Genomic DNA, 461,373 nt, shown 5'->3' with positions numbered 1-461,373 from the left:
AGCTGCGTTTGATAAAAACTACGCCAAAAACCTCGACGGTACTCACGTAAAAACCGGTACTCGTTTAGAAATGGCTAACGAGTTGATTGAAGACATTAAAAACTTTCAGGAGAAAAACGGTTTAGACCGCGTGGTAGTTTTATGGTGTGGTTCAACCGAAGTTTACTTTGAAGAATCTGAAGTTCACCAAAGCATTGTTGCGTTTGAGCAAGGTTTGGCTAACGATGACAAGCTTATTGCACCAAGTATGCTTTACGCTTATGCAGCTTTAAAATTAGGCGTTCCGTTTGTAAACGGCGCTCCTAACTTAACAGTTGATATCCCGGCACTGGTTGAATTGGCCAAATACACTGAAACTCCAATTGCTGGTAAAGATTTCAAAACTGGCCAGACTTTGATGAAAACCATCGTTGCCCCAGGTTTAGCTGCGCGTGCTTTAGGCGTTAACGGTTGGTTCTCTACCAATATTTTAGGTAACCGCGATGGCTATGTATTGGATGATCCGGATAACTTTAAAACAAAAGAAGTTTCTAAACTGAGCGTATTAGAAGAAATTTTCAAGCCAGAAGCCAATCCGGATCTGTACGGTGATATGTACCACAAAGTACGTATCAACTACTACCCTCCTCACGGTGATAGCAAAGAGAGCTGGGACAACATTGACATTTTTGGTTGGTTAGGTTATAAGATGCAAATCAAAATCAACTTCCTTTGCCGCGATTCAATTTTAGCTGCACCGGTTGCTTTAGATTTGGCCTTGTTTTCTGATTTAGCTAAGCGTGCCGGCATGAGTGGTATTCAAGAATGGTTATCATTCTACTTAAAATCGCCACAAACTGCACCTGGATTAGCACCTGAGCACGACATCTTTAAGCAATTAACCAAACTGCAAAACACCCTGCGCCACATGATGGGCGAAGATCTGATCACCCACCTGGGTTTAGATTATTACCAGGAAGTAGTTGATGCAATGTAATTTTAGATTATTCATCTATTTAAAACGCCTTACAGTCTCTGTAAGGCGTTTTTTGTTTTACCGGCATTTGAGTAGTATACTGTACCGGCAGCTTACCAAACGATAATTTCATGCAGGTCTCTTTTCAGCTCAGACTTTTAGCACAAACCTTACATAGCAACATTTTTTGTTATCTACTTGTAACGAAACGACCATAACAACGTCTATGATGGTACCTTAACACATTATTATGACAACACTCGCCCTTGCCGAACTAACAGCAACCTCGTCTCTTGTAAATCACGTAGCCTATAATTGCTTGTAACAGAGTTTTGTAAAAATTAATCAATTGATTAATTTATCTTACTTACTCTCAGCAATTTGCTTATTTTTGTACATTAAAGCAGCTATATATAAGTAATATCGGTTCACAAACATATTACTTTACCATACCTTAAATAATTAATTATTGCAACCAAGCCGGTAATAATACTCAACCGACATCAGTTGCTGAAAGAGGAATGTTGTTGCTTTGAGCCCTATTAGTATATAATGCACCTTAACAATTACACAAGATCTTTCCTACTTTTCATGTTGATGATTTGCAGTAACCTTATTGCATTTTGTCAGAGTACTACTATAGTTACCGGTACAGTTACCGATGCCGGCAGCAGGCGGCCATTATCATATGTAACAGTTGGTTTTGCTGGTACTACTATTGGCACCACCACCGACGAAAAAGGACAATTCAGGTTAGCTACTACAAACCCGGCCTACACACAAATAAAGGCTACTTTTATTGGTTATGTAACAACCACTTTTACTGTTGTGCCTGGTAAAGAACAATCGCTTAATATACGCCTGCAGCCTGATAACAAGCAGCTAAGCGAGGTGGTTATACAATCATCTAAAAAGAAAAAATACACTAACCGTGATAATCCGGCTGTTGAATTGATTAGAAAAGTTATAGCCAATAAAGACAAGAACCGTCCTGAGAGCTATAACTATCTGGAATACAAGGGTTACGAGCGGTTAAACTTTTCGTTTATTAACGTATCTCCGGCTTTTAGCGACAAAAAGCTTTTTAAAAAGTATAAGTTTTTACTCGACAACCGCGATACTACCACTGTACCCGGCAAAAACCTGTTACCCATTTATTTGAACGAGCGCGTTTACCAATACTACTACAGCAAAAACCCCGAGCGTAAAAAAACTAAGGTTATTGGCGAAAAAGGCGTAAACTTTGGCAGCTTCATAGACAGCGAGGGTATTGGCGTTTATTTTAAGCACCTTTACCAGGACGTAGATATTTATGCTAACAGCACAGTGCTGGTGACCAACGAGTTTTTAAGCCCTATATCAGACAACGCCCCGGGTAACTACAAATTTTTTATTACCGATACCGTGGTAGTTGATAATACCAAGTTGGTACAACTAAGCTTTACGCCGCGTAACACTAACGATGTATTGTATGAGGGCAGTATTTTTATAACACTTGATGGCAATTATGCAGTGCAAAAAGCCAACCTCACCATTAACCGCCGCATTAACTTAAACTGGGTTAAGGAGATGCACATTAATCTTGATTTTGCCAAGAATGCACAAGGTAAGTATGTGCTAAGCAAAAGCAATACTATGGCCGATTTTGGTCTGTCGAAAACAAAAGACCGCGGTTTGTTTGGCCAGCGTTATGTGAGTTACCAAAACTATGCTTTTAACATTGCTCGTCCGGATACAACTTATGAAGGCCGCAATGAAATTACTTCGGATGAAGTGAAGCACCGCAGCGACGATTTTTGGGCTCAAAACCGTCAGGATACATTATCTAAAGCCCAAGCACAGGTATACACTAACATTGACAGCCTGGGCCGCATGCAATCATTTAAGCGCATTGTGGATATAGCACAGCTGTTTGTATTTGGTTATAAAGGCGTAGGACCGTTTGATATTGGCCCGGCCAACGCGTTCTACAGTTTTAATCCGGTTGAGGGTTTCAGGCTACGCCTTGGCGGTCGTACTAATATCGATTTTAGTAAGCGTGTATTGCTGGAAACTTATGCTGCCTATGGCTTTAAAGATCAAAAATGGAAATACTTTCTGAGCGGGATATGGTCGTTCAATAAAAATTCTGTTTATCGCTTTCCGCAAAATTATATACGTGCCAGCTTTCAGCGCGATACCCGCATACCCGGCCAAGAGCTGATGTTTTTACGTGAGGACAATTTTCTGTTGTCATTTAAACGCGGAAATAACGACAAATACATTTACAACGACGATTATCGCATTGATTACGTCAAAGAGTTTTCGAACCATTTTTCGTTTAGTTTAGGCTTACGCAAACTCACGCAAACGCCGGCTGGTTCGCTTTACTTTATAACCCGCAACAATAATAGTCCCAATCAGGTACAAAACTTAACTACATCGCAGGCAAGCTTACAGTTGCGTTACGCTCCTCACGAGGAATTTTACCAGGGTAAGATTTATCGCAAAGCCTTTATTAACCGATACCCTATTATCACGCTCGATTATAAAGCTGGATTTAAAAACGTACTGGGCGGAGAGTATAATTATCAAGATGTATCGCTCAATATCTACAAACACTTTTATTTAAAAAAGCTTGGCGATGCCGACGTTTGGCTTGAGGGTGGTAATACTTTTGGTACCGTACCCTACCCTTTGCTCAATATACACCGTGCCAACCAAACCTTTGCTTACGATCCCATCTCTTACAACCTGATGAACTTTTTAGAGTTTGTGAGCGATCACTATGCAAGCATTAATATCGATCAGCATTTTCATGGGTTGTTGTTCAATCGTATTCCGCTATTCAGGAAATTGAAGTGGCGTGAAGTGGCTTCATTCAAATCGTTATGGGGCGGTGTACGCAATGAGAACGACCCTTCTCTGCACCCGTCATTGTATGAGTTTCCGAAGGAAGCCAACGGTGCGCCCATCACCTACTCGTTAGGTAGCAAACCGTATGTTGAGGGAAGTGTGGGCATCGAAAATATCTTTAAGGTACTTAGGATCGATGCAGTTAAGCGTTTCAATTACCTTGATCACCCGAACATTGCCGACTGGGGCATTCGGGCGCGTGTACAATTCATTTTTTAATTATTTTTGCGCAAATTATTATTTAACATGGCTCAGGAAACATCGTTGCGTACCAATTTGCAACTTGGCATCTATCGTATCATCGACCCTTTTGTAAAGGTGCTCATTAAGATAGGTCTTACGCCCAATATTGTTACGCTTATCGGTTTCATACTTAACGTGGGCGTAGCCGCTATCTTTATATTCGGTGCCGAGGAAGGCACCCGCGACGACCTATCTGAAGTGGGTTGGGCCGGTGCATTGATCCTGTTTGCCGGCTTGTTTGATATGCTCGATGGGCAAGTAGCCCGTCTGGGTAACATGAAATCGGTTTTCGGCGCTCTGTTCGATTCTGTGCTTGACCGCTATAGCGAGTTGATCATGTTTTTGGGTATATGTTATTACCTGGTTGCTAACCACTACTTTTTAAGTTCGATCTTTGCCTTTATAGCTTTGATTGGCTCTATGATGGTGAGCTACGTACGTGCACGTGCCGAAGGCTTAGGCATTGAATGCAAAGGCGGCCTCATGCAGCGCCCAGAACGTGTGGTAACCATAGGCGTATGTGCAATGGCTTGCGGCATTAGCTCACAGTATCTTGGCGGAGAATATAAATTATTCGTACCTGGCATTAAATATCATGTGTTCGAAACCATGTCTATCTTTACCATACCTATCACCATTTTGGCGGTACTAACCAATATAACAGCTTTCAACAGGCTCAGGGATGCTAAAAAAGCTCTGGAAGCCAAAAACGAGGCATAATCTTTTTACATGAAGTTTCTATTTTCAATCAGCTGCATTTTATTGCTGATCACTGGTGCTAATAAGATAGCGTCAGCCAAGTCTGCCCCGGCCGATACGGTTAAAAACCTTTACAAATTACCCGGCAACCCATTCCCTGCCTTACCTGCAAACGTAGGCCGCTTGTTTTATGTACAGCGCAACCCGAACCCCAATACCATAGTTTACGAGCTGAAACTGGACAGCGATGGCCAGCCCGATGCAGATGAACCGGTGCATCCTTACTGGATACGTTATAATGAGAAGGGGCAAAAAGAAGACTTGGGCTACATACAACGCAAGTTTGCCTACGGTGTTACCTCAAAATCATTAGGTAATGGTAAATGGGATGTCAGATTTGTATCATACAAGAAGTTTCCGCTCACTTTAATGAAGGCTGCCGACGGAAAATATCATATCTTCGCAACAATTTCACAAAAGCAACTTATAGTTAACCGAATTTTTGTTAAAATTGAAGGAGGATCGTTTTGGGTTCCCAACGTGCGGTTTGTGGAGTTTAAAGGAACGGATCCTGCAACTGGTAAAGAAGTTACTGAACGTTTCAAACCCTGATTAGTGATGAAAAGAAATTACGTTTCCAACTCAAGTGAGTCTGTAAGGATGTTTAAAAGCGACTTATTAGAAGCTTTATCCAAAGTTCATTATACCGTTCCACTGTATGTATATGTGCCGGTAATTAGCTATTTGTGTTATTTAGCTTTTACTAAAAGCACGGTTACTACAGCAGGTTTCTTTGGCTTACTTTTGGCCGGCCTGGCATTTTGGACCTTTGCCGAGTACGTGCTTCACCGCTTTGTGTTCCATTTTGTGCCTAAAGCACCCTGGGCTCTGCGTATACACTTTATATTTCATGGTGTACACCACGATTATCCCAGCGATGCCAAACGCTTGGTAATGCCACCATCTGCCAGTATCCCAATGGCCTTAGGCCTATTTTTTCTATTCAACTGGATGTTGCCGCCTACCTATATCTATTCCTTTTTCCCGGGCTTTTTGATAGGTTATTTAATTTACGATATTTCCCACTACGCGATACACCACTTTAACTTTAAGGGTGGCATGTGGAAACGCATTAAACAACACCATATGCTGCACCATTACCAGGACCCATCGAAAGGGTATGGTGTAAGCTCGCCCATTTGGGATAAAGTTTTCCGGTCAGACTTTGCTAAAAAATAAAATGAGCTTTGCCCTTACCAGAGGCGCAACAGTTTCATCTAAACGCATATTAACTGTTGTACTTTTATCTATTGCCTATTTAGTGTGCTCTTACCTGCTGGTAGGTTTTAAAACCGATCAGCTGGTTTTAATAGGGATATTTTTTACGTTATACTTTTCATCGGGCGTTACACGCAAATTTGTATTAGGCTTTTCCATTTTCATTGTATACTGGATAATTTTTGATTATATGAAGGCCTTTCCCAATTATAAGTACAGCGATGTACATATATCGGGCCTTTACAACCTCGAGAAAAACATATTTGGTATAAATGAGACCGGTAATGTTATTACCCCTAACGAGTATTGGCGTATACACGGTATAACTTTTTTAGATATACTTACCGGTTTGTTTTACCTGTGCTGGATACCGGTACCCCTTGGTTTTGCGGCTTATCTTTTCTTTACACGCCGCCGCCAGTTCTTATATTTCTCCCTAACATTTGTATTGGTTAACTTGCTTGGATTTGTAGTATACTACACCTACCCTGCCGCACCACCCTGGTACATTCAATACCACGGCCTGCAGTTCGTGCAAACTACTCCCGGCAATACGGCCGGCCTTTCTAAGTTTGATGCTTACTTTAACATCAACCTGTTTAAGTCTATTTACGCCAAGGGCTCAAACGTGTTTGCGGCTATGCCCTCCCTGCACTCCAGTTATCCGCTTATTGTAGTTTATTACGGCATTAAGAACCGGCTGGGTTGGGCTAACCTGTTTTTTATTACAGTAACAGCAGGTATTTGGTTTTCAGCTGTTTATACCAGCCACCATTATGTACTGGATGTATTAGCCGGCATAGCTACCGCAGCTGTTGGCATAGCGTTGTTCAGGCTCATTGTAGCTAAGTCAAAAACTATAAGCGGCTGGCTCGATAGGTATGAAGCCATCATACAATAGGTTTTCCACATTTATTAGTTATTCACATTTTTAGCGTTTAATATAATAATTTGTAAATAGGCATGCTATTTGTATTACATTCATTACAAATACATATGTGCTTGTTTATGAAAAAATTAGTTTTACTATATATATACCTGGGGATGTTTGGAGCGGCTGCATTTGCTACTCCTTTAGATAGCTTAAAACAGCAATTGCAATTAGCTACAGATGATACGCAGAAAGCCAGTATTTACACACAAATGGCTAACTGCTACTTACAAGCAAAGAGCCCTGCCAACGCCTACAGCAAACGCATTAATCAGGAAAACGCTATTAATTACACCATGCTTGCCATGAAGGTGTATTACAAGCATGATGACACAACCGGCCTGGTTACCAGCTATAGCAACCTATCAAAAGCTTACCGTAACCAGCGTAAGTTTGCGCAAGCCAAATGGTTTATTTTACAAGCCAACACGCTTTCGCGCAAACAGAATTCGGCCCCGGCTATAGTGAGCAGTTTAGTTGATCTGGCTGCCATTAAAATAGATATTAAGGATTATAACCTGGCTAAAAGAGACTTACGCGAAGCGCATAAACTTGCACTGCGTAACAAATTAACAGCACAAGATTCAAGTGTTAAAGAGAGCTACAGCCGCTTGTACACTTACATCCGCGTTCCGGCCAGCGAGAACGTTTTTCAAGGACTGGATGCAACAATAAGGAAAGAAGAGATAGTTTGGGCCGAAAACCAGAAGAAACTGGCCATTGCTGCTTTAAAAGCCAAAAAGCTGCAAAGCAAGAAAAAAGTATATGCAGTTGTTAGCAAGAAAAGAAGCGGCGACGTAATTAAATCGGCCGTTCCTTCCATTGCCTGGGAAACGCCATCAAGTACTCTATCAAACGATACTGTGAAAACAGTTTCATTATAAGGTAATTAACATATACAAAAAAGCACGACCTCTACAAGTCGTGCTTTTTTTGTATTAACAGAATGCGGCGGGAGGTCCTTAGGCAATTGCCGACAGGCATGGTGGCTGGAATTGGTCTTTTATGCTTTCCGCTTTAATTCAATTACCGTAATCTCCGGCCAAATGCCCAGGCGACCGGAGAATGCCAGAAAGCCGAAACCACGGTTTACATATAGGTAACGTTTATTCTGCTCCAATATGCCGGCCCAGTTAAGGTAGCGGTACTTTACCGGGCTCCAGCGCAGGCTATCAGTCTCGATACCAAACTGGGCACCATGTGTATGGCCCGATAAAGTTAGATGAATTTGGGTTGGGTGGTACCGGACAATCTCTTCCCAGTGCGTAGGGTCATGTGAGAGCAATACTTTAAACGCAGCAGGATCTACGCCTTGTAAGGCTTTATCTAAACTTCCCATCTGTATAAATCCCCGCCCCCAGTTTTGAACACCAATGAGCGTAATTTTTTGCCCGTCTTTCTCCAGCTCCAGGTTTTCATCCAGCAGCAATCTGTAACCTAAAGCTTTGTGGTGCTCTTTTAATTTTCGCAAATTGTCTGCTTTTTCCTGTGCACTGCCCCACTCTACATAATCGCCATAGTCATGATTACCTAAGATAGAGTATTGCCCATAAGGAGCCTTTAACTGGCCAAACTGGCTTATGTAAGGTTCAATCTCACTGGCTACATTATTTACCAAATCGCCGGTAAATACAAACAGGTCCGACTTTTGGGCATTGGCCAGATCAATACCCCGCTGTACAGCTGCAGCGCTATCAAAGCTGCCCGAGTGTATGTCAGATAGCTGGGTGATGGTGAACCCGTCAAACGCTTGGGGCAAATCATTAAAATACAACGTTTGCTTATGTACCCGGTAATCGTACTTGCCCTTAAACATTGCATACAAAAAAGAGCTGAACGGTACAGCAGCCAGCAATACGGCGGCCTCGCTTACAAATTTGCGCCGCGAGGGTATATAGCTACCTTGTTCAGGCGTTTTACGGATTACGTTAACGAGGCCGGCTATCAAACGATAGGCATCGCCCAATACCAGCACCAGGATAAACACAATTTTGCTTACCAAAAAGCCCAGGAAAAGGCTAAGCACCCATTGATGGTAAGGTTTCATGCCGGGCGGCTTGCTGGCACTGCTCAAACTAAGCAAAAACAGTACTACTATACCTAAACTAATTACCCAATAGATCCACAAAATAACGCGCCGGGTAGTTTTACTATTACCTAAAAGTAAGGTGCGCAAGCCCTGATGAACATATAAGTCCATCAAAATACTGATGACTATGAATATTAAAAACAGCTGAAAAAAACCACCGTGACGCATAATTTAACTTAAATGTTGCAAGATGCCCAATATTGGGATGATTACTAACAGGTTAATGTAATTATTTGTTGCTGGCCATACCGCTAAAATTAGCACTTAGTTACGTTAACTTTTACGAATTAAAAACAAAGCCCTTTTATATAATCCCTTACTTTTGCCGCTTACTAATTTTATATGAATACCCAACTAAAGAACCACTTTGACAGCATTATATTTGACCTTGACGGAACCCTGTGGGATTCGACCGCTAACGTGGCCGCTGCCTGGCAACAAGCCAAGGAAGAACTTGATTTTGTAAAAGATGATGTTACTCAGGATATTGTACGCTCAATTGCCGGGATGGCTTATGATGCGATTTTTGAGAAGCTGGCGCCTTACCTTACCGAAGAACGCCGCAATGAGTTTAAGGCGCTAAGTGCGAAGTACGAGCTAGACACATTAAACGCCAAAGGCGGAGATTTATACCCCGACCTGATACCTACGCTGGAATACCTACATAACAAATACCAGTTGTTTGTGGTGAGCAACTGCCAGTGCGGTTACATTGAAACTTTCCTGACGTTAAATAATTTGGAGAGGCTGTTTAAAGGACACCAGTGTTATGGCACCAAAGGCCAGCCCAAGTTTCAGAATATTATAGATGTTGTACAAGATTTTGAGCTGAAAAACCCGGTATACGTTGGCGATACACAAGGCGATTATGACAGTGCTGTTAAAGCAGGCGTACCCATTATATTTGCGGCATATGGATTTGGTGATGTACAAGGCGACCCGGTAGCTACAGTTGCACAATTCAGCGAATTGAAAGAATTGCTATAACTCAACGCCGAACGCCAGTATCAGTACGCGTACTATCTGTTAAATTGCCGCTGCCAATCATATTTTCGGGGTCGGTGGTGGCCTCAGCATTCGGATTTTGCAAGGTATTGGCCTTTTGCAACTTATCCTGGTGCTGCTTTTTTGATGGTGATTGACAGGCCGTTATAAGCAAGCTAACAAAAATCATTGCAAGGAAGCAGCTTTTGGATAGCAATATAAATTGTTTGTTCATAAGTGCTTGTTTAGCAACATGTATAGTGCCACGCTGCGTTGTGCTTTGTAAAGGTTTTGATATACATCGTTTCCGGCAACCGGAAGGATGCATAAAATAACAGCAGTATTGTACACAGCCGTTAACCGTACAAGTCCGGAAACTAATTTTCAGGAGTGTTACATATTATTGAAGCCATACGTATTGATTAAAAAACTTGTTATGAGAAAGTATACGCTGCATGTGTTGGTTTTAATAAGCATCCTTTGTTTTGCCTGTAAAAAAGACAGCAATAACAGTGCGAACGAATTGGTTGGGCAGTGGCTACTGCCAGCAACCAGTAACAACTTTGCGCCGCACACCAGTTCGGAGTTGAAATTTGATAATAATGGCATTCTGACCATGTCAAGCAAACGTTTTGATGCAACAACCGGCCAAATTTTAGGCTTCACCTCAAAGTTTGTTGCTAACTACAGGATAAAAAATGGCGAATTAGTTGAAATTTATAACGTAAAACGTTATTCACCGGCCGATAATACACCATACGCCGATGAAAAAAACCTTATTTTACATACTGATAGTCCCGATCAAAGTTTCACTTATAAATTGAACGAAAAAAGGACAACATTAACCTGGACAGTAGTGTGCCCAATTAACGCATGCTGCATAGGTGCTCAAATCTATATCAAGAAATAATACTGCTCTCCATTTATTTGTAGGTGGTTTCGTACTGCTGACGATGCTGTAAGGCCATCTGCTGGTAATCGCTGTCATTCTTAGCTTTTTGCCAGTACTCATAAAATATGCGTGCTGATGCAGCTTTAATTTCATCAACTACCTGTGGTAACTGATTGCGTCCATGTGAGCCACTTTGCCCCTTTTTATCTGCTGGCACCGGTCCGTCATACTTTTTGCCACTCTTGTGATTGGCATAACGGCGCGACCGGGTATAACCCATCTGCAAAAATTTGCGAGCCATATCCATTCCTACAAAATCATGCTGGCTCTTGTATTCCAAAAATAGTTTATAAATGGTTTCGGCTGATGTTTGAGCGATGGCTGGCGATTTAAACCGCCAGTGAGGAAGTATTTCATTTTTATAAGGTTGTATCAATAACACCCCCTGCTCACCCTTACCGATACGGTAAAACTCGGGCTGCTGCCTGAAATCAATCTTATCGAAACTCAATGTATAATTAAACGGCGCCTTCGGCATTTGTGGTCTGGGTCTTGGGTTTGTTGTCTATGGCCTTTTACTTTAGAGAATTTCATTAAAGCACTTTATGTTTTGTCTATTCAAACATTTGTGGTGTTATTATCTCTTCTATAGTATATTTTAACCCAGGTGTTCAATGATCTCTTCCGGAACTCGATGAAACATCCCTTAAAAGCTTAATGCATTATTGGTAAAAGATTATCTATGTTCACCTCATTGACACAACCTTGTCACTAAACTTGTTTAATATTGAAAATCAGTATATTTCAGCATAAGCGTAAATCAGACGGAACACTTGTATAACCTATGCTCTGATGCCTTTAGCTCCCCTTGGCCTAGCCATTATTTTTTACCCGTATTCAACACAAGTCAGCTTGTAAAACTGCATTTTTGTAACCTGCATGAATCAATTTACACAGGATACCATTGTAGCACTGGCTACACCCAACGGAACAGGCGCCATTGGTGTGATCCGTCTGTCCGGACCGGATGCCTTAACCATTGCCAATAGCGTTTTCAAAGGCAAAGACTTAACTAAACAGGCCTCACATACCCTGCACTTCGGCACCATTGTGGATAATGGCCTGGTGTTGGATGAAGTATTAATGTCGCTGTTTATTGCCCCCCGCTCCTACACCCGCGAGAACGTGGTTGAGATTTCATGCCACGGTTCTAACTATATTATCCAGTCTATTATCAAACTGCTTATTAAGCAAGGCGCGCGCTCCGCCAAACCGGGCGAATTTACGCTCCGTGCTTTCCTGAACGGCCAGTTTGACCTCTCGCAAGCCGAAGCCGTGGCCGACCTCATTGCCTCCGACTCTAAAGCTTCGCAGCAGGTTGCTTTACAGCAATTGCGAGGCGGTTACAGTACCGAACTGCAATCGCTACGCGAACAACTGGTGCATTTTGCCTCGATGATAGAGCTGGAGCTTGATTTTTCGGAAGAGGATGTGGAATTTGCGAACCGTGCGCAGCTTAAGCAACTTATACATGATCTTACCCGCATTATTGGCAAACTTATCCAATCGTTTGAATTAGGTAATGCGGTAAAGCAAGGCATTAACACTGTAATTGCTGGCAGGCCCAATGCCGGAAAATCAACCCTGCTTAATGCCTTGCTTAACGAGGATCGTGCCATTGTAAGCCATATAGCCGGTACCACCCGCGATACTATCGAAGAAACGCTCAACATCAACGGCATTAATTTTAGATTGATTGATACGGCCGGTATACGTGAGGCCACCGATGCTATTGAGCAAATTGGCGTACAGAAAACGATGGAAAAGATAAGCCAGTCGGCCCTGCTATTGTACGTATTTGATGTGGAAGACCTTACTCCTGCCGAATTGCAGCAAGATCTTGCCAGCTTGTACAAATCCGGCCTGCCAGCTATAGCCGTAGCGAATAAGATAGATGCTTCACAACCTGAGCTTGATACATACCAATTGGCTTTACCGGAGGGCACTACCTTGGCCGCCATATCTGCAAAGGAAAAGCTGCATATTGATGAGCTAAAACAGCTCATATACAATACCACCATACAAGGAAAGTTGAATGGTAACGAAACGCTGGTTACCAATATACGCCATTTGGAAGCGCTTCAAAAAACCGAGCAGGCGCTCATTAAAACCCTACAAGGTATTGACATGCAAGTTACATCTGATTTCCTGGCTATGGACATTAAACAAGCCCTCCACTATCTCGGCGAAATTACAGGCGCAGTTACCACCGATGATTTGCTGGATAACATATTTTCTAAATTTTGTATCGGAAAGTAATTTATTAATCAATTACTTATAAATCAAAACAAAGCATAAAAAATCACCATTTTTTAACCTCCTAAACTTCACATTATAAAGCTGTTATAAACAAAAACATTCGGAATATTTATGCTTTTTGTTACCATTTTACTGTAACATACAAGTTTGCTGGTTGAACGGCACCTACAGCCTCGCATCCCCCTGGGCATTATTTTTGTTCCGTATCTCCCAGACGCGATTTTTGTTTGTACCGAGAGATGGCCTTGCGTAGCTGGCTTAAAAGTTAGCTACTTTATTAAGGTTATGTAGATATAGTATCATTTACGTCATCAATTCCTTTGTTTCGAATTCCTGTTTTATTCGCTACCACTCATCAAAAAGCCGCGATAAATTTAAGGTAATGTTGATGGTATAAGGATATAGAACGCCAACTTGATTTAATACATGTCCTTCCATAGGCCAGGAGTAATGTTCAATTTGAATACTATCAATTTGATAAGGTTTGTCTGCAACTTCTACCTGATCCCCGCTGGAGATTTGGCCAATGTCATGCGGATGAATGTGGGATTTATACGCGTTTAAGTCAGAAGTGCAAAAGACGATTTCTTCTTCACTCACAAACATAAACCTCATAGCTGCGGTGGTTTTGGTCGTGTCTATCATGCTGCCAATTATTTTGAATAATTTTTTTGATTGGAAACCCTTCATTTTGCTGAAAGTTTTAAACTTTCGTATTAACGCAAAAGGATTAAGCAGATTTTTCGGGGCATTATGCCTGGCATACCCTAGAAAGCACTAAGGACAAGATGCTTGATTACTTTGTGATGATGCATTGAAAAGACAGCATTAAACTGATTTGAAGCTGCTTTTTAGCGCAATAAAAAAAGAGGCGCCTTCAAGAACTTTATGTAATTGCAGGTAGTAAATATTCCTTATGAATGTGTTATTAGATATCAGTGAAATTTACCACCTCTGCTATCTTGGCATCAATCAGCTCAATTTCTTTTTTCATTACTTTTAATAAAGGATATGCTTCGGCATAGCCATCCATACTGAGCAAATCTATTAAACCCTTGATGGTTGCTACCGGCCTGCGGAACTCGTGGGATTGAATATAAGCTATACGGTCCAATTGTACCTGTTGATCCACTACCGCTTGTTGCCTAAATACTCTCTCCGTAATATCTGTAGAATTATACGAAATGCCGATGATGTTTCCATCAGCATCCCTCGCGGGGTCATAAGTCAGCATACACCAAACGGAATGGCCGGCAAAGTCTAGCAGGCGTTCCCGCTTAATACTCTCCCCGGCTAATGCCCGGCTACAATTTTCCATAAAATCGGCCATGTAAACCTCGTTGATGAATTGCTTCACATCCATTCCCTCTTTCATGTCTACTCCGTAGGCTTTGCGGATAAACAAGGTCACCGCCTTATTATAGGCCAGTACACGGAAATTCCGGTCCAATAATAAATGACTGCTCGCCGTACTCTCAAAAAATGAGCGCATAATCAGCTCCGTACGTTTAGCCTCCAGATACTGCAATTTGAGAAAATGGAGATTGCTTTCAAATTCCAATAACTGAATTACCTGCCCGGCCAAATTTTCCAGCATTTCCTGTTGCAGCGGTGTCATTGCTCCGGGTTTTTGATCAATCACACATAAACTTCCTAAACGATGTCCATCATGAGTGGTTAGAGGCGCCCCGGCATAAAAACGAATTCCGGCTTTCCTGGTCACTGCCGAATAATCTTGTAGCCTTGAGTCTAAACGGGCATCCGGTACAACCATCACGTGATCACTCTCAAGCACGTAATGACAAAAGGACTCATCCCGCCCGGAGTTGGGCTTAAAATTACCGTTCTCCAAAACGAATTCCGTATCTTCTCCAATTAACGTGATCAAACCACTCGGCGTACCACAGATGTCGGCGGCGAGCTGCGTAATTTCGTTAAACTCTTCCTGCTTATTGATTTGAATTTTCAGAAAGCGGTGAACCGCTTCTAGTCGGTTAAGTTCTCTTTGCGGCATTGGGGATTGAAGATATTATGATATTGCTGATCATGTTACAGCTAACGCTATTGTTTAAAATTATTGAGTACCACATGTGTCTTCTCCGCCAATTCCTGAAATGCTTGTTCCAGCAAATGAAATTCGGTTAAGTGATCTGGGTAACCCTGCAGTTTCAGTCCGGCCATGGCATCTCTGGCAGCATTTAACGGCTGATGCAATTCTGTTGACAGAATATGGTTAATTTTCTGAAAAGACTCTTCCTGCATCATCCCCTTTTTTTCATGCTGTACGGTTTGGGTAATATCGGTAGCGCAATAGGACACGCCGGTTATATTGCCTTCCTGATTGAGGGTCGGTTCGTAGCTAATGTACCAGAAAAGGTCCCCCTCCGGCGAGTTAACCCGACTTTTCGCCCGCACATTATCCCCAGTCAGCGCCTTATTGCAATTCCGGGTAAACTCATCTACAAAACCAGGATTTACATAATCAACAATGTTTACACCTTCCGAAATTGGCATCCCGTAATTGTTCTTCATAATTTCAGACAGCGCTTTATTGAAAGATACCACCCTTAAATCCCGGTCCAGCAGCAGGTGACAAGAACTGGAGCTCTCAAAAAAAGAGCGCAGCTTGGTTTCTTCCGCCCGGGTTTGATGATACTGCTCATTAAGTACGCCGATACTGGCTTCAAACTCCAAGAGCCGGGTCACTTGTTTAGCCATGCGATGAAGCAGCTTTTTTTGAATATCCGTCAATTCTTTAGGTTTAAGATCATACACACATAATGTACCCATATGCTGGTCATCATGTGTAATCAAGGGGGAACCTGCGTAAAATCGGAGGCCGGGCTCTCCTACGGCAAAAGGGTTATGCATTACCCGCTTATCCGCAAGGATGTCAGGTATTACTAAAAGCTGTTTTTGTACGATGGCATGCTGGCAAATGGTATCCTGTAAGGGAACTTCGCGGATGTCCGTACCGACGCTGAACTTTATGTACTGCGCTTCGCCATCCATAATAGTGATCATGGCAATCGGCGAACCAGAGATTTTGCCTGCTAGTTCAACGATTTGCTGAAGATCCTGTTCTTTGCTGATCTTGAGATTCAAATAACGGCTAACCGTACGTAATCTTGCATTTTCTTTCTCTAGCATAACCTGTTTGCTTACTTTCGGAGTACAATAATCGGATTGCTTTTCCATATTGTTGCGCTGACTTCCGAAATGTTATATCACTGTGATAAAAATTGAATATTGTTTAAATCTTACTAACCTACACGTAAATTTTTGCGGGTCATCAACACAAACAGACCGCTGTCTCTATCCTAAATGATTGCACAGTGCAACCTGATGTTATGTAAAAACAACTAGTTTAGCGGTACTGGACTACATATACGTGTTTCTTGTTTTATTGGTTGTGCTAAGCTTGTATGTTCATAACCGGAGAAGCATAGCGGCGATTTCTTATTTGTAGCGAAAGAAATTCATTAAATTGGCGCTCTATTAATTTGAACAAGATTTGAAAGCCCTAATTGCTTTTTTGAAAGCGAACTACCGTACGCTTTTTTCTGTCTCCGTGCTGGCTGCGGTGTTTTACTGCAGTATTCTCCAAAATTACCTGCTCTTCCACACCATCGTTGAACTGTTTTCTATCGTAGTGGCTTTTGCTGTCTTTATTGTTGCCTGGAACACCCGCAACATGCAGGACAATCCCTATCTGCGTTTTGTTGGTATTGCTTACATTGCCATCGCTGCACTCGACCTGTTGCACACGCTTACTTTCAAAGGCATGAATATTATTCCTGCCAACGAACGGTATTATGCCAATCAATTTTGGGTAGCAACCCGGCTGCTGGAAGCTTTAACATTTGTAGCCGGATTCTATTTCATTAATTACCGCAAACGGATCAGCGCTGATCTGATTTTTTTAAGTTATTTTGTACTAACCCTGCTAATTACGCTTTCTATTCTGGTATACAAAAACTTTCCAAGATGTTACCTCGACGGGTTAGGCCAAACCCCTTTTAAGATCTATGCCGAATACTTTATCATCGCCATACTATTTGTTGCCGGTTGGCTGCTTTTCCAATACCGGCAGCATTTTAGCAGTCAGGCGTATCGCCTTTTGTCTTTTTCACTTTTCTTTACCGTAATCAGTGAATTTTGCTTTACGCTGTATGTTTCCAATTACAGCACAGCCAATGAAATTGGCCATTATGCTAAGTTGATCGCATTTTTTTTAATATACAAAGCAAACGTTGAATCAGGTTTTTTAAATCCAACGGGCACAATATTCAGGGGCCTGAAAGAGGATGAACAAAAGTACCGCACGCTTGCCCAGAACGTTCCGGAGCTTGAGGACAAAAATGCCATGAAAGATAAGCTGTTTTCCATCATTGCCCATGACCTCAAAAACCCATTTACTTCTATGCTTTCTTTCAGCGAGATGATCTCTAAAAATGCAGATCGGATGGAAATTGAAAAGGTTAAGCGGATGGGGCAGCGAATTAATGAATCGGGCAAGCAGGCTTTCGTGTTGCTGGAAAATCTACTAAACTGGTCCCGCGTGCAAAGTGGTTTGATGAAGCCTAACTTTCAACAGGTACTTATTGACGATATTTATAAAGATGCGCTGACTTTTGCATCACCAGCAGCAGAAGCCAAAAGTATCCGGCTGATCGTTAAACAAACGGACGAACTGACTGTGTTCGCCGACCGGCTGATGATAGACACTGTTTTACGCAATTTACTCTCTAATGCTATCAAATTTACCCACCACGGTGGTATAATCGAAATCAACGGCGCATTAATGAATAATGAAGTTACCATTGCTGTGCAGGACTCGGGCGTAGGAATTGAGCCGGCGTTGCAGGAAGAAATACTCGAGATCAGTGCAAGACACACCACTAACGGTACAGACAACGAAAAAGGCACGGGACTGGGACTGGTGCTGTGTAAAGAGTTTGTCGAACTTAATAACGGCCGTATATGGCTCGAAAGCAAGGTAGGTCAGGGAACAACGATCTATTTTTCTTTACCTACACCAAAGAACCTTAACAGATAAACAATCTGACAGGTTTCTATTTAAAATCGATTTATTCCTGGAGATAAAGGCTGATAGAAACAGCCCCCATACGTTCATCTTGTGCTAGTTGAAAATATTCCAAAGTCTCGGATCAGCATGTAGCACGGCACAACAGAGCTGCTGACATCCGATACGCCGGAGACAACGGTCTTGTCGCAAATGATTGAGCAAGGTAAGGGTGTCATTATTAAAATCTCTTCAGTTACAGGCAGGAGGCTCTTAAGAGTTTTAGCCGGTTTATTTTTTCCATCCGCGTAAGGGCATCTCCATGTTAGGCTGCCTCCGAGCAAATTACACCTCCCTTTTTAGTACATCGTCAATTGTGCGCTTTTTACCACCGGTTACGATATTTGTAAGGTCCTCCAGCAAAAGCGTACAAATTTTAATGTGCCATGCACCGTCCTTGTTTATTAGCGGCTAATTAACGAAGTGTAGCTTTACTATAGTGGCATCAATCTAATCTTCATTTCGTTTCCGCCGTTTTTATTCCTTCATGCTTTACCCAAACGCTATAAATCTCAACCTCTCCATAAGCATTGCACGACTCGCCATCTGTTTTTTTGTTGCCTTTGCAAGATGATTGCACATATGCACCTGCTTTAAAGTAGGCATCGTTAAAAACAATATCAAACGTACTTTTCAAAAGGTCGTTGTAATAACATTTAACGGTGTTATTATTTACGACCATTTTCACGGTGAAACGTGTGCCCAAAATGTAGTTTTCATCGAGCACCTCTCTGGCACCACCGTTTACTGACACCAAAAGCTTCTTATCTTCAATTCTGAAGAATATCACATACTTGTTAGCATCATGTATTTGCCCTACAACCATGTGCTTTCGCACATCGGGTAAGTGAGTTATGCGCTGATCAATGAACAGCGTATGGGTACCTTCGGCCGATGACCAGGCTGCCGGCTTTTTCCCCCCGTCCGTCATTTCACGTAATTCCGACCGAGGAAAGTTGGATCCACTGGTGGTAGCGCCGCCTGCATTAGCCCTAAAGGCTACCGCATTGTTGGCTCTGCTTGTAAAAAAATAGTCGGGATTGCTATACGTGTTAAGCACCGGTTGTTTTATTTCATCAGGGTTTACGGAGGCATCTGTGTTTATGGGCAACGTAAGCTTCCAGTTAGTAAGGTCCAACACCTCTCCGGGTAACTTAGCATTTTCAGGTGCGGGCCCCTGTGGGCTATACGCATTTCTTGTAGGCTGCACTGCGTATTTGCTGCAGGTTAAAGCCGAAAGCAAAATACCCAAGGCGCAGATATATATTTTCATATTATATATTTAAAATTAGAATGAATTGGCCGCCACCTTTATGGGAGCGGCCAGTTCATTCCAATCTATTTTTGAACAAGTATATCAAACTTTACAGTTGATGTGCCAGCACTCGAAACAGCTTCCTTAGCACGTATAAGTGCATTTTTGTAAGTGATGCCGTTAGCGTCGGGGATACGTAAATAAATTAAGTAGGCATTGGTAGTGTTAAACACACTGGTGGTGGCCGCCGCAGTTGCATCAAAACGAGCACTGCTGCCTGTGGGTGCTACAATGCCGTTCGCGGTAAAAAAGGCATCATCCAGCGCATCAATTGAACCTGCATTGTATTGTGCATAAATATTATCAACGCCTGTACTTCCGGGCACCAACACCCTAAAACGGGTAGCCCTGAAATTTGACGCATTACCGATGACCCACGACGAACCATTACATTTGAAGTTGGAGGCCACGTTGGTAGTATTGGTAGGACTATAAAATGCCGGACCGGTACCGGTACCATAAAAAAGGAACGACATGGTAGATTCACTTGCATTTAAATCGCAATTGCCTTTGGTTGTTCCATTATCAACAAAGAAAATGGTGCTGGTACCCGTGGTTTGAGCATTCATGAATACGTCCCGGTAAAGTTCAGTTTTGTAGGTGATATTAAGCGGTATAACTTTCTCAGTTTGCAAATCATCAGTATCAAATGCTATAAGTTTAATGTTCGTAGCACGCCTCCGAAAAGTGTAATTGTAGTTTAAAGTATAATTTAAGCTTCCGTTCAAATTGCTTATGCTGCTTACCAATACATACGCGCCCTGATAATCGTCATAAATATCGATTCTTTTTAATCCGGTTACCGATGTAATACTGCCGGTAATGGCTGTAGTGCCTGTAAGATTAGGTGTTATACTGGCTGCAAAGTTAGAAAAGTTAGGCTTAAACGCTGCTAAATCAACCGGCATGTTAATGATGGTTTCATTAGTTTGGTTGTAAATATCCGTAGCAACTACTTTAATGTGCTGTGCAGCTTTCCGGTATTTGTAAGCATAGTTAAGCGTATATGTTTTGGCGCCGTTTAAATCGTTTAGGCTTCCCGCCAGCTCATAGGTATTTTCCACTTTTGAGTCGTCATATATATCTACTTGCTTTAGACCATAATTAGAGGTAATAGTACCCGTAATGGCTGTGTTACCGCCATTTAAATTAGCGGTAATGCTGGCTGGGAAATTGGTTAACTGCGGTAAAGCCGGATCGAAGTAAGTTATTTTGATGAGGCCTTGTATGCTGCTGTTATCCGTTTGTTTGGCCATAATTTTAACGCCGGTGGCCTTACTCATGTTATTAACCGGAAAAGAAGATAACGGTATGTTTAACGTATAGTTAGTTGGGTTATCGGCCGTGTTATCAGTTACATAAATAAGTGAATCGGTTGCATTGGCACGAATGAGGTAACAATACACGAAACGTATACCTGCCGATGATGTTAACTGCCCGCCAATAGTGGCAGCTGGCGCAAAGTTTTTGGTGGCACGGTTAAAGGTATAATCATCGGCCGTAAAGCTGCTGCTGCCACTACCTGCTATCTTATCCTTTTTGCAGGATAGCATAACCGCGCATGCGCTCAGCATAAATAATATAGGTTTTAAAAATCTTTTCATATCCTTAAAGTTTACCGGTTAGTAGCCTGGATTTTGCGGAATACTGATTTCGTTATTAGTATCAATTTCGCGCTGCGGTATGGGCAGTAAAAGCTTTTGCGTATTCACATTAGCCTGTAAGGTTGTCAGCGGAATGGTTGGCGTATACCTGCCGTAATGCGATGTATATTCTGATGCATAGTAAGCCTGCATAACAGCAACCGCCTGCCCGGTACGCACCAAATCAAAAAACCGCTGGTTCTCAAAAGCCAGTTCTAACCGGCGTTCATCAAGCAAAGCCGTTATAAAGGCGGCTTGTGTGGTTATAGCTGCTGTACCTGTTGCCGGATATTTATAAAAAGCTGCTGTAAAGCTGCCGGTAGTATAATTACCTGCCCCTGCCCTTTCACGTATCTGGTTAATAATCCCTACCGAAGTACCGGCCGAACCATCAAAACCTGTAGCCTCTGCTTTGAGCAACAATACGTCAGAAAAGCGGATAATCGGAAAGTCGTTCTCAGCATCATTTTTTACCAGCACTTTTGATATAAACTTATTAACGTAATATGGGGTGGTACTACCCGCATAGGTACCAATAGTTACTGGCTTACGCGCGTCGCTGAAGCTGGTGTTTGATATTCTAAATGCAGAATTTAGGTTTGTAGTTGGATAATTAAAGCCGCTACCATCGCCATTTACAATGGCATCGCCGCTGCTAGCCGGTGCAAAAGTATTGGCCATTGAATTGCCTAAGCCTACCAAACCAGCTTTGAAGCGTACCGTAAATAGTATTTCACGGTTCATTTCGTTGCTTATTGAAAACACGTTAGCATAATTAGTTTCCAGGCCATAACCGCTGTTGCTAATCACATCATTAAGCAGGGCCAATGCATCAGCGGGGCGCGGCACAGGTAAGGTTAAATATACCTTGGCCAGTAAAGCTTTAGCCGACCAGGCATTAGCGCGACCTACATCTGCAGATGGAATTTGACCATATTTATTAGCAGGCAGCAAACTGGCGGCTCCCTCTAAATCAGCTATAATCAATTTATAGCAATCCTCAACCGATGAACGGTTAACCTGCTTTGAAGCTGCAGGTTCGAGCGGTTGCGTTACTAAAAAAACGCCACCAAACAGGCGTACTAAATTAAAGTAATGATAAGCCCTTAAAAACAGCGCCTGCCCTGCAAGTTGCGACTTTTGTGCCGCTGTAACATTGGCCGTAGGCTGGCCGTAATTTAACTGTCCGTTTTGGTACGTTACGCCCAAGCTGCGCAATACATAATTGATGTTCCGGATATTTTTATAAACGCTCAGCCAATAGTTGTATATCTGCTGGTGCTGTGCACTTGCTGTATACATATTAAGCTGGTTAAGTTCCACGTTTGCATTAGTAGTACTGCTTACCGAACGCTGCTTAGCGTTATCGCTGCGTAATTCGGTTAGCATCCATTCATACAAAAGTGGTTCTTGCATGCCGTTGTAACAACCGGATAACGCGTTGTTTACCTCGGTGTTGTTACGGTAGTATTCTGATGCTACCTCATTCGAAATAGGATCCACATCCACAATTTTTTGGCAGGATGACAGGCCATCCAATAAGAAAAGTGTGATGGTTATATATAGTAATTTTTTCATAGCCCACTCATTAAAAATTGACATCTAAACCAAAAGTGATAGTACGGTTTACCGGAAAGCCACCCCGCTGATAACCCGATACCACGGGTGACGAATACGCTGCAGAGACCATGCGCGCCTCAGGATTAATACCCCGGTATGATTTACCAGCTACAAAAAACACGTTATCGGCAGCGGCATACAAGCGTACATTATTAAATTTCACCCGCTTAAGCCAGGTACGTGGCAATGTATAGCCAATTATTACGTTACGTAAAAATGCGTATGAAGCACTTTCAACCGCATAATCCGTTAGTAGCAGGTCGGCGGCTATACCATTGGTAAAGTAAGGAGTTTTGCCATCGCCCGGGTTAGCAGCGCTTACCCACCGGTTGTCTGTAAAGTTGCGGTTAAGCTTTTTACTTTCGTTATAAAACAGGTCGCCGTTTACTAACTTTCCGCCCTGCGATCCCTGCATAATTAGAGTTAAATCAATACCCTTAAACTTAAAGCTATTGGTTATACCCCACGTAAAATCAGGAAAAGGATTGCCAATAACGGTACGGTCGTTAATATCGATCTTATTGTCGCCGTTTAAATCTTTAAGCTTTAAACCTCCGGGCTGAAAGTAACTTTGCAGTATGGAAGTCTGTCCACTGGCCAGTGCTGCGTCTACATCAGCCTGAGAAAGCCACACACCGTCTGACTGGTAGCCGTAAAATTGTACATAAGGCGAACCAACTATAGTGGCATAAATTTCGTTACGCTCGCCGTAATTATACTGGTAAGGCTCGCCACCCAGTTTTAACAGTTTGTTGCGGTTTACGGAAATATTGAAGGATGTTGTCCAGTAAAATTTTTTACCATTAATATTGGTTGAGCTAAACTCGGCCTCAAAACCTTCATTTTTGATGCTGCCATTATTGTTATAAAACACGTTTGATCCGGTGAAAGACTGTGTGCCTTGTTGTAACAGCAATTTATTGGTTCGCGAATTATAATAGTCTAACGTTAAGGTGAATTTATTTTTCATAAAACCCATATCCAAACCAATATCAGTGGAGTTGGTGGTTTCCCAGGTTATTCCGGGGCCAAAGGTTACCGGGTTATTAGGCGACTGTCCTTGTACTACAGTTCCGGTACCTTCGCCAAATGAATAAGTAGATTTAAACAACAAGTCGAGGTATGAAAAATCGGCAATACGGTTGTTGCCTGTTACGCCATAACTCGCACGGGCTTTTAAACTGCTTAGCCAGTTAGCTGTTTTGCTCATAAACTTCTCGTTGCTCAATACCCATCCGGCTGATACTGCCGGAAACCATCCTGTACGGCTTCCTGCATTAAACTTAGAGCTGGCATCGGCGCGTAAGCTGGCCGAGAAAAGATACTTGTTAGCATAATCATAATTTACGCGGCCTAAGTATGACACCAGCCCAATCGGAGTTTTGGTGGTGTAGGTGTTTAGCTGGTCAATAACCGATGCCTGCGCCAATGTGGTAAAGTCGTCAGACGGAGAATTGGAACCTACGATGCTCGATCCATCAATTGTTGTTTTTTGAACGGTATAACCTAACAAACCGGTAATACTGTGCTTCTTGAAACTTTGTGTATAGTTCAGTGTGTTTTCCCATAAATAATCGATAGTACGCGAGGTTACAATACTGCCAGAGTTTACGTCACCATCTTTGCGTGCATTGCTCTTGGTAAAAATGTCATTTTCCACACTGCGGTAATAGCCGCTTAAGGCCGATTTAAATACCAGTGCTCTACTAAATCTGTAGTTTAAATCTGTACTGCCTTGCAGGCGGTAAAAGGTAGCATACCGGTTTTCGCGTGCAGCTATAGATATAGGCGTATTATTGGTTGATGAAAATGGCGCTACGGTGCCCGGGCTGGTGTAAAAAGAACCATCGGGCATGGTGCCTGCGTAAACCAGGTTAGTAAAATGACGGGCTTGTGCATAGTCGCCAGCTCTAACACCAGCCCATTGCGCATTCTGATTTACAAAGGCCGAAGAAAAATCGGTATGGTAAACGGGAATGAACGACAGAAAACGATAATAATCGGTAAAGTTTACGGCCGGTGTTTGTGTTTTAGTATAGGTTGGATTCAGGCTTACATTTAAGCTTAGCTTAGAACTTAAATTTGCATCCACATTAACCTTAAAGTTACCTCGTTGATTCTCACTGTACTTCATAATACCTTGGTCTTGCTGCACGTTACCCGAAACATAATAACGCAAATCTTTTTTGCCGCCCGAAACGCTGGCCTGTATATTATAAATAGATGCATCGCGCAGGGCTGCCTTTTGCCAGTCGGTTGCTACACCGGTAATTTGATTTTCGATAATGTAGGCTGCACGCTCGTTAGCAGTAATGAGGTTTTGCGAAGCAGTAGGCACAGTTGGATCACTAGCGCGCTGCCGGGCCTCGTTAAACATCAGCTCGGTATACTCGGTTGTATTCATGATGGGATGCAGTTTGTAAGCGTCCTTAATACCGTAGTAAGTTTTGATGCTGTAACGTGGCCTGTCAGCAACACCTTTTTTGGTGGTTACCAAAATAACGCCATTAGCACCACGCGAACCATAAATGGCCGATGATGCTGCGTCCTTCAGCACCTCAAGCGACTCCACATCCTGCGGACTAACATAAGCCAGGCCATCTTCAATGGGATGGCCGTCAACCACTACCAAGGGTGATGCATTTGCACTAATGGAACTGGCCCCACGAATACGCAGTGTAGGTTCTGACCCTGCTTCCGAACTGTTTATTTGTACGGTTAATCCGGCCAGCTTGCCAATCAATGCATTATCAAGGCGGGAAGTTGGCAGTTCGTCCAGTCTATCGGTTTTCAGTTTGGCAACCGCACCGGTTAAGTTAGATTTCTTGATGGTGCCGTAGCCTATTACCACCACATCATCTAAAGTACCCTTATCGGCTATCAGGGTTGCATTTATGGTTTTTTGGTTGTTAACCTTTACTTCTAAAGTTTTGAAGCCAATAAGGCTAAAAACCAGGGTGCCGTTTTCGGGCACACTATTAATTTTGTACTCGCCCTGTACGGTAGTTGAGGTGCCTATGCGCGTACCTTTTACCATTACGGTAACGCCAGCTAGTATTTCGCCCTGTTCATCAACCACTTTACCTTTGACGCCAATGTTAAAATTAGCAGCGGGTTTGGTTTCACTGGCAAATACCTGTACACAACACAGGGTTACAACCAGCCACAACGTAGCTAAACTTTTACCCCTGCATTTAAATAGTAAATTTCTTCTCACCATTTTAATCAGTTTATTAGGTTAATAATTAGTTTGCAGTGGTTAGCTGCAGCACAATGTTCAATTTGTGCGTGCATTTAAGCGCTGGGACGGCTTAAATGACTTGGTTTATAAGGTTTGTCCCCGGTTATTGGGAACAGATTGTTTGGGTTTAGGTTACTGCCGGCTTTACGCCGGCTTGGTTTATGGCCAGTACATAAAAGTATTTTAAGTACTGGCCGGATGTTTTTAAGAAAAGGCTAAGCCACCGTTTATATCGATGTTGTTTCCGCTTAAAAAAGATGAATTTTCAGACGCCAGGTAGGCTACCAGATCAGCTACCTCCTGTGCGCTACCTTCGCGGCGTAACGCAGTGGCGTTGCTAATGTTGGTTCGTACCTGCGGGGTACTGAAGGTATCATGAAAAGTGGTTGAAATAACGCCCGGAGCCAGCGCATTAACCCTTATACCCTGCGGGCCCAGCTCTTTAGCCAGTGAGCGGGTGTAGGTCATTACGGCACCTTTAGCAGCAGCATAGGCACTTGCGCCAGGCCCGCCACCATCGCGTGCTGCAAGTGACGAAAAGTTGATGATAGATGAGCCGGCAGGCATAAAAGGCACAGCGGCTTTAGTAGCCAGGTACACCGATTTAAAATTCAGATCAACCACAAAGTCAAAGAAATCTTCATCCATTTCCACAATTTTTTTGCGGCCTACCAGGCCACCAGCCACGTTAACTAAAATGTGTATTTCTTGGCCGTAGGCTTCTTTAGTTTTTTCAATTAAGTTGTTCGCATCAGCCATTTTGGTCATATCGCCATGCACCAAAATGCCCTGGCCTCCTTCTGCTTCAATTATCGACAGCGTTTCTTTAGCCGAATCTTCGCTATCAAAATAATTAATCACCACTTTTGCCCCTTCACGAGCCAACTGGCATGATATAGCCCGGCCAATATCTCTGGCCCCACCCGTAACTACGGCAACTTTGTTTTGTAAACGCATGATTTGATTTAATTAGAATTAATATTTTTTGAGTTCATGAAATTTATAGCGAGCCAGGCCAACGGAACTAAAACCGCCCCCAGTACAAAAAAAGACACATAGCTGGTTTGTGTAATAACCGGTACAGCCCAGGTAGTAAAGAGAGTTCCTACCACAGCTGCCGTACCGCCCATACCAGCAACGGTACCCACATTTTTACCATTAAAGTAATCGCTTGGCAGGGTTTGAAGGTTGCCGATTAAAAACTGGAAGCCAAATAAAACTGTACCAATTAAGGCCATGGCCAGTGATGGTTTCTCCTTTAACGTACTTAAGGTTGCCAGTATGCCAATTAAGCCAATCAGCATAAAAATGCAGCCTATGGTAACAGCTCGCTTACGTGCCCGGCTTGCCTCGGTGCCTTGTTTAATTAACCTTGATGAATAAAAGCCGCCCAGCAGACTGCCAATAGCAGCACACAGGTAAGGGAACCAGGTAAAGGCGCCTATCTGTTTAATGTCAAACATAAATTGCTCTTTTAAAAATGTAGGCAACCAGGTTACAAACAGCCACCAAACCGGATCAATAAAAAAGCGACCTAATATAATGCCCCAGGTGCTGCGGTATTGTAACAACTGCAACCAGCTTAACACCACTGTATTTTGCGTTGCACCAGCCACAATGCTTTCAGACGATAAGATATGCTCCTGTTCTTCGGATGTTATCCACCTGTGTTTATCGGGTGTGTTTTTGTTGATGATGAGCCAAGGCAGTAACCAAATAAGCCCTAGGCCCCCTATCATGAAAAACGTTGTTTTCCACCCAAAAGCCACAAATAGTATGGCTATTACAGGTGCAGATATAACCGAGCCTAATGATGCGCCTGCACCAAAAATGCCTTGTGCAATAGCCCGCTCCTTAGCCGGAAACCATTCAGCGTTACTTTTAGTGGCACCAGGCCAATTACCGGCTTCAAAAAAGCCGAGGAAAAACCTGAATATGTTGAATGAAAATATAGACCGTGCCAGCGCATGCAAGGCAATGGATACACTCCAGCCAGCTATGGATACCGCCATGCCCAGGCGTGTACCTACGGCATCCATCAGTTTGCCGGTAAATGTTTGGCCTAAGGCGTAAGCCAACATAAAAAAGGTAGTAATTAAGGCCAGTGTGCTTTTGTTATCAACATCGGCTATGCCAAACTCGTGGTATATGTAAGGCCACATAATGTTAATGGCGCTACGGTCAATGTAATTAATAACCGTGGCCAGTCCAATAAGCGCAATAATAAACCAGCGTAAACCTTTAACTTTCATCAATTTATGGTTTATTGGTGTACACCAACACTTTTCAGGAATTCCATAATCTGGGCGTTAAGCTCAGTTTTCTTTTCGGGTGTAAACTTGCCATGCTGGCCACCCGCAACAGTCACAAACTGCGATTTTACGCCCATGTCCTGATACTTTTTGTACAGAATTACCGATTGTTCATAAGGTACCACCGGATCGGCATCGCCGTGTACAATAATGGTTGGCGGGCTGCTCTTTTTAACGTAAGTAATAGGCGATATCGATTCGGCAAAGCCTTTTTCTTTAGCCCTGTCTCCAAGCCACTGGATAGCCGACTTGCTGGTTTTATGCGGACCATAAGCCCAGTCGCTTACATCGGCAATGCCATATTGATCTATAATAGCGGCAACCTTAATGGTTTTAGTGGTTTTGCAGTTAGTGTCAAATTTATGGTCGTTTTCCAGCAAGCCGCCCATTAAGGCCAGGTGTGCCCCCGCTGATCCACCCATGATGACAATTTTGTTAACATCTATATTCAGTTCCTTGGCGTGCTCAACAATATAAATCAGTGCACACCGCACATCCTCAATAGCCGCCGGTGCAGGTGCTGCTTGCGATAAGCGGTATTCCACATTAGCTACAGCATAACCTTTTTTAAAAAAGGCATTCCAGCCCGATTGATCTTCTTTCCGCCCTTTGTTCCAACCGCCGCCGTGAATGTTAATCACTACCGGAGACGGGGCTTTATCTTTAGGTGCCAGGTATAAATCCATGCGTCCATCCCACCCATTTACCTTAGTATACACCACATCAATCTGCGATGTATAGCCGGCAGGCGTTTTTATAACTTTCGGCACGGCAGCACTGTCTTGTGCTTTTGCTGCAACACACATAAGTGCCAGTAATGCCACGATGTATATTCTTCTCATGTTTATAAGGATGGGGTTAGTACTTAATGTTTTCAATAAAGTCTTCGCGGTGAGGGCTAAATACATCAACCAGTATACCCGGTTCAAGGCATACACAGCCATGTATTTCGTGCGGCGGTACATAGTAGCCGTCACCTTTGCGTATAATCTTTTTGTGATCGCCTATGGTCATCTCAAATACACCACTATCTACATAGGTAACCTGCGAGTGGTAGTGCTGGTGCAGTGTACCCACAGCGCCTTCTTCAAACTTGGCCTTTACTAGCATGATTTTATCATCGTAACCGTACATCTGCCGTTTTACGCCATTTCCTAAATCCTGCCACGGAGTTTCGTCTTCTATCTGAAATAAAGTTCCTTGTAACATTGCTATTAATTTACTTGTATAAAATTGTTCTTATCCTGGTAATTCAGGGTAACGGTATAAGCTTTATGCTTCACCTCGAAAGTGAATATGGTTTTACTATCGTTGGAGCTTATTATATTTAGCTTACCAATGGCGCTTTTAGCACCAGATGTGGTTTCGGCTACAGGGTCAATTTGCCCGTGGTTTTCGGTAAGTGTAACAAATGTTTGGTTGGCGGCTTGCGGCTGCGACAACATAAAAGCTTTGCTTTCCAATATACTCATATCAGGGTCATTGGCCCCGGTTGATACCAGTTTGACTTTCATGGGCGCAGTGCCGGCAAAGCAGGTGGTGTAAAAGCTTTGCCCCTGCATTACGCTTACGTACCCTTCGGCTGCAGGCACTTCGTTTTCGCTGTTGAGCCATAAATGCTGGTAACCGTTTGATTTTCCCAACGCCTTTAAATCATCCCGAATAGCTTCCTTTTTGAATGAGGCGTCAACAATGGTTCCTTTGTACCAGTAGGGTAAATCATACTGGTGATTAGCTGCTGCTGTTGCTTTTACCACATCAACCAGTAAGGGTTTAGTTAACCCCGGCACTTGCATTAAAGCCATTGCACGAACCATTTGCACACCCGGATAAGCGTGGTCCTCGCGGGCGCTTACTACTTGTATTTTATCTGTGATTTTAAACGCAACTAATTCGGGGTGATATTTGGAAGCTTCTTTTAGGTTACCTTTAAAATGCGACAGCTGATCAACCACCAATGCATTATGTGCCACGGTTTGCTTTGCCCATGAGGTATTTTCGGGCAAATAACCGCCGCCGTTTTTAGTTTCGATGTTTATAAAGCGCGAAGCGCCATAGTCGGGAAACACCTCGCCGCCGTTGTCATAGTACAACATGTTCAGCCGGTCGAAGTGGCCGTGGCCCATACCTTGTGCAGCGGCTTTTAACAATACGGCCTGTTGCTTATTGCCTTCGCCACAGCGCAGGATGCCAATACCTCCTTCATCGCCTTTCTTACCGTCTGTCATCCACATAGGCTGGTAGTTGAAGGGTTTAGCCAAACCAGCAGCCAGATCTTTAGCCACCTTAAGACCTGCATCAGATACCACTACCCTTTTCTGACGGGCTGCTACATCAAGCAAACCTTTATCAGGACTAATATCTGCATAGGCAATATCAACTGCATTAATCAGCTCCGAACTTTCGAAGGTTTTATCCTTCATGGCATCATTAATAGGAAAAAAAGCGCCGTTGCTGTAAGTCCCCTGCAGGGCAATGTTGACTGCCTTAGTTAAAATACCACTGTGATATTGAAATATATGCCTTTGAGGTTCGTATTGGTTTATGGCTTTGGCAAAAACCACAAACGGCAGTAATGCATAGCGCTGATAATAAAACCCTTCGGTGTAGTAGCCATCGGGCGAAAAGAGCTCATCTACCTGTGCTAAAAAGCCGCTTTGCCCGCTTTTATCGGTTCCTTTGAGGGCCATTTGCACCCACTCCGGCTTATTTAATACATAACCGGTTAAGCCTACCGCTGCAACAGCCCAGGTACCGTGGTTGTGCAAACGGTCAAAAGTCTCCTTGTTATCGTCGTAAATAAACTTTACGATAGGGGCAAATAATTGTGTTTCGATGATCTTGCGGTCGGCCGGAGTTATACCGTTATATACCATATCGTAGCCTTGTATTACGTTTACCTGCCAAACACAATCATTTAGTATTTGCCAAAACATACGGCCGGGTGGGTTGCTGTTTTCGCGCTTTGGATGTAAGGGCCATTTTTGATACTGAGCCGCATATTGCAGCAGCACGTTTTTAACATAAGTGGCGTATTTAGCATCGCCGGTTATTTGGTAAGCTATACCGCAGGCCATTATATTTTGGTAATTACGCTTATGCTGTTCATGACTGGCTCCACCACCACCATCTTTAGGAACCGGTACAACAACAGGAGCCGCCAACGCGCGGTCGGCCTCTTTTTTTGCATCCTGGTAAGAGCTTTTAAGTAACGGATATAGGGTTACACCTTTGCGCACTGCAGCAATATTGGCCTTAGTAAGCATAATATTAGGGTGGGTTTGCGCAACGGCACAAACGCTAAAACAAAGGCATGAGAGTAGTGATACCACCTTTTTAAAGTAGTTCATTTTGATATTTTTAAAAATGGATTTAAGCGGTTATAGTACGCTTTATTGGTTGTTTATAATTTTTTTTGCTGTATAATCGGTTCGGCTTATCTGCAGTATTTCGTCAAGGTGTTGTGCCATGGCATCTTCGGCAGCATCAATATCACCTGCTTTTAAAGCTTCTAATATGGCGCGGTGTTCTTTCATAGCAGTTTTGCCCCGGTTTTCGCCACACACTTTATTTTCGATAATGGTTTTAATCAAGTCAGGAATTAATACCAGTATCATAGATTCGATAACAGAGTTGTTAGCGGCACGCGCTATCATGATATGAAAGAGCATATCCTCTTCTACCGCATCCTGGTTTGCCAGGGTCTTAGTTTCATAATCAAGCAAAGCCTGCTCAATGGCTTCCAAGTCGGCCTGGCTTCTGCGCTCGGCCGCCAGTTTAACCGCGTCTAGTTCCAAATAATACCGCGCTTCAATTAATGCGCTGAAATTGTCTTTGTTAAGCTTTATGATATCATTAATAATATTATCAATCACCTTAATACTTAAGCCTGAAACGTAAGTGCCACTTTGTGGATTAGTTTTTAGTAAGCCATAAAACTCCAGTTTCAAAATAGCTTCGCGAACATAGCTGCGACCTACACCAAATTTTTCGGACAAGGATCGCTCGGCCGGTAACCTATCCCCAGGCTTTAACTGGCCGGAGACGATCAGTTGCTTTAACTCCCTGATGATTTTATCAACAGAACTTTCAGGCTGCGTAGCCGGCAGTGTTTCAGTAATTGACTTCATAAATTGGTTGACCAGATTGGTTAACCAAATATGGATTGTTATTTTTGTATTTGCAAATAAAAAAGATTAATTTTTTTTGCTTGTTGTGGGTATGTGTAATAGGTAATTTGGGGTTGCTGACCAAGCAACAAAGATGTAATGACAACTAACTCATATTTAATTTGAATTAAGATGGCTGTGGTTGGAGGTATCATTTACAGCAACGAACGATTGCCGAGATTGTTACCGAAGCGGTAGGTGAAGGTAATTTCATGCGTATTATTACGGAAGCCGTTGACGACATTATTGTTTACTGTACCAAATTGATAGGAATAGCCAACTTTTAACAGGTCTGATGTATAGGAAAGAATCCCTGCCATCTCTTTGTTAGTCCGGTAATTAGCCCCTAAGCCCAGGGTACTTTTCAGGTATAAGGTGGTCGAGAAGTTGCAAACCAATGGCAGGTCTTTAGCATAGCTGGCAAGCACTGAGGGCTTAACTCTAACCTCTCCACCTTCATCGCCCAGTAGATAAGCGCCTGAAAAATTGTAATGACTGCTAAAAAAGCTGTTATCAACCAGTGATGCCTGACCTAAACTGCGCGTAGTAAACTCAGGTACGGCTACACCCAGATAATATCTTGCACTATGGTACAAAATTCCAAAGCCAATATTTGGCCTTGATTCCCTTACATCGTTTCTAAACTGCGGATCTGTAGCATCCAACGAAGAATAGTTGGCAGTATACCTCCTGATTCCTAAATTCAGGGAAACCGAGAGATACTGACCTCCCTGGGCCAGGCGTATGCGCTTGGCCAAAAATGCGTTGATTTCGGTGAGGCGTTCAATGGCAAACTGATCATTAAGCAACACCAGGCCGGCCGTTGCACCAATGGATTCTATAGGCAGTTGTCCGTTAAAAATGAAAGTAGACGGTGCGCCCTCAATACCTGTAAGTTGCCTTCGTATAACCACGTTTACGGATTCCGCTTGCTCTAACACGGCGGCAGCAGTATTTACAGGCACAAGGTTGTGCATATACTGCGTGTAGTTAAAAAGTTGCTGGGCTTTACAATTTTGTGCTGCAATAAAACAGCAAAAAGCCGTTATTAAACAGAACGTTTGCTTGCAGATAGATAGGTGTGGATGTGATGGTTTTGGTTTTGAGTTATTCATAAAGGATAAATTAAACGCTGTTGCTTGTACAACAAGATTTGTTTAAACCTATTTATATACTGTATTTCTGGTTCATCTTAATTGGTTAGGATAAAAAGGCACTTTAGCTGTAATAGTACGTAATACAGCTTATGCCTGATGCATCATTTTAGAATAGTTGAACGCCGGTAAGCCTCCGATGATATGCCGTTCAATGTAGAAACTACAAGCAACAATTAGCCATTTTATTGTGCACACATACTGTATCGTTTAAAAACACACTTTCTCATTAACTTGCTCATTAATAGAGCAAAACGATCTAAAATCAGCACACGACTTAACCGACAGTTAACTCATCTTGAAATAAAAAGATAGTTTTGATAAGTATTCAGCTAATCAAACCATCATGAGAAACCTATCCTTAACTGTTCTGATTATTTTATTTAGTTGCGCCTTGAGCAGGGCTGTTGTTACAGAGGCTAACACAGGCCATGCCCTGGCCATTGATGATGGATTAGGCGTAGGCGATGAACCCCATAACTGGATTGCCAATTTAGACCCATTAAGTATAGCATTACGGGCTTCCACCACAACCAAAGCACCCCATATTATCTATTACACCAATAAGGATGGCATTCCAGGCGGTGCATTTTATAAAAAGTTAAGCAACTTTAATGCTGGTCCAACGGTTACCACAACACCGGCTCAAGCTATAAGCGCTACCTTTGTAACCATGGGCGGTAATGTGACCAATAATGGCGGATCAGCCGTTACTGAACGCGGCATTGTGTATGATACTGATTACAACCCCACCACAGCCTCCACCCATAAAATTGTACTAGGCAGCGGCACAGGCAGTTTTTCAAAAGTAGAAACAGGCCTTGCCCCTAACCGCTTGTATGTATATCGCGCTTACGCCATAAACAGCGAGGGTACCTCTTATGGCGAAAACCAGACTTTTACCACCAAAGGCATAACGGAGGCAACTTCTATTACGCGCAACAATCCTGTAACCAGTAATGCACAAAGCGTAAGCTATACCGTTAATCTTTCTCAGGCTGTTACCGGCGTTAAAGCGAGCAACTTTACCATACCTTCAACCGGCCTTGCCACACCTCCGGCAATCACCAATATATCAGGTTCGGGGAGCGTGTATGTGGTAACGCTTAACACAGGCACCGGCAGTGGTTCTTTTCAGCTTGCATTGTCAAATACAAACGGTGTAGAACCTTTTATCGGCAACCTCCCCGTTTACGGAGGCTCTTACACCATTGACCGTCAACTGCCGCAAGTAACTATAGCAGGTACGCCCACAGGCCCCTCAACTGCTTTCCCGGTAATGGTTACATTCTCTAAACCTGTTACCGGCTTTACCGCTTCAGACATTAACACAAGCAATGCAACCGTTAGTAATTTTACCGGCAGCGGCGATTATTATACCTTCCAGTTAACGCCCACCTCAGGCGGAAAAACCCAGGTTACCATACCGGCAGGTGCTGCGCTTGATGGCGTAGGTAATGGAAATAGTGAAAAATCGTTCTCGTTCAATGCTTATCCAACGGTTACCACTACAGCGGCCCAGGCCATAAGTGCTACCTTTGCCACCATGGGCGGCAATGTGACCGATGACGGTGGCTTGCCTGTTACCGAAAGAGGCATTGTGTATGACACCGATTATAATCCTACCACAGCTTCGACTAATAAAATTGTGCTGGGCAGCGGCACAGGCAGTTTTTCAAAAGTAGAAACGGGCCTTGCTCCTAACCGCTTTTATGTGTACCGCGCTTACGCTATCAACAGCCTGGGCACTTCTTATGGCGAAAATCAAACCTTCACCACAAAAATGCCAACTGAGGTAATGTCCATAACGCGTAACTATCCTATGAACACCACATCGGATTTTGTAAGTTATAACATTACCTTATCGCAACCCGTTACCGGTTTAACTGTCTCAAACTTTACCGTGCCGGCCACGGGCTTCATCACCCCTCCTGCCATCAGAGATTTAATCGGCTCAGGTAATAGTTACGTGGTAACTTTGAGTACAGGTACCGGTAGTGGTACATTCCAGTTAGGGTTTTCGAATACAGCCGGCATTGAACCGGCTATTGCTAACCTGCCATTTTATGGTGGCAGCTATACCGTTAACCGCGATCAGGTTAATGTAACCATATCCGGTACAGCCACCGGTCAGCAAACTGCGTTCCCGGTCAGGGTAACGTTTTCTAACCCTGTAACCGGCTTTACCGCTTCAGATATCGTTACAATTAACGCTACAGTTAGTAATTTTACTGGTAGTGGCGACGATTATAACTTTTTGCTTACCCCTGTTGCAAGCGGCCCAATTAAGATCACTGTTCCGGCCGGAGTAGCTATTGATGCCAAAGGTACCGGAAACCTCGAAGCATCGGCCGATTTCAGGTACCTTGCTGTGGTTAGAACAGATTCTGCAACGCTTCTTAGCGCAACAGAGGCCCGCTTGTTTGGCACTATTCTTAGTAATGGCGGACTGCAAATAACTGAACGTGGGCTGGTGTATAGTACCAACCCAGATCCAACTATCACATCTGGCACCAAGCTGGTGGCCTCTGAGCTGGATAATTTTGCCGACATTGCCAGGAATCTGCTTTTAAATACGCTATACTATTTCAAGGCCTATGCCTTAAATGATTTGGGGGTTTCATATGGTGAGCAGTTGTCGTTTACCACAAATTCGCAAGCGCGGGTTTTATCAATAACCCGTAATGACCCGGCTGTAACTGATGCCCCAAAGGTGAGATACACCATCAAATTCTCTCAGCCTATTAGTCGTTTATATGCAGAAAACCTAAAATTAGTAACTACCGGGTTCAATTTAAAGCCAGCTTTAGATGGAAGCATGGGCATAACAGGTTCGGGTACCGAATTTGTAGTAACTATTCGTACAGGCACGGGTAGCGGAACGCTGCAGTTGAGTTTTGACAACAGTAACTTTATTGACCCGCCAGTTGTAGGTACCATTCCATTTAACGGCGAGGTATACACCATTACAAGACCGGACAAACCTGCTTCGATTGTAACGACGAGTCCTGGCAACGTTATATTTACACCAAGTGCCTTTAATGATTTTGTTGATACCGGAGTAAGCGTTTCGGGCGATAAAAATGCTAACCTTTCGGGCGCCAGAATTACAATCACCAACTTTAGTTTCGGCGACCAGCTTTCAACTAATTTAAATCTTACTTATCCGGTAACTTATAACCGAAATACAGGTGTACTTACCATCTTTGCACAGGTTACTGTGGGCGAAGCAGAAACCATATTAAGAAGCATCAAGTTTTCAACCTTTAGCAACTCGCTGCTAACCCGCACGCTAAACTACACGGTATCTGACGGTGCAACTACCAGCCCTGTTGCTACAAAAATGCTGATACCTAACGATTATGCCAGGGTATCCACAACCGAAGCTACCTCTATAGGCGACACTTTTGCTACCATGGGCGGTAATGTTACAGACCAGGGCGGGGCCACAGCAACTGTAACAGAACGGGGCATAGTATACAGTAATCATTACTCGTCTACGGTGGGTGTTGATACAAAAGTAGTTATAGGAAGTGGTGCTGGTGATTTCTCCTCAGTTGTAACAGGCTTAACTTCAAATACCTTTTATGTTTATAGAGCATATGCTATCAACAGCACAGGTATCAGTTATGGTCGGGACGCAGAGTTTACCACCTTGACCGCTGCTATGTCTGCAACCTTGAACAAAAACAGCGCTACCACAAATACAGTAACCAGTAATTCGTTAAACGATGAAGCAGACAGTAAGAAATTAGTTGTTCGGCAAGCTTTATCGCCAAACGGCGACGGTCTTAACGATGTGTTATATATTGAGGGTATTGATGAGCACCCAAAAAATCAGTTACTGGTTATGAGCAGTAACGGTAACAAAATATTTGAAACGCAAAATTATGATAATGTGACACGTGCGTTTAATGGCCGTTCCAGTGTTACAGGTTCGATGCAGCCTCCGGGCACATATTACTATTTGTTAAAATACACCACTAACGGTGGCGTGGAGAAGCGAATGACTGGATATTTTGTACTGAAGAACAATTGATAAACTCCTGATACCATTCATACAGCTTGGCAATAGCACAATTTCTAAATGATCCACATGAATGGAAAAGCAAGTGCCTTCATTTTGGAAGCAAAAAAAACGTTTATATCGGTTTTTTGAACCAAAATGAAGGCACTTATTACCTTAATTGATACTTAATGCAAATCCACCACCAGGGGCAATCTTTAATTGTAATACTGTTTTTGAAGTTACTTTGATCTTTCGAACAGCGTAGCTTTCAGGATTTTTATCGAAACTAGCTGTCCTGCCATCTTCGTAAATTGTTGCCTCGAATGTTCGGCCTTGAGGAAGAAAATTCAATTTAAAATTTGCTGTACGGGAGTGCTCATCAGTAATGCCTCCTATAAACCACTCGTTTGTACCTTTTGCCTTACGCGCAATGGTAAGGTAATCGCCGGGTTCGGCTTCCAGTATGTAAGTATCATCCCAATCTACGGCTACATCTTTAATAAATTGAAAGGCATCAGGATACTTATCATAATTCTCGGGCAAATCGGCAACCATTTGCAGCGGACTGTACATGGTTACGTACAAAGCCAGTTGCTTAGCCAGTGTAGTATGCACCTGCCTATTAGGTACGGTGGTATAACCTATTAGTTTAAATATCCCGGGCGTATAGTCCATTGGGCCGCCCATTAAGCGCGTAAACGGTAAAATGGTTTCATGTTCGGGTAAGTTACCTTCGCTAAACGCATTGTACTCATTACCACGGCCAGCCTCACTTGCCATCCAGTTTGGATAGGTGCGTTGTAAGCCGGTTGGTCTTACAGGTTCATGGGCATCTAACATCACATGATGCTCGGCTGCTTTTTGCGCTACCCGCGCATAGTGATTTACCATCCATTGCCCATCATGATGCTCTCCGCGTGGAATGATTTTGCCTACATAGCCTGTTTTAACAGCTGGATAGCTATGTTCGTTCATAAACCGGTATGCAGTGTCTAACTGACGCTCATAATTGGTAGCCGATCCCGAAGTTTCGTTATGCATAATGATGCTTACGCCCTTCGCCCTGGCATAACTGGTTAACGCGGCCACATCAAAATCCGGGTAAGGGGTAACAAAGTCAAAAACGTCCTCTTTCCAATTTCCAAACCAATCTTCCCAACCCGTATTCCAACCTTCAACCAGTACACCTGGTATGCCATGCCTGGCTGCAAAATCAATATAGCGTTTTACGTTGGCCGTGTTAGCGCCATGCAAGCCGCTTGGAATAAGTTTGCCATTGGCATCAACATCGTTCATGCTTTGGGCATAACTCCAGGTGCTTTTACCAATCTGCATTTCCCACCACACCCCCACAAATTTCATAGGTTTTATCCATGAGGTATTCTCAACCTTTGAAGGGTCATTAAGGTTCAGTATCATTTTAGACGATAAAATATCCGCGGCCTTATCGCTCACAATAACGGTACGCCATGGCGTATGGAAAGGTGCATGCAGATAAGCCATATTGCCTACGGCATCGGGCACCAGGCTACTTTTTAGCTTAAACTGGCTTCTATCAACATGCAACTGCATACTTGAATAGTTACGCAGTGCTGCTTCATGGATGTTGATGTACAAACCGTTATCGCTTTTTAGCATAAGCGGTGTTTGTACCGAGTACCTGTCAGGAGCCAAACGTACCGCAATATCGCCTGACGCACCCACTATCTTTTGGTTGTCTATCTCACTTACTTTCGTGGTAGAATAAGCGTACTCATTGGAGTCGTAATCACCAGGGATCCAAAATGCTTTCGCATCGGATGCCAGGGCAAACTCGGTCTTCTCTTGCGTAACAATAAAGTAGTTTAGGTTTGCCTGCTTTGGAAATTCGTACCTGAACCCAATACCATCTTCAAATACTCTAAAAACAACATTAAGCAGGCGTTGCTTCCCGCCCTCTTGCTGTAGGTGAACTGTTACTTGCTGATAATGATTCCGGATGCTGTTTACCTCACCCCAAACAGGCGCCCAACTTTCGTCCACCTGTTCGTAATTGGTACTCAGCAGTTTAAAACCCGTATAAAATGTGCTATCATCGGCCAATGCAAACCCTAAATTAGATTTATTGATCACCGGTTTTGCGCCGTAAGTAACCGTGTAGGCTGGTTTGCCTCCTTCTTCAAGTATAAATTGAACTTTAACCTTGCCAAGACTGGCACTAATGCTTTTATCGGGCTGGGCATATACCTGGCTTATGGCCACCCAACCCAATAAACAGGCAAATAATTTCTTCATTAGTAGTAATTGGTTATAAAATTAATCCGCTTGGCTGCCTGCCTGCACATGTATCAGCAGCATGCTGTTAAGCTGCATATCCAGAGCCAGCGCATGTAGCTCACCTAGGTTAGTGCAGGGCAGTAATATGCCCCGCACTGCGCCATCAATATCCCGGATTTTGCTTGATTTTACTATTGCTGTTAATCTCGGCCAGCGGTATAGGCCAGGTGTATGATTTGCTATCGTTCCATTGAATTGCACCGGTAAGATTTAATGCCGTGCCAAAATATGCAGCTTCAGATGCTCCTATTGTCCAGCGGCACACGTCGTACCACCAGCCGCCTTCATTAAACAGCTCTGCCCAACGCTCGTAATACAATGGGTTGTTGCCCAGCACCGGGTCACCTATGGCAGATGTAGTGCTGCTCAACGAAGTATAATCAACAGCCGACGGTGCCGTTAAAGGCAGATTGTAAGCGCGGCGTTTAACGCGGTTAATATACTCCAGCGCGGTGCCGTTATCACCTGCCCCTTTACAAGCTTCAGCATACAACAAGTAAACATCGGCCATGCGCAACAGATACTGATTCCATGCATCAGCCGGACCATTAGCCCCAGCTTTCAAGGGCGAAGGATCGTTCACATTATAATTAACGGGCGAATATTTGCGGAAACTGAAACCATAAGTATTTGCCTGACCGGCATAAAAATTAGGTTTTGAAGCCGGGTAAACGGTTACGCCGTCGGGTTTGACCTGGTCAATCCAAGGTTGTACGGTATTAACAAACAAGCGAGGATCGGCTGTTTTGGCAGCGCGAACCTGCAAAGCTTTCGCGCGATAAACCGGATCCATGATGAGGCGCGGGTTATTTTGTGTAGGCGTACCGCTAAATGCTGGATTAGCTACGAGATTATAAGTACCTATATTATAACCAAAACGCAGAATGTTTTTGTCATGCACAACCTCGTTTCCATAACCCAGGGGCTGTGCACCACCTTCAGTCCCGTCACTCCCTAATGCCCACGCTGGCCAGATAAGACCATTAATAGTTGTAGAGTTGTAGGCTTTTCCGCCATAGATACCATAGTCATTGCCGCGCGCATCGGGATCAACGTTCAATTCAAATAATGATTCCTCATTAAATTCGTTGGCACTGTTACCGTCAAATGCGTCGGCATATTTAGCAAAAGGCATTAGGGTTTTGCCACTGTTTTGTATCACATCCAGCAAAGTATTACGGGCATTTGCCCAGTCTTGTGTAAATACGTAGGCCTTGCCCAGTAAGCCCTTTGCCGCCCACTCAGTTACCCTACCCCTTTCGTCTCCGCTCCAAACCTTACCTTTTAGTAAGGTTGCTGCCTGTTTTAAATCGTTTTCTATAAAATCCCAGGTTTGACGCACTGTTGAACGGGAAACCTGAGTGCTGGCTAAATCTGTAGGCACACCATTGTAAATCGGCATGCCCATTTTATCGCCGCCTCCGGCTGTGGTGATATAGCTTTCGCCAAACAAACACTCCAGCTGGAAGTAGTAATAAGCTCTTAAAAAGTAAGCCTGACCGCGTATTAGATCTACCGCAGTTTTTTCTTCGCCTTTTGCAAATTTGCTTAAATACAAATCGGCAGCGGCTAAAACAACATTACAGTTTTTTACACCAACAAAATATGAGGTGTAAGCACCGCTCGAGTAAGAATTGGTGACACTTAAATTAGTATTGGCCATTTCGTTCCAGGATGCATCGCCATTATAGGCCGAATTTGCCGTGTGCGTAGCATTTGACAACGCCTTAGGTATTAAATTGAAACCTAGTAAGTTCTGGTCGCGCAAAATAGAATAACAAGGTGCCAAAGTACTCTGCAGATCGTTCAGCGTAGTTGGATAATTACTGGTTGAGTATAGCGAAGGATCACTGGTTGTATCCACATCCTTTTTGCAGCCGGCAAGCATTGCTAAGGCCAGCATTGAGGTTATATATAATTTTTTAGACATTTGATTTAGCTTTTATTAGCGATGATTAAAAGTTGATATCTATACCTGCCGAGTAAATGCGTGTTTGCGGATATTGCGAAACGGCATCTACACCGCGCGTGGTTACACCAGAGTATCCCTGTGCCGACGCAGCACTGCCCAACTCTGGGTCTAAACCCGAGTATTTAGTGATGGTGAACAGGTTGTTACCCATAATAAACACCCTTGCATTTTTAACTTTTGCTTTTTGAAGCAAAGCACTCGAAAAAGTATAGCCAATTTGCAGATTCTTCAATTTTAGGTAGCTACCGCTCTCTACAAAGTAGCTGTTAACTGAAGTGAAATTTTTATTAGGATCTAAGGTGAAGGAACCATCGGCATTTTTAATACCCAGACGAGGCTGATCGGTTACCCCATTGTTGCCTAAGAAAGAGTTACCAAATACCTGGCTGGTGGTGTTACCGTCAGAAAATGGATATTGCTCATAAGCCTTTACCCCGTTAAATATATCAACGCCGGCCACACCGTTAAATAACAAAGCGGCGTCGAAACCTTTAAAATTAAAGCGGGCGTTAATACCATAAACCAGTTTTGGGTTAGGGTTGCCAATGATTTGGCGGTCGGCATCGTTAATAACGCCATCTTTGTTCACGTCCTCAAAGTGCAGATCGCCTGCACGGGCTAAGCCGGCACCAGCTTTTTGCACCGCAGCTTCGGCATCTGTTTGAAAAATACCCAGCACTTTATACCCGTAAAATGAACCAAAAGGCGAACCTGCCTGCGTAATAGTAAGCGTTTGATTAGGCATCATGTTAAAGCCGGCATCTCCAACGCTGTAATAATTATAGCCATCGTAAATAGCATCTGTAGCCAGGCCTGATAAACTGGTTACCTTGTTGCGGTTAAAACCTGCTGTAGCACTAACATCATATCCAAAAGCACTGTTGCCACTACTACGGTAACCTACCATCAAATCGATACCCTTGCTATTTACTTTACCAATGTTAGCTATGTATGGAGCTGTAAAACCGGTACTCAGCGGTAACTTAATATTATAAAGCATGTCAACCGTGTTCTTGTTATACACCTCTGCCGTAAAATATAAGCGGCCGCTTAACAACTCACCATCTATGCCCAGGTTAGTTTCCCGGATGGTTTCCCAATGCAGGGAGGGATTGGGTATGGCATTAATAGAATTGGCGATGGTGAACGGACCATTTGGCGAGAAATTCTGACCACCTGAGGCTATACCATTCGTAGCCTGAAACTGCTGATAAGATGAATTGAATAAGTAAGGACCAATGTTACTATTACCTAACTCACCGTAACTGCCACGCAGCTTTAATGTAGTAAACGCCGGCAGCAATTTCTTAAAGAACGGCTCTTCACTAATATTCCATCCCGCTGATGCGGCTGGGAACACGCCTTTTTGCTTGTTAGGACCAAACACTACAAAATTGGCATCCTGGCGTACAGAACCAGACAGGTAATACCGGCTGTTGAAGTTATAGTTTAACCTGGCAAATTTTGATTTGATCAATCCGTTCGGATCATTTTTGCCTGAAATAGATAAGTTAGAATTTGAGGTTTGAATGAATGAATAACCGGGCAGGCCAATAGCGGTTTCAGAAGCGTTGAGGTTATTATACTTATTTTGTATTTGCTCATAACCTGCAATGGCGTTTATATTGTGCTTACCATAGCTATGGTTCCAGCTTAAAACATAGTTGCTTAGAAACTGCGAACTTTCTATAAAATACTTGTTCAGCGAATTACTACCTACAGATATTTTACCGATGGTGAACGCATCCTGAAAATAGTCCTGATTTTCGAGGTAGTAATTGTAACTAAAATTAGCTCTAATATTAAAGCCATACGGAAGTGTAATGTCGGCGTATACGTTTGATTGCAGGTTATTCCGGGCGTTTTGTGCGTTGGCGTAATTAGCTGAGCCAACCGGGTTGGTACCGGCAAACTGCGATAGCTGACCATAACCGTTAGGCACAACGCCGTATTTACCAAAGCGATCCATTATGGGTATAACCGGTAAGGTACGGAACGGCGCATTGTGCAACTGCGCTTCGCTTCCTACCGGCGGCGAGGTTCTGCGTTGCGATACGGCAAGCTGCTCTCCGATTTTAAGCCATTTACTTAGCTTATAATCGGTATTTATGCGGGCGCCGCCAATGTTTGAGTAATTTTTTATATAGATACCCTTTTGGGAGTTATAAAAGCCCGAAAACAAGTAATTAACCACAGGGGAAGAGCCCGCTACAGATAAGTTATAGTTTTGCTCATAAGCATTACGGTACAATGCTTTGGCCCAATCGGTATCGGCCAAAGTATCTATGCCTCCTTTGGCTGTACCATCCGTATTTTGGAAATACGACGGGTTGATGATATTTTCCAGGCGGATAAAATCATTTTTATTCAGTAGCTTGATCAACTTAGGCTGAGTTACACCATACCGGGCGTTAAAATTGATAGTTGGCGTTGTGCCGACACCAGCCCCTTTTTTGGTAGTAATTACTATTACGCCGCCCGCAGCCGCAGCGCCATAAATAGCAGCCGAGCTAGCATCTTTCAGCACATCTATGGTAGCAATATCCTGCGGGTTAATGTTGTTACCATCGGGTACGCGTACGCCATCTACAATGTAAAGCGGGTTTGGCTGATTTAAAGAAGCCAGACCGCGTATAATAATAGTTGGAGTAGCGTCAGGTGCGCCGGAACTTTTAATGATATCAACACCAGCTACACGCCCTTGCAAAGCCTCTGTTGGGTTAGTAATGGGCTGGTTTTTAAAGACATCGCCCTTTACTGAACCTACCGAACCTGTTAAATCGCGGCGGCGCTGGGTGCCGTAGCCTACTACAACCACATCACTAAGCATTCTCTGGTCTTCCTTCATCTGCACATTGATTAATGCGCGGCTACCAATCGTTTCTTCTTTTTTATTAAATCCAACGGTTGTAAATACCAGCACATCATTGCTGCCGGCGCTAATAGAGTAATTACCGCCCGCATCAGAATTTGTGCCTTTTGAGGACCCCCTCAGGGCTATAGTAACGCCCGGAAGCGGGTTCCCTTTTTCATCAGTAACCTTACCGGTTACTGTAATGCTCTGTGCCAGCACCAGGTGTGATAGCAGCAGGAAAAAGCAAAGCATTACATTTTTTAGTAACAGTTTTTTATACATAATTCTTGTTTATAGGTTTAATAAATTGGCTAACTGGTCGTATACCCATCGGTCATTCCGTTTACATGCGATCACATCAAACATGCGCAGCGGCAAACTTTGTGGTGCCTAAAACAGCGCAGTACGAGGCTTCTCAAGACGTCAAATGAGCCCTGAACTTTAACATCATAAATTCGGTTAATTTATAGGTTTATATAAAATTGGCTAAAGTTAGCGGCAGCATGGTAAAGCACGCCGTAACGATATTCAAAGAGACAGCATTAACTTGGGGTAAGCAAATCTCAAAATAAAAATATAAACGCTTTTAGCTAATTACATATCATAAACCGCTAATAAAGAGACACTTAAAACAAGAACTAACATTACGGAATATAAATGAAATGTAACCTAAAAAACTACCGCACCATTACGTCATATAGCATTTATAGCCATAATTGCATGTTCGAAATCATCGTTGGGTAATGTCGATCTGCCTTTAATACGAGCTTTGTAATTGTATATGGTATTGAGTGAATACTCTAAAATGCGGGCTATCTTTTCGGTATCATTAATCCCTAAACGAATAAGTGCAAAAATGCGGAGATCCGTGTTAAGCAATTGGCCATTATTAAGTTTCACCTGGTTTTCTTCGCTAAAGTAAGAGTTAAACTCTTTTACAAAATTTGGATAGATTTTTAAAAAAGCTTTATCGAAATTCACAAAAAGCTCTTCGCGTTCTTTACGCAGGTTTATATTGTTGACAAGTACACGTATGTCTTCAAATTTCTTGGTAAGCAACTTGTTCTCTACCGATCTTTTAAACTTATCCAGCTTATCAATATAATCGGCTATGATGTTGAAATAATAGCCAATATATTCTTCTTTAATATGGTTAGCTTCATCAAGTTTAAGTATAGTCTGCTTTAGGGTATGGTTGGTAAGATCGAGCTGATCTATGGTATGCTGAAGCTCCCGGTTGGCCTCCATGATAATTTTATCGGCAGCTTTAAGCTTTTTGAGTTGTTTGCTAATGATAAACGCGAACACCACAATTATAACGGATAAAACGGTTAACAAAGCTGCATATAAGAACAGCAATTGCTTCTGCTCTTCTTCGGTATTGATACGCTCGCCGGCTATAACCGGCAAGATAGCAGTAACCTGTATTTTTCGCTGCCTGGCACCATAATAGGTAGCATCGTCCAAGGCTTGTTTTATATAAAAGTAGGCCTTCTTCACCTCCCCTTGTTTATGTAGCAACTGCGCCAGGGTTACCATGGCGGCCGTCTCTTTGGTTGATGTCTTGATATCAGCAATTGCTGCCTTAACAAGTAACGCTACGGCCAAATCGGGCTTGCCGGTTTGTATGTAAACGTCGCTTAGTGTTGATGCAGTTACGGCTACCTCGTGGTTAGTCAGTTTATGATTAGCAATAAGCCGGCTTAAATTGTTAATAGCAAATTCAAAATTACCTGCTTTTAAATACTTTAGTCCGTGGTAATACAAAAATGAATAGGAATCCGGACTACAGAACCTGGAAGCAGAATCGATGTATTTACCAGCCAACTGGTTATAATTTGCGGTAAAATACTCGTCCTTATCATAATCGGCCAAATCGTAATAAGTACGGGCGGTTAGCAGGTAATATTCCATCCTTACTGTATCGGGCAGCAGTTTTACGTTAACTGTTCGTAGCACATCAAAGGCCTCCTTAAACATGCCCGATGAAAGCATGGTGAAGCCCATCTTTATTTTGCCATACGATATTTTGGAAGGCTCTTTAAGTTGCTGTCCTAATTGTTGCAACTTTCGCGAATAAAAAAATGCCTTATTATAATTAAAAGCCTTAAACTCATTATACAGGCTTAAACAGATGTTGTATTGACCTGTTAAATCGTTTGCGTTGGCAAGTTCTTTCTGGTAAGCAGAAATCCTTTTTAGCTTGCCGGTATCATATTGCGCCTTTTGTTCAATTACGCTATTCAATTGTGTTAAAAGCTTATCGTTACCGCTTGCCCAAACAATTTTAAAAGCAATTACCATAAAAGCTATGCAAAGTGCAATACGCCTCATAAACTTATATTATATAATAGAACTTGGTTATAAATTGGTCTGTGAATTTCAGCAAATTTTTTATACCAACGATAGTTAATTGCTTTTAATAAGAAAAGCAAGTGCATACTAAACTTAGAAAACCGGTTAGGAAATCAAAGATTTAATAACTAAGGCATTGTTTAAATTTTAGCTGTAAAAAACATTCATCTTAATGCTTTTGCATACTGGTGGTATAAAGTTATGAAAACCAAGATCTACTAACATTTATATTTTGGTGTTGCCCATTTACATATAAATTACTGTTAGTCAGTCTCAAAGCGTATTAAAAGAGCAATCCTGGTTTATATTCCACTTTCACAGCTGGAAAGATTACCGCTTATTTCTTCTATTTGTAAACGAGGTGTATTCTACATAACATAGGTATCCCAGCAATTCAATTAATATGCGGTTGAAATTCTTATTTGTAGTGTTCGTGGTGTTTGTTTCAACAAGTTTTGCAACAGAACTGCCTGGTCGTGGCGCCCGTATTTTATGGACCACTTATGAAGCGGAGAACATGCGTACAAACGGCATGGTTATGGGTCCAACATATAATCCATATAGAGTGGAAACTGAATCATCCGGCCAGCATTGCATTAAACTTAGTGTTAAAAAGCAATTTGTTGAATTTACGGCTACCGTTACAGCCAATACACTGGTAATAAGGTACAGTTTGCCAGACAGCAAACAGGGAAACGGCCAAACGGCAACACTGGGCGTATACAAGAATGGTAAACTAAACCAGCAAAAAAAAATAACATCGCGTTTTGCCTGGCTGTATGGTAAGTACCCTTTTTCCAACAACCCTAATGGCGGTATGCCCAGGCATTTTTTTGATGAAACTAGATTGAGCGGAATACAGGTAAAGAAAGGCGACGTTATCAAAATACAACGTGATGATCAGGAAGGCGATGAAGCTGCTTATTGTTCAATTGACCTGGCGGACCTTGAAAACGTTGATTTACCTTTAAAAGCACCTTCAAGTTCCATATCCATTATCGACCCAAGCATTGCCGTTCCGGTTAACGGAGACTATACCGAAGCTTTTAATAAGTGTATAAGCAAGGCTGTAGAGACCGGAAGAAGCGTTTGGATTCCTGCCGGTGTCTTCAAGATAAGCGGAGATATAATACTGCCTGCAAATATACAGATTAACGGAGCCGGAATGTGGTACAGCCAATTGGTTGGCGATGACCAGTTGTACGCCGATCCTAATAAGCGGGTAAGATTAGTTGGCCGTGGCAGCAATATTCACCTAGCTGATTTTGCCATAACCGGAAACCTTAATTACAGGGGCGACAAGGAAGCTAATGACGGCATTGTAGGCTCTTATGGAACGAATTCAACAATTTCACGAATATGGGTAGAACATACCAAGGTGGGTATGTGGATAGAAAATTCCAGCAATTTGAAAGTGACAGGGTGCAGATTGCGGAACACAATGGCCGACGGTATTAACTTCTGTGTAGGGATGAACTCATCCACCATTGAAAATTGCACGGCAAGAGGAACGGGTGACGACTGCTTTGCTATATGGCCAGCCGTATTTAGCGAACAAGAATTTGCACCTGGACACAACATTATTAAGAACTGTACGGGCCAGTTACCTTTTCTGGCTAACGGAGCGGCCATTTACGGAGGTGACAGCAATGAAATAGCCAACTGCTCTTTTGCAGATATTTGCCAAGGCTCAGCTATTTTGGTAAGCACTACGTTTCCGACAGAAAATGGTGATAAAACAGTCAATAACAACTTTAAAGGTGTTACCACCATACAAAACTGTGCAATTAAAACAAGCGGCGGCTTTGACCATGAATGGGATTGGCGGGCTGCAATAGAGATATGCCTTGACAAACGCAGTATCAGCGGGCTTGCGATAAAGAACATCCAAGTTAGCAACAGCCTCTCAAACGCCCTAAGCGTTATAACTAAGCAAGATAATATCAAGGCAGTAAGACTTAGTAACGCCAGTTTGCACAACATCAACATTGTGCGTTATGGCATTGCGGCGAAGGATAAACATGCTTTATACATATCGACCGATGCTAAAGGGCAGCTAACCATTATTAATTCAAAAATATCAGCAATCGAAAACAAATCCCCCAATTTTAACTTATCGAACTTAAGTAAGTAAAAGATATTTTATAACTAACGGAAATGAAAGCCGCTGTTAATGAAGCTGCGCATACAGCGAACCGGCCCCGCGATCATGTGACCGTATTAGAAAAGATGATTTGCATTCAACCTTTATTTCGCTTCACTTCTCGAGTTAAAATCAACTACCTTTTTATCCCCACTGTAAAAAGAAAGGTTTACGGTTCCTTTTTTAACTGCATATTTCATTTTACGAACTGGCAGCAATTCCTCATTCAACCATTGTTCCCCTGATTTCTTCCAAAGCATCAGCGTTGCATATAAATTGTCAGAATGTTGAGCCGGGTCGTACTTATCCTCTACATCGATAACCGCACTTTTTAGCGCAACAGGATGTAAGCCGGTACTATTTACCACCTCCACTTTATCCCATCCACTGAGTGATACCAAAGCAAGCTGGTAAATACCGTTGTCTATAATTTCGACCTGATGTCCCTTAACGCGGCGGGTTTCCCTTTTGATTGTACCGTTAACAGCGGGCAGTGAGTAGTGCCCCGACCTGATGGTTGCCGGTACCGTACTCATGTTTCTGTCTATTCTCAAAACACCGTTTGGAAGTGGAATTTCGGCCAGATTTATTTTTACTTTATCATTTGACGCAAACACGCCATCGCGGTAATAAACACCATTATCATATCCCTTAAAAGTAAACATGCGCATGGCCTCCCATTCATCTTTATCAGTTTTGAACACATAGCCCATTGCCACTTCACCATTCTTGCCATCGGCTTGCCACGGGAAAGCACTGTTGTAGGAAAGCCTGGTATAATTCTCCGTTCCTTGGTATACCCCCACAGTTTTGCTATAACACCACGCCCTAATCTCCGAAGCACCAATATTCGGATAATCAGTAATCAGAACGTTCGAGGTATTTGCGTATTTGTTGTATACCTTGCCCGTTTGTAACTGGGTGGTCCAGGCCCCCTCATTTTCTTTAGCTGTCCAAAACGGGCTGTTTGGCGGAACCAGCAGCCCTAAAAACAATTTTCCCAACCAAAAAACGCTTCCCCTGCAGCTGTAAGTCTGAACGGCTGGCTCAAAAGCCCCATAAAAACCCAGCGTTGGCACGTCATCTTTCAAAAAGTCGGGGTTTTTCAAAAATTGCAGAATGGTTCCCGATGCAATACGCCGCATCCACCCATAGTTAATTGTTGGATTGGCAGTTAACCCCATTAACGGAAAGGGAACAGCAGCCCCCATTCGATAAGAAATGCTACGCCCCCACATAATCATCTCCCCTTTTTTGGAAAACATGTAAGGATAGTTATCCTGTAAATCATCAAAGTTCTTATCCAGTTGGGCGGCGTATGCCGGGTAATATTTCTTACCAAAATATTCAGACCAAATTTTTCCATACATCTGGAATGCCCACATGCTGTAATAATCATAATACGGACTATCATTATACCACCCTTGCCCATCGTATTGAGCTAAAGATTTTTCCATCAAATCTTTAAGCAATGGCTCATTAACTTGGTATCCCTGGCTTTTGTAAAAGCTTAAGATCATGATGTTAAAATAGCGCCAGTTCATCCCTATGGTCGGGCCATCACCATAGCTCAGCATGGTTTCGGATAGTTTTGCTTTGACCTCTGTTGATAGAGGTGTCCAAAAGATTTCGGGCGCTACCAACAAAGAGGCAGCAAGCCCGCCAAACTCAACAAGCTTCTGGCTCGGCCCTCCCCCCTTAGCACGAGGTTCTATGTAAGTACTGCTTTGAGGATTGAGCATTAAACCCAGTTGATGCCTGTAATATTTCGCCAGAGGAATGCCATTAATAGTTAAATCTGGCTGTTCTTTTAAAAGTGGGCCGGCTATAAACATGGTGCGGCACAGCCCTTCCATTTTCTCGGTAGCATTAGGCTTATCGTCACGTGGATAACTCTTTCCTGGCTGTTTAGGGAACTCCATCGGGTCATCAAGCGTCTTGATGTAGTTGAAGGCTCCTGCCAACAGGTAAACACCGGCATCCTTCCAATGCTTTCTGGTCATACCCGTTAGTGGACTCAGCTGTGTATCGGGATCACTTACCTCGAATACCCTTTTATTGCCCAGAGTGCTATCAGGAGCAACGGTACTCCTTGGTTGCATACCAGCGGCAAAATTTCCGGCCGTTAAGCCAGCACCGGAAATCTGACCAAATGCACCTTGCATTAAAGCACATACCAAAATGAGCAACTTTATGGGTCTAATCTTCATACAAGTTTAGTTTAATCAAGATGCAACGAATGGCTTACTGAGATTTGAGGGTTATTATTGCTGGTGTTAATCCGGCTGAACTGACGCTAATTTTAATAACTCCCGGGCTTTTTTGCGACTGTATATATGCCAGCAGTTTGCCATGATAGGCCTTTCGCCGGTTAGCCTGGTAGCTTTCATGACTGGCCAAATCGCCGCTTTCGAGTCCCAGGAGCTTGGCCGGCCCTTTCACCCTGATTGATAACTCGTTGTCGGCTTCGTAAACCGGATTTCCATCTTTATCTGTAAGTTGTATTTCGATATGCGCAAGCTCCTTTTGTGCATATCGAAGTATTTTTTTATCAGCCGTAGCCTTTATCTGCGCGGTTGCCGAAGATGTTTTTAATGTAAAGGAAACACTTTTACCGTCTTTGATGCCTTTTACCATCAGCTCACCAGGCTCATAATCCACCATCCAAAAAGCACCCTGTCCGCTTGAAGCTATTCGTTCTTTACTACCCAATGACTTTCCGTTAAGAAAAAGTGCTGCGCTTTCAACATTCGAGATGCAATTAACCCTTATTTTGTCTCCCCTTTCCCAGTTCCATGAAGGCTTTAAGGTGCGTTGGCTTCGGTCTTCATTACCATTTGTAGCTTTAGAAGCCGTTAAGTAAATCACAGGGTCGGCTGACCATAAGCTTTTGCGGGCATAAAAGTCCGTTTTAGGAAAACCCGCCAAATCCAACAACCCGGCCCCGCTGCTTCTAACGGGCCATTTTCTGGCCTCACCAATAAAGTCATAACCTGTCCACAAAAACTGGCCGAATACGTTCGTGCTGGTATCTACAGCGGTCCAAGCATCTGCGGTTTTTCCGTTCTCGCTACCATAAATTATTCGTTTGGGGTAACTTTTATGGTCATCAGCATAACGGTATTCTTGATAGTTATACCCCACAATGTCTAAGTTTTGCGGATAAGTGGTAGTGTTTGACATGACTACACCGGCAAGTGCAGCGGTCACAGCTCTGGTAGTATCTACTTCTTTAACTGCTTTTACCAGCATTTCAGACAACTCGCCAAGGCGGCTTGCCGGCGGATGATCGGGCAGATATCCTTTGCCATAAATTTGCGGGTTTCTTCCGGTGTTTAGTACTTCAGCACTGTAAGGGTCGTTTGGATAATCAATTTCGTTACCAATGCTCCACATAATGATTGACGGATGGTTTTGTGTGCGCAGTACCATATCCTTTACATCGCGGCGGGCCCATGCTGTAAAAGCTTCATGATAGCCGTCTTTACCGGGTTTGCCGACGTTCCAGCCTGCTATCCACTTGTTTTTCCCCACTTCCCATTCATCAAAAGCCTCATCCATTACCAAAAAACCCATCTCGTCGCACAAATCGTACATATAATCCTGATGCGGATAATGACTCATCCTGATGGCATTGCAACCGGCTGCTTTGAGTAACTTTAAACGCCTTGCCCACACATCTTTAGGCACCGCAGCGCCCAGAGCGCCTGCATCATGATGTATACAAACGCCTTTGAGTTTGGTATTCTTTCCATTCAATAAAAAGCCTTTATCCGCATCAAACTTTAATGACCTGAAGCCAACTTTTTGACTGTACTCATCAACTTTCTTTCCATTTTTTATAACAGCAACTTGTAAGTCATACAAATCAGGGTTACTGTCTGACCATAACTTCACATCATTCACCACGATAGAAAGGTGACTGCTTGTTGAACCCTTGGCCAGAATTAAAACGTTTTGCTTAGAACTGGCTACAGTAGCATTTTTATAACGTAAGGTAGCCTGAAGCGTAACGGCAGCTTTTTCATTTAACGAATTATTAACTAACACATCGACGTTAGCCGCCGAACGACTAACGTTCACAACAGGTGTTGTAAACTTTACGCCCCAAACCGGCATGTACACCGGCGCTTTGGTAATTAGGTATACATTGCGGTAAATGCCCGAACCGGTGTAAAAACGCGAATCAGCAAACTGTGTATGGTCTACTTTTACAGCCAGCGTGTTGTTCCCTTTTTTAAGGTAGGCAGTTAGGTCATAATAAAATGGTATAAACCCATTAGGCCGTTTGCCTAATAAATGTCCGTTTATCCAAACTTCACTATTTTTGTAAACGCCATCAAAGTAAATTAAGGTTTTACCAGAGGAAGGAAACGCACCGCCTTGAAACGTTTTACGATACCAACCGATGCCACCGGGCAGATATCCGGTACCGCTGGCCCATTGCTCACTGAAAGGCCCTTCAATGCTCCAGTCATGCGGCAGGCTAACTAACCTCCAGCCGTTATCATTAAAAGCAGTGGTTTGCGCTTGCGGGCCGGCATCGCCTTTATAGAACTTCCACCCTTCGGTAAACAAGTAAGATTTACCTGCTGTTTGGCCGAATAACAGGTTGGAGAATGCGCAGTACAGAACTATAAGCAATACTTTTTTCATGGAGATGGTTGTTATGAAATTGGTTACCAGTTCAGGGTTACTAAAGCCACAGCCTGACGCTGCAAGCCTAAAGGCAGCTTTACTTCACCGGCACGAACCGTTTGTTTTTTCACCTGTATACATTGCAGCTTTCCCGCTTTTTCTAATGTTGCAAACTGGACGGTGGTTGGACTTTGTGGTGCTCCCATCTTTTTCCATACCTCATAGGAGTTACTGTGGTCACGGTCAATTAAATAAACCTTAACCGTAACCACCTTGGCCGGCACTCCTGTGACTGTCAGTGTCACCGATTCAGCAGAACCTTGCTTATCCTCATCATGATAGTTCCAAACCATTACAGCGGCCGATTTTGGCGCCTTGGCGGCAAGCGCTCCTATTTCGGTTTTATTTTTTCTGATACTGGAGTCGACAACGGTTTGTAACGGAAGCATTCGGTTGCCGTCAACTTTTACCCGATCGCCCCTCATCATTCCAAACATCCTGAAAACGTTCAGAACCGGTTTGTCTACGCCGTTTGTAGCCAAATCGCGGAAGCCATAAAACCATGGCTGGTTTTCAAACTCGAATGACCACGATACAGCGCCAAGAAAGTTGACCTGATAACGGTCGGCTAATAAATACTTACGCGCAAAGGTAGCGGCTGTATAGCTGGAGTATAGAGTGCCGTTCCGATAAGCATTCTCGGGGTTAGTAGCCATACCGCAGGCCGCACAGCCTTCCGGATCTGATTCACCGATAATAAGCGGCAATTTTTTTGTTTCGGGGTAAGAGGCTGCCATTTTGAATCCTGCTGATATATCGCGTAACTGTGGCGACATATTCATTCTAACTACACCGTTGCTAAGCTTGGGACTACCTTTGGCATGAAACAGCAATGCATCTAAAGGAGCTCCCTTTTTGCCGGTAGCATAATTAGTTCCCGAAATACAATGTTCGATAAATTGAGTTGTCCACTCTGTAGCAGTTTTACCGCCCGTACCAGCAATGTTGATACCCCCAATTTTTGCAGTAGGCAGCGCTTTTTTTAAGCCATCGGCTGCGTAATCGTAAAGTTTAAAGAATTCGTCACGGGTGCCTTTCCAGTAGTACCCGTTGGGCTCGTTCCATACTTCCCAATACCAACTTTCCACTTCCTTTTTACCATACCTGTCAACGGAGTGCTTTACCCATTGATATACTAATTCGCGCCACTTATCATAGTCTTTAGGCGGATAGGCCCAGCCGGTGATAATATCCGTATAAGGGTCGCCGGGTTTCCAATAATGCCGGTAAGGTTCTGGGTGGGTGGATAAAGCCCGGGGCATAAAACCAATTTGCGCCAGCGGCTTCATACCACGTTTAACGTAGGTATCAAAAATACTGTCAATAATGGCCCAATTATAAACCGGCTTACCGTTAGCATCTTCGGTATAAGCATTAGTTGACCCCCACTTTAAAGCGGCTGTGCCATCGCCCGTTACCAACAGGCTGTGCGTACGCACATATACCGGAACAGGACTTAGCTGCGCTAGCTCACTAAGCAGCTTTTTACCATCTTTCATGTAGGTATAATTGGGCTCGTCATATCCAAACCATGCCCATACTGGTTTCATAGGTCCAACTTCCTGGTTCAGATCTACAGTAATATAGGCCGCACTATCTGGTGTGGGTTGTGCATTTGCTTGCTTACCAAATATTAGGGCGTAAAAAAAAAGTAACAATAGCCAATAGTTGCGCATCATTGATATAATGGGAAGTAGAATTTTGTGATCAGTAGAGCTATAAGTTGGTTATTAGAAACAGTACACAAGGTAGAAATTTCCAGTTAAGGTTGATAAGAATTGCCTACCTTAATTTGGTTGCCGGTTAGATCAACTTCGAACAGATGAGGCACCCGGATGTAACGGCCGTTTACACTTTTGTGGCTGTGAATAGCCATCAAAGTCTTTCCAGCCAACGTTTTGAATAACATACCATGCCCATAGTCGGGCGGAGTAATAGGCAGCTTTTCCTGTATCCAGGGGCCGTCTAGCGTACCGCTTTTTGAATAGGCAACGCCTTGCGTGTAAACGCTGTATACCCAGCTTGTCCATATCATGCCTAAACGCCCGGTTAATGTCCGAAACAAATAAGGCCCGTCTGTAACCCGGTTGGGCCGTTCTAAGCCTTGCTCATCTTTTTCCCTGCTCCAGGGCGAATCGCTGGCCCGGAACAGTACTTTGCCTTCGCCTGTGGTGCCACTTAAATCGGGCTTTAATGCAATTTTTTCTACCGTGCCGTTCCAGTTTTGCAGCCACTCGTGGCAATAAATCATGTACGGCTTGTTATCCTTATCAATCCACAAGGTAGCATCCAGAGTTGATTTGTTGGCTGGCAGGTACAACGAGTCTTTCATAGGAACAAATGGGCCATCGGGCTTATTGCTAACCAAAATATGGCAAGCCCGCCTTTCAACAGTATTACCCTTATAATTATCAATTTTGATATTACGGTTGGTAAAAGTGGCAAAATAGTAATAGCGACCTTTATACTCATGTATTTCGGCCGCCCATATCATGGGTTTCGGCCCCATCCATGAAGAGGTATCGACCTGAGCCACGTTGTAAGGACCATCCCATAACTTTAAATTTTTGCTTTTCCATAACATGCCTCCCGTGCCGGTCATATAATAAGAATTTGTTTTTTGGTCGGCCATAATAAAAGGGTCGCTCAACCTAATAGAATCTAAAGGAACATCGATTCTAATCTTATTACTCCGCTGTGCCCTTGCAGAGGAAGAAATGAGCAGCAATGCTCCGGCAATTATAACAATGAAATTCTTTACCATGTTTTTACCAAGTTATACAATACCCCTAAATGTGCCCTTAATATATACCAATGGCACTCCAAAAGTTGCCCGTATCTGTCTTTTTTTGGCCAATCAACATATTCAGCAGGTATAAATATGTAATGGTGACAGCCACTCAGGTATCACCACTACAACTATTTACTATCTATCAAGCTATATTTGTTTAAGACAAATCAGCTGCGTTGATTTACCACCCTGGATTTTGAATCATCGACGGCATTTTTCGGATCTCCTCGTCCATTATTGGCAACAAATACATTTCGGGTCTGAACACATGCTGACGAATATTATTTTCGACCTGGTAGGTAAAAGTTAAGCCAACTCCGGTGGTTAAAGAACCGGCTGACCCCACACGTATTGGATGCATTACCCGGTTAAAACCATTTGGACCACCGTTGTAAAGCGACATGGCGATTTTCCACCTTCTTATATCGTGCCAACGCTGATCTTCAAAGGCCAGCTCAATTCTCCGCTCGTTTTGAATAAATGCCCGCATTTCGGCCTGCGTCATATTGGCTTTCATTCCATAATTGTTATCTGCCCCGGGCTCAATGCCTGCCCTTTCCCTAAGTTCTCTTAATTTCGGATAAGAAAGGTCTATTCTTCCGGTTTCGTTAATTGCTTCTGCATAGTTTAATAATATTTCGGCATAACGCATCAATGGCCAGTTCCTGGTCGGGCTGGCACCTACGTTATTTGTTATGGTACTGTCGCACATTTTACGGCAAAAATACCCTGTATTACCGCCAGATGAAAATGCATCGCCGTTAGATCCGGTGCCGGTAAAGGTCCAAACAAAATCCTGAACATTTGAATTACTTTGATACCTGGAGCCATTAAAAATGATACTGTAATTAAACCGCGGATCGCGTTTAACGTAAGGATTATTAGGACTGTAACCAGATGCCGGGTCATTAATTGCTTTTCCGTTAAGCATTGGAAACGCATCCACCACATCCTGAGTAGGGCGTGAATAGTTCTGCCCACTCCTTGTTCCGGGCAGATAATAAGACTCAAAATCTTTATTATTTGGACGGGTCACCATAAAAATATATTCCTTATTGGCCCTGGTTAAAAAAACCTCATAGAAACCAAGCCCTGGTTTGGCAGTGTTAACATTTAAAGAATAATATCCGCTATTAATAACAGCATCAGCTGCATCAGCTGCGGCCTGCCAGCGGCTTACGTTGTACTCCGGGTAACTTACAATTGCCTTTTGCTGTGCATTTGCAGCCGGTATGGCACCGCCATTAAACAACGGACTGGCGGCATATAACAACAACCTTGATTTTAACCCCATTGCGGTTCCTTTAGTTACCCGGCCAAAATCAGCATCCTGGTACCCTGCTGGCGGAGCCGCGTTAGGTGCAGGCAACAGTTGCATTGCCTGATCCAGCTCGTTAGATAGGTAAGTCACAAATTCCGCAAAATTTTGACGCGGAAGATCAATAAAATCTTCGATGCCATAAACGCTATCCCCTACGTTTGGCACCCCGCCGTAAACAATAAGCAGCTGCAGATAGTACCAGGCACGTAAACACCGTGCCTCACCGCGCATTCGGTTTTTGGTAACAGTAGTAAGAGGCGCCCTGTCAATATTTTTTAACAGCACATTACACCGTCGTATATTCCGGTACGGTGTTGCCCAAATATCTGTAGCCTTTGGGCTCGAACCATAGTTTGCCGGTGAAAAGGTGCCCTGATAAAACATTACTGACGGACGGGTGGCAGAGCTTAATGAGTATTCTGCATCGTCTGCAGAGGTTTCCCAGTTGCCGTGCGTTTCCCATCTTCGTTTGTTGAAGGAAAACCCGATGCCTGCATAACTGGTTTCACCAGCATTTCCTTCAGCGTAAATCCCGTTTAAAAACTGCATAGTGCGCAAACTGTCGGTAAATGTTTGCGCTTCATCCAAGGCAGGTGCTGAAGTATCCAGAAACCCTGATGTTTTACTGCAGGAAGATAGGACTATGTAAGCACCTAATATGATAAATAAGCTCTTTCTCATAAAATATCTTGTTATTGATTTAAACCTCAATCATTAAAATGTTGCAGAAATACCAAAGTTAAATGTCCTTTGCGGCGGATAATTGGTCCTGTCGGTACCGCCTGATCCGTTTGTACCCTGACCAATTTCAGGATCCAATTGATAAAGCTTACTAAGCTTGGTCCAGGTAAATAAATTGTATCCGTTTGAGTATATTCTCAAATCCTTCATTTTTAGTTTTGACGCAATACTCTTGGGAAATGCGTAGCCAATTTCGGCGGTTTTTAAGCGGATAAAATCTCCCGGAATTAGCCAGAAGGTAGACGGATAGGCCCTCGAATCGCTGATACCGGGAACGAATGAAAGCAGCGGAAACTGCGCGTTGCCTGCATTTTCGGGTGTCCAGGCTTGCTGATGAATAGCCCTGAAGTTGGAGCCGAATGGCTGAATGGCTTCGGCAGCGCCCCGCACATTGAAATTTCTCGATCCCTGGAAGAATACACCAAAGTTGAAATTTTTATACCGTACCGATAAATTTAAGCCCCCTGTAGTATTAGGGATATTCGGGTTACCCTGCACGCTGGCATCATAGCCGTTAATAATACCGTCTCCATTTAAGTCAGCATATTTCAAATCTCCCGGACGAACGGTAAGGCCGGCAGGCTTAGCACTGTTGGCAATATCATTAGCGTCCTGGTAATAACCAATCCAGGTATAAACACGCTGTGTATTGATGGGGTGACCTGTGTATGCCTGGTAACCATACAAGTACGAAGGCTCATCAGCAAAATCTATTCTGTTTTTTGCAAAAGAATAGGTGCCTCTTACACTAAAAGTAAAATCCTTTGCAACTCTTCCGTTGTAATTAACATCAAACTCGTAGCCCTTATTGTTAACCTTACCAATGTTAACCGGCGGAAGACTCTGTCCAAAGGCCAGTGAAACTGAGCCAAACCTTGGATCGGCTGCTCCGCCGCGGTCTGTCAGGATATCAAACCTATTGTTATTAAAATATTCAACTGTAGCGGTAAGCTTATTGTTAAAAAAACCCAGCTCTAAACCTAAGTCCAGTTTCTTTTCGGTTTCCCAGGTTACCTCCAGGTTCCCCAGTCTTCCTTCATATATACCGCCGCTGGTGTTAGGGTTTGGGTTACCAAAGTAAGTCTGGTTTCCATTAGAGGTATAAACCTGCTGATAGTAATAGCTAAATCCGCCGAGTTTGTCGTTACCTGTTAAACCATAAGAACCGCGAATTTTAAACAGACTAACAAAATCCACCTTCTTCATAAATGCTTCCTGACTCATTACCCAGCCGGCTGATACGGCAGGGAAGAAACCGAAGCGCTTATCAATGTTAAACCGGTCTGACCCGTTAATAGCGCCGTTAAATTCCAGTAAATATTTTTCCCTGAAATTATAACCTAAACGACCAACATAACTTCTAAACACGCTAGGTTTAAAGTTATACTCGCCGGTGCCGGCCCGCGTATCAGATTGTTGTAACACCAGTGCCAGGGCGTTTACATGATGAGGTCCGAAGCTTCTATCGTAATTTAAAGATGCCTGCGCATTGAGCAACCGGATAGTACTGCCATTATTAGAGCCCCTTATTAACCTCCTTACACGGAAAACGTTACTATTGCGGGGTGTATAGGTATTAGCAGCAGCATCGTAAATAAAGGAAGGAAACTCGCCGCCATCCATGCGTACGTTGGGATTGTTGTAGTTAGAAGCGTAAGATAAAGTTCCTTTTAACGATAAGCCTTTTGTAACGAAATTCAGCTTTTGATTTAACTGTGCTGCTAAGTTCATGTTGTTTTCAAACGTGCGCACATAGCCCAGGTAAGTTAGCCGGCCAATAATGTTATTGGCATCGTAAACGGTACCACCTGTACCCGGACTACGGGCCCACTGGCTGTAACCTAATGATCCATCGGGATTGTAAAGCGGATAAGCCCAGGGTGCAAGCGTCCATATACTGCCATAATCGGCAAATACATCATTCCAGCCGTTCGGACTACCTACTTGCGGCACATTGATGGTGCTGATGTTGCCTGATAAATCGATTTTGAAATCTGTACTTGAGGTTAATTTCAAATCGAGGTTTGAACGGTAGTTATAGCGCTCGTTGTAATAATTGTTATTTACGCCAACCTTGCTGCCAAAATCCTTTACCATACCATCCTGATGAAGATAGCCGGCAGATACAAAGTATCTAACGGTTTGACTGCCGCCGCTAACATCAAAGTTGCCGCGATACTGTTGGCTATACTTTTTAAACAACTCATCTTTCCAGTTTATGTCCGGATGCCCGTAAGGGTCGGTATGATCGCGGTAGGCGGCCAAATCAGCATCCGAAAACTGGGGTGTTTGGCCATCGTTTTTCCTGCCCTGGTTGTACAGTACCGCAGCATCATACGCATTCAGAAATTTGGGGAAAATAGTGGGCTGTGAAATGCTGGTCTCTCCACGAAAAGTAATTTGAGGGGTACCAATTTTGCCGCGACGAGTGGTAACGATAATTACACCATTAGCTCCCCTGACACCAAATACAGCCGTTGCTGATGCATCTTTCAAAACCGTTACCGATTCAATTTCATTTGGGTCGAGCCTCGAAAACTGATCGAGCGTATACTCAATATCATCTACATAAATGGTAGGCGAATTGTTACCGGAGTTGAAAGAACTAACCCCACGAATGTAAAAATCGGCCCCATCTGCACCCGGGCGCCCCGAGGTTTGCTGCGTAAAAAAGCCCGGAAGTTTTCCAGCCATCGTGTTCTGAATACTGGCAGCAGGGTTCCGGCGCAGGTCCGCACCCGATACTGTGCTAATGGCGCCTGTGGTTGTTATCTTTTTTTGCGTACCATAGCCTACCACTACAACTTCCGAAAGCCCTTGAGAAGATTCTCTCAGCCTTACCGATATTGTTTGCTGACTGCCTATGTTAATCTCCCTTGTAATAAAACCTACAATAGATACTACCAGCGTTTTTGATGTACCTTTTAAGGCAAGTGTAAAACGACCTACAGCGTTTGTTTGAACGGAATTGCTTACCCCCTTTTCTGTAACGGTTGCGCCAGCTATGGGAGCACCCGTCGTGTCTGAAACCAATCCTGAGATGTTGTTGTTCTGCGCCATGGCTTTCACACTGCATAAGCAGTAGATGGCGAGAACCCAATAAAAAATATTTTTCATTTTTAATCTTTAATTGATGATTAATTGCCTGAACATAGAGGTTACCAGCCCTCGTTTTGAATGAGTTTGGGATTCTTGAGCACTTCGTCATAAGGGATGGGCATATGATACAGGCGATCATTCCACACCGGCGTTGTTACAGAAATTGGTTGAAAAGACGGCGTTGTTCCATTGGTTATAGAAACGCCGGCCAGATTCTGTGTCATCACCTGGGGAGCTATTTTCCATCTCCGTATATCCCAAAAGCGGTGTTCTTCAAAGGCAAATTCAATCCTGCGTTCGTTCATAATGAGCGTTCTGAGGTTTGCCTGAGTAATTCCAGCAGGTATACCATACCGGCTGTTAGCGCCTGCAGCAATACCTCCCCGTTGTCTTATCAAAGCAACCTGTTGAACGGCCTCTTCTGTTCGCCCAAGTTCATTCAGCGCTTCCGCATAATTCAGGATGATCTCCGCATAACGAAAAATGGGAAAGTTATGACTGGTATTAGAGTAGGTAGTACTGGTAGCAAAGTTGCCCAGGAATTTACGCAGGTAATAACCAGTACGGGTTTGAACAGTGGATATACCCGTGTTATTGGGTTTGTCTAAACCGCCTTCATAAGTTTGCACGGGGCGGTTTAACCAGATTAAACCATTATGAAATACAGTGGCAGCCAACCTCGGATCACGGCCATTGTAAGGTGCAGACGCCGAATAGCCTGATCCGGCATCATTGATACCCAATCCGTTTAACATTGGAAATGCATCAACCAAATTTTGGGTAGGACTGGTTAACCCCTGACTTTTTACGTTTGCGGCAATGTATCCAACAGGAGATTGGTTATTCTCGAGTGTAAGGGTGTTGGCACTTTGCTTGGCAAAAATTATCTCGGCCGACATCTTATTGATAAATACTGAGATAAAAGGCGTTGGAGTACCGCTGGAAACCAGGTTGTAATAACCCAAAGCTTTAAATTCGGTATAAGCATCTGCAACTGCTTGCCAGCGATTTGGGTTATTGCTTGGGTAACCGGTTAATGCCTTTTTTGTGGCATCAGATTCAAAACCACCGCCGTTAAAAAGCGGACTGGCAGCATAAAGCAATACACGGCATTTTAATGCAACCGCTGCACCTTTTGATACCCGCCCGAAGTCGGAAGTTGAAACAGGATCGGGGCGCATATTATTTTTGACCGAATTACATTCACTTATAATGTAATCTACCGTTTCGGCAAAAGTGTTCCGGGGAAGTTTAATGTCATCTTCCAAACCGTAAACGGTATCACCTATAAGGGGCACGCCGCCATATCTTTTAAGCAGTTCCCAGTAAAAATAGGCACGCAAAAAACGGGCTTCCGAAATCCAGTATTGCTTAGTTTGCGCGGTTACCGGCACTTTGTTAATATTGGCTAAAAACAAGTTGGCTCTGCGAATGCCGGAATAACAATTGGCCCAAAAAGTTAGTGTGTAGCCGTTGCCGGTATTTTCTTCAGGGTTATTTTGAGCCGTAACCGTACCGCGGGTAAAATATTCAACCTGCGTGTTGTACCTCGATGGTACGGCATCATCTGTTGCCGCATCTAAAAATTCGCCGTTTACCCGGGCAAACCCGTCGGGGATGTAGGTATAAATGTTGTTCAACACATAACCTGCTACAATCCCATTCTTGTCGGTTGAGTCGAAGGCCATTTCTTTGGTAAACCAGTCTTTTGGCTGCTCTTCGTACTTACGACAGGACGTACTCATGAAGATGAACAGCCCGAATGAACATATTAAGTAAAAATGCTTTTTCATACTTGTGAGGTCGTTAAAATTTTACGTTTATACCAAAGTTATAGAGGCGGAGTACCGGGAAGCCGCCAGCAAAAGACTCAGGAGACAATCCATCCAATTGTGATGAACTTTTTGTAAACAGATTATAGCCATTGGCAAAAAGCCTTGTAGAACTTAGTCCTAATTTGCTCACCCATGCGGTTGGCAAGGAATAGCCTATCTCAATATTTTTTAAGCGGAAATAATCCCCGCTCCTGATCCAGAAAGAAGACATGGCATCGTTGTTAGAATTGGCACCATAACTCAGCCGCGGGTAGGTGGCCGTTGCTGCCGTTTGTGGCGTCCATCGGTTCAGGTTCTGTTCGTATGCTTGTCCGGTACCGTTGTTCTGAAACGCCCAGTAACTGTTGCCGCTTAAATAAACATTCCGGTTTTGGACGCCTTGAAACAGCACGCTAAAATCAATTCCTTTCCAGCCTGCACCGAGTGAAATGCCGTAAAAGAAAAGCGGCTTGGTAGACCCGATAGCAGTAATATCATTTTGATTGATGATTCCGTCGGCGTTTAGATCCTGATACTTGATATCGCCCGGCTGTGGTTTGTAACCAACAGTGGTAGGGCTACTGTTAATTTCGGCCTGGCTTTGAAACAAACCTTGTGAAACATACCCGAACTGCTGGCCAACGGGCTGACCTGTTTGATACATGTAGGCGTATGGACGGGTTACTTCGTCAGCAAATAATACTTTACTGCCTACGGTTGATGCGTTTACTGATATGAAGTATTGGAACTTGTTAACATGTTGTTGCCAACTCAACTGCCCTTCCCAACCATAATACCTGTTTTGCCCAATGTTCTCATCAGGGTAAATATTGCCCAACAAACCAGCACTGGCACCACGTTGCTGAATTAAATCATAGTATTTATTATTGTAATACTCTGCCGTGAACGACAGCCTGTTATCCAGCAATGTTCCGGTTAATCCGATATTTAGTTTTTTTGCTTTCTCGAACGTTATGTTGGCATTGGGCAGTACTCCCTCTGTGATAGATGTTACTGTACCTGCACCGGTTCCAAAATAAGGGGAAGGGCCGTCAAAATAGCGTGGGTAGTAAATAAAATAGCCAGGATTATCCCATCCACTTATACCGTAAGAGGCATAAAGCTTTAAACGATTAAGCATGCTTACCGGCTTCATAAAATCCTCTTTCTCTATGTTCCATCCCAAGCCGAAAGCAGGAAAGAAGCCCAGCTTGGTGTTGCCATCAGGCGGGTAGCGGTTCGAACCATTAAACCCAAAGGCAGCTTCTGCCAGGTATTTACCATCGTAATTATAGGCAAACCTACCTGAGGTCCCCACAATGGTATATGGCAAAGCTTGCGCATCGCTTGGGGTGGTTGCATTGTCCCTATTGGCTAATAACAGTACATTTAAACCGTGCTTATTAAAGTTCTTATCGTACCCAATCGAAAATTCCTCGTAATCCTGCCTGCCCTGGTAGGCTATTGAATTGGAATTTGATTGTGCGCCATTTGTGCCAAATTGAGCCAGGGACGTAGCACCTTGCTGAAACACTGCAAACGATTTGCTTCTATTGATATCTTCTGCCAGAGTTGAGTTATAGGCCACTTTTCCTTTAATCCATAAGCCTTTAACTAAATCATCCAGATTCTGCTTTAAATACAGGTTCACGAGAATATCTCTGAAATATCGTTGCCGGTAACCTGAGCCAATGGTTTGCGCCAACAGGTTAGTTTGATAGAGTTGCGAACCGCCATACGAATTGTTAGGATTTAAAAGCGGGTACGCATTAGCCGGAGTATTTAACAAATTGGAGATAATTGTTCCGGTGGTAACGCCAGGCTCGTTTGTATTCTGAATTCTACCTAAAAGATATAACCCGCCGGTTAGCTTGTTGGTAATGTTCAAATCAACGTTTGAGCGGATGACATAGCTTTTAAAGTTGTTGTTAGTATTATAAGCGGTAGTATCAACCGTTTTAAAAAAGCCGCCCTGGTTTACATGTTCTAATGAAACGAAGTATTTGGCCGACTGGTTGCCACCGCTTGCACTAAAGGTGTACCTATTAAATACAGAACTGTTTTTGGTAATAGCCCGCCTGTAATCTACATTCGGAAAATTAATGGGATCAGAATTGTTTTTGTAAGCATCAAGTGCAGCCTGATTGTAATATAAACCGGATGCAGCCGGCACGCCGTCATTGCGTAATGCTTCATTTCTCAGCGTTGCATAGTTAAACGCGTTTAGCGGTTTAGGCCAGGTTATTGGCTGTTGTACAGCAGATTGTACGGTGAACGACAGCTGCTGTTTTCTGGCACTCCCCTTTCGGGTAGTAACCAAGATGGCCCCATGGCTACCACGTACGCCTAACATGGCCGTGGCAAGTGCATCCTTTAAAACCGTCACCGATTCAATCTCTTCTAAATCAAAAGTGGTTAGGTTGGCAACTACTCCATCTATAAGAATTATAGGGCTCTGGCCCCTTAAGGTTAGGTTTGCCCCGTCTGAACCAGGAAGTCCGGACGTTTGTAATGTATACAAACCAGCGAGCCGGCCGGTTATTGCGTTCCTGAAACTCGTAACCGGAGATTTAATTAACTCGCTGTTATACACAGCGTCTGTTGAACTAACGTTAAACTCCTGTGGAACAGAATGGTATATCTGCTGCACTGTGGTAGGCTTAACCAACGGCAAAGTGTTATCTGCTTCTAATGTTAGGGCAAGTTGAGCTTCGTTACCCAAAATGTAGGTTAAGTTCTTAAATCCGTTTAAACTTACAACAATGGTGTCGCCACTTTCTGCCGTTAAATTGAATAGGCCTTTCCTGTTGGTTTTAACTACTATCTGCTTTCCCGACACCCTGATTGCAACATCGGCTAAAGGGTTGTTCTGAGCATCCGACACCGTACCCTGATAATCGGCCCGGGTTGTTTGGGGGAATCGCTTACGGGTGGGATGTGCTTTTTTGCTGTGAGAGGAAGCCACTACACTCAAGGACACGAATGTCCATAGGCATAGCAGTGTGGTTTTGAGCAAAACTTTCATAATTAAAGAGTAATTGGTTAGTATTTTCTGTTTATAAAAGGATGTTGTAATTGGAAAACTTTAGTGATTACTAATTGAAGCCGCTTCCTTAAAAATCCGTTGCTCCTGAAACATCGCCATATAGCTTATAAAGTTGGTCCCCAACACTATAAGTGAGCTATCGCCACCTATTAATTAATGCCAGGCACCTAATAACCCATGCTATTACTCTTTTATCCAAGTAAATTGGACAAAGCGGTGCCAACGCCTATTGTATACACAGGTAGATCACACGGGCTTAATGTAAACACATGCAAGTGGGGCTGACTAACATCCCGCAACAGATTTTAATATTGGTTGTCTTATTTGGCTAAGTACTACTATAAAAGCAATAGCTTGGTCGCTGCATTTTATACCATCAATTAGTGGCATTGGGAGCGATGATTGGAGTTTAACTAGGTAAATGTTTTTTCATAAATTGGTTTGGTTATAATTGGTTTTGGTTTCTTCTCATTGCAAATAAAATATAAATAATTAACCACCAGAAGGGGTAAATCCATATTTGATAAGGGGCAAATTCATTATTACGGTGCTTAATGGATGGCACAGGCTGAGATTTGATGAATCAATTGATTAATAATGCCGCACTCAATGACACCTACATCTCCGTTTAGAAGCCTAAGCGACTTAAACAAAAAAAAGCGGGTTCGATGGACGAACCCGCTTTTTTTTAATAGCCCGGATTTTGTTCAAGCCTGGCATCTTTATTTACCTGAATATCTGTTAAAGGAATGGGCAACAGCAGGTGGGTGTTGGTAAGGCCAGTTGTTGGCTTTTGAGGATCGTTACTGTTTAAATTTAACGCCCTTGTAACTAAAGTACCGGTACGCATCAGCGTCATCCGTCTGTTTTCTTCTGCAATCAATTCCCTTGCACGTTCGTCTAATATCAGGTCGAGCGACATTTCAGTTGCTGTAGCCTGCGGCGCATTGGCACGGGTACGCAAAACGTTGATAGAATTTACAGCATCGCCTATTTTGCCTTGTTTAAACTGCGCTTCGGCCAGCAAAAGATAAGTTTCGCCCAACCGCATCATAATAAAGTCTTTAATCATAGCATAGCCGAATGTGTCATTAGGGTCGAAAGCGCCCCATTTAAGCGTACTGGGTGCGATACGAAAAAGTGTATCGGCACCGGTAAACGGAACCGGCTTACCATACAGGGATGCGTAAGCAGGTGCCGGGTCATTATAGTAGTACCGGCGCTTAATACTGTACTGAGAATTGCGGATATCGTTGCCTTTATACAACCGGTATAATACCCAATTGCTCAGGCGCAACCTGCCTACACTCCTACCGCCCAGCGAATCTGCCGGTAGCATACCTGGAATAGCATAATAGGCGGCACCAAAAACACGACGCTGTTGTGCATTATCCACATTGCCGCCTGGTACCAGTGAAGGGTTTTCCTGCTCTAAAACCCATATAGCCTCTGTATTACCTTGTGAGCGGCGCTGGTTACCATAAACAAACATATCTGAATAATAGTCGCCGGCACCCCCAGCCCTAACTCCATAACGAGAACGGATCAGGCCGAACTTACCGCTATTGATAACGGCTTGGGCCTGCTGTTCTGCCAGGTCATTTTTACCCATCCGCAAGTAGGCTTCAGCAAGTACCTGCATAGCCATATACTTGTTAGCCCGGCCTACGGGTTTGCCTGCTGCGTTTGTTCTGCTGTTGCCAGCGTTCAGGTCGGGCAGGTTAGCTGCAGCAAATGCCAGGTCGCTTGTAATCTGGTTGTTCACTTCTTCGAGCGGTGCACGGGTAAAATCCAGCTTAGGACTGGTAATGGTATGCAAAATAATAGGTACCCGACCGTAAAGCGTGGCCAAGGTGTTATAAGCGTATCCCCTAAAAAACTTTGCCTCGGCCTCTACCAAACGCTTACCTACGGCGCCCATACCTGTGGCAGACTGTAATCCATCAATAATGATGTTTGCATTGTTAATTAAAGCATAATAGCGGCTCCAGGTAATCGATGCAGCCCTATCTGTAGCGGTTAATTGCGAATAGGTGTAATAAGGTACTTCAATGCCCTGCTGCTGTGCGGTGGCATTAGCTACATCTGTACCCACTTGCCAAACACTGGGCCAGCCCTGGTCAGCCGACCATGTTAGCGTACCGGTTTGATATTGATACAAACCAATTAGGGATGCCTCAAATCCAAGCGAATCGGTTACTGTTGACGGTATGTAGTTTGAATATGGCTTTTCATCCAAAAAAGCTTTCTTACAGGATGCAGCGCCCAGTATTACAACTACTAATGCGCCTATTATAATGGAAGTTCTTTTCATGATATCTTCAGATATTATTTCAACGAAATGTTTAACCCTAAAACAACTGTACGCGTAATGGGATAGTTATTATTAAAGCCTGCTGCAAACGCACTCTGATCGTTAGCCTGGCTGGTAACACCGCGGGTATAATAAGTTTGCTGAGGGTCCCAACCAATCCACTTGGTCCAGGTATGCAGGTTGCGCCCGCTGGCATAAATGCTTAGTGTTGATATGCCCAGCTTGTTAACCATACTTTGAGGTACTGTGTAGCTTAAGGTTATATCTTTCAAACGTGTAAAGCTAGCGTTACGCGGATACCCATAGCCTCGCGTATTAGTGTAAGACAACGACTGGAACTCCTGGCTGCCGTTTGTAGGCGTCCAATATCCAATTTCGGCCGGTGTGTTACGGCGCCCGGCTTCATCGGCATAATTAAAATCTGTATTGTTTCGCAGCATACCTTGTGCTGTTTGGATAAATACGGTCAAACTTAAATTCTGGTATCTGAAGGTATTGGAAATACCGCCTGTCCATTTCGGGGCAGTCTGCCCTAAAATAACGCGATCATCAGCAGTTATACGGCCGTCGCCGTTGGTGTCAGCAAATTTCAGATCGCCGGGCTTTGCGCTGGGGTCCTGCCTCGAAGCATCTTCTCCCGTTTGCCACACACCGGTCATCCGGTAATCGTAAATCGACCCTACAGGCGAGCCTATAAATAAGTTGTTGGCAACATCATTTTGGCCATCACCAAACAAGTCAACAATTTTGTTCTTATTAGCGGCAAATACAATGTTACTTTCCCAGCTAAAGGTTTTAGATTGTATGTTGCGGGTATTAACAGTAAGCTCAACACCCTTATTACGTGTTTTACCCAAATTGTCTAACACGTTAGCATAACCGGTTACTGCCGGAAGCACCCTTCGCAGCAGCAATCCATCGGTAATGTTATGATAAAAATCAAGGGTACCACTTATACGACTGTTAAGCACGGCAAAGTCTATACCGATATTGCCTGATTTGGTGGTCTCCCACTGCAGGTTAACATTACCCAGGTTACCAGCCTGCAAACCAACAAGGCTTACACCGTTAAAAGGAAATCTTACGCTATTGTCGGTAGTGATAGTTCCGTAAACGCCAATTGCTTCATTGCCCGATTTGCCGTAAGAACCCCTCAGTTTAAGCGTGTTGATCCACTTTACACTTTTTATAAAGTTCTCATTGCTGATGTTCCAGGCTAATGCAGCTGACGGAAAAGTACCAAACTTACTGGTGTTGGCACCAAAAACAGATGAGCCGTCGCGGCGGAAAGTTAAAGTAGCCACGTAGCGCTGGTCATAAGAATATACCGCACGGGCCATATAATAATTTAACGCATAACGAGTAGAATTTGAGCCAGCTGTTTGAGTTGCTCCGGCACCTATGTTGTTATAAGAAAGCGCATCGTTAACAAAGCCGGTGGCGCCTGAAGTTTGGCTAAAATACCGCGTTCTTTGAGCGCCGTATAAACCTGTAAAATCAATACGGTGCTTGTTAAAGTCACGTACATAATAAAGCAGGTTGTCAATTGTATAACCCGTTGTCTCATTAGCCGTTGCTGTTGCCGATCCTATTGTTGAATTAGCCAAGCGGCCACTGTAGCTATTATAGCGGGTAGGCAAATAATTATAGCCAACATTAAGGCGGTATCTTAATCCCTTAATTAGCTTATCAAATTTAACGTCTGCGTAACCGTTGCCAACCGCGTTAACGCTGCGGTTAACCACATCAGTTGTTAAACCCAGGAAAGCGTTTGTGTAGAGTTGCTCTGGGGCCTGCGGATAAATGGCATAGGTACCATCCGCATTATAAATGTTGCCGTATGGACTAAGTGCTGTTGCAAACAGAAGATTTACCCGGCCACCATCATAGTTATTGTTGGTAAAAAAAGCAGATGCACCTACCGTCAAAAAGTCGGTAACATTAATATCCAGATTTGAACGGAAACTAACGCGTTGATATTGATAGCCCTGAAGAATACCTTTCTGTTTCAGGTAGTCGCCAGACACAAAGTATTTAACATCCGGACTTCCGCCTTGAACGCTGAGGTTATGATCCTGCATCACGCCCTGCTGACTAATTTCGTCTAACCAGTTCACTGTTCTTCCGGCTGCGTAATTGGCACGTTCGCCATTGTTGTAAACCGGCTCAGTAAATTGTTGTGGTAAATTGTTCTGCTTAAGGTAATCGAGGTACTTCTGTGTAAATGAAGCTGGGTCGCGAGGTTCGAGCACATGAGCGTAATTCTCCAGCCCTGCATAGCCGTTGTACCGAATAACCGGCTTGCCGATTGAGCCGCGTTTGGTTGTAATTAAAATAACTCCGTTTGCACCGTTGGTACCGTATACAGCTGCTGCCGAGGCATCCTTCAGTATTTCCATCGAAGCTATATCATTAGGATTGATATCGTTCAGTGATCCGCCTGTTTTGCTCAGCGGTATTCCATCTACCACTACGAATGGCGCATTTGATGCAGTAATGGAGTTCTGACCGCGAACTGTTGCAGCAGGCTGAGACCCGGGGATAGAAGATACCGTAGTGATATTTACGCCGGCTACGGCGCCCTCAAGCGCCTGCAGTACATTGGTAACCGGCAACTGCGACAATCGATTTTTGGGTACCGAAGCTACCGAACCCGTTACATCTGATCTTCTTTGTGTACCGTAACCCACAACAACCACATCTGATAGCTGCTTACCACCATCAGCAAGGGTAACATCCACCTTTGTGTTGGCAGAGCTTACCTGCACCGTCTTGGTAATCATGCCCGTAAAGGATATAACCAGTGTGACCGGTGCATTGAGTTCAAGTCTGAAGTTACCGTTGGGATCAGCAACCGCCCCTTGTTGTGTTCCATTTACTTTAATTGATGCACCGGGCAGGGGCACGCTTTTGCTATCGAGTACGCGCCCGGTCACTACATAGGATGCCTGTGCAAAGGCGTGCTGCAAAAGGCTGTGCATTAGAAGGCTTACCAGCACAGTAAGCCGAACATAATAAGTTAGTGTTCTTCTCATACATACTTAATTTTAACAATTGGTTAAGCCTTACCCGGAACCTGCAATACAGGACAAAGTAAGGTGACATGGGTTGTTGGTTTTTAAATTGGGCTTGCAACTCCGGTTAAGAGAATACAATGCTAATTAATGGGATTTATTTATGAAGATAGGGGGACAAAACAATAAATAAACGGGGGCAATTAATTAAAATGTGGGTTAAATAATCACTGTACATCTTACGACTGTTCATCTGACAGGCAAATTAGCAGAATTCAAAGTTAATTTTAAACCCCATTTAAACGCATTGTTTTTTTCGGGTTTGGTAGACTAGCAAGGAGAATGGTAAATTTAAGGGGAAGCCGCTGGGGTTATTTACAAGGTTGCACTTTTTTCAACAATAACGTTTCGCGCACGCATATACGTTGTTCCGGTAGGGCCCGGAGATCCTGATGCGCCCTCCATCTGATAATCAATTATGATGTTAAATCGTTTACCTACAAAGTTGGCGCCGGTTTGGGTACTTTTTAACGAGCCGTCTATCCAATATTCTATAGATACGTCGGTTGCGTTAGTTTTGGTTACGTATACTGAGTAAGTATGCCAGTTGCCAGGGCTAGCAACGGTTGTACCCACACTTGACCACCCTCCACTTAAATTTTTGTAAGTATTTGTCCAGCAGGTTGCACTTCCCTTAAATTCCATAAAATCGCTTTCAGGCGGCCAGGAGTCTGCCCCTGTAATCCAAAACGCTGGCCAGGTTCCGCGCTGGGATTCGCACTGAAACTCGCCTTTAAAGTGCCATTTGGGCCATGATGTATCAATCACGGGGATTGTTTTAGCATAGATGGTGCCCGAATAGTAATGGATAGGCAAGTAAGGGTCTTTATTGCTGTTACCCACGCTGCCGCTTGGCGCACTGGTTAGCGTTAATACACCGCCTGATACGCTGATATTTTCCGCACGCATTCTGGCTGTACCATTATGGTCAGATCCCCAAGGGTAAAGGTTATTCCAGTACGTAGAGAACGAGCTGAAAGAACTAGCCGGGATGACGTTTACCCACGATACGGCATTATCTTTTTTGACTGTTAGATCGTCAGCGCTCGCGCTGGTTTCTTCAATGCCAGCATTGCCTTTTTTACACGAGATAAAAGCAGTAAGCGACAAAAGTAAAAGCAAAATTATTTTTAAAGGTCTCATAAAGAAGGTTTTAATTGGTTAATAGAAACGGCTTCCCCTAATATTATTAATTAAAAAATAATTAATTATTGGGCAAATTAGGACCATTTACTATTACCTAGTGAGGGGTAAACCAATCTTTTTTGGTGGGTATTTCATAATGTTAAATAACCTACTGTTTAACTTCAAATCACACCATCAAAATTTATCAAACATTTTTAAAACTCATTAGAAATATGAACCAGGCAGACTAAACACTCCGATTGCAGGAGTTATTTAACCAAACTTAATGTATAGGAATAGCTGTACTTCTTTCCCAGCAAACGGTACTGTTGATGAGGCAATGCTCCCCAACTGTCATCTCCCCCAACTCCGCGCTGGGCCAGGTCAATTTGCAGAAACACATTGTTACTGTAACGCAGATCTGTTGGATGTTGCTGCTTTTTGGACAGGCCGGGGTCAAGGGCTTCGGTCGCAATGTTCATCGCGCTAAAACATAAGGGCTGGGCACCTTCCACCTTTAAGCCTTTTCCTTCGGCATCAAGCAATGTTAGCCACCTTACATCGGTTTTATAGCCACTTTCTTGCGGCCTTATATAACCGCGGTAAAATTGATTTTCTACCAGATCGTTATAACGGCCAATAAATGCTGCCGTATTACGGTCGCTATAATTTTCCCAAGGTCCGCGTCCGTAATAAGACAAATGGTTATAACCGCCACGAACCGGCATCCGCATACCAAAGCGAGGCAATTCGGGCAGGTTGCGGCCCGTCATATCTATTGCAGCAGTTATTTTAACCGAACCATCGTTGTTAACGTGATAGTTAACCGTATACGGTACATCAATGCCGTCTAATAAATAATTTACGGCGATGTTTAACCCAGTGGTATTTTGCTCACCAACAACCACACTCTTTACTGTGCGGGCTGCATGAGCATTGCGCCAAATGCCTAATTTTTCCGGCATTCCATTTCCAAAATCGTTATCGGTTGGTGCACGCCAAAAATAAGGTTCTGGGAATTGCCTTAGTGCTTGCCCGCCACTGCTTGCAAACGTGTTCATGCGGCCGGCTGTTATATCAAACTCCCCGCTAATGTCGCCAGCTGTAAAGCTCAGCGTCTTTTCGTTTCGCTTTATAACCAATTGTCCTTTTTTTTCAGGCTGGCTTGCAAAATAATCACCGCCTAGCTTAAACTGTTCTTCGGCAATTACATGGCCCTGCGGTATCATCTCTGATGGCTTTTTAGCTAATGCACGGATGATAACAAAATACTCATCGCTCAAATTGTTGCCTGTGCCGTTAAGCGGTAGTTTAACTTCCTTTTGTTGATGAGGTGCTAAATTTAACGTAAAAGGCGTCTGTTTAATCAACTCACCATTTTTGTATAACAACCACTTGAAATTATACTGATCGAGGTCGGTAAAATCAAACATATTCCGCACGGTGAACCTGCCACTACCGGGGGATGTAGAGCTGAAATGGATGTTCTGGTATACTTTCTTTACTTCATATAATCCCGGGTCGGGTGTACGGTCGGAGCTTACCAGCCCATCGGCTACACCGTTCTCATCGTTTTGCAGATGAAAAGCACCCAAATCGCCGCCGTAAGCCCAAAAAACATCTTGGTTGGCATTTACAGTGCGTATGCCCTGATCTACCCAGTCCCAAATGAAACCGCCCTGCATGTGCTTGCTGCTGGAGATGATATCCCAGTATTCCTGAAAGTTTCCGTTACTGTTACCCATGGCATGCGCATACTCACACATAATATATGGTCTTTGCTTGTCTGCCGCAGCATATTTTTTCATGTTAGTGATGCTGGGATACATTGGGCAAACAATATCGGTATTCTCACTCTCGCCGGCCTGCTCAAACTGAACCGGGCGGCTGGGGTCGCGTTCTTTAATCCATTTATATGTTTGATGGAACACCGGGCCATTACCGCATTCGTTTCCTAAAGACCAAATGATCACAGACGGATGGTTTTTATCCCGTTCTACCAAACGTATGGTGCGGTCGACGTGTGCAGGTGCCCACTCCGGGAGATAAGCCGGATGTTTAGACCGATCAAACCATCCCTGCAACTCCGCTCCCATGCCATGGGTTTCAATATTGGCTTCATCTACCAAGTAAAGCCCGTACTGGTCGCAAAGTTTATACCACAGCGGATCGTTGGGGTAATGACTAGTACGAACGGCATTGATATTAAACTGTTTCATCAGCCTTATATCTTTAAGCATCGTTTCGCGTACAGGCACGTGGCCCTGCACATCATCATGTTCATGGCGGTTTACTCCCTTCACCAATATGGGAACGCCATTTACCATCAGTTGAGCACCTTTGATCTCCACCCGCCTGAACCCGATTTTATTGGAGGTAACAAAAGTTTCGCCTCCCAATCTCCAGGTCATTACGCAATCATACAGGTACGGGGATTCCGCACTCCATCTTGAAGGTTGTTTTACCAGCCCTTTGAAACGCACTTGCTGCAAAGTATCATTGCTGGCATTTACAGACTGACTTTCGGAAAATACACGTTTACCTGAACGATCAAATATTTCGATGGTAAGAGAAGATGGGGCGGTAACTTGTTTCGCAAAAGATCTTAAAGCTACCTCTGCAGAGAAAGTGCCGTTCTTATAAGCATCATCGAGGCCTGCATGTAAAAAGTAATCCCATACGGTTTTACCGGGCACGGCGTAAAGGAAAGCGTCACGTTCTATCCCGCTCAGTCGCCAAAAATCCTGATCTTCCAGATAACTGCCATCGTGCCAGCGAAAAACTTGTACAGCCAGCAGGTTTTCGCCTGGTTTCAGGTATTTTGTAATGTTAAATTCTGCCGGGGATTTAGCCACCTTAGACATGCCCACTTTCTGTCCATTAACGTAAACAAATGCACATCCGCTAATTGAACCAAAATGGAGCAGCACTTCCTTACCTTGCCAATTTGCAGGCACGCTGAATGTTTTCCGATAGGTTCCCACCGGGTTGTTATCTCCAATTAAAGGCGGCTGCCTCAAATGCGGATAAGTGATATTGGTGTAGATTGGAATACCAAAACCTTTTAGCTCCCAGTTGGATGGCACCGCAATAGTACCCCATTTAGAGTCGTCGAGGTCGGTTCGATAAAAATCCTTTTGCCGCTGTGCATATTTATTTACATAGCTAAACTTCCAATCACCATTCAATGACCGGAAATATGGCGACAACTTATAGTCATCAATTTTAGCATTAGCGGCGTTATCATAAAGCATAAAGGCTGCATGTGCCTTTTCTTTATTCCAATCCAACAAGCTGGGGTTCTCCCAGTCGTTTCGGGCATCTTGTGCGCTAACTACTGAGGTAATGAAAGTAAGGATAAATAGCAGTTTTTTCATGGAAGTTTAGATTGGCGGTTACAGTAATGTGTAACTGTAGCATACATTTTTACAATAAAGCCCAGTTATCTTTTTATATGCAGGCTTTTTCAGAATCTGTTTATATGTAAGTGACCTTTACTGTTTAATAGCATTGGGTTCTTTTTGGTAAACACGCACGTAATCAATCTCGAAGGTACGCGGAAATGGTGTGCCTTTAGGATCGCCACCGTTATCACCACCAAGTGCAAGATTAAGCAGAATGTAATGTGGCTGCTTAAATGGGTTAACCGGGTTTTTACTGGCGTTTTCGAGCTCGCTTAGCTTTACAGAATTTAGCAGTTGATCATCCACGTAAAGACTAATAGCTTGTTCATCCCAATCCATCTTCCAGGTATGAAACTTTTGAGCCCAATCTTTATCCTTAAACTCTTCAAGCGCTTTGGTATTACTGAACCACCGGGCTTTGTACCTGGCCAAAGTTCCGCAGGCAATGTTGGCTAAGACTTTGCCCCTGTAATACTCCATAATATCAATTTCTCCGCAGGAGGGCCATTCGCCATTAACGCCTAACGTCCAAAATGCCGGCCAAAGCCCAGGGTCTACATCGAAACGGGCACGCATTTCAAAACGTCCATACTGCCACTGGTGCTTGCCTGATGTATTGATACTTGCTGAGGTATACCCAATTTTTGGACGGGCTTTTTTCCAATCTGAAGAAGTTGGGTCGTATATTGGATTTTTAGAAGTGTCTGTCTTGGCTTCAATAATCAATTTCCCTCCCTTGCAGCGTGCATTTTCAGTATTATACCATTGTAATTCATGATTGCGAACAAAACCCTTCTCATACGTCCAATTGTCAGGGTTCGGCGCTCCGTCTGTATTGAACTCGTCGCTCCATACAAGCTTGTAGTCAGATTGCTGGGTCTGGCTCACTGGCGTTTGCATTGACAGCGAGGGCAAAAAGAGCAACAAGGTGATTAATACTTTCATAAGCTATTATCTTTCAGCCATGCTATTGGCACTCAACTTTTACTTTTTTACCATAATATTTAACACAGGCTTACTGGTGGTAATTACCTTTTGTTCGTTGTAAGTCAGTAAATCCAGTACGATGATGCTATTGCTGCCTTTTTTAAGCCATTCTTTGGGCACATAAATCGTTTGCTGAGGGCCAATGTTCCAGTACTTACCCAAATTATGTCCATTTACCCAAACAACCCCTTTTCCCCACTTACTCATATCCAGATAGGTATCTGCAAGCGTACTTACATTAAAACTTCCTTTTTTCATAACGGGAGAATTTCCGGATTGAGTTGCTTGTACAAATCGGAAAGCGTTGCTATTGGCCATCGGGAATCTGTACATTTTCCAGCCTTTAATTTCCTCACCACCAAGCAAAACCTTTTCGGTGATACCCTTTTTATTCTCTAGCAGATATTTGCCAAAATTAATGCGGCCCATATTCTCTACCAGTATATCGAGTTTAACGTTGCCTGTAGGGAGCTCCAGGTTAATGCTGTCGCGTTTGGTCCTGCGGTCCAGGGTTCCAACCGTTTTTCCGTTCAACATAACTATGGCAAAGTCTCTTAATTGCTTTACTTTTAATAAAGCATTTCGTCCTCCCACAACCGTTGTACTGTATAGCATATAGCCATAATCCTGCTTAAGGTCCTCAAAAGTTAATGGTGTTGGGTTTTCTACAGCTTTAGGCAGATTATTTAACAAAACGGCGGCTTGGCTCAAGGTAACCGGACTAATTTGCATAGCTGGTTTCGCTGCAGGCACCTGTGGCAACGCCTGCCCTTTTGGTAAACTGCGTTGAATAACCTCCCTAAATTTCAGATATTTAGCAGTAGGATTACCAGCTTCATCCAGAGGGGCATCATAATCGTAACTGCTGGTTTGCGGTTCATAAGGGCTGGTATCTTTATAGTTGGCGCCATTCATAAAGCCGCGCGTTGTACCACCATGAAACATGTACATATTGATAGACATACCAGCGGTTAGCACCGAATCTAACCTACCGGCATAGGCTTGGGCAGGCACAGTATGATGAGGTGCTCCCCACCAGTCAAACCAAGCCGGATACCATTCGGCAATGTAGTACGGCCCTTTTCCATTGTGCAGTTTATTTACCAGCGCTTTTACTTTGGCAGGGTTATCCAAGCCGTTAATTGCGGGTAGAAGTCCTTCCAGGTGGCCGTTTGTAGCATCAGCAGCAGGGTCGCAGGTGTAAAGCAAACCATCAAAACCGGCTTCTTTAAACATTTTTTGATTAATAGCCAGGTATTCTTTATCACTGCCGTATGAACCATACTCATTTTCAATCTGTACCATCAAAATATTGCCACCGTGATTTATCTGCATGGGGGCCAGCCTTTTACCTACTTCATCGATGTATGCCTTATATTCTTTCAGGTACTGGGCCTCCTTACTCCTAACAACCAGCCCCTTCTCGTTTTGCAGCCAGTACGGATAGCCGCCGAATTCCCATTCCGCGCATACATACGGGCTTGGCCGTAGAACAACCCACAGCCCCTCTTGCTGGGCAATGCGTACAAATTCAACAATATCATTGTTGCCTGTAAAATCAAAAACGCCTTTTTGGGGTTCATGTAAATTCCAGAACACATAGGTGCCGATGGTATTTAGCCCCATGGCTTTGGCCATCTTCATCCGGTCTCGCCAGGCTTCGCGCGGCACACGCGGATAGTGCATTTCTCCGCTTATCATCTGGAAAGGCTTCCCGTCGAGCAGAAAGTCCTGCTCGCCTAATGAAAATGAATGTTTTGTTTGTGCTTTGACCGGAGCATGGCACAATATAATGGCACCAATGGCTAATGCAAGCCACTTTACTTTTATCATCATAGTAATTGTTATTGTTGAACCTATTTGCCTGTTTTTTGCGCGATGTCTTGATAATATTGTTGAAGAATATAAAACGCTTGTTTTTTATTTCCCTTGTCGTCATACAAGCCCTTGCGGTTCCAGCCTTCCTGGTAAAGCGGGTTGTTACGCTTGGGTGAACGAAAATCTGCCAGTACCCAGGGTGAAATGCCTACATAATTATCGGGCATGCGCTTGAGCATAGCTATCTGCTCGCGGTAATACCAAGCCTGGTATTCTTCACTGAAGCGAGTAAGCGAATCGGCATGGAAGCCGGTTTTACCCTCGGCACCTGTTTCACTAACAAATAAGGGTTTGTTGTAAACAGTGCCCCAGTTAGTAGTTCGGCACTTATCGGGCAGGCCGCCGTACCAGCCAAGGTATTCGTTAAACGCTACCAGATCAACAAATTCGCCCAGAGGATCGTCAATCAAATTGAGATTTTTACCCGAATTATAGTTCACTTCCAGAGCTGCAGATATCATGCGGGTGTTGTCGAGCTCACGCGCAGCCGTAATCAGGCTTTTCATAAAATTAGTTCGGGTTTGACTGATAGGTGTTTCGTTACCTACCGACCAAATAATGACGCTGGCGCGGTTATGGTCGCGGGTAATCATCTCGTTAAGTTGCACCTTGGCCTTGGCTAACACCTCGGCACTGCCAAAGTTAATAGTCCAGTACACCGGTATCTCAGACCATACCACTATGCCCAGCGAATCGGCCAAACGCGTCATTGTTTCGTCGTGCGGATAGTGTGCTAATCTTACCATATTGCAGCCCAGTTCACAAGCCTGACCCAGCAGTTGCCGGGCATCCGCCTCGCTGTAAGCGCGTCTTACATCCTGTGGTATCTCGCCATGTATACTAATGCCGCGCATAAACAGCGGTTTGCCATTAAGTAATACCTGTTTACCGTATGCCTCAATTGTTCTGAAACCTATTTTATCTTCTACCCTATCAGTTGCAGTACTTACTAATACTTTGTACAGTTTGGGTTGTAGCGGCGACCACAATTGCACTTTAGGTAAATTGATGCTTAGCCTAGTAACCTGAGCGGTAGCCGGTATCTGCTTTTTGTATTTCAGCTCCGGAATTTCAATACTGATCATTTCATTAGCCGCAGGCTGCTGGCTAAGTTTCACCCAGCCTTCTGCCAATGGTGATTTGGCCGGTGCTTTGCCTGGCTGCGGCCTTTTAAGCTGGATGACGTAATCCTGTATAAATTTTTGAGGCACCTCAATCAGCTTTACATTGCGGGTTATGCCGCCGTAGTTCCACCAATCGGTGTTGAGCGTGGGTACCTCATTGGCATCGCGCTTGTTATCTACCTTTACTACCAGAAAGTTGCCGGTTTCTTTAAGCAGCGTTGCGGGCACTTCAAAGTTAAAGGGAGTAAAGCCACCTTTGTGCATGCCGAGCTTTTTGCCGTTCAGGTAAACATCGGCCCGGTAATTTACAGCACCAAAATACAAGTAGTATTTATTGCCGGCAGTCGTTTTAGGGTAATTAAACGTCTTCTTATACCATACAGTACCTTCGTAATACACAAACTCCGGTTTTTGATGGTTCCAGTCACCTGGTACATGTAAGGTGTATTTGTCGGTATAACCATGTTCTTTTTTTTCACTGCGGTCGGTGGGTACATCGGTATTCCAATACGCATCCGGGTGGTCTTCGCGCAGTTCTTTGTAGCGGTAATCGTAAAACCCAGTTTCATACGGGTCAACAATATACTGCCAGGTGCCGTTCAGGCTAACGGCCTTGCGGTTCCCTATATTAGTAATTAAATTATTTTGTGCAGTGGCTAGCAATCCCGTTGCCAACAGTACTCCTGTCAGAATTATCTTGATCATTTTACTTGTCAAATACCGTTAGATCCCATTTTTCCAGCCAATTAATTTCCATCTCGTCTCCCTTAAACTTGACCGGCAGCCAGAGGTAACGCCCATCAATTGCATCTTTCGGCGTCCATTTATCGGCCATAAAAATGAAAGCGTCTTTTTTGCCCTGTACCGGCAGTACGTGCGTACTTTGCCCGCCAAATGTAATTTCCGCTTTCAACCCTTTACATGGATTACCATGATATGTCCATGGCCCCCAAATGGATGGCGCAGAAAACCAACGCCCCGGATTTGGATCCCAACCTGTTGTGCCTGAGCCAATCATATAGTAAATACCCTTACGCTTAAATACAGCCGGCGCTTCGGTTGAGCGCCCCGGGTAAACTCTTGCAAACTTGCCGGTGTGAGCGGTATAGTCGTCTGTCAGTTCTGCCATATCAAGCGTGGCGTTCTCTTCTGCAGAGAACACATGGTAAGCCTTCCCGTCATCATCCACAAACACCGTCATATCTCTGGCCATTTGTCCTCCGGGCAGGTCTCTGCAAAAGAAACCCTCGCTCCGGTTCTTAATGTTGGCGCAATCTACTTTCTCAGCGTCTGGCGTTCTGGCCGGATAAATTGGCATAAAACCGGCATTTGGGCGATAGCTCTTGATAAAGGTATACGGGCCATTAATACGATCACTTGTGGCCACTCCGGCTCGTGCTGCTTTGTATCCCTGCCCACGCAACTCCAAATGGAACCACATCACGTACTTCTTCGTTTTCTTATTGTAAACTACTTTAGGCCGTTCTAAAATACAGCCTTTGGCAATGTCGCTTGTGGTATCTTCAGACACCTTTAAAGCAATGCCTTCATCCTTCCAGTTGTATAAGTCTTTTGATGAGTAACAATGTACACCAACCATGGCCCTATTGCCTGCACCTCCGGCAATTTTGTGCTCGCCAAACCAGTAATACTTCCCTTTTTGATACATTATGCCGCCACCGTGAGCATTAATATGCACGCCTTTATCATCGGGCCAGATTTCGCCAGGTGTAAAGTTATTGCGTTGCCCGTGAGCGTATAAAGCAGGGAGTATGAATAATAAGATCAGGTATTTTATTTGATTAAACGTTTTCATAAGGCATGTTTATTTTCTAAGTTCCAGGGCATGGTCGGCAGGCACATCCTGTCCACTCCAGATTTTTACCGCCGTCCATGGCTGCGGCGCCGACGACCAGAAATCATCAGTATCGGGTAAGCCCAAAGGCAGGAACAGTGTGCAACAAAGGTAGCCGCTCCCGGTGGTTATATATCCTTCGGCCAGGCCAGGCTGTTTACCATACAAACCAATATTTAGCCAGCCGGAACTGGTGAAGGTTTGCGGCGCATCTATGGTCTTTTTCATAACAGCTGTCAAAGCTTCTTTTACCTGCGCCGGTGAAATAGACGACGGCAATTGTTTTTTAAGCGCTACGTTGGCCAGGTGATGAAATACTCCTCCGCGGTAAACGATTGAACGGCCATACGTAGGATAACTACCGTCTGTATTAACCGAGCGTTCCAAAATTTGTGCATACCGCTGCCCAATTTGCATTACCTGATCCCTTTCACGCAGGTAGCGTTTTTGTTTATCTGCCATTACATCCAAAATATCGCTGAGGTAAGGCTGAATAACAATACTATTATAGTAATCGAGGTGAAAGCTCATTCCATCTGCATACATCCCATCGCCTGTGTACCAATGCTGTGTAAACTCTCTGATTGCAAATTCTACTCTTACAGGGTCGTAGTCTAAACCGTATTTATCAAAAAACGTCTCAATAGCTCCTGTAAACAATATCCAGTTGCTATATACCGGAACAGTGTTGCGGGTAAGCAGAAAAGCTGCCACCACCTGGGCTTTTGCCGTTTTATCCAGGTGCTCCCATATCCAGGGTGCCCTGATGAGTGCTAAAGCAAGAAACGAGGCATCTACCAGCGGTTGCCCACCATTCCACTCCATGTAATCGGCAGATTGCGGATTTACAGCATTTGCAATGCCCGCCACTACCCATTGCCTGTACTGGTTACGCAGCTTTATTTCCTTCTCACTCCCGCCTTCAAGCTGCAGCCACGGCGCAATACCCGACAGTGTGCGACCAAATGCTTCCAAATAAGCAACCCGTGACCTTGAAGCCCTATTGTCGACATGCTCAGAAAACTCCACCGGCATATTGGCCTTCAGCTTGCCCTGCGCCAGGTTGTATATCACCGGCCTGGCAATGCGGTCCATATAAGCCAACCACGTTTCCCTGGTGTTTTGCTTCGCTTTGCGCTGCCCGGATGCTATGAGAGGCATCAAGACCAGCAACAGTAATATTTTATTTTTCTGAAACATAAGCCGCCAAATTACTACAATGTTTTATACCGCTCCAGTGCCTCTATAAAGTAGTAGTCGGCATAGGTAAGGGGTACATCCACTTCGGTGCCCTGGGGTATGTGCCCAACGCTGTGCTGCAGAATAAAGCCGCCGTTACTGCCCAGTGCTGCCTTGTATGGCGCTGCCGACAGGCTTTTGAGCATCGTTTGCGCACTGCCGAAGTAGCGCTGTGCCATGGCTTTATCCGTATAAGTGCACAGCTCCAGCAGGGCCGATGCCATCACCGCTCCTGCCGAGGCATCCCTCAAGGCCCTGGGAATGTCAGGCGCATTGAAATCCCAGTACGGTATCTTGTCTTTTGGCAGGTTGGGGTGGCCCAGGATAAACTGCGCAATGTGATTGGCCTGCACCAGGTACTTCTTATCGCGGGTATGGCGGTACATTACCGTATAGCCATACAAGCCCCAGGCCTGCCCCCGGGCCCAGGCCGACTCATTGGCGTAGCCCTGGGCGGTACGCTTTTGTTGTACGGCGCCTGTCTGGGGGTTATAGTCGATAACATGGTATGAGCTGTAATCGGCTCTGAAGTGGTTCTTCATTGTGGTATTGGCATGGGTTAACGCTATCTTGTAAAAGCTCGAATCACCGGTTACCCGGGTGGCCCAGAACAGCAGTTCCAAATTCATCATGTTATCAATGATCACCAAAAACTCCGGCTTTTTGGAATCCCATGATTTAATGCAGCCCACCTTGGGGTCAAAACGGGTGCACAGGGATTTGGCGCTGTTCAGCAGTATTTGCTTATAGCGGGGCTTGGGGTCAACCTTTAAGGCGTTGCCAAAGCTGCAGTACATCATAAAGCCCAGATCATGGGTCGATTTGTTATACTGTTCTTTTTCCAGTGGCAAAAGGATACGGTTGGCCTCGGCCAGCAGTGCCTTATCATGGGTTTGCCTGTACAGGTAAAAGAGCGTGCCGGGGTAAAAGCCGCTGCACCACCAGCCCGAGCCGCTGGTCTCCAAACTGTCGGTTTTGGCATAGTAGGTTTTAGGGAAGCGGTCTGCCTTCAACCGCGCAGCCAGCAGCTTGTACTGGGACCCGCCATCCTTAAACTGCTGGCTTAAGGAACCCAGCAGCGCCTTATCTTTCTTGAAGCCCGTGGCCTTTTGTGCGTACGTTGATGATATGGTCAAAATACCTATCAGGCAAACAATTGCAATACTTGTTAATCGCATTATGTAATTTTATTTAACGCCACTCTTTAGTCTGTTCCTTCACACTTACTTGACATGCAAAATGCACGCCCCTACGCAAAAGCCGGTCATTTTTTTCCCTGACTTTTGTCCGGATAACTATATTTAGAATTTTCAATATAAAGCCGAAAAGCAAGTTTACCCTTCAATATAATTGGTTTCATTATAAGTCCGGCTACGAAATAAAGAGAAAATCATCTAATTGTAGGGGGATTGAATGGTAAATCTTAGGGGGTATTTTTGTTAAATCGCGTAATTCGCAATAATTTAGCTCCAGGTTTCCCAAACTGACAGAGCTTACCGTTCACAAGAAATTACTCCACCCGGTAGGTGGTTTGGAAATTAGCCCGGTGCTTTTTCAGAAACTCGGATGGGTTGAGGTCAAATTGTTTGTGAAATTGTTCGCGAAAATATTTCAGATCGTTTATTCCTACCTGAAACGCTGCCTCATTAACATTACAGTTTGTACGGATCAACAATTCGGCAGCCTTACGTAGGCGAACAAAGCGTATAAAGTTGTTAATGGATTTACCGGTGGTTGACTTGATACGCTTAAATAACGTAGGATAACTCATCTTCATCATCCTGGCCAAGCTCTCTACGTCAAATGCAGGATCGGTAAGATGCGCCTCAATTATGCTGATACATTTATAAAGAAAATCCTTATGCTCTTCTGAAACATTTTTAATAGTATTCTTAGAGGTTATCTCCTGGTAAAAGTAATTCTGCAACTCTTTTTTGCTGCGGAGCACACTTTTAACTTTTGCAAGCAAAACATCCTTCTCAAACGGCTTACTGATAAAGTCTGCTGCACCTTCATTGATACTCTTCAACATCAACTCCGGCGTGGCATTTCCGGTAAGCAGTATGATGGGAATATGATTGGTCGCGTTATCGTCTTTAAGTATTTTGCACAGTTCAATACCGTTAAGTTCACCCATCACTATATCACTAAGCACCAGATCAGGTAAGTTTATCTTAATTAATTTCAATCCGGCCTGCCCATCTTCCGATTCAATCACCCTGTATTCAGGCGTCAGGAGTTTTTTGATATAATTCCGGATCTGGTCATTGTCATCAATCACCAGGATAGTTTGTTTATCAGAAATTAGTAATTCCAGATTATTACTCTCCTCCTCCGGAAGAATGTCTTTATTGTCATGATCGATTAATTCGTTTATGTGCGTTGGGGAGATAATTGTTTCATCGATTTGTTCTTCAGAGAAATGAGCATTGCCTTTAGGCAAACTCATGATAAAAGTTGTACCTCCCAGTTTGCTCGCATGGTAATAGATCTTGCCGAAGTGACTGTCAATAAAATTCTTAACCAAGTACAGGCCTATTCCAAATCCGGTTTTAGAATAATGCTTATCCTTTATTCTGAAAAATTTATCAAACAACATTTCGCCGACATCAGCGCTAATGCCAATGCCACTATCTGCGATTTCGAAAAACACCTGGCTGCCATCGTCGTGCACCATCACCTGGATTTCGCCGCCATCGGGGGTAAATTTTATGGCATTAGATATGAGATTAAAAAGTGCTATCTCAATTTTTTCGCGGTCGGCATAAACCTCCATCTGCTCATTGGAAACAACCAGCGTGTACTTAAGGTGCTTTATTTTTGCCTGATGAGTAAAGCACATAAACACCTCATTACAGATGGTTACAAAATTCATTCTGGATACCCGAAGACTTGCGTTCTCTGTCTCGGTTTTGCGGAATAAAAGCAGGTGGTCTACAAGCCCCAATAATCGGCGGGCATTTCGATAAATAACATTAAGTTCGTCGTTTTGGCCTTTGTTTTGGCTCAGCAGATCTTTTATTGGATTGATGATAAGCGTAAGCGGTGTGCGAAACTCATGAGAGACATTGGTAAAAAAGGAGAGCTTCTTCTCATTCAACTCTTTTTCACGCTCCATATTCAGATTCGCAATCTGCACTTCATACCTGAGCTGCTGTTGGCGACTCCGGTATAACCAGAACCAATATAAAGTGGCGCCTCCAACGCCGATATACAGCAGATATGCCCACCAGGTTCGGTACCATGGCGGCAAAATGGTGATTTCGATAGTTAACTGCCCGGCCGACCACTTACCCTGCGTATCAGAAGCTTTGATATGCAGGCGGTAACTACCCTCATTTAAACGGGTATAATACGCCGTTTGCAATTTGCCAACCGAATTCCAACCATGATCCCAGCCTTCAAGATAATAGGCGTAATTTATTTTATCCGGCAATGAATATTCCAGTGCTGTATACTCAATTGCAATGGTAGCTTCGTTATAGGGTACAGTAATCTCCCTTAACTGTGCAATAGGCTTTCCATCGGTAAATTCACTACTCCCGTTTACGGTTGCATTGCCGATGCGAACATCGTTAATCCTCAATTTGGGACTTCTGGCTACAGACCTGATGCTATCCGGATCAAAAAGATTAAAGCCGGAAATGCCACCGAACAGCAACTCCCCGGACCTCAACTTTAATGCAGCATTGTAATTAAACTGATTGCTTTGCAAACCATCAGATCCATTATAATTTGTAAAAACGCGGCGCTTAACATCAAGCCTCGACAGGCCATTATAAGTACTGCACCACAAATCGCCATTGTTAGCAACCAGCGTGTTTAGAACCGAATTGCCAGCCAAGCCATCCTTTTGGGTATAGCGTTCAAAACGGTGCGAGCTTAAATTAAACCGGAGCAGGCCACCTCCTTCTGTGCCAATCCACAGGCTGCTGCGATCACTTTGTGAGATGGCTCTTAAAGCGTATCCAACATTATACCGAGTAGTTGTTCGAGTGTTGGGGCTTATGCTAATCAGATCAGCATAGTCACCTGCCCAAAGCGTTCCGGCTGCATCTTCAAAAATGACATGTATATCCGTTAATGTGTTGTCGTAAATCTCAAAACAGTCTTTTACCCGGTTGTACTTATATAACGCCCCGCCCCGTGTAGCGCCGGCCCACAAGTTATGCTTCGAATCCTCAAACAGCTTCCACATGTTCTTTTCGGCCGCTTTACGTACTGGATTGTAACACGTGTAATGAATAAATGAATTTGTATTAGGATTAAAAGCATCAATGCCGCCGCTAAAACTTGCAACCCAAATGCGGTTGGTGTAATCCTTAACAACACTTACCACAAAATTACTTTGAAGGCTTTTTGGATCTGTACTATGTACAAAGTTTTGATAAGCATTTGTTTTGCGGTTCCAATAGCTCAAGCCGCCACCATCTGTACCTATCCATATATTCCGGCGTTCGTCTTCGCAAAAAGACAGAATAAAATCGTTGACTACACTATTCTTGTTGAAAGGGTCATGGCGGTACTGCTTAAAGTTTCCGTTGTCGGGTTCAACAATATTTACCCCACCCCTCAAAGTGGCAATCCATTTGCGCGACTCGTTATCCATATATACGGCACTTATTGCACCGCTCCGCAGCCTGCCCTGTTCTCTGCCGGGCGTAAGGTAAGTTAGCTTTTCTTGTTTAATATTGAGAATATTAATACCTCCACCATTTGTACTCACCCATAAATTTCCTTGACTATCATAATTAAGATCAGTTATGTTATAACTGGAGAGCTTGCCCAATGATGATTGATACTGGTGCAGAATGCCGTCTTTTTGGTCATAGTAGTAAAGCCCGTTTTCTGTACCGATCCAAACTTGGTTGTTAAACCTATCAAACAACATGCAGGTAGCCGAGCCTAATTCACGGTTTACAGGTTGTAAAACATTGTTCTTTTTATTTAGCCTGAAAAGGCCCTCATTAGCTACAAAAGCAAAAAGCTGATCATCAGTATCCAAAGCTAAAGCCTGTACTGTATAAGTACTTTCATTTACCCCTACTACTTTTTGGCAAACAGCATTTTTGCCCCGGTATAGCAGCAGCCCAAGTTTTTCGGCGCCGGCATATACCGTTCCATCTTTACCGCTCACCAGCGAATTGATACTTGCGGTTACAGGCCTATGCCCAATAGGTTTTGTAAAATGATATTGTAAAGGAGCAAACTTTGCTGAACGATAATCATAACGAAAAAGACCTTTTTGGGTACCTACAACAAGTTCACGTGCGTTGCCCGTTAAGGTAGTAATGTGATTGTTTCCGAGCGAGCTAACGTCTCCCCAACTGTTACGAAATATTTTAAATTTTTGGCCGTCGTATCGGTTCAGACCATCGTATGTTCCAAACCACATGTAGCCATAGTAATCCTTAAAAATGGCAGTAACAGAGTTGTTGGACAACCCTTTCTCGATACCTAAACAACGTACCTGCTCACTACCAAACGTAAAGTAGGAAGTGAAAAGCAGCATTAAAATACAGAATGAATACTTTTTGTAAAGTATGTTATTCATAATAGGAGGCAAATCGGTTATAAAAGGTATTTCAAATTTAATATTTTTAGTTTCCTTTTACTTAACCGGTACTAAAAATGTCAACCCGACAATTAAACAATTATTCGGTTGTCACTTTTATACTTACCTCAGATAATTTCTCAAAATATAGAAATTGCAGGTACCACCATGGCTTCAATCGCTACCGTACTGTTACAGCTTTTATACCCTCATGGGTAGGTGTAACAGGCTGGATGCTGCCGTCGGCCTTAAAGGTAAGCCGGTCTATGCATACCTCGCGATTGTAACCGGCAGCACTGCCCATTTTTATACCAGTGGGATATGTAAAGCGATGATAAACAAGATACCATTCATCTTTGCCGGGAACTTGAATTACGGAGTTATGACCAGTTCCATAAATACCTTTTTCATCCGATTTAGAAATAACAATGTTATTCTCCGGTACAGTGATCTTGGAAAGGGGGCCCGACGACGTACCGTATCTTACTTTATAATTAACACTCCGCGTGTCATCTTCAGACCAAGTGAAATAATACTGGCCGTTGCGGTAAAAGACGTATGTTCCTTCTCTAAAAGTTCGGTCGGGTGTTAATAGTACTGTGGTGCCCGCCTTCATAGAAATCATGTCGGCATTAAGTTCAGCTCCGGCGAGATAACCGTTTCCCCAATACAAATAACTTTTACCGGTCTGAGGGTCAGTGAAAACATCCGGATCAATCAGCTGGCCTCCCCTCGTTCCTTCAGGGCGATTTTCAACAAGAGGCTTACCGGTGTCTTTAAACGGTCCGGCGGGATCATCGGCTACCGCTACACCAATTTTCTGTGCTGCGGTGTAATAATAAAAGTACTTAAATTTCCCATCTATCTTTTTTTCAATAATGCAGGGTGCCCAAGCATTTCTTTTGGCCCAACTCACGTCCTTGTTCAGGTCTAAAATAACACCTTCATCTTTCCAGGTCACTAAGTCGGGCGATGAGAACGCCTTAAAGTAAGTACCACTCCATCCGGTAAACCCATCAGATGTGGGATAAAGATAAAATAGCCGGTTCTTTTCCGAATACATAATTTCCGGATCTGCAAAGTAACCGGGCAATACGGGGTTATGAAACTTTTTAAGGCTAACTTGATAAGTAACTGCCGGTGTGCTACCTATTTGTACCCGATAATTTAAGGTTCCCTTAGCCTCGTTAACCGTCAACTTTTTAACGTTAAGGCCCGGCAGATTTAAGAAAGAGCCTTTAAATGCACTGGCAGTAATGTTATCATTTACTGGAACACTTACCATTTTGGCAGCCGTATCTAACACTAAGTTATTCGCTTTAATGCCAGGCCCCTTAAGGGTTGAAAATACATCATCGGCTGAAAACCATTTGTCCATCAGCGCTTCGGCTTCGGTTTTCGTAATGGGCATAACGGTACCATGCCGCGGGTGAAAATCCATAGATACCTGCTCATCAACAACAGTAAAATGCTCAAAATCTGTAGTTTTTGTAAACTGATATTTTCCTTTGGTGTAAATATCATACATTAATATATAGGTGTTGCTTCCGTTAAGCTTAAAAACACCAGCTCCTTCAACCGGGTCGGTAGTTTGTTGTATGCCTTGCTTAGCCAGCTGGTAACCCGTGGTAAGACTTTTGGAAACGGCAATGCCTAACCCTTTGGTGCTGCCTTCGGTTTTAAAAGTTAAATGGTATTTGCCATCCTTCAAAATGATGTCTCCATCGATACAGGCGTTGCTGTCGGGATGAAAGAAAAGCTGGCGTGGTTCGGTTTCGAGACCGGTAAAATCTTTGTTTGCATAAGCGTAGTAAATCTTGTCTGGCTCGCTCCCCTTGCGCATTGAAAAATAGATCATATACTTTTTATGTACCGGGTCATAGATAGTTTGCGGTGCCCACACCCGGTTAACTCCTTGAAATTCTTTGAAGGATTCGGGAATGTTGATCCGGCTTGTAGTCCACTTGATTAAATCTTTCGATTTCATCAGGACGATTCCACGGTTAGAATCCCAGCCTTTAGCCGACACCATGTCGGTTGCAACCATATAAAAACCTTTTTGATCATGAGTACGTAGGATATGAGGATCTCTTACACCGCCAGAAGCACTGATTTCGGTACTGCTTAAAACTGGCTGATTCCGGTTAAGGGATTTGAAATGATAGCCATCTTTACTAATGGCAAAGCGAATTTCCTCCTCCCCTTTTCCGTTGCCGGTAAAGTAAACGAACAGGTAAGCTTCAGGTTGGGGAACAGTATTGGCAACCGGCTTGGCATTGAGCGGTACCATGTACAAGAAATGTAGCGATAAGGATAGCACGAGGCTTGAGATAATGCTGATTCTGTTAAGATTCATTTACTTGTTTTATTGGTTGTAAGTGAGGATTGGATTTTCATTGATAATATCAGTATTAATTATACCCATAATTTTCAATTTTGAATAAGCCTGTTGAATAACAAAAACCGACACAAGCGTTTGGTTGCTTAATTCTCTTACTGCAGGTAATAAATCTCCCTGTTTTAACTCGTGCCGCTTAAGCTTGGAAATGATCAAGTTTGTTAGCTGCAAATCTAAAGGAAGCAATGCCACGAAATTTGGTGTCCAGTTCAACATATTTTAAAATCAGTCAATTAATGTGATTCTTTTAGTCTTTTTAGATTACTGAAAGCGAATGGAAAATTGGTTTGGCGCAATATACTTGGTTAAGTACTATTTTAAAGGGGAGTAATCTGTAAAAGAGCAGGGGTATTATTGTTAAAAGTATAAAACAGGCTTTAAACTGTAGCAACCAGCGCATACACTTTCGAAAATGCCACCGAATTTACTTGATGCAGATGGCACCATTGTTAATCCTAAAATGATCGGTGCTACATAATGATGCTTAGGATTAGTAAACAACCATTTTACTAATCCTAAAACTCCGCATGTAAGCAAACCTATATGACATATATTTAATATACATCTAAAAATACTACACTACAAGTTATAATAGTACAATCAATAGTTAAATATGCTTATATAAAGAGAACCTATAACATTTATATAACGTAAAAGCTGTTATGAAAACCCCTAAAAAATTAGCTATTGCGTTATGGCTTGCGCTAGCTGTGCAAGCTTGTAAAAAAGAAGAGGCACAGGCGCCGCCGAATGCAACCGAAAACAACCAGTTTGAGGCAGCGTCTAAATCTACTGCTGCTGTTTCGTCAATTGACCCGCAGTTGCCGGCTACTACCGGATTTTTTATGGACAGTTGGCAAACTCGAACCTTTAATGTTGCCAGCTACCTAGATTTACAAAAACCCACCTATTCATCAGTTACGGTTACTGTTAACCCAAACCAGGTAGTTAGCAAGGTTCCAAGTTACATTTATGGCAACAACGCTAATGCATATATGGGGCCTATGGTTAACGAGCCTGTACTACTTAATCATGTTACTAACTTAGCTCCCCGTATAATACGTGTTCCGGGTGGTAGCTTTTCTGATACTTACTTCTGGAACCGTTCTCCCGAGCAAAAGCCTACTGACGTTCCGGATCAGTTATATGATCCATCAGGCAACGTAATACCAGCCGGTGGTTACTGGTATGGCCGTAACACTGGCACCTGGACCTGTACTCTTGATAATTACTACCAAATGCTGCAAACCACCCGCAGCACCGGCCTTATCACAGTAAATTATGGCTACGCACGTTATGGCACCAGCGCACACCCGGTACAAACTGCAGCACATTTAGCCGCCGATTGGGTACGCTATGATAAAGGCCGTACCAAATATTGGGAAGTGGGTAACGAATGTTTTGGCAATTGGGAAGCAGGTTTTATTATTGATGTTACTAAAAACAAAGACGGACAACCCAAAATCATAACCGGGCAGCTATATGGTAAGCATTTTAAAGTTTTTGCCGATTCGATGCGCAAAGCTGCCGCCGAGATTGGCTCTACTATTAAAATTGGTGCCGTAATGATTGACCGCAGTGAGGCCAGCGGAGAAGAAGTGAGCAATTGGAACGACGGCGTTTTAGCCGCCGCCGGTAATGCTCCTGACTACTACTCGGTACACAACTATTACACGCCTTATGCGCAAAACTCCACGCCTTCAATTATTTTAAACTCAGCTGCGACCGTAACACGTGACATTATGGACTGGATGAAAACCAGTGCAGTAAAGGCAGGCGTTATACAAAAGCCGGTTGCTTTAACCGAGTGGAATATTTTTGCCGAAGGCTCAAAACAAATGATATCCAACATATCGGGCCTGCATTCGGCACTGGTTTTAGGCGAGCTCATTAAAAACCAATACGGTGTTGCCTGCCGCTGGGACTTAGCCAATAATGGCGCCCAAGGTGGTAACGACATGGGAATGCTTAATGCCAAAGCTGCCAACACGGTAGCCGACCCTAAATGGAATCCGCGTCCGGCGTTCTATTATATGTACTATTTCCAAAAGTTTTTTGGTGACCGCATGGTAGCTTCAACCGTACAAGGAAATACAGATGTAGTAAGTTATGCCTCTACTTTTTCATCAGGCCAGGTAGGCGTTGTACTGGTTAACAAAAGCAACAAGGGGCAGGCTGTTACCATAAATACTAACAATTACACGCCCGGCGCCTATTATTACTACTACACGCTACAGGGCGGAACTGATGATCCAAATTTTTCTCGTAAGGTATATGTAAATGGCGCAACCACAGCTGGCGCCGAAGGCGGACCTTTAAGCTATGCCTATCTCCCACCGTACCGTTCAGCCACACAAGGTGGTATTAAGGTTTGGCTGCCGGCTTATGGCGCCGTATTTAGTATAGTAAGTAAACCATAACTTTCCATACTTATAAAACAAAGACCGCTAATGTGTAATCTGCCGATGATACATTAGCGGTCTTTGCTTATAGCGGCCAACTAACTGACCGCTACACAATCTTAAACAGAAAAGAGGAAGCCGTCATATACTTTCCGCCTTGCGAGGTGGTGAACAGGTAGGTGGGCTTACCATTCTGGAAAAGCAATTGCGGCCGTTCAAATCTCCCATATTTTTTGAGGTATGATGGTGGTGAAGGTTGCACAATATGATAATGTGCGGCATCGTAATATGCAACCTGGGGCTCATTCCACTTCTTTCCGTTTTTCGACTGCATCAGCAGGCCGTACTCATGGTTAAATATTCCCATATCCCGGGCCAGCATGTTTATTCTACCTTTATCCATCCAAACAAAAGCATCTTCCAATTGAGCATTGTTAGGGCGCGATGAAAAGTCGATAACCGGATTGTGTTCATACTTAATATATGGGCCTTCTAATTTACGGGATATAGCCAGGCCATATTTTCGGTTACCGCGTACCAGCGGGTCTTTAGAATTTTCATATTCAGCCGTGTTCCATGATTTGTAATACAACCAGTACTCTCCGTTAGTTTGCTTTATAAAAGCCGGGTTAGTTGTACAATGGTCATCCCAGGCACCGGCGGGGCCAGCTTCAAGTAGCGGTTGGTCGGGCCGTTTCCAAGGGCCATTCAACGTTGGGGCGGTGGCTAACCCAATGCGTTTAGTGTTGGTTTTTCCGTTAGAGTTGCCCATAAAAAACAGGCAATATTGGCCATCTACAAACTTTATAGACGGATTATGACAGGTGGTGGCATCCCAATGGCCAGGACCGCGCGGCGCTAAAACAACGTCCACAAATTTAAATTCCCCCTCTGGGCTATCAGCCACCGCATGGCAAATTTCAGAACCGTTTATCCACCCACCCATCTTTTTAGTTGCAACCCAGCGCGAAAAGAAAATATGAATCTTTCCATCAGGCCCTTCAATAGGGCTGTTGCACCAAACGTAGTAACCTTCCATCTCCAGCCTGCGGCCAACTGGAACCAGGTGTTTGGCAAAGTCCGATTCCTTACCATCTTCAGCAAAAACAAAATCGGGCGTAAAGGCCAGTGCTGCTGATGTCAGCCCCAGCCCTTGTATAAATTTTCTTCTCTGCATAGTTTTTTAATCATCAAAGCCACCCCAGTTACCTTAGAGTGGCTTTGATATCTTTTAAAGTTAAATTAATATCCTGGATTTTGTGTGTATAGTCCAGGTGTGACATTCAACTCTGCTTGTGGAACCGGATAAATGATGTAATTATTATTAAAAGGAGCTATACTGTTAGATACATCTTCTTTAGCATCCCATGCTGGTATAACAGTTGTTACCAGGCCACTTCTTACCAAATCATGCCAACGCAACCCTTCTGCGGCAAATTCACGGCGGCGTTCTTCCATTAATTGCGGTATTGTAGTTCCGGTAACAGGGGTTGTTAAACCGGCCCTGCTCCGAACTTGGTTCACAATTAAATCCACATCAGCTTGTGAACCTGACGCACCCCTTAAAATACATTCAGCTTTTAACATTAAAACGTCTGTATAACGCATTACGATGTAGTTAATTGGCCAGTCGACACGGTTGTTCGGTACCTTGCTGATATCTAAATACTTTTTAAAGAACGGACGGCTTTCAGTTCCGATACCTGGTGCCGTATAACCGGCTGTATATATGTTAAACGGCTTGCGGATATCATTGGTGGCATAAGTATTTACCAGGTCTGTTGATACCGGACGTATTAACAAGCCACCCTGAACCGCTTTACCTATGGAGGTAAAATAAGTATCGGGTACCAGCAGCCAAGCAAAAGTACTTCCTACCACAGGGTTTGATAATGTTGAATACTCTACGTTAAACACAACTTCAGCATTGTTTTCATTGCTATAAGAAAAGATATCGGCATACGAAGTAAGGAAATTAAAGCGTTTGCTATTAATCACCTCGTTCAGTAAATCGAGCGCAACCTGCCAGTCGTTAGTGGCTAAGCCCGGGCCATCAATATTATAAGTAGGCCCTGAACGGGTCATGTACACTAACGCCATAATACCTTTGGCTGCCCACTTTGTGGCGCGGCCTTTATCTGCAGCGGCTGTATAGGTGTCAGGCAAATTATCAGCAGCAAACTTCAAATCGGCGAGTATAAAATTGTAAACTGCTGCAACGCCGCTGCGCGGTATCGTTGTTGCTTCTGCCGAACTATAAACCTTATCAGCAATAGGCACTTTGCCAAACCATCTTACCAAATCAAAATAAAAGAAAGCCCTCAGGAAACGTGCTTCGGCTGTTAACCTGGTTTTTAGATTTGCATCAGTTATTACGTTTCCGTTAGTTTCCAGCTTATTTAAAACGGTGTTTGCTCGGTAAATGCCGTTAAAATTAGTGTTCCACGCTTCCTGAATATAAGGGTTACCAGAGATGGTACGGGCAAAGTTGTTAATTGGCTCCCAATCCCGCGGCCCGTCGGCAACGGCATATAAGTTATCTGAGCGTGTTTCCGACAAATTCAGCATCCGGTCGGGGTACGTGCGCAAGTCTGCGTAAACCGCATTCACGGCCTGTAAAAAATCGTTGTTTGATGCAAAAAAGGTTTCCGTAGTTGCCGTTGAAATGGGCGTTTGATTGAGTTCCTTTTTGCAACCAACGCTAAATGTGAATGCAAGCGCTACTATATATATTAATTTATTTTTCATGATAATTTTCTTAATTGTTAGAAACCAAAGTTTAAACCAAACACCAGTGATTTAACTAATGGCAAACCACCATAATCTCCAGCCTCTGGGTAGGTATCGCTTCCGCTTAAGTTGGTGTTGTTAGCCTCGGGGTTTAAGCCGCCGTAGTATTTATCATGTCCGAAGAAGTTCTCTGCTGTAATATAGATACGGGCCGATGAAATAAACTTGGCCTTTTTAATCACATTGTTTAAGTTATAACCTAATGTAATGTTACGTACCCTCCAGTAATCTGATGAGTAAAGCCAGTCGGTATTAGCTATACGGCCAAAAGTTGAGTAAGCTTTACTTACCCTGCCTTCGCCGGGGTTTGATGGTGAGCGCCACCTGTTTTCATAAAATGCCGGGGTATTATCCGTGAAACCCTGGCCAGTACGGGTTAATGCGCGTCCGAGCAGTGAGTAAATCGAACCACCGTTCTGTCCCTGAACTAAAACGCTCAAGTCGAAATTTTTGTATTTAAAGCTGTTAGTGAAACCCCAAATCCATTTTGGATTTGGCTGACCAACAATTACACGGTCGTTAGCGTCTATTACACCATCGCCATTAGCATCAAAGTATTTTGGGTCCCCTACTGTTTCTTTTGTAGAACCCTGATATACCGGATAGTTATTGGCAATATCTTGCTGTGATAAAATACCTATTTGCTTAACTACATAAATGCTGTATAGCGGTTGACCTACCTGCAAAATGCTATGCTCAATATCAAAGCTTGATGGAATAAGCAGCTGGCTTTGCCCGCTGGCCAATGCAGTTACCTTGTTGCTGTTATGACTTACGTTTACAGATGTGCTCCAGGTAAATACGCCACGTGAAAAGTTTTGCGAGGTTAATTCAATTTCAAGTCCTTTGTTTCTAACCGAGCCGGCATTCATAAGCGTTGACGTAAAACCCGATAAGGCATGAGTTGGAACGTTCAACAAAAGATCTGTATTATCTTTAATGTAGTAGTCAACCGAACCGGTTAAACGATTCTTAAAAAAGCCGAAGTCAATTCCCACATCATGGGTTTTCGATTTTTCCCATCTTAGGTCGGCAGCAGGGTTATTAGAACTGTTTTGGCCGATTGCTGAGGCTCCGTTAAAGGAGTAGTTATACAAGCCAATTTGCGATATGGCCGAATAATTACCAATGTTATAATTACCACCCTCACCATAGCTATAACGTAATTTCAAATCACTAAGCGCAGTCAGTTTTTTGGCAAAGTTTTCTTCTGTAACTCTCCATCCTACTGAGGCAGATGGGAAATAGCCATACTTGTTGTTCTCGGCAAATCTCGATGAACCGTCACGACGTATACTGGCAGAAAATAAATATTTACTCCTGAACGAGTACTGCGCCCTGGCAAACATAGACTCAAGCGTGTTTTTATTAGCGCTGGAGCCGCCTGTTATAGCATTAGCCGCACTAAGTGTCTGTATTACGGAGCTTGAAAATCCGTTAGAGGATGACATTGTTGACAGATCATTACGATCGGCTGTGAATGAATAACCCGCTAATAAGTTTAAGTTGTGGTTCTTGCTTATGGTAGCATTATAATTCAGCGTATTTTCATTTACAAATGTTTGATGACGGAAGGTGTTGTATGTTCCGCTGGTTAAGGTTGTAGTTTGTGCTAACCGCGCCGTTAACGAACTCGCATTGATATACGGCACGTATGAGCTCGACGTGTTATCAGTATTGTCAAGGTTTAACGTTGTTCTGAAAACCAAGTTTTTCAGGATGTTAACCTCCGCATATATGGTTCCCAAAGTACGGTAGCGCTTGGTTTCTCCAACGTTGTTTTCTAATTTAGAAATTGGGCTGTTGGTTGATACACTCCAGTTGTATTGCGGAAACAAGCCTGAATTGGCATACCTGCCGGCATTAGCTTCCTGTACAGGAGTCATGCTCAAGATTTGGTGAAAGATATTGTCTTTACCTTCAACCCCCGGATCGTGGGCTATAGAATAAGAAGGTGATATATTTATACCAAACTTAAACACCTTGCTTGCTGTAACGTCAACATTGGCTCTTAAAGAGTATGCTTTATAATCAAGCCCTCTTAGTATGCCATTTTGATCATTAAACGCGCCCGAAACGAAGTATTTAACATTTTCGGTACCGCCACTTGCTGTTAATTGATGACTTTGTACCAGCGCTTTGCGGTAAGCCTCTTTTTGCCAGTCAACAAAGGTTAATCCCGGATGCCCTGGTTGCGCCCAGCGGTCATCAAGCATGTAGGCAGTGTTAAATTGGCCTGCCTGAATTTGACTGGAGGCTGCTAACGTTGTGTTAATGAGTTGACGGCGCTGCTCATACGTATCAGTTGCTTTAGCACCGATAGAACCAAAGTTATTTACATAAGCACCGTTTATCATTTCAGTAGCACGATCAATCCATCCCTGTCCATCTAACATATTTAATCCCCTTGTTTTGTCGTTATAGCCGGCAAAAGCGTTGTAAGTAATTACGGGTTTGCCAATTTTACCACGGCGGGTAGTAATCAATACAACACCGTTGGATGCACGTGAACCATAGATGGCAGCCGCAGCGGCATCCTTTAGCACCTCTATCGACTCTATATCGGCCGGGTTGATGTTATCTAAAGGGTTACCGGTAGCAAAGTTGCCCGAACCATTCGGTGCGGCAGGAGTTAGCGGAAAACCATCAACTACATACAGTGGCTCGTTACCTGCCGAGATAGAACCGGTACCTCTAACCTGCACACTAAATGCTTTACCTGGTACACCTGTGGTTTGCCTTACGGTTACACCGGCAATTTGACCAACCAATGCCTGGTCAACGCGGGTAACCGGCCTTTCTGGTATATTGCCTGCTTTTAAACTGGATACAGAGCCGGTAACATCACCCCGTTTTTGTGTACCGTACCCTATAACCACCACATCGGTAAGTTGCTTGGTATTTCGGGCAAATTTGATGTTAACCACCGGGTTGTCACCAACGGTAGCTTCCTGATCAGTATAGCCCAGCAGTTTAAAAACCAATACATCACCTTTAGTAGCTCTGATGCTATATTTGCCGTTCACATCAACTGATGTGCCGCCCGCCTTATTCCTTATAGTAACGGTAGTACCGGGTACCGTTTCACCATTCTCATCTGTTACGGTACCTGTAACGGTAACTTGTTGGGCTAATACTGTTCCTATGCTCAAAATGCTAATCAATAGCAGTAGGCATAGCCTTTTGCCAATAGGCAAATACTGTAATTGTCGTATCATAAATTTAAAAATAGTTTAAGGCTGCAATTGATAAAACAGCGCTCGTAATTGGTTCGGGTCAATATTAGTCAATTCCGAAATCTGTAGTGTCCTGAACTGTCCTGAATGTAACTTTCTTATTACGCTTACGGTGCATTGTTATTGCATTTTCTTTTAAATAAATGTTTAAAACTCAGATTGATCACCTATTAACCTTAACAACAGTCCATATTACCTTTTCTTTAAACATTATATTCGACACACAAGTACTTCGTTAAAACATTGAAAACTCACTATTGGTAATCGCATTGGCTTAACAAAACTTACCGCACTATCACTTGTTAGTGAATCAGATTATTCTCTTAAGCGCATCATGCACCCATACAAGTTCTTTTTTTAATAACATGGATATTTTTAAGCACAAGTGGGTAAAAATAGCGCTCAGTACACTACTCATTATTATAACTATTTTGTTGGTAGCAGGCTTTGTGTTAACCCTGTGCTTTAAACCTATCCTAAAAGACAAAATCAATGATGCACTTCGTAAAAGTTCGGATGGTTTGTACCATGCCAATTTTGATGATGCAAGTTTGAATTTACTGTTAGGGCGAGTTGTTCTTCATCATGCGAGCCTTATACCAGATACGGCGGCTTTTAACCGGCAAAAACAGTTAGGCACAGCGCCCGATAAGCTCTATCACGTTAGAGTAAACAAGCTGGTAATCAACAACGCACATCTGCTAAAGCTTTACTTTAAAAAGCAGATCAATATTGGAACGATAGTATTAGATGCGCCTGAGCTACGGGTAGCGCAATACCCCTTTTTAACGCCTAAAAACAAGCCCAAAGACAATCGCACTGTTTACCAGCGCATGGCGGGTTCACTAAAAATGCTGCATATAGGCCAGATTGTTTTTAGCAACGTAAAACTGCGCTATGAAAATTACACCAATAAACAACCGGCAGTTAACGCCTTTAAAGAACTCGACTTTAAGGCAACCGATTTGTTGATTGACTCGGCTACACAATTTGATAAAAGCCGCTTCCTGTTTTGCAGAGAGGTAAGTGTACAACTCCATAATTATCGTGGCCGGGCAGCTAAGGCACTATACGGTTATGAGGTTAAGCGCATTACTTATTCCACCCGTACCAAGCAGCTCCAGATCAATGGTCTATCACTGCTTCCGCTACAAACTCCGGCCAGCTTTTTCCAAAAAACTTATTCAGACCGCTTTGTGCTGCGTGCTAAAAGCTTACAGTTTGATAATTTCGATTTCGAAACTTTTAATAAGAACCAAACCATAAAGGCATCCAGCGCCAGTTTATCATCCGGATATATACAGGTTTACAGTAACCCACGCACCGATCCCAAAAGCTTTAAGATAGATAAGTCGATAACCTTTCCTAACAAAACTGTTCAGCAGCTACCTGTTAAGCTAAAAATTGATACCCTTAAGCTGTCAGGATACGCAGTCTATTATAAAGAATACAACCCTAAAACCAAGCGCACCGGGTATATTACCTTTAACCGGATAAACGGACGCATGTATAATGTAACCACCGATTCGGCAGCCATAGCTAAGAACCATCTCTGGAAGGCCAACCTAAGGGCAAGCTTTATGAACCGCGCCCCTATGGCGGTAAACTTCATATTTAATTTGAAGGATAGCTTATACGCTTATAGTTACCGGGGATGGGCAGGCCCGCTTAACCTGCAGGCAGTTAATGTAGCCACTGTTCCACTTTCATCCATCAAGATTGAATCGGGCCGGTTAAAACGCATGGACTTTAACATACAGGGCAACCGTAAACAGGCACAAGGGAAAGTGACCTTACTGTACAACGACTTGAAAGTACAGCTACTTAAGGCTGACACGGCCAGCCTCAAAATGCGCAAGTTGGCCTTGGTTTCACTAATTGCCAACACGCTGATCTTAAAAGATAATAACCCCGATAAGCCCGGTGAACAGCCACGCTCGGCAGATGTAATTTATCTACGACCTAAAAATTACCCTTTCTTTAAAACACTGTGGCGTACACTGCTGGTGGGTATAAAAAAGTGTGCTGGTCTTGATGCCAAAACCCAACGGGACGCCGATTTAAAACTCTCAGAAAAAGAAAAGAAGGAGTTTTTTAAAAAGAAGAAAAAGGAAGCCGAAAAGAAAGAGAAGACAGAAAAGGATAGGCAAAAGGAGCTGGATAAGCAAAAGAAAAAGGCTCGAGAAAAGGTTGAAGAGCAGCAGAAAAAAGCAAATCAATAAGTTTGCCTGTTAACCTTGCGTTTAAACAGGAAATGTAATATTGCAGTTCATATAACTGATATACTTATGAAGGTAAGATTTTTTATGCGATTGCTTTTGCTGCTAACTCTTGTTACAGGTACGCTACATGCCCAAACGCTAACCGTTGCTACTTATAATTTAAGGTTTGATAATCCGCGCGATACGGGTAACCTGTGGGTAAACCGCGCGCCGGTGGTTGCGGCACTCATGCGCTTTCATAACTTTGATATTTTTGGAACCCAGGAGGCCTTGAAGAACCAGCTGGACGATGTTGCTAATGCCTTGCCGCAATACCACCGCTACGGTGTGGGTCGTGATGACGGTAGCGACAAGGGCGAACACTCCGCCATATTTTTTAGGAAAGATAAATTTAAGCTGCTGAATAAAGGAGATTTTTGGCTATCGCAAACGCCCGAAAAACCATCACTGGGTTGGGATGCCACCTGCTGTAACCGCATATGCTCATGGGTATATCTACAAGATGTTACGTCGAAAAAGAGATTCTATTTTTTTAACGTGCATTATGATCACCAGGGCATGGTGGCGCGTGAAGAAAGCAGTAAACTTATACTGCAAAAGATAAAAGCTATAGCCGGCAGTGCCACTGCTATATTAACTGGTGATTTTAATGGCGATCATAACAGCAGCTGGTACAAGCGCATTGCTACATCTGATTTATTGAAAGATACTTATCAGCAGGTTAAATACCCTTACGTTAACAACGGCTCATTTAACGGCTTCGGCGCATCACTTAAAAACAATGAGATCATTGACCACATATTTACTACAGTTAACGTTTCGGTTAATCGCTGGGGGGTAATTACAGATAGCTACCACGGTAAATTTCCTTCAGACCACTTTCCGGTAATGGCAGAGATCTCGTTCAAATAATCCAAACTGCAAAGAGCCCTTGCGTTAACGCAGGGGCTCTTTGCTTGTGATAAGGTATGGGTAAAAGCAACTTATTCGAAGCGCAAGGTAACACGGCCGTTTGAAGCGTGGGCCTGTACCAGGGTACCACCCCCGTTTAACTTACCTTCAATGCGATCTGTCTCGGTACTGCCCTGAAACTTGCCGCTTATGCTGGCATTTACCCGGTCGCCTTTCAAATTCAGATCCAAACCATTTTTGGGTGGCATTTTCAGGTCAATGCTGCCGGCACTGGTATTTAATTTCACATATTTTCCAACCTCGCTCATCTGCACCCGCACGCTACCTGCACTGGTTGACGCCTCAATACTGCAGGCCATTTCTGTAAGGTTTATACTACCACCTGATGTACTTGTTATAAGCTCTCCTTTAACGCCGCTGCCTATTACGCTGCCGCCACTTGTAGTAGCATTTATAGTTCCGTTAAGTTGATTTAATTTGAGGGAGCCGCCGCTGGTTACCAATGTGATGATACCGTCACAGTTGTTGGCTGCGATACTGCCACCGCTGGTTGTGAGATCAATTTCTTGTTTAGCATCCTCTACCTGTATGCTGCCGCCACTGGTACGGCCTTTTATTTTACCGCTTACACTGGCTATGTGAAGGCTGCCACCGCTGGTGGCAAAGTTTTGATCGCCGGCCAAATTGGCAAGCCTTATACTACCGCCACTGGTGGTTAAATTAGTAGCTACTTGTACCGGTACAAATATTTTAAAAGAAATACTTACCGACTTACGCCAGTCGATGTTACCGAATTTAGATTTGGCTGTAGCATGCAGTTCATGATCTTTGTCGGTTATTTCGAGTGTATAATTATCGTCGAGGCGCTGTTTGAGTTCTTCTGTGGTGATGTTTTTATCATTATTGTTAGGACTCACATATACTTCAATGCGTGCCTGTGAGGCTTCGACACCGCTAACACTAATGCTGCCACCAGAGGTACGCACAAATGCTTCTTTAATGGCTGCCTGCGATAACGACTTGGTTAAGTAAGGCTCAGTATTCCATTTGTTTTGCGCCAGCGCAGCTACACTGCTCATGGCCATAAGAATGATAAGGGTATATTTTTTCATGATACTTTGATTTAACGGTTATTCAAGTGTCTGTGTTATTTCGTGTAATTTAAACAGTTAAATTTAGTACCAAACAAGCAAATATTTGAAAATCAGTTTCTTGCAATGTTAATTAAATAACTAATTGTTCGTATCTGCAACAATCATCGTTCGGTTATGATACAGCTTCAGGCATAAAAAAGGCGCTTATACAATTGTATAAGCGCCTTTTTTATGAATATATAATGCGGTTTACTTCTTCTTTTTCTTATTTAACGAAGCCCATACTACTACGGCCAGTATAGCGCCGGTTGCCACTTTTTGAATCAGTGCTTTGCGGTTGTACTTCCACTCGGCCCCCCAACCTTTTTCGGCAAAAATGTTCGGAACGTGGCCTCGTTTCAGGTCATCAATTACACCCTCTACTACGTTTACGCGGTCGGCCAATAATAACGGTAACCAGTGTCCGTAACTTGACTCACTGTACTTAAACGCGTAGCGGCGAATGGCTCCGCTTAAACCCGATGGAGGCGCTACGGTACCAAACACAGCAGTTACGTTAGGACGCTCGTTTGAATGCAGAATCTCTACCGTAACCGGTTGTAACGGCGGACGTACCCAATTGATACGTTTATGGTCGTCGCCCGTATATTTTTTCATAGGGTATGTTGGCTCGTTCTTCGGATCGGCATCAACACCCCAACCTTTTATGTGTGAAAAATCTTTTTCTGTGCTTTCCATAATAAATCTCCTTAAACTCTGGCTGATGGTGGAATTAAAATCGGTTTGATACAATTATCCAGCTTGGCCGAAAATATATGATACGCATCGGCAACCTCCTCTAAAGGTATGCGATGTGTGATAATCTCTTTCGGGTTTAAGCGGCCGGCTTGTATGTGCTCAATCAGCCTTGGCAATAAGCGTTTTACCGATGCCTGGTTAGCCCTAATGGTGATGCCTTTGTTAACCACGTTACCAATGGGAACCAAGTTATCAGTTGGGCCATAAACACCTACTATTGATACAATGCCGCCCTTTTTTACCGAGTTTATAGCCCAGTGCAGCGCCGTGGCCGAACCTGCCTGCAGCATTAGTTTACGGCCTGTAATGGTTTGCATAGCGCTACCTGCAGCATCGCCGCCTACGGCGTCAATACAAACATCGGCGCCCAGCCAATCGGTAGTTTTTTTAAGGAAAAGAACCGGGTCTTCAAGAGATTTAAAATTATAAGCCTCGCATTGTGCATACTGTCTAACAAAGTCAAGGCGGTACTCCAGGTGGTCTATCACTATAACACGTGCTGCGCCAAACAGCCATGCACATTTAGCAGCCATAATCCCTACCGGGCCTGCGCCAAATACAACAACCGTATCGCCGGTTTTAATGCCACCCATTTCGGCAGCCTGATAACCTGTTGGCACTACGTCGGTCAGCAGCACGGCATCATCCGGATCCATATCGGCCGGGATAACCGTTGGGCCAATGTCAGCATAAGGTACACGTACATACTCAGCCTGGCCCCCGTCAAAACCACCCGCTGTGTGCGAGTAGCCAAATATACCTCCTACAGCTGTAGCCATAGGATTCGATTCATGACAATTACCGTATAACTCCTGTTTACAAAAAGCACAAGTACCGCAGGCAATATTAAACGGAACCAGTACATGATCGCCTACCTTAAGCTTTTCAACACCGGGGCCAATTTGCTCCACAATGCCAATAAACTCGTGGCCAAACGTGGTACCAACCCGGGTATCTGGTACTAAACCATGGTACAAGTGTAGGTCTGATCCGCAAATACACGAACGGGTTACACGAACAATCGCATCGCTTGGGTGCAAAATTTCGGGGTAGGGTTTTTGGTCTGCACGTACCCTGAACGGTCCGCGGTAATTCATTGCCAACATAGGTATCTATTTCCTTTCTTTTTTTAGATTAAACTTGTGGTTAATCTAAATAACCTAACAGATAACTTATTGTTTAATTATTATCATAATAAATCATTATGCTTTACAAATGCATAATTTATTAACCCAACAAAAAAAGCATCCAACCCTGCCGCTCGTAAACATTATACATAGGCAGTGAAGGGTACTTCGCAAATAGCAAAATTAGTTACTCTGCAGTTTTGCGGTGCTTAATAATCAGCCTGCCACTTTTAATCATTTGCTTCTCACGGGCCGAAAATGCTTCACGACCTCCAAAGTCCTGTACCCAATATTTATCATATTCGGCAATGCCTATCTCACGTAAATCAGGGTTCATCAGGTTACGGCAATGTCCGGGGCTTTTAAACCAGCCGTCGGTAACTTCTGCTATGCTTTGCTGGCCTTTGGCAATATTTTCGGCAATAGCGTAGCTCTTATAACCATCGTAAGTGTACCCGGCAGCCATAATACGGTCTTCTATAGTACGGCCATCCTTACTGGTATGGCTAAAATAATCGCGCTTACTCATGTCGCGGGCATGTGCACGGGCAGCATCGGCCAGTTCGTTGTTCCAGGTGAGCGGCGGGGCAGGTCGCATATAATTGGTGCCGCATTTGCACCCCTCCTGCCTAACCTTATTTATGCGAGACAAAAACTCATTTTTGAATGAATTACTCTCCCACTCAGGATTGATAGCCGGTGTATGGAATATGCCTAGCATTAAGCTGGCAGATATAGCAATGGTATTGATTACAAGTTTAAACATATCTATAATTTTAGACTTTCGCCAAAAAGCAAAGTTTAATTAACCGTTAATTAACTTAAATCTAATTATCACCCCTTTAACTAAAATTTCTTCTAAATATCATATTACTATACTTTAAAAAATATGTTAAAATAACGTAACATAACAAATAGATTTGACGTCTAAACGATTATAAATCAACCTTATATATTACTTTAATTATCATGTTCACTATTAATAATATCATTATTGGTTTTGCGGCAATAGGTATGGTAGGTGTTATTGCCATTACTGTTTACTTAAGCCGTCAGCACAAAAAGGTAAATCATATTATGAAGCTAAACAAAAATGTTGCGCCTTTATTGCTGCAGCAATCTGCGCATCACAAGTTTAACGCCATACGTTCCAAATTACCACATGCTGCCGAAGAGCATCACCAAAAAATTAAAACGAACCTTGATACGCTTGTAACCCAGTACCGCAATCAAACCATTTGTATAAAAACATACAATCAAGGTTTAGATCAATTAATGAAGCAGCTAAACGCCAAATAACTTCATTTCAAGTAACCTTAAATTTCACATGCTTTTTTGCCAATAATAGTTATTATTGCAAAAAAGCATTTTTTATGTCTGATGATGCACTCATAAAGCGGCTCAAGGTAATTGTAAAAGACCACGGCGGGCAACTGGCCCTAGCCAGGGCTATTGAAGTTGACCAGGGCTTTATCAGTAAGGTGATCAATAAAAAACAGGAGATTAGCTATTATCTTATACGTAAACTTTGCTTTCAACTCAAATACTCACCCGAGTGGTTAATATTGGGTAGCGGTGAGAAGAAAATCACCAAAGCAGAATCGCCCAAGCTTATCACCGAAATACAAATGCTGCGTACAGAGGTTGACATACTCCACGCCCGCATGCGCGCTTATGAACTGCAATTAAATGACCTGCGCGAAAATACCCTTACTCACCCGCAACAAGTTGGGTAAATAGCCACGTTATACGGCCCAACCCGTAAATTATTTGTTTATTTGTCGCCTCTAATTATGGTAAGTTTTTTCGAGGCTTCTCTTCAGGATATTTCGGTACACCACGTAGGTAACCCTTTACAGGATGAACGCTATGCGCTTTCTGATGCACCGCTGGCATTAAAGGATGATATTATTCCGCGCTTGCTGATGCAATATTTTTTAACGCCATTTGAGAAAACCAACGAAGTGTACCATCTCATGCATCCCGGCAATGATTTACACCTGAATGAGATTTACCATTATTGCACCGATATGTTTGCCGACGAAAGTCGCTTTCATGAACTATCGCAGCAAATTGCCAAGCACCTGTACAGCGTATCAGGCCATCCTAAAATTAAGGCAGGCGAGGTTTACATAGGCTACTTTAGCAACATACAGATAGAAGGAGAACAACTGGATGCCGTGGGCATTTTTAAATCGGAAACGAAAGAAACCTTTTTAAAGGTTTACCCTCAGGAAGGTGGTTTTGGGCTGGATTACGAAGAGAATGCTATTAACATTAACAAGCTCGACAAAGGCTGCCTTATTATTAACACGCAAAAAGAAGAAGGCTACAAAGTGGTGGTAATTGACCAAACCAACCGAAGCCAGGAAGCCGTATACTGGAAAGATGATTTTTTGAAGCTTAAGATACGTAACGACAACTTTAACCAAACCAATAACACGCTAAGCATCTATAAAAACTTTGTTACCCAAAAACTGGACGACGAGTTTGAGATGAGCAAGGCTGATAAGATTGATTTGCTAAACCGCTCGATGAAGTATTTTAAAGAGAAAGACACTTTTGAGCTGGACGAATTTACGGGCGAAGTATTGGGTAACAATGAGGCTATTGAATCGTTCAAAAACTACAAGAACCAGTACGAGCAAGAATTTGAAACCAAAATACCCGACACTTTTGAGATTTCTGACAATGCCGTTAAAAAGCAGGCGCGAGTATATAAAAGCGTTTTAAAGCTCGATAAAAACTTTCACATTTATATTCATGGCAATAAAGAGCTCATTGAAAAAGGCTTCGACGATGATAAGGCCATGAACTATTATAAGGTATATTTTAAGGAAGAACAGTAGTGGGTATCTAAACAATTCCTCATTTACAGCTATTATTTAAGAAATAGCAGGCTATGCAGGAAAGATTTGATGAGGTAAACGGTTTAAGGCTACATGTATTACACGAAGGCGAGATCAGCGCGCCAATCATCATTTTTCTTCACGGTTTCCCTGAGTTTAGCTTCGCCTGGCAAAAGCAGGTTTCTTTTTTTGCACAGCACGGCTTTTACGCCCTGGCGCCCGACCAACGGGGCTACAACCTGAGCAGCAAGCCCAAAGGCGTTAAAGCCTATGTTATTGACAACTTAGTAGCCGATATAGCCGCCTGGATTAAGCAGCTTACACCTAATAAAGTGATATTAGCCGCCCACGACTGGGGTGGCGGCGTAGCTTGGGCACTGGCCCTAAAACACCCTGAGCTTTTAGAAAAATTGGTGATTATGAACATGCCGCACCTGGCTGTAATGAAAAAGCATTTGCGTACTAACCCTAAGCAAATGTTAAAAAGCTGGTATGCGGCATTTTTTCAACTGCCGGTTGTGCCCGAACTGGTTTGCCGCATGTGGGATTATCGTTTTTTGGTGAACGCGATGATGAAATCGGCTAACCCGAAAACATTTACCCGCTTGCAAATGCAGCAGTACAAACAAGCCTGGAGCGAGCCCAACGCTTTAACCAGCATGTTAAACTGGTACCGGGCATTTTTGTATGATATATTAAAAAAATACCCAAAGGTAACCGTACCTACACTCATTATATGGGGAAAGAAAGACGCTACCTTAAACGCGCAAATGGCCCATGATAGCCTGGCTATGTGCAGACAAGGTAAACTGGTTATGCTTGATAATGCTACCCACTGGCTTCACCACGAAATGCCCGACAGGGTTAACCAGATCATACTGGACTTTGCTAAGGAAGAACTGGTGTAGGTTTGTGTGTTAACGAGGTTATCACTATCCTTGCAGTCAACTTATAAATAACCTCATCTTAGATCATGAAAAACATATTTTTACTTACCGCTTTAGTGCTGATGCAAATAGTAGCCGCTGCACAAAACAAACCCATGAAATGGTTTAACCAACCCAAAAAGTGGAGCGGCAATGCCGATAAACTTACCTTTACGGTTGACCCCGGCACTGATTACTGGCGCATTACACATTATGGCTTTATACGCGATTCAGGGCCTTTCTATTATCAGGAAGCCGCAGGTGATTTTGAAGCCAGCGTAAAAGTGACTGGCAACTATCAGGAGCTTTTCCATCAGGCAGGCTTAATGATACGCATTGATAACAAGAACTGGATCAAAACAGGTATTGAATATGTTGACGGTGTGCAGAATGTAAGCGCTGTGGTTACTCGCGAGGTGTCAGACTGGTCGGTTGTGCCGCGTAACGACAGTCCAAAATCTATCTGGCTTAAATTGCTGCGCAAGGGTGATTACGTTCAAATACAATACTCGTTTGATAACAAGACGTTTAAGATGCTGCGACTGGCTTATTTTCCACCTAAAGTTAAAGCACAAATTGGTATGGTAGCAGCAGCGCCCGGTAAGAAAAGCTTTCCGGTTATATTTGAAAGCTTTTCAGTTAAAGCAGCAAAGTAACCAACTTCCATGTCATTGCTTTATAAGAGCATTAGTTATTGCACCTACAATAATTTATAGCTACCTTAATACATCATTACACCATTAAATCAAAAATGGTACAATACTATACAACTGTACCTTTTATTGGTCGCTTGCACTAGGCAAATGGTTATGATGACGGGTTAGGTTCATACCGTATGTGTAATTGGTTCCCATAATCACATCGTTGCAGTCAAAGTGCTTTATTACACCATCTTTGTGCAGGGCAACCACCCAGCAGGTATTTTGGTGCATGCCATAGTCAATTAAAAATATTGCGTGGCCTTTGCCTAAAGGAGTATCTACTAATATGGCCGGATCGAGCTGTAAAATCATAACTATAGTTTTGCAAACGTTATACCAGTAAACCATACCACAACTGCTGGTTTTAGCATGAGGCTGGACTGAATTTTATGACGCAGTTTAAAAAATGGAAAATACCATTCCAAGCCTTGGCTGTTACAAGTCGGTTGTACGCTCCAACTCGGCAATACTCATTTTAACTAATAGTATAATATCAATATTTCAAAACCTTTTAGCTCGTTACTTGCTTCTTAGTGTGCAAAAACATTAACTATAAAAACATCTACTCCGCATGTACACCTTAGGCATTAACGCTGTATTTCATGATTCGGCAGCATGTATTATTAAAGACGGCCAACTTTTAGCCGCTACTGAAGAAGAACGCTTTACGCACATTAAACACGGCAAGCGTCCGGTGCCTTTCAGCACATGGGAACTTCCATTTCATGCCATTGATTACTGCCTTAAGATAGCCGGCATACATATAAATGATGTAGATCATATAGCCTACTCATTCGATCCGTATCAACTCATTAAAGAGCAATACCAGGGTAAAGGCACTATCGACATTCCCTTCGAACCATCAACCGATCCAATTAATGCCGATTGGCTCAACGTTTGGGACCCGCTTTTTCTTTCATCCATCATTAATGCGGTTGGGCAGTTAAACGACGGCTGGCCGCATCACTTGCAACAACGTTTTGTAGGAGCCAATGTACCGCGCGAAAAATGGCACTTCGTAGATCACCACGTAGCGCACGCCGCTAGTGCCTTTAACTGCTCGCCATTCGAGCGCGCTGCTGTAATGACGGTTGACGGCCGCGGCGAGCATGCAACAACCACTTACAGCATTGGCAACGGCCATGACTTAAAACGCATTGGTCAGGTTAATTTTCCCAATTCGTTGGGTTTACTGTATGAAGAAATAACCACGCACCTCGGTTTCCTGCATTCGTCTGATGAGTATAAGGTGATGGCACTGGCCAGTTATGGTAAACCGGATTTCGTTAAAGATTTCCGCGAGATCATCAAAGTTGGCGTAAACGGGCAGTATACTATTGACAATAAAAACTTTGTGGAGCGCTTTGGCCCCAAACGCCTGCGCCATGAGGAGTTTACTGCTCACCACTTTAACATAGCCCACTCGCTGCAACTGGTATTGGAAGAAACCCTGCTGGAACTAACCGACTGGCTGCAAAAAGAAACTGGCGAACAAAACCTTTGCCTGGCCGGCGGCGTGGCCCTTAACTGCGTAGCTAACGCCCGTATACGCGATAAAGGCGCGTTTCAGAACATTTGGGTTCAACCAGCATCAGGCGATGATGGTACCGCTTTGGGTGCAGCGCTATGGGTAGATGCCCAGCAACGCAAATCAACCAAGCGCGAGTTTGTAATGGAGCACTGTTATTGGGGACCAGAATACAGCGACGCAGAGATTGAGAAGTTTATGAAATGGTGCAAAGTACCTTACCGTAAACTCAATAATATAGCCGAAGAAACTGCCGATATATTGGCGCAAGACAAAATTATAGGTTGGTACCAGGGCCGTATGGAGTTTGGCCCAAGGGCGCTGGGCAGCCGGTCTATACTAGCGTCGCCTATTAGTCCGGCTATGCAACAGCGGTTAAATGAGGTTAAGGATAGGGAAGATTTCCGTCCCGTTGCACCTGTTGTATTGGAAGAAGAAGCCGGCAATTGGTTTAAAAACGCAAGTTATTCGCCTTTTATGCTGTTCATCTATGATGTAAAGCCTGAGAAAGCCGAACAAATTCCGGCTGTGCGTCACACCGATGGTACGGCGCGTATACAAACCGTTAATGAGCGCCAGCACAAGAACTATTACGACTTACTTAAGGCATTTCAACGCAAAACCGGTGTACCCGTATTAGTGAATACATCGTTCAATACCTTGGGCAAACCTATTGTTTGTACGCCAAGAGATGCTATTGAATGCTTTTGGTCGTCACCTTTTGATGCACTGGTTATAGGCTCGTTCGTTATTGAGAAATAATGATCCGTGTTTCTGTAGTTATACCTACTTACCGTCGCCCCGATTTACTGCTAAAGTGCATCGGGGCGCTGTGTGAGCAGACCTTGCCAAAGGACCAGTTTGAAGTTATTGTAGTAAGTGATGGCCCCGACTCGGTGACCGAACAGGCGCTAGAAACCAGGCCAGACACTTCCTTGAACTTGCACTTTTTGCCCATGCTCAAAAAAGGTGGCCCCGCCGCCGCCCGAAACTTTGGGTGGCAACATGCACAAGGTAAGTTAATTGCCTTTACTGATGATGACACATTACCTGACAGCAACTGGCTCACCGCCTATTTGCAAGCTTGGCAAGGCCAAACACTGGCCGCCTTTACCGGTAAAGTAATTGTGCCGCTTCCCCCCCACCCAACCGACTTTGCCTTAAACACTGCCGGCTTAGAAAAGGCCGATTTTGTAACTGCTAACTGCGCTTGTACCCAAGTGGCGCTAAAACTTATTGATGGCTTTGATGAGCGCTTTGCCATGGCCTGGCGCGAAGACAGCGACCTGCATTTTAAAATTATGCAGGCAGGCATACCCTTAAGTAAAGTTGCAGAGGCCGTAATAGTACATCCGGTACGGCAGGCAGCATGGGGGGTGAGCATTCGTGAGCAAAAGAAAACGCTGTTTAATGCCTTGCTATTTAAAAAGTTTCCGGAGCTATATCAACAGCAAATACAGGCAAAACCACCGGTTACTTATTACGTAATCGTAATTGCGTTACTGCTAGCTGTAGTTGCTTTGGTGCTGCAACATGCTATAATCGCTTTAATGGCCTTTGCCGTATGGTTGCTGTTCACACTTCAATTTACACTGAAACGCCTGGCGCATACGTCGCACGCATTCAGCCATGTGTCAGAAATGCTCTATACTTCGGCTGTTATCCCTTTTGCATCTGTTTACTGGCATTTTTATGGGTGTTATAAGTATGGGGTTTGGTTTGGTTGAAGCTTTTACATTTAAATAAAATTACCAAACGACAGTTTATCCAATAGATCAGCAACAGCTATCTACAAAATAAAGTATCCGTTTATCACTTTTTACTAACCACCACAATTTTATCGCTATTGCCATTACTGGTAATCATATAAACCCGGCCATCAGGTGCAATGCATACATCGCGCAGGCGGCCATAGGTGCTTTTGTAGTAGGTATTTACCTTTTCAACTCTGTCGCCGGCGTCGTTTAATTTAAGCTGTAGTAATTCGCTGTCTTTCAGTACGGCCAGCAGCAATGAGTTCTTCCACTGGGGTATGGCATTGTTGTTATAATAATCGATGCCCGATGGCGCAATAGTGGGTGACCAAGCCTGTATGGGCTCTGCCACATTATTGATACTGCAAAAAGCCGGTTCATTACCCGTGCTACAGTATCCTTCTACATTAGGCCATCCAAAGTTGCGGCCCTTTTGAATAATGTTCACTTCATCATCAGTAGTATTGCCATGCTCCGAGCTGTATAAACGGTTGTTGGCAAATACCAGTCCTTGCGCATTACGATGGCCATAGCTCCAAATTGGGCTGGTTGCAGAAGGATTATCGGCAGGTATGCTACCATCCAGGTTAATACGCAGTATCTTGCCCGATAAGCTATTCAAACTTTGTGCTTGCGAAGCCACTGTAGCATCTCCGGTGGTAATGAAAAGCTTGGCATCCGGCGATATGGCCAACCGGCAGCCATTGTGATTGTTAGCTGCCTGGATATTATCCAACAATATTACCGGCTAATCAACGACCCGCCATTGTAGGTATAGCGAACAATCTTCTCAGTGTACGTACCATTCTTGTCGTAATTATAAGCTACAAACACCTGCGGAGTATTGGTAAAATCAGGATGTAAGACCATGCCCAGCAAGCCACCTTCGCCAACCGATTTCACATCTGCAATGTCAAGCAATAAACTAACCTGTCCGTTGCCGGGGTTTACACGGCTTATTTTGCCGCCCCGTTCAGTAACCCAAAGCATATTATCGGGGCCCCATAATATTTCCCACGGAAAGCTAAGCTGCTGGGTAAGTACCTGGGTGGTTAGTTCCGAATCTGTCACTTGTTCATCCTGTGCATTGTTTAATTAATTTTTACTGCAAGCAGTTGTGAGCATAATAGCCAGCAATTTAGCTGCTAAGGCGTAAATCGGCTTCATAATTACGGGTTTTAATGGGATAGTAAAGGTACAACTATGCAAAAGGTAAAATGTTGCACCGCAACAAGGATAGCTTCGCCCCCATATTTGCCGGTTTTAAAAACAAACTAAATATCTGCAGGTTATAATGCTAAATATTCTTGCTTTTACTTCATCAATTTAGCCGTTCGGGCTAATAGGCAGCAACCCACTCGCTGCAAGCTTTAGTTATCACAATGTGATTTTAGTGTGTGTGAATGGATAAATAATTAAAGGATTATGAAACGACTGAGCATCATTTTACTGGTAGTTGGCCTGGTACTGATAATTGGCAGTAACTTTTTTTACCGAACCGACTCCAACCCTATTGACAGTGCCGGCACCCGCCAGGTGACTGAAACCAAAGGCAACAACTGGGCGCCTAAAATACCAGTGTTTATGGGTGGCGTTTGCGTTGTGCTGGCTGCCATATTTTACTTTGCAGCCAAAAGCAGACCAGAAAACAATGCACATTCTGCTTAAGTAACAAGTGCGTTCAAGGTATAATTTGGGATAAATTTAACTAGCTGTCATACACCGCGTTTGTAGTCTGTAAACCTGTTTTACTAAACAAGGCAAGTGTAGCCCTGTTTAACTACAAAGCAATTAGCTTAGTTATGCCTAAAATTCCTAAAGAAAACATACTCTCGGCCGCTTTGGGCCTATATAATAATGGGTTTACCTATGTGCAGGATACTCGCCGTAAACATGAGTCAGATATTTTTCAGATAGATCTGCTGGCCCTTAAAGTGATTTGTTTTGGTGGCGAAGATGCCGCACAGACATTTTATGATACGGACAAATTTGCACGTAAAGGTGCGGTACCACCACCCGTTCAAAAAACATTGACCGGAGAAAACGCCATCCATACTAAAGACGGCGAAGCGCACCACAATCGTAAAGAAATGTTCATGTCGTTAATGACGGAGGAAAACATTAAACGGCTGACGGAACGTGTACAAATTGAGTTGTACAAAGCGCTGCATAAGTGGGAAGATGCGGAGTCGGTTGTTCTGTTCCATGAGGCGCGGGTAATTTTATGCAAGGCAGTTTGTGCCTGGGCAGGCGTACCACTTACCGATGAAGAAGCACCCTACATTGCGCGCGACTTTACGCTGATGGTAGACGCCTTTGGTGCGGTTGGTCCGCGTAACTGGCGAGGCCAACGCGCACGTAAGCGTACGGAGCGGTGGATGAACGGGATTATTAAGAAAGTGCGCCAACTAAAACTTGTGCCTGAGCGCGGCAGTGCGCTTTATTTAACTGCAAACCATAAAGATGTTGATGGCAATGTATTAGACATACCTATGGCTACCGTAGAATTACTGAACATTTTACGGCCCACGGTGGCAATTGCCTGGTATGTTACCTTTAGTGCACATGCGTTTACTACCTACACGGATAGCCGCCTCAAATTCCTGATGAACGTAAGCGATTACCGCGAATGGTTTGTGCACGAGGTAAGGCGCTTTTACCCTTTTGCACCAGTGATGGGTGCAAGGGTTAAGCATGAATTTGACTGGCATGGATATCGTTTTCCTAAAAACAGCCTGGTGTTGCTGGATATGTATGGCACCAATCACGACCCGCGTTTATGGGATAGCCCTCAGGAATTTATCCCCGAGCGGTTTAGCAACAGGCAAATTAAGCCCTTTGATTTTCTGGCCCAGGGCGGTGGCGACCCACACCAGGGCCACCGTTGCCCCGGCGAGTGGATCACGATTGAAGTACTAAAGACTTTTATGGGCTTTTTAGTTGAAAAAGTGGCCTTTGATGTGCCTCAACAAGACCTAAGCTACGACTCATCGCGCATGCCTACACTGCCCAACAGCGGATTTGTAATGAGTTGTGTAAGCCGCAAAATGGTAAGCTCTGCCAGCGCGGTAAAAGCTAGAAGATAGTTTGTTTATGGCTTTAAGATTTGCAGTGCACTAATTCTGCGCATACGGTAACAGTTCATGGCTGTTTCGCCTAACTGGGCAATAAGTTTGTAGTTGGCTATGGCACCCACTGCTGCCCCAATTACGGGTAGCAGTTGTGCCATTTTAGCCAGGTCGATGTAATCGCGGTACTCCTGCTGAAAGATGCGCCAATCAAACTCCTCCACGTTGTTAGGCAGCGAATTGCTGTACCCCTGCCAGCCGGCGAGCAGTTTGTACACCTCGTTACGCCTTTGTTGACTCGAAAAAGCGAGTTGAAAAATATAGAGGATATATAGTCTTTCCTTATAATCTTTTACATCATACCCGTACAGGGTGGCTATATCAAAAAGCAGCTTAAGCTTAATACCCAGGAGAATTGGAAAGTCGGCCAGTCCTAACAGAAAGCCCCCGGCGCCGGTAACCGCGCCTTCTATTGATGCCGTTTTTTGATAGTTATTAATTTTTTGTTGGATAAAAGCCTCTCGCTCCTGCAATGATGCATCAGGTTCAGGCATTTTGGGTGTGGTGTATTTGGCACCAAACAGTACCGCTTTAATCATCTTTTCGATAGTGACGGTAATACCGGCGTGCACTTTATCAGGAATAAGATCGTTTACCTTCGTTTGAACTTTCCTGGACAGCTTATCAAAAAGGGTAGGCTGCTTCTGCATCCGGTGCTGCCAAAACTGTAGTTGTACATGGGCTTGTTCTTCGTAGGGTGTCATAATGATAGAGTATGTATACGGGTTAGTCTCTTGCTAAGCAATTCATCTTTAGATGCGTTATTTGTGGTTTATGTTACCAACTATTTCGTAACAAAGAAACGGCTTCAGTATCTAATCACTAAATTTAAAACATGAAAACAAGTTTAACCGGAATTGGATTTTTATTGTTGATTATGATAGCCTTGATAGTTGGTTGCCTGGTGGGTTGCCCTAAATACCGCGTTTATACCCAGGAGATGGAGGGAAAGGCAGAGTTGCAACGCGCTATAAGCAACAGGCAAATAGCTATACAGGAGGCACATGCTAAAATGGAAGCAGCCAAAGACCTGGCACAAGCCGAAATTATTCGTGCACGGGGCATTGCACAAGCCAACAAGATTATCGGCAATTCCTTGAAAGACAACGAGGCCTACCTACATTGGTTATGGATAGACCAGCTTGAGAATAACAAAAACTCGGTTATTTATATTCCAACCGAGGCCAACCTGCCAATAATGGAAGCGAACCGTTTAAGAGGACAGATACAGCAGCAGGCCGTTAAAAAGTAACGGTTAGTACGCTCTATTGCACATAGAAAATATCAATTAGCAGCAAACGTTAAATTCGCTTTCTTTGTTCAACAAGTCAACACTTTAAAACTATGGAATCAACTCCTGCCTCTGCCGATATATTTGAATTGGCCCGCGCAAATAAAGCCGAAGAACTTAAAGCCGCTTTGCCTGGCGCTGATATTGACGCCACGGACAGCCGCGGTTCAACCGCTTTAATTGTGGCAGCCTACTATAACAATGCCGATGCGGTAAAAGTACTATTGGCAGCCGGGGCAAACCCCGACCTGCAAGATGGTATGGGCAACACCGCCCTGATGGGAATTTGCTTTAAAGGTTATACTGATATTGGTAAAATATTGCTGGAACACAACGCACAGGTAGATATGCCTAACGGCAACGGTGCAACGGCGCTTACCTTTGCGGCCACCTTTGGACATACAGCACTCATAGAATTGTTGCTGCAACACGGCGCCAACAAACACCTGCCCGACCGTTTTGGCAAAAGCCCGATTGATTATGCACGCATACAGGAAAATTATGATGGCCTTAAGCTTTTAGCTCCCGAACTACTGGAGGATGAAGAATAAACAAAGCGTGGGTGCAACACCCACGCTTTGTTGTTAAATGCTGTTTTGTTGCTTTTGGGTAGTATTCTTTGCGGCACCGCCAGACTCATCCTTTAAATGATTGCCTTTGGTTTAATTACTAACACTTGGCGCTCCTTTTTGATGACTTTGCCGGCTATCTCCCTTGTCTGAAGTTTTTACCATCTACTCCTGCCCTTTTTGGCTATCCTCTTTATGCTTATCCATTGTATCCATTACCTTTTCGGGATGAATGCTGCCGGCAAAACGGGTAATAACATCGGCTACCTTTTCTTCTGTTGTGTTGGCTTCATTTTCTAACTTGCGGCGTTTAAGCGAAGCTTTAATATTTCGCTCCACAACCTTCGCCATTCCCGGCATGTTGTTCTCTGCGGCCTCATCCTTTTCCATACTCTTAACTACGTTGCACTTGAGGCATTGTTTAAAGGATAACAACTATTAAGAATATCCAAAACAACAAAAGCCCAACAGTACAACTATCGGGCTTTAATGTATTTGCTGTTGCTGATTATCGCAGATCTACCACATCAACACCCGGATGTGCTTTAGCATTGAAAGTGAAGACATCCGCCCCGGCTGCGACGTTGGGAGTAAAGCTGCGGATGGTATAATTGTAGCGGTTGCCGTTTTTATCAAATAACTGAGCGCTATAGATTTGCTTTTTGGCTTTATCAATCAGCAATCTTACTTTAAAAATATTCTGTTTGGCATCGGTTGGTGTTAACTCCACCGCCTGGTAAGTTTTGCCGCCCGATTTTTGCAAACCGGTGTATATGTATTTATAACCTTTCTCGTACATGGTAAACAATTGTGCCGGGTTCATACCCTCGGCATTATTATTAACATCATTTACCTGTACTTCCTTTTCTTTAGGCATATAGGTCCACTGCGCTTTGCCATCGCTAATAATTTCCTGGGCAACTGCGCCTTTGGCACCTCCGTAAATAGTAAGCTTAAATTTATTGGCCTTGGCCTGGGTAAGCAAGGTGCCCGATTGCGTTTCGTTTACGCCGGCTTGCGGGTTTTGTACCGTAATAGTGAAGTCGCTTTTTACCGTGTTATAAGAGCGGTACTTTTGCCCTACGCCGTTCAATATCGTCTTGGCCTCGGCGTCCTTTTGGGCAAAGGCTCCTGTAGTGGTAGCGGTCAGCAGCAATATATATGCAATAATTTTTTTCATGATAGAAATGTTATTTAGCACAACGTCATTGCAAATAAAACTTACAATGACGTTGTTTAAGACCTTAGAACAAGAAATGAAGGCTATAGTTTAACCGTTAGAAGATTTTTGAATTTCCTCTAAATGACGCTCCAAACTGTACTCGTCCGGATAGAGTACTTCGCGGGCCTTGCTGCCCTCAAACGGGCCAACAATACCGGCAGCTTCCAGTTGGTCTATGATACGGCCTGCACGGTTATAACCCAATTTTAGCTTACGCTGTACAAGCGAGGTTGAACCTTGCTGATGCAATACAATGAGCCTTGCCGCATCTTCAAACATCGGGTCTCGGTCATTGGGATCAAATTCTTTCGGGCTATTCGCTTCTCCCTCGCCCACATATTCAGGCAGCATCATGGCGCTTGGATAACCGCGCTGGTTGCCTATAAAGTCTGATATTTTTTCTACTTCAGGTGTATCTACGAAGGCACACTGTAAGCGAATCAGGTCGCTTCCGGTTGACAACAGCATATCACCACGACCAATCAACTGATCGGCTCCGCCCGCATCCAGAATGGTGCGTGAGTCGATTTTAGATAGTACCCTAAACGCCAAACGCGCCGGGAAGTTGGCCTTAATAGTACCCGTGATGATATTTACTGACGGACGCTGTGTAGCTATAACCAGGTGAATACCTACCGCACGCGCAAGCTGCGCCAAACGGGCAATTGGCATTTCAACCTCTTTACCGGCGGTCATCATCAAGTCGGCAAACTCATCCACTACCAGCACAATAAACGGCAGAAAACGGTGACCATTCTCAGGGTTAAGCTTACGGTTAATAAATTTGACATTATACTCTTTCAAGTTACGCACCTGCGCATCTTTCAACAGATCGTAACGCTGGTCCATTTCAATACACAGCGAGTTAAGCGTATTAATTACCTTTTTAGTATCGGTTATAATTGCATCGGCCTCATCGGGCAGCTTAGCCAAAAAGTGACGCTCAATTTTACGGAAGAGGGTTAACTCCACCTTTTTAGGGTCAACCATTACAAACTTAAGCTCAGCCGGGTGGCGCTTATACAACAGTGAAACCAGGATAGCATTAATACCCACCGACTTACCCTGCCCGGTAGCACCGGCCACCAGCAAGTGAGGCATTTTAGCCAGATCGGCAATAAACACTTCGTTTGATATGGTTTTGCCCAATGCAATGGGCAAGTCCATAGTGGTGTTCTGGAATTTCTCGGTAGCCAATACCGAACGCATGGAAACCATTTCGGGATGTTGGTTAGGCACCTCAATACCTATGGTACCCTTACCCGGCATAGGGGCAATAATGCGAATGCCCAGGGCGGCTAAGCTAAGCGCAATATCATCTTCCAGGTTTTTAATCTTTGAAATGCGCACGCCCGGGGCCGGTATAATTTCATAAAGCGTTACGGTTGGCCCTATAGTCGCTTTAATCTTATCAATCTCAATATTGTAGTGGTTCAGCGTTTCAACAATTTTGTTCTTGTTGGCTTCCAGCTCTGTAGCATCTACATTTATTTTGTTTGAACCGTAGTTTTCGAGCAGATCTAACCCAGGGTATTTGTAGGATGATAGATCAAGCTTGGGATCGAAAGTGCCAAATTTATCCACCAACTCGTTAGCACTAACCTCAGGTGCCTGCTCAATGGCTAACTCGGGCAGCGGGCGCGTATCTTCTACCGTTAAAGGAATTTCATCTTCCAAATCAGCATCATCCGTTTCTTCAAATACATTACTGCTGGTAGGACTTAACACTATAGGCTCATGCGCCAGGGTGTTACCTAAAATAGCGGCTTGTGTAGCTTGCGCGGTTACCGGCTCAGGCAGCACTGGTTCCACAATTGGTGCTTTAACCAATGGTTCCTGGCGTAACCTTTCGCCATTATTTACTGGAGGCGGTGTAGCAGCGCCGGTATCGCGTGCACGGTTGTTCGCCCTAGGCCATTCAATGGGTTCTGATAAGATCTCGTCTTCCAGGTCAACACCATCTGGCTCAATGTCGGTTGTTGCATTAGGCGTAACCGGTGTTCTCTTAGGCCGCTCGGGTAATTTAAAATCAATATTATAGGCAATAATCAGAACGGTTAAAGCCGCAAATATCAATACGCATGCTGTGCCCGCCGGGCCAATTTGTGCATTCAATAAGCGAGTACTCCAGTAACCAAATTCGCCTTCAAAGTAGTGCGGGTAATCGCTCACAAAGCCATGCAGAAATCCAATAGCTACAGAGCAGAATATCAATCCAAAAAATGAATAAGCCAGTAATTTACTTACCGAGAATAATCTTACTTTAAACAGCAGGCGGTAACCAATAACAAAAAACACCACCACAAAAAAGTACGACGCAATACCAAACCACTCGTACATAAACTGGTTGGCCATTAAAGCGCCCAGCTTACCCAGCCAGTTATCAACCACAGGATCGGTAACGCCGTTATCCATAAGCTCTTGCTGGGTTTTGAATAAATTCCCCCAACCGCCGTTTGCCTTCAACACATAGCTTTGGTCAGACTGCCAGGTAAACAGATATGAGGTGAATGCAATGAGGAAAAATACGGAAATTATAAGGCATAGCAAGCCAGCTATCTTAATGACACGCCCATCGCCTATATTGAAGGTAGGCAGGTTTTCCAGTCTGGATTTTACCACACGCTCGCGCTCTGGCCGGGTGCCTGTACCCTGGCGCGGGCGAGTCTCATCTCTGAAAGTATTAGCTTTAAACTGGTTTCCTTTTGGCGGCATCTTCATCTACAGTTAAAGTACAAATATAAAGTTATTAGATAACAAATTTATTTGGCACGATTTTTAATTTATATAATGAACAAACGCCTGAATATGGGACAATTAGAATACTTGATCACAACCGGAGATTTAAATACTTTGAACAGCCTGCTGGCTCAAAATCCGGCACTGGCTCAAAACTCGGCTGGCGAAGATCTTTCGCCACTGATGCTCTCCTGCTATTATAAAAGACCAGACGCTACTTCACTCCTGCTCAAGTACCTTGATAAAATAGACATTTTTGAGGCGGCAGCAGCCGGAAAGTTCGATATTTTAGCTTATTTGGTATATACGAACCCCGAACTGGTTCATGAATACAACCAGGATGGATTTACACCGTTGGCTCTGGCTTGCTACTTTGGCCAGTACGAGGCAGCACGTTACCTTATTTTTAAAGGCGCTGATGTAAACCAGCCTTTAAGCGGTGATTCGGGTATACGCCCTATACACTTAGCTGTTGCGGGCAATCACTTAGATGTTGTGCGTATGCTAATTGAGCACAATGTTCAAATTAATGTACAACACCATACGGGCATCACGCCATTACACTATGCAGCTAAACACGGCGACCCAGAAATGTTAATTACACTTTTAGAGGAAGGTGCCGACGTAACTATAACCATGGAAGATGGCTTGTTACCTGCAGACCTTGCCCGTGAGCATGGTTACGCCGAAATTGCCGAAATACTGAGCGTTTAATATTCTATTCCCGACATATATAAAAAGGCCTTAACTACACGTTAAGGCCTTTTTTACTTTTGCATACAAGCGAGCGGCTGTAATTTAAGTATACTTGCAGCAAATCTATCACAAGATGCCCGTTCCTTCCCCTATAATAGCGCTCGAAACAGCAAAATCAGTTCAGCAATTTGAACAGATATTAAAATTACAGAAAAGCAACCACCGCGATTCTCTTAGCCCTGCACAGCAAATTGCAGAGGGCTTTGTATATGCCCAATATAACCTACACACATTACAGCAACTTTCTGAATTTGAGGCACAAATTATTGCGACTGACGGCAAAAAGGTAATTGGTTATAATCTGGCTATATCTACACAACTAGTTAGTAAACTACCGGATTTGAAGTCGATGTTTTATGCATTTGACCAAACTACTTATCAGGGCCGCTTACTACGAACATATAGTTATGTTGTAGGTGGCCAAGTATGTGTAGACAAGGGCTACAGGGGGCAGGGGTTATTAAGGCGCATGTACAATGAAATGAAAACTTTGGGTAATGGGCGCTATGAGTTATGTGTAACTGATGTTTCTCAACGCAATACCCGCTCCTTACAAGCGCATCTTAACATTGGCTTTGTTGTAGCCGGCACTTACGAACATGATGGCGAAATCTGGCATACTGTGGTTTGGGATTGGAAAAAACAAAGGTAACCAGGGAATAGTGTTAAGTTAGGCTTCAATTCATTCAATCTCCTATCTTTACCATACTAACCAATCAATTTGCGCGCTTGGGCGTTTACTAAAAAACTTTATAGTTATGAAAGCAGAGAAAATGGTAATGCTTACCGGGAAACAATATCAGGAAATTAAACAGGCTTTGGAAAGCCAGCCCTTTTTGGAATACAATGTAGGCACAAATGGCAATCCAGAGGTGGTTAACATCAGCGAGATTTATTTAGATACCGACCCAGAATTTACACGTAACCCTAAACAGTATGCACAAGTGCATGATGACCACTTTGTACAAGTACGTATAGAATATGATGCATAAACTACGTTACTGTTCAATTTATTATTCACTTTGTTTATGCTCATAAGCCTGATGATGTGGCTTTTATGATGTAATAACAAATTTACACAAACATAAAGTTATCGTCAACCATATTACGACAGTAAGTGTTACTTTCGAAGTATCCTTTCTACCACCTTATGGACAAGCAGAAACTTTTAGGCAAAACAGCTTTAATTACCGGTGCCGCCCGTGGCATTGGTAAAAGTATTGCCCGCACCCTGGCCCTGGCTGGCGCTACGGTTATTATCAACTACCATCAAAGTAAAGATAAGGCAGAAGCCTTGGCTAACGACATTAACAAGTCGGGCGGCAAAGCCATAGCTATACGTGGCGATATGAGTGATGCTACAGAGGTAAGCAGTCTTTTTAAACAGATACATGACCAGGTTGGCGATATAGACATACTGGTTAACAATGCCGGCATTGCCAGGCCGCAGCCGTCAGAAGACATTCGGGTGGACGACTGGTCTGAAGTTTTGAACATAAATTTAACATCAGCCTTTCTTACCATTCAGGCCGCCGTACCGGGCATGAAACAAAAAAGATATGGTCGTATCATCAACATCTCGTCGGTAGCTGCGCAAACTGGTGGTGTTATCGGTCCGCATTATGCTGCTTCAAAGGCTGGCATGCTGGGGCTTACGCATTCATACGCATCATTGCTGGCCGAGTACGGCATCACCGTAAACGCCATAGCCCCAGCTCTGGTTGAAACCGACATGATTAAGAATAACGACAAGATTAAACCAGAACTATTGCCGGTTAAACGCTTTGGCCAACCCGAAGAAGTTGCCGACATAGCTTTGCTGCTGGCTTGCAACGGTTATGTAAGCGGCCAAACCATCAATGTTAATGGCGGCATGTACATGAGTTAATTTCAAACTTAAATATTAAAGAAGGTGCCGTTTACAATTTTATGTAAGCCCACCTCGTTTAGCCGGCAAATGTTTTTGAGTACCTTTGAATCTTCAAAGTTTATTCATGATAAAACAAGTATTGCTGCTACTTAACCTGCTTCTCTCCATCTGCGCTTTTGGCCAAACGGTTGATACCACCCAGCATATCATAAAGGGGCGTAACAATAGCCACACCCAACAAAACAAACCCTACGTAATTGTTATTTCGGTTGATGCCATGCGGTATGATTATGCCCAAAGGTATGGTGCTAAAAACCTGCTGGCGTTAAGTAAAACTGGCATACAGGCCACAACTATGCAGCCCTCCTACCCGTCTATTACTTTTCCAAACCATTATACGCTAATGACCGGGCTATATCCATCACATACAGGCCTGGTTTGCAACCGCTTTTATGACCGTAAGTCTGGTGCGCTTTATTCTTCCAAATTGGCATCGGCCGGTGAAGCACAGTGGTACGGCGGCACCCCGCTATGGGTTTTGGCTGAAAAGCAAAAAATGGTTAGCGCAGCCTTTTATTGGGTAGGCAGCGATGTACCCATACAAGGCACTTACCCTACTTATCGGTACAAATATAATGAGCAAATTGGCATCAGAGACAGAATTAATACCGTAGTGAATTGGTTAAAACTGCCAGCTAACCGCCGCCCGCACTTAATTACACTCTACTTTCCTGAGGTTGATCATGCCGGTCATCACTTCGGACCCGATGCACCTGAAACAAAGCGAGCCGTACTGTTCATTGACTCCGCCGTTAATGCCTTACAAAAGGCGGTAAAAGCAACAGGGTTAAAAGTGAATTTCGTTTTCATGTCAGACCATGGCATGACCAAGGTTGACAATCTGCATCCGCTCCAGATTCCGGCAGTGATTGATACCGCTAAATTTAAAGTAACCGGCGAAGATGTACTGGTAGAACTTTATGCTAAAGACACCGCTGCTATTAAAAATACTTATGAGGCCCTTAAAAAAAATACGCAGGGAAAATATACCGTTTATCTGCGTTCTAATACTCCTGCGCGCTGGCATTACAATAAGACCAACGACCGCTTTAACCGCATAGGCGATATTTTACTGGTACCCTACAAACCCTACATATTTGTGTACGCCAACAAAGCCAAACCTAATCCGGGAGTGCACGGGTACGACCCGGTTTTAGTACCCGATATGCAGGCCACTTTTTACGCGTGGGGTCCTGCCTTCAAAAAAGGACTAAAAATTTCTTCGTTTCAAAATGTAGAGGTATACCCAATGCTGGCCCAGTTACTCGGCTTAAAAATTACGGAACCCATCGATGGTGGCAACGCTTTAGCTAAAAAGGTTCTTAGAACTAAGTAGTACTTATTAGAACTTACCTACGGATTGAAGCGCTACTTGTAAGCATTATGCAAAGGTGTTAGAATTGTTAAAAGTAGTTAAACTAAGTATTTTGTTCAGCATTTAATTTACTTTGCTCTCGGTAAACCTACTAACCTTTTTGTGCATGAAATATCTCTTGATAAGCTTGCTAGCTTTCTGCCTTTTTAAAACAACTTATGCGCAGCAGTACATTATCAACGCCCATATCACTGGCATACCCGATGGTTGTAAATTTTACCTGAGCGATATCAGCATCGGTTCTGACATCGATAGCGCCGTTATACGGAACAGCACCTTTATTATGAAGGGTAAGTTGGCCGAAGCACCTAAATTACTACGTCTTCATACGCTTTATAACAAAGATCAATATGTGGCCCATTTGTTAATCTGCAACGAAGCTGTTGTTATTAAAGGCGATGTTAAAGATTTTCCTACCAATTTACTAATAACCGGCTCAAAAACACAAGTTGATTATAGTCAACTTCAGAAACTAAGTGCAGTACACGATAAGAAGCGTAACGAATTGGTAGAACAATTTTTTGCCCTCAGCGGCGACAGTGTTAAAATCAAAGGAAGGAAGATTTGGGAGGTGATTAATAAGGCAGACAGCGCTGACTTACTAGTTCGAACAAATTATGTAAAGACTCACCTTAACTCGCACGCTGGTTTATATGAACTGTTCAACATTAAAAATAAATTCAGAAATGACACTCTTCGGCTAATGTACAATTCGCTTAAACCCGAATTTAAGCAAAGCTTGTTTGGACAAAGAATAGGTAATTACTTAAAAGTTGGTGATATCTTGAAAAAGGGTGATGCCATGGCAGATTTTGAAGCATTGGATAAAAACGGCGTAAAGCACCGGCTTTTGAACTTTAAAGGAAAGTATATACTACTTGACTTCTCAACAACTTATTGCGGGCCTTGCTTACTTTCCCTAGAAGATCTGCGTAACATTGAAAAACGCTACGCCGACAAATTAACGATAATTACCTTTTCGGGTGATGTAGGTAAAGACACATGGTTGAAGGGCTTAAACCGCGACAATCCAAAATGGTTAAGTGTTTGGGATGGTAAGGGCAACTATGGCGAAACTATACTTAAATATGGCATAAGCTGTTACCCAACCTTTGTGTTAATTGATCCGCAAGGAAAGATAGCAGCTAAGTGGGAAGGTTATGGCAAAGAACCGGGGCGGAAAGGATCTCTCGAAACCAGTGTAGATAAAATATTAGGCAATCTGTAATCCGGAGGCAGCGTTTTACACCTACAAATACAATAAACGCCTAATGTTTACGGTTCAGCATTTATTGTTTTGTAAGCATTTTCAATTTAACAGCAAATCTTCAACATTATCCGCGTTGCGTTTTCCATTTCGCTCCACCGCGTTAATTTCTCAAATAGCTACGGTAGCAAGAAGCCCCCGTAGGTATTTCGAAAAACAATCATCTTTGCAAAACACCTCTGTATACGCGTTGTGCCCTAGCAATAGGTATCACTTTATTTATCCAGATGCTTGTAAATAGCCATTACATCCTCATCGCCCAAACCTGCTTCTTGTGCCTGTTTAAAGCTTTCATAAAGTGGTGTACTTAAAGGCGCATCAAGGCCTTGCTCTTTGGCTAACCGTAGATCTTTGGCCAGGTGCTTAAGGGCAAAAGCCGCCGGGAACTCGCCTTTTAAAATTGCAGGCGATTTAAGTTTGGTGATGCCACTGCCGCACGCGCCCTCGTTTATAATGGTGAGCATGTCTTCGGTTTTAACACCGTTGGCCTGGGCAAACAGAACCGTTTCGGCCAAGCCCTGCAGGTTTAGGCCTAAAAAGTAGTTAATAGCAAGTTTTGCCGCACTGCCTGCGCCTACCGGTCCAATCAATAACGACAGCTTGCCCAAAACATCAAACAATGGCTTAGCCTTCTGGTAGGCATCTTCGGTGCCACCCGCCAGAATAATTAAAGTACCATCCTGCGCCGGCTTTACACTGCCCGATACAGGCGCTTCCATAAATGCAGCCCCTTTGTTTATACAACTTTCTTCCAAAAACCGCGAGGTTTCGGGCGATACGGTACTTACGTTGATGAAAAGCTTACCTTTTACCTGTCCGGCCAGTAAGCCTTCAGGTGCTGTAAAAAGTTCTTTAGCCGCAGCATCGTCAGATACCATAGTTAATATAATATCGTTGCCCGATCCGAGTTCGGATAAATTTCCGGCTGCTGTAGCACCAGCATCCAGCACGCTCTTCTCTTTATTGCGGGTACGGTTAAAAACCTGCACGGCATAACGAGCTTTTAGCAAATTGCTAACCATGGGTATGCCCATATTGCCCAAGCCGGCCCAGCCTATTTTCGTTGTATTCATTGTTCAATAATATAGTTTATTACGAACAAACGGAAGCTTTATAAGTTTAGCTTTAGTAGCAAACAGGCAAAATGGTGAAAAATTTATTGGCAGTAGCGCTTTGCTTGTGGACCGCAAACACGTTTGCACAACTCACCGAAACGCAGGGGTGGATCTTTTTAACGCACAAGCAACAACTTACAAATAAGTTCGATTTTCTGGCCGACGTACAAACCCGTTCATCAAATAAATTCACTTACCTAAACACCTTGTTGTTACGAGGCGCAATAAGCTACAATTTAAACAAAAAAAATGCTATTGCGCTTGGATATGCACATAAAGCCGATTGGGAACAACAACCATCGGCACCCACTACTCGTCAATCCGAAAACCGTATTTACGAGCAATACCTTTACAGTTTTGACATTAAACGAACCGAAGTAAGCTTACGTGCCCGCGTAGAGCAACGTTGGGTTAACGACAAAGAAGTGGCTTTTTCGCAGCGTGCAAGAGCGTTCATTAGTGTACAAATACCGCTAACCGCCGATACAGCCTTTACCCACGGCTGGTACACAGGATTACAAAACGAACTCTTTTTGAACATTCAGCACAAAGCAAGCGTGAACCGGCACTTTTTCGATCAAAACCGGTCGTTTGTGTCCCTGGGTTATCGCTTCAGCAAAAAACTCGATGCAGAAGCAGGCTACATGTACTGGTATCAGCAGGAGATGGAAAACGCTTTTCGCCGCAATGTAATTCAATTGATGATTACTACTAGTTTTTAACAAAAACATGCTTATTTTATTATTTTGTTAAGCTATTTAACACCATAATATTTGGCTGAGAAGTTAAAAATGCAAACTTTAATTCATCAATTGCCGTATATTGCGACATCGTTACAAAACTTTTTCGTCTACTGTTTACATCATATGCCGTTTAACGAATTTTATAAAATTCGGTCGATGGAAAGGTTTTTAGACCTTAACATTAGCCGGGAAAATGAGCTACAGAACATAGTGACGCTGGCAGCAGAAGCCTGCCAAACGCCTGCTGCCTTTCTTGTTTTCCTGGATGAAGGCAAGATAAAATCGCACTTTAAATATGGCTTTTTAGCGGATGATATTGCTGTAGAAGATACCTTCTGGAACATGCCTTTGGACCTGGATGAAGTTTTGATAATACCCGACGCGTCGCAACATACAGCTTTATCAGAATACCCTATTGTTAAAGGACACCCTCACGTTCGCTTTTACGCAGGGGTGCCTCTCATTACGCATGACGGGCACGTGCTGGGCAGCCTGTATGTTTTAGGACGAGACGTAAAAGTACTTTCTGAACGCCGTAAACGCATGCTCGAATTGCTTTCGCGCCAGGCTGTAACCATGGTTGAATTTGAACTGGGCATCAGCATTCTTAAAGAACAGTTTGTTGAGGCCAAAAGTGCTGAAAACAAATTACGTTCATTTTTTGAAAGTTCTAAATCGAGCCACCTGCTTATAAACCCTGATATGAAGGTGATTACCTTTAACAAAACCTTTCGTGACATTACTTACACGGTATTTGGAAAAGAAGTTACTACAGGAGCAAATGCGACAAATTACATTTACCCTACCTACGCAGATGATTTTATCCGGAATGTAGAGATAGCGTTAACCGGTGAATCTTTGCAACATGAACGCCTGGTTGAACTTGGAAAAATTGCGGCCCGGTGGTTTAAGATCAGTTACAATCCCAGTTATGACAGCGCCGGCAATATTATAGGCGTATCATTTAACGCAACTGATATTAGCGAGCGTAAAAAGAATGAGGAAAAAATATTGCAGCAAAACGAGGCATTACGCAAGATTGCTTTCATGCAGTCGCATGAGTTACGCAAGCCGGTAGCTTCAATTTTAGGACTTATGCACTTGTTAAAACTGGAAGATCCAGGTGCGCATTCGGATATCATGAAAATGCTGGAAGCCACCGTACTGGAACTGGACACCACCATACACCGCATAGTACAGAACACTGAAACGCAAACCGAAACCAATGCACTTTCAGAAAATTACCTGAGTCAGTAAACCTTAATTAAGCTTGTTACTTATTATGTTTGTCTGAAACGCAGCATGTATATGACCGACCAGCCAAGCACCTCTCTCAATCTCACAGTATCAAACCGCATTAGGTCGATAATTGGCGGCTCACTGGGTAATCTGGTAGAATGGTATGATTGGTATATCTACTCCGCCTTTTCCTTATATTTTGCAGGTGCGTTCTTTCCGGCTCAAGATGCCACTGCACAACTTTTAAATACCGCGGGCATATTTGCCATAGGTTTTTTGATGCGGCCGGTTGGCGGCTGGCTTATGGGTACCTATGCCGATAAGAAGGGGCGCAAAAAAGCATTAACCGCCTCAATACTGCTCATGAGCTTGGGTTCGCTCATCATTACTTTTGTACCAGGCTATAAGCAGATTGGTATACTTGCCCCCATTCTACTGGTCTTGGCCCGGGTTATACAAGGCCTTAGCGTAGGCGGCGAGTACGGTACCAGCGCCACATACCTGAGCGAAATGGCGGCCAAACACAACCGTGGTTTTTACTCCAGCTTTCAGTACGTTACCCTAATTATGGGCCAGTTAATTGCCCTTGGTGTACTGATAGCGCTGCAACGCCTGTTTTTAACCGAAGCGCAACTGCACAGCTGGGGCTGGCGCATTCCTTTTGGTATAGGCGCTATACTCGCCATCAGTGTCCTGTTTCTGCGCCGAAGCCTGCATGAGTCTGCTACATTTGCGAAAACAGAAGCACAACCTGGCCGGGGAACCGTAAAGGCATTGCTGCAACACCCTAGGGCTGTATTAACCGTTATAGGTTTAACGCTGGGCGGCACGGTAGCTTTTTATACGTTTACCACCTACATGCAAAAGTTTTTGGTGAACACTGCCGGGTTTTCTAAGAACGATGCGACGCTTATATCAACGCTTACGTTAATCATATTCATGCTGTTGCAGCCGCTGTTCGGGGCCTTATCTGATCGCATTGGTCGCCGGCCGTTGCTTGTTGCCTTCGGCGTATTGGGTAGTTTGTGCACTATTCCTATATTAAACAGCCTCAGCCATGCTACTGATAAGTGGATAGCTTTTTTGCTGATAATGGCTGCCCTTATTATTATTAGTGGCTATACCTCTATAAATGCGGTTGTAAAAGCCGAACTTTTTCCTGCCGAGGTGCGGGCTTTGGGAGTAGGCTTTCCTTATGCTATTGCAGTATCTTTATTTGGCGGCACTGCCGAGTACTTTGCCCTTTGGTTTAAACAGGCTGGTCATCCGCAATGGTTCTTTTGGTATGTTACGGGTTGTATTGCTGTGTCCTTACTGATTTATGTGTTTATGAAAGATACGCGCAAGCACTCTAAGATTGAGGACTAAGCATATAATGCAATTATGCGTTAAAATGTGTAATTGTATGCAGATTTACACATATTTGCAGCATGAGTAAGCTGTGGCAAAAAACTACAAATGTAAACGAACTGGTTGAAAGCTTTACCGTAGGCCGCGACCGCGAATTTGATCAGCGAATGGCCGCTTTTGATGTGCTGGGCTCTCTGGCACATACCCAAATGCTGCAAAGCATTGGTCTGATGAGCAAAGAAGACCTCCAACTGGTTCAAGGTGAGCTTAAATCCATTTACAAAGAAATTCAGGAAAATAATTTTGAAATTGAAGCCGGCGTAGAAGACGTACACTCGCAGGTAGAAATGCTGTTAACCAAACGTATTGGCGATGCAGGCAAAAAAATTCATAGCGGCCGCTCACGTAACGACCAGGTATTGGTTGATCTGAAACTATTTTTTCGCCATGAGTTGCAACAGGTGGTTGAAGAAGTGCAACACCTGTTTACCTTATTAACCGAACTTAGCGAAAAGCATAAAGCAGTTTTATTACCAGGTTACACACATTTGCAGGTGGCCATGCCATCATCATTCGGTTTGTGGTTTGGCGCTTATGCAGAAAGTTTAGTTGATGACCTGGAATTAATTTTGGCGGCTTACAAAATCACCAATAAAAACCCATTGGGTTCGGCAGCAGGTTATGGCTCATCGTTCCCACTCAACCGCACGCTCACAACCCAATTATTGGGCTTCGATAATTTAAACTACAACGTAGTATATGCCCAAATGGGGCGTGGTAAAACAGAGCGCATCATTGCACAGGCACTTTCGGCGGTAGCAGCAACGCTGGCTAAAATGGCTATGGACCAGTGCTTGTACCTAAGCCAAAACTTCGCCTTTGTAAGTTACCCCGAAAACCTAACTACCGGCAGCAGCATTATGCCGCATAAAAAGAACCCCGACGTTTGGGAAATTATGCGCGGTAAATGCAACCGCCTGCAAGCCCTACCTAATGATGTGGCCATGATGACCACCAACTTACCGTCGGGTTATCACCGCGAAATGCAGTTGTTAAAAGAATTGTTGTTCCCCGCTTTTGCCGAGCTGAAGAGCTGCCTGCATATGGCGCATTTTATGCTGCAGCATGTTGAAGTTAAAACCAATATTTTGGATGACCCGCGCTATGCCTATTTATTTAGCGTAGAAGAAGTTAACCGCCAGGTATTGGAAGGCGTACCTTTCCGTGATGCATACAAACAAGTAGGCCTGGCAATTGAACAGGGAAACTTCAACCCCGACAAAACAGTTAACCACACCCACGAAGGCAGCATAGGCAACTTAGGCACCGAGCATATTACGCAGGCTATGCATACCCTGCTGCAAAATTTTAAATTTGATAAAGTAGCTGATGCTATTGAACAACTAGTGAAATAAGAATACCGATGAACGGACAAAACCGCAAAGACATTTACCCCGGCCTTGAGGTAGATATTATTTTGAAAAAAGATCAGCGAAGCGGCAAGCTAACCCGTGGCATTGTGAGTAATTTGCTTACCAGTGCTGCCTTTCACTCCCGTGGCATTAAGGTAAGGCTGGAAGACGGGCAGATTGGCCGCGTTGCTCATATTGTTGAAGAGGGCGATTAAAACCAAGTCGGGAGATACAGCTAATTTACACATCATACAACACAGGTAAATATTTATATGCCCGACGCCGAACCACTCAAAGCCGCAAAAAAACTCGCCCTGCACTTAGACGCTCACCACCGTCTTATCATTGCTATAATAGTAAGTGCTGCCGCCGCATACCTTTTAAGCGGTTCTTTACCACTTACTGAAACGATACTAGTAACCTGGATATGCTTTGCTTTTAGCCTTATTATTCCAGAATGGATGACCATACTTACAGCACACCCGCGCGATGTGCGTAAAATTGCAACCTTGCAAGACTCAAGCCGTACGTTTATATTCATTTTCGTGGTAACAGGTACCGTCTTTAGCCTATTATCCATATTTTTCTTAATGAAATCGCCCGAGAACGCCAGCCCCTCTCAGGTTACAGGACACATCATCCTAACCATAGGATCGGTCATTGTATCGTGGTGGCTGGTGCATACCATGTTTACCTTGCGCTATGCACACATCTATTATGATACCGTTAATGATGAAGGCCAACAAATACCTGCCTGCGGCCTAAAGTTTCCGGATGAAAACGAGCCCGATTATCTGGATTTCGTCTATTTTTCATTTAACCTGGGTGTTGCGTTCCAGGTTTCAGACGTAGCCATCGCTTCCCGCAAAATGCGCAGGCTAACCTGGGCACACAGCTTAATCTCATTCGCTTACAACACTGCAATCGTTGCTTTGAGCATCAATATTACTTCAGAACTAATTTCAAAACACTAAATTACAAGTAGAGAAATATTATAAACTTACAGTTACAGCATTTTTACAATACATTGTATATGCCATTTCGTTTAACCTTATTGGTATGTTTATCTTTGTTGCAGCAAGCAGATAAATGATTCTGTATGCTGTTAACCCCTTAATTCCTATTGATGTTGAAACGTATTTTAGTGCTGGATGATAACCAGGACATTCTGGAGGTTGTTAATGAAGTTCTTTCTTACGAAAACTTCGATGTTCACGCCATTTCAACCAGCGACAATATTTTACAGGTAGCTAAAAATTATAAGCCCGATTTAGTGATACTGGATTATTTACTTAATGATGGCAACGGTGGTGAAATATGCAAGCGTCTAAAGGCTGATGATAAATTGAGCAACGTGCCGGTTATTATTTTTTCGGCCTACATTAACCGTGATGTTGATTATCCATCGTTTGGTTGTGAGGCTGTAATTGCGAAGCCTTTCGATTTAACCGAACTGGTTGACAAAGTGAACTCGCTTATCTCTGCGAATTAACATTCGCACACCATTTAGTATCGTATTCTGTTCTAAAGCCTGGTAACTTGTACAATTTTCCGTACAAGCACCGGGCTTTTTTCATCTTATCTTTTACAGTAAATCACGTTTTTTGGATGATTTGTAAGTACTGGCACATTATTGGTATATGGTATAATAATTAAAACTAACTGCCTTATGAAAAGTGTAAACAATACTCAAATCTTAGCTAAGTCAATTGATATTCAATTAAAGAAAATGTTAGAAAAAGACTTAAAAGCATATCGCCAGTCTCTTGTAAGAAAAGAAGGCATTAACCAGGGCAACAAACAAGCTGCCTGACCATATACCATCTACCCTATGAATAAAAAGAGTTTATACATTGTGCATAAACTCTTTTTTGTTTCTGTAGGGCACTGATGATAACGACAATATGCTATGATGTGGCTTCAAAATTGACTAATAAGGATACAATAACCAAATATGAGTAAGCGGATTTTAATTGTGGATGAGGACTTGATAGAGCTCAATCAGTTGTCTCTTATGCTTGATTCAAGGGGATATGAGGTTTGCCCCTTACATCAGTCATATAAAATATTAAACGAGATATCACGCTGTAAACCTGACTTTATACTTATGGATACCATGTTTAGCGAAATGGACAGCATGGTAGTAAGCAGAGCTTTAGGAGTAATCGAAACTGTAAAAGATATTCCGTTGATGCTTATCTTAGGAAAGGACTATAATCACTACACTTATTCGTTAAAGCCATATGGCAATGCAAACGGAAACAGTGTAAAGACCACAGACCTTGATACGTTGATAGAGAATATCAACTTACGGTTGGCCAGTTAAAGACTGATTTACCAATCCATTACCCGGGCACGCATACGTTTAACGTAGTGGCGGATATCTAGCACAATACCCGCGCAGAAATAAAATATAAGTGGAAATCCTACTGCCAGAAACGAAGAGTAAATAAAAAACAACCGAATTTTGGCAATAGAGATATTAAAACGTTCGCCCAGATAAGTACATACTCCAAATGAGTAGCGCTCAAAAAAGGTTAAAAATCTTTGCATCATAATCAGCCCAAATTTAATATTTGATTACCTACCCCGCACTGTAAGCACTTTTTATGATTACAGTAGTTATTTTTTAATTCAAGCAAAGCCTGCGATTCAAAAGCGCTTTTGGCAATAACGCCAAGGTTTGTAAAATCGTTTACTATATGGTTTTGCTCAACAGGCACACTTTCCAACAATTCAAGGCTTCGGTCAATGTACTGCTGTAGTTTGTGATGATGCCCGTAGCTATATAAAAACACAGCAATGGTGTTCATCAACAACAAATCGACCGAGGATTTGCCTAGTGATTTTGATGCCGGTTTTGATTCTACACCAAATCTATAATGAGTCTCCCAATAGTCGTTAACATCAACCTGGTTAAAAAGTTTTCTAAAATCGGCCAAATGTTCTATTTCTAAAATCTTCGAAAACAAGTGATTAGATTTAAATATCAGATTAGCAAATTGTGCAAGACGAATGGTTGGAAAGTTTTGCGGCCTTAAACGCATAAACTTCCATAGGTGCTTTTCCACAGGCTTAAGGTTGTACTTCTTTTGCAAAAAACCATACTCTGCCTGCAGCTTAAGGGGGTAACCATCTGCAAGCTCAACTTCTAAAAAACCCGCCTGCCCCATAATAAGTGCTTCAATCTGCAATGCACTGTTTTTATGCTTTGCCAGAATTTGCTGCGGTAGCGATTTTGCCAGCAATTCAAAAGGCAAAGCATTCACTTTAAAACCAAAATTTGCAGCCAGGTGCTGATAAAAGGTCTCATCCCAATCGCCGCGGTTATGCTGTAGTGTATCTATAACGGCAACAGATTTTTTCTGTAGCCTTTCAATCAGTACACGGGTAAGCCAGTTATGCAGCTTAATGCCGCTCACGGTTTTAATGGTAGCCTCGCAAGGTATGATTTGCTGGTTGCCATAAGCCAGTTGGTGGTACCGGGTGTAAAGTTCGGCAGGAATACGGTTGGCAAGTTCTAATGTAGGCACCTGCCTGCCGTTAGGTAATATAACGGGTTTATCGTTACGGTAAACAATGTGTAAAACAACGTTACCGTAGGCTTCGTCGTGTGTATGATTGTGCTTGTACCAATCACCGGCAGCAATATGTATTTCGGCATTACCTGCCCATAAGGTATCGCCTATTCTTATCCGCACGTTATGAAAATCGGGCCCTGCATCAAAGTTATGCACACCTACCGACAATATCTCCAATGATAAGCCATCCGTAGTTTGCAAATCATGAAAATCAAACAGCTTAAACTTCCAGATGTAATGCAAAAAGTCTTCGGTGAATAGCATGATGTAATATAAGCAGAAATTATAATACCGGCAATGAAACGTGCTGACAAAGGCCTACTATTAAAACCTTTGTAACAAATAAGCTATAGCAGTGCAAATATATTTCTTTGCTGTACATTTAGTTGATAATTAATTAACCCTTACTAATGAATAAAATTTTACTCACTATGGCTTTAGCCGCAGTTGCCTCGGGCACTTTTGCGCAAGGCCGGCCAGACAGTGCAGGTACAGCCCGCCGAACTGCCCTTCCGGGCGGTTTCACAGGCGTAGCAGCAACGCAACGTGCGCAACCCAAGCCTTACAAATCTGTAATTACAGATAAAGCCGTTAGCCGTAAAGGCTTATTTAAGACCCACAAGGTTGATGATAAGTATTACTTTGAAATTGGAGATAGCGTACTTAACCGCGACATTTTGGTAGTAAGCCGCATATCGCGCGCAGGTGCAGAGGTACGTGCCGCCGATGGTTATGCAGGCGACCAAATTGGCAATACAGTTATCCGCTTTGAAAAAGGCCCCAACAACCGCATTTTTATGCGTAAGGTTTCTTACCGTGTTTATAGCCCCGACAGCACCAAATCGATGTACCAGTCTGTACAGCGTTCAAATATACAAGCTATTGCTGCAGCATTCAACATTGCTGCATTTTCGCCCGATTCAAAAGGTAGCGTTATTGATATGACCGACTACATCAACGGCGATAATGAAATATTTTTCTTCAGTTCACCGCAAGGTAAACAACGTATCCGCCTGGGCAACCTGGTACCTGATCGCAGCTACATCGAAAATGTACGCAGTTTCTCTAACAATGTAGAAATCAGCACCGTTAAAACATATGGTTTATTAGCAGCAGCGTCACCATTTGGTCGGGGCGGTGCTCCGGCTCCTGCCCTTGGCGGCGGCGCGCCAAATGGTTCGGTAACTGTTGAGCTGAATACATCATTGGTAATATTACCAAAAGTGCCGATGAAAGGCCGCTACTTTGACCCGCGCGTAGGTTACTTTACCAGCAATTACACGGATTTTGACCTTAACCCACAAGGCGTGAAAGATGTGCAGCTTATTGCGCGCTGGAGACTGGAGCCTAAAGCTGCCGACATGGCTAGATACAAGCGTGGCGAGTTGGTTGAGCCTAAAAAACAAATTGTTTATTACATTGACCCTACCACGCCTAAAAAATGGGTACCATATCTTATTGCTGGTGTTAATGATTGGCAAAAAGCATTTGAAAAAGCTGGCTTCAAGAATGCTATTGTAGCCAAAATGGCTCCTACTGCCAAGCAGGACTCTACCTGGAGCCTAGACGATGCAAGCCACTCGGTAATTGTTTACAAACCATCCGAAACCGAGAATGCAAGCGGTCCGCACGTTTCTGATCCACGCAGCGGTGAAATTCTGGAAACACACATTAACTGGTACCACAACGTCATGAAACTGGTACACGACTGGTATTTCATTCAAACTGCAGCAGTTGACGCGCGCGCCCGTAAAATGACGTTTGACGATAAACTAATGGGCGACCTGATCCGCTTTGTATCATCGCACGAGGTTGGCCATACCTTGGGATTACGTCACAACTACGGTTCAAGCTCGAGCGTGCCGGTTGAAAAATTACGCGATAAAGCATTTGTTGAAGCAAATGGCCATACGCCATCTATTATGGATTACGCCCGCTTTAACTATGTAGCACAACCTGAGGATAACATCACCTCTAAAGGTTTATACCCCCGCATTGGCGATTATGACAAATGGGCTATTGAGTGGGGTTACAGATACCTGGGTGATAAAGGTGCAGATGCCGAGAAAGAGCAACTGAACAAAATGACCATTGAAAGCGCTAAAAACCGCCGCTTATGGTTTGGTACGGAAACCAATCCGGATGACCCGCATTCGCAAAACGAGGATTTAAGCGATAATGCTATGGTGGCCAGTACCTATGGCATTAAAAACCTGCAACGCATTGTAGTTAAATTACCTGAGTGGACCAAAGAGCAAGGCGAAGGTTATGATGACCTGGACAACATGTACGGACAGTTAACCACACAGTTTGGCCGCTATATGGGCCATGTAGCTAAAAACATTGGCGGTATTTACGAAAACCCAAAAACGACTGAACAAGCCGGCGCGGTATATGAATATACTCCTGCTGCTACACAGCATGAGGCTATGACTTTCCTGGACAAACAACTGTTCACTACACCTACCTGGTTATTAAACCAGCAGATATTGAGCGATATTGGCACAAACCCGCTACAGGTTATTTACACCCGTCAGGATGCTGTGTTAAACCGATTGGTTACACCACGCGTGTTTAATAAACTAATTGCGTTTGAAGCTGCAGAAGGTAGCAAAGCCTACAAGGTAACCGACTTTATGGGCGATATGCAGAACATCATCTTCCGTGAGATCAAAAACAATCAAGCTATTGACGTTTACCGCCGCAACCTGCAAAAATTGTATGTAGATAAACTGATTGAAATGGTTAAGCCACAAGCACCAAATGCAGCTGCGCAACTGGTTGTATTTGCCGGCCGTGGCGGTGCAGTACAACGCGAACTGGAACAAACTGATGCAATTTCTGTTGCTAAAGCTCAACTGCGTGCCATAAACAGCATGATCAAATCAGCAAACATCAGCGACTCAATGAGCACTTACCACTTACAAGATTTATCTGATCGTATTACAGAAGCCCTGAATCCGAAAAGTTAATTGACTGGTAAATAGTTTTCAATTAAAAGCCGCCTGCATACGCAAGGCGGCTTTTTTATGGCTTGTCTTCAAAAAATGCGACTAAAAAGTGATCATTTCAAGCCAATGCAAGAAATCTTTTTCATAGGATAAGCCTCACATTGGAAAGTTCTTTAACTATAGTTCGGGATAACAATCCTCGAGGAAGCGTAATATGCAATCTTATTTATGCAATTTAAAAGGTAATTAAACAGCCGGGCTGTCTATGTAAGCCTGCCATAACTCATCAAGTGTTTTGCCGGTTTGTTGTTTCCAACTGTCGGCTGTGTAAGTGCGTTCGCGCAATTGCTTGTCCAGCTCTTTTACAATTCCCCTGTTTTGCTTCTTTTCAATCCAATACAGAAAGCGCGCAGTAATCCGATAGCTATTGGTATAGCTTTGCCCTGCTTTATAATCAGGCAACTTCCATTTAGCGCCCTCGTTATTAACGCCGAATTGGTTGCGCACATAATCGGCTATACCTTCGGTTAACCAGCCTGGTCCAACGCTGCGCTTGTAGTCCTGTGCAATATGCATTACCTCATGTGTAACCACGTCGATATCTTCAGGGTGCTGGTGAAACCACTTTGGGTTAAAAACAACGCGGCCATTTGAGGTGGCTGCAACTCCTTTATAAGCCGTATCAACCACAAAAGCTACTGTTTTTAGTGTTTGCTTGTTGTATTCTTTGGCAATTTTAGGGTATACTTTAAAGAAAGTTTCTATTAGTTTATGCTGCAAAGAGCTGTCTAACGTAGCATCATTGTTAGCAAAAGTAAGGGTATAACCTTTACGCTGATAGGTAGCCCGCTCCTGAGCCATTGCATTGCCAACTATAGCAAACGTTAGCAACGCCAGCAGATAAGATGATGTAATTTTCATACCTGCAATCTACATGCTAAAACGGTTAATGCCTATCATTTTTTATATTAAAGCCACAAATAACCATTTGCTGTTTAGTAAAATCGTATACATTTGCAATATACCAAAGGGCATTTAATGCCTAACCCTATGACTAATACCGAGACGCTATATCACAACGCCCTGCAGCTTTTAAAAGAATTGATTGCAACGCAGTCCTTTAGCAAAGAAGAAGACCGTACCGCCAGTATTATCGAAGCTTTTTTTAAACAGCGGAACATCAGCACACATCGCAAACTCAATAATGTATGGACTTATAATAAGTACTTTGATGCTGCAAAGCCTACTATTTTGCTTAACTCCCATCATGATACGGTAAAACCAAGTTCGGCTTATACCCGCAATCCGTTAGAGCCAACTATTGAGGACGGAAAGCTGTACGGCTTGGGCAGTAATGATGCGGGCGGATGCCTGGTATCGCTGATTGCCACGTTTCTTCATTTTTATGACAAAACCGATTTGAAATATAATTTTTGTTTAGCCGCCACTGCCGAAGAAGAAATATCAGGTGTAAACGGATTAGAACTGGTAATTCCCGATCTGGGGCAACTTGAGTTTGCCATAGTTGGCGAACCAACCCTAATGCAGCTGGCCATTGCCGAACGGGGGCTGATGGTATTAGACTGTACCGCCCACGGCAAATCAGGTCATGCCGCGCGCGAAGAAGGGGAAAATGCTATTTACAAAGCAATGGCAGACATTGAATGGTTTCGCAATTACCGATTTGCAGAAGAATCTGAAATGTTCGGACCAATAAAAATGTCGGTTACGGTAATTAATGCCGGGTCGCAACATAACGTAGTACCGGCAACCTGTACTTTTACCGTTGATGTGAGGGTAACCGATGCCTACCGTAATGAGGAGGTGCTCAATATTATTCAACAACAGGTTAGTTGCGATGTAGTGCCCCGGTCGGTCAGGTTAAAGCCATCATCTATAGATAAAAACCACCCAATTGTACAGGCGGGTATAGCACTGGGCCGAACCACTTATGGCTCCCCCACCACCTCAGATCAGGCACTGCTCGATATTCCTTCGGTTAAAGTAGGTCCGGGTGATTCTGCGAGATCACATACGGCCGATGAATTCATCTATACCAATGAAATTGAAGAAGGCATTAAACTTTATATACAAATGCTGGAAAAGGTTACCACTTAATTTGTACATTTACTTCATTACCAATACAGTAACAACAATTTAAGCTTAAGCACAAATGAAATGGAATTTGGCAAAGTAATACTGCCAGAACTCGACCTTATTGATTTTACTTTGCCGCCTGATGCAGCGTTAACTACCGCAACTTTGCGCGAAGCCAAAGGTAAACAGCCGCTGCGAGTTTATGTAGGCTGCTCCAGCTGGGGGCAAAAGGACTGGAAAGGCATGATGTTTCCGGCCAAAACAAAAAGCGCCGACTTTTTACAGGAGTACGTAAAGCATTTCAACATGATTGAGTTAAATGCGACGCACTACCGCATGCATGATGCTGTTACTATTGCCAAATGGAAAGAAAAAGCTGCCAGTAATCCCGACTTTAAGTTTTGCCCCAAGTTTAACCAGCTTATTACGCATATAAAGCGCTTAAAGCAGGCCGATGAGATTACAACATCTTTTTATGAAAGCATGCTGGCTTTTGAAGACAAACTGGGGCCTATGTTTTTACAGATGAGCGACGGCTATCTACCGCAGCACTTTGCCGAATTTAAAAGTTACATCGAAAGTTTGCCCCGCGACCTGCCCGTATTTGCAGAGTTACGCCATAAAGACTGGTTTGCCAATACCATACACTACAACGCCGCCTTTGAGTTAATGAATAAACTTAACATCGGCTCCATCATTACCGATACTGCCGGCAGGCGCGATGTGGTGCACATGACACTTACTACACCTGTAGCTTTTATTCGTTTTGTGGGGAATGCCCTGCACCCTACCGACTACCTGCGCATTGATGCCTGGGTAAACCGGTTTGCACAATGGAGCAAACAGGGGCTGCAGGCTATTTACTTTGGGATGCACCAACCCGACGAAAAAACAACGCCTTTGCTGTGTGATTATTTGATTATGCAATTAAATAAAACATTACACATGAACATTGCAAGACCGGGATTGTTACCAACTAACAACACGCTATTTTAACCTTTAGTTGAACAGGTTATGACTAAATTTTAAGCACGCACATGATAAAAATATTATTAGCCGACGATCATAATATAGTAAGAAACGGAATAAAATCTTTGTTAGACAAGGAGGCTGATATGAAAATATTGGCTGAAGCTATTGACGGTCAGCAGGCACTTGATTTATTGCAAAGTAGCAAAGAGCTGCCTGATGTTATTTTAACTGACGTTAATATGCCGGTAATGAACGGCATGGAGTTAGCTGCAAAGATTAAAGAACAATTCCCTACTGTTAAAATAATTGTGTTGTCGATGCTTGATCATGAGCGCTATATAAGCCAGGCTTTCAAAGCTGGCGCTTCGGGATACATCTTAAAAAACGTAAGCGCTGATGAATTAACCTTTTCTATAAGGCACATCTGCAATTACAATGAGCGATACCTATGCTCTGAACTGGCACTGCGCATGCTCGATAAAATGATCGTTTCGCCTGAAGTAAACGTGCCTGAAAATTCTGAAAACCTCGACCTGTCCAAACGCGAGATAGAAGTTTTATCTTTAATTGCCCAGGGGCTTACTAATCAAGAAATTGCCGACAAACTATTCACCAGCAAACGTACCGTGGAAGGTCATCGTCAAAACCTTATCGAAAAAACCGGCACACGAAATACCGCTTCATTAATACGCTTTGCCATTGTTAATAATATAATAAGATAATTCAATTTTAATATTCCTTCCCTACCAATAAATACGCATCCCAAAAACGCGTATTTACCACCTCTTTAAACCCGAGTTTATACCTATTAAATGGTTAAATTGGTGCTTTATATTTGCTTTATAATTAATTAGCGTCATTTATATGATAATGTGCCGTAAGCGCTTCGCCCTTGCACGTCTTATCATTTAGAAGCTTCGTTATTGAATTAGTTAAAATAATATAATAACATATGAAGCGCATTCTGGTGTTAGACAATGATCCGGCTATTCTTGACGTAATACAGGAAATTTTAAGCTATGAGGGCTTCGATGTGAAGACCTTGGAGGATACTGATAACATCTTTACCTGTATAGACAATTATCAACCCGACCTGGTACTTATCGATTACATTTTAAATGGTATCAATGGGGGAGAATTGTGTGCGCAGATTAAAAAAAATCCTTTAACGAGTGGCTTGCCAGTAATTATCATGTCGGCCTACTCCAAAGTATTACTCTCATTAGGCAATTATGGCTGTGATGAGTTTATAGCCAAGCCTTTTGATTTGGCACATTTTGTAAACAGAATATGCTTGTATACAAGTACAAACAACGCTTTAACAGCCTAATAAAAAACACGTATTTAACGCTTTCCGAATAAGTATTTGTTCGGGTTTTACCACTTAATTTTTAACGGTAACTTGCTTTACAACCAAACGCTCTTTTTTATTATTATAACAGGTACAATCTTTAAAATTACGACTATCTATGTTTAACAATGCCGGTATTAACAAAGTGTTTTTAGTTGGACATGTGGGTAAAACACCCCGGCTTCACACACAAGCGGACGGCCTGAACTTTTTCAGTTTCCCTTTAGCCACCAACGAGTTTATTAAGAAAAACAATCAATCGGTTGAGCATGTAGAATGGCATCAGGTTAAAATACCCGTGCCTATGCTGAGCGAAACAGCTCCCGATTTGAACAAAGGCCATTTAATTTACCTGGAAGGTAAAATTAAAACCAAGTGTTATACAGACGAATTAGGAATTAAGCGCTATAAGTCTGAAGTGCTATGTGTTAACTTCAGGGTGCTTAGCAGCATTCCTGCCGAAGTGCAGGTAGCTTCAGAAGGTGAATTAATGTAATCCTTTGCGTTTTAGGAAGCCTCCGGTGGTGTCGTCTATACTTTGCTGTATAATAAATGCCGCCGGATCAATCTTCAGTATCTTCTCCTTAAGAGACGGCACCTCCAGGCGGGTAACTACGGTAAAGATTATATCGCGCGGATCATTAACGTAACCATCTTTTCCATAACCGCTTTTCCCCTGGTAAACCGTAACGCCGCGCCCCAGCTGCATGGTAATCACTTTGCGTATCACTTCGCTCTTCATCGATACAACGGTTATTCCTGTATATTGCTCAATCCCGTTTAAGATCAGATCAATCATCTTGGATGCAGAAACGTACGTAAGTACCGAATACATAGCCGACTCGATACCCAGCAAAAATGCCGCAGCTCCAAATATGATAATATTAAGGATGAGCACAATATCACTTATCTTGAGTAATTGCGCTTTCTTGCTTAGTAACAGCGCAGCTATCTCGGTACCGTCAAGCACCGCCCCACCACGCATGGCAAAACCAATGCCCACACCTATAAAAAAACCACCAAAAATTGCGGTCAGTAATTTGTCGGGCGTTACGTCTGGAAAGTGAATGAACGCTATACACAAAGACAGTCCTGCAATCCCTATGGCACTTTTAATGGCAAACACCCACCCCAGGCGTTTGAGACCTAAAATTAAGAATGGTATATTAATAACAAAGATAAGTACGGCAATTGGCAAATTGGTTATATCGGCAAGTAGCATTGATATGCCGGTAACGCCGCCGTCGATAAAATGGCTAGATAGCAAAAAACCCTTTAAACCCAAACTTGCTGACAATATGCCCAATATTATTAAAACGCCGTCTGTAAGTATCTTTTTTCTTCTTAACTTCATAAATAATTCTCAAATGACCAATCTTTTTAACTAATGGTTTAAAAAGAATGGTCGTAAGATACAAAATCAGGCTTAATTTTTGATACTATTTGCACATGGATACCAGGCAAAAGACGATATTGATTGCAGATGATGATAAATCGATTGTAGATTCTATCTCAGCCATATTAGATCATTCAGGCTACGAAGTGTTAAAAGTTAATGATGGTACGTCTGTAATGCAGGCTGTAAAAGCACAGCCCGATCTGATTTTACTTGATATTCAGATGCCCGGTCATGATGGCCAAAGGGTTTGCCAGCAGTTAAAGCGGCAACCGTCTACCAAAGATATTCCTGTGATAATTGTTTCGGCCAGCATGGATGTGCGGCATAAAGCTACCGCAGCCGGGGCCGACGACTACTTAGAGAAACCTTTTGATATGGAGGTTTTACAACAAAAAGTGTTTAATTTATTAAACAGGCCGGTATAATTCTGATTGGCTAAATTCCTAGGCCTAAAATATTAAGTCATTAAACTGACAGTTTACAATCTTATATGGAACGCTAATCCAAATTTTTAATGGGTAGCTTCTGCACAACTAAAACACCTTAAAGCATATTTACGTTATTGGCATATTTTAAGTAGCTTTGAAAAGGGAGTTACATTAACTCTTGATTGATTTTAAGCGCGTTACTGATTTTGACATTTAAAGACTTTAATTTTAATGAACAGCTTGCCGAAGGCTTGCTGAGCATGGGTTATAAAACGCCAACTGCTATACAGCAAATGGCTATTCCGGTGGTAATGGAAGGCAAGGACGTTATTGCCTGTGCACAAACAGGAACAGGTAAAACCGCCTCTTATTTATTACCAATATTAAACCTGATAGGCACTAACCCCAAACACCGTATTAGTGCCCTTATACTGGCTCCTACCCGCGAGCTGGCTCAGCAAATAGATCAACAGGTAGAAGGCCTGGCCTACTTTACGGAGGTTAGTTCGCTTGCGGTTTTTGGCGGCGGCGACGGCAGCGCCTACGAGCAGCAAAAACGAGGTATTCAAAATAAGGTAGATATATTAATAGCCACTCCAGGCCGCCTGATTTCGTTTTTGGCTTCTGGATCACTAAAGCTCGATCAGTTACAGTATCTAATACTTGATGAAGCCGACCGCATGCTGGATATGGGTTTTCAGGATGATATTATGCGTATTATCAGTTACCTGCCGACAAACCGGCAAACGCTGCTTTTTTCGGCTACTATGCCGGGCCGTATACGTACACTTGCCCGCAGCATCTTAAAAGATCCGGAGCAAATCAATATTGCTATATCGCAACCCGCTGCTGGTATTAACCAACAGATATATAAGGTTAAGGATGAGCAAAAAACCAAATTACTGGTTGGTATTTTAAAGAGCGGAACTTACAGCAGCATTATTATCTTTTCATCAACCAAAGACCGCGTTAAATCTTTATACAAAGAATTGAAAGGTGCCGGCTTAAACGTGAACGCTTTTCACTCCGATATTAAGCAAAGCGAGCGCGAAGAGATTTTGTTGGAATTTAAGAACAAGCAGCTGCCTATTATCATTGGCACTGACGCTCTTTCACGTGGTATTGATGTTGAAGGTATTGACCTTGTTGTTAACTTTGATGTACCACCCGACCCTGAAGATTATATACACCGCATAGGCCGTACAGCCCGGGCAGCAACTACAGGCACTGCTATTACCTTTGTAAACGAGCGCGATTTCCGCCGCTTTAAAAACATACAACAGCTTATTGACCGCGAGATAGACGAAATTGCGCTACCCGCCGAACTAGGCGAAGGCCCAAAGTTTAAACCGGAAGCAAATAATCGCCCGGGGCGTGACAGAGGCCGTGGTAACAACAAAGGTAACGGCAGGCGGCAAGGTGGCGGCGGACCAAAACAGCAGGCTAAAAACGGCTGATTTAATTAGCTACGCCCCATTTTTTAGACCACTCGGGGTACCGATCCAGCACCTTTTGCGGGTTATAGGTATACCAGCCATAGCCTGACCGGCGTTCACGTGCAACCTCTTTTAAGGAATATACAACCTTGCGGTCGCGGTTACAAAATAGCGGCCGGTGTGTTTGCAGTTCATAATAACGTGTCCATATCGGTGGTGCGGTAGCATCCTGCACCACTACCCTGTCAATTCTGGATATGGTAAACTGGCTGGTATCTGCCGGGGCAGCAATAACCTTGACTCTTATCCCATCAATAGCCGATTCTTTAAACCAGCGCACTGCTTGTTGAACAGCGTTTTTCACGCGCTCAGACGGATTGTCGATACCCATGAGCAGCAATACAATGCCCGAGCTTTCTGCATTACAAATAGAAGGTGGCTCAAATGCCCTGGCCCAAACTGGCTTTAATGTAACTTCATCATGCTGCTGACACCAGGCTGTAACTTCACCAAAATCATTGATCTGGGTATTCAAAATACACTCAATGCCCCTATTGAATGCAGTTTCCACCTCTTTGCGTTTTTCAGCATCTAAAAATGAGTAAATGTCGTTATTTTTTTTAATATCGTTTAATAATTCCATAATCCCCACATACACATCATCATTAAAGGTAATGTGGCGGCTATAATCTTTTTGTAACGGATAATATTGTGGCCAGCCGCCATTGGCGTATTGCGCTTTTAGGATAAAGTTTATACCAGCCAATGCTGCATCGCTGTACTTCTGCAATTTAGTTGCCTGATAAATCCTAGCCAACGAGGCCACATGTGTGTAACTGGTACCATTATCAAAAGTGGTGTTCAGGTTATCTTTGTCTTTTAGCAGGCTATCTTTCTGACCGGCCGTTAAAATGGCCATTATATCGTAGTTCTTAGGCCAGCCCCCGTTGTTTTTTTGATATAACAAAATATTGTCGCCTATGGCTCTTAAATCATCGGCTTTGTACCTGGGCTGGTTTTTTTTAGGATTAATAACATTATGCTTGTCCTTTATATCATACCAGTGGTGCGCGTTACTGGCAAACATCGTGGTATCTATAGGGTAACTGCGCAACCTTTTCTGACCAAATGCACTTAAGCCTACACACGCTAAAAGTGTTCCTATAACAAATTTCCTCATATCTAATATGTTAAAGTTACCAATTTTGTCCATAAAAAATAACGTGTTATTAAGCTTGGCGCTACATTGTCTGTAACAACAGCGTGACTTATCTCAACTGCAATAATGATTATATTGCCCATATGAAATGCAATACCAACTTCCTATCGCTGCTCACAGGTTTAGCCTTGCTCCTTTCGTACGACTTTGCACAAGCCCAAAACAGCATTGTTGACCAGATTGTAAAAGAAGGCAACGATAACTCACAGCTCGAAAAACTAGCGCATGAACTAATTGACGGCATTGGCCCAAGGCTGGTGGGTACACCGCAAATGCAAAAAGCCAATGACTGGGCCGTAGCCAAATATAAAAGTTGGGGTGTTGCAGCCCGCAACGAAAAATGGGGCGAGTGGCGTGGCTGGGAAAGGGGGGTATCTCACATTGACATGGTTTATCCGCGCGTGAAATCGTTAGAGGGCACACAGCTGGCCTGGAGCCCAAGCATGGGTACCAAAACCGTAACAGCCGAACTGGTGATTGTGCCAGACCTGGCCGATTCTGTAGCATTTAAAAACTGGTTGCCAACCGTTAAAGGCAAATTTGTAATGATGTCGATGCCGCAACCAACCGGTCGGCCCGATTATAACTGGCAAGAATTTGCCACTAAAGAATCATTCGATAAAATGAAAGCAGCCCGCACCGCCCAGACCGAGGCATGGGCCAAACGCATAGCTAAAACAGGCTATACCGCACGAACATTGCCTGTGGCTCTTGAAAATGCAGGGGCCGCCGGTGTTATCACCTCCAATTGGTCAGCCGGTTTTGGGGTTGATAAAATATTCAGTGCTTACACCAAAAAGGTTCCAACAGTTGATATAGCGCTGGAAGATTACGGTTTGCTATATCGATTAACCGAGTCAGGCGATAAGCCACGCATCAGCATGCATACCGAATCGAAAGAACTGGGTGTAGTACCTACTTATAACACCATTGCCGAAATTAAGGGTAGCGAAAAGCCTAATGAATATGTAATGCTATCGGCGCACTTTGACTCTTGGGATGGCGGCACCGGCGCTACCGATAATGGCACTGGTACTCTAACCATGATGGAGGCCATGCGTATCTTGAAGAAAGTATATCCTAAACCCAAACGTACCATATTGGTAGGCCACTGGGGCAGTGAAGAACAGGGCCTAAACGGCTCGCGTGCGTTTGTTGAAGATCATCCGGAGATTGTAAAAAACCTGCAGGCGCTGTTTAATCAGGATAATGGTACAGGCCGCGTTGTAAACATATCAGGCCAGGGTTATGCCCACGCAGGCGAGTCTATTACCCGCTGGCTGGCTGCAGCACCGGCCAGCATTCGCGATCAGGTTAAAACCAATTTTCCGGGCACACCGGGTGGCGGCGGATCTGACTTTGCTTCGTTTGTGGCTATGGGAGCGCCTGGTTTTTCATTAAGCTCGTTAAACTGGTCGTACTTTAACTACACCTGGCATACCAACCGCGATACTTATGATAAGATCATTTTTGATGATGTGCGTAGTAACGCTATACTTACAGCCATTTTAATTTACATGGCCAGCGAAGATCCACAAAGAACATCAACCGAAAAAGCCGTTTTAGGAAACAACCCACGTACAGGCCAGCCTATGCAATGGCCGTTGCCAGTTAAAGCCATCCGTCGCGGTGGTTTAGATAAATAATTAACTTTTGTTACCGATTAAAGCGGATGGCAAGGCCATCCGCTTTTTTGTTTACACTGCATTTGCAATTAGCTTTTTAAACGCACAAACATGTTACATAATTTTAAGCCCCTAAGCTAATATTGTATAATACTTTGTAAAAATTATACAGTTATGAATGGCAAACAGATAGGATATTTGATAAGTACAACCAGTTATTATCATTAACCTAAAAACCGCCATACAAGCGGTAATGATGAACCCAAGCATATGAATAAAACGATACTAAGCACAATGGCCTTTATGGCTGCTATTGGTGCTGTTAAAACCGCAAAAGCGCAATACCCGGAAATTCCCCCGGCTGTACAAGCCGTTGCCGATTCAGCACTGGCCAAAGAGCAACGCTTGTCTGACCTGGCCTGGCAAAAAGCATTGCCTATCATTCAGCGCGATGAAAAGAACGGCAAACCATTTGTGCCATGGGCAGCTAAACCATCTGATCTGCCTCAAGCAAAAATCCCCGCGTTCCCGGGTGCTGAAGGCGGCGGTGCCTTTACACCAGGTGGCCGCGGCGGCAGGGTATTTGTAGTGACCAGCCTGGCCGATCGCGGCCCAGGTACCTTCCGTGAGGCATGTGAGCAAGGTGGTGCACGTGTTATTGTGTTTAACGTGGCTGGTATTATCAAGCTGCAAAGTCCGGTAATTATTAGAGCGCCCTACATCACCATAGCAGGGCAAACTGCACCTGGCGACGGTATTTGTATTGCTAATGAATCGGTATGGATTAACACGCATGATGTTGTGATCCGCTACTTGCGTTTCCGCCGTGGTGCTACCGATGTGGCACGCCGTGATGATGCCTTGGGCGGCAATCCGGTTGGCAATATCATTATTGATCACGTATCGGCAAGCTGGGGATTGGACGAGAATATGTCTATTTACCGCCACGTATATGACCGCAACGGAGCCAAGCAGGAAAAGATGCCAACAGTTAATGTTACCATACAGAATTCTATCTTCTCGGAAGCATTAGACACTTATAACCATGCTTTTGGTAGCACCATTGGCGGTTTAAACAGTACGTTTATGCGTAACCTTTGGGCCAACAACATTGCCCGCAACCCATCTATAGGCATGTACGGCGACTTTGGCTTTGTAAACAACGTAGTATTTAACTGGTGGAACCGCAGTGCCGACGGTGGCGATAACAACTCGTTCTTCAATTTTATCAACAACTATTACAAACCAGGTCCTATAACGCCGTTAGACAAGCCAATCGGTCACCGGATCCTAAAACCGGAATCGGGTCGTGCAAAAGATAAGTCGACCTTGTTTGGCCGGGTGTACGCCGATGGCAACATTATGGAAGGCAACGAGCGCGTAACCAAGAACAACTGGGATGGTGGTATACAAATTGGCGAGATGCCTGATGCCGGTCGCTATACCGATAGTATCCGGTCAAACAATCCTTTCCCGATAGCTAAAATCAAAACCCTTTCGGCTGCGGATGCTTACACTTACGTGTTGGCAAATGTGGGTTGCAGCCTGCCTAAACGTGATGCTGTAGACAGCCGCATTGTACAAGACGTGAAGACGGGGAAGATAAGCTACGTGGAAAATACCACCAACAGCAAAGGCAAAGAGTTTATTAAACACCGCCTGCCTGATGACTCTTACAAGCAAGGCATCATCACCGACCCTAACCAGATTGGCGGCTACCCCACCTACGCTGGTACGCCTTACAAAGACAGCGATAACGATGGCATGCCCGACACTTATGAAACTAAAGCAGGCCTTAACCCGCGCAGCGCAGCTGATGCCGTATTACCGGCTAAAAACGGTAATGGTTACACCAACATCGAGGTTTATTTGAACAGTGTGGTTCCGCTAAGCAAGGTGGTACCGCCAAACGGCAAGTAAGCGATTATCTTTAAATACAAACGGCGTTCATGTAACCATGAACGCCGTTTGTTTTACAGGCAGATTTAAAGCTAAGTTACAATGCTACCGCAAAACACAGCTGTAACAGGATGTTCCATTTGGCACGGGCCACTTGCAAAACAGCACTGATTTTGAGCCCTTATAAAAGCTAAGTGACATGAGCCAAACAGCTTTTAATATTTACCTCCCAATACCTTAGGCATTTTTAAAGGTGTTCCATAAAATATCCTACCAAACACTTGTTCTGCTGAGTGGACAAAATATCGATTAAATGTGTTATTGTCTTGTATGGTATTCGCACTTTTAGCGCAAATTCGGCTGAGACGAATAACGGTTATTTTTTCCATTGTTTTATAAATTGGCATTGTTACCATACAACGGCACCTTAATGGCGCCTCTGTGATTAAGGACGAATTTTAGAGACAATTAAAAACAGCTATGCGGTTCCCATAAAACAAGAAAGCAGGCGAGATTGACACCTCGCCTGCTTTCTTTCTTACTTTTACTGAAGTACTGTTAATAACCAGGGTTGTTACCAAACTCAGCTGCGTTACTTAATGCATTTAACTCTGCCAACGGAACAGGTCTTAATCTGTGAAAGTCCTGCACATCAGTTATATCTTTGTTTTTACTTTTGATGTAGGATGCAAAGTTGCTGCTATAAACACGCTTTAAATCATACCAGCGTAAATGCTCACCGCAAAGCTCTCTTGCACGTTCTTCCATAATAAACTGTAAACCTGCTGCATTGCCAGCTGATAATGCAGGCAATGTAACGGCTTGCATTGCTGCAGTTTGATCTTGAGGAGTTTTAACCGCCGCACGCGCCCTCAAAACGTTTATTTGAGTTGCCGCCGCAGCAATATTGCCTAATTGAAATTCAGCCTCGGCCGAAATAAGATACATTTCGGCTAAACGCATTACAATGATGTCGTTATACCCTGGCTGTGATGCCGGTAAGGTACGTGTATAATCTAAAAACTTCTTAAGAGGCACAAAGTCTGTAGTTGATTTGATTCTGCCATCGGCCTCATACATATCATTAATATCAACGGTTACCCAAGGCTTGGTCGCTTTATCGGCAATCACACCTTTGGTTATTTCCATTGCTAGGCTGGTTCCTGGTACTAATTGTGTACCTACAACTGAAGATGCCTTACCATAGGTGGCTGCAGTGGCCGCATTCCATGTAAAAGGTGTATTGGCGATCCATCGTTCCTGAAAACTGGCTGCATACCGTGCATCCATCTGTTCGTTAAACAACTCGAGCAGATACCGGGTAGGCTGTAACCGGCGCTGGTTATCAAACCCATATTGTATGCTGGTTACTAAGCCTGGGCGGCCGTTATACTGCGTTAAAAACCATGCGTGTAAACGGTTAGCATTTAAGTCGTAATCAATAGCGGTATTGGTCGAATTACTTATAATGTATAAACCTTCTTTATTGCCCGGAGTAGACGCATTGACACCTACACGGTTATTGGCCGGGTTCCATAAGTCTGCAGGCGAAGCCCATAAATCTACACCAAATTCAGCTTTGCGGGTTATTACTTCGTTAGCAGTGTTCCGGGCCAATGTGAAATAATTATTACGATCAGCACTGCCTGCAGGGGCATAATAAGCTCTTGATAGATAGGCCCTGGCAAGCATGCCTAAAGCAGACTTCTTAGTGGCCCTGCTATATTCCTGCCCCCATCCGTTTGGCAGATTATCTGCTGCAAACCGCAAGTCACTAACAATCAAATCATAAAATGCACTAACTGGACTGCGTTGTGCGGTTAACTCCGCAGTGGTTGTTTCGGTGGTTCGTAAGCTCACACCGCCAAATTGCTCTACAATGTGCCAATAGTAAAATGCTCTTAAAAAGCGCAACTCGGCTAAACGGCGGTTTTTCTCGGCAACATCTGTAAATCCAGCATCATCAATACGACTGATACCAGCATTACAAATATTGATGGATCTATAGAAAAGCGTAAAAAAGTTAATTACAGCGCCGCTTGGACTAGCTGCTGATATGTTTGCATACCGGGTTAGCTGGTTAGCATAGTTGGCTTTGTTGGCATTGAACCACAAATCTGTTCCGCCTTCTGAAACTAACAAGCCGTCTTCTTTACCATAGTATGCCCGTTGTTCGCGGTATGCACCATTTACGTTAGTTACAAATCCTTGCGGAGTAGACCAGGTCGCGTCTGATGTAGCACCACCAGGGTTAACTTCATCTAAACGTTTATTGCATGATAACAAGGCTACTGTAAGTAATGAAAGGCCTGTTATTTTATATATGTTTCTTCTCATGACTATAGCTTAATTAAAAATCAAGGTTTACACCAAAAACTAATTGACGGTTAAGTGGCGACGATTCAGCACCTCCCCTTTCCGGGTCATAATTTTTCAACAACGGACTTTTTGTAAAGGTGAATAAGTTAGATGCCGTAGCATAAAAACGTAGTGAACCTACTTTAATTTTATCGGTTACACTTTTTGGAAAGGTATAGCCCAATGACAGATTTTTAACCTTTAAAAATGACCCGTCCAGATATAAAAGTGAGGTATATGTACCTGGATATAAGTTGGATATATTGCCCCGACCTGGTTTAGGGAAATCATTTGTTGGGTTATTAATTGTCCAGTAATCAAAGTTGCCTGGTCCATTGGTAAGGCCAGATGGATCGAAGCGACCAATAAACTCTGCTCTGATGGTTTGTCCGTAACGGGCAACTAAAAACACATTCAAATCAAAGTTCTTATAAGTAAAGGTATTTTGTAAGCCACCATACCAGGTAGGTTGCGCATGGCCAATTACCGTACGATCATTAGTAGCGTCAATGAGGCCATCATTATTTAGGTCTTCTACTTTAATATCACCAGGCTTAAAAGCTGTAGTACCGAACTTTGCGCGGCCGTCGGCGTTCTCACCTAACTGCCAGATACCAATTTTCCGGTAGTTGTAAAATGACTGTATCTGCGAACCTATAAACAGAGAGTTATCCTCTGCGTTAATGATGTCACGGCCGTCAATCAAATTAGTAATTTTTTCACTGTTGTGTGAAAAGGTTGCTGTGGTACTCCACTTAAAACTTTTTGACTGGATGTTTACTGTGGTTAAACTGGCATTGATACCCACATTTTGTGTTGCTGCTATATTTTCATAAACAGTTTGTTGCCCGGTAGATAGCGGTAAAGGACGTGGAAACAAGATATCACTCGTCTTGGTATAGTACCAGTCTATAGTAGCGCTAATGCGGTTTTTCAGTAAACTAATATCAGTACCAATGTCAAACGTTCTTGATTTTTCCCAACGTAAGTCGGTTGTTAGTATTTGACCGTTGAAAATATATGCCGGTGCAGAAACTTCACCAAATCCCATAGGCACTGATGTTAATAAGCTTTGTGTACCATACACAGGAATAGTTGAGTTACCGGTAACACCGTAGCTTGCCCTTAATTTCAAATTATCAATTTGACTAACATCAGACAGGAAAGATTCGCGGTTAACAACCCATCCGGCAGATACAGACGGGAATGTATCCCACCTGTAATCGGGGCTCAACCTTGATGCGCCTTCATGACGAACCGAAGCCTGTAAAAGATATTTACCATCAAAACTGTAATTGATACGGCCGGCGAAAGCAAGCAAATCATATCGTTGGTAAGAAGAGCTAAGTATTCTACCAGCTTGATCGGTACCCGCTAAGTTGTAAAACAGTTGCGACGATAAAACCTGCCTTAAACCTGTAGCACCAAAAGTTTCATTTTCACTATGGATATAGCTGGTTAATGCAGTAGCCGTAAAATTATGTTTGTTAACAGTTTTGTTGTAACTTAAGATGTTATCCCAGTTATAATACCGGCTGCCAGAGTTTGTGGCTGAGGCAGAAGAATACCTAAAGTTGTTTTGTGTTAATGAAAACGGGTCGTAAAATTCGCCCCTACGGCTATTGTTCAATACCACACCTAAGTTGCTACGAAAATTAAGGCCCTTAATAGGCGTTAATTCTATGTAACCTGTTGCGTTTATTTCATTACCTACGGTTTCATCTACCGAAGCGCCTGGACGCTCGTCGGTTATAGGACTTACTGTGTTTGTATTGGCAGCAATTGGAAATGTATTTATGCTACCATCAGCATTAAAAGGCACACCTATAGGGTTTGCAGTTAATGCAGTTGAAAGCGGATCACGACGTCCGTTGGTTTTGTTAAATGCTAGCTGACCTACTATGCCGGCCTTGAACCAGTTATTTACTTTATGATCAATGTTATAACGGAAGTTGTAGCGAGTATAGTCGTTATTTGCGTACTGACTTTCTTCTTTAAAGTAACCTAAAGAAAAAAGCGCTTTAGTATTTTCAGATCCGCCTCTTATACTTACGGTATGACTTTGCTGCGTGCCATTTTGTGTAGCTAAATCAACCCAATTAACAAACTGACCTGCCTGAACAGCGGCCAATTCACCTGCATTGTTGAAAACTACATTATCTGCCGGGATAACACCTGTTACCGGATCACGGAACGATTCCCGCCTTAAGTTAAGGTAATCTTCGCCTTGACGGGGTTCCGGAAACTTGGTCCAGCCGTTAATACCATAGTAACCATTGTAAGATATTTTGGCTTTACCAGCAATACCCTTTTTGGTTGTAATAACGATAACCCCATTGGCTCCCTGTGAACCATAAATGGCTGTTGAAGATGCATCCTGCAAGATATCGATGCTTTCGATATCATTCGGGTTTATGTTATTGATACTACCGCCATTTTGCACACCATCAACTACCAAAAGGGGGCCGTTTGCGTTAATTCCTGCTGCGTTAGTTAAAGCGGTAGGAATAGACCTCGTACCACGAATTTGAATATTTACACCCGCGCCAGCATTACCTGAACTGCGTGAAATATCTACACCTGCTGCACGGCCTTGTATAGCCTCAAGTGGGTTGTGTGTAGGGGCACGTACAATGTCGGCTGCTTTTACTGACGGTACGGAACCTGTAAGGTCTCTCCGTTTAACGGTTTGATAACCAATGTACACAACCTCATCTAAAGAGTTTTGTTGTGCGGCCAGCTTAATGGTAACATCCTGATCATTGGCAGTGAATGTTACAGTTTGTGCAGCGTAACCAACATAATTCACTGTTAAGGTTACATTCTGTCCGTTTGGAACGTTGACTGTAAATTTTCCGTTTACATCGGTAATTGTTCCGGTAGTGCCTCCCTGTACACGTACCGCGGCCCCAATGAGCGTTTCGCTGTTACTGGCATCCACCACCCGGCCGCTGAGTGCGCGGGTTTGCGCCTGTACCGTTACTACTGCGCATAGCAGCACACATAAGAGATAGAGTTTTCTCATAATTAAATTATTTTTTTCAATAAAGCTTTTAAAACACAAGTCATCACCTGCTAAAATTTAACAAACAATTCAGCTGGCAACCAGCTCATTAAATATTAATTGATAGTATAACAGGGGGAATTGGTTTAACCGCAACTGGGTGAGCAATTGCATCTTCAAAACTAAGTTTTGGGATAATTACTTATTATGAAATTTTTCCCAATAAGTATACTATATTATCATACTAAAAGTTGATTAAAAAATCCCATTAATTATGCTTTAAGCAGTAGAGCTGCCTTTTTAAGTGACTTTCGAATAAAGTAAATGAGCAAGATAATACAATAAATCATTCACAGCAAAACATCATTTTTTATACGAATTTACTAACGAAACCATCACTCAATTGAGATCATTACAAAATCACATCGAAGATTAACCTTTAATTAACATCTGAATCTGTGTAACGACGGGGCTTTTGTTAAGGTTATTATAATTACAGCTATTTTAGATTTTAAGCTTCAGGTAAGGGAGTGCAAGGCCAATAATATATACATCCGCCACAGCATATCATAAAATTTAGCTTCAAATACAGAGATGATGTATATTTGCCCTAACCTATCTTAACTATCTGGTTGGCACCTGATGTAAGGATAAGAATGTTACTTATGGTTATAGATCCACTTCAGTTACGAACGGTTGATGTAATACGGTATGTTACCCCTCTACGCGAAGGGGGTTCGTTGCCTGCCATTGCCGAGGCCGATGACGAATTTTTATATGTACTTAAATTCAGGGGGGCAGGGCAAGGCGTTAAAGCGCTTATTGCCGAGTTGATTGGCTGCGAGATTGCCCGTGCGCTGGGGCTCAGAGTTCCTGAATTGGTATTTGCCAGACTCGATACCGCTTTTGGTCGCACTGAGCCCGACGAAGAAATACAAGATTTGCTAAAAGCAAGCACCGGCTTAAATCTGGCCTTGCATTATCTGTCGGGCGCTATCACTTTTGATGCTGTAGTTACAAAGTTGAATAGCCGGCTTTCCTCACAAATTGTTTGGTTAGATTGCTTATTGACTAACGTTGACAGAACCCCGCGCAACACGAACATGCTGATGTGGCACAAGGAGCTCTGGCTTATTGACCATGGTGCCGCTTTATACTTTCATCATAGCTGGTATAACTGGCGCGAGCAGGCTGTAAAGCCTTTTGTACAGGTAAAAGACCATGTACTGCTGCCATGGGCTAGCGAGCTGGATGAAGTTGATGCCGAGTTTAAAACTTTGCTTACCAACGATCAAATTCGCCATATAGTAAACTTAATACCCGATGATTGGCTGATTGATGCATCAACAACCGACACTGCCAATGAACGCCGCGAAGTGTATTACCAATTTTTAACCACACGTTTAGCTGCGTCAGAAATATTTATAACCGAAGCCAAAAATGCCAGAGCAACACTTATTTGAGTACGCCGTAATACGCGTTGTGCCCAGGGTTGAGCGCGAGGAATTTTTGAACGTTGGCGTAATTCTATATTGTGCCAAACTAAAGTTTTTAAGGTGTATCATCACTGTGGATTGTGAGCGCCTGCAGGCTTTTTGCAAGCAGTTAGATGTTGATGATTTACAGCAAAATTTACATGCCTTTGAGCAAATTTGCCTGGGCAGCCCGCAAAGCGGCGCTATTGGCAAGCTGGATGCGGCATCCAGGTTCAGGTGGCTCACGGCTACACGGAGCACGGTAGTGCAGGCCTCAAAAGTGCACCCTGGTTTTTGTGCAGATGCATTGGTAACGCTGCAGAAATTACACGTACAACTGGTATTGTAACTAAATAGGTGTCTATGAAATTATCAGCTAATTCGCCATTGCAAAAACTGATGAATACCATGCCACAACAAGGCATGGTAACCTGGATTGGCATAAGGCCCAAACGCAAAGCGCCTCTGCTATCACTCAATGAGGTGGATGCCATCACCTTGAAAGGTTTGGCCGGCGATCATTTTTCGGGCTCGCCTACCAGCAAGCGGCAGCTTACGCTCATACAACAGGAACACCTGGATTTGATTGCATCGGTAATGCAGAAACCAGATTTAACGCCCGGCGATTTACGCCGCAACATTGTGGTTAAAGGTATCAACCTGCATGCGCTTAAAGACCGTAAATTCTGGATAGGTTCGGTGTTGCTGGAATACACCGGCGAATGCCATCCCTGTTCGCGCATGGAAGAGACATTAGGCCCGGGCGGTTACAATGCGGTGCGAGGACATGGCGGCATTACAGCGCGCATTGTAAAAGGCGGTGCAATTACCGTGGGCGATAAAGTACGTGTAGCTGAAAGTGAAGAAAAAAGTGAATAATTGTTCACTTGGATTGTAGCACACGAGCCTCGCCTGACGTATAAGTTGTAAACCATATCTTGATGAAAAGATTCAATCTTATTACCGCCATTGTTGCACTAATCCTTTTAACTGCAGTAGCCTGCAAAAAAAGCCAAGTTAAGACACCTCAATTAGAGGGCAATTACAAAGGCACCTACCAGCGTGTTGGACCTGCTCTTGACAACAAAACTGCCAACGTTACGCTTACCCTAAATACCGGCAAGTGGACCGGCCAGAGCGATATAGCTAATTACCCTGCCCTATGCAATGGCACCTACACTTTTACCAGAAATAAAATCAATTTCGAAAACAACTGTGCATTCACAGCAAATTTTAACTGGACACTTATCCTGTCGGGCGAGTACGAGTTTAGCCAAACGGGCAATGAACTTAAAATAACTAAGAATTATGGTAACGAGAGTGATATTTACCGGTTAACCAAACAATAACAGCTTATTTTCCTCCTAACCTTTTCACAGTTTTCATGACAAATAACCAATCTTTAATGATATTGGTTGCAGGCCCTTACCGCTCCGGCACCCATGATGATCCTGCCCTTATTGCCGCCAATGTGAGGGCAATGACAGATACAGCGCTTAAAATTTACCGGATGGGGCATTTGCCTGTGCTTGGCGAGTGGTTTGCACTGCCACTTATTGAAGCTGCCGGATCAAAACAAACCGGTGATGCTATTTTCAATGAGATATTTCATCCTGTAGCTGTACAGCTAATAGACCACTGCGATGCCATACTACGCATTGGCGGACCATCTGCCGGGGCCGATGAAATGGTTAGCACCGGACGAGCGAAAGGAAAATTAATTTATTTGGACCCGGAAGATATCCCGCCCATTATAGCAACCTAAGAAATCAGTTCTTATGAGTGCCTGCTATTTCTATAAACTTAAATAGACTTTGCCGTTGGTTTCAGTTACGGGATAAGTGGCTATCTTCTCGGTTGCAGGGCCGGCTTTTACAAGGCCGGTTTTGCAGTCAAATTGCGAACCGTGCCACGGGCACTGTACCGTTCCGCAAATCATCATGCCTCCAGCCAGGGAGCCACCTTTGTGCGTGCAGCGATCATCAAAAGCTAGGTACTCACTTTCGGTTTTGGCCAGTACAATTCGCTTATTGCCTACATGCAGCAATTTCATCTGATCAGTTTCAAGTTCGTTGCTCGTTGCCACTTCAATGCTGCCGCTCGTTTGGTTAAAGTGAGCTTCTATCCATTTACCGGCGTTGGCATAGCGTGGGTCTACCCCTATCTGGTTGCGGTAAACCAGCGTACCACCCAACCAGCCCGATACAAATAACATAATTACACCTAGGCCTTTTAAACCTAAAATAACAATGTTGCTTGCCTTATCTCTTAAAAAAAGAGCAATAATAAAAACCAACACCATGCCCACATTAACTAAGGCATGTTGCGTTGCCCGCTTCTTACCTGAGCTTTGCGGTGGCACAATAGTAAAATAATCCACAGCACCTGGCACGGCAGCCGCTAATGCTGTAACTATACCAGCTATTTCCAGGTACCCAGCCGTTTGCCAGTAACTTTCGTTGCGGTTTATTACATGTAGCAAATCAAAAACGAAAGTACCGATCAAAAAAGCAATAGGAAACGGAATAAGTATGGGATGTAGCGGGTGACCTTTAATACTGGCTTTACTTTTCATATATATCAGAGCTTTTTAGTGTTGAACAAGCCCGGTAACCAGATGTTTGCATCGGCCTAAAGCAAAAGAGAGAGCCCTTGCTGATTAAGGGCTCTCTCTTTTGTGAAAGTGAAGGAATGGTTGAATATCTGTATATAAAATGCTGTTTAGCTATGGGCGGGGCTAACCGGCCTGCATTTAGCTTTTACCAGCTTACATTTGTGATGTACTTTGTATACGGAATGGCTTTTATACGTTTTTTTAACTGTACTACCCTCCGATGCATACAATCCCCCAGCTACCGCTAAAATCATTAAAGCTCTCATAGTTCTCTTTTTTTAACTATAAGACCGCCTTTATTTTAAAACGTTACATTTTAATTGCAAAAACTTAAAATTAAACCCCAAACTAACTTTTTCAAAACTTCGGTAAATGGAAAAAGTCGCCTACCTCGCGTAAACGACTTTTAAATTTTTAATAAACTATTTCATTAACTGACCAAATATGAATGAAGAAAACTTTACTTACTTGGTTGATGTAAAGGTAACCGGCACCTGATTGCTACAATGTGTGAAAATCACCTAAGTATTTAGTTTTTTCTTATAAAAAAGTCCTGATTGCTTACAGCAACCAGGACTTTCGACAACAGCTTAACTATTAAAAAGTAATAGTAAGCGTATATGTGCGATAATTAACACTGGCCGGCAACTCGCTGTTTCCATCGAGTTTTAGCACTAGTTTCCGCTGGTTAGCAGTACTGTTGGTAGGTATGCTACCCGGAATCAGGTTAACACGTATCCATCCAAAGCTGCTGTTAGCCGGCAGCGTTAGTTTACCGGTATTAGCAATAGTGTAGTGCGTACCCGCAACGGCTGTACTGCTTGCATCAACTGTGTAATTCAGTTCGGCAGCGGTGCTGCGCTGGGGGCCAACCAACTGTACCTTTACGCTATCATAACCGGGTGTAGCAACGGTACCTTGCGAGCGACTTTTAACAGCTGGAGAAAATTCCACTACCGATGAGCCTTCGTAGGTATCATACTCTTTTTTGCATGCCGTTATTACAAAAACGGCAAATGCTAAACATGCAAATATTATATTCTTTTTCATTGTAATCGTTTAATTAATAACCAGGGTTTCTAACCAAATTAGGGTTGATGTCTAACTCGCCGATTGGAATTGGGGGAAGAATTTTAAAATCGGTATAAAGCAGCGTACCGTTATCTTTAACGATATTCATGCCCAGGCGTGTTAAATCAAACCAACGGTGGCCTTCATAAGCAAGCTCTACCCTTCTCTCTTTTAAAATCACATCAATTAAGGCAGTGCCGGTTGCTGCTGTTGCAGGCAAACCGGCTCTTGCACGTATTTTGTTGACGTCTGCACGGGCCAAGTCTTCGTTACCTGCACCGCCCAAGCGTGCGTAAGCTTCAGCACGGTTCAGATACATTTCAGATATACGGATGACACGAATATTGTCAACGCCAAACTGACCGCCTGAACCCGGATATTTTTGAATCCAGAATACCGACTCGCCTTGCTTGTTAACCGGTACTAATACAGCGTCCTTGCGTAAATCGCCGGGTTCATACGCAGCCAAAAGATTGGCACTCGGCACCACATCTCCATAACCCGATTTTGCAGGATCATTATCTAATCTTTGATAAATGTTTTGTATAGAATTTGTACCGTTACTTTCAGAAATATCAATATTAATCTCAAATAACGACTCCGGGCTCACCTTCTTGTTGAAAATGGACCGATAGTCGGCAGCCGTAGCATTTGCTACAAATGTTGCTACATTTGAATTAATAGCCGCTGTAGCGTTATCTATGGTAGCCTGGTACTCCTGGTTATATAAGCTCACTCTTGACAATAACGCCTGCGCGCCACCTTTTGATGCATATACCTGAGAGGCGCCTGCCGGGTTAGTTAGCAACGTTACAGCTAGTGTCAAGTCAGCTTTAACCTGATCATAAACCTGACTGCTTTTTGCACGGGGCAAGGCTTCAATTTGGCTCACGGTTGATACACCTTTTAATGTTAACGGCACCCCCAAATCAAAACCGTTTACAACTTGCTTAGGATTATAGGCGTACTCATTAACCAAAGTGAAATAAAGTAAGGCTCTTAGAAATAAAGCTTGTCCCTTGATTGATGCTTTCTGAGCAGCTGTTGCATCACCTACATTATCAATGTAATCAACAATCAAGTTGGTTTTATTGATAATTGGGTATATGGTAGTGTAGTCATCGAAATGAGCTCGCGGCTGATTATTAGCCTCATTAACGAAACGGTTAGAGTTGGAAGTAGCAATACGGCAGTTGTCTGACAACACTTCAGATTGTACAATCAAATCGCGGCCAAACAAGCCTGACTGATATAAACTTGAATAAGCATTGTTTAACAATCCGCGGATACCAGTTGCACTGCTCAAAGCAACATCCGATGAGATTGATTGACGCGGCTCAACATTCAGTATTTTTTTGCATGAGGACGTGCCAATTACACATCCTGCAAGTAATAAAATTATATTCTTTTTCATCTTTCTTACTAGTTAACATTATAAACCAACTTGCACACCGAAGGTTATTGTGCGGTATTGGGGAACAATTCCTGAATAACTGGCTGCCTGCACCTCTGGGTCTGTGCCTGTAAATTTGGTTAAGGTAACCAGGTTATAGGCCTGCCCATAAACTTGTACGTTTCTTATGAAAGTACCTTGCAATAACTTAACGGGTAGGTTATACGATAAGCTTAAAGTTTTTAAGCGAACGTATGAACCGTCTTCGATCATATGCGAGTTTACCAAACTGTAAACAGATGTATAGGTGATACCACCGTTCTGATTACCTGTTGGTGCACCAGTGTTATAATAAGGACGCGGAGTGTCAGTTATATCGCCCGGCTTCTGCCATCTGCGCAACTCCGACCTGTCCTGATTACGATCAAGCGTGCTACCCATACGTCTGAGAAATTGCGCATCAACGTTATTTATCTTATTACCATACTGATACTGTATAAACGCAGACAGCGAAATGCCTTTATAAGTGAAGGTGTTTGTTAAGCCACCATAGCCCTTAGGAAGCTGACTGCCTATTTTCACGCGATCATCAGTCGTCGGATTGTAAGTGATATTGCCGTTTCTGTCGTAAAACATTGCGTTACCGTCAGCAGGGTTGACACCCGCATAACGGTAGGTGTTAAAGGTTAGCAACGGCTCTCCCACAAAGTAAGTGTTACTAAGTGTCTGTAAGCCATCATTCAGTTCTAGCAGTTTACTCTTCAAGAAAGTAGCAGTTGCTGTTGTTGTCCACTGGAACTTCCCGGCTATATTTGTTGTGTTTAACTCTATTTCTAAACCTTCATTTCGCAGCTTACCGATATTGTCTCTATACGTTGCAAAACCACCGTTTACGGGTAAACTTCGGTTAAGCAACAGTTTTGATGTATTTTTTATAAAAGCTCCAACGCCGCCGCTTAATCTTCCTTTAAAGAAAGAGAAATCAACGCCAACATCTGTAGTTTGAGATTGTTCCCACGTTAGATTGTCGTTTCCTAAAACTGGTGTTAAACCAGCACCGCCCGCATAACTGCCACCTCCATTACTAGTGAACTGTGAAAGCGCATCAAAATCTCCTATTGCCGAATTACCTAATACACCGTAGCTGGCCCTTAGTTTCAGATCGTCTATCCAATTAACATTCTCTAAGAACGATTCCTTGTTAATACGCCATCCAATTGATCCAGCAGGGAATGTTCCGTACCTGTTATTTACACCAAAACGGGAAGAACCTTCATGGCGAACAGTTGCTGACGCAATGTACTTATCGTTGTAAGAATAATCAACGCGTGAGAAATAGCCAATACGTTTATATCCCGTGTAAAATGCAGCAACGGCTGAGGGTGTTGCTGCAGAATTAAGCGTACGCAGTTGATAAGTTGGAAAACCAGTACCTGTGGCGCTATTACCCTCATTACCTTCAGTTTTATAGGTGACACCTGCGATTACACCTAACTTGTGCCCACCAAACGAGTGATTATAGTTAAGGGTTTGATCGGTATTGAAGTCGGTAATAAACGTGTTATACACTGCAGCTCGCCCATTAACCTGTGAACCATCAGGTGTTCTTGGATCCTGAAAACGGTCTTCAGCAATATTAGTGTAATCTATAGAGTATGAGGATCTAAAGCGGAGATCTTTTACAATCTGATAATTTACATTGAAGTTACCAGTTAACTTTTTAGTTCTGGCTTGGTACACGTCAAAAGCTGTAGTTTGTACTACGTTGTTGGTGTACGCACCTGGAATAGGAGTATTAAAAGTACCATCGGTTCTATAGATCGGCACATACGGCGGAATTAACATAGCAGAACGGTTAGGGCTTGCAAAACCAGTACCGCCCGGGGTGCCATTTTGGGTATAAGCAGCTAAATTAATTGTGCTGCCAAACGAAATTTTTTCGCTCACCTTTTGATCCAGGTTAACACGAACAGAGCCACGACTAAAATCCTGGCCAATGGTTTGACCAATTTGTTTGTTATAAGAACCTGATACAAAAAATTTGGTATTTTCGTTACCACCGCTCGCGCTGAGGTCATAATTTTGTGCCCCTCCCTTCCTGAATACTGCATCCTGCCAGTCATACGTAGGAGCTGATACTGGGTCACCAAATGAATTAAGCAAATTAACAACGTCAGGGTTACCGCCTTGATTAGCTGGCCTCAGTGCAAGAGCTATACTACCATAACGATTTATTATCGCTTCACGAGACAATTGGATAAACTCAGGAGTGTTTAGCAATTCCTGTTTTCTCACCACTTCCGAATAGCCACCATAAGCACGGAAATCAATTTGAGTACGGCCGGCTTTACCTCGTTTAGTGGTTACAATTACTACACCATTAGCAGCCTGCGCACCATAAATGGCAGCAGCAGCGGCATCTTTCATAATATTGATCGACTCAATATCATTAGGATTAATACCGGCCAATGCGTTAGATGTTGGAAAATTACGGGTCTGATCGCCTGCTACCACTTCAACACCATCAATAATATATAGCGGCTGCGTACCTGCATTAATTGAGTTCACACCACGTATGTTTACAGACACGTTGGCACCAGGGATACCGCTGGCTGATGTAACCTGCACACCAGCTGCACGGCCGTTCAACGCGTTATCAAAACTTTGTACCGGTACGTTAGCTATATCCTTGCCCGACACTACCGAGTTGGCTCCTGTTAAATCGCGTTTGCGTTGCTGCAAACCGTAACCGGTTACTACTACTTCGGTAAGCGCTTTACTATCAGAGGTTAGCTTAACATTTAATACGCTTTGGCTGCCCACCGGCACTGTAGTAGTAGTAAAACCTACGTAAGTGAATATTAAGGCTGATGAACCTGCGGGCAGGTTAATAGTGTAATCGCCCTGAGCGTTGGTTTGCGTACCACCACTGCCACCGGCAACTTTTATAGATACGCCAGGCAATGGCAGGCCGTCGTCACTTCCTGTTACCTTTCCGGTTACTGTCCTTTGTGCAAAGACAGCCGTTATTGACAGTGAATATAAAAATAAGAAAATGAGTAATTTTTTTTTCATGTGTTAATAGTTTAATTTTTAGCACTTTATAAAAAGCATTAAGGGGTATAATATGGAGTAGATATATACCGGTTAAGCCGGGTTACGGAGGGTTAATACAAATCATAGATCTTTTACAGTAATGAAATCTTTTATGTTGATTGTTATCAATTCATCAGTTCAACTGGAACTGATTTGTAATTTTATTAATTACCGCATGGCTGGGATATGCGATAATCACCATTTTGATTATTTCAGCACATTTTGACGGAAATATGGAAAGGGGCAGAAAAAGGGGTATAAACAGAATAGGCGGCATACTAATAGGCCACCTTGTCTATTCTCGTTTTGGTAAAGCTAACCGGTTACGCTGTAAGTTTATACTGCAGCGGCGTGGTGTGATATTTACTCTTAAATAACCTAATGAAAGAGCTTGGGCACTCGAAGCCAACCAGGTGCACGATCTCGTTAATGGGCATGTTAGTGGTTTTAATAAGGTGCCTGGCGCGTTGTAACCTTATTTTGGTAAGGTATTGGTGCGGCGACATATCAAACGCCTGTTTAAATGTGCGCAGGAAGTGGTTGACCGACAGGCAGGCATACTCGGCAATATCATCAAGCGATATACTTTGATCATAATTGCCCAGCATATATTCTTTAGCCAGGTTCAGCCTCCGCAAAATTTCAATTTTAGTGCTGTGATTTAAAAAGGTAAGGCGGGCTTCTTTGTCAAAGATTTCTTCCTGGTATACCTTGTAATAATTAATTAGGCAGTGGTACAGATACTCATTGAGCAGGAACTCATCTTGCAGGCCGCGTTCGGTTTGCTCCTTTAAGTGGAGCAAATTATACCTCATGTCCCCTTTTAACGGGTACAATGTCTCCTCGAAGTTGTAGAGTACAGGTTTATCGGCCGGGTTGGCCAGCAGCGCCTCTTCCGTTAAAGTTTGCGATCGAAGAAAATCGCTCAGGTAAGTACGGTCAAACGTGAGCGCGAAGGATTGAACCGGATCAATGGCATCTATTCTGCTGGTAAACTGCGTATCTTCATTCAGTATCAAAAACGTATCGGGGTGTACGGCAAGCTGGCGCTTACCGATCTGGTAGGTTTCTGAGCCTGAGAAAACGAAGCGGATACTCAGATTGTCAGCCATTTGCATTTGTTGCTTTTGGCAGGTGGTATCACTTGCAATCTTGTTGTTGTTCTTAAGTACTTTCTGGTATTTCATATCTGAGGCCTCCTGTTAACTAATCCTCATAATTTCTTTGCTCAAACAACACATAAGCGTTGCCGCTCATATCAGTAAACTCAGCCGAAAGTCCATTGGGTGAATACTGCGGACCGCCATTGAATTGAATACCGGCAGCACTTAGTAAATGGTAATCCTGCAACAGGTCCTGTGTGTTAAGCAGCATATTGCTTTTATGGTTGCCGGTCAATGTAGGATCTTCAATTAGGCCAATAACAATGTTATCGCCTGTTTTAACCAGTTTGCATGGATTAGCGTTGTGGTACACCCCGTCGCCCAAAAGCTCAAACCCCAACTTCTCGGTGTAAAAGCTAATCTCGGTTTGCAAGCTGTTTACGAAAACAGGTATATAATTAATTTTTAGGCACATGGTAAACCCTTCTGCTCAATTGTGATACGTATATGAATGCGCCGGCAATAAATTAAAGTGCAAGGCATTGCTAGGTGTATTTCAAAAGTAGGAGAATGGCATATCCAGGTAAATCACCCTGAAAGGGGGAAATTGCACATTTATGAAAGCTGAGATCGATAATGAGCAAAAGCCAACACGTAGGTAAAACTTACTTACTTGTTGGCTTTTTAGTGTAAAAAGGGTGATATTAAGGGTGATTTCAAATCAGCCTGTTTTGCTTGGCAATCTTAATAGCGTCGGCTTTTGAGTTTACGTCGAGTTTATGATAAGTATTCCGGATATGGCTTTTTACGGTCTCCAGGTCTATAAAAAGCTCAGTGGCAATTTGACTGCGGCTCTTGCCCTCCCCTATCAATTGCAGTATTTGTGTTTCGCGCTTGGATAAAGGCGAATCCTGATTCTTTTGAAACGAGCGGATCACTAGTCGTGCTATGTTTACACTCATAGGACCTCCCCCTTCCATTACCTCCTTAACTGCCTCAACAATTTTAGCAGCCGATGTATTTTTGGTTAAGTACCCCGAAGCGCCGTTAGATAGCGCTTCAAAAATAAGGTTCTCTGATTCGTATACGGTTAATATAAGGATATAGGCGTCAGGTAAAATTTTTTTGAGCTTGGGTAATGCTTCAATCCCATTTATTCCGGGCAGCTCAATATCCAGCAATATAACTTCAGCACCGGTGTCCTCCATCAATTTGCTTGCTTCCTCAACCGAGGCATAAGCTCCTACCACCCGATAACCAGGCGTATTGTTAATTAAAAACTCATAGCCATTTCTTATGGTCTCATCATCCTCAATTATTGCTATTTTAATTGTGCCTTGTTCCATAATTTCATTTAGCTACAAACTGCTTGTACTTGGGTATCACAAAAGTTAATTGTATACCAGTACCTTTATAAAGTGCCGAAGTGATCTCCAGGTCACCGTTGATACGCTTTACCCTTTTGTTGATGTTGCCTAACCCACGCCCTTTATGCGCTTGCTGGGTATCAAACCCTTTCCCATCATCCTTAATAGTGACTTTAATCCAATTATTCTCTTCAAGCGCTACATTCATAACCACATGGGCAGCGTGTGCATGCTTTAGTATATTGGTCAGTATCTCCTTGCATATCATGGTAAGATTACGGCAGTACTCCATGGGTAGCTTTATCTTGTCGAGTTTGCCATCCACGTTTTTGAATTCAAAACGAATATCGGTATCCTCAAAAAGTTCTCGGCCAAAATCTTTAACGTGCAGCAATATTTCATAAAGGTTATCACTCTTTGGATCCAGCGCCCAAAGTATGTCTTTGGTACCTTTGTAAAGCGCATCTACGTTTTGCTTAATTTGCTTAACCAGGTTTTGCTGCTCTTCCTCACCCTTCAACTTGGTGTTCAGTATATCTGATAGGACGCTGATGCGGGTCAACTTGTTACCAAGATCATCATGAAAATCTTCGGCGGTTTGCCGCCTGATGTTCATCTTCTCCTGCTCGCGGATAGTCTCAAGGGTTAGCTTACGCCTGGCTTTCTGGCTGGTGTAATAATATTGAATGGCCACACCGGCTAACACCAGCAACAACACGCTAATAAATCTGAACGTAAGAGTTTGATAAAAAGGCGGCGATATGATAAAACTGTACTTCAGCGTTTCGGTGGCCAGCATCTTTTTAGTTACACCTGCTCTTATAAAAAAAGTGTAATTGCCCGGTGGCAGAGATGAATAATCCACCTCGGTACTACTAACCGGTTGGGAAAAACTACTATCCAACCCGGTAAGTTTGTACTGGTAGTAAACACTGGCCGGACTTTGCAAATATATGCCCAGATAAGAAATACGTATATGGTTCTGCGTATGGTCTAAGAGCAGCGTATTGGCAAGCCCCTGTTTTTTATCCGGTACATCGGCAGCATCCAGCATGGCTTTTTGTTGGTTCTGGAAAACCTTAATAGATTGTATAATGAGATGCGGTTTGCCTTCAATCTTCTCTTTGCTGCTACACCGGTAAATACTGAGCCCCTTTGTATTGCCTATATATATACGCTCGTTATCATACAAAATGGCATTCTGGTTAGCTTCGGCAATTTTACCCTTGTCGGTAGTGGTTTCTAATACCTCACAGGCCATTGTACGGCGGTTAAAAGTTAAGCGGTTAACGCCCCTGCCGGTACCCACCCATATAAAGCCAAACTTATCGGCCGTTATACTGTAAATAATATCTGAATTCAGGCCATCAGCAGCCGTATATCTTCGGTATCTCCGGGTTTTCAAATCAAGTACGATAACGCCTCTGTCGCCGGTGCCTAATAACAGGTACCGGCCATAGCGCATCATGCAGTAAATAGCCGACGAGTTGATAGCCGGCATGTTAAAACCGGGATCATAGTGCTTCTTAACAATAAGCTTCAGTCCTTCCAGTCCTCCAATTAATACCGAATCGTTACCTAAAGGTAATATGGAGGCCGAAAAGGAATGAATGTCTTTAACAGGCGTTATAACATCGTTTTTGATCCAGATAACCCCACCTGGTGTTGTTGCCCAAAGCGTACCATCATCGCTTGATGCAATTGAGTTCACTGTTTTGTTTTGAGTACCGTTAACCAAGCTAAACGCCTTACCATCATACTTCCATAAGCCGCCATGACTGGTACCTATCCAAACATTGCCGGCTTTGTCGGTATGCATGCTTTGTACATACCGGCCCATGCTGTTAGGCGGCCCTACCCACAATTGGGTCAGTTCTTTACCATTGTACTTCAGCACTCCAAAACCGTCTGTTCCAATGAGTATATTACCATCGCGTTGCCTGGCAAAACCCATTACAATAATGTTTGATTGCCAACCGGGCACGTTGGTAAAAGTGAGATAACTGTCTCCCTCATATTTATAAAGGCCGCTGGCGCCCACGCCAAACCAAAGATTGTTACTGCGGTCATTGAAAATATCGGTTACCGATTGATCAGCAAAACCGTTGCTGGCATTAAAGTGTGTAAGTTTACCCTTACCTACACGGTAAGCTCCCCAGCCGGTACCAATCCACAGGTTAAAGTCTTTATCCTGTTGCATGCAAATGAAAGTGGCTTTGTTTTTAAGCAGCTCGGGTTCGTAAGGCGTTAGCACACCATTCACTTGTTGATAAATAGCGTCTTCGGCCAATATAAAGAACCGGGACGGGTTAGCCCGGTCAAATAACAGGCGTTTAAATACTTTATCGCTTATTGACTTTGGGAAAAGTGCTACCGGCAACCATTGGCTAAGTGTATGTTTATATATTCCCTTGCCATACACCACGATATAAAGATCTCCGCTGGCGTTGGTGGCTATACTGGTAATGGATTGCTTTAAGGAATTGGGCAAAGTGACCGGCATAACGGTCTTGCCTTGGGTTTTGCATAACTGATTATCCATAAGCAACCAGGTTTGGCCTGCCCGGTCCTGAACAATACTGGTTACAGAGTGGTGCTTAATAGCCGACGGTAAAGCATAATTGAATACCTTGTTGTTAACCGAAACCGATAAGCCTGCGCTCGACCCTATCCATAAACGCCCCTTGGGATCGTTAAATACACTAAAAATAAAATTACTATTGAGGCTCTGCTCTTTAGTTAATGACATGAACTCCTTACCGTCGAAGCGACAGGCACCACCCAGTGTTCCCACCCATATGCGATGTTCCGTATCTTCGGTAATACGATTTACCTGCGATTGAATAAGCCCATCTTCAATGTCATAATGTGTAAAAATGTATTTCTGCGCGTAGCCTTTAACCGTTAGCAGCATGAGCAACATTCCGGCTATCACTATACGAACAAATACGAATGTGTGTTTAAACAAGGCGTTAATAAAATAGGTTGAAAATTACACAAACATAATAACAGCGTGTGCAGTAATAGGAAAAATCACCCTTATGGGGTGATTTTTCCGTCGGTATTGAACTGGAATAAGTTACGCTATTGTCTTTTTTTGTAACCAGCGCCTTACAGGTTCGTCATAAAATTTGAGGCAAACATAAGCCAACACCAACGCCGAAACAAAAGTAGCAAGCGCCCAAGGCCATGCTTCCTGAAAAGTTGCGCCATGCCTGCGGCTTACCCAGGCCGTATACAGGTAAATAAGCGGGTAATGCGTAATATATAAGGGGTAAGAAATATCGCCTAACCATTTACAAAGCTTTGATGAAAGCCGGCCAGTTACTTCTCCGCTGGCACCGAGGTATACAATAATCGGGAATGCCAATATAATGCTCAATGAATCGTACAAACCGTTTGCCCATAGGTGTTCTGCGCCGCCTATGCGAGGCATAGCCAAAACAACTAAAAGCAAAATACTGCACCATAGAAAAGCATTCTTAACTTTTGTGATGTTTGCAGTGCGCGAAAGTAACAAGCCGCCAAAAAAAGGAAACATTAGCCGGGTAAAACCTATACGCAATCCATCGGCGTTTAATGCCCATCCACCTATCACATCGCCAGACTTACTGGTTACGGTGTAGTGAATGAGAGCAGCGCCAGCAACGGCCACTAATATACTCAAGGCAGTTTTAGAGAACTTTCTCACAAACAGCGCATACAATATATTGGCGATGTACTCAAAGAAAAGTGACCATCCGGGCCCATCTAACGGATGCATTTCCTGCCAGCCCCTAATATCGGCCGATAGTGGCAGTGGTATTAAGGTGAAGCCTATCAGCATAATTAGCAGCATTTTCCAAAGTGGCACTGCGTGTATATCAGGCCAAAGCGCACAATCCTGGTAGTAAAATAATGTTGCACCAATAAGCATACCCATTACCACCATAGGCTGAAGCCTTACCAACCTGCGTTTAAAGAAGCCACCAACGGTTAACTTATGCCAGCGGTCGTCATAGGCGTAGCCAACAACAAATCCTGAAAGCAAAAAGAAAAAATCAACTGCCAGGTAACCATGATTAATAATCTGATCCAGATGACTTGTTGAATGGGTTTCGAAGATGTGGAAGGCAACAACGGTAATGGCAGCCACACCCCGCAAGCCGTCCAATATAGGGTAATGCGGTTTAGCAGTTAGTTGGTGATTTAATTGCATAATAGTATTGAACGTTTGGCTGCTTGCGGTGGCAAGTGGCTAAGCTGGATGTTAATAATCCGGCCAATATAACAATTGCTTTTGATGCGTACAGAAACCAGCACTTAAGCCGGCTCAGTAGACAAGGTAAAAACTTCTAGCAATAATTTATTTTATCATCGAAATGTAATCTTAATATAATTAACTATATTAGATCCCTTTAATGGTCAAATCATGAAAACCTTAATTGTCACTGCTGCCCTGGCTATTGTTTTTTTAGAAGCCCCGTTGCCGCCTAAAAAAACAGGACAACCATGCACCTCATATAAAGCCGGTAAAGAGTGTAAGACTACCTTCAACACCACAAACTATATTCTTAAAATCATAGGCCTTGGTGCCTTAATAGGCGAGTAAATCACCAAACCGGTAAGGGCACATGTTGCATTTGCTTGGGCAAACAGGTATACTTGCATCATTTTGTGACATCCGGTTAGATGCAGTCCGATTAGGATTGAAAAAATAAAGGTGTGAGAGAACAAAAGTTGTAAATAGCAATAAAGAATATTTAACTAGGCTTCTATCCATCTCATGTTGGTTGTAAATAGCAACAAAAATGCCCATTCAAAAAAATGAACGGGCAGTATCAGCCATAATAATTTTAGTTCTATTATAAAGCGGTTTTAGCTTTTGATATATACTTAAGCTTAATAACGCTTTTTATGCTTTGATATTGTACATGAAAATACATTTAACTATAAAGTTAAACGTTAATTAGGCTTTCGCATGTTTAGTAATAGTGATAATAATTGCTAAAACCGAACGCTAAATTTTCTCGTAGTTAATCTAATATTTGCCGATTTAACGATTAAGTAAGATGACTAAAGATAAAATAGCTGATATCATATCTCGTCAGGAAGCACTAAGACTGAAGTATGTGGTTTTTTTCAAAACGGGAGTTATCTCGCCCCAGGTATTCAAAACACTTACCACCCTTTCACACAGAATAACCGAACAGGCAAAATCTTTTAAACAGTTGATTTAATGAACCCGCTAGCCTAATGCCTTAGGGTTAAGTGTGATCGAAACATAAACATCATGCACGATTCGACTTCCCTTATTATAAACAAGCTTTTTCACTAGAAATTTAATGTCTCTCGGCTACTAGTAGGTCAAATTAAACACACCATCTGTTATGACCACGTTGCCGGTTAAGTTGCCGATTGGTAACAAAGTTGCTGTAAAAGTGCCGGATATAATCTTTAAAACCGGATCGATAGAGGTGACTGTAACTGTTCCGCTACCGCCATTATTGGAGCCCCAGTGCTTGTAGCCAAGTGTTCCGGTTGAATATGTAATGTTGGAGGTCGGTGTGTTTTGGATCGTATAACTTCCTACTCCGGTTATGTTATCCAAATTGATCCTTAAACTTGTCATAGCGTTATCAAAACCTCCAGAATTACTTGCCCCCATAGTCAGCGTTGGGGCATTATAGTTGCAGCTTACAACGGTAACTCCGCTAAACCTAACGCCATTAACCAAACAGTTTAAAGTATGGAGATATAATGGAATCTTAATCTCTCCCAAGTCAGATTTCTGGCCGGGAGCGATGCTTACGGTTAATTTATTGGGAGATCGGCGGTTCCTATCGATGATATTAAACCCTACCGTATAAGTGCCCGGAAGCAGTGCAGGTGATACAAATTTTCCGGTGGATATATCCGGATCGATATAAACTAGGTCACGGGTTTGTTCATTGGTTAAATTAACCTTGGCTGTACCAGCAGGAACGATAGTACCGCTCATAATTCCTGTCACGTTGGGCGTTTCAAGGATGACTTTGTTCAGGTACGTATCTTGATTTCCAGGTACAGTCCGGTCAAGATCTGCCGGTGCAATGGACGGCGCAGCAGCGGTAAAGTGTATAATATACGGACCAGGAACTACACCGTTAAATTTATATGCCCCGGTAGTTGCATCAGGGGTTACGTCATAGCTAAACTTACTGGTTGTGTTGGTAGCTGTTATCTTAACTACTGCTCCTACAGGTGCAATAAAACCGGTAATGCTCCCTACAGCTGCACTGAAAGTCAGCGTGCCTACATCAGTAATCTGGCCGGCAGTAACGGTTAACGTTTGACTACCCAGTAAGGCATACCCAGCTGAGGCGAACGGCAGTAAGGTGTAGGTTCCTGCAGGAAGGTCAGCAAACCTGAAAACGCCACTTGCATCAGGTTGCACTTTCCTATAAAATTTTGACCCATCAGACACTGACACTTCGGTAGCTGCTCCTGCAGGGCTAATGACGCCAATAACACTCCCAGTTGCAGGCGCATTTCCCGTTGCAGGGCTTGTAACGCCCGATGTACCGGCTGTAGCAGTTGGCGAATCCTTTTTTTTACAGGAATAAAAGCAAGCGATGAAAACAAGCAGCAGGGGTAATAAGCTTTTCATGACAAAGTGGTTTGACATCTGTTGAAGTTACGGCTGATGAAAGTTCAGTCCGTGTCAATACTTCTACAAAGCTATAACTCTCAATCTGGGCATCAATCCCGCAAATTGGGGGATTTGGCACGAATAACTGTATTAAGGCTTAAAAAGACGTACTTTAGTGGGCCATGCTATTCGAACGTATTGTCACGTTTTTTATGCCCCAGGGAATGCGGTACAACGCAAGCCATCCCAACCATCATGAGTTTAGAATTGTGGTCAGCACTTGCCTGATTGGTTTGCCTTTAATGTTGTTGTTCCCACTGCCTTTATATTCAATGAGCAAACCGGTAATCGGCTATCTGATCAATGACCTATTGGTGATCATAACGCTGTTTTGTACAAGATTTTTAGGCCATTACCGTATTCCGATGACGATTACTGCCTTGGTTACCTATTTCATCGTTTACGACTGGATTAGAAATTCCGGACTGATTTATTCTTCTAATGTAAGTATTCTGCACATGTACCTGCTATGCGCCATTTGGGCCGATAAGCGTTATGGCTGGTGGGCTATACTTTCCAACCTTATCATTTTTGTTTTTATTTATAACCAGACACTGCATGCCGGCTTAGACGTACAAATGCAAAGAACGTTGGGCGGACCATTCTATGCTTTGGTGATGAACTGTTTGATTACGATCTTTTTTGGCGGATTCCTCGCGTATTTGCAGTTTGACCAGGAACGTGACCGACTTAAAATTGAAAACTTGAAGGAACAAAAAATCACTATGCTTGATGAAGCGGTCAAAAAAAGAACAGAACAATTGAATAATATGCGCGAAACTATTGCTACAGATTTTCATGATGAGACGGGCAACATGTTATCGGCTATAACCCGGCAGGCATCCTTGTTAAAGCAGAAATTTGGCGAACAGCAAGACATAGGTCCGATTGTAGAAAGTATAATTAAAAACAGCAATGGTTTATACGCCAGCAGTAAAGACTTTTTATGGCATCTTAACCACGACAGCGACAATCCGCAGGAATTGTTTGATTATATGACCGCTTATGGACAATTTTATTACAACCAGTTTGATATTGCTTTTTCATCATCAAACGATGAATGTCCGCTTTTTCAGCTTGCGCCATCAGCAGCGTTAAATATTATATATATCTTCAAAGAGGCGATGACCAATGTGGTAAAACATGCAGAAGCGCGTGAAGTACTATTTGAGATGCGTTGCTGTTCAGGTCAGCTTACTTACAGTATACAGGACGATGGCAACTGGAAGGCTGCTGATATTAATGAACAACATTATGGATTAGCTAATATGGAGTGGCGCTGCCAAAAGAATGGATTTGAGTTTACATTGTCAAATCAGCCAGCCGGAACCCGAATAGAGATCACCGTGCCAACAAGTACAGCTGTTTAACGCATGAAGAAGAAGATTGCCATTATTGAAGATAACGTTGTGATCAGGAACGGTTTTGCTGCCGTGATTGACAGCGCTGCCGACTACCAGGTATGCGGCCAATATTCTTCTTGCGAAGAGGCATTGAAAAAGCTGGTGACCGATACTCCCGACTTGGTACTGATGGACATTGACCTGCCCGGCATGAACGGTATTGATGGCACCATGCAAATCAAAAAACGACAGCCTGAGTGCATTGTTCTCATTATTACCGTGCTGGAAGACAGTGATAAGGTATTTCGTTCGCTATGTGCAGGCGCAGGGGGCTACATTGTTAAAAACTCGGATACGGATGGAATTGTCAGAAATCTCAATGAGGCCTTTTCGGGAGGTGCACCTATGAGCCTCAATATTGCAAAAATGGTGGTGCAATCCTTCAACCGGCCGCAAAACTCGCCTCTCTCTGAACGGGAAACGGATGTGCTCAGGGGCATTGCTGCAGGTAAAAGCTATACAAAAATAGCGCTTGACCTGTTCATCAGTAAAGAAACCGTTCGCAGTCACATTAAGAATATCTACCAAAAATTGGCGGTTAACAGTAAGGCCGAGGCCTTAAAAGTTGCCGGTAGTAACAAGTGGATTGTGTAGCTCTCCAAACGTTTCCCTTTAAATATCCCCCAGTTTGCAGGATTGTACAGGCGTTTATTGTGCCTTAACTTTGAATGGTACCTGTTTACCAAATCATCGTTATCACATTGAAAAAACTTTTACTCTTTAGTTTCCTTGTAGCAGTTATTGTTGCCGCTTGCAAGAAAGACAAAATTTCCACTCCCCGATCTGAAATCATTCCACAAAGCAATAATACTCCAACACCTGGAAATCCTAATACACCGGCTGTAGCCATAACGGTTACAGGTGTAAGCCCTTTAGCTATCAGCGCCGGAATGTCTGTGGATATTTTAGGTAGCAATTTTGGCTCCTCACTAAGTGAAGTATCTGTATCACTAAATGGCGTACCCGCAACAGTTAAGTCGGTTACTAATACAAAAATTACTGTTATTGCGCCGGTTACAAACAGTGGAAAGGTAACAGTAACCATAGGCAGCCAAAGGGCAGAAGGGGGTGATTTTTATTATGATAAAGCCAAGGATTTGCCTACATCTGCTTATACTTCGGGCGATGTGATACTGAATACACAAGCGCAGGTAGATGCTTTTGTGACATTGAATAAAGACAATCCGGCACTTACCATCACTGGCAATCTTAGCATAACAGGGTTTGAAATTACTTCCATTGCCGGATTGGATAATATACTGATTGCTGTTACCAAAGATATAAGTATTAACACGTTAATACTGCGTGATATTAACCTAAGGAAATTGACGTCTGCAGGCTCTATAACTTTAGGTCCAAATTCTATATTTGCAGGTGTAGACCTTGCTCCTAATGGACCTCATTCAGCAGCAACAAGCATCGATCTAAGCAGTTTAACTAAAGCAACTAATCTTTCTATTGTTTCTTGCCCGCAACTTACAAAACTTACGTTAGGTAAACTGAGCAGTTTGAATACGCTATATATATTTGCCTGCCCGCTGCTTACTGAAGCAGATTTTACATCGCTCACCTCGGCGGCAAGCATACGCCTGTACGAGGTCGGGCTCCATTCATTAGCCATAGACAGGGTAGCCAGTGCATCTGACATCACCTTGAGCATCATGCCTAATTTGCGTTCCATCAGTTTTAGGGCACTACGGCAGAGTACGATCCTTAGAATTAACGATTGCCCGCAGATTAATCACATTGATTTTAGCACGTTAACAAAAATAACCAACTCACTAAACCTGGTTAAACTGCCTGTTATTGACATGAGTGCATTTGCGAAGCTGCAAAGTGTCAGCGAGCTTATAGTTTCTAACTGTGCTAACTTAAAAAGTTTCAAAGGTTTAGAAAACCTCACTTCGCTATCGCTCAACGCAATCAGCACCAATGGTATATTGCCGGCCAAACCCGTAGGTTTAACAATAACCGGCAATCCGGTTCTAACATCATTGTCGGGCCTGGATAATTTGAATGTAACCTGGGCAAGCATAACCAACAACCCCTCCCTTTCAGATCTTTGTCCGTTTAAAAAGCAATTAATTCTGCTAAATGCCTTACCGCTTTACTCATATAAAAGATACATACCCAGCCAAATTGATACGAAACCATCGCGCACTGTGATTGAAACCAGCATTGCGCTTACACTTACAGGTAATGCCCAGTATGCTACACAAACGTCGGCCATAGCTGCGTTGGCAACGTGTCCATAGCGTTGATAACATTCACCGCTGTTAATAATGGAAAGTAATTTTCAACAACAGTTTTTCATCAGTTATTATCCGGATCATAACGGCTACCCGGTAAATCACGCTGTTGCAACCGAGTGAACAAGCCACTGTATGAAACATTTTTCAGCTAAATACGCCCCTGGTTGCCCACTTACATTAGCCCATCATCAGGTTCCAAAGCTATTGAGTACCCTGTCATCCTACTAATTGATGTACTCACTTACTGTAGCGCTGAAGACATTAAAACTGCTTTACATGCAGTACCCGGTTCTACAAACATAGGCACGGCTAAGCATCAAAACACGATAGTGAACTTTCCCAAAAGCACCAAAGATGCAGTTACAAACACAACTTCCTTGCACTATTTGCCACGCAATTCAGATTTAGCGGGTTAAATCTGAGCTTGCTATTAACTTAAAATCCTGAAACTTTGAATGCGGAAGTAGCAGCTTTCTTGAGCTGAGCTGCAAACTCGTCACTGACTTCTGCTGGCTTATATTTTACCTTTTTCAATTTACCACCGAAAAGGTAGTGATACCAAACCAATGATCCCAGGTAGCAGCCGGCAACATTGGCGTGATTTGGATCAAACTTCAGGGTTTTATCAGGTAGCCAGTAATAGCCCATATTTAAGGAGTATGGTTGAGGTGGGATTTCCGGATATACCACCGCTTTTACTACAGCTTCGCTAACTGGCTGATATGCCCAGCTACGGTTGTTCCGCATAATCCAGAATGCCTCGCCTGTGGGAATTATACCTGTGTGCAGCTTGCCTGCAAATGTTAAGTAATTAGCTTTTAGTTTTTCGTGCATCTGTTCATCATTTGCAGCTTCTTCCTTTTCCGTAATTAGGCCCCATTGTTTGGCATCTCTCCTGTAAGCCCAGGTTTCGTGAAGTACAATCCTTGCTTTTGGCTGCTGCTTTTTGATGAACTCATAAAGGTTACTGATATAAGGCTCGTAAGTTGCTACTGAAGACGACAAACGCGAATATTGCTGAATGGTAACAATGTCCCACTTATCAGCCGCAAGTAATTCCTTCATTGATTTGCCTTTGTATATCTTCCCTTTTACATCATCAGCATTAGCTTCTGCAGCCACAACGCCATCCCAATGTTGTTTCAATGAACAACCGCCCAGTTCGGCACGGCCAAATTTTATGATATGGCCACCTTCTTTTGCAAGCTGCGGCAGGTAGGTAGTAGCATTTCCCGAAAAGCTGTTGCCAATTATAAAGATCTTCAGCGTATCATGCTTTGAAACGGAGAAACGGCCTTGAACGGCGAACCCGCTTGACGAAAATGTCAGTAATAAGCAAATTAGCAGAATATAACGTATAGGTGTAAACTTCATCTTAGTAATTTAATTCTAGCGTTCTTTTTAAAACCTCCATCTTACAAAGGCTTCAATAGCTTCATATTCGGCCAAGCCGAGCATGTTGTAACAACGTGCGGTTTCGCTGGTACGATCCTCTGCCCTCACCCAAAACTCACGCGCATCGTCGCCCGGGAAAACCGGAATGTCTTTTTGTGATTGGTGTTTGAAGATGGCCAACCGCTTGCGCTCTACTTCCTGCGGTGATAGTGGTACAGCCATCTCGATTTCATGAATGGCGAATTCATGCCATGCACCACGGTACAGCCACAACCAGCAGTGTTTAGTCCACTCCTCGGTTTCCTTTAACCTGATCAGGGCTTTCAAAACTACATCAAAACATATTTTATGTGTACCATGCGGATCTGCGAAATCACCTGCAGCAAAGATTTGGTGAGGCTTGATGCTGTTGAGCAGTTCCATGGTCTGCCTGATATCATCCTCATAATCACTCACCTTCTCGTATTTAAAACGATCATAAAATGGCAGGGCCATAAAATGAATACGCTCATCAGGTAAACCCGCAAAGCGCGCACCGGCAATGGCTTCACCTTTTCTGATCAAGCCTTTAACTGTGCGCACCTCTTTAGTATCGGCTTGGTTGGGCTGCTTGCTTTGGGTAAAGATGCGCATATCAGCGTACATATTTTGCAGCTGGGCAACGTCAAGCCCCTGCGACTTGTTAAAGTCAATGGTAAATTCCATGAAGCGCAGCACATCATCATCCCATACGGCGGTGTTGCCCGATGTTTGGTAAGCCACATGCACCTCATGCCCCTGATCGGCCAGGCGAATGAATGTGCCTCCCATTGATATTACATCATCATCAGGGTGTGGCGAAAACACAACGGCCCGCTTAACAGCGGGTTGGGCGCGTTCTGGCCGTTGGCTATCGTCTGCGTTGGGCTTACCACCAGGCCAGCCGGTAATGGTGTGTTGCAGTTTATTAAATATGTGGATATTAATGTTGTAAACCGGCCCCTTTTCGGTAGCCAGCTGTGCCATGCCATGGGTATTATAATCTTCCTCGGTTAACTTGAGGATTGGTTTATTTAACGTTTGTGATAACCAAATTACTGCTTTTTTTATGGTTTGCTCATCCCACACGCAATCTTTTACCAGCCACGGCGTATCTAAGCGTGTCAACTCAGATGCGGCGTCCCGATCAACAACAAACTCTACATTCTGCGATAACTGCAAATAAGTGGCCGGCACTTCACCAGAAATTTCGCCTTCTACAGCTTTTTTGATGATTGGCGCTTTTTTGGCGCTCCAAGCCATCAGAATGATTTCCTTAGCTTTGAATATAGTGCCAACGCCCATGGTTATTGCTTTGGCAGGAACATTCTCTTTACCACCAAAGTCGCGTGCGGCATCGCTACGTGTAAGATCGTCGAGGGTAACCAGCCGGGTACCGGAGTTAGGTGCCGACCCTGGCTCATTAAAGCCTATATGCCCGGTACGTCCAATGCCCAGTATTTGCAGGTCCAGTCCACCAAGATGGGTAATTTTCCGTTCATATTCCAGACAAAATGCAGCAATCTGATCCTGACTCAGCGTACCGTCGGGAATGTGCACATTGCCGGCATCAATGTCGATATGATTAAACAAGTTCTCCTTCATGAAAGCCACATAGCTCTGAACCGACGTTGGTTTCATAGGATAGTATTCGTCGAGGTTGAAGGTGACCACATTTTTAAAGCTCAAGCCCTCTTCCTGGTGCATGCGCACTAATTCGGCATATACTTTTATTGGTGTAACGCCTGTAGCCAAACCAAGTACTGTAGTTTTGTTTTCTGCCTGTTTAGACCTGATCAATTCGCCTATGCGGTGGGCTACAGCAATACTGGCCAGCATAGAGCTTTCATAAATTGTTACCGGTATTTTTTCAAACCTAGTTTCTTCAAGTAAGTTTAAACGCGCCATTTATATGTTGAGGTTATATGATATATTTTCATGAAATTACTCTTTGTGCCTTATGAAACAGGCAATAAATTAAAGTCCTCTCTTAGTTAAAAGAGAGGACTTACTAAGTAATTAAGATAATGGATCGGCTGTTAATGCTTTCTGTACCTCAAGTGTTTTATATAACTGGTAAAGCGCTCTTGGTATATGGAAACAACCTTTCCATTTGCCACCTTTCAAATTCAGCAAAACTTCACCCTGCCGGTTGAGGTAACCAAACCATTCGCCATACTGATCATCACGATAGTGCGACCATGTATAATTGTGCAGTATATCGAACCACTCTTTGCAATCTTCATTACCGGTTAACTGGTATGCTTTGGCCATACAAACCAAAGCCTCCACGTGCACCCACCAAAGTTTCTGATCCCACTCCAACTGTTGCACAGGGTGGCCTTTAATGTCTTTAAAATAAAGTATACCGCCGTGTTTTTCATCCCAGCCAAACTTTAATGTACGCAGGGCGATAGTTACTGCTTTTTCAATCAAACTGCGATCGTTACGCCGCACACCCAGGTCCATGATGAACCACATGGCTTCTATCACATGACCGGGATTAAGTAAACGCCCTTCATGCGAGTCAGAAAAGCTACCATCGAGGTATACATTCTCTACAATCATCCCGGTTGCATCATCGTAAAATACATCAAGCACCTCGTGCAGCACTTCTTCTATCAAATTGTCCACCAATTGTTTGTCCAGCAGATGCTCCAACTCAAGCGAAAGGTTACAAAGGATCATTGGCAGTGCAAAGTTTTTCAGATCGCGCGTGCCCGGAAAGCCTTTGCTGTATTTGCCTTTCGGGTTGTCACGACGGCGCAAAATGTTCTCGAATGTATCTTTAGCTACCTGGCCGTATTCGTCTTTACCATCAACTTTATACAATGCACCAAGGCCCATGGCGGCAAAGCAATCTGAAAAAATGTTGTAAGGCTGCACAAGCGGCTTTCCTTCACGGTTAAGCGAAAAGTAAAAGTTGCCATCAGTATCCCTGCCATTTTTTAAAATAAAGTCGGCTCCATGACGAGCTACGTCCAAGAATGCAGGATTTTGTTCTACGTTATTATACAGCATAGAGTACGTCCAAATCTGGCGTCCCTGCAGCCACATGAACTTGTCGGTGTCATATACCTGGCCGGCACGGTCCAGGCAGGTGAAGAAACCCCCATGCTCCTTGTCAATAGAATGGTTACTCCAGAAAGGAATGATATTTTCGAGTAATTCTTTTTTGTAAAGAAGACTGTAATCTTGCATTGTTGATGTAGTAATAATGTTATCTGTTTTTGGTATTTGTAGAGTAAGCGAAACTTTCTCTATTATAAATAGTGGCTGCTCTTTAAATATTCTATCCATGTGACGTAAGCCTTTGGCTTCAGGTGTACACCATCAAGCGTGAGCTCGCGTTTTAGTTTACCTTCTGCGTCAAGGAAGAGCGGATGAAGATTGATAAAAGGTATCTTTTCTGTCGTAGCTAAAGCCTCTATGCGTTTGTTCAGTTCCAGCACCATAGCGTTCCGCCCCGCGGCATAAGGCTGCTTCAGCATATCTTCGTTAATAGGAAGCACGCTTTGGATGTAAAGCTTTGTTTTAGGTGACTTAGTTCTAACTGCGCTGATGATGCGCTTGTAGTTGCTAACCGTTACCTCATAAGGCAGCTTACGAAACAGATCATTAATGCCGATGAGCAGAAATATCTTAGATGGCTCATCAGCCAGAACCTCATTAAGGCGGGCACGCAAACCAAAGGTGTTATCGCCGCCAATGCCACGGTTAATTACCGGCTTTTTACCGGCAACTAGTTCAGGCCATTCGCCATGTTCGGTAATGCTGTTACCCAGAAATACGATAGCGTGTTTCTGCACCGGCAACGCATGGAAAAAATCCATACGCTCTGTATAATGGCTGTTGATATAATTGCTGTCAATCTTAACCTCCTGCGCAAAGGCTGCATAAGCCAGACAGAACGCCAACAAACCAGTTGTTAAAAACTTAAATCCTATTACTTGTCTCATTATATTTATTCAGGTTCAATTATTTAACTACGATAGTTAATTGTTTAACAACACTGCTCGAACCAGTATTTTTGCCGTTAGTGCCTACAAATGTTACCGTGTAAGTGCCTGGAGTGGTATAAGTGTATTTATAGTCGTTTACAGTTTGCAAATAGGTTTTAATAGGTGCAGCAACATCGGGATCTACATTATTGGGAAACAAAGCTTTTGTAAGCGCCCAGTCTTCTGATGCTACCAAGGTACTGTTGGGATTAAAGAAAATGAATGGTGCGGCAGTTTGGATCGTCCATTTATTAGCGGTGTTAACAAAGTCTATAGCTAACCAGCCTGCTGTTGACGCTGATGATACGTTTAGTACACTACCATCAGGCAAGGTATTGGTTAAATCGAACGCATAAACACGCCAGGTATTTTGTGTTGGCGTGGTTCCTGTAACTGCATCCCCGGTGTATTTAAAAGCAAAGTAAATAGGTTTACCTGCTACCGGCAGATCCGATATATCAACCACGCCTGAAGGGGTCTGAACACCAGATCCGCCCGGAACAACGGTTGATAGTTTGAACCTACTGGTGATATCTGTCCAGGTAGCGGCCCTAACGTTTGCGGCATCATACAAACCATTAAAGTCGGTTGAATAAAGCAAAGCAAGGTTATTGGGCTGGCGACCGAAAAGCACTTGAGTAGTCATGCTTAAGCTAACTTTTCCGTTAGCTGTGGTACGGTCTTTAAATTGATATTCTTTGCCTTTCTCGCCCGAGTAAAAGCTAATCACATCAGGATCACCTGATATTTTAAAATTTACTGCCTCTCCTACCTTGTACTCAGCTTTATCGGTGTCTACGTTGAACTCGGGAGCTTCAACATTTTTATCCTTGCAGGAATATATCAGTGTAAGACCAATCAATCCTATGATCAATCTCCATGTGTGCGTCTTGTTCATCTTTTTCAAATGTGATTGATTAAAAACCTTTGTTTTGTGTCATGCTTGGGTTAACTGACAGCTCTCTGGCCGGTATGGCAAAGAGGGTGTCGCGGTCAGTTACGTTTTGGCCAGAACGTGCACCGTAGCTGTATGTTGAGCCTGCACCGGTGGTGATCTCATTGGCTACTGCCTTCATAGTCGGTACAAATACACTCCAACGGATAAGGTCAAATCGGCGCAGGCCTTCATAACCCAGTTCAAGCGAGCGCTCCCTGCGCACGGCTTCGCGGAATGCTGCCTTGTCGAAACCGGTTGCCAAATCGGCCTGTGTGGCGGTGGCCAGCCCAAGCGGAACACCATACGCACGTTCCCGAACAAGGTTCACGGCGTTGTAAGCAGCAGCTGTTGGGCCGTTTACTTCGTTTTCGGCTTCAGCAAACATCAGTAATACATCTGCATACCGTAGCAGTGGGAAATTGATGGCCGACGTGTTAGTAAACTTCGTAGAATTCCCTTCAAACTCCCTGCGCCATTTGGCATCAAAACGGTTATAGATCTGCGCGGCGGTAAATGGAACCTGAACAGACGAAGTTGATGACGTATAGCTATAAGGACTGATAGACCAGTCACGGCGTAAATCGCCTAAAGCGAAGGAGTTATAGTAACGTGCCGTAGTACGTTTGGCGCCATAGCTGTAACCTACCGTTGGATTGGTAGTACCTATGCCATTGATTACTCCTACCGAACCACCTTCGTCTTGGGTGCCATTTTTTAAGTTAAACTCAACCTCCCAAATGCTTTCTTTCAGGTCATAAATGTGAGCGCACATATTTTTGAATACCTGTTTGTAATCAGGGTTCAGCGAGTGCGGAGCATCAGTCATTACCTTGTTAGCCCATTTACGTGCCTCTGCAAAGCGTGAGGCATCACGCATAGGGGCACCAGCCATTTTAAGATTTACCCTGGCCAGCATACCCCATACCACCGATTTGGTTACACGGCTGTTATAACTGTAAGCGGTATTAGCGCTAACCATATCAGCGGCTTTTTCCATATCCGAAACCACCTGAGCATAAACAGCACGGTAAGATGATTTAGGAAAATCTGTTTCTGATACTGTAGCAGTTGCTGTAAGTCTCAGCGGCACATCGCCCCAGTTGTTTGCGAGTATAAAGTAGTAATACGCCCGCAGAAATAAGGCCTGACCTCTTGCATTATCCTTAGCTACCTGGCCCATATTAGCCTTGTCAATATTGTCAAGAAGCATGTTTGCCTGGTTTATCCCCTGATATAAGGTAGTCCAGGTAGATAACAGCTTGGCGTCGGCCGGGCTGTAGTTATACAAAGCTACGTCTTGCACAGATGATGGAAGCGAATAAAAGCTGTCGTCTGCTATATCCATTTCGAACCACAAATACCGGCCATAAGTGCCGCTTTTGCCTAAGGCATCGTAAACTCCGGTAAGTGCCGCATTAACCTGCTCCTCGTTCTGGTAATAGTTAGCAGGCGAAACAAAGTCTGTAGGTGTGGTATCCAAAAATTTTTTGCACGCAGTGCTGCATAAAACACCCGCACAAGTAATTATAGTGATCAAAGTTCTTTTCATAATAATATCTAATTACAGGTAGTTTAAAATGAAGTATTTAGGCCTATTACAATTGTTCTCGCTCTTGGATAAGCCGAGTAATCAAAGCCAGGTGTAAGCGCTGAGTTACGTACTGATACTTCCGGGTCATAGCCGGTGTACTTGGTCCAGGTATACAGGTTTTGTGCAGTTACGTACGCTCTTAAAGTTTTCATCTTTAACTTTGATGCTACTGAAGCAGGCAGCGTGTAACCAAATGATACGGTTTTCAAACGCAGGAAGGATCCGTCTTCAATAATACGGGTAGAATAAGACTGGTAAGTTTGACCCTTTGCAGCCGGAATATCAGATGTAGGATTTTGAGGCGACCAGCGATCGGCAAACGTAGCAAACTGGTTGGTGTTAAATACCGATCCGGTTTCCAAGATCAGCCTGTTGGCATTGATAATGTCATTACCGTATGACCATTGCATAAATACGCTCAGGTCAAAAGCTTTGTAGCTGAAATTATTGGAAAAACCACCCTGGTGAATTGGATAAGCACGACCTATAGCGACTTTATCCAGGTCATTAATAATCAGGTCGCCGTTAAGGTCACGGTATTTTGCATCACCAGGCTGCACATTAGCGCGCACTTCGCCATTGGCGGTAATGTTAGATTTTAATAGGTAAGTGTTACCTGTTTGGATAAAATCTTCATACTTGTAAGTGCCATCATAAATCAAACCATAAAAGGCAGATATAGGCTGGCCAACAATAGCCACATAAGCAGGAATGCTGGCCCAATCAGCCGACCAGTTCTGGTTCGATGTCATGAAGTTTTGACCACCGGCGAGCGCCAAAACCTTGTTACTATTGAACGCTATGTTAAAGTTGCTGCTCCAGCTAAAGTTTTTGGTACGTACAGCCGTGCCCGATAATGTGATCTCTAACCCCTGATTTTGCACTTTACCGATGTTCTGAAAAGCGTTACTATAACCGGTACTTGGCGACAGGTCACGGTTCAATAACAGGTCATCAGTAGTTTTACGGTAAGCATCCACTGTTAATAACAACCGGTCTTTAAAGAAACCAAGATCAATGCCCATGTCCAGTTGCCGGGTAGTTTCCCATTTCAGATCAGCATTACCCAAACTTGATGCGATGATGCCTTTGGTATCCACACCTCCAAACATATATCCGGATGTATTCGTGATGGCTAAGCTCGGGTAAATAGCAAAGTTACCTACACCGTCGTTAGCTGTAGCGCCGTATGATGCTCTGAATTTACCAGTTGATAGAAAGTTCATTCTTTTGGCAAAGCCCTCTTCACTAAACTTCCATGCGAAAGCTCCGGATGGGAAATAACCAACGCGCTTGCCGGTAGAAAATCTTGATGACCCTTCCTGGCGACCGGTGAACGTGAAAATATACCGGTCATTGTAGGTGTAGTTCAACCTCGCAAAAATTGCGTTTCTGGTATAATTGCTGGAGATTGAGGTAATTGTATTTGGCGTGCCTTCATCTAAACCACTTAGGCCTAAGTTTTCATTAGGAAGTAATACAGCATACCCGCCAAACACCTTCGAATCGCCGCTTTCTGCACTAAATCCCAGTACGGCATTTACCAAATGCTTTTTGTTGAACCTTTTTAAATACGTTAAAGTATTAGCTGTTTGCCACGTATTTGAATTAAAAAAGGTTTCGCCACCGCTAACGCGGTAATTACCGGTAGAACCCACACGGGATAAAGCACCGTTGAAAGCGTCATCTTCACGTACACTTCTGTTTATGCCACCACTAACCCGAAGCTTCAACTCTTTAAGAATGGCATATTCTACATAAGCATTGCTGTTAAAACTGGTGCCAAAGCTTCTACGGAGTTCATTTTGTGCAGACAATACCGGGTTAACCCGCGCATCTGTTGTTGGATCTACTGATGGGTCACGCAGTGAGTTCAGCAAATCATCGGAGGCTGATGTAGCAACAGGGCGGTAGCTCCATACATTTTGCAAAAGGTATAAATTACTGCTGCTGTTGGTTGCCGATACCGGCGTTCCATTAACGGAGTTATAAGCATAGGTAGCATTAATGCCAACCTTGAGTTTGTTATTTACATCCTGGTCCAGGCTTATCCTTCCCTGAGTACGTTTAGTGCCGCTGTTAATGATAATACCATCCTGACTTACGGTAGATAACGACACGCTATAGCGTGTTTTATCTGTGCCCCCCGTCATAGATATATAATGGTTCTGCATAGGTGCAACACGGGTGATTTGGTCCTCCCAGTTTACGCCGGCTATATCCCGATAACTATCTATAGTACGGCCGTTTTGCAAAAACAGTGAAGTTGTTGTAGTAGGTACAATTTCATATTGCAGTTTTACAAATTCGTACGGATCTAAAAGCTTCATGCGCTTCTTATTCTCCTGCCAGCCGTAATAACCATTATAGGTGATTGTAGGGGCTCCAATTTTACCACGTTTGGTGGTTACTATAATTACGCCATTAGCACCCCGTGCGCCATAAATTGCTGTAGATGAAGCATCCTTCAGCACATCAATTGATTCTATATCGTTTGGGTCAAGTGTGGTAAGCGGGTTAACAGCATTACCAGCAGGCGACTCGAAAGGAAAACCATCAATTACAACCAAAGGATAGTTGTTTTGTGTAATGGAATTATAACCACGTATAACGATATTGATACCAGCACCGGGCTGACCTTCGGCCGAGTTTACCTGCACGCCGGCAACACGCCCCGCAAGCGCTTCATCAAACGATTTTACAACAGACTTTTGCAAGTCGGCAATATCTACGCTACCTACCGAGCCTGTTAAATCCTTACGTTGAGCTGTGCCGTAGCCAATAACGACTACCTCACTCATGTTGGTAGTGGTTTCGGTAAGCACTACTTTAGCCGGCGTGGTTCCGGTAATGGCAACTTCCCGGGTGGCAAAACCAATCATGGAAAAGATCAGTACGTTTTGGTTTGGGCCGGCTGGTACGTTGAAACGGCCTCCGCCGTCAGTTACCTGACTGGTTTTAGCACCCTTTAATTGCACGGTTACGCCGGGTAAGGCTTCGCCCTGGTTGTTGGTCACGGTTCCTCGTAACACTTTGTTTTGCGATAGTGCAGCACTGCAACAAAACAACAGCAGTGCGCATAAAAGCAGCAACTCTTTTTTCAAGCTTTTAGTAATCATTTTTTGCATAGCATACTGTTAGGTTTATGATCATTGGTTGTTAGATAAGGTTTAGGTGTGGTATTTAGAGCTTATATTAAGTTCAATCGAAAAAGCGCCACTTACTTAAAATCAACGATTGTATTCGATTATTAATTAGCGACTTCGTAAATGTAATAGTTTTTTAAAATATTTAATAATGATGTTAAATAAATTTAAATTTTTTTTTATCAAGATTGGAGTGGTTATGTTTACGCGTTAATCTATTACATTTGAGAACTATGAAGAGACTGTTCTACGTACTGTGCTGCTGCATTTGCTATGCGGCACACGGCCAAACCGCTAAAACCGATATTGCTATCATACCCGAGCCTGTAGCTATTGCACGCATGCCAGGGGAATTTGTATTGCCCAAAAACATAAGTTTTGGCACTAATGCTGCTGCAGAAGCAGCGCCCGTAATCGCTTACTTCAACCAGCATATAAGTAAGGCAACCGGTGCAAGTGTAAGTGCGGCTAAGTCCTCAGCATCAACCATATCCCTTACTCTTAATGCTGTTAATGAATCTGCCATTGGGAACGAAGGATACCGGTTGACCGTAACCCCCAAAGAGGTAAGCATACATGCTAACAAGCCGGCAGGCTTATTTTATGGCATACAAACATTATTGCAGTTATTGCCGAAGGAAATTGAAAGTGCAACTTATATCCAAAACAAGCGATGGACAATTCCGTGTGTAAGCGTTACTGATTATCCGCGTTTTCAGTGGAGGGGTTTAATGTTTGATGTATCACGTCACTTTTTTACAAAAGCTGAGGTGAAAAAGTACATTGATAACATGGTGCGTTATAAGTTCAACCTTTTACACATGCACCTTACCGATAATGAAGGTTGGCGTATTGAAATCAAAAGCCTGCCCAAACTAACCGAGGTTGGCGCATGGGCAGTAAAAAAGGTTGGTTATTACGGCACATTCGATCCTCCCAGACCTGAAGAACCGCGTAATTATGGAGGCTTTTATACGCAGGAAGACATTAAGGAAATTATTAAGTATGCGCAGGATCGATATGTTAATATATTGCCCGAAATTGATGTTCCTGGGCATAGTCTGGCTGCCATAGCCGCCTACCCGGAGTTATCCTGTACACCTGAGGCAAGCACTTACCACGTACGATCTGGTGAACGCATTATGCAATGGAACGGCCCAAAGTATTCTGCTATTATTGATAACAATTTATGCCCTGCAAACGAAAACGTATACGCGTTTTTAGATAAAGTGATCACCGAAGTAGCCGCGTTATTTCCGTTTGAGTATATACATATGGGCGGTGATGAAGCTGCCAAAAACTTTTGGGAAAAAAGCGATGCAATAAAGGATCTGATGAAGCGCGAAAACTTGAAAGACCTGAACGAGGTGCAAAGCTATTTTGAAAAACGCGTAGAAAAAATTGTAGAATCAAAAGGCAAGAAATTTATGGGCTGGGATGAGATTCTGGAAGGCGGCCTCGCCCCTAACGCTATGGTAATGAGCTGGCGCGGTATGCAGGGCGGCATCAAAGCAGCGCAAATGAAACATGACGTGGTCATGAGTCCGACAACGTTTGCCTATATCGATTATATGCAGGGCGATGTGGCTATTGAGCCGCGCGTATATGCCACATTGCGTTTGAACAAAGCGTACCAATTTGAACCATTACCTGATAGTGTTGATGCTAAATATATTAAAGGAGGACAGGCAAATTTATGGACAGAAAACGTTTACAACATGCGCCATGCAGAATATATGACCTGGCCGCGTGGTTTTGCAATTTCCGAATCGTTATGGTCACCTCGTGTTAAAAAGAACTGGCCTAACTTTTTTGGTCGGGTAGAAAAGCACTTCCAACGTTTTGATGTTGCTGACGTAAAATATGCGCCGAGCGTGTATGATCCTATTTTCAATATTACTACAACCAATGATTTAAGTGTAAAGCTGGAACTTACTACTGAAATACCCGGACTGGATATTTACTACACGTTTGATAATTCTTTTCCAGATAAGTTTTACCCTAAGTACACCGCACCGCTCATTGTGCCTAAAGAGGCCACGCAGCTGCGTTTAATTACCTACCGAGGCGATAAACCTATAGGTAGAATGATTACGGTATTAGTTGAAGATTTGAATAAGCGCGCAACTCCAAAGAAATAACAAGGCTGTTTTCCTTTCCGGAAGATGGCTTACCGGTTTGCCCCTACTATGTTGTTTCTTCATACAAAAGCCCGTTTGTATTTTGCAAACGGGCTTTTTTTGCGCTTTTATTTATTGGGGAAATTTCTTAAATGGCTTAATTTGATATATGCAAGTAGCATCATGTTAAACCATTGAAGCTATTAATTCAGCGCCAATATTCTGTTTCTCACCAGCAGAAATGCGCCGATAATACCTGCATCCTTGCCCAGTTTCGACATTTTGAGCTGAGTATCGTTATTTACCAAGCTAAGCGAATATTTGTTAAGCGCGCTCTTAATTGGTAGTCTGATATATTCTTCTGTAGTGGCTAAACGACCGCCCAAAATAACCAGTTCGGGGTTAAAGATATTAATAAGCGATGCTACGCCTCTCCCAAGTTTTTCACCAATTTGTGCAATGAGTTCTATGGCAAGCACATCGTCATTAATGGCGGCATCAATAATGTCATCAAGTGTAATATCCTCCGGCTTTTTCTTAATAACAGTAGATGAGCCTTTTTGCAGTTCCTCTTTGAAAATACGGGTAAGCGCCCAGCCCGAAGCCTCTGTTTCAAGGCATCCCTTTTTGCCACAATGACAAATTACCTCATTGTTGAATATTGGTACGTGGCCTATCTCGCCGGCATAACCTGATTTGCCATAATACAACTGGCTGTTAATCATGATACCCATGCCCAAACCATAATCAATATTCAGAAACAGCACATTTTTTTCGCCGTTTACCGCACCTGAGCAAAACTCACCGTATGCCATGGCGCGGGAGTCATTCTCTAAAAAGACCCGAATACCAATCAATCCCTCCATAACCTTGCTTAAGGGTTCTTCATTAAAGTGAAAAAAACTATAGCTATAACCCGTGGCATAATTAATACGTCCAGAAAGGTTTACACCAATGCCCAATATTTTTTCTTTTGAATAAGGGGATTCTTTAATGAAGTTGTTTATAAGACCACAAAGTTCTTCCAGTGACTCCTGATTGTTCTTTAAGTTAAACGGAATGCCATGAGAAACCTTCACCAGTTCTTTTTGAAAATCAGACAATCCTATGTTTATATAAGTATGACGAACATCTACACCTACAAAAAAAACGGAATCTGAAATCAAACCATACAGGTTGGGCTTGCGGCCGGTTGTTGAATCAACCTTACCTATCTCCTGTACCAGCCCGTCACTAATTAAGTCATTTAACAAGTTGTTCACCTTAGGTGCGCTCAAATACAATTCCTTGCACAGATCGGCTATGGTGCCATTGCCGCTGTTGGCAAAGTAAGATAAGATAAACTTTTTAAGGTTTAGATTTTTGTAAGCTACGCCTGAAGCATTAACATCGCTTATCTCTTCAAAAAAAGTTTTCCTCATATAGAAATCCTAAGATGGTATAAAACTAAATATTAGTGTTCAGATTTACATTCTTGTAATTAAAAATTTATTAAATCAAAGGCTTTCAGTTTTGTAATTAATTTAATAACTATGCTCATCTTAATATTTTTAAGGTAGATATTAATCAATGAAGCATATCTCCACAATAATTTTGTTTTTTCTAGTAAGCTTTGCCGCTTCTGCGCAAGATTTGCCAATCGACAGCAGTTATGCTAATAGTCATTATAAACAACGGCTGCAATTTTTCAGGCAAATGCCTGATAGCAAGAATGAAATTGTTTTTTTAGGTAACAGTATTACTGAGGCTGGTGAGTGGCAGGAATTGATACCTGGCAAGAATGTCATCAACCGGGGCATTAGCGGTGACGTATCTTTTGGCGTAATTGCGCGTCTTGATGAGGTACTTTCATCTAAACCTAAAAAGATATTTTTACTGATTGGCATTAATGATTTGAAGCGTGGCATCCCCGCTGCCATAATTATTAAAAATTACCAACGAATCATCGGCCAGGTGAAACTCACCTCGCCTAAAACGCAACTTATTCTGCAAAGTATTTTACCAGTCAATGAATTGATGTTAGGTAATGAATACAAGCGAATTACCAATGCTCGTGTAAGTGAAGTAAACAACCTACTGCAACAGTTGGCAGCATCAGAAAAATTAACCTTTGTTGATTTGCACCCTATTTTCAAGGGAAAAGACGGGCAAATGAACAGGGATTATACCACTGATGGCATTCACCTTAAGATGCCTGCATATATTTTGTGGGTGAACCTCCTCAAAAGCAAAGGGCTGCTATAATATCAATGTAACCGGCAATGAAAATAACAGGCACTTTTTTAGACGAAATAAGCCATGATATCCCCCATCAAAACTGGGGGCGGGCTGAATGGGACGCAGATTTTTCGCATATGAAAGCGGTTGGAATTGACACCGTTATTCTGATAAGAAGTGGCTATAAACGCTGGCTCACTTATCCTTCTGACGTTTTGAGAAAGCAGGAAAACTGCTACACTCCTCCGGTTGACCTGGTAAAAATGTACCTTGAACTTGCAGATAAGCACGACATGAAGTTTTACTTCGGCCTGTATGACTCGGGCAAGTACTGGTGGAATGGTGACTTTCAGCAGGAGATTGATCTCAACAAAAAAGTAATTGACGAAGTTTGGGCTAAATACGGTCATTATAAATCGTTTAGAGGCTGGTACCTTACACAGGAAATAAGTGGCCGTACTGGTAAGGTATCGGGCTTGTATGCGCAGTTAGGCCGGCATTGCAAAGATATATCAGGCAATTTACCAACCTTTATTTCTCCGTGGATTGATGGAAAGAAGGCTGTTATGGCGGCATCTTCTGTACTCACGAAACAGGATAGCATTACCATACAGGAACACGAAAAGGCTTGGAATGAAATATTTGACGCTATTAAAGGCTCGGTGGATGCGGTTGCCTTTCAGGACGGACATGTGGAGATTTACGAGCTACCAGACTTTTTTGAAGTTAACAAGAAACTGGCCGACAAGTATGGTATGCAATGCTGGACGAACTCCGAGTCTTTTGACCGCGATATGCCCATCAAGTTTTTTCCGATTAAGTTCGAAAAGTTGAAGTTAAAGCTTGATGCTGCCCGTAAAGCAGGCTATGATAAGGCTATCACCTTCGAGTTTTCGCACTTCATGAGTCCGCAGTCTGCCTACCTGCAGGCGGGTCATTTATATGATCGTTATAAAGAATATATCAGAAGCTTTAAATAGGCGTATGGTATGAAAAGAAGAGCCTTTTTACAAAATGCCGCCGTGGCGGTAACCCCTCTACTGCTTCCTCACACACTTGACGTTTTAAGTAGTACCTGCCTTTGTGCATATGCAAAGCGCAACCTTGTATTCGTTCATTTAAACGGCGGTAACGACGGTTACAACACCATTGTTCCTCATACTGATGAAGCTTACTACAAGCTGCGTCCCAATATAGCGGTTCAACCTACTGAGGTAATTAGGTTAACAGAGCGGTATGGCTTCCATCCAAGTTTAGCCGGGTTGAAGCCTTGGTACGATCAAGGTAATATGCTCATCTTGCCTAACGCTACCTCCGCGAATCTGGATAATTCACATCACACGTGCTTTCATGCCTGGAAGAACTTGCTTGTTAAGCCCTTAACCACTCATCCTTTAGATCCAAAACAAATCATTGAATTCTCCGCTGCTGACCTGGGTTTAGCAGCATCTGACTTTGAAGAAAAACTGCTAAACATTGCATCAAGTATAAGCACCCATCAACAAAGTCATGTTTATGCCATTGGTCTTGATGGTTTTGACACCCACCATTTTCAAAAAGCAAAACACGCCTTTTTGCTGCAAGCTTATGCAGATGCTATGAATACGTTTATGAATAGGTTGAAAGTCTCGGACGAGTTGAACAATACCATGATCGTTACCTGGTCTGAGTTTGGCAGAAGTTTAGCACAAAACAACAGCAAGGGCACAGATCATGGGGATGCGGGCGTGTTGATGATTTATGGTGGCCAGCTTCAGCACAGCGGTATTTACAGCAACCAAGAGACAAATGCCAGCAGCGCGGTTGATGTGAGTACCGTCTACGCTAACATCTTGCGCAACTGGCTTGGCGGAGTTCTGCAAGCATAACCAGCTTTCCGTAATGGTTAAGCTGGCCATTTAGTTTCAATACCTTGCGAATGAATGAATTCCTGAAATTCCTGCAGCATACCCGGTTGCTCACGGACCGCGCGAGGGATTACTTTTTTACTCATAGCATAAGTGATTAGCATGCCCACTGCTTCACCAATGCTCCACTCTACCGGGTGCAGACGGTAACAGCCGTTTGTAATATGAGTTGTGCCGATATTTTTATTTGCAGGTAAAAGGTTTTTCATACGGCGCGGCAGCAATGCACCGAGAGGAATTTGAAAAGGCATGGATTCAAAATCGATATAATTATTTCCAGCGGTAGATGGATGCAGGTCGATGTGATAGTAGCCTATACCAACACTATCATAAAAATCAGCTGAGGTATTTCCAGTATTTTTTCCGGTGATTTGTGCGCGGTTGTCCTGACCTACATGCTCCTCTAAGATAGTAAACACGGCTTTGATACGACGCGATTCGCGGATGTATGGATATTTTGAAAGACCGTCTCGTGTGCCCATCACATCCGCGCGTAGCCGCAGCCCTGGCCAGCCATGGCCACCATCCGGTCGAGGAGCTTCGGTTTGCAGCCAGTATAACAATGACAAGCTCAGCTGCTTAGCCCTGTTTACGTGATGAACAAACTGCTCTGGTGTGGCGCCAATTAGATTACCTTCGAAGTAATCGTTTTGTGGCCAGTTAACTACCGTAATGTCACCCGCATAAGTACCTGGCTTAAAGTTAGATTTGCTGATAATGCGGCGGTAATGCCAAAGATTTAGCGTATCGCCGGCGTTAGGGCCAGTGGGGTCAAATGCTAGTTCTTTGCGTACCAAGGTTGCCGGCTTGCTATAAGCAAGATCAAGCAATTTGCCCGACCATTTGGGTGTGAGTTTTGGCACCAGGTTCCGCCAGTAATCATACTCTTTAGGCTTAGGAATAACAAAGTTGCCGCCCGGTACGTAATCCATCGCAAACGGCATATTGAACGATTGAACGTTGTTGGGATCTGGCTTTACAGGAGCGTGCAGTTCTTTGGTTTGCACCTTTGATTCGGCGCCTGTAATGAACTCAGTGCCAGTCATAGGCAGCAAGTCGCCAAGTTCAGTAGCATCCACAAAAAACGGCGCTTTTAAAATCAGTTGCTCACCTGTAACTAAATCAACAGCCTCCAGCGCTTTAACTTCATCCCCCGCAACTTGGGCACGGGTAACTTGATGTTCCAGTAAAATGGTTAGATTTTTTGAGCTTAAGTATGGATCCATCATGCTTTGCAGCACCGCAAGTGCTACCCTTGGTTCATGGCACAATGCCGATACCGGCGCATCTCCAGGGTTGAAGAATTCCTTTGATTTTGATTCGTCTGTTAGCGGATAATTATTGATATAATAATCACGAACACCTTTACGAAAGTTCCGGTATAGTTGTGTTGCACCGTGCGTCTCAATCCAGGGATGCTCATCGGGCGGAACGCCTTGCTGGGTAAGCTGCCCTCCTATCCAATCCGTTTGTTCCGTTAGTATAACAGTCAGGTTGTTGCGTAACGCAGCCAAAGCAGCAGCACATCCACCTAAACCACCACCTGCTATAACAACGTCTGCCGATAGAACGGCCTTGGCGTTATTAACGTCAGTTGGAGAAATTTTAAGTGATGAGTTTGCAAATGCCGGCGATACCACAGCAGCACTGCTTGTAACTGTTAATAGTTCAATGAAATTACGTCTTTTCATATACTTATTGTCTGACATCAGATGGGTAGGCGCAACAACTTTCAAAATCAATTCTCGACATACCCTGCACAATAATACGAGTGAAATCTACTTTTTAAAATTTATTTTTAACAAATGTTTAATTATTAAATTTTTTTAACATTATTTGTGAGTATAACCTCCCGAATATGAGAAGCCTGTTCACGCTGTTTGTATTATTTCTAGTCATTAACGCCAGTGCGCAAAACGCATCTAATTACCGCACCAGAGTTTTATTGATCCCTTTAGATGACAGACCGCCTTGTTTGCAGTTTACACAAAAAATGGGATTGATCGGCAATGCAGAAGTTGTTTCGCCACCTAAAGAATTGCTAGGCAACTTTACAACGCCCGGCCAGCCAGAAAAAATAATTGCCTGGTTGAATAAGCAAAACTTTAAAATGTTCAATGCAGCAGTGATCTCGCTGGATATGCTCGCTTACGGAGGCCTGGTTGCCTCACGTATACACCATACGCAGTTGACACCGGCGTTGAGCCGTATAGAAGTTATAAAGAAAATTCATCAATTGGCTCCTCATCTGCCTGTATACGGACAAAGCGTTATTATGCGCCTTGCCCCAACCGGTGATGGAAAGAACGAGGCTTATCGCCAGAAGCTGGCCGACTGGGCCGAAATATCTGTAGCTGAGGATGAAGTATCGAAAAAGCGCGCAGCTGAATTAGTAAGGGATATACCTACGGAAGCTTTAACCGATTATAAAGCCTCACGTAAGCGCAACTTATCCGTTAATTATAAAGCTATTGATTTTGTTCGCAGCGGTATCATTGATTACCTTATTCTTTCTCAGGACGACGCAAAACCACGCGGCATTCACGTAGCTGATCGCGAACAGCTAATTGAAAGATCTAAAAAATTCAACCTAACCTCCAAAATACTGGTGATGCCAGGCGCAGATGAAATATCGATGTTGTTACTATCGCGTGCGTTAAATAAGCGTTTCAACTTTTCACCCAAAATCAAAGCAGTTTACTCATCAGAAGAGCTTAGTAACAAAGCAATGCCTTTTGAAGACCGCCCGCTACGGCAAACCGTAAGTTATGATATAGCAGCGATTGGTGCTACCGAGGTCATAGATGCAGCCAAAGCGGATCTGCTTTTTTACGTTTACCCGTCGCGGTTTGAGACGGGTAATGCTCAAAGTTTCGCGTCAGAAATTGAAAAGCAGACAGACAATGGTAAGCATGTTATTGTGGCCGATATCGATCCAAAAGGAGACGTTCAGGGTGGTGACCCCAACTTTTCTACTGAGCTGCTTCGCCGTCGGTTGCTTCCGCGCTTATACAGCTATGCATCGTGGAACACGGCTGGTAACACCATCGGTACAACCCTGCCACAGGGCGTAATATACGCCCTTGCCAAGGCCAAGATGAAGCAAGTTGGCCCGAAGGTGAGTAAGCAAATTGAGCTTGCAGAGCACTGGTTCACTTTTCACCGCGTACTGGATGATTATTACTATCATACGCTGGTAAGAGGCAAGGCTAAAACTTATATTCAAGATAACAAATACAATCCATTACGGCTCACGCTTGAGGAAACACAGAAAGTGGAGTCATATTGTATGAGCCTACTTAGTATTAACTTCAAAGAGCTTAGTGATAGTTATACCTCAAACCAGGTTACAGCCATTGGCTTTAAGCCGTCGGGTATGACATTCGCCCTGCCTTGGGGACGGACATTCGAGGCAGAAATAGACTTTAAAGTTCATTAATCAACGCTTATTTTTTAATTAACAAAATATAAATAATGGCAAGTATCCCCTCTGGTGGAGCAGTGTTAACTGAGCCCTTAGATCACAAACAGCAGAACTATACCACTGCACTTACCTCGCTGGCAGTTTTGTATTTTATGAACGGGTTCATCACCTGTTTAAACGATACGCTTGTGCCTTTTTTTAAAAAAGGATTTACGCTTACCTACTCCGAATCATCACTGGTGCAATTCTATTTTTTTCTGACTTATGGTATCATGTCGTTCCCAGCCGGAAAAATTATAGAACGTACGGGTTATAAGAACGGTATGATGATGGGACTGCTGGTATCTGCATTCGGTGCGTTTTTATTTGTACCTGCATCCATATTTCACCAGTACTATATATTTCTGGCGGCACTATTTGTGCTGGCTATAGGTGTTGTGCTTCTACAGGTTGCTTCTAACCCTTACATTACCATTCTCGGACCTGCTAAAACTGCATCATCAAGGCTTACACTAATACAAGCCGTTGGATCTATCGGAACAACAATCGCCCCTATCTTCGGAGCTTACTTCATTCTTTCGCGCCTGCAGGAATCTACTAGTTCGAGCGATGCTGTTCGGTATCCGTACATCGGTATTGGGTGTTTGCTTGTATTAATAGCCTTGGTGGTGGCATTTCTTAGGCTTCCCAACCTAAAGCCCGGTAGTAGTAGTGTCGACACCGTTTCAGGCACCAACACTAATTTATTCTCGTTCCGTAACCTCAACTTCGGCACCATTGGCATTTTTGTTTATGTAGGCGCAGAAGTATCGGTTGGCACGTTCCTAACCAATTATATTGCTGACACTTTGAACATTCCTGTTGACCAGGCTAATACATACGTTGCTTTTTACTGGGGAAGTATGCTGGTTGGGCGTTTGGTTGGTTCATGGGTTCTGCGGTCGGTAAAGCCGTCGGCGGTACTTACTATTTGTGCAACTATGGCCACTATCCTGATTCTTGTATCAGTAAACAGCGCCGGTTCTTTGGCCGTATGGAGCATGATAGCCGTTGGCTTATGTAACTCTGTGATGTTTGCTATTATATTTTCGCTGTCTGTACAAGGTGTAGGTAAGTTCACTACGCAGGCCTCGGGCATACTTTCAACAGCCATAGCCGGCGGGGCGATCGTCTCCTTCTCGCAAGGATACGTAAAGGATCATGCTACTTGGCTCATCGCTTTCATGATTCCTGTTGTTTGCTATGCATATCTCGTTTTTTATGGTGTTAATGGTTACGAATCCAATATCAATCAAAATGAACTTTAAAAAATTACTACTATACACCGGTGTAGCTGTTACATTGGCTGCTTGTAAGGCACAAAATACAACCCTCGTAGAGAAAGAAGTGCCGCCAGCGGCATCCATTGACTGCTTTCCGGGTGCTTATTACCGCAAGGCAGTAACCAGTTTTGATAACTGGAGCGGTATAACGGGAGTAGTGGTACTTGGCCAGCCCACTGTTGATGAGGACCGCTTGGATTCCCGTACCAAGCAGCCATTAGATAACTTTTCTGTTTATATGGGTGGTAATTCGGCCGATCAGGAACTTGATGCCGGTTTAACCTGGGAGTTCTCAACCGATGCATCCGGTCGCAAAAGTGCACGCCGAAACGCATGGAGGCCTTTCTGGAGAGCAGGTTATTGGAAAAGCGCTCCCGATTCAGCTAAATACACCTGGCACCCTGGAGATAAAATACAGATGACGATCAAAATGGCAGGCCCCAAAAAGCTGCGCATGATTATTCAGGACATGAACCATCCAGAAAAAAGATTTGAAACCAACGTTGACGCATCCGGCTTCACCTACGAGGCAGCCAAGCAGTTCAAGCGGGTGAACGCCATAGATCAGGTTCGCAATGAAGGCAAGCCCGTACAGCCAACCAAAGCGCACGTTACCGGTGCAGAATGGCTTTACACCACTTTATACCGTGGATCTAAAAATGAAGAATGGCCAATGACCAGGGCAAGGTTCACCGATATGCGTTGCAGCGATGCTACACACATCAGGGTTACAGCGACCAATAGTTCTAAAGGTGCCGAAAAGATCGATATTTTCGGAACTCCGCAGTAAGTACTATCTCGATAGTATCCGTCTAAAAATATCTAATGCTGGCTGTACATCTGAGGCATTATCTCTACCGATTATATCCATATTCGGCAGAGATAATGTCCCTGAAATTTTTGTCTTTTCAAGTCTTTATTTACAGCATCTACGTTGGTAAGGCTGTGCTTCTGATGTCCTGTGCGTCTCGCAAGTATTGCTCTTTGGGTATAAGTAGCGATTGCTCTCTAATGTAAACGCCTATTCTGAGCACACTGCAAATGAGTTGGGTTTGCAGCTTAAAGCGTTTAACTATATCATAACTACCATCTATGATGGCAATGATGATATGGGCTTTTTGGTCTTTTAAATCTTCGCTTGCATGTTTCCAGCTATAAGTGTATTGTGCTGTTTCCGCAATATCATCAGCTGGCACCGGACCGTTGATATTCATTAGCCCTATCTGTTCACCTTGTAATTTGAATGCTGATGATACGTTGTCATCTGGATCTATGACTTCACTGTAATAAAGACGGTAATCTTCAACCAGGCGTTTAAGGAAAACAATGGCTCATCAGGTAAAAGAACCATACCTAATAGTGTATTTGGCTTAGGTAGGCGTTTGCTAAAGAGTCGATTGAGTAGGCCCATATGAGTGTCTAAAGTAGCATATTCCGTTTACAAGCTAAAGCGTTTACATCTGTTTGGAAAGATGTGTATCAGCATCAAGCATTGATTTGGTTGTTATACTTAGCTTTTACTTTGAAGCTTATGTAGTTTAGCATTAAAGTTACCCCTGATGCCATGAATGCACCATTCCAGGTTGACTGGGGTACCTTATGGCTCGAACTAGTTAATAGCAAGAGCATCAGCACAGCCGCTATGTTAAGAGTGATGCTTAAAAATCTAAACGTATATAATAGCGACTTACTTAACCTGCTCATAGCTTACTTACTGCAATGTAGCAATCTTTCCTTATCTTCATAGTATGAAACGCCTGCTTATCATAGCCTTTGTAGCATTGTTCACTTGTAAAGCATCAGCGCAAACGCCTGTCGGAATTACCAAGCAGGGTTTGAAAGAAAGCGAAGGCTGGATTGAAGTTACCAAAGATTCCGTACGATATATGATTAAGCCTTACAAGGCTCTTCAATTCAAAGGAGAGAATGCCTCCTTTGTAGGTGTAGTATCTAAAGTTGCTATCATAAGGTCAGGTTACGCACTGTTAACGTTGGGTAGTGACAAGACCCAATCAAGGGTGTATATGTTCACCAAAGCTTCCAGCACAAAAGCTATACGTTATAAGGGAAAGTTAGTAGGAGTCGAAGGCAAATTGGAGGTTCATAATGGTAGTCCTACTTTCAGAAATTACGGAATAAGCCATGGCTTAATCTATCCTCTTCGAGTTGCTTACCCTGGTTGCAAATGTTTTCAAGGTGAACCATCACCTGTAAGAAGGATAGATACGACTAAGAGCTAACTAAGCTGCAACATTTACCCTTAAACCAGGTATACGATATAAACGCTTTAATCCTAGATGTTGCACTCAATCCCAATATACAACAGGATCAAACACCTCCCTGCGGTACTTAATCAGTGTGTCTAAGCTTTTGTATATAGTCGAATGCGTGCTATCTGGTGGTACAGGATAACCGTATTGGGATTGCCAACAATAAGCCTTCCTAGAGTACTATCAGGTTTGATAAGGTATAACTCGCACAAGCATTTGCCAAAGGCTCGCTGGCTAGACCGGTAGCTTTCGCTTAAGGTATCAGTGCTGCTACGGTACATATAATCAAGTTTGCAGTGCCCATAAGATGCCGTGAGGTGTTTCTCACGGCTTAAGTAAAAGCCTAAACCGATTCCTGGTATTGCCAATACTGCAAACACCCAGCCCGCTGCTTTCCATTCCGTCATCTTAATAAAGTATTATAAGTGGTATTCTTAAGGTTGCTAATAGCTTTATTCGTTGATTACCCTGCTTAACTTTTAAAGAATGAATTGAGCGCTTGACTAGCTTTATATAAGTTAAGGAATGGTAATGGGAGTTAAATACCCCTTATCTCTATATATAATAAGATTTAATAAGCTAGTGTTTCTGGAAAAACCTTCGTATCACTTAAACAGTGTGCTCTTGTATACTACACAAGTGCATAAACCATAATTGCTACAGTGAAGACTAATAGTATTATGTTACCCCATAAACCTACTTTGTTCCTTCTTCTAGGAATTGACTGATCTGAATACTGCTTTACAGCAGCATAAATACCGACTGGTGCGAATACAGCTACAAGGAACTGAGTGAAGCCTAGGTAGATTAAGTTTTTAGTATCCCAATGCAATCTATGAAATAATATAGTTGCAGCAAATACTCCTACTGTAAGCGTGAGCGTTACGATAAAGATGATTAAGGATGTAGGCAGTTTAGATTTCATTGCTGAGGCAAGATAACACTTCTTAGCAGATGTAACAAACAATTCAGCTTGTCAAAACAAGCTACCCTGTACACCATTGATTGGCTGTAATGCTCTCACGGGTTCAAATGGCTTGTCAAACTTCAGTTTTTCCTTTACAGGCATAAGCCATATGTAGCTTTGCTCTGGCTCTGTAAACTCAATTTAGTAAGGCACATGGTAACTATCAACTAATGTGGTTTGCACTTGTAGCCTCTGTAAAAATCATTGCTTAAAGAATTCATGTGAGCTATTTCGACTTGTAAAGAGTCAGGTAAACTTCCAAACCTCCCACCAGCGCATTGATTACTTCTTTCTGCCAAAATTGGGGTGTAATCATAAGTTCAACGACTGTGTATAATCATTAAGCTAAGCCTAAGTCTTTTAGTTGCTCAAGGCTTATACCAAATGTCTCGTCTAACAGTTTAGCAACTTTACCCTCGGGATTGATAGGGCGTACTTTTTTAGGTTTGACTTTACGGTATGTAATAGATACCCTTCTTTCGCGGTGCTTCATGTTGCCGTCTATATTATCTTTCTTCCTGGGTGGGATTGCATGCTTCCACTTTTTACGGGCGTCATCCTGCATAACGTATACAGAGCGTCTGGGAATTTCCACGTCTATCACTTCCTCGTTCTTACCCCTGATAAACCGCATGATGCAGCCGCTTCCAAGGTTTACGCCACAGATCTGATTTTCGTAGTAAGCCCTGTCCTTATGGGGCTTGATGCCCTCACCCGGAACATATTCGTTAATAATTACCTGATCCGGCTGTAGCAGTATGATACTCTTCTCCACCATTTCCTGGGATAGTTGGTGCATCAGTGGCGGCATGGTGACCGGAAAAGGTATCAAATCATAGGGTTTGTCCAGTTCATTGCGATAGCCGTAATATTGCAGTCTTCTTAAATAATCTACAATCCAAGTTTGGCTGTCAATTTCGTTTAACAACTGCTCTTCTCTGGCCTCGTCAATAAAATCAGGGTACAAAAATAAACCGGGCACTGCTGTTTCCATTCTCAAATGTTTATAACTGCTTATTATAAAATAACGTTAAACCCTAACAACCAGGTTCAGGCTAAGTTTGCAATTCATGCTTACAATGTATTGCGCCTGTATTCAGAACGGGAATTGCTGACAGACCAGCTGTGGCAAGCTGGAGATATTAAGACTGTAAAAGGATACCCAGGGTTCATGTACTACCTTAAACGAAGTGTACAATTTGATGGCCTGAAGCTTACTTTAGACGAGAGAAGGAATACCCCTGGCTATTATATACTAATGTCAGTAGTTGGCTAATCAATTCCATTACAGCTTCTTCCAGTTGATATAGCCATAGCGATCAAAGTAGTCAAATATATCGCTCATTCTGTATAACTCAGGCTCGTAGGGAAGTCCCATCTGTTTAATTAAGGTTAAGTACTCCTGATGAGACTTAAAGCCTTTCACTTTCCGCTTAGCTGGAAGAATTACGAACCAAGCTTCTTTGATAGGTTATTGTTCGAAATCACCTGAGAGATAGTCTAGCTCAGATGAGCAAGTTGCGCGAGAGCTTGAATGATTATTTAATTAAACAACGTAAAACCACTTATGATAAGCTATCTAAAGAACTGAACCGGATGAACACAAAGTTCTTCAAGCAATATTATCGCAAATATGGATTAAGCTTCTGTCATGTTGCATTCAAATATGGCATCGTCTCTTATTATGGCGATGAGGACCCAGAAATCGATTTTGAGAAGCTCGTTAAGTAAGTGGGGATACCACAGCAATGGTTCTGACCGTGCTGGCACTGCCATTTGCTCTATCGGGTTAGACTTACCAAGTTGGCAGTCGTAAACAAGAACTGCAGTTTAGATTGATTAATAACTATACACATCCAATAAAAAAGCGCTTCAGGACAATCCCAAAGCGCTTTAATGTGCTCCCGAAGGGATTCGAACCCCTATCGATGGTACCGGAAACCATAATTCTATCCATTGAACTACGGGAGCATCGCGGGTGCAAATATATTGTTTTTTTAGAACCAAGAGCCAAGAAACACGACCCAAGAGAAAACTTCCTATTTATATTGTAGTCTTAGCTCCCGGCTCCTGGTTCCTGGATCTGAAACGCTATACGTTGAACCTGAAGTGCATGATGTCGCCATCCTCTACAATATAGGTCTTGCCTTCAACGCTTAGTTTGCCGGCTTCTTTGCAGGCATTTTCTGAACCGTACTTTACAAAGTCTTCATATTTAATTACTTCAGCACGGATAAAGCCTTTCTCAAAATCGGTATGAATAACGCCGGCTGCTTGAGGTGCTGTAAAGCCTTTGGTGATGGTCCAGGCGCGTACTTCTTGTACACCCGCAGTAAAGTAGGTACTTAGGTTTAACAGCTTATAAGCGGCTTTAATAAGTTTAGTAACACCTGATTGCTCCAACCCTAAGTCTTCCAAAAACATCTGGCGTTCTTCGTAGGTTTCCAGTTGTGCAATTTCCGATTCAATTTGGGCAGAGATGATCAGCACTTCGGCGTTTTCTTCCTTAACGGCGTCACGCACTTTTTCAACGTAAGCATTACCCGTGTTTACATCGCTTTCGCCCACGTTACATACATACATCACCGGCTTGGCGGTAAGCAACCAAAGGTCATCTATATGTTCCCTGTCTTCTTCAACAACCGGTGCGGTACGGGCCGATTTACCGCTAAGCAAATGATCTTTGTACACGCTCAGTACTTCAAACGCTTTTTTGGCATCCTTGTCGCCAATTTTTGCGGCCTTCTCTATCTTTTGTAATTTCTTTTCAACCGAATCTAAATCTTTCAACTGTAGTTCAGTATCAATAATTTCTTTGTCGCGTATCGGGTCAACAGAGCCGTCAACATGTATTACGTTATCATCGTCAAAGCAACGCAATACGTGTATAATAGCGTTGGTTGCGCGGATATTGCCCAAAAACTGGTTACCCAGGCCTTCACCTTTACTGGCGCCTTTTACCAAACCGGCAATATCAACAATCTCAATTACGTTAGGCACCACGCGCTGCGGATTAACCAGTTCGGTTAACTTAGTGAGGCGCTCATCCGGAACGGTAATGACACCCACATTGGGCTCAATTGTACAGAAAGGAAAGTTGGCCGCCTGTGCGCGGGCATTTGATAAACAGTTAAAAAGCGTTGATTTGCCCACGTTTGGCAAACCTACTATACCACATTGTAAACCCATTTTTCGTTTTTTAGTTATTGGCTCATAGGTTATTGAGGTTTATAGCGCAATTCATATTACAACTATTTAATAACTTACTTGTATCAACTTAATAACAAAGTAACTCAATAACCACCACCAAAAATTCCCGCAAAGATAATATAAAAACAACCTTAAAATTTGAAAAAATAAACGACTTTTGCGGGCGTTAAGTAAACGGAAAACATTCACTAAAAATGTAAACAAGAGGGCCTGATATGGAAGAAATGGTTGAACAAGTAGAGCTGTTACTGGAAAGCGACGATAAACAACAGCTACGTGACTATTTGAACAACCTAAACATATCGGAGGTGGAAGAACTGATGGGCGAACTGCCCGAGCATGGCCCTGTTTTTCTCGACCTGCTTTCGCTTAACCGGGCGGTAAACGTTTTCCGTATTCTCGACTTCCCTACCCAGGAACGCCTGCTCAAAAAACTTTCAGGAAAAAAGATTGCAGAACTGATCAACGAGCTGCCGCCCGACGACCGCACATCGCTGTTTAGTGAAATGCACGGCGACACAGTAAAGAACCTCATACTGCATCTGCCACCGCACGACCGCAAGCAAGCCCTGGCCCTGCTGGGTTATGAGGAAGACAGCGTTGGCCGGCTCATGACCCCCGATTACATCGCCGTTAAAAAGAACTGGGATGTGGTACAGGTACTTTCGCACATCAGGCGGTATGGTAAAAATTCCGAAACCATCGACGTAATTTATGTAATTGACGAAAACGGTGTCCTGCTGGATGATATACGTATACGCGAAATACTTTTGGTTGACCCGGCCACTAAAATAAGCGACCTGATGGACGACCGGCTGATCTCTTTAAAAGTGAACGACCCTCAGGAAGAAGCCATCAACATCTTCAGGATGAACAACCGCGTGGCTTTACCCGTTACCGACAACAACAACCTACTGCTGGGCATAGTAACGGTTGATGATATTTTGTGGATAGCCAACGAAGAGTATACCGAAGACATACAAAAAATTGGTGGTACCGAAGCACTGGACGAGCCTTACCTGGATATGCCCTTGCTTAAGCTGGTTAAAAAACGTGTAGGCTGGCTTATTATTCTTTTCCTGGGCGAAATGCTAACGGCTACGGCAATGGGGTATTTTGAAGGGCAAATTGCAAAAGCGGTGGTGCTGGCGTTATTTGTTCCGCTAATTATATCAAGCGGTGGTAACAGCGGTTCACAGGCATCAACCCTCATCATACAGGCCATGGCATTGGGCGAGGTTACGGTGGAAGATTGGTGGCGGGTAATGCGCCGCGAGATCCTGTCGGGCCTATTGCTGGGCGTTACACTGGGAGTTATTGGCTTTTTCAGAATATTTATGTGGACACTGTTCAGCAATATTTATGGTCCGCATTGGGTACCAGTTGGTTTAACGGTAGGTTTGGCACTGGTTGGCATTGTATTATGGGGATCATTAGCCGGTTCCATGCTGCCATTACTGCTTAAACGCCTTGGCTTAGACCCTGCCACATCATCTGCCCCATTTGTAGCCACACTGGTTGATGTTACCGGGCTTATTATCTACTTTACCATTGCGGTGTCTATTATGCACATTTAATTATCTGTGCGGAGACTGTACCGAACGGGCTGCAAATAAATCAGCATCCTTGTGCTGTTGAATAAACACTTGCCGGTATTGGTTAAGCAAGCCCGATTTAGATATAAACCCTGCAAATTTACCATCACGTATTACAGGCAACTGCCATACATCCAACTGGTCAAATACATTCATTACGCTGCTTACAGGCTGGCTGTAGCTAATTACAGCCGGAGGTTGCACCATTATGTCGGCCACTACTGCATCAGGTTGGTTAGCCTTAAACAGTTGCTTGCGTATTTCGTCCATCCATATCACACCCTCCAACTGGTGATGGTTGTTAAGCACCGCAAAAATATTGGCGTTACTGGCCGATAAGATATTATAAAATTCAGACACCGGCATATCCCGGTTTAACGCCGTATACTGCTTGTTAATAATGCTTTCCAGTTGTATGTTGTTCAATGTGCTGTAGTCAGCATCCGGATATACCTCTTTTTCGTGAATAAGCGTATGCCAGTACATATTGTGCGGATTAAACGCCCGTGCAATAATGTAAGATATAGCAGACACCACCATCAGCGGAATGAACAAAACATACCCACCGGTAATTTCGGCAATCAAAAATATAGCCGTTAGCGGGGCATGCAAAACGCCGCTTAGTGCGCCAGCCATACCTACCGCAATAAAATTACTGGTATTTAAATGTATAAGGCCGGTTTGGTTAACGCCATAAGCCAGCAATAGTCCTAAAAATGCGCCGGTAAACATGGTGGGCGCAAACGTACCACCGTTACCGCCAGCACCGAGGGTTATTCCTGCTGCTATAATTTTAATTAAAATTAATGCCGCAATAAACAACAGCATAACCAATGGCTCCGACAGCCAGTCGGCATACAGAGATTCTTCTTTCAGCACCTCAATATTGCCATTCAGAATTGCTTGCAGGTAATGATATCCCTCGCCCAGCAATGGCGGGAATAACAAGATCAGTATACCCAGGAGCAAACCGCCTGCAGCCGCACGTACATAGCGATTTTGCTTCATAAAAATACCTTTCTCCAGGTTATCGGCAACTTTGGTAATATATACTGCTATCAATCCGCTCAATATACCTAATATGAGGTAAAACGGCAGAGCTTCAATAAGCCAGCCTTCGGTAACCAAATGGAATAATTGACCGGAGTGCAGTGCCTTACCAACCACAACGCCGGTTGCCGAAGCAATTAATAGCGGAATAAATGTCGGAATAGTGATTTCGCCAATTAAAATTTCGAGTGCAAATAGCACCCCTGCTATAGGGCTGTTAAATACAGCCGCAATACCAGCCGCCGCACCTGCTGCCAATAGTATGGTTTTTTCGTAAGTATTTAATTTAAAGAACCGGCCAATATTAGACCCTATGGCCGCGCCAGTACACACAATTGGCGCTTCCAAACCCGACGAACCCCCAAAGCCTACCGTTAACGAACTGCTGATAAGGTGAGAATAAGCATTATTGGAGGCCATGTTCGCTTTATTCTTCTTAATGCTGATGAGAATGCTGCCTATTCCTTTCTGTATCTGGTCGCGGTTTATGACGTGCTGGTAGGCGACAGCCAAAAGTAAACCTATGGCAGGCAGTAACAAAAAGCTGTAATGATATGGAACATGTAAAGCCAGCTCACGGCTTAGGTGTTCCATTAAGTGTACCATATACTTTAATGCAACTGCCGACAGGCCACCAACAAGGCCTACCAGTACGCTGCAAAATATCAAGAAGCTACGCTGCGAGGTTTGTCGTGCACGCCAATGGTTCAGTTTTACTAATATTGTTTTTAACATAGGCCGGATGATGTAAGGCAAAGTAACGATTTTTAATACGGTAAGCCGTATATTTGACCATGATTTCTGACCAACGATATGATCAGCGTGGGGTTTCGGCCTCTAAAGATGATGTGCACCAGGCCATCAAGAATATTGATAAAGGCTTATACCCCAAAGCATTCTGCAAAATTATCCCCGACATATTAACCAACGACCCTGCATACTGCAATATTATGCACGCGGATGGCGCGGGTACCAAGTCATCACTGGCTTACGTGTACTGGAAACAAACCGGCGACGTTTCAGTTTGGCGTGGCATTGCTCAGGATGCCATTATCATGAACCTGGACGACCTGCTATGCGTTGGCGCTACTGACAATATCCTGCTCTCATCAACCATTGGCCGTAACAAGAACCTGATACCCGGCGAAGTTATTGCCGCCATTATTAACGGCACCGAAGAAATATTAGAAGAGTTGCGCAGCCACGGCATCGGCATTTACTCTACCGGTGGCGAAACCGCCGATGTAGGCGATCTGGTACGTACCGTTATTGTAGACTCTACTGTAACCTGTCGTTTAAAGCGCGAAGATGTAATTTCCAATCACCGCATACAGGCAGGTAATGTAATTATTGGCTTAGCCTCATACGGGCAGGCCACTTACGAAAAAGAATACAACGGCGGCATGGGCTCCAACGGACTTACATCTGCGCGCCATGATGTGTTTAATAAGTCTGTAGCACAACAATATCCCGAAAGCTTTGATCCTGCCGTGCCTGAAAGCCTGGTATTTTCGGGCGGTAAAAATCTTACGGATTTAATTGACATTGGCAACGGACAAACCATTACAGCCGGCAAACTGGTGTTATCTCCTACCCGTACCTATGCGCCGGTTATTAAAACTATTTTAGACAGTTACCGCAGCCAGATACATGGTATGGTGCATTGCAGCGGCGGCGCGCAAACCAAGGTGCTGCACTTTGTGGATGATGTGCATGTGATTAAGGATAACCTGTTTCCTATTCCACCGCTGTTTAAGCTCATTCAGGAACAATCGGGCACCAGCTGGCAGGAAATGTACAAGGTATTTAACATGGGCCACCGTATGGAGCTTTATGTACCCGAATCGATTGCTGCCGACTTGATCAAAATATCACAAAACTTCGGCATCGACGCCCAAATTATTGGCCGTGTTGAAGGTGGCAAAAAGCAAGTGACCGTTAAATCGGAGTTTGGTGAGTTTGTATATAATTAAGTGGAACTGTTAAAGTATTTAAGCTGCCAAACGGATGAAATGCTTTGGCTCGTTTTTTTACTTGAAAATTTAGCAGTTACCGTTAGTTCGCTTTTGTTTGGCACCCTGATACTTAGGCTTTGCAAAGTAAAACAAGGCAAGGTAACTCCACGCGAATATGTTATTTGCATAGGTACTAACTTAATAAACACAGCCGTTACCTATGCTGGTTTTAAGCTTTGGGTATATCATTACATAGCCTTAAGTTTTTCGTTCAACTGGTGGATGGTGGCAGATAGCCTGCTTTTGTTTCTGGCTATGGATTTGGCTATGTATCTTTTCCATTATGCCATTCACCACTCATTTGCATACAAATGGGTACACCGCCTTCATCATACCTATCAGGATCCAACGCCAGTTGATCTATATGTTCTTCATCCTTTAGAAACAGTTGGCTTTGGTGCACTCTGGCTTATGGTACTTTGCGCGTATGCGTTTAATTTTTATGCTGTAGCCATATACCTTACGCTCAACGTGCTATTTGGCATTATTGGCCATTTAGGTATCGAACCCCTGCCCAAACGTGTTCAAAACAAAATGCCCTTAAAATTATTGGGCACTTCTTCATTTCATCATAACCATCACCGTAATGAAGGTTACAACTTTGGCTTTTATACCTCCATTTGGGACAGGTTATTTAACACGTATAAACATTAAAAACATCCTATTAATTGACTACCTGCTAATATTTTGAACCTTCATAAATAGGTTAACAACGAGGCTCACTTATTTCAGGATGAGATATTTAAACAAAAAAAGGCCGGTTCAATATTTGAACCGGCCTTTTAACTATTGTAATGATAATAGCTTAGAAAGAGTAACGTACGCTTAACTGTGCTCTCCAACGTGAGTTGAAGTCGCTGATTTGGTACGGTTGCAATTTGCCATCAATTGAGTTAAGCCTTGATTTGTCAAAGTAAAACTGAGGGTTTGCAGTAGTAGTTGCATTGTAGAATAATGGCGCACTTAAGTTACTTAAGAAGTATGAACGGCCCCATGATTTTTTCAACAGGTTACCTACGTTTAATACGTCGGCAGTGATTGAAAGTTTATGTTGTTTGTACACGTAAAAATCCTGGCTAACTTTTAAGTCGAAGTGATTTTCCCACGGTAAACGGTCACCGTTACGCTCAACCACACGGCCTTGGTGCTTGCTTAGGTACTCGTTACCAGCGATAAACGCTTGGAAATCGGCCCATTGCTGTGCAGCTGGAACAGTGAAAGTTGAAGTAGTACCGAATTGTGCTTCAGCTAAAGTAGCCGGAACATAAGCTAAATCCGCAACACCAGATCCTCTGTTACTTGCATCATCACCGTGGATGTCGCCGTTGTATAACCAGCTAAATACCTGACCCGATTGACCTGTATACACTAAACCAAAGGTAGTAGCCATACGATTGTGCAGGTAACGGAAGGTTTTAGATATATAACCTACAAAACGTGATCCCGGATCGTAGTTAGAAGTAGCCAAATCTAGGTTGTTTTGGCCGTTAACCGAGTAAGCAAAACGCCAGTTAGAATAAGCAGTTGAGCTGGTACCATCGTTCATTGAAGTTGAATGTCCGAAGGTGTAAGCTAAGCTACCTACCCAACCATTGCTCATTGGTTTTTGTACTTGCCAGGTTAAGTTATAAGCAGAACCTTTGCTGGTGTTGGTTAAGTAAATGATATCGGTAAAGCCGGTATTAGCTCTCACACCGTTATAAAACGGACGGTTAACATTACCTGTTTTAACTGTACCTACTTGCGGGCCAACGTTTAAGTTCTGGTAAAGAATATCGTTGATCTTTTTGGTATACAACGCTTCAAACGTACCAATTAAACCCCAGAAACCTAATTTTTGATCGACCGCGAAGTTAGCGCGTAAAGTTTGGGTAAATTTAAAGTTTTTGTCGGTAACGTCTATTTCGTTAGGTGCATTGCTGCTTCCTAAAGTTGCACCTAAGTGAACATCATTAGGATTGTAGTTAAAGCGGATTGGCGCTAAAGCTGCACCTGTTGCAGTGTATCTAACAATAGTAGCACCCGTTGCACCATACTGGTTTGAAATCCAAACGTAAGGTACACGGCCTGTAAACAAACCTGCACCACCACGTAATTGAGTAGATGCATCGCCATGAATATCCCAGTTAAAGCCTGCACGTGGTGCAAACAGTAATGAAGTGCTTGGCGGCCTGTTGGTTTTCAGGTCATATTGCTGTGCAATGTTCGAGTTGTTGAAAGTAGGGTTTTCGGCCGGATCGTTAAAGAATATAGGTGCATCAACACGTAAGCCGTAAGTTAAACGAAACCGGTCGCTGATTGACCATACGTCCTGACCGTAAACGCTTAACTGAGCCGATTTAACGATTGACGGAGCATCAGGGCTGTTTGGGTCAACAGAATAATAAGCATTGTAACCAGTTGGTGCTGTGGTGTTATCCTTAAATGCTTGTATAGTGGTATAACGGTTATAATAACCGTAATAGTTCTGAACAAAAATATTGTTCGATTTATAAAAGAAGTTATCGGTACCAAAGGTAATCGTATGCTTGTTTTTATAAAGTGTAAAGTTATCAGTGATGGTAAAGTTATCCTGACTTAACCTGTTACGAGCAGATGAAGCTTCAGAACCTAAGTTATAGTTTAACCCATTTTGCTGTATATATACAGATGGGAATGCACCGGTTGTTCTAAAGTCGCGGGTTGATGTATAAGTAAAACGCAATACGTTTGAAGCATTGTTTGATAAGGTACTGTTTAACTCTACAACTGAAGAGTTGTTTTTAGAGTTAAAAGTGTAACCACTGTTAGCAAACGTCATGGTGGTTGCTGTACGGCTTAGGTTATCACTAAAACCTTTGGTGTAGTTATGACGAACAGTTAAACGGTTTTTATCGTTAATGTTCCAGTCTAAACGACCAAATACATAGTCAGATTCTTGTCTTTTCAATATTTCGCCGTAACCACCTACATCATATTTATACGTGTTTAACACATAATTGCGTAAATCCTCCAATACAGTAGGGTTAAATTGCGAGCCCGAACCAGCAATGGTTGGGTCATTTTGCAAAGGCGTTGAGTTACGGATACGCTCGTAGTTACCAAAGAAAAACAATTTGTTTTTGATGATAGGACCTCCCAAGCTAATACCGGCTGTTTGGTTTTTAAATTGCTGGTATTTAGTGTCGTTTAAAACGCTTTTACCCAGCAGGTCTTCGTTTTGCATCAAACCGTAAACCGAACCATGGAAAGTGTTTGTACCGCTTTTAGTTACTGCGTTAATACCACCACCGGTAAAACCACCTTGGGTAACATCATACGGAGAAAGCAGGATTTGTAACTCCTGGATAGCTTCGATAGAGATAGGGTTAGTGCTTGCCTGGCCACCGTTAGTACCAGAGCTTGCTAAACCAAACGCGTCATTAGACAAAGCACCGTCAATTGTAAACTGGTTGTACTTGTTACTTTGACCGGCGAACTCCATACCAAATGCCGAACCATCGCTGTTACCGTTACGTGAAACACCTTGTGGCGTTAAACGGGCAAAATCCTGAATGTTACGGTTAACAGTAGGCAAGCTTTGTAATTGCGCTGATGATACGTTAGTTGCAGTACCTGTCCTTTGCGGGCTGATTACGCTACCACGACGTGCAGCGTTTACCGTTACGGCGCTCAACTGACGGCCTTCTTCCAACAATACGGCGTCAACTTTTAACGGCTGACCTAAGCTGGCAGCTAAATCGTTATAAGTAACTGTAGTAAAGCCAACAAAGGTAATTTTAATGGTGTAAGGACCACCGGCACGTACGTTGGGAATAGTGTACTGGCCGTTACCTCGGGTTACCGTGCTGTAGTTAGTACCGGTTGGTACGTGGGTAGCAACAACAGTTGTACCCGGCAGCGGCTGCCCCTTAGAATCTTTTACTGTTCCTGTTATGGTACCGGTTGTTACCTGCGCAAAGGCAATAGCGGTAGTAAACAAGAAAAGAAGTGCGAGAAGTAAATTTTTTCTCATGCTTTTGTTTTTGTTTAATGAACGTTTAAATAGTTTTAAATTCAATGCAAAGATATACAAAGGCTTCAGTTTCAGTGTTAAGTTAGTGTTAATAAATATTAGAAATTTTTCACATTTCGTAAAAATATTGTTGATATATTCAACATAATATCGTATAAAATTGCATTTCATTAAACAATGTGCAAATTTAGTCACATAATGCCCTATAATTTACCCAAGGTGTGTTAACGGTATGTTACCACCTAAATCACAGCCAAATCATATTACTGTTTATACCCCCGTTAAGGTACCTAGTGCTCTTTATTGTATCAGCCTTTTTATTTAGCTTTGGTGCCGAACTGAAAAAGTAAAAACATAATGAACTACGATTTAATTGTTGTCGGATCTGGTCCTGGTGGATATGTAGCAGCTATACGCGCTTCACAGCTGGGTTTAAAAACAGCCATCGTTGAAAAAGAATCATTAGGTGGTATATGCCTTAACTGGGGCTGTATACCAACCAAAGCTTTATTAAAGAGCGCCCAGGTGTTTGAATACATAAACCATGCGGCCGATTACGGTATTAATGTAGACGTAAAAGGCGAACCTGATTTTGACGCGGTTGTAAAACGCAGCCGTGGCGTAGCCGATGGCATGAGCAAAGGTGTTCAGTTCTTGATGAAGAAGAACAAGATTGATGTAATTATGGGCTTCGGCAAACTCAAAGGCAAAGGCGCCGTTGAGGTTAAAGCTGCCGATGGTGCCGTTGCCGAGCATACAGCTAAACACATTATATTGGCTACCGGCGGCCGCTCGCGCGAGTTGCCTAACCTGCCGCAGGATGGTAAAAAAATTATAGGTTACCGTCAGGCTATGGTGTTGCCTAAAAAACCACAATCCATAGTAGTGGTAGGTTCGGGCGCTATAGGTATTGAGTTTGCTTATTTCTACAATGCTATGGGTACCAAGGTAACTGTAGTAGAATATCTGGATAACATTGTACCTGTTGAAGACGAAGAAATCTCAAAACAACTGGCTCGTTCATTAAAAAAACAAGGTATCAACATCATGACCGGCTCAACTGTTGAATCGGTTGATACCAAAGGCGATTTGTGCAAGGTAAGCGTTAAAACCGCTAAAGGTGTTGAAACGCTTGAAGCTGAGATCGTACTTTCGGCTGTTGGTATTGCTACCAACCTGGAAGGTATAGGCCTTGAAGAAGCTGGTGTTAAATTCGACAAAGGCAAAGTACTGGTTGATGATTTTTACAAAACCAACGTTGAAGGCATTTACGCCATAGGTGACATCGTTAAAGGCCAGGCGCTTGCACACGTAGCATCGGCCGAAGGTATCATCTGCGTTGAGAAAATTGCCGGTCAGCATGTGGAGCCGTTAAATTACAATAACATTCCGGGCTGTACTTACTGCTCTCCGGAGATTGCTTCAGTAGGTTATACCGAAAAAGCGGCCCGCGAAGCCGGATACGAAGTTAAAATTGGTCGTTTTCCATTCTCAGCATCAGGCAAGGCCAGTGCTGCAGGTGCAAAAGACGGTTTTGTTAAAGTAATATTTGATGCCAAATACGGCGAGTTCTTAGGCGCGCATATGATTGGCTACAACGTAACCGAAATGATTGCCGAGGTTGTAACTGCACGCAAGTTGGAAACAACCGGTCATGAAATTATTAAATCGGTGCACCCTCACCCTACCATGAGCGAGGCTGTAATGGAAGCTGCTGCTGATGCGTATGGCGAAGTGATCCATTTATAATCACCAGCCGCTTAAAAGGCGGAGTACGAAAATAACCAAACACATTTTAAGCCCTTCTGTTCTTCGTATCAGGAGGGCTTGATACTTATATATGATCATCAATCGTCAATCTTCTGCTTCCCCTTCAGGAAGCTGGGAGGCAAAACTATTTTCCATTAACGCCGGGCTTTTTAAATTGGATGGCGGAGCCATGTTTGGTGTAGTGCCTAAGGCTATATGGAGCAAAACCAACCCGGCCGATGAAAATAACCTGTGCACCCTGGCCATGCGCTGCCTACTGCTGCAGGACGGCGACCGACTGATTTTGATTGACACCGGCATAGGCAATAAGCTCAGCGAAAAAGTTTTGCCTTACTACCACCTGCACGGTGATGATACGCTGGAAAAATCTTTAGCGCAACACGGCTTTACCCCGGCTGATATTACAGACGTATTTCTAACGCACTTACATGTAGATCATGTGGGTGGTGCGGTAGCAAAAGAAGGCGGGCAACTGGTTCTGGCCTTTCCAAAAGCTATCTATTGGAGTAACCAAAAGCATTGGGACTGGGCTACAGTTAACCCCAACGTTCGTGAGAAGGCATCCTTCTTAACTGAAAACATTATACCCCTACAGGAAAGCGGCCAGCTAAAGTTTGTAGACGTACAAGAGGGCGAATCTTTTACTGCCAACATGCAGGTATTCTTTGTATCGGGCCATACGCAGGCCATGATGCTGCCATTGTTGCAGTATAAAGGCAAAAAAATACTTTACGTGGCCGATCTGTTTCCCACTGTTGGCCACTTGCCTATTGCTTACGTAGCTGCTTATGACACGTTTCCCTTACAAGCCATGGATGAAAAACGTGCTTACTTACAGCAGGCGCTGGACAATGATTATGTCCTGTTTTTTGAGCATGACGCACTTAATGAATGCTGCACATTGCAGCAAACAGAAAAAGGCATACGTGTAAAAGATGTTTTTAAATTGACAGACATTTAATTCAAAATCAAGTGTTTGGTACAATTGATGTGGCAATAAATGCAAACAATTGCGTGTGAAAGTGAATTTGTATAAATAATTATATTGTAATTATCAAATACAATAAGGATATTCAGTAACAAATTTATACCTTTGCACGTTCAATTCTAAAACAAGAATCGAGGTAATAACGTAGATGAGACAACTCAAAATAACCCAATCCATTACCAACCGTGAGTCACAATCGCTTGACAAATATCTGCACGAAATTGGTAAGGTTGACCTGATAACTGCCGAGGAAGAAGTAATATTAGCCCAAAAAATACGCGAAGGCGACCAGGCCGCCTTAGAACGCTTAACTAAAACCAACTTACGTTTCGTGGTATCGGTTGCTAAGCAATACCAGAACCAAGGCCTTACCCTGGGCGATTTGATTAATGAGGGTAACCTGGGTTTGATTAAAGCGGCCAAACGTTTCGACGAAACCAAGGGTTTTAAATTTATATCATACGCCGTTTGGTGGATCCGTCAATCCATTTTGCAGGCCATTGCTGAGCAATCACGTATTGTACGTCTGCCATTAAACCAGGTAGGCTCATTAAGTAAAATTAGCAAGGCGTTCTCTAAACTCGAGCAAGAATATGAGCGCGAGCCGTCTCCTGAAGAACTAGCGGACATCCTGGAAACGACGGTTGATAAAATATCAGACACGCTGAGCAACTCCGGCCGCCATGTATCTATGGATGCGCCGTTTGTACAAGGTGAAGAAAATACGTTGTTAGACGTACTGGAAAACCAGGAGCCTAATACCGACTCTATCCTCATCAACGAATCGTTGTCTGAAGAGATTAAACGTTCACTGTCAACTTTAACAGAGCGTGAGCGCGAGATCATCGTATTGTTCTTTGGCTTAGGCACCAACCATCCCCTGTCTCTTGAAGAGATTGGTGAGAAATTTAACCTGACCCGCGAACGTGTACGTCAGATTAAAGACAAAGCTTTACAACGCTTGCGCCATACATCGCGAAGCAAAATCTTAAAATCGTATTTAGGTTAATCCTACTACTGCATATGAAGCCCTCCCGACACATCGGGAGGGCTTTTTTGTTATATAGGCATGCTACCAACACAATATGAGCAACTAACGCCCGAACAGGCTATAGCCTTACAGCAAGAGCTAAGGCAAAAGATCAGGATTGAGCCGTTGGATAAAGCGATCCGTATCATAGCCGGTTCTGATATCTCCTTTAACAAATATTCAGAAGTAGTGTATGCCGGTATTGTGTTGCTTAAATATCCGGAGATGGAGATTATCGGGCACTCATCAGCCATTAGCCGAACTACGTTTCCTTACATATCAGGCCTGCTGGCCTTTCGCGAAGTGCCGGCCCTGCTGGAAGCCTGGAACAAACTGGAAACCAAACCCGACCTATTGGTGCTCGACGGACAAGGCATTGCACACCGCCGCCGTATGGGCATTGCTTCGCACTTTGGTGTGATAACCGACACGCCTACCATCGGCAGCGCCAAAAGCCGCTTGTTTGGCCGCTACGATGACCCTGCCAATGAGCCTTTTGCGCAAAGCCCGATGTACCACCGCGAGGAAGTTATTGGCATGGCTATCCGCAGCAAACGCAACTGTAATCCCATCTTTGTTTCCCCAGGCCACCGTGTAAGCATGGAGCAAAGCGTACAGATTATTAAACACTGCATCAAGGGCTACCGTATACCCGAACCCACCCGGCAGGCACATATATTGGTGAACAAAATTCGGGTAGAGAACGGGCCAGGCGAGCATTCGCAGCTGTCTATGTTTTAAATTCCTTCAGCTGCTTACAATAAACCACGCAAAACGCAGTTTCATTAACTTAACCTGAATCATTGCGCCAGCTATGCAAAAAACACGTACGCTGCTATTCCAGTTCTATAAGCCTTTTTGTATTACCATTTATTTTTTTCCGGACTAAGTTTGTATCTACTGCTTAGTCAGGGAGCTATTGCTTTTATACTCGCTTTACCGCTAAAAATGATGGGCTATGTAGGTTTCGTGTTCTATCAGCATTACTTTCATCAGCGCGAGTATTTTTATTACCGCAATGCAGGCATATCTATGCGGCGCTTGTATCTATACTCATGTATTCCCGATTTTTGTTTGTATTCACTATTGGCCTGCTTAAGCATATTTATCCATAACATGTATGCTTAAGGCTGATAGTGTTTACCTGGAATTTAGTAACCGTAAAATACTACAGGATATTTATATTGACTGTAAAGCTGGCGAGGTAACCGGTTTACTGGGCCGTAATGGCAGTGGCAAATCGAGCTTGCTGAGGATAATTTTTGGTACACTTAACCCCTCGTACAAGTATATCAGCATAAACGGCAAGCCCGTTGCAAAAGGCTACGTGGGTAACCATATTGCTTATCTGCCTCAGCATAATTACCTGCCCAGTCATTTAAGCATACAGCAATCGGCCCGTTTGTTGGTTGACGATGAGGCTTGGCACGAGTTTACAGCATACGACCTTTACCAGCATTTTTACGATAAAAAGCCTGGCCAGCTGTCGGGCGGCGAATTGCGTAAGCTGGAAACACTGATGATCTTATACAGCAAAGCCAATTACATATTGCTCGATGAGCCATTTACCCATGTATCGCCCATACAGGCCGAGGAGCTCAAAGCCATTATCCGCAAACGTAAAGCTCATAAAGGCTTTATCATAACCGATCATCAATACTACAATATATTGGAAGTAAGTGACAAGATAGTACTGCTTGCCAATGGTGCCACAAAATTAATCGAAAATGCAGACGAGTTAATTACATACGGTTATCTTAGCGGTAAGTAATACCGCTAAACCATGACTATCCCCATATACCAGGCCGATGCATTTACCGACCAGCTGTTTGGCGGTAACCCAGCCGCTGTATGCCCTTTAACGGAGTGGCTACCCGATGCACAAATGCAAAAGATTGCGGCTGAGAACAACTTGGCCGAGACTGCATTTTTTGTAAAAACAGCCCAAGGCTTCCACCTGCGCTGGTTCACACCAGAGCTGGAGATTGACCTTTGCGGCCATGCCACCTTAGCTACCGCACATATTATTTATACTGAGTTGGGTTACGCCGAAGCGACCGTACACTTCAGTACCGAAAAAGCAGGCACCCTCATGGTAACCCGAAACGACGACCGCTACACGCTCGACTTCCCATCGCGCCCACCCTACCCGGCCGAAATACCTGATGGTTTACTGGAAGGATTGAATAACAAAATGCCCGTTCAGGTGCTTCGCTCACGTGATTATTTTTTGATTTACGAGAACGAGCAGGATATACTCGACATGGAGCCTAACCATTTTGCCCTGGCCAAAGTAGATGCTATTGGTATAATTATTACCGCACCTGGCAAGGATGTTGATTTTGTATCGCGCTTTTTTGCCCCTGCTGCGGGTGTGCCCGAAGACCCGGTTACCGGATCGGCGCATTGCAACCTTATACCTTACTGGGCCGACAAACTGGGCAAAACCCAACTGCATGCCTACCAGCTATCGGCCCGCAAAGGCGAGCTGTGGTGCGAGCACAAAGGCGACCGTGTACTAATGAGCGGAAAGGCAGTTACTTATTTAAAAGGCGAAATTTACATTTAGGACGAAAGACTAAGTGAAGAACGACTCAGCGAAATAGCACCAAGTTTTTATTTATTGAAATGAAAAACTACTACTTTTTAGTGTATTAGCAACGCTGGCTATCGGTAATGCTCAAGCCCAAGCCTACAAAATAAGCGGTAAGCTTACGGGCTTTAAAAGTAATTTGTTGGTACAAATGCTCGACGATAATGACAATCCTCTTAACAGCAGCCTCCTTAAATAACCTGAGCCTGTCGAAAACCACTTAGCCCGCTAAATCTTTAACAAACTAAATCATTTGTCCTTTTTCACATAGTCCTTCCTAACTAAATCTTTAATTAATACCCTACTGTAAACCGTTCCCTAATGTGTTTGGATTGCTCTATCTCGTCAACTATGGCAACAGCATAATCTTCCATCGAGATGAAGCTGCGGCCCTGTTGGTCAACAATTAACTGATTGGTAGCTGTTTTAAAGGCACCGGTACGCTCACCGGGTGCAATCTCGGCAGCTGGGCTAACATAGGTCCATTCTACCTCCTGTTCCTGCTGGTACAGCTTTAAGGCCTCGCGGTGAGCTAATGCCGCAGCCTTGTACGCTTCCGGAAAATCGGGCGTGTCAACTAGTTGTACACCGGGTGCGACTTCTAAGCTACCGGCACCGCCTACAATAATAAGGCGTTTAACACCCGCTTGCCGTACACCGTTTAAAAGCGGTACTACCACCTCGTATATGGTTGATGCCGGTGCGCCATGTGTATTATTGTAAGCGCTTACTACCACATCATGATCGAATGCTCCGGTTTCTACCTCCTGTGAGTCGAAGAGATCGCCTTTGGACACCTTGAGATTCAGTTTATCGGGGTTGTAATTTTCGGGGTGGCGTACCACCGCTGTAACGTAATGCCCGCGGCTTAAAGCCTCATTAACTATGCGGCTGCCTATCTTACCGCTTGCGCCAAATACTGCAATTTTCATGATCGGAATGTTTAATAGTATTATAAAACGTATCTACTGTTAAATGTTTGCCGCGCGTGCTTTAAGCCGCTTTAGCGCTGTACTAAAAAGCTAATTTTTTCGTAAATTTGGTATTTAAACTATTGACAGGTACGGTTGCAGATACATGCAGTTAACTAAATTAGAAGTTAAAGGCTTTAAAAGCTTTGGCGATAAGATTACGATAAACTTTAACGAAGGTGTTACGGCCATTGTAGGCCCTAACGGCTGCGGTAAATCTAACGTGGTCGATTCTATTCGCTGGGTTTTGGGTGAGCAGAGTACGCGTGCGCTACGGTCTGAAAAGATGGAGAACATCATCTTTAACGGTACCAAAAGCCGTAAGCCCGCCAACCTGGCCGAGGTATCCTTAACTTTCGACAACACCAAGAATGTACTGCCTACCGAATTTTCGCAAGTTACACTAACGCGAAAGCTGTACCGAACCGGCGAAAGCGAGTATCGTTTGAACGATGTACAGTGCCGCCTGAAAGACATTACCGACCTGTTTCTGGATACAGGTATTGGCTCCGACTCCTATTCTATCATTGAGTTAAAAATGATAGACGAGATCATTACCAACAAGGAAGGCTCACGCCGTAACTTGTTTGAGGAGGCTTCGGGTATATCTAAATACAAGCTTCGTAAAAAACAGACTTTCAACAAATTAAAAGATACCGAGGCTGATCTGGAACGTGTGCGGGATTTGCTTTTCGAGATTGAAAAGAACCTGAAAACGCTGGAAAATCAGGCCAAGAAAACTGAACGGTTTTATCGTTTAAAGGAGCAATACAAATCGCTCAGCATTATGCTGGCTTCGTTTCGTATTGTGTCTTTCAGCGAATCCTTACAGCGCATTGAGGAGCAGGAGCAAAAGCACCGCGAGGGACGATCGGGCATTACTACCAAGATTGACACGCTGGAAGCCGCCCTGCAGCAACAAAAGCTGGATAACCTGACCCGCGAAAAGAATTTGTCGTTACAGCAAAAAACCACCAACGAGTTTATTGGCAAGATACGGGCTTACGAGAGCGAGAAGAAGATAAAGAACGAGCAGCTCAAGTTTCAGCGCGATAAGGAAACACGCCTTAAGGAAGAGTTGGAACGCGACCGTAACCAGTTGAACCACGTACTGTACAACATTAAACGCCTCAACGAGGAAAAGCTGCAGGAAGAAGAAAACCTGGAAACCGTAAGTGGCAAATTGGCCGATCTTAAACAGGCCGTTGATGAACTACGTGATGAACAAACAGCGTTACGTAGTGAGCTGAATGAGCTGACCAGCATTAACAACCGGCTGCAAAACCAAATTTATCAGGCCGAAAAAGACCTGGACATTTTACGCATACAGCAACAGGCGCTGGAGCAGGAAAGCCAGCGCAACATGGAAGATACGGCCAGCCGTGAGGTGGAGCTTTCGCACTTTAACCAACTGGTGGCCGAACTGGAATACCGTACCGAAACTGCCGAGGGTGAACATAAAGCCGCTGTTGAGTTTGAGAACCAGTTACAGGAACAAATAAAAGAAACCGACGCTGGCATTAACCAGCTAAAAGACAAAATAGCGCAGCAAAGCCGTCAACTGGATGCCAAACAAAACGAGTACAACCTTACCAAAAGTATGGTTGATAACCTGGAAGGTTTCCCCGAGTCGATACGTTTTTTGAAAAAGCATGCCGACTGGGCCAGGCACATTACCCTCTTTAGTGATATCCTGTTTTGCCGCGAAGAGTACCGTATTGCCATTGAGAACTACCTGGAGCCACTGATGAACTACTTTGTGGTAGAAGATTATGACAATGCCATTAAAGCCATTAATCTGCTCCGCAATGCTTCGCGCGGCAGGGCGCAGTTCTTTATCTTGAACCATTATGCGGCTATACCGGATGTTTCCACCCAGCCGGCCAATGCCGAGTGGATGCCGGCCCTCAGCGTAATTGAGGTGGAGCCTCGTTACCGTCCGCTGTGTAATTATCTGTTGCGTAACGTCTATCTGGTTAATGATGCCAGCGACAATGACCTGAACGCCTCGCCTGTACAACAAGGCATTGTATTGCTGGGCAAAAGCGGCCGATTCAGCAAATCGGTTTTAAGTATGGCGGGTGGTTCGGTGGGCTTGTTTGAGGGCAAACGTATTGGCCGGGCCAAAAACCTGGAAAATCTGGCAAAAGAAATTCGCCAGACCGAGCAGCAAATTGGAGCTTACAAAGCTGAGCAGGAAACTTTGCAAAGTAAACTGACAGCCTTAAAAGCATCGGGCAAAGCTACCGAGATACAGCAAAAGCAGCAAGAACTTAACCGCCTGCATACAGAACTGGTAACGGTTACTACCCGGCGCGAGCAGTATCAAACTTTTATAACCAACAGCCGCAACCGTAAAGAAGATATTGCGCAAAAAATTCGCACCATACAGGACGATGAATTAAAGCTTAAACCACAGTTAGCCGAGCTAAAAACGCAAAAAGAGATACAAAGCGATTTGCTGCTTGATAAACAGCAGGCATTTAACGAGCTGAACGAATACACTACAGTACAAAGCAACGCCTATAATCAGGAGAATATCCGCTTTCACCAGCAGCAAAACAAGGTATCGGGCTTGGTAAAGGACCTCGAATACCGCGAAAGCCAGCTAGATAGTTTGGAGGCTCGTTTGCAGACTAATACCACAGAAATGGAAAAGGTACAGGTGGCCTTGCTTGACGTTTTACAGCACACCGACTTCTCGGACGATGAATTGCTGGACATGTACACCCAGCGCGAGGAGCTGGAAAAGGCTACCAAAGCTGCTGAAGAAGAATATTATACTTCACGTGGACAGATTAACGAAACAGAAAACGAAATAACACAGTTACGCCGCCAAAAAGACCAGGCCGATGTAATTGAGAACGAGCTGCGCGAAAAACGCAATAGTTTAAAACTGGAATTGAACGCCCTGAAAGAACGCCTTTCGGTGGAGTTTAATATTGAAATTGCCGACCTGCTCGAAACCGAGATACCGGCCGAAGAAAACGAACAAGATTTGCGCGAACGCACCGAAAAACTGAAGAGACAGTTAGACGAATTTGGCGCCATTAACCCCATGGCACTGGAAGCCTTTAAGGAAATGAATGAGCGTTATGAGTTCATCCAATCGCAAAAAAAGGATTTGGAAGAGGCCAAGGCTTCGTTAATGTCGACCATTAAGGAGATTGACGACACCGCGCGCGAAAAGTTCATGCATGCGTTCATTATGGTGCGCGAAAACTTTATAAAGGTATTCCGCTCCCTGTTTAACGAGGAAGACTCCTGCGACCTGGTACTGACCGATCCTGAGCGACCGCTGGAGTCGGATATTGATATTATTGCCAAGCCAAAAGGCAAGCGGCCGCTATCTATCAACCAACTGTCGGGTGGTGAGAAAACGCTGACGGCTACGGCCATACTGTTCTCGCTTTACCTGTTAAAACCCGCCCCCTTTTGTATTTTTGATGAGGTGGATGCACCGCTTGATGATACCAATATTGATAAGTTTAATAACATCATCCGCAAGTTTTCGTCGAGCTCGCAATTCATCATTGTATCACATAATAAAAGAACCATAGCCAGCACCGATATTGTGTACGGTGTGACTATGGTTGAGCAGGGAATTTCCCGTGTAGTACCGGTTGACTTACGCCAACTGGCCGATTAATATTTTAATGATTCAACTGTTTTATATTGCGCGTATGTATTGCGCCTTTAAATTCCGGGTTAACATCAAGCTTTTGGTTTGCTCTGTCTAACGCAGCTTTATCTGCACCGTTTATGCTTTGGGTTCTAAAACCAACAACTGTATAGTTACCCTTATCAATATAATTAAGTGCTACTTTCAACATGGTTTCATTGCGGTCGCCAAAGTCATGCGTTACATCGTCATCTACTAAAGCGCCTTCAAAATTGCCACCAGGAATCATACCCTGGTAAAAATCTGCCTTGCCTTCTGCATTACGGCTTTCAAATTCGGCCAGGTACATATCGTAATCGCCCACATCAAGCCCAAAAAAGCCTACTGGTTTGCCATAAGTGGTTTGTCCTATAAGCTTTACGCCCTGGGGCAGTACAGGTTTCAGGTTGTTAATTAGCAATTCACTTGCCGATGCCGTGTTATCTGTCACCAAGAAGATAACACGCTTCAATTCTAGATTTCCTTTTTTAGAGAAGTTGTAAGAATTGTTCTCCTTTTTAAATTCACCTGCCTTTACATCATACTTGCTCGATAAGTACGGGTGATTACCCGCCTGCATATTGGCATTATAAGTTTCGGTAAACATTAGGGTGTTATTTTTGGCCGCCGGCACCATATAGTTAGCCAGGTACTCCGAGGTTTCAACTGCACCACCACCATTGTAGCGTAAATCTACAACCAGCTCTTCAATGTTATCACTGGCAAACTTGCTAAACGCTTCATCAATTTTTGCCTGGGCATTACTTATTACGGTAAACCGGCTAAAGGCAAAATAACCCACTTTTTTACCAGTTGCACTGGTTATGGTAGTAGCCTTAATAACAGGATTTACGGTGTAGCTCCCCCTGGTAACCGTAGCTGTAAATGTTGTTCCATCATTACGGGTACCACTTAGCTTTATAGAGTTGGCCCCCAGTGCCTGGTTAATGGCGGCGATACCCGACGCGGTAACGACTACATCGTTTACAGCGGTAACTTTATAGCCCCGTGCAAGTCCCTGTGTGGCCGCTGATGAATTTGGATACACATAACGCACCCTGATATCAACCGGAGACTGGCTTATTAACGACAACCCAAAACCAAAATCGCCACCTACACCACCAACGGCCGCAGCGGCTTGCCCATTATCAATGTAAGAATATTTAGCTGTACCAATGTAATTAGGGTCATATTCATACGGCTTTCCTGTAGTAGAGTTGATCTTGATTTGCGAAAACGCATCAATTTCAGCCTGCAAGTTGGCCAGGTCGGATCCTCCGGAAAAACGGGTTGGGTTAAATGCCTCTTTACTGGGCAAGGCATCGTTCCATAAGTAAACATCTTTAGCAAAATCATACGCTATCTCACGCAGATCGTCATCCTTCTTATCTTTTTTACAAGAGCTGAATGCAACGGCCAGGAAAAGTAAGGGAAGTAAATATTTCTTCATTTATAATAAGTTAATCTTGGGTATAACGTGCAAGTATACAATATATTATAAACCGCAACACGTATAAACTTTACAGTTGTATAAATTCAATTCCGCAAGCCTCCGCACACAGTAAATCAGCCTCGGCAACACCTATCATTAAGGTTTCGCGGCGTTGCAGCTGGTGTTTATCTAACAATAGATGTATCATATCGGGCTCCGGTTTAGGTGTAAGCTCGTTGGCAAAGTAGCAGGTAAGGTATTTTTCGAGACCCTGCCAGTCGGTATGCTTAATTTTGTTGAGCTGCTGCTGCGGGTTGCCATTGGTTACAATAAACAGTTGCTTGCGATCAACTACAATATCTTGCAGCAGGGTCAGCATCTCGGGGTAAATTAACAGCTTTAGCGGCAGCTGTGCAGTTTTGTGAAGGTGCTCAAAATTAAAGCGGTATTTTTCATCCAGCTTAAAGCGGCTTTGCAAGGTATTGAACACCGCTGATGCTCCCTCCTTTTCATAGGTGCGTACCATGAGGCTTACCAAGGCGTTGGCATCCAGCAGTTCTGTATATTCCAGGTAACCGGCAAACAGGTAGTAAACCTGGTACAGGTAATCCTTTTCTGGAAATAACACATTATCCAGCTCAAATATAAAAGCGTTAATACGCGGGTCTATATCGCTATACTTCATCATGCGCGGCAATCAATTTTATACCGTATTCATTAAACAGCAATTCAGCTTCGGTCAGAGGCGCGGCCTCTTCCCTGTGCAGCAGATATACTGTATCAACTTGATGGTCCAAACACAAGGTGAGCATTAAATGCGGATAGGTTTCGGCCTGCGGGTTAGGCAACTTTATCATTTTGCCAGCTTTGAGCATCACCTCGGGCAGGTCTAAATAATCGCCCAGTAGTACGTTGCTGGTTTGCAATTGATTTTTAAGCTGATAGGCTTTGCCCGAACTTGCTGCTGTTATTAAAGTATACACGATGATTTATTGTACAATTAAGCCGTCTTTCATAAGCACTTTACGGTCCGACAGGTTGGCCAGATCCTCGTTGTGTGTCACTATGATGAATGTTTGGTTAGACTCGTTCCGCAGGTCTATAAACAACTGGTGCAAATCGCGCGCGGTGGCCGAGTCGAGGTTGCCCGATGGTTCGTCGGCCAATATCATGGCCGGTTTATTAATGAGCGCCCGGGCTACGGCAACCCTTTGCTGCTCGCCACCTGATAGCTGGTTGGGTTTATGGTAGACCCGGCTGCTCAAACCCAGCTTATCTAACAAAGTAGCCGCTCTTTTCTGCGCCTCTGCTTTGCTTACACCAGCAATAAATGCTGGTATACACACATTCTCAAGTGCATTAAATTCGGCGAGTAAGTGGTGAAACTGAAAAATAAAACCGATTTGAGTATTGCGGAAATGACTAAGCTGCTTGTTATTAAGCTTACTGATTTCCAAATCATCTAAAAATAGCTGACCGGCATCGGGCTGATCCAGCGTGCCTATAATATTGAGCAGAGAGCTTTTACCTGCACCCGAGGCGCCTACAATGGTTACAATTTCTCCCTGCTGTACCTCAAGGTTAACCCCTTTAAGAATATGAAGCTTGCCATAGTTTTTTTGGATACCCAGTGCTTTTAGCATAATACAAAGATATGGAAATCAGAACCAAGAGCCAAGAAGCAAGATCAACGATAAAACCTTTAAATTTTAGACAACAAGCCGCGTTAGGGATAGCAGCGGGTACCTGCCATTTGGCTAAGGTCAGGAGGCGTATTAGCCGATAGCCAAGCCCCACAGGAACGCCATTGTTAGAACGTTAGGAGTATAGAATCAGTAGTAAGATAAACTATAATGAGTGCTATGAAGAAGCCTTATAAAGCAATAATAAGGCTAATCTAAACAACCGCTCATTATCGGTTGAGATTCCAGGCTGGCTGTTTGGTCTGGCTCTTGTTTCCTGTTCATTATGGGCAGGCTACATTTTCTTGGTTCTTGGCTCTATCGCATACTACCTCCTTTTCTACACAAAATCTGCTTTCTAATTTCATAACTCCAACTGAAATTGTAGATTTACCGCAAATTCTTCACAAAGACATGAATATTCACGAATATCAGGGTAAGGCCATACTAAAAAGTTTTGGCGTAAGGGTACAGGAAGGCATTGTAGCCGATACTGTGGAACAAGCTGTTGAGGCGGCCCAAAAAATGAAAGAAGATTTCGGCTCGAGCTGGGTGGTTGTTAAAGCCCAGATACATGCCGGCGGCCGTGGTAAAGGCGGTGGTGTTAAACTGGCCAAAAACCTGGATGAGGTAAAAGAAAAAGCAGGCGCCATTTTAGGCATGCAACTGGTTACCCCGCAAACTGGTCCGGAAGGTAAAAAAGTACACAAGGTGCTTGTTGCACAAGATGTATATTATCCTGGTGATAGCGAAACTAAGGAGTTTTACATGAGCGTATTGTTAGATCGTGCTAAAGGCCGCAACATTATCATGTACTCAACCGAAGGTGGTATGGACATTGAGGAAGTAGCACACAGCACTCCTCACCTGATACACAAAGAAGAGATTGACCCGAAAGTAGGTTTACAAGGTTTCCAGGCACGTAAAATTGCCTTTAACCTGGGCTTATCAGGCGATGCTTTTAAAGATATGGTAAAATTCATTGCCGCTTTGTACAAAGCTTATGATGCTACCGACTCTTCACAATTTGAAATTAACCCGGTATTAAAAACATCCGACAATAAAATTTTAGCAGTTGATGCTAAAGTAAACCTGGATGATAACGCTTTATACCGCCATGCTGATTATGCTGCCCTGCGCGATACCAACGAGGAAGACCCTACTGAGGTTGAGGCAAGCCACTCTAACCTTAACTATGTTAAATTAGATGGTAACGTAGGTTGTATGGTTAACGGTGCCGGTTTAGCGATGGCCACTATGGATATTATTAAGATTGCCGGTGGCGAGCCTGCTAACTTTTTGGACGTAGGCGGTACTGCCAATGCACAAACCGTTAAAGCTGGTTTTAACATCATCCTGAGCGATCCTAAAGTTAAAGCCATCCTGATTAATATTTTTGGTGGTATTGTACGTTGCGACCGTGTTGCACAAGGAGTAATTGATGCTTACCAGGAAATTGGTAACATACCTGTGCCAATCATTGTTCGTTTGCAAGGCACCAATGCTGCAGAAGCTAAAGAACTGATTGATAATTCAGGCTTAAAAGTTTTCTCGGCTATTTTGCTGAAAGAGGCTGCTGAAAAAGTTAAAGAAGTTTTAGCATAAGCATTTCATCTTCTAGAAAGAAGATATAATACAGGAAAGCCCTATCTAAAAAAGATGGGGCTTTCTTTTTAACCCCTTTTTTATTTGTTGAGTTTATTGTTATTTATTGACAAATATCAAGTGCGTAACACAAAAATCTGTGCTTCTTTGTATCATTAAGTAACGGCGCAAACAAATACATGTTTAAACATACGTTATATTTACACTGAAATCATTTAACATCATAAAGCTATGGCAACTACAAAATGGGTTATGGACCCACTGCATTCAGAAGTACAATTTAAGGTTAAACACCTGGTAATTTCAACTGTAACGGGTTCGTTCCGTAAGTTTGAGGGCGAAGTTATTACCGAGAGCGAAGATTTTCAGGACTCGGAGATTGATTTTTCGCTGGATATTGACAGCATTGATACCACCCAGGAAGCACGCGATCAGCACTTGAAATCGGCTGAATTTTTTGATGCGGCTACTTATCCAAAAATTAGTTTCAAATCTACTTCATTAAAGAAAGTAAGCGACGAGGATTATAAATTGGAAGGCAACCTGACTATTAAAGGTGTAACTAAACCAGTTACTTTAGATGTAGAGTTTGGCGGTTCGGCTGCTGATTTTTACGGACAAACCAAAGCCGGCTTTGAAATTACCGGTAAAATTAACCGTAAAGAGTTTGGCTTAACCTGGGAAGGTATTACCGAAGCCGGCTCTATAGTTGTTGGTGAGGAAGTAAAACTGATTATCAACGCTCAATTTACTAAACAAGCTTAATCAGTAGTTTTTTTATAAAAAGGCCCGCTATGCTTAATTGCATAGCGGGCCTTTATTTTGTGTGCTTGGCAAAAAGTCTGTTCAACCTACCCCCCAAAAAGCTCCTCATTAATTTTATTGCTGATGTTATGCACTATACCATCCAATTCCTCGGCACAACGGTTAATCATATCAATAATCTGCTTTTCTTCGTCACGGCTCTGCGCATCTTTAGCCAGGTAAGCCAGGCCCAGTATGGAAGCCACCGGCCTGCGTATTTCATGGGAGCTTAACCACGAAACTTCCTGCAGTGCCCTGTTTTGATAATAAATCTTCTCTTCGCGTTGTTTGCGGTCGGTTATATTTTGGTGTACGGCAATGTACCCTGTATTTGTCCCACATTCATCAAATAAAGGTGTGTACTCTATGTTTACCCACTGCTTATTGCCATTGGGCAGGTAATGCAACATGTCCATTGAAAAGGTTTCCAATCGCTCTTTACGAGCCTTAATCTCTGTAATGATATCAACTGAAATTTTCTCGCCGCCCAAAAATGAACTTACCGATCTACCCTTTATGTCTTCCAGCTTGTAACCTACATAATCCTCAAATGCTTTGTTAACCCAAGTAATATTATGGTGAGTATCCATTACCACAATCATGTTGTTAACTTTAGTAATAATTTCGGCCAGGCGCTTATTCTCTTCGTTAGCACGTTTTAACTCGTCAACATCCTTTATAGCCCCAATTACTCGTACCGGTTGTTGCTGTTCGTTATATAGATAATAGCCTTGAGAGTACACGTGTTTATAATTGCCTTTTCCACAACTTACACGGTAATCGCCCCGCCAGTTAGTTTCATGTGCTGCCATCACTTCGTGCTGCGTATTTACTACACGATGCAAATCATCTGGATGTATGAGTGATCGCCACCATTTTATACCCTGCCCTATATCTGTATCTGCACAGTTGATGAGCTTAGTAACATCGGTATAAAAAACCAGCTTATCCTGCAAAATATCATAGTCGTAAATTACATCGCGGGTAGCTTTGGCTACGGCTTCATAACGGGAAATGGCTTGCTGTAACAAGGCATCCTTCTCTTTCTTTTCAGTGATATCGTCGAAATACACTGCTATACCATCCTCTGTGGGGTACGCCTGCACGGCATGCCATTTCTTAAAGTGCCGCCAATAGGCTTCAAATTTTACCGATATCCGCTCCGCCAGTACTTTTTGATACTGCTGATAAGTGATCCTTTTTTCGATGCCTGGAAAAGCCGTTACAATATCTTTACCAATTACGTCCTCAGCTTTTATACCAGTTTCAAGCTGAAAGCGCTTGTTTACCTTTGTAAAAACCAAATCTTTGTTCAGGGCATAAAAGCCTTCATTAATGTTATCAAGTGTATCTTCTAAACTGAACAAGTACCGGTTACGCTCAAGCTCCATTTCCTTCAATTCAGTAATATCCTGGGCCGATCCAACGGCTTTATAAGGCAGGCCATCTTTAAGCTCCAAACGGGCCAATTCCCTTACCCAGCGGGTTTCACCGGTTATCCAGGTGATGCGGTGCGTAACATCCAGTTGTTCGCCGGTCTTAATCAGCTTATTTAACTGAGCAGTCATAGCCGGCCTATCATCAGGATGTATCTGTTGTTCATAAAGCTCAAATAAATTCAGTTCGGCATCTTTCTCAACTTGCGTAATGATGTACATCTCGTCAGACCAAACCAGGTGTTTCTCGGAAATATAAAATTCCCATCCACCTATTTTAGCTACTTGCTGGGTTTCGCTAAGCTTTCTTTTTTCTTCTTTTAAATCTTCATTAAGCTTCTTCAGTTCCTGCTCATAATTAACTTTCTCTGTTATGTCCTGAGCGGTTATAATAACGTGCGGTTTATTATTAAACTTTATTTTCTGTGAAATTATATTAACATGTATAGGTGTACCATCGGCCTTTTGATGTATCCAGCCAACGGTTTGCCTTAAATGGTTTGACACGCTTTTTGCCGACTCAAGCACCTTTTGCTTGTCATCAGGCGGCCGGATGTCCAGAATAGACATGCTTAAAAATTGCTCTCGTGTATAGCCATACTTATCGATTGCAGCCTGATTTACGGAAACAAATTTTAAGGTTTGTAAATCATAAATCCATTTAGGCGTTGGGCTGCCCTCGTACATTAACCGGTATTGGTTTTCGGTATTAATAAGATGCTGGTTGTTCACTTTTACCAAATGGTATAAAAAGCCGCTGGTTGCAATAACAAAAAAAACTCCTTTACTGCTACTTATGGCATACATTAAAGACGGACTCAATGTGCCTTGAAACAGAAATAGCACCTGGTCGCTCAAAGCAATCCAAACACTGCAGGTAACCAGATAAATAATGGCTATACGGCCGGGCCCTAATCTCATATGTGCTTACCTACCTTATATTTTTGTCCGTACGTGGTAAAATAGTGATATACAGAATGTAACTGAAAAAAATTAGATATTGAGGTGCTGATGTATTCACCTCATACGCAGTTTGCCTGAAAAAGATACACTATGTTTACATTATGTTTAAATACCGGGCAAACCATAAGCTGTTATATTTGCTAAATAAGTATGCTTGTAAAAATTTATCCGGAGAACCCGAACCCAAAGACCATTGAGCAGGTGGTGCAAGTACTGCGCCGGGGCGGACTCATCATTTACCCTACCGATACCGTTTACGGCTTAGGCTGTGATATAACCAATCATAAAGCAATTGAAGCTATTGCACGCATCAGACACATCAAGCCCGAGAAGGCTAATTTTTCTTTCATTTGTTACGACTTAAGCAACCTGTCTGATTATACGAAACCTATTGATAGCACGGTGTTTAGAGTACTGAAAAAAGCTTTGCCAGGCCCGTTCACATTTATTTTGAATGCCAGCGGAAATGTACCCAAGCTATTAAGCTCAAACAAAAAAACGGTTGGTATACGCATACCTGATAACGCTATAGCGAGGGAAATAGTGAAGCAATTAGGTAACCCCATCCTATCTACATCCATACGTGACGAGGATGATATTGTGGAATATTCTACCGACCCCGAGCTCATCCACGAAAAATATGAAAGCTTGGTAGATATCGTAATTGATGGCGGCTACGGCGGCAATATAGCCTCAACCGTGGTAGATGTTACCTCAGGTGAATTTGAAGTAATACGAGAGGGCAAGGGTGATTTGGACGCTTATTTATAAGCAGAAATGAGTACCCAAAGCCGAGGCTTTGTCATAATAATCTTCATAATCACAAACAATAGCGAGTGAACTATAGGGATTGTTGTTTACCGCTTAAATAATTCTCGTTACCACCCCGGATTAAAACGATTTTAGCTATCCTTTTATTTGTTTCACAAATTCAGGTATCCTTTCCAGGTAATTGTCGGTAGCTAAGAAACGTACGAAGGCACTACCCACTATAGCACCGTTGGCATAGGCAGTTGCCGTATCAAAGGTGGCTTTATCGCCAATACCAAAGCCAATTACAATTGGATTATTCAGTTCCATATGCTTAATACGCTTAAAGTAGGTTTCGGTAACATCTCCCAAAGCTAAATTACCACCGGTTATAGATGCAGACGAAAGCAGGTAAATAAAGCTGTTGCTGAGCTCATCTATCTTACGTATGCGCGCTTCGGCAGTTTGTGGGGTAACCAGAAAAATGTTGCTCAAGTTATGCCGGGCAAAGCAATCTTTATATAGAGTCTCATACTCATACATGGGTAAATCGGGCACAATAACGCCATCTACGCCCACCTCGGCAGCTTTGGCACAAAAGCGTTCTACCCCATATTGTACCATGGGGTTGGCGTAGCCCATTAGCAATACAGGTATACTTACTCTTTGGCGCAGCTCGGCCAGTTGTTCAAACAGCAGGTTAAGGTTCATGCCATTGTCAAGCGCTTTTTGGGAACTGTGCTGAATAGTGGGTCCGTCTGCCACCGGATCCGAATATGGAAAGCCGAGCTCCAGGAAATCAACACCAGCTTTTTCAAGCGCCTCGGCAATATCAAGGGTTGTATTCAGTTCGGGGTAGCCGGCAGTAAAATATACCGATAGTAAGTTGTTCTTTTTTGTGGCGAACAATTGATTAAGACGATTCATGTATGTGTTATTGCACCGTTCATTTTTGCACCGCATTCACCCCTCCTGTGGAGGGCTGCGTTGGCTTGTTAATGGCGAAGAGGGATATTTCAATTAAATTCAGCAAAAGCCTCCTACCCTCCTCAGTTAGGAAATAAGCTGTTAAGTTGGCAATTAAAAGCCGAAGTGTTTAATATAAGTGGTTAGATCTTTATCTCCCCTGCCCGACAGACAGATCACTACATTATCTTCCCGCTGAAATTGCATCTTTTCTAAATAAGCAAAAGCATGTGCCGATTCAATGGCCGGAATAATGCCCTCCAGTTGCGATAATAGTAAACCGGCCTGCAAAGATTCATCATCAGTAATATTTACGTATTTAGCTCGCTGAATCTTGTGTAAATGGGCATGCTGCGGACCAATACCTGGGTAATCTAATCCTGCTGATATAGAATACGGCTCAACCACTTGTCCGTCATCAGTCTGCATTAATATAGTACGGCTACCATGCAATATCCCTTCTCGGCCCAAAACCGATGTAGCTGCCGAATGGCCGCTATCCACGCCTTTGCCAGCTGCCTCTATAGCAATCAGTTTTACCGACTCATCATCCAAAAAGTGGTAAAACATACCCATGGCATTGCTGCCACCGCCTACACAGGCCAGCACATAATCAGGCAATTCCTTGCCGGTATGCTCTAATAATTGTTTCTTGGTTTCGAACGATATGATGGACTGGAACTTTGCTACCATTTCGGGGTATGGATACGGACCCACCACCGAACCGATGATGTAATGCGTATCAACCGGGTTGTTAATCCAATCGCGCATCGCCTCGTTGGTGGCATCTTTCAGGGTTTTACTACCCGATGTGGCAGGCACAACCTTTGCACCCAGCATTTTCATCCGGGCTACATTGGGGGCCTGGCGCTCCATATCAATTTCGCCCATGTACACTACACATTCAATACCCATCAATGCACAAACAGTAGCGGTGGCTACCCCATGCTGACCGGCGCCTGTTTCGGCAATAATGCGTTTTTTGCCCAGGCGCTGTGCCAGCAATATCTGGCCTATGGCATTGTTTATTTTATGCGAACCGGTGTGGTTCAGATCTTCGCGCTTCAGAAAAATATTAGCGCCGTATTTTTCAGACAAACGCTTGGCATGGTATAAGGGCGACGGCCGGCCTACATAGTCTTTTAGTAAAGATTCAAACTCGGCTATAAAACCGGCGTCGGCTATGATGCTTTGGTATTGCTGCCTCAGCTCCTCAACATTAGGGTACAGCATTTCAGGGATGTAGGCCCCGCCAAAATCTCCATAATATCCCTGCTCGTTTACTGTATATTTCATGATTATTGATCTCTTAATAGGTTAAATGCCTCACGCAGTTTTTCTGCATCTTTTAAACCTGGCTGTGTTTCAAACCTGCTGTTTAGGTCAACACCGTAAAAGGCAGGGTGTTTAATTTGCTTTACTTTTTTCAAATTATCCAAACTCAGCCCGCCACAAATAAAGAACGGAATATCAAGCTTATAGTTATTTAAAATACTCCAATCAAATGTTTTGCCCGATCCGCCGTGCCTTTCGGTCTTGGTGTCAAACATCAGGTAATCCACATGGCCGACATAAGCGTCCAGTTGCGTAAAATCAAATCCATTATCCATTCCAAACGCCTTAAACACCGTTACTTCATCACGTAAATTGCTGCAAAACTCCGGGCTTTCATTACCATGCAGTTGTACGGCGTTAAATCCAAACTGTTTTATGAGCAATTTGATTTTACCGGCATCTTCGTTCACAAAAACGGCTGTTTTATAAATTGAGGATGGTAATTGTGCTAAAACATCCGGCGACACATCGACCATATACCTGGGCGACAGGTCATAGCATATAAAACCCATAAAGTCGGGATTTAAAGCGGCTACCGCGCTGATGTTTCCCGGGTATTTCATCCCGCACACTTTAATTTTCATCTTAGTTTTGCAGAAGTTGTTTAAAGCTATTAAGCGCTTTACCGCTATTTAATGCCTGTTCCGCTTCGTAAAAGCTATCGGCAAATGTTTTTGCAGGCGCAATGGTACGTATCGCCAGGGCCGCATTGCACAACACTACATTATTTTGTGCAGTAGTGGCCTCACCATTTAATACCTGCATAAATATGTGTGCCGACTCTGCTACCGTATGGCCACCAGTAATTTCACTTGCGTTAACTTTGTCGAAGCCCAAATCGGCTATACGGTTAATTTTTTCACCTTCGCCCGAAAATGTTTTAAAATCTCCGGTCAATGAAACTTCATCATAACCATCAAGCGCGTTTAAGATTGTATAGTTAACGTCTGATTTTTGGTATAAGTAAGCATACAAGCGGGCCAGCTCCAGGTTATAAACACCCACCATTTGGTTGCCTGGCCTTGCGGGGTTAACCATTGGCCCCAACATGTTAAAAAAGGTTTTCACTGCCAGTTCGCGACGCACGGGTGCAACGGTTTTCATTGCCGGGTGAAACAGCGGTGCGTGCAGAAAGCAAATACCGGCTTTATCTAAAGTACTGTTGAGCTTGCTTTCATCATTGGTGAATTGATACCCCAGGTACTCCATCACGTTGGATGAACCACAGCCCGATGATACTCCATAGTTACCGTGCTTAGCCACTTTGTACCCTGCTCCTGCCACTACAAACGATGCCAAGGTAGATATATTGAAAGTATCCTTGCCGTCGCCACCGGTACCGCACAGGTCTATCAATTGGTCTGCATGGAGGTTTACAGGCAGGCATAACTCAAGCATTGCATCACGAAAGCCTTCCAGCTCATCAACCGTAATAGCACGCATGCAGTAAGCCGTCATAAAAGCGGCCATTTGCGAAATATTGTATTTACCCTGAGCTATGCTGGTCAAAATTTCTTTCGACTGCTCGCGGCTAAATGTTTTGTGTTCGAATAAGTGGTTAAGTATAGCTTTCATATATGCACAAAAAAAGGGCTGCCTAATGGGCAACCCTTTCTTATTATATTTTTAATAAACAGGAGATTGCCTTACGATTACTCGTTAAGCCACCACCAGTTATTGTTTTGTACTTTCATTAGTTTGTGTGGCAAATATGACTATTGTTTTTCCGAAATGCAAATCAGAATAATAATTTTATCAGCAAATTATAAGACATGGCCATAGCAAAAAAACATATTAATCCTGAGGATGACCTTGGCTTTGGGCGGCAGGCCGTTGCCCAGCGGGTTATTAACCGCGATGGCTCTGTTAATGTGAACCGGAAAGGCCTGCCCTTGCTCAGTACTACCGACACCTACAATCATCTTATTAGCATGAGCTGGACCAAATTTTGGCTGGTGGTGTTAAGCGGTTACCTGGTTACCAACATTGTTTTTGCATTTATATACAACCTGGCCGGAATTGAGAACCTGCATGGCGCCGATGGCAAAACAACGATAGAGCACTTTTTTGATGCCTTCTTTTTTTCGGCTCAAACCATGTCTACTGTAGGTTACGGACACATCAGTCCGCGTGGTATACTCACTAACTCTATAGCTGCTCTTGAATCAATGCTGGGATTGCTGGCTTTCGCACTGGCTACAGGCTTACTGTATGGGCGCTTTTCCAGGCCTTCAGCTAAAATAGCTTACAGTAACCGCATGCTGGTGGCACCTTATCTAACCGACCAAAAAGGACTCATGTTTAGACTGGCCAACAGGCGCAATAACACACTTATTGATCTCTCTATCGATGTCATTTTCTCCTACAATGACTACTCTGATGGAAAGACAGTACGCAAATTCTTTCCCCTTTCACTTGAACGAAGTAAGGCCAGCATATTAACCTTAAGCTGGACGGTAGTGCATCCGTTGGATGAAGACAGTCCGCTGTACCAGGTTACGCCCGAAGAATTGAAGGCGACCAACGCAAACTTTGCCATACTGCTTAAAGCTTACGATGATACCTTTTCGCAAACGGTGCACTCGCGTACGTCATACCAGTACGATGAACTGATATGCGGCGGCAAATTTACACCTGCATTCTATACCGACGAAAGCGGTAAAGTATCCCTCGATTTAAGTCAGATAGGCAATTATACTGATGCAAAGCTATAAAATAAACTATTGTGAATTAAACTAAACCATTGGTTAACCATCCGGTTAGTAAAGAAATATACTACCCATGGAACAAAAACCAACAGACCTGACGGCCGAGACCCAGGACAGCCAACCAGGCAATGAAAATGAAATGACCACCAAGCCGCAGTATATAGATGCAGACTATAAAGCTTCTGGCAAATTAAAAGATAAAGTAGCCTTAATTACAGGTGGTGATAGCGGCATTGGCCGGGCAGTAAGTGTTCACTTTGCGCGTGAAGGCGCCGATGTAGCCATTGTGTACCTGGACGAAGATACCGATGCAGAAGAAACTAAACAACTAGTTGAACAAGAAGGCCGCCGTTGCCTGCTTATTAAAGGTGATATTAAAGAAAGCAGCTTTTGTAAAGAAGCGGTAGAAAAAACCGCGGCCGAATTTGGCAAGCTGAATATACTGGTGAACAATGCCGCCATGCAGTTTCCGCAAAAGAACTTGCAAGATATTAACGAAGAACAGCTGGAAGCAACTTTTAAAACCAATATACTATCTCAATTCCACTTTTGTTCGGCAGCACTGAACCATTTGCAAAAAGGCGATACTATTATTAATACTACATCAGTGACCGCTTACCGTTCATCGCCTGAGCTGATAGATTATTCATCAACCAAAGGTGCCATTGTAACTTTTACCCGCTCGCTGGCTAAAAATCTGGCCGAAAAGCAAATCAGGGTTAACGGTGTAGCTCCGGGCCCCATATGGACCCCACTAATCGTGTCTACTTTTGATGAAGAAAAGATAAAGTCGTTTGGTAAAGACGTGCCGCTTGGCCGTGCCGGTCAGCCGGCAGAAGTTGCACCGGCCTACGTTTTTCTAGCCTCTCAGGATTCATCCTACATTACAGGACAAATCATCCATGTAAATGGCGGCGAAGTGGTTAATGGGTAGATAAGCGCAAATACAGATTAAATAAACAAGACTGTTACACCAGCTGTCATCTCGAATAATAGTGAGGATTCTTTTCAATTAATAGCTTTCAGCTCAGAAAAGGATTTCGTTATTATTTGAAATGACAGGCTGGCTTATAAAATAATCTGCAACCTACCTCCTTGACTGTTTGAGTACAACTTATTTCAGCAACGGATCTTTTTCCTTAGCAAATACATTGTAAACCAACTTATCTAACCAAGCCGGAAACAACTTGCTTAGCGTAACAGTTAGTTTACCCTGCCCTGTTAGTATGAGCGTACGCGAGCGACTTTCAATGGCCTTAGCTATTGCTTTGGCTACTTCTTCAGCTGTCATCATTTTATCTTCTTCCAAACTGCTTTCGCCTTGTTGATTGGCGTCCTTATTAAGTGCAGTATTACGAATATTTGATGCCGTAAAGCCCGGGCAAGCGGTTAAAACGTGTACGCCGGTTTTTAGGTTCTCCACACGCAAAGCATCTAAAAAGCCGTTCATTGCAAATTTAGAAGCTGAGTAACCCGTACGGCCGGGTAAACCTTTAAAGCCTGCTATGGATGAAACACCAACCACGCTTCCCTGCGTTTTTAAAATTTCGGGCAGCGCGTACTTTGTACAATAAACAGTTCCCCAAAAGTTTACGTCCATTAGCTTTTTTAATACCTGCAAATCCAAATCGTTAAACAGTGCACGCATGGATATACCGGCATTGTTTACCAATACATCAATTTTGCCAAACGTAAGCAGGGTTTGTTTAATTAAAAAAGCGCAGTCTTCTTCAACGCTAACATCACATTGTACGGCAATAGCTTTAGTTTGAAAGCGTTTTTCAATATCCTGTGTAATTTCGCAAAGAGTAACGTACTGGCGGGCGCCTAATACGAGGTTTGCGCCGCGGCTGGCCATTTCATAGGCTAAAGCCTTGCCTATGCCAGACGAGGCACCGGTAATTATAACAATCTTATTGTTTAAACTCATAAGCTGGGGCAGACCACCTTGGCATAGCTTTTAGCTTAAGTTCAGGCATCTTTAATAAGTATTTGGCTGCAAAAATAAGCATTGCCCCGTAAAAATGTTTAATGAAATGCCAGCTCCATTTAGATACCGGTGGTACTGATTGCTGTATTACAAAGGTTTTAGCAAAATAGAAGTTTTTATAGCCCGCCAGCCTGATACGATAGGATAAATCGATCTCCTGACCATAAGCTTTAAAGCGCTCATCAAACAAGCCAACCTCATTTAGCACCGACCTGCGTAACAGCATAAAGCAATTATTCAGTACATCTGTCTCTGTATTCTCGAACTCTTCACCCCAGCCGGAGTGGTAGTGATGGCTAAATAGCTGTGATTTGGAAAACAGTTTTGAAAGACCTGTTGCTCCAAAAAACCTGATCCACTGCGTTGGCATTGCACGTTTCGAGTCGGCAATAAAGTTGCCTTCAGCATCTAACATACGTACAGACAGGCCACCTGTATCGGCATGCGCCTCTACAAACGCCAACAATTTTTCCAAACTATCTTCAGCTGTAATTACTGTTGGCGATTGAACAAGAACATAATCGCCGGTTGAGGCTTTGATACCCTGATTAACCGCTGTTGCAAACCCTACCGGCTTTATATTTTGGATAACGTTCACATCCTGAAACTCATCTGTCAACATAACCACCGACCGGTCGGTCGATGCATTATCTACCACTATTAATTCAGCATCCAAACTTTGTATTGCTTGTTTAAGCGCATACATAGCCTGACGCAACGGTCTGTGCAAATTCTGATTTACAAGTATGATAGATAATTTCATGCGCTTATTTTGCCAGAGAACTTTCGTAAGGCACGCGGGTGGCAATAGACCTTCCTAAGGTTATCTCATCCACGTACTCCAGTTCTCCTCCAAACGCTATGCCACGAGCTATGGTTGATAAACTAATGTTTAAATCTTTTAACCTTTTGTGCAAATAAAATATCGTTGTATCGCCTTCCATAGTAGCGCTAAGCGCAAAAATCACTTCTTTAACGTCTGAAGCCTTAATTCGCTCTACCAGTGAGTCTACTTCAAGGTCCGATGGGCCTACTCCATCCATCGGCGAGATCAGTCCACCGAGCACATGGTATACACCAGTGTACTGATTTGTATTCTCTATTGCCATTACATCGCGCGTATCTTCCACTACGCAAATAGTGGCATGATCACGTTTGTAAGATGAGCATATCTCACAAACGGTATAATCGGATATATTATAACAGGTGCGGCAATGTTGTATTTCGTTGCGCAGTTTAGTCATAGCCAGGCTAAAACGCTCCACGTCGGGCTTGTCCTGGTTAAGCAGGTGCAGCACCAAACGAAGCGCTGTTTTTTGCCCGATACCCGGTAGTTTCGAAAACTCTGCAACCGCATTCTCCAATAATTTCGAAGAAAAATTCATACATCAAATTTACAAAAAATAAGCCTTAAATATGGTCAGCAGATGGTCATCTGCCTCAGTGCGGAAGCATTATTTTCATAAAATGCTTCATTAATTTACCTTAATGATTTGAGCTGGTTAAAACTTTTTAATTAGCTTGCGCCATCAATTGTTAATTACTTAACCCAAATCATATGTCGCCCGGAATTTTACTATTGTTCATAGCCGGATACTTTTTAGTACTCATCCTTATTTCTTACCTAACGTCTCGTAACTCGTCAGATAATGACACCTTTTTTGTAGCCAACCGTAATTCCAAATGGTACCTGGTGGCCTTTGGCATGATAGGTACTGCGCTGAGTGGTGTAACCTTCATATCGGTACCCGGCAAGGTAGGCGCACCCGGCGGCGATCAGTTTGCTTATTTTCAGTTTGTGCTGGGCAACGCAGCGGGCTTTATCATTATTGCCACTGTGCTGTTGCCATTGTATTACCGCTTACAGGTAACATCAATCTACAGTTATATAGAAAACGCCTTAGGCAAGTGGAGCTATAAAACAGCAGCTACTATATTTTTGATAAGCCGCACCATTGGCTCATCATTCAGGTTGTACTTGGTGGTTATTGTGTTACAAAAATTTATTTTTGATACTTATGGTATTCCCTTTTGGGCTACTGTACTGTTTTGCCTGGTATTAATATGGTCATACACCTATAAAGGCGGTTTAAAAACCATTATTATTACCGATAGCCTGCAAACATTTTTCCTCGTTGCATCTGTATTTCTCTCTATCTTCTTCATTTGCCGAAGCCTTAATTTCAGCATAGTAGAAGCGGCCGATGCCATCAAGAACAGCAGCTATTCTAAAATATTCTTCCTGAATGATTTTATGAGCAGTAAGCTGCACCTGAGCAAGCAATTTTTTGGCGGTTTATTTATTACCGTAGCCATGACGGGGCTTGACCAGGATTTAATGCAAAAAAACCTGAGCTGCAAAAATATTGGCGAGGCACAAAAGAACATGTTCAGCTTTACCGGCGTGTTCGTGGTCATTAATATATTTTTCCTGAGCGTAGGCGCTTTGTTGTACCTGTATGCCGCCAAAAACGGTATCAGCGTAGAGAAAACCGATTACCTGTACCCTACCATAGCACTGCGCTACCTTGGCGTATTCCCTGCCATTGTATTTATGCTGGGCTTAACGGCAGCCACCTTTGCCACAACCGATTCGGCACTTACCGCTTTAACCACGTCTTTTTGTGTAGACTTTTTGAACTTTAACAAACGGCAAGATACAAACAGCAAAGCCATGGTTAAAGTAAGGCACTACGTGCACATCACGTTTTCGGGGCTGATGTTTGTAACCATTATCTTATTCAATGCCGTAAATAACGATGCGGTAGTGAGCGCTATTTTTAAGGTGGCGTCTTACACCTACGGGCCATTGCTTGGTCTGTATGGTTTTGGCTTGTTTTTGAGCGGCCGGCAGGTGAACGATAAACTGGTGCCATTTATTTGTTTAATATCACCTGCAGTATGCTTTTTCCTGAGCACGGGTTCTAAAGAGATATTGGGCGGTTATGTTTTTGATAACGAACTGATCATTGTAAACGGTTTAATTACCTTTGCCGGCCTGTTACTTACCTCAAAGGCTAAAACAAAAGTGGCAGCGTTGTAATTACTATATTTTGAATTTGATATTATGACAGGTGATGATAAAATAAGACAGGCTTTCCAAAACCAAAACTGGCACGAAATAAAGGTAACCGACTCTTGGCAGATCTTTAAGATTATGGCCGAGTTTGTGGATGGTTTTGAGAAACTGGCCAAAATTGGCCCTTGCGTTTCCATATTTGGATCGGCACGTACGCATAACGATAATCCTTTCTATAACATTGCGGTAGAATGTGGCCGTTTACTTACCGAGCAGGGCTACGGCGTTATATCGGGCGGTGGCCCGGGTATTATGGAGGCAGCTAATAAAGGCGCTTATGAGGCCGGCGGCAAATCGGTAGGCTTAAACATTGAGCTGCCATTTGAGCAATTTCATAACAAATACATTGACCGCGATAAACTGCTGGAGTTCGATTACTTCTTTGTGCGTAAGGTAATGTTTATGAAATATTCCCAGGGCTTTATTGTACTGCCTGGCGGTTTTGGCACCATGGATGAATCATTTGAGGCAATTACCCTCATCCAAACCGGCAAGATTGCGCGCTTCCCAATTGTGTTTGTGGGCGTAGATTACTGGAAAGGCCTATTTGAATGGGTTGAAGAAAAGATGCTGAACAGCGAGCATAACATTAGTCCGGATGATTTACAACTTTACCGGTTGGTAGACACCGCCGAGGAAGCAGTGGAACACATTTTCCGCTTCTACAACAAATATCTGCTCAAACCAAACTTTTAATTATTGCTGTTTGAAGTTACAAGAGCGAGGATTGAGTTACACTAAGTACTTTAATTAGCGCATAAAAAGGGCTGGTGATATTCACCAGCCCTTTTTTTTATTAACTCATCCTGAGCATTTTTATTTATCGCTCCGGCTATATAGCTGTCGAACGATAATGTACAGACATCCGAAAGAGAATTCTTTGACCTCATACCATCTTTACTTCACGCCGCTATCTAAGGCGGGGTGGTTAGCGTTAGTTCGTTTAAAGCTCCTGATAGCAATGACCGTACTAATAAGCATCAAAATTGCGCCTAACAGATAAGGTGCGCCGGGGAAGTAAATGGATGAGGTTTTGGGATTAGTGAAATGAGCAAACAAACTGCTCATCAGCAGCGGACCAATGACAGTGGTTATACTTAACAAACTGTTTAATCCACCCTGCAATTCGCCTTGTTCATTAGGCTCAACTTTGCTGGTAATTAGGCCTTGTAGTGCAGGGCCCGATATACCGCCCAGGCAATACGGAATCATGTACACATACATTAACCAGCCTTGGTTAGCAAAGGCAATAAGCGCCAAACCAATAGCGTAAAACAGCAAGCCGAACACAATGCTGCGTTGCTGCCCTAACTTAGGAATGATGATACGGATTAGCCCGCCTTGTATGGCAATCAGCAACACGCCAATGAAAATACCCAGGCTGCTTATGCTGCTCATGCTCCACTTAAACTTCTCGACCAGGAAGAAGGCAAGTACACTTTCAACCGCTTTTGAGGCAATATAAACTAAACTGAAAGCACTTATTAACCCGGCAATAGCAGGGTACATCGTTAAGCGCTTGAGTGCACCAATTGGGTTTGCCCTGCTCCAGTCAAACGGGCGGCGGTTTTCAACCGACAAGGATTCGGGCAATACAAAAAATCCGTATAAAGCATTAAGCAACGCCAAACCGGCTGCCGCCATAAACGGAATGCGTAAACCTACCTCGCCCAGGTATCCGCCCAAACCAATACCCATAATAAAGCCTAAGCCAGTAGCTGCCCCAATTAGGCCAAAGTTGGCAGCACGGTTATCGCCCGTGCTTACGTCGGCTATGTAGGCGGTAGCCGTGGTAGTGCTGGCGCCTGCAATACCCGCAATGATTCGGCCAACAAAAAGCCAGAACACACTGGGTGCAAAAGCCATCAGGGCGTAATCAATCCCAAAGCCCACCATTGATATGAGCAATACAGGCCGGCGGCCATACCTATCGCTTAAATTGCCCAGCACCGATGAAAATACAAACTGCATGAGTGCGTAAACAAAGGTCAGGTACCCATTAATTTGGGTGGCCATACTGGTATTGTAGTCTCCGAGTGTCTCCAGCAATTTGGGCAGAACCGGGATGATAACGCCTAAACCAAGGGTATCAATCAATACCGTAATAAATATAAAACTTAGTGCTGCCGGGCGCTTATGCTTGGTTTCCTCGCTCATGTAAAAAAAGTAACACCTGTTAAAAGGCTTTGTGCCAAAATTGTTTTAGTTAAGTACGGTTCCAATTAGCATATCGGCGGTAATAAACCCAAGGTATCTCGAATCCATGGCCCAATGCCGGTTATCTCCTAACACAAAACAACTGTTTGCTGGTACGGTAACCGGCCCAAAATTATCTTCATTATATCCGGCTTTCACAAAAGGTTTGTACAAGCCTTCATTTACAAATCCTTTGGCGCTTACTAGTCTTTGTAAACCGGTTAAGTGCAGCATCTTTAATTCTTGGTTACTTAAACTAACGCCCGAGAAGGCGCTATCCCTGGAAGTAAGTGTTTTACCGGCGCGGTCAAAATACATGGCCAAACTATCTGCCTTGCTGTTTGCAATCAGATATTCACTTGCCGTATAGGGCTCATTTATGAATTTGCCGTTCCGATACAAGTTGCCGTCCCGAAGCTCGATAATATCTTTAGCTATGGCTACGCAGCGATGCGTATAAATTGATCCCCCTGGCCCCTTGTAGCATATGTAACTACCGGGCTGCGGTTTCTTAAAACGTGATACAAAAACAATGTTACCTGCCTTAAAAGTAGGTTCGCTCGATTCGGTTGTAACATAGTACCAGTTGAGTGCGTTAGTGTAACGCATCCCTACAAAGCCAGCAAATAAAACGCCGCAAAACAACAGCAGTGCAATAAATATTTTCATACCAGGGTTAGGCTTTTACTGTACTAACACGTGCCCGTTTAAAGCTGCGCAAAGCAAGGAATGTACTCAATAACATTAGCACAGCACCCATTAAAAATGGCGCTCCGGGAAATTGAACCGGCGCACTTTTACTGGTAAACCAGGCAAACAACGTGGTCATTAATGGTGGGCCGATGATGGAGGTTACACTCATTAAACTGGTTAAGCCGCCTTGCAGCTCGCCCTGCTCGTTAGCCGGTATTTGGTTACTAATTAAGCCTTGCAATGCAGGCCCTGCAATGCCGCCCAGGCAATAAGGCACCAGTATACCAAACATCATCCAGCTTTGATTGGCAAATGCAAACAGGAACAAACCTATGCTGTACAACAACAAGCCCAGTACAATACTCTTTTTTTGGCCCAATTTAGGGATGGTTACACGTATCAACAGTCCCTGCACTAAACCAGAGAGCAAGCCCACAAAACCCAGTGAGTATCCTACTAAGGATTTGCTCCAGCTAAAGCGTTCCATAGTAAAATAGGTCCAGGTGCTTTGTACCGCATGGGCCGCTATGTATATTAATATTAGTGAAGCAATTAAGCCACTAATGGCCGGGTATTTTTTTAATTGCATTAATGAGCCTATGGGGTTAGCCCTTCGCCATTCAAACGGCCGGCGGTTTTCTTTCGATAAAGATTCGGGTAAAATAAAATAACCGTAAATGGCATTCAATATAGCTAGGCCAGCGGCAGCCAAAAACGGCAGTTTGGTGCTGTAATTTCCTAAAATTCCGCCCAATACCGGACCAACAATAAACCCTATACCAAACGCTGCCCCAATGATGCCAAAATTTTGCGCACGTTTTTCGGGTGTGCTCACATCGGCAATGTAGGCAGATGCGGTAGTAAAACTTGCGCCGGTAATACCGGCTATAATGCGGCCAACAAACAACCACCAAATGCTGGGTGCAAAAGCCAGAAAAGTATAGTCGATAGCAAAACCCAGTAGTGAGCCCAGCAGTACCGGCCGCCGGCCGTACCTATCGCTCAGGTTGCCCAGTACCGGCGCAAACAAAAATTGCATAACTGAATAGGCAAAGGTTAGCCAGCCACCATAAACGGCAGCATCACTTAAATTGCTGTTATGTATGAGGTGACCGATCAGGTCTGGAAATACAGGAATTACAATACCAAAACCGGTAATGTCGATTAATAAAGTGATAAAGATAAAGCCTAAGGCAGCCTCGCGTTTAGGTTGTGCAGGTTGGTCCATAACCGCAAAATAAAGAAAATTTGCTGATTAATTGGCAGTTAAAGCGCTAATTTTTAGGTCGATGCTGTAAACCAAAATGGCGCTAATTAGAGTATCGATTTTTATTTTTTTAACTGTTTTAAGCGATGTGCAACCCTTATAAATTTTATTTACAGCCAACGCTACTCAGGCTGCCTCACCACGCCGGCAATTATAAAACAAACAGTTAAGCTTACTAATCTTAATTTTCCAACCATCTCTGCTACGGCATTTAAGCGGCAAATAGCCGACACGTTAGTTAAATTATGTTAACGGGCGAACATCATCAGATTGATGTTGAAGTTTTTCAATATATTTAGCCAACATTCAGATTCCTTACAACCTTACTTACACAATTTTAATGAACAAATTTTTCCTGACGGCCATACTGGTCTTATGCCTGGGGAGCGTCTTTGCTCAAAACAAGTCGCACGTTAAAGGGACCATTGTCGATTCGACCGGTAAGAAACCTATGGAAATGGTAACCATTGGCATCACCGATCTGAAAGATTCATCCTTTGTATCTTATACCGTTACCAATAAAACCGGAAAATTTGCTTTATATAACCTGCCATCTGGTAAGCCTATAGCCGTAATTGCCTCTTATGTAGGTTACGCCAATTTTGGTAAAGTGGTTACGCTGAAACAGGGGGATACACTTAACCTTGGCAACATTATTATGCGCCCGGAAGGCAAAATGCTGGGCGAAGTGACAGTCACCGCACAAAGGCAGGCCATTGTAATAAAAAAAGACACGGTTGAATTTAATGTGGCTGCCTTTAAAGTAAGACCTAATGCAGTGGTTGAGGAATTGTTAAAACGACTGCCCGGCGTACAGGTTGATTTTGACGGCAGCATTAAAGTAAACGGTAAAGCTATATCTAAAATAACTATAGACGGCAAAGAATTTTTTGCGAACGACCCGCGCGTTGCCTCTAAAAACATTGACGTGTCGCTATTAGATAAGGTACAGATATTTGATGACCGCGAAAACGACCCCGACCATTTAATCGAAGAGGCCAATGTAAGTAAGATCATCAATCTAAAGTTTAAAAAGGCGTTAAAGAAAAGCGTATTTGGTAAAATGTACGCAGGCGGCGGCAGCCGCGAAAGGTTTGAATCGGGCGGCTTGTTCAATATGTTCAGGGATACCCTGCAAACGAGTTTTATAGGTGTGGGCAACAACCTTAACCGTACCGGCTTTTCAGACAATGACCTTTCGCAATACGGTGGTTTTGACCGCAGTGGCGAGGATGCGCTTTATAACGGCAGCGTGGGCGTAGGTGGTAACAACTGGAACGGTGGTATCGAGAAGGTAATTTCTGCTGGATTAAACCTGAACAATGATTATGGTAAAAAACTAAAGTTGAACCTGTTATACTTCTTCAACAATTCGAAGGTTACCAATATCAGCACATCATTAAATCAGCAAAATTTCCCTACCGATACCTTATTCACTTTAACCAATAATAATACGCTTACCAATACCAACAAACATAACGTAAACGGTTTGGTGGTTTGGAATCCGAATGACAGCACTAATTTCAGGTATACGCCTAAGCTCAACTTTGCGAATAACTTTAACCGGTACGATAATACGTCTAACCGTTACAATTACTTAAACCCGCTTAACCAAAGTATTGGAAACAACAGTAATGATGGCAGCCGCATGCAGTTTCAACACAATTTTAGCTATTATCATAAATTGGGAAAAAGGTATGGCTCATCGGCGTCACTTAATGTTAATCACTCCCTTAACATAAGCCCCGACCTATCCAGCAACATCAACAACCTCGATCTCATCTCCCAAACATCAACCGTAAAGTCTGAACAGCTACGGCGGCTTATTGATGTTAATTCGCGTAATACCAACGCCAGCCTGAGTGTAGCCTTCCGTTATCCGCTAAGTAAAAAGCTCACCGGCGATGTTACCGCCAGCGGTGGCTTTATTCGCAATGGCCGCTTGCAACAAACATTTGATCAAAACCTGCAAACCGGAGAGTACAGCCTTTACCTGGAAAGCCAAAGCTCTGACCTTGACCGTTACCAATGGACCGAAAGTGGCAAGGCTAACCTGAATTTCAAGTTCAATAAAAAAGTATCTGTTGATGCAGGTGTTACCGCTGAGTGGCTGCAGATACTTAACCGCTTCCACAAAAACGTTCCAGATTTGAACCAATATTACTTAAACTGGCTTCCATCGGCACGTTTGCGGATAGGTAACTCCTCGTTAAGCTACAGCTCTAGCGTAAGCCAGCCATCTGTATACAATTTGCAACCCATTACTATACAAAGTTCACAGCTTTACCGTTTTACAGGCAACCCTTTGTTGAAGCCTACCCGCAGGCACTCAGTTTCGGTAAATTTCTACAAGTATTATCCGCAATCGCAATTAAACATTTACAGCTACCTGAACAGTAGTTTTGAGGAGAACAGTGTAACATCGGTAACGCAATTAACACCCGAAGGTGCGAGCGCTAACACGCCGGTTAATCGTAACGGCAGGCGTAATGTAAACGGCAATGTGGGCGTAAACAAAACATTCAAAACTTCTAAAACCTGGCAATTCAACATCAGTTCATCTGCTTACTTTAGTAGTGCCCGAAACTTTTTTATACTCAACCAGGATGAAGGGTTCCAAAACAACCTGTATTTAGGCTTCACGCAAGGCATCAACCTGGGCTGGAAAGAAATCGTACAGTTAAACTCATCATACTCAGCCCGTCCGCAAACAACCACGTACTCGGGCGTTGATTTTGCGAGCGTGAAGTTTGTAAGCCATAGCGCCGACAACCGCTTTACCGTGCGGTGGCCCAAGCGCATGTACTGGGAGGGCGTTTACAGCTACAGCTACAATCCGCTGGCCAGTGCCGGTTTTCAGAAAAGCGTAAACATGCTTAACCTGAGCGTAGCCGTGCTGATGCTGAAAAAAGACCGCGGTGAAATTAAGCTCTCCTGCTACGATATGCTCGACCAAAATATAAGCGCCTACCGTTACAGCGGCGCTAACTCCATTGTAGATAGCCAGAACCAGATCCTTAAACGCTACTTTTTGCTCACCTATATGGTAAAGTTTAATAAAATGAGCACGAAGTAAGTGGGTGTCTGAACGGGAATTTAAAAATAATAGCAGTTGCGAAGCAAAGCTACTGTTAAGAAGCGTTGGGCTGCCAGCGCACCCGGCCGGGATTATGGCCTGCAGCGCTGGCAGGGATTGTGCTGGCTAGGCACTTTTGCTTCTTTTGGGGCTATGCCAAAAGAAGTAGCCTCTCCGGCAATGAGTAGACGAAGAGAGTTTATAAGCACTGAAACGAGTTTGGCAAAACACAGGCCCTCATAATGAGCTCAGACGAAACTGCTCTCCGCAAAGATTACTTCGTTCTTCGCAATGACATAAGTATTTGTGCATGTGTAACGGCAGCTTTTGCCTCACCTTCTACTCCAACTCAGTAACCCCACCCGAAATCACAAACTTCATCATTTCGGCAGCGCTTTTGTTAATGGGCGTTACTTTACTGGCCGGCACAATAACTACCTGGCCGGCAAAGGAATAAGAATACGGAAAGTAAACCGCAACATCGCCGGGGAGGCCGAGTACGGTCATATCCTTATGGGTGAGGAAACCGATCTTTTTCAGTCCGTTAGAGCCTACCTCCACCAATACCGGTTCATTAAACTTCTTTTCTTCGCCCACAAAAGCTTCGGTTAAATCTTTGATTGATGAATACAGAAACTTAAACAAAGGCAAACGGTTAAGCCAGTAAGAAAACCAGCCCTTGATAGGATCGGTAATAACATTGGTAACCAGCACGCCGGCAATCATAATGATAACCAGCACGGTTAAAATACCCAGGCCCGGAATATAAAGGGCCTTGCCTGTTTTAGGGTTTACCCAAAGCACATCGCTCAGGTTAAGGGCATTGTCTAAACTGGAAACCGCCCAAAAAATCAGGAAACAGGCAGCGCCCAGGGGCACCACCACTAACATGCCTTTTACAAAGTATCTAAGGAGTATGCGAGCTATACCGTTCATAACCAGCTGCAATTTTACTCATAAAAATACACTCTTTTTACGCGTTGCGAAATATTGGTCAGAATTTCATACGGTATGGTGCCAATTTGCGCAGCCAGATCCTCAATAGTTTGCTGCTCATTAAATACAATTACCTCATCGCCTTCTTTAACCTCAACGGCACTTACATCTATCATACACATGTCCATGGCAATATTACCAACGGTAGGCACCAGTACGCCTTTCACCAGCATTTTGCCTGCGCCGTTACCAAAAGCACGTAAATATCCGTCGGCATAGCCAATGCGTACGGTGGCTATGCGGCCATCCCTTAGCAAACTGCCATTGCGGTTGTACCCAATAGTTTCTCCGGCGGTAATATGCTTTACCTGAGATATGCTTGTTTTTAAAGTAGCAATAGGCTGCAGGCCATTCAAATGTTCAGGCACAGCAGCGTCTATGCCGTACAAGCCTATGCCGAGGCGCACCATATCAAACTGGGCATCGGGCCAGCGTATAATGGCCGATGTGTTGGCTATGTGTTTAATAACCGGGTAGCCCAGCGCCTGCTCAATTGTTGCGAAGGCCTGTTTAAACTGTTTGATCTGTTTACGGGTAAAGTCGTCATGCGCCTCTGCGTCACTGGCCACCAGGTGCGAGAAGATGGACGTTACCCGGATGTAGGCATTCTCTTCCAGCAGATCGCATAAAGCCTCCAGCTCAAAGTCCTCAAAACCCAGGCGGTGCATGCCCGTATCAATTTTAATATGTACCGGGTATTCGCTTATGTGATGCAGCTTGGCAAACTTTACAAACTTATCCAGCAGGCCAAAGCTATAAATCTCGGGTTCCAGCTTAAATTCCACCAGTTTATCAAAAGCTGATGGCTCGGGGTTGAGCACCATCAACGGCAGTGTAATACCGGCTTGGCGCAACGCAATACCCTCGTCAATATAAGCTACAGCCAGGTAATCCACCTTGTTGTATTGCAATATGTTGGCTACCTCAAAAGTGCCGCTGCCATAGGAGAAAGCCTTAACCATGGCCATTACTTTTACGCCGGGCTGTAGTTTGGATTTGTAAAAATTAAGGTTGCCCAGCAGGGCATTAAGGTTTATCTCCAGCATGGTTTCGTGCGCCTTTTGCGACAATGCCCTGCTAATGCGCTCAAACTCAAAACTGCGCGATCCTTTAATTAAAATAGCCTCATTATTGAAATTGATCTCCTTGCGATGACGCAGCACATCACCGGTGCTTTCGTAAAAAAACTTTTGCGGTACATTGGCAAAATACTGATGGTGCTGCTGCAAGGCCGCTCCTACCCCAATAAATTTATCAATATGATGGTTTTGGATCATTTGGGCCACCTGCTGGTACAGCACATCCTGCTGCAGGCCCGATTGAAAAATATCTGAAAGGATGAGCGTTTTAACTTTGTGCTGATTTTGCTGCTGCAAAAACTTTAGCGCAATCTCCAGCGAACGAATGTCGGAGTTGTACGAGTCGTCGATTACCGAGCAGTCGTTAATACCGTTTTTCATCTCCAGGCGCATACTTACGGTGCTCAGGTTTTCCAGCCGTTTATCAACCTCTACAGCGCTGTAATCCATAGCCAGCATGGTAGCCCAGCACACAATGGCATTTTCTATTGAAGCTTCATCCAAAAAAGGTATTAAACACTCAATCTCCTCGCCTTTGTACAGTGCCCGCAAGTAAAAACGCTTGGAAATCACCGTTTCACTGAACACGTAAAGATCGGCCTCCTTAAACTTTTGGCTCCAGGTAAAAGTGGTAACCGGCGGCAAATCGGCCTTGTACGTCATCAACTGGTCGTAGTTGTGAATAAGCAGACCGCAACTTTTAAACAACTTCAGTTTTTCCAATACTTTTTGGTGCATGCTCTCAAAACCTTCATCATGTGCCGACCCAAGGTGGGTAAGCACACCAATGGTGGGCTGAATGATAGCTTGCAGCGCGTCCATTTCATTTGCGGTAGATATGCCCGCTTCAAAGATGCCCAGGTCATTATCCTGCTGTATTTGCCATACCGAAAGCGGCACACCTATTTGCGAGTTGTAGCTTTTGGGGTTGCGCACTATATTTTTATCGGCAGCCAGCAACTGGTAAAGCCACTCCTTTACAATGGTTTTGCCGTTACTGCCCGTAATGCCAATAACCGGTAAATCGAAACGGCTGCGATGATAGGCTGCCAGCGTTTGCAGCGCCTGCAGCACGTTGGGCACTATTAAAAAGTTGGCTGCCTGGTACTCGCCGCTGGGCTGTTGCAGCACCACAAAATTGCGTACGCCCTGGTTGTAAGCCTCGTCAATAAACACGTGCCCGTCGCGGCGGCCCTGCAATGCAAAGAAAAGGCACTCCGCCGCATTGCTGATCTGCCGGCTGTCGGTAAGCAGTATGCTGATGTTGTTTTCGCGTACGATGGTACCTGACGCACCTATAATTTGCTGTACTTCGGGTATGGTATATTGGCTGCTCAACATGGTTACTAAGGTGCTTATATTTATGTAAACAGAAGAATTTTTGGTAAATTTGGTTTGCATGGATGAGCCGAAAAAGAAGAGAATTACAGATGAAAAAGTAGCCCTGGCCAAGGCCGAACATTTTTGCGCTTACCAGGAACGCTCGCAGCAGGAAGTGCGCAATAAACTGTACGAACTGGGCATGTACCCTACCGGTGTTGAAAATGTAATTAGTGAGTTAATAACCGGCAACTTTATAAATGAGGAGCGCTTTGCCAGAGCTTATGCCCAAGGCAAGTTTAACCAGAACGGCTGGGGACGTATTAAGATTAAACAAGGCTTAAAATTAAAGCGGGTGCCCGATAAGCTGATTGCAAAAGCACTGCAAACTATAGATGGCGATGAGTATTTACGCACCTTGCAGAAAATTTTAGAAAAGAAACAGACGCAGATAACCGAAAAAGACGCGTTTAAGCGCCGCTATAAACTACAACAGTACGCTATGGGCCGTGGGTTTGAGAGCGATTTAATAAATGATATTTTGAAAGCCAGTGAGTTATGAAAAAGTTAAAAAACTTTTAAAAAAATTATTTGCAGAATAAGGTTTTGTCTCTATATTTGCATCACCAAAACGCAAGGGGGTTATCGAAAGAGAGCCACCAACAAAAAATGCGAAAGTAGCTCAGTTGGTAGAGCACGACCTTGCCAAGGTCGGGGTCGCGAGTTCGAATCTCGTCTTTCGCTCAAATCCCTTACTGAATATCAGCAAGGGATTTATTTTTAAAAGGTACTAATTATTATGTGGTGTGCGGGCCGACGCCTGCCTCTTCTCCCGCATAATAATCACCTGCTCGGGTGGTGGAACTGGTAGACACGCAGGACTTAAAATCCTGTTCGCCTTAAAGCGAGTGCGGGTTCGATTCCCGCCCCGAGTACAAGAGCCCGATACGAAAGTATCGGGCTCTTGTTATTTTTACGAGGTTGAATCCCTGCAGGAGCACTGATCAAATTAAAGCCAATTATAATTCTAGCATAACTGCATATTTATAGCACAGGTTAGTTTTTTAATTCACTAATAGCCAATGATACTCCGCCGTACACGCTTGCACCAGTAAGGGATGCGATGGGCAAGGACGAGCTAGGTGTTTTTACCGATATACGGACAGAGTACCCTAGAAATAACAAACATTATACAGCGCAATACCTTGCGAGGGTCTCTCGGCGGAGCATATAATCTTTATTTCAAGGTACAATTGTTATCTTTTAATTACCTGTTTTACCACTATTTGTTGGTTAACCTTCTGTGCTTCATGTATCAACAGGATCCTATGTATCTTTCCTATTTCCTAATGAAAGAGTTTTGTGTAGCAAAGTGTGTAACACGATAATAGGCAGAAATACTACAATGGCTTATCTTTGGAAAGCCAATTATTCAAACTCTATCATGATTTGAAGAACCAAACCACCTCGCCAGCTCGAGGTGGTTTTCTATTTTCAACCCTATGTCTGCTTTAATACCGGGAATAATATCTCCCGGTTACCTTCTAATCTGATTATTTGCTATAGGTGCTAACTGGCGCTAAGTATTACTTTCGTCACCGCTGGTCTCTCATAAAGGAACCTTGCATTGCAGGCCATTCCAAGTTTAGCAATTTATTGCTAAATACCTACTTAGACGCTCCACCGCAAGGCCTCTTACGCCCAGAACCTGCACTGACAAAAGATTATTTCCTCTACACACCCTTAGGATTTATAAGCTCGGGTCAAACTCCACAATCCATTCAATGCCATATTTATCTCTAAACATTCCAGCGTAGGTACCCCATGGTGTATCACCAATATCACCTTCAACTTCTCCGCCAGCCGATAGTCCGCTAAATACCTTATCTGCCTCTTCGCGGCTTTCGGCACTCACTAATATTTTCGACCGGTTTTCGCTTTCGTTTACCCCACCCATAAATTCGGGAACATCGTTGGCTATCAACACATTGTGTTGGCCGATAGGTAAAGCGATGTACATTATTTTATCAACCTCTTTTTCTGGCACCTGAAATTCAGCACTTGCCAGGTCTTTAAAACGGATGATCTTGGTGAATTCGCCGCCAAAAACTGATTTGTAAAAAGCAAATGCTTCTTCGGCATTGCCATTGAAGTTAATCCAAGGATTGATTGTTCTCATGATGTTATTTTTTAGTTAATATAGGTTGCCTTTCCGCCTGAGCAGGCTCTCTTGTCAAGAATCCCGCTTAAACAGAGTTGTTAAGCATAAAAGCTGTATGAATGGCGGCTTTGTTGTTCGATCCGATCACGCATCCGGTATGTTAGGCTCTACAAGTTTAGCCAATTTTTCCAGCGATTCCTGCCAACCTAAGTAGCACATTTCAATTGGGATAGCTTGGGGGATGCCTTCTTGCAATACTTTAAGTTCGGTACCTACTAATGTTTTTTGAAACGAGATGGAGTTAATGATTACACCCGGCATATTGGGGTTGTCGAACTGATCAGTGTACTTTAAGAACTCGTTGGGTTTAACCTCCATGTATTCTCCGCCGAATGTATGGCCGCTACCAGTTGTAAAATTCTGAAACGACATCCTGAAAGTACCACCTTCCCGAACGTCCATTTCGTGTACGGTACAAAGAAAGCCATAAGGTGGCAACCATGAAGCGATGGCCAGGCTTTCGGTAAAGGCACGGTATACCTTCTCAGGCGTGGCCTTTATTATTCTGTGTAATGAAACTTTGTTTTCTGACATAATTGTTTTGGCATTAATTGCAAACAAAGATGCAACGAAACAAACTACATAAGGAGGGCCAAATACGACAATTTAGGGGTAAATTATCCTTGCGTTGGCAGGCGTTCCGCATCAACACTTTCCTTATACCTTAACCAGGCATAGCAAATGTACACCAGCATGCACGAACAACCCATGTATTCTTAAATAAAAATCCCCAGCCACAGGCCAGGGAGCACTACCCATACCAACACCTTAATTAACTAACGGTAGATATAGGAATAATATTCATTGGCTGAATAACCGTTATAATAATCGCGCGTATAATTATAATTCTGCCAAACAAACCTCAGTACAGACGAAGCGGAACTGATATCCGTGCAGCCCGAGCCATGATAAGGCGAATTCCCGTAGCCTACGCCCTCCGGGTCCTCGTAATCATCCAGTATTAAATCTTGCGAGGTATCATTATCATAAATTTGAAGCATGTGAATTCCTAAATCGATACCGGTACCGGGCACAATATCTACCGTATAAGAAAGTGTTGTGCCCACAATATTCCATGTAATTTCGGTAGTGGTACCAAAATAATCGGTGGCAGATAGCGTACCTCCACTTGTAGATGGTGAATAACTATAAGGTCCAAAATTAAAAGATTCCTGACTCCCTATAGAATACCATAAGTTGCTGGAGGCATTAGCATGGTCGAGGTATGGCGTTGTAAAAGCCATGCTTTTAACATGACGTTGCGCCCGTAAAAAAAAGGGAATAGGATTGCTCGCTTCGGCCGTGGTGAATGCCAAAGCAGAAAATAAAACAAATAGTAATTTTTTCATAAAAAATAAAGGTTAAAAAATTAATTGGTTAAGCAGGCAAAACGGTTTGCGCCTGCTTGCAAAGGGTTGTATGGCTAGTAATCAATATTACGAATTATTAATCAGTAAATAACAAGTAATGAATTACTTATATGACCTAAAACACCTTGCAGCTATAGCGAGTGTTAATTTTTCTAAAAACATCATTAGGCATAAACCACTCTGCTAAGAATATGGTATGAGTGATTTGTTTACAGTGTTTCCTGTCCTCGGCGAGCCTAAGCCCATCCAGATATCAGGTTGATTCAAATAGATATCTCAAATGCTGAGGTTGATGTGCTTGGTGAGGAACTTTTAAAACGGATTAGTTGGCAGTTTTTTGAATAAACCGGGTTCAACTACATAAACAAAAAAGTAATATCGAAGATCAATGAACCTTTACAGTACAAAAGGGCGGATACAATGCCGTCGCCTTAAACGTTTGAGCTACGTATTGAAATGAGGTTGCGGATATATAGCTGCCTGAGTGTTATTGTCCCCTAGAGCTTTCTTGTAGCCGATCCTACGACTAATCAGATAACAACTATAGAAAAGCTCTAATGCCTTCTACCTTGTTGGCTAATTCTGTCTAGTTAATGCCCTTTCAGGTTAAGGCCCCTATGTGATAGGTTACGCCAAACCAACCTATAAAAAGACCCGATGACTAGATAAGACAAAAGAAAATTGAAAATTGAATTAAACAAATATGCCCGTCCAAAAATATGAACGGGCAGTATCAGCTATAAATATTGTGCACCTACCATAAAGCGAATTCAGCTCTTAGTCCACCACTTGAGTGCTTATACGCAATCACTTTTCAATAGTTACAACAATTATTATTTTTTATGTCGGGCGCCATATTTTAATATCACAAATATCAGCCCCGTAAAATCTTGTCCATCTTTTTGCCCTTTGCCAACTCATCCACCAACTTATCCAAATACCTAACCTGCCGTGTTAAGGTGTTTTCAATTTCTTCTATACGATAGCCACAGATGGTTCCGGTAATGAGCTGCGCGTTAGGGTTCAGCGTAGCCTGCTGAAAGAATGCCTCAAAAGTTACCTTTTCCATAATTAATTCCTGCAGCATTTGGTCGTCGAAGCCTGTTAACCAGCTAATAACCTGGTGCAGTTCCTGTATCGTTCTGCCCTTCTTCTCTACCTTTGCTACATACATCGGATATACTGAGGCAAACGTCATGTTTGCCATACGCTGGTTGTGTGTGTCGGAAGTGTTCATACCTTTTAAAGCAAATTTTGCAATGTTCAACTCTTGTAGCTGTTGCATACAGAAACTCCAGAATCATTAAGTCGGTATAAGTGTACACCGTGTTTTATAACAAAGCGCCTAACAGATCTGGTTACGCAAAAATATAATATATCCAGCCTTATTCAATACGCTGGCTAACAAGAATACAGCCGCTTTATATTTTGTTAACATTTACGAAATACCAATAGCACTTTGGGCCAATATCTTCGCCCAAAAATACCCCATGAAAAAATTATTTACCTTAATAGCCTTAAGCTGGCTTTCATCGGCATCTGTACACGCCCAGGAAAACCACGTAGTGCTGATTAGTATAGATGGCTTACGCCCCGAGTTTTACCTGGACCCGCAGTGGGGCATGGTGAATGTTCGACAAGGCATGCAAAAAGGCGCTTATGCCGAAGGCGTACGGGGTAGCTTCCCTACCGTAACCTACCCTTCTCATACTACCATAGTGAGCGGCGTACTGCCAGCCAAACATGGCATTTATTACAATACACCCGTTGAGCCTTTAGGCGTTTCGGGCAAATGGTTTTGGTATTATAAAGACATTAAAGTGCCTACATTATGGACAGCCGCTAAAGACGCGGGTTTAACCACAGCTGGTGTAAGCTGGCCGGTTACGGTTGGTGCGCCTATAAACTATAATTTACCCGAATACGTGATTCTGCCACAGGGTAAAGGCGAAAAAAAGGATGAGATTAAAGCCATGTCTCAGGAATCAAATCCCAAAGAACTCTTTCAGGAAGTACAGGATTATGCCGTTGGTAAATTTGGGGCCGAATATGGTGCAACAGTTGATTTTTATACCAGCGATCAGAACAAATCAAGAATGGCTGCCTATATAATAAAACGCTACAAACCGGCCTTCCTGGCCATACATATTGCACTCCTGGATCATTTTGAACATGAACAAGGCCGTGACGGCGATAAAGTAAGGTCTGCCATAGTTGGTGCAGATGTAGCCATTAAAACGATTATGGATGCAGCTGATGTTGCCGGTATCAGCAAAAATACCACGTTCATCGTTACCGGCGATCATGGTTTTGTGAATATTCACACCCAATTTAAGCCAAACGTTATGCTGGCCAAACTGGGCCTTTATGATGACGCCAATAAAAACGCCTGGAAAGCTTATTTCCAGCAAAGCGGCGGTTCTGCCTTTTTACACCTCAAAGATCCAAAAGACAAGGCATCTGTAGAAAAAATAAAGCAAGCGCTTAATCAACTATCTGATGGCATTAAAAGAATGTTTCATGTGTTAGATAAAACTGCATTAACCAACGCCCAGGGTGACCCTAATGCGTTAATGGCGCTGGCGGCCTACCAGGGGTTCAGCTTTGGCGCTTCGGCCACGGGCGATATGACCGCCCCTGCAAACGGAGGTACTCACGGGTATCTTCCCACCGATTTTAAAGAGATACAAACCGGCTTTGTAGCCTTTGGTAAAGGCATTAAGCCGGGCGCAGTATTACCATTGATTGGCCAGGAAGATATTGCACCATTGATTGCGAAGCTATTGAACCTGAACCTTAAAACAGACGGCGTATTATATCCCGGAATACTTACGCCTGCTAAAAAGTAAGTGGGTATTGTGCAGCTTTCGTAAACAAAAAATTAGTATGGGCGGGGTTTATAAAAGACTCGTATACTGCCCATACTAGTTTTTGTAATACGGCAAGCATTTACACTCTTAGCGCTCCCCGAAAAGCCCTCGCAGCGTAATATGATTCGGCACCGTTGTGGTATATAAAAATGGTGTTGTAACGGCGATCGGCAAAGATGGCCCCACCCAGTCTTCTGATCTCGGCCGGTGTTTGAATCCAACTTGATGTCTTAGTATCAAAGTTTCCAAGAGTCTGCAACTTCCGGTATTCCTCTTCTGCTAAAATGCGGATACCCATATCTGCTGCCATTTTTAAAGCACTGTTTTGTGGTTTATTTTCCTTTCTGGCTTCCAGTGCGTCGTGGTCGTAACAAATACTTCTGCGGCCTTTCGGACTTTCAGCTGAACAATCAAAAAAGATAAATTCGCCGGTCTTGTCGTCAAAACCAACCACATCTGGCTCACCGCCGGTTGCCTCCATTTCATTGAGCGACCACAACTTATTCTGATCAGCTTGCAGCTTAGCTTCTATTTTAGCCCATTCCATGCCTCCGTGCCGGTTCATATTTTTCTCGAACCTAGCTTTTAGCGTACTCAGGAGTTCTTCCATCTGTTCTGGTGATAAATTCTTGATCATGTGCTATAATGTTTTAAATCTGTATACACAAGGCACGCTGCATCCTGCTGTGTGAGGGCGAGCGTGTCACAAAACCTTATGTTTGATTAAAGCCGGAAGTATTTGCTTTACTTCCTCTTCGGCACCATAGGTTGTAAAGTGTCCTGCATCAAACATGTAAGGCATTTTACGGGCATTTATCTTAGGATAATGGTCTGCATCAAAAATATCCAAGTACAATTGACCTAGATTATCCCGAAGGAAAGTATTTACAGATACAGTGGAGCGGTCAACAAAGTTCTGACTTAAATCCCTCCCCGACTCCGACTCCTGGGCAGCAATAGTTGGATATGGGATGATATAATTTTTAGTTTGACCGAGTACGATTGCCTTTAAATGATACTTTTTAAGATAGGCTATGGTACTATTAACATCGGCTACAATCTCTTTAGGCTCACCTTTTTTTGACCAGTCTGCCGTTATAATAACGGCAGACAATTCTTTCGCATGTTCTTTAATAAAGTCGCGGTAAACGAAAGACATTATTTCGCTGCAGCGCGGGGCGCCATTAGGTCGTATTACCGGCGAGCAACCGCTGGCAGCTACTTCACACAAATGTATATTTAAACCTGCAAAAGCTTTTTTTAATGCTGATGAAAAATGAGCAGCGTGGCTGTCGCCAATTAACAAAACATTTTCTCGGCCGGGAAGTATTGATAAACATTCCTCCTGATCAAAATCTTTAATGGTATAAGATGTTTTTACAAAGCACTTGTTAAACTGCTCACTCGCATCCGGTGTGCCAAAATAGTGCTGTGAATAGCTGGACAATTTTAAAGACTCGGGCTTAAACATGCGTGCATTGAACTCGTACTTTGGCAAAATAAGGGTTACTACAGCTAAAGCGCCAAGGGCCGTATACACAATAAATCCCCGTTTTATGTTTCTGGATTCGATAAGCAGGTAGGAAATAAACCCCAAAACTAATGATAGCGCAATCATCACAAGTATGGTGGCAAAGGTAATAGGCACCCCACGGTATTGTGCTATTACATATACGGGCCAGTGCCATAAATAAAGGGAGTATGATATCTTACCCAGCCACTGAACAGGTCCGGCTCTTAATACAGAAATATCATTCGCGTTGGCAGCAATAACCAGCACAGTAGCTGCAACCGGTACAATAGTGAATGGCCCGGGCCAGGCTAATTTATCATGAAAAAAGAAGTAGCACAGCAGTATAATAAAATAACCGATGCCAGCCAGTAGCTTTCGCTTACCAAAGGTTCTGAGTTTTGCTTCCAGGTAATACGCTACGCCGCCTGCTAACATCTCCCATGCCCTTGCTGGAAACAAATAGAACGAAGCCGATGGCCGGAAATGATTTAGCCCTACACAACATACATATACCAGCGCTGTACATGCCGCTAAAATGGCAAGAGCGCGTATCTTGTGCCTAAAGTATTTGTTAAAAAATATAAGCGCAATAGGATAAATTAAATAGAATTGCCATTCGACCGACAAAGACCACGTGTGCAGCAGAATGTTGGTATCTGATGCGGGTGCAAAATAATCCATCTTGCTGTATAACAAAAAGTTGGACACAAACAATATGGCCGATACGGCATAGCTCAAAAAGCTTTTATAATCGTCGGGAAAATAAATAAAGAAGCATATTACGACCAGTGATGCTATTAAGCCCAACAATGCAGGAATAATTCGTATTGCTCTTTTATGGTAGAAACGTAATAAACTAAACCTATTGCCTTTTAGCTCATTAACTATAATCCGGGTCATTAAATAACCGGAGATTACAAAGAATACGTCAACGCCAGAGAACCCTCCGGTTATTGCAGGAACCTTAAAGTGAAAAAGAAGAACGCCTACTATGGCAAGGCATCGCAGAGCGTTAATGTCATATCGAAAAGTGGGCTTCGGATGAGAGGATAAAGACATTAGCGGCAATTAAAGTTTGTTGAATATAACAAATACGTCGTAATGGTGCAATTATACGCTTTAAACTTAATATGAATCCATCCCTATGATGAGTTTTTCGTCGATATGCTAACCGGTCCAGGTCATCAAAATCATGGCGCGTAATGGAAAACATTGAGCCTAATGTGAGGATTTGTAAAGTATATCCTGGCCGTTAAGGCATAAAACTCTACTAAAATAATTTTTCAGTTTTCACTTTGATATACAAAGTACTTTTTATTAACTTTGTATATCAAAGAACTTTTAATATTAAAACCGCTGGTAATAGCTTAATTTATCATCATGACAATCACAAACAATCTCACAACACAACCAACTCAACCCGCTTCATTAGGTAAACGCATGTTAATTGGCGCAGCAATAGCATTAGTACTAATCAGTGTTTTTCTGCTCGGTGTTAAACACACTGAACCGGCATGGGGCAAGCTATGGATGATTAAACCATTAATTATGGTGCCTGTAGCTGGTGCAGCGGGCGGTGCATTTTCTTTTTTTATGGATAAACTGCGTTATCAAGGTGGTTGGAAAGCCGCATTAGCTATCATGCTAAGTATACTCGGATACGTTTTTGCATTATGGATTGGCACCGTTTTAGGCTTAAACGGCACGCTTTGGAATTAATCTTTTTCACTAACTACTAGATTTCGCAAAACCATAAAGCCATGAAAGAAGAAATATTAGCTCATTTAAACTCACCCTTGCAGCTTGAAAAGTTGTATAGAACTAACAAAGCCTCTTACAAGCGGGAATTTAACGCTTTGTATCCCGAGCTTAAGGGCAATATCATAGCCGAGTTTTGGAATGAGCGATTGAATTACGAGCGCGATGACATAAACTGGGGCACAGGAGAGGAACTGTTTTTTGTGATAGTTGCTTCGCTGGTAGCAGGTTTAATTGCAAAGCTGCCGGCTTTTTTTTCGCTAAATGAGGAGTTCTTTTATTCCAGGAACTTGGGATTCGTTATTTTTCCGCTTCTATCGGTTTACTTTGGTTGGAAGAATAAACTGCCGGTTCAAAAAATCGCCATTACAGTTATAGCAACCCTTGCCGGCTTAATTTTCATCAACGCCCTACCTGATGCTAAAAAGAGCGATACCTTAATTTTGTCGTGCATTCATTTACCGTTATTCTTGTGGTCGGTATTGGGTTTTGCGTTTATTAATGGGCCAGGTAATAACAACGCTAAAAGGCTTGGTTATTTAAAATATAACGGCGACCTAGTGGTGATCACAACTCTGATCCTGATAGCAGGCGTAATCATGACCGGTGTAACCATTGGGTTATTCTCGCTCATCGGTTTTAACATAGCCGATTTTTATTTTAAAAATGTTGTCATATTCGGTCTGGCCGCCGCACCCATTGTAGGCACCTATCTTACGCAAGCCAATCCGCAATTAGTGGGTAAGGTTTCGCCGGTTATTGCTAAAATATTCAGTCCGTTGGTTTTGGTAATGCTGGTGGTTTACCTGGTAGCTGTCGTGTACTCAGGCAAAGACCCTTACAACGACCGAGATTTTTTGATGGTCTTTAATGCGTTATTAATTGGTGTAATGGCCATAATTTTCTTCTCCATCGCCGAAAGTTCTAAAGCAACTCAACATCGCGCAGAAACCTGGATTCTATTCCTCCTGTCGGTTGTTACCATTGTACTCAATGGCATTGCCCTTTCTGCCATCTTGTTCCGTATTGCCGAATGGGGTTTTACACCCAACAGAACCGCTGTTTTGGGTAGTAACGTGCTGATATTACTTAACCTGTTTTTTGTAACCGGGCAGCTGTTCCAGGTACTTATTAAGAAAGCTGAAATTACAGAAGTTGGAAAAGCTATTGCCTTGTACTTGCCTGTGTACTTCGTCTGGACAATTATTGTCACCTTTCTATTTCCGCTGATATTTGGGTTTAAGTAGTACGAGCGTGTTTTAAAATTATTAATTACCCTCATCACCTAAAGCCTGGTATTATCATATCGGGCTTTTGCTATAAACGTGCTTATATATCATGATTTAAGTATATGTCCAAGTTATAGGCCCAATCTCTCTCCAGCCTGCTTCCATCATTACCAACACAGGACAGCACCCTATAGTAGTTTTCTAAATTCTTTTATAGTTTTAACACGCCCGTTGTAGCAAGCAAAACCCTCATCAAGAAACGACGATACGCTACTCTGTGATGCCTATAACAATTATAAATGAAGAAGTTATTTTCTAAAACCGTTCACTTCGCGCTTGTAGTAGTTGCGCTTGCCTTGCAATCTTTTCTCCTACAGGCTGCAGCTGCACATCACTACAACTTAATAATAGCTCCGGCTACTTTAACCGACAACTCAGTTAGCCTATTATGGGATAAACAATACGGAAATAGTACTACTGTTTACGAGGTTTTAGTAAACGGCAAAATAAACGGCTCTACCAGCAAAACAAATTATACGGTAAGCAATTTATTGCCTGCATCATTATATAGCGTAACTATTAAAATAAAACAAGACAAAGGTCTGGCCTCCAACACAATTAAGTTTAAAACTGCCTCTAAAGGAAAAATCTATAACATACTGGACTATGGCGCTAAAAGTGACTCGGCTAATGCAAACACCAGAGCCATACAGGCAGCCATTAATGCATGCACTAAAGGCGGAACGGTGTATATACCCAAAGGCACCTTTGTTTCGGGCGCTCTCTTTTTGAAAAGTGATATGACATTGTTCATTGAAACAGGAGGCACGTTAAAAGGATCGGTGGCAGTTGAAGACTACCTGCCTATGATCCCCAACCGTTTTGAAGGCTGGGAGATGAAAACGTACGCCAGTTTGCTAAACGCAGGCACACTTAACCGCAACGGCACGTACAACGTTAAAAATTTGCGCATAACCGGCGGCGGGACCATCTCAGGCGGTGGGCGGCCCCTGGGCGAAGCTATGATCAAAGCAAGTGGTATGCGCAGCCGGGGCAGGCTTATTTGTTTAATGAACTGCCAAAATGTAAGCTTATCGGGATTAACCATAACAGAACCGCCCAGCTGGACCATACATTACATTTATAGTGATAACATAACTTGTGAGGGGTTAAATATTGTTACTTTTAAAATTCGAAACGGTGATGGTATAGATCCCGACTCTTCTACTGATTCTTACATATTTAACTGTACGTTTGATACGGGAGATGATTGTATCGCTATAAAATCGGGCAAAAATCCGGAAGGTTTTTGGGTTGGCAAGCCTACCAAAAATGTTCGCATCACAGACTGCGATTTTAAGCGAGGTCACGGCATTTCAATAGGCAGCGAAATGTCGGGCGGGGTAAGCGATGTGCTGGTACAGGATTGTAAGGCTGGTGCCCTACTACATGGCATGCAAATTAAAGGCACTAAAGAGCGGGGTGGCTATGTAAAAAATGTAACCGTTGCCGATTGCCAGCTTCTCCAGATTACTGTTTTTTCGGCTGTAAATTATAATAACGATGGCGAAGCTGCCCCTGAGCCACCTACTTTCGAAAACTTTGTTTTTAAAAATATCGACTTATTGGCCGCCTCGGCTAAAGAGCCGGCTATTAATATAAACGGATTTAAAGACCCTGCCCACCGCCTTAAAAATGTAACTTTTCTAAATATCAAAATGCCTGAGCGTGCAAAGGTTATTGTTAACGACGCTGAACAGGTTAGGTTTACCAACGTAAAATCGGCAATGGGTGCCAAGCCAGAATATACCGTAACAAGCAGTACCGGGATAAGTTATTGATGCAACTTGATGCCTTGTACAGCATCAGTATATAAGCTTGTGAGCTTTATTACTTTTATTTTTTTGTATCATTTGTTCCTGCTGACATAGGGTTGTCACTGGCTCATGGTTTCTTTGTATAAATCAAAACACACAACGTTATGGAAACCATGCAAATCACCGAAAGTAACACCGTAATTTCATCAACGCAATTGCTTGAACACTGGCAAGGCCACCGCAAGCTTACCCGTAAAATGATAGAGGCCTTCCCAGAGGACAAGCTGTTCAGTTACGCCATAGGCGGTATGCGGCCCTTTGCCGAACTGGTGATGGAAATGATTGACCTGGCAGGCGGTGGTATTGAGGGCGCGGCGACCGGCGAGTGGCCTCAAATGGAAAACTCTTCGCACATTACCCGTAACATTCCGGCGAGTAAGGAAGAAATTTTAAACCAGTGGGACAAGGTAACAGTACGTTTAAATTTGCTTTGGCCACATATTACACCAGCCCGTTTTCAGGAAATGGACAAAGCCTTTGGCCAATATGAGGGCACCATCTTTTCGACCTTATTATATTTTATCGATAACGAAGTTCATCACCGTGGGCAAGGCTATGTTTACCTGCGCTCGTTAGGCATTACGCCGCCTCCTTTTTGGGAGCGCTGGTAATGTTTCGTAATACATCATACCCAAACAAGCCCCGGTATTAAAGTGACGGGGCTTGTTTGTTTAAGCCAACTTTACCGGCCTACTCCGGATTACCAATCTCCACTTTGTAATACTTATTTCGGAGCCAAAACGCTATATTAACTAAGGCAATAAGGGCAGGTACTTCAACCAGCGGACCAATCACCCCGGCAAAAGCCTGGCCGGAGTTGATGCCAAACACGCCAATAGCAACGGCAATGGCCAGCTCAAAATTATTACCGGCCGCAGTAAAAGCTATAGCCGCATTTTGTGCGTAGTTTGCTCCAAGCACCTTACCTATATAAAAGCTTATCAGAAACATAATGGCAAAGTAAATTACCAATGGTATGGCAATGCGTACCACATCAAACGGTATTTGCACAATTAACTGCCCTTTGAGGCTAAACATTACCATAATGGTAAAAAGCAGCGCTATTAAAGTAACAGGCGAAACCAAGGGGATAAACTTGTTATTATACCACTCCTGCCCTTTAGCTTTAATAAACAGAAAACGGCTTATAACGCCTGCGGCAAAGGGTATACCTAGATAAATGCCTACGGACCCGGCTATCTCGCTCATGCTTACCTTCACTTCGGCACCATGCAAGCCCAATAAAGGTAGCAAAACTGAGATAAACAGGTAAGCATAAATGCTGTATAGCAACACCTGGAAGATGCTGTTAAGGGCTACCAATCCGGCCGCGTATTCGCGGCTGCCACCGGCCAGTTCGTTCCATACCATTACCATGGCTATGCAACGGGCAAACCCAATCATGATAAGGCCCACCATATATTCAGGCTTGTCGTGCAAAAAAACCACGGCAAGTATAAACATCAGTACCGGACCAATAACCCAGTTTAAAAACAAGGAAGCGCTCAGCACTTTGGTATTTTTAAACACCTGTCCTAAATTTTCCAGTTTCATTTTCGCAAACGGCGGGTACATCATTAGTATTAAACCTATGGCTAAGGGAATATTGGTTGTTCCGTTGGAGTAGGAATTAACAGTTGCGGCTACCGATGGCACAAAATATCCGATGGCTATGCCGATACCCATGGCCAAAAATATCCACAAGGTAAGGTAGCGGTCCAGAAAGCTTAAGCGCTTTCTTTCAGCAGCGGGGGCACAATTATTGGCAGGCATATTTTATATTTACTTACTGCACGCCTAAATGCTGTTTCACAAAACTGGCGGCATACTTTTTAATCATATCCCGCACCCGCCTAAACTCATTCATTATCTCCTCAGGCGTACCGGTTGCCTTGGCCGGATCAGGGAAGTTATAATGAAACCGCTGCGCATTGCCCGGAAAAAACGGACAAGCCTCATTTGCATTATCACAAACAGTAATCACATAATCAAACGGTATAGTTAAATACTCATCCACATGATTAGAGGTGTGGTGCGATATAGCTATACCATCCTCGGCCATTACCTGTATGGCTTTAGGGTTTACGCCATGCGTTTCAATGCCCGCGCTATAAACCTGGGCATTAATACCGGCAAAGTGCCTCAAATACCCTTCTGCCAGCTGGCTGCGGCAACTGTTGCCGGTGCACAGTACTAATATATTCTTCATAACGCCATAATTAACAGCAGCCCGAGCCAGGTTCGCAGCTTGGAGCTGCCGAAACGGCTAAGTTTTTCAACTGGATCTTAGGTTTCGCTTGGGCAACGGGCGTGCAGCATTCTTCGCCTTTATCATTAACGCCACAGCTTCCGCCCCTCTCTATAGCCTTGCATTGAACGGTGTCTGCCCGTAGGTCTACAATCAGGTTATCGCCATTTATTACCAGCTGTTTGGGCAGCATCTGGCGTGTATCAAACGCGGTGTTGCCAAATTCAATTTTTATTAAGCCGTTAGGGTTAAGGGGTAGTGCTTTTTCTACCAAATCAATTATAGATAAAGCTTTGCCCACGTTCATGGCGCGATCCTGCTGCTCATTAAGCGGCTCCCACAGCTGCACAATAATCTCTGTCCAGGCGTTCATCACACCGCCGCAATCAACCGATGTTATAGGCGCCTGTTTAATTTCGGTGATGTGATAGGCGGCATCAACCCACTTATCATCAGCATACTGAAACTGCAAGGTCAAATTTGGATTGGCTCTTAGCTTAGCTTTAAAATCTTGCCAGTTTATTGTTTCCATAAAAATCCATAAAATGTATTATTGCAATATTGCGATATATAAACTCAAATTTTTTTAGCAGCAGGATTTGGGTTCTGTATAAGCGTTAAAGAAACTATTGAGTTGGCTTTGCAACAACGCCCAGGCCTTAGGCTCAATGCAATAACACACACTCACTCCCTCAATGGTACCTTGTATGAGGCCTGCATTTTTGAGTTCCTTTAAGTGCTGCGAAATGGTGGCCTGCGCCAGACCCAACTCCTCAACCAAGTCACCGCATATACAAGCATTTGCCTTTATAATGTGTTCAAGTATGGCAATACGGGCAGGGTGCGCAATGGCTTTAAGCATTACCGCCAACCGGTTCTGCTCATCAGTAAAAATTTCTGTTTTAGTAATACCCATATTTTACATCGCAATATTACGATAATATTTTTTATTCTCAACATTTAAAAAATGCTTTGCCATTGACCCAATATCAGTATAAAGGCCTTCACTGGGCTACACCTTTATACTGATTTTAGGTTAAACATTAAACGCGAGGTCTGGTCCTTGACAGATTTCTTTCTGTGATCAACTGCCGGCTTATGAACACACCAGCCATAGTTCCTGATGCTACTGCACCAGATACAGACCGCATGGGGCTCATATTGTCGCCAGCTGCATAAATGCCTGCTACGCTGGTTTGCCGGGTTTCATCTACTTCTATGTAACCCTGTTTAGTTAATCGGCACCCGATGTTTTCCAAAACTGGGGTATGCTGTTCGAAAGGCAGCCTTACATACAATGCGCTAATAGGGATTTCGCTGCCATTGGCTAAAATAACGCTTTCTAATTTTCCGCTATCATGTTTTAAACGCTGAACGGTCGTCTCAACTATCTTAACCTGCAAGTCGGCAAGCATTTGTTGCTTATCTAATGATATTACAGATTCTCCATTGGTATACACGGTTAGGTTGTCGGTCCAGTTGCTAAGGAAAGCAGCATGATCCGCTGCTTCGTCACCATTGGCTAAAAGTCCGGTTGCAACACCTTTGTATTCATAACCGTGGCAATAAGGACAATGAATAGCTGATATGCCCCAGCATTCCGCCAGACCCGGTATATCTGGCATAATATCGCGTATACCGGTTGCAAACAACAGCTTTTTGGCATGTACGGCTTCCCCCCCTTCGGTCATAACGTCGAAACGTCCATCCGTGCCTGCTACCGAAATTACCTTATCCGCAAGCAGGTTTACGCCGGGATAAATGAGCGCCTGCTTTAGGGCTTTTTCTGCTATAACTGCCGGCTCCACACCATCCTGTGTAAGAAAGTTATGTGAGTGCGGCGTTTGCTGGTTACATGGGCGTCCACTGTCAATAATCAGTACGTTAAAAAGGGCCCGTCCTAAAGCTAAAGCCGCTGATAACCCGGCGTAGCTTCCGCCAATAATTACCACATCATAATTGTTATTATTCATATTTATCATTTTTTAAGTCTCACTTTTGAGACACGAGTATGCAAATTTTTTTATATCCCTACACCGCGACTAAAAGAAAACCAGGCAAACTTCTTGAGTTCGTCACTACCGGTTGCCTTCCATTCGTGTGTACTTATAGTGGCATTAATTACGCTTGTAAATAGTACAGACACCCATTCGGCTGTAAGTTTTTTGCTAATTACACCATCATCCTGTAGTTTGTTAATTAATGCGCCTACTTTGCCAAATGTGGCATCATATCGTGCACATTCTTTGTTGTGGTGCGCATGCTGATGATTGTGTAAGTGATGTAACTTATTAAAAAAGGCGTATTTCACGCCGCAATCAATTCCGGCATAAAGCATGTGTTCTAACTGCTTGGCCGGATCGGCCGAGCTATTTAAAGCGGCTGTTATGGCATCATTACATTGCTTTTGCATAGTATGCTGGCAGGCATGCAACAACTCATCGCGATTGGTGAAGTAACGGTGCAGGGTTCGGCGGGTTACTTGCGCATAATCGGCCACTTTCTCAAGCGGAGCTGAGAGGTCTTCGTTAAAAATAAAGATGGCCGCATCTACGATGTTTTGCTTTGTGGTAGGTAACATAACATTCAAATGTATCAATATTTCACAAAAGTGAGACATTGAAATTTATTTATTTAATCAGGCCATTTAAAATATTACATAGCTATGGTTTTACTGTGTAAGCTAAAGAGAGCAACAAAATCAATAATTCTTTCTAATTAATATTATAAACTCAAAAGAATTATTTGGCACATACTTTGAACATTTTCCATTTGAAAACTAATTATCTACACTATGAAAATTATAAGCAGAAAGTTCCATGCTGTAATGGATTACATGATGGGAATTTTATTAATTGCATCACCCTGGATATTTGGGTTTGGTGATGTTGATGGTGCAAAGTGGTCGGCTGTAATTATAGGTATAATGATGCTAATCATGTCGTTCATTACCGATTATGAAGGTGGCGGCAAAAAAGTACTTTCCATGAGCGCTCACTTAACCATGGATGTTATTGCCGGTGTTTTTTTAGCCGTTTCGCCATGGTTACTAGGTTTCAGTGATCAGGTTTACTTACCTCATTTAATTTTAGGTGTGCTGGAAATTGGTGCCGGTTTATTGACCGATACCACTTCCCAACATTCTCATAACCATTATATGGACCGTGGCATCAGCCCGGCGCATTAATAAAAAGGGGAGTTAACCTCTCCCCTTTTTTCTCTCTCCGGTGTTTCATATTCCCCGTAATACTTACATTAAAACTATACAGGCGCTGTTCTCCACTATACCTAGCCGTTTTTTGAGCAGTATTACATGTTCAGTTGATACGCCTTTTGCTGCAACCTATTATTCATACCCCGAATACCGTCTTGTTTTACAGAACGAGTCTGACTTTCACTATACAAACCCGGGATACCGGTCCCGAATCTCTTGTTAGTGACTACACCTGTTCACTTATGATCATCTACCGTGGCTTTATGTTACCGGTATAATTTACTTCTTATGTTGTTAAAATGCATTGCTATAGATAAAGAGCCGCTGGCTCTGCAAATCCTTAAGGAATACGTGTGTCGCTTTGCGTCGCTACAGATGGTTCAGGTATTTGATAATGCTATAACGGGTGCTAAATTCTTGGAAGGCAACCCGGTTGACCTGATTTTTATTGACGTTAATGTAACTGATACAAGCAGTATAAACTTTATTAAATCTCTGCAACACAAACCTGTAGTCATTTTTACTACTGCTCACCAAAATCCCGATCTTATAGGTTTCGACCTGGAAGCTTTCGACTACTTGCTAAAACCTATTGAGTTTAAACAGTTTGGTAAGGTGATTGAAGAAGCCCGCGCTTATCACGAATATAAAACTTCATTGAACAAAGCTAATGAAGAACAATGCGTTTATGTTTATTCGGAATACCGCATGATTAAGATAAACCTGCCCGATATTGAGTATATCGAAACCCAGCACGATTACATAAAGTTTCACCTGTTAAGCCATCCTAAACCCACACTTACTTTTACGTCGCTTAAAACAGTGCTGGAACAACTGCCCGAAACGCATTTTAAAAGAATACATCATAACTATATTGTTGCCGTTAACCATATAAGGTGTATACAAAACCGTAAAGTGAGATTAACAAACACCGAACTGCCATTAAGCGACATTTACAGTATAATTTTGCCGGAGTGGAGAAAGAATTCCTTGTAATTGAACGCTAACGGCTGATTCTTTATCACCGAGCATTTGAGCACTGTAAGGCTCCCCAATGCCGTATACACTTGTACATGTTTCAGCTAGGCCGTAAACGCCCCCTATATTGTCGTAATTGCACAGGCTAATTGTGACCCCGCAGTACTACTTTTGTTAAACACCAGTAAACAATCGCAAACTTAAATTAGCTATCATGCAAAAGATAACACCGTTTTTATGGTTCAATGACCGCGCACAAGAGGCCGTAGACTTTTATACTTCCATTTTTAAAGACCTGAAAATTACGAATACGCTCCGCAATGGCCACAACGGCCCCGGAGAGCAGGGCTCAATATTGACTGTAAGCTTTGAATTATTTGGTCAGGAGTTTACCATACTCAACGGCGGACCGGGCTTTGTTACGCCTACAATGGCGGTATCTTTTTTTGTGAAATGCGAAAGTCAGGAAGAAGTAGACCAGTACTGGGATAACCTGCTGGAAGGCGGTCAGGCTATGCAATGCGGCTGGCTAACCGATAAATTTGGCGTGACGTGGCAAATAGTACCTACCCTTTTAATGAAATTAATGGGCGATAAAGATGCCAACAAAGCGCAAAAAGTAATGCAGGCTATGATGAAGATGGTAAAGCTCGATATACCCACCTTGCAAAAAGCTTACGACGAAGCTTAGTGCAATAAATTTCTAAAAGCCTGATGCTTTGGCATTAGGCTTTTTATAGCTGTTTCATTTTCTTCACGTACAGCTCATCAACCAATATAAAAAGAATAGCCAGTAATGGTACGGCCATAATAATACCTAAGGCTCCCGATAGCGTGCCCATGATAATCTGGCTGATGATCGTAAGTGCAGGCGGCAGGTTGATCATCTTTTTTTGAATGAGTGGCGTTACCACATTGCTTACTATAGTCTGCGTTAAAATGTAAAGCAGGGTTACTACAATAGCCGTGTTACTGCTAATGGTAAAGGCCAGCAATACACCCGGTATCATAGCCGCCAATGAGCCAAAATTCGGAATAAAGCGTAACATACCTGCAATTAAAGCCAGCACCAGCGCTACCGGTATACCTATAAAACTTAGGCCTATAGTGAGTATGATAGTAACCAGTACAATGGACAACATCATGCCCTTGAGCCAGCCTTTAAGCGATAAGCTGATGCGGTTGATGATGTAACGGCCCATAAACTTATGGTCGGGCGGTATGAGCGCCATAATACCGTCCTTGTACAGCGACGGACTCGCCGTGAAGAATATACCCAGTAATAATATGATGTAAATGTTGGCCAGCACACCAAAGCTGGTGCTAAAAAACGATTGTGCGGTTGACAGCAGCTTTTGCGAGTTATTACCCGAAAAGTATTCCAGCACTTTGTTGCCAAAGGGAGCTTCGGCAATTTTTGCTTTAACATTGTTTACAGTGGCCGGCAATGTGGTGCTTAGCTGAGCTATTTGGTTTTGTATTTTGGTACCCATAAACCAAAGCAGTATAGCCAGCAATGCAAACGAACCGGCTACAGATATAATCATAGCCCACCGTCGGCTCAGGTGCGTATACCGTTCAATCAAATCGCCAAGGCCATGAAAGTAAACTGATATTAAGGTACCGCATAGAACCATTAGCAGCACATTGAACGCCACCCTGGCAATTAATATAACTACCACCAACGATGCAACTATAGCAACCGTATGCCAAACCTTTTGTATGTAGGTAAGCTCTCTAGGGGTTACATCTGGGGTTTTATCGTTTGGCAGCATCAGAAAATATTAAGCGTTGTGTTATACCAAAGTACACCAATTAGCTCTGAATGTTTTAGCGGGCTGCGCCTCTTTGTAAGCCGTACATAAGTAGCAGCCGCTTATATCAGTATTTTGTCACGAGTTATAACGCTTATTGACATATCGAGATTTTCCGATATATCTTTGCAGTATGGAACAGGTTGAAGTTTTTAAAGCGCTTTCCAATAAAACCCGGCTACAAATTTTGGGCTGGCTTAAAAATCCAGAACAGAACTTTCCCGACCAGGCCGTTTACGGATACGACCATGGGGTGTGCGTAAGTCAAATTCAAACCAAGGCGGGGTTAACACAATCTACCGTATCGGAGTATTTGGCTACACTGCAACGCGCCGGGCTTATCAAAGCTACCCGGGCCGGGCAGTGGACCTATTACCAGCGTAATGAGGAAGCCTTTACAGCCCTCAGCCAACTCCTGCAAACCGAAATTTAACATCAACTATTTTTAAATATGAATACCGACATTTTATTCAGGCCGTTTAGCCTTAAATCATTAAATATTCGCAACCGAATTGTAATGGCACCCATGACGCGTTCCTTTTCGCCGAACGGTGTGCCCACCGATACGGTAGCCGCCTACTATAGCAAAAGAGCCGAAGGTGAAGTGGGTCTGATCTTATCAGAAGGCACCGTAATTGACCGCCCCTCTTCATCAAATGATGCTAATGTTCCCCACTTTTATGGAGAACAGGCTTTAGCCGGCTGGCAGGAAGTGATTAACGGTGTACATGCGGCTGGCGGCGCCATGGGCCCACAAGTATGGCACATGGGCATTATGGACAATCATCAATCAGGCTGGGTGCCGCCTGTACCGTTCGAAGGTCCTTCGGGCTTAAACCGCCCTGGCTTTAACAATGGCAACACCATGACCGAAAGCGATATTGCCGATACGATTGCCGCCTTTGGCCGTGCAGCAGCTGATGCCAAACGACTGGGCTTTGATACCGTAGAACTGCATGGCGCTCATGGTTATCTTATTGATCAATTCTTTTGGGAAGCCACTAACCTGCGCACCGATAACTGGGGCGGTAAAACTTTACCAGAACGTAGCCGCTTTGCCCTTGAAGTAGTGAAAGAAGTACGTAAACAGGTTGGTGAAGATTTTGCCATCATTTTGCGCTTATCACAATGGAAACCTGCCGATTATACCAACAAGCTTGCAAAAACGCCGCAAGAACTGGAAGCTTGGCTAAACCCGCTGGCCGATGCCGGAGTTGACATTTTCCATTGCTCGCAACGCCGGTTCTGGGAAAACGAATTTGAGGGCTCTGACCTTAACTTTGCCGGCTGGGCTAAAAAAGTTACCGGTAAAGCAACTATTACTGTTGGTTCGGTTGGTTTAAACGGCGAGTTCCTGGCTGCATTTGCCGGCGAGAGCTCACAACCCAGCTCGCTTGATGAACTGCTGCGCCGCATGGACCGGGGAGATTTTGACCTGGTAGCCGTTGGCCGTCCGTTACTGTCAGACCCATCATGGGTTAAAAAAATACGCGAGCAACGCACCGATGAGTTAAAAGGATTCAGCAAAGAAGCCTTGGCCAAACTGGTGCTAGCCTAACTAAAAACACTTTAAACAACAAAGCCCTGCGTTTTTACACAGGGCTTTGTTGTTGTTATATTCTCCTGACTTAGAAGTCCGCTTGGAAAACACGGCAAACTAAGGTTTAGCCTGCTACGCTATCCTCGTCCGCTTCATCTTTTGGTTCCCAAAGCTCAATAACGTTTCCTTCAGGGTCGAGCACATGAACAAATTTGCCATAATCATACTCGGCAATCTCATCAACAATGGTTACGTTTTCCTTCTTTAATTCATCAACCAGCGCAACCAAATTCTCCACCCGGTAATTAATCATGAACGGCTTGGTTGACGGATTGAAGTATTGGGTATCCTTCGGAAATGCACACCAGGATGTCGATCCTTTTTTTGAGGGATCATTAGCCTGTCGCCAATCAAACGTTGTTCCGTACTCGCTGGTAGTCAGTCCGAGGTTTTTGGCGTACCATTCGTTCATGGCTTTCGGGTCATCTGCCTTAAAAAATACACCGCCAAGGCCAGTTACTTTTTTCATAATTAAAGGTATTGTACAATTTAAAAGTGATATAAAAATTGGTAAAACAGATCATGTATCATCGTTGCAATCAATACATAAAATATTGATCAACAACTTTGTTAACAACAACATGCAAAGCAATTTCATTTAATTTCTGAACATTACCAAATCTCTTTTCAATCTTCAGTTATTTAAAGCTGTCCAAACATTTAACGTAAGTTAACTGATGTCCCCTTTCGTCAAACTGCGTGGCGTCATTTATGTTATCAGATATAATATTGACAGCTACCGATGGTCTCATGGAACACGATAATCAATCTACAAATTATAAACAGAAATTTATTGACAGCGAACATAAGTTCGATACCATATTTGAATTAACCAGTGCAGCCAGTAAGATCATCAATTCAGATCTGATCATACTAAAGGTTAACAAGGCATTAACTGAACTTTTGGGTTTCAGCGCTGAGCAGATTGAAGGGACCCGTATATTGGACTACGCCTGCGAGGAGCATAAGCAACACTGGCACGACTTACAGGATGCATTATGGTCGAGGAAGCTGCCTTTTTTTAAGTTGGACGCCTGCCTGATACGTAGTGATAAATCACTGGCGTGGGTTAATGTAACTACTATTTTATTTGAAGACGAAGGCGAAACCTTTGGCTTTACGGTTTTGGATGACATCACTTACCGTAAAAATTTTGAAGAGAGCGAAAAGCAACTTAAGGCATCACTAAATAACGCCGAACAGATACAAACAAAGCTCAAGGAGAATGAACGCCGCCTTACCCGAATCCTGGAAACCATGGCCGAAGGCATAGGCATTATTGATACCGATGGCTGTATTACCTACGCTAACCCCATGGCACAAAAAATATTGGGCCTGGAGCAGGAAGCAATTCTAAAGCGTACTTTTTACGACAACAGCTGGCAAAATTTAAGAGTTGATGGTACAGTTTTGCCACCCGAAGAGCACCCGATGAACATTACTATGAAGACCGGCCAGCCAGTGTATGACAGGGAAATAGCCGTACAACCACCAGATGCCGAGCGCTTTTACATATCCATAAACGCGGCTCCGTTACACGACGATAAAGGAAATATTGTTGCCGGCATAGGTACATTTATGGATGTTACCCACCGGCGCAAATTAACCAGGCAAAAGGATGAGTTTATTAGCGTGGCCAGTCATGAACTGCGCACGCCCATAACCAGTTTAAAAGCATCGCTGCAACTGCTCAATAAAATGAAGAACAACCCGAGCGAAAAGATGCTGCCGAATCTGATAGACCAAGCAAATAGAAGCCTGGATAAAGTGAGCATTTTAATTACCGATCTGCTTAACGCCAGCCGGTTCAACGAAGGTCAGCTGCAATTGAACAAGATTTGGTTTACCATAGCCGATCTGATAAACGATTGCTGCTACCATGTGCGCGTAGCCGGAGAATATACGATTGTAACCGAGGGCGACTTCAATTTAAGTGTTTTTGCCGACGCTACCCGTATTGATCAGGTAATTATGAACCTGGTGAACAATTGCATGAAATATGCAGCCGAATCAAAAGAAATAAAAGTTTTGATTGTGAAGGTGGGTGAAGAAGCAAAAGTATCAGTAATTGATAAAGGGCCGGGTATACTGCCCGAAAAACGGACCCACCTTTTTGAGCGCTACTACCGTGCAGATGTAGGTAGTATTCAATACTCAGGCCTAGGTTTAGGGCTTTACATATGTGCAGAAATTATAAAAAAGCATGGCGGACACATAGGTGTGGAAAGTGAAGTTGGCCGAGGCAGTACCTTTTGGTTTACGCTACCCATACAGTCTTGATAAACCACCCTTAACTGTAACTATTAATTAATTTTTACAACAAATAAGTATATCGTGGTTTAATTAAGTATACCGCTTAATTAAACATAATGGATATAAGTACGCCCAATACAACTGTATTAAAAACCAAGCCTAACATATACGTTATGGCCTGGTTCATTGCGATGCTGTTCTACTTTGTAGAGTATGCCGTGAGGTCGTCACCTTCAGTAATGATACCAGAACTGTCAGGCCTTTTTGGCCTTTCGGCGGTTGGAGTAAGTGTTGTTGCAGGTACGTATTATTACACTTATTCGGTTACCAGTTTAATAGCAGGCATTGCGCTGGATAAGACCGGTGCCCGATACGCGGTCTCGGTAGGCATATTCATACTGGGTTTGGGTTGCTTGCTATTTGCTTTATCGCATCTTTACACCAGCTACACAGGGCGTTTATTACAGGGTGCCGGCTCGGCGTTTGCCTTCCCGGGTTGCGTTTACCTCGCCTCTAAAGGATTTTCAAAGCGGTCGCTGGCAACAGCTATAGGGTTTACGCAATGCCTGGGTATGCTGGGCGGCACTGCAGGCCAGTTTATTGTAGGCCCGCTCATACACCGGGGCGTATCGGTTTCTGCTTTCTGGATTGGCACAGGCATACTGTCAATGGTGCTATGTGCTATACTTTTTTGGATAACGCCTGCCGAAAGGCCGCTATCTAACACTCGTGAAACCAACTTACTGCAGCCATATAAAACAGTTTTCGGCAACTTACAGTCTTATCTGTGCGGATTGGTTTCCGGCTTACTGTTTGCCCCCACCACCGTGTTCATTATGGTGTGGGGCGTAGTATTTTTTCAGCAAGACCGCGGTTTGAGTTATCAGCAGGCTACTTTGGTTAGCTCTATGGTACCGTTAGGTTGGGTATTGGGTTGCCCGCTGCTCGGCTGGTTGGCAGATTTTGCCGGCCGGCGTAAACCGGTAATTATCGGTGGTGGCCTGCTTATGATAGTCAGTATTTTGCAATTACTTTTTTTGCCGCATTTAATGCCAGCTTACATCAGTATGTTCGTAATGGGTACAGGATCGGGCGCAGCTATGATACCCTATACCATCATCAAAGAAGTAAACCCCGATGAAGTAAAAGGCAGCGCTACAGGAGCTATCAACTTTATTACGTTTGGCGTAACCGCGTTGTTGGGGCCATTATTTAACCGATTGTTCGGTAAAACCCTGTCTACTACCACCAACCATGCACAGCATTTTACGTCAACCGGTTTGTTCCTGATAGCTGGTATTGCGGTGGCTATCATCATCAGCTTGTTTTTAAGAGAAACCGGCCAAAGGCAGGAAGTTGCCGTCGGGAATGATTAGGCTTTTATACACCAAAACCCAACGCTAAGCATCGGGTATTGGAGCGGAGGAGGTTAAGATTTCCCCTCGCGGTACAGTATCATTCCGGCGTGGTATAAAATGCCGTCCCTAAAATCGCCGTCGGCTGTAAAACCGGTGTCGTCAACATAGTCGATGTGGTTGCCGGTTATAGTATAGTTACCTTGGTAGGCACTTTGGCGATTGCCTCGTGCTTCGTCATACCGTCCGCCGGGCAATAAGTGATGGCGTATATAGCCGTCGCGGGTTACCCACATACCGGTATAGTCGGTGTCGGTTTTCATGATTTTTTTATTTGCTGTCTGTGATATATTGCTTCTGTAAGCAAAATGCGTTATTACTTACAGCTTAGCTTTTTTATTCTGGCGTGGTAAACGATATAATAACTAAGCGTTGTAGCCAATGCTAAGCGCAATATGTTAAACAGGATATAACTTATTTCTGAATGCATCATATAAAGTTTAGAGTTAAAAACAGTCCAGTTGTTACATGCCGCAAACCTGCGGTAACTTTTGGCTTAAGCAGTAAAATCTGTAGAGGTACCCAGGGCTTTCCAGCTTTCCAAGTCAGTTTTTACAGCATCCATTTTGGCATAAGCGCCGTTATAAGCATCCTGACCCAGGAATAAATGCATTGGCGGGTTTTGTGCTTCGGCCACTTCAATCATTACATCAGCTGCTTTCTCAGGGTCGCCTGCCTGGTTACCAGCCATCTGCTCGTTGTGAAATTCTTGCGATTGGCGAACAGCCTTATAATCGGCGATCTCATTTTTAGGCATTCCTATCGATCCGGCGCTCAGGAAATCGGTACGGAAATAACCTGGTGATACTACTGTAGCCGTAATGCCAAAATCTTTTACCTCGGCAGCTAATGATTCGGTAAAGCCATGCACGGCAAACTTAGTAGCGCAGTAAATACCAAAGCCCGGATAATTGCCTGTAAAACCACCTATAGATGCGATGTTGTAAATGTGACCGGACTTTTGTACACGTAAATGCGGCATAACCTGGCGTATTACATTAAGCGAGCCAAACACATTCACATCAAAGTTTTCGCGCGCTTCGGCGTCGCTCAATTCCTCTAAACTACCTAGTAGCCCGTAGCCTGCATTATTTACCACTACATCTATACGCCCAAATTGATTAATAGCCTGGCCAATGGCTTCGCCCACACTTTCTTCTGATTTTAGATTTACGGCCAATGGCAAAAAGCTATCGGCAGCAGCACCGCCAACGGCGGTACTTAGGTCGTTTACGTTACGTGAGGTTGCGGCCACCCGGTAGCCTTTTGCCAATAGCTTTTTTACTAAAGTTAAACCTAAGCCTTTAGAGGCACCGGTTACAAACCATACTTTTTGTTGAGTTTCCATAATATATTATTTAGATGATTGACAGGATGATGAATTAGCCATGATAGGCCATTGATTTAGTTAGTTCTTCGTTGAGCCTAAACTCATTTTCGAGATAATCGAGTTTGCGCATTGCCCTTTCGTAAGCATCGCTGCCCAAAAGCAGGTATAGTGGCGGGTTCTCTTCATATGCCAGCTGAATCATGGCAGCTGCAGCTTTCTCCGGATCGCCGGCCTGACCGCCATCCATTTGCAGGTAACGGGCATGTGTATCTCTTACCTCGCGGTATTCTTCAATCGGGTTCTTAGTCATTACAATAGATTCGGGATTTAAAAAGCTGGTACGGAATGCTCCGGGCGCAACCACCGTTACTTTGATACCAAATGAACGAACATCCTCGGCCAGTACTTCAGAAAGGCCAATAACCGAAAACTTGGTAGCGGCATAAATAGCCCAGCCGGTGGCTGGCGCAATACCTGCTATTGATGACAGGTTAATGATATGGCCTGATTGCTGCGCACGCAGGTAAGGCATGGCCTTACGAATAACATTGAGCGTACCAAACACGTTAACATCAAAACTGGAGCGGGTCTCCTCATCGGTAAGCTCCTCAATGCTGCCACCTATGCCGTAGCCGGCATTATTAACGATGACATCGATACGGCCAAAAATTTCGTTAGTAGCCTCCAACGCCTCGCTTACGCTCAACTCATTACTCAGGTTAACCTCCAAAGGGAGGAATTTACCCGAGCTGGAACCTACTGCTGCTTTAAGGTGATCAATATTTCTGGAAGTGGCCGCCACCAGCTGACCGTCACTTAACAATTGCTTCACCAGGCTCAGCCCAAAGCCTTTGGACGCGCCTGTTATAAACCATACTTTAATTGTTTTCATAAGTGTTATATCTTATTTGATAATACAAAAGTACGGTGCCATGAGGGGGTACCGTTTGCATAATTCAATTCATTAATTGCAAAATTCAAACAATCCGCATCCCGAATTGCAAAATTCAACCCATTAACGGCAAGAAGTCATCGAAATAAAGGGATTGTATGCAAGGCGCTTCTATCACTTATGCACTAAAAAAGGACTTGTTGGATATATAGTCAGAAATACAATGAGTTTGCCAATTGCGCTTCACAAACTAAGCCAACCACTTATTATATTAGGCTTAAAGAAGGGGTCTTCACGGGGTATTTAGCGCTATTACTCATTGTGCACCAAGACGTACCGGCCCTTGGCCTGGCCATTAAGCACTTCATCCAGCTTAGCAGCAAGTTGGTTCAAGCTGATGTTCTCCACCATGCTGTTAAGGTTTTGGGGCTTCCAGTCGGTAGCCAGGAGTTGCCACACGTGCTTACGTAAATCCAGAGGTGCCAGAACCGAGTCGATACCCGCCAGACTTACACCCCTTAGTATAAACGGAAATATACTGGTATCCACATTGGCTGATGATACCATGCCACAGCAGGTTACTGTACCGCCATACTGTGTTGCCTTCAGCATGCCCGATAGTATAGGGCCGGCCACGGTGTCAACTCCGCCTGCAAAAGCCGGGCTTGCCATAGCTTTACTGTTGTATTGTTCAGCAAACTCATCACGACCTATAACGCGTTTAGCACCAAGCACATTATGCAGGTACTCATCCTCGCGCTTACCCGAAACAACCGCTACATTATACCCTAATTTGGATAAGATGGCTGTAGCTATGCTACCTACGCCACCTGTGGCTCCGCTTACTACCACCTCGCCTTTGTTGGGTGTTATGCCTTTGCTAACTAGCTCATAAACAGACAAGCCGGCTGTTAAGCCGGCCGTACCAAATGCCATTGCTTGTTGCGCAGTTAAGCCCTGCGGTAAGCGCAGCACCCAACTGGCAGGAACACTGATATATTCACCAAACCCGCCCCAGGTATTCATGCCGAGGTCAAAGCCTGTTATCAGCACTTCGTCGCCCACGGCAAATAAACTTGACTTTGAACGGATTACTACACCGGCTGCATCAACCCCGGGCACATGCGGAAACTTACGGGTTACACCTTTATTGCCCGATGCAGAGAGCGCATCCTTATAGTTGATACACGAGTGGCTCACTTTAATAAACAATTCATTATCAAGCAACTGGTGTAACTGTACTTTCTGAACTTCTTTTACAAAGCGACCGTCTTTCTCACTTACCAGGAGCGCATTAAATGATGTTTCCATTACAGGCAATGTTAGGCCTGCAATTAACGAAATGATTGTATTATTTAATAACTAAATACAAACTGTTTAGGCCGTTAGCCTAAACCTGGACGGCGTAAGTTGGGTTTGTTTTTTAAAGAAGTTATTAAAATGGGCAGGCTCCTCAAAACCAAGGCAGTAACCAATTTCAGACACGTTCCAGTCGGTATGGCGAAGCAGTGATCGTGCTTCAGAAACTAAACGTTCTGCTATTAAATCGGTAGTGGTTTTGCCAGTGGTTTCTTTAATAGCCCGGTTAAGGTGATTAACATGCACAGCCAGCTGCGAGGCAAAATCTTTAGCCGAACGCATGGTAAACCTTTGTGAAGGCGTTTCTATAGGAAACTGCCTCTCCAGCAACTCGGTAAATACCGCCGTAATACGCGATTTGGCATCCGGGTGCTGAAAAAGATTTTCTGAAGGTTGCGTTTTTAAGGCAAAGTGTGTTATCTCGGTAACATAATTACGCAGCAGATCATACTTAAATGCATAGTCGGACGCTATTTCGTCCAGCATGCGATTAAAGATCTGGCTTACCTGCTCGTCCTGCTGCTCGGTTAAAATATACGCAGGCTTACCACCCGGAGCATACATGGGCAAATCATTGAGTCCGCCCCGTATCTTATCGGTAAAAAACGATTTAGAAAAAATGCAAAAGTATCCTGACCTGATCTCAGAAAGCGTTTCGACAGTGTAAGGCACTTGCGGATTGAAAAATATTAACGTTGAACCATCAACATCGATGCTTTTGTCGGCATAGTGATACCGGTTTCTGCCCCGTGCAAGCGCAATTTTGTAATAATCGCGCCGGCTGTAAGTTATGGGTTTAGCGCCGGGCTTAAAGCAATCCTCGCTCCTGAACACGTTGAAATGGCCTATATCATTCTGAATATTCAACGGTAAGTAGTCGAATTTATGCTGATAAAAGTCTTCCAGTGTTTCTACTTTGCTCATAGCCTTTAATTTTGTTATTCAAAATTAGCCTATTCATTTCAACTAACATTGCAAAATTCAAACCATTGGTTGCAAAATTCAAACATACTACTGGCGCGTTGATTTTTTAAGGAAATATTTTTTCATTAAAATTTAAAAGCCGTTATATTCTTTATATTTTTCGACACTAAACATACCGTCATAATTTTTCATACATGCCGCAACTGAAAGCCGATACCCCAAATTTTTGCATTATACTGCTTATTGCACTGGTCAATTTTACCAGCTCATGTACACAGCCCAGCCAGCATACCGGCGCCAACATTAGCCAGGAGCTACGCCAGGCCGATAGCCTGATGGCAGCTCAAAAACGACACGAAAGTATAAACCTGCTCATCAGGATACGAAAAAAAATCACGCCTACCGATCCTTCTATAAGTGATTATTACAGCTTATTATCGGAGTGCGAAACAGCCCTTTTACTTAAGAATAGATATGCTGATAGCGCGCTTGCCTTTTTCAGTTCAGAGGTACGGAAACAGCAATATCCTAAAAAGTATTACAAAGCCTTATTGGCTAAAGGCGAATCGAGTATTTTCCTTAAACAATATGATGCAGGACTTAGATACTATTATACCGCCAGGCACATCGCTGCCGTAGGCGATTGTGAAAATGGTTACTTATCTACTAAAATAGCTAATATTTATTATAAGCAAGAAAGCTATAAGCTCGCAGCGCGCTACTGGGCTGAAAGCGCCCAGCTACTGAAAAAATGCGATGACAAAGTTTCATTGCAAAGGGCGTTTTACACGCAACAAAGTGCATTGAATGGCTCGGCTATATCTTATGAAAAAGCTGGGTATCCGGATAGCGCTTTAATATATTATCAAAAGGATTTGGCACTGATTAATGATGCAGAACGCCGCCATATTGATGTAAATGCCGCCCGAGTAGTAGTATATGATAACCTGGGCGGCTTAAATTTAAAACAAGGCAATTTAAAAGAAGCTGCCCGATACTTGAATGCCTGCATTGCCACCCCCTTAAAAGAAACCGATGGTATAAAAATACCACCTTATGTAAAACTTGCCAAGCTTTATACGCAAACAGGCGAGTATAAAAAAGCCTCGGCGGCTTTTGAGCAAGCCCGCCTAAGGTTTAATGTATACGGTAAACAAAACCCCGATGGTGTAATTATATGGCACAAACTATACGCTGAGTATCTTTATAAACAGGGCAAACTGGCTCAGGCTTATGCTTATCAAAGTAAATTCATCCGGTTAAAGGATTTGCTGGATACCAGTTCGTCAGGTTTATTAAGACTCGATGTAAGCCGCGAACTTCACTCGTTGTACCAGCAACAGGCCATGCGCAATCTGTCGCATAAAGATAGAGTGAGAAAGCTTTTTCTTATTGGCACAACAGTTATTGTTGTGCTATCCCTTATTATCATTTTCCTTATTTATCGCAACCTTAAGCGCCGGGAAAAGGCTCATCGCGAAACAGAAGAACACAACCGGCAACTGGAGCAAGCACTGGCCGAGTTGGAGCGGGTGAACAAAAACTACATTCGTATCATGCGGGTTATGGCTCATGATCTGCGCAATCCGCTTTCGGGGATGACTGGCCTTGCCGCTATGCTATTGGGCGAAGATGAGTTCTCTGAAGAGAACCGCCACATGCTGGGCTTAATTGAGAGCACGGGGATGCATACCATGGAAATGATTAACGAATTGCTGAAGACGGGACTGGCAGATGAAAACGAAAAAATCATTGTTCAATTACTTGATGTAAGGTCGTTACTATTCGATTCTGTTGAACTATTACAGTTCAAGGCCTTGGAAAAACAGCAACGCATCGTTTTTGAAAGCGATGAAACTCCAATTATGGCCAACGTTAACCACGAAAAGCTTTGGCGTGTTTTTAATAACCTCATTGTAAATGCAATTAAATTTAGTCACGAAGGAAGCAGCATTAAGGTTGGCATAAACCATAAACATAAAGACATACTGGTATATTTTGCCGACAATGGCATTGGCATAGCCGAAAAAGACAAGGATAGCATATTTGAAATGTTTACCCCTGCCAAAAGAGTGGGTACCAGCGGCGAGCAACCCTTTGGACTGGGTCTCTCTATTTCAAAACGCATTATAGAAAAGCATGGCGGCAAGATTTGGTTTGAGAGCACACCGGGTAATGGCACTACCTTTTTCATCTCGCTGCCGCCAGCAAAATAAGCCCGTGTTAAAAACTTAAAACACAATGCCAAATTGAAAACTGGCTGTGAGTGATGTTGGCCGCTCGTTACCAAAACGTACCGGTAGCGGTACGGCTGCAAAGTAGTTAATGCCTTTGCCGTGGATAATCACCTTATTTAATACCGGTGTAAAGCCAAACCTGCCGGATGTTTCGAAAGCGGCGCGCCCGGCAAAGGTATAGCCTTTACCTAAAGCAACTAACACGCCTGGGTGGAACAAAAAATTGTTCATACGGCTAATGTTGTTTTCAGTCCTCACAAAGGGAACCATTTCTACCGAGAAGCCAACTTTTGCACTCTTCCAGACATTAATGCCGGTGGGCACGCCAATGGTATAACTGCTACCAAAATTTGCATGCGTTCCGCCCCTGTCAAACGTAATTATTGGGTGCAGTATACCAACATAGCCAGCCATTTTAGGATATGTATTTTGAGCCAACAGATGGGTAGAAGTAAAAAGTAATAGTACAGGCAGTGTGAAGAAGACACACAAAGGCCGGGCTTTTTTGAAATTGAAATTGGTAATAGACATTGCATTTTATTTTCTGCAATGCTATTAATCACGATGGCCGGTATATAGAACGGTTTTTACTTTTGGAATCGTTTTTACTTTTTCAATAAAGATTTTCTGTATAACAAGGGACTTTGGCCGGTCTGTTTTTTAAATATGCGTGTAAAATGGCTTTGGTCAGAAAAACCGGTGAGATAGGCTACATCAGACAGCGAATGAGTGGTGGTTTCCAAAAGCTTGATAGCTTTATCAATACGCATTTTGCGCACATACTCTCCAAACGACAAGTTATCAAAGTATTTGGAAAACTCCCGCGACAGGTAAGCCGGATGCACGTTTAATTCCCCAGATAAATCTTTCAAACTTAAACTCAAATTAATATCCAGCTGATCCTGTATAATTTCCCTTAGCTCTTTTGCCCATGCCGGTACCTTGCTTTTACCCTTGTCATCCTGCAGAAACTTATGGTAAACATCCAGCAGCACTTGGTCTACGGGGTTTTGCGTGTGCTTAACTTGTTGTAGGTGTTTTGCCCAACTGTACAGCGCATCATAAATTACCATACCAGCCTTTAGCAGTTCCTGATCTTCCTTTATATTAAAAGCCAGCCCGGCCGATATAGCCCACAAGCCAGAAGCCTGCGCAGCCAGGTGATGCCCATCCGTATCTGCGCCTCTTATAATGACGGCCATAGTTTCCAGAGCCGGATCTTTCAATCCATATTTTTTCAATACCGCATCAAATGTGCACATGTCATTGTGGTGGGAAAGCTCTACATCCGGAACATCAAAGGGTATGGCATCCAGTTCACGGGCGCTTTTAAGTACGTCGCGGGCAGGCACATAGATGATCTGCGCTTCAGTGTCAATAAACCGCATAATTAACCAGGGCGTGGCAATACGGTCAATCTTAGGACGCTCCCTGGTAATCCACTTCATTTTTTATTATCAAATATGCTTGGTGAGTAAAATTCAAATATAACTACTCCATTACTCATCATATGACGTAAACACAAAATAAACTTTCAGTAAATATTGAAACTATAATAAGTTTATTATATTTGCTTTATGAAATGGTTGCTTACTGCTCAAAATATTAGGCAAATGCTCTTGTTGGCAGGGGTTGGTCAGGTTATATTATCGCTGGGAAGTTTAGCTATTCCGCACATCCTTTCCTGGCGAAAGGAGCTCGCTAAAGTACAGCCGCTAATAAGGCAAATGTTTTGGACTTATGCAGCCTATATATTGGTTATTAACTTTTGCTTTGCCCTTGTATCACTACTTGCCAGGTATGACTTAACTAACAAATCGACGCTTGCCGTGTTGGTGAACGCTTTTATAGCCCTTTACTGGATCTCGAGGATAGGGATACAATTTCTATATTTTGACAGGAGCCATTTCCCAGGCGGCATATGGCATAAAGTGGGCGAAGTACTGCTGGTTGCTCTCTTTTTCCTGTTAAGTATAGTTTACAGCTGTGCATTTTACTTCAACCTCACTCAATCATGAATACTATTCTATTCAATCTGTGCTGCTTTTGCCTAACTAATATTGCCATTACACTTATTGGCTATTTGATATTTAAAAACCGGTTGGTTTGGCCTGCTTGGTCCATTTTAATAGTTAGCATTAGCTTGGTTAGTATTATTTTTTGGCACAGCGATCCTGTTATAAAAATGCTTACCATTATAGCTACCACCTTTAACGGCATGAAAGTAGTAGCTGCCACGGCCGACTCCAAACGCAAGCTTATTGGTTTAAGCTTTATGCAATGGTGCAAATTTGCGGCGGGTTGGGCAGGCATGCGTGCACAGCCGTTTGAAATCACCAACAACAAGCCTCTACCCGGCGCATGGCCCATGGTATCTTTTGGTATAAGCCGGTTAGCAGCCGGGTTAGGGTTAATTTTTTTAGTACGCCTAATATTTAAACTACCCATTAATGCAGATGTAAAATTTGCAATTACAAGTATTTTGTTACTTATTGGCCTGAGCCTGGTGTTACACTTTGGCCTGCTCAGTATAAGCGCCGGCATGTGGCGCTTAAGCGGTATTAATACTTACTTTTTGTTTAAACAACCGGCTAAGGCAACCAGCCTCACCGAGTTTTGGAGCAAACGCTGGAATCTTGCCTTCAGTGAAATGACTTCCCTTACCCTGTTCCGCCCACTTAAAAATGAGATAGGCGTAAGCCCTGCCCTGCTTATTGCTTTTGCCTTTTCGGGCCTGTTGCATGAGCTGGCGCTAAGTGCCCCCGTAAATACTGGGTACGGTTCACCAATGTTATACTTTTTACTGCAAGGGCTGCTGGTAATGCTCGAAAAATCAGCAGTGTTGCAGCGGAGCAAATTGCTAAAACAACAGGTGGCTGCCCGGGTATGGACTTTCTTTTGGTTAGCGGTGCCGGCGCCGTTGCTGTTTCATACCCAGTTTATTAAACATGTAGTTTGGCCGTTATGCAGTATTACACCTGTTTTTTAGCTGCCGTTTGCGGCAACTTAACTACAAAAGTAGTGCCCTGCCCTGCCTGCGATTCAATTTGCAGGCTGCCTTTTAAACCATCAACCAGGTGCTTCACTAAAGCCAGGCCAAAACCGTAGCCTTGTTCGCCACTGGTACCTGCAGTGGTTTCACCTTGTCCGTTCAGTATCTGGTTAATTTGCGCTATGCTCATGCCAATGCCGGTATCCTGCACTTTCATCAACAGCGTATGGGCGTGTGCTTCTATTTCAATCTCCAGGTTAACCGTAACACTTCCGCCGGCCGGCGTAAATTTCATGGCGTTAGAAATGATGTTTCCAACAATTTGCAGCAGCTTATTTTTAGAAAATGGTATGGCCTGTGTAATGGTATTAGTATGTACCACAAACTGTATCTTTTTATTTACCGCCTGGGGCATGTACAGTTTAAGCAGTTTTTCTTTTAGGGTTATCTGGTTAAACTCATCGCTGGCCAGCTTGGGCTCATTGGTTTGGGCCGGCGCTTCGAGGCTTAAAATTTCATCAGCAAGCTCTAATATCGAATGCCCGCTTTTTTGTATCAGATTAATAAACTCCAATACCTCTTCCATGGTGTTCTCGTTGCCCTGCTCGCTTATGATGCGTGCTAAACCGATAATACCCCCCAAAGGACCGCGAATATCATGTGCTACCCGGCGCTGGCTTTCTGTCACTTCCTGGATTTTGCCGCGCATGGATTCAATCACCTTCAGCGCCTTTAATCGGTTTACTACTTCATCGGCAATAATTTTGAGCATCTCCATCTTCTCAGGCGACAGCTCACGTTCCTGGCTATCCATTACGCATAAAGCTCCTAAATTTGTGCCGTTATCGGCACGTAACGGAACACCGTAATAATACCGCAGATTAGGATCGCCGGTAACATAAAACTTTTCCATGAAACGCGCATCGGCTGAGAGGTCCTTAACCTCAAAACCACCTTCCTGCGCAATAGTATATTGGCAAACCGAATCGCTTCTTTCCATCTGGTCAATCTCTAAACCATGGTTAGCTACCGTCCATTGCGTAAACGAATCAATCAAGTTCACCATGGATATATCTGTTCCGGCCACTTTAGCCGCCAATTTGCTCAGGCTTTTTAAGTTATCAGATAGTTCGGTGTAATCTAAATCCAATTCAGCCAAAGCCTTAAGTCTCTCCATCTCATTGGCAGGGATCGGCAAGTTATTAATCATGTCGTTAGTATATTTTAGGGATACGTCGGGCAATATCATCAGTTTAATTCAACTTTTAAAAAGTTATACGAGAAATTAAACCGTTTGGATACAGGACAAAGCAGGTTGCAGAACACTTGATTTAGGTATACTTTAGGCACACCAATTATTCATTTCGCCGAAATGTTAAAACCAAATTTACTGAAGATATCTCTTATCGCGCTGTTGTCTTTGTGCATCAATGTTGTGGCTCTCGCTCAAACAACGCCCGAAAGTATCAAAATCGATTTTTCTTACGCGGGCTATAAAGGCGGAGCTGCCGCTGCGAATTTAGTTGTGCCTACCCTCCTTACTATAAAGCCAACCGGCAATGATGATACCCGATTATTACAAGCGGCCATAAACAAACTTGCCCGGTACCCAATGCAAAAAAATGGTTTTCACGGCGCATTGCTTTTATCGGCGGGCAACTATAACGTTGACGGACAGTTGCACATCACAACATCCGGTGTAGTTATAAAAGGCAGCAAGGGCACCGTTATTACAGCAACCGGTACCAGCAGACGTGCTTTAATTGAAATTGGGCGGAGTGAAGATCCGGTTGTAACTACGTCGATCCAAATTACAGATGATGCACCAGCAGGCAGTATGCGTTTTAAGATAGCCGACGTAAAAGCGTTAAAAGTTGGCCAGAGCATAGCTATAAAGCGCCCATCAACCAAAGCATGGATAGCAGCCTTGGGTATGGATACCATAAAAGGGGTATTTGCCGACCTGCGGGGCCTGCAATGGCGCGAAGGCACACGAGATTTGATTTGGAACAGAACGATCACTTCTGTTGATCATCAAAGCAATTTAATTACTATTGACGCTCCTATAACACAAGCTCTGCAGGCTAAATATGGAGGCGGATCTATAGCCAGGCATAAGCAAACTCCCTTCTCTAACATTATTTTAGAGGGTGTAACGCTGGTTAGTCAATACGGCAATATTAACCCAAAGGATGAGGAGCATGCCTGGATTGGCGTGTCTGTTAATAATGCCGAGGATGTATATATAAAATCGGTTACTACAAGGCATTTTGTTGGCTCTGCATTTATGGTAGCACAGTTGGGACGCCGGGTAACCATAGATGGCTGCGCTGCCCTGGAACCTATATCAGAAACCGGCGGATATCGTCGTCGTAATTTTTATGTTGAAGGACAGCAGGTATTGGTTAAAAACTGTAGTTCGGAAAACGGCATGGCCGATTTTGCTACTGGACTATGTGCTGCGGGGCCAAATGTATTTCTGGATTGCACCACTACAAATTCGCTGGGTGCCAGCGGAGCATTGGAAAGCTGGTCGGCCGGTACCCTGTTCGAAAATGTAACCATCTCCCGTGCTGATCTTTTTTTGGGTTACGATATGCAACGCGTGCAAGCCGCCGGCTGGACTGCGGCCAACTCCATAGTATGGAATTGCAAGGCCAACAAACTTATCATCAAAGGGCATCCTCTTACACCTAACACGGTAGTAAACTCTGGCCAGTCATTGTATCAAAGTCAACTGACAACCAGGGGCATATCGGCTGCTTATACTTTTACAACCCCCACTCAGCACGCGGTACCTTTTACCGCAAAAGATATTCCGGCACTAAAAGCAACAGCAGTTGCCCACCGGCCAATTGCACTGGTGAACGGGCGCTTTGTGAGTAATAACAAAATAATTTGGGGCGGCGAAGTAAATGAGTCGTGGTGGCTGGGTCATGTTATTCCATCCATAGCTTTAGATGCAGGCGTGAGTATAACGCGTTACGTGCCGGGCAAAAGCGGCCGGGGCTTAACTGAGCAGTTGCCCGATATGATTCGCAAAATGACAACTGATGGTATGCCCTTTTACCAGGGAGGACCGGGCTTATGGTACGACCGCCGGCGCGACGAACACTCCGTTACTGAACGCATGGATGGTAATGTTTGGGCGGCTTTTTACGAATTCCCGTGGGCGCGCAGCGGGAAAGGCAAGGCTTGGGATGGTTTAAGCAAATTTGACCTTACCCACTACAATCCCTGGTATTTTAACCGTATTAAAGATTTCCTTAAGTTAGTTGATCAAAACGGCTTTGTTTACTACCATAGCTTGTACAACACCCATAATGTACTCGAAATTGGCGCACACTGGGCCGATTACCCCTGGCGGCCTGCCAACAACATAAACGACACAGGCCTGCCCGAACCACCTCCGCTCGAAGGTAACAATCGCCTGCACCTGGCCAACCAGTTTTACAGTACGGCATATGCAGGTCTTAAAAAGCTTCATGAAGCTTACATTAACCACGTTTTGGATGAGCTGGGCGGATACCAAAATATTGTGTTTAATTTAGGCTATCAGTTTGCAGGGCCACTGGAATTTCAAAAATTCTTTTTACGTACGGTTGCCGCCTGGGAAAAACGTAACCATAAGCAAGTACGGCTCGAGATTGGCACCAGTAAGGATATAACCGATTCTATTTTAAACAATCCGGAGTTTGGCCCTATGATAGATATTGTGGATATGCGCTACTGGCAGTACAAACCCGATGGCAGCATATGGGCGCCGCAAGGCGGACAAAATTTAGCTTTTAGGGAATTGAATGCTAAGTTATTGGGTAAAGGTGTAGATACGCCACCGGCAACCACGCCACAAATGGCTTATAAGCAAGTGCGCGAGTACCGCAATAAATTCCCGGCAAAAACCTTTATAGCTTGGCATAACGGTGTTGGGCAGATACCCGCACTAATGGCTGGTGCTGCACAGGTTTACCTTCAAAACCCGGCGGCAGGTCAAAGTCAGGGGCGTGTTAAAGACAGTACACCTTTTGATGGCTTCGTTAATCGGTATCTTTCAGAAACTTTAGTACGAATGAGTCCTCGTGACGGTTTGTTGAAAGATGCCGACAATAATTGGTGCTTGGCCACCAAAGATTTTAGTACCTTATTAATATACTCGCTTGAGGGCGATACCATTAATTTAGCCCGTACACTACCTTCACAACTATACAAAGCCGTTTGGTATAATGCCGAAAAAGATCAAGTCATCAAAGCAAATTTAAGCACAGCATCCACTATTAACAAGCCCGATAGCGGCCAATGGTTATTGTATTTAACTAAGTACTAAAACTATAATGGTAAATGAGGCTTACATTTGTAAGCCATACTTATAATTGAGCTGAACCCATGAAAATATACCAGCAAGCTGTACGACTTACCGCCCGGCAGCGGGGCTTTCATTTAATAACCAGCGAGGTTGTGCGGGCAATGCCGCAAATTGCCGAAATACAAACCGGTATCTGCCAGGTGTTTATTCAGCATACTTCAGCCTCGCTAACGGTAAACGAAAATGCCGACCCTACTGTACGCAAAGATTTTGAAATGTACTTTAATAAGGCCGTGCCCGAAAATGATCCGGATTACTTACATGATGATGAAGGATCAGATGATATGCCTGCCCACCTGAAAGCCGCCATGCTGGGCTTTTCGGTCATGATACCTATAAGCAATGGCCGACTAGCCTTGGGCACCTGGCAAGGCATTTATTTATGCGAACACCGCAACCATGGCGGTAACCGCAATTTAATGATAACCGCTTGGGGAGAATAGTCCCTGCCTAACTAAAAAGTAGTATTATACTTTTTTCAAACAGATTATATTTGAGATGGCAAGGATTTTAGTAAGTATACTATCCCAACAATGATACAAAAGATAGTCCACATCCACAGTGAGATGTAGTTGCCTCGCGTTGAGCCTGTCCAATTACTCTCTTCAGATGACACGCCACCGTATTTATTCAATCTATAAAGCAAATACGAAACCACTAAAAACACTAGACCAATAAAATATGACTTCCAATGCATTTACTAAGATTTACTATGTGCTACGCAAAGTAATATAATTTACTTTGGGATAAAATTTAGCAATTTATCAAATGAAAACACCCTAATAATTCAAATACTTTCGCTTATATTCAACCGGGGTTACGCCTTTAATTTTCTTAAAGTGGCGGTAAAAGTTAGATATGTTGTTGAAACCGCAGTTGAAGCAGATCAGTTCGGTGGTGAGTTTGTTTTCAACCAGCTGCCGGCATGCATGGCTTATGCGTATTTCGGTTAAAAAATCGTAATACGTTTTGTTGGTCATTAGTTTAAAATACCGGCAAAATGAGGTAACGCTCAGGTTGCTTAGGGCAGATATTTCTTTCAGCGTAATATCGCGTTTGTAGTTGGAAAGCGTATAAGTATAAATGTTGCTCAACCGCTTATCGTCCAGATCGGTATTTTGCTGAAACGCACTGATCTCGTTCACAATGGGCTTGTACTCGCTGGTTTCGGCCAAATGCTTTAATATCGACAGCATAATTATGATGCGGTCCAGATTGCTGGCATCAATAGCTTCCTTCATCAGTTCAATTACCTTTTCTTTCGTACTGCCGGTAATAATCATACCGCTCCTTGCCCGTTCAAAGAGTTTAGGGATCAGGTAAGCCTCCGGTAAGTTTAGTATATCTTTACCCAAACAGGTAGGCAAAAAGTGCATCACAATGGCTTCTATAGTGAGGCCCGAATTAGGCTGATAGTATTCTTCGCGGCAACGCCACGCATGTGGCAAATTTTCGCCCAGTAAAATCAGCTCGCCGCCCGAAAAGTTGCCAATATTATCGCCAATAAAGCGTACACCTTCGCCTTGTATATTGTAATGTAATTCCAGTTCGGAGTGATAATGCCATATGTTACCATAGTTAGGCATCACATCGTGCCTAACGCTGAATGAGCTTTCTATTTTACCCGGAAGTTTACGATAAAGGGGCTTCATGTTGGTTATGTAATATAAGTAACTGCGAATTACGTTTCAATATTATATAAATTATCCATTAAATTGTTCATTGATGCGTAAATTATGGTAAGATGCTATTATTTATAGAAAAAATACTATAAAGAAGAAGCTCTATCCTTTAATATGTTTGTGCATAAAGTAACCAATAATCAAACTACAAGTACTGATCGTATTATCTGAAGTTACCCCGGAACTTTAACCACCCTATGCGGCAAAATATGCCTGCAACAGTGTTAGTGCCAGGATCAACCCGCAGTTGGACGCCTTGATTTTAAGTTTGCCATGTTGGTGAATGCAGTACGCATATAATTTATGATTCAACATCAACTTTTAAAAATTCATTTTCCGGGCAAGTTAATTTTCGGCAATGGTTCACTTGACGGCCTGGCCGATGAGGTGTTGCAGCTAAATGCTAAGGAAGTATTAATTATAACCATTACGCCATTGCTGGATAAGCTTAGCCAGCTCATTAACCAACTGCAGGAAAAAGGTATAACCGTAAATACCGATACCAGTATAACCCAGGAGCCATCTTTTGCCGATTTCAGAACGCTGATGCAATCTATTGCGCAGCAAAATTTTGATGTGGTATTAGGCATTGGCGGCGGCAGTGTACTTGATGTGGCCAAACTGGTTGCCGCACAAAAGAACAATACGCAAACACTTGAAGAAATTGTAGGCAATGGTTTATTAAAAGGCCGTACAACCGGGCTTATCTGTGTACCGGCAACCTCGGGTACCGGCAGTGAGGTTTCGCCCAATGCCATCCTGGTTGATGATGAGCATCAGAAAAAAGGCATTATAAGCCCTTACCTGGTACCTGATATTGTTTATGTTGACCCACTGCTTACCATTAGCGTACCGGCAGGCATAACTGCAGCAACCGGTTTAGATGCCTTAACACATTGCCTGGAAGCTTACGCCAACAAGTTTGCACAACCTTTTATTGATATGTACGCCTTTGAGGGCATGCGATTGATTGCCCAACACTTAGTTACCGCCGTAAATAATGGTGCTGATGAGGAGGCTCGTTCACACGTGGCTATGGGCAGTATGCTGGGCGGATTTTGTTTGGGGCCGGTAAATACTGCTGCTGTACATGCCCTCTCCTATCCGCTGGGCAGCACGTTTAACTTACCGCATGGCTTATCAAATGCATTACTTTTACCTTATGTAATGGAGTTTAATGCGCCAGCCGCGCCTAAACGCTACGCCGATGTGGCCGTAGCACTGGGATGTGAAAGGCAGGCAGACGATGCAGCAACTGCACAAGCCGGCGTAAAGAAAATACGTGAACTGATAGCCGCATGTGGTATTGAGGCCACCCTTACTGAGGTAGGCATAACAGCCGATGCCATACCGCAAATGGCCACTGAAGCTATGTTGATAACCAGGCTGTTGAACAATAACCCAAGGCCGGTTACTTATGATGACGCAGTAGCCATTTATACAGCGGCTTTAGGATAAAATAATAAATTTGAGAGTGAGATTGAAGGGTTAACCGTTTTTAACCAGCGCATAAAATTGAATGAAAATAGATAAAAAGTACAAAGGCACCATTGTTCCGGTTATCACACCGTTAACCGACCGGTACCAGCTGGATGATGAAGCAGTTGAAAAGATTGTTTCTAATTTAGCAAAAAACGACGCCATGCCTTTTATTTTAGGCACAACGGGCGAATCGGCATCACTCCCGTTTAGCTTAAAGGAAGCTTATATCCAAAAAGTATCGGGTTTAAAAACGCCGGACACTTTATTATACATCGGCATCTCCTCCAACTGTTTGGAAGAGACGGTTGACCTGGCCAAACGCAGCTTTGATGCCGGTGCCGATGCTGTTGCGGCTACGCTTCCTACGTACTATCACCTGTCTGAGGAGCAGATGAGAGACTACTTTCTGCAACTGGCCGATAAGATACAGGGACCGCTCATCGTTTACAACATCCCGGCAACCACGCACATGTCCATCCCGCTGGAGTTGATCGAGGAGTTAAGTTACCACCCGTTTATTGTAGGCACCAAAGACTCCGAACGCAGCGAATCACGGCTTGACCGGTCTTTGCAGTTATGGTCTGACAGGGCTGATTTCAGTCACTTTTTGGGCTGGGCAGGAAAATCGGCCTATGCGCTGTTTAACGGTGGCGACGGCTTAATACCCAGCACAGGTAACCTTGCTCCCGAAATTTATTGTGAAATGACAAAGGCCGTAAACGCCGGCGATACAGATAAAGCTTATTATTACCAACATCTTTCTGACACGTTGGGTAATCTGTATCAATCGGGCCGTACACTAGGCGAGTCGTTGCGCGCGTTAAAGGTATTAATGCAGGATGCCGGCCTTTGCCAGGCGCACATGATGCCCCCGCTTAGCCCTTTGCATAAGCATGATGAAGTAAGTATGCTGAATGCTTATTATGATTTATTACGTCAAGAACAAGCTTTATTAAAACTGCCTACCCATGTCTAACAAACCCATTATAGGAATTACCATGGGCGATCCGGCCAGCATTGGTCCAGAGATTGCCATTAAAGCCTTAACCGAGGAAAAAATATACGAAATATGCCGTCCCGTACTGGTTGGCGATGCTGCCACCTTTAACCACATTATTAACAAGCTGGGCTTAGGTGTATCCATCAACGCTATCAAAAATATAGCCGAAGCTAAGTTTGAATTTGGCCGCCCCGATGTGTACGATCTGCGCAATGTGGATCTAGATAAACTGGAGTTTGGCGTAGTATCGGCCATGGCTGGTGATGCCGCTTTCCGTTCGGTTGCCAAAGTAATTGAACTGGCCATGAATGGTGATATTGATGCTACGGTAACCGGTCCGCTCAACAAGAAATCGATGAATGAGGCTGGCCATCATTACGCCGGTCATACCGAAATCTACGCCGATTTTACCGGCACTAAGAAATATGCCATGCTGTTGGTAGAAGACCACATGAAGGTAATTCACGTATCTACCCACGTTTCGCTTCGCCAGGCTTGTGATTTGGTAAAAAAAGATCGTATAGTTGAAGTGGTGGAGCTGTTGCATAACGGCCTGATTAGCTTAGGTGAAAAAAACCTTAAAATTGGTATTGCCGGATTGAACCCACACGCCGGCGATTCGGGCCTGTTTGGTACAGAGGATGATGAAGAAATACTACCTGCTGTACAGGAAGCACTCCGGTTAGGATATGATGTAGAAGGCCCCGTGCCGGCCGATACGATGTTCTCCAAGGCAGCAACCGGGTATTATGGTGGTGTAGTAGCTATGTACCACGATCAGGGCCATATTCCCTTTAAGCTTTCGGGCTTTAAATGGAATCCGGAAAAGAAACAAATGGACAGCGTTAAAGGTGTAAACATCACCATGGGCCTGCCCATCATCCGTACATCGGTTGATCATGGTACCGCGTTCGAGATTGCAGGTAAAGGCATTGCCAGTGCCGATGCCATGATACTGGCCATAGAATCGGCCGTACAGCTCGCGCATCATAAAAGTATGGTTACGGTATGATGATAGCCGTTATTGCGGATGACCTGACCGGCGCGGCTGAAATTGGTGGCATAGGGCTGAAATACAACTTGAGCGTTGAAATTACCACTGGCATTGTTGCCGCTACGGATAAGGATATGCTGGTTGTGAATACTGATGCACGCTCTAAAAGCGAGGCTGATGCTATAGCCATAACCAGCGAGTTGAGCAGGCAATTAAAAGCTTGTAATCCGCAATTGCTGTTTAAAAAGATCGACTCGGTAATGAGGGGGCACGTAATACCGGAGATAAACGCACAATGTGAGGCAATGGATATTAGTCGGGCGCTTATTGTTTCGGCAAACCCTGCTTTGGGGCGTACGCTGATAAATGGGCATTATCTAATCCATGATATACCGGTGCATGAAACCAGCTTTCGGCATGATCCCGAATTTCCGGTGACCGAATCGCATGTACAAACCCGTTTTGCAAATGCACAAAACGCTGTAACGGTTCAGCCGCATACTGCTCCACTGCCGCAAACCGGAATTATTGTTGGCGAAACCCATACGGATGAAGATTTGCATGAATGGGCACTCCAGTTGCAAACCGATACGCTTGCTGTCGGTGCATCCGGTTTTTTTACAGCCTGTTTGGATGCATTGCAGCAAAAAGCCGAAGCAGCACACACAACTGAAAAACATTTGCAGCAACCTGTATTATATGTAAGCGGTAGTACGTTTAAGCAAAGTGCAGCGCTGGTTAACAATTTGCATAAAAGCGGCGGCCCGGTAAGTTATATGCCAGCCGGCATTATGCAATCGACAAACCCAGAACCTGCTGCCGTGAATTATTGGACCGATGAGATAATTACCCGGCTTAAAGAGCAGGGTAAAGCCGTTATGGCTATACCACAGGATGAACAAGCGGCCACTATGTACGATGCCCGCCATTTACGAAAGCAAATGGCTTTGGCTGTAAAATGCATTTTTGAGAACACCACTGTACTGGAACTGATTATTGAAGGTGGCTCAACCGCTGCAGCCATTTTGGAAGAGTTAGATATTAATTCTATTTTTCCGGTTCAGGAATTATCGGCTGGTGTGATCAGAAACGCAGTGGCCAGCAGTGCTTATCCTGATTTGCACATTACCTTAAAGCCTGGCAGTTACAGCTGGAGCAGCGAGGCATGGGCATTTTAAATTGTAAACCGATTACCAACTATTAAAAATGAAGCCAGTTTTAGGTGTAATTGATTACACTATCATTATAGCTGTTTTATTGATTACGCTGTACTTTGGTTTAAGGTACGCACGCAATCAAAACAGTACGCAATCTTACTTTGCAGCTAAAGGCAGGGTTCCGGCCTGGGCCATTGGCATGTCATTGCTGGCTACGCTAATAAGCAGTGTTACTTTCTTAGGCTACCCCGGCGAAGGCTATTCTAACAACTGGATACTGCTGGTGCAGGGTTTAATGGTACCTATTGTGTTGCTGGGCGCTATCTGGTTCATTGTTCCGCTTTACAGAAAGGTAATTGGCCTAAGCACTTATGAATACTTTGAAAAGCGCTTTGGTACCGTGGCTCGTTACTACAGCTCCATTGCGTTCGTTTTGAGGCAGTTTTCGGGCATGGGCACGGTTTTCTTTTTGCTGGCCGTGGCTTTAAGTAATATGACGGGCGGCAACACCTTCGCCATCATTATTGTAACCGGCCTTATCATCATTGCCGTAAACCTGATGGGCGGCATCGAAGCCGTTATATGGCTGGACGTTTTTCAGGGCTTTATGCTGTTTGCCAGTGGTATAGTGTGTTTGGTTGTTTTGTTGTTTTCTATAAAAGGTGGTCCGGCAGAGATCTGGAATGTGGCTTCGGCTGGCGGACGTACGGGTTTTGGTCCATACGATCTTAACTTTACTAAACTTACCTTTATTGTGATGGCCATAAACGGTATGTTCTATGCCATTCAAAAGTACGGCACAGACCAAACCGTGGTTCAGCGTTACCTGACCGCCAAAACCGATAAAGCAGCCATCCGGGCTTCGCTGCTGGGCATATCACTCACCGTTCCGGTATGGACCTTATTTATGTTCATCGGCACTTGCTTGTTTGTTTACTACAAGCAGCACCCCCTGCCAGGTTCGGTTAACCCTAACGGCGTTTTTCCTTACTTTATCATCACACAGCTGCCTACCGGCGTAGTCGGCTTCATTTTATCAGCCATGATCTCGGCAGCTATATGTAGCCTCAGTGCCGATTTAAATTCGTTAGCGGCCGTAGGTGTGGAGGATTACTATAAAAAAATAAGCCCCAACCGCCCCGACAAACAATACCTGAAAGGCGGCCGCATCATGGTAGTGGTATCGGGCTTGTTGTCTATGGGTATTGGCATGCTCTATACCAGCATTGGTAACGAGGGTGTACTCGGTGTGGTATTTACGCTGTATGCTATCTTCTCGGGCGGTATTGTAGGCATATTTTTACTGGGCCTTTTCAGCGCCCGTGCTAACCGCCAGGGCATTAATATTGCCATTATAGTATGCGTTATTTTTACGGCTTATGCATTTTTAACCTCTACCCCTGTTGGCACAGGAGAGAGTAAAACCTTACTGCTCGATTTAGGCAAATACAATTTCACCCACCATAAACTGATGCTGGGCGTATATAGTCACCTGGTAGTAATTGTAGTGGGTTATGTTGCCAGTCTGTTTTTCCCAAAACCGGTACTGGATAAAAACCTGCTTTATAGCGGCTGGCGAGAAAACAGCAGGCAAGAAAAACTCGAGGCAGAACAGGTATAGCCAAGCTACTATTTTTCGTTAATATTCTTAAACAGGTGTATCGCAAAATGCTATTATACCGTATGGGTTACTGACTAATACGGATATAGTATGAAAGCTTTGGGAAACGTTATTGTAGCATGTTTACTTTTGTTAATAAGCATAAGCTCTTGTAAGCGGGACGACGGGGATAAACTTGTGACAGCATGCACAGATCGACTGATGCCTGAGTATCTTAATTTCAGGATAGTTGATAAGAGCACCAATGCCGACCTTTTTTTTGCAAACCAACCCGCCTATGCTATCGGTCAGCTTAAAGTAACTTACAAAAAGCTAGAAAGGCCCGTACAAGTAAAGAGCGACGGAACGTCTGGAAACTATTTTAGCGTACAGGCAAATATAGCAGGTCTTAAAGACACCATGTATATTCAGGTAGGCAATAATGCTGCCGTACCGCTCATTTACACCTTGGCAAAAGTTGAAGACCCGTGCCCACGATACCCGGTAAGCACTGTTATGTACAACAACAATTTTTACAACAATGTGGGTGCACAGATATTATCACTTAAGCAGTAACTTCATCATCTTAGTTTGCCAAAACTAATTATGATAATAAATAGATTTCCTTACTTGCTGATGCATAAATCTTAATGCAGTCTCGCCATCGGCACAAAAGTTACATTGGATAGTGTAACGCAAGCTGTATCGGCCCGAAGACACACTCGCCAGTGATGCTAAGAGCCACCTCAAAAGTGAACCCTGGTAAAGCGGAAGGAAAAAAGCAGATCGATGACCTTGTGAATCTGTTCTAAATAGAACGAGACGGCAAAATATCCATCTTCCACCCTATCAATAACGCCCCTGTTATGCGGGGTATCATTACATTTTAGAGCACCGATAAAACTGCCATTGCCAAAGACTTAGCAAAAGATTCTATTAATGAAGGATATCTCACTTTTAGGTTTACGACTGAGTTTACCAGTTCGGGCCAAACTATCGTATTAACTGGGCGCATACAGCGGCATTAAACTATAAGTAATACCGCACGTATAATGAAGACGAAAGTTTTTATTTTTGGTGCCGGTATGAGATACTTTTTCCTTTTAATGATTGCCGCTATGATGTTTCATGAACAAGCTTACAGCCAGGTTGAGGTTACACCCTGGGGTAATCTTACCGGCATACGTAAGCAAGGCCATTTACTGGGCTTTGAAACCAGCTTACAATTTATTAAAAGCGATGGTGCACAAATTCTTACCACTGCCCGCGAAAGGCAACGTCCCATATACAAGCGTAGCAGTAATCAGCAAATTGTAACTACCAATTTAGATAGCCTGTATTTTGAGGAAACAGTAACAGATTTAGGAAGTACAAAAGCACAAGTTGGCGTACAACTTACCGCACATGCCGATACCAGCCTTATCGGTGCTTTTTTTATAGTCAGGCTGCCTGTTGCCCCCATTAATCAAAGTACTTTAAAGTTGAACGATGCCGATAAGCCGGTTAATATAGCAGCACTCAGCAGTGCAGCTATTAAAGGTTTATCCGGTGTTAAATCCAACGGCTTCTTCTACAAATCGGCGGGTATAGAATTAAACGTTAAGGCATCAGAAGCCGATTCCGTTTTTATACGCAGGGATGAGCAGAGCAGCGCCATTCTGGTGTACTTTACCCTACGTGCAAATCAGTTAAAAAAGGGTGAGGTGGTCCAAAAATCTTACCAGTTGGAAGCCAAAGGCCCTATTGATAAAACACCGGTCACACTTGCCTTAAATGCTGCAGTGCAGGGTCGTAAATTTGAGGGTCTTGGCGGCAATTTCAGATTGCAAAACCCAACAACCGATCCGCAAGTGATTTCCTATAGCCTGGACAATTTGCGGCTGGCCTGGAGCCGGGTAGAAATGCCCTGGCGCTATTGGCAACCCGAAAAAGATATAAACCCGGCAGACCCCGCCCGCGCAAATCAGCTGCCCAGCCAGGTTACACAGGCAATGGAGATGGCGCAACGCTTGCACAAAAAAGGTATCCCGGTCATCCTTTCGGCATGGTCGGCGCCAGACTGGGCCATTGTAGGCAAACCGAACTTGAACCCGGTAAACAATGTATGGGGTAATCCGCTGAACAAGGATTTGATGACCGACATTTACCGCTCACTAGCGCGTTACATCAGTTACTTGAAAGATAATTACGGTGTTGAAGCAGCTTATTTCTCTTTTAATGAATCTGATCTGGGTATCAATATCCGCATGACTGCACAGGAGCATGCCGACTTTATTAAAGGCTTTGGCTCGTATATGGCTACCAAAGGTTTAAAGACCAAGCTTTTGCTAGGCGATAACTCCGATGCTAACAGCTGGTCGTTCATTAACACAGCTATGGCCGATGCGGCTGCCCGCCCATACATCGGCGCTATATCATTTCACTCCTGGCGTGGTTGGGAAACCGCAACACTGCAAAAATGGGCGGATGCGGCTACCCGGCTAAATGTGCCACTTTTAGTTGGTGAAGGCAGTATTGATGCAGCCGCCTGGCAATATCCGGGCATTTTTCTGGAACCTGCTTACGCCCTTGAAGAAATTAACCTTTACACGCGCTTATTAGCCATTTGCCAGCCAGCGTCTATTTTACAATGGCAGTTAACCGCCGACTACGCTCCACTTGCAGGCGGCGGCATTTTTGGCGATAATGGCCCCTTACGCGAAACCCAACGTTTCTGGAACCTCAGACAGTTGGCTAATACACCTAAGGACCTTTTTGCACTGCCTATAAAAAGCAGCTATGCTGATGTATCTTGCGCCGCTTTGGGCGATAACAGCAAAGGCATTTACTCCATTCATGTGGTGAATAACGGTGCCGAACGCATGGCTACTGTAACCGGCTTACCTGCCAAATTAAACAAAGTGCAGATTTACGTAACCAATGAGAAAGATGCCCTTAAGGCCTTAGGCAGTAAAAAGGTGAGCAATGGCCAGCTGCAGGTTAAGCTACCAGCCAGAAGCTTTGTGACAGTAACCAGTGAGTAAGCCCTCCCTATTGATAAGATTTAACCATTGCTATGATTTGCAACAATAAAAATCTTTGTAACTGCCTGGCTTGTCATTTTCAAAAGGTTTCTCACATACGCCCGAAATCATGTATTTAACTATGCCCTTATTTAAGGGGCCGGTACTTTGTGGAAGGCTTTGCAATTCACTTTTTACCTATCGCATATCTAATTCCCGCCAGCACGTGCTGTAAAAAAAGGGGATCGGTATACGATTCGTCAGTATGCCCCAAGGCTGTAGTAAATACCCTGCCGCCCTCAAATTCCTGATACCAACTCATAGGGTGACCAACGCCATTTTTACCGCCGGTGTAACTGCTTTCATCCAGCGTTAGCACCACATGCAGTTTGTCTGAAATCCACTTGAAATTGTACCACTCATCTGTTTTGGTCCACTTGGCGGGCAAATGTTTGGTGAAGTCGTTAGCCGGCTCTACTACTTGTAAAACGGCCTGTTGCACCTTAGGATGACTGCTAAAATAAGCGCCCGAAAGCTGCCCATACCAGGGCCACTCGTATTCGGTATCGGTAGCGGCATGTATGCCAACAAATCCCTTGCCCGAGCGTATGTACTTTTGAAACTCTAATTGCTGCGCATCGTTCAACACATCGCCCGTTGTATTCAAAAATATAACGGCATCGTATTTTTTAAGGTTGTTGTAGCTAAACCTGGTAGCATCTGTGGTGGTATCTACATTAAATTTATTTTGCTTACCCAGTAACTGCAGCGCCGTTATACCCGGTCCAATAGATTTATGATGAAAGCCTGCCGTTTTACAAAAGATTAATACTTTGGGCTTAGCCCATAAACTACCACTGCAAAATACAAATAGCAGCAGCGCGAGTGTTTTTAGGATAGATGACATAATTAAGTTTTTTGGTTGTAAGCAAAACTATAAATAATGCGCGGCTTATAAAATGCAAAAAACCGGATGTTAAGACATCCGGTTCTGTGAAAATATAAGGTTTGGTTTAGAAGCGATAGGACGCAGTAGCTGAAAGCATGCGTGGCGGTATAGGATTCACACTGTAATTTTCGTGTACCAGGTAATTCAGCTCGTTAGTCAGGTTAGATACTTTAGCCAGTAATGACACCTTTTTAATAGTATACCCGGCCGAGACATCAAACGTGGTATAACCGTTTAAATGCACAGGCACCCCGCGTGAAGCACCTGTTTTAAGCGTGTTAAAGCCGCTGTTACGTGCGCCGGTATAGTAGCCCGAAAGCCCTAACTTTAACCCTTTAATATTGCCGTTTTTGAAGGTGTAAAATACTGTTCCGTTAGCGGTATGTGGTACGCTGCCTACAATACGTTCGCCTTCGGTAATGCCGTTTGGCAGTGTTGAGGTGTAACGAATAAAATTATAGGCATAACCTGCCAGGAAATAAACATTGCTTGATAATTTACCTGTGATATCGAGCTCCACGCCATCACTGGATGTTTTGCCGCTAAATTCCTTAACGTTGGTATCTGAATTTGGTGTGATACCATCTGCCTGGAACTGCGCTGTTTGAGCAAAGCGGTTGTTGATGATGCGGTATGCAGTAACGTTTACCGAAAGCCGGCCGTTTAACAGGTCGTTTTTAACACCAACCTCATATTGATCGAGAATGGATGGGCCAAGCGGTGCTCCAGAAACATCTACGCCAGAGTTGGATGTAAAGTTGTTTGCGTAACTTGCATAAACAGATGTAGTGGTTAATGGCTGGTAAATTAAGCCCACTTTAGGCGAAAATGCTTTATCAACTTTTGCTTTGCCAATGCCGTTATTAGCCAGTGTGGTAGCCTGCGTATCCTCATTATATGTATTGGCCCTTGGCTGTTTTTGCCAGGTATACCTAATACCAGCTAATAACTTAAATTTATCAGTCAATCCAATTAAGTCTTGTACAAAGGCCCCCATTCTATACACCGGTGTAACTGTATTTTGGTAAATACGGGTATAAGGCTTGTCGAGCGTGGTTTGATAAGTGGCCGGATTTAGGATATTGAAGTTGGCATAACTAAACGCTGTAGGCGAATTAACTGCGTCGCCATATTTAAAACCATACGATGTGGTTCGGGATTGATCGGCATCCGCACCAAATAACAAGTTATGCTTAATAGATCCGGTTTTTGCACTACCGGTTAAGTTAATCTGTTGGTTATAAGTATATTCTTGCGACTGAGAACGAGTTAACGCACGCGGCGACACGCCATTTGCTGTTGCAGCCTGCGGCCGCTCGGCGCCAAAGTAATTGCGGAAGTAAGACTGGTAGGCACCAATAACATTAATCTTCCACACATCGTTGAAACGGTGGGTTAAATTAGCTTGAGTTGTACCGGTTTTGGTATGATTGTATGCCCAGGTTGTGTTAATGAAAGCACTTCGGCCGATATTGGGGATTTGACCGGCAACCGTACCAATACCAAAATCAGGGGTGTAATTGCTTTTCAGGTAATCGCCTTGTAAAAGCAGTTCCGTCTTTTTACCTACATTGAATAATAGGGATGGATTTATGTAAAAACGGTCGGTACTTACACCGTCGCGAAAGCTGTTGGCATTTTCCTTAGTGGTGATGAAACGAAAAGCAATGCTTTTATTAATAGGGCCGTATACATCTAAGATAGGCTTGTAAAAACCATAGCTGCCCGAGCGCATGCTGGCTTCGCCTCCCCAGTTAAATTTGGGCTTTTTGGTTACCAGGTTAACTACTGCTCCGCCGGTAACGCTACCGTATAGCAGGGCCGCACTACCTTTTAAAACCTCTACAGATTCTAACGTACTGGCTTCAAGTGAGCCGCCCAGTGAAGTACGGGCACCGTTCTTAAACACATTGTTAGCCCCTAAGTTATATCCCCGGGCGTTAAAAGTTTCGTTTGTAGAGCCACGATTTTCGCCTAAGGCAATACCGTTTACGTTTCTTATCACATCAGTAAGGCGATTGATTTGCTGGTCAGTAATAATAGCACTATCGATAATCTGAACGCTTTGGGGTATATCCAAAGACCGCAGGCCTGATTTGCCAACGGTTACAGCCCGGTTTTGGCCGTTAGCGCCCGCTACAACTACTTCAGTTAACTGAGAAGAATTTTCAGAAAGCGCGAAGTTTGCCTGGGTTGTTTGACCGGCGGTTACGGTTACGCTTTTCTCTTGAGTGGCCAAGCCTACAAAAGTTACTTTTAAAGTGTAAGTGCCTGGCTTAACGTGGTTGAGGGTGTAGTTACCATTTTCGTCGCTTATGGCGCCTTTGCTTATACCCTTAAGTCCTACGCTTACGTAAGTGGCAGCGTTGCCATCGCTGGTGGTAACTTTGCCTGTTATTTTGCCGGTTTGGGTTTGGGCAAAAACGCTGCCTGTGCAAATTAAAGTGAGTAAAAACGCAATTGTGAGGGTGTAAAGTTTTTGCATACTTATTTAGACTAATTCTATATGGCTGCAAAATTAGACAAGAAATCCTTTTCCGCAAGAACTATTTAGAATTAGTTTAAATAAGCAAGTTTTACCTGATGCTTGCCAGCCAGTCCTGGGCAGCCTGATTATCCTCAAATCTTTGTATCACAACACTGGTTTCCTTATGTTCAACAGTGTGTTGGGCTGACAGTTTACTAAACAAGCTGGGAGACAGCACCCAGGCCAAATGTTTAAGTCCTGCCTGCTCGGCCGGTGGAAAAAAGTTTTTGATGATCCAATCGCAGGCATCCATCCAGCCGCCTATTACCTGCGAATTGTCATTAATAATGCGGTCGCAGTCATATTTCCTAATGTACGCAAGCATTTTTAAGCAACCATCTTTTACGGAATGAAGATTGTGAAAACCTATCCAATCTACATACAAGTAATGATATTCTTCGTTGTAACTGATGTCGGTATACGACTGCCTATAAACACCAAAGTTTATTACACCTGTGGACTTGTAAGCACCAACATTGGATAATGGGAACCGCATATAAAAGGTGGAGCCATCTCCCGGTACACTTTCAATCCACATATTACCGTTATGGCGGCGGCAAACCTCATTAATCTTAGGCAGGCCCGAGCTCAGGTTTACATGCTTTTTTTGATTGATGCGATGAAATAATTTATGCAGTTGATCCACGTCCATACCAACGCCAAAATCTTCTACCGATAGTACGATGTTTTGCATCACCAACTCAGCCTTTACAATTACCCGGTTAGCCACGGGCGAAAACTTTACCGCATTATCAATCAGGTAACGCAGGGCTTGCTCTATAATTTGCTTATTGCCGTAAAAACTTAGCTGTATATCGCTTATAATAATGAGCTCATGTCGCCTGTAAATGGGTTGCAGTTTATCAACTACATATTGTAAAAAAGCCCTGAAATCAAAAGCCTCAATTACGGTATCAAACGGCTGCAAATAATCTTCGTCATTTATCCAGTTATTTACATCATTTACCACATTATCCAACTCAATGCTGCAATCGTTTATGAGTGCTGCTATGTCCTTAAATTCCCCTGGCTTAATCAAGTCCTCTTTAACAAGCTCTGTTAAGCCCAGTAAACTGGCAACTGGCTTGCGCAGGGCGTGAGAGTTTAAATAAGAAATTTCTTTTAACTGGTCTATTTTTTCAAGCAGGCTTTCCTGGCTGAGCCGCTTATGCGTTATATCTCTGAAATGAACAATGATACCGGTTTCGGCCGGGTAGGCAGTGCAATTGAACCATTTTTGAGTTGGCCAAAAGTAGTCCGTAAAATCAACGCTTATCCGGTCCGTCATGGCGCTTTCAAAACTGTGATAAAAGTCGGAGTGTAATATTTCGGGCAATACCTCCCAAATACTCCTATTCAACACAATTTGGCGGTTGTAGCCTATCAACTCCTCAGCGGCTTTGTTCCAATACGCAATGCGCCAGCCAAAATCAATCTGCATAAAACCGATAATCGTGGTTTCGAGAATTTGCAGTAGGCGGCGTTGGGTAAGTTCGAGCCTGCCAACCAGTTCTTTACGCGCGTCTATACTACGGCCATATACAATCCTGGCTTTTACACCTTCATAAGTAATAGGATAAGAAATCACCTCCACATTTAACAGTGTACCATTTTTAGCAACATGCCTGAATTCACGGTAATGCGTCTCTTTTTCTCTAATGGCTGGTAATAACTCCTCCAAAAGAGGTATATCTTCTACCGGTCGCAGATCGCGTAGTGTTTTCGTCAAGAATTCTTCATGAGTATAGCCATAGCGGGCAGTGGCTGCTGCATTAACTTCCAGTATGCGTAGCGTGTTCACATCAAAAATCCACATGGGTTGCGGATTGGCGTAAAAAAGCACATCAAACCCGGCTCGTTCTATCATATTACTTAAAATGTATACAAAGGCCTGCTGCTGTAAGGCTTTATTGGTTAGTTCTTAAATGCAAAATAGCATTCCGCTTAATTACCACGAAAAAGAAAAATAATTTGTAATGATTATACGCAAATAACAATCGATTGCATACTTTTACCATCAGCGCATACCAACCTTCAGTTAAGTATGGCAATCCATTAACTAACCATTTATGAGAAAACTTCTGTACCTGCTTTTGTGTACTGTTCTTATTACGGGTGTATCCTCCTACAAACCTGTATCAACAACATTTCAATTTCCGTTTCAGGATCGGGCTTTAACTATTGATCAGCGGGTTAACGACCTGGTTGCGCGGCTTACCCTGGCTGAAAAGGTTGGCCAGATGCTGAATGCCGCACCTGCGGTTGAACGCCTGGGCATACCCGCTTATAACTGGTGGAACGAGAGCTTGCATGGAATAGCACGTACGCCTTTTAAAGTTACTGTTTACCCGCAAGCCATAGGCATGGCGGCAACTTTTGATGTAAACGCCATGCACCAGATGGCCGAGTACACGGCAGACGAAGGCCGAGCCGTATATAACGAAAGCGTAAAAGCTAACCGCCGGGGCATATACCTGGGCCTCACCTACTGGACACCCAATATCAACATTTTCAGAGATCCACGCTGGGGCCGCGGACAGGAAACTTATGGCGAAGACCCGTACCTTACTGCCAACCTAGGCAAGTCATTTGTAACCGGCTTACAGGGCAATGACCCGGTATACCTAAAAGCAGCCGCCTGCGCTAAGCACTACGCCGTACACAGCGGGCCTGAGCCCGTAAGGCACGAGTTTAATACCGATGTAAGCAATTATGATCTATGGGACACCTACCTGCCTGCCTTTCATGACCTTATTGTAGAAAGTAAGGTGGCAGGCGTAATGTGCGCCTATAATGCCTTCAGGGGCGAGCCTTGCTGTGGCAGTGGACTTCTATTAAATGATATTTTGCGCAAGCAATGGAACTTTAACGGTTACCTAACTTCAGATTGTGGCGCAATTGACGATTTTTACCAAAAGCATAAAACACACGCCGACGCCGAGGCTGCGGCGGCTGATGCTGTGTTACATGGCACCGACGTGGAATGCGGTAACGTTACTTACCTATCGCTGGTTAAAGCAGTTGAGCATGGCAAGATAACCGAGCAGCAAATTGATGTTTCTTTAAAAAGGTTATTTACCATTCGTTTTCGCTTAGGTATGTTCGACCCTCCGGGCCAAGATAAGTACGGCAAAATAGGCGCAGAAATGCTGGAAACGCCCGAGCACAAAGCCCATGCTTTAAAAATGGCCCGCCAAAGTATCGTACTGCTAAAAAATCAAAATAATACCTTGCCGCTGAGCAAAAGGCTAAAAAAGGTTGCGGTAATTGGCCCCAATGCGGATAACCCTATTAGCGTGCTGGGCAATTACAATGGTATGCCATCGGCAATCAGTACACCTTACCAGGCTATTAAAGCTAAGTTAGGCAGCAGTGCCGATGTTTATTATGATCAGGCTATTAGCTATACCAGTTTAAGTTATACCCGTAATGTTGATTTAGGCACATTAGGTAATATTGGCGGGCAAAAAGGGTTTAAGGCCGAGTATTGGCAAAACAATACATTAAGCGGTGCTCCGGTAGTAACCCGCCAAGAAACTGCCTTGAATTATATTTGGCGAGACGGCACTTTTGTAGTTGGCTCGGTTAGTCAAAAAAACTTTTCGGCGCGCTGGACCACCGATTTTACCGCCAATAGTAACGATGAGATTACCTTTGAACTAACAGGCAACAAGCCTTACAAGCTAATTATTGATGGCGAAGAACGTACCCTAAGCGGCGAACCTGACGGTTTTGGCCCCAAAACTTATGCGTTAAAGGCCAGTAAAGGCAAAAATTATCATATTGTGATGGAGTACCGCCAAACTGAGGGGCGTGCTACATTTAACTTCAAATCAGGCGTGGCTGTTAAATCTGACCTTAACGCTATTGTACAAAGCGTTAAGGATGCCGACGCTATTGTTTATGTAGGCGGCATATCTCCACAATTAGAAGGGGAAGAAATGCGGGTTAATCAACCTGGTTTTAATGGCGGCGACCGTACCAGCATTGATTTGCCCAAGGTACAAACCGATTTACTAAAAGCACTGCAAACCACCGGCAAACCGGTTGTATTTGTTATGATGACCGGCAGCGCCATTGCCATCCCATGGGAAGCCGAACATATACCGGCTATAATGAATGCCTGGTACGGTGGTCAATCGGCCGGTACCGCTATTGCCGACGTGCTGTTTGGCGATTACAATCCCGCAGGCCGTTTACCGGTTACTTTTTATAAAAGCGATAAAGACCTGCCATCATTCAACAGCTACGCTATGGATAACCGCACGTACAGATATTTTGGCGGTCAGCCTTTGTATGGGTTTGGCTATGGCTTAAGCTACACCACATTTAAGTATGGTAACCTAACTGTGCCTTTACTCAACCGCACCAATAAAAACATACCGGTAAGTGTTAAGGTAACCAATACCGGCAAAATGGGTGGCGAGGAGGTGGTACAACTCTACATTTCGCACCGAGGCTTATCTTACAAAACGCCGGTGCGGGCTTTAAAAGGCTTTAAACGCATTTACTTGAAGGCCGGCGAGAGCAAGGCAGTCACCTTTACCCTTACGCCGAAAGAACTGGCCGTGATAGATGATATAGGCCATGCCGTACAGCAGCCCGGCAAATTATCGGTAAGCGTGGGCGGCGCGCAGCCCAGCGCACAAACCCGGTTAAACTATAAAACCGTAGAACGCATTATCCAAATTCGCGGATAATCTCATTTTAAGTGTGAATAAAAAGGCGACCTGGTGTTTATTCAGGTCGCCTTTTTTACTAAGTATTTAAAAGCCTTATGCCGTATTGCGTAAAAACTCGCGGCGCTGCTTACGGTATTTCATCATCTTTACCACTTTACGTTTCATGGTAGCAGATGGATGATAGATACTATTGGTTACTTCACGGCCCAGGTTGTAACGTACTCTGCTACGGAAACGTACCTGCATGTGTGTTACCACAACATCTTTATCAACCTCTCCTTCCTCTTTAATTTTGCTTAAAAAGCGCAATGAGCTCAAAGCCAGCAGGCCCCCGATGATAAAAAAGTAGTTCCAGCCTTGCAAATTTAACACGGTTATATTTTGTGTTTGTGCCGCCGTACTAAACTGCATGTTCCAGGTGAAAGGGTGCGTAGCAAAAAAATCGGCCATTAAACCGCCCAGCATGGGCGCAATGGTAGAGAAGAAAGCCACAAACATGTTCTTGGTGGAGATGTAAACAATAGACTCATGCTTGGGCGCTAGCTTAAAACCAATGTTGCTTAACGCCAAATTAATACCGGCTGTGGCCACACCGCTAAACACATGAATGGCAATCAGCATTAAAACAGATACCAGTTTTGACTCGGGCATACCTACAAAAGCAAATGCCAGTATGCAGGTGATGTATAAAGGCGCACAAATGCTGATGATGGTTTTATTGCTGAACCAATCCGAATAATTGCCCCATATCTTTAAAGAAAGTATGCCGCTTATTTGCCCTAATATACCCAGCCCAATGATGTACGACAAAGGCAAACCTATAGTTTTGAGCATAAATACCGAAAAGAACGGCGTAGCCAGGTTTAACGCAAATGCCCAGAACGAATTAAAAATGAGCAGGTTTTTGAAGTTCTTGTTCTTAAGTGGCTTGCCAAAAAGTTTCAGCAGGCGGTCATCCATCACTTGTGCCTGTGGCTCGGGCGTTCGCAACAGGAATGCCACACTGGCCAAACCCAATGCGCCACCTAACAGAAAAAGGATATGATAAGTTAGTATTTCCTGTTGCGGATAATGCACCTTAATATAATCTATACCTATAGCTGTGGTAAGGCTCAGCGTAACGTTAAGCACTTGTGCCATACGGCTGCGGCGCGAAAAAAAAGCGCCCAACTGCTGGCCCGGAACCAGGTCCTTGATCCAAGAATTCCAGCTGGCGCCAGCTATATCGCCAAACACGTGCTGAAAAAACAGCATCAGCAACAATACTTGTATACTGGTACCCCTACTAAACACAAAAGGAATAATACCAATAGCCAGTATGGGCAACCGTGCTAAAAAGTTAAACAACGCCGTAATAACACGCCGGTTATTGAAGCGCCGCACCATCCAAATAGAGAACAGCTGAAATACGGTTGTAAAAGTTGGAAGGGCCGCAAACAAGCCCAGTTGAAAGTTGGTAGCACCCATATTAACAGCCATAGCCGTTAAAAAGGTACCACTGGTAAATACTACCATGGCCTCAGAGGTCATACCATCGGCCATTACCATGTTTAAGCCTTTTTTTACCTGGCTATCGGCTAAAAATTCAGAAGGACGTAAGTTCATAAAAAAAGCGCCATATACTCAAAGCGCTTACTTGAGTTTAATCTTTAGTTTTTAAATAAATTAGGGCCGCAAATTTAAAAAATCTGCATGGTAATCATGACAAAATTTTTGCCACATAGTTTAAAACGCTTTCTACGAGATTAATTACGATTGAGATACAGCTATTTGCTTCACAACTAAATTTACTTTTAGCGAAATACAGGTTTATAATTTACGCGCTTGGGGAATTGCTTACCGGGGAGAGTAGAATTTAATAACCACCTTTTGCCGGGTAATAGACATTAATAATAAAAAATGTTAGTGTATTTAACAGTATAAATGAGGTATTTATCTGCCCATGTATTTTTACATTCAATTATTTATGTATTTTTAAAATCGATATTTCACAAAAAATAAAGCCACCTAATAATCAATTTATACTGTTGTGAGCATACCCAGGCTTATTTGTGTATTTGTATTTTTTGCAAGCCTTTTGTGTGCTAACTTATATGTGCTTGGTCAAAGCAACAAGGGCACCGAGTTTTGGACAGCCTACATGGCGCATATCAACGGCACAGCAAGCCGCATGAGCCTTTACATAAGCGCCGATGCTGCTACCGACTTTAAAGTAGAACTGGCCGATGGTACCGTAGTTTTAGCCGAATCCATTGCTGCTAACACAGTTAAAACCGTTGATATCCCCTCATTAGCTTACCTTGGCAATACAGAATACAGTGGTGGCCCGGGCAATAAAAAGGGAATACATATAACCTCTACCCTGCCTGTTGCGGTATATGCGCATATTTACGATCGCAATGTATCGGGCGCAACATTGCTGTTGCCCGTAAATTCCTTAAACAAGGATTACTATTCAATTAACTTTACACAGCGGTCTAACCAAGAACCGGCCTTTTCAACGTTTGCAATCATAGCAACGGAGGACGGTACACGTGTGCAGATAATTCCTTCTGCTAATATTGTAGAAAGGACTGGTAATACCAATGTTACTAAGTATCAGGCCGGGCAGTTGTATGAAATCCTCTTAAATAAAGGCGATGTATATCAGGGCACGTCGCCTAATGACTTAACCGGAACACGCATATTATCTGTAGCTAGCGCAACCGGCGACTGTAAAAAGATAGCGGTTTTCTCCGGCAGCAGCAAAATCAGGATCGGCGAGTCTACTAACGGATCTTCAGACAACCTGTTCCAGCAGGTTTACCCAACTGCTGTTTGGGGCAAAAACTTTATTGCGGCACCATTAAAGGGTCGTGCTTATGATATCGTCAGGGTGATTTACAGTGATCCTACGGCAAACGTTACCATTAATGGCTCGCCGGTTACACCTACCAGCACGGCTGGCTCCATCGCTTATTACCAGTTTAATAATTTAAACCAAGACAATGTCAACGCTGTAAAGGTTATCAAATCCGACAAGCCAATACAAGTGGTGCAGTATGCGGTAACACAAAATAATGGTATAAATGCAGCCGGAGCGCCAATAGCCGTTATAGAAGCAGCAGGCGACCCCGAAATGATCTACTTACCGCCTGTAGAACAGGGATTAAGAAGAATAACGTTATATTCTCCCAGCGCATTTGCTATTACAGCCAACTATATTAATATCATTATTCCAACCGCTGCTAAATCATCTTTCACACTTGATGGAGTTTCGCGCGGAAGTGATTTTACAGATATACCTAACTCTGTTTACTCCTATGCACAAATAGGTGTATCAAGTGGCCAGCACACCATTAATGCTGCCGAAAGTTTTAACGCCATTGCTTACGGTTTTGGTCAGGCCGAATCATACGGTTATGCAGCGGGCACCAATTTGTTAAACTTAAACGAATTTATTACGCTGAATGGCTTGGCAAGCAGCAGCTCGCAACTGCTGGGTTGTACAGGCGTGCCTTATTATTTACAACTCACCGTACCCTACCAACCCACAAAGATACTTTGGAACCCGGCTGATGGTTCGGCACCGGTTACACAAAACAATCCTGCCTTTTTTAAGAATGAGGCACTGCCTGATGGCACCGTTTTGTACACCTATCGCTTTGTTCGCACCGTTACTTACCCTACCGGAAACTTCACCGCGTCGGCAACTGTAACGCTCCCGTTAGTTACCAGTACCGATTGCGGTTCCGAAAAAATTGTCGACTTTAATTTCAACATTGCCAACTACCCGGTGGCCAACTTTACACCGCCTGTAAATAACTGCGCAGGCAGCACGCTACAGTTTACCGATGAGTCTGACGCCGCAGGAAGCATTATCACAAGCTGGCAATGGGATTTTGGCGACGGCTTTGCTACCACTGGTAATCCAAACACATCTATTTTACCAAGTCCTCAACATACCTATACCCGCGGTGGTGATTATACTGTAAAACTTACTGTTGTTAACGAGAATGGGTGCGAATCGCCAACTATAACCAAAGTTGTGCATGTCAATAAAAACCCAACCGTGGCATTCCAATTTACCTCGCCCGACTGCCAGGGCAAGGAAGTAACCTTTACGGACCTTTCCGCCGCTAATGAAGGCAACATTACCGAATGGAAGTGGACTTTTGACGATGGTACAACCGAAATAAAAACAACGGCGGCACCCTTTACACATACATTTACCGACCTACGCGACTACAACATAAGCCTGCAAATTACTACAGACAAAGGCTGTACAAATACGTTAACCAAGGTGGTGAGCGTGCACGCGCTACCCTTAGTTAGCTTTAACCTGCCCGATGCCTGTATACAAAATGCAGCTACCTTTACCAGCACCAGTACCATATCAGACGGTACAGAGGCCGGTTTTACTTACCAGTGGGATTTTGGCGATCCGAATGCCACAGCGGCAAATCCCAATGTTGTGTCTGGCAAGCAGGTAAGCCACCGTTACACGCAGGTACGGGGCATTGACAATCCGTATAAGGTTAAATTAAAAGTGACCTCCCTATACGGCTGCGTAACCGAACTTACACAAGATTTTGTGGTGAACGGTTCACAGCCCAAGGCTGTTATTAAATTCCCTGCGCAGATTTGCAGCACCGATAATCTGGTTATTGAAAGTGAATCATATGTGGCCGATGTTGGCAATATCACCAAATACATAGTCTATTACGATTACGACGGCGACAGAACTAACATGGAGATATATGACAAAGACCATTTGCCTATACCTGCCGATAAAAAGTTTCTGCATCAGTACCCCATGTTTAATACGCCTGCAACTAAAACCTATCGCATTTATGTAGAAGTTTATTCGGGCGGTGACGATTGCAGGGATGTTTATACCAACACAGTAACGGTAAATGCCAATCCTCTTATTACCCTTACCCATGCGGCCGATATATGCCAGGAAAGTTTGCCAACGCAGTTTGGCGAGAACAAAACCATATACACCGGCACAGGCGTATTTACAGGCCCGGGTGTATCGCCTGCCGGTGAGTTTAACCCTAAAGCAGCCGGACCAGGCACCCACGAAATAACTTACACTTTTACTACCGATGGTACATCATGTACCTATCAGGAAAAATTCAGTATTGTAGTTTACCCTACGCCAGTTATTACCGGCAAACGCGATATAACCGTTAACTTAGGCGAGCAGGTTGCTATAGATCCGCTGGTGGTGTCACTCAACCGGTCGCCGCTTACCTATGTATGGACACCCAGATTGGGATTAAATCAAAATAATGTTATGAGCCCGATTGCCAGTCCGGCAGCCGATACCAAATACCTGCTTACTGTTACATCGGGCAATGGCTGCGTTGCTTATGCTTATTTTAATATTAATGTTATTGCATCGCCTGTTATTTTTAACACCTTCACACCCAATGGCGACGGAAACAACGACTTTTGGAAAATTCCAAATATGGAAGCTTATCCAAAAGCTACCGTGGAGGTATTTAACCGGAACGGCTCGAAAGTATTTAACTCTATAGGCTACCCGGTGCCGTGGGATGGACGCTACAATGGTTCGGATTTACCTGCAGCCACTTACTATTATATCATCAATTTAAAAAATGGCAAGCCTGTGCTATCAGGTCCTGTGACTATTATACGGTAATGGCAACAAGAAAAATCTTTACTGGTATTGTAATACTACTGGCATGTTGCTTCAAACTTTCGGCTCAGCAAAAGCCGCAGTATACACAATACATTTTTAACACCTATTTGCTTAATCCGGCTGTAGCAGGCATTGAGAACTACACCGATTTTAAAGCAGGCTACCGCAGCCAGTGGACCGGTCTTGAGGGCGCTCCTACTACGAGCTATATTTCGGTTAACGCGCCGCTGGGCCGGAATTTTATAGATGGCGATCCAACCAGCATGGCTGATAACAGCCTTAACCCGCTAAGCCGCCAATATACCCGAGAATATCTTTCGGCCGAGCCGCACCACGGCATAGGCGGCATGATCATATCTGACAGGACCGGCCCCATCACACAAACTACCATAAGTGGTACTTACGCTTTCCATTTAGGCTTAACCAGTCAACTTAACATGTCAGTAGGTGTTATGGCTGGTATTAACCGGATCAGCTTAGATGTAAGCCAGATAGTGCTCGAAAATGCTAACGATCCTGCCATAGCCAACGGCAATACTAGCCAGTTCAAACCTGATTTGGGTGTAGGTGTATGGGCATACTCATCCAACTATTACGTGGGCGCTTCTGTACAGCAGCTTATTAAACAAACCCTTACTTTTGGTAACAAGTCGGTTTATAACCAAAGTAAAACGGTACCGCATTATTTTATAACAGGCGGGTTTAAGATATTTTTGGATGAAGATATTACGCTGTTACCTTCTGCATTGCTTAAACTGGTTGATCCGGCGCCCGCCAGTTATGATTTGAATCTAAAACTGGCCTTCAGTAACAAACTTTGGGTGGGCGGCTCATACCGTCATAATGATTCATACGCCGCCATGGCGGGTATTAACATCAGTACGGTAATTAATTTAGGTTACTCGTACGATTTCACCAACTCAAATCTGCGCACCGTAAGTAACGGCACGCATGAAATTGTGGTGGCGCTACTGCTCAACAACCGCTACAAGGTAAGCAGCCCGAGACGCACCTGGTAGGCGAAAGAGTCAGGAACGAAAGACTGATTCACCAAGTTTTTTATATGACCCGTCATCTCGCGCTACAGTGAGAGATCTTTCAGGTTGATTAGTTAATTGATCTGAAAAAATCCCTGTTAGCACCCGAGAGATGACAGGAGACTATTAATGTTAATGCTTTTGGCTGCTGATACCAGATGGTATTGAGGATGCTACCTTTTCACTTCAAAAATATCACCCTTATTCCATACCGGGCGTACAGCGTTGTTGGCTACCAGGTAACCTATTAAAAAATTGAGGCGTGCATACTTGGCACCGGCATCAAAATCGAACATGCCATTTATATCGTCTTGCGGTTTGTGGTAATATTTTGCCCGCCATTTGCCTACCAGCTCGTTCAGGTTATTTTTACCGTCGGGCGTACGGCTGCCATACTTAATGTGCAAAGCCGGTATGCCTTGCTTTACAAAGCTATATTGGTCGCTACGCACAAAACGATTTTCTTTAGGTTCAGGATCAGGCTCCACAGTAAGATCCAGATAGGCTGCCGCCTCATCAACTACCTTAGATAGTGAAGAATGCTCCGCCCCTAACGCCGTAACTGAAAGCAACGGCGCTATGATAGTTGGCATGTCGGTATTTACATCAGCCACAATACTTTTAACAGGCACTGTTGGATGCAAAGCAAAGTAACCCGATCCTAATTCGCCCAGTTCTTCGCCGGTAACCAGTACAAATAATACCGACCGCTCAGGCTTAACCTTAACGTGCGAATAGATATTAGCAATCTGCAGTAAGCTGGATACGCCCGAGGCATTATCATGAGCACCGTTGTACAAGGAGTCGCCCTCAACCGGGCGGCCAATACCCAAATGGTCAAGGTGAGCACTATGTACTACGTACTCATTTTTCAGCCTGGCATCGGTGCCGGTTACTTTGCCCACCACGTTAAAGCTGTTTACATCCTGCCAGGTGCTTTGGTATGCGCCTTGTATCGTAAAGCCTAAATCGGCCGACTGCGGTTTACCATTCTTCAAACCAGCAACAACATCAGCCATATTTTTGCCGGCTGCTTCCAGTAATTGTTTGGAAGTACCTAAACTCAATGTGGCCACCATCTTAATCTGAGTAGAATAAAAGCTTCCTGATACGGCCACTTTGCCTTTATCATCCAACACGCTGTAGGTTGGGCGGTTAATGTTAGAGATCATGCGCCGGCTGGTATCTGCTGTGGCAAAAATTACAGCGATGGCACCATGCGCAGCAGCATTCTTTTGTATAGTAACCTGGTCCATACTGTGTGATGCTTCTGATGACGGAAAAGCTTCTGGCGCACCACGAATAATAAGCACGGCCTTGCCCTTAACATTAATGCCGGCATAATCATCGTACTGCTGACCGGCGTTGGTAATGCCATAACCGGCAAATACAAGCAGGGCATTCACCGTTCCACTTTTTTCAGCCGGGCTAGGTGAGACTATTATATCCTTACCGTAAGTAAGGGCCATTTGGGCAGTTCCTTTTGCCAGCCCAACCTGCGCTCCCGCAACAATTAACGTTTTGCGCAAAATTACCTGCTGCAGCCAGCTGCCATTGTCGCCGGCAGGCTGTACGCCGTAAGCTTTCAAGCGTTCTACCACATAGTCGGCAGCCATCTTATACCCTTCAGTACCCGGCTGCCGCCCTTTTAGTTTATCATCGGCCAAATAGGTTATATCAGCTTTAAGCTGGCTTGCGTTTGCTTGTTGCATGGCTTGCGCTACTGTAGCATCTAACTTAGCTTTTTGTGCATAGGCGCAGTTGAGTACAGTTGCACTGGCAAGACTCAAGCCGAGTATGTATTTACTTAAATTCATATAGATATCAAAACCTTAAAAGTAGCCTTTTAGAACAACAATCCCTTCTGGAGCTTTACAGGCAATAAAATTTTTACTTCGGCTAAATAAAATAGTTGACACATCAACTATTTTATTTAGTTTTGCGGTGTGGAAAAATGCAACATCAATAAAGATCTTCTTCTCTTTAAAATATTCAACATACATAAGATTATTTGTAACAAGGCCAATAAATCTTTCTCTAACGAAGGGATGAACTTACAGGTTGAACAAATACCGGTACTGATGGTGATATATTATAATGGCCCCCAATCGCAACAGGAAATTGCGCATGAATTAGTTCGCGACAAGTCGTCAATTCTTAGAACTGTAAGCTTTTTGGAAACGGCAGGTTATGTTTTAGCAGAACCTGATGCGCACGATAAACGTAAAAAGTTTATCAATTTAACCCCAAAGGGTTTACAACTGGCTAAAAAAATTGCAGGCGATATGGGAAAAATGGACGGCAAAATGTTTTCGAACCTATCAATAGCCGAGAAGTTGATTTTAACTGAATTGCTTGATAAATGCGCAGACCATATTAATAACATAGAAACTAGAGTTTTTAATTAGTAGTTGATATATCAACATAGCAGCACCCTATTACCTAAACCCTATCACATAAAAGCATCACAATTTTACAGCACATGAAAAAAAAGTTCTTTCTAGCCGCATTGCTTAGCGTGTTCCTGGCCAGGAGCATGGCTCAGCTAGCACCACCTACAGGCCAAACCTTTAACTTTACCTTACAGGATTGTATTAACTATGCTTATGAGCATCAGGACACTGTTATTAACGCACGCCTGGACATTAAAAGCACCGATTACCGGATAAAAGAAATAATTGGCGGCGGTTTACCACAACTTAATGGTGGCGCCCAGTTTCAGGACTATTTAAAAATTCCTACCACGTTGATTCCCGGAGACTTTGTAGGAGCACCAGGCACATTTATACCTGTAAAATTTGGCGTTAAATACCAGTCGAGCCTGTATGCAGATATAAATCAGCTTATTTTTGATGGCAGTTACGTGGTTGGCTTACAGGCACGTAATACTTATAGAGAATTATCGCAACGCAATTACACCCGCAGCAAAATAGATGCAAATGTGAACGTTACTAAGGCCTACTATCAGGTTTTAGTAAGCGACGAACAAATTAAGCTATTGGATGCCAATCTTGCCCAACTTAAACAACAGCTCGATCAAACTACAGCTCAAAACAAACAAGGATTTGTGGAAAAAATTGATGTTGACCGCTTGGCTTATCAATTTAACGCGCTACAAACCCAGCGCGAAAACATTGTTCGCTTGCTGGCCTTAAATTATCAGTTGCTTAAGTTTCAGATGGGTATGCCGATAGATGATAATTTAACACTGAAAGACAAATTAGTAGATGTAAAAATTGATGAAAATCTGGCTGGCCTTAATACCGACACTACATTTTACAAAAATCGCGTAGAATACAACCTGTTCGAAACACAGGTTAAACTAAACGGCTATGATGTAAAGCGCCGTAAAGCGGCATTTTTGCCTTCGCTATCTGCATTTGGCAACTTCACTTCATCCTACCAAAACAATTCGTTTGGCAGCCTGTACAGCAATAATTTTCCGGCCATGTACGTTGGTTTACGTTTAAATGTGCCTATTTTCAATGGCTTTCAGCGCACTAACCAATTAAGGCAAACAGAAATAACGCTGCAGCAATCTCAAAACAATTTATACCGTTTAAAAGACGCGTTAAATCTGCAAGCCAGCCGTGCTCGTATTGTATTCTTTAACGGTTTACAAACTTTAAACAGCCAGCGCCGTAACCAGGAACTGGCCCGCGAAGTACTACGTGTTACCAAAATTAAATACCAGCAGGGCGTAGGCTCAAGCATTGAGGTTACACAGGCGCAAACAGCACTTGAGGATGCCGACAACAGATATATACAGGGTTTATATGACGCCCTGGTAAGCAAAGTAGAACTTGACAAAGCATACGGAAGAATTCAATAAACTAAACCTTATATAACCCGACATGAAAAAATTATTATATATACCCCTTTTAGTGCTGGCTGCATGCAGCAACAAACCTAAAGACAAAGCAGCTGAACTTGCCGACCTTAAAAAGCAGCAGGCCGATATTAACTCAAAAATTACTGCGCTTGAAGCGCAGGTAGGCAGTAAGCAGGATGAAAAAGTAACAGAAGTTTCTGTTGTAACCTTACAGCCAGGCAGCTTTACCAACTATGTACAAATACAAGGTAAGGTAGATGCGCAGGATAACGTAACCGCGTATCCACAGGTACCCGGCACAATCATCGCTTTAAACGCAAAGGTTGGCCAACGGGTAGGCCGCGGTCAGGTATTGGCACAGTTAGATAACAGCGTTATAAGGCAGCAAATTGCCCAGGTAGAAGCGCAGGTTGCATTAAACCGTACTTTATACCAACGTCAAAAAGCCTTATGGGATCAAAAAATAGGCACCGAGGTTCAGTTCTTGCAAGCGCAAGCTACCCTAACAGCCAATGAAAAAGCATTGTCTGCTTTACGTCAGCAGGCTAATCAATCCCGTATTATATCGCCCATCAGTGGTACTATTGATCAAATGGATTTAAAACTGGGCCAGGTGGCTCAGCCCGGTACAACCGGCATCCGTATTGTGAACGACCAGAACTTAAAGGTGAAAGCCGATGTTCCGGAGTCGTACTCGGGCAGCGTAAATACAGGTAACAATGTTAAAGTTTTGGTACCCGATGCTAACGACTCTTTAACCACCAGGGTAACATTTGCAGCCAAAGCTATCGACCCGGTTTCGCGTAGTTTTGCGGTAGAAGTAAAACTACCTTCGCGCCCCGGTATTCGCCCTAACATGACCGCTATATTGAAGATTGCCGATTACGCTAAATCTGCGGCTATTGTTGTACCGGTAAAAGCTATTCAACGCTCAGAAGAAGGTGATTACGTATTCATTAATAACGCAGGCACCGCTAAAAGGGTGGTTGTTAAATCGGGCAAAACCTATGGTGGCCAAACCGAAATCACCTCAGGCCTTAAAGCCGGCGACCAGCTCATTACCGAAGGTGTTACCGACATTGAAGACGGTGATAAAATTAAAGTTACCCAATAGGTTGCTATTTATTTACACATCCTGATCTGTATAATATGAAAGATGTAAGAAAAGAATTTGGCCCCTCCAGTTGGGCCATAGATAATAAAACGGCAGTTTACGTGCTCATGTTTCTCATTACCGTGCTGGGACTGATAAGCTACAATAACCTGCCTAAAGAAAACTTTCCGGATATTGCGGTACCTAAAATATTTGTAACCACACAGTTCATTGGCCAATCGCCACAAAACGTGGAAAACCTGGTTACCCGGCAAATAGAAAAAAAGCTAAAATCGCTTAAAGGGCTAAAAAAAGTAACGTCTAACTCCCTGCAAAACGTATCGGTTATTACGGCTGAGTTTAACCCTAATATTAAGGTTAAGGATGCCAAGATAGATGTACAGGATGCGGTAGACAAGGCAAAAGACGACCTGCCCAAAAACGATAACAACTTTAAAGAGCCTACGGTATCAGACATCAACGTGGCCGATTTGCCTATCCTTTACGTTAACCTTTCGGGCGATTATGACTTGAAGAAGTTAAAGGAATACGCCGACATACTGAAAGATGAAATTGAAGGATTTAAAGAGATTTCTAAAGTAGACGAAATTGGCGCTCTAACCCCTGAAATTCAGATCAACGTAGATTTGAACAAGATGACGGCCGCACAAATTACTTTTGATGACATCATTAGAAATGTTGGCGCCGAAAACATCTTATCATCTGTCGGTACCATCAAAACCGACGGCGTAAGGCGCAGTATTGACCTGAGACAGGATTTTAAAAATGCAGATGAAGTTGCCGCAATGGTAATTCGCAACCCTAAAGGCCAGGCTGTATATTTACGGGACATAGCGGAGGTTAAAGATTCGTTTCTGGAACAGGAAAGCTACGCACGTTTAAAAACGCCCGCCAATCCAAGCTTCAAAAACGTTATAACATTAAACGTGAGTAAACGTTCGGGCGAAAACCTTATTGAGGCGTCTGACAGGATCAACGCGCTGATTAAAGAAAAACAGGAAACCGTTTTTCCGAAAGGTCTGAATGTGACTGTAACCGGCGATCAGTCTGACAAGACACGTACTACCCTTAATGATTTGATTAACACCATAGTTATTGGTTTCATCCTGGTAACGGTTATTTTGATGTTTTTCATGGGAACAACGAACGCTATATTCGTAGCCCTGTCGGTCCCTTTATCCTGCTTCATCGCTTTCCTCATATTGCCTTGGCTCGGATATACATTGAACATGATTGTACTGTTCTCTTTCCTGCTGGCTCTGGGTATTGTAGTAGATGATGCCATTGTAGTTATAGAAAATACGCACCGTATCTTCGACAACGGCAAAGTGCCAATTAAAGAAGCCGCAAAAACGGCAGCTGGTGAGGTGTTCCTTCCTGTATTTTCGGGTACCATGACGACCTTAGCGCCCTTTGTGCCTCTAATGTTCTGGAACAGTATAATTGGTGAGTTTATGAAATTCTTGCCGGTTACATTGATTATTACGCTTTTAGCGTCGTTAGTGGTAGCCTATATTATGAACCCAGTTTTTGCGGTAGATTTTATGAAGCCGCACCATGAAGGTGAACATGAGAATCCGAAGTTTGATAGAAGCACCCGCAAAACAGTATTGATCATGGGTGGTGTAGCAATATTCTTTTATCTCCTTACTGCATTACCTGTTGATAGTCGTTTTCACATATCCTTATTACTACCTAATTTAACGGTACTGTTTATTGTTTTATATCTTATTAACCACTTCTTTTTACTTAAAGTAATTGACAGATTCCAGAAAAATAGCTGGCCTAAATTTCAAAACTGGTATGCCAAATGGCTGGAGCGTGCCGTTAGGCGTCCGGTAACCATATTGGTGGGTACTTTTGTATTATTTGTACTGGCTTTGGTTATTAACAGTATACTAGGTAAAACACCAGAGTTTTTCCCTTCGGGCGACCCTAACTTTGCATACGTATACATTACCATGCCTATCGGGACCGACCAAGCCACTACCGATGCCGTTACCAAAAAAGTAGAGCAGCGTGTAGCCCAGGTGGTTGAGCCCGATAAAGAAGTGGTTTCTTCTATCATCTCCAACGTAACCAAAAGCGTTACCGACCCGCAGGATGAAGATCAGGGCGATTACCAGAATAAAGGTAAGGTTACCGTGGCCTTTGTTGAGTTTGGCGAACGTAATGGAGCCGACACCAAAGCTATTTTAGCCAAAATTCGTAACTCCGTTCAGGGTATCATACCAGGTGTTAAGATCTCTGTAGCTCAAGAAAGCAGTGGCCCGCCGGTACAAAAAGATATCAGTATCGAATTAATTGGCGATAACCTCGACTCACTGGTAAAAACAGGTAATCGCTTAAAAACTTACCTGGCTAAACAGAACATTGCCGGTATAGAAAACCTTACCCCCGATGTGGAAAGCGATAAACCGGTCATCGTTTTTGATGTTGACCGCGAAAGGGCTAACCGTGAGGGCATAAGCTCGGGCCAGATCACCCAAAACCTGGCTGCCGCCATATTAGGTTTAAAGGCTGCCGATTTCAGGAACACGAAGGAAGACGATTACCAGATTAAGGTAAGGGCATTGCCTGAGCAGCGTAGCAATATTGACGAGTTGCGCAACCTTAAAATAACCTACCGTGATTTGGCTACCGGCGGTGCTATACGCCAGGTGCCTATCTCTGCCTTTACCGATATACGTTACACCAATACTTACAGTAACATTAAGCGTAAACAGCAGCGCAGGGTATTAACGCTGGGTTCTAACGTTATCAAACCATACAACGCTAACGATGTTAACGCTAGCATTTTGCAAGCCATAAAAAGCTTCAAAAAGCCTGATAATATTATCATCCGTCAGGGTGGCGGCCAGGAAGACCAGATGGAAGCTATGAACTTCCTGTTGGGTGCGTTGGCAACGTCGTTTGGTTTAATTTTGGTTATCTTAATGATACAGTTTAACTCTATAGGTAAAACTTTAATCATCATCAGCGAGATCTTCTTCAGTATCATTGGGGTATTGCTGGGTATAAGTATATTCGGTATGACCATGTCCATTGTAATGACCGGTATAGGTATCATTGCCCTTGCAGGTGTAGTAGTACGAAATGGTATATTACTGGTAGAGTTTACCGATATGCTGATTGAGCAAGGCACCAGCGTACACGATGCCGTAGTTGAAGCTGGCCACACCCGTATGACGCCGGTACTGTTAACTGCTACAGCTGCCATATTAGGTTTAATACCGTTGGCGGTAGGTTTTAATATCGACTTTGTAGGCTTGTTTACACACTTCAACCCGCACATCCACTTCGGTGGTGATAACGTGGCGTTTTGGGGCCCGCTGGCCTGGACAATGATATTTGGTTTAGGCTTCGCCACCATCATCACATTGATCCTGGTACCATGTATGTACCTTATCCGCATTAAGCTGAAAGAAAGATTCTTTGGCAAAAAAGAAATCACTCACGAAGCAAAACCTCAATTAGACGCTGTTCATTAACTGACCGTCTGATCATGAAACGGAAAAGCCGAATGATTCAATCATTCGGCTTTTCTGTTTTTGAACATTTTAAATGAAGCAGTTTATTTCACAAGCTCAGCTTACCAAGCCCTTCTGTTGTTTTCTAAAATCAGCATACTGTTCACTATAAACCTTACTGATCGATGGCATCCATTTCAGTTCCTGAATGGTTCCGCTCAATTTGAGCAGGTTAATAACATTGCGCGGTGCCTCGCCATGGGGCAAACCTATTATATTGGCCACTTCATCACCCAGCAAAAAGCGCATTAGCTGCACGGTTTCCTTACTGCCAAACGGTGGTTGCAGGTTTAACGCTGTAAAGTAATCTATTAAAGATTGCGCCAGGGCTCTCCCCTGCTCCGATGGCTTGAACTGATGACTGCTGATGCCTTGCTCCAGGGCAATGGCCTGCTTGCCATCCTGCGGAAGCAAGCTTTCCTCAACACCAGATAAATAACCTATTACGTTCCACACGTGCATAAAGGCCTGCTGGTCGGCATAACTAACAGCTACCTCCAGTTTACGCAGCCCACGTATAACCAGTAGTGAAAAAGACAAATTAGTACCGGCCATATCCTCCTGGTTAACCGGTTGTCCCCACTCTGCCTGCCACTTGCCGCTTTGCAGCGTATAGTAGCGGGCCATAGCATGTATTAACCTAACCTTTATTATACTGGCAAAGCCCTTTCCTTCTGGCTTAAAAGCATTAGGTGCCATAACCTCCCATACAAAGTCGCCTGTTTCTTGCAGGCGTCGGGCAGTATCATTACGTAAGCGTTCAGACAGGTACAGCACCCTGGCTCCATCGGCCGCAGCATAACAGTACGGTAACGATAACAAGCCAAGCATATTCATAATTAACCCTGCATGGCGGGCAAAAAAGGCCGCACCTTGTTGCATCTGCTTTTCATTAGCCCAGGCAGGCAATTGCATTGCACTTGCAAATAAAGGCTCTTTAGCATACTCAGGAGGTAAATCTGTAAGTTGCTGGTTATTGACTAAGCCTGCTAAATAATCTCTCAGCCTGGCTTTTTCATCCAGACGAGCCACAACACTGGCCACAAACAAATCGGCTTCCGCATCAGCTACTTTACGCTTTTCTAATAAGTATTCGGCTGTATAGTTAATAACTGATGCACTCATGATATAAAGCAATTTAGCAAAAAATAAGGCAAGCACATTACTGCACCTGCCCTTTAAACGTAATTTAATGTTTGTTTAAAATAAGCCGCCCAAGCCTTTACCACCAGTAAGCGAGCCCAGGATACCATCGGGTGTAATGCTACTATCATTAGGGTCATTGGTTTTATGGGCAAATTTTTGCAAAATGCCCGGAATAGCCGCTGCAATGGCGCCAGTGGCTGCCGGAGGCAAACCAAATTTACTGGTGAGTGTACCTACTAATCCGCCGGTTATGGCATTAGCTACCGGGCTGCCCGAACCTGCTCCGGCCAGTGATGAGAGCATGTCGCCCAAACCGCCCGAACTTGCCTGACTTTTCACCTCTTTTTCAACCGAACCGGCTATCTCTTTGTGAATATCATCGGCATGTTGTTGAGGCACAGCTGCTGAAGCCTGTGGATGGTTACCCAATTGCTCTTTTACAATGTTTAAGATCTGATCGAACATAACAGTTAAGTTTATTTACTAAAGATTAATTAGGCCGATTAGTTTTCGATTATTTAAATGCAGGAGTTGTAGCTTTTAAGACAACAAAAAACTATCCGTGCAAAAAATAGTTTATTGTATGAATTAAGCGGTTATATACTGCTGTGATTGGCATACTAAACATCGAACTGACAACATTATGGCTGAATTAAATGTACAACCCAAAAGCAAAACCCCTTGGTGGTTATGGCTCATTTTACTAATTGTCGCTTTAGCGCTCCTGTTTTTCTTTTTACGGGGCTGTGGTAACCGGGCCGGCGAACAAACCAGCACCACTACCGATTCAACAACTACTACCGACACCACTATTCAGCTGGCTGCCACGCAGCCAAACTTTGATAGCGTAGACTTTAATGCGCCAACCACTACTTATGAAGAAATAACCGATACTGCTATTACAGTACGTGGTAGTGAAAAGTATACTATTTACAGCCTGGGCGATAATGTATTGTTTGCCAAAGGTGAAAGTGCACTGCAAGGCAGCGCAAGTAACCAACTGAAACAAATTGCAGCATCATTAGAGAAACGCTTGAAAGGTTCGGTTATAGGTATTTACGGTCATACCGACTCATCTGGTGATAAACAGGCCAATGATGAGCTGGCCACCAAACGTGCTGAAGCTGTGCGCGATTGGTTTGTACAAAATTCCGGACTTGCCTCTAACAAAATTTCGGTACACTCTTACGGCGAATCTGAACCTGTAGCCAGCAATGCCACTGCCAAAGGCCGTAAGCTTAACCGCAGCGTAGAAATCGTAGCCATACCGGATAGCTTGGCCAGATAGTGCCTGGGTATTGATTTATTAGGTTTTGCTTTCAGTAAACTGCAATTGTTTTTAACAGCACTTACAGAAGCATGCTCTTAACTTAACAACCAACAACTTGATTACAAACAGCGTTAGCAACCATTAATTTAATAACTACATACCAATGGAAGATAATGAATACAGCCGTTTAGAAGAACTGAGTGGCAGCGACTTTGAGATAGCAGACGGACAGCCCGACATTAAAGGCTGGGATGTAAAAACCGACAGCGGCGAAAACATAGGTGATGTGGAAGAACTACTGTTTAACCCGCAAACCCGCAAGGTACGTTACATGGTAGTTGATACCGATGCAAATGATTTAAGATTGGAAGCACGCCGCATTCTTATTCCAATTGGGGTGGCTGAGCTGCACAAGGATGATGACTTTGTGGTAGTGCCGCAGGTTGCGGTTACCCACCTTGAAAATCTGCCTTCTTACGAGCGGGGTAGCCTGTTAACAGCCGAACACGAAAGTCACATACGCACCACTTTCTCAAGTCTGGGTGCTGCAGGTATGAGCATGGGCGCGGTAGGCTCGCAGCCTACCGAAGATTTTTACGAGCATGAGCAGTTTAACCAAAACCGGTTGTATAACCGCCGCAGGCAGGAAACTAATCCAGATAAATTATTGCCTGAAACTGGTACACCTGACGACATAAGCACCACATCGAGCACAGCCCAAAACGCCTTACCCGAAGCCCCCAAGCAGCCAGAACTTCCAAGGCACCGCGAGGAGAATGATTTACCGTAAGGCTTATAATTTTACTATAAACAATTTGTTATTCGAAACAAAAAAGGAGATGGCGTTTGCCATCTCCTTTTTTGTTTAATCTTACTTTGAACGTTAGCAACAATCTTTTAGAGTTAATTAGCTTGTCGCTTCGAAAGGTTGCTTGCATGAGCCCTAAATCAGGTCTATCATTTCGTAATTAAGTTGCGATATACCTGATGTAAACGTTGCTACTTTAAGCTAAAAGGCATAAAAAACCCGAACGTTATGTTACGGCCAGGATTATAAACGCCCAGGTTGGTGTTGGTTTGATCCAATCTGCCTGGTTTTAAACGGCTCAGGGCATCATAGTAACGTTTGTTGGTTAAATTAGCCCCAGACACATACAGCTTCAACTCTTGCTTACCCAGCTTTATGGTAGTACCAATACCGGCATTCAGTAAAGTGTATGAGGCTGTTGGCGTTTCGAAGGTTGGGTCGATACGGGTTTGTTTAAAGGCGTTGTCAACCCCCACATAAAAGTAGAGTGAGTTTAAGCCTTTAACCTTTGGCTCAAAGCGCAATGTATTGCGTAGCGTACCGGCCGGTATAAAGGCCAGCGGACGATTCAGCGTGGTGTTTTGCGCATGCGTATAATTAAACGTATTCTCGAAATGGATGAAAGATACCGGGTGTAAGGTTAAGCTGGCTTCGGCACCGTAAAGGTTGGCATTAACCTGGCCGTAACGGTAAACAGGGTAATCACCAAGATCTTCATCCAGAATTTCAATGCTTTCGTTATTGGTGTTAGATGCGTAAATAAAATTGTGCACATAATTCTCATACACACCCAAGCTCCCGGTAACAACGCCCGAACCAAATTCTAAAGTTGCATCGGCCTGGTAACTTCTTTCGGGGCGCAGGTTGCCGTTACCTATCTCATACCTGAAAGTACCTTCATGCACGCCGTTCGAACCTAATTCGGCCGGATTTGGCGCTCTGAATGCCGAACCAGCGTTAGCTTTAAAGTTCAAATTCTCGTTAAACACATGAGTGTAGCCCAAGGCACCGCTAATACTGTTAAAAGTATTATTGAAGCCTGTGAAGCGTTCTTCATCATCTTCAAAAAGCTGCTTGCCCTTGCTCTGGATATAATCATAACGCACGCCGGCACTAAATGAGCTGGCGCCGAAAGTCTTTTTAGCAAAACCGAATACACCTGTAGCATAGGCGTTGTAATCGGGTACTAACTTTTCCTTGGCCTTGTTTACACTGTGCCCAATGCTTCCACTCAAACCTACTACCGGTTCCCATCCGTTTTTATGCGGAAGCGAATATTTAGCATCAAGCGAGTAAGTATTCAGATCGAAAAATAAAGCTGGATCAGCACTTTCTTCCAATTCGCGGCGCTGATTTTTCTGATAACCTAAATCAACTTTTAACGAGCCTTCGCCAATAGCAAAGTTATTATTCAGAGCAGCTTTATAGTGCCTTATATCCTGACGCGGAAAAGCAAGCGAACGTGAATGCTCGGTTGTATACAATTCATCTTCCGACTCAGGGTCGAAGAAGCCTACATTATTTTTATAATAAGATAAATTAAGGTGCGAATAGCCCCAGCTTTTATTAAGCCCCAGCATGGCGCTTACATTAGTATTATTATAACCACTGTTTGGAAAATAGCCTTCGGCAGTTTTATATGAATAAGCATTTTGGTAAGAGCCACGCCCGCGCCACACAAAGCCGTTCTGGTTACCTGTAAGCATTACCGACGAACCACTCAAACCGTTATTGGTAGAATAGTTAGATAAGATTTCGCCCCTAACGTTTCCTGGTGCAGGTGCCAGTGGTTCAACCAGGTTAATTACACCGCCAATAGCATCAGACCCGTATTGTAATGAGGCCGCACCGCGCAATACTTCTACCCTATCGGCCTGATACTGGTCAATTTCAATACCGTGCTCGTCGCCCCATTGCTGGCCTTGCTGCTTTACACCATCGCTCAGTGTAACCACACGGTTGTAGCCCAACCCCCGGATAACTGGTTTGGATATGCCTGGCCCGGTAGTAATTTGACTTACACCGGGTACTTGCTTGGCCAGCGCATCAATCAGGTTGGTATATGCGCCTTGCAAATCTTCTTTTGAGACTACGCTGGCAGATGTACTGTTGTATTTGCTGGTTGCCGTAACCAATGTACCCGTAACAACTACTTCGCGTGCCTCAATAATACTGGGCGTTAAGGCAAAGCTCAATGCAGTAGGCGACGACAGGTCGACTGTTTTAACCAGGGTTTGGTAACCCAGATACCGAACTTCAACCACATAACGGCCGCGGGCCGGTAGTCTGTCAAAGGTAAATGCACCGTTTGCATCGGTACTGGTACTTATCTTCAATTGTGAGATGGTTACCGTAGCGCCTATGATAGGATCGTTGGTTTTAGCATCGGTTACCTTGCCGGTAAAAGCGGCTATTGAGGCATATATATAAACAGGCAGTATAAGCAGCAACAAGCCGCCCAAAAATTTTAATTTCATGATAATAGAGATAGCTGAACTATTTAATTTACTTGAATACAATAAGACGTTGTGGTTTAACCACAACTTTAGTAGAAGATAAATTAAACCGCAGGCGGCCCTCTGTTACCTGACAGCAGCAGCTTTATGCTCTGATAAATAACGGCGTGAGTTACCGGTTTATAAGCACTGCTGAAGGACCAGAAATGAAAATCATACTGCTGCAGAAATAACTGTAAATGCCCGTGCTGAACGCAAATGGGACAGTTATCTTCAACAATTTTTGACTTTTGCTGGGAAGAATAATGCTTGGTATGCTGTGTGTCTGCTTTGTGGGTGTGCGCAAATACAATCACTTGCCCTATCACAAAAGTGAGCAGGAACAACAGCGAGGTTAATATTTTAGCACTACGGTTTTTCACAGCGTTGTTGCTGCAAATATATTTTAAAAAAGGGTGTAATTAACATTTTAATAGCATTCTATCCTTTTTATTACAGAAATGATACTTAAATGAACAAGCGTTTTTAGGTTTTAAAGTGCTATTAACAGCAAACTTAAATAGCCCGCTCATGTATTATTAGCATATGGCTGCATCTAAAACACCTATTTACACGGCACTCGGCGCTAATTTATTAATTGCCATTACTAAACTGGCGGCGGCAGTATTTACCGGCAGTTCGGCTATGGTATCTGAGGGCATACACTCCCTTGTTGACACCAGCAACGAAGTGCTGCTGCTGTTGGGCATCAGTAAAAGTAAAAAGCCGGCCGATGAAAGCCGGCCGTTTGGTTATGGGCGCGAGCTTTATTTTTGGTCGTTTGTGGTATCGCTGCTATTTTTTGCGCTGGGTGGTGGTTTTTCGGTTTACGAAGGTATCGAACACTTGATGCATCCGCAGGAAGTAACCAACCCTGTTTGGAACTATGTGGTATTGGGTATCGCCTTTATATTCGATGGCATCTCGTTTATCACCGCCATAAAAGAATTTAAACGTCAGCGCGGTGATACCCCCTTTTGGCAGGCCGTGCACCAGAGTAAGGATCCATCAACTTTTGTGGTACTATTTGAAGATGCCGCCGATGTGATTGGGATACTGATTGCTTTTACCGGCATATTACTAGGTCAGTTGCTTGAAAACCCTTACATCGATGGTATAGCTTCCATACTGATTGGTTTACTGCTTACCGCCGTTGCCATACTGCTGGTACGCGAGAGTCGTAGCCTGCTCATGGGCGAAACCCCACTGCCCGAAGAATTAAAAGCGGTAATTGAGTTGACAGAAAGTGATCCTTTAGTGAATGAGGTATCCCAGCACTTATCCACCTACTTGGCACCCGAAGAAGTGATTTTGATATTGAAAGTAAACTTTATTCGCGAAGCTGGCAACGCACAGATTACCGATGCCATTCAAAGCATTCGTGCAGCTATACAAAGCCGGTACCCTCATTATAAGCAACTTTTTGTAGAACCGGTGTAATAGATAAAGGAAATGTTTTTGAACCTGGTTTGTTTCCCATTTCCAAATGGAAAACTTTCCAACATCAGTTGTTCTATCGTCTGTACACCCCTTAGCGAACGGCAGAAGAGATCTTTTGAGTTCACCACCTATTGCTTAAAAAAGATATCTAATTAACGCTTGAAACGACAAGCTGATTTTAAAGCAGCACTGGTACTCTAAAGTCCGCTCTCACGGCGAAGGTTCGGGAGCGGCTTAAATTACCCCTGCCTTTTCCAGCTCTACCTGCATTTGCTGTTGAAGGCTTAGTGCTTCAGCGCGGGCGGCCTCGGCAAAGTCGGTGCCGTTGGAGGCGTAGATGATTGAGCGCGAGGCGTTCACCAACAGGCCACATTCGGATGTCATGCCGTAGCGGCATACCTCTTCCAGGCTACCGCCCTGCGCACCTATACCAGGTACTAACAAAAAGTTATTGGGTGCATGCTTGCGTATATTTTCAAATTCGGCGCCTTTGGTTGCTCCCACTACAAACATAATGCGATCATTACCGGCTAGTGTGTTAGCTTTTTTTATAACGGCCTCATACAACAAGCCTTCGTTGGTTTGCAGGTACTGAAAATCGTGACTGCCTACTGAAGAGGTTAGCGCCAGTATAACTACCCATTTGCCTTCATAAGCCAGGTATGGCGTGATACTATCATGCCCCATGTAGGGCGTTATGGTGATAGCATCAAAATTCATTCCGCCTGCACTTTCATCAAAAAAAGCCCGGGCATAACGGTCTGAGGTATTGCCAATGTCGCCACGCTTAGCATCAATAATGCTGAGGCAGTCTTTGGGGAGGTATTTGTTAGTGGCAATTAAGGCGTGCAGACCTTTTACGCCGTAGCTTTCGTAAAACGCAGCATTAGGTTTATAAGCCACACACAAATCTTGGGTTGCGTCAATAATACGTTTATTGAATTCCAGGATCGGATCAGGATAATCGAGCAAAAAAGCCGGTATTTTATCCAGATCGGTATCTAAACCTACGCATAAGAACGATTTTTTTTGCTTAATCTGGCTAATGAGCTGCTGGCGTGAGAGCATATGCTTAAAGAGTGAATTATTTTAGAGGTCAAAAAAACTAAAAATCATCCGAAGTGTTAGCCTGATGTAAGTTTTTTTTAAAATAATTGCAATAATTAAATTAAATAGGTACTATTGCAGCGTTTCCAAAACAAATTTTTCTTGCACTAAAGAAAAGTTGTAAAATTCCCACGTTGCTTATAAAAATTTAACTGTTTTATTCAAGGTGCATTACAGCAGCAAGATTAATTTTCTTATACATTAAATAATCCTTTTTGAATTATAATTCGTTTCCATGCCTGATACTTCTGAATTGAATGACAAATTAGTGTCTGAATTACGTCAAATGGCTAAGGAGCTGGGTATTGCTGAAGCAGATGAACTGCGCAAGGCCCAGCTTGTAACCCGCATAGTTGAACAAGAAAAACTTATTGACGCAGCGCGTTCACAGCAAGCTGTGCTTAATGATAACTATACCGGTGCTCCTGCACCTGCTGCTCAGGATGGCGCAGCGGATGAGGCCGCCGATGATAAACCCCGCAAAAGAACCCGCACCGTAAAGACCAAAACGCCGGCCGGCCGCCAAGCTGCCGAAGAGGCCGGTGCCGACCTGTTTGCTGCACCCGAGCCTGTTGTACAAGCCGAAACTCAGCAAGCCGGTACGCCTAACGACGTTGAGGCAGTTGAAACAGTTACCGCAACGCCTGCTCCGGTAGCCGAGCCTGCGGCCGCTCCTCAAGTACGGAACCCTAAGTTTGAGCGTAGGAACAACCCGCGCGAAGGCGCCCCGACTCCTCGCGAAAACAACACACCAAGGGAGAATAACCGGGAAAACCCGCGTGAAAATAATAACCGGGAAAATCAGCGCGATAACAACCGGGAAAACAACAACCAGCAGCAAAGCAAAAAAGACGAGATAAACCTCGACTTTGATAACGTGATAGTGAATGAAGGTGTGTTGGAGATTATGCCCGATGGCTATGGTTTCCTGCGTTCATCAGATTATAACTACCTCACCTCGCCTGATGATATTTATGTATCACAGTCGCAGATAAAGCTGTTTGGTCTTAAAACCGGCGATACCGTACGTGGTAGTATCCGTCCACCTAAAGAGGGTGAGAAATACTTTCCGCTGGTACGTGTAGAGGCAATAAACGGCCGTGTACCTGCCGAAGTACGCGACCGTGTACCATTTGATCACTTAACGCCGCTATTCCCTTCTGAACGTTTAAACCTGTTTACTGATGCCGGCAATTATTCTACCCGTATTATGGACCTGTTCTCGCCTATTGGTAAAGGACAGCGCGGTTTAATTGTGGCCCAACCCAAAACAGGTAAAACCATGTTGCTGAAAGATGTGGCTAACGCCATTGCAAAAAATCACCCTGAAGTTTACCTCATCATCCTGTTAATTGATGAGCGCCCGGAAGAGGTAACCGATATGGCCCGCAGCGTGCGCGCCGAGGTTGTATCATCAACCTTTGATGAACCAGCAGAGCGCCATGTAAAAATAGCCAACATTGTGCTCGAAAAAGCAAAACGTATGGTAGAGTGTGGTCATGATGTGGTAATTTTACTCGATTCGATTACCCGTTTGGCGCGTGCTTACAATACTGTAGCGCCGGCGTCAGGTAAAATATTATCGGGTGGTGTGGATGCTAATGCCCTGCATAAACCTAAACGTTTCTTTGGTGCGGCCCGTAACATTGAGGATGGCGGTTCATTAACTATTATTGCCACCGCCCTTACCGAAACCGGCTCTAAAATGGACGAAGTTATCTTTGAAGAATTTAAAGGTACCGGTAACATGGAGCTGCAACTGGATCGTAAGTTATCTAACAAACGTATTTTCCCGGCTATTGATATTACAGCATCAAGTACCCGCCGCGATGACTTGTTATTAGACCGCGATACCCTGCAACGCATCTGGATACTTCGTAATCACCTCGCCGATATGAACTCACAGGAGTCAATGGAATTCTTGCAAGGACAAATCAGGGGCACTAAAACTAATGAGGAATTCTTGATCTCTATGAACTCGTAATTTATAGACCAACTATAACACAGAATGTCATCTCTTACTCAAGTTCGAGATGACATTTTTATTTTTCAGAAAAATTGGACGGCTACCTTAGCTTCTCACCATCCAGCCAATTCAATTACCATTTGTATTCAAACCTTTCTATCCAAGGTTTACAAAAATCCTGATAGTGCTGTATCCAGCTGTGTATACCAAAGGGGAAACTCATTATTGAATGGCAGTGCTTCTTCCAGGTAGTGCTGGGATACGACCACAAAATGTTGCGCTAAAACTTTGTGCGCTATCTTAAATTGGGATGACAGCTTCGGAAAATGCCTCGTCAGAAACAGATCGTCAAAAAAGAGCCATTTGCGTAATTTCCGCATCTGATGAGAGGCATTCAGATAAAGTTTAAAGCGTGTGGTCATCTCATAAAAAAGACGATACCTTTTTCAGACTGAACCCACCATTGCCAAAGTACTCCGGATTAGTAAGCCCGGTTATACGCCTGAAAAAAGTGTTGTTTAAGTCGTAAGTGGGATCATAAATTACTGCACCAATGTATTCGTAATCCATTTGAAACCATTTTTCAAGCTCATCTTTAAATACAAAGGCATCCATATGACAGGTAAGCAGGTATTCATACTGCGAAAATCGCTCATAAAACTTTGGGCGAAGTGGCAATACGCTGTATAAATCAAAACTACGCCATTTAAAACGCTCGATGCTTATACGCGCTTTATGGCGATAAAACTCCTCCTACCACATTGTACTTAAGCCATACAGCGCCTGGAAAGTAATAGGTACCGGTTTAGCACCGATAATACTGACTGAGCGATATTTTCTCTAGAGCTTTAGGTTCTTCCTGATAAATTGGTACTACTACAGTTACGAGTGCCTTATTCATTTAAAGCATTCACAAGTTTTGTTGGCACAAGACAGTACAACTAGGAGGAATACCCCTCCTAACAAATTCTAATATTCATTAAAGTAAAGCTCCAATTTTAATAATGCAACAGGCAACAACCTAGTGGCATAAGCAGCAATTTACAGGTCACAATCTCGGTAATACCAGCTGCAGTTTACCTAAAACTGCAATAAACTTTACCCATCCTTCACAATAATTGGCTATCTTCATGGCCGAAATGAGGAGACGCGTTAAAAAGCATGTACCCAACGCTATTACCTGTGCAAACCTGTTTAGCGGTTGTGTAGGAATTGTTTTTGTTACTTTACAGGATAACCTGATATTTGCTGCTTACTGCATTTTTTTAGCCGCCATTTTTGATTTTTTTGATGGTTTAGCTTCCCGCGTTCTGCAGTCGTTTTCTGTTATTGGTAAGGATCTTGATTCGTTGGCCGATTTGGTAAGCTTCGGCGTCTTACCTTCCTTTATCATGTACCGCCTGTTTTTACAAGCCCCTCAAATAGAAAGCGTAAGCCCCATTTTAAATTTCATTGCCTTCCTTATCCCGGTATTTTCGGCGTTAAGACTGGCTAAGTTTAATAATGATGAACGGCAGCTGGAAAGCTTTATAGGCCTGCCTACGCCGGCTAATGCTATTTTAATTGGTTCGTTTCCGCTTATTATTAAAGAGCATTACGCCTTTTTTACCGCTTACATTTTAAACCCGTTCTTCCTGGCGTTTTTCGTCATTATAATGTGCATGCTGCTGGTGATCGAACTGCCGCTCATGTCGCTTAAGTTTAAAAACCGCGATGTACAGCGTAATTTTTATCGTTATTTACTACTGCTCTTTTCGGCAATTTTGATATTGTTTTTTAAATTTGCCGCCGTACCTGCGATCATCGTTATGTATATCGCACTATCTATCATACAACTCAAATTCGTAAAGCAATGAAGTTTCAGGCCGAAATAGATGTAATGCCAAAAAAAGAAATCTTAGACCCGCAAGGTAAAGCCGTAACCGGCAGCATGAAAAACCTGGGTTTGGCCGAAATTCAGAATGTACGCATAGGCAAACACATCAGCTTAGAAATTGAAGCTGAAAACGAAGCAGCTGCTCAAGCTAAAACTGAACAAGCCTGCAAAAACCTGTTAGCTAACCTCATTATGGAAAGCTATACATTCAAGGTTTTCCCTGCCTAAAAAAGGCATCATTATTATTTCTTTTCCGTTATTGTAACAAAGGAAGCAATTGCTGTGGAGCACTGTACGCCTGTGCTTATCATCATGACAGCTTGTGATTTGGCGCTTATTGAGCAGTGCTTACAAACGCACATCGTCTGCTCATTGCCCTAGTGGCTACTTGTTTTGTCTTCCACCAAAGAAGCAAAAAAGGTGTAGCCGCCGCAGGAATACAAAAAGTAAAACGGGTAAATAAATCAGGCCTTGCTATCTCTTTTACAGCCCAGGGCAAGGCCTCCAGGCTAGGGCAACCCCTCTGGCGAAATGGCGATTGTAATTAAAATCTTTTTAAAGCAATGTGAAGCCCTCTCGCATACGCTAGGAATGGACTTGAGGAACCAAGCAAGGCACGAAATCCAGTTACTTTTTTAAAGCGATAGCCAATAACTCTCTCACTACCTCTTGAAATGACCTGATTTATGATAACCGGTCGAAGAACCCTTCACTGAGGATAATTAAGAAGCGCTTCCCTTCTCGGCTTTGATTTGCTCGAGCTTTACCAGGTTAGCTTCAATTAGCGCTTTGGCGGTGTTAAACCGGTCGCTTATAAAAGCCACATCGGGTACGCCACCTTTGGCCAGTACTTCTATTTCCTGCATCATGCTTTGCAAACTCAGCATACCAAAAAAGCCCAGGTTAGGTTTCAATTTGTGTGCGGCTGCACCAGTTGCCTGCCAGTTCTGCGATGCTATCCCCTCCCCTATCTCTTGCACCAATTGCGGCGTTTGCTGCAAAAACATATCAATCGATTCTACAATAAATTCATCGCTGCCATCAGCAATTTCGTACAAAAAAGATAAGTCTAAATCTGCGTTAGGGTCGGTGTTGGACATAAGGGGCTAATAATTGTACTTCAAAAATATATTTTTTTTACGTCTAATTTATCTTTCAGGTTATTTTTAAGTTCGGTTATGGTTTGATGTAGTGTTGGATGAATTAGATCAGGCGCTATTTGGGCAAGCGGTTCCAGCGTAAACCTGCGGTTATGCATTTCGGGGTGGGGTATAACCAGGTTATGCTCCTTAATAATTTCATCTCCGTAAAATAAAATATCAATATCAATGGTACGTGTGCCCCACTTCTCTTCGCGTTTTCGCCCCAAAGTCAATTCAATACTCAATAATCTGGCTAATAATTCCTGCGGAGGCAGGGTAGTTTCAATCAACAAGACCTGGTTTAAATAATCGGGCGCATCAGTTTTTCCCCAACTTTGCGTTTCAAATATATCCGAGCATTGTATAACGGCGCCGGCTTCGGTTTCAATGCAACCTTCGGCTTGCTTTAAGTAATTTTCCCGGTTGCCTAAATTACTGCCCAATAACAAATAAACCTTTACCATGTTGTAACAAATAATATACGTTGTGCTCTAAAGCATATATTGTATTCGATTATTAAGTTTGCATAGATAAATCATTTAAAATAGTTAATGAAACAATTTTTCAAGTTCGTACTCGCCACTGTAGTTGGTATGTTTATAGTAGGTGTTATTATGCTGATTTTAGTAGTTGGCATAGTAGCTTCGGCCAGTGGTGATAAGGATGTAGATGTTAAAGACAATTCCATACTTACAATATCCTTAAAAAATGCCGTTCCGGAACGCACGCCTAATAATCCGCTTGCCGGACTTGATTTTTTAGGTTTTGATGACGACAAAAGCGTGGGCCTGAATGATATTTTGGCCAGTATTAAAAAAGCCAAGAAAGACGACAACATTAAAGGCATTTATTTAACTGATAGCTATATGCTGTCGGGTCAGGCTACAACTGAGGAGATCCGCAATGCGCTGATTGATTTCAAGAAGTCGAAAAAGTTTATCGTAGCTTACTCTGAAACCTACACCCAAGGTTTTTACTATTTGGCATCGGTTGCCGATAAAGTGTACCTTAACCCTAAAGGTTATTTTGATTTTGGTGGCATGAGCTCGCAGGTTACCTTTTTTAAAGGCGCATTGGATAAATTAGGTATTGAGGCGCAAATCATTAAGGTAGGCACCTACAAAAGTGCAGTTGAACCATACTTTTTGGAAAAAATGAGCGATGCCAATCGTCAGCAGGTAACTTCTTACCTGGGATCGTTATACAACCAGTTCCTGACCGGTGTGAGCACCAGCCGTAAGCTTAATAAGGACAGCCTGTACAACATTGCTTACAATTTAAATGTACGCAACCCTGAGGATGCCGTAAAATACAAACTGGTAGATGCCCTGAAGTATAAAGATGAAGTGCTGGACGAATTGAAAAAACGCACCAGTATTGAACTGAAAAAAGATCTGAACAGTGTTGCCATAGAAGAGTATGCTAAAAACACCGACAGCAAGGATAAGGACGACGATGATAAAGGTCCGGATAACCAGATTGCAATGATTTATGCGTCGGGCGAAATTTCTGGCGGCAATGGCGATGACAACACCATCGGCTCTGACCGCATTTCGGCCACGCTGCGTAAAGTAAGGTTAGATGACAAGGTGAAAGCCGTGGTATTACGCGTTAACTCGCCTGGTGGCAGTTCATTAGCATCAGACGTGATCTGGCGCGAGGTGAGCTTGACTAAAAAAGTTAAACCTGTGATTGTGTCCATGGGCGATTATGCCGCATCTGGCGGTTACTATATCTCCTGTGCAGCCGATTCTATTTTTGCCGAACCCAATACCGTTACCGGCTCTATAGGCATATTTGCTATACTGCCTAACATGCAAAAGTTTTTTAACGGCAAACTGGGTATTACTTTTGATGGTGTAAAAACCGGCAAGTACTCGGATTTGGGAGATGTGAGCAGGCCGCTTACACCCGAAGAGCGCGCCATTTTACAAGCACAGGTAAACCGCGGTTACGATGACTTTACCAATGCTGTTGCAAAAGGCCGCAACAAAACACAGGCCTATATTAACAGCATAGGTCAGGGGCGTGTATGGACCGGCGAACAGGCCCTGAAAATTGGCCTGGTTGATCGGCTGGGTAATATTAATGACGCTATTGCTAGCGCCGCCAAAAAAGCTAAGATTAAAGATTACAATGTTGTACCCTACCCTGAACAAAAGAGTTTGTTTAAGAGCTTTGGCAGTGACGTACAAAGCCGCGTACAGGCACACTTGGTGAAAGCTGAACTGGGCGACAACTATACTTACTACCAGCAACTCAAAAGCGTAAAGCAAATGATGCGCATACCACAAGCCCGTTTACCCTTTATAGCAGAAATTAAATAAGAGGTTTACCCAAAAAATAAATGCCACCCTAGGGTGGCGTTTATTTTTTGGTTCGAATTCCGATTATGTTGTTATGAAGATAGTTTATCTGCAGAATCTGAGCCTTTTTACCCTGCTAAAACTCCAGCATAACACCACCTGCGGCCGGCAGTGTAACAGCTAAGCCACCGGCTATATCTGCAACATGGAAAGCGTTACCGCTTAACAGGTCGGTAAACATACCTTCATTACCTATTGTCAATTGCTGCCGCAAATCATCCGGTAACTGGATGGTTATAGGGTTATTGTGCCGGTTAAAGTTTATGGCAACAAGTATGCGTTGCTCAGTAGTATAGCGCAGGTATAAGTAAACACCGGGGTTAAACCCGGCGTTACGCTCATTGGCTACCATCAGTTCATAAAACTTACCTTCGTAAATGGCCGGGCACGTGTTACACAGGTTAAGCAATTTACTATAAAAGCTACGCAACTGCTGCTGACTGGCCGACAGCTGACCACCATCAAAAGTACCGCCATTTAACCATTTTTGGTGCTCTGTAACACCCCAGTAATCAAATATTGTAGTGCGCCCGTCGGCTCCGCTAAACCCGCTGGCTTCAGTGGCAGGCTCACCTACCTCCTGCCCAAAGTAAATCATTACTGGTCCATTGGCCAGGGTAGCCGTTACAATCATGCCGGGTACGGCCAGCCAGGCATCACCGGCAAAATACGGAGACGCTATACGCTGCTCATCGTGGTTTTCCATAAAGCGCAACATGCGGTGGTCAAAGCCACGGCAATCATGGTTCCACACCTTATTAATTTCCCAGGTACTTGCACCGTGCTCGTTGCGTGTTAAACGTTTTACGGCATCATACAGTCCCACCTTGTCGTACAGATAATCAAAGCCACCATTAAACAGGTAATTACTGTACTGTTCGGTCTGGTAAGCCTCTCCGATAAAAATCAGCTCCGGATAGCGTTCTTTCATTTGTGGAATAATCCACGCCCAAAACTCGGAGGGCACATATTCTACCATATCGCACCTGAAACCATCTATGCCTTTGTTAGCCCAAAAGCTTAGGATATGCATCATTTTATCCCAAACCGGCGGTATTGGATCAAAGTGCATGTGGTAGCCATTACGGTAGTCAACGCCATAATTGAGCTTAATGGTTTCAAACCAGTTGTTGATAGACGGGCTGGCTGTAAACACATCATCGCCCGTTCCTTTGGCCGGGTTTTCATTAAAATAACCATCCTTCAACGGACTGCTAAAGTCCGCCCCGCCTGGTTCGTAGCCCTTTGGTACGGTAAAAGGTTGGCTGGGTATGTAATAAAAATCGTTAGTTGCACTAAACGCCTGCGTTACATCATCATCCTCACCAAAATCGCGCACGCCAGCCGGCCTAACATCAGATTGGTAGGTACGGGCAACGTGGTTTGGTACAAAATCAATAATTACCTTCAGCCCCTGCTCATGTGTGCGGTTTACCAACGCCTCAAACTCGGCCATGCGGTTAGGTATGTTCACTGCCAGGTCAGGGTTCACATCGTAATAATCCTTAATAGCATAAGGTGAACCCGCACGGCCCTTAACTACATCCGGATCATCGGGCCGGATGCCGTAGGCGGAATAATCGGTCATGGTGGCGTGTTCAATTACGCCGGTGTACCATACATGAGTAAAGCCCATGGAGCTGATCTGGGTAAGGGCTTTAACTGTAATATCGTTAAACTTTCCGCAACCGTTCTCGATTACAGAGCCATAGAACTTGTTAGCAGTGTTGGTATTACCAAATAACCGCGGTAACAGCTGGTAAATAACCAGTTTATGAGGTACTGTTGCTGACATAATATTATGTTAGCAATATTACAGCATTTTGCCGGTTTGGTTTGTATATTGCCTATATGGAAGCCTATAAAACAATAGTCACCCATTCTGTATTGTATAAGCCAGGCACATTCAGCTGCTTTGTCACCCTTGTTCAACCTTTCATGAAATACATCCGAGCATTATTTTCGCTGACGCTCACTGTGGCGCTTATATGGGCATTGCAAACCAAATTTGGCCCGGTGCCGCCTGTAGGTAAGTTTTTAAACCCGGCTACCGGCTTTTGGCAAAACGCCGAGAGTAAGAACATCATTAAAGAAGAAGAGTTGCATTTAGCCGGTTTGAAAGACGAAGTCATTATCCGGTATGACGAGAACCGTATTCCGCACATATTTGCTAAGAACGAGCATGACCTTTATTACGCACAAGGCTATGTTACGGCGTCAGACCGGTTGTGGCAAATGGATATTCAAACCCGGCAGGCGGCGGGCAGGCTGGCCGAGGTGATTGGGCCCGATGTTTTAGAGGTAGACCGTTACCACCGCCGCATGGGAATGGTTTACGGTGCCGAAAACTCGTTGCGGGGCATGATGAAGAATCCGCAAACCAAAATGGTAGTAGAGGCTTATACTGCAGGTATAAATCAATACATCCGCAACTTAACTATACGTAACTACCCGGTTGAGTTTAAATTGCTGAATTACGAACCTGAAGAATGGAAGCCCATAAACTGTGCCCTGTTACTAAAAATTATGTCGGAAACGCTGGCAGGCGGATCGGACGATATGGAGATGACCAATACGCTAAATAAATTTGGTGCTGCTGTTACCCAAGAACTTTTTCCGGATCAGTATTTCCAGGAAGATCCTATTATTCCTAAAGGCACCAGGTGGAATTTTAAACCTTTAACTATTCCAAAACCGTCGGCAAGTTTTAAGGCACTGTTAATGGAAAACCGTAAACCTAAAGAACGTGTGGAAGGAATTGGCAGCAACAACTGGGCAGTATCGGGCAGCAAAACCGCCACCGGCTACCCGTTACTAGCTAACGACCCACACCTAAATCTTACCTTTCCATCCATATGGTACCAGATGCAGTTATCTGCACCGGGTATAAACGTGTATGGCGTATCGTTACCGGGAGCACCTAACATCATTATAGGCTACAACTCAAAAATTAGCTGGGGCGTAACCAATGTGGATGCCGATGTGCTGGACTGGTACCAGGTTAAATTTAAAGATGCCGCTAAAAACGAATATTGGTACAACAACCGCTGGAATAAAACCACACGCCGTACGGAAGTGATTAAGGTTAAAGGCAAACAGCCAGTGACAGAAAATGTTGTTTACACCCATTTTGGCCCTGTTGTGTATGAAGATACGTTGCAAAAAACTAAGAAATCGTTTAGTAACGTTCCGGTTGGTGCGGCGCTACGCTGGGTAGCGCATGATGAATCTGATGAGTTGCACGCCTTCTATCTGCTCAACCGGGGAAAAAATTATGCCGACTACCGCCGTGCACTTACTTATTATGCGGCTCCGGCCCAAAACTTTGTTTTTGCCAGTGCAGACAATGATATAGCTATTACGCCTAATGGTAAACTCCCCTTAAAGTTTAAGGAACAAGGCAAGTACATTTTAGACGGCACCGACCCGGCCAACAGCTGGCAGGGCTGGATACCTAATGAACATAATCCAACCGTTAAAAATCCGCCGCGGGGCTTTGTAAGTTCGGCCAACCAGTCTTCAACCGATGCAACTTATCCATATTACATTAACTGGCAGTTTGCAGGCTACCAGCGCGGAACACGCATTAATAGCCGACTGGCTGCTATGAACAAAATAACGGTAGATAGTATGCGCCTGCTGCAAATGGATACTTACAGCATTACGGCCCGGGATATACTACCTGCCTTGTTGAAATATATTGACCCAACCGAGCTGGATGGCAACCAAAACGAAGCACTTAAATATATAAAACAGTGGAATCTACGGTTTGATGCCAACTCTATTGGTGCCAGCATTTTTAATAACTGGTGGGCTAATTTTTACACCCTCACCTGGAAAGATGAGTTCGATACGCCGGGTAACACATTAAAATGGCCATCGCGCGATAAAACTATACAGTTGCTGCTAAAACAACCTAACGCCAAGTGGTTTGATGATGTTAGCACATCAGTTACCGAAAGCTGTGCCGATATAGTGAATAAGGCTTTTACCCTGGCCTTAGAAGATCTGACAAGCAAACATGGACAACCAGGCCCCTCATGGCAATGGGGTAAGGTACGGCCGGTTGAAATAGAACACCTTACCCGGCAGAAGGGCTTAGGATCGGGGCTTTTTGAAACAGGCGGCTGGGGCGGTGTAGTTAATGCGATAACCGGCAGCAGCGGACCATCATGGCGTATGGTGGTACAGCTTGGTCCGCAGGTAAAAGGATATGGAATTTTTCCAGGCGGCGAATCGGGCAATCCAGGTAGTTTTTATTATACCGATTTGCTGCAAACGTGGAAAGATGGCAGGTTGAACGAGTTGCTGTTTTTGCAATCGGCTGCTGAAAAATCGAATCGAATTAAATCGACCTTAACACTGAAAAAGAAACAGTAATACCAAAACACTAAACCAAGATGCTTTTCATAATTATATTTGTACTCAGCTTAGCCACCAGCTATATACTGCCCTGGTGGGCGGTAGCCATCATTGCTTTTGCAGCAACCGTATATGCCGGTTACCGGCCTGCCCAGGCATTCGCATCAGGTTTTGGAGCCGTGTTTTGTGTTTGGGTATTACTAGCCTTATTTAAAAGCGTGCCTAACAACCATATGCTGGCTAACCGAGTAGCCGCATTAATGGGTTTGCCTCATTGGATGATATTACTTTTGGCCACCGCATTTATTGGCGGTTTAGTGGGTGGACTGGCCGCCTTGTCAGGCTTTTATGTGAAACGGGCTTTTCAAAATGATCAGGTAAACCTCACTCATAAATGAAGGCTAAAAAGAGGCATATTGCCGTTAGAAAAAGTTCACAAACATTAGAGGTCATAAATTACATTATAAGTACTCCTCAGAAGCGTTGTACATCAGCTGCGCCTCACTGCTATTGATCCTCTTAATTTTAAACATATATAATACCTGGCACAACAATGATGTTATTGAATCAATATCGGTTGCTCCTTCATACACGACAGCTAAGGTAATCATTGAAGAGAGTAGAATTACCCGTACTACTTATGAGTTTTATGTAGATAACCGATTATATAGCGGTTCGTCTGACCAGCCTGATTACAACTCCAACTCGGCAGTTTGTGTGTCCTACTTAAAAAGCGACCCTACGGTCAATACAGTATGTGAGTCCCAAAAGAAATCCTATTTAAATCCTTTTTTATTAACGCTATTGTGTGTAGCACTTCTAACAAGCTTAACTTTTATAGCTAAATATAACTGGTTCAATAAAAGCGCATCTCATTAATGAAATGCGCTTTCATGTTAAGCATTCGTTTACAATCCTTTTAAAGCTGTTTTTAAAGCCGTAACGGGTGCAGCGCTGCTTTTGCTGGTTTCAAAAATCTGCTGGGAGGTCATGTTAGCGCCATAGAAATTGGCGTTTGCCGATTTGTCTATGGCCAGATTAGAACCATTAACGCTGATGCCCGCAAATAAACCTCGGCTACGTGAATAAGAGTAAACCTCGGCTTCCAATTTATGGTCAGTGCTCGCGCTTGAGCTACGACCCACCGGACCAGCAGCGGCCGATATATCACCACCAATGGTAAAGTCGCCATTTTTTACCTGGGTTAACACCCCTTTGTTTTTAAATACCAATACCAGGTCTACCGACTGCACGCCGATTTGAAAGCCGATACTACCGCCTGTAAGTGTAATAAAAACCGGATTGCTCCATGTGCCGTCGGCCAGCTTCACCGTAGCTATCCCTTTACCACGTTTGCCGCCTATGCCAAAACTGGCGTTAATCATTTTAGGAATCACTACAATACCTTCTGTAACTTTAAGCAGTTCCTGCGGAATGGTTTCGTCTGAACCGGCAAACGTATTAAGCACTTTGGTAGCGTTTTGTATACGCTCGGTTTCTTTTTCCTTACCTGCACTTTGAGCGGAGGTTAGTACCAGAAACAAGCTTAAAAGCAACGGAACAGATAATAATTTTAACGTTTTCATTGTATAGATTTTTAGTGTTGAATAAGGGATAATAACAGGTGCATTAACAATAACATGCATTATATTTTTGTTGACGCACTGTAATCAATACCCATTACATAACGTTCACAACCTAACGCTTGTTATCTTTGCACATGCAAAAGCCGCTACCGCAGCACATATTTTCTATCAGTAACGAGCAGCAATTTAATGAGGCGGCCTTGCAAGTTTTTGCTTATCAGGCTCATAACTGCCATATATACCGTCAGTTTCTTCAAGGATTAAATATAGATCCGCAATCTGTTAAACAGCTTACTGATATACCTTTTCTGCCTATTGAGTTTTTTAAGAACCATAAAGTGGTAAGTACTACCCACGACCCGGAGCTTATCTTTACCAGTTCAGGTACTACGGGCATGATCACCAGCAGCCATTATATAGCCGATGTAAGCTGGTACCAGCAAAGTTTCAGGCAGGCGTTTGAATTATTTTATGGTGATGTTAAACAGTACTGCATCTTAGCGCTACTACCCGCTTATTTGGAGCGGGCGGGCTCTTCGCTGGTTTACATGGCCGACGATCTGATCAAACAATCAGCCCACCCCGACAGCGGCTTTTATCTTTACAATCACGAAGATTTACAACAGCAGTTGTTGAAATTGAAACAATCGGGCACACCTACCCTGCTTATTGGCGTAACCTTCGCCCTGCTTGATTTTGTGGAACGCTACCCCATTGACTTCCCTCAACTAATTGTAATGGAAACCGGTGGAATGAAAGGCCGCCGCAAGGAAATGATACGGGAGGAATTGCACGCCATATTATGCCAGGGCTTTGGCGTTGAGGCGATCCATTCGGAGTACGGCATGACAGAATTACTATCGCAAGCATACTCTAAAGGTTACGGCATTTTTAATTGCCCACCCTGGATGCGTATTCAAACACGCGACACCAATGACCCAGCCAGCTATGTAAGTTTGGGCAAAACAGGCGGTATTAACGTGATTGATCTGGCTAACATCAATTCCTGTTCTTTTATTGCTACTCAAGATTTAGGTAAGATTTATGATGACCAGTCATTTGAAATATTAGGTCGTTTTGATTTTTCGGACATCAGGGGGTGTAATTTATTGATTGCTTAGCCGCCTTTCAAACCGCCCCAAGAGGGAGAGTTTAGAATAACATAAACCAATATATTATTTTGAGTACTAACGGGAAATCTTTTTAACAAGATTAGTTATCCAGTATGAAAAGATCTTTAATTATTATTTGAAATGACATTTTTCTGAGGTTCCTTGCCTGGGGGAGATTTCATGAGCCACCTATTGCACCGCATTTGGAAAGGCCATTTTTTTATTACATTTGGTTGCAATAAGTTATTCATCTTTTATGATCGAAAAATTTTTAAACGACCAGCAGGAACCCAAAGCGGTCGAAAAAGTATATACCCGCCTTACAGAACTGCTTCCGCCCGGCGAGGAGACCTTGTACATTGGTACCCAGAAAAAGCCTTTAGTGAACCTGCTGCCCGATTGTGTGGTGGTAACTAACCGCAGAGTGTTGTTCTTTACACCAGCAAACCTGGGCCTATCCTTAAAGTTTGTGGACTTTATATGGAAAGACATTGCCGATGTAAATATGAAAGAGGAGATCATTGGCTCGGTGTTTACGGTTAAAACTACGCAAGGTGCCGAAATGGGCGTTGATTATTTGCCTAAGGTGCAAGGCCGCAAATTATACCAATTCTCGCAGGAATGCCGCGAGAATGAGCGCAAACGCGAAGAACTGCAAAAAATACAGCATACACCAGTGACGCCACCACCGGCACCGGCTCCTGTTGAAAAACCTATTGAGCAGCTTTTTGCACCAAGACCTGCACCGGTTGAAACGCCGCCTCCCGTTCCGGAGTTTGTTGCCCCGCCAAAGCCAGATGAACTGACAGAAAAACTTAAAAAATTAAAGATGCTGTTTGATAACGGCCTTATTTCACAAGAAGAGTACAACCAAAAGAAGCTTGAATTGTTAAGTGATCTGTAACTAACAATTTATGATCCCTTCTGGTGCACCTGCTGGGCAAAAGCCTATTGGCTGGTATTTGAAAGAAGCCGACCAACTTATTACTGCTTTTTTTGAAAATGCTTTTGATCAATATTGCATTACGCGGTATCATTGGATGGTGCTGCGCACTATCGATACTAACGGTTTTATAAATATAGAAGCTCACCACGAGGAAATTAAATACTTTATAAAATTAGAACGGCTTAAAGGCGTTATTGATAACCTGCTTGCACGCGGCTGGATACAACCTGATTATAGCAACTTTAAGTTTACAGATACCGGCAAGCAACTTTTTGATGATGTTACCGCAACGTACGAGCAACAGGTTAAACAAATGATGAGAGGCATTACCAACGAGGAATATAATGCGACCGTTAATGTATTGAACCGGATCATTACTAATCTCAATAAAAAATAGAGCCCATTCCCAAACCTTGCCCCGGGAAAGGGCTTTTAAACAAATTGTTATTTCGAGCGCTAACGAGAACTCTTTTTGCAGCGATAGCTTACCAAGTTAAAAGATCGCTTGCTATCGTTAAAGATGACAATGGATTTGATGGTATACTAAAGCGCTCCATACAGAGCGTTAGGAGAGACTTCTTTAAAAATTAAACGCTGCTTTTAACGTCATCATTCTGCCGGGGAGCGTGTAAACGCTGTTCGTAAAATTATTGGCTGTTAAAAATGGCATACTATAAGTTTTGGTATCAAAAATATTGAGCACGTTAAGTTCCAGATCAAGATTCCGTTTATTAATCTTATACCGGGCCGAAAAATCGGCGAATGAGTAATTGAGATCATCCCGCAAACTCTGGCTGGTGTAGTAATGATCGCCTGATAATTTCAGGAAGAAATTGTTTGTTGGATTATAATTGATAGCCCCTTGGTGCTGCATTTGGGTGAATGCAGAGGGGCTTGCCCCCGTTACCGGCGATCGGCTGTTAGTGCGGGTAGCATATACTTTGTAGCTTAAATTAATCTTATTGCTAATCTTAGTTTCTGCCCCTAAATTAAGGCTATTGGTTATGGTATTGTAAGGCAGCATCAAACCATTCAAAAATTGGTTTAGCTTGTTGTTTTGCCAGGAGTAACCACCGCTAAAAGTAGTATGCAAACTGTACACAAATTTACTTACCGTACCCGAAACGGTTAGCATATTCATTTCATTAGCGTAAGGCAGCACAATCTGGCGCTGAAAGTTCTCTGTAACTACAGCCGATGTTATATTATTCAAATTTAAATGGCTATAGCTTGCGTTTACACCCCAAAAGAACATTTTTATAGCCTTGCGGTAGTTGTAACCTAAGCCAATGGTTTGTGTTTGGGTCTCAGTAAGGTCGGCATTGTTGGCATTCAATGAGCGATAATTGGTAAGTATATCGCCCCGATAAGCCTGAGTGATATCGCCTATGTTATTACGGTAACTGTATGAAGCGCTCACATACTGCTCGGCTGTAGTATTGTACCGTACTGATAATTGTGGATCGAAATACAAGCGTTTAAACGAATTATCAAGCGCGTACAAGTTATCCGAATAGTTGATCTGCTGCCAGGTAAGCGGTAAACGAGCGTTCAGCTTCCATTTTTCGCCCGGCATATCAAACGCCGCCTCAGTATAAATCTTGGTTTTAAACCAGTCGAGGTTATTAGCCGAATTATTGCTGGCTGCAACAGTATTGCCATTACTTTGCACAACCGTTAAAATCGACTGTAAATTTTGAGACTGCAAATTGAACCCGGCACGGTATGACTGTGTGATTTTGGCACCTGGGTGCTTAAATGACAAGTAGTTGTGTGTAAACCAGGTAGGTATATTAGCTGTTTGAACTAACTGTGCATAAGGCTGATTTTGGTTGAACACATCCTGGTTGATGCCTGGTTGCAGCACCCTGTTCTCGGGGTTGGTTAACCGGTTAATGTAAGAGTAGCCTTCAAAAATATTACCCGCTTTTGAAGTCTTCATAAGGTTCATCTCATTCGAAAAATCGAACCGGCTGTTTTTCAGTCCCTGATCTGAACCAATGCCATTGGTGTTGAGCGCCGAAAAGGACTGATAGCGCTCGTAATCCGTAAGCAAGGTATTGTTAAGGTAGTAGTTGGACTTGTTAATGTTTAAGGTAGCCTGAGCATGCAGCAGATCAGGACGGCGGCGATTATCCTGTAACTCAGTATAACGGATGGTGTCGCCAGGCAAATAAGTTTCACGGAGCTTTACATAGTTCTGCAATTGTCTGTCGCGCATGTAAGAAAGGTTGCCCCGTAACTGCACATCCTTTTGTATGTTAACCAGGTTGTTCAGGTTTATAAGCCCCGACTGGTTAAACAAGTACCGGTTAGTAGGCAAACTGGGGTTACCGGCTGCTCCTAATGATAATAAATTACTCGGCTTATTATTATCAAGCCGGCTCAGGTAGCTTGTTAAATTGTGCGAAACAATATCATTTTGTACATCAACACCGGTATTGTTGCCTTTTAGATAATTAATGGCTTTGTATTTATCCTTAAACATCATAGCATTGATGTTACCATCGTACTTACCAGGTAAGCCACCACCTAAGTTGCCTTGGCCCATCAACTGCATTTTAGCATTATCCTTCAAGGTAACATTAAGCGCAACATCATCGCTTACCACTTTATCGCGCAGCATTTTAACCGGCTGATTATTCTCCAGCACCTGTACTTTATCGACCGCAGCGCTAGGTATAGTACTGGTTGCAATGTTATATTTGTCGTTCAGCAGGTTATCGCCATCAATGTAAAAGTTAGAGATGGCTTTGCCGTTGTATGATATTTTCCCGTTACCATCTACGTCAATACCCGGCAGCTTTTTGATTACATCACCAATTACTCTGTCTTGCGGGCTGGTAAATTCGGCTACACTGTAGCTAAGCGTATCTCCCTTCACCTTTAAGCGCGGTGCCTTGTTTTTTACTGTAACCGCCTGCAGCTGGTTTACCGAGCTATGCAGCACAAAGTTGTAAGGTGCCGATACACTGGTAATATCCTTGCTCTGCTTTTTAAAGCCAACAGAACTAATCTCCACCTTCAGTCCGCTCTTATTAGCGTCTGCAGGAATAGTAAGGCTATAAGTGCCCTTATTATCGGTGGCCGAAAAGGCAATGATCAAATTCCCGCTTGCCATAAGTTTAGCATTGGCATAAGGCACCACCTTACCCGTGCTATCTGTAACTGTACCTTTTATAGTTTGGGCTACGCCTGTTTTAGAGAAGAAAAGGATACAAATACAGCTTGCGATCGCTATAATTACCTTTACCATTATTTTTCAGGTAATTCGATAGGATTATTTTCAACAACCGGTGCTCCCCCGCCTGAAGTTGTTTTGAAACTAAAATTCGGCGAAACGCTAACATTTCCACCCGTGTTAAATGAGACATTACCGCCTGCCCGACCGCCCATTTGTGATTGCATAGATGCCATTTGCATTTGAAAGAATGCTTGCGGATCTTTTTTCCTGATTTCTTTCAGGTCATTGAGTTCTTTTGCTGTGGCTTTAATAGCGTTGGCCGGCAAAGCAATTACGTTTTGATTCTGACTTGCATCATCTATGCCGCCAAACATAATTGTACGGCCACCCGGACCAGTCGGTGCAGCAGTAGTAACCGCTTGCGATGCACTTTTGTCCACTTTCTCAAAACCATCAAACTTAAATATAATTTCCTTTTTTGCATCAGTGGCTTCTACAATAAGGCCTGGCAAGCCCTGCAATTTCCACGGACCAGTACGGTAAGGCAAATCGGCACAAAACCAAGCGGTATAATCGCGTCCTTTAAAATGCGTGGTAGCCTTTTGGCATGGCAAGCCGCCGATGGTTGCCGTATCCGGACTTATTCTCCAGTTTAGAACCGGCAATTTTTCCTCAACCACATAATTATTCACTAAGCGCTCTTTAACAAGCAGTTTTTTTTCATTCGGGTATTGGTAATATTCGATATCGGGTCCCAAACCTCCGGCGGTCGAATTAATTTTCATTTGCCCGGTACCCGATGCTACCTGTTGTGCTATGCTTTTACGCATTTGCTCACTGCGCATCTTACGATCATAACTTTTGTAAGCGCTGGCTTGGTTACCTACCAACAGCATCATGTTTTCAACCAGGGGCTTATCGCGGTTAGTGGTATCGCGTACGTGCGTAAATTTGTAGTGGACTATGGCCTGTGCGGTATCAATTTTTTGGGCTTTTACTATAACCGCTAAGAGAAATAAAAAAATTGTAAGATAAGGTTTAGGTGTCATATCGTTAAATCTGTTAAAATTATGATAATACTGCTATGGGTCAGCTCCACAGCAATTACATCACAAATATAACTAATAATTTAGTTAACAACTAAGAATTTAGTTATTTAACAAAATTTAACGTTTTCTCCGAGGAAGCATAAAATATAATTATGGCTTTTATTGCTCCTGAAGCCTTTGCTCAACCGCTTTTTAGCCTTTGAGCGCCCGTTTTTAAATATGGGAAAGAAAGTTAAGCAGCGCATTTCCTGAATGTCAATAACAGCTCAAGACGATTAAACTAAGCTGAACATTACGTTATGAGATCAAACGCTCATCAAAACTAAACACTTGTTGATCAACAATCTTAACGGCCTGCATAGCCACGTGGGCAGGATTAAGTAGATAATTAAATTCCTCTTTTACCACTGCAGATGGCACTTTAAGCAATAAATGCTTATTAGCTTTAATAAAGGCATCGCCTATGGTTTTCAGCAGTGCAGGTTCGGGATATTCCTGCCAGTTTGGTGGTAATTTTTTCAGATCTAGTATCTGCACATCGTCATCAGGCACCTCAACGGTAACCTGGCAAAAATTATCGGGTATCAGGGTAGGTGATAAATGTACAAGTACTTCGAGTACGGCCAAGGCGCGTGAAGAGGCAAGGTAAACCACAGGGCGGCCAATGCTGTTCCAGCGGCCACCGTAAAGCCGGGCACCGGTGCCGCTCAGGTCGGCTATATAGTTACATTTAGCAATACGGTATAACAGCATTAGGCAAAAACACCATGCTCAATACGGCCCAACTCACGCAGTACCAAATCAAAACCAACTGATGTATCCAGTAATGAAACCGGAGTTTCGCCTTTAAATACATGTGCAGGAGTTTTCATCCAGCCTTTAAATTTATCCATAGAGCCAAATACTTCCTCACCGCGGGTATACAGGCGGGCCAGTTCAACGGCCTTTTCAGCGTACTCGGTTTTTAGAACCGTATCATCTTCATAGCGCTGCAAGGTACGCTCGCTCATATGCATAATACCTGCCAGTTCCTGTAAGGTAAGGGATATTTTTTGCGCCAGCGAAGTAAGCACTTTCTTAGGCAGCCCCTGCCGCGCCAGCCTGATCACATCAAAATCGGAAGAAGACTTAGCCGGCTTTACACCTGTAAGCAAATGATAAAATGAGGTTACAGAATCAGTAGTGATATAAGCTGCCATTGGTTCATTAACCTCATTTTGAGCAATATGTTTTTTACTATACGACATTTATCCAAATATAAATCACATTTGTCGCATTTGCAAATTATTCAATCACAATCAGAAAATAATTCTTTTTACCCTTTTGCACAACCAGGAACTTATCATTAATCAGGCTGTCTAATTGGTATACACTGTCGGGCGATGTGATTTTGGCTTTGTTAACAGCCGCTCCCCCACCCTGTATCATCTTTTTAGCTTCGCCTTTTGATGCAAAAACCGAAGTTTTAACCGCCAACAGATCCTGAACATTTATACCGGTCTCCAAATCGGCACGACTAACCGTGTAATTTGGTACACCCTCAAAAATACCCAATACCTCATCGTTATTAAGTGCGCTTAAAAACTCAATACCCGTATTGCCAAATAAAAACTCTGATGACTGGATTGCCTTATTGTAAGCAGCCTCGCCATGTACGCGGATGGTTATATCCTTCGCCAGCGCCTTTTGCAACAAACGCTGGTGCGGTGCTGCATCATGCTCTGTTTCCATGGCTTCGATAGTTTCGCGGTTAAGCAAGGTAAATATCCTGATGAATTTCTTTACATCTTCATCAGTCGCGTTAAGCCAGAACTGGTAAAATTTGTAAGGCGAGGTTTGAGCCGGATCCAGCCAGATGTTACCACCTTCGGATTTACCGAACTTAGAACCATCTGCCTTTTTAATCAGTTGGGTAGTCAAGGCATAAGCCTCTCCGCCATCCTTACGGCGTATCAGTTCAGTTCCGGTAACAATATTGCCCCACTGGTCGCTACCACCCATTTGTAATACACAGCTTTTGTTTTTCCACAGGTAATAAAAATCGTATCCCTGTATAAGCTGGTAGCTAAACTCCGTAAAAGACATGCCGCTATCTCCTGTTAAACGGCTTTTCACCGAATCTTTAGCCATCATGTAGTTCACGGTGATATGCTTGCCTACATCGCGTATAAAGTTCAGGAAAGAGAATTCTTTAAACCAATCGTAGTTATTTACAATTTCAGCACTGTTAGCTCCTCTAGTAAAATCTAAAAATTTCTCAAGCTGGGCTTGAATGCCTTGCAAGTTATGCTGCAAAGCATCCTCAGATAACAAGCTGCGCTCAGCAGACTTGCCGGACGGGTCGCCAACCATACCGGTTGCTCCACCCACCAAAGCATAAGGTTTATGGCCCGCACGCTGAAAATGAATCAGCGTCATGATAGTAGCCAAACTGCCCACATGCAAGGAATCAGCCGTTGGGTCGAACCCGATATAACCCGATACCATACCTTTATTCAGCAGTTCCTCGGTTCCGGGCATAATATCATGCAGCATGCCTCTCCAGCGTAATTCTTCAACAAAGCTCATTATAAAAATTATTTAAAGTGGGCAAAGATAGCAGATTGCAGGAAACAATTGCAGCTTCAATATAGATGCCTGTACCGAATTTGGCCAAACGATACTATATGAAGTAATGTAAGAAAGGATTGAGGTGTGTGCAGGTTTGTTTGCCTAAAACATCAGGAATTGAGTTTATCTGCTAGCGCTCTGATCTTTTTGTCGAGCTGTACTGCACTGGTTTGCACCATTTGTACAATGCTTTTGCCTTCCTCATCCATGTCAATGTGCTCCAACAGCGATATTAGCCCCAATATATTGGCCAAGGGAGCCCTTACCAAATGTGATTGCGCAAAAGCTACTTCCTCCAGCGTAGCGGTTTGTGCCTCATTCTCCGCTTCTGCCTGCTTCTTTTTCATAAGCAGCTCTTCTTCGTACTTTTTGCGGTCGGCTACTTTAAATAAGGTTGCATTAAATACCAGCTCTGCCGTGTCACACTCAGTAAATAACGAAGCACTAAACAAGCAAGGCATAGCCCCCCTGGCAGAATTAATGTACAAGTTAACTTCATTAACTTCGTTTTTAAGCTGCAACAGCGGATGTACAAAAAGCTGATAATAAATTTTGCCACCTTTTTCTAACAGATCGGTAAACTTAGTGCCAGTAACAGCCTCCGCAGTTTTGCCCAGCCAGGTTAACAGTGTTTGGTTAGCATATAAAATTGTACCATTGATATCAAACGTTAACAACCCGCATGGGGCATGATGATATAACGATACAAAGTTTACAGATAACATGTATGTTGCTAAATTGAGTTGAACATGGGTTTATGTGCCGGTTTATGCCTCAATAAATTCACGTATGGCCTGAATAGTTTGTTCAGGAGCGCTTAAATGTGGGCAATGCCCGGCAGCTTCTAATATCACCAAGGTGTTTTGAGGGGCATGCTTTTGCATATAATATCCCACTTCTAAGGGTGCTAATATATCATCCTTGCATTGCAGGGTAAGATTTGGAACATTAAGTTTAGCCAAGTCGGTCCTATTGTCAGACAGGAAAGTTACGCGTGCAAATTCTCTCGCAATATCCGGGTCGGTGGCACAAAAATTAGCTGTAAGTTCGTCTCCCAGTTCAGGCCGTTCTGCATTCCCCATAATTAAAGGAGCCATTGCGCTCGACCACCCCAGGTAATTACTCTCCATCATTTCAAATAGTGCGTCCAAATCTTCTTTTTCGAGGCCGCCTATATAATCGCCATCATTAAAATAACAGGGTGATGGCGATACAAAAACAAGCTTGGTAAATAACTGCGGACGACTTATAGATGCACGTACGCCAACCATACTGCTCACAGAATGGCCTACAAAGATCGCTTCATCAATTTGTAAAGCTTCCAATATTTCTACAACGTCAAGCGCGTAGCCATCCAGGGTACTGTACCTTGTTGAATCATAGGCGTTTAAATCAGACTCTCCGGCACCTACGTAATCAAACAGTATTAACCTAAGCTTGTCCTTATAAGCATTAATAAGATGCCGCCACACATTTTGATCGCAACCAAAGCCATGAGCGAAAATTATAACTTTTTCGCCCTGACCAATTACCCTGACGTTATTCCTTTTTAATACTTCTGCCATTATACAAACTCACATTACACCGAACCGTATACGGCATTGATAATAATTTGTTGAGATTATCCTAACAAAACATTAAAGCGTGCACATACAAATTACAATTAATAATTATTAAGAGACACGCAAGGGCACTAAACATTCAGGATGATAATGAAGATAGCTTTTAAACATAATATCAACTGGCACTAATTGATAGCGCTTTCCTGATATAAAATGAATTACCGCATCTACCAGTCGCTTTAAAACACCTTTACCTAACAGTTGCTCAGGAATGTGAGTGTAGTTTAAAACGAATGTATTTAAGTTTTCCTGATATTCGATATAAGCAGCGCGACCATCTACTTCAATCTCAAAATGACGGTTAACCACGTCATGATATACTGCATTTTCCATATTATCGTTATTTAAATTAACTAAGGCAAAACCCTTTATAAACACTATTGCTTAAAATATCAATCTGCAAGTAAGCAGCTTGCCAACATCAATCGTATTTTGATGCCTTTCATAATTTTTGACTAAAATCACGATCAAAGGTTTACAGTAAGCTAATAGTTTAATTATTTCGCCTTTCGTAAAATTTACTGTATTTTGCAGTACGTCTGTATGAATTTTTTGTCGCACTATTACTTTGACCGCCATACTACCAACTGCTACCATGTATTGGGCACCGTATTGCCGGATTTGTTAAAAAACGCCGACAAAAGCATCATTCTGCACCCGCAAGAATATAACTATACCGACGGTCCGGCACATCATATTTTCAATGGATGGGAAAAACACCTGGAGGTTGACCGTCATTTTCATAACGCAAACTTTTTTAAAACACACTCGCATCAGCTCAAGCTTGCCTTGCTGCCGGCATTGAATGGCTCGCCAGTAAAGCCCTTCTTTTTAGGCCATATCGCCATCGAACTTATTTTAGACAATTTATTACTTACCACAGAACAAATTACTGCACATGGTTTTTATGAGCATTTGGGCTCATGCGAAGACGAGGTGATCATAGAGTTTTTAACAAAAAGCGGCATGAAAGATCCGAGCCTTTTTATACGCTTTTTTACTAAATTTAAAAACGACCAATACCTGCATACCTATGCCCGAACCGAACAGGTGGCTTACGCACTTAAACGCATTTGCATGCGCATATGGTCAAACCCCTTCACGCCCGGACAGGAAGCAGCCATCAACGAGGTGATTATTGATTATCGTAAAAAATTAGAAAGCAATTTTCTAGAGATCTTCAGTGAGATTGAAGCTAAGTTGTTGTGCTGAGTTTTTATTAAAATACGTCGTTTATCAGCATTGGCTTATTCTATTTATAGATCTGTTACTGCGCTTCTATGCCAACCAACGGCAAGTCTTTATCTCGCTCCAGTTTCCTGTCGGCAGATTTTTTAAACAACATGGCAAAAACTATAGCTGTTGCCAAACCTGCGGCTCCCTCAATAAACAATATTGTACGCGGACCGGCATAGTGGCCACCCAAACCTACCAAAAAGCTACCCAGCGGTTGCATCCCCATAAAAGCCATTACATAATAACTAATTACACGCCCGCGCATTTCGTCGCTTACGGTAGTTTGCACAAAGGTGTTGGTTGCGGCTATTTGCATCATAGCTCCTGCGCCGGCTGGCATAATAAATAGTAAGGCCAGCCAAATATTACTGCACCATGCAAATACGGCCAGGCCAACGCTAAACATAGCGCATGCAAAAACCACAATGCGCTTAATGTTACCTGTTGTTTTAAGTGTAGCCATATAAATAGCTCCAATTAACGAGCCCAGTCCCGATACGCTATTGAGCAGGCTATAGGTGCCGGCATCACCGTGGAAAATATCTTTGGCAAACACAGGCATTAAAGTGGTGTAAGGCATTACTAAAAAGCTGGTACAGGCCATTAACAAAATCATCAACTTAATATCTTCGGCATGCTGCAAATAATTGTACCCTTGCTTTAGCCCTTGCCATACACTTTCGGTCGATTTTTTGACATCCATAACCGGTAACTTCATCAGCAGCAAGGAAGTAATAACGGCAATAAAGCTCAGCGCATTTAAAACAAAACAAACACTGGTACCCACCGTAGTAAGCAGTATACCCGCAACAGCTGGTCCAACCATTCGGGCCAGGTTAACCATTGATGAATTTAACGCAATAGCATTCTGAAGATCGGCCTTATCCTCAATCAGCTTAATCATGAGCGATTGCCGCGAAGGGGTATCAAAAGCATTAATAACACCCAGGGCAATACTTAAACCTATTATAGCGGGCATATTATAAATGTGCAACACTACCAGTGTGGCCATAATACCAGCTTGTACCATAGCGGCAATTTGGGTGGTAAGCAATATTTTATAACGGTTGTGCCTATCTGATATGGTACCGCCGTAGGGTGATAGCAATAACGTTGGTATTTGTCCGGCAAAATTTACAATCCCTAACATAAGTGCCGAATGTGTAGTTGAGTAAACCAGCCAGTTAATGGCAATACGCTCCATCCAGGTGCCAATAAGTGAGATAGATTGCCCTATAAAGTATAATCTGTAATTGTGGTATTGGAGAGACCGAAATGTAGTAGATAATGCAGACATATGATTTGAAATGTGCTGATTTGCATGGGCGCAAATGTGCAAATGCTATAGTATTACAAACCATTTCGGAGGTGGTTTTATTTTATACTATTTCCCAAAAGCCTTAAACTTTATGCATCTGCATCGCCGTATTTTTACACTTGCTAATCACATTCGCTTAACAATCAGCATTTAACATTATATTTTCGTTTCAATTTATTTTTATTTACGAAAATATTATCCTTACCTTTGCAGTCCCAATTAATTGGGAAAAGGAGACAATTTATTTAATGGCAAAAAAACAAGAAGCAGAAAAAGAATTACAGTCTAAGCAGGCTGAGCTGGAAACAGTTACGTCTGCAAAGGAAAAAGAAAACATTGAGTCAGAAGCTGATTCAATTTCTATTGATGAAATCAAATCAAAAATCACAGCAAGCAACAACGACTTTGATTGGGACGCTGATGATAAAAAATTTGGCAACTACAGCGATGCTGACCGTCAAAAATTTGAGCAAATGTACGATGGTACTTTCAACTCAATTAACCAGGGCGAAATCATCACCGGTACTGTTGTAAACATCAATAACAAAGACGTGGTATTGAACATCGGTTTTAAATCTGATGGTATGGTATCATTGTCAGAATTCCGTGATACACCTGATCTGAAAATCGGTGACACTGTTGACGTGTTTGTTGAATCACAAGAAGATGCTAACGGTCAGTTGGTACTTTCACGCAAACGCGCTAAAACACAAAAATCATGGGAACGCATTAATGATGCATTAACTAACGATGAAATCATTACCGGTTTTGTGAAGAGCAGAACTAAAGGTGGTTTGATTGTAGACATCATGGGTGTTGAAGCCTTTTTACCAGGTTCACAAATTGATATCAAGCCTATCCGCGATTACGATATCTATGTGGGTAAAACTATGGAGTTCAAAGTTGTTAAGATCAACCACGAGTTTAAAAACGTAGTGGTATCGCACAAAGTGCTGATCGAGGACGATTTAGAAAACCAAAAAATTGAAATTGTTGCACGCCTTGAAAAAGGTCAGGTATTGGAAGGTACCGTTAAAAACATTACCGATTTCGGTGTATTCATCGACTTGGGTGGCGTTGACGGCTTACTGCACATTACCGATATATCATGGGGCCGTATCGAGCATCCGCGTGAAGTATTGGCATTGGATCAAAAGATCAACGTTGTTGTTCTGGACTTTGATGACGAGAAAAAACGTATTGCTCTGGGCTTAAAACAATTAACTCCTCACCCTTGGCAAAGCCTTGATGAATCGATCCAGATTGGTTCACATGTAAAAGGTAAAATTGTTACCGTGGCTGATTATGGCGCATTCCTTGAAATCACCCCAGGTGTTGAAGGTTTGATCCACGTATCTGAAATGTCATGGTCACAAAACCTGCGTAACCCTCAGGAATTCCTGAAAGTGGGTGACGAAGTTGAAGCTCAGGTTTTAACTTTAGACCGCGAAGAGCGCAAAATGTCATTAGGTATTAAGCAATTAACGCCTGATCCATGGCAAAACGCCGGTGAGAAATACGCTGTTGGTACCCAGCACGTAGCCACCGTTAAAAACATGACTAACTTTGGTGTGTTTGTTGAATTAGAAGACGGCATTGACGGCTTAATCCATATCTCTGACCTTTCATGGTCTAAAAAAGTTAATCACCCTAACGAGTTTACTAAGGTAGGCGAGAAATTAGACGTGGTTGTTTTAGAACTGGATATTGAGAACCGCAAACTGAGCTTAGGTCACAAACAACTGGAAGAAAACCCTTGGGATACTTTCGAAACTATCTTCACTGTTGATTCAGTACACGAAGGTACAGTATTGAAAGTAACTGATAAAGGTGCTGTTGTAGCATTACCTTACGGTGTTGAAGGCTTTGCGCCAACCAAACACTTAGTGAAAGAAGACGGTAAATCTTTAAAAGCTGAAGAAACTGCCGAATTCAAAATCATCGAGTTTGGAAAAGACAACAAACGTATTGTGATTTCTCACTCACGCATTTGGGAAGATATCCGCTCTGAAGCCAGAGTTCAAGACTTTGAAAACCGTAAAAAAGAAGCGAAAGCTGCTAATAGCGCGGTTAAAAAAGTTAAAGAATCTGTTGAGAAATCAACACTTGGCGACCTTAGCGTTTTAGCTCAACTGAAAGAGCAAATGGAAGGTGCCGAAAACAAAGCTCGTAACAACAACGAGGATTCAAAATAAGCATTAAATAAATTCTCTTTTAAAAGCCCTGTGTTTCAACACACAGGGCTTTTTTTGTTACTTTGTTTGCAAATAAGTGTATCATTTATATCAGGTTTTACGTATAATAGTTTGAGAAACATATAACTAATGCCCCGACAGGCAGCTTATACATCTATTTATGTTAAGAACAGGCGATAAAATTTCAAATCCTCTGACCAAAAAGACATTCGTTTTTCTGCGTACCGCGAAAGATACCGACGGTGAATACGTACGCATCAAATGTATCGCCGACCCCGAAAGCAGCCGTAAAAATGGCTTTGTTCACGTTCATCCTTCTCAAACGGAAATTATAACCGTATCATCAGGCAGCATGATGGCGCTTGTTAACGGTAAAAAAGTACGTTTCGATGCTGGTGAAATGTTGGTTATAAAACCAGGTGACGCGCATCAGTGGTGGAATGCCAGCACGAAACAACAGCTGGAAATTATTACGGAAGTAAGACCGGCTATGCAAACTGAGCAACTTTATGAGGCTGTATGTGCATTGGCTAACGCCCGGTATGAGGAACACTATGACTCTCTTAACTTACTGCAATTTGCTGTTATGCTGGATCATTATAGCGAAGTGTATAAATCGGCAGGCAAATTAACTCTTCTAAAAAAGGGCGTATTTAAAGTACTGGCAGCGCTAGGCCGCTTAAAAGGTTATAAACCCGAGTGGGATTATAAGCTGGTTCCGAAATCCGTTTAAATTTAATTATACATGCTATGACTGAAGAGATGGATGTGCTATCATCAGTCATAGCATTTTACTCAGAATTACTCCCGTTGGCGATTGTATAGATCGCATAGATCTATTCTTTTGAGCTCTTGTCTCGCTTTTCTTCTGCAGCTTTTTAAAACGCAACCGCATTTATATAAGTATAGGTTTTACAAAACTCAACACAGGTACAAAACTTTTTATACCTTTGCCCAAACCTACTGAAACGATGCAAAACCTGACGTTGCTTGATGGTCAAAAATTTCAAATAACCATACAGCGCCTTTGCCGCCAGTTGATCGAAAATCATAACGACTTTTCAGACGCTATCATTATTGGCATACAGCCACGAGGCATTTTTTTAGCCCGCCGTGTGGCCGAAGAACTCCGCAAGATCTTATATAAACCTATACTGCAGGGCGATCTCGACATTACTTTTTACCGTGATGACTTTCGTCGACGTGAAACACCCCTGGTGCCTAATCAAACCCGTATTGACTTCATTATTGAAGGCAAGAACGTTATTTTGATGGATGACGTGCTATGGACTGGCCGCACTATAAGGGCTGCTATGGACGCCTTACTGGCTTTTGGCCGCCCCGCAAAAGTGGAGCTGCTAACGCTGGTTGACCGTCGGTACTCGCGCCATTTACCGGTTACAGCCAATTACACTGGCATTGAGGTGGATTCAATTGCCTCACAAAAAGTAGTGGTTAGCTGGAAAGAAACCGACGGTGAAGATAAAGTAGTACTGTTGTCAGACGGTGTCTGAACCAGAGTTTATAGAAAAGAGAATTAAAAGAATCAACTTGAAATTGGAATCAGGTTTTCGGAGCGAATAAATTCCGAAACCCAACATCCGCCATCCGAAATCTACATGGGTCTGAGCACGCGACACTTATTAGGCATAAAAGATTTAAACCGCAACGATATTGAATTAATATTCGAAACGGCCGATAACTTTAAAACAGTAATTAACCGCCCGATCAAAAAAGTACCATCATTACGGGATGTAACCATTGCCAATATCTTTTTTGAAAACTCCACCCGTACCCGCTTATCATTTGAACTGGCCGAACGTAGGCTATCAGCAGATACGCTTAACTTTGCGGCCTCCTCATCATCGGTAAGCAAAGGTGAAACCTTAATTGACACTGTAAACAATATACTGGCTATGAAGGTGGATATGGTAGTTATGCGCCATCCTTATGCCGGCGCGGGCATATTCCTTTCTAAACACGTTAAAGCCCAGATTGTGAACGCAGGCGATGGTGCGCACGAGCACCCTACGCAGGCCCTGCTGGATGCTTTCTCCATACGTGAAAAACTGGGTGATGTAGCCGGGAAAAAAGTAGTAATTGTTGGTGATGTGCTGCACTCACGCGTGGCCTTATCAAACATACTTTGTTTAAAGCAACTGGGCGCCGAGGTGATGGTTTGCGGCCCCACTACGCTTATCCCCAAGTACATCAGCTCTTTAGGCGTTAAAGTTGAACACAACCTTATAAAAGCCTTAAACTGGTGTGACGTGGCCAATATGCTGCGCATACAGCTGGAGCGTCAGGACATTAAGTACTTCCCATCATTACGCGAATACACAATGCTGTTTGGCTTGAACAAGCAGATATTGGACAACCTGGATAAAGAGATTATTATTATGCACCCTGGCCCTATTAACCGCGGCGTAGAGATTACCAGCGATGTGGCCGATAGTAAACAATCTATTATACTAGATCAGGTTGAAAATGGTGTGGCCGTACGTATGGCCGTGTTATATTTACTGGCAGGGCAAGCTTAATATTAATTAACAGCAAAATGGATTTCGGGTTACTTCATGATTATGTGCTAAAGGTTGAGCCTGAAAAGGAAAAAGCCAGCCGGGTACGTTTAATTGTCAAACAACAAGGCAAAGAGTTGATATGCCGTAAAGAGGGCCTTAACCGCCTGCTCGACTTTATATACGGCGGAGACGATCACTTAATTAAAGGCCGCTTGCAACTTAGCAAAAAGAAAACGGCAATCAGTATTTATATAAACGGTGATATAGTGGGTACTATAGAAGCCAGAGCGTTTGCCGATGGGTTAGACAAATTATAAAACACCTTATCCAAGCATAAAAAATGTAAGAAGGCGACCTGATGAGGCCGCCTTCTTACATTTAAACCCTTTTAAAGGTTAATCTTCTTTTGTTTGCTCTTTCTTAGCTGGTGTATCTTTAACAGGCTGGCCGTCGCGTATTTCATCTGTAGCTGTTTTTACCAGCTTATCGCCAATATGAAGTGCCTTACTGTAAACCTCAACGCCATCCTTGCCTTGTAAGCCTTTTTGCACATCTATCCATTCGGCTTTATGGTTGCTATTTACCCGCACCACAAACACTTTCTCAGTAGATTGTACCAGTGCTGATTTAGGGATAACAAACGTACTGTCATGCGATTTCATGGGCACATTTACTTCAGCATACATGCCTGGCAACAGTACCTTTTTGGGGTTTTCCACATCCATCTCCAAACGCTCGGAGCGCAGGCGGCTGTCCAGCGAGCCAGCCAGGCGTTTAATGCGTGCAGTAAATTGCTGATCGGGCAGGGCACGTACGGTAAAAGTAACAGTTTGCTGGTTGCTCAGTCCGCCGGTGTTTACTTCCGGAACAGATACTACCAAACGTAGTTTTCGCTGCTGCTGCACTACAAAAAGCGGTGTTTCGGAGCCCCGGCCACCTGGGCCTACATACGCCCCCATGCTGGCGTTGCGCTCGCTCACCACTCCGTCAAAAGGTGCACGTATTTGCAAGTACTGCAGGTTAGAACTGGTCTCCTGGTAGGTAGCCCTGGCTGCTTCTACATTAGCTAAATCGGCTTTGCGGCGGGCATCAGCCTGTTCTAAATCGTTTTGGGCAATTGTACCGGGAGTTTTAGCTGTATTGGCCAGTCTATCATAAGTAGCTTTGCTGGCCAGGTAAATAGCTTCCTGCTGTTTGATGCGGGCACGCGCAGATGCCAGTTGCGAATTAATTTCAGGCGCTTCCAAAACAATCATAAGCTGCCCCTTGCGCACCTCCGAACCTACATCAACCAGATACTGCTTTACATAGCTGTTAATCTTAGCATACAGGCTTACCTGCTGGTACGGTGTCAGTTCGCCGGGTACCTGCAAAGTTGAGGCCATCTTGCTTTTTTCCAGCACAACGGTCTCAACAGGCGGCACTTCAATATTATCCTGTTCGCTTTGTGCTTGCTCCTGTGCGGCTTCTTCTTTTTTACTAGAATGGCATGCACTCAGGCATAACACACCTGCTAAACTTGTTAATGCTATGGCAGCCGTAACCTGGCTTTTCAGACTTTTCATCTTTATGTAGTAGCTCTTAATTTCTAATCTTAACCTAATATCTTCAAATTATCTTTATTCGCTCCTTGCTCTTACGCCTCGTTCTTATGATGCAGCGGTACAAAAAATTTACTTTCTTCGTCTTCAGGATCTAATGATACGGATTGTGTAGTGGTATTACCCTGTACCCAGGCAAACACCAGCGGCAGTATGAGCAAGGATGCAAATGTAGAGAACAGCAAGCCGCCAATAACCGCGCGTCCTAACGGCGAGGTTTGGTCTCCCCCTTCACCCAGGCCCGATGCCATGGGTATCATACCCACAATCATAGCTAAGCTGGTCATTAAGATTGGGCGTAAGCGTAAAGCTACCGATTCACGCGCGGACTTTAAGGCGTCGCCATTAATCATGCGCAGCTCTTCTGCATTAGTGATCAATAGTACCGAGTTGGATATTGCAACCCCTACCGCCATAATCATCCCCATGTATGATTGCAGGTTGAGTGTTGCACCGGTAGCCCACACCAGCAATAATGAACCTAATATTACCGCAGGCACAGTTGAAAGCACCACAAATGATACTTTGAAAGATTGGAAGTTGGCTGTAAGCATGAGGAAGATAACAATGATGGCTACCAGCAAGCCAGTTTGCAAGCTTCCCAAGGTATCGCCAAGGGTTTGGCCTAATCCGCGTGGCTCAATGGTTAAACCCCGCGGCAACTCACCTAATGATTTAATTACCTCGTTTACATCATCAATAGCAGTACCCAAATCTTTTTTATGCAGGTTAGCCGTTACTGATAAGGTAGGTATGGCACCGATGTTATCATTTTCGCCGTAAGTGGTATCCATTTTTATACTGGCTACGTCGCTCAATACCGGGCGGCGCTGGTTAGCCATTACCGGTATCTCCTTAATATCGTTAACACTTTGCATCTGGTACTCGGGCACCTGTACCTGTACATTGTAGCTTAAGCCCACTTTTTCATCAAGCCACACATTCTTTTCGGTAAAGCGGGATGATGAGGTAGAGGCAATGAGCGAGCGCGATATATCACTTACGCCTACGCCTAACTGGGCAGCACGTGTACGGTCTATATTAATATTAATAGCAGGGTACTTAAACGATTGACCAATCTGCACATCGCGCATGTACTTTATTTGATTAAGCTTACGTAATATTTTGTAAGCATAAACTACATTCTGCTTTTTGTTTTTGCTGGTAATAGCCACCTCAACCGGTGTTGGCGACCCCTGGCTTAGTATCTTGTCCGTTAAATCAATCGGTTCAAAAGATACACGCACATTGGGCATGGCCTTCTTAATCTCATGCCTGAATTGTTCTTTCAAATCATCCAAACTACCATCATATTTCTCGCTCAGTGCCGCCTGTATAACCGCCTCCTGCGGACCAGCCATGAACAAATAAATTGGACTGGTAGAAAACTGAGATGGGTGCGTACCCACAAATGCAGAGGTTACAGCAATATTTTCTTTACCAACCATCTTGCGTAAAATCTGTAAAGCTTGCACCGTCATGGCTTCGGTACGCTCCAACCGCGTACCATCGGGCGAACGCAGCCTGACCTGGAAAGTGCCCGAATCAACTTTAGGCAAAACATCGCGGCCTATGGTAACAAATAGTAATACGGCAAGCCCGGTTGCGGCCAATACATAAATGCTTACTATCCATTTGCGCTTAGCCAGCATGCTATCCATCCAGCCCATAAAGCGATGACGGAAACGGTCAAACCGGGTTTCTCCCTTACCATGATCTTCAAGGGCGTGCTTTGCAGCTTCTTCTTTGGCAGCATGTTCATCCTGTATATCATCACGTGCAAAATCTTTTTTCTCATGGTCGTTCTTCATGAGCCAGTTGGCCATAATAGGTACAAAGGTTTGAGCTAAAAAGTATGAGGTGATCATGGAAAAGCCAATGGCTAGCGCCAGCGGCAAGAACAGTGCACCCGGAATGCCCTTCATAGTAAAGGCGGGCGCAAATACAGCCAGGATACAGAAAAGGATTAATAATTTAGGGAAAGCAATCTCCTTACAGGCATCCCATATAGCCAGGGCCTTAGGCTTACCCATGGCAAAGTGCTGGTGTATATTCTCAATGGTTACGGTCGATTCATCTACCAGGATGCCGATAGCCAGCGAGAGGCCACTCAGCGTCATGATGTTAATGGTTTGCTTAAATAAGGATAAGAACAGGATACCCGATACTATACAAGCCGGTATGGTCAAAATTACGATTAAAGCCCCTCGCCTGTCGCCCAGGAACAGCAATACCATTAAACCTGTGAGGATAGCGCCGATGGCCCCCTCCTCGGCCAAACTTTTTACAGCGTTGATTACATAGGTAGATTGGTCGAACACATAAGACAGCTTAACATCCTCGGGTAACAGGCTTTGGAAACGCGGGATGGCTTTCTTAAGGTTCTGCACCACTTCCCAGGTTGAGGCATCAGCAGATTTGGTGATTGGCAGATACACCGAACGCTTGCCGTTTACCAGTGCATAGCTGCTGGTAATATCTGCACCGTCTTCAACGGTGGCAACGTCATGCAAAAACACGGTTTGAATGCCGTTTTTATACAGCGGGATATCGCCAAAATCAGCCACTTTTTTCATGGAGGTGTTGGCAGGCGTAAGATAATTGAGGTCGCCTATGCGTACGTTACCGGCAGGCGAATTCAGATTGTTCTCCCGAATGGCGGTTACAATCTGATCGGGTGTTAAGTTGTGTGAGCGCAGCAGCGAAGGCTCAACCTTGATAACGACCGTGCGGGTGTTGCCACCAAATGGCGCCGGTGATACCAATCCGGGAACGGAGGTAAACGAAGAACGAACATATACGTTAGCCAGATCGAGCAATTCGTTGTTACTCCGGGTTGGACTGGTTAACACCAGTTGGCCAACTGGCAATGTGGACGCATCGAAACGCAAAATAAAGGGAGGTTGCGTACCTGGTGGAAAGATGGCCTGCGCACGGTTGGTATAACCAGATACCTCGGCAGCAGCCTGTGCCATGTTGGTACCTTCATAAAAAGAAAGCTTAATAAGTGTTAGGCCCTGAATGTTACGCGTTTCGATACTCTTTACACCCGATACATAGAGCAGCAGGTTAACATACTGTTTACCAAAATACGATTCCATTTGCGTAGGCGTATAGCCACCATAAGGATGCGAAACGTATATAACCGGCAGGTTCAGATCCGGAAAAATATCAATTTTAATACTGCGGATAGCATTTAACCCAAAGAAAAACAAGCCGGCTACTAAAACCAGTATGGTTATGGGTTTACGAAGTGCAAATTTTATGAGTCCCATGTATATGTTTTAGCCGATAAATAGCTTAAAAATTATTGATGAATAAATCGAAATCGCCGGTTGAGGCTGCCTTGAACAGTAAAGCTTGCCACACATTGTTATAAGCGATATAGTTGTTGGTTTCGGCCCTGTACAAAGTGTAAAGTGCCTGCTGAAAATCGGTAATGGTTGCCAGTCCGTTTCGGTAAAGTGTTACCTTTTGCAAATAAGCCTCATTAGCCGACCTGATTTGTACAGGTGCTTCCTGTGCATTCTTTAAGGCATTACTGATGCGGGTTTCGGCCAGTACCTGCTGGTTGCGCAATTGCTGGTTCACCAAATCGTACTCGTCCTGGTACTGCAGGGATGTAAACTTTTGCGACTGTACCTGGTACCTGGTGCGAAACAAACTGGTAAAGTTCCAGGAGGTAGCTATACCGATAAGGTAATTAAAGCGGGTTGGCTCAACCCCTCTGAAATAATCGGCAGAGTAGGCTACCGGCGTGTTGATAGCCGGCGCCAGGGTAAAGCCCGAGCCACGACCCTGAAACGTACCAATAAAAGAAAATGTAGGCAAGGCAAATGTTTTTTGATACCGGGCTTGCTCGTCGCTCACCTGAATACGGTTTCTATAAAATTGCAACACCGGATGATTTTGCTCATTGATTTGCGACGGCTTACCCGGGGCGCTTGGATTTTTAACCAGGAAAGTACTGTCCAGCACAAAATCCAGCGGCGGGGTGTTATATCCCAAATACTGTGACAGTTGATTTACCTGTTCCTGCTCATTGGTTTGTGCATTAGTCAGCTGTATTTTAGCATTCGATACTTCGGTATTGGCCAGTGATGAATCAACACCCGGATTTAGGCCATTTTTCACACGCGCTACAATAACGCGGCGGATTTCCAATGTACGATTCAGGTTGTCTTGTTGTACTTTTACAAGGCGCTGCGCAGCCAGCACGTTTAAGTAGGCGGCTGCTACCCTTATTTTATGCTGAAACTGCTGCTGCCCTAAGTCGGCCTCGTCACGATCAACCACACGCTTCTGCACTTTAATACGCTCGGCAGCACGGCCAAAAGCAAAAAAATCCCAGTTTACGTTAGTTAGATACAGGGCACCGAAAGCGGCATTCCAGTTTTGATGATTTAAGGCAGGGCCGGATGATGAAACTGCCAGGCCACGATATCCTACCAACGGACCATTTTGCCCATTAATAGTACCATATGCATTTTGAGCCGAAAAGTTAAGATCAGGCAGATACTCTGTCCGGGTTTCTTTTAGATATGCTTTAGATGAGTTAACCTGATTTTGTTTGGCTTTGATAGCCGGATAATTTTCAACGCCAAGCTGCACGGCATCCCTCATGCTCAAAGTAACTTTTTGCTGCGCCATACTTAAATGAGTATTGAGTAACGCAACAATAAATAAACAGATGCAAATTAATAGTCTGTTAAACATCAGAAAGGATTATTACGATAGAGATAGGCAAATGTAGTCTCTATTGCAAAAATTCAAAACCTTTAGGAGTTTAAACTTCTATTGTAAAAGGAATGTTGCCTGTAGCAGACGATAGCATGACAATTAAATTTTTCATCTTAAACTTATAATTTAAGCCAAGAGTTAACGTTGCTAGCCGTATTTTAAAACTTTCTCAGCGGTATATTTCCCGCTGGTAAGTGCCGCCTCAACCGTACCCATTGCCGGGCCCTGGTACATAAACTCACCCGCAAAATATAGTGTATTATCAACATGCTTATTTAACACTTGTAATGCATTAATGGTATCAACCGTGTCATAAGCGTAGGAGCCATATATGTATGGTTCGGCGGTCCAGTTAGCCACATGACAGGCTTGCAATTTTTCCCTTAAAGCTTCGGGACTACGGTTAAAGATGTGTGCCAGTGATTGCAGCGATTCTATCAATATTTCTTCGTCTGATTTATCTTTCCATTCGGCAGCTGCTGGTCCGCCAAGCCAGCCGGTTAACAAAGTACTGTGTTCAGGAGCTTGTGTCCACCAGGTTGGGACAGCCTCATCAGAAAACAAAAAGCCCATATTGGCAAGGCTTTTTCCAGCCAGCTCCTCGGTGGCTGCATCCTCCCAAAACGCCTCATCAAATTGCAGTAATATTTTTATAATGGCGCCAAAACCCAACCGCCGCAACGCCTGCATTTGATCGGGTACAGCCGGCTCAAAGGTAATAGCGCCCTTTGCATCCGCAGGTGCCTGCCAAACACCTAAAGGCAGCGCAAAAATAATTTTTGGAGCGTTAAAGCTTTCGTTATCGGCCGTCACAGCCGTTGCCTGGCCGAATTGCCATTGCACACGCGCAACCGGCGCATTCAGCAGCAAAGTGCCACCTGCTTGTTTAATGGAACTAACAAGATACTGTATCAGATGACAGTATCCCCCATCGATACGGTGTTGAGCACCCTCGTCTTCATTGTTCCACTCATTGCGCAACGCTAAGGTACTTACACGTGATGGATCGCTGGTATCGTAGCCAGCAGCAAATTTGCGTACTGATTCTTTTAACGCTTCAAATTTAACATCGGCAAAGTACTGCTTTAGAAATTCATCCAGGTTCATATCCTCCTGCAGGGCATTAAGCTTTTCCATCAGCAGGTCCCAGCCCTCAACCATACCGGCATTTTTGGTAAAGGTGCCGTCGCGGTACTGCCACATTTCGCCTCCGGCCGGCCTGTAGGTAATACCTGCTTCGTTAAGCAAGCTTAGGGTAACAGGTAAATCACCATGTACAAACTCGGCGCCGAGTTCGGCATGTTTAAAAAACACGGTATCGTCAACAGTGTGTATCCGTCCGCCGGTACGGTTAAGGGCTTCCAATACAATTATCTTTTTACCAGCTTTGGCTAATGTATGGGCCGCCATAAGACCCGCCGCACCTGCTCCGATAATGAGTACGTCTGCATTGCTCATAATTAAAATAAATCAATATTCTTTTGCTATTCATTAACGCAGTTAGTGGCTAAAAGTGTTGTTGCAAAAATAGCGTATCTACATCTTGAAGTGTGCTTAATACAGCTTTACGCTCATAAGGCAAATGCCTATTAAGCACTCCTTATAAAACAAGCGAAAGCGGAACGAAGGAGGCAGACATTACTGTCCGTATTTTAACTTATAATTCTCATCCAAACTATAACTCCAGCTTCAGGCCATCATAGGCTAACTTAATGTTCTCGGGCAGTTCTCGAGATACATCGGCATATTTGCCAAGTCGATGGCTGATGTGCGTAAAATAGGTAGTTTCAGCTCCTATTTTCTGTGCAAAAGCAATAGCTTCATCTAAAGTAAAATGTGATATGTGGGCTTCCTTTTGCAGTGCGTTTACCACCAAAGTCTTACTACCGTAGATTTTTTCCGTTTCTTTTTCAGTTATCGTTTTAGCATCAGTTATATAAGTAAAATCTGCTATGCGGAAACCCAATACCGGCAACCGGTAATGCATCACTTCTATAGGGGTAAACTTAAGGGGGCCTACCTTGAAAGGATCTAAGCCTATAGTATGCAGGTTAAGTTTGGGTATACCCGGATACTGATACTCAGCAAATATGTAAGAAAACTCCCGCTTTAGCGCTTCCTGCACCCGCGGCACTGCGTAAACGTCCATAGGCGTTTGCTGTATGTAGTTAAACGCGCGTATATCATCTAAACCGGCTGTATGATCTTTGTGCTCATGGGTAAACACTACAGCATCCAGGTGTTTTACACCGGCGCGCAGCATTTGGTACCTAAAATCCGGGCCGCTATCTATAACAATTACCTTACCTTCAGCTTCCACTAATATGGAGGTGCGCAGTCGCTTGTCGTGCTTATCAGCAGAGGTGCACACTTCGCACTCGCAGGCAATAACAGGTACGCCTTGTGATGTTCCGGTTCCTAAAAAAGTAATGATCACAGCTGCAGTTCGGTTTGTTTAATTTGGTGGTAAAATGTCAGCTGTTTTTCGTCTAGCACTTTCGGGTCAATCTCCAATTGCCTGATGAGTTCGGATACAGATTGTATTTTGCTTTCCAGGTTCGAAAACTTGTTCACCACAATCATGCGGCTACTTTGCAGTAAACAGGCACCGGTTTTAAAGTTACCTTTTTCATACCGCACTTTGTAGCCGGCACTTTTGAGCACGTTCTCCAGTTTTTCGAGCGTATGAGTGGTTGCAGTAAGCATTACTTTCAAAAGTAATAAAACTATTGCTTGTTGCTAAAGGTTTGTGAAGATGACTAGAACTTTATGACTTTCTTCGCATCTTTACCCTAATTCAACCGTATATCTGTATCATGAAAAAATTTGTGTTGCGTGCCGCCTGCCTTGTGTTTGTTATGTATGGCAGTATTTGTTCTGCTAAAGCGCAAACCAAGGGCTTGTTATGGCAAATCACCGGTAAGGGCATCAAACAGCCCACTTACCTTTACGGTACCATTCATTTGTTCGATACTTCCCTTTACCGTATACCACAGCCGGTAATGGCTAAACTGGCACAAACCAAAAAGGTGTACTTTGAGCTCGATTTTGGCAAGCTCAATCCGATAGAGTTGGTGCAATATGCCATGGTGACTGATAGCACTCAATATTTAAATAAGCTGCTGGACTCTGCATCGCTCCATAAACTGCAGGAGGTTGCCAAAACATCGCCCATGATGCAAATGATCGGGCCGGCTATGTATCGTTTAAAGCCTCTGTTTTTAACAACCTTGCTACTCAATAATGGCAAAGCCGTTACCATTGATATGGAAATGTACAATAAGGCAAAAACGTTGCATGCGCAAGTGGGCGGACTGGAAACTGTAGCTGAGCAAATGCAGGCATTAAATGCGATACCAGTAACCACCCAGGCCAAAATGATGCAAGACTTTCTGAAAACCTATACATCTGCCGATGCGATGATTAAAAAGCTGACCGAGTTGTACGTAAAGCAAGATACCAAAATGCTGCTAAAAGAAATGAACGATGATGCACCGTTAGATGCCAGCTTTAACGAAGCCCTGCTTATTAAACGCAACGTAGTTATGATTAACTGCATGCTTCCCTTGTTTGGCAAAGGCAGCCTAATGGTTGCTGTAGGTGCAGGCCACCTGGGTAGCGATGAAGGTTTGATTGCCTTACTGCGCAAAAAAGGGTATCAGCTTAAAAGTATACCCTTTGTATTTACCAAAGCACATTAAGTGTTTACCGCGTAATTGTATTGCTGCCGTACGTTAACTGTACGCATACGTACAGTTAACGCCTCAAATTTTACATAACATCCTAAAAGTAAAGAACTTACCTTACTGGCACAATCTTGTTAGCAGGATTTATATAAAGCACTGCTTAAAGGAAAGATTATGCTTAAAAATTACTTCAGGACCGCTGTACGCAGCCTTTTAAAGAACAAAGTTTTTACGCTTATAAATATAGTGGGACTGGCCATTGGTATTAGTGCTGCTATTGTAATTTACCTGGTGGTGCAGTATGATTTTAATTTTGACAAGGCGCATCTAAACGGCGACCGCATCTACCGCGTGGTATCTAACTTTAATTTTCAGGGGATGCAGGGCTACAACTCGGGCGTGCCCGCACCATTGGGAGCAGCTGTAGCCAGCCAGGTTACCGGCCTAGCGCAGGCAGCCCCCTTTTTTATGTATGATTACAATACAAAAGTAAGCATCACCGGCAGCCAGCCGCAGCCTGCTGTTTTCAAAAAACAAAAGCAAATCATACTTACCGACGGATCGTACTTTAAACTTATTAAATATAAGTGGCTGGCCGGTTCGGCCAATCAATCTTTTAAACAGCCTTATAAAGTTGTACTCACCCAAAGCCGGGCAAAGCTGTACTTTCCTGATTTAAACAATGCCAGTATTATAGGCAAACTCATCACTTATAATGATAGCGTTAAGGTGACCGTATCTGGCATTGTAGAAGATCTGGAGCAAACCACCGATTTTACCTTTCATGATTTTATAAGCCTGGCCACTGCAATTCATAACAAAAACCTGCTCCCTAACTATTATAGCCACGATTGGAACAACACTTCATCAAGCGATCAGCTGATGATTAAGGTCAGCAAAAATGCTTCTGTTAAACAGGTTGAAAAACAGGTTAACGATATTTATTACCAGAACAGTGCAAACAAGAAGATGAGCCGCACCCAATCCTTTGCCTTGCAGCCCCTAGCCGATATTCACTTTAATGCAAACTATGACAACTTTGACCAGCGTATTGCCAATAAGAAAGTGTTGTACGGCTTACTGGGCGTAGCTGCGTTCTTACTTATACTGGGTTGTATCAACTTTATTAACCTAAACACCGCACAATCGGCACAACGAGCCAAGGAGATAGGCATCCGTAAAACCATAGGCGGTACCCGCCGGCAGCTCATAGGTCAGTTCTTGACCGAAACCTTGTTGCTTACCTTGGCGGCTACATTAGTGTCGGCCTTATTGGCGGGGTATCTGTTACAAGTTTTCAGTGATTTTATCCCGGCAGGTGTTACTTATGCCATGATGTTTACGCCTCGTGTATTTGGTTTTTTGGTGGCTTTGATAATTATCATCACGCTACTTTCGGGCCTGTACCCAGCTATGGTTATGTCGGACTATCAACCTATCGAGATCATAAAAAATCAGCGGGGAGCAACAGCCGGTAAAGGCAATAAGCATTACTTACGCAAAGGGCTTACCGTAGCGCAGTTTGTAATAGCACAATTTTTTGTGATGGGTACCCTACTAGTGAGCAGCCAGATCCATTACCTACTCAACAAAGATCTGGGATTTAAAAAAGATGCCTTGCTTTATGTACAAGCACCTTACAGCAAGATGAATACTAATTTGGAACAGGTATTTGTGAATAAACTTAGAGCTATACCACAAATTTCCCAAATTAGTTTAGGCAGCGAACCGCCATCCTCAAGCAGCACCATGTCAACCCACATGACCTACAGAGACGGCAAAAAAGAAACCGAAACGGTTGTGTATTTAAAATACGGCGATCAGAATTTTTTTAATATTTACGGCCTTACACTATTAGCGGGCCGCAGCCCGCAAATGCGCGACACTTCCAGCGGTATTGTTATTAATGAAACATACGCCAAAGAACTAGGCTTCTCGAAACCCGACAATGTGGTTGGAAAATATATAGAGTCTAACGGCAATCACCTACAGATAGTGGGTGTAGTAAAAGATTTTCACCAGATATCGCTTCGTGCCCCTATATTACCGCTGGCACTGGCAACCAATGGCCAACGTAATTATAACCGCGTAGTACATATGGCCCTACGGTCTGGTACGGATGGCAGCAAATTGTGGCCCAAGGCCATCAGGCAAATTGAAAAAGCCTGGAATGAGGTTTATCCAGGTGAAGATTTTGAATACAACTTTGTAGATGATACCATAGCCAATTTTTACAAAGCCGAACAAAATACCGGCAGGCTGCTTAACTGGGCCACCGGCCTTTCGGTTTTTATTAGCTGTTTGGGTCTACTGGGACTGGCTATTCATACTACAAGCCAGCGTACCAAAGAAATTGGCATACGCAAGGTAATGGGCGCTACCATAAGCCAGATAGTAACCATATTAAGTTTCGATTTTGTGAAGCTAATTGTATTGGCCTTTGTAATTGCCATGCCTATTGCCTGGTATGCGCTAAACCAATGGTTACAAAGCTTTGCATACCACACCTCGCTTAGCTTATGGCTGTTTGTGGGCACTATAGGCGTTACTATTAGCATTGCCTTATTAACCATGAGCCTGCAAACCGTAAAAGCCGCCATGGTCAATCCTGTGAAGAGCTTAAGAAGCGAGTAAGATTTGATTTAATTAAAGCGAACTGCAAATAAATCCGTTCCATTTAAAACCTGCTCATTATGCTAAACAACTATTTTAAAACAGCGCTCCGCAGCCTGCTCAAGCACAAAGTTTTTACCATAATCAATATTGTGGGGCTGGCCATCGGCATTGGTGCGGCTTTAGTTATAGCCTTAGTGGTGCAATTCGATTTTAGCTTTGACAAGTTTGAACCAGATGGCAGCCGCATTTACCGGGTGGTATCTACTTACACTTACCAGGGCCAAACCAGCTTCAATTCGGGGGTACCTGTTCCTTTGCACCGTGTTATGGGTTCGGTTAGCGGCCTAGAACGGGCAGTACCCTTTCGCATCTATGGACAGGATCAGCGGATTGTAGTTCCGGCACCTAATACAGCTCCGGGCATTTTTAAAAACCAGGAAAACATCATTTTTTGCGACAGAGCATACTTCGAAATGCTGCCTTATAAATGGCTGGCCGGATCGGTTGCTACAGCATTGCAAAACCCAAACCGCATTGTACTTACCGAAAGCAGGGCCAAATTGTACTTCCCGGATCTAAAGCCTGAGCAAGTTTTAGAAAAAACAGTTATTTACGATGATTCGCTTAAAATGACGGTATCTGGCGTTGTAGCAGATCTTAAAGAAAATACCGATTTTAACTTTCATGACTTTATGAGCCTGGCCACCGCGGCAAATTTTAAACTAAGACCCAGCGGCGGCGATACAGATGGCGGTTACAACGAAACCAGTTGGAGCAGTACATCCTCTTATAATCAGCTTTTCATCAAAATTAGTAAGCAAAGTTCGGCCAGGCAAACAGAGGCCCAGTTGAATACTATGCTAAAAAATAATTTAGAGAAGAGTTCTCCCGGTGAAAGTCAAACCTTGAGCCTGCAACCACTCAGTAACCTGCATTTTAGTAGCGAGTATGACAACTTTGATCAGCGGGTGGTTAATAAATCTGTTTTGCACAGCTTATTGGGCGTGGCAGCATTTTTACTCATTTTGGCATGCATCAACTTTATTAATTTAACTACGGCTCAATCCTCACAAAGAGCACGAGAGATTGGCGTTCGCAAAACTATTGGTGGTACCCGGCAACAGCTTATAAGTCAATTTTTAACCGAAACTTTTTTGCTTACGCTTATTGCGGCTATCATTTCAATAGGCATGGCTTACCTGCTGCTCATTATGTTTGCCGATTTTATACCTGCCGGCATAAGCTACAGTATGATTTTTACCCCCGGCATGCTGCTGTTCATTTTTATTTTAATCATTGTTGTTGCTGTTATATCCGGTTTTTATCCTGCAGTGGTTATGTCATCATACCAACCGGTACAGGTACTTAAAAGTAATCCTAAAACAAGTAAAGGCGTATCATTCGGTTTGCGCAGGGGTCTTACCGTTACGCAGTTTGTAATTGCACAGGTATTTATTATGGCTACGATACTAGTAAGTAATCAAATACACTATATGCTTAATAAAGACCTAGGCTTTAAAAAGGATGCTGTAATGTATATACGTACGCCCTATAAATATGCAAACTCAAACTTAAAACAGGTTTACCTCAATAAGATCAAATCGATACCGCAAGTGGAAACTATAAGCCTTGGTAGTGATGCGCCATCATCAAACAACAGCCACTCTACTGCCTTTAGCTATCAAGATGGGAAAACAGAACGTGAAACCGATGTAGAGCTTAAGTATGCCGATGATAATTATCTAAATGTTTATCAGCTCAAGTTACTGGCCGGACGCAACCTGCAACCGCATGATAGCACAGGTGCTTATATTATTAACCAAACCTATTGTAAGTTTTTAGGCTTTCAAAACCCTAAACAAGCCGTCGGTAAACTGGTAAAAGTGAATGATAAAGAGGTGCCTATTATTGGTGTAGTTGCTGATTTTTACCAAAGATCATTACAGTATGCCATTAAGCCGGCGGCTATTTGCTTCAGTACTAACAATCGTTTTACCCGTACGTTGCACATTGCTTTAAAATCCGGCGCCAACAGTTCGGCAAACTGGAAAAATGCTTTGATAAAAATGGAATCCTCATGGCAGGAAGTTTTCCCCGACGATGATTTTGAATACCGCTTTGTGGATGAAAGCACAGCCCGCTTTTATAAAGCAGAGCAAAACACCGGTAAATTGCTTAAATGGGCTACAGGGCTTTCAGTTTTAATAAGTTGCCTGGGTTTGTTAGGACTGGCACTTTATACAACCAACCAGCGCACTAAAGAAATTGGCATACGTAAAATTTTGGGGGCCACTATTACTCAAATTGTAACCCTGCTTAGTGCCGACTTTATAAAATTGATTTTTGTAGCGTTTTCGATAGCTGCACCCGTAGCCTGGTACGCCATGAGCCACTGGCTGCAAAATTACGCCTATCATATCAACCCGGGCATTTGGCTGTTTGTTGGCACTATATTATCAACCATTACGGTAGCCTTGCTAACTATGAGCCTGCAAACCATTAAAGCAGCAATGGCTAATCCCGTTAAGAGCTTAAGGAGCGAGTGAGAGGTTGTAAGTTGAACTTCGTTTCAAACTGGTTTGTTTTGAATACCTTGAACCTACAACAAACAACCCATAACTCTCCTTACAATCCCATATTAAGCAAGTCCTGATATGCTTGCAGGTACTGGCCCACGTGTAATCCGTCCATTAAGGCGTGATGTACGTGGATGGATACAGGCATAATTTTTTGGCCATCGATATCGGTTATGCGGCCAAAGCTTATTTTGGGAACGCTTTCGTTGAAACTGAACATGCGCGCATGAGATATAGATGTGAAATTGATCCACGGCAGGGCCGAAAAATGAATTACATTTTGGCCTGATGTAGATGGCATGAGATCAGTGGTGTTTTGTACACGATCTATCTCCCGCTCGGCACCTTCCAAAAATTTATTGAACGAAGGGTTGTAATCGATGTACGAAAATCCAAATGTTCCATTAGGCCGGTTAATGGTGGCCGATGCATGTACCTCATTATAAACCATTACCTGATCGTCTTCGATCCGATACCTGAACGGCTCTACCATATTAGCTGCACCTAAGGATTGAAAAAGATAATATATAAACAAGGAAACGCCGGCTGCTTTGGCATGTTCATAAGCTAAGGTAAGGTCTACATTGACGGTAACACCGAAGTAAGGCTCCTCAAATTGCTTAAAAAATTCGAAGTGCTGCTTACGGGGCCAGTTTTCCAGGTCAAGCTTGTGTTTCATAAGGGTAAGTATTGTAAAATGTCCTGAATATGCGTTACGCTTTTAAAGTTCTCATGTTCAACCTGGCTTTCAACCATCTCGTGCACCCAGGTTATATGGTAAGGCACGTGTATAGCATAGCCGCCTATATTAAGCACAGGCAGTATGTCTGACTTGAGCGAGTTGCCCACCATCAACAGCTCCTGCGGCTGTATATCCAGATGCTTAACCAGCTTCTGGTAGCTGGCATCATCCTTTTCAGACATCACTTCGATATGATGAAAATACTGTGTTAAATTAGATTTCTTTAATTTACGTTCCTGGTCTAGCAAGTCGCCTTTGGTGGCTACCACCAACTTATAACGGCCCTGCAGTGACTGTAACACCTGCTCCACACCTTCCAGCAATTCAATAGGCTCGTTTAAAAGTTCTTTGCCCAGGTTCAGTATTTTCTCAATAGCATCAGCATTCATACGGCCGTCGGTTACCTTTAGCGCCGTCTCAATCATCGATAGCATAAAGCCTTTTATACCATAACCATACAAGCCCAAATTACCAATTTCAATCTTGAGTAACTCGCGCTCAATATCATGCGGCGACAGGAACTCGCTAAAAAGCGTGCAAAATTTTTCTTCGGTTCTCCTGAAGTAAGGCTCGTTAACCCAAAGGGTATCATCTGCATCAAACGCAATTACCTTTACATTCATCATAGTATCATTTTTGAGTTTGCAATTATAGGTAAATCGCCTATAACAAGGTATTAAAAGCGTTAAATCTTAAATACTCCTACATTAACAAGAGCGAAATAATTTGGTTATAACAACTTTTAAGAATATATTAGGGATGAAAATGGCTTCTTGGAGTTGTTGTTTTCATAAGTAAATTAGATTAGGGACCGGACGTTTATGTCCGGTCTCTTTTTTTGATACTGTATTATCACAACAAGCTGCTCTCAATAATCAGGTAGCTTTATTCAGCTCTCATACTATCTACGGGGTTGGCGTTAGCTGCCCTAACCGCCTGCATGCTTACCGTACCAACAGCCAGTAGTATGGCAGTAACACCAGCCATGGCAAAAGTAAACCAGCCCACAGTAACGTGGTAAGTGTAGTTTTGTAACCAGTTATGCATTACCCACCAGCCTATGGGTGTGGCAATAGCCAGTGCTATTACCACCAGCACTACAAATTCTGCGGTAAGTAATTGTATTACACTGCTTACACTGGCACCCAGCACGCGGCGTATGCCAATTTCCTTTGAACGGTTCTCGGCCATGTAGGCAGCCAGGCCAAACAGCCCAAGGCATGATATAAAAATGGTTAAGCCTGCAAATAGAGCAGCCAGTGTACCGGTTTTTACTTCGTTGGCAAACTTTTCGGCATAGCGTTGGTCTACAAATTTGTATTCAAATGGGTAAGAAGGATTGTACTTTTTAAAAACATCGCCTGCCAGTTGCAAATTTTTAGCGGTGCTGTTATGCGCATTTAAGCGTACCACCATATTGTAATTCCAATTGCGCAAGCCATGTACAATCATAGGGCTAACGGGGCTGTAGGGCGAACCAATTATAAAATCTTTAAAAACTCCCACCACAGTTATGGGCTTATCTCCCATCCGGCTAAAGTAAATGGTATGGCCTAAAGGATTTTTAAGCTGCATTTGTTTTACGGCAGTTTCGTTAAGCAGCACCGCTGCTGTATCCGAAGGATGCATAGCCAGGTCAATGTCACGACCTTGTACCAGTTTTATGCCCAAGGTGCTAATGAAATCGCCGGTGGTATTGAAGCGGGTAAACTCTATATCGGGTTGTTCGGCATTTTCACCGGTCCAACGGTAAGAGTTTGACGTGCTTGCTGGCTGTGTGACCGAAAAACTGTTTTGAGATACACCGGTAGCCGCACCTGATTGGATCAGATCGTGTTTAATGAGGTCATAGTTTTTACGCATATCGCCTTCAATGCCAATGTCGATCAGGTTATTCTTAACATAGCCGCTATCGCGCTGCTGCGCAAATTGTATTTGCCGGTAAACAACCAGAGTTGATACCACCATTACAATAGCTACTGTGAACTGCACTACTACCAGCACCTTGCGCGGTGTAAACCAATGGTGCCCTTCCCGAAACTTACCTTTTAAAACCTTTACCGGCTTAAATGCTGATAAAAAGAAAGCAGGGTAACTGCCAGCCAAAGCACCGGTTAGCACAATAAACCCCAGCATACCAACTATAAAAACCGGACTTGAGTAATTAACTGTAAGGTTTTCCTGAGTAAAGCGGTTAAAGGCAGGCAGGCACAGCGCAACCAGTATAAGCGCTAACATACCTGCAACAATCGCTATTAAGATAGATTCGCTCAAAAATTGAGCAACAAGACTCATTTTTTGGGCGCCCATCACTTTGCGTACACCTACCTCTTTGGCACGTTTCTCACTGCGGGCGGTACTTAGGTTCATAAAATTGATACAGGCCACTAACAGTATCAAGCCGCCTATTAAGGCAACCAAACGAACCACATCAATCAATCCGCCGGTTGCCTTGCCGTTTTCAAAATTAGAGTACAAGTGCCATTGGGTTATGGGATGCAGAAACAACTGTGCCTTAACAGCATCTGTGTGACGTTCATTGATATCTGCTATCTTTTGGCCCAATCGCTTTACATCAACACCTGGCTTGAGCTGTACAAAGGTTTGATAGGTATTGTTGTTCCAGTTATTACCGGCCGAATAAAAGTTTTCATTTGCAGTCAGTGATACCAGATAATCAAACTTGAACTCTGTATTATAAGGCAAATCCTTCATTACGCCGGTAATTTGGCAGGTTTGCTTTTTATCTATGTTAATTACCTTGTACATTGGGCTCTCATTGTCAAAGAGCTTGCGGGCCAGGCTTTCGGTAATTACTACGCTATTCACTTCATCCAGCGCATGTTTAGGATCGCCCTCAATAAGCGGAAAACTGAACATGGTTAAGAATGGTTTATCCACATCGCGACCTTCGGCTTTAATAATTTTATCGCGGTAAGAAAACAACCTGTCGATTGGCCAATATATACGAGACACATCCTGCACCTCCGGAAACTCCTGCTTTAGGGCAGCCCCTACAGGGCCCGACGTAATATCAGAACAATAAATCTGGCCCGTAGTATCGGCCGAGCGAAGCCAAAGTTTATATAAGGTACCTTTATTGGCATGAAACTGATCATAGCTCAACTGGTGTTGTATCCAGGTATATATCAAGATAGTGCCTGCCATACCCACCGCTAAACCAGCTATGTTAATGGCCGAAAAAGCTTTGTTACGGTACAGGTTTCGCCAGGCAATTTTAAAGTAGTTCTTAAGCATGCTTCAATACTTTTTATGACTAGTGAAAACCGCATGCCACTTAAATAACGAACTTATTACCAATAAAATAACTGACAGAGCAAGATCAAAATTGTTCACTTTCGTACAGTGAATGTTCGGGAACAAACACTTACACCCATTAACGGTCAGTTATCCAATTTCATTAGCAAAGCGGGCCTCCATGCGCTTCATTACGGTGGTAGCTGTTAAGCCATGCACAAATATAGATAGTAATATAGTGAAAGTTACTACAGTCCATATTTGCTCGGCATAAGGAAAATGTGCTTCTTTAAAAGCATAGCTCAGATAATAGATAGAACCCATACCCCTGATACCAAAAAAGCTGATTACCCATTTTTCTCTGGAATGGAGCTGTATACCGAACAAACTCAAATAAGAAGTTAGTGGCCTTACAATGAATAAAAACAGAATGGAAAAAGTGACCATTGGCCAGGTTAAATTGTTGAGTATACCAGTGGTCAGACTTCCACCAAAAAGGATAAGCACAATGGCCACCATAATGCGCTCTGTCTGATCGGTAAAGTCGTGCAACTTAGTATGCAATTTATGGCCTCTTTCATAATGGCGTAAACTTAGTCCGGCCACAAAAACAGCCATAAAGCCATACCCATGCGCTAGTTCTGTTATGCCGTAAACCATCAGTGTTAGCGATAGGGCAACAAAGCCATCGCGCGTTTCCAAAACTTCCAAACGGTCGCCTACGCTAAAAATTAGGTATCCCAATAACCGTCCTATTATTACGCCAATAACTAACCCGATAACAACTTTAAGAATCAGGGCATACCCGGCCCATTCCCAAATACTGCCCTGCCCTTTATTAGCCATTTGCGACATAGTGATAGCCAGCATTACAAACGGAAACGCAAACGCATCATTCATACCGGCCTCGGCAGTTAAGGCAAACTTGGTCTCAAATCGCAATTTTTCGTTAGGCGGCCCAACCTGTACATCTGAGGCTAATACCGGATCGGTAGGCGCCAGGGCAGCACCCAGTAACAGCGCCGATGCTACATCCATCCCGAAGAAACCATAGCCCAGTAATGCGGCTATGCCAATGCAACCCAGCATACCCCACGTAACCAAACGAATAGGCGTTTTCCAGGTTTTATAGGCAAAGGACCGGTCTATTTTAATACCTGTACCCATCAACGAAATAATAACCACCAGCTCAGTTAAGTGTGAGGTATAAGTTTGATGTTTACGCGGATCGGCGTTAGGAAGTAGATGTGGAAATACTAAATAAATAAGCACACCAGCCAGCATATAAATAATGGCGTATGAAATACCGGTTCGCTTACTTATAGCCGGCATCCATGCCATGCCTAATGCAGCAATACCAATTACACTTATAATAATGATGTACTGATCCATAATAAAACCGGAGGGGCTAGAATACCTCCACTACAACTCAAACACCAAAGTGTTTAATACCTGTTAAATTGATTACAGGCAGCTCTGCAGCATGCTGACGTGTAAGTGCGTTTACAGCCGCAATAATGTCATCAGCACATGGCATTTCTGTTATTGTATTATTAAGGTAGCGGCTTACGTGCATAATCACCTCATTCTTGCTTTGAGCCTGTGGCGGTACCAAATAGCTTAATACCTGGCTTGGCACCATCCAGGGTGTATGCTGCGGATTAGTTAAGGCGTATAATACCACTGTGGGCGTATTGGTTGCAGCAGCAATATGTACCGTGCCCGTATTTACCGATACTACAACGGGGGCCTGTGCAATCAAAGTTGCAAATTCGCTCAGCTTGAATTGACCGGCCACGTTAAAGGTACCCACCCCTGCCAAGCCTTGAATGGACGCGGCCATAGCATGTTCGCTCCCTGAGCCGGTAAACAATACCTGGTAACCCAGTTCGTTAACCGCTTTTTGAGCAGCTTCAGCCCAACGCTCTTGTGGATACTCACGTTTAGGTTCACTTACTCCTGGGTGCATAACCAGCCAGGGCTTTTGTATATCCACACCCTGTTGCTGTAACTTTTGTGCCACCTGCGGCCATAAGTCGGGCAACTGTAAACTCAACCTCTCGTCTTCTGTAAAGGCACCAACAGAAGCTACCAGATCCAGATCCCGCCTCACCTGGTGACGTATAATGTCGTATGGTTCCTTGTCGGGCACCCAATTAGTTAAAAGCTGGTATGGGTTTTCGCGGCAGTAAGCCAAACGTAAAGGTATACCGGCCAAGTAAGCCAGCATTACGGTAGGTAAAGGGTTTTGGCTATACACCGTAAAAGTGACTGCCGCATCAAACTGTTGTTGTTTAAGCTGGTTTACTACCGCTGTTACCGCCTCCTGGCCTGACGCCATACTGGTTTTTACCCACGGCACATCAAAAGTAATTACCTCATCTATTTCGGGTATCATACTGGCTATGCCTGCTGCCATACTGGAGGTAAGAACAGTTATTTGGGCGTTAAAGGTTTGCTTGAGCGCCCGCAAGGCGGGCGTTGTCATGAGCAAATCGCCCATATTGTCGGGGCGTATACAAAGTATCTTTTTACAATTTAACCAATTATTCATAAGCCGGCAGTACATAAAAACTTATAGCGGGTTTTTGTTTGCCCGGCCATGACACAAAACTGATTAACAAGCGTTTATATATACGAAAATTTATGCGTACATTTGCGCCCTAAAAAATATTCATAAAAAGATATGAAATTATCTCAATTTAAATTCAATCTGCCCGATTCTTTGATCGCTCACAACCCGTCTGATGTTCGCGACGAGTCTCGTTTGATGGTGCTACACCGCGATTCTGGCAAAATTGAGCACAAAATATTTAAGGATGTTTTGGATTATTTTGATGATAAGGATGTAATGATCCTGAACAACACCAAAGTTTTCCCGGCCCGTATGTATGGCAATAAAGAGAAAACAGGTGCTACCATTGAGGTTTTCTTACTGCGCGAATTAAATAAAGAACTGCGTTTATGGGATGTACTGGTTGACCCGGCCCGTAAAATACGTGTAGGCAACAAACTGTACTTCGGCGATGACGATTTACTGGTTGCCGAGGTTGTAGACAACACCACTTCACGTGGCCGCACTATCCGTTTTTTGTTTGATGGTACTGATGAAGAGTTTCGTCGTAACGTTGAAATTTTAGGTGAGACACCGCTTCCTAAATACATTAAACGCAAAGCCACTGCCGAAGATAAAGAGCGCTACCAAACCATTTTTGCTAAAAATGAAGGCGCTGTTGCAGCTCCAACCGCAGGTCTGCACTTTAGCCGCGAGCTGATGAAGCGCCTGGAATTAAAAGGTGTTGAATTTGCAGAAGTTACGCTTCACGTTGGTTTAGGCACTTTTCGCCCGGTTGAGGTGGAGGATCTGACAAAGCACAAAATGGATTCTGAACAAATTATCATCGAGCAAAAGCAAGCTGATATTGTAAACCGTGCCATTGAGCGTAAAACACGTGTTTGCGCGGTAGGAACGACGTCTATGCGCGCTATCGAATCTGCTGTCTCTGCCAACAAGACTTTAAAATCTGTTAATGACTGGACCAGCAAGTTCATTTTCCCGCCGTATGAGTTTAGCATTGCTAATTCTATGATTACTAACTTCCACACTCCCGAGTCGACCCTGTTAATGATGGTAAGTGCATTTGGAGGTTATGAGCATGTAATGAACGCTTATGAAATTGCTGTAAAAGAGAAATACCGCTTTTATAGCTACGGCGACGCCATGCTGATTATCTAAACAGACTTGATATTAGTTGTGAGATATTTGACAAAATACTCATGAATCCAAAACGCCATTGTTTTTACAATGGCGTTTTTTATTAGCATTATTGCAGGCGCATTCACATCAACTTTAACTATGCCATACGACGTTCATCTCGCATCCCATGTCTCACCTCACACGGCTAACTATGCTATTATTGTAGCCGGTGGTTCGGGCACACGTATGCAGGCGGCGGTGCCTAAGCAATTTCTTCTGCTTAACGGGTTGCCTGTTTTGATGCACACTTTGCTTGCTTTTCACAACAGCAATTCGCAACCTAAGCTTATTGTGGTTTTGCCCGAAGCCTTCCATGAATACTGGCAGCAGTTATGCGCCGAGCACAGTTTTAACGTTACTCACCAGTTAGTGGGCGGAGGGCCTACCCGCTTCCATTCGGTAAAAAGCGGATTGAAATTAGTACCCGATGATGCGTTGGTAGCGGTGCATGACGCCGTGCGCCCGCTTGTAAGCGCCCAAACCATTGAGGCGGCGTACCAGCAAGCCGCCCGGCAGGGCGCTGTAGTGGTAGCTGTTAAAAGCCGTGATTCGGTTAGGCAGGTAAAGGCAGCCCATACACAAAGCCTGCTGCGCGATGAAATATACCTGGTGCAAACCCCACAAACCTTTAAAGCAGATTTACTAAAGCGTGCTTATGAGTGCTCTTACCAGGAAAGCTTTACTGACGATGCCAGCGTAGCTGAATTAGCCGGTCATGCAATTCATATTGTTGAGGGCAGCTATCAGAATTTTAAGATCACGTTTCCGGAAGATATAGCCATAGCCGAATTACTGATAAACAAAAAGCCGCACGTTTAACAACGCGCGGCTCAATTAATTATTCTTTATAGTCAATTATGCCCTGCGGATAACTCCTAACAGAATAGCGATAATTGCAATGACCAGCAATACGTGAATAATGCTACCGTCACCGAAAGTTCCAAGTCCGTGGAATAGAAATCCTACTACCCACAATATGACTAATATTACTGCTACTAAATATAATAAGCCTCTCATAGTTTTAATATTTAGTTACGCCCTACGAATTATACCTAATATTAAAGCAATAATCGCTATAACAATTAAAATGTGGATTAAGCCTCCAACATTGTAAACAAACGCTCCTAATGCCCATCCTATAATAAGGATAACAGCAATAATGTACAATAAGCCTCTCATTTGGGTAAGTGTTTTAGTTTGATAAATGTATTTATTACTTACCTAACCAAAACCATTCCAAATTGTTGTTATAAAATAAAAAAACCCGCTTATGCGGGCTATTTTTAATATTCGTCTTCGTTAAAAAAGAAATCATCTTTAGTTGGATAATCAGGCCAAATCTCCTCAATATTTTCATAAGGTTCACCATCATCCTCCAATGCCTGCAGGTTTTCAATCACCTCAACAGGCGCACCCGAACGGATAGCATAATCAATCAGTTCATCTTTTGTAGCAGGCCATGGTGCATCTTCCAGATGTGAAGCCAATTCAAGAGTCCAGTACATACGTTATAATTTATTGTTGGGGTTAATTTATCAATTTTCGCAAAAATATAATATTTCTGAATGATTTATCAAATAATTTTTTCTACACCGATTATACACCTGGTTCCCATTTATTTTCAGGTATTTGCTGATCGTGCCCTACTTTACGTGCCAGCATAAACAGGTAATCGCTCAGTCTGTTTAAATATATCACAATTTTTTCATCAACAACACTCTCTGTAGCCAATTGCACCACTACACGTTCGGCCCGGCGGCATACGCACCTGGCTACATGGCAAAATGATATGGCATTACTACCGCCAGGCAGTATAAAATGTTTTAACTCCGGCAACTGGATTTCTATTGCATCCATTTCGTGCTCTAATAGGTCGATATCGCCATCAGTTAAATCGGGTATGGTCATTCTCGACTTTCCGGGCTCTGCCGCAAGCAATGCACCTATTACAAACAAGTTATTTTGTATATGCTGTAATACTTTTTTGTCCTGCAGTTGAATATCCTGGTCGGCAATTAAACCCAAATAAGCGTTTAGCTCGTCAACAGTACCATAGCTTTCGATACGAATATGATATTTAGGCACTCGGTTACCTCCTATCAGGGAGGTTAAACCTTTGTCGCCGGTTTTGGTATATATCTTCATCAGCGCTGCAATTAAATAATTTTCATAATCATTTGACGCAATGTGAATAATTTTTGATGTTTACTGCGTATTAATATCACACAACACATCGCCGTTATATGCAAGCTTTTCTGGTTAAACACTTTTCATTATATACTAAACTTGTTATTTGCTCAGTTAGTACGTTGCTGCTGCTTAGTTTTAGTTGCACTAACAGTAGCAATGCCAAACAAGGCAAACCCGCTCAAAAAGCTATGCCTGCAACAGCCGCCAGCTTAATTACCGAAAAGCTTTTTAATGAACTGTTTCCGCAACGGAACAAATTTTACACTTATGCCTCTTTTATAAAAGCCATAAAAGAGATAAGCCAAATTAAAGTAAACGTGACCCGCCGGGCGGTATCTGTATACCAAATTATACGTACTGATAAAGCTAGCGGTAAGGCTACCATCGTGCGCCAGGACGTTGACTGGAACGAGGCATGGGCAAAAGCTAAGCCCGACAGCAGTTATGAGGTGGATTATAGTAAATTTTGTACAGAAAAGAATGCTGCGACGAACAAAAAAGAACTGGCCGCTTTTTTTGCCCACATTGCCCACGAAACGCGCGGTGGTGTGGATGATACCTTTACGGATGGCCTGATGTACATTCATGAAAAAAATACAACATCAGCCTACATTGCCGAGAATGATGAGTACCCACCTGTTGCCGGTAAAAAATATTATGGCCGTGGACCGGTTCAATTAAGCTACAACGGCAACTACGGTTACGCCGGCGATTGTATTTTAGGCGATGACAAGATATTATTGAACAGCCCTGAATTGATTGAGACAGACCCCGTTCTGGCCTTTAAAACAGCCATTTATTTTTGGATGACACCACAAACGCACAAGCCCTCTGCACATGATGTAATGGTAGGCGTATGGCAGCCTAAACCAGCAGATAAGGCTAAAGGCCGCGCACCGGGCTTCGGTATGACCATTAATATCATTAACGGTGAAATTGAATGCAATAAAGGCGAAGATTTGTACAACATGAAAGACCGCATGAAATTTTACCAATACTTCCTCACCAAGCTTGGCGGTAAAGATACTGCCAATTGCTCTTGCGGCAAAATGCAACCTTACTTGTACGGAGTGAACGAATAGATAAGCGCTGGGGTCAGACATAAGGTCATAAATTAAAAAAGCCACAGCAATTGCTATGGCTTTTTATTTATGCCGGTAAACAATAAGTCAGTTTCTCGGCTCTCAGTTCCTTATTTACTTATTCTGTAACCAATACGCCATCGGCCATAATGGTAACATCTTTTTTAGGCTTATTGATTTTGGCGATTTCCGTTTGGCTTTTGCCGGCATCTTTAGCGTAATGGCGCAGGCGCTCCACTGTAGTTTCAGTAACTTTGGCTTTACCTTCAACCACTACCTTTTTACCTACAATGTTTTGCGGCATAAAATAAGCATAATCGGTAAAACGCACCATCACGTCCTCGCCGTTCGCTTGTTTAAGTTTCATGAAGCAGCCTTTCTTAGTGCAAACTTCGGTTACCACACCAGCAATCTTTCCGTTATAAACAGTGTCTTTGCTTAGCTCTTTGTTCAAGTTAGCCAAGGTAATGGCCTTGTCCTTGGTTACCGCTTTGCCATAAGTTACACCAGGTGCAGCCGGCTTAATAGCGCTTTGCTGCGCATAGGTAAAAGCAGCGCTAAACAGGGCCGCAATAAATAACATTAATGTTTTCATAACGAGTTTATTATTAGCGTAAAGGTATCAAAAATATGGCTACCCGAATAACCGGTTCATGTATTTTAAATATGCCTTTTAAGTTAATGCCGCTTAATATTTATTAGCCAAAACCAGTGCAGGGGTTATCATGTTATCAATTGCACATTAGGTATTAAGTTATGGAAACACAAGCAGCAGGTATAACCGCGTCAACCGATGAGAAGGATTACTTTGAGGTGGCGCCAGGCGTATGGGGAATGAAAATAGTTTTTGTAAACATTTTTATGATAGCCACCGGGAAGGATAATGAATGGGTGTTGGTTGATGCCGGCCTAAAAGGCTTTGCCGGAAAGATTGAAGAAATGGCGGCTGATTTATTTGGCGAAAATAACCCGCCTGTTGCTATTATCTTAACTCATGGTCATTTTGATCATATAGGTGCGCTTAAGCAGTTATTAACCAAGTGGGATGTACCGGTGTATGCGCACCCCCTGGAAATGCCTTACCTTACCGGCTTGTCGGCTTATCCACCGCCCGATCCAACTGTGGGCGGCGGCTTAATGAGCTTTATGTCAGTACTGTATCCTAAAAAACCAATTGATTTAGGTAACCGGGTACATGCCCTTCAGGAAAATGGTGGTTTACCTTATTTGCCCGAATGGTTGTTTGTATTTACACCCGGGCATGCACCCGGTCATATTTCGTTGTGGCGCCAGCGCGATAAACTGATTATTGCCGGTGATGCGTTTGTGACCACCAAGCAAGAATCGGCCTTCTCGGTTGCCACGCAAAAAAGACTGGTATCTGGCCCACCTAAATATTTTACAGCCGATTGGATTGCCGCAGCAGCATCCGTAAAAAAGCTGCGTGATTTGCATCCGGCTATTGCTGCCACCGGCCACGGCAAACCTATGTACGGGCAGGAACTAACCGAGGGTCTGGAAAACCTGGTAAGCAATTTTGACCAGGTAGCGGTACCAAGCCAGGGGCGGTATGTAAAAGAGCCGGCTAAAGCCAATAAACGTGGGGTGCAATATGTACCGCCCGAGCCTTTTAACCCTATACTGGCTGCATCGGTTGCAGGTTTACTGGCTGTAGGCATATACACACTCGTAAAAAAAGCTAAAAAATAGCTTTATAATGGAGTGGCACATTGGCTGTTCGGGTTTTCATTATAAGCACTGGAAAGAAGTTTTCTATCCGGAAGGCGTGCCGCAACGCAAGTGGTTTGATCACTATTGCCAGCATTTTGATACACTGGAGCTCAATAACACTTTCTATAATTTCCCTCGAATTACATCTTTAGAAAAGTGGTATGCTGATAGTCCGCCTGGCTTTTTGTTTGCGGTGAAGGCTTATAGGGGCATTACGCATTTTAAAAAGCTAATTGAAACCCAAGCCCTGGTAAGCGAAATGTATCAGGTTATTAGTGATGGACTAAAGGAAAAGTTGGGCACGGTACTCTTTCAGATGCCGCCCAATTTTACTTATAGTGAAGAGCGATTAGAGCGCGTACTGAAAAGCCTTGATCCAGTTTTTAATAATGTGATTGAAATGCGTCACAATAGCTGGTGGCGGGATGATGTATATGTAGCACTGGCTAAACAAAACATCAGCTTTTGCGGCATGAGCCATCCTACCCTGCCCAACGATGTGATAGCCAATACACCTGTTCTGTACTATCGCATGCACGGAAATCAACAATTGTACGCCTCGGCGTATAGCCCTAAGGAATTGCAAGACTTTGCTGAAAAAGTGAAAGCCACACAAGCCGAGCGGGCCTACATTTACTTTAACAATGATATAGGTGCCTCGGCAATATTCAACGCTAAAGAGTTGTTAGAGATAAGTAAATAACTATTTAACTGAACACAATTTAAATTATTTCACCCTCAACTCCCAGCTCTGGCAACTCCGTTTTTTCCATCCAGCCCTTACCTTCGGTAAAACGGGCTATCAGCATCGCCGCCGCCGTATCACCAGTGGCGTTAAGTAGTGTGGCCATGGGGTCTACCAGGGTGCCAATAATCATGGCCGGGGGCAGGGCTTCTGGTGGAAAGCCGTAGGCAGCAATAAATAGCAATTCGCCCACATAGCCTCCATTGGGTATGCCGCCTTCAACCATGCTGACCAAAACCGTCATGGCTAGGGCCAATATAACAACATCGGCACTATTAAAACTTTTGCCAAATAAGGCAAACACCACTGCCATTTTTATGATGGATGATATGCTCGATCCATCCTTATGCAAGGTGCCACCCAGCGGTATGGTTACGTTAGCAATAATAGCGGGTATGCCTATCTTTTTAGCAGCATCCATATTAGCCGGAATAGTAGCTATACTGCTACAGGTGCCCACAGCGGTTGCCGAAGGAATGATATTGTTGCGCCAATAAGTTCTTACCCCTTTTATCCCGCCGGCTATAAAAGCATATAGGCTAAAGAAAACCACAAAGTACACGGCGCCGGTTGCATAATATAAACCCAATGAACGCGCATAAGCACCAAACAACTGCGGACCAAACACACCTACCTGATAAGCAAAATATGCCCCAAGTCCTACAGGTCCAAGCTTCATAATAATGATAAACACCTGCTTAAAAACCTCGTTGCCTGATTGCAAAAAGCGTGTAAAGCTGGCTCCCTTCTCGCCTGCCCGCAAAGCGCCAAAGCCGATAATTACCGAAAAAATGATCATAGCCAGCATGCTCTTGCGTGAGAGCAGCTCATAAAACTCGCCTGTAGTAAATAACTGCGTTATTTGATTACCCCAAGGTCGTTTGTTTACCTGCTCGGTAAGCGGGGCACTGGTAAGTTGCTCATGTATCGGGAAAATCCATACGGCTACCATAGTTAAGCAGGCCGAAATAATAACCGTTGCTAAAAACACCAGCGACATCACAGCCATAATACGGCTTAGCTTTTTGCCCTGGTCTAACCCTGCAATGGCCGATGAGATAGCAAAGAACACCAGTGGTATTACGGCGGTAAACAGCAGATTGAGGAAAATGTCGCCTATAGGCTTAAGCACCTCCACCTGCTTACCCAGCACCAGCCCGGCTGCACTGCCACATAAAATACCGGTTAGCAACCAAATGATACCGCTGTAATTTTTATAAAAGTTATTCATGTTGTAGGGCTAAATGTAATAAAAAACATTCGTCTGCACTTATATAAGCCGCGCACTAACCCACATGCAAACATTGCTTTTTTCCTATTTTTGCCACCAAGTATTTTATATAATGAAACACTACTACCTCGGCATACTCTTCCTTTTTTTAAGCCTTAGCGTTTTTGCTCAAAAGTGGAACGTTGAAAACACGCCCGGCCCCAATAAAAAAGTAACCATTACCACCGATGAAGGGACCTGGATGAATGTGGACGTTAGTCCGGATGGGAAAGTTATAGCGTTTGACTTACTGGGCGACATCTATATCATGCCTGTTTCCGGTGGCAAAGCCACGCAAATAACCAGCGGTAAAGCCTGGGATGTACAACCCCGCTTTAGCCCCGATGGCAAACAAATAGCATTTACCAGCGACCGAGACGGTGGTGATAATATATGGATAATGGCTACCGACGGGGCAAGCAAGCGCCCTGTAACCAAGGAAACCTTTAGATTGTTAAACAATGCCTACTGGACGCCCGACGGCCAGTTCCTAGTAGCCCGTAAGCACTTTACCAATACACGCTCCTTAGGCGCAGGCGAAATGTGGCTATACCATAAAAATGGCGGCGAAGGTATACAACTTACCAAACGCAAAAATGACCAGCAAGACGCAGGCGAGCCGATTGTATCGCCTAAAGGAACATATGTTTATTGGAGCGAGGATGTAACGCCCGGCCCTAATTTTCAATATAACAAAGACCCAAATCAAGGCATATATGCTATTAAGCGAATAAACCGCCAAACGGGGCAAATTGAAACCGTTACGGGCGGCTCGGGCGGCGCATGCCGGCCACAAATATCGCCCGACGGTAAATTGATGGCCTTTGTGAAACGTAACCGCTTAAAGTCCGTTTTGTATATCCACAACCTCGGCACTGGTGAGGAGTACCCGGTGTATGATAACCTGAGCCACGACCAGCAGGAAACCTGGGCCATTTTTGGAACCTACCCCAATTTCAACTGGTTACCCGACAATCAGCATATTGTGTTTTATGCCAAAGGCAAGATCTGGAACCTCGACATTTCAACCTTAAATGCGGTTAATGTTCCGTTCGAAGCGACTAATCAACAGACCATTACTGAGGCACTTCACTTTCCGCAAAAAGTATTTCAGGATGAATTTACCGCCCGGATGATACGGCAGCTCAGTACTTCGCCGGATGGTAAACGTGTTGCCTTTAACGCTGCTGGTTACATTTATATTAAAGATTTGCCCGGCGGTAAACCCGAGCGCATAAGCACTACACCCGAATTTGAATACGAGCCGTCTTTTAGTCCGGATGGCAAGCAATTAGTTTATACCACCTGGAGCGATGAATTTAAAGGATCGGTTAATATTATTGATTTGGCTACCCGCCATGTAACACGTTTAACACCTGACCGTGGCTTTTACTATTCTCCTGTATTCTCTAACAAAGGCGATAAAGTTGTATACCGTAAAGGCGAGGGGAATGATGTTTTAGGCTATGCCTTTGGTAAAAATCCGGGTATTTACGTGGTTACCTCAACCGGCGGGACACCACAGCTCCTCCTCAATAATGGCATCAGGCCACAATTCTCTGCCGATGACAGCAAGCTTTACTATCAAAGTGCCGAGGATGGCAAAAAAGCTTTCAAAATGATTGACCTGGTCAATGTAGGTATAGCTCCTAAAACGTTGTATACATCAACTTATGCCACTCAGTTTGCTCCCAGCCCCGATGGCAAGTGGATGGCGTTTACCGAACTGTACAACTGCTATATCACACCGTTAACGTATACGGGTAATGTGCAGGAGCTATCGTCAACCAACAAGGCGCTGCCGCTTAACCGCCTTACACGCGATGCCGGCACTTACTTACACTGGAGCAAGGATAGCCAAAAACTACTGTGGACGCTGGGACCTAAGTACTACTCGCGCGACATTCGCTCGGCGTTCCCCTTTGTTGAAAGCAACCCTGATAAAGTGCCCAATGCAGACACGGCAGGTATTGACATCGGGTTAAAAATAAAAACCGATGTTCCTGCCGGTAAAATTGCCTTTACCAACGCCCGCATTATTACCATGAAAGGTGATGAAGTGATTGAGAAAGGCACCATAGTGATAGATCGCAACGTGATTATGGCTGTAGGTAAAGATGTGCAGCCACCTGCCGATGCAAAGGTTTACAATTTAGCGGGCAAAACTATCATCCCCGGTATTGTAGATGTACATGGCCACCTGGGTGTTAGCCCGGACGGTATATCGCCGCAACAGGACTGGCATTACTTTGCCAACCTGGCCTACGGTGTAACTACCTCGCATGACCCGTCGAGTAATACCGAGATGGTTTTTAGCCAGGCTGAAATGTTGAAAGCAGGCCGCATGGTCGGTCCGCGGGTATACTCTACGGGTACCATACTGTACGGCGCCGATGGCGATTTTAAGACTGTTATAAACAATTTAGATGATGCCCGTTCCCATTTACGCAGGTTAAAAGCGGTAGGTGCTTTCTCGGTTAAAAGTTACAACCAGCCGCGCCGCGAACAGCGCCAGCAAATCATCGAAGCTGCGCGCGAACTGCAAATGGAAGTAGTGCCCGAAGGCGGCTCAACTTTTTTTACCAATATGAACATGATTGCCGATGGACACACCGGCATTGAACATAACATACCCGTATGGCCCGTTTACAAAGACGTAAAGAGCTTTTGGAACGCCAGCAAAACTGGCTACACTCCTACCCTTATTGTTGCCTACGGAAGCCAGTTTGGTGAAAACTACTGGTATGACCGTAGTGAGGTGTGGAAGAACGAGCATCTGCTTAGCTTTACCCCTCCGGCTATTATTGACAGCCGCTCGCGTCGCCGCACCACTTCCGAGTATGGAGATTATGGCCATATTGATGCCGCTCGCGCTACCAAGCAAATTGCCGACGGGGGCATCCGGGTTAACCTGGGCGCACATGGCCAGTTGCAGGGCTTAGGCGCACACTGGGAGCTATGGATGCTAAACCAGGGCGGCTTTACCCCTATGCAAGCTTTACGCTGCGCCACATTAAACGGCGCTGCTTACTTAGGCATAGATAAAGAAATAGGCTCATTAGAGGCAGGCAAGCTGGCCGATTTGGTGGTACTTAATCAAAACCCATTAGACGATATTCGCAATAGTGACAACATCAAATATGTAATGGTAAACGGGCGCCTGTTTGATTCAGATTCTATGAACGAAACGGGCAATACTGAAAAGCCCCGATTGCGCTTTTGGTGGCAGCTAGGTAGCGGCAATTTAATGAACATGCCGGTAGGTAATACAGAGACCTATTTGTTTGGCACCAGCGATGGTGAGAATTAAATTGATAGGTTAAGCGTTGACGCTTCATTTACCAAGTTCAATTTGCTGAACTTGGTAAATGATAGCTATCCGTTGATCAAAAACCCTGTAGCAGCCACTCATAAAACGCTGGAAAATCATCATGCCATTGCTGCTCGTTGTGACCTGCTCCAGGGATAATTTGTACGGCTACCTGCCTCTCATGGTCAACTTTTTCTTGTACAATTTGAGCCATACCCTGCATATCGCCCACCATGTCGTCACTTTCGGCATCGCCACAAACAAAATAAAAGCGGGAGTTGCTTAAATTTTCGGCTTCGAGCGCAAAGGCATAAATTTCTTTAGCTATCCAAAATGCTGGGGAGAATATGCCTGCGTTACCAAAAGTTTCCGGGTGTTTCAGGGCAGCATAAGCGGCTATTAAACCACCCATTGAGCTGCCTACAATGGCGGTATGCCGGGCATCGGACTGTGTGCGGTAATTACTATCAATAAAAGGTTTTAACGTATTCACTAAAAATGCTGCGTATGCATTGCCTCTCCCCTCACCATGTTCTTCAGAATCGTAAGGATTATATTCGTTGATACGACTTTCCTCGCCATGGTCAACTCCTACTATAATGCAGGCTTTATGGTAAAACTGGTGGTCCATCACTTCATCCACGCCCCACTCCTGGTAGCTTGCGGTATATTGATCAAAAAGGTTTTGACCATCCTGCATGTAAATAACCGGATAGCTTATGTCTGATTGCTCATATTCTGCTGGCAGGTACAGCCACACCCTGCGCTGGCTCTGCAATTCGGGCATGTGAAAATGCTCGTCTAATATATGTACTTGCGGGCTGGCCGTATGTTGTTCTTCGCTTATTGGGTCTTGTTGTGGTTCGTTATCCATGATGATCGTATGCCACATCATATACAATAGCCCTGCCAACTTTTAAAAAGATTAACAACAACCTGTACTCCTTCATGAGGTACTACTTCCGGCTTAAGGTCATTTTTACAGGCAGTATGTGCCCTTGCTTGTCAAACAGCATTTCATCCAGGCAAACTACCCGTCGGTTCGCGCCAGATTGATCGAGTGGGCGGCGATGGTAAACGATATAGTACTTATCATCTTTTGCAGAATGAATAACCGAGTGATGCCCGGCACCTGTAGCAATCTTAGGGTCTTGCTCTAAAACAGTAGCAACCCGTTTAAACGGACCGAAAGGTGAATCGGCAATAGCATACGCCACTTTATAATCGGGCCCGGTCCAGCCCCCTTCGGACCACATGAAGTAGTACTTGTTATTTCGCAGAAACATGTATGGACCCTCTGCATAATGGTCAGGCGTAATTTCCTTATATAAAGTACCATCGGGCAGCGGCTCAATGCCAGTGAAATCTTTTTTCAGTTTCACTATATTACAATGCCCCCAGCCGCCATAGTACATGTAGTAAGAGCCATCTTTATCGCGAAACACAAATTGATCAATGGGTTGTGCACCATTTACTATAGTATCTATAAGTGGTCGGCCCAGTAAATCTTTATAAGGGCCATCGGGTTTGCCGGCCACTGCTACACCTATGCCACCTACCTCACCCGGGTGAACATCATTCGCGCCGAAAAATAAATAATACTTACTACCCTTTTTTAATACCGCAGGTGCCCACATGGCTTTATTAGCCCACTTTACGGCGGCGGTGTCGATGATATGCGGATGTTTTGTCCAGGTTTTCAAATCGGCAGATGAGAATGCATCCATAAACACCTGGTCTTTGTATTTAGCGGAATAAGTCGGAAATATCCAATAAGTATGGCCATATTTAACGCCTTCGGGATCGGCATACCAACCTTTCAAAACCGGGTTGTGCTGCGCTTGCGTCTGGCTAACAATTAAAGTAAGAAGCAATAAAGTGAAAAGGTACCTCATTTGTAGCTTAAATATGTCTCTGTTACACGGTAAAAATAGAAAAAGGGCTGATAGTAACCTATCAACCCTTTGGTATGAGTGGGGCCGTACTAGCGGCCGCTTATATCATTATAATCTCTATCAGTAGCGCCGGTATACACCTGGCGAGGGCGGCCAATAGGCTCTTTGTTCTCTTTCATCTCTTTCCATTGGGCAATCCATCCTGGCAGACGTCCTAAAGCGAACAATACGGTAAACATATCGGTTGGGAAACCTAATGCACGGTAAATGATACCTGAGTAAAAGTCAACATTAGGGTAAAGCTTACGCTCCACAAAGTAAGGATCTTTCAATGCTACTTCTTCCAGGCGTTTGGCTATGTCCAACACTTCGTCATTTACACCTAAGTTTTCCAGTATGTCATCGCATGCCTTTTTAATGATTTTAGCACGCGGATCGAAGTTTTTGTAAACACGGTGACCGAAGCCCATTAAACGGAAAGGATCGTTTTTGTCTTTAGCTTTGGCAATCCATTTATCAGTATCGCCACCATCGGCCTTTATTTGCTCCAGCATTTCAATTACCGCCTGGTTGGCGCCACCATGCAACGGGCCCCAAAGTGCAGAGATACCCGCTGAAATTGATGCGTACAAATTAGCATCAGATGAACCTACGATACGTACGGTTGAGGCCGAGCAGTTTTGCTCATGATCGGCATGCAAAATAAGCAGCTTGTTCATTGCACTAATCACTACCGGGTTTATCTCATACGCTTCAGTTGGCTGACTGAAGGTCATGTACATAAAGTTGGTTACGTAATCAAACTTATTTTTCGGATAGTTAACCGGATGACCTAATGATTTTTTGTAGATCCAAGACACAATAGTGCTCATTTTGGCAATCAGCTTGTGTATCTCCAGGTCAACAATCTCAGGGCTCAGGCCCGGCTCTAACGACTCGGGGTTAAAAGCAGCTAAAGCGCCAATTAAGGATGACAACTGACCCATTGGGTGAGATTTTGACGGAAAGCCATCAAAAAACTTCTTCATGTCCTCATGCACCAATGTGTGCCTGTTTATCTCTAACTGAAATTTTTGCAGCTGCTCATTAGTTGGCAATTCGCCGTAAATAAGCAGGTAAGCTACTTCAATAAAGGTTGATTTTTCAGCCAGCTGCTCTATGGGATAGCCACGATATTTTAAGATGCCTTGCTCGCCGTCTAAAAATGTAATAGCGCTCTTAGTTGCTCCGGTATTTTTATAACCAATGTCTAATGTAATATAACCGGTCAAATCGCGCAGCTTGGATATATCCAATGCTTTTTCATTTTCTGTACCTTCTATAACAGGCAAATCATACGTTTTATCACCAATTTTCAGTTGTGCTGTTTCCGACATAATTCTGAGTTGTATCCGCAGCAAATGTAAATAAATATGGCATTATTCACCGTTGCAGATAAAGTTTATCACTTAAAATTTACCTAACATAAATACAAGCAACGCTTATATTGTTTGTTGAAGGCTAAAGTTTAGCCTAAAGGCAATTCATTATAATTTTTGTTCTATTTAATTTCTTCTTTTATTTCACCACACTCCAGCATTTCATCGCCGTAATATGGATTTTTAATTTCCTTTTGTGCCGATAACCAATAACCACCTTTACCTTCGTTAGCCATAGGACAATAAGCTACGTAAACAGGCGCGGCTTTATTGCTCATGCCTTTTATTAACGGAATAACATCATTGCTTAATTGTAAAAACAACATGCGTTGCGATTTTACATCTTCCGTGTCGCCAATCTTATCAGCCAGGTCCTCTGCCTCACTACAGCCTTTTATCTTTTTTAAATGATCTGCCAAATCACCGGCAGATTTTTTTGCAGCGCTACCATCACTTTTAACCAGGTTATCCTTTACCTGAAGATAAGCCTTATAAACTTTTATAGTATCGGTTTGCATAGAAGAAGCATCCTTGTTGTCAGCACTTTCAGCTACGCTTTCTTGCTTGGGTGCTTGTTGGCAAGCAGCCGCCGCTAAAACCATCCATAAAGCAAATATGAATCTATAATTTTTCATGATAATGTAGTTATGTTACAGCGGCTAAGTTAAGTATTTGTGTTTAAACGCGCATGTGTAACTGTATACACAACCTTTAATCAGTTGCAAACTAAAAAGCCCCTGGCTTTACCAGGGGCTTTTCATCTTTACATATTGCTTACCACCTTCCGCGACCGTAAGCATGGCCACGGCCCGGATGGCCATAATAGCGGTGATGAACTATTACCGGACGGCGAACAACCACAGGGCGGCGGTAATAACTTCTTACGGGATAATCGTAAACCGGACCTCTGTCAACCACTACTACACGTGGTGCAGGTGCATAATAAGCAGGTTGTCCAAAATTTATACCTATGTGACCGCTTACCTGTGCTTTTGCGGTGCCGAAAGTAATTAGAGTTACTATAAATGCTGCTAAAAATGTTATTCGTTTCATAGTCGTATCCTGTTTTAAATTATCATTATACTATTGCGTTGTTATAAGTTTAAGACAACAAATCAACATGATGGTTTAATGACAAAGCAAACGTTATGCTACTTTAGCAATATAAGCAGGCTAACGAACAACGAAACAACTTAAAAATCAGGGGTTTCGCCAAGGCTTTTCCTTTTAAAACTTTCTATTCAAAAAAGTTGTAAAGAGGGCTATTAAAAAAGTATATCAGAATAAACCATTACGAAAATGGAAAGGAATAGTGCAAGCAATCCCAGTATGGGCAGCAACCACATAAAATAGACGTCGTGCAGAGCAGACGTAAAAAACAAAATAGCGAGCCGGGAAGCTCAGCATTCACTAATTAAAACGCCGGATGAAAAATGTCCATCCGGCGTTTTAAATTATATATTAGTTCCAACGACCACCGCCGCGGTTGTTATCTTTTTGATAACCACCACCGCCGCCGCCACGGTTGCCACCGCCACCGTAGCCACCACCGCCACCACGGTTGCCGCCGCCGAAGCCACCGCCACCACGACGATCGCCACTTGGTTTTCTTTCTTCAGCCTGACTTACAGCAATGCTTCTGCCGCTTACTTCAGCACCGTTAAGACCTGAAATAGCTTTTTGCGCAGCTTCGTCATCTGGCATTTCAACAAAGCCAAAACCTTTGCTTCTGCCGGTTTCTCTGTCGATAATTAACTTTACTGAGTTTACCTCTCCGTATGCCTCAAAGAGTTCTTTTAAATCTGCTTCCTCTAAGCGATAAGGAAGGCTTCCTACAAAAATATTCATCAATTTAAATTTTCAATTATTAAGCATGGTTGCTTAACAACGCAATTAACATAAAAATTTCTGAATTAGTTGAATATTTGTTCGTCAAAAAAAAATAAAAATTAATTACGAATAAAAACCTCCTTTTTACTCATAAGTCTTACCGCTTTTACAATTGGCGACAGGGAAAGCGCTGACTTACTGAAACATGTTTCTCCAGCCCCGCCGAAGCTTCAGCCTATTGGTTTATTGAACGATGCGGTTCAATACGTAGTATCTATTACAATAAACACCATGTGACCTTATGCTATACTATTTAAAGCAGGCTTTAAAATAACACTATTACCTGTGGGTATGTAACTGTCCGCCTACAACATGGCGCCCTTATCCACACTTTATCTTAACATTTGTTGATAAGTTATTTTCAAATTAAACTATTAGTTGAAAGCAGAGTATATTAAAGTATACAAGGTGTACAGAGAAGCGCTTCTGAAAATGTGGCAGAACCGCTTCTGACATACAGGATTGTACTAGTATTGGCTTTTGGTGTCATAATTGAACTGAATGTGCCAGAATTCAATACTATGACAAATTCACGTTTAAAAATTTTCACCTGGCACATACACGGAAGTTACCTTTTTTACCTTTCCCAAGGTAATTATGACATCTATATACCTACCAAACCAGAGAAGACTGAGGGTTATTATGGCCGAGGCGAGACTTTTCCTTTTAAGAAAAATGTGATTGAAATTTCGGCAGAAGAAGTTAAAAATCAAGAATTTGATATCATTCTATACCAAACCAATCAAAACTACCTGATCGATCAGTACGAAATCTTATCGGCAGAGCAACGCGAGTTGCCTAAAGTATACATTGAACATGATCCACCACGTCAGCATCCTACAGACACAAAGCATGCGGTAAACGATCCTAACGTTAATTTAGTACACGTTACCCACTTCAATAAGTTAATGTGGGATTGTGGCGAAACGCCAACAACTGTAATTGAACACGGCGTAACCGCACCAGATGCACTTTATACAGGCGAGAAAGCCAGAGGTATTGTAGTGATTAATAACTTACCCCTACGAGGCCGTTTGTTAGGCCTGGACATTTTTTTGAAAGTACGCGAGCATGTACCAATTGACCTTGTGGGTATGGGAACCGGCGATTTAGGTTTAGGTGAAGTTTTGCACCCCCAGTTGCCCGAATTTATATCACAATACCGTTTCTTTTTTAATCCTATACGCTATACCAGTTTAGGACTTGCCGTTTGTGAAGCTTTAATGCAAGGTATACCCGTTGTAGGACTGGCCACAACCGAACTTTCGGCAGTGATAGATAACGGCCACTCGGGCTTTATACATACCGACGTGAATTACCTGATCGATAAAATGAATTTGTTGCTTGAAGATGCTGAGCTGGCCCGGCAGATTGGCGCCGGAGGCCGAGAGCTGGCTCAAAACCGGTTTAACATTATGCGGTTTACCCATGAGTGGGAGCAGCTGTTTAAAAATGTAGCACAGCAATCAAAAAGTTCGATATATATTTCCTGATCCTATATAATACTGAATAATCTCTAAAATACCATCTATGAAAGTTAACCAGCCATATATTGCGTTTATCAGTGAGCATGCCTCCCCTTTGGCTACACTGGGCGGCGTTGACACTGGCGGCCAAAACGTATATGTTGCTCAAACGGCTAAATATTTGGCCCGTAAAGGTTATAAGGTAGATGTGTTTACCCGTTGGGAAGATGCATCACTACCGCAAACAATTAACTGGGTGCCTGGGGTGCGCGTTGTACATGTAAAAGCCGGCCCGGTAGAGGTAATTGCCAAAGAAAATATTTTGGACTTTATGCCGGAATTTACGCAAAGCATGGTTGATTTTATCAGTGCGGAGGGCGTTAATTACGATTTAGTACACGCCCATTTTTTCATGTCGGGCCTTGTAGCAGCAAACTTAAAATGCATTTTAAATATCCCTTTTGCCATAACCTTCCATGCTTTAGGGCATGTTAGGCGTATACATCAAGGCAACAGCGACCAGTTTCCGCCTCAACGCTTACAAATCGAGGAAGATATTGTTAAAAAAGCAGATTATATTATTGCCGAGTGCCCTCAGGACCGCGATGACCTGATGAATTATTACAAAGCGCCGTCGTACAAAATCGTGGTCATACCTTGTGGTTTCAGTCACCAGGAATTTTATCCTATAGAAAAGAAAGTAGCCCGCAAATCATTGGGGTTAGATGCTAATAAACATATTATATTGCAGTTAGGCCGTATGGTACCTCGTAAAGGGGTTGATAACGTTATACGGTCATTAAGCTATCTTAAAGATCCTCAATCTGTACAATTGCTTATCGTCGGCGGCGAAAGTGAAATTCCTAATCCTGCCGAAAGCCCTGAGTTGGGCCGCTTACAGAAAATAGCTGCCGAACATGGTGTGGAGATGTGCATTAAATTCACGGGCCGTAAAAGCCGCGAGCAACTTAAATTCTATTATGCGGCTGCAGATATTTTCATCAGTACTCCGTGGTACGAGCCGTTTGGTATTACACCACTTGAGGCCATGGCTTGCGGCACACCGGTAATTGGCTCCAATGTTGGTGGCATAAAATATACCGTTGTAGATGGCGAAACAGGTGCTTTGGTACCACCAGAAGATCCGTCGGCTTTGGCTGGTAAGATTGAGGAGTTAGTAAGCGATGCCAAACAATTGCAAGTGCTGGGGCAAAATGCGTTAAAGCGGGTAAATAACTACTTTACTTGGTCGCACGTTACTGATAAGTTAGCCGCGTTATACGATAAGGTAATAGCTGTAAATCACAAAGGTTTATTAGAGCAGTTAAGCAAAGAAAAAGTTAAAGCTGCTTAATAACATCTATGAACAAAGCTATTTTTTTAGATAAAGACGGCACTGTAATTAAGGACGTACCTTACAACGTAAACCCCGACCTCATCACATTGCTGCCCGGCACCATTGAAGGTTTAAAACGACTGAGAGATGATGGGTATTTGCTGGTTATGGTAACCAACCAGGCAGGTGTTGCATGTGGCTACTTTGCAGAGACAGCCTTACCTGCTGTTGAGCAACACCTGCAGCAAATTTTAGGCGAACATGATTTAAATTTAGCAGGTTTTTATTACTGCCCCAATCATCCCGAAGGAACAGTTGAGCCCTATAATGTGTCCTGCAATTTTCGCAAACCTAAGCCAGGCATGCTTTTGCAGGCCGCCGAAGAATTGATTATCGACTTAAACCAATCGTGGATGATAGGCGACATTTTGAATGATGTAGAGGCCGGTAACCGTGCAGGCTGCCGTAGCATACTCATTGATAACGGCGGCGAGACTGAGTGGTTAAAAAACAATGCCTACCGCGAGCCTACTTATGTTTGTAAAAATTTGAGTGAAGCTGCAAATTTTATTTTGGCAAACGAGCGTGCACTTTAGATTTGCCGGCACCTTTAAGCAATAATTAATTTGTAGCTACCCTCTTACCTCATAAAATCAATCAGCATATTATTTGGCTTATCGATTAATAGTTTATATTAGGTGCAAAATCTAATATCGCTAATTAATATGGTAACTATTAAAAAAACAATGCTGGCTTGTGCATTGTCGGCCATGTGCACTATGCCTGTTATGGCGCAAAAGGCTACCGCCAAAAAAGCAGCCGCCAAAGCATTACCTGCCCCAGTCAAAGTAACTGCGGTAGAAGGAATAACAGAATACAAGCTGGCCAACGGTATGCGTGTATTGTTGTTTCCTGATCAAACCAAGCAAACAACAACCGTTAACATTACGTACCTGGTAGGTTCTAAATTTGAAAACTATGGCGAAACCGGTATGGCCCACTTGCTGGAGCACATGGTTTTTAAAGGAACGCCTAAGCACCGCAATATCCCCCAGGAATTAAACGCTCATGGTGCCGACTTTAACGGTACAACCTGGCTCGATCGAACCAATTATTACGAAACCGTCCCCTCAACTGACGAAAACCTTAACTGGGCGCTTGATTTGGAAGCCGACCGTATGATAAATTCATACATCGCAAAAACTGAACTGGACAAAGAATTCAGCGTGGTTCGCAACGAGATGGAATCGGGCGAAAACAGTCCGCAGCGTATACTAAGCGAGCGTGTGTTGTCTACAATGTTTCTGTGGCACAACTACGGTAAATCAACCATTGGAAACCGTGCCGATGTAGAAAAAGTACCTATCGACCGGCTGCAGGCTTTCTATCGCAAATATTATCAACCCGATAACGCTATACTTACGGTAGCTGGCAAATTCGACCCCACCAAAACCTTGGCCGCCATTAATCAAAAGTTTGGTAGTATAGCCAAACCGGCCCGTATATTACCCGCCAATTATACTGTTGAGCCGGTGCAAGATGGCGAGCGCACAGTTACTTTGCGCCGTGTAGGTGACATACAGGCTATTACTACCGGTTACCACGTTCCGTCTGGCCCTCACCCCGACACACAACCATTGAATGTACTGATTGGCTTATTGACCGATCAGCCATCCGGACGCTTGTATAAAAAGCTTGTTGAGCCTAAAAAGGCAACACGCATTAGCGGTTATGATTATGAAACCGCCGACCCGGGTGTGGCCTTGTTTAATGTGGAGGTACCGAAAGATAAAAATATTGATGAAGCAAAAGATATTTTATTAAGCACAGTTGAAACCTTCTCTGCCGAAAAGCCTACCGCACCTGAGGTTGAACGTATTGTGAACAAACAACTGAAAGATATTGAACTGGCTTTAAATTCTTCAGAAAATGTTGGCTTAAACCTGAGCGAATATATTGCACAGGGTGATTGGCGCTTACTATTTTATCAGCGCGATCAACTTAAAAAAGTAACACCAGGTGATGTGGTTAGAGTGGCCGACAAGTACTTCAAACCCTCGAATCGCACATTGGGTGTTTTTGTTCCAACAGAAAAACCGGAACGTGCCGAAGTTCCGGCCACGCCAGATCTGGCAGCCATGTTGAAGGGCTATACCGGCTCGCAGACTATTGCCCAGGGTGAAGCTTTTGATGCCAGCCCTGCCAATATTCAAAAACGTGTAACTGTAAGTAAAATAGGCGGCATCACACTGAATGCCCTCACCAAGCAAACGCGCGGCGAGGTAGTAGTGGCTAACATGAACTTTTACTTTGGTAACGAGGCTGCTTTACAAGGCAAAGGCACAGCCGCATCGTTTACTGCCTCTATGCTCAACAAAGGCACTAAAAACAAAACTCGCCAGCAAATACAAGATGAACTGGATAAGTTGAAGGCCCGTGTAGGGTTCAGTGGCGGCGCAAACAATTTGCAGGTTAGTATTGAAACCAATAAAGCGAATTTCCCGGCAGTATTGAAATTGGTGGCCGAAATTTTGAAAGAGGCTTCGTTTCCAGGAGATGAGTTGGATAAGATTAAACAACAACGCATTGCCGCTACCGAACAGCAGCGCAGCGAGCCTACAAATATTGCGGTGATTGAGCTGCAACGTTATACAAATCCTTATGAGAAGACTGACCCGCGTTATGTTTCGACTATAGATGAGTCGATTGCCATGTACAAGGCAGTAAGCGAGGCCGACGTTAAAAATTTTTATAAAGATTTTTACGGCGCATCAAATGCATACATCTCCATTATAGGCGATTTTGATGCGGCGCAAGCTAAAAGCATTATAACGCAGGAGTTTAGCAACTGGAAAAGCCCACAAACATTTGCCAGGCTTATTCCTAAACGCAAAGATTTTGCAACACTTAACAAAAGCATCGAAACGCCTGATAAAGCCAACGCTTTTTTCATTGGCTTACAGCCATTAAAGCTTAGCATGAAAGATGCCGACTATCCGGCTCTGATTATGGCCGACTATATGATTGGCGGCGGAGCTTTAAGCTCGAGATTAGCTAACCGCATTCGTCAAAAAGAAGGTATTAGCTATGGTGTAGGTTCTGGCCTATCTGCTGGTTACTTTGACCAAAACACTGGCGTTACGCAATTTTATGCTATATACGCCCCTGAAAATGCAGCCCGTTTAGATGCAGCATTTAAAGAAGAAATAGAAAAGGTGATTAAAGATGGCTTTACCGACCAGGAGGTTGCCGAAGCAAAAAAAGGCTATCTGCAATCGCGTGGTGTAAGCCTGGCTCAAGACAATGTGCTTGCCGGCACATTAAACACTTACAGCTATTACGGCGAGAACATTGCATTTTGGCAAAAAATGGATGACGCTGTCAGTAAATTAACTACTGCACAAATTAACGCTGCTGCTAAAAAGTACTATGATCCTACCAAAATTAGTATTGTTAAAGCAGGCGATTTCGCAAAAAAGAAGCCTACAGAAACCAAATAATTAGGTTTAACCAAGAAAGCCCCTTCTGCTTAGCGCTAAAGGGGCTTTCTTTTTTCTTATTAAGAAAAAGCTGTGCGAGGACCTAAAAGAAAGCAGAATTCTAAAACCCTATAGCATTTTGTTGTACTACTTATCGTATTTGGGAAATAAACGTATATTTGTTTTTAACACCACAATTTAATTAATAAGAAAAAAAGCGTGAAGATTGTAGTTATTGAGGATAATCCGGACATCAGCGAGATTATGGATTATATACTTAAAGATGAAGGCTATGAAGTGATTTCATCTGAAGATGGTACTATTGCCGAACGTTTTGACGAAATTAAACCCGACCTGGTCTTAATGGACGAATTGTTACCGGGCCAGCGTGGCAGTGAGTGGTGCAAATTCATTAAAGCCAACCCGGCTTTACAGCATATCCCTGTAATACTGGTATCGACAATGCCTAACCTTGAACTACTTGCTGAAAAAAGCGGCGCCAATGGTTTTTTAGAGAAGCCTTTTAATATCAGCGCTTTAAGTCAACTTATTCGCTCTTATGCAGATAACAAAAGCTGATCAATAGTACGCCCAAGCTCCTCAGTAAATGCAATAGCGTGTATCAAGCTCGTAACTATTTTCGTCTTTCATAGAAAAGTAATATTAACGTCCGTTTGTGCAACAAAAAAGCATGGCGTCGGTTAATATGCAACAATCGTTTAAACACTCCAACTCACTATGAAGAATTTGAAAGCGGTATTTTCACTTACAACTTTAATCATAACGGCGGTTACTTTAATTACTGCCTGTAAAAGTTCCACAAACCAAAGTAACGAGGCCGACTCCACCAATCATCGCATAAAACCCGGCAAAGTCTCTAAACGCACACAAGACGGATGCTACCTTTATGTAAGCGGGGCACAATCGCGTGATACACTATATGTTCAGCTGCACATTCAAAACAATAAAGTGAGTGGCCGAATGATTGAAGAAATTTATGAGAAAGATAGCCGCAAAGGCACAATTGCAGGTACTATGCAAGCCGATAAGTCCATAAAAGCAATATGGACCTTTATGCAAGAAGGCAGCACAGATACTATGGCCGTAGCCTTCAGATTAAACCATACCGGCCTGCTGCAAAAACCCTTGAAAGCGGATTCGAAAACAGGCAGGCAGGTAACAGACGCTGCTGCCCCCTATTCGGTTAAACTGGAGCCAACCGACTGTAATAAGGAATAACAGCTTTTTAACAAATATTAGTGGTTGTGCTTTTTGTGAATGTCTTTCACTAAGCACAACTTTTTTATTTCAGATTTTTTGATGGTAAAGGGCGAATACTTTAATCGTCCGGCAATCATCTCAGTTGTGTTGTCCGAATGCGCAATCACCTCATCATCTTTATCAGCAGTCAACAATCGCTTGTACATCCTGTAGTCACCCCACTCAATATAATACACTTCACCAGGTAAAATTTTTTTATCATGTATTACCTTTAACGCAACCCAGCAACCATTTTCCAGATACGGATACATAGAATGCCCCCATACCGGCAATGCAAAATCGCAATCCTCTATGCCCGGAAAGTACATATGGCCCACCGGTTGTGTGTCATTAATATCATTGTATACCTCCACACCTGATGCAGTAGCCGTCACTTCATACATAGGTATACCGATAAAAGGTTTCTTTACAGGCGCAGCCACCGGTGGCTTAACGCTACCATCAAGAAACGCTGCAAATTTTTCTTTAAATATTCGCAGCTTCTCTGTATCTATATTTTGCCTGCTCTTTATAATCTCTGTAATAGAACTGGGCGAGTTAAAACCAAGCGCTTCAGCCAGCTCAGCGTTACCATTAAATGCTCTGCCTTTGAGTTGATTATATAAAATAATAAACTCGAGTGTCTCTGGTCTTATGGTTTTAATCTTGGATGATCTGGAGGTACTTTCCATAAATAATCTAAAAATGTGGATAACTTTATCTTGATTGTAATACAGAATTTTCTTTATATTTGTTCTGTACAATTCAAAGAAATACAAAAAAAATGAATTATCCAAATAAAGAAATTCATTTAGCTGTTCTTCTATCGTAAAACCTTAAAACTGCACCTTTATGTATATCGCTTATTCGTCTTTACAAAACATCATGGACAAACCAATTCAACACTTAAAAGGTAATCCATTTTTAAAACGCCATGATAAATTAAGGTATAAGGGATACAAGGCCGCTTGTGAAAAGTATCAAAAAGAGATTGCTTCAATTCAGCAATATTTGCCCGACTGGAAACCAACCTTTAAATAAGCAGATCCAAAACGGTACTTGCTTACGGCAATTACTCAGTAAAAGCATAGGCCTACTACGTTTTAAATTTTAAATATTGAATATCATGATAAGAATGAACTTAAAAACACGGAATGAGCTGTGGTGGCTGATAATTTCTGTTGATTACACCTACAGCCGTATTGCCATTGCCGATCACGAGCTGAATGGGCAAACCCTCACGCTATGGCTTGAAGACAAGCAGGATTACAAAAACAAACTTGATGAGTGTCTGCAACTGAACATACCTGTTAAATACCTTACTAAAATCATAAAAACCGAGCATATGAACAGCTACGAAGGCACCCGTATGCACAGCAAAAAAAAGTACCTATTCCCTACCCGTATCCAAATTAGTGAGCCATTACATTGGTATCAATACGATGCTTCACCTATAGAACAGCAGTGGGCACGCGAGGCATTACTGAAAACAATATTAACGCAGCTGGTGGAAACAGAAACCTATGCTTATGATCTTGATTTTTGATCTAAGTATGCCGAATAGCATATTTAACATAAATGGTATATTATATTACGCCGTTAGAGCTGAACAAAAAATTTGCAGTATTAAACTAAGCGTTTTTCGAATGCCATAAAACGAAGGCCGGGCCTTTTGTTAAGCGTAATTTCGCCGCCTAAGTTGTACCCCAGCTTTAAGAAAAGATTTTGCATGGGCCGGTTAACAGTATTGGTATCAAGCCTAATCAATTCAACATTACGTTGAGCCGCCACAACCTCACACTGATGCAATAAAGCCGCAGCAATACCTTTACCTTGCATAATAGGACTGACAGCTAAACGGTGTGCTACAACTGCAGGCTCGGTAATATCCCAACCAGATACCTGGGCGTATTCTGGCTCCTGGCCATCAACAATAGCGATTACGCCGGCCAGCTTACCGTCTACTTCGGCTACCCACAATTGTCCGGCTTTTACATCGCCGGTATACACCTCGGCATTAGGATAGGTATCATCCCACTGCAAATTGCCGGTAGCCTGCATTATAGGCACCACTTGCTTAACAAGCTGCATAATGGGTTCTATATCCTGAAGTGTAGCCAAACGAATGTTCATATTTGGTTATAATAAAAGTCTTTGATTGATGTGATTAAAAAACACTAAGCCTTTTTGGTTTTTTCGGCTTCTGATTCCTTTACGCCTACCTCAACCAGTTCTTCACTGGCTTCTTCGGCTTGCTGTGCTGTTGCATAGTTTAGCTTCCGGAAGCGCCAGATAGCAAAGGCTGGTTCCTGAAAGCGGTTGATCAGTTTGAAGAACTTAGGAAAGTTGTGAATTTCTTCGAGCAACACGCCGGTAACAATACCACTGTTGTCCAAAATTTCACGTATGGTATATTCTTTATCCTTAGTAACCCAAATTTCAAAGTCCTGGCGGATCTCTTCCATTTTATCAGCGTCAATCTTGTCGTTTATACAAACTACTTTATCTCCCGGTCTCATACTGCAAAGATGATTAATACTTATAAATTTAACCATGCATTTATTACAGTTTTTTCAACCTTTCTATATGCAATAAATTTTGCTAAAAATATTTGCATTTGTGAGATATTTTACCTACTTTTACAATTCAATTATGCCAATCGGCAAACTTATCATATTGAAGCGCAAACCTATTCTGTTTTCTACAGCAGACCAAATCGATAATTGCATTACCGAATATTTTACCTGGATTGAAGGAGAATACCACTTAGAGATGCTGCCTCTTAAGCCAATAGGAAAAAATTTGCCCGAAGTATGTGAGCAAAAGGTTTGGGACAGGTCGCCTCAGCCTGCAACGTTAACTGGCTTGGCATTACATTTAGGCTTTGATAGCCTGCAAGCTTTTGAGACCTACGAAAACAAGGGCAAATTTGCCTCCGCTTTAAAAAGGGCGAGGCTTAGGGTTGAGAATGAATATGAAAAACAGTTGCTTACGCAGCCGTCTACAGGTGCCATATTTGCTTTAAAAAGCTTAGGATGGCTTGATAAAGCAACCGAAAAGGTTGCAGATAGCCAACCTACTCCCCTTTCAATCAAAATCGAAATTATAGAAACTGCCGTCGTTCCGGCATGCCAGGAGCAGGACGTGGTGATTTAGTCACTTAGCTTACTCATATTTCTTTTTTTCATTAATTCACATGACCTGCATGCGGTTTGGCTGTTGGTACATAACCTTTTTGTATGCAAACCTCTGTTTTATATAAATATTTTGTTACGCTCACACTCCGTTTAATTGATCCGGCTAACAATAACAGTGTTAAAGACTTGGCCAGCAAAACTTATAACAGCAGCAGTTATCCCAGAGGCCGGTTAGGCAGACTCTCTTTTGGCTGGAAAGGCCATGAAGCCTCTCAGATACTTAGCGTTACAGCAACACTTCAAGCAGGCCAGTCGGTAAGAGTAAGTTATGACATTAGCGACAGCGATACCAATGGAACGGTATTATCGGGTGCTCGTTTCACGGTAACGGAAAAGAAAAACAATGTACAGCCTGGCCGTACTGTGCAGTGTGAGCGTATACTGCCTGATATAAATCAGAAAGATTTGCTGAAAGATACGCTTCAACGCTTTGGCATTATTTGCCAAACAGACGCTTTAAAAAAAATAGTTAACCTGGCCTCACTGCGCGACATTGTGGCTAACGTGCCGCGTGCCAGAGACTGGACAGGAAAGTGTCTGGATCAAGGTAAAAGCATCAGCTTTAAACTGGGCGAATATGCCCAGGCTAATATTTTAAAGTACAAAGAAGATGAAGCCATTATCCCCAAAACGTTGGGGCAAGCCCAAATCGACGTAAATGACAAAACCCTGCCCCCTACCGCTCAGTTGTTTGAAGGACAATTTGCGCCTACCCTCAACAGCACATTTGTCAATGGCACTATAGCGTTAGTAAAAAAAGCTAACAACGAAGGCGAATTCAGTATCAACACCCAACCCCGCCTGTTGGTAGATGAGAAATGCAAGCTCACGAATAGTACAACAGTTACGTTTGAAGATGGGAAAGGGGGCTCTATAGTAGTGAATGACATTATATCGACACCCTACTTTTATAAACCCGACGGGCAGCATAACCTATGTTGGGCTGATATGCCAGGCAACGGCAGCAGTAATATAAGGGTCTAAAAAGTATTTATTATCCCGAATTAGAACACATCCTCAAGCAAACCAAGAAAGTAGTACGCTGGTTTATGCTTACTCCACGCGATATACTGGAACTTGACCTCCTCGTACCCATTTACCTGCAGCAAGATAGCGCTTATTATTACATTAATAAAATTGATAGCTGGCGTAAAGGGCAGCCTACTAAAGTGGAGTTGGTGAAGCTTGGCTAAGTACTAAACTTTATTTAAGTGTTCATAACGTTGCATGTTTGGAAAATGAGTATTATATTTATCAATACAATTAGCAACTGAAACCTTATGGGGATTTTTAAAAGAAGTGATCTTTGGGATACATTAGACGATATAGGACATTTTAACGGTACCATACCGTGGAGAAGTACTTGGAGAAAGAGATCTTTTGGGCTTATTGCTACAGGTATATTCGTAATTGTTGGGGCGATGGCCGTCGGACGGTTTCAAGAAAACACTATAATGGGCAATTGGAGCCACGCAAAAGAAAATGATCCTATTTATGCTGATACGTCACGACTAAGAGACACGGCTTATTTCGGTGTTACACTTTTCAGGCGTATCCGCCCTCTTGATCATGCTGAGCTAAGTAAAGCTATCAATGAAATGAATATTCCGGAATGGGATAAGTCAAACCGAATTACACAATTGGATACCAACTCGAAATCGCATGAACCGGTAATGATATATTCAGAAGCGACTATTGACCGAGACTCTATGTTTAAATATAAAACCTTTTGTATCGGAACACTACTTTTAAAAGACAGCCTTACGGCACAAATGCCGACTAAAGATCTCGCTACCTCTGCTCAAAAATGGTTCGCGATCAAACCTAACAAGCAATTATTGTCAAGAAGTGAAATGCCGAAATTGCCATTGAATTATGTGTATGCCGACGATTACTATTACGTCGACCCGTTAGACATAACCCTAGGAGGTGAACCTGCGGCTTTTAAGAAAGCAAGACTGTCATCGCAATAATATTAAATACACCCTTTTAAATTTCCGACAATGTTTGTAATACAAACATTGTCGGAAAGACAACAAGTGGTAATTACTATAAACTAAATTATGCCAATCGGCATACTTAAACAATTTTATGAAAGACGATATTACAAAAAGTGTTAAAAAAGATTCCAGTGCTTTGAAGGGAGAAATAAATAAGTTAAATACTGCCATTGACAAGCTTCTCGAAAAGCAGAAAAAGCTTGATGAAAGTGGCAAGACAACTGGTAAACGATATCAAACGCTAGCTTCAGACATAAGAGTAGCTAAGCAAGCATTAAGTGAAGCTGAAAAGAAAGTTGACCTAAATACAAAGGCACTTAAACTTAATGAGGGTTCATTACAACGCAATCAAGCACTTCTCGAATCATTAAAAAATCAGTACAATAAAGTTACTGCTGCGAAAGGCGATGATGCTAAAAGCTGTAAAGCTGAATGGGTTGATAGAACACTTGACATCTACAATAGCTGATCAAGAAAAACAACTTAAGAAAAACGTCGAAACGCTTGATCTGAAAGCTAAAAGCGTTGATGCTGTAACAGATGCGTTTACAGGGCTTAAAGACGAGGGAAGCAAATTTGGTTCAGATTTCGCTTCAAACTTAGAATCTGCTTCGAAAGGATTTAATGCAATGAAAGATGGGCTTTCCGTTATTAAGACCGGCTTTCAGAGTGTCGGTGGAGCAATCAAGGCAACCGGATTAGGTTTAATAACGTTGGTATTAGAATCTTTAACAAAATGGCTTACAAAAAGCAGTGAAGGCCAAAAGGTTTTTGCAGGCGGTTTGGCTGTTGTTGGCAAAGTAGTTGAAAAAGTAGAAGGGGTTCTTGAGTCTTTAGGTAAAAGCATTTTTAATTTTATCATCCATCCAGTTGATAGAATTAAATCGGTTTGGAATGATGTTCTTTCATTTATTTCTAAACAACTCAAGCCGTTTAAAACCATACTACAAGGTATTCTTCACCTTGATTTAAGTCAAGTTAAACAAGGATATAGCCAACTGTCTGCAAATGCTAAAGGTATAGGACAAAATATTGTGAGCACCTTTAAAAAGGCCAAAGATGGCGTTATAGGCTTTGCTGATGAGATAGTTAGCACGTATAAAGAAGCATACAAACAAGGCATAAAGGTACCAAAAACCTCTGATGGCAACGTTACTCGTCAAAAAACTGTTAAACAAGAAGTAAACAGCAAAGACAAGGAGGCCCATGATGAACTTCTTGCCTCACAAGCCCGGATGGCCGAGTCGTTATTAAAAGACTACGCTAAAGAAATTCATGATACGCAAAACCATTTTAAAACATTAATAGAAAAATATAAAGATAATCGGGTAACACTTGAACAACTCAAAAAAGAGGAAGCAGCTGCGTTAGGAGCTATTCAGAAAAAGTTTCAGGAGGAGGAAGCAAAAAAGCTGGATGAATACCATAAAGACATCCTCCAAATAGCATTGCAGTACCAAGTGGATACCAAAGAAATGTCATTAACAGAACTGGAAAATGAAACGAAAGAAAAGTTATCCAAGTTAGACATTGAAGAGAAGGCTGTTTTAAACAAAGTTAACGAGCAGCAAAACCTGGCTTTTGAGTTATCGGTTCAGGGCAGACTGGAAGAAGCTGCACAGGCACAGAAAGCAGCCGATGAAGAAAGAAAACAACTCGAGATTACTGGTAAAATTAAACAGGCTATCTTAAAAGAACAAAAAGATAAGGAAGAGGAGATTAACCAGCGAGAATTTACAGACAAGGAAACTAAAAAAGAAACAGGAATTGAAAATGAAATCACGACAGCGCGAGAAGAGCAGGCACAAGCATTTGCTAGGGCCGGTTATGCAACAGACCCACTATATGCAACAAAACTCATAAATATCATTTATCAATATAACCTCATTAAATATGATTTACTATGCAAAATGCCATCAAATATCTCTACTACTACCTCAACTACAAGCCGCAAATAGGCATCTTGTCTGCGTTGACCAGTTATGTAATTGCTATAAAAGGCTTGTTACTTACTGATGAAACCCTAAAAATGGTTGCGGCTATATCCTCATGTGCAGGTTGTGTCGTAGTATGTGCAACTGCCCTTTCTTGGATTGTACGCATTGTGTTATACGGTTCGAAATTATATCACCAATTTAAAATAAAAATCAGAAAATAGCATGAAAATACCAGTTTGGTTAAAGAAAATTTGGACAGCAATTCAAAAGCTGTTCACCCATATACCATGTGAATTGCAAACAGCTATACATACCGGAGTTGTAATTACAGAAAATATCAAGACTTTTGTTGATTCACCAGCAGCTGATATTATAACTGCTATTATACCTGGCGACCTGGACGACCGCATAAAATCATTATTGCGTTCAGCCCTACCTGCCATACTTACACAACTTAGGCTTGCAGACGATTGCACTAACTTTTCAACACCAGAGCAGTTAACAGCTTGTGCAATAAAAACAATACAGAGTTTAAAAGGCGATTTAAAAAGTGCCTTTTTACACAACTTGTCTGTTTTGATCGCCCAGGTGGCTTCCGACGGCAAGTTGACGTGGCAAGAAGCTGTATCTTTTATGGAATGGTATTACCAACAGCGCTTTAAAGCTACTAAACAATAAGCCGACTTATTAAGAGATTACTTATCGATTCTACCCTTTCTACACGTCGGCGACTTGCTCCGGAACAAAATTAATATCCGTTGTATCGTCAAAAACAACATAAGCCCTTTGCCACGGATCAGCACCTAATAACCGCCATTTATGCCCACTGCCAGTCGTATCTTGGGCAATTAAAATTTCTCCAGGTTTCAACGTAAATGTCTCTCCATTAAAAGTCGTAAACTCTAACGTTCCACGCAGGTTAATTACAAATTGCATCATTGGCGCGGGGTGCCAATCGTAAACCGACCCTGGCGGGGATTCTTGAAAACGAATAGATTCGGCCTTTGTGATCACTGCCTCTGAAACGTTACCCATCTTAAAGTAAGAATGTCCGTCAGGACCAGTGAAGAGTTGATACGCTTTAATCATTTACAATAATAGTTTAAAGATTTAATTGTCCTTTTCGTAATTGCTGCCTGTCATAACAATGCATAACACATCATGAAACAATAGAAAGACTATGATGTTCAGATATTATTATGAATAAAGCTGATCAATCTTTTAATGAGGAATTTAAGCCAGTAGCTCCTCCAGAAGCATACCATGCCGATGATAGCTGGCAGAACAAAGTGCTTTATGCTTTGGCACAATTGGGAGAAGGCACTGCTCCTGATGTTGCTGCTAAGTTAACCGAGTACGAACCTCAGGAAGCCCCGCAAAACTTACATCGTGAAGCTGAAAAAGTTTTGATGAATTTATACGACAAAGGATTAATAAAAGGTACGCAACAAGACGGAGAGGTTAGTTACAATTTGAGCAAAATAACGCATTCCAATACCGGAGGCACCGATCCTGAACTGCTGTAACCTCGTAACGCTGTGTTAACTTCCGATTGTATAGGTAAAAACAAAAAAGCCTCACAATTGTGAGGCTTTTTTCGACAGAAGTTGGAAAATTTCTGTGATCCCGCTGGGATTCGAACCAGTAGAGATAAAGCACTTATTATCAGTGACTTATAAAGTCAAACTTTAGTAGTACACCGCAAAGTGTACCGAATATTTTAGTTCAATTTAACGCTGCTTAGAAGCATTAATACTCAAATATACAAATTGTTTACTGAATTTAAAACAACAAAATGAACTTTAATGGCAGCCATTTTAAAAGTGATTCTTTGATGTTCTTAAGTCTTTTTTTCAGGCAGGAATAGCGGATGCAAATAGAGTAGGATTAATAATTTTCACGGAAATTTGATTTTATAAAAATATTAATCGTAATATTGCAATATAAAACAATGGGCTTAACTAAAACAGAAATATTCACCGACGAACAGAACAGGTTAGCTGTGATGCTGAAAGCAATCGCACATCCTGCACGTATCGCTATTTTACAGGAGATCATCAAATCGAATACTTGTATCTGCGGCGACCTGGTGGATGAACTGGGTTTAGCGCAGCCGACCATTTCACAGCATTTAAAAGAACTGAAGAACGCCGGTTTGATACAAGGCACAATTGAAGGCGTTAGCGTTTGTTACTGTATTAATCCACCGGTTTGGAACGAGCTAAAAGAACAGATGGGCAGTTTTTTTTCCGCCTTTGATGTGAAAGCGACCTGCTGTTAAAAAAATTTGAATTAATCCATCGTAATATTACAATATTAAATAAATAGAAAGCCATGAATAAAGCAGAAGCGATTAACTGGAAAACCTTTAAAGATACCTTATTACAGCATCCTGATCTTGACCTGCAATTTCAATACGCAGAAGGCAAATTAGTTGATGCGGCCTACCATATCACCGAAATTAAGCAAGCGCCGATTACATCCGTTGACTGTGGTGGTTTAATGAATGCCTGGACAGAGATCATCGTCCAGCTATGGGTTCCTGAAGGCGAGCAACAGCTACGCTCAATGAAAGTTGCTAAGGCCTTATCAATCGTTGATATTGTTGAAAAAATGCTGCCGCTTAATCCGAACGGTACGGTGAAGATTGAATTCGGCAATTCCGAATTTGATACCCGCCAGATGTTTCCTAATGAAATGATCATTGATGGCAACGCTTTAACAGTTGACCTGCGCCCAGATGCAGTACAATGCAAAGCCATAAGCCGTGGTGGCAGTTGTGGTACGAACGATAACGGTGAAGAATGCTGTGCACCTGCCGTTGCCGAAAAACCGAAAATACAATTAGTGAACCTCGCTGCTGCTCCTGCTGAAGCTTGCTGCACACCAGGTGGCGGCTGCTGCTAATAAATTAAAGATGATACTCGACGAGGCCCAACCCTATAAAGATAAAGTGATCGAACTGCTGGCAGCTGAAAAGCTGCCAGTAGCAGATCTGCCAAAAACACTCGACAACTTTATCGTAGCCATTCAAGATGGTTCAGTCGTAGGAGTTGGTGGCGTTGAAGTTTACGGGAAGTTCGGCTTGCTTCGGTCTTTAGCCACCCAATCAGACTATCGCGGAACAGGGATAGCAGCCAAAGTGCTGGCACGGCTGGATAAAGTGAGTAAACTTAAAGGCTTATCGGCTTTGTACCTCTTAACGGAAACCGCGCCTGATTACTTTGAACGGAAAGGCTTTGTTCGAATAACGAGGGTCGAAGTGCCCCAAGAAATACAGCAATCAACTGAATTCAGCCATGTTTGTCCGGTGTCGGCAATAGTGATGAAAAAAACATTATGAGCAAGAAAAATATATTAGTGCTTTGCACCGGTAACAGCTGCCGCAGTCAGTTAGCTGAAGGTTACCTTCGTTACTTTGCAGGCGATAAAGCCAACGTTTACAGTGCGGGTATCGAAACACATGGTGTCAATCCCAAAGCTGTGCAAGTAATGGCTGAGGATCATATCGATATTTCCGGGCATACCTCTAATCACGTGGATGAGTATCAGGCTATCTCATTCGATCAGGTGATCACCGTTTGTGATAATGCGAACGAAGCTTGTCCGTTCTTTCCCGGCAAGGTAGAACGTTTCCATGAGAATTTTCCTGATCCGGCCAAAGCAACCGGCACACCCGAACAAGTAATAAATGAGTTTCGCCGTGTGAGGGATATGATCAAAGTTTATGCTGCTGACTTTGTAAATGAACACGTTAACTAACTGTTTTTTTAACCAATTCTATCGTTAAATAGCAATAAACCAATTAATCTTAAAAACTTAAATCATGAAACAATTTTCCTTTGTATTTTTAGCGGCTTTACTGGTAGTAAGTTCCGCTTTCGCACCTGTGGCCGAACCTGTTTTTCCAGAACTGGCACAATCATTCAAACTGCTCAAAAAGAGTAACGCTGTCACTTATGATCGTCAGGATGTACTTGGCGGCATACAACAGTTGGGAATAACGACCAGGGCCCGGAAACAGCCAGTGATCGTGGAATTTTTGGGCGATGACGGTTTTAGTGCGCCTGTAGCGATGGCGGTATTAAAAGCAGCACTGGCTTCTTACGGTATAAACGATGTTAAGATTGTCTTGGCAGGTTCGGCAACCTCTGCGAAAGTTGCACCCGCATTGGCAAAACTTGGCTTTAAAGTAAACGGCAATGAAATCAAATACAACGACCAGGGCGGTTCGGTAACATTAGAAACTACAGCATCTAATCCGCAAGTTATTCACGTACTGGCGCAGGAAAGTTCGGCATCGCTGCTGGCCAGCAAAGATAAGTTTGCGGTGAAATTACAATATGCGCCATTGGCTGCGGATGCAACTAATGAACAATACGAGGCACAGGCTAAATTGGTGACCGCAGAAATGCTTTTTGCCGCTTCTAAATTCAAAGAAAACTGGAAATAATTAATATTCAATTCACATTAAAACCCGATATACGCAATCAATTATGTCAGCAAACAATTGTGCCCCGGTGGCCGAACGTAAAAAACTAAGTTTCCTCGATAGCTATCTAACGCTTTGGATATTCCTGGCCATGGCCATTGGGGTAGCCGTAGGCTATTTCATTCCCTCGTCGTCCACTTTCATCAATTCGTTTTCCAGCGGAACGACCAATATTCCTTTGGCTATTGGTCTCATCCTGATGATGTATCCGCCACTGGCAAAAGTGAAATACGAGAACATGGGTGAAGTGTTTAAAGACACCAAAGTATTGAGCGCATCACTTATCCTCAACTGGATCATTGGGCCGGTTCTTATGTTTGTTCTGGCTATCACTTTGCTGCGCGACCATCCTGCCTATATGGTTGGGTTGATCCTGATCGGCCTTGCCCGCTGTATTGCGATGGTGGTGGTTTGGAATGAACTAGCCGAAGGTAACCGTGAATATGCTGCTGGCCTTATCGCTTTAAACAGTATCTTCCAGGTGCTATTGTATAGCGTTTATGCGTACTTGTTTATTACGGTATTACCGCCATTGTTCGGCCTGAAAGGTTTGGCTGTAAATATTACCATTGGCGAGATCGCCAAAAGCGTCGGTATCTATCTGGGCATCCCGTTCGCTGCGGGTGTCATCAGCCGTTATACGCTGATCAAAGTAAAGGGTGAAGAATGGTTCCAGACTAAATATGTGCCTTTTATCTCGCCGATCACCCTTATCGCTTTGCTGTTCACCATTGTGGTTATGTTCAGTTTGAAAGGTAACCTGATTGTGCAGATCCCTTTTGATGTGCTGCGTATCGCATTACCGCTCGTGATCTACTTTACCATCATGTTCGTGCTGAGCTTTTTTATCGGTAAATCATTTGGTGCAGATTACTCGCGTTCTACATCTATCGCCTTTACGGCTACCGGCAATAACTTTGAACTGGCTATAGCGGTAGCCATCGGCGTGTTCGGTATCAATTCAGGTGAAGCTTTTGCCGGGGTGATCGGCCCGCTCGTTGAAGTACCTGCCCTGATCGCTTTAGTGAACCTGGCCTTTTACTTCCGTAGGAAATATTATAACGAACCATTATCTGTAGCTAAATGAAAATAGCCCTTTTCTCTGATATACACGCCAACCTGCCTGCGCTGGAGGCGTTCTTTGCCGACGTAGAAAAACAACAACCTGATGCCATTTATTGCCTCGGCGATTTGGTAGGTTATAATATCTGGCCAAACGAAGTGATCGATGAGATACGTAAGCGTAATATCCCCTGCATAACGGGTAATTATGACTTTGGTATCGGCAGATATAGCGATGATTGTGGCTGCGCCTATAAAACAGACGAGGAGAAGGCTTTAGGTAAAGTATCCATCGCTTACACCAACGAAGTTGTAAAAGATGAACAGCGGGCTTATTTGCGTACACTGCCAGCACATATCAGGTTAGAATACCAACTGAAGGGCGACAAGCTTAATGTACTGTTCGTACATGGCAGTCCCCGTAAAGTGAACGAGTACTTGTTTGAAGACCGGGACGAAAAGAGCATGCTGCGCATTATGGAAACTGCGGATGCGGACGTGCTATGCTTTGGCCATACCCATCAGCCATATCACCGAATACTGACAGCAAATGACCAGTTTTATCACGCAATCAATATCGGTTCCGTAGGTAAGCCGAAAGATAAAGACCCGCGCGGCGGATACGTGCTATTGCATATCAACGAGCATAGTTCTAAAACAGCTAAGGATAGCATCCAGGTTGAGTTTATCCGCTTTGATTATGATATTGAAAAAGCAGCGAAAGCGGTTGAGGATAGCCCGCTACCTAACGAGTACGCAGACATGCTAAGAAACGGTTAAGATGAGGATTGCACTTTTTTCAGATATACACGCCAACCTACCGGCATTTGAAGCGTTTTTGACCGACCTGGGCAGCCGTAGAGTTGATGCGGTTTATTGCTTAGGCGATATGATTGGTTATAACATCTGGCCGAATGAAGTTATCGCGCAAATACGTAATCGTGGTATCGCTACTTTAGCAGGCAATCACGACCAAAAAATAAAAGGGTATGCCTATGAATTGGTATCGCCTGATAACCGCGCTTATTTAAATACGTTACCGGCTCATATCAGGCTGGAATACGAGCGACTGAATATTGTACTTGCTCATGGCAGTACCAGAAGCATTAATGAATACGTACTCGAAGACCTGGATGAAAGCTATGTGCTGGGGATGATGAGTGAAGCAAAAGCCGATGTGCTTTGCGTAGGCCATTCGCACTTACCATACCACCGGATCATTGGCGAAAAACATGTCGTTAATATCGGCTCGGTCGGCAAACCCAAAGATGGCAACCCCGACGGTTGTTACGTGCTATTAACTATAGAAGACAGTATCAAGGTTGAATTTATCAGATTTGTGTACGATATAGAAAGAGCCGCTAACGCTGTTGAAGCAAGCCCCTTACCGGACGAGTTGGCGGACAGGTTACGAAAAGCTTATTAGAGATCGACTTACATTTTCATGCCAGCCATGTTATCATTCCCGTTCTTGAAGGTCGCTTCGCTGTTCAATAAATAGGCTCCATTGGTAACGACAATGGCACCTGCATCTAAGCCGGATAGCACCTGCACATAGTTTTGATTGGCCTGGCCAGGTTTAATCATCCTTGGTGAAAAGCTGCCTTCTGCATTTTTTACCCATACCTTGCTGCCTTTGCCGTCACTTAATACCGCAGATGCCGGAACAGCTAACGAACGTGCACCATTACCACCAAGTGAAATATAAGCCAGCATACCCGGCCGGATCAGCCCCTGTGGATTAGGAATGCTGACGCGGATCAGATCAACTTTGGACGCATCCGATAATTCAGGGTTAATGAACTCAACCTTGCCATTGGTTACTTGTCCATTCAGATCAGGAAAGGAGACGCTTACCCGGTCATTTAATCTATACATCGCAGCATCATTGGCATATAACTGGGCTTCCACCCATAAACTGTTCAATGCCTGTGTTTTTAATACAGTCATACCTTCGGTCACGTAATCACCCTCGTGCACCGCTATTTCGCTCACAGTTCCACTGACTTGACTTAATACGGCGGTTGTAGCAGACACTTTGCCTGAAGCGGCCAGTTTTTTGATCTGCGCGGCGGTTAAACCCCATAATTTGAGTTTATTTTCAGCGGCGCTGATCAGTTGCAGGTAGTCTACATCAGGGTTATGCAAAAGCTTTTGCTGCTGTTTAGCCAACAGGTATTCTTTTTCTGCTTCCTGTAAATCTTCGCTATATATGGTATAAACGGGTTGCCCGACGTTCACTTTTTCACCAACTGTTCTTACGAATAGCTGCTGTATCCGTCCCGCTATTCTTGCACTCATTTCGGCAGCTGTGTTTTCATTAGAGGTTACCGTGCCAGTAAGCGTTTTTTCAAGCCCCGTATTTTGTTCGCGCACCGTATCCGTTTGGATTCCGGCCAATTCAATCTGCGTTGCCGTAAGGGTGAGTTTATCTGATGCCGTGTTACCAGAGCCGGTAAGTTCAACTTTGATCAGTTTCATGCCACAAACCGGGCAATTGCCGGGATGCTCCTCATGTATCTGGGGGTGCATGGAACAGGTATAATAACCATGGCTTTTCTGCTGAACTACTCGCTGTGGTTTTTGCTTGCAGGCTGTCACTACTATAACTAAGAGCAGCAATAAAATTTTCAATTTAGTCATGACTTTTCGTTTTGATAAAGCTTTCGCTATCGGTTAAATATTGGGCGTTTGCTGCCAGGGTATCCGTAGCGGTTAAACCCTTTTTCACTTGTATCTGACTGTTAGTTATCGCACCTGTGCTTACCTGAATTGCCTGATAAGCTGGCCCATGTTTAAGCCACACGATCTGCGTTTGTCCCAGATCGATCACCGAAGAACGCGGTATCCACAAGCCGTTGGTCCGCCCGGTTTGGATTTCGGCTTTAAGGAGGCTGTTTACTTTCAGATCGTGATCCATATTGTTGAGGTAAACCCTGATGCTTGTCGTCTTATCTCCATTCTGTATAACAGGTTCAATGAAGTTCACCCTGCCGCTGATCGTTTTACCCGGCAGATCGGGCAAGGTGATCTTAACCGGCTGGTTTAATTTTAAAGCGGCCATATCCGAAGGGTCAATTTTGATGATCGCCCATAACTGATGCGGGTTAACCACATTGAACAAGGTTTGCCCCTTTTGGACATACATGCCCTCCTTGATGGCTAAAGGCAGGTTATTAGCAAACTCCGTTACTGGGCGCGCATCTGCCGTGCTGCCCATCTGGCCATGCGGCATATCATGTACATGCCCTTCATAAGGACTATAAACCGGCAGGCTGTAATACGGCTTACCGCTTTTTATGACCTGCTTCACCTGTTCATAGGTCATGCCCTGTAACAATAGCTTCTGTTTAGCTGCATTCAACAATCCGGTTTCCTGGGGTGAATTTTTGCTGAGGAATAAAAGATCCTGCTGGGCAGTTACCATTTCCGGGCTGTAAATGTCGAAAATGCGCTGACCCTCGTGGATCTCCTGAAAGGCATATTTAATATAAAGCTTTTCAATGCGCCCTGAAAAACGGGAGGCGATATTATTGAATGTCCTTGTATCAAAATCAAGGTAACCATCCGCTGAAATAGCGGTTTGAATTTCCTTTTGTTCAGGTGTGATCGTCTTAACCGAAGAAACGACCGTAGAATTGACAGGTTGCAGCACGGTATTTAAACTAATGCCGGCACCTTCACTGGCCTGTCCAGATTTTTTAACCAGCGTCATGCCGCAGATCGGGCAACTACCGGGATGATCTTCGAGTACCTGCGGGTGCATCGGGCAGGTGTATTTGACTTCGATTTTTGCCTGATCCGCGACAGCGGTCGTTTTTGGATTCGTGCAGGCGCTCATGACGGCGACAAAAGCGATCAGGAGAATTTTAATTGCTTTCATATTCCCTTTCATAAGCTACCTGTAAGGTTAACAATTCCTGTAATCGGTCTAAAGCCTCCATGCGTACGGTTTGCAGGCTTTTGATACCATCTAAAACCGACGGGAGATCGCCTGTATTTTGGTCATAGGCCAGCAGTGCCGTTTTATAGCTATTTTGCAAAGCGGGTATGATGTTCTTTTCATAGTTTTTCAACTGCCTTTTTTTGCTGCCCATATCCGTTCTTAATGCCGCGAGTTGACCTTGTGCCTGGTTGAGGATATCCAGTTTTTTCTGTTGCAGTTCCTCCACCTCATAGCGGATACCTTTAAGGTTCGCTTTGTATTCCTTAGCGGCCCAGGGCACAATTGGAATGGTGACGGTACCCATTAAAATATATTGATTTGCATACCCGCCGTAGCTTTGCATGTGCGCTGCCTGGATGCCAAAATCGGGTTTGCGTTTGGCGTACTCCATTTTTGCGCTCAATTGTTGCAGGTCAATGTTGCGGTTGATCCCTTTAATATCGCTCCGGCCGGTAGCAAGACGAGCCGTGTCCGTTATGGTGGTTTCGTAATCTTTTAAAACGATATTCGTGTCCACCGAAAAAATGGCCTGTTTGTCCCTGTTCATCAAGGTATTGAGTATGATGTTTTTCTGGCTGATATCGTTGGTCAATTGCTCACGGGTATTATCCAACTGAAAAAGCTCTGCCTTGGCCTTATAGATGTTCGGCAGCTTCTCCTTGCCATAGGTTAGCCGGATATTGGCATCTTTGAGCATATAATCCAGTAATTCTTTGGTGTGCTGCAATAGGGCCAGTTTCTTTTCCAAAACCACGCGTTCAAAATAGTATTGTTTGGCCTGGGAAATGAGTTGATTTTTCAGGTAGCCCTGATCGGCTGCCGTTACCTGGGACTGGCCTTTCATATAATCTTCTTTGGCTTTTAGCTTGGCCGGGTTGGTAAACATTTGCTCTGCCTGTACCATAAATGAGCCGCCGCTGGGGTTCAGCTGGTAAGGCACCTGGTACTGGCCTGCGCTGATCTTAGGGGCATCCAAACTCCTTGCCCCCGTAGCGTAAGCGTTCTGTGCGCTGGCTTTGGCATCATAAGCCTGCAAGGCCGGGTTGGTGCTTACACGGGCGATCACGCTGTCTAAAGGGAGGCGCTGTGCTTGTGCAAAGCCGGCCAGACCTAACAGCGCCGTTAATATGATATAATACTTTTTCATTATTCTTTTACCTCCAATACTTCCAGTTTGCCATATTTCTTCAACTCATATTCCTTTACCATCAAAAAGATAAGCGGGGTAACGAGCAAGATATGTGTGGAAGAAGTTAATACCCCGCCGATCATCGGCAATACGATGGGTAACATGACATCGCTGCCTGTCCCGGTTGCCCACAGTACCGGCACCAAACCAAACAAGGCCACGCAAACGGTCATCAGCTTTGGCCGCAGGCGTTTTACCGCGCCGTTCATCACATATTCCCTTAAATCAGCTTTAGTGATCGTTTCTTTACTGTTGCCTTTCAGGGCGACCAATTGCTGCATGGCATCATTCAGGTAAATAACCATCACAATGCCGGTCTCTACCGCAATTCCGAAGAGTGCAATGAAACCTACTGCCACAGCTACCGATAAATGCACCCCGAAGAAATACACCATATAAGCCCCGCCGATCAGGGCAAAAGGAATGGAGATCAGGCTAAAAAAAGCTTCCCGGATAGAATGAAAAGCGAAGTACAGGCAGGCAAAAATGATAATGAGGACAATTGGCAGTATCAGCTTCAAGGTATGCTCCGCACGGATCAAATTCTCATATTGCCCGCTCCATTCGATATAATAGCCCTTTGGTAAAGTTTTAACCATCGCATTCAACCTGTCCTGGGCTTCTTTGACGGTACTGCCCAGGTCACGGTCACGGACGTTAAACAATACGGTGCCCCGTAATAAAGCATTTTCCGATTGGATCATGGCCGGGCCATTGCTGATCCGAATATTCGCCACGGATGATAATGGTATTGGGCCGTAGCCGGTAGTTTGTACCAGCGTGCGTTTAATAGCATCCAGGTTATTCCGGTAATCCTGCGCGAAGCGGACATTGACGCTAAACCGCTGCCTGCCTTCTATCGTCCTGGTCAGGTTCATGCCGCCTATCGCGCTTTCCACGACTTCATTGACATCATCCGCGCTTAAACCAAATCGCCCGATTGCTTCTTTATTGACCTGGATATCCAGGTATTTGCCGCCGGTTATCGGGTCAACATACAGGTCTTTGACGCCATTTAAACCGTTCAAGGCCTGCTTCATCTGATTAGCGAGTGTACTAATGGTATCCAGGTTCTGCCCGTAAATTTTTAAACCGACATCCGTGCGGATACCCGTAGACAACATATTGATACGGTTGATGATAGGCTGTGTCCAGCCGTTCACCACACCTGGTATTTGCAGTTTGGCATTCAGTTCATTGATAATATCTTCCTTTTTAATCCCCTTGCGCCATGCTTCCCTCGGTTTCAACAGGATAATGGTTTCTGTCATGCTGATCGGCGAATTATCCGTAGCGGTATTGGCCCTGCCTGCTTTCCCCAAAACGTTAGCCACTTCTGGTACGCTTTTGATGATCTTGTCCTGTACCTGTAAAAGCTGCTTGGCCTGCGCATTGGAAACATCCGGCTGCGTTACCGGCATGAACAGGATCGTGCCCTCATCCAGCGGCGGCATAAATTCGCTGCCTAAAGAAAGCAACAACGGTATGCTAATTAATAAAGCAATGATATTAATGCCGATGGTGGTTTTACGCCAGGTCACGCACCAATCCAGTACCGGACGGTAAACCCTTTCCAGCCCGCGGTTCAGCGGGTTATGGTCGTCAGTTCTTAATTTCCCTTTCAGAAAGAAAGAGATGAGAACAGGCGCTAAAGTCACTGCAAGGATGGCGTCAATGGCCAGTATAAATGTTTTTGTCCAGGCTAAAGGGCCGAACAATTTACCTTCCTGGCCCTCCAGTAAAAACACCGGCAGGAAAGATGCGACAATAATGAGCGTAGAGAAAAACACGCCACGGCCAACCTGCTTGCAGGATGCTTCTATGATCTTTATTCGTTCTGCCAGAATCATGATTTTTCTTGTTGTTGGGCGATGGATAAATTCCTATGCGAGTTTTCTACCATGACGATACCATTATCTACGATCACGCCGATAGCTAAAGCAATGCCCGTTAAGGACATAATATTGGAACTGATACCAAAGGCGTTTAACAAAATGAAGCTGGCAGCAATGGTAATCGGTATCTGAATAATGATGCTTAAAGCGCTTCGCCAGCTGAACAGGAACAGGATGACAATAATGGATACGGTGATCATTTCTTCGATCAGCGTATGTTTCACGGAACTGACCGCGCTTTCAATAAGTTCGCTGCGGTCATAAGCGATCTTGAAGGTTACACCTGCGGGTAGGCCTTTTTGAATATCGGCCATCTTATCCTTAACGGCATGGATCACTTGATCCGCGTTCTCGCCATAGCGCATCACCACGATACCGCCTACGGCTTCGCCGTCGCCATTCCGGTCAAAGATACCCAGGCGTTCATCGCCGCCCATTTGAACGGTGGCCACATCTTTGATCTTAACTGGTATAGAATTGATTACACCGATAGGCATATTCTCGACATCCGCCAAGCTTTTGATATAGCCCAGGCCGCGAACAATATAGCCGGTGCCGTTCATTTCAAACTTACGCCCGCCCACATCGTTGTTATTGCTTTTAACCGCTTTGAGTACCTGTGCTAAGGGTATGTTGTAATAATTTAACTTGTGGGGGTCGATGCTTACCTGGTATTGTTTCTCAAAGCCGCCAAAAGAGGCCACTTCGCTTACACCGGATACGGTTTGCAGGCCTAATTTCACATACCAGTCCTGTAAGGCGCGCTGTTCACCCAGATCCATGCCTTTGGCGTCGAGCGTGTACCAAAGCACATGGCCCACGCCTGTACCATCCGGCCCCAATGTAGGGGTGATGCCTTCCGGCAATAAACGCTGCGCATAGTTTAGTCTTTCCAATACCCGGCTCCGCGCCCAGTAAACATCCGCCTTGTCATCAAAAACGATGTATACAAAGCTCATCCCGAACATGGAGGTGGCGCGGATGGCTTTTACTTTCGGGATGCCTTGCAGGTTACTTACCAATGGGTAGGTTACCTGGTCTTCCATGATCTGCGGGCTCCGCCCTTGCCATTCCGTGAATACGATCACCTGGTTATCCGACAGGTCGGGTATGGCGTCAATCGGGTTTTCTTTGACAGCATATGCACCCCAGGCAAACAGGGCAATAGCAGCCAGTAAAACAATATACCTGTTTTTTAAAGACAGTCTGATCAATTGGTTTATCATCTTAATTGCTTTAATCAGCCCTCCGCTTTTGGCGGAGAGCTGAATGAATTACATTTTCATTTTTTCTGCCGGTTTCTTTTTGTCGGTCTTTTTAACCAGGGTCATGCCGCATTTAGGGCATTTGCCGGGCTTGTCACTAAGTACTTCCGGGTGCATGGTACAGGTGTATTGTACTTTTGGAGCCGGTTTTACCTTTTTGGTTTTAGTAGTATCAGAAACAGGGTTTGTGCCATTCGAGGCAAAAACGGTCGCGGCAGAAAACAAGATGGCAACCGCCATCAGCATTACTTTTTTCATGTGTTTTAAAATTGAAAATGAATAAATAGCATAGGCAAAGCCAATGCGTTAGTTATGAATTAAGATGGATTCCAATGGAATTAAAGCCGGTACAGGAATGTAGGGCTATGAAAGTACAGGTCAGATCCTGTAGGCGCAGTTGAGGGTATAGATGGGTATATCAGGGTCTCCCGGAGGAGCGTTGGCCTGGTAAGCGGTAACAATAGCTGATTCCGAAAGGATGTTAACTGCAATCCCGTAAGCAGGCTCCGGCAATATAGCCGGTGCAATTGGGCTTAGCACCGTGGCGTTCACCGAGACATGGCTGTCCTTTATTTTAAAGCTTTTGCTTTCATGTTTGCAGCAGTTATCCTTGTCCGAATGATCAGCTGAAGCAAGGGTCAGCGTTATGGAAGCAAGTTTACCGCAGCAATAAAAACGGCTTATCCCGATACCCACAAGGGATAAAAGATAAATAGCCGTTAACAATATGAGAGCGGTGCGTTTCACAAACCGAAATTACAATTTTTATTTGATTAAAGACAGATAAGCAAAGCCGCCCCGGTTAAGGGGCGGCTGCCTTTTTACCTATAATTTACATTTAGTCTTACATTCCCCGGAATCCTTACAGCTTTTGCTGCAATAATCCTTGCAGTTTGGCCCGCAGCCCTTTGCGCATTTGGAACAGGTTATTTTGCTGTTGCAGCAAGGAGTATTGGCATAAGTAATCGATATAACAGATAATAGCATCACCATCGTGATGAAAAGAAACTTTTTCATGATTTATATTTTAAAGATTAATAATTAATTGAATAAGTGGCCATGAACTGACCGGCATACGGATTAATTAGTAACCTTTCGGCGGGTTCCAGCCATTCCCATGATAATCGGATAATTCGCCGATGGCGAAAGGGGGAACAGATTGACTATATAAAGTGGAAATAGTGGGTGAAAGAGCAATAGAGGAAGTAACAATAAAGCCGCAGTTCCCGCAAGATAACATCGCGTTACAGTTGCCTTTCGCGCAATCACTTGAAGAATCATGCTTTGAATGCTTACAGCAATCCTTCTGCATTTTTTCTGTACAGCAGGATGATTTTCCATGACGAATATTTGCCATACCCGGAAAAGAGGATAATAGCAAAATATTTAGGATAAGAAAAACGGCTATAGATTTCATGCTTTTATTGAAACGCTTATTGATTTAAATATTGCAATTCCATTGTTATTTATTCTTTTGCTAAGATACCTATAGCTCATTCCGCAACTTTTATATAATTCCGTTAAAAATTTATATACTGTTGCGTAAATTTAATTTTTCTATCAGTGTATTTAAGTAATTGCTTAAATACTTATCTTAGCCAGCAATGAGTTATTATGAGTAATTGCAGGCGAATTTTTGCGGACAGCGGGCAGATCAATAACTGCAGGGAAATTATCGATGTACATCAACAAGCCTTTGCTGATTTATCGCAAGTGGTTGCATTAGCCGGTAATGACGTCCGTTTGAAAATACTTTTTCTATTAGACCAGGAAACTGAATTGTGCCCCTGCGACCTGAGCGATATATTGGGAATGACGATCCCGGCAGTATCGCAGCACCTGCGGAAGTTGAAGGAAGGTGGTGTTATACAATCAAGAAAATCAGGTCAGACTATATTTTACTCGCTATGCGCCCTACAGTTGCATCTGCTTAGACCGTTCTTTAATATTATCAAAGACTCATTAACCAAAGTTATAGGATGAAAATGACCATGCAAAAAAGCTGGATCAGTGGGATGTTGGCGGCTTTAGCGGCATCCCTTTGTTGTATTGCGCCCTTACTCGCTGTTTTCGGTGGTATTAGCGGCGCCGCAACTTATTTCAATTGGATTGAACCTTACCGGCCATACATTATTGGCCTGACCGTATTAATCTTTGCAGCAGCCTGGTACCAGCAATTAGCTGCTGTAATACACACCAAAGAGGATTGTTGTATCCCTGCAAGACGGTCTTTCTGGCAATCCAAAAAGTTCTTGCTGATCGTTACTTTAGTGTCAGGGGCGCTTATCGCTTTCCCTTATTATTCATCCTTGTTTTATAAAGCGCCACCTAAAATTTCCGCTAATATCAATATACGAAACTCCTATACATACGCTCGTTTTAGTATTAAAGGTATGGGGTGTGCTGATTGTACAAAGCATATTGACGGAACGCTGATGGGGCTTAAGGGCGTAACAGCCTCTATTACTTCATTTGAAAACGCTGAAACGCTTGTTCGTTTTGACCCGGTTAAAATAAACGCCGATAGCATCAGTCATAAAATAAAGGAAATCGGTTACCAGCCCACATTGACCACAAATCATTAACCATGTCAACAGCGATCCAGCTTCATTCGGTAATTACCTGTCCGGCCTGCGGCTTTCAAAAAGACGAAGAAATGCCGACAGATGCCTGTCAATACTTTTATGAATGTGACAGCTGTAAAACGCGCTTAAAGCCGTTGACAGGTGATTGTTGCGTTTTTTGCAGTTACGGCTCCGTAAAATGCCCTCCTATCCAGCAGGGTACATCCTGTTGCTCATGACACTCACGACCATAAGAAAAAGCCGACTGTAAACAGGTCAAAACCAACTGTGTATATTGCAAATGTTAAAATGGTTGGTTCTTTTTAATCTTCAATTCCGCCGATCCGAACGAATCGAAACAATTTGCCGCCAAATGCATACCTTTGAATTGGGTGACATGGTAGAGATTAGGGGCACAAAATAAAGCAAATTAATGCCTGACAGCAGTAAAGCACATTGGGAAAAAATATACCAAACCAAAAATCATGAACAGGTAAGCTGGACACAAGCTGTTCCGCAGAACTCTCTTGATTTCATTTATGGCTTTGATTTACCAAAGACTGCGAAAATCATTGACATAGGTGGCGGGGATAGTAAACTGGTAGATCACCTGCTCGAAGCCGGCTTTATTAACCTGACTGTCCTGGATATTTCAGCGACTGCACTTGAAAAAACAAAACTGCGATTGGGAAAAGAGGCAGAAACCCTTAAATGGATCGTTGCCGATATTACCGAATTTCAGCCGGAGGATAGCTATGATCTTTGGCATGACCGGGCTACCTTTCATTTTCTGACTGGAGAAGATGCGGTAAACGCTTATGTGAACATGGTAGCCAAAGCCGTTAGCCAATACCTGGTTATCGGCACTTTTTCGGAAAACGGCCCGGAAACGTGCAGTGGGCTGCCCGTCAGGCAATACACCGCAACACTTTTGCAGCAATGTTTCCAAAGTTCTTTTAAAAAAATCTGCTGTCGGACAAAAGATCATACGACACCTTTCCAGACTACCCAGAACTTTCTTTTCTGCAGTTTTAAAAGGCTTTAACTATAATTCCAAGCTAACATGCGTATTGACAGGTGTTAGATTGAACCGATGGCACATTAGGTTTAGCACATGCTGTTGGGATCTTGCCAAAAAAGCGAGCACCCCAGATGCCTCTATGGTCAGTAGTGGGTTATCGCATATTTATATCCTGCTGTACTAAGCCTTTACTTTTAACAGACTGGCATTGATTGCTACAACGACTGTACTGACGGTCATTAATACGGCCCCCGCTGCCGGGCTCAAGACAATTCCCTGATTATAAAGCACACCCGCCGCTAACGGCAATGCGACCACATTATAACCGGTAGCCCAGGCCAGGTTTTGGATCATCTTTCTATAAGTTGCTTTGCCAAATAAGATCAGACTAACAATATCCTTTGGATTACTGTTGACCAATACAATACCGGCTGTTTCCGCGGCAATGTCACTGCCTGAACCTACTGCTATCCCAATATCTGCCTGCGCCAGCGCCGGGGCATCATTCACGCCATCGCCTGTCATGGCAACAAACTCACCTTTTTGCTGCAGTTCTTTGATTTTGTCCAGCTTTTGATGTGGCAGAACTTCGGCAAAATAACCATCCATTTTCAACTGGCCGCTAACACTTGCCGCAACTTTTTGGTTATCGCCGGTTAACAGCAATGATTTAATGCCATTGTTATGCAGCGTCTGTATGGCATCAGCTGATTCCGGGCGAATGGTATCCGATAACGCGATATAGCCATATAATATCTCATTGACGATGACGAAGACCACTGTTTCGTTACCGTTAGCGATGAAGCCTTCAGGTTCGGAAAACTTATGGTCTTTTAAATAGCCGGGACTGACGACTTTGAGTTGCTTGCCTTCTACCAACGCCTCAATACCCTGACCGGTGATCGCCTTAAAACCTTTTACTTCGGGAATGCTTAATGAACGTTTTTTTATTTCCGCGAGGATTCCGGTGGCAATCGGGTGTTCTGAATTTTGTTCCAGCGCTGCTACGGTTCGCAATAGTTCGTTTTCATTTTGCTTTTTGTCATTACTTTGATGATCTATAACAACCACCCGGGCTACCTCGAATTTTCCAACGGTCAGCGTACCTGTTTTATCAAAAACAATGGTGCTGATCTTGCGGGAGTTTTCAAATGCTGTACGGTTTTTGATCAACAACCCGTGCTGGGCAGAAAGCGAAGTAGACTTGGCTACCACAAGCGGCACGGCGAGACCCAGAGCATGTGGACAACAGATCACGATCACTGTTACCATTCTTTCCATAGCAAAAGCCAGATCTTTGCCGTCCGCCAGCCAAAAAGCAAAGGTACCAAGCCCCGCAATAAGGGCAATAACGGTTAGCCATTTAGCGGCTTTATCAGCCAGGAGTTGGGTGTTTGATTTAGCGTCCTGTGCATTTTTGACCAGCGTTATCACCTTGGACAGATATGAATCTGCACCGCTATGAGTGACTTTAACCTTTAACGAGCCATTGCCATTGACCGACCCGGCAATCACGTCCTGTCCTTTAGTTTTCTGTACGGGTGTAGCCTCACCGGTAAGCATGGATTCATTCAGATAGCTTTCGCCATCCTCGATAATCCCGTCGGCGGGAATTTTTTCACCTGGCTTGATCAGGATCAGGTCTCCTGTCTTTAAGGTTTCTGTTTTAATCTCGGTCGTGTCTTTGCCTTTAATTAAGTGCGCCTCTGCCGGCATGAGTTGCACTAAAAGCTCCAATTCCCTGGAAGCTCCCGCTACCGACCGCATCTCGATCCAGTGCCCGAGCAGCATGATCAGGATCAGCGTGGTAAGTTCCCAAAAGAAGTCCATTCCTTTCAATCCGAAAACCGTTGCCGCGCTGTAAATGTAGGCTACTGTTATGGCAAAGCCGATCAGGGTCATCATGCCTGGGTTTTTAGCCTTTAATTCATTAAACCACCCACTCAAAAATGGCCAGCCGCCGTAAAGGAAAACGATGCTTGACAAGCCAAAGAGCAGGTAGCCTGAGCCGCCGAACCGAAAATCCAAATGCAGCCATTGCTGAATTTGCATAGACAGTAACATCACCGGAACCGTCAATACCAGTACCACATAAAAACGCTTTCTAAAATCAGCGATCATCATCGCATGATGATCATGACCAGCCATTCCCATATTTGGACCATGACCTTTAAGCATTTTACCATGATCCATTGATCCAGCTTCAGCGTTATAATTTGCCTGTGTACGGGCAGGTTGTTGGTGCCCTGTCATGGCGTGATGATCGTGTTGATTTTCCATTCCTCTAATGTTTTAATAAGTTAACGTCAAACCCCCGCCGAGACCCATATCACTGTCATAGTGCGTGGATAATGAAAAGTATTTAGTTAGAATATACCGAAATCCTGCTGAATACTCTTTATCCGTGTTGATCATTAAGGACATACGCAGCCGTTGCGCAACCGGAATGTCTTCACGTCCTAACTGGAAACGCAGTTTGCCGTTCCCGTCAATCCGCATGTCCGCCACAAATAACATGGGCAAGGTATAGGCAACACCCGCGACTACCGTGTGGCGGTTTTCCTTGTTGCTCACCTGACCGAACAGGTTCTTATAATCGCTGCCAAAAATATTTTTTTCATCTGGGTTAAACTTCTTGTAGTGATAATCAAAACCAACATATGGAAAAAGCCATTGGTTCCGTCCGATATAACGGCCCACCGTCGTTTCACTTTCGTAACCCATCATGGCATCCGTGCCAAGATGCCACATGGTCATCGCTTTCCAGCGTGTACTGCCCAGCATTACCTGTCCGTCTGTTCCGTTGCTTTCCAATCCGACTTTTCCCATTAGGTGTGGCATCTGGTCGTCCCAAAAGAGCTTGCGCTGCGCCAGCTTCGGATCAGGCACATCAGGATTCGGCGGGGAGTTCTCATAGCTGAATACGCGTCCCATGCCGCTCATCATGTGGTAAAGGATATGGCAGTGGAAGAACCAGTCACCACCAGGCTCATTGGCCGCAAATTCTATCGTGTCCCTCTCCATCGGCATAATGTCAAGGACATTCTTCATAGGAGCATTCTCGCCCTGCCCGTTGAGCACCCTGAAGTCATGTCCGTGCAGGTGCATCGGGTGCCGCATCATGCTATTATTGTAGAGGATGATCCGCAGGTTCTCGCCTTTTTTGATCAGGATCTTATCAGACTCGGATACCGTCTTATTATCCAGTGTCCAGACATAACGGTTCATATTTCCTGTCAGGTCAAACTTTAGCTCCCGCCACGGCCCCGCAGGCAAGCTGGTCTTTCCAGGGTCGCGAAGCATGTTATAATTCAATGTTACGATGTCCGGGTTTTCAGCGGCCATATTCATGCCTGACATGCTTTGGTCATTTGCCATTTGCATTCCAGGCATGGTAGCTTTTGTTTTTTTAGCGGCGGGTTTTTCCTCGCCTGTGATTTCCGGGTACATGACGGTGTTCATATCCATGATCTGGTTTTGCATGGTCATGCCATCCATTTGTACCATATTACCATTCATGTCCATCATATCATTCATCATTTTCATACCGGCAAAGTATTTCAGCTTTGGCATTTTACCGGCATAAACTTTATCGCCTTTGCCCAGCCAAAGTGACGCGGACTTCGTACGGTCTTCGGGGGTGACCAGGAATTCATAGCTTTTATTTTCCGGTATGGTCACCACCACATCGTAGGTTTCGGAAACTGCAACGATCAGCCGGTCGACTTCAACAGGCGCTACGTCATTGCCATCCGTTGCAACCACGGTCATTTTACCACCTGCATACTTCAACCAAAAATAAGAGGAAGCACCACCGTTGGCGATGCGCAATCTCACTTTATCACCGGCTTTGAATTGTGGTTGTTCATTTTGATTTTTTCCATTGATGAGAAAATTATCATAGTATACATCGCTCACATCCATGGCGGTCATACGCTTCCATTCATTGGCAACCTTCGTTTTGAAGTTGCCTGATCTTATCGCTTCGAGGTAGCTTTGCGTTGTTCCCTTTTTGATGGCGAACCAATCCGTAGCGGCATGAAGGCTCCGCTGAACCTCCTTGGGATTCATATTCGTCCAGTCACTTAATACCAGCGGAATGGTCGGAATGTCCCATTCCTGGCGTTTATTCATGATAAATGCACCGTACATGCCGATCTGTTCCTGTAAACCCGTATGACTGTGATACCAATGGGTGCCATGTTGTTTGATGGGAAACTTATATAAATGCGTTTCACCCGGCTTGATCGGCATCTGGGTCATGTTAGGCACTCCGTCGTAACGGTTGGGTAGAAACAGTCCGTGCCAGTGCAGCGAGGTTTCTTCTTTCAGTTTGTTGTGAACATAGATTTCCGCAGTATCGCCTTCCGTAAATGTCAATGTCGGCATGGGAATACTGCCGTTTACGGCAATGGCACGCTTTGGTTTTCCACCATAGGTAACGGTAGTGTCGGCTATAAAAAGGTCATACCGAACCGTACGGGGCGGATATTTAGCGCTAATGGTTTTGATAGACCCTAAATGGTCTTTTGCAGCTTGAATATCGGCCGGTCCGCTGCTCATTTTCATACCATCCATCTTCATACCCTCCATTTTTCCACCTGTTTTCGCACTGTCCGTTGCGGGCATGTTCAGTCCAGACATATTCATAGCTTTTGGTTGCTCTTTGACCAGTTTCATCCCGCACTTGGGGCAGTTGCCTGGTTGGGCCGAATGAATATCAGGATGCATCGGGCATGTATAACTGACAGCACTTGCCGCAGGCGCTTTTTCCATCGGCTTGTTATCCGCCTTCAGGTTTTTTCCCTTTAGTGTCATGTTTTTAGCGGCTGTCTTTGGGGCAACTGCCTTTGGTTTTTCTTTAACCAGCTTCATGCCGCATTTGGGGCAATTACCAGGTTTTGCGTCATGGATTTCCGGATGCATAGGGCAGGTATAAGTGACCTGCTGCTGTTTCTGCATTCCCGGCATACCCTGCATATCGGTTTGAGCCTTCGCTATTTGCCCGAATAAAAGTATCAGCACAATAAGTGTTATATTTTTCATCTTTTAACTTTTACGGCAGGGTGCTGCTGGCTTCTTTAGCCCAACTCAGCAACGTTGCCTTATCTTCTTTATTAAGTATCGCATCACGGTGTATGATCGTATAGGAGCTTAAGGGCATGGTACCTTCTTCCAGGCTTTCGCCAATGGCCCTTATGCGGCTTCGCTGCCGCCTGGCAGCGTAATCACCGAATTCGTCAAAATTTAATTCATTTTTACCGCGCCTGATATGACCATCCAGTATATACCGGAATGGCTGCAGTTGCGCGTACCAGGGATAGTTGGTATGATCGCTATGACAATCATAACATGACCGTTTCAATATGACCTGAGCGTTTGATGGAACCTGGATAACCTCTGCCATCGTTTTACCGGCAGGAGCTTTTCCTTGGTTATGGTCGCGCGGGAAAAATTGCATAGCAGCAAGCAGCAGCGCCCCTGATCCGATGATCTTAACCGTCCTGTTCATGGTCATTTATTTTAATTCTTCCTTCACATTTCCGCAGGTTGACATGCCTGAACCCATATAGGGGTTTTTGATCTCTTTACTTTCACTTAGCCAGATCGCCCCTTTTTTATCATTATACATGGGGCAATGATCGACGAATAATGACCGTCCCGCACCGAAAAGCTTGACCAGATCATACATATCTTTGCTCAGCATATCAAAGTGTTCACGCTGATGCGGCAGTTTTCCCGCGCTTTCGCCAATGTGCTCGGCCATTTCATGCGCGTCGTCGGCAATGTCCTCGAAAGATTTTTTCTGGGTGGCTGAAAGTGCGGACTTATCAAACTTTCCAAAACCATCAGCGAGGGCTTTACCAGCCGTTGCAGCGTCCTTACTGTTGTCTTGCGCCAGCGCATTTTTCAATTCCAAATAACTGCCAACGAGGCCATTTACCGCTGTAGCAGGCTTTGAAGAAGTAGCGGATTGTCCTGGCGTATTTGCCGTTTTGGTTGAATCAGTAGCCGTGGAGGTTGATGTGGATTTATTGTTATTGCAAGCTGTGAATGAAACTGCGGTGATGGCTAAGCTAACTATGATTAAATTTTTCATGATGTGTAAATTTTGTAATGAGCAATGACCGGCAAATGATCAACATTTGCCGGTTAAGCTTTATGGATAAACTTATTTATTAAGGGTTTCGGTAACCTTGCCACAGGTGAGCATTTGGTTTCCGTAGTATGGGTTCTTGATCGCAGCTTCAGCAGAAAGCCAATAGCTTTTCTTCATCGGGCAATAAGCATAATAAACCGGCTTATCCGATAATTTTACTGCTTTTGCCAGGTTGAAGAAGTTCAACGAGAAATTGGCAAAGTGTTCCCGCTGATGGGCGATATCCTTGCTCTCCGAAATATGCCGCGCATCAAAGGCAAGCTTTTCCTGTAAAAGCATAAAAGTGTCCATCTCCGGCTTGTCCAGCGTCTTCATATCGACCCCATTGATCGCTTTCAGGAACTCGGTAGCATGAGTGGCTGCGTCCGGGCTGTTTGAGGTGACAAGCGCGTCTTTGACGCCGTAATAAGAGGACAATAAAGAAGAAAGGGATGATGTTTTCGCATCCTGGGCAAAAAGTTGTTGTGTAAACGCAGTTGCAATGAAGGCAACCAGTAAAAATGTCTTTTTCATGATCTGAGAATTAAAATAAAGTATAAAATTCGGGCATGGCTACGCCATGTAACGGTTTAAACTTAATCGTAATCAGATCAACAGGCTGCGATGAATGATATAAATATTTCTTGTCGGGGGACGCTGTCGCTCGTCAATAACGATACGGGGTATAATAATAACGCCAGGATCAGGCACCAACGAAAATATGAGGTTGTCGCTGGTATATAACAGTGGCGCTTTTAAGACCAGGTGGTCGGTCGACGGGACAAGCTTGGCCAATGAAATAAAGTTATTTACCGCGCTTTGGCAGCAAGGTTCATCAGTGCCTATCGTAGTTTGTCCGGGAAGCAGTTGACGATGCGTGTGTTTAACGGCAGCATGATGGTGTTCATGACTTTCGACAGCTTCGTGATGGTTATCGTGGGACATATGTAAAGCGCAGCTAAACCCGGCAACGGTATTCAGCATAAATATAAAGAGTAACAAAAGCGCTTTACTTTTCATCCTATACAAAACTAAAAAACCATTAGCAATAACATTTATATAATTCCGTCAATATTTTATAGGCTACGAACATTACACTGCTTCCTTTGCAATCTTCTGCATAATGGAATGATCGTCGCCAAATTTGCACAGCGCGTCACAATGCTGCCGAAGGTCAGAAAAGCAAATGTATTTCATTTCCATATTCCCTTGCCGGATCGATGGCCTGGTAAGCTGCATAACAACATCTTTTTCGCGTTGGTCAGGCACCACGAGATATAATACTTCCTCCTTGCTATTCAGGCTGCAACTCAGATCGGTCAGCCGCAGTATCCCGGAATAGATACTTGTGCTTTTCTCCACTTCAAACGCGGCGATGACTTTAGGGGTGCCTTTTTGGAACCAAAGAACGTCGATCAACTTAACGGTGTTCAGTACCTCTTTGTCCAAAACTAACGGGGGGAAGTTGGCCAGCGAAATAAAGGTGAACTTATTTCCGTTCCACTCTTTAGAGCGGTCGTTAGAGGCGGCGATCACATCGTAGCCGAGTGCATGCCCGATCTTTAGCAGATGGAACTGCATTTCATTGTGAAGATGTTCATCGGCAGTTTCCGCACGCTTTTCTTTATGACGTTTTTCAATGAGTTTTTCCAACCGGTTACGCTCGGTCTCTGAAAGGTATTCATCTTTTCCTAAAAGCAGTTTTTGGGTGCCGATCTCAAATAGCAATCCAGAGAACGCACCGGTGTCAAGCGATAATTCATTGCAATGCTGGCGGTTCATGTCCATAATGACTTCTCTGACCTTCAGGTATTCGCTCCAACTGCCTAATTTTTTCTTGTCTTTAAAAAGGTAGTTGAACCCGTTGATGATCGCGGTATTGAACGGCGGTATCCAGGTAGGGTGCAGGAAATACAGGATACTGGCAACCGCAGGCCCCAGGCCTTTGATCTTAAGCGCATCCAATTTTTCAATCTCTTTAACCACCTGCTCTTCATTTTTTGCATGGATGCAATTTTCCAGGAATTGCCCGAAAGCGATCTTATTCGACTGATTTTCGTAGATATCAGGAATCCTCAATTTTGGCTTCCAGTAAAAGGGATGCGAAGCCCCCTCGAAAACCTGCTTTTGTTCCGTAATGCAGGACAGCACAAATTCCAGGGAACTGCCTTTAAAATCGTTCCCGAAACGCTTGCTTTTGATGTCTTCGATCACTTGCAATACACCCCGCCGGATCGAGCGGAAGGCTTTTAAGCGTTCTTCATTATTGATAAACCAGGTATTGTAAACTGATTCCTGATCATTTTTATACTGATGAATTATAGATAATAAGTGCTCGCTCATGTATTAAAAAAAACTAATATACTATAAAAGCGAGAAGATGTTATCTACAGCATTTTTTTACGAAAAGCACTTTAAAAAGCCAGACCAATGTTTTCTTCACTCGACTCATATTCCTATTGATAATTTCCTTTGCGGATATTTATTTTTCCATTCTACTTAGAATCTGCTTCATTTCAGCAATCTCCTTTTCCTGTGCATCAATAATGTCACGGGATAGTTTTTTCACTTCCGGATCTTTGATGTTGGCATGTTTACTGGTCATAATGGCAATGGAATGGTGCGGGATCATCCCTTTCATGTATTGTACGTCACCAATACCGGCCTGTGTACGAACGCCTGTCAGTGCTAACCCAAAAACAGCGACGCTGGAAATAACAATGATCGCATTGAGCTTTTTATTCTGGTACATCATCCGCATCATGGCAAGCATGATGAGAGCCATCGCGCTGATCATGATGAGCGTCATATAAAACCGCGTCATATTAAGATAAATATGGTCAATTTGGTCATCGTCCAGGTACATGATAGCGTACATGACGATGTAGGATGCCAACAGCATCAAGACGAATTTTTTATAATTTCCTTTTTCCATTTTTTGGTAAATTTTGATTAAAGAATTAAATAGCCATTGCCCCGAAACGGGGCAATGGCTGAATTTGTTGATTAAGCGGCAGTTGCCATCTCCTCACAAGCTTCGGCGCATTTGCGGCAAGCTTCCGCACAAGCCTGACAATGCTCCATATCGTGCTTGGCGCATTCATCTCCGCACGCTTTACAAACATCTGCACAGACCCTGCACAAGTGTGCACTGAACCCGCTTCCCAAACTCATGACCTCTGCTGCAGCCCGGCATATTGCCGCGCATTCTAAATCCAATTGGATACAACGGGACATCATCTTAATATCCTTTTCCTGAAGGCATGAAGTTGCACAATGGCTGCAAGCCACTGCACAGGCAACACACTCATCGATACAATCCTGAAATTTTTGATGTGACATAATCATTTGTTTTATAGTTATAAACTTAGTGAATTACATTATTTATTGCCCCTGGCCAATAGCCAGTCCTGGAACTGATCTATTTCCTTCATTTGTGCATCGATAATATTGGTAGCCATCGTTTTCATACGCTGTTCCTGCCCATGCAAAAGTTCGAGACGAGCGTTTTCAATTGCACTTTGATGGTGGCCGATCATTAGAATAGCAAAGTCGTGGTCGATGTCCCCGTTTATGATCTGCAAATCCGCCTGTTTTCCTGCTTTTTTCATGTTATCCATCTGCATGGTATCAAAATTAGGGTCGTTGGTATGAGGTGGATGGGAGGCGAGAAAGGCGGTAAGCTGCGTTATTTCTGCTTGTTGGCTGGTCATAATAGATTGGGCCATTTGTTTCATTGTTGCATCGCTGCCACTTTTCAGTTCGAGATTGGCCATATCAATTGCGCCCTGATGGTGCATGCGCATCATCATAGCAAAATCGTTGTCGGGATCTTTAGTCATCTTCATGGTATCCATTTTCGACATCATTTGATGCATAATGCTCATCATCTGATCCTGATCGTGATTCTGAATTTTGATTTCATTGTTGTCTTTCGTACAGGCAGCAAAAAAGCCTGCGATAACCAGTAGCCAGGTCAATTTTATTACGTTTTTCATGGTTTCAGTTTTTAGTTATCCCCTTATTTATTTATGTGATTGCATCCAATGTTCCATTTTACTGATATCACTGGTTTGTTCAGGAATGGATTTTTGAGCCATCGATCGGAGCTTGCCATTTTTTGCATTTGCTAAGATGCTTTTCGCCATTATCAACCCGTCTTTGTGGTGCTTGGTCATCATATCTGCAAATTCATGATCTATGGAAGACATGGACATGTTCCCAGTTTTCATCATCGCCATCATATTGTCACTCATAGCCTTACCCGCACCTGAATTTTTATTGGCCGGATCATAATTTTTATTTCCGCTTTGTAGGGTAGGGATTAATTGATCAAGCTCTGTAACCTCCTTAGTTTGCGCGTCCACTATTTTTTGTGCCAAACTTTTCATTACGGCATCTTTACCCTGCTGCACTTCCACCTTGGCCATGTCAATTGCGCCCATGTGGTGAATTCTGAGCATAGTTGCAAAATCAAGGTCGATATTACCCTTCATCTGCTGAGCATGCATCTCCTTCATCATTTTATTCATTGCTTCCATAAGCGGGTCGCCTTGCATTTGAGCTAACATTGATACATCCGTCGTTGGATAGTAGTGGCTGCTCATTAATCGGCCGTTCATTGCCATTTCGGCGTTCATTCCTGTTGCGCCTAGCGCAAAAAGTGGAATCATTACAATTGATGTTTTCATAGATATTATTGATTATTAAAATTTAATGCGTTTGAATTAGTAAATGACAGTAAGGCCCCCTCCAAAGCCGTACTGGTTATCGTAACTGAGTGATAACGCAAAATATTTGGTGAGCACATACCGCGTATCCATTTGGAATTCCTTGTCAGTATTATAAGACGCACCAAGATAAAGCCTGCTGGAAAGCGGGATGTCTTCCCTGCTCAAAGCAAATCGGAACTTTCCTTTTGAGTTGACGCGTGCATCCGTTTGTATAAATAGCGGCAACAAGTATCTTAAGCCTACAACTGCACTATTTTCACTATACTGTGTGAACCGGCCACCCTTCGTGTTTTTTTCAAAGCTTCCACCGATATAAGCCGCAAGGTATTGCGGGTTATCCAGGTAACGTTCCGCGCGCGGTTCAAATTCGTATCTTCCATCGTAGCTCGCACGGTAGTTTGCATTGAACTCATAACGGGTATTGGAGACAAAGATGCTTCCGGTGTTGGTCTGAGAATGAAAGGACAGCTGCGCCCAGGTGTAAAACTGCCGGTCATCATTAATTACCGGGTTGTTCGGCTGATATTTCGCTACATCAGGGTTACTTGGCGAATCTTCATAACGTACCACCCTTGCCATACCTGACATCATGTGATAAAGTGTGTGGCAATGGAAAAACCAGTCGTGTGCTTCGTCGGCCAGATACTCTATCGTTTGTACCTTCATCGGTTCAATACTCACCGTATGTTTAAGTGGTGCGGAATCGCCTTTAGCATTCAGTACACGAAAAAAATGTCCGTGCAGGTGCATCGGGTGTTCCATCATCGTCGTATTATGAAACACAAAGCGGACAATTTCTCCTTTCCTGATTAGTAACCTGTCTGCTTCTGATAGCGGTTTATTATTGATAAACCAGGTGTAACGTAGCATGCTGCCAGTAAGATATAAATGATAGGTTCGAACAGTGTGCTTTCCTTCAATGGCTGTAGTAGAATTAGCCTCCAGCATATCATAGCTTAGAATTTTTCCTTTCCCGCCTAAACCCAGCAGCATGGATTGGCCGGGCCCCATAGGCGTTCCTTTCCCATCATCTTTCATTTTCATAGCCATCCCACCCATGTTCATATCGTCCATTCCCGGCTGCATGGCCATACCCGGCGTTTTTTCCTTATCTTGCTTTCCATTCTTTGAACTATCGGAGGCCATTCCGGACATTTGATCCATCTTCATTCCGGGCATGTTCATTTTCTGCATATTTTGACGACTGGGATCTTGTCCATTCATCTTCATATTTCCCATCTTCATCATCCCATCACTTTTTGAAAACTCGAGACCGTCGTTTTTTACTTTGGAATTCGGAACGGAGTTCATGGGCATATTCATCATGCCCATCATTTGATTGAAAGTATGGGTAAACCGGTAATAGGGCACTTTTGGAATGTCCGTGGTTTTAAATTCTTTGCCGCTACCAAACCATGCCGAAACTTTTCCGGTAATATCCTGCGCCGTGGCCCGGAATTCATATTTACCGGAGGCAGGTATCTTAATGAGCACGTCATAAGTCTCAGCTGTTCCAATTAAAATTTTATCGACCTGAACTGGCTTTACAGCTAAGCCATCCGCAGCTATCACGGTCATTGACCCGCCTGCATAATTAAGCCAGAAGTAACTGGACGCTGAACCATTAATGATGCGCATCTTCACGGTTTCCCCAGCCTTGAACCGTGTAAAATCCTGATTGCCTTGCCCGTTGGCCAGAAAACGGTCATATTTTACATCCACAAGGTCCATCGCTGGCATACGCATCCAGTCCAGCTTCAATTTGTCGCTCAGGTAACCCTTTTCTATAGCTCCGCCATAGCTCAGTACGCTGCCCCGCTGGATAGAGAACCAGTCGCTGCCCCGCTTAAGCATTCTTAAAACCTCTTTTGGCCGGTAATCGGTCCAATCGGACAACATAAAGACCTGTTCCGGGTAATTATCTTTGCGAACCTGCGGCTGTATCACAATAGGGCCGTATAGGCCAGCCTGCTCGTCTAACTCGGTGTGAGTATGATACCAGTAGGTACCGGTCTGACGGATGGGTATGACGTTCGTAAACGTCGTGCCTGGTTCTATAGGCACGGTACTGATGTAAGGTACGCCATCGTATTTATTGGGTACGAGCAAGCCGTGCCAGTGGATAGATGTTGTAGTTTTTCGGTGGTTATGGATACGGATATAAGCCGTGTCACCTTCCGTAAATCTTAAAACAGGGCCTGGTATCTGGCCGTTAATAGCCAGGGCTTTGACGCGCTTACCGGTGTAGTTAACTATGGTATCGCCGATATTAAGATCATAATATACCCGTTTGCCTGCATGAATAAGGTGATCATTTAGTGTGGATGACGTACTTTTAATGGTATCGCCTGGATTCGCCGGCTGTGCGGTCATCTTCATGCCCGGCATGCTGCCTGTTCCCATACTCATTCCATGTGCTGGCTCAGACATGTCCATATTTTGCATGCTATTTGCAGCGGACTTTTCCGGCATTTTTCTTCCGGGCATTATACCACTATTGGAATGGTTCATTTTCATTCCAATCATGCTACCCACACCTTTCCTGTTCGCCGTTCTTTTCCTCGATCGCTTTTGCGCCGTACTCGCTTTCGTTTTCGGGTTTGTTTGCGAAATTTTTGATTTTTCAGGCTGATTTTTCTGCGATGAATTCATGTTCATACCGGGCATTTCATGTTGTTGGGCATGGGCAACCAAAGTCACGCAGAGATAACTTATTAGGAGTACTGTCTTCAGGTTTTTCATAACAAATGCTTTATACCTTATCTAATGATTTTCTGGGCAGCTGATCGGACGATTTATACTGGCTCGGCGTTAACCCGGTTATGGTTTTGAACTGTGTGGACAAATGGGCGCTGCTGCTGTAGCCCATTTTCCAGGCGATCTCATTCATGTTGAGTTCGCCGTACTCCAGCAGTTCTTTCACTTTTTCGATCTTTTGCTGAATAATGAATTTTTCTATGGTGGTATCCTCGGATTCCGAGAACATCCGGCTGAGGTAGGTATAATCCTTATGAACCTGATCGGACAGGTAATCTGAAAAACTAAGGCGATTGTCGGCAAGGTCGCTGTGATGGACCTTTTCAATGATCAGGTCTTTGATGCGCTGCACAACGCGGTCTTTTTCATTGTCAATCAGTTCGAAGCCAAGCAGCTTCAGAGCGGAGGAAACAGCACTTAATTGAACGGCATCCGGCTCAGGCTGTACATCCGCGCTGCCTAGAGCAATTGCAGTGACGCGGAAACCTAAATTTTCCAGTTGTTGTTTAACGACCATAATGCAGCGGTCGCAAACCATATTTTTAATATATAATGTCATGTTTTAATTCAAGCTAAAGAAAGTGAAGGCAATACTACTTCAGGCCGCAGAAATGCGGCAATGCTTGAATCAGATCAGAAGAGAACGGTATTTAAGAAATAAAGGCTGTACAGCCGACCGCGGCGGCCCCGTGGCGTTTAACCAGGATACTTTAGCCTCATAAATGCCCCGAACAGGCGCTGCTGAATCATAAGGTAAAAAAATCACGGCGACCTGTAATGCGCTCAGTTGAAATTCCAGCGAAGCGGAAGAGTTTTCTTTGATCACATAATTGCCGTGCTGGTTACAGCAACTGCAATCTTTACCTTCACCACAAGATTTTTTGTGTCCATGTTCTTTGTCCTCATGATGGTCGCTATCATGTCCGGCAAGAGATTCTTCATCGTGGCCATCGCCCATATGGTCATCAAGCGCAAGCGCCGTTAATTCGTGGCCCGACTTTTCCAATAAAAATTCGGCACCGCAGTGAACCAGGCATACGAACATACCCGTTGTCAGCAACAGGTAAAACGCAGCCAAGCCGAAGGCACCGAATTTTCTCATTATATTAGATACACAAAAAAGTTACATTTGTTTAAAAGTTACCGTTTTTTCTTAATAGTCAAAGCGCTATTCCTGCCTTTCAGTGCGGCTCTTACAAATATCGGTTTATTTGATGACTTCTGCCTGAAAGCCTTTGGTCTTCAATGCGCTAATCACTTCATTAGGATTCAAACCTTTATTTGTATCTACAGTCAGTACCTTATCAGGGTTAGCCGTATCGACCTCCCATTTTTGTACGCCGTCCAAATTATTAAGTACCGGGGTTACCGTTGCTATGCAGCCACCACATTTGATGGTGGTCTTGAATTTTAGAGTTTCCATTGTTTTTATGCTATATGTTAATTTTTGAATATTTAAGCCGAAGGCTGTTGCTGACCACCGATACAGAACTAAGGGCCATAGCTGCACCCGCGATCATGGGATTAAGCAGGAAGCCGTTGAACGGATACAATATGCCGGCAGCCAGCGGAATGCCGATGAGGTTATAGATAAATGCCCAGAACAGATTTTGCCGAATTGTACGAACAGTGAGCCGGGACAATTTAAGGGCTTTCGGTATCTGCAACAGATCTGAAGACACGAGCGTGATCTTAGCCACATCCATCGCAATATCCGAGCCGTGACCCATCGCTATGGAAAGGTTAGCCTGTGCCAGCGCCTGGCTGTCATTGATACCATCGCCTACCATCGCGACTATTTTACCCTCGCTTTGCAGCGTTTTCACAAAATCCGCTTTAGCGGCGGGTAAGGCCCCCGCGATAATTTCTGTGATACCAGCCTCTTTACCAATATATGCAGCAGTAACCGCGTGGTCACCGGTGAGCATATAGACCGTGATACCACCGCCTTGTAATTCGGCAATCGCTTTTGCAGAAGTACTTTTGACACGGTCTTGCAGGGCGATAACAGCCAGTACCGCCAGATGTGAAGCGAAATAAATGACCGTTTTACCCGAACCTGATAGCGTTTTGGCCGCATCGCGAAGTTCATCAGGCAAGTTAGTTTTAGAGGATTCTACCAGTTTCAGATTACCGGCATAAAACGGCTGTCCGTTAAACATGCCTTCAATTCCCAGGCCTGTGAGGCTATGAAAATAGGTTGACGCTACGGTCTCAGTGTTTTGCTCTTTTAAGTACGCTACCACGGCTGCCGCGAGAGGATGTTCTGATTGCAGTTCCAGTGATAACAGTATGGCAGCTAAGGGATTTTCTTTTCCTGAAACCTGCTTTGCCCAGACCAGGTCTGTTACCACTGGTTTTCCTTCCGTGATCGTCCCTGTTTTATCCAGTACGACTGCATTCACCTGATAACCGATTTCGAGCGCTTCCGCATCTTTGATCAGGATGCCATTTTCAGCGCCCTTGCCAATACCGACCATTACAGCGGTGGGCGTAGCCAGGCCAAGCGCACAAGGACAGGCGATCACCAGCACCGTCACCATTGCCAAAAGCCCTTGCGTTAAGGCTTGCTGACCGCCGAATAGCAGCCAGGCACCTAATGTTATCAGCGCGATCAGCATTACGACCGGTACGAATATACCTGCAATTTTATCGACCAGTTTTTGAACCGGCGCTTTAGAGCCCTGCGCCTCCTGTACAAGGTTAATGATCTGTCCGAGGAGCGTTTCACTGCCGACTTTTTCAGTACGGAACTGAAAACTGCCTTTTTGATTGATCGTGCCCGCGAAAACCGGGTCGCCGCTTTGCTTTGCTACAGCGACAGGTTCACCGCTGATCATGCTTTCATCGATATAAGAATGGCCCTGTTGCACCGTGCCATCGACCGGAATCTTTTCACCGGGACGGACGAGCAGTAAGTCACCAATTTTGACCTCTTCTATAGGCGTAACCTTTTCACCTGCCGGAGTGATCAGTAAAACAGTCTTTGGTTGGAGTCCGATTAGCTTTTTGATAGCGGAAGAAGTGTTAGATTTGGCCTTTTCCTCGAGTAACTTTCCCAGCATGATAAAAACGATAACAACCGAAGCCGCCTCGTAATATACATGCGGGTGCAGGCCCTGCCTGTGCCAGAAATCGGGGTAAACGGTATTGAAGACGCTGAAAAGGAAAGCAATGCCCGTACTCATCGCTACCAGCGTGTCCATATTGGCCCGTCCATGCTTAGCCTGTTTCCAGGCTCCGGTAAAGAAATTACGTCCTGCAACAAAAAGCACGGGCGCGGTCAGCAATAACATGATGTAATTGGCATTAGGTATGTCCATATAGAACATACCGATGATCACTACGGGTAAGGTAAGGGCACCGGCCCAGAGTATCTTTCTTTTTAAGGAACGATAATGAGTTTGCCGGAGTTGTTCCTGCTGTTCTTTACCGTTAGCTGTATCGATGAGCAGGTCGTAACCTACCGACTGTAATGAACGTTTTAACACTTCTGGTGCAACGATTTCAGGGTGAAATTCGACCTTTACGGTTTGCGTTGCAAAGTTCACAGCCGCTTGCTCAACACCGTTTTGTGCGCCGAGCATTGATTCAACGCTTGATGCGCAGCCTGCACAGGTCATGCCGGTAACGGGAAAAGTAATTGTGGTGATCGATTGCGCTGCCATTATTTTTTATTTATGGTACAAAATTACGTGGCCACCGAAAGTTTGCGTTACAGGATTTTGCTGAAATTTTACAGAATACCGTTTAAGTTTCAGCGTTTGCCACAATTTTTCTATTATTGAATATTGGTTGATAGTTTAAACTATTGTCTAAACACCTTGTAAACTTATAACCTCATGGATAATTACTTCCTGGTCAAACAGCCGTATGCCGTAAATGAATTGAAACGGTCAGCGTTGGTAGATTTCGTTAACAAAGGACTGCGGTTCATGCGTACCGGTTACCAGGTTAAACAATTGGATACCAATGTAGATATGAATACGCCTGAACAGCGCATCAATTATTATCACTTATTAGATTCCGTGATCTTCAACGGAGTTGCGGGTGATATTGTAGAGTTAGGTTGCTTCACAGGTCAATGCGCGCTTATTTTTGAAAAAGTGATTGAATTAAACGCTTCTTCAAAACAGCTTCATTTGTACGACAGCTTTTTCGCCACCTTCACTGTTAAAGGAAGTGTTGAGGAACAACTGAAAGCCAATTTTGAAAAGGCCAAACTGAAGCAGCCCATTGTTCATAAGGGTGATTTTAAAACCACGTTATCGAACGAGTTACCTGCGGAGATCGCGTTTGTTCATATTGATTGCGGTTTTGGTGGCGACAAG

Annotated in this window: 385 protein-coding genes and 3 tRNA genes (2 of these 388 cut by a window edge); 181 read left to right on the top strand and 207 right to left on the bottom strand. The window is 43.5% G+C overall.

Annotation, left to right across the window (positions count from 1 at the left end):
• From ABDD94_RS09170 to ABDD94_RS09140, 7 genes are all read left to right on the top strand, one after another.
• Window positions 1-976, top strand: partial view of an inositol-3-phosphate synthase gene (locus tag ABDD94_RS09170; RefSeq protein WP_345955613.1) — the 3' portion only. It extends 347 nt beyond the left edge of the window; 976 of the gene's 1,323 nt are visible here — the last part of the coding sequence; its start codon lies beyond the left edge, outside the window; its stop codon occupies window positions 974-976.
• Window positions 977-1,546: 570 nt separating this feature from the next.
• Window positions 1,547-4,069, top strand: coding sequence for a DUF5686 family protein (locus tag ABDD94_RS09165; RefSeq protein ID WP_345955612.1), 2,523 nt, complete (start codon window positions 1,547-1,549; stop codon window positions 4,067-4,069).
• Window positions 4,070-4,096: 27 nt separating this feature from the next.
• Window positions 4,097-4,813, top strand: coding sequence for a CDP-alcohol phosphatidyltransferase family protein (locus tag ABDD94_RS09160; protein WP_345947927.1), 717 nt, complete (start codon window positions 4,097-4,099; stop codon window positions 4,811-4,813).
• Window positions 4,814-4,822: 9 nt separating this feature from the next.
• Window positions 4,823-5,404 carry a DUF4833 domain-containing protein gene (locus ABDD94_RS09155; RefSeq protein ID WP_345955611.1) on the top strand — a complete coding sequence of 194 codons (582 nt, stop codon included), beginning with the start codon at window positions 4,823-4,825 and terminating at the stop codon, window positions 5,402-5,404.
• Between the two features lie 6 nt (window positions 5,405-5,410).
• Entirely contained in the window at window positions 5,411-6,031 is a 621-nt protein-coding gene (locus ABDD94_RS09150) for a sterol desaturase family protein (RefSeq protein WP_345947929.1), read from the top strand.
• Between the two features lies 1 nt (window position 6,032).
• Entirely contained in the window at window positions 6,033-6,971 is a 939-nt protein-coding gene (locus tag ABDD94_RS09145) for a phosphatase PAP2 family protein (RefSeq protein ID WP_345955610.1), read from the top strand.
• A 107-nt stretch (window positions 6,972-7,078) separates the two neighbouring features.
• Window positions 7,079-7,885 (top strand): hypothetical protein, encoded by an 807-nt coding sequence (locus ABDD94_RS09140; protein WP_345955609.1) that lies wholly within the window; start codon window positions 7,079-7,081, stop codon window positions 7,883-7,885.
• A gap of 119 nt (window positions 7,886-8,004) precedes the next feature.
• On the opposite strand, the gene ABDD94_RS09135 is transcribed toward ABDD94_RS09140, so the two are convergent.
• Window positions 8,005-9,201 (bottom strand): metallophosphoesterase, encoded by a 1,197-nt coding sequence (locus ABDD94_RS09135; RefSeq protein ID WP_345955608.1) that lies wholly within the window; start codon window positions 9,199-9,201, stop codon window positions 8,005-8,007.
• A 231-nt stretch (window positions 9,202-9,432) separates the two neighbouring features.
• Here ABDD94_RS09135 and ABDD94_RS09130 point away from each other — a divergent pair, with 231 nt between their 5' ends.
• On the top strand, window positions 9,433-10,077 hold the full coding sequence (locus ABDD94_RS09130; RefSeq protein ID WP_345955607.1) for an HAD family hydrolase: 645 nt from the start codon (window positions 9,433-9,435) through the stop codon (window positions 10,075-10,077).
• 1 nt (window position 10,078) lies between these two features.
• Here ABDD94_RS09130 and ABDD94_RS09125 read toward each other — a convergent pair whose 3' ends face one another.
• Window positions 10,079-10,309: a hypothetical protein gene (locus tag ABDD94_RS09125; RefSeq protein ID WP_345955606.1), complete on the bottom strand. Its 231-nt coding sequence runs from the start codon at window positions 10,307-10,309 to the stop codon at window positions 10,079-10,081.
• 201 nt (window positions 10,310-10,510) lie between these two features.
• Here ABDD94_RS09125 and ABDD94_RS09120 point away from each other — a divergent pair, with 201 nt between their 5' ends.
• Window positions 10,511-10,984: a hypothetical protein gene (locus ABDD94_RS09120; RefSeq protein WP_345947935.1), complete on the top strand. Its 474-nt coding sequence runs from the start codon at window positions 10,511-10,513 to the stop codon at window positions 10,982-10,984.
• A gap of 13 nt (window positions 10,985-10,997) precedes the next feature.
• Here ABDD94_RS09120 and ABDD94_RS09115 read toward each other — a convergent pair whose 3' ends face one another.
• Window positions 10,998-11,477, bottom strand: coding sequence for a DUF4385 domain-containing protein (locus tag ABDD94_RS09115; protein WP_345955605.1), 480 nt, complete (start codon window positions 11,475-11,477; stop codon window positions 10,998-11,000).
• A 428-nt stretch (window positions 11,478-11,905) separates the two neighbouring features.
• On the opposite strand from ABDD94_RS09115, the gene mnmE reads away from it, so the two are divergent.
• Window positions 11,906-13,285, top strand: a complete 1,380-nt coding sequence (gene mnmE / locus ABDD94_RS09110; protein WP_345955604.1) for a tRNA uridine-5-carboxymethylaminomethyl(34) synthesis GTPase MnmE — start codon at window positions 11,906-11,908, stop codon at window positions 13,283-13,285.
• A 345-nt stretch (window positions 13,286-13,630) separates the two neighbouring features.
• Here mnmE and ABDD94_RS09105 read toward each other — a convergent pair whose 3' ends face one another.
• The 3 genes from ABDD94_RS09105 to ABDD94_RS09095 all read right to left on the bottom strand — a co-directional run bounded on the left by ABDD94_RS09105 (window position 13,631) and on the right by ABDD94_RS09095 (window position 16,483).
• Entirely contained in the window at window positions 13,631-13,975 is a 345-nt protein-coding gene (locus ABDD94_RS09105) for a hypothetical protein (protein WP_345955603.1), read from the bottom strand.
• A 238-nt stretch (window positions 13,976-14,213) separates the two neighbouring features.
• Window positions 14,214-15,299, bottom strand: coding sequence for a GAF domain-containing protein (locus tag ABDD94_RS09100; RefSeq protein WP_345955602.1), 1,086 nt, complete (start codon window positions 15,297-15,299; stop codon window positions 14,214-14,216).
• A 47-nt stretch (window positions 15,300-15,346) separates the two neighbouring features.
• Window positions 15,347-16,483, bottom strand: a complete 1,137-nt coding sequence (locus ABDD94_RS09095) for a GAF domain-containing protein (protein ID WP_345955601.1) — start codon at window positions 16,481-16,483, stop codon at window positions 15,347-15,349.
• 316 nt (window positions 16,484-16,799) lie between these two features.
• Here ABDD94_RS09095 and ABDD94_RS09090 point away from each other — a divergent pair, with 316 nt between their 5' ends.
• Window positions 16,800-18,344 carry an MASE3 domain-containing protein gene (locus tag ABDD94_RS09090; RefSeq protein WP_345955600.1) on the top strand — a complete coding sequence of 515 codons (1,545 nt, stop codon included), beginning with the start codon at window positions 16,800-16,802 and terminating at the stop codon, window positions 18,342-18,344.
• A gap of 484 nt (window positions 18,345-18,828) precedes the next feature.
• Here the strand turns inward: ABDD94_RS09090 and ABDD94_RS09085 are convergent, their stop codons facing one another.
• The 11 genes from ABDD94_RS09085 to ABDD94_RS09035 all read right to left on the bottom strand — a co-directional run bounded on the left by ABDD94_RS09085 (window position 18,829) and on the right by ABDD94_RS09035 (window position 33,786).
• Window positions 18,829-19,644 carry a polysaccharide lyase family 7 protein gene (locus tag ABDD94_RS09085; protein WP_345955599.1) on the bottom strand — a complete coding sequence of 272 codons (816 nt, stop codon included), beginning with the start codon at window positions 19,642-19,644 and terminating at the stop codon, window positions 18,829-18,831.
• A gap of 65 nt (window positions 19,645-19,709) precedes the next feature.
• On the bottom strand, window positions 19,710-21,290 hold the full coding sequence (locus ABDD94_RS09080; RefSeq protein WP_345955598.1) for a hypothetical protein: 1,581 nt from the start codon (window positions 21,288-21,290) through the stop codon (window positions 19,710-19,712).
• Between the two features lie 18 nt (window positions 21,291-21,308).
• A complete protein-coding gene (locus ABDD94_RS09075) occupies window positions 21,309-22,907 on the bottom strand; it encodes a RagB/SusD family nutrient uptake outer membrane protein (protein WP_345955597.1) in 1,599 nt (532 codons plus the stop codon).
• Window positions 22,908-22,917: 10 nt separating this feature from the next.
• The gene (locus ABDD94_RS09070) at window positions 22,918-26,169 is read right to left on the bottom strand and encodes a TonB-dependent receptor (RefSeq protein ID WP_345955596.1); all 3,252 of its coding nucleotides are present in this window, start codon (window positions 26,167-26,169) and stop codon (window positions 22,918-22,920) included.
• A gap of 225 nt (window positions 26,170-26,394) precedes the next feature.
• On the bottom strand, window positions 26,395-27,147 hold the full coding sequence (locus ABDD94_RS09065; protein WP_345947946.1) for an SDR family oxidoreductase: 753 nt from the start codon (window positions 27,145-27,147) through the stop codon (window positions 26,395-26,397).
• Window positions 27,148-27,155: 8 nt separating this feature from the next.
• Entirely contained in the window at window positions 27,156-28,442 is a 1,287-nt protein-coding gene (locus ABDD94_RS09060) for an MFS transporter (RefSeq protein WP_345955595.1), read from the bottom strand.
• Window positions 28,443-28,453: 11 nt separating this feature from the next.
• Window positions 28,454-29,344 carry an alpha/beta hydrolase gene (locus tag ABDD94_RS09055; protein ID WP_345955594.1) on the bottom strand — a complete coding sequence of 297 codons (891 nt, stop codon included), beginning with the start codon at window positions 29,342-29,344 and terminating at the stop codon, window positions 28,454-28,456.
• A 16-nt stretch (window positions 29,345-29,360) separates the two neighbouring features.
• Window positions 29,361-29,711, bottom strand: a complete 351-nt coding sequence (locus tag ABDD94_RS09050; RefSeq protein WP_345947949.1) for a cupin domain-containing protein — start codon at window positions 29,709-29,711, stop codon at window positions 29,361-29,363.
• A 5-nt stretch (window positions 29,712-29,716) separates the two neighbouring features.
• Window positions 29,717-31,852 carry a heparinase II/III family protein gene (locus tag ABDD94_RS09045; protein ID WP_345955593.1) on the bottom strand — a complete coding sequence of 712 codons (2,136 nt, stop codon included), beginning with the start codon at window positions 31,850-31,852 and terminating at the stop codon, window positions 29,717-29,719.
• 42 nt (window positions 31,853-31,894) lie between these two features.
• The gene (locus tag ABDD94_RS09040) at window positions 31,895-32,632 is read right to left on the bottom strand and encodes a FadR/GntR family transcriptional regulator (protein WP_345955592.1); all 738 of its coding nucleotides are present in this window, start codon (window positions 32,630-32,632) and stop codon (window positions 31,895-31,897) included.
• A 194-nt stretch (window positions 32,633-32,826) separates the two neighbouring features.
• Window positions 32,827-33,786, bottom strand: a complete 960-nt coding sequence (locus ABDD94_RS09035) for a PorP/SprF family type IX secretion system membrane protein (RefSeq protein ID WP_345955591.1) — start codon at window positions 33,784-33,786, stop codon at window positions 32,827-32,829.
• 385 nt (window positions 33,787-34,171) lie between these two features.
• On the opposite strand from ABDD94_RS09035, the gene ABDD94_RS09030 reads away from it, so the two are divergent.
• A complete protein-coding gene (locus ABDD94_RS09030) occupies window positions 34,172-37,864 on the top strand; it encodes an Ig-like domain-containing protein (RefSeq protein WP_345955590.1) in 3,693 nt (1,230 codons plus the stop codon).
• 144 nt (window positions 37,865-38,008) lie between these two features.
• Here ABDD94_RS09030 and ABDD94_RS09025 read toward each other — a convergent pair whose 3' ends face one another.
• The 4 genes from ABDD94_RS09025 to ABDD94_RS09010 form a co-directional block, all read right to left on the bottom strand.
• Window positions 38,009-40,108, bottom strand: coding sequence for a glycoside hydrolase family 97 protein (locus tag ABDD94_RS09025; protein WP_345955589.1), 2,100 nt, complete (start codon window positions 40,106-40,108; stop codon window positions 38,009-38,011).
• A gap of 145 nt (window positions 40,109-40,253) precedes the next feature.
• Window positions 40,254-42,080, bottom strand: a complete 1,827-nt coding sequence (locus tag ABDD94_RS09020; protein WP_345955588.1) for a RagB/SusD family nutrient uptake outer membrane protein — start codon at window positions 42,078-42,080, stop codon at window positions 40,254-40,256.
• A 25-nt stretch (window positions 42,081-42,105) separates the two neighbouring features.
• On the bottom strand, window positions 42,106-45,258 hold the full coding sequence (locus ABDD94_RS09015; RefSeq protein ID WP_345955587.1) for a TonB-dependent receptor: 3,153 nt from the start codon (window positions 45,256-45,258) through the stop codon (window positions 42,106-42,108).
• A 411-nt stretch (window positions 45,259-45,669) separates the two neighbouring features.
• Window positions 45,670-47,310: a DUF6377 domain-containing protein gene (locus ABDD94_RS09010; protein WP_345955586.1), complete on the bottom strand. Its 1,641-nt coding sequence runs from the start codon at window positions 47,308-47,310 to the stop codon at window positions 45,670-45,672.
• Between the two features lie 424 nt (window positions 47,311-47,734).
• Between ABDD94_RS09010 and ABDD94_RS09005 the strand changes: the two genes are divergently transcribed.
• Entirely contained in the window at window positions 47,735-49,465 is a 1,731-nt protein-coding gene (locus ABDD94_RS09005; RefSeq protein ID WP_345955585.1) for a glycosyl hydrolase family 28-related protein, read from the top strand.
• A gap of 113 nt (window positions 49,466-49,578) precedes the next feature.
• On the opposite strand, the gene ABDD94_RS09000 is transcribed toward ABDD94_RS09005, so the two are convergent.
• From ABDD94_RS09000 to ABDD94_RS08900, 21 genes are all read right to left on the bottom strand, one after another.
• Window positions 49,579-51,684: a DUF2264 domain-containing protein gene (locus ABDD94_RS09000; RefSeq protein ID WP_345955584.1), complete on the bottom strand. Its 2,106-nt coding sequence runs from the start codon at window positions 51,682-51,684 to the stop codon at window positions 49,579-49,581.
• A 34-nt stretch (window positions 51,685-51,718) separates the two neighbouring features.
• Window positions 51,719-54,130 (bottom strand): glycoside hydrolase family 2 TIM barrel-domain containing protein, encoded by a 2,412-nt coding sequence (locus tag ABDD94_RS08995; RefSeq protein WP_345955583.1) that lies wholly within the window; start codon window positions 54,128-54,130, stop codon window positions 51,719-51,721.
• A gap of 23 nt (window positions 54,131-54,153) precedes the next feature.
• The gene (locus ABDD94_RS08990) at window positions 54,154-55,851 is read right to left on the bottom strand and encodes a beta-xylosidase (RefSeq protein ID WP_345955582.1); all 1,698 of its coding nucleotides are present in this window, start codon (window positions 55,849-55,851) and stop codon (window positions 54,154-54,156) included.
• 83 nt (window positions 55,852-55,934) lie between these two features.
• On the bottom strand, window positions 55,935-56,936 hold the full coding sequence (locus ABDD94_RS08985) for a glycoside hydrolase family 43 protein (protein WP_345955581.1): 1,002 nt from the start codon (window positions 56,934-56,936) through the stop codon (window positions 55,935-55,937).
• A gap of 208 nt (window positions 56,937-57,144) precedes the next feature.
• Window positions 57,145-58,965: a RagB/SusD family nutrient uptake outer membrane protein gene (locus tag ABDD94_RS08980; RefSeq protein WP_345955580.1), complete on the bottom strand. Its 1,821-nt coding sequence runs from the start codon at window positions 58,963-58,965 to the stop codon at window positions 57,145-57,147.
• A 33-nt stretch (window positions 58,966-58,998) separates the two neighbouring features.
• Window positions 58,999-62,142: a TonB-dependent receptor gene (locus ABDD94_RS08975; protein ID WP_345955579.1), complete on the bottom strand. Its 3,144-nt coding sequence runs from the start codon at window positions 62,140-62,142 to the stop codon at window positions 58,999-59,001.
• Between the two features lie 41 nt (window positions 62,143-62,183).
• Window positions 62,184-63,917, bottom strand: coding sequence for a RagB/SusD family nutrient uptake outer membrane protein (locus ABDD94_RS08970; RefSeq protein ID WP_345955578.1), 1,734 nt, complete (start codon window positions 63,915-63,917; stop codon window positions 62,184-62,186).
• A gap of 13 nt (window positions 63,918-63,930) precedes the next feature.
• The gene (locus ABDD94_RS08965) at window positions 63,931-66,963 is read right to left on the bottom strand and encodes a SusC/RagA family TonB-linked outer membrane protein (protein ID WP_345955577.1); all 3,033 of its coding nucleotides are present in this window, start codon (window positions 66,961-66,963) and stop codon (window positions 63,931-63,933) included.
• A gap of 709 nt (window positions 66,964-67,672) precedes the next feature.
• Window positions 67,673-69,298, bottom strand: a complete 1,626-nt coding sequence (locus tag ABDD94_RS08960) for a RagB/SusD family nutrient uptake outer membrane protein (protein ID WP_345955576.1) — start codon at window positions 69,296-69,298, stop codon at window positions 67,673-67,675.
• 14 nt (window positions 69,299-69,312) lie between these two features.
• Window positions 69,313-72,333, bottom strand: a complete 3,021-nt coding sequence (locus tag ABDD94_RS08955) for a TonB-dependent receptor (RefSeq protein WP_345955575.1) — start codon at window positions 72,331-72,333, stop codon at window positions 69,313-69,315.
• A 354-nt stretch (window positions 72,334-72,687) separates the two neighbouring features.
• Window positions 72,688-73,515 (bottom strand): glycoside hydrolase, encoded by an 828-nt coding sequence (locus ABDD94_RS08950; protein ID WP_345955574.1) that lies wholly within the window; start codon window positions 73,513-73,515, stop codon window positions 72,688-72,690.
• A gap of 251 nt (window positions 73,516-73,766) precedes the next feature.
• A complete protein-coding gene (locus ABDD94_RS08945; protein ID WP_345955573.1) occupies window positions 73,767-76,874 on the bottom strand; it encodes a glycoside hydrolase family 2 TIM barrel-domain containing protein in 3,108 nt (1,035 codons plus the stop codon).
• Window positions 76,875-76,991: 117 nt separating this feature from the next.
• Complete coding sequence (locus ABDD94_RS08940) at window positions 76,992-77,846, bottom strand: glycoside hydrolase family 16 protein (protein ID WP_345955572.1); 855 nt, start codon at window positions 77,844-77,846, stop codon at window positions 76,992-76,994.
• 39 nt (window positions 77,847-77,885) lie between these two features.
• The gene (locus tag ABDD94_RS08935; RefSeq protein ID WP_345955571.1) at window positions 77,886-79,724 is read right to left on the bottom strand and encodes a beta-galactosidase family protein; all 1,839 of its coding nucleotides are present in this window, start codon (window positions 79,722-79,724) and stop codon (window positions 77,886-77,888) included.
• 20 nt (window positions 79,725-79,744) lie between these two features.
• Window positions 79,745-81,595: a glycoside hydrolase family 2 TIM barrel-domain containing protein gene (locus ABDD94_RS08930; RefSeq protein ID WP_345955570.1), complete on the bottom strand. Its 1,851-nt coding sequence runs from the start codon at window positions 81,593-81,595 to the stop codon at window positions 79,745-79,747.
• A gap of 1 nt (window position 81,596) precedes the next feature.
• Window positions 81,597-82,706 carry a glycoside hydrolase family 43 protein gene (locus ABDD94_RS08925; RefSeq protein WP_345955569.1) on the bottom strand — a complete coding sequence of 370 codons (1,110 nt, stop codon included), beginning with the start codon at window positions 82,704-82,706 and terminating at the stop codon, window positions 81,597-81,599.
• 9 nt (window positions 82,707-82,715) lie between these two features.
• Window positions 82,716-83,906: a DUF2264 domain-containing protein gene (locus tag ABDD94_RS08920; RefSeq protein WP_345955568.1), complete on the bottom strand. Its 1,191-nt coding sequence runs from the start codon at window positions 83,904-83,906 to the stop codon at window positions 82,716-82,718.
• 53 nt (window positions 83,907-83,959) lie between these two features.
• On the bottom strand, window positions 83,960-85,162 hold the full coding sequence (locus tag ABDD94_RS08915; RefSeq protein WP_345955567.1) for a glucuronyl hydrolase: 1,203 nt from the start codon (window positions 85,160-85,162) through the stop codon (window positions 83,960-83,962).
• Between the two features lie 332 nt (window positions 85,163-85,494).
• Window positions 85,495-89,538 carry a two-component regulator propeller domain-containing protein gene (locus ABDD94_RS08910; RefSeq protein ID WP_345955566.1) on the bottom strand — a complete coding sequence of 1,348 codons (4,044 nt, stop codon included), beginning with the start codon at window positions 89,536-89,538 and terminating at the stop codon, window positions 85,495-85,497.
• 181 nt (window positions 89,539-89,719) lie between these two features.
• Entirely contained in the window at window positions 89,720-91,894 is a 2,175-nt protein-coding gene (locus ABDD94_RS08905) for a family 43 glycosylhydrolase (protein ID WP_345955565.1), read from the bottom strand.
• Between the two features lie 9 nt (window positions 91,895-91,903).
• Window positions 91,904-92,152 (bottom strand): GntR family transcriptional regulator, encoded by a 249-nt coding sequence (locus ABDD94_RS08900; protein ID WP_345955564.1) that lies wholly within the window; start codon window positions 92,150-92,152, stop codon window positions 91,904-91,906.
• A gap of 446 nt (window positions 92,153-92,598) precedes the next feature.
• Between ABDD94_RS08900 and ABDD94_RS08895 the strand changes: the two genes are divergently transcribed.
• The gene (locus tag ABDD94_RS08895) at window positions 92,599-94,356 is read left to right on the top strand and encodes an alpha-L-arabinofuranosidase (protein WP_345955563.1); all 1,758 of its coding nucleotides are present in this window, start codon (window positions 92,599-92,601) and stop codon (window positions 94,354-94,356) included.
• 91 nt (window positions 94,357-94,447) lie between these two features.
• Here the strand turns inward: ABDD94_RS08895 and ABDD94_RS08890 are convergent, their stop codons facing one another.
• From ABDD94_RS08890 to ABDD94_RS08880, 3 genes are all read right to left on the bottom strand, one after another.
• Window positions 94,448-95,515 carry a glycoside hydrolase family protein gene (locus tag ABDD94_RS08890; RefSeq protein ID WP_345955562.1) on the bottom strand — a complete coding sequence of 356 codons (1,068 nt, stop codon included), beginning with the start codon at window positions 95,513-95,515 and terminating at the stop codon, window positions 94,448-94,450.
• Between the two features lie 65 nt (window positions 95,516-95,580).
• Window positions 95,581-97,086, bottom strand: coding sequence for a RagB/SusD family nutrient uptake outer membrane protein (locus tag ABDD94_RS08885; RefSeq protein ID WP_345955561.1), 1,506 nt, complete (start codon window positions 97,084-97,086; stop codon window positions 95,581-95,583).
• 17 nt (window positions 97,087-97,103) lie between these two features.
• A complete protein-coding gene (locus ABDD94_RS08880) occupies window positions 97,104-100,346 on the bottom strand; it encodes a TonB-dependent receptor (RefSeq protein WP_345955560.1) in 3,243 nt (1,080 codons plus the stop codon).
• Window positions 100,347-100,729: 383 nt separating this feature from the next.
• On the opposite strand from ABDD94_RS08880, the gene ABDD94_RS08875 reads away from it, so the two are divergent.
• A complete protein-coding gene (locus ABDD94_RS08875) occupies window positions 100,730-102,586 on the top strand; it encodes a hypothetical protein (protein ID WP_345955559.1) in 1,857 nt (618 codons plus the stop codon).
• Window positions 102,587-102,652: 66 nt separating this feature from the next.
• Entirely contained in the window at window positions 102,653-103,498 is an 846-nt protein-coding gene (locus tag ABDD94_RS08870) for an endonuclease/exonuclease/phosphatase family protein (RefSeq protein WP_345955558.1), read from the top strand.
• Window positions 103,499-103,569: 71 nt separating this feature from the next.
• Here the strand turns inward: ABDD94_RS08870 and ABDD94_RS08865 are convergent, their stop codons facing one another.
• The 4 genes from ABDD94_RS08865 to ABDD94_RS08850 form a co-directional block, all read right to left on the bottom strand.
• Window positions 103,570-104,610: a DUF4097 family beta strand repeat-containing protein gene (locus tag ABDD94_RS08865; protein ID WP_345955557.1), complete on the bottom strand. Its 1,041-nt coding sequence runs from the start codon at window positions 104,608-104,610 to the stop codon at window positions 103,570-103,572.
• Between the two features lie 231 nt (window positions 104,611-104,841).
• Entirely contained in the window at window positions 104,842-105,330 is a 489-nt protein-coding gene (locus ABDD94_RS08860; protein WP_345955556.1) for a hypothetical protein, read from the bottom strand.
• 11 nt (window positions 105,331-105,341) lie between these two features.
• Entirely contained in the window at window positions 105,342-106,487 is a 1,146-nt protein-coding gene (locus ABDD94_RS08855; protein ID WP_345955555.1) for a zinc-dependent alcohol dehydrogenase, read from the bottom strand.
• Between the two features lie 217 nt (window positions 106,488-106,704).
• On the bottom strand, window positions 106,705-107,283 hold the full coding sequence (locus tag ABDD94_RS08850; RefSeq protein ID WP_345955554.1) for a CAP domain-containing protein: 579 nt from the start codon (window positions 107,281-107,283) through the stop codon (window positions 106,705-106,707).
• A gap of 203 nt (window positions 107,284-107,486) precedes the next feature.
• Between ABDD94_RS08850 and ABDD94_RS08845 the strand changes: the two genes are divergently transcribed.
• The 5 genes from ABDD94_RS08845 (at window position 107,487) to ABDD94_RS08825 (ending at window position 110,948) form a co-directional block, all read left to right on the top strand.
• Entirely contained in the window at window positions 107,487-107,816 is a 330-nt protein-coding gene (locus ABDD94_RS08845; protein ID WP_345955553.1) for a hypothetical protein, read from the top strand.
• Between the two features lie 74 nt (window positions 107,817-107,890).
• Window positions 107,891-108,253 (top strand): helix-turn-helix transcriptional regulator, encoded by a 363-nt coding sequence (locus ABDD94_RS08840; protein WP_345955552.1) that lies wholly within the window; start codon window positions 107,891-107,893, stop codon window positions 108,251-108,253.
• A 57-nt stretch (window positions 108,254-108,310) separates the two neighbouring features.
• Window positions 108,311-109,366 (top strand): nucleoid-associated protein, encoded by a 1,056-nt coding sequence (locus tag ABDD94_RS08835; protein ID WP_345955551.1) that lies wholly within the window; start codon window positions 108,311-108,313, stop codon window positions 109,364-109,366.
• Window positions 109,367-109,419: 53 nt separating this feature from the next.
• Window positions 109,420-110,274, top strand: coding sequence for an alpha/beta hydrolase (locus tag ABDD94_RS08830; protein ID WP_345955550.1), 855 nt, complete (start codon window positions 109,420-109,422; stop codon window positions 110,272-110,274).
• A gap of 65 nt (window positions 110,275-110,339) precedes the next feature.
• A complete protein-coding gene (locus tag ABDD94_RS08825; protein ID WP_345955549.1) occupies window positions 110,340-110,948 on the top strand; it encodes a DUF1349 domain-containing protein in 609 nt (202 codons plus the stop codon).
• A gap of 123 nt (window positions 110,949-111,071) precedes the next feature.
• Here the strand turns inward: ABDD94_RS08825 and ABDD94_RS08820 are convergent, their stop codons facing one another.
• Complete coding sequence (locus ABDD94_RS08820; protein ID WP_345947996.1) at window positions 111,072-111,305, bottom strand: hypothetical protein; 234 nt, start codon at window positions 111,303-111,305, stop codon at window positions 111,072-111,074.
• Between the two features lie 259 nt (window positions 111,306-111,564).
• Here ABDD94_RS08820 and ABDD94_RS08815 point away from each other — a divergent pair, with 259 nt between their 5' ends.
• Window positions 111,565-113,283, top strand: a complete 1,719-nt coding sequence (locus tag ABDD94_RS08815) for a carbamoyltransferase C-terminal domain-containing protein (protein ID WP_345955548.1) — start codon at window positions 111,565-111,567, stop codon at window positions 113,281-113,283.
• Window positions 113,283-114,248: a glycosyltransferase gene (locus ABDD94_RS08810; RefSeq protein WP_345955547.1), complete on the top strand. Its 966-nt coding sequence runs from the start codon at window positions 113,283-113,285 to the stop codon at window positions 114,246-114,248. The genes ABDD94_RS08815 and ABDD94_RS08810 overlap by 1 nt, the downstream gene beginning before the upstream one ends.
• Window positions 114,249-114,333: 85 nt before the next feature.
• Here the strand turns inward: ABDD94_RS08810 and ABDD94_RS08805 are convergent, their stop codons facing one another.
• A complete protein-coding gene (locus ABDD94_RS08805; protein WP_345955546.1) occupies window positions 114,334-115,011 on the bottom strand; it encodes a PQQ-dependent sugar dehydrogenase in 678 nt (225 codons plus the stop codon).
• A gap of 5 nt (window positions 115,012-115,016) precedes the next feature.
• The gene (locus ABDD94_RS08800; protein ID WP_345955545.1) at window positions 115,017-115,346 is read right to left on the bottom strand and encodes a PQQ-dependent sugar dehydrogenase; all 330 of its coding nucleotides are present in this window, start codon (window positions 115,344-115,346) and stop codon (window positions 115,017-115,019) included.
• A gap of 354 nt (window positions 115,347-115,700) precedes the next feature.
• Between ABDD94_RS08800 and ABDD94_RS08795 the strand changes: the two genes are divergently transcribed.
• Together ABDD94_RS08795 and ABDD94_RS08790 are read left to right on the top strand one after the other, a co-directional pair.
• The gene (locus ABDD94_RS08795) at window positions 115,701-115,943 is read left to right on the top strand and encodes a hypothetical protein (protein ID WP_345955544.1); all 243 of its coding nucleotides are present in this window, start codon (window positions 115,701-115,703) and stop codon (window positions 115,941-115,943) included.
• A 134-nt stretch (window positions 115,944-116,077) separates the two neighbouring features.
• A complete protein-coding gene (locus tag ABDD94_RS08790; RefSeq protein WP_345955543.1) occupies window positions 116,078-117,361 on the top strand; it encodes a cytochrome P450 in 1,284 nt (427 codons plus the stop codon).
• A gap of 5 nt (window positions 117,362-117,366) precedes the next feature.
• Here the strand turns inward: ABDD94_RS08790 and ABDD94_RS08785 are convergent, their stop codons facing one another.
• Window positions 117,367-118,107 (bottom strand): EcsC family protein, encoded by a 741-nt coding sequence (locus tag ABDD94_RS08785; protein WP_345955542.1) that lies wholly within the window; start codon window positions 118,105-118,107, stop codon window positions 117,367-117,369.
• Window positions 118,108-118,238: 131 nt separating this feature from the next.
• Between ABDD94_RS08785 and ABDD94_RS08780 the strand changes: the two genes are divergently transcribed.
• Both ABDD94_RS08780 and ABDD94_RS08775 read left to right on the top strand, forming a co-directional pair.
• Window positions 118,239-118,655, top strand: coding sequence for a hypothetical protein (locus tag ABDD94_RS08780; RefSeq protein WP_345955541.1), 417 nt, complete (start codon window positions 118,239-118,241; stop codon window positions 118,653-118,655).
• 92 nt (window positions 118,656-118,747) lie between these two features.
• Window positions 118,748-119,245, top strand: a complete 498-nt coding sequence (locus ABDD94_RS08775; RefSeq protein WP_345948004.1) for an ankyrin repeat domain-containing protein — start codon at window positions 118,748-118,750, stop codon at window positions 119,243-119,245.
• Window positions 119,246-119,428: 183 nt separating this feature from the next.
• On the opposite strand, the gene ABDD94_RS08770 is transcribed toward ABDD94_RS08775, so the two are convergent.
• The 3 genes from ABDD94_RS08770 to ABDD94_RS08760 form a co-directional block, all read right to left on the bottom strand.
• Window positions 119,429-119,653 carry a hypothetical protein gene (locus tag ABDD94_RS08770; RefSeq protein WP_345955540.1) on the bottom strand — a complete coding sequence of 75 codons (225 nt, stop codon included), beginning with the start codon at window positions 119,651-119,653 and terminating at the stop codon, window positions 119,429-119,431.
• A gap of 118 nt (window positions 119,654-119,771) precedes the next feature.
• Window positions 119,772-120,443, bottom strand: a complete 672-nt coding sequence (locus ABDD94_RS08765) for an outer membrane lipoprotein carrier protein LolA (RefSeq protein ID WP_345948006.1) — start codon at window positions 120,441-120,443, stop codon at window positions 119,772-119,774.
• A 90-nt stretch (window positions 120,444-120,533) separates the two neighbouring features.
• Window positions 120,534-123,200, bottom strand: a complete 2,667-nt coding sequence (locus ABDD94_RS08760; RefSeq protein WP_345955981.1) for a DNA translocase FtsK — start codon at window positions 123,198-123,200, stop codon at window positions 120,534-120,536.
• Window positions 123,201-123,275: 75 nt separating this feature from the next.
• On the opposite strand from ABDD94_RS08760, the gene ABDD94_RS08755 reads away from it, so the two are divergent.
• The 6 genes from ABDD94_RS08755 (at window position 123,276) to ABDD94_RS08730 (ending at window position 128,513) form a co-directional block, all read left to right on the top strand.
• Window positions 123,276-123,938 (top strand): ankyrin repeat domain-containing protein, encoded by a 663-nt coding sequence (locus ABDD94_RS08755; RefSeq protein WP_345955539.1) that lies wholly within the window; start codon window positions 123,276-123,278, stop codon window positions 123,936-123,938.
• Between the two features lie 115 nt (window positions 123,939-124,053).
• A complete protein-coding gene (locus tag ABDD94_RS08750) occupies window positions 124,054-124,632 on the top strand; it encodes a hypothetical protein (RefSeq protein WP_345955538.1) in 579 nt (192 codons plus the stop codon).
• Between the two features lie 106 nt (window positions 124,633-124,738).
• Window positions 124,739-124,972, top strand: coding sequence for a hypothetical protein (locus ABDD94_RS08745; RefSeq protein ID WP_345955537.1), 234 nt, complete (start codon window positions 124,739-124,741; stop codon window positions 124,970-124,972).
• 158 nt (window positions 124,973-125,130) lie between these two features.
• Window positions 125,131-125,868: a 3-oxoacyl-ACP reductase family protein gene (locus ABDD94_RS08740; RefSeq protein ID WP_345948011.1), complete on the top strand. Its 738-nt coding sequence runs from the start codon at window positions 125,131-125,133 to the stop codon at window positions 125,866-125,868.
• Window positions 125,869-125,974: 106 nt separating this feature from the next.
• Window positions 125,975-127,246 carry an ectonucleotide pyrophosphatase/phosphodiesterase gene (locus ABDD94_RS08735; protein ID WP_345955536.1) on the top strand — a complete coding sequence of 424 codons (1,272 nt, stop codon included), beginning with the start codon at window positions 125,975-125,977 and terminating at the stop codon, window positions 127,244-127,246.
• Window positions 127,247-127,391: 145 nt separating this feature from the next.
• Window positions 127,392-128,513: a TlpA disulfide reductase family protein gene (locus ABDD94_RS08730; RefSeq protein ID WP_345955535.1), complete on the top strand. Its 1,122-nt coding sequence runs from the start codon at window positions 127,392-127,394 to the stop codon at window positions 128,511-128,513.
• Between the two features lie 254 nt (window positions 128,514-128,767).
• On the opposite strand, the gene ABDD94_RS08725 is transcribed toward ABDD94_RS08730, so the two are convergent.
• Window positions 128,768-129,625 (bottom strand): NAD(P)-dependent oxidoreductase, encoded by an 858-nt coding sequence (locus ABDD94_RS08725; RefSeq protein WP_345955534.1) that lies wholly within the window; start codon window positions 129,623-129,625, stop codon window positions 128,768-128,770.
• 71 nt (window positions 129,626-129,696) lie between these two features.
• Here ABDD94_RS08725 and ABDD94_RS08720 point away from each other — a divergent pair, with 71 nt between their 5' ends.
• From ABDD94_RS08720 to ABDD94_RS08680, 9 genes are all read left to right on the top strand, one after another.
• Window positions 129,697-130,389, top strand: coding sequence for a DUF2490 domain-containing protein (locus tag ABDD94_RS08720; RefSeq protein WP_345955533.1), 693 nt, complete (start codon window positions 129,697-129,699; stop codon window positions 130,387-130,389).
• Between the two features lie 177 nt (window positions 130,390-130,566).
• Complete coding sequence (locus ABDD94_RS08715; protein WP_345955532.1) at window positions 130,567-131,667, top strand: GAF domain-containing protein; 1,101 nt, start codon at window positions 130,567-130,569, stop codon at window positions 131,665-131,667.
• Between the two features lie 51 nt (window positions 131,668-131,718).
• The gene (locus tag ABDD94_RS08710; RefSeq protein WP_345955531.1) at window positions 131,719-133,017 is read left to right on the top strand and encodes an MFS transporter; all 1,299 of its coding nucleotides are present in this window, start codon (window positions 131,719-131,721) and stop codon (window positions 133,015-133,017) included.
• Window positions 133,018-133,079: 62 nt separating this feature from the next.
• The gene (gene argH / locus ABDD94_RS08705) at window positions 133,080-134,414 is read left to right on the top strand and encodes an argininosuccinate lyase (protein WP_345955530.1); all 1,335 of its coding nucleotides are present in this window, start codon (window positions 133,080-133,082) and stop codon (window positions 134,412-134,414) included.
• Window positions 134,415-134,422: 8 nt separating this feature from the next.
• A complete protein-coding gene (locus ABDD94_RS08700; protein ID WP_345948018.1) occupies window positions 134,423-134,626 on the top strand; it encodes a YwbE family protein in 204 nt (67 codons plus the stop codon).
• A gap of 57 nt (window positions 134,627-134,683) precedes the next feature.
• Window positions 134,684-135,385, top strand: coding sequence for a DUF1345 domain-containing protein (locus ABDD94_RS08695; protein WP_345955529.1), 702 nt, complete (start codon window positions 134,684-134,686; stop codon window positions 135,383-135,385).
• A 152-nt stretch (window positions 135,386-135,537) separates the two neighbouring features.
• Complete coding sequence (locus ABDD94_RS08690; RefSeq protein ID WP_345948020.1) at window positions 135,538-135,903, top strand: response regulator; 366 nt, start codon at window positions 135,538-135,540, stop codon at window positions 135,901-135,903.
• Window positions 135,904-136,080: 177 nt separating this feature from the next.
• Window positions 136,081-136,224: a hypothetical protein gene (locus ABDD94_RS08685; protein WP_345948021.1), complete on the top strand. Its 144-nt coding sequence runs from the start codon at window positions 136,081-136,083 to the stop codon at window positions 136,222-136,224.
• A 141-nt stretch (window positions 136,225-136,365) separates the two neighbouring features.
• Entirely contained in the window at window positions 136,366-136,737 is a 372-nt protein-coding gene (locus ABDD94_RS08680) for a hypothetical protein (protein ID WP_345948022.1), read from the top strand.
• An 8-nt stretch (window positions 136,738-136,745) separates the two neighbouring features.
• Here the strand turns inward: ABDD94_RS08680 and ABDD94_RS08675 are convergent, their stop codons facing one another.
• Both ABDD94_RS08675 and ABDD94_RS08670 read right to left on the bottom strand, forming a co-directional pair.
• Window positions 136,746-136,967, bottom strand: coding sequence for a PspC family transcriptional regulator (locus tag ABDD94_RS08675; RefSeq protein ID WP_345948023.1), 222 nt, complete (start codon window positions 136,965-136,967; stop codon window positions 136,746-136,748).
• Between the two features lie 2 nt (window positions 136,968-136,969).
• Window positions 136,970-138,256: a DUF2851 family protein gene (locus ABDD94_RS08670; protein WP_345955528.1), complete on the bottom strand. Its 1,287-nt coding sequence runs from the start codon at window positions 138,254-138,256 to the stop codon at window positions 136,970-136,972.
• A gap of 146 nt (window positions 138,257-138,402) precedes the next feature.
• On the opposite strand from ABDD94_RS08670, the gene ABDD94_RS08665 reads away from it, so the two are divergent.
• Complete coding sequence (locus tag ABDD94_RS08665; RefSeq protein WP_345955527.1) at window positions 138,403-140,964, top strand: zinc-dependent metalloprotease; 2,562 nt, start codon at window positions 138,403-138,405, stop codon at window positions 140,962-140,964.
• A gap of 225 nt (window positions 140,965-141,189) precedes the next feature.
• On the opposite strand, the gene ABDD94_RS08660 is transcribed toward ABDD94_RS08665, so the two are convergent.
• On the bottom strand, window positions 141,190-141,864 hold the full coding sequence (locus ABDD94_RS08660; RefSeq protein ID WP_345955526.1) for a basic secretory protein-like protein: 675 nt from the start codon (window positions 141,862-141,864) through the stop codon (window positions 141,190-141,192).
• Window positions 141,865-141,993: 129 nt separating this feature from the next.
• On the opposite strand from ABDD94_RS08660, the gene ABDD94_RS08655 reads away from it, so the two are divergent.
• The 5 genes from ABDD94_RS08655 to ABDD94_RS08635 all read left to right on the top strand — a co-directional run bounded on the left by ABDD94_RS08655 (window position 141,994) and on the right by ABDD94_RS08635 (window position 145,859).
• Window positions 141,994-143,061, top strand: coding sequence for a M20 family metallo-hydrolase (locus ABDD94_RS08655; protein WP_345955525.1), 1,068 nt, complete (start codon window positions 141,994-141,996; stop codon window positions 143,059-143,061).
• Between the two features lie 60 nt (window positions 143,062-143,121).
• Window positions 143,122-144,036, top strand: a complete 915-nt coding sequence (locus ABDD94_RS08650) for a DUF72 domain-containing protein (RefSeq protein WP_345955524.1) — start codon at window positions 143,122-143,124, stop codon at window positions 144,034-144,036.
• Window positions 144,037-144,077: 41 nt separating this feature from the next.
• Entirely contained in the window at window positions 144,078-144,734 is a 657-nt protein-coding gene (locus ABDD94_RS08645; protein ID WP_345955523.1) for a response regulator transcription factor, read from the top strand.
• Between the two features lie 230 nt (window positions 144,735-144,964).
• On the top strand, window positions 144,965-145,342 hold the full coding sequence (locus tag ABDD94_RS08640; RefSeq protein ID WP_345955522.1) for a response regulator: 378 nt from the start codon (window positions 144,965-144,967) through the stop codon (window positions 145,340-145,342).
• A 139-nt stretch (window positions 145,343-145,481) separates the two neighbouring features.
• Complete coding sequence (locus tag ABDD94_RS08635; protein WP_345955521.1) at window positions 145,482-145,859, top strand: single-stranded DNA-binding protein; 378 nt, start codon at window positions 145,482-145,484, stop codon at window positions 145,857-145,859.
• Here the strand turns inward: ABDD94_RS08635 and ABDD94_RS08630 are convergent.
• A complete protein-coding gene (locus tag ABDD94_RS08630; RefSeq protein ID WP_345948031.1) occupies window positions 145,851-146,717 on the bottom strand; it encodes a YitT family protein in 867 nt (288 codons plus the stop codon). The genes ABDD94_RS08635 and ABDD94_RS08630 overlap by 9 nt on opposite strands.
• Before the next feature lie 95 nt (window positions 146,718-146,812).
• Here ABDD94_RS08630 and ABDD94_RS08625 point away from each other — a divergent pair, with 95 nt between their 5' ends.
• Window positions 146,813-147,187: a response regulator transcription factor gene (locus ABDD94_RS08625; RefSeq protein ID WP_345955520.1), complete on the top strand. Its 375-nt coding sequence runs from the start codon at window positions 146,813-146,815 to the stop codon at window positions 147,185-147,187.
• A gap of 209 nt (window positions 147,188-147,396) precedes the next feature.
• Window positions 147,397-148,647, top strand: coding sequence for a DEAD/DEAH box helicase (locus ABDD94_RS08620; RefSeq protein ID WP_345955519.1), 1,251 nt, complete (start codon window positions 147,397-147,399; stop codon window positions 148,645-148,647).
• A 1-nt stretch (window position 148,648) separates the two neighbouring features.
• Here the strand turns inward: ABDD94_RS08620 and pelA are convergent, their stop codons facing one another.
• Entirely contained in the window at window positions 148,649-149,806 is a 1,158-nt protein-coding gene (pelA, locus tag ABDD94_RS08615; RefSeq protein ID WP_345955518.1) for a pectate lyase, read from the bottom strand.
• Window positions 149,807-149,928: 122 nt separating this feature from the next.
• Between pelA and ABDD94_RS08610 the strand changes: the two genes are divergently transcribed.
• Together ABDD94_RS08610 and ABDD94_RS08605 are read left to right on the top strand one after the other, a co-directional pair.
• On the top strand, window positions 149,929-151,491 hold the full coding sequence (locus tag ABDD94_RS08610; protein ID WP_345955517.1) for a M20/M25/M40 family metallo-hydrolase: 1,563 nt from the start codon (window positions 149,929-149,931) through the stop codon (window positions 151,489-151,491).
• 249 nt (window positions 151,492-151,740) lie between these two features.
• A complete protein-coding gene (locus ABDD94_RS08605; protein WP_345955516.1) occupies window positions 151,741-153,390 on the top strand; it encodes a polysaccharide lyase in 1,650 nt (549 codons plus the stop codon).
• 194 nt (window positions 153,391-153,584) lie between these two features.
• On the opposite strand, the gene ABDD94_RS08600 is transcribed toward ABDD94_RS08605, so the two are convergent.
• From ABDD94_RS08600 to ABDD94_RS08590, 3 genes are all read right to left on the bottom strand, one after another.
• Window positions 153,585-153,758, bottom strand: a complete 174-nt coding sequence (locus tag ABDD94_RS08600; protein WP_345955515.1) for a hypothetical protein — start codon at window positions 153,756-153,758, stop codon at window positions 153,585-153,587.
• Window positions 153,759-153,927: 169 nt separating this feature from the next.
• Window positions 153,928-155,706 (bottom strand): RagB/SusD family nutrient uptake outer membrane protein, encoded by a 1,779-nt coding sequence (locus tag ABDD94_RS08595; protein WP_345955514.1) that lies wholly within the window; start codon window positions 155,704-155,706, stop codon window positions 153,928-153,930.
• Window positions 155,707-155,719: 13 nt separating this feature from the next.
• Window positions 155,720-158,752, bottom strand: coding sequence for a TonB-dependent receptor (locus tag ABDD94_RS08590; RefSeq protein WP_345955513.1), 3,033 nt, complete (start codon window positions 158,750-158,752; stop codon window positions 155,720-155,722).
• A gap of 644 nt (window positions 158,753-159,396) precedes the next feature.
• On the opposite strand from ABDD94_RS08590, the gene ABDD94_RS08585 reads away from it, so the two are divergent.
• The 5 genes from ABDD94_RS08585 to ABDD94_RS08565 all read left to right on the top strand — a co-directional run bounded on the left by ABDD94_RS08585 (window position 159,397) and on the right by ABDD94_RS08565 (window position 161,971).
• Window positions 159,397-160,194: a HipA family kinase gene (locus ABDD94_RS08585; protein ID WP_345955512.1), complete on the top strand. Its 798-nt coding sequence runs from the start codon at window positions 159,397-159,399 to the stop codon at window positions 160,192-160,194.
• Window positions 160,172-160,555, top strand: coding sequence for a DUF3037 domain-containing protein (locus tag ABDD94_RS08580; RefSeq protein ID WP_345955511.1), 384 nt, complete (start codon window positions 160,172-160,174; stop codon window positions 160,553-160,555). Before ABDD94_RS08585 ends, ABDD94_RS08580 begins: the two co-directional genes overlap by 23 nt.
• Before the next feature lie 14 nt (window positions 160,556-160,569).
• Window positions 160,570-161,085, top strand: coding sequence for an MOSC domain-containing protein (locus ABDD94_RS08575; protein WP_345955510.1), 516 nt, complete (start codon window positions 160,570-160,572; stop codon window positions 161,083-161,085).
• A 62-nt stretch (window positions 161,086-161,147) separates the two neighbouring features.
• Window positions 161,148-161,555 (top strand): hypothetical protein, encoded by a 408-nt coding sequence (locus ABDD94_RS08570; protein ID WP_345955509.1) that lies wholly within the window; start codon window positions 161,148-161,150, stop codon window positions 161,553-161,555.
• A 35-nt stretch (window positions 161,556-161,590) separates the two neighbouring features.
• Window positions 161,591-161,971, top strand: coding sequence for a DUF4406 domain-containing protein (locus tag ABDD94_RS08565; RefSeq protein ID WP_345955508.1), 381 nt, complete (start codon window positions 161,591-161,593; stop codon window positions 161,969-161,971).
• 30 nt (window positions 161,972-162,001) lie between these two features.
• Here the strand turns inward: ABDD94_RS08565 and ABDD94_RS08560 are convergent, their stop codons facing one another.
• The 9 genes from ABDD94_RS08560 to ABDD94_RS08520 form a co-directional block, all read right to left on the bottom strand.
• Window positions 162,002-162,781: a DUF2231 domain-containing protein gene (locus ABDD94_RS08560; protein ID WP_345955507.1), complete on the bottom strand. Its 780-nt coding sequence runs from the start codon at window positions 162,779-162,781 to the stop codon at window positions 162,002-162,004.
• Between the two features lie 636 nt (window positions 162,782-163,417).
• The gene (locus ABDD94_RS08555) at window positions 163,418-163,870 is read right to left on the bottom strand and encodes a hypothetical protein (protein ID WP_345955506.1); all 453 of its coding nucleotides are present in this window, start codon (window positions 163,868-163,870) and stop codon (window positions 163,418-163,420) included.
• A 13-nt stretch (window positions 163,871-163,883) separates the two neighbouring features.
• The gene (locus ABDD94_RS08550) at window positions 163,884-165,305 is read right to left on the bottom strand and encodes a RagB/SusD family nutrient uptake outer membrane protein (RefSeq protein ID WP_345955505.1); all 1,422 of its coding nucleotides are present in this window, start codon (window positions 165,303-165,305) and stop codon (window positions 163,884-163,886) included.
• 18 nt (window positions 165,306-165,323) lie between these two features.
• Complete coding sequence (locus ABDD94_RS08545; protein ID WP_345955504.1) at window positions 165,324-168,359, bottom strand: TonB-dependent receptor; 3,036 nt, start codon at window positions 168,357-168,359, stop codon at window positions 165,324-165,326.
• A 344-nt stretch (window positions 168,360-168,703) separates the two neighbouring features.
• The gene (locus ABDD94_RS08540) at window positions 168,704-169,567 is read right to left on the bottom strand and encodes an AraC family transcriptional regulator (protein WP_345955503.1); all 864 of its coding nucleotides are present in this window, start codon (window positions 169,565-169,567) and stop codon (window positions 168,704-168,706) included.
• Between the two features lie 19 nt (window positions 169,568-169,586).
• Window positions 169,587-169,958: a VOC family protein gene (locus tag ABDD94_RS08535; RefSeq protein WP_345955502.1), complete on the bottom strand. Its 372-nt coding sequence runs from the start codon at window positions 169,956-169,958 to the stop codon at window positions 169,587-169,589.
• A 241-nt stretch (window positions 169,959-170,199) separates the two neighbouring features.
• Window positions 170,200-170,829, bottom strand: a complete 630-nt coding sequence (locus ABDD94_RS08530) for a response regulator transcription factor (protein WP_345955501.1) — start codon at window positions 170,827-170,829, stop codon at window positions 170,200-170,202.
• Between the two features lie 4 nt (window positions 170,830-170,833).
• On the bottom strand, window positions 170,834-173,818 hold the full coding sequence (locus ABDD94_RS08525) for a two-component regulator propeller domain-containing protein (protein WP_345955500.1): 2,985 nt from the start codon (window positions 173,816-173,818) through the stop codon (window positions 170,834-170,836).
• A 111-nt stretch (window positions 173,819-173,929) separates the two neighbouring features.
• The gene (locus ABDD94_RS08520) at window positions 173,930-175,048 is read right to left on the bottom strand and encodes an acyltransferase (RefSeq protein WP_345955499.1); all 1,119 of its coding nucleotides are present in this window, start codon (window positions 175,046-175,048) and stop codon (window positions 173,930-173,932) included.
• A gap of 213 nt (window positions 175,049-175,261) precedes the next feature.
• Here ABDD94_RS08520 and ABDD94_RS08515 point away from each other — a divergent pair, with 213 nt between their 5' ends.
• Window positions 175,262-175,441: a hypothetical protein gene (locus tag ABDD94_RS08515; RefSeq protein WP_345955498.1), complete on the top strand. Its 180-nt coding sequence runs from the start codon at window positions 175,262-175,264 to the stop codon at window positions 175,439-175,441.
• A gap of 460 nt (window positions 175,442-175,901) precedes the next feature.
• On the top strand, window positions 175,902-176,069 hold the full coding sequence (locus ABDD94_RS08510) for a hypothetical protein (RefSeq protein WP_345955497.1): 168 nt from the start codon (window positions 175,902-175,904) through the stop codon (window positions 176,067-176,069).
• 119 nt (window positions 176,070-176,188) lie between these two features.
• Here ABDD94_RS08510 and ABDD94_RS08505 read toward each other — a convergent pair whose 3' ends face one another.
• Window positions 176,189-177,478 carry a carboxypeptidase-like regulatory domain-containing protein gene (locus tag ABDD94_RS08505; RefSeq protein WP_345955496.1) on the bottom strand — a complete coding sequence of 430 codons (1,290 nt, stop codon included), beginning with the start codon at window positions 177,476-177,478 and terminating at the stop codon, window positions 176,189-176,191.
• A gap of 314 nt (window positions 177,479-177,792) precedes the next feature.
• On the opposite strand from ABDD94_RS08505, the gene ABDD94_RS08500 reads away from it, so the two are divergent.
• The 3 genes from ABDD94_RS08500 (at window position 177,793) to ABDD94_RS08490 (ending at window position 181,178) form a co-directional block, all read left to right on the top strand.
• A complete protein-coding gene (locus ABDD94_RS08500; RefSeq protein WP_345955495.1) occupies window positions 177,793-178,890 on the top strand; it encodes a histidine kinase in 1,098 nt (365 codons plus the stop codon).
• 3 nt (window positions 178,891-178,893) lie between these two features.
• The gene (locus ABDD94_RS08495) at window positions 178,894-179,517 is read left to right on the top strand and encodes a response regulator transcription factor (RefSeq protein ID WP_345955494.1); all 624 of its coding nucleotides are present in this window, start codon (window positions 178,894-178,896) and stop codon (window positions 179,515-179,517) included.
• 107 nt (window positions 179,518-179,624) lie between these two features.
• The gene (locus tag ABDD94_RS08490; protein ID WP_345955493.1) at window positions 179,625-181,178 is read left to right on the top strand and encodes an IPT/TIG domain-containing protein; all 1,554 of its coding nucleotides are present in this window, start codon (window positions 179,625-179,627) and stop codon (window positions 181,176-181,178) included.
• Window positions 181,179-181,610: 432 nt separating this feature from the next.
• Here the strand turns inward: ABDD94_RS08490 and ABDD94_RS08485 are convergent, their stop codons facing one another.
• From ABDD94_RS08485 to ABDD94_RS08455, 7 genes are all read right to left on the bottom strand, one after another.
• Window positions 181,611-182,549, bottom strand: coding sequence for a DUF4886 domain-containing protein (locus tag ABDD94_RS08485; RefSeq protein ID WP_345955492.1), 939 nt, complete (start codon window positions 182,547-182,549; stop codon window positions 181,611-181,613).
• A gap of 27 nt (window positions 182,550-182,576) precedes the next feature.
• Window positions 182,577-184,496, bottom strand: a complete 1,920-nt coding sequence (nagB, locus tag ABDD94_RS08480) for a glucosamine-6-phosphate deaminase (protein ID WP_345955491.1) — start codon at window positions 184,494-184,496, stop codon at window positions 182,577-182,579.
• A gap of 111 nt (window positions 184,497-184,607) precedes the next feature.
• Complete coding sequence (locus tag ABDD94_RS08475) at window positions 184,608-185,888, bottom strand: AGE family epimerase/isomerase (RefSeq protein WP_345955490.1); 1,281 nt, start codon at window positions 185,886-185,888, stop codon at window positions 184,608-184,610.
• Entirely contained in the window at window positions 185,852-186,547 is a 696-nt protein-coding gene (locus ABDD94_RS08470) for a GDSL-type esterase/lipase family protein (protein WP_345955489.1), read from the bottom strand. Before ABDD94_RS08470 ends, ABDD94_RS08475 begins: the two co-directional genes overlap by 37 nt.
• Before the next feature lie 19 nt (window positions 186,548-186,566).
• Entirely contained in the window at window positions 186,567-187,487 is a 921-nt protein-coding gene (locus tag ABDD94_RS08465; protein ID WP_345955488.1) for a DUF5017 domain-containing protein, read from the bottom strand.
• A 19-nt stretch (window positions 187,488-187,506) separates the two neighbouring features.
• A complete protein-coding gene (locus ABDD94_RS08460) occupies window positions 187,507-189,075 on the bottom strand; it encodes a RagB/SusD family nutrient uptake outer membrane protein (RefSeq protein ID WP_345955487.1) in 1,569 nt (522 codons plus the stop codon).
• A 23-nt stretch (window positions 189,076-189,098) separates the two neighbouring features.
• Window positions 189,099-192,236 (bottom strand): TonB-dependent receptor, encoded by a 3,138-nt coding sequence (locus ABDD94_RS08455; protein WP_352432892.1) that lies wholly within the window; start codon window positions 192,234-192,236, stop codon window positions 189,099-189,101.
• Between the two features lie 260 nt (window positions 192,237-192,496).
• On the opposite strand from ABDD94_RS08455, the gene ABDD94_RS08450 reads away from it, so the two are divergent.
• On the top strand, window positions 192,497-194,404 hold the full coding sequence (locus tag ABDD94_RS08450; protein WP_345955485.1) for a family 20 glycosylhydrolase: 1,908 nt from the start codon (window positions 192,497-192,499) through the stop codon (window positions 194,402-194,404).
• Window positions 194,405-194,586: 182 nt separating this feature from the next.
• On the opposite strand, the gene ABDD94_RS08445 is transcribed toward ABDD94_RS08450, so the two are convergent.
• On the bottom strand, window positions 194,587-195,804 hold the full coding sequence (locus ABDD94_RS08445) for an ROK family transcriptional regulator (protein WP_345955484.1): 1,218 nt from the start codon (window positions 195,802-195,804) through the stop codon (window positions 194,587-194,589).
• A gap of 148 nt (window positions 195,805-195,952) precedes the next feature.
• Here ABDD94_RS08445 and ABDD94_RS08440 point away from each other — a divergent pair, with 148 nt between their 5' ends.
• Genes ABDD94_RS08440 through ABDD94_RS08430 form a run of 3 tightly spaced genes read left to right on the top strand, consistent with a single transcriptional unit; the run spans window position 195,953 to window position 198,468 of the window.
• Entirely contained in the window at window positions 195,953-196,627 is a 675-nt protein-coding gene (locus tag ABDD94_RS08440) for a GDSL-type esterase/lipase family protein (protein ID WP_345955483.1), read from the top strand.
• Between the two features lie 17 nt (window positions 196,628-196,644).
• Complete coding sequence (locus tag ABDD94_RS08435; RefSeq protein WP_345955482.1) at window positions 196,645-197,580, top strand: DUF4434 domain-containing protein; 936 nt, start codon at window positions 196,645-196,647, stop codon at window positions 197,578-197,580.
• Window positions 197,581-197,589: 9 nt separating this feature from the next.
• Complete coding sequence (locus ABDD94_RS08430) at window positions 197,590-198,468, top strand: DUF1501 domain-containing protein (RefSeq protein ID WP_345955481.1); 879 nt, start codon at window positions 197,590-197,592, stop codon at window positions 198,466-198,468.
• A gap of 17 nt (window positions 198,469-198,485) precedes the next feature.
• Here ABDD94_RS08430 and ABDD94_RS08425 read toward each other — a convergent pair whose 3' ends face one another.
• A complete protein-coding gene (locus ABDD94_RS08425) occupies window positions 198,486-200,198 on the bottom strand; it encodes an FAD-dependent oxidoreductase (protein ID WP_345955480.1) in 1,713 nt (570 codons plus the stop codon).
• 167 nt (window positions 200,199-200,365) lie between these two features.
• Here ABDD94_RS08425 and ABDD94_RS08420 point away from each other — a divergent pair, with 167 nt between their 5' ends.
• From ABDD94_RS08420 to ABDD94_RS08410, 3 genes are read left to right on the top strand one after another with little or no spacing between them, the layout of a single operon-like run.
• Window positions 200,366-201,946 carry a DUF4127 family protein gene (locus ABDD94_RS08420; protein ID WP_345955479.1) on the top strand — a complete coding sequence of 527 codons (1,581 nt, stop codon included), beginning with the start codon at window positions 200,366-200,368 and terminating at the stop codon, window positions 201,944-201,946.
• A 35-nt stretch (window positions 201,947-201,981) separates the two neighbouring features.
• Window positions 201,982-203,238 carry a sugar MFS transporter gene (locus ABDD94_RS08415; RefSeq protein WP_345955478.1) on the top strand — a complete coding sequence of 419 codons (1,257 nt, stop codon included), beginning with the start codon at window positions 201,982-201,984 and terminating at the stop codon, window positions 203,236-203,238.
• On the top strand, window positions 203,228-204,043 hold the full coding sequence (locus ABDD94_RS08410) for a hypothetical protein (RefSeq protein WP_345955477.1): 816 nt from the start codon (window positions 203,228-203,230) through the stop codon (window positions 204,041-204,043). Before ABDD94_RS08415 ends, ABDD94_RS08410 begins: the two co-directional genes overlap by 11 nt.
• A gap of 139 nt (window positions 204,044-204,182) precedes the next feature.
• On the opposite strand, the gene ABDD94_RS08405 is transcribed toward ABDD94_RS08410, so the two are convergent.
• Window positions 204,183-204,467 carry a hypothetical protein gene (locus tag ABDD94_RS08405; protein WP_345955476.1) on the bottom strand — a complete coding sequence of 95 codons (285 nt, stop codon included), beginning with the start codon at window positions 204,465-204,467 and terminating at the stop codon, window positions 204,183-204,185.
• Between the two features lie 534 nt (window positions 204,468-205,001).
• Here ABDD94_RS08405 and ABDD94_RS08400 point away from each other — a divergent pair.
• Window positions 205,002-205,493, top strand: coding sequence for a hypothetical protein (locus tag ABDD94_RS08400; RefSeq protein WP_345955474.1), 492 nt, complete (start codon window positions 205,002-205,004; stop codon window positions 205,491-205,493).
• Between the two features lie 1,337 nt (window positions 205,494-206,830).
• On the opposite strand, the gene ABDD94_RS08395 is transcribed toward ABDD94_RS08400, so the two are convergent.
• The gene (locus tag ABDD94_RS08395; protein ID WP_345955473.1) at window positions 206,831-207,484 is read right to left on the bottom strand and encodes an alpha-ketoglutarate-dependent dioxygenase AlkB; all 654 of its coding nucleotides are present in this window, start codon (window positions 207,482-207,484) and stop codon (window positions 206,831-206,833) included.
• A 6-nt stretch (window positions 207,485-207,490) separates the two neighbouring features.
• Here ABDD94_RS08395 and ABDD94_RS08390 point away from each other — a divergent pair, with 6 nt between their 5' ends.
• Both ABDD94_RS08390 and ABDD94_RS08385 read left to right on the top strand, forming a co-directional pair.
• The gene (locus tag ABDD94_RS08390) at window positions 207,491-207,766 is read left to right on the top strand and encodes a hypothetical protein (RefSeq protein ID WP_345955472.1); all 276 of its coding nucleotides are present in this window, start codon (window positions 207,491-207,493) and stop codon (window positions 207,764-207,766) included.
• 233 nt (window positions 207,767-207,999) lie between these two features.
• Window positions 208,000-208,221 carry a hypothetical protein gene (locus tag ABDD94_RS08385; RefSeq protein WP_345955471.1) on the top strand — a complete coding sequence of 74 codons (222 nt, stop codon included), beginning with the start codon at window positions 208,000-208,002 and terminating at the stop codon, window positions 208,219-208,221.
• 168 nt (window positions 208,222-208,389) lie between these two features.
• Here the strand turns inward: ABDD94_RS08385 and ABDD94_RS08380 are convergent.
• Window positions 208,390-208,461: transfer RNA gene (locus ABDD94_RS08380), tRNA-Arg, on the bottom strand.
• Between the two features lie 120 nt (window positions 208,462-208,581).
• Window positions 208,582-209,679 carry a redox-regulated ATPase YchF gene (ychF, locus tag ABDD94_RS08375; protein WP_345955470.1) on the bottom strand — a complete coding sequence of 366 codons (1,098 nt, stop codon included), beginning with the start codon at window positions 209,677-209,679 and terminating at the stop codon, window positions 208,582-208,584.
• A 236-nt stretch (window positions 209,680-209,915) separates the two neighbouring features.
• On the opposite strand from ychF, the gene mgtE reads away from it, so the two are divergent.
• Window positions 209,916-211,277, top strand: a complete 1,362-nt coding sequence (gene mgtE / locus ABDD94_RS08370; protein WP_345955469.1) for a magnesium transporter — start codon at window positions 209,916-209,918, stop codon at window positions 211,275-211,277.
• On the opposite strand, the gene ABDD94_RS08365 is transcribed toward mgtE, so the two are convergent.
• Window positions 211,278-213,080 carry a chloride channel protein gene (locus tag ABDD94_RS08365; RefSeq protein ID WP_345948090.1) on the bottom strand — a complete coding sequence of 601 codons (1,803 nt, stop codon included), beginning with the start codon at window positions 213,078-213,080 and terminating at the stop codon, window positions 211,278-211,280.
• Between the two features lie 59 nt (window positions 213,081-213,139).
• Between ABDD94_RS08365 and ABDD94_RS08360 the strand changes: the two genes are divergently transcribed.
• Window positions 213,140-214,318 carry an AIR synthase related protein gene (locus tag ABDD94_RS08360; protein WP_345955468.1) on the top strand — a complete coding sequence of 393 codons (1,179 nt, stop codon included), beginning with the start codon at window positions 213,140-213,142 and terminating at the stop codon, window positions 214,316-214,318.
• Between the two features lie 39 nt (window positions 214,319-214,357).
• Entirely contained in the window at window positions 214,358-215,014 is a 657-nt protein-coding gene (locus ABDD94_RS08355) for a sterol desaturase family protein (RefSeq protein ID WP_352432891.1), read from the top strand.
• A gap of 151 nt (window positions 215,015-215,165) precedes the next feature.
• On the opposite strand, the gene ABDD94_RS08350 is transcribed toward ABDD94_RS08355, so the two are convergent.
• On the bottom strand, window positions 215,166-218,354 hold the full coding sequence (locus ABDD94_RS08350) for a carboxypeptidase regulatory-like domain-containing protein (RefSeq protein WP_345955466.1): 3,189 nt from the start codon (window positions 218,352-218,354) through the stop codon (window positions 215,166-215,168).
• A 357-nt stretch (window positions 218,355-218,711) separates the two neighbouring features.
• On the opposite strand from ABDD94_RS08350, the gene lpdA reads away from it, so the two are divergent.
• From lpdA to ABDD94_RS08315, 7 genes are all read left to right on the top strand, one after another.
• Entirely contained in the window at window positions 218,712-220,103 is a 1,392-nt protein-coding gene (gene lpdA / locus ABDD94_RS08345; protein ID WP_345955465.1) for a dihydrolipoyl dehydrogenase, read from the top strand.
• A 91-nt stretch (window positions 220,104-220,194) separates the two neighbouring features.
• Window positions 220,195-221,085, top strand: a complete 891-nt coding sequence (locus ABDD94_RS08340) for an MBL fold metallo-hydrolase (RefSeq protein ID WP_345955464.1) — start codon at window positions 220,195-220,197, stop codon at window positions 221,083-221,085.
• Between the two features lie 175 nt (window positions 221,086-221,260).
• Window positions 221,261-222,121 (top strand): RNA polymerase sigma factor RpoD/SigA, encoded by an 861-nt coding sequence (locus ABDD94_RS08335; protein ID WP_090466905.1) that lies wholly within the window; start codon window positions 221,261-221,263, stop codon window positions 222,119-222,121.
• Between the two features lie 60 nt (window positions 222,122-222,181).
• The gene (gene nfi, locus ABDD94_RS08330; protein WP_345955463.1) at window positions 222,182-222,883 is read left to right on the top strand and encodes a deoxyribonuclease V; all 702 of its coding nucleotides are present in this window, start codon (window positions 222,182-222,184) and stop codon (window positions 222,881-222,883) included.
• A 150-nt stretch (window positions 222,884-223,033) separates the two neighbouring features.
• Window positions 223,034-223,270 (top strand): hypothetical protein, encoded by a 237-nt coding sequence (locus ABDD94_RS08325; protein ID WP_345955462.1) that lies wholly within the window; start codon window positions 223,034-223,036, stop codon window positions 223,268-223,270.
• Window positions 223,263-223,913 carry an ATP-binding cassette domain-containing protein gene (locus tag ABDD94_RS08320; protein WP_345955461.1) on the top strand — a complete coding sequence of 217 codons (651 nt, stop codon included), beginning with the start codon at window positions 223,263-223,265 and terminating at the stop codon, window positions 223,911-223,913. Before ABDD94_RS08325 ends, ABDD94_RS08320 begins: the two co-directional genes overlap by 8 nt.
• 12 nt (window positions 223,914-223,925) lie before the next feature.
• Window positions 223,926-224,711, top strand: coding sequence for a PhzF family phenazine biosynthesis protein (locus ABDD94_RS08315; protein ID WP_345955460.1), 786 nt, complete (start codon window positions 223,926-223,928; stop codon window positions 224,709-224,711).
• 317 nt (window positions 224,712-225,028) lie between these two features.
• Here the strand turns inward: ABDD94_RS08315 and ABDD94_RS08310 are convergent, their stop codons facing one another.
• Entirely contained in the window at window positions 225,029-225,667 is a 639-nt protein-coding gene (locus tag ABDD94_RS08310; protein ID WP_345955459.1) for an NAD(P)-dependent oxidoreductase, read from the bottom strand.
• A gap of 145 nt (window positions 225,668-225,812) precedes the next feature.
• Between ABDD94_RS08310 and smc the strand changes: the two genes are divergently transcribed.
• The gene (gene smc / locus ABDD94_RS08305; RefSeq protein ID WP_345948101.1) at window positions 225,813-229,355 is read left to right on the top strand and encodes a chromosome segregation protein SMC; all 3,543 of its coding nucleotides are present in this window, start codon (window positions 225,813-225,815) and stop codon (window positions 229,353-229,355) included.
• A 4-nt stretch (window positions 229,356-229,359) separates the two neighbouring features.
• Here the strand turns inward: smc and ABDD94_RS08300 are convergent, their stop codons facing one another.
• From ABDD94_RS08300 to ABDD94_RS08285, 4 genes are all read right to left on the bottom strand, one after another.
• The gene (locus ABDD94_RS08300; RefSeq protein ID WP_345955458.1) at window positions 229,360-230,817 is read right to left on the bottom strand and encodes a S41 family peptidase; all 1,458 of its coding nucleotides are present in this window, start codon (window positions 230,815-230,817) and stop codon (window positions 229,360-229,362) included.
• 70 nt (window positions 230,818-230,887) lie between these two features.
• Window positions 230,888-231,487, bottom strand: a complete 600-nt coding sequence (locus ABDD94_RS08295) for an HAD hydrolase-like protein (RefSeq protein WP_345948103.1) — start codon at window positions 231,485-231,487, stop codon at window positions 230,888-230,890.
• Entirely contained in the window at window positions 231,474-231,782 is a 309-nt protein-coding gene (locus tag ABDD94_RS08290; RefSeq protein ID WP_345948104.1) for a hypothetical protein, read from the bottom strand. Before ABDD94_RS08290 ends, ABDD94_RS08295 begins: the two co-directional genes overlap by 14 nt.
• A gap of 6 nt (window positions 231,783-231,788) precedes the next feature.
• Window positions 231,789-232,442 carry an ABC transporter ATP-binding protein gene (locus tag ABDD94_RS08285; RefSeq protein WP_345955457.1) on the bottom strand — a complete coding sequence of 218 codons (654 nt, stop codon included), beginning with the start codon at window positions 232,440-232,442 and terminating at the stop codon, window positions 231,789-231,791.
• A 453-nt stretch (window positions 232,443-232,895) separates the two neighbouring features.
• Between ABDD94_RS08285 and sucC the strand changes: the two genes are divergently transcribed.
• Window positions 232,896-234,086 (top strand): ADP-forming succinate--CoA ligase subunit beta, encoded by a 1,191-nt coding sequence (gene sucC / locus ABDD94_RS08280; RefSeq protein WP_345948106.1) that lies wholly within the window; start codon window positions 232,896-232,898, stop codon window positions 234,084-234,086.
• 231 nt (window positions 234,087-234,317) lie between these two features.
• Entirely contained in the window at window positions 234,318-234,851 is a 534-nt protein-coding gene (locus ABDD94_RS08275; protein ID WP_345948107.1) for a YceI family protein, read from the top strand.
• 86 nt (window positions 234,852-234,937) lie between these two features.
• On the opposite strand, the gene ABDD94_RS08270 is transcribed toward ABDD94_RS08275, so the two are convergent.
• Window positions 234,938-237,247, bottom strand: coding sequence for a PAS domain S-box protein (locus ABDD94_RS08270; RefSeq protein WP_345955456.1), 2,310 nt, complete (start codon window positions 237,245-237,247; stop codon window positions 234,938-234,940).
• 192 nt (window positions 237,248-237,439) lie between these two features.
• On the opposite strand from ABDD94_RS08270, the gene ABDD94_RS08265 reads away from it, so the two are divergent.
• Entirely contained in the window at window positions 237,440-238,060 is a 621-nt protein-coding gene (locus ABDD94_RS08265) for an L-threonylcarbamoyladenylate synthase (RefSeq protein ID WP_345948109.1), read from the top strand.
• 135 nt (window positions 238,061-238,195) lie between these two features.
• Here ABDD94_RS08265 and trpA read toward each other — a convergent pair whose 3' ends face one another.
• The 4 genes from trpA to trpD all read right to left on the bottom strand — a co-directional run bounded on the left by trpA (window position 238,196) and on the right by trpD (window position 241,915).
• On the bottom strand, window positions 238,196-238,966 hold the full coding sequence (trpA, locus tag ABDD94_RS08260; protein WP_345955455.1) for a tryptophan synthase subunit alpha: 771 nt from the start codon (window positions 238,964-238,966) through the stop codon (window positions 238,196-238,198).
• Between the two features lie 153 nt (window positions 238,967-239,119).
• Window positions 239,120-240,301 (bottom strand): tryptophan synthase subunit beta, encoded by a 1,182-nt coding sequence (gene trpB, locus ABDD94_RS08255; protein ID WP_345955454.1) that lies wholly within the window; start codon window positions 240,299-240,301, stop codon window positions 239,120-239,122.
• A 2-nt stretch (window positions 240,302-240,303) separates the two neighbouring features.
• Complete coding sequence (locus ABDD94_RS08250) at window positions 240,304-240,924, bottom strand: phosphoribosylanthranilate isomerase (RefSeq protein WP_345955453.1); 621 nt, start codon at window positions 240,922-240,924, stop codon at window positions 240,304-240,306.
• Between the two features lies 1 nt (window position 240,925).
• Complete coding sequence (gene trpD / locus ABDD94_RS08245) at window positions 240,926-241,915, bottom strand: anthranilate phosphoribosyltransferase (protein ID WP_345955452.1); 990 nt, start codon at window positions 241,913-241,915, stop codon at window positions 240,926-240,928.
• Window positions 241,916-242,112: 197 nt separating this feature from the next.
• On the opposite strand from trpD, the gene ABDD94_RS08240 reads away from it, so the two are divergent.
• A complete protein-coding gene (locus ABDD94_RS08240; RefSeq protein ID WP_345955451.1) occupies window positions 242,113-243,054 on the top strand; it encodes an ion channel in 942 nt (313 codons plus the stop codon).
• A gap of 67 nt (window positions 243,055-243,121) precedes the next feature.
• The gene (locus tag ABDD94_RS08235) at window positions 243,122-243,982 is read left to right on the top strand and encodes an SDR family oxidoreductase (protein ID WP_345955450.1); all 861 of its coding nucleotides are present in this window, start codon (window positions 243,122-243,124) and stop codon (window positions 243,980-243,982) included.
• Window positions 243,983-244,162: 180 nt separating this feature from the next.
• On the opposite strand, the gene ABDD94_RS08230 is transcribed toward ABDD94_RS08235, so the two are convergent.
• From ABDD94_RS08230 to recR, 3 genes are read right to left on the bottom strand one after another with little or no spacing between them, the layout of a single operon-like run.
• A complete protein-coding gene (locus tag ABDD94_RS08230) occupies window positions 244,163-244,978 on the bottom strand; it encodes an SDR family oxidoreductase (protein ID WP_345955449.1) in 816 nt (271 codons plus the stop codon).
• On the bottom strand, window positions 244,962-245,801 hold the full coding sequence (locus ABDD94_RS08225; RefSeq protein WP_345955448.1) for a glycosyltransferase family 2 protein: 840 nt from the start codon (window positions 245,799-245,801) through the stop codon (window positions 244,962-244,964). The genes ABDD94_RS08230 and ABDD94_RS08225 overlap by 17 nt, the downstream gene beginning before the upstream one ends.
• A 4-nt stretch (window positions 245,802-245,805) precedes the next feature.
• The gene (gene recR, locus ABDD94_RS08220; RefSeq protein WP_345948118.1) at window positions 245,806-246,423 is read right to left on the bottom strand and encodes a recombination mediator RecR; all 618 of its coding nucleotides are present in this window, start codon (window positions 246,421-246,423) and stop codon (window positions 245,806-245,808) included.
• Between the two features lie 173 nt (window positions 246,424-246,596).
• Between recR and ABDD94_RS08215 the strand changes: the two genes are divergently transcribed.
• On the top strand, window positions 246,597-248,081 hold the full coding sequence (locus tag ABDD94_RS08215; protein ID WP_345955447.1) for a sodium:solute symporter: 1,485 nt from the start codon (window positions 246,597-246,599) through the stop codon (window positions 248,079-248,081).
• A gap of 24 nt (window positions 248,082-248,105) precedes the next feature.
• Window positions 248,106-248,813: a TIGR00730 family Rossman fold protein gene (locus ABDD94_RS08210; RefSeq protein WP_345948120.1), complete on the top strand. Its 708-nt coding sequence runs from the start codon at window positions 248,106-248,108 to the stop codon at window positions 248,811-248,813.
• A 201-nt stretch (window positions 248,814-249,014) separates the two neighbouring features.
• Here the strand turns inward: ABDD94_RS08210 and ABDD94_RS08205 are convergent, their stop codons facing one another.
• The 3 genes from ABDD94_RS08205 to ABDD94_RS08195 are packed head-to-tail and all read right to left on the bottom strand — an operon-like array spanning window position 249,015 to window position 252,234.
• Window positions 249,015-250,274 carry a TCR/Tet family MFS transporter gene (locus ABDD94_RS08205; protein WP_345955446.1) on the bottom strand — a complete coding sequence of 420 codons (1,260 nt, stop codon included), beginning with the start codon at window positions 250,272-250,274 and terminating at the stop codon, window positions 249,015-249,017.
• Window positions 250,275-250,319: 45 nt separating this feature from the next.
• Entirely contained in the window at window positions 250,320-250,982 is a 663-nt protein-coding gene (lepB, locus tag ABDD94_RS08200; RefSeq protein WP_345955445.1) for a signal peptidase I, read from the bottom strand.
• A 7-nt stretch (window positions 250,983-250,989) separates the two neighbouring features.
• Window positions 250,990-252,234, bottom strand: a complete 1,245-nt coding sequence (locus tag ABDD94_RS08195; RefSeq protein WP_345955444.1) for a TCR/Tet family MFS transporter — start codon at window positions 252,232-252,234, stop codon at window positions 250,990-250,992.
• A 379-nt stretch (window positions 252,235-252,613) separates the two neighbouring features.
• Between ABDD94_RS08195 and ABDD94_RS08190 the strand changes: the two genes are divergently transcribed.
• The gene (locus ABDD94_RS08190) at window positions 252,614-255,349 is read left to right on the top strand and encodes a TonB-dependent receptor (protein WP_345955443.1); all 2,736 of its coding nucleotides are present in this window, start codon (window positions 252,614-252,616) and stop codon (window positions 255,347-255,349) included.
• Window positions 255,350-255,688: 339 nt separating this feature from the next.
• On the opposite strand, the gene ABDD94_RS08185 is transcribed toward ABDD94_RS08190, so the two are convergent.
• Together ABDD94_RS08185 and ABDD94_RS08180 are read right to left on the bottom strand one after the other, a co-directional pair.
• Window positions 255,689-256,285: a DUF502 domain-containing protein gene (locus ABDD94_RS08185; protein ID WP_345948125.1), complete on the bottom strand. Its 597-nt coding sequence runs from the start codon at window positions 256,283-256,285 to the stop codon at window positions 255,689-255,691.
• 14 nt (window positions 256,286-256,299) lie between these two features.
• Complete coding sequence (locus ABDD94_RS08180; protein WP_345955442.1) at window positions 256,300-258,825, bottom strand: bifunctional UDP-N-acetylmuramoyl-tripeptide:D-alanyl-D-alanine ligase/alanine racemase; 2,526 nt, start codon at window positions 258,823-258,825, stop codon at window positions 256,300-256,302.
• On the opposite strand from ABDD94_RS08180, the gene ABDD94_RS08175 reads away from it, so the two are divergent.
• The 3 genes from ABDD94_RS08175 (at window position 258,824) to ABDD94_RS08165 (ending at window position 259,679) form a co-directional block, all read left to right on the top strand.
• Complete coding sequence (locus ABDD94_RS08175; RefSeq protein ID WP_345955441.1) at window positions 258,824-259,306, top strand: regulatory protein RecX; 483 nt, start codon at window positions 258,824-258,826, stop codon at window positions 259,304-259,306. The genes ABDD94_RS08180 and ABDD94_RS08175 overlap by 2 nt on opposite strands.
• Window positions 259,307-259,415: 109 nt before the next feature.
• Window positions 259,416-259,488: transfer RNA gene (locus ABDD94_RS08170), tRNA-Gly, on the top strand.
• A gap of 105 nt (window positions 259,489-259,593) precedes the next feature.
• Window positions 259,594-259,679 (top strand) — tRNA-Leu (locus tag ABDD94_RS08165).
• A gap of 815 nt (window positions 259,680-260,494) precedes the next feature.
• Here ABDD94_RS08165 and ABDD94_RS08160 read toward each other — a convergent pair.
• From ABDD94_RS08160 to ABDD94_RS08145, 4 genes are all read right to left on the bottom strand, one after another.
• Window positions 260,495-260,923 (bottom strand): VOC family protein, encoded by a 429-nt coding sequence (locus ABDD94_RS08160; protein ID WP_345955440.1) that lies wholly within the window; start codon window positions 260,921-260,923, stop codon window positions 260,495-260,497.
• A 126-nt stretch (window positions 260,924-261,049) separates the two neighbouring features.
• Window positions 261,050-261,499 (bottom strand): SRPBCC family protein, encoded by a 450-nt coding sequence (locus ABDD94_RS08155; RefSeq protein WP_345955439.1) that lies wholly within the window; start codon window positions 261,497-261,499, stop codon window positions 261,050-261,052.
• 242 nt (window positions 261,500-261,741) lie between these two features.
• Entirely contained in the window at window positions 261,742-262,314 is a 573-nt protein-coding gene (locus ABDD94_RS08150) for a hypothetical protein (RefSeq protein ID WP_345955438.1), read from the bottom strand.
• Window positions 262,315-263,209: 895 nt separating this feature from the next.
• Entirely contained in the window at window positions 263,210-263,572 is a 363-nt protein-coding gene (locus ABDD94_RS08145) for a DUF2200 domain-containing protein (protein ID WP_345955437.1), read from the bottom strand.
• A gap of 253 nt (window positions 263,573-263,825) precedes the next feature.
• On the opposite strand from ABDD94_RS08145, the gene ABDD94_RS08140 reads away from it, so the two are divergent.
• Window positions 263,826-265,184 (top strand): ectonucleotide pyrophosphatase/phosphodiesterase, encoded by a 1,359-nt coding sequence (locus ABDD94_RS08140; protein WP_345955436.1) that lies wholly within the window; start codon window positions 263,826-263,828, stop codon window positions 265,182-265,184.
• A 100-nt stretch (window positions 265,185-265,284) separates the two neighbouring features.
• Here ABDD94_RS08140 and ABDD94_RS08135 read toward each other — a convergent pair whose 3' ends face one another.
• Together ABDD94_RS08135 and ABDD94_RS08130 are read right to left on the bottom strand one after the other, a co-directional pair.
• Window positions 265,285-265,815 (bottom strand): DUF4256 domain-containing protein, encoded by a 531-nt coding sequence (locus ABDD94_RS08135; protein WP_345955435.1) that lies wholly within the window; start codon window positions 265,813-265,815, stop codon window positions 265,285-265,287.
• A 93-nt stretch (window positions 265,816-265,908) separates the two neighbouring features.
• Entirely contained in the window at window positions 265,909-267,777 is a 1,869-nt protein-coding gene (locus ABDD94_RS08130) for an acyltransferase family protein (RefSeq protein ID WP_345955434.1), read from the bottom strand.
• 321 nt (window positions 267,778-268,098) lie between these two features.
• On the opposite strand from ABDD94_RS08130, the gene ABDD94_RS08125 reads away from it, so the two are divergent.
• The 4 genes from ABDD94_RS08125 to ABDD94_RS08110 all read left to right on the top strand — a co-directional run bounded on the left by ABDD94_RS08125 (window position 268,099) and on the right by ABDD94_RS08110 (window position 272,193).
• Window positions 268,099-268,437: a hypothetical protein gene (locus ABDD94_RS08125; RefSeq protein ID WP_345955433.1), complete on the top strand. Its 339-nt coding sequence runs from the start codon at window positions 268,099-268,101 to the stop codon at window positions 268,435-268,437.
• A gap of 41 nt (window positions 268,438-268,478) precedes the next feature.
• Entirely contained in the window at window positions 268,479-269,723 is a 1,245-nt protein-coding gene (locus tag ABDD94_RS08120; protein WP_345955432.1) for a hypothetical protein, read from the top strand.
• Between the two features lie 281 nt (window positions 269,724-270,004).
• The gene (locus ABDD94_RS08115; protein WP_345955431.1) at window positions 270,005-271,546 is read left to right on the top strand and encodes a glycoside hydrolase family 28 protein; all 1,542 of its coding nucleotides are present in this window, start codon (window positions 270,005-270,007) and stop codon (window positions 271,544-271,546) included.
• A gap of 140 nt (window positions 271,547-271,686) precedes the next feature.
• Entirely contained in the window at window positions 271,687-272,193 is a 507-nt protein-coding gene (locus tag ABDD94_RS08110; RefSeq protein ID WP_345955430.1) for a DinB family protein, read from the top strand.
• A 79-nt stretch (window positions 272,194-272,272) separates the two neighbouring features.
• On the opposite strand, the gene arsB (ABDD94_RS08105) is transcribed toward ABDD94_RS08110, so the two are convergent.
• From arsB (ABDD94_RS08105) to ABDD94_RS08080, 6 genes are all read right to left on the bottom strand, one after another.
• Entirely contained in the window at window positions 272,273-273,355 is a 1,083-nt protein-coding gene (gene arsB / locus ABDD94_RS08105) for an ACR3 family arsenite efflux transporter (protein WP_345955429.1), read from the bottom strand.
• Between the two features lie 13 nt (window positions 273,356-273,368).
• Entirely contained in the window at window positions 273,369-273,791 is a 423-nt protein-coding gene (locus tag ABDD94_RS08100) for an arsenate reductase ArsC (RefSeq protein WP_345948142.1), read from the bottom strand.
• A gap of 10 nt (window positions 273,792-273,801) precedes the next feature.
• Complete coding sequence (locus ABDD94_RS08095) at window positions 273,802-274,362, bottom strand: DUF6428 family protein (RefSeq protein WP_345955428.1); 561 nt, start codon at window positions 274,360-274,362, stop codon at window positions 273,802-273,804.
• Between the two features lie 54 nt (window positions 274,363-274,416).
• Window positions 274,417-274,746, bottom strand: a complete 330-nt coding sequence (locus ABDD94_RS08090) for a metalloregulator ArsR/SmtB family transcription factor (protein WP_345948144.1) — start codon at window positions 274,744-274,746, stop codon at window positions 274,417-274,419.
• Window positions 274,747-274,873: 127 nt separating this feature from the next.
• On the bottom strand, window positions 274,874-275,803 hold the full coding sequence (locus ABDD94_RS08085; RefSeq protein ID WP_345955427.1) for an NAD(P)/FAD-dependent oxidoreductase: 930 nt from the start codon (window positions 275,801-275,803) through the stop codon (window positions 274,874-274,876).
• Between the two features lie 50 nt (window positions 275,804-275,853).
• Entirely contained in the window at window positions 275,854-276,411 is a 558-nt protein-coding gene (locus tag ABDD94_RS08080) for a helix-turn-helix domain-containing protein (RefSeq protein WP_345955426.1), read from the bottom strand.
• A gap of 213 nt (window positions 276,412-276,624) precedes the next feature.
• Here ABDD94_RS08080 and ABDD94_RS08075 point away from each other — a divergent pair, with 213 nt between their 5' ends.
• The 3 genes from ABDD94_RS08075 (at window position 276,625) to ABDD94_RS08065 (ending at window position 278,713) form a co-directional block, all read left to right on the top strand.
• Window positions 276,625-277,017, top strand: a complete 393-nt coding sequence (locus ABDD94_RS08075; protein ID WP_345955425.1) for an SPW repeat protein — start codon at window positions 276,625-276,627, stop codon at window positions 277,015-277,017.
• 315 nt (window positions 277,018-277,332) lie between these two features.
• Window positions 277,333-278,040, top strand: coding sequence for a LytTR family DNA-binding domain-containing protein (locus ABDD94_RS08070; protein WP_345955424.1), 708 nt, complete (start codon window positions 277,333-277,335; stop codon window positions 278,038-278,040).
• Between the two features lie 196 nt (window positions 278,041-278,236).
• Window positions 278,237-278,713 carry a VOC family protein gene (locus ABDD94_RS08065; RefSeq protein ID WP_345955423.1) on the top strand — a complete coding sequence of 159 codons (477 nt, stop codon included), beginning with the start codon at window positions 278,237-278,239 and terminating at the stop codon, window positions 278,711-278,713.
• A 43-nt stretch (window positions 278,714-278,756) separates the two neighbouring features.
• Here ABDD94_RS08065 and ABDD94_RS08060 read toward each other — a convergent pair whose 3' ends face one another.
• Window positions 278,757-279,797: an AI-2E family transporter gene (locus ABDD94_RS08060; RefSeq protein WP_345955422.1), complete on the bottom strand. Its 1,041-nt coding sequence runs from the start codon at window positions 279,795-279,797 to the stop codon at window positions 278,757-278,759.
• A gap of 172 nt (window positions 279,798-279,969) precedes the next feature.
• On the opposite strand from ABDD94_RS08060, the gene ABDD94_RS08055 reads away from it, so the two are divergent.
• Both ABDD94_RS08055 and ABDD94_RS08050 read left to right on the top strand, forming a co-directional pair.
• Complete coding sequence (locus ABDD94_RS08055; protein ID WP_345948151.1) at window positions 279,970-280,269, top strand: metalloregulator ArsR/SmtB family transcription factor; 300 nt, start codon at window positions 279,970-279,972, stop codon at window positions 280,267-280,269.
• An 18-nt stretch (window positions 280,270-280,287) separates the two neighbouring features.
• A complete protein-coding gene (locus ABDD94_RS08050) occupies window positions 280,288-281,394 on the top strand; it encodes an NADH:flavin oxidoreductase (protein WP_345955421.1) in 1,107 nt (368 codons plus the stop codon).
• 106 nt (window positions 281,395-281,500) lie between these two features.
• Here the strand turns inward: ABDD94_RS08050 and ABDD94_RS08045 are convergent, their stop codons facing one another.
• Entirely contained in the window at window positions 281,501-281,905 is a 405-nt protein-coding gene (locus tag ABDD94_RS08045) for a VOC family protein (protein ID WP_345955420.1), read from the bottom strand.
• Window positions 281,906-282,186: 281 nt separating this feature from the next.
• On the opposite strand from ABDD94_RS08045, the gene ABDD94_RS08040 reads away from it, so the two are divergent.
• Together ABDD94_RS08040 and ABDD94_RS08035 are read left to right on the top strand one after the other, a co-directional pair.
• Window positions 282,187-283,716 (top strand): PAS domain S-box protein, encoded by a 1,530-nt coding sequence (locus ABDD94_RS08040; protein WP_345955419.1) that lies wholly within the window; start codon window positions 282,187-282,189, stop codon window positions 283,714-283,716.
• 89 nt (window positions 283,717-283,805) lie between these two features.
• A complete protein-coding gene (locus tag ABDD94_RS08035; protein WP_345955418.1) occupies window positions 283,806-285,065 on the top strand; it encodes an MFS transporter in 1,260 nt (419 codons plus the stop codon).
• 53 nt (window positions 285,066-285,118) lie between these two features.
• Here ABDD94_RS08035 and ABDD94_RS08030 read toward each other — a convergent pair whose 3' ends face one another.
• The 5 genes from ABDD94_RS08030 to ABDD94_RS08010 all read right to left on the bottom strand — a co-directional run bounded on the left by ABDD94_RS08030 (window position 285,119) and on the right by ABDD94_RS08010 (window position 289,609).
• Window positions 285,119-285,367, bottom strand: coding sequence for an Atu4866 domain-containing protein (locus tag ABDD94_RS08030; RefSeq protein WP_345955417.1), 249 nt, complete (start codon window positions 285,365-285,367; stop codon window positions 285,119-285,121).
• Window positions 285,368-285,600: 233 nt separating this feature from the next.
• Window positions 285,601-286,452 (bottom strand): oxidoreductase, encoded by an 852-nt coding sequence (locus ABDD94_RS08025; RefSeq protein WP_345955416.1) that lies wholly within the window; start codon window positions 286,450-286,452, stop codon window positions 285,601-285,603.
• Between the two features lie 34 nt (window positions 286,453-286,486).
• The gene (locus ABDD94_RS08020; RefSeq protein ID WP_345955415.1) at window positions 286,487-287,326 is read right to left on the bottom strand and encodes an SDR family oxidoreductase; all 840 of its coding nucleotides are present in this window, start codon (window positions 287,324-287,326) and stop codon (window positions 286,487-286,489) included.
• Window positions 287,327-287,638: 312 nt separating this feature from the next.
• Complete coding sequence (locus ABDD94_RS08015) at window positions 287,639-288,637, bottom strand: YhdH/YhfP family quinone oxidoreductase (RefSeq protein ID WP_345955414.1); 999 nt, start codon at window positions 288,635-288,637, stop codon at window positions 287,639-287,641.
• Between the two features lie 66 nt (window positions 288,638-288,703).
• The gene (locus tag ABDD94_RS08010) at window positions 288,704-289,609 is read right to left on the bottom strand and encodes a helix-turn-helix transcriptional regulator (RefSeq protein WP_345948160.1); all 906 of its coding nucleotides are present in this window, start codon (window positions 289,607-289,609) and stop codon (window positions 288,704-288,706) included.
• A gap of 194 nt (window positions 289,610-289,803) precedes the next feature.
• Between ABDD94_RS08010 and ABDD94_RS08005 the strand changes: the two genes are divergently transcribed.
• Complete coding sequence (locus tag ABDD94_RS08005) at window positions 289,804-291,825, top strand: ATP-binding protein (RefSeq protein ID WP_345955413.1); 2,022 nt, start codon at window positions 289,804-289,806, stop codon at window positions 291,823-291,825.
• A gap of 15 nt (window positions 291,826-291,840) precedes the next feature.
• On the opposite strand, the gene ABDD94_RS08000 is transcribed toward ABDD94_RS08005, so the two are convergent.
• Window positions 291,841-292,260 (bottom strand): hypothetical protein, encoded by a 420-nt coding sequence (locus tag ABDD94_RS08000; protein WP_345955412.1) that lies wholly within the window; start codon window positions 292,258-292,260, stop codon window positions 291,841-291,843.
• A gap of 191 nt (window positions 292,261-292,451) precedes the next feature.
• Window positions 292,452-293,294, bottom strand: a complete 843-nt coding sequence (locus ABDD94_RS07995) for a chromate resistance protein ChrB domain-containing protein (RefSeq protein ID WP_345955411.1) — start codon at window positions 293,292-293,294, stop codon at window positions 292,452-292,454.
• Window positions 293,295-293,423: 129 nt separating this feature from the next.
• Here ABDD94_RS07995 and ABDD94_RS07990 point away from each other — a divergent pair, with 129 nt between their 5' ends.
• Window positions 293,424-293,864, top strand: a complete 441-nt coding sequence (locus tag ABDD94_RS07990; protein ID WP_345955410.1) for a hypothetical protein — start codon at window positions 293,424-293,426, stop codon at window positions 293,862-293,864.
• On the top strand, window positions 293,861-294,835 hold the full coding sequence (locus tag ABDD94_RS07985) for a membrane bound O-acyl transferase family-domain-containing protein (RefSeq protein ID WP_345955409.1): 975 nt from the start codon (window positions 293,861-293,863) through the stop codon (window positions 294,833-294,835). Before ABDD94_RS07990 ends, ABDD94_RS07985 begins: the two co-directional genes overlap by 4 nt.
• On the opposite strand, the gene ABDD94_RS07980 is transcribed toward ABDD94_RS07985, so the two are convergent.
• Entirely contained in the window at window positions 294,819-296,048 is a 1,230-nt protein-coding gene (locus tag ABDD94_RS07980; RefSeq protein WP_345955408.1) for an ATP-binding protein, read from the bottom strand. The two genes, ABDD94_RS07985 and ABDD94_RS07980, sit on opposite strands and share 17 nt — an antisense overlap.
• A 162-nt stretch (window positions 296,049-296,210) precedes the next feature.
• Here ABDD94_RS07980 and ABDD94_RS07975 point away from each other — a divergent pair, with 162 nt between their 5' ends.
• Both ABDD94_RS07975 and ABDD94_RS07970 read left to right on the top strand, forming a co-directional pair.
• Window positions 296,211-299,162, top strand: a complete 2,952-nt coding sequence (locus ABDD94_RS07975) for a DUF6298 domain-containing protein (protein WP_345955407.1) — start codon at window positions 296,211-296,213, stop codon at window positions 299,160-299,162.
• 59 nt (window positions 299,163-299,221) lie between these two features.
• Window positions 299,222-299,644 (top strand): secondary thiamine-phosphate synthase enzyme YjbQ, encoded by a 423-nt coding sequence (locus ABDD94_RS07970; RefSeq protein WP_345955406.1) that lies wholly within the window; start codon window positions 299,222-299,224, stop codon window positions 299,642-299,644.
• A gap of 336 nt (window positions 299,645-299,980) precedes the next feature.
• On the opposite strand, the gene ABDD94_RS07965 is transcribed toward ABDD94_RS07970, so the two are convergent.
• A complete protein-coding gene (locus tag ABDD94_RS07965) occupies window positions 299,981-300,853 on the bottom strand; it encodes an AraC family transcriptional regulator (protein WP_345948167.1) in 873 nt (290 codons plus the stop codon).
• A gap of 333 nt (window positions 300,854-301,186) precedes the next feature.
• Between ABDD94_RS07965 and ABDD94_RS07960 the strand changes: the two genes are divergently transcribed.
• The 7 genes from ABDD94_RS07960 (at window position 301,187) to ABDD94_RS07930 (ending at window position 310,139) form a co-directional block, all read left to right on the top strand.
• Complete coding sequence (locus ABDD94_RS07960) at window positions 301,187-302,341, top strand: iron-containing alcohol dehydrogenase (RefSeq protein WP_345955405.1); 1,155 nt, start codon at window positions 301,187-301,189, stop codon at window positions 302,339-302,341.
• 61 nt (window positions 302,342-302,402) lie between these two features.
• Window positions 302,403-303,341, top strand: coding sequence for a dihydrodipicolinate synthase family protein (locus ABDD94_RS07955; RefSeq protein ID WP_345955404.1), 939 nt, complete (start codon window positions 302,403-302,405; stop codon window positions 303,339-303,341).
• Window positions 303,334-304,377: a 4-hydroxythreonine-4-phosphate dehydrogenase PdxA gene (gene pdxA, locus ABDD94_RS07950; protein WP_345955403.1), complete on the top strand. Its 1,044-nt coding sequence runs from the start codon at window positions 303,334-303,336 to the stop codon at window positions 304,375-304,377. Before ABDD94_RS07955 ends, pdxA begins: the two co-directional genes overlap by 8 nt.
• Window positions 304,374-305,537, top strand: coding sequence for a four-carbon acid sugar kinase family protein (locus ABDD94_RS07945; protein ID WP_345955402.1), 1,164 nt, complete (start codon window positions 304,374-304,376; stop codon window positions 305,535-305,537). Before pdxA ends, ABDD94_RS07945 begins: the two co-directional genes overlap by 4 nt.
• Before the next feature lie 28 nt (window positions 305,538-305,565).
• Window positions 305,566-307,137 carry a sodium:solute symporter gene (locus ABDD94_RS07940; protein WP_345955401.1) on the top strand — a complete coding sequence of 524 codons (1,572 nt, stop codon included), beginning with the start codon at window positions 305,566-305,568 and terminating at the stop codon, window positions 307,135-307,137.
• Window positions 307,138-307,338: 201 nt separating this feature from the next.
• Window positions 307,339-307,692 (top strand): hypothetical protein, encoded by a 354-nt coding sequence (locus ABDD94_RS07935; RefSeq protein ID WP_345948173.1) that lies wholly within the window; start codon window positions 307,339-307,341, stop codon window positions 307,690-307,692.
• 476 nt (window positions 307,693-308,168) lie between these two features.
• Window positions 308,169-310,139, top strand: a complete 1,971-nt coding sequence (locus ABDD94_RS07930) for a hypothetical protein (protein ID WP_345955400.1) — start codon at window positions 308,169-308,171, stop codon at window positions 310,137-310,139.
• A 166-nt stretch (window positions 310,140-310,305) separates the two neighbouring features.
• Here ABDD94_RS07930 and ABDD94_RS07925 read toward each other — a convergent pair whose 3' ends face one another.
• The 3 genes from ABDD94_RS07925 to ABDD94_RS07915 form a co-directional block, all read right to left on the bottom strand.
• Window positions 310,306-311,025 carry a ThuA domain-containing protein gene (locus ABDD94_RS07925; RefSeq protein ID WP_345955399.1) on the bottom strand — a complete coding sequence of 240 codons (720 nt, stop codon included), beginning with the start codon at window positions 311,023-311,025 and terminating at the stop codon, window positions 310,306-310,308.
• Window positions 311,026-311,131: 106 nt separating this feature from the next.
• Window positions 311,132-313,552 carry a TonB-dependent receptor gene (locus ABDD94_RS07920; RefSeq protein ID WP_345955398.1) on the bottom strand — a complete coding sequence of 807 codons (2,421 nt, stop codon included), beginning with the start codon at window positions 313,550-313,552 and terminating at the stop codon, window positions 311,132-311,134.
• Window positions 313,553-313,643: 91 nt separating this feature from the next.
• Entirely contained in the window at window positions 313,644-315,461 is a 1,818-nt protein-coding gene (locus ABDD94_RS07915) for a PAS domain-containing sensor histidine kinase (RefSeq protein WP_345955397.1), read from the bottom strand.
• A 202-nt stretch (window positions 315,462-315,663) separates the two neighbouring features.
• Between ABDD94_RS07915 and ABDD94_RS07910 the strand changes: the two genes are divergently transcribed.
• Window positions 315,664-318,294 (top strand): glycoside hydrolase family 3 C-terminal domain-containing protein, encoded by a 2,631-nt coding sequence (locus ABDD94_RS07910; protein WP_345955396.1) that lies wholly within the window; start codon window positions 315,664-315,666, stop codon window positions 318,292-318,294.
• A 75-nt stretch (window positions 318,295-318,369) separates the two neighbouring features.
• Here the strand turns inward: ABDD94_RS07910 and ABDD94_RS07905 are convergent, their stop codons facing one another.
• Window positions 318,370-319,881, bottom strand: coding sequence for an MFS transporter (locus tag ABDD94_RS07905; RefSeq protein ID WP_345955395.1), 1,512 nt, complete (start codon window positions 319,879-319,881; stop codon window positions 318,370-318,372).
• 424 nt (window positions 319,882-320,305) lie between these two features.
• Between ABDD94_RS07905 and ABDD94_RS07900 the strand changes: the two genes are divergently transcribed.
• Both ABDD94_RS07900 and ABDD94_RS07895 read left to right on the top strand, forming a co-directional pair.
• On the top strand, window positions 320,306-323,926 hold the full coding sequence (locus tag ABDD94_RS07900; RefSeq protein WP_345955394.1) for a PKD domain-containing protein: 3,621 nt from the start codon (window positions 320,306-320,308) through the stop codon (window positions 323,924-323,926).
• Entirely contained in the window at window positions 323,926-324,945 is a 1,020-nt protein-coding gene (locus tag ABDD94_RS07895) for a type IX secretion system membrane protein PorP/SprF (RefSeq protein WP_345955393.1), read from the top strand. The genes ABDD94_RS07900 and ABDD94_RS07895 overlap by 1 nt, the downstream gene beginning before the upstream one ends.
• 191 nt (window positions 324,946-325,136) lie before the next feature.
• Here the strand turns inward: ABDD94_RS07895 and ABDD94_RS07890 are convergent, their stop codons facing one another.
• Window positions 325,137-326,780 (bottom strand): M28 family peptidase, encoded by a 1,644-nt coding sequence (locus ABDD94_RS07890; RefSeq protein WP_345955392.1) that lies wholly within the window; start codon window positions 326,778-326,780, stop codon window positions 325,137-325,139.
• A gap of 129 nt (window positions 326,781-326,909) precedes the next feature.
• On the opposite strand from ABDD94_RS07890, the gene ABDD94_RS07885 reads away from it, so the two are divergent.
• From ABDD94_RS07885 to ABDD94_RS07870, 4 genes are all read left to right on the top strand, one after another.
• Window positions 326,910-327,371, top strand: coding sequence for a MarR family transcriptional regulator (locus ABDD94_RS07885; protein WP_345955391.1), 462 nt, complete (start codon window positions 326,910-326,912; stop codon window positions 327,369-327,371).
• Window positions 327,372-327,445: 74 nt separating this feature from the next.
• Window positions 327,446-328,795: a TolC family protein gene (locus tag ABDD94_RS07880; protein ID WP_345955390.1), complete on the top strand. Its 1,350-nt coding sequence runs from the start codon at window positions 327,446-327,448 to the stop codon at window positions 328,793-328,795.
• A gap of 22 nt (window positions 328,796-328,817) precedes the next feature.
• Window positions 328,818-329,909 (top strand): efflux RND transporter periplasmic adaptor subunit, encoded by a 1,092-nt coding sequence (locus ABDD94_RS07875; RefSeq protein ID WP_345955389.1) that lies wholly within the window; start codon window positions 328,818-328,820, stop codon window positions 329,907-329,909.
• Window positions 329,910-329,944: 35 nt separating this feature from the next.
• The gene (locus tag ABDD94_RS07870) at window positions 329,945-333,400 is read left to right on the top strand and encodes an efflux RND transporter permease subunit (protein ID WP_345955388.1); all 3,456 of its coding nucleotides are present in this window, start codon (window positions 329,945-329,947) and stop codon (window positions 333,398-333,400) included.
• Window positions 333,401-333,496: 96 nt separating this feature from the next.
• Here ABDD94_RS07870 and ABDD94_RS07865 read toward each other — a convergent pair whose 3' ends face one another.
• Both ABDD94_RS07865 and ABDD94_RS07860 read right to left on the bottom strand, forming a co-directional pair.
• Entirely contained in the window at window positions 333,497-334,564 is a 1,068-nt protein-coding gene (locus ABDD94_RS07865; RefSeq protein ID WP_345955387.1) for an oxygenase MpaB family protein, read from the bottom strand.
• 75 nt (window positions 334,565-334,639) lie between these two features.
• Window positions 334,640-335,050 carry a hypothetical protein gene (locus ABDD94_RS07860; RefSeq protein ID WP_345948188.1) on the bottom strand — a complete coding sequence of 137 codons (411 nt, stop codon included), beginning with the start codon at window positions 335,048-335,050 and terminating at the stop codon, window positions 334,640-334,642.
• Window positions 335,051-335,228: 178 nt separating this feature from the next.
• Here ABDD94_RS07860 and ABDD94_RS07855 point away from each other — a divergent pair, with 178 nt between their 5' ends.
• Both ABDD94_RS07855 and ABDD94_RS07850 read left to right on the top strand, forming a co-directional pair.
• Window positions 335,229-335,873: an OmpA family protein gene (locus ABDD94_RS07855; protein WP_345955386.1), complete on the top strand. Its 645-nt coding sequence runs from the start codon at window positions 335,229-335,231 to the stop codon at window positions 335,871-335,873.
• A gap of 145 nt (window positions 335,874-336,018) precedes the next feature.
• Window positions 336,019-336,645 carry a PRC-barrel domain-containing protein gene (locus ABDD94_RS07850; RefSeq protein ID WP_345955385.1) on the top strand — a complete coding sequence of 209 codons (627 nt, stop codon included), beginning with the start codon at window positions 336,019-336,021 and terminating at the stop codon, window positions 336,643-336,645.
• 209 nt (window positions 336,646-336,854) lie between these two features.
• On the opposite strand, the gene ABDD94_RS07845 is transcribed toward ABDD94_RS07850, so the two are convergent.
• Window positions 336,855-339,140, bottom strand: a complete 2,286-nt coding sequence (locus ABDD94_RS07845) for a TonB-dependent receptor (RefSeq protein ID WP_345955384.1) — start codon at window positions 339,138-339,140, stop codon at window positions 336,855-336,857.
• Between the two features lie 83 nt (window positions 339,141-339,223).
• Window positions 339,224-339,541: a hypothetical protein gene (locus ABDD94_RS07840; RefSeq protein ID WP_345955383.1), complete on the bottom strand. Its 318-nt coding sequence runs from the start codon at window positions 339,539-339,541 to the stop codon at window positions 339,224-339,226.
• A 163-nt stretch (window positions 339,542-339,704) separates the two neighbouring features.
• On the opposite strand from ABDD94_RS07840, the gene ABDD94_RS07835 reads away from it, so the two are divergent.
• Window positions 339,705-340,598 (top strand): cation diffusion facilitator family transporter, encoded by an 894-nt coding sequence (locus ABDD94_RS07835; RefSeq protein WP_345955382.1) that lies wholly within the window; start codon window positions 339,705-339,707, stop codon window positions 340,596-340,598.
• Between the two features lie 234 nt (window positions 340,599-340,832).
• Here ABDD94_RS07835 and pyrF read toward each other — a convergent pair whose 3' ends face one another.
• Entirely contained in the window at window positions 340,833-341,666 is an 834-nt protein-coding gene (pyrF, locus tag ABDD94_RS07830; protein WP_345955381.1) for an orotidine-5'-phosphate decarboxylase, read from the bottom strand.
• Between the two features lie 274 nt (window positions 341,667-341,940).
• Here pyrF and rho point away from each other — a divergent pair, with 274 nt between their 5' ends.
• Window positions 341,941-343,689: a transcription termination factor Rho gene (gene rho / locus ABDD94_RS07825; protein ID WP_345955380.1), complete on the top strand. Its 1,749-nt coding sequence runs from the start codon at window positions 341,941-341,943 to the stop codon at window positions 343,687-343,689.
• Between the two features lie 149 nt (window positions 343,690-343,838).
• On the opposite strand, the gene ABDD94_RS07820 is transcribed toward rho, so the two are convergent.
• Window positions 343,839-344,093 carry a hypothetical protein gene (locus ABDD94_RS07820; protein WP_345955379.1) on the bottom strand — a complete coding sequence of 85 codons (255 nt, stop codon included), beginning with the start codon at window positions 344,091-344,093 and terminating at the stop codon, window positions 343,839-343,841.
• A 1-nt stretch (window position 344,094) separates the two neighbouring features.
• Window positions 344,095-344,349 (bottom strand): DUF5672 family protein, encoded by a 255-nt coding sequence (locus tag ABDD94_RS07815; RefSeq protein WP_345955378.1) that lies wholly within the window; start codon window positions 344,347-344,349, stop codon window positions 344,095-344,097.
• 461 nt (window positions 344,350-344,810) lie between these two features.
• On the opposite strand from ABDD94_RS07815, the gene ABDD94_RS07810 reads away from it, so the two are divergent.
• Both ABDD94_RS07810 and purS read left to right on the top strand, forming a co-directional pair.
• Entirely contained in the window at window positions 344,811-345,527 is a 717-nt protein-coding gene (locus tag ABDD94_RS07810; RefSeq protein WP_345948196.1) for a CDP-alcohol phosphatidyltransferase family protein, read from the top strand.
• Window positions 345,524-345,775, top strand: a complete 252-nt coding sequence (purS, locus tag ABDD94_RS07805; protein ID WP_345948197.1) for a phosphoribosylformylglycinamidine synthase subunit PurS — start codon at window positions 345,524-345,526, stop codon at window positions 345,773-345,775. Before ABDD94_RS07810 ends, purS begins: the two co-directional genes overlap by 4 nt.
• Window positions 345,776-346,269: 494 nt before the next feature.
• Here the strand turns inward: purS and ABDD94_RS07800 are convergent, their stop codons facing one another.
• Window positions 346,270-346,647, bottom strand: coding sequence for an Hpt domain-containing protein (locus tag ABDD94_RS07800; RefSeq protein WP_345948198.1), 378 nt, complete (start codon window positions 346,645-346,647; stop codon window positions 346,270-346,272).
• Window positions 346,648-346,667: 20 nt separating this feature from the next.
• Window positions 346,668-347,153 (bottom strand): 2-amino-4-hydroxy-6-hydroxymethyldihydropteridine diphosphokinase, encoded by a 486-nt coding sequence (gene folK / locus ABDD94_RS07795; protein ID WP_345955377.1) that lies wholly within the window; start codon window positions 347,151-347,153, stop codon window positions 346,668-346,670.
• Between the two features lie 87 nt (window positions 347,154-347,240).
• Between folK and sppA the strand changes: the two genes are divergently transcribed.
• Window positions 347,241-349,016: a signal peptide peptidase SppA gene (gene sppA / locus ABDD94_RS07790; RefSeq protein WP_345955376.1), complete on the top strand. Its 1,776-nt coding sequence runs from the start codon at window positions 347,241-347,243 to the stop codon at window positions 349,014-349,016.
• A 115-nt stretch (window positions 349,017-349,131) separates the two neighbouring features.
• Here sppA and ABDD94_RS07785 read toward each other — a convergent pair whose 3' ends face one another.
• Window positions 349,132-350,850 (bottom strand): alpha-amylase family glycosyl hydrolase, encoded by a 1,719-nt coding sequence (locus tag ABDD94_RS07785; RefSeq protein ID WP_345955375.1) that lies wholly within the window; start codon window positions 350,848-350,850, stop codon window positions 349,132-349,134.
• 143 nt (window positions 350,851-350,993) lie between these two features.
• Here ABDD94_RS07785 and ABDD94_RS07780 point away from each other — a divergent pair, with 143 nt between their 5' ends.
• A complete protein-coding gene (locus tag ABDD94_RS07780) occupies window positions 350,994-353,435 on the top strand; it encodes a penicillin acylase family protein (RefSeq protein ID WP_345955374.1) in 2,442 nt (813 codons plus the stop codon).
• 20 nt (window positions 353,436-353,455) lie between these two features.
• Window positions 353,456-353,815, top strand: coding sequence for a hypothetical protein (locus tag ABDD94_RS07775; protein WP_345955373.1), 360 nt, complete (start codon window positions 353,456-353,458; stop codon window positions 353,813-353,815).
• A gap of 510 nt (window positions 353,816-354,325) precedes the next feature.
• Here the strand turns inward: ABDD94_RS07775 and ABDD94_RS07770 are convergent.
• Window positions 354,326-355,003, bottom strand: coding sequence for a lipid-binding SYLF domain-containing protein (locus ABDD94_RS07770; protein WP_345955372.1), 678 nt, complete (start codon window positions 355,001-355,003; stop codon window positions 354,326-354,328).
• A gap of 134 nt (window positions 355,004-355,137) precedes the next feature.
• Here ABDD94_RS07770 and ABDD94_RS07765 point away from each other — a divergent pair, with 134 nt between their 5' ends.
• The 3 genes from ABDD94_RS07765 to ABDD94_RS07755 all read left to right on the top strand — a co-directional run bounded on the left by ABDD94_RS07765 (window position 355,138) and on the right by ABDD94_RS07755 (window position 357,458).
• Window positions 355,138-356,124 (top strand): acyl transferase, encoded by a 987-nt coding sequence (locus tag ABDD94_RS07765; RefSeq protein WP_345955371.1) that lies wholly within the window; start codon window positions 355,138-355,140, stop codon window positions 356,122-356,124.
• A gap of 247 nt (window positions 356,125-356,371) precedes the next feature.
• Window positions 356,372-357,019 carry a PH domain-containing protein gene (locus ABDD94_RS07760; RefSeq protein WP_345948206.1) on the top strand — a complete coding sequence of 216 codons (648 nt, stop codon included), beginning with the start codon at window positions 356,372-356,374 and terminating at the stop codon, window positions 357,017-357,019.
• A gap of 10 nt (window positions 357,020-357,029) precedes the next feature.
• Window positions 357,030-357,458 carry a hypothetical protein gene (locus ABDD94_RS07755; protein ID WP_345955370.1) on the top strand — a complete coding sequence of 143 codons (429 nt, stop codon included), beginning with the start codon at window positions 357,030-357,032 and terminating at the stop codon, window positions 357,456-357,458.
• Between the two features lie 183 nt (window positions 357,459-357,641).
• Here ABDD94_RS07755 and ABDD94_RS07750 read toward each other — a convergent pair whose 3' ends face one another.
• The 8 genes from ABDD94_RS07750 to ABDD94_RS07715 form a co-directional block, all read right to left on the bottom strand.
• On the bottom strand, window positions 357,642-360,317 hold the full coding sequence (locus ABDD94_RS07750; RefSeq protein WP_345955369.1) for a hypothetical protein: 2,676 nt from the start codon (window positions 360,315-360,317) through the stop codon (window positions 357,642-357,644).
• Window positions 360,317-361,294, bottom strand: a complete 978-nt coding sequence (locus ABDD94_RS07745) for a GLPGLI family protein (RefSeq protein ID WP_345955368.1) — start codon at window positions 361,292-361,294, stop codon at window positions 360,317-360,319. The genes ABDD94_RS07750 and ABDD94_RS07745 overlap by 1 nt, the downstream gene beginning before the upstream one ends.
• Before the next feature lie 297 nt (window positions 361,295-361,591).
• The gene (locus ABDD94_RS07740) at window positions 361,592-362,047 is read right to left on the bottom strand and encodes an RES family NAD+ phosphorylase (protein WP_345955367.1); all 456 of its coding nucleotides are present in this window, start codon (window positions 362,045-362,047) and stop codon (window positions 361,592-361,594) included.
• Window positions 362,047-362,541 (bottom strand): antitoxin Xre/MbcA/ParS toxin-binding domain-containing protein, encoded by a 495-nt coding sequence (locus ABDD94_RS07735; protein WP_345948212.1) that lies wholly within the window; start codon window positions 362,539-362,541, stop codon window positions 362,047-362,049. Before ABDD94_RS07735 ends, ABDD94_RS07740 begins: the two co-directional genes overlap by 1 nt.
• 37 nt (window positions 362,542-362,578) lie before the next feature.
• On the bottom strand, window positions 362,579-363,862 hold the full coding sequence (tyrS, locus tag ABDD94_RS07730) for a tyrosine--tRNA ligase (protein WP_345955366.1): 1,284 nt from the start codon (window positions 363,860-363,862) through the stop codon (window positions 362,579-362,581).
• Window positions 363,863-364,014: 152 nt separating this feature from the next.
• Complete coding sequence (locus tag ABDD94_RS07725) at window positions 364,015-364,629, bottom strand: PAS domain-containing protein (protein ID WP_345955365.1); 615 nt, start codon at window positions 364,627-364,629, stop codon at window positions 364,015-364,017.
• 42 nt (window positions 364,630-364,671) lie between these two features.
• Complete coding sequence (locus ABDD94_RS07720; protein ID WP_345955364.1) at window positions 364,672-365,469, bottom strand: alpha/beta hydrolase; 798 nt, start codon at window positions 365,467-365,469, stop codon at window positions 364,672-364,674.
• Window positions 365,470-365,577: 108 nt separating this feature from the next.
• Window positions 365,578-365,859, bottom strand: a complete 282-nt coding sequence (locus ABDD94_RS07715) for an N-acetyltransferase (protein ID WP_345948216.1) — start codon at window positions 365,857-365,859, stop codon at window positions 365,578-365,580.
• A gap of 210 nt (window positions 365,860-366,069) precedes the next feature.
• On the opposite strand from ABDD94_RS07715, the gene ABDD94_RS07710 reads away from it, so the two are divergent.
• Window positions 366,070-366,738 carry a hypothetical protein gene (locus tag ABDD94_RS07710; protein ID WP_345955363.1) on the top strand — a complete coding sequence of 223 codons (669 nt, stop codon included), beginning with the start codon at window positions 366,070-366,072 and terminating at the stop codon, window positions 366,736-366,738.
• 55 nt (window positions 366,739-366,793) lie between these two features.
• Here the strand turns inward: ABDD94_RS07710 and ABDD94_RS07705 are convergent, their stop codons facing one another.
• Window positions 366,794-368,059: an MFS transporter gene (locus tag ABDD94_RS07705; RefSeq protein WP_345955362.1), complete on the bottom strand. Its 1,266-nt coding sequence runs from the start codon at window positions 368,057-368,059 to the stop codon at window positions 366,794-366,796.
• Window positions 368,060-368,328: 269 nt separating this feature from the next.
• On the opposite strand from ABDD94_RS07705, the gene rpsA reads away from it, so the two are divergent.
• The 5 genes from rpsA to ABDD94_RS07680 all read left to right on the top strand — a co-directional run bounded on the left by rpsA (window position 368,329) and on the right by ABDD94_RS07680 (window position 373,114).
• Window positions 368,329-370,275 (top strand): 30S ribosomal protein S1, encoded by a 1,947-nt coding sequence (gene rpsA, locus ABDD94_RS07700; RefSeq protein WP_345948219.1) that lies wholly within the window; start codon window positions 368,329-368,331, stop codon window positions 370,273-370,275.
• Between the two features lie 160 nt (window positions 370,276-370,435).
• Window positions 370,436-371,008 carry a cupin domain-containing protein gene (locus tag ABDD94_RS07695; protein ID WP_345955361.1) on the top strand — a complete coding sequence of 191 codons (573 nt, stop codon included), beginning with the start codon at window positions 370,436-370,438 and terminating at the stop codon, window positions 371,006-371,008.
• A gap of 238 nt (window positions 371,009-371,246) precedes the next feature.
• Window positions 371,247-371,789, top strand: coding sequence for a bifunctional pyr operon transcriptional regulator/uracil phosphoribosyltransferase PyrR (pyrR, locus tag ABDD94_RS07690; RefSeq protein WP_345955360.1), 543 nt, complete (start codon window positions 371,247-371,249; stop codon window positions 371,787-371,789).
• A 105-nt stretch (window positions 371,790-371,894) separates the two neighbouring features.
• The gene (locus tag ABDD94_RS07685) at window positions 371,895-372,815 is read left to right on the top strand and encodes an aspartate carbamoyltransferase catalytic subunit (protein ID WP_345948221.1); all 921 of its coding nucleotides are present in this window, start codon (window positions 371,895-371,897) and stop codon (window positions 372,813-372,815) included.
• A gap of 17 nt (window positions 372,816-372,832) precedes the next feature.
• Window positions 372,833-373,114, top strand: a complete 282-nt coding sequence (locus ABDD94_RS07680) for a hypothetical protein (RefSeq protein WP_345955358.1) — start codon at window positions 372,833-372,835, stop codon at window positions 373,112-373,114.
• Window positions 373,115-373,192: 78 nt separating this feature from the next.
• On the opposite strand, the gene ABDD94_RS07675 is transcribed toward ABDD94_RS07680, so the two are convergent.
• The 6 genes from ABDD94_RS07675 to ABDD94_RS07650 form a co-directional block, all read right to left on the bottom strand.
• Window positions 373,193-374,362, bottom strand: a complete 1,170-nt coding sequence (locus tag ABDD94_RS07675; RefSeq protein ID WP_345955357.1) for an efflux RND transporter periplasmic adaptor subunit — start codon at window positions 374,360-374,362, stop codon at window positions 373,193-373,195.
• 71 nt (window positions 374,363-374,433) lie between these two features.
• Window positions 374,434-377,673 carry an efflux RND transporter permease subunit gene (locus ABDD94_RS07670; RefSeq protein ID WP_345955356.1) on the bottom strand — a complete coding sequence of 1,080 codons (3,240 nt, stop codon included), beginning with the start codon at window positions 377,671-377,673 and terminating at the stop codon, window positions 374,434-374,436.
• A 25-nt stretch (window positions 377,674-377,698) separates the two neighbouring features.
• Window positions 377,699-379,048: a TolC family protein gene (locus ABDD94_RS07665; protein ID WP_345955355.1), complete on the bottom strand. Its 1,350-nt coding sequence runs from the start codon at window positions 379,046-379,048 to the stop codon at window positions 377,699-377,701.
• A gap of 237 nt (window positions 379,049-379,285) precedes the next feature.
• Window positions 379,286-380,596: an NAD(P)/FAD-dependent oxidoreductase gene (locus ABDD94_RS07660; RefSeq protein WP_345955354.1), complete on the bottom strand. Its 1,311-nt coding sequence runs from the start codon at window positions 380,594-380,596 to the stop codon at window positions 379,286-379,288.
• A gap of 217 nt (window positions 380,597-380,813) precedes the next feature.
• On the bottom strand, window positions 380,814-381,575 hold the full coding sequence (locus ABDD94_RS07655) for an MBL fold metallo-hydrolase (RefSeq protein ID WP_345955353.1): 762 nt from the start codon (window positions 381,573-381,575) through the stop codon (window positions 380,814-380,816).
• Entirely contained in the window at window positions 381,572-381,844 is a 273-nt protein-coding gene (locus tag ABDD94_RS07650) for a hypothetical protein (protein WP_345948228.1), read from the bottom strand. The genes ABDD94_RS07655 and ABDD94_RS07650 overlap by 4 nt, the downstream gene beginning before the upstream one ends.
• A 110-nt stretch (window positions 381,845-381,954) precedes the next feature.
• On the opposite strand from ABDD94_RS07650, the gene ABDD94_RS07645 reads away from it, so the two are divergent.
• From ABDD94_RS07645 to ABDD94_RS07635, 3 genes are all read left to right on the top strand, one after another.
• On the top strand, window positions 381,955-382,839 hold the full coding sequence (locus ABDD94_RS07645; protein WP_345955352.1) for a TraB/GumN family protein: 885 nt from the start codon (window positions 381,955-381,957) through the stop codon (window positions 382,837-382,839).
• A 159-nt stretch (window positions 382,840-382,998) separates the two neighbouring features.
• Entirely contained in the window at window positions 382,999-385,458 is a 2,460-nt protein-coding gene (locus ABDD94_RS07640; protein WP_345955351.1) for an ABC transporter permease, read from the top strand.
• 59 nt (window positions 385,459-385,517) lie between these two features.
• The gene (locus tag ABDD94_RS07635; protein ID WP_345955350.1) at window positions 385,518-387,986 is read left to right on the top strand and encodes an FtsX-like permease family protein; all 2,469 of its coding nucleotides are present in this window, start codon (window positions 385,518-385,520) and stop codon (window positions 387,984-387,986) included.
• Window positions 387,987-388,065: 79 nt separating this feature from the next.
• On the opposite strand, the gene ABDD94_RS07630 is transcribed toward ABDD94_RS07635, so the two are convergent.
• The 5 genes from ABDD94_RS07630 to ABDD94_RS07610 form a co-directional block, all read right to left on the bottom strand.
• Window positions 388,066-388,695, bottom strand: a complete 630-nt coding sequence (locus ABDD94_RS07630) for a chloramphenicol acetyltransferase (protein ID WP_345955349.1) — start codon at window positions 388,693-388,695, stop codon at window positions 388,066-388,068.
• The gene (locus tag ABDD94_RS07625) at window positions 388,692-389,384 is read right to left on the bottom strand and encodes an HAD family hydrolase (protein ID WP_345955348.1); all 693 of its coding nucleotides are present in this window, start codon (window positions 389,382-389,384) and stop codon (window positions 388,692-388,694) included. The genes ABDD94_RS07630 and ABDD94_RS07625 overlap by 4 nt, the downstream gene beginning before the upstream one ends.
• Before the next feature lie 259 nt (window positions 389,385-389,643).
• The gene (locus ABDD94_RS07620) at window positions 389,644-392,016 is read right to left on the bottom strand and encodes an ABC transporter permease (protein WP_345955347.1); all 2,373 of its coding nucleotides are present in this window, start codon (window positions 392,014-392,016) and stop codon (window positions 389,644-389,646) included.
• A 150-nt stretch (window positions 392,017-392,166) separates the two neighbouring features.
• The gene (locus ABDD94_RS07615) at window positions 392,167-393,408 is read right to left on the bottom strand and encodes a sodium:proton antiporter (protein WP_345955346.1); all 1,242 of its coding nucleotides are present in this window, start codon (window positions 393,406-393,408) and stop codon (window positions 392,167-392,169) included.
• Window positions 393,409-393,445: 37 nt separating this feature from the next.
• Window positions 393,446-394,570: a glycosyltransferase family 9 protein gene (locus ABDD94_RS07610; protein ID WP_345955345.1), complete on the bottom strand. Its 1,125-nt coding sequence runs from the start codon at window positions 394,568-394,570 to the stop codon at window positions 393,446-393,448.
• A 132-nt stretch (window positions 394,571-394,702) separates the two neighbouring features.
• Between ABDD94_RS07610 and queA the strand changes: the two genes are divergently transcribed.
• Complete coding sequence (queA, locus tag ABDD94_RS07605; RefSeq protein WP_345948237.1) at window positions 394,703-395,752, top strand: tRNA preQ1(34) S-adenosylmethionine ribosyltransferase-isomerase QueA; 1,050 nt, start codon at window positions 394,703-394,705, stop codon at window positions 395,750-395,752.
• Between the two features lie 69 nt (window positions 395,753-395,821).
• Complete coding sequence (locus tag ABDD94_RS07600) at window positions 395,822-396,592, top strand: 2-C-methyl-D-erythritol 4-phosphate cytidylyltransferase (RefSeq protein ID WP_345955344.1); 771 nt, start codon at window positions 395,822-395,824, stop codon at window positions 396,590-396,592.
• A gap of 36 nt (window positions 396,593-396,628) precedes the next feature.
• On the opposite strand, the gene ABDD94_RS07595 is transcribed toward ABDD94_RS07600, so the two are convergent.
• The 4 genes from ABDD94_RS07595 to ABDD94_RS07580 all read right to left on the bottom strand — a co-directional run bounded on the left by ABDD94_RS07595 (window position 396,629) and on the right by ABDD94_RS07580 (window position 397,918).
• Window positions 396,629-396,790 (bottom strand): lmo0937 family membrane protein, encoded by a 162-nt coding sequence (locus ABDD94_RS07595; RefSeq protein WP_345948239.1) that lies wholly within the window; start codon window positions 396,788-396,790, stop codon window positions 396,629-396,631.
• Between the two features lie 15 nt (window positions 396,791-396,805).
• Window positions 396,806-396,952: a lmo0937 family membrane protein gene (locus ABDD94_RS07590; RefSeq protein ID WP_345948240.1), complete on the bottom strand. Its 147-nt coding sequence runs from the start codon at window positions 396,950-396,952 to the stop codon at window positions 396,806-396,808.
• 104 nt (window positions 396,953-397,056) lie between these two features.
• The gene (locus ABDD94_RS07585) at window positions 397,057-397,278 is read right to left on the bottom strand and encodes a DUF2795 domain-containing protein (RefSeq protein WP_002996718.1); all 222 of its coding nucleotides are present in this window, start codon (window positions 397,276-397,278) and stop codon (window positions 397,057-397,059) included.
• Window positions 397,279-397,369: 91 nt separating this feature from the next.
• Entirely contained in the window at window positions 397,370-397,918 is a 549-nt protein-coding gene (locus ABDD94_RS07580; protein WP_345955343.1) for a cob(I)yrinic acid a,c-diamide adenosyltransferase, read from the bottom strand.
• A gap of 233 nt (window positions 397,919-398,151) precedes the next feature.
• Between ABDD94_RS07580 and ABDD94_RS07575 the strand changes: the two genes are divergently transcribed.
• Window positions 398,152-399,045, top strand: a complete 894-nt coding sequence (locus ABDD94_RS07575; protein ID WP_345955342.1) for a chitinase — start codon at window positions 398,152-398,154, stop codon at window positions 399,043-399,045.
• Window positions 399,046-399,163: 118 nt separating this feature from the next.
• On the opposite strand, the gene ABDD94_RS07570 is transcribed toward ABDD94_RS07575, so the two are convergent.
• Window positions 399,164-399,640: a DUF4920 domain-containing protein gene (locus ABDD94_RS07570; protein WP_345955341.1), complete on the bottom strand. Its 477-nt coding sequence runs from the start codon at window positions 399,638-399,640 to the stop codon at window positions 399,164-399,166.
• 161 nt (window positions 399,641-399,801) lie between these two features.
• On the opposite strand from ABDD94_RS07570, the gene ABDD94_RS07565 reads away from it, so the two are divergent.
• A complete protein-coding gene (locus ABDD94_RS07565) occupies window positions 399,802-400,755 on the top strand; it encodes an MBL fold metallo-hydrolase (protein ID WP_345955340.1) in 954 nt (317 codons plus the stop codon).
• A gap of 7 nt (window positions 400,756-400,762) precedes the next feature.
• Window positions 400,763-401,479, top strand: coding sequence for a DUF72 domain-containing protein (locus tag ABDD94_RS07560; RefSeq protein ID WP_345955339.1), 717 nt, complete (start codon window positions 400,763-400,765; stop codon window positions 401,477-401,479).
• A gap of 19 nt (window positions 401,480-401,498) precedes the next feature.
• On the opposite strand, the gene ABDD94_RS07555 is transcribed toward ABDD94_RS07560, so the two are convergent.
• Window positions 401,499-402,752 carry a dicarboxylate/amino acid:cation symporter gene (locus tag ABDD94_RS07555; RefSeq protein WP_345955338.1) on the bottom strand — a complete coding sequence of 418 codons (1,254 nt, stop codon included), beginning with the start codon at window positions 402,750-402,752 and terminating at the stop codon, window positions 401,499-401,501.
• Between the two features lie 112 nt (window positions 402,753-402,864).
• Here ABDD94_RS07555 and ABDD94_RS07550 point away from each other — a divergent pair, with 112 nt between their 5' ends.
• On the top strand, window positions 402,865-406,101 hold the full coding sequence (locus tag ABDD94_RS07550) for an amidohydrolase family protein (RefSeq protein WP_345955337.1): 3,237 nt from the start codon (window positions 402,865-402,867) through the stop codon (window positions 406,099-406,101).
• Between the two features lie 76 nt (window positions 406,102-406,177).
• On the opposite strand, the gene ABDD94_RS07545 is transcribed toward ABDD94_RS07550, so the two are convergent.
• The 6 genes from ABDD94_RS07545 to ABDD94_RS07520 all read right to left on the bottom strand — a co-directional run bounded on the left by ABDD94_RS07545 (window position 406,178) and on the right by ABDD94_RS07520 (window position 411,262).
• Window positions 406,178-406,975, bottom strand: a complete 798-nt coding sequence (locus ABDD94_RS07545) for an alpha/beta hydrolase-fold protein (RefSeq protein ID WP_345955336.1) — start codon at window positions 406,973-406,975, stop codon at window positions 406,178-406,180.
• Window positions 406,976-407,057: 82 nt separating this feature from the next.
• Window positions 407,058-407,996, bottom strand: a complete 939-nt coding sequence (locus ABDD94_RS07540) for a glycoside hydrolase family 43 protein (protein WP_345955335.1) — start codon at window positions 407,994-407,996, stop codon at window positions 407,058-407,060.
• Window positions 407,997-408,085: 89 nt separating this feature from the next.
• Window positions 408,086-409,372, bottom strand: coding sequence for a citrate synthase (locus ABDD94_RS07535; protein ID WP_345948249.1), 1,287 nt, complete (start codon window positions 409,370-409,372; stop codon window positions 408,086-408,088).
• 164 nt (window positions 409,373-409,536) lie between these two features.
• Window positions 409,537-410,049 carry a DUF3347 domain-containing protein gene (locus ABDD94_RS07530; RefSeq protein WP_345955334.1) on the bottom strand — a complete coding sequence of 171 codons (513 nt, stop codon included), beginning with the start codon at window positions 410,047-410,049 and terminating at the stop codon, window positions 409,537-409,539.
• 139 nt (window positions 410,050-410,188) lie between these two features.
• On the bottom strand, window positions 410,189-410,467 hold the full coding sequence (locus tag ABDD94_RS07525; RefSeq protein ID WP_345955333.1) for a hypothetical protein: 279 nt from the start codon (window positions 410,465-410,467) through the stop codon (window positions 410,189-410,191).
• Window positions 410,468-410,875: 408 nt separating this feature from the next.
• Window positions 410,876-411,262 carry an RNA-binding protein gene (locus tag ABDD94_RS07520; protein ID WP_345948252.1) on the bottom strand — a complete coding sequence of 129 codons (387 nt, stop codon included), beginning with the start codon at window positions 411,260-411,262 and terminating at the stop codon, window positions 410,876-410,878.
• A 563-nt stretch (window positions 411,263-411,825) separates the two neighbouring features.
• Between ABDD94_RS07520 and ABDD94_RS07515 the strand changes: the two genes are divergently transcribed.
• From ABDD94_RS07515 to ABDD94_RS07490, 6 genes are all read left to right on the top strand, one after another.
• Window positions 411,826-412,797 carry a glycosyltransferase family 4 protein gene (locus ABDD94_RS07515; RefSeq protein WP_345955332.1) on the top strand — a complete coding sequence of 324 codons (972 nt, stop codon included), beginning with the start codon at window positions 411,826-411,828 and terminating at the stop codon, window positions 412,795-412,797.
• Window positions 412,798-412,834: 37 nt separating this feature from the next.
• Complete coding sequence (locus ABDD94_RS07510; RefSeq protein ID WP_345955331.1) at window positions 412,835-414,124, top strand: glycosyltransferase family 1 protein; 1,290 nt, start codon at window positions 412,835-412,837, stop codon at window positions 414,122-414,124.
• Window positions 414,125-414,132: 8 nt separating this feature from the next.
• On the top strand, window positions 414,133-414,702 hold the full coding sequence (locus ABDD94_RS07505; RefSeq protein ID WP_345955330.1) for an HAD family hydrolase: 570 nt from the start codon (window positions 414,133-414,135) through the stop codon (window positions 414,700-414,702).
• A 129-nt stretch (window positions 414,703-414,831) separates the two neighbouring features.
• The gene (locus tag ABDD94_RS07500) at window positions 414,832-417,606 is read left to right on the top strand and encodes a pitrilysin family protein (RefSeq protein WP_345955329.1); all 2,775 of its coding nucleotides are present in this window, start codon (window positions 414,832-414,834) and stop codon (window positions 417,604-417,606) included.
• 198 nt (window positions 417,607-417,804) lie between these two features.
• Complete coding sequence (locus ABDD94_RS07495; protein WP_345955328.1) at window positions 417,805-418,164, top strand: response regulator; 360 nt, start codon at window positions 417,805-417,807, stop codon at window positions 418,162-418,164.
• A 159-nt stretch (window positions 418,165-418,323) separates the two neighbouring features.
• Window positions 418,324-418,824 (top strand): hypothetical protein, encoded by a 501-nt coding sequence (locus tag ABDD94_RS07490; RefSeq protein ID WP_345955327.1) that lies wholly within the window; start codon window positions 418,324-418,326, stop codon window positions 418,822-418,824.
• Window positions 418,825-418,841: 17 nt separating this feature from the next.
• Here the strand turns inward: ABDD94_RS07490 and ABDD94_RS07485 are convergent, their stop codons facing one another.
• Window positions 418,842-419,537 carry a S24 family peptidase gene (locus tag ABDD94_RS07485; protein ID WP_345948259.1) on the bottom strand — a complete coding sequence of 232 codons (696 nt, stop codon included), beginning with the start codon at window positions 419,535-419,537 and terminating at the stop codon, window positions 418,842-418,844.
• A 193-nt stretch (window positions 419,538-419,730) separates the two neighbouring features.
• On the opposite strand from ABDD94_RS07485, the gene ABDD94_RS07480 reads away from it, so the two are divergent.
• Both ABDD94_RS07480 and ABDD94_RS07475 read left to right on the top strand, forming a co-directional pair.
• Window positions 419,731-419,886, top strand: coding sequence for a hypothetical protein (locus tag ABDD94_RS07480; RefSeq protein ID WP_345948260.1), 156 nt, complete (start codon window positions 419,731-419,733; stop codon window positions 419,884-419,886).
• A gap of 94 nt (window positions 419,887-419,980) precedes the next feature.
• Window positions 419,981-420,391, top strand: coding sequence for a hypothetical protein (locus tag ABDD94_RS07475; protein ID WP_345955326.1), 411 nt, complete (start codon window positions 419,981-419,983; stop codon window positions 420,389-420,391).
• Window positions 420,392-420,471: 80 nt separating this feature from the next.
• Here ABDD94_RS07475 and ABDD94_RS07470 read toward each other — a convergent pair whose 3' ends face one another.
• On the bottom strand, window positions 420,472-420,978 hold the full coding sequence (locus tag ABDD94_RS07470) for a GNAT family N-acetyltransferase (RefSeq protein WP_345955325.1): 507 nt from the start codon (window positions 420,976-420,978) through the stop codon (window positions 420,472-420,474).
• 44 nt (window positions 420,979-421,022) lie between these two features.
• Complete coding sequence (locus ABDD94_RS07465; RefSeq protein WP_345948263.1) at window positions 421,023-421,364, bottom strand: hypothetical protein; 342 nt, start codon at window positions 421,362-421,364, stop codon at window positions 421,023-421,025.
• Between the two features lie 133 nt (window positions 421,365-421,497).
• Here ABDD94_RS07465 and ABDD94_RS07460 point away from each other — a divergent pair, with 133 nt between their 5' ends.
• The 7 genes from ABDD94_RS07460 to ABDD94_RS07430 all read left to right on the top strand — a co-directional run bounded on the left by ABDD94_RS07460 (window position 421,498) and on the right by ABDD94_RS07430 (window position 426,657).
• Window positions 421,498-422,001 carry a terminase small subunit gene (locus ABDD94_RS07460; protein ID WP_345955324.1) on the top strand — a complete coding sequence of 168 codons (504 nt, stop codon included), beginning with the start codon at window positions 421,498-421,500 and terminating at the stop codon, window positions 421,999-422,001.
• Between the two features lie 83 nt (window positions 422,002-422,084).
• A complete protein-coding gene (locus ABDD94_RS07455; protein WP_345955323.1) occupies window positions 422,085-423,026 on the top strand; it encodes a hypothetical protein in 942 nt (313 codons plus the stop codon).
• A 65-nt stretch (window positions 423,027-423,091) separates the two neighbouring features.
• Window positions 423,092-423,235: a hypothetical protein gene (locus ABDD94_RS07450; RefSeq protein WP_345955322.1), complete on the top strand. Its 144-nt coding sequence runs from the start codon at window positions 423,092-423,094 to the stop codon at window positions 423,233-423,235.
• 87 nt (window positions 423,236-423,322) lie between these two features.
• Window positions 423,323-424,015 carry a hypothetical protein gene (locus tag ABDD94_RS07445; RefSeq protein ID WP_345955321.1) on the top strand — a complete coding sequence of 231 codons (693 nt, stop codon included), beginning with the start codon at window positions 423,323-423,325 and terminating at the stop codon, window positions 424,013-424,015.
• Window positions 424,016-424,133: 118 nt separating this feature from the next.
• Entirely contained in the window at window positions 424,134-424,511 is a 378-nt protein-coding gene (locus ABDD94_RS07440; RefSeq protein WP_345955320.1) for a hypothetical protein, read from the top strand.
• On the top strand, window positions 424,450-426,000 hold the full coding sequence (locus tag ABDD94_RS07435; RefSeq protein ID WP_345955319.1) for a hypothetical protein: 1,551 nt from the start codon (window positions 424,450-424,452) through the stop codon (window positions 425,998-426,000). Before ABDD94_RS07440 ends, ABDD94_RS07435 begins: the two co-directional genes overlap by 62 nt.
• Window positions 426,001-426,201: 201 nt before the next feature.
• On the top strand, window positions 426,202-426,657 hold the full coding sequence (locus ABDD94_RS07430) for a hypothetical protein (RefSeq protein ID WP_345955318.1): 456 nt from the start codon (window positions 426,202-426,204) through the stop codon (window positions 426,655-426,657).
• A 39-nt stretch (window positions 426,658-426,696) separates the two neighbouring features.
• Here ABDD94_RS07430 and ABDD94_RS07425 read toward each other — a convergent pair whose 3' ends face one another.
• A complete protein-coding gene (locus ABDD94_RS07425; RefSeq protein ID WP_345955317.1) occupies window positions 426,697-427,068 on the bottom strand; it encodes a hypothetical protein in 372 nt (123 codons plus the stop codon).
• Between the two features lie 110 nt (window positions 427,069-427,178).
• On the opposite strand from ABDD94_RS07425, the gene ABDD94_RS07420 reads away from it, so the two are divergent.
• From ABDD94_RS07420 to ABDD94_RS07380, 9 genes are all read left to right on the top strand, one after another.
• Window positions 427,179-427,505 (top strand): hypothetical protein, encoded by a 327-nt coding sequence (locus tag ABDD94_RS07420; RefSeq protein ID WP_345955316.1) that lies wholly within the window; start codon window positions 427,179-427,181, stop codon window positions 427,503-427,505.
• A gap of 425 nt (window positions 427,506-427,930) precedes the next feature.
• Entirely contained in the window at window positions 427,931-428,260 is a 330-nt protein-coding gene (locus ABDD94_RS07415) for a metalloregulator ArsR/SmtB family transcription factor (RefSeq protein WP_157526371.1), read from the top strand.
• A gap of 53 nt (window positions 428,261-428,313) precedes the next feature.
• Window positions 428,314-428,886, top strand: a complete 573-nt coding sequence (locus ABDD94_RS07410) for a DUF6428 family protein (protein WP_345955315.1) — start codon at window positions 428,314-428,316, stop codon at window positions 428,884-428,886.
• A 10-nt stretch (window positions 428,887-428,896) separates the two neighbouring features.
• Window positions 428,897-429,322, top strand: a complete 426-nt coding sequence (gene arsN2 / locus ABDD94_RS07405; RefSeq protein WP_345955314.1) for an arsenic resistance N-acetyltransferase ArsN2 — start codon at window positions 428,897-428,899, stop codon at window positions 429,320-429,322.
• Entirely contained in the window at window positions 429,319-429,741 is a 423-nt protein-coding gene (locus tag ABDD94_RS07400; protein ID WP_157526377.1) for an arsenate reductase ArsC, read from the top strand. The genes arsN2 and ABDD94_RS07400 overlap by 4 nt, the downstream gene beginning before the upstream one ends.
• A gap of 64 nt (window positions 429,742-429,805) precedes the next feature.
• Window positions 429,806-430,432: a hypothetical protein gene (locus tag ABDD94_RS07395; RefSeq protein ID WP_345955313.1), complete on the top strand. Its 627-nt coding sequence runs from the start codon at window positions 429,806-429,808 to the stop codon at window positions 430,430-430,432.
• 43 nt (window positions 430,433-430,475) lie between these two features.
• Window positions 430,476-431,558, top strand: a complete 1,083-nt coding sequence (gene arsB / locus ABDD94_RS07390) for an ACR3 family arsenite efflux transporter (RefSeq protein WP_345955312.1) — start codon at window positions 430,476-430,478, stop codon at window positions 431,556-431,558.
• On the top strand, window positions 431,555-432,313 hold the full coding sequence (locus ABDD94_RS07385) for a metallophosphoesterase family protein (protein WP_345955311.1): 759 nt from the start codon (window positions 431,555-431,557) through the stop codon (window positions 432,311-432,313). The genes arsB (ABDD94_RS07390) and ABDD94_RS07385 overlap by 4 nt, the downstream gene beginning before the upstream one ends.
• Before the next feature lies 1 nt (window position 432,314).
• Entirely contained in the window at window positions 432,315-432,959 is a 645-nt protein-coding gene (locus ABDD94_RS07380) for a metallophosphoesterase family protein (RefSeq protein WP_345955310.1), read from the top strand.
• Window positions 432,960-432,967: 8 nt separating this feature from the next.
• Here ABDD94_RS07380 and ABDD94_RS07375 read toward each other — a convergent pair whose 3' ends face one another.
• The 8 genes from ABDD94_RS07375 to ABDD94_RS07340 all read right to left on the bottom strand — a co-directional run bounded on the left by ABDD94_RS07375 (window position 432,968) and on the right by ABDD94_RS07340 (window position 441,245).
• Window positions 432,968-434,176, bottom strand: coding sequence for an efflux RND transporter periplasmic adaptor subunit (locus tag ABDD94_RS07375; protein ID WP_345955309.1), 1,209 nt, complete (start codon window positions 434,174-434,176; stop codon window positions 432,968-432,970).
• Window positions 434,169-435,428, bottom strand: a complete 1,260-nt coding sequence (locus tag ABDD94_RS07370; protein ID WP_345955308.1) for an HlyD family efflux transporter periplasmic adaptor subunit — start codon at window positions 435,426-435,428, stop codon at window positions 434,169-434,171. Before ABDD94_RS07370 ends, ABDD94_RS07375 begins: the two co-directional genes overlap by 8 nt.
• A complete protein-coding gene (locus tag ABDD94_RS07365; protein ID WP_345955307.1) occupies window positions 435,403-436,626 on the bottom strand; it encodes a TolC family protein in 1,224 nt (407 codons plus the stop codon). The genes ABDD94_RS07370 and ABDD94_RS07365 overlap by 26 nt, the downstream gene beginning before the upstream one ends.
• Window positions 436,626-438,518 carry an efflux RND transporter permease subunit gene (locus tag ABDD94_RS07360; protein ID WP_345955306.1) on the bottom strand — a complete coding sequence of 631 codons (1,893 nt, stop codon included), beginning with the start codon at window positions 438,516-438,518 and terminating at the stop codon, window positions 436,626-436,628. Before ABDD94_RS07360 ends, ABDD94_RS07365 begins: the two co-directional genes overlap by 1 nt.
• Window positions 438,515-439,789 (bottom strand): efflux RND transporter permease subunit, encoded by a 1,275-nt coding sequence (locus tag ABDD94_RS07355; RefSeq protein WP_345955305.1) that lies wholly within the window; start codon window positions 439,787-439,789, stop codon window positions 438,515-438,517. Before ABDD94_RS07355 ends, ABDD94_RS07360 begins: the two co-directional genes overlap by 4 nt.
• Window positions 439,790-439,837: 48 nt before the next feature.
• Window positions 439,838-440,086: a heavy metal-binding domain-containing protein gene (locus tag ABDD94_RS07350; protein ID WP_345955304.1), complete on the bottom strand. Its 249-nt coding sequence runs from the start codon at window positions 440,084-440,086 to the stop codon at window positions 439,838-439,840.
• A 120-nt stretch (window positions 440,087-440,206) separates the two neighbouring features.
• On the bottom strand, window positions 440,207-440,575 hold the full coding sequence (locus tag ABDD94_RS07345) for a hypothetical protein (protein ID WP_345955303.1): 369 nt from the start codon (window positions 440,573-440,575) through the stop codon (window positions 440,207-440,209).
• Between the two features lie 337 nt (window positions 440,576-440,912).
• On the bottom strand, window positions 440,913-441,245 hold the full coding sequence (locus ABDD94_RS07340) for a hypothetical protein (protein ID WP_345955302.1): 333 nt from the start codon (window positions 441,243-441,245) through the stop codon (window positions 440,913-440,915).
• Between the two features lie 197 nt (window positions 441,246-441,442).
• Between ABDD94_RS07340 and ABDD94_RS07335 the strand changes: the two genes are divergently transcribed.
• The 4 genes from ABDD94_RS07335 to ABDD94_RS07320 all read left to right on the top strand — a co-directional run bounded on the left by ABDD94_RS07335 (window position 441,443) and on the right by ABDD94_RS07320 (window position 443,437).
• Entirely contained in the window at window positions 441,443-441,811 is a 369-nt protein-coding gene (locus tag ABDD94_RS07335) for a metalloregulator ArsR/SmtB family transcription factor (protein ID WP_345955301.1), read from the top strand.
• Window positions 441,808-442,413 (top strand): mercuric transport protein MerTP, encoded by a 606-nt coding sequence (gene merTP, locus ABDD94_RS07330; protein WP_345955300.1) that lies wholly within the window; start codon window positions 441,808-441,810, stop codon window positions 442,411-442,413. The genes ABDD94_RS07335 and merTP overlap by 4 nt, the downstream gene beginning before the upstream one ends.
• 2 nt (window positions 442,414-442,415) lie before the next feature.
• Entirely contained in the window at window positions 442,416-442,631 is a 216-nt protein-coding gene (locus ABDD94_RS07325; protein ID WP_345955299.1) for a GDCCVxC domain-containing (seleno)protein, read from the top strand.
• Window positions 442,632-442,825: 194 nt separating this feature from the next.
• Complete coding sequence (locus tag ABDD94_RS07320; RefSeq protein ID WP_345955298.1) at window positions 442,826-443,437, top strand: class I SAM-dependent methyltransferase; 612 nt, start codon at window positions 442,826-442,828, stop codon at window positions 443,435-443,437.
• Between the two features lie 156 nt (window positions 443,438-443,593).
• Here ABDD94_RS07320 and ABDD94_RS07315 read toward each other — a convergent pair whose 3' ends face one another.
• The 16 genes from ABDD94_RS07315 to ABDD94_RS07240 all read right to left on the bottom strand — a co-directional run bounded on the left by ABDD94_RS07315 (window position 443,594) and on the right by ABDD94_RS07240 (window position 460,710).
• Window positions 443,594-445,693: a heavy metal translocating P-type ATPase gene (locus ABDD94_RS07315; protein ID WP_345955297.1), complete on the bottom strand. Its 2,100-nt coding sequence runs from the start codon at window positions 445,691-445,693 to the stop codon at window positions 443,594-443,596.
• Window positions 445,694-445,705: 12 nt separating this feature from the next.
• Window positions 445,706-448,459, bottom strand: a complete 2,754-nt coding sequence (locus ABDD94_RS07310; protein WP_345955296.1) for a multicopper oxidase domain-containing protein — start codon at window positions 448,457-448,459, stop codon at window positions 445,706-445,708.
• 10 nt (window positions 448,460-448,469) lie between these two features.
• Window positions 448,470-448,925: a heme-binding domain-containing protein gene (locus ABDD94_RS07305; RefSeq protein WP_345955295.1), complete on the bottom strand. Its 456-nt coding sequence runs from the start codon at window positions 448,923-448,925 to the stop codon at window positions 448,470-448,472.
• Window positions 448,926-448,931: 6 nt separating this feature from the next.
• Complete coding sequence (locus ABDD94_RS07300; protein ID WP_157526407.1) at window positions 448,932-449,513, bottom strand: DUF3347 domain-containing protein; 582 nt, start codon at window positions 449,511-449,513, stop codon at window positions 448,932-448,934.
• A gap of 72 nt (window positions 449,514-449,585) precedes the next feature.
• Window positions 449,586-450,086, bottom strand: coding sequence for a DUF3347 domain-containing protein (locus ABDD94_RS07295; protein ID WP_345955294.1), 501 nt, complete (start codon window positions 450,084-450,086; stop codon window positions 449,586-449,588).
• Between the two features lie 72 nt (window positions 450,087-450,158).
• Window positions 450,159-450,497, bottom strand: coding sequence for a hypothetical protein (locus tag ABDD94_RS07290; RefSeq protein ID WP_345955293.1), 339 nt, complete (start codon window positions 450,495-450,497; stop codon window positions 450,159-450,161).
• Between the two features lie 147 nt (window positions 450,498-450,644).
• Window positions 450,645-451,895, bottom strand: a complete 1,251-nt coding sequence (locus ABDD94_RS07285) for a hypothetical protein (RefSeq protein WP_345955292.1) — start codon at window positions 451,893-451,895, stop codon at window positions 450,645-450,647.
• 139 nt (window positions 451,896-452,034) lie between these two features.
• Window positions 452,035-452,487, bottom strand: coding sequence for a DUF305 domain-containing protein (locus ABDD94_RS07280; protein ID WP_157526414.1), 453 nt, complete (start codon window positions 452,485-452,487; stop codon window positions 452,035-452,037).
• A 71-nt stretch (window positions 452,488-452,558) separates the two neighbouring features.
• On the bottom strand, window positions 452,559-452,726 hold the full coding sequence (locus ABDD94_RS07275; protein WP_243749164.1) for a four-helix bundle copper-binding protein: 168 nt from the start codon (window positions 452,724-452,726) through the stop codon (window positions 452,559-452,561).
• A 206-nt stretch (window positions 452,727-452,932) separates the two neighbouring features.
• Complete coding sequence (locus ABDD94_RS07270; protein WP_345955291.1) at window positions 452,933-453,550, bottom strand: DUF305 domain-containing protein; 618 nt, start codon at window positions 453,548-453,550, stop codon at window positions 452,933-452,935.
• Between the two features lie 27 nt (window positions 453,551-453,577).
• On the bottom strand, window positions 453,578-454,243 hold the full coding sequence (locus ABDD94_RS07265) for a DUF305 domain-containing protein (RefSeq protein WP_157526420.1): 666 nt from the start codon (window positions 454,241-454,243) through the stop codon (window positions 453,578-453,580).
• A gap of 36 nt (window positions 454,244-454,279) precedes the next feature.
• Complete coding sequence (locus ABDD94_RS07260; protein ID WP_345955290.1) at window positions 454,280-457,027, bottom strand: multicopper oxidase domain-containing protein; 2,748 nt, start codon at window positions 457,025-457,027, stop codon at window positions 454,280-454,282.
• A 10-nt stretch (window positions 457,028-457,037) separates the two neighbouring features.
• Window positions 457,038-457,601 carry a helix-turn-helix domain-containing protein gene (locus ABDD94_RS07255; protein WP_157526424.1) on the bottom strand — a complete coding sequence of 188 codons (564 nt, stop codon included), beginning with the start codon at window positions 457,599-457,601 and terminating at the stop codon, window positions 457,038-457,040.
• 69 nt (window positions 457,602-457,670) lie between these two features.
• Window positions 457,671-458,144, bottom strand: coding sequence for a hypothetical protein (locus ABDD94_RS07250; protein WP_157526426.1), 474 nt, complete (start codon window positions 458,142-458,144; stop codon window positions 457,671-457,673).
• A 105-nt stretch (window positions 458,145-458,249) separates the two neighbouring features.
• On the bottom strand, window positions 458,250-458,465 hold the full coding sequence (locus tag ABDD94_RS07245) for a heavy-metal-associated domain-containing protein (RefSeq protein ID WP_345955289.1): 216 nt from the start codon (window positions 458,463-458,465) through the stop codon (window positions 458,250-458,252).
• A 10-nt stretch (window positions 458,466-458,475) separates the two neighbouring features.
• On the bottom strand, window positions 458,476-460,710 hold the full coding sequence (locus ABDD94_RS07240; protein ID WP_345955288.1) for a heavy metal translocating P-type ATPase: 2,235 nt from the start codon (window positions 460,708-460,710) through the stop codon (window positions 458,476-458,478).
• A 174-nt stretch (window positions 460,711-460,884) separates the two neighbouring features.
• Here ABDD94_RS07240 and ABDD94_RS07235 point away from each other — a divergent pair, with 174 nt between their 5' ends.
• Window positions 460,885-461,373, top strand: partial view of a hypothetical protein gene (locus tag ABDD94_RS07235; RefSeq protein WP_345955287.1) — the 5' portion only. Its footprint extends 231 nt past the window's final position; the window shows 489 of its 720 coding nt (coding positions 1-489); its start codon is at window positions 460,885-460,887; its stop codon lies beyond the right edge, outside the window.

This window comes from Mucilaginibacter sp. PAMB04168 (assembly GCF_039634365.2).
In the GTDB taxonomy this organism is placed as follows: Bacteria; Bacteroidota; Bacteroidia; order Sphingobacteriales; family Sphingobacteriaceae; genus Mucilaginibacter.
The sequence above is the reverse complement of the archived record's forward strand: the minus strand, read 5'-3'. Positions and strand labels throughout refer to the sequence as shown.

Coding starts and splice junctions, on each gene's coding strand:
- ABDD94_RS08090 (WP_345948144.1), bottom strand. CDS start 274,746: ATGGGTATTACTAAAACAGAAATTTTTACTGATGAGCAGAACCGGTTG.
- ABDD94_RS07630 (WP_345955349.1), bottom strand. CDS start 388,695: ATGAAACACAAGCTTGACCTGGAAAACTGGCCCCGTAAGCAGCACTTC.
- ABDD94_RS07555 (WP_345955338.1), bottom strand. CDS start 402,752: ATGAATAACTTTTATAAAAATTACAGCGGTATCATTTGGTTGCTAACC.
- ABDD94_RS07895 (WP_345955393.1), top strand. CDS start 323,926: ATGGCAACAAGAAAAATCTTTACTGGTATTGTAATACTACTGGCATGT.
- ABDD94_RS08550 (WP_345955505.1), bottom strand. CDS start 165,305: ATGAAAAAGAATATAATTTTATTACTTGCAGGATGTGTAATTGGCACG.
- ABDD94_RS08725 (WP_345955534.1), bottom strand. CDS start 129,625: ATGAATACAACGAAAATAGGCTGGGCCGGCTTGGGCAATATGGGCATA.
- ABDD94_RS08555 (WP_345955506.1), bottom strand. CDS start 163,870: ATGAAAAAGAATATAATATTTGCATGTTTAGCATTTGCCGTTTTTGTA.
- nfi (WP_345955463.1), top strand. CDS start 222,182: ATGCTACCAACACAATATGAGCAACTAACGCCCGAACAGGCTATAGCC.
- ABDD94_RS07480 (WP_345948260.1), top strand. CDS start 419,731: ATGGACAAACCAATTCAACACTTAAAAGGTAATCCATTTTTAAAACGC.
- ABDD94_RS07865 (WP_345955387.1), bottom strand. CDS start 334,564: ATGAGTGCATCAGTTATTAACTATACAGCCGAATACTTATTAGAAAAG.
- ABDD94_RS08940 (WP_345955572.1), bottom strand. CDS start 77,846: ATGAAAGTATTAATCACCTTGTTGCTCTTTTTGCCCTCGCTGTCAATG.
- ABDD94_RS07600 (WP_345955344.1), top strand. CDS start 395,822: ATGGCGTTTTTTATTAGCATTATTGCAGGCGCATTCACATCAACTTTA.
- ABDD94_RS08610 (WP_345955517.1), top strand. CDS start 149,929: ATGAAATGCAATACCAACTTCCTATCGCTGCTCACAGGTTTAGCCTTG.
- ABDD94_RS07800 (WP_345948198.1), bottom strand. CDS start 346,647: ATGTCCAACACCGACCCTAACGCAGATTTAGACTTATCTTTTTTGTAC.
- ABDD94_RS07905 (WP_345955395.1), bottom strand. CDS start 319,881: ATGAACTTACGTCCTTCTGAATTTTTAGCCGATAGCCAGGTAAAAAAA.
- ABDD94_RS08750 (WP_345955538.1), top strand. CDS start 124,054: ATGCCCGTTCCTTCCCCTATAATAGCGCTCGAAACAGCAAAATCAGTT.
- pelA (WP_345955518.1), bottom strand. CDS start 149,806: ATGAGGAAATTTGTTATAGGAACACTTTTAGCGTGTGTAGGCTTAAGT.
- ABDD94_RS08435 (WP_345955482.1), top strand. CDS start 196,645: ATGAAAATAACAGGCACTTTTTTAGACGAAATAAGCCATGATATCCCC.
- ABDD94_RS08665 (WP_345955527.1), top strand. CDS start 138,403: ATGAATAAAATTTTACTCACTATGGCTTTAGCCGCAGTTGCCTCGGGC.
- ABDD94_RS08865 (WP_345955557.1), bottom strand. CDS start 104,610: ATGAAAAAATATACCCTTATCATTCTTATGGCCATGAGCAGTGTAGCT.
- ABDD94_RS09050 (WP_345947949.1), bottom strand. CDS start 29,711: ATGTTACAAGGAACTTTATTTCAGATAGAAGACGAAACTCCGTGGCAG.
- ABDD94_RS09055 (WP_345955594.1), bottom strand. CDS start 29,344: ATGAGAAGAATATACATCGTGGCATTACTGGCACTTATGTGTGTTGCA.
- ABDD94_RS09025 (WP_345955589.1), bottom strand. CDS start 40,108: ATGAAGAAATTATTTGCCTGTTTATTGGGTTGGGTGGCCATAAGCCAG.
- ABDD94_RS08060 (WP_345955422.1), bottom strand. CDS start 279,797: ATGCTGCCAAACGATAAAACCCCAGATGTAACCCCTAGAGAGCTTACC.
- ABDD94_RS07685 (WP_345948221.1), top strand. CDS start 371,895: ATGGGTCTGAGCACGCGACACTTATTAGGCATAAAAGATTTAAACCGC.
- ABDD94_RS08815 (WP_345955548.1), top strand. CDS start 111,565: ATGTACACCTTAGGCATTAACGCTGTATTTCATGATTCGGCAGCATGT.
- ABDD94_RS08225 (WP_345955448.1), bottom strand. CDS start 245,801: ATGAAATTATCTATCATACTTGTAAATCAGAATTTGCACAGACCGTTG.
- ABDD94_RS08485 (WP_345955492.1), bottom strand. CDS start 182,549: ATGAAGTTTACACCTATACGTTATATTCTGCTAATTTGCTTATTACTG.
- ABDD94_RS08405 (WP_345955476.1), bottom strand. CDS start 204,467: ATGAATATCAACGGTCCGGTGCCAGCTGATGATATTGCGGAAACAGCA.
- ABDD94_RS08335 (WP_090466905.1), top strand. CDS start 221,261: ATGAGACAACTCAAAATAACCCAATCCATTACCAACCGTGAGTCACAA.
- ABDD94_RS09020 (WP_345955588.1), bottom strand. CDS start 42,080: ATGTCTAAAAAATTATATATAACCTCAATGCTGGCCTTAGCAATGCTT.
- ABDD94_RS07535 (WP_345948249.1), bottom strand. CDS start 409,372: ATGTCGGAAACAGCACAACTGAAAATTGGTGATAAAACGTATGATTTG.
- ABDD94_RS07275 (WP_243749164.1), bottom strand. CDS start 452,726: ATGAGTTTGGGAAGCGGGTTCAGTGCACACTTGTGCAGGGTCTGTGCA.
- ABDD94_RS07460 (WP_345955324.1), top strand. CDS start 421,498: ATGCCAATCGGCAAACTTATCATATTGAAGCGCAAACCTATTCTGTTT.
- ABDD94_RS07560 (WP_345955339.1), top strand. CDS start 400,763: ATGGAGTGGCACATTGGCTGTTCGGGTTTTCATTATAAGCACTGGAAA.
- ABDD94_RS08655 (WP_345955525.1), top strand. CDS start 141,994: ATGACTAATACCGAGACGCTATATCACAACGCCCTGCAGCTTTTAAAA.
- ABDD94_RS07515 (WP_345955332.1), top strand. CDS start 411,826: ATGACAAATTCACGTTTAAAAATTTTCACCTGGCACATACACGGAAGT.
- ABDD94_RS07735 (WP_345948212.1), bottom strand. CDS start 362,541: ATGTCGTATAGTAAAAAACATATTGCTCAAAATGAGGTTAATGAACCA.
- ABDD94_RS07285 (WP_345955292.1), bottom strand. CDS start 451,895: ATGAGCGAGCACTTATTATCTATAATTCATCAGTATAAAAATGATCAG.
- ABDD94_RS07585 (WP_002996718.1), bottom strand. CDS start 397,278: ATGTACTGGACTCTTGAATTGGCTTCACATCTGGAAGATGCACCATGG.
- ABDD94_RS07590 (WP_345948240.1), bottom strand. CDS start 396,952: ATGAGAGGCTTATTGTACATTATTGCTGTTATCCTTATTATAGGATGG.
- ABDD94_RS07525 (WP_345955333.1), bottom strand. CDS start 410,467: ATGAAACGAATAACATTTTTAGCAGCATTTATAGTAACTCTAATTACT.
- ABDD94_RS09005 (WP_345955585.1), top strand. CDS start 47,735: ATGCGGTTGAAATTCTTATTTGTAGTGTTCGTGGTGTTTGTTTCAACA.
- ABDD94_RS07265 (WP_157526420.1), bottom strand. CDS start 454,243: ATGAAAACATCAATTGTAATGATTCCACTTTTTGCGCTAGGCGCAACA.
- ABDD94_RS09165 (WP_345955612.1), top strand. CDS start 1,547: ATGTTGATGATTTGCAGTAACCTTATTGCATTTTGTCAGAGTACTACT.
- ABDD94_RS07835 (WP_345955382.1), top strand. CDS start 339,705: ATGGCTGCATCTAAAACACCTATTTACACGGCACTCGGCGCTAATTTA.
- ABDD94_RS08690 (WP_345948020.1), top strand. CDS start 135,538: ATGTTGAAACGTATTTTAGTGCTGGATGATAACCAGGACATTCTGGAG.
- ABDD94_RS08925 (WP_345955569.1), bottom strand. CDS start 82,706: ATGAAAACGTTTAATCAAATAAAATACCTGATCTTATTATTCATACTC.
- ABDD94_RS07625 (WP_345955348.1), bottom strand. CDS start 389,384: ATGATGAATGTAAAGGTAATTGCGTTTGATGCAGATGATACCCTTTGG.
- ABDD94_RS08465 (WP_345955488.1), bottom strand. CDS start 187,487: ATGAACAAGACGCACACATGGAGATTGATCATAGGATTGATTGGTCTT.
- ABDD94_RS08745 (WP_345955537.1), top strand. CDS start 124,739: ATGAAAGCAGAGAAAATGGTAATGCTTACCGGGAAACAATATCAGGAA.
- pdxA (WP_345955403.1), top strand. CDS start 303,334: ATGTCTAACAAACCCATTATAGGAATTACCATGGGCGATCCGGCCAGC.
- ABDD94_RS08130 (WP_345955434.1), bottom strand. CDS start 267,777: ATGTCTTTATCCTCTCATCCGAAGCCCACTTTTCGATATGACATTAAC.
- ABDD94_RS08860 (WP_345955556.1), bottom strand. CDS start 105,330: ATGGAAAGCACAGAAAAAGATTTTTCACACATAAAAGGTTGGGGTGTT.
- ABDD94_RS09075 (WP_345955597.1), bottom strand. CDS start 22,907: ATGAAAAAATTACTATATATAACCATCACACTTTTCTTATTGGATGGC.
- ABDD94_RS08640 (WP_345955522.1), top strand. CDS start 144,965: ATGAAGCGCATTCTGGTGTTAGACAATGATCCGGCTATTCTTGACGTA.
- ABDD94_RS08930 (WP_345955570.1), bottom strand. CDS start 81,595: ATGATCAAGATAATTCTGACAGGAGTACTGTTGGCAACGGGATTGCTA.
- ABDD94_RS08740 (WP_345948011.1), top strand. CDS start 125,131: ATGGACAAGCAGAAACTTTTAGGCAAAACAGCTTTAATTACCGGTGCC.
- ABDD94_RS07870 (WP_345955388.1), top strand. CDS start 329,945: ATGAAAGATGTAAGAAAAGAATTTGGCCCCTCCAGTTGGGCCATAGAT.
- ABDD94_RS07415 (WP_157526371.1), top strand. CDS start 427,931: ATGGGCTTAACTAAAACAGAAATATTCACCGACGAACAGAACAGGTTA.
- ABDD94_RS07465 (WP_345948263.1), bottom strand. CDS start 421,364: ATGAGACCGGGAGATAAAGTAGTTTGTATAAACGACAAGATTGACGCT.
- ABDD94_RS07360 (WP_345955306.1), bottom strand. CDS start 438,518: ATGATTCTGGCAGAACGAATAAAGATCATAGAAGCATCCTGCAAGCAG.
- ABDD94_RS07680 (WP_345955358.1), top strand. CDS start 372,833: ATGGATTTCGGGTTACTTCATGATTATGTGCTAAAGGTTGAGCCTGAA.
- ABDD94_RS08785 (WP_345955542.1), bottom strand. CDS start 118,107: ATGACACCCTACGAAGAACAAGCCCATGTACAACTACAGTTTTGGCAG.
- ABDD94_RS07520 (WP_345948252.1), bottom strand. CDS start 411,262: ATGAATATTTTTGTAGGAAGCCTTCCTTATCGCTTAGAGGAAGCAGAT.
- ABDD94_RS07670 (WP_345955356.1), bottom strand. CDS start 377,673: ATGGGACTCATAAAATTTGCACTTCGTAAACCCATAACCATACTGGTT.
- ABDD94_RS08965 (WP_345955577.1), bottom strand. CDS start 66,963: ATGAAAGTTTTGCTCAAAACCACACTGCTATGCCTATGGACATTCGTG.
- ABDD94_RS07280 (WP_157526414.1), bottom strand. CDS start 452,487: ATGGAAAAAGGAAATTATAAAAAATTCGTCTTGATGCTGTTGGCATCC.
- ABDD94_RS08505 (WP_345955496.1), bottom strand. CDS start 177,478: ATGAAAAGCTTATTACCCCTGCTGCTTGTTTTCATCGCTTGCTTTTAT.
- ABDD94_RS07470 (WP_345955325.1), bottom strand. CDS start 420,978: ATGAACATTCGTTTGGCTACACTTCAGGATATAGAACCCATTATGCAG.
- ABDD94_RS07860 (WP_345948188.1), bottom strand. CDS start 335,050: ATGTTCGATCAGATCTTAAACATTGTAAAAGAGCAATTGGGTAACCAT.
- ABDD94_RS07710 (WP_345955363.1), top strand. CDS start 366,070: ATGAATTTTTTGTCGCACTATTACTTTGACCGCCATACTACCAACTGC.
- ABDD94_RS08050 (WP_345955421.1), top strand. CDS start 280,288: ATGAATACCGACATTTTATTCAGGCCGTTTAGCCTTAAATCATTAAAT.
- ABDD94_RS07510 (WP_345955331.1), top strand. CDS start 412,835: ATGAAAGTTAACCAGCCATATATTGCGTTTATCAGTGAGCATGCCTCC.
- ABDD94_RS09150 (WP_345947929.1), top strand. CDS start 5,411: ATGAAAAGAAATTACGTTTCCAACTCAAGTGAGTCTGTAAGGATGTTT.
- ABDD94_RS07975 (WP_345955407.1), top strand. CDS start 296,211: ATGTTAAAACCAAATTTACTGAAGATATCTCTTATCGCGCTGTTGTCT.
- ABDD94_RS08140 (WP_345955436.1), top strand. CDS start 263,826: ATGAAAAAATTATTTACCTTAATAGCCTTAAGCTGGCTTTCATCGGCA.
- ABDD94_RS07935 (WP_345948173.1), top strand. CDS start 307,339: ATGCCTGAGTATCTTAATTTCAGGATAGTTGATAAGAGCACCAATGCC.
- ABDD94_RS07295 (WP_345955294.1), bottom strand. CDS start 450,086: ATGAAAAAGACATTTTTACTGGTTGCCTTCATTGCAACTGCGTTTACA.
- ABDD94_RS08030 (WP_345955417.1), bottom strand. CDS start 285,367: ATGAAAACCGACACCGACTATACCGGTATGTGGGTAACCCGCGACGGC.
- ABDD94_RS09160 (WP_345947927.1), top strand. CDS start 4,097: ATGGCTCAGGAAACATCGTTGCGTACCAATTTGCAACTTGGCATCTAT.
- ABDD94_RS08960 (WP_345955576.1), bottom strand. CDS start 69,298: ATGAAAAGAACTTCCATTATAATAGGCGCATTAGTAGTTGTAATACTG.
- ABDD94_RS08760 (WP_345955981.1), bottom strand. CDS start 123,200: ATGCCGCCAAAAGGAAACCAGTTTAAAGCTAATACTTTCAGAGATGAG.
- ABDD94_RS07300 (WP_157526407.1), bottom strand. CDS start 449,513: ATGAAAAATTTAATCATAGTTAGCTTAGCCATCACCGCAGTTTCATTC.
- ABDD94_RS07650 (WP_345948228.1), bottom strand. CDS start 381,844: ATGCTTACTGCAACCACTCATACGCTCGAAAAACTGGAGAACGTGCTC.
- ABDD94_RS07340 (WP_345955302.1), bottom strand. CDS start 441,245: ATGAAATCTATAGCCGTTTTTCTTATCCTAAATATTTTGCTATTATCC.
- ABDD94_RS08765 (WP_345948006.1), bottom strand. CDS start 120,443: ATGAAAAAAATTATTGCATATATATTGCTGCTGACCGCTACCACTACA.
- ABDD94_RS08730 (WP_345955535.1), top strand. CDS start 127,392: ATGAAATATCTCTTGATAAGCTTGCTAGCTTTCTGCCTTTTTAAAACA.
- ABDD94_RS08950 (WP_345955574.1), bottom strand. CDS start 73,515: ATGAGACCTTTAAAAATAATTTTGCTTTTACTTTTGTCGCTTACTGCT.
- ABDD94_RS07810 (WP_345948196.1), top strand. CDS start 344,811: ATGAGGAGACGCGTTAAAAAGCATGTACCCAACGCTATTACCTGTGCA.
- ABDD94_RS08455 (WP_352432892.1), bottom strand. CDS start 192,236: ATGATTACTAAAAGCTTGAAAAAAGAGTTGCTGCTTTTATGCGCACTG.
- ABDD94_RS08395 (WP_345955473.1), bottom strand. CDS start 207,484: ATGGAAACAGCAGTGCCCGGTTTATTTTTGTACCCTGATTTTATTGAC.
- ABDD94_RS07945 (WP_345955402.1), top strand. CDS start 304,374: ATGATGATAGCCGTTATTGCGGATGACCTGACCGGCGCGGCTGAAATT.
- ABDD94_RS07765 (WP_345955371.1), top strand. CDS start 355,138: ATGCAAAAGCCGCTACCGCAGCACATATTTTCTATCAGTAACGAGCAG.
- ABDD94_RS07580 (WP_345955343.1), bottom strand. CDS start 397,918: ATGAAGATATATACCAAAACCGGCGACAAAGGTTTAACCTCCCTGATA.
- ABDD94_RS07475 (WP_345955326.1), top strand. CDS start 419,981: ATGAACTTAAAAACACGGAATGAGCTGTGGTGGCTGATAATTTCTGTT.
- ABDD94_RS08645 (WP_345955523.1), top strand. CDS start 144,078: ATGATAAAAATATTATTAGCCGACGATCATAATATAGTAAGAAACGGA.
- nagB (WP_345955491.1), bottom strand. CDS start 184,496: ATGGCGCGTTTAAACTTACTTGAAGAAACTAGGTTTGAAAAAATACCG.
- ABDD94_RS08755 (WP_345955539.1), top strand. CDS start 123,276: ATGAACAAACGCCTGAATATGGGACAATTAGAATACTTGATCACAACC.
- ABDD94_RS08425 (WP_345955480.1), bottom strand. CDS start 200,198: ATGAAAAGACGTAATTTCATTGAACTATTAACAGTTACAAGCAGTGCT.
- ABDD94_RS08700 (WP_345948018.1), top strand. CDS start 134,423: ATGAACGGACAAAACCGCAAAGACATTTACCCCGGCCTTGAGGTAGAT.
- trpB (WP_345955454.1), bottom strand. CDS start 240,301: ATGAAATATACAGTAAACGAGCAGGGATATTATGGAGATTTTGGCGGG.
- ABDD94_RS08885 (WP_345955561.1), bottom strand. CDS start 97,086: ATGAAAAATAAATTAATATATATAGTAGCGCTTGCATTCACATTTAGC.
- ABDD94_RS08445 (WP_345955484.1), bottom strand. CDS start 195,804: ATGAGGAAAACTTTTTTTGAAGAGATAAGCGATGTTAATGCTTCAGGC.
- ABDD94_RS09060 (WP_345955595.1), bottom strand. CDS start 28,442: ATGAAAGTTAAAGGTTTACGCTGGTTTATTATTGCGCTTATTGGACTG.
- ABDD94_RS08100 (WP_345948142.1), bottom strand. CDS start 273,791: ATGAAGAATATATTAGTACTGTGCACCGGCAACAGTTGCCGCAGCCAG.
- ABDD94_RS08780 (WP_345955541.1), top strand. CDS start 118,239: ATGAAAACAAGTTTAACCGGAATTGGATTTTTATTGTTGATTATGATA.
- ABDD94_RS08295 (WP_345948103.1), bottom strand. CDS start 231,487: ATGATGAAGTATAGCGATATAGACCCGCGTATTAACGCTTTTATATTT.
- ABDD94_RS07505 (WP_345955330.1), top strand. CDS start 414,133: ATGAACAAAGCTATTTTTTTAGATAAAGACGGCACTGTAATTAAGGAC.
- ABDD94_RS07365 (WP_345955307.1), bottom strand. CDS start 436,626: ATGAAAAAGTATTATATCATATTAACGGCGCTGTTAGGTCTGGCCGGC.
- ABDD94_RS07305 (WP_345955295.1), bottom strand. CDS start 448,925: ATGAACAGGACGGTTAAGATCATCGGATCAGGGGCGCTGCTGCTTGCT.
- ABDD94_RS08695 (WP_345955529.1), top strand. CDS start 134,684: ATGCCCGACGCCGAACCACTCAAAGCCGCAAAAAAACTCGCCCTGCAC.
- ABDD94_RS07335 (WP_345955301.1), top strand. CDS start 441,443: ATGAGTAATTGCAGGCGAATTTTTGCGGACAGCGGGCAGATCAATAAC.
- ABDD94_RS08920 (WP_345955568.1), bottom strand. CDS start 83,906: ATGCCTCTCATAGCATCCGGGCAGCGCAAAGCGAAGCAAAACACCAGG.
- ABDD94_RS08365 (WP_345948090.1), bottom strand. CDS start 213,080: ATGTTAAAAACAATATTAGTAAAACTGAACCATTGGCGTGCACGACAA.
- ABDD94_RS07430 (WP_345955318.1), top strand. CDS start 426,202: ATGAAAATACCAGTTTGGTTAAAGAAAATTTGGACAGCAATTCAAAAG.
- ABDD94_RS08810 (WP_345955547.1), top strand. CDS start 113,283: ATGATCCGTGTTTCTGTAGTTATACCTACTTACCGTCGCCCCGATTTA.
- ABDD94_RS07595 (WP_345948239.1), bottom strand. CDS start 396,790: ATGAGAGGCTTATTATATTTAGTAGCAGTAATATTAGTCATATTGTGG.
- ABDD94_RS07955 (WP_345955404.1), top strand. CDS start 302,403: ATGAAAATAGATAAAAAGTACAAAGGCACCATTGTTCCGGTTATCACA.
- ABDD94_RS08475 (WP_345955490.1), bottom strand. CDS start 185,888: ATGGATAGAATATTTAAAGAGCAGCCACTATTTATAATAGAGAAAGTT.
- ABDD94_RS08045 (WP_345955420.1), bottom strand. CDS start 281,905: ATGAAAAAAGTAACTGGCCTTGGCGGTGTATTTTTTAAGGCAGATGAC.
- ABDD94_RS08595 (WP_345955514.1), bottom strand. CDS start 155,706: ATGAGAAGAAACATATATAAAATAACAGGCCTTTCATTACTTACAGTA.
- ABDD94_RS09080 (WP_345955598.1), bottom strand. CDS start 21,290: ATGAAAAGATTTTTAAAACCTATATTATTTATGCTGAGCGCATGCGCG.
- ABDD94_RS08310 (WP_345955459.1), bottom strand. CDS start 225,667: ATGAAAATTGCAGTATTTGGCGCAAGCGGTAAGATAGGCAGCCGCATA.
- ABDD94_RS08075 (WP_345955425.1), top strand. CDS start 276,625: ATGAAAATTATAAGCAGAAAGTTCCATGCTGTAATGGATTACATGATG.
- ABDD94_RS07290 (WP_345955293.1), bottom strand. CDS start 450,497: ATGTCCCACGATAACCATCACGAAGCTGTCGAAAGTCATGAACACCAT.
- ABDD94_RS08125 (WP_345955433.1), top strand. CDS start 268,099: ATGACAATCACAAACAATCTCACAACACAACCAACTCAACCCGCTTCA.
- ABDD94_RS08040 (WP_345955419.1), top strand. CDS start 282,187: ATGGAACACGATAATCAATCTACAAATTATAAACAGAAATTTATTGAC.
- lpdA (WP_345955465.1), top strand. CDS start 218,712: ATGAACTACGATTTAATTGTTGTCGGATCTGGTCCTGGTGGATATGTA.
- ABDD94_RS09030 (WP_345955590.1), top strand. CDS start 34,172: ATGAGAAACCTATCCTTAACTGTTCTGATTATTTTATTTAGTTGCGCC.
- ABDD94_RS08205 (WP_345955446.1), bottom strand. CDS start 250,274: ATGAGCGAGGAAACCAAGCATAAGCGCCCGGCAGCACTAAGTTTTATA.
- ABDD94_RS07490 (WP_345955327.1), top strand. CDS start 418,324: ATGAAGAATTTGAAAGCGGTATTTTCACTTACAACTTTAATCATAACG.
- ABDD94_RS08110 (WP_345955430.1), top strand. CDS start 271,687: ATGGAAACCATGCAAATCACCGAAAGTAACACCGTAATTTCATCAACG.
- ABDD94_RS07920 (WP_345955398.1), bottom strand. CDS start 313,552: ATGCAAAAACTTTACACCCTCACAATTGCGTTTTTACTCACTTTAATT.
- ABDD94_RS08630 (WP_345948031.1), bottom strand. CDS start 146,717: ATGAAGTTAAGAAGAAAAAAGATACTTACAGACGGCGTTTTAATAATA.
- ABDD94_RS07745 (WP_345955368.1), bottom strand. CDS start 361,294: ATGACACCTAAACCTTATCTTACAATTTTTTTATTTCTCTTAGCGGTT.
- ABDD94_RS08900 (WP_345955564.1), bottom strand. CDS start 92,152: ATGTTGAACTGGACACCAAATTTCGTGGCATTGCTTCCTTTAGATTTG.
- ABDD94_RS07575 (WP_345955342.1), top strand. CDS start 398,152: ATGCCTGCAACAGCCGCCAGCTTAATTACCGAAAAGCTTTTTAATGAA.
- ABDD94_RS07245 (WP_345955289.1), bottom strand. CDS start 458,465: ATGGAAACTCTAAAATTCAAGACCACCATCAAATGTGGTGGCTGCATA.
- ABDD94_RS07755 (WP_345955370.1), top strand. CDS start 357,030: ATGATCCCTTCTGGTGCACCTGCTGGGCAAAAGCCTATTGGCTGGTAT.
- ABDD94_RS08120 (WP_345955432.1), top strand. CDS start 268,479: ATGAAAGAAGAAATATTAGCTCATTTAAACTCACCCTTGCAGCTTGAA.
- ABDD94_RS08270 (WP_345955456.1), bottom strand. CDS start 237,247: ATGAGATTAGGGCCCGGCCGTATAGCCATTATTTATCTGGTTACCTGC.
- ABDD94_RS08830 (WP_345955550.1), top strand. CDS start 109,420: ATGCAGGAAAGATTTGATGAGGTAAACGGTTTAAGGCTACATGTATTA.
- ABDD94_RS07320 (WP_345955298.1), top strand. CDS start 442,826: ATGCCTGACAGCAGTAAAGCACATTGGGAAAAAATATACCAAACCAAA.
- ABDD94_RS08215 (WP_345955447.1), top strand. CDS start 246,597: ATGTCGCCCGGAATTTTACTATTGTTCATAGCCGGATACTTTTTAGTA.
- ABDD94_RS07375 (WP_345955309.1), bottom strand. CDS start 434,176: ATGACTAAATTGAAAATTTTATTGCTGCTCTTAGTTATAGTAGTGACA.
- ABDD94_RS07960 (WP_345955405.1), top strand. CDS start 301,187: ATGATTCAACATCAACTTTTAAAAATTCATTTTCCGGGCAAGTTAATT.
- ABDD94_RS07310 (WP_345955296.1), bottom strand. CDS start 448,459: ATGAAAAATATAACACTTATTGTGCTGATACTTTTATTCGGGCAAATA.
- ABDD94_RS07615 (WP_345955346.1), bottom strand. CDS start 393,408: ATGGATCAGTACATCATTATTATAAGTGTAATTGGTATTGCTGCATTA.
- ABDD94_RS08285 (WP_345955457.1), bottom strand. CDS start 232,442: ATGCTAAAAGCACTGGGTATCCAAAAAAACTATGGCAAGCTTCATATT.
- ABDD94_RS07640 (WP_345955351.1), top strand. CDS start 382,999: ATGCTTAAAAATTACTTCAGGACCGCTGTACGCAGCCTTTTAAAGAAC.
- ABDD94_RS08265 (WP_345948109.1), top strand. CDS start 237,440: ATGCTTGTAAAAATTTATCCGGAGAACCCGAACCCAAAGACCATTGAG.
- ABDD94_RS08085 (WP_345955427.1), bottom strand. CDS start 275,803: ATGAATAATAACAATTATGATGTGGTAATTATTGGCGGAAGCTACGCC.
- ABDD94_RS08440 (WP_345955483.1), top strand. CDS start 195,953: ATGAAGCATATCTCCACAATAATTTTGTTTTTTCTAGTAAGCTTTGCC.
- ABDD94_RS08935 (WP_345955571.1), bottom strand. CDS start 79,724: ATGATGATAAAAGTAAAGTGGCTTGCATTAGCCATTGGTGCCATTATA.
- ABDD94_RS08720 (WP_345955533.1), top strand. CDS start 129,697: ATGGTGAAAAATTTATTGGCAGTAGCGCTTTGCTTGTGGACCGCAAAC.
- ABDD94_RS08430 (WP_345955481.1), top strand. CDS start 197,590: ATGAAAAGAAGAGCCTTTTTACAAAATGCCGCCGTGGCGGTAACCCCT.
- ABDD94_RS07855 (WP_345955386.1), top strand. CDS start 335,229: ATGGCTGAATTAAATGTACAACCCAAAAGCAAAACCCCTTGGTGGTTA.
- ABDD94_RS08540 (WP_345955503.1), bottom strand. CDS start 169,567: ATGAAATACCAGAAAGTACTTAAGAACAACAACAAGATTGCAAGTGAT.
- ABDD94_RS08320 (WP_345955461.1), top strand. CDS start 223,263: ATGCTTAAGGCTGATAGTGTTTACCTGGAATTTAGTAACCGTAAAATA.
- ABDD94_RS08400 (WP_345955474.1), top strand. CDS start 205,002: ATGAAACGCCTGCTTATCATAGCCTTTGTAGCATTGTTCACTTGTAAA.
- ABDD94_RS08250 (WP_345955453.1), bottom strand. CDS start 240,924: ATGAAAATTAAAGTGTGCGGGATGAAATACCCGGGAAACATCAGCGCG.
- mnmE (WP_345955604.1), top strand. CDS start 11,906: ATGAATCAATTTACACAGGATACCATTGTAGCACTGGCTACACCCAAC.
- ABDD94_RS07725 (WP_345955365.1), bottom strand. CDS start 364,629: ATGTTATCTGTAAACTTTGTATCGTTATATCATCATGCCCCATGCGGG.
- ABDD94_RS08820 (WP_345947996.1), bottom strand. CDS start 111,305: ATGATTTTACAGCTCGATCCGGCCATATTAGTAGATACTCCTTTAGGC.
- ABDD94_RS08875 (WP_345955559.1), top strand. CDS start 100,730: ATGGATATTTTTAAGCACAAGTGGGTAAAAATAGCGCTCAGTACACTA.
- smc (WP_345948101.1), top strand. CDS start 225,813: ATGCAGTTAACTAAATTAGAAGTTAAAGGCTTTAAAAGCTTTGGCGAT.
- ABDD94_RS08155 (WP_345955439.1), bottom strand. CDS start 261,499: ATGTCAGAAAACAAAGTTTCATTACACAGAATAATAAAGGCCACGCCT.
- ABDD94_RS08855 (WP_345955555.1), bottom strand. CDS start 106,487: ATGAATTACCGCGGACCGTTCAGGGTACGTGCAGACCAAAAACCCTAC.
- ABDD94_RS07910 (WP_345955396.1), top strand. CDS start 315,664: ATGAGAAAACTTCTGTACCTGCTTTTGTGTACTGTTCTTATTACGGGT.
- ABDD94_RS08955 (WP_345955575.1), bottom strand. CDS start 72,333: ATGAGAAGAACACTAACTTATTATGTTCGGCTTACTGTGCTGGTAAGC.
- ABDD94_RS07530 (WP_345955334.1), bottom strand. CDS start 410,049: ATGAAAAATTATAGATTCATATTTGCTTTATGGATGGTTTTAGCGGCG.
- merTP (WP_345955300.1), top strand. CDS start 441,808: ATGAAAATGACCATGCAAAAAAGCTGGATCAGTGGGATGTTGGCGGCT.
- ABDD94_RS08910 (WP_345955566.1), bottom strand. CDS start 89,538: ATGAATAACATACTTTACAAAAAGTATTCATTCTGTATTTTAATGCTG.
- ABDD94_RS07440 (WP_345955320.1), top strand. CDS start 424,134: ATGAAAGACGATATTACAAAAAGTGTTAAAAAAGATTCCAGTGCTTTG.
- ABDD94_RS07260 (WP_345955290.1), bottom strand. CDS start 457,027: ATGAAAAACCTGAAGACAGTACTCCTAATAAGTTATCTCTGCGTGACT.
- ABDD94_RS07785 (WP_345955375.1), bottom strand. CDS start 350,850: ATGTCAGCAACAGTACCTCATAAACTGGTTATTTACCAGCTGTTACCG.
- ABDD94_RS08895 (WP_345955563.1), top strand. CDS start 92,599: ATGAAAACCCCTAAAAAATTAGCTATTGCGTTATGGCTTGCGCTAGCT.
- ABDD94_RS07240 (WP_345955288.1), bottom strand. CDS start 460,710: ATGGCAGCGCAATCGATCACCACAATTACTTTTCCCGTTACCGGCATG.
- ABDD94_RS07565 (WP_345955340.1), top strand. CDS start 399,802: ATGGAAACACAAGCAGCAGGTATAACCGCGTCAACCGATGAGAAGGAT.
- ABDD94_RS08420 (WP_345955479.1), top strand. CDS start 200,366: ATGAGAAGCCTGTTCACGCTGTTTGTATTATTTCTAGTCATTAACGCC.
- ABDD94_RS08825 (WP_345955549.1), top strand. CDS start 110,340: ATGAAAAACATATTTTTACTTACCGCTTTAGTGCTGATGCAAATAGTA.
- ABDD94_RS07380 (WP_345955310.1), top strand. CDS start 432,315: ATGAGGATTGCACTTTTTTCAGATATACACGCCAACCTACCGGCATTT.
- ychF (WP_345955470.1), bottom strand. CDS start 209,679: ATGGGTTTACAATGTGGTATAGTAGGTTTGCCAAACGTGGGCAAATCA.
- ABDD94_RS08635 (WP_345955521.1), top strand. CDS start 145,482: ATGTTTAACAATGCCGGTATTAACAAAGTGTTTTTAGTTGGACATGTG.
- ABDD94_RS08660 (WP_345955526.1), bottom strand. CDS start 141,864: ATGAAAATTACATCATCTTATCTGCTGGCGTTGCTAACGTTTGCTATA.
- ABDD94_RS08685 (WP_345948021.1), top strand. CDS start 136,081: ATGAAAAGTGTAAACAATACTCAAATCTTAGCTAAGTCAATTGATATT.
- ABDD94_RS07325 (WP_345955299.1), top strand. CDS start 442,416: ATGTCAACAGCGATCCAGCTTCATTCGGTAATTACCTGTCCGGCCTGC.
- pyrR (WP_345955360.1), top strand. CDS start 371,247: ATGCAAAACCTGACGTTGCTTGATGGTCAAAAATTTCAAATAACCATA.
- ABDD94_RS08675 (WP_345948023.1), bottom strand. CDS start 136,967: ATGATGCAAAGATTTTTAACCTTTTTTGAGCGCTACTCATTTGGAGTA.
- ABDD94_RS08000 (WP_345955412.1), bottom strand. CDS start 292,260: ATGGCTGGCTATGTTGGTATACTGCACCCAATAATTACGTTTGACAGG.
- ABDD94_RS08735 (WP_345955536.1), top strand. CDS start 125,975: ATGATAAAACAAGTATTGCTGCTACTTAACCTGCTTCTCTCCATCTGC.
- ABDD94_RS07880 (WP_345955390.1), top strand. CDS start 327,446: ATGAAAAAAAAGTTCTTTCTAGCCGCATTGCTTAGCGTGTTCCTGGCC.
- ABDD94_RS07410 (WP_345955315.1), top strand. CDS start 428,314: ATGAATAAAGCAGAAGCGATTAACTGGAAAACCTTTAAAGATACCTTA.
- ABDD94_RS09095 (WP_345955601.1), bottom strand. CDS start 16,483: ATGGAAAAGCAATCCGATTATTGTACTCCGAAAGTAAGCAAACAGGTT.
- ABDD94_RS08080 (WP_345955426.1), bottom strand. CDS start 276,411: ATGTTACCTACCACAAAGCAAAACATCGTAGATGCGGCCATCTTTATT.
- ABDD94_RS08625 (WP_345955520.1), top strand. CDS start 146,813: ATGGATACCAGGCAAAAGACGATATTGATTGCAGATGATGATAAATCG.
- ABDD94_RS08470 (WP_345955489.1), bottom strand. CDS start 186,547: ATGAGACAAGTAATAGGATTTAAGTTTTTAACAACTGGTTTGTTGGCG.
- ABDD94_RS07620 (WP_345955347.1), bottom strand. CDS start 392,016: ATGCTTAAGAACTACTTTAAAATTGCCTGGCGAAACCTGTACCGTAAC.
- ABDD94_RS07760 (WP_345948206.1), top strand. CDS start 356,372: ATGATCGAAAAATTTTTAAACGACCAGCAGGAACCCAAAGCGGTCGAA.
- folK (WP_345955377.1), bottom strand. CDS start 347,153: ATGGTAAAGGTTTATTTGTTATTGGGCAGTAATTTAGGCAACCGGGAA.
- ABDD94_RS08190 (WP_345955443.1), top strand. CDS start 252,614: ATGAACAAATTTTTCCTGACGGCCATACTGGTCTTATGCCTGGGGAGC.
- ABDD94_RS07385 (WP_345955311.1), top strand. CDS start 431,555: ATGAAAATAGCCCTTTTCTCTGATATACACGCCAACCTGCCTGCGCTG.
- ABDD94_RS08580 (WP_345955511.1), top strand. CDS start 160,172: ATGCCAGAGCAACACTTATTTGAGTACGCCGTAATACGCGTTGTGCCC.
- ABDD94_RS08670 (WP_345955528.1), bottom strand. CDS start 138,256: ATGCTATTCACCGAAGACTTTTTGCATTACATCTGGAAGTTTAAGCTG.
- ABDD94_RS08460 (WP_345955487.1), bottom strand. CDS start 189,075: ATGAAAAGAACTTTGATCACTATAATTACTTGTGCGGGTGTTTTATGC.
- ABDD94_RS08870 (WP_345955558.1), top strand. CDS start 102,653: ATGAAGGTAAGATTTTTTATGCGATTGCTTTTGCTGCTAACTCTTGTT.
- ABDD94_RS09035 (WP_345955591.1), bottom strand. CDS start 33,786: ATGAATAACTCAAAACCAAAACCATCACATCCACACCTATCTATCTGC.
- queA (WP_345948237.1), top strand. CDS start 394,703: ATGAAATTATCTCAATTTAAATTCAATCTGCCCGATTCTTTGATCGCT.
- ABDD94_RS08585 (WP_345955512.1), top strand. CDS start 159,397: ATGGTTATAGATCCACTTCAGTTACGAACGGTTGATGTAATACGGTAT.
- ABDD94_RS08600 (WP_345955515.1), bottom strand. CDS start 153,758: ATGGAAAAAATAACCGTTATTCGTCTCAGCCGAATTTGCGCTAAAAGT.
- ABDD94_RS09130 (WP_345955607.1), top strand. CDS start 9,433: ATGAATACCCAACTAAAGAACCACTTTGACAGCATTATATTTGACCTT.
- ABDD94_RS08995 (WP_345955583.1), bottom strand. CDS start 54,130: ATGAAAAAAGTATTGCTTATAGTTCTGTACTGCGCATTCTCCAACCTG.
- ABDD94_RS08530 (WP_345955501.1), bottom strand. CDS start 170,829: ATGGAACAAGGCACAATTAAAATAGCAATAATTGAGGATGATGAGACC.
- ABDD94_RS09070 (WP_345955596.1), bottom strand. CDS start 26,169: ATGGTGAGAAGAAATTTACTATTTAAATGCAGGGGTAAAAGTTTAGCT.
- ABDD94_RS07455 (WP_345955323.1), top strand. CDS start 422,085: ATGCAAACCTCTGTTTTATATAAATATTTTGTTACGCTCACACTCCGT.
- argH (WP_345955530.1), top strand. CDS start 133,080: ATGAGTAAGCTGTGGCAAAAAACTACAAATGTAAACGAACTGGTTGAA.
- ABDD94_RS07420 (WP_345955316.1), top strand. CDS start 427,179: ATGAATAAAGCTGATCAATCTTTTAATGAGGAATTTAAGCCAGTAGCT.
- purS (WP_345948197.1), top strand. CDS start 345,524: ATGAAGTTTCAGGCCGAAATAGATGTAATGCCAAAAAAAGAAATCTTA.
- ABDD94_RS07930 (WP_345955400.1), top strand. CDS start 308,169: ATGAAGACGAAAGTTTTTATTTTTGGTGCCGGTATGAGATACTTTTTC.
- ABDD94_RS08385 (WP_345955471.1), top strand. CDS start 208,000: ATGAGCAAGTTGCGCGAGAGCTTGAATGATTATTTAATTAAACAACGT.
- ABDD94_RS08590 (WP_345955513.1), bottom strand. CDS start 158,752: ATGAGAAAACTCTATCTCTTATGTGTGCTGCTATGCGCAGTAGTAACG.
- ABDD94_RS08915 (WP_345955567.1), bottom strand. CDS start 85,162: ATGCGATTAACAAGTATTGCAATTGTTTGCCTGATAGGTATTTTGACC.
- ABDD94_RS08230 (WP_345955449.1), bottom strand. CDS start 244,978: ATGAGTTTAAACAATAAGATTGTTATAATTACCGGTGCCTCGTCTGGC.
- trpA (WP_345955455.1), bottom strand. CDS start 238,966: ATGAATCGTCTTAATCAATTGTTCGCCACAAAAAAGAACAACTTACTA.
- ABDD94_RS08035 (WP_345955418.1), top strand. CDS start 283,806: ATGGATATAAGTACGCCCAATACAACTGTATTAAAAACCAAGCCTAAC.
- ABDD94_RS08340 (WP_345955464.1), top strand. CDS start 220,195: ATGATCATCAATCGTCAATCTTCTGCTTCCCCTTCAGGAAGCTGGGAG.
- ABDD94_RS07445 (WP_345955321.1), top strand. CDS start 423,323: ATGGGGATTTTTAAAAGAAGTGATCTTTGGGATACATTAGACGATATA.
- ABDD94_RS08360 (WP_345955468.1), top strand. CDS start 213,140: ATGATTTCTGACCAACGATATGATCAGCGTGGGGTTTCGGCCTCTAAA.
- sppA (WP_345955376.1), top strand. CDS start 347,241: ATGAAACAATTTTTCAAGTTCGTACTCGCCACTGTAGTTGGTATGTTT.
- ABDD94_RS07370 (WP_345955308.1), bottom strand. CDS start 435,428: ATGAAAGGGAATATGAAAGCAATTAAAATTCTCCTGATCGCTTTTGTC.
- ABDD94_RS08835 (WP_345955551.1), top strand. CDS start 108,311: ATGGTAAGTTTTTTCGAGGCTTCTCTTCAGGATATTTCGGTACACCAC.
- ABDD94_RS07990 (WP_345955410.1), top strand. CDS start 293,424: ATGAAATGGTTGCTTACTGCTCAAAATATTAGGCAAATGCTCTTGTTG.
- ABDD94_RS07400 (WP_157526377.1), top strand. CDS start 429,319: ATGAGCAAGAAAAATATATTAGTGCTTTGCACCGGTAACAGCTGCCGC.
- ABDD94_RS07705 (WP_345955362.1), bottom strand. CDS start 368,059: ATGTCTGCATTATCTACTACATTTCGGTCTCTCCAATACCACAATTAC.
- ABDD94_RS07255 (WP_157526424.1), bottom strand. CDS start 457,601: ATGACATTATATATTAAAAATATGGTTTGCGACCGCTGCATTATGGTC.
- ABDD94_RS08450 (WP_345955485.1), top strand. CDS start 192,497: ATGAAGAGACTGTTCTACGTACTGTGCTGCTGCATTTGCTATGCGGCA.
- ABDD94_RS09145 (WP_345955610.1), top strand. CDS start 6,033: ATGAGCTTTGCCCTTACCAGAGGCGCAACAGTTTCATCTAAACGCATA.
- ABDD94_RS08390 (WP_345955472.1), top strand. CDS start 207,491: ATGTTTATAACTGCTTATTATAAAATAACGTTAAACCCTAACAACCAG.
- sucC (WP_345948106.1), top strand. CDS start 232,896: ATGAATATTCACGAATATCAGGGTAAGGCCATACTAAAAAGTTTTGGC.
- ABDD94_RS08570 (WP_345955509.1), top strand. CDS start 161,148: ATGAAAAGATTCAATCTTATTACCGCCATTGTTGCACTAATCCTTTTA.
- ABDD94_RS07500 (WP_345955329.1), top strand. CDS start 414,832: ATGGTAACTATTAAAAAAACAATGCTGGCTTGTGCATTGTCGGCCATG.
- ABDD94_RS07970 (WP_345955406.1), top strand. CDS start 299,222: ATGAAAATATACCAGCAAGCTGTACGACTTACCGCCCGGCAGCGGGGC.
- mgtE (WP_345955469.1), top strand. CDS start 209,916: ATGGAAGAAATGGTTGAACAAGTAGAGCTGTTACTGGAAAGCGACGAT.
- ABDD94_RS08545 (WP_345955504.1), bottom strand. CDS start 168,359: ATGAAAAAAAAATTACTCATTTTCTTATTTTTATATTCACTGTCAATA.
- ABDD94_RS08970 (WP_345955578.1), bottom strand. CDS start 63,917: ATGAAAAAGCATTTTTACTTAATATGTTCATTCGGGCTGTTCATCTTC.
- ABDD94_RS07890 (WP_345955392.1), bottom strand. CDS start 326,780: ATGAATTTAAGTAAATACATACTCGGCTTGAGTCTTGCCAGTGCAACT.
- ABDD94_RS07635 (WP_345955350.1), top strand. CDS start 385,518: ATGCTAAACAACTATTTTAAAACAGCGCTCCGCAGCCTGCTCAAGCAC.
- ABDD94_RS07645 (WP_345955352.1), top strand. CDS start 381,955: ATGAAAAAATTTGTGTTGCGTGCCGCCTGCCTTGTGTTTGTTATGTAT.
- ABDD94_RS07450 (WP_345955322.1), top strand. CDS start 423,092: ATGCTTACTCCACGCGATATACTGGAACTTGACCTCCTCGTACCCATT.
- ABDD94_RS07425 (WP_345955317.1), bottom strand. CDS start 427,068: ATGATTAAAGCGTATCAACTCTTCACTGGTCCTGACGGACATTCTTAC.
- ABDD94_RS08795 (WP_345955544.1), top strand. CDS start 115,701: ATGAAACGACTGAGCATCATTTTACTGGTAGTTGGCCTGGTACTGATA.
- ABDD94_RS08535 (WP_345955502.1), bottom strand. CDS start 169,958: ATGTGCCTAAAAATTAATTATATACCTGTTTTCGTAAACAGCTTGCAA.
- ABDD94_RS08840 (WP_345955552.1), top strand. CDS start 107,891: ATGTCTGATGATGCACTCATAAAGCGGCTCAAGGTAATTGTAAAAGAC.
- ABDD94_RS07985 (WP_345955409.1), top strand. CDS start 293,861: ATGAATACTATTCTATTCAATCTGTGCTGCTTTTGCCTAACTAATATT.
- ABDD94_RS08575 (WP_345955510.1), top strand. CDS start 160,570: ATGAAATTATCAGCTAATTCGCCATTGCAAAAACTGATGAATACCATG.
- ABDD94_RS08605 (WP_345955516.1), top strand. CDS start 151,741: ATGAATAAAACGATACTAAGCACAATGGCCTTTATGGCTGCTATTGGT.
- ABDD94_RS08495 (WP_345955494.1), top strand. CDS start 178,894: ATGAAGAAGAAGATTGCCATTATTGAAGATAACGTTGTGATCAGGAAC.
- arsB (WP_345955312.1), top strand. CDS start 430,476: ATGTCAGCAAACAATTGTGCCCCGGTGGCCGAACGTAAAAAACTAAGT.
- ABDD94_RS07545 (WP_345955336.1), bottom strand. CDS start 406,975: ATGGATAACGAACCACAACAAGACCCAATAAGCGAAGAACAACATACG.
- ABDD94_RS07775 (WP_345955373.1), top strand. CDS start 353,456: ATGCTTTTCATAATTATATTTGTACTCAGCTTAGCCACCAGCTATATA.
- ABDD94_RS07995 (WP_345955411.1), bottom strand. CDS start 293,294: ATGAAGTGGATTACCAGGGAGCGTCCTAAGATTGACCGTATTGCCACG.
- ABDD94_RS08160 (WP_345955440.1), bottom strand. CDS start 260,923: ATGAGAACAATCAATCCTTGGATTAACTTCAATGGCAATGCCGAAGAA.
- ABDD94_RS08650 (WP_345955524.1), top strand. CDS start 143,122: ATGGAATTTGGCAAAGTAATACTGCCAGAACTCGACCTTATTGATTTT.
- ABDD94_RS08500 (WP_345955495.1), top strand. CDS start 177,793: ATGAGCAAACCGGTAATCGGCTATCTGATCAATGACCTATTGGTGATC.
- rpsA (WP_345948219.1), top strand. CDS start 368,329: ATGGCAAAAAAACAAGAAGCAGAAAAAGAATTACAGTCTAAGCAGGCT.
- ABDD94_RS08135 (WP_345955435.1), bottom strand. CDS start 265,815: ATGGAAGAACTCCTGAGTACGCTAAAAGCTAGGTTCGAGAAAAATATG.
- pyrF (WP_345955381.1), bottom strand. CDS start 341,666: ATGCTCTCACGCCAGCAGCTCATTAGCCAGATTAAGCAAAAAAAATCG.
- ABDD94_RS07610 (WP_345955345.1), bottom strand. CDS start 394,570: ATGAATAATTGGTTAAATTGTAAAAAGATACTTTGTATACGCCCCGAC.
- arsN2 (WP_345955314.1), top strand. CDS start 428,897: ATGATACTCGACGAGGCCCAACCCTATAAAGATAAAGTGATCGAACTG.
- ABDD94_RS08180 (WP_345955442.1), bottom strand. CDS start 258,825: ATGCAAACCAAATTTACCAAAAATTCTTCTGTTTACATAAATATAAGC.
- ABDD94_RS07355 (WP_345955305.1), bottom strand. CDS start 439,789: ATGATAAACCAATTGATCAGACTGTCTTTAAAAAACAGGTATATTGTT.
- ABDD94_RS09125 (WP_345955606.1), bottom strand. CDS start 10,309: ATGAACAAACAATTTATATTGCTATCCAAAAGCTGCTTCCTTGCAATG.
- ABDD94_RS07485 (WP_345948259.1), bottom strand. CDS start 419,537: ATGGAAAGTACCTCCAGATCATCCAAGATTAAAACCATAAGACCAGAG.
- ABDD94_RS08070 (WP_345955424.1), top strand. CDS start 277,333: ATGTTGTTAAAATGCATTGCTATAGATAAAGAGCCGCTGGCTCTGCAA.
- lepB (WP_345955445.1), bottom strand. CDS start 250,982: ATGAAAATATTTATTGCACTGCTGTTGTTTTGCGGCGTTTTATTTGCT.
- ABDD94_RS08010 (WP_345948160.1), bottom strand. CDS start 289,609: ATGAGCAAAGTAGAAACACTGGAAGACTTTTATCAGCATAAATTCGAC.
- rho (WP_345955380.1), top strand. CDS start 341,941: ATGCCTGATACTTCTGAATTGAATGACAAATTAGTGTCTGAATTACGT.
- ABDD94_RS09105 (WP_345955603.1), bottom strand. CDS start 13,975: ATGAAGGGTTTCCAATCAAAAAAATTATTCAAAATAATTGGCAGCATG.
- ABDD94_RS08710 (WP_345955531.1), top strand. CDS start 131,719: ATGACCGACCAGCCAAGCACCTCTCTCAATCTCACAGTATCAAACCGC.
- ABDD94_RS09085 (WP_345955599.1), bottom strand. CDS start 19,644: ATGAAAATATATATCTGCGCCTTGGGTATTTTGCTTTCGGCTTTAACC.
- ABDD94_RS07660 (WP_345955354.1), bottom strand. CDS start 380,596: ATGAGCAATGCAGACGTACTCATTATCGGAGCAGGTGCGGCGGGTCTT.
- ABDD94_RS08890 (WP_345955562.1), bottom strand. CDS start 95,515: ATGCAGAGAAGAAAATTTATACAAGGGCTGGGGCTGACATCAGCAGCA.
- ABDD94_RS09140 (WP_345955609.1), top strand. CDS start 7,079: ATGAAAAAATTAGTTTTACTATATATATACCTGGGGATGTTTGGAGCG.
- ABDD94_RS08850 (WP_345955554.1), bottom strand. CDS start 107,283: ATGTTTAAACTTGTAATCAATACCATTGCTATATCTGCCAGCTTAATG.
- ABDD94_RS07925 (WP_345955399.1), bottom strand. CDS start 311,025: ATGTCATCTATCCTAAAAACACTCGCGCTGCTGCTATTTGTATTTTGC.
- tyrS (WP_345955366.1), bottom strand. CDS start 363,862: ATGAGCTTTGTTGAAGAATTACGCTGGAGAGGCATGCTGCATGATATT.
- ABDD94_RS08025 (WP_345955416.1), bottom strand. CDS start 286,452: ATGGAAACTCAACAAAAAGTATGGTTTGTAACCGGTGCCTCTAAAGGC.
- ABDD94_RS08145 (WP_345955437.1), bottom strand. CDS start 263,572: ATGAACACTTCCGACACACACAACCAGCGTATGGCAAACATGACGTTT.
- ABDD94_RS08185 (WP_345948125.1), bottom strand. CDS start 256,285: ATGAACGGTATAGCTCGCATACTCCTTAGATACTTTGTAAAAGGCATG.
- ABDD94_RS08095 (WP_345955428.1), bottom strand. CDS start 274,362: ATGGAAACAATAAACTGGCAAGATTTTAAAGCTAAGCTAAGAGCCAAT.
- ABDD94_RS08350 (WP_345955466.1), bottom strand. CDS start 218,354: ATGAGAAAAAATTTACTTCTCGCACTTCTTTTCTTGTTTACTACCGCT.
- ABDD94_RS07875 (WP_345955389.1), top strand. CDS start 328,818: ATGAAAAAATTATTATATATACCCCTTTTAGTGCTGGCTGCATGCAGC.
- ABDD94_RS09045 (WP_345955593.1), bottom strand. CDS start 31,852: ATGAACTACTTTAAAAAGGTGGTATCACTACTCTCATGCCTTTGTTTT.
- ABDD94_RS07850 (WP_345955385.1), top strand. CDS start 336,019: ATGGAAGATAATGAATACAGCCGTTTAGAAGAACTGAGTGGCAGCGAC.
- ABDD94_RS08210 (WP_345948120.1), top strand. CDS start 248,106: ATGACAGGTGATGATAAAATAAGACAGGCTTTCCAAAACCAAAACTGG.
- ABDD94_RS07940 (WP_345955401.1), top strand. CDS start 305,566: ATGAAGCCAGTTTTAGGTGTAATTGATTACACTATCATTATAGCTGTT.
- ABDD94_RS09135 (WP_345955608.1), bottom strand. CDS start 9,201: ATGGACTTATATGTTCATCAGGGCTTGCGCACCTTACTTTTAGGTAAT.
- ABDD94_RS09155 (WP_345955611.1), top strand. CDS start 4,823: ATGAAGTTTCTATTTTCAATCAGCTGCATTTTATTGCTGATCACTGGT.
- ABDD94_RS08975 (WP_345955579.1), bottom strand. CDS start 62,142: ATGAAAAATATTTTTTATTGGGTTCTCGCCATCTACTGCTTATGCAGT.
- ABDD94_RS09040 (WP_345955592.1), bottom strand. CDS start 32,632: ATGAAGTCAATTACTGAAACACTGCCGGCTACGCAGCCTGAAAGTTCT.
- ABDD94_RS09010 (WP_345955586.1), bottom strand. CDS start 47,310: ATGAGGCGTATTGCACTTTGCATAGCTTTTATGGTAATTGCTTTTAAA.
- ABDD94_RS07980 (WP_345955408.1), bottom strand. CDS start 296,048: ATGATTAATAACTTGCCGATCCCTGCCAATGAGATGGAGAGACTTAAG.
- ABDD94_RS07780 (WP_345955374.1), top strand. CDS start 350,994: ATGAAATACATCCGAGCATTATTTTCGCTGACGCTCACTGTGGCGCTT.
- ABDD94_RS07770 (WP_345955372.1), bottom strand. CDS start 355,003: ATGAAAACGTTAAAATTATTATCTGTTCCGTTGCTTTTAAGCTTGTTT.
- ABDD94_RS09120 (WP_345947935.1), top strand. CDS start 10,511: ATGAGAAAGTATACGCTGCATGTGTTGGTTTTAATAAGCATCCTTTGT.
- ABDD94_RS08300 (WP_345955458.1), bottom strand. CDS start 230,817: ATGAAGAAATATTTACTTCCCTTACTTTTCCTGGCCGTTGCATTCAGC.
- ABDD94_RS07740 (WP_345955367.1), bottom strand. CDS start 362,047: ATGCTGTTATACCGTATTGCTAAATGTAACTATATAGCCGACCTGAGC.
- ABDD94_RS07270 (WP_345955291.1), bottom strand. CDS start 453,550: ATGAAAAACGTAATAAAATTGACCTGGCTACTGGTTATCGCAGGCTTT.
- ABDD94_RS08055 (WP_345948151.1), top strand. CDS start 279,970: ATGGAACAGGTTGAAGTTTTTAAAGCGCTTTCCAATAAAACCCGGCTA.
- ABDD94_RS08770 (WP_345955540.1), bottom strand. CDS start 119,653: ATGGAAAAGGATGAGGCCGCAGAGAACAACATGCCGGGAATGGCGAAG.
- ABDD94_RS08065 (WP_345955423.1), top strand. CDS start 278,237: ATGCAAAAGATAACACCGTTTTTATGGTTCAATGACCGCGCACAAGAG.
- ABDD94_RS07550 (WP_345955337.1), top strand. CDS start 402,865: ATGAAACACTACTACCTCGGCATACTCTTCCTTTTTTTAAGCCTTAGC.
- ABDD94_RS08905 (WP_345955565.1), bottom strand. CDS start 91,894: ATGAATCTTAACAGAATCAGCATTATCTCAAGCCTCGTGCTATCCTTA.
- ABDD94_RS08515 (WP_345955498.1), top strand. CDS start 175,262: ATGAAAACCTTAATTGTCACTGCTGCCCTGGCTATTGTTTTTTTAGAA.
- ABDD94_RS08240 (WP_345955451.1), top strand. CDS start 242,113: ATGGCCATAGCAAAAAAACATATTAATCCTGAGGATGACCTTGGCTTT.
- ABDD94_RS07315 (WP_345955297.1), bottom strand. CDS start 445,693: ATGGAAAATCAACACGATCATCACGCCATGACAGGGCACCAACAACCT.
- ABDD94_RS07665 (WP_345955355.1), bottom strand. CDS start 379,048: ATGGCGCAGCAAAAAGTTACTTTGAGCATGAGGGATGCCGTGCAGCTT.
- ABDD94_RS08275 (WP_345948107.1), top strand. CDS start 234,318: ATGGCAACTACAAAATGGGTTATGGACCCACTGCATTCAGAAGTACAA.
- ABDD94_RS08790 (WP_345955543.1), top strand. CDS start 116,078: ATGCCTAAAATTCCTAAAGAAAACATACTCTCGGCCGCTTTGGGCCTA.
- ABDD94_RS07845 (WP_345955384.1), bottom strand. CDS start 339,140: ATGAAATTAAAATTTTTGGGCGGCTTGTTGCTGCTTATACTGCCTGTT.
- ABDD94_RS08775 (WP_345948004.1), top strand. CDS start 118,748: ATGGAATCAACTCCTGCCTCTGCCGATATATTTGAATTGGCCCGCGCA.
- ABDD94_RS07540 (WP_345955335.1), bottom strand. CDS start 407,996: ATGAGGTACCTTTTCACTTTATTGCTTCTTACTTTAATTGTTAGCCAG.
- trpD (WP_345955452.1), bottom strand. CDS start 241,915: ATGAAAGCTATACTTAACCACTTATTCGAACACAAAACATTTAGCCGC.
- ABDD94_RS09000 (WP_345955584.1), bottom strand. CDS start 51,684: ATGAAGATTAGACCCATAAAGTTGCTCATTTTGGTATGTGCTTTAATG.
- ABDD94_RS07570 (WP_345955341.1), bottom strand. CDS start 399,640: ATGAAAACATTAATGTTATTTATTGCGGCCCTGTTTAGCGCTGCTTTT.
- ABDD94_RS08985 (WP_345955581.1), bottom strand. CDS start 56,936: ATGGTAAAGAATTTCATTGTTATAATTGCCGGAGCATTGCTGCTCATT.
- ABDD94_RS07720 (WP_345955364.1), bottom strand. CDS start 365,469: ATGGCAGAAGTATTAAAAAGGAATAACGTCAGGGTAATTGGTCAGGGC.
- ABDD94_RS08520 (WP_345955499.1), bottom strand. CDS start 175,048: ATGCAATTAAATCACCAACTAACTGCTAAACCGCATTACCCTATATTG.
- ABDD94_RS08315 (WP_345955460.1), top strand. CDS start 223,926: ATGACTATCCCCATATACCAGGCCGATGCATTTACCGACCAGCTGTTT.
- ABDD94_RS07350 (WP_345955304.1), bottom strand. CDS start 440,086: ATGAAAAAAGTAATGCTGATGGCGGTTGCCATCTTGTTTTCTGCCGCG.
- ABDD94_RS08845 (WP_345955553.1), top strand. CDS start 107,487: ATGTTCACTATTAATAATATCATTATTGGTTTTGCGGCAATAGGTATG.
- ABDD94_RS07395 (WP_345955313.1), top strand. CDS start 429,806: ATGAAACAATTTTCCTTTGTATTTTTAGCGGCTTTACTGGTAGTAAGT.
- ABDD94_RS07715 (WP_345948216.1), bottom strand. CDS start 365,859: ATGGAAAATGCAGTATATCATGACGTGGTTAACCGTCATTTTGAGATT.
- ABDD94_RS08195 (WP_345955444.1), bottom strand. CDS start 252,234: ATGGACCAACCTGCACAACCTAAACGCGAGGCTGCCTTAGGCTTTATC.
- ABDD94_RS08715 (WP_345955532.1), top strand. CDS start 130,567: ATGGAAAGGTTTTTAGACCTTAACATTAGCCGGGAAAATGAGCTACAG.
- ABDD94_RS08150 (WP_345955438.1), bottom strand. CDS start 262,314: ATGAAAAAATTACTATTTGTTTTATTTTCTGCTTTGGCATTCACCACG.
- ABDD94_RS09065 (WP_345947946.1), bottom strand. CDS start 27,147: ATGCGTTTACAAAACAAAGTTGCCGTAGTTACGGGTGGGGCCAGAGAT.
- ABDD94_RS08415 (WP_345955478.1), top strand. CDS start 201,982: ATGGCAAGTATCCCCTCTGGTGGAGCAGTGTTAACTGAGCCCTTAGAT.
- ABDD94_RS09100 (WP_345955602.1), bottom strand. CDS start 15,299: ATGCCGCAAAGAGAACTTAACCGACTAGAAGCGGTTCACCGCTTTCTG.
- recR (WP_345948118.1), bottom strand. CDS start 246,423: ATGAATTTTTCTTCGAAATTATTGGAGAATGCGGTTGCAGAGTTTTCG.
- ABDD94_RS08235 (WP_345955450.1), top strand. CDS start 243,122: ATGGAACAAAAACCAACAGACCTGACGGCCGAGACCCAGGACAGCCAA.
- ABDD94_RS07915 (WP_345955397.1), bottom strand. CDS start 315,461: ATGATAGAACGAGCCGGGTTTGATGTGCTTTTTTACGCCAATCCGCAA.
- ABDD94_RS08005 (WP_345955413.1), top strand. CDS start 289,804: ATGCCGCAACTGAAAGCCGATACCCCAAATTTTTGCATTATACTGCTT.
- ABDD94_RS08020 (WP_345955415.1), bottom strand. CDS start 287,326: ATGAAAACAATTAAAGTATGGTTTATAACAGGCGCGTCCAAAGGCTTT.
- ABDD94_RS08980 (WP_345955580.1), bottom strand. CDS start 58,965: ATGAGAAAGAGCTTATTTATCATATTAGGTGCTTACATAGTCCTATCT.
- ABDD94_RS07250 (WP_157526426.1), bottom strand. CDS start 458,144: ATGAGAAAATTCGGTGCCTTCGGCTTGGCTGCGTTTTACCTGTTGCTG.
- ABDD94_RS08990 (WP_345955582.1), bottom strand. CDS start 55,851: ATGATGCGCAACTATTGGCTATTGTTACTTTTTTTTTACGCCCTAATA.
- ABDD94_RS08680 (WP_345948022.1), top strand. CDS start 136,366: ATGAGTAAGCGGATTTTAATTGTGGATGAGGACTTGATAGAGCTCAAT.
- ABDD94_RS08565 (WP_345955508.1), top strand. CDS start 161,591: ATGACAAATAACCAATCTTTAATGATATTGGTTGCAGGCCCTTACCGC.
- ABDD94_RS08410 (WP_345955477.1), top strand. CDS start 203,228: ATGAACTTTAAAAAATTACTACTATACACCGGTGTAGCTGTTACATTG.
- ABDD94_RS08015 (WP_345955414.1), bottom strand. CDS start 288,637: ATGGAAACATCATTTAATGCGCTCCTGGTAAGTGAGAAAGACGGTCGC.
- ABDD94_RS07750 (WP_345955369.1), bottom strand. CDS start 360,317: ATGGTAAAGGTAATTATAGCGATCGCAAGCTGTATTTGTATCCTTTTC.
- ABDD94_RS07695 (WP_345955361.1), top strand. CDS start 370,436: ATGTTAAGAACAGGCGATAAAATTTCAAATCCTCTGACCAAAAAGACA.
- ABDD94_RS07820 (WP_345955379.1), bottom strand. CDS start 344,093: ATGACCACACGCTTTAAACTTTATCTGAATGCCTCTCATCAGATGCGG.
- ABDD94_RS08115 (WP_345955431.1), top strand. CDS start 270,005: ATGAAGAAGTTATTTTCTAAAACCGTTCACTTCGCGCTTGTAGTAGTT.
- ABDD94_RS07675 (WP_345955357.1), bottom strand. CDS start 374,362: ATGAAAAGTCTGAAAAGCCAGGTTACGGCTGCCATAGCATTAACAAGT.
- ABDD94_RS08880 (WP_345955560.1), bottom strand. CDS start 100,346: ATGATACGACAATTACAGTATTTGCCTATTGGCAAAAGGCTATGCCTA.
- ABDD94_RS08175 (WP_345955441.1), top strand. CDS start 258,824: ATGGATGAGCCGAAAAAGAAGAGAATTACAGATGAAAAAGTAGCCCTG.
- ABDD94_RS08510 (WP_345955497.1), top strand. CDS start 175,902: ATGACTAAAGATAAAATAGCTGATATCATATCTCGTCAGGAAGCACTA.
- ABDD94_RS09015 (WP_345955587.1), bottom strand. CDS start 45,258: ATGTATAAAAAACTGTTACTAAAAAATGTAATGCTTTGCTTTTTCCTG.
- ABDD94_RS08945 (WP_345955573.1), bottom strand. CDS start 76,874: ATGAAAAAACTGCTATTTATCCTTACTTTCATTACCTCAGTAGTTAGC.
- ABDD94_RS07435 (WP_345955319.1), top strand. CDS start 424,450: ATGATGCTAAAAGCTGTAAAGCTGAATGGGTTGATAGAACACTTGACA.
- arsB (WP_345955429.1), bottom strand. CDS start 273,355: ATGCCTGCCAATAATTGTGCCCCCGCTGCTGAAAGAAAGCGCTTAAGC.
- ABDD94_RS07965 (WP_345948167.1), bottom strand. CDS start 300,853: ATGAAGCCCCTTTATCGTAAACTTCCGGGTAAAATAGAAAGCTCATTC.
- ABDD94_RS08560 (WP_345955507.1), bottom strand. CDS start 162,781: ATGAAAAGTAAAGCCAGTATTAAAGGTCACCCGCTACATCCCATACTT.
- ABDD94_RS08355 (WP_352432891.1), top strand. CDS start 214,358: ATGCTTTGGCTCGTTTTTTTACTTGAAAATTTAGCAGTTACCGTTAGT.